Consider the following 461373-nt stretch of genomic DNA (forward strand, 5'->3'; position numbering starts at 1 on the left):
GAACCTGAGCATCCGAGCGGACCCGCAGGGCCATGCGGCAGGGGCGCTTTCTTTGCCTTCTTTCTTGGGCGCCCAAGAAAGAAGGTCGGCCGCCGGGCCGAACCCCCGGCATCGTGCGGGTAAACCTAATCAACCGAAGCAGATCGGCTTAAGAATGGCGCGGGGCTTGACCTTCCCATCATGGCAAGCCTTAGTATCCAGCCATGATGAAGCCCTCGAACATCCAGTCCTTCACCCTCCCCATCGCCGGCATGACCTGCGCCTCCTGCGTCAAGCGGGTGGAAAAAGCCTTGCTGCGCGTCACGGGCGTGCAGGCCGCCGAAGTCAATCTGGCCACCGAAACCGCCTCCGTCAGCGGCAGCGCCGAGATGACGCTGGCACCACTGCGGGGAGCCATCGAGGCCGCGGGCTACAGCCTGCCGGAGAAAACCCTGACCTTGCAGATCGGCGGCATGACTTGTGCCTCCTGCGTGGGCCGGGTCGAGCGGGCGTTGCTGAAGCTGCCCGGCGTCATGTCGGCCGAGGTCAATCTGGCGACCGAGTCGGCCAGCGTCCACATGCTGGCCACCGTCGAGGCGCAAAGCTTGATCGCAGCGATTGCCAAGGCCGGTTACGACGCCCGGCTGCCGTCTGGAGATGCCGACGCCGGCCCTACAAAGCCCGATTGGCAACACAGCGGCTGGCCGGTGCTGATCGCGGCGCTGCTTTCAGCCCCGCTGGTGCTGCCGATGTTGGGCATGCTGTTCGGCCATCACTGGATGTTGAGCGGCTATTGGCAGCTGGCCCTGACATTGCCCGTGCAGTTCTGGCTGGGCAGCCGTTTCTACAAGGCCGGCTGGGCCGCGCTGCGCGCCGGCAGCGGCAATATGGATTTGTTGGTGGCCTTGGGCACCAGCGCGGCCTTTGGCTTGTCGGTCTATGAGTTGTGGCTGAATGGCCCGCACACGATGGCGCTGTACTTTGAGTCGGCGGCCGTCGTCATCACCCTGGTTCTGCTGGGCAAGTGGCTGGAGGCGCGCGCCAAGCGGCAAACCACCGAGGCAATTCGCGCACTCAAAAAACTGCAACCCGAGACCGCCCGGGTGCGCCGCGACGGCAAGGAAGAAGAGCTGCCCTTGGGTCAGCTGCGCCTCGGCGACGAAGTGCTGGTGAGGCCCGGTGAGCGCATCCCAGTGGACGGCGAGATTCTGGAAGGTTCGTCTCATGTGGATGAATCGCTGATCACCGGCGAAAGCCTGGCCGTCAGCAAGGCCGTCAAAGACAAGGTGGTCGGCGGCGCGGTCAATGGCGAGGGCCTGCTGCTGGTGCGCGTGAGTGCACTTAGCGCCGAGTCGACCTTGTCGCGGATTGTTCGCCTGGTGGAATCGGCCCAGGCAAAGAAGGCGCCGATCCAGCGCATGGTCGATCAGGTCAGTGCCGTCTTCGTGCCGGTGGTCATCGGTCTCGCCCTGCTGACCTTGTTAGGCTGGGGCCTCTTGGGGGGCGACTGGCAACAAGCGGTGCTGAACGCCGTGGCGGTACTGGTGATTGCCTGCCCTTGCGCCTTGGGCCTGGCCACGCCGACGGCCATCATGGCCGGCACCGGCGTCGCCGCCCAGCACGGCATTCTGATCAAGGACGCCGAGGCGCTGGAGCTGGCCGCCAAGCTGGATGTGGTGGCCTTTGACAAGACCGGCACCCTGACGGTCGGCAAGCCTCAGGTCGTCGCCCTGCTACCCGCCCCCGGCACCGAGGACGCGCAACTGCTGGCCTGGGCCGCCGCGCTGCAAGCGGGCAGCGAGCACCCGCTGGCCCATGCGGTGGCCGAGGCGGCGGCTGCCAAGTCGGTGGCGGTTCCGCAGGCGACCGAGATGCGGGCCGTGGCCGGGCGCGGTGTGGCCGCCAGTTTGACGATCGACGGCGCGACGATGGACTTGCGCCTCGGCAGCAGTCGCTTCATGCAAGAGCTGGGCGTGGCGACCAGCGCCTTGCAGACACAGGCCGATGATTTGCAGCGCCAAGGCCGCACGGTTTCATGGTTAGCCAATGTGTCGACCGCTGGCACCGCACCGCGCCTGCTGGGCCTGCTGGCCTTCGGCGACAACATCAAACCCAGCGCAGCGGCTGCCGTGCAGGCCCTGCACAAGATGGGCGTTCGCACCGTCATGCTCAGCGGCGACAACGCAGGTAGCGCCCATCACGTCGGCCAGCTACTGGGCATCGACGAAGTGCGAGCCGAGGTACTGCCCGAAGACAAGGCACGCATCGTCGCCGAGCTGAAGCAGGCTGGGCAGACTGCCTCGAATCATGCAGGCCCGCAACGCGTGGCCATGGTGGGCGACGGCATCAACGACGCCCCGGCCCTGGCCGCCGCCGATGTGGGTCTGGCCATGTCCACCGGCACCGATGTGGCGATGGCCGCGGCCGGCATCACGCTGATGCATGGCGACCCGGCGCTGGTGGCGCAGGCCATCGATCTGTCGCGCCGCACCGTCGCCAAGATCCGGCAGAACCTGTTTTGGGCCTTTGCCTACAACGTGGTGGGCATTCCGCTGGCGGCCTTGGGCTATCTGAACCCGGTGATTGCCGGTGCGGCCATGGCCATGTCCAGCGTCTCGGTGGTCAGCAATGCCTTGCTGCTGAAACGCTGGAAGGCTGCACGATGAATCAGTCCACCAGCGCTGAGTTCAATATTGGCGAAGCCGCAGCGCGCTCGGGCGTATCCGCCAAGATGCTGCGTCACTACGAGTCGCTGGGCCTCTTGCCCACCATCGCGCGCAGCGAGTCGGGCTACCGCCAGTACAGCGAACGCGATGTGCACACGCTGCGCTTCATCCGCAGCGCCCGCGACCTCGGCTTCAAGATCGCCGAGATCGCCCAACTGCTGCAGCTTTGGCAAGACCAGGGCCGCAGCAGCGCGGACGTCAAACGCATTGCCGCCGCCCACCTGGCCGATCTGGACCGCCGCATGGCCGAGATGGCCTCTATGCGGCAAACCTTGCAAGCCCTGGTGCAGCACTGCAAGGGTGACGGCCGACCGAACTGCCCGATTCTGCAAGGCCTAAGCGACCCCGAGACACCCGCCGCGCCGCCGCCCTCAAACGGCAAGCGCAGCCGCCGCCCAACTTAGGGCGCAAAGGGGCCGCTCAAGGCAGATGCTGCAGAAAGCCGTCTTTTTGCATGGCCGACAGAGTCTCGTCGAGTTGCGCCAGACTCAGGTCTGCACCCTGCGCCAGTGCACAACGCAGTGCGACCTTGTCCACCTGCAAGGGGGGATGCAAGGCCTGAGTGAAGTTGCCCTGCTGACGTTGAAACTCCAAATAGCTGCGGCTGACGATGGCATGCGAGATGCGCTTGGCCGCCAGCCTGCGCAGCAAGGCCTGGGCGTCCGGCCCATCGTCGCGAATGAACCGGGCCCCGAGTTGGCGCTCGATGCCGGCGTAGCGGAAGCCGGCAATGGCGCCCACCGCCTGATCGGCCACATCACTCAGACTGCGCGGCGCCGCTGCGTCGGCGCGAGTGATCAAAATGTCCTCGTGCTGCGCCATCGGCCGGCTCCACTGGAAGGGGCCGCTCAACCAATGACTGGCATAACCGCAAACCAGATCGGCCTGACCTGCCTGTAGCGTTGCGGCCAAGCGTTTGCGAGCCACCGGCACAAATTGCACCTCGCGGCCCAGCCGGCGCGCCAACTCGAGGCCCAGATCACGGCTCAACCCGGCCCTCAATTCACCGCCTTCAAAGCGCGCATAAGGCATGGAGGCACTGGTATCGACCAGCACACGCAAGTCGGCCGCCTCGACGCGACAAAGCGCCAAACTGCCCAAGGCCAAGACCCACATCCATCGCAACACCCGCTTTACCCGCATCGACCTTGATCAACACCCAAAGCCTCAGGATAGCGCCTCAAACACGGTGAATTCCTGACAGGATGAGGCGATGACCGCAATAAAGCACAGCGATTCAACAGAAGGCCTGCGCCGGTGCGCTCTGCGCGCATTGGCGAAGAGATCTGCTTCGGCCGCAAGATCAATGCGGCCCCGGCATCAAGCCAAGACGCCGGCCTGAAAATCCCGCACCGCCTGGATCAGCTCGGTCTGCGTGTTCATCACAAAGGGCCCGTGCTGCGCAATCGGTTCGTTCAAGGGCCGCCCCGCCACCAGAATCGCCCTAGCACCGGCCGCACCGGCGCTGAAGCTCAGCCCGTCGCTGCCCGGCGTGTTGGCCATGATGGCCATCCGCTGCTGCGGTAGCTGCACGCCAGCGTCAAACTGCAACTCGCCTCGGTACACATAAACAAAAACGTTATGGCTTTCGGGCAAGGCCTGGCTGAAGCGAGCGCCGGGCGCCAAATGCAAATCCAAATAGAGCGGCTCAGTGTGCGCGCGCTGGACCGCGCCGGCGACTCCGTGGCTCTCGCCCGCAATCACCCGCACCTTGACGCCGTCCACCTCCAACTCTGGGATTTGCGCGCTGGGGATGTCGCGATACCAAGGCGCGCGCATTTTGTCGAAGCTGGGCAGGTTCAGCCAGAGCTGAAAGCCTTCCATGCGGCCCTCTTCCTGCTCGGGCAATTCGCTGTGGATCACGCCGCGCCCGGCCGTCATCCACTGCACGCCGCCATTGCCCAACAGGCCTTCGTTGCCGGCCGAATCTCGGTGACGCATGCGGCCTTCCAGCATATAGGTGATGGTCTCGAAGCCGCGGTGCGGATGGTCGGGGAAGCCGGCGATGTAGTCGTCCGCCTTGTCCGAGCCAAAGGCATCCAGCATCAGAAAAGGGTCGAGGCGACGTTGCAGGTTTTGCGTCAAGACGCGGGTCAGCTTGACCCCGGCGCCGTCGCTGGTGGCCTGGCCGGCAATCAGGCGCTCCACCGCGCGCGGCTGTCTCAGGCTTGTGGTCGTGCTTGTCATGAGCTGCCTTTCTTCGTTTTCTTGGTCTTTACTGCGTGCAAACAGAGAGCGCTGATTGTGTGTGCTTGGGGCTGCGCCCGGAGAAACCTAAACTCAAAACCAGCAAGATCAGCGCGGGAATGCCTTGGCTCAGTGGCGTGTACAAAGCATGGAAGCCCAAGGCGCCGAGCATCACCACCGCAATGCCAGACGCCGCCCAGGCCCGCAGCGGCCAGATGAACAAGCCGATGGCCCCGGCCACCTCGGCCGCGCCGATGAAATAGCCAAACCAGGCGGGCAGGCCCATCAAGGCGAAGCTGATATGCATTTGCGGCACGCCGGCCAGTTTGGCGGCGCCGGCCGCCAACAAAGGCAGGGCCAGCAAGAGCAGCGCGGCACGGCGCAGCCATGTCTTGGTGTTGCGATCGGTTGTGTTCATCCCAGGGCTCCGTTTCCTTCTAACGATTGGCTTCACCGGCTCCACCGGCTTCAAACGCTCAACGCGGCGATCTGCTCACGCGCAGCCACCAGGCCGCGGGCCTCAGACTCCGGCCCCATGGCCAGACCCTCGGCGTAGATGAATTCCACATCCTTCATGCCCATAAAGCCCAGCACGGTGCGCAGATAAGGCACCATGGTGTCGGCCGCCTGGTCGCGGTAGATGCCGCCACGGGTCAGCACCACATAGACCTTTTTGCCGGTCAACAAGCCCTCGGGGCCATTGGCGGTGTAGCGGAAGGTGACGCCGGCCTTGGCCACCGCGTCGATCCAGTTCTTCAGCTGAGCCGGCACACCGAAATTGATCATGGGCACGGCCAGCACCAGCACATCGGCCGCGCGCAGCTGTTCCACCAAGGCCATGTCCAAGGCCACTCGCTCGGCTTGGGCCGGACTGCGGTTTTCGGCCGGGGTGAACATCGCTTGCAGCGCGGCTTCGTCCAGCACCGGCTGCGGCTGCACGAGCAAATCCAAGACTTCAAGCTCGGCCACCTGAGCCTGGCCCAGCAGACCCGCCACCAGCTCATTCGCCAGGCGGGTGGAGTTGGAGCCTTGGCCGTCTTCTTGCAGGCGGCGGGCGCTGGAGTTGATTTGCAGAATCTTCATGGCGGGGTCCTTGTTTCTGGCGCTGAGTGAGCGTCTTGTGTTGACGATGGCCTCACTGTATTGATATACGATTTGCACCAGAAGCCATTGAATTGGATAACATCGTTCCACCAATGCACCAATCAAGCCTCAAGAACCGATGAGCCTCGACGCCGACGATCTTTTGCTTTTTGCCCGGGTGGTGGAGGCCGGCAGCTTCAGCCGCGCGGCCGAGCGGGTCAATCTGCCCAAATCCACGGTCTCGCGCCGCGTGGCGGCGCTGGAGCTGCGCCTGGGCGAAAAGCTCTTGCAGCGCAGCACCCGCAGCCTGACGCTGACCGAGTTCGGCACCGGCGTCTTGGAGCATGCCCGCGCCCTGGCCGGCGAGGTGGATGGCGCCCTGGCCTTGGCCCTGCACCGGCAACAACGTCCGAGCGGCCGCCTGCGCGTCTCGATGCCGGGCGACTTGGCCAATCTGGCCTTGAGCCGCATGCTCAGCCGCTTTGTGCTGGACTACCCCGAGGTGATGCTGTCCCTGGACCTTTCACCCCGGCGGGTGGACCTGATTGCCGAAGGCTTCGACCTGGCGGTGCGCATGGGCCCCTTGCCGGAGGACAGCCAGCTGGCCGCGCGCCGCCTGGCCCTGTTCAGCAATGGTTTGTATGCCTCGCCGGCCTATCTGCTAGCCCATGGCGAACCCTTGCTGCCCGAGGCCTTGCAAGACGCCCACGGCCTGATGATTCTGAGCCGCTCCGGCGAGCCCATGGCTTGGGACTTGCGCAAAAGCCAGGGCGAAGGCGCCCCCGAGCTGCGCTGGCAAGGCCTACCGAGCCGCCGTACCCTGGTCAACGCCCCCGATCTGCTGCTGAGAATGGCTTGCGCGGGTGTCGGCATCACCGCCGTCGGTGAACATTTCGCCCAGGACTATGTGGCTCGCGGTGAGCTGGTGCGCATCCTGCCCGACTGGTGCCTGGCCCCGGTGCCTTGCTGGGCCGTGTTCCCAGAGCGCCGCTTGATGCCGCTGCGCACGCGGGTGTTCTTGGAGGCTTTAGCAGGGGCGCTGTCGAGTTGCCCGGGGCAAGGGTGAGTGGCCTGCTCCACGGCGACCTTAAGCGGCGGCCTGCCTCAGCCCCATTTGTGGCTCCAGACGCAGCCACGCGCCGACTTGCCCGAGGGGAAACGCAGCTTCTGAAAAAGAGCCATCGTCGGGGCCTCGACCACATGGCGAGGGCTGGCGTCGATGATTTCAATATGGGTCACGGCGCCGCTCTCGACATCGAAGCGAAGCTGCGCCCAACCATAGGGTCGCGGGTCAAACTTCATGCCCCAAACGCTGTCGTCGGGCGGCCCTTTAGCGGCACACTCCTCGTTTTCTTGAACGTAAGCCGGCTCAGGCCGCACCGGTTCACGGGGCGGCTCGGTGGCACATCCCGCACACATCAGGGCCAGCCCTAGGGCTTGAAAAAGCAGTCGAGACATAACGCTCCTTGTTAGCGGATCCGGGGTCAGTGGCGAACTTACGCCGCAGCAATGTCCCCGCCCACTCAGAGCGGGTGCTACCCCGACAAGTTCGAAGGCAATAGCTTTTCGAGCACCGTCCGGCAAGCCCCGGACACAGCGAGGGCTCAGTTCACCAGCGAGAAGGTGACAAAACCGCCACCCGCATCGGCCAAACTCTTGAGGCCCACCGTGCTGGCACTGATGCCGATGAATTTGACCTGCCGTTCCACTTCATTGGCGTGCTTCGCAATCGCCAAGGCCGAGGCCATCCTGTCGCTGGCATGGGGCGCCAAATCGTTGTACGACAGTTCAAGGTTCGCTCCCGCAGTCAAGAGCGAATTCAGGTACGCGGGCTGGAGCGAGTTGTTGTGCATGAGATGCCTCCGTTGGGTTCGGCCAGCATAGTCCTGGATGGCGCTCACGGGGTCTCGCGCTGATGGTGAGTTACCCCAATGGGCTGCTCAATAAAGACCTCGTCTGGCCGTTAGTTGGAGTTCGCCATACTCAACCAAATACTCGCCGAGGACACAGCCTCCCCCAGCCTTCCCCGCGGCGCCTCAACGCGCGGCCTTGAACACCGCCCTCTGCTGCGCCTCCAGCTCGCTGCGCCGGGCAATGCTGCCGCAGACCAAATCGCACAGGTCGTAAACGGAGGGGTCGGCAATACGGTAGAAGGCGCTGGTGCCACGGCTTTCGCGTTCGACAAAGCCGTTCTGTTGCAGAACGCTCAAATGACGCGATACGTTAGCGGCACTGAATCCGCACAGCTCGGCCAGCTCACCGACCTTGCGCTCCTGCTGACGCAAGAGATTCAGGATTTGCAGACGCGTGGGCTCGGACAAGACCTGGAAATAAGTGGCCACTTGAACCAGCGCGCTTTGAGGAAGGTCTTGCATGGGCTTAAAACGAAAGACGGGGTCGGCAGCCCATCGCAGACACGAGCGACAGCCCTAGCCTGCATAGGCGAATGGACGGATTCTAGTGAAAATCCGCATTCGTTGCATGATTGATTACTTGCAACCAAACGCAAGCAATTGATGAGCACGCCTTTGTTCACGCCGACAGTCATCAAAGGCGCGACCCGGTATCGCAAGAGCTACATCTCCTCTCGCGGACAAGTCGGGTCGATATTGCGAATAACTGTTAAATTGAGCGTTAAAAAAATGAACCCTGGGCCGCTCATGGAGAACGTGCAAGCAACTGTTTTTTGCATCAAGCGCATACTCGCAGCCCTGCGTTTGGATGTTTTTCTGGGTCGATAAGTGAGCGACCCTAAGCTTGGCCAAACAGGGTCGAATCGTCCAGTTTCCACAAGGAGCAAGGGATATGCAAGCTTGGCGCTCGATGGTGACACTGCTCTTTCTGCTGCTAAACGCAGGTGCGCAAGCAGCAGAGCCACCCCACAAGCCCGCGGTCAACCTCCCCACCGGCGCGACTTGCCCCAGCCTGCCGGACGGTGGCGCCGCACCACCTGACTTCTTGTCAACCGAAGATGCCGAGACCTTGCGTCGCCTGCTGCGGACTTACCGTTCCGCAAGCCTGGACGCCAAGGGCGCACGCGCCTTGAAGCAATCACTCTGCGACGCCGGACTTTGGCAGCAGCCCGCGGTTCAGCGCGCATTAGCCGAAGCCGGTTTCAGTGCCAAACAGATCAATCGGCTCGCGCCGACCCTTGCGCCCGAGCCCGCAGCGGCGGCGACAAGCGCACCCGCAAGCGCTCCCCGCCTGCCCCGCAGGGAGTAGCCGCCGCACGGACCAATACTCCGATCAACACAGCAAGTCCAGAGGATTTCGGCGTTTCCATTCAAACAGGGGGGGATGCCCGATTTTTTGCAACCGTTGCCGAAACGGAACCGCTAGCATCGGTCCGCTCTTTGAATTGAGGCCCGGTTCGAGTCCTGAACTCCGAGCTCCACCTCACGCTGTATGGCTGCGGCGACAAACCTCGCATGTCGGTCATCCTTGGACACAGATCTGGAGAAGAACTGATGACAAAGCGTAAGCCCACAGGTTTGCTGACGGCGCTCGTACTAGGCGCGATGAGCGTGACGCCAGCCATTGCCAGCACTGACACCCCCACCCCGACTAGCGACGAGAGCCGCGAAGTGGCCCCTGAGCCGCTGGTCAAGCCAGACAAACTGGCCTTTCTCAAGTCGAGGATCGAGCGCAAGGAAAAAATGTCGAACCCGGCACGGGCCGACATGCCTCACGAGGCGGTGGCTTTCTACGTCAACAAGCGCACCGGCCCCATCATCACCCGAGGCCCGAGCAAGACAACCGGCATGCGTGCGCTGGACCCGCGTCGCTACCTCAGCGCTGCACAAGAGGCTCGCAAAACGCCGACCTACTCGACGCGGCAGAATCGCATCATGCAGGTCGGTCGGGAGGCCGCTGCAGCGCCAGGCTCCGCCTTGGGAACCTGGACCTCGCTTGGGCCCAGCAATCAGGGCGGCCGCACGCGACAGTTGCTGATCGACCCGACCAACCCCAGTGTGATGTATGCGGCCTCAGTGGGCGGCGGCGTTTGGAAAAGCCTCAACGCAGGCGCCGATTGGAATCAACTGACCGACTTGGTCTTGCCCAATATCGCCGTTGCCAGTTTGGCCATGGACCCGAGCAATCCCCAGGTGCTGTACGCCGGAACCGGCGAGGGCTTTTTCAACGGCGACGCGATTCGCGGCACCGGCATCTACAAGAGCACCGATGGCGGCGCTACTTGGACCGCCCTGACTGCTTCGGTACCGCCTGCAGGGGTCTTGGGCGACTTCAGCTACGTCACGCAAATTGTGGTCAGCCCACGCTCGCCGAACCGCGTGTATGCCACCACCCGGACGGGCCTTTTCCGCTCCAACGATGGGGGCACCTCTTGGACCAAACTGATCAATGCCTCTGGCGTGAATGGTTGCCAGGATGTGGTGCTACAAGCCAAACGCGCTGTGGGCTATGTGTTCGCCGCCTGTGGCACTTTCGCTCAGGCCAGCATCTATCGCGGCCTGGATTCGACGGCAAGCAGCTTCACGCCAGTGTTCACCGCCACGAATATGGGGCGCACCTCGCTGGCGATTGCGCCATCCAACGAGAACTACATCTACGCCTTGTCGTCCAACCGCAGCAGCTACGGCATGCTTGGCGTCTTCCGGTCCACCACGAGTGGCGCCAGCGGCAGCTGGACCACCCAGGTCAGCGCCAGCGACCCCAATCCCGTCAACCGTGTCCAATTGACCAACCCGGTCTACGCCTTCAGCCAATGCGTGGGCTCCAGCGTAGGCAACTACAACCAGGGCTGGTATGACAACGTGATTGCGGTGGATCCCATCGACCCTGAAAAAGTGTGGTCTGGTGGCATCGACTTGATGCGCTCCGACGATGGCGGGCGCAACTGGGGCGTCGCCAGCTATTGGTGGTTTGACCGGGGCCACCCGAACTACGCCCATGCCGACAATCATGTGATCCGCTTCCATCCGAACTACGACGGCGGCGCGAACACCACCATGTACGTGGCCAGCGATGGCGGCGTCTTCAAAACCAACAACGCCCGCGGCGCCGTGGGCACCACGGTCAACAACATCTGCGGCAGCCCAGTTGCCGGCATGGTGCAGTGGACCGAAATGAACAACAACTACTCGACCACTCAGTTCTACCACGGGGCGGTTTACCCAGATGGCTCAGCCTTCACCGGCGGCATGCAGGACAACGGTACCTGGCGCGGCACCACCGCCTCCACAGCCTGGCAAAAGCTGCTCGGCGGAGATGGCGGCTACAACGCTGTTGACACCTTGGGTGACAGCAATCCGGCCAATGACGTGCTGTTTGCCGAATACACGGGCTTGTCGATCCAAAAGTCGAGCAATGGAGGCGCCACCTTCAGTGACGCGGTGGCGGGCATCAGTGACAATGGTTTTGCCTTCATCGCCCCCTTCCACATGAACGCCGGCAACAAGCAGCACTTGTGGACGGGCGGCTGGGATATCTGGCGTACCACCAATCAGGCCAGCAACTGGGACCATGCCAGTAACTCGACACCGGGAAACGGCTCGGTATCTGCAGTGGCTGCCTCACCCAGCAACACCAGTCGCGTCATCATCGGCATGAGTGATGGCTACATCATCTACAACACCAATGCGTTGACGGCGACCGGGAGCACCGTTTGGCCGAACAGCCGGCCACGCACAGATTATGTAGGCGGCATTGCCTTTGATCCGAACGATAGCAATGTGGCCTATGCCGCTTACGAGAACTTCTCGGGCCTGAGCGTCTACAAGACCACCAATGCTGGTGCAAGCTGGGTGGCCGTGCCGGGGGCCGGAGTGAATGTGTTGCCCAAAGTGCCGGCGCATACGGTGGTCGTCGACCCCAGCAACTCGGCGCGGGTCTATGTCGGCACCGACATCGGGGTCTACACCTCAATCGACGGTGGCGCCAACTGGTACCGAGAGAACACCGGCTTTGGCAATGTCAGCGTCGAGCACCTGGAAATCAACAGCCAAGGCAGCCCCTATCTGTACGCCTTCACGCATGGCCGCGGAGCATGGCGCGTGCCGCTGAACCCATGAGGCGAAAAACCCGCCCGCCGCTTTTGAACTGACAAAGACGATTGATCCCGCGAATACTGACCTCGGAGAATCCGCCATGAATCGACACAGCCCCAAGCGCCAACAACTCTGGCGCGCCTGCGCAGCCCTGTTGCTGGGTGCAGCACTGGCCCCGAGCGCACAAGCGTCCTTCGTCGGTTCGCGAGCCGCGCTGGCGGGCAGCGACTCCATCAAGTGGGGTCAGCTCGGAGCTGACGAAGCCACCGTAGCTTCGCCAGCAGTAGTGAGCTCAGTAAGCGGAGCTGCAGCAACTGTGAGCAATAACGGCGGCGACATGACGCGCTTCGACGAAGGCGGGTCTGCTTTTGCAGGCAACTTCGCAATTGACGACCAATTGCTGACTAACGTCTTTGTCGCGGGCGCCATCACGATTGACTTCCTCAATCCAGTTGCCAAGGTGGGGGCTCAACTGACGTCGATTGACTGGGGCAGCTTCGTCGGGATCATCGAGGTATTCGACACCGCCAACCTGCTGCTAGAGAGCTACGAAGCAGAGGGGCTGTCCAGCGGCAAAAAGGACAACTCGGCCCTCTTCCTGGGAGTGAGCCGGGCGAGTGCAGACATTGATCACGTGAGCTTCTCGGTGCGGGGCACAGCTCAAGGTAATCTGGACTTCGCCCTCAATGAGTTGGACTTCACAAAAGACGGAAACACCACGCCTGTCCCCGAGCCGGCTTCCGGCGCCCTGGTTGGCGCCGCACTGTTCGCCTTGTACAGAAGTCGCCAACAGCGTTGAGTCCCGGCTGCGGTTGCTGGTCAATCGCAGTGGCTTTCACCCTTATTCGACCTGGAACCCAATCTCCACGGTCGCCGTGCGCGGCGCATTGATCGGTGCGAAGCGCCACTGATTCAAGGCCGAGACCGCAGCCACGGCCAAGCGCTTGTTGCTCGCATTCAAGGCCTCGGCCTGATCCACCGACCCATCCGGCTGCACCACAAAACGCAGCATCACCGTGCCGCCACGGAAGTCGCGGTAGAGCTGGCGCGGCAGTTCGGGATCGACCTTGTGCAAGAGCTGCAAGGCCGCCAATTCAGGCTCGGGCTCCGGTACGGGCGCCGGTTTGGCTGGCGGCATGAGCTCGCGTGCAGTCGACGCTGATGCCTGGCTCGCGCTGGCCAGCAGCGCGAGGTCCGCTGCGGGTTCGGGCTGAGCCACATATTGGGGCGCGGCTGGCTGCGTGCGTTGCCCGGCATCGGCCATCACCGCTGCGGCTGAAACGGCTGCTGCGGTCGCGTTATTGGCGGCGGGCTTGCTCGGCTGCTTCGCGGCAGCCTTGGCCTGCGCGACAGCCGAATTCGCCGCAGTGGCTGACTCTGTCGGCGTGGCGACGACGCGTTTGGCCTGCGGTTTTTCGGCATGCAGCCGAATCCAGGTGAACACCTTGTCGGCCTGCTGCTGGGCCCGCTCCTCGGCGCTGACAGCCGCCGGGCTGGCACTTGGCGCCGCGGACGCGCCCTGCCCCTGGGCCGCAGTAACACCGGCCGATGACAAAACCATCAGCATCAGCAAGCGAGACAGGGTGGGTGACTCAGGCAGCGCATGGCGCAAGCGTCGAATCATGAGCAAGGCACTCCAACACGAGGGGGCGCGACACGACTACGCCAGAGGCCGGCAGTTTAGGCACGCGCCCCATTGGAATGAGCGTCGGGTTACTACCTAAATTCTTGGCCAAGCATGAACTAATGCGCATCTATACTGCCCGCTTGCTCCGGGGTGCCCTGCTGCATGTTGTTTGTATCAAACGAACATGCCGGGCTGAGATGTGGTGGAAGCCATAGACCCGCTGAACTTGATCCGGTTGATACCGGCGTAAGAAGAGCCCGTCCCCCTGCCTGGGGTTGCGGGCCCTGGATGTGTTCCGGGGCCGGCCGCTGTCGCCACAGCCGCCTCCTCCCCTCGCACCGCCAAGGCCCCACCCCTCGCCCGTCGCAGTGCCATCACCGGCAATGCCCAGGGACAGTCCCATTCTGACGCCGGTCCACGACCGACATCGTTTCGGCCCTCGTAGCACCCACCTGCCAACGAGAAAGCCACCGATGAACACCGTGACCGACCCCGGCCTGAACACCATCAAGGCCCTGAACTCCAGCCTGGAACTGACGCGCACACCCTTGCCCGGCTCCAGCAAGATCTTCATCGCCGGCGAGCGCCACCCCGAGCTGCGCGTGCCCATGCGCGCCATCAGCCTGACCAATGGCGAGGTGGTCAGCGTCTATGACACCTCCGGTCCCTACACCGATGTTTCAGCGGCTATCGACGTCAAGACCGGCCTGCCCGCCACTCGCGCCCCCTGGGTGGAAGCACGTGGCGACACCGAGGTCTACGAGGGCCGCCCCATCCAACTGATCGACGACGGCCTGCGCGAAGCCAGCCAGCAAGAGCAGCTGATGCAGATGAGCGCCGGTCTGCGCCGCCAGCCGCGCCGTGCGGTCCAGGGCGCCAACGTCACCCAGATGCACTACGCGCGCCGCGGCATCGTCACGCCCGAGATGGAATACATCGCCATCCGCGAGAACCAAAAGCTCGAGTGGATGCGCGAGTACCAGCAAGACGCCGAGCGCGAAGCGCGCCTGCGCGGCAACGCCTTTGGCGCCAGCATCCCCGAGCTGATCACGCCCGAGTTTGTGCGCGACGAGGTGGCGCGCGGCCGCGCGGTGATCCCCGCCAATATCAACCACAGCGAGCTGGAGCCGATGATCATCGGCCGCAACTTCCTGGTGAAGGTGAACGCCAATATCGGCAACTCGGCCGTCACCTCCTCCATCGAAGAAGAGGTGGAAAAACTGGTCTGGTCGACCCGCTGGGGCGCGGACACGGTGATGGACCTGTCCACCGGCCGCAACATCCACACCACCCGCGACTGGATCATCCGCAACAGCCCCGTGCCCATCGGCACCGTGCCGATATACCAAGCGCTGGAGAAGGTCGGCGGCGTGGCCGAAGACCTGACTTGGGCGCTGTTCCGCGACACCTTGATCGAGCAAGCCGAACAAGGCGTGGACTACTTCACCATCCACGCCGGCCTGCGCCTGCCCTTCATTCCGATGACGGTGAAGCGCCGCACCGGCATCGTCTCGCGCGGCGGATCCATCCTCGCCAAATGGTGCATCTCGCATCACAAAGAGAACTTCCTGTACACGCATTTCGAAGAGATCTGCGAAATCATGAAGGCCTATGACGTGACCTTCTCGCTGGGCGATGGCCTGCGCCCCGGCTCCTTGGCCGACGCCAATGACGAGGCGCAGTTCGCCGAGTTGCGAACGCTCGGCGAGCTGACCAAGATCGCCTGGAAGCATGAGGTGCAAACGCTGATCGAAGGCCCCGGCCATGTGCCCATGCACCTGATCCAAGCCAATATGACCGAGCAGCTCAAGCACTGCGACGAAGCGCCCTTCTACACGCTCGGCCCCTTGACCACCGACATCGCGCCCGGCTACGACCACATCACCAGCGGCATTGGTGCGGCCATGATCGGCTGGTTCGGCTGCGCCATGCTTTGCTACGTCACGCCCAAGGAACACCTGGGCTTGCCGAACCGCGACGACGTCAAGGCCGGGCTGATGGCCTACAAGATCGCCGCTCATGCGGCCGATGTGGCCAAGGGTCACCCGGGGGCGCGGACGCGTGACGACGCCTTGTCGAAAGCGCGCTTTGACTTCCGCTGGACCGACCAGTTCAACCTCGGCCTGGACCCCGAAACCGCGCGCGACTTCCACGACGAAACCCTGCCCAAGGACAGTGCCAAGGTGGCGCATTTCTGCTCCATGTGCGGGCCGAAGTTCTGCTCGATGAAGATCACACAGGATGTGCGTGAGTACAGCGAGGGCATGGCTCAGAAGAGTGCCGAGTTCAAGGCCCAGGGCGGCGAGATCTACATTCCGATCGCCGTGGACAGCAGCACCCAGGCTTGAAGCCCATGGCCACAATAGGAGTCGCCGGCGCCGGCCTGGTTGGCCGCCTGGCGGCCTGGGCCTTGAGCCGGGCCGGCCATTCGGTCGAAGTCTTCGACCCCGCACCCGACGCGCATCCCCGCTTCGACGGCCAGGGCGCGGCCGCCTTCACGGCCGCCGGCATGCTCAGCCCCCTGGCCGAGCTGGAGGCGGCCTCGCCCGAGATTGCAGCCCAGGGCTTTGCCTCGCTGCAGCTCTGGCCCGGCATTGCCGAGGCCTTGGGGGTCAGGTCTTGCCTGGCGCTGGAGGGCAGCCTATTGCTGGCGCATCGGCAAGACCTGGGTGCGGCCGAGCGGGTGCTGAGCCGGCTGCGCGCCAGCGGCTTGGCGCAGGCCCAGCCCTTGAGCGCGGCGCAGCTGGCGCAGCGGGAGCCCGCGCTGCTGCCGGGCCTGCAAGCCTGGTCGCTGGCGGGTGAGGGCTTGATCCATCCGGTCGAGCTGATGGCGGCCTTGCATGCAGGCGCTGATGCGAGCTGGCATTGGGTCCGCGCCGTTGATGCAGTTGAACCGGGCCAACTGCAACTCAGCAGCGGCGAGATTCGACGCTTTGACTGGGTGCTCGACGCACGCGGCCTCGGCGCCAAACCACAGCTGCCGCAATTGCGCGGGGTGCGCGGCGAGGTCATCACGCTGGATCTGCCCGGCCACGATTTGCGCCGGCCACTGCGCCTGCTGCACCCGCGGCACCGCATCTATCTGGTGCCGCGCAGCCACGATCAACTGGTGCTGGGTGCCAGCGAGATTGAAAGCGAAGACCGCAGCCCGGTCAGCCTCAAGACCGCGGTGGAGCTGATGGCGGCGGCGCACAGCGTGATGCCCTCATTGGCCGAGGCCCGCATCGCCCGGCTGGACCGCAATCTGCGCCCCGCCCTGCCCGACAACCATCCCCACTGCCACTGCGAGCCCGGCCTGCTGCGCCTGAACGGCCTGTACCGCCACGGCTGGCTGCTGGCGCCGGCTCTGCTTCAGCGCCTGCTGGCGCAAAGCGAGCTGGCCGATCTGAGCATCGAATGAAGAGGTCCCCATGAATACCGCACCATCCCCTTGCATCACGATTTTTCTGGACGACGAGCGCCTGCAACTGCCTGCGCCCAGCGCCATCAGCGACCTGCTCAGCCATTTGCAGCGCGCGCCCGAGAGCGTGGCCACGGCCTTGAACGGCCGCTTTGTGGCCCGTGAGGCGCGCGAACAAACACCCTTGAAGGACGGCGACCAAGTGCTGCTCTTCAAAGCCATTGTGGGAGGTTGAAGCACCATGACGAACACGCATGACAGCTGGAAGATCGGCGACATCACGCTGAACAGCCGCTTCCTGCTCGGCAGCGCCGGCTACCCCAGCCCACAGACGCTGGTGCACGCGATCAAGCTCTCGGGCACGCAGATTCTCACCGTCGGCCTCAAGCGAACGCTGCAGGCCGAGGGCGACAACGGCTTCGTCGCCCTGGCCCTGCAAGCTGCCCAGGCCCAAGGCGCGCACCTGCTGCCCAATACCGCCGGCTGCCGCAGCGCCCGCGAGGCGGTGCAGCTCGCCTGCATGGCGCGCGAGCTCTATGGGACGCCTTGGGTCAAGCTGGAGGTCATCGGTGACGAACACACCTTACAGCCCGAGCCCTTCGAGCTACTCAAAGCCGCTGAGGAACTGGCCAAGCTGGGCTTCACCGTGCTGCCCTATTGCACCGACGATCTGGTCTTGTGCCGCCGCCTGCTGGACGCCGGCTGCCCGGTGCTGATGCCCTGGGGCGCGCCGATCGGCTCCGGCCAAGGGCTCTTGAATCCCTATGCACTTCGAGTGCTGCGCGAGCGCTTGCCCGAGGCCACGCTGATCATTGACGCCGGCATTGGCGCGCCTTCACATGCGGCCCTGGCCATGGAGATGGGCTTTGATGCGGTGCTGCTGAACTCGGCGGTGTCGCAAGCCACCGACCCGGTCAGCATGGCCGAAGCCTTCCGCGATGCGATTCGCGCCGGCCGAAAGGCCTACCGTGCAGGCTTGATGTCAGCACAGGACTTCGCCGTGCCCTCCACCCCGGTGAGCGGCCATGCCTTCTTGCTTGGGGATGCGCCATGACGTGGACGCAAGACCCGGCCCCGCCCATTGTCTGGTCGATAGCTGGCAATGACAGCGGCGGTGGCGCCGGGCTCTCGGCCGACGCGCGCATGGCCGCCGCCTTCGGCGTCCATCTATGCCCGGTGGTGTCCACGCTGACGGCGCAGAACTCGCAAGGCGTGCAAAGCCTGTGGCCCGTCCCCATTGAGCAACTGCGCGCCCAGCTGCAAGCACTCGCCAGCGATTTGCGGCCTTGCGCCATCAAGACCGGCTTGCTGGGCTCGGCTGCGCAGATCGAACTGCTCTGCGAAGTGGTGGATCAGCTGCGGCGAGTCGGGCCGGTCGCCCTGTTCGTCGACCCGGTGCTCAGCGCCAGCGCCGGCGGCGCCGACTTTGGCCACGAGGCCCTGCTGCGCGCCTACCGCGAGCAGCTGCTGCCGCGCGCCGATCTGATCACGCCGAATCGGCGCGAGGCCGAGCGATTGCTGGGCCTGGCCACGGGCACGGGCGAGTCGCAAGCGATGGCGGCGGCGCTGCAAGCACTGGGCGCCGCCAGCATCTGCATCACCGGCGGCGATGAGCTGCCCGCCGCACACGAGCTGGCCATAGACTGGCTCGACAGCCCGCTGGCCAGCGGCTACTTGGCACTGCCACGCCTGCCCTCCACCCACCACCACGGCACCGGCTGCAGCTTCACCAGCGCCGCCGCTGCGGCCAGCGCGCGCGGCTTCGCCATGCCCGATGCGGTGCTGCTGGCCAAGATGGCCACCTGGTGCGCGGTACGTGACGGTTATGCTGCCGGTGCCGGGGCCGGCCCGGTTCGAGCCTTGGGCGACTTTGTCACCGAGCCACGCGCCATGCCGGTGATGAGCTTCGGCGCCGAAGCGCTGGACGCCAGCACCTTGGCACGCTGGACCGAAGTCTTGCAGAGGGAGCCCAGAGCGCAAACACCGCTGGGCCTGTACGCCATCACCGAACGCGTCGAACGTGTGGCCGAACTGGCCGCGGCGGGCCTGCCCCAGATCCAGCTGCGCATCAAACGTGAGCAGGTGCGTGACGAACAAGCACTGCGCGCTGCCATCGAGGCTGCGGTGCAAGCAGTGGCCGGCTGCCCAACTCGCTTGTGGATCAATGACCATTGGCAAATCGCCCTGACGGCGGAGGCCCAAGCCCTGCATCTAGGGCAGGAAGATTGGGCCGCATTGAGCCCCAACGAGCGCAAGACCTTGCTGGCCAGCGGCGCCCTACTCGGCCTGTCCAGCCACAGCCTGTGGGAGCTGGCGCGGGCACGCGGCCTGGCGCCGCACTACATCGCCTGCGGCCCGGTCTGGCCCACCACCACCAAGAGCATGCCCTGGCAGGCCCAAGGCATGGACAACCTGGCCTGGTGGGTACACATGGCCGGCTGCCCGGTGGTGGCGATTGGCGGCATCCTGACGCCCGAGCAGGTGCAGGCCTGCGCCGAACAGGGCGCTGCCGCGGTCTGCCTGGTCCGAGCGCTGGAGCAGGAGCCCAAGCAGCTACCGCTGTTCCAGGCGGCGTTCGAACAGGGTCTCAACAGGCCTGTCGAAGGAGCGATACAGCCTCCTCATCCTGCGCTGATTTAAAACGTCAGCACAAAGCAAGCCCCGCCGCTGACCGGCTTGACGTAGCGCACGCTGCCGCCCATGCCGTGGACCAGATTGCGCACCACGGCCAAGCCAATGCCCTGGCCGCCGGCGGCCTTGTCTTGCAGCGATGAAGGCTTGGTGCTGACGAAGGGCAGGAAGATGTCGTTCTCCATGCCGGCCGGCACGCCAGGGCCGTTGTCGCGCACCTCCAGGCTCAAGCGCCCGCCGCGCACCAGTCGAGCCCGCACCAACAAGTTGGGCTGGGCCTGATCGGCGCAGGCCTGGGCGGCGTTCTTGATCAGGTTCAGCAGCGCCTGTTCGAGCTGGCCGGCATCGGCCATCAGGCTCAGGCTCGGTGAGTCGAGTTCGAATTGCGCCTCGCCGCCGCGCGCACGCCAGTCGGCCGCCACCAATTGCTCCAGCCGGGCGAACAGTTCACTCAGCAAGACCGGCTCGATCTTCGGCTCCGGCAATTCGCTGACGCGCCGGTAATTGCCGACGAAGCGCGCCAGCGCATCGGCGCGGCGTGCGATCGTGTCCATCGCCAGGGTCAGGTCTTGCCGCTGCTCGGCCGGCACCTCGGCCTCGGCCAACAGCTCCAGCGCGGTGCGCGACAACGAGGAGATCGGCGTCAGCGAGTTCATGATTTCATGCGTCAGCACATGCACCAACTGCCGCCAGGCCTTCAGCGTTTCGGCCTCCAGCTCCGACTCAATCGGCATCAGCGCCAACAGCCGCACCGACTGCTGCTGCAAGACCAATTCGCGGCTGGCCAAGAGGCAGCGTTCAATGCCGCGTTCGCTCTCATAGCTGAACAGGCTGTGCTGGCCCGAGCCATCGCCCGCGGCGGGCGCCTGCGCGGCGATGCGCGCCAGCAGATCGGCGCGGTCACGCGCGCCGCCCGGGGCCAACAAGCGCCGGGCGGCATTGTTGAGGGCCTGCACGGCCCCCTGGCCCTGCAGTTGCCACAGGGCCACCGGCGCATGCTCCAGCCGAGACTCCAGCTCCAACATCTGCTGTCGCGCCAATTGATCGACGCCGGTCTGAAAGCTCGGCCCCGGCTGCGCCTCGACCGCAATCTGCGCCTGCACCCGCCGCCCCCATCGCCAGGCCATCACAAAACCAGCCATTGCCGGCAGCAAAGCCAGCACCGCCAGCCGCGGCGATTCATGCTGCCAACCGGCCACGCCGGCGCCGCCCGCCATCAAAGCCAGGCCCAGCAAGGCCAGCCAGGGCCGCAGACGCGGTCTAGAGTCCATATTTTTCCAGCCGCCGATACAGCGCCGCCCGGCTCAGGCCGAGTAGGCGCGCGGCTTGGCTGATATTGCCCTGGGCCGCCTGCATGGCCTCCTCCAGCGCGGCGCGCTCACGCTCGCTGAGCGGCATCAAAGCAGGGTTCGATTCGGTCGCCGCTGCAGCAACCGGCGCCTGTGAAACCGCGTGCGCCTGCGCTGAAACAGGGCTGGTTGATGGCCCTTGCAACGAAAAGTCCGCCAACTCGAACTGATCGCCCTGAGCCAGGATCACGGCGCGTTCACAGGCATGGCGCAGTGCCCGCACATTGCCGTGCCAGTCATGCCGCATCAGCCCGTCCAGGGTTTGCGGCCCCAGCGGGCGCACGGCCTTGTCGTACTGCGCCGCGTAATGGGCCAGGTAATGCTGGGCCAGCAAGGGGATGTCGTCGCGCCGCTCGCGCAGTGGCGGCACGCGCAACACGATGGTGTTGAGGCGGTACAGCAGGTCGGGGCGGAAGCGCTGCGCATCGAAGAGCGCCTGCTCATCCAAATTCGTCGCGCTGACGATGCGCACATCAATCGGCACGGCTGCATCGGCCCCCAGCGGCGTGACCTCGCGGCGTTCCAACACGGTCAGCAACTTGGCCTGGGCCGCCAGCGGCATATTGGCCACTTCATCCAAGAACAGCGTGCCGCCCTGCGCAGCCTGAAAGCGCCCCAGGCGCTCGCTGCGCGCGTCGGTGAAGCTGCCGCGCTTGTGGCCGAAGAGCTCACTCTCCAAGGTGCTGTCGCTCAAGGCCCCAAGGTCCACCGACAAAAAGGTCTGGCCGGCTCGTTTGGACAAGGCATGGATCTCACGCGCCACCAGTTCCTTGCCGGAGCCCATCTCGCCCAGCACCAGCACATTGGCCTCGGTCGGCGCCACGCTGCGGATCAGCGAGCGCAGCTCATGCATCACGCGCGACTCGCCCAGCAGCGCCGAAGCGGCCGAGTCATGAGGCTTGGGCGCCGTCTTGCGGCTGGCCAAGGCCGCCGCCACCGTGGCCAGCAGCTTGTCGTTGTTCCAAGGTTTCGTGATGAAGTCAAAGGCGCCGGCCTTCAGCGAGGCCACCGCCAGGTTCACTTCGGCATAGGCGGTCATCACGATCACCGCCGGCGGCTGCGCGCGCTGCATCACCTCGCGTAGCACCGCCTGACCCTGCGCACCGTCGATGCGGCCGGGCAGGAAGTTCATGTCCAGCAGCAGCAATTCGACCGGCTCGGCGTCCAGCGCCGCGCCCAAATCATCGGGCTGCTGCAAGAGGCGCACCGGGCCAAAACGGCGCTGCAAGAGCAACTTGGCCGCGATGCCCACATCGGGGTCGTCGTCAAGAATCAGGATGGACATGGGCGACACCATAGCAGCCCCCGACCGGAATTTGCCCGGCAAAGCCGCCCGCGGCGCACACAAAAGTCCAACTGTCCGATTCCGGACAGTGGGCCTGGCGCCAAGCTGTCCGGTATCGGACAGTATCGGGAGAAAAGCGCTTTTGACGGCGGCTCAGCCCTTGGCTCGGCGCTTGGCACGGCTCTTGCGCTAGTGAGGGCATGAACGCGAATCTGCATCGATTGCCCCCCGTCTCCGGCGCCGCCATGGACCGGGCCATTCCCAAGAACAAATATGCCAAGCCGCTGCGCTGGGCCGGCGGCGTGCTGGCCACCCTGGTGCTGGGCGGCTTGCTCTACACCAGCGTGCCGCGCGGACTCAGCGTGCCGCTGAGCGAGCTGAGCCTGGCCACCGTCGGCGAAGGCGAATTCCGCGACGAGCTGGTGCTGCGCGCCCAGGTCGTGCCGGCGCACCAGGTCTTGCTGGACGCGACCGAGAGCGGCCGCGTCGACGCCGTGCTGGTGCGCGACGGCGACATGCTGAAGGAAGGCGCTCTGCTCTACCGCTTGTCGAACCCGCAACGCGAACAAGAGGTGCTGCAGCGCTCCTCGGAAGTCGCGCAGCAGCAGGCCAACCTGGCCATGCAGCGCACCGCGCTGGCGAATGCCCAGGCGATGCAGCGCCGCGATGTCAGCAATCTGCAGCATGAGCTGACCAAGGCCGAGAACGATCTGGCACGCCAGCAAGGCTTGGCGGCACAAGGCTTTGTGTCGAACTCGGTGCTGGAAGATGCCAAGCTCAAGCGCGAGCAACAACAGCGCTTGCTGGCCCAAGCGCGCGAAGACGGCAGCGCCGAGCTGCGCACCCGCGAGCAGGCCGTCGCCGAGATGGAGCGCGCCGTCAAGGGCTTGAGCGAAGGCTTGGCGGTGGTGCGCAAGGCCGCCAGTGGCCTGTCGGCCCGCGCCCCGCGCGATGGCCAGCTGAGCGGCTTCACGCTGCAGGTGGGCAGCTCGGTCAAGCCGGGCGACCGGCTTGGCCGCATCGATGACATCAATGGCTTCAAGCTCAGCGGCAATGTCGATGAGTTCTACCTCAGCCGCGTGCAGACCGGCCTGAAGGCCAGCCTGGAGGCCGGCGGCAAGACCTGGCCCCTGACGGTGTCGCAGCGCCTGCCGCAGGTGAAAGACGGCCGCTTTGGCGTCGAGCTGGAATTTGCCAAGGACATGCCGCCGGCCCTGCAAGCCGGCCAGAGCCTGGACGCCCGCATCGTGCTGGGCCAGCCCAGCCGCGCCAAGCTCTTGGCCGACGGCCCCTTCTACGCCGACAGCGGCGGCGCCTGGGTCTATGTGCTGAACGCCGACGGCAGCAAGGCCGAGCGCCGCAATGTGCGCCTGGGCCGCCGCGCCGCCGGCCAGATCGAAGTGTTGGAAGGCCTGGCACCGAACGAGCGCGTGATCGTCTCCAAGGTGCGCCAGTTCGGCGAAGCCAAAACCCTGAATCTCAAGTCCTGACCCTCTCATCCAGAACCCAATTTCCGAGGAGTGAACCCATCATGATCAAGCTGAAAAACCTGAGCAAGCTGCACCGCAATAGCGAAGTCGAAACCACCGCGCTGAACTGCATCGACCTGGAGATCGAGGCCGGCGAGTACCTGGCCATCACCGGCCCCTCGGGCTGCGGCAAATCCAGCCTCTTGAGCATCCTGGGCCTGCTGGATGCGCCCAGCAGCGGCGAATACTGGTTCGACGGCCAGAACGTCACCGGCTGGAACGAGCGCCAACTGAGCAAGCTGCGCCGCGGCCGCATCGGCTTTGTGTTCCAGAGCTTCAACCTGATCGACGACCTGAGTGTGCGCGAGAACATCGAGTTAGCACTCGAGTACGGCGATGTGCCGGTGGCCGAGCACGCCGGCCGCGTTGACGAAGCCATGCACCGCCTGGGCATCACCCACCGCGCCAACCACCGCCCCTCGCAGCTCTCGGGCGGCCAGCAGCAGCGCGTGGCGATCGCCCGCGCCATCGTCTCGCGCCCAGCCCTCTTGCTGGCCGACGAGCCAACCGGCAACCTCGACAGCGCCCAGGGCGACGAGGTGATGCGCATCCTGCGTGAGCTGAATGCCGAGGGCACGACCTTGGTGATGGTGACTCATTCGCCGGCTCATGCGGCCCAGGCGAGCCGCTGTTTGAGATTGCTCGATGGCCGCATTCTGGTCGACGCCCTGGCCGCTTGATTGCGGGAGATCAAACCCATGAAACTCAAAGACCTGCGCGTCAGCTGGCGCCAATTGCTGGCCGAACCGGCCTACTCCCTGGTGGTGATCTTGGGCCTGGCCATCGCCATCGCCGCCACCTACCTGATTGCCCTGCTGCTGAACAACCGCTGGCTGCCGGACCCGGCCGTGCCGGCGCCCGAGCGCGTCGCGCGTATGGAGTTCAAGGGCAATATCCCCGGCCGCAATGACGACTGGTTCACGAACAGTCCCTTTGTGTTTGCCAATGCCTTGCGCGAGGCCAAGGCCCCCATCACGCAGGCGGCCCGCTTGCTCGACAGTGAGCAGAGCCTGCGCGTCGGTGAGCGACTCAGCAAAACCCAAGTGCTGTTCAGCGACGCCGACTTGGCGCCCATGTTTGGCCTGAAGGCCCTCAAGGGCGATCTGCAAGCTGCACTCAGCAAGCCCGACACGATTGCGCTGACCACGGCCGCCGCAGAGCGCGTGTTCGGCGCCGGCCAAGAGGCCGTGGGTCAGCGCGTGCGCATGAACAGCCAGGACATGACGGTGGTGGCGGTATTGCCGCGGCAGGCCGCCAACAGCGAGTTGCAGTTCGACGCCCTGGCCAGCTTTGATTCGCCCGCCTCGGGGGCTGCCGTGCAGGGCATCGACAAGGCCTGGTACATGGTTGCCGGCCGCGTCTTTGTGCGCCTGGCCGATGGCGCCAATGCCGCACAGCTGACCCAGCTGATGCAAGACATTTTTGACCGCAGCCCCGGCACCAAAGAAGTGCCGCCGGAGTGGAGCGCCGGGGGCCGCAAATCGGCCTTTGTGCGCGCCGTGCCGCTGAGCCGCCTGCCGTTTGACGGCGCCGACAGCAGCAGCCGTTTGATGCTGTATGCCGCCCTCGGCTCGGCCGCCGCCATGATGCTGGGCCTGGCTGCCATCAACTATGTGAACCTGAGCAGTGTGCGCACCTTGCGCCGCCAGCGCGAGATCGCGGTGCGCAAGAGCCTGGGCGCCAGCCCGACTCGTTTGGCCGCGCAATTTGTGGCCGAGTCCAGCCTGGTGGCCTTGCTGGCCGGCGCGGTCGGCTTGCTGCTGGCTTGGTTGCTTGCGCCGGCCTTGGCCGATCTGCTCGATGTGCAGTTCGCAGCCAAGTTGTTCGCCCCGGCCCAGTTACTGAGCTTGTTGCTGGGCTGCCTGGCGCTCGGTGCCATGACCGGCTTGTACCCGGCCCGGGTGGCGCTGGGCGTGCATTGCGCCCCGGCCTTGCAGGGCCGCAAGCAAAGCGAAGGCGCGCGCGGCCGCACGCTGCGCCGCGCCATGACAGTGTTCCAATTCTGCGCCGCGCTGACGCTGTCGGGCGCTGCCGTGATCGTGGTCTGGCAGAGTGACTATGTGGGCAAGTTGGACCTGGGTTTCAAGACCGGCGGGCTCTTGGCCCTGGATCTGCCGCAAGACATCAAGCCGGAACAGGTCGACGGGCTCTACGAAACACTGAAGAGCCACCCCGCCGTGCAAGGCTTGAGCTGGAGCGACGATGTGCCGGGCCGCAATCCGATCGGACAGATCGATACCTTGGCCAATGGCGACACCAAGGCCGGCGCGCGCAGCGCCCGCTACGACCTGGGCTTCTTCTCGGTCTACCAGATCCCGATGCTGGCCGGCAGCCTGGAAGGCATCGTCTTGCCCGACAAGACCGAGCCCGGCGTCGACCGGCCGTTGGCCATCGACGAAACCGCCGTCAAAGCCTTCGGTTTTGCCTCGGCGCAAGAAGCCATCGGCAAGCAGCTGATGGCGGGCCCGGACGGCTTCCGCATCAAGGCTGTGTTTGGCGCGATCAAGCAGGAGTCGGCCCGCAATATCTCGCAGCCGCAGGTGTTCCGCTTGTCCAAGAAGGTACGCAGCGTGTTGACGCTGAAGGGCCCCGACATGGCCGCGCTGCGCGCCGCCGCGGCCGAAGCCTGGCCCCGCTATCTGCCGGACACGGTGATCGAGATGAACGGTGTCGATGAACAACTGGCCCAGCGCTACCGCATGGATCGCAATGTCGGTCGCCTGATCGCCGCCACCAGCCTGATCGCACTCTTGCTGGCCGCCTTCGGTGTCTACGCACTGGCCGCCTACACGGTGCGCCGCAGCCAGTTGGAGATCGTCATCCGCAAGCTGCATGGCGCCGACCATCGCCACATCGCCGGTCTGCTGGTGAAGGAGTTCGCGCCCTTGCTGGGCCTGGCCGCCGTCATCAGCCTGCCCTTGATCTGGTGGATTGGCCAGCAATACCTGGCCGGCTTTGTCGAGCGCGCACCGATGGGCGGCTGGCCGTTGCTGCTCGCCTTGATGCTCACCCTCTTGATGAGCGGCCTGGCCGGCTTGCGCCATGGCTTGGCGGCGATGGCGATGCGGCCGATCTTGGCGCTGCGCGACGGGGGCTGAGCCGATGCGACTGCTCGACCTGCGTGTTGCGGCCCGCCAGCTGCGTGCTGAGCCGCTCAATGCCGCCGTGCTGATCGTCGGCCTGGCCTTGGCACTGGCGGCCTGCTATTTGCTGGCCGTGCTGCTGAGCGAGCGCCTGCGCCCGGACCCAGCACTGCAAGATCCGGAACGCATCGTGCTGATCGACTTCCACGGCAATATGCCGGGTCGGCAAGAAGATTGGTTCCTGGGCGCGCCCTTTGTGTTCAAACAAGCACTGCAAGACGCGCAGGCGCCGCTGCAACTGATCACCCGTGTGTCGGATGACAAGCCAAGCCTGCGCGTTGGCAGCCGCAAACTGCGCGCCGGTGTGACGGCGGCCGACGCCAGCGCGGCAGCGCTTTTCAATCTGCGCGCCGTGCAAGGCGATCTGCAAGACGCGCTCAGCCACCCCGACACCATCGCCTTGACCGAGCCTTTGGCGCAGCGGCTGTTTGGCAGCGACGTGGCGTTGGGGCGCAGCGTCGATATCGGAGAGCACCGTCTGCGGGTGGCCGCCGTGCTGCCCGAGCCCAGTTCGCGCAGTCTGCTGCGCACCGAAGCTTGGATCAGCTTTGACTCGCCGGCCGCAGGCTTGGACGAGGAGACTCGCAGCGCCTGGTTCCAGATCAATGGCCAGGTGTTCGCCCGCCTGGCCCCGGGGGCCAACACCGAGCAAATTGGCGCGCTGGCCCAAGCCTTGCTCGACCAAAGCCCGGTGATCAAACAGCTGCCGCCCGACTGGACGGCGGGCGGGCGCAAGGCCGCTTTCATGCGCGCCCTGCCCGTGCCGCAAATGCCTTTTGAAGGACTCGCCGGCCACCAACGGCTGCAAATGCTGGGCGCGCTGGGCGGCGTGGCGGTCTTGCTGCTCAGCCTGGCGCTGCTGAATCACGTCAATCTCAGCAGCGTGCGCACCTTGCAGCGCCAGCGCGAGATTGCGGTGCGCAAGGCGCTGGGCATCAGCCCGGCGCGCCTGCTGCTGCAGTTTGCGGTGGAGGCGCAGCTGCTCATCGCGCTGGCCGCAGGCCTGGCCCTGCTGCTGGCCTGGCTGCTGCTGCCTTGGGCCAGCCAAGCCCTGCAAGTGCCGCAACCCGACAGCTTGTTGCAGGCGCAGCCGCTGGCCGGCCTGCTGCTGGCTTGCGGCCTGCTCTCGTTCTTGGTGTGCCTCTACCCGGCTCGACTGGCTTGGCGCATGCACGCCGCCACCGCACTGCAGGGGCGGCAAGCCAGCGAGAGTCCAGGCGGCCGCTGGTTACGCCGCGCTTTGACGGGACTGCAATTCGCCATCGCCTTGTTCGTGGTGAGCGCGGCCCTGATCCTGAGCGCGCAAAACCAGCATGTACTGAGCCGTGAGCTCGGCTTCCAGCCCGAGGGCGTGATCACGCTGCGCTTGCCCAATCAGGCCAGCAGCCAGCAAGCCGAAGACCTTCATCAAGCGCTGCGGCAACGACCCGAGGTCGCTGCTCTGGCCTGGAGCGACAGCGTGCCGGGCAATGCTTTCATGGACCGTAACGCCCAGTTCAGCCGTGGCGACCAGCAGGCCAAGCTGCGCTTCAACGAAGTGGACTCGGACTTTTTCAAGCTCTACCGCATCCCGGTCCTGGCCGGGCAAGTCGAGGGCCAAGGGCAAGACAGCTTGGTGCTGGATGAGGCAGCCACCAAGGCCTTGGGCTGGGGCTCGCCGGAACAAGCCTTGGGCCAGTCACTCAGCACGATGATGACCGGCTTGAACCAGAGCAACTCCACTTGGCGGGTGGTGGCCGTGGTCGCCAATCAGCGCTTGGAGAGCACCCGCGAGGCCGACCGTCCGCACGCCTTCTACCTGCAGAGCCGAGCACAGGCCCTCAGCGGCACTCGCCCCTTCCGGGTGCTGAACTTGCGCATGAACGCGTCCGGCGACCCCAGCAAGACCTTGGCCCCGCTTTGGGAGCGCTATATCCCCGGCGAGCCCTTGGTGTGGGAATCGGCCGAGCAGGTCTTGATGGCGGCCTACAAGTCGGATCTGCGCATGGCCCAGCTGGTCAGCGCTTGCGGCCTGCTGGCCTTGCTGCTGGCCGGCTTCGGTGTCTATGCCCTGGCGGCCTTCTTGGTCCAGCGCCATGCCAAAGAGATCGTGCTTCGCAAGCTCCACGGCGCGTCTCCGCTGCAGGCGATGAAGAGCTTGTTCCGGGAATTTGCTGCACTGCTGCTGGGGGCGGCGCTGCTGGCCTTGCCGCTGTCCGCCGTCTTGGGAGAGCGTTATCTGGCGCAGTTTGCAGACCGAGTCAGCCTAGCCGGCTGGCCGCAGTCTTGGGCTTTGGCTGGGCTGGTGTTGGTGACTTTGCTGGCCAGCCTGCGTCACGGCTGGGCGGCGCTGTCCATGCGGCCGATCTTGGCCTTGCGAGGCTGATCAAGTCCTGCCACAACAGCCAAGGTTCAGTCACGCAAATCGGGTCCAATAGCGGGCCATGAACTTGCGATGGACCATGAGACTCTTGACGCTGCGCCCCTGTGTGGCCGCGCTGGCTTGCCTGCTGAGCGGGGTGGCGCCCGCCCATGCTGGACGGCCACTGAATACCGACGATGCCAGCGTCGCCGATGCCGGCACTTGCCAAATTGAAAGCTGGCTGGAACTGCAGCCGCGCACGCCAGGCCCGCGGCAGCCGCAGGGCGTGGTGTTCGCGCCAGCCTGCGGCGTGGCGCCTGGCTGGGAGCTGGAGGCCAGCTATGGTCGGCAACGCCAGTCCGAGGACCCAACCAGTTCGCAGAACGGCTTTGGCATCAAGCTCGCGCCGACCCATTGGCGCCTCAGCACCCAGCTGGGTGAGCTGAGCGCAGGGCTGCGTTTTTCAAGCAGCTATGAGCAAGCGCCACCGCGGCACTGGCGACAAACGCAGTACAGCCTGATGGCGCTGGCCAGCCTGTCGCTCAACTCGGACTGGGCCCTGCATGCCAACTTGGGCCTAGTTCGCCAGCCAGACCATGGCAGCACGGCCCGCCTCATGAACCTGGCCGGCGTGTGGAGCCCGAGTGCCCTCGGCCTGCTGTTCATTGAGCTACAAGCCAATGACCAACACGCCAGCCTGGGAGCCAATAGCTTCGCCTTGGGCGGCCGCTATTGGCTGAAAAAAGACCAGCTTGGCTTGGACCTGAGCGCCAGCCGCGAAGACCGCAGCGGAAGCCGTGTGCTTTGGACCTTAGGGCTGGGTTGGTATGGCCTAGGATTCTAGGAGCGGGCTGACCACAGCCCCATGCCAAAAGCCCAGACGCTCAAACTCAGGGCAGCTGAGGCAGCGCCCGGCCGGCAAACAATGCGGCCGCCAAGGCCTCTTCGCGCTCGCGCACCGTTTGCAGAAACTCCTTGGCTCCGTTCATGGCCTTGAAGGTGTCAAAGCCGCGCTCAAGAAAACTCTGCAGTTCGCTCATGCCGGCGGCCGTGGCCGGCCCACGCATCATGCGCAGCGCCTGACGCAGCAGCGGCTTGCGCGTCAGCGTTTCAAGCGAGGCGCCCACCGCCAGCGTCAGGTCGATTTGCTGTTGCCGCTGCTCTGGCGCGCCACAGGTTCGCCAGGCAGCTTGATAGGCAGCGGCCAGCACATGATCAGTGCCCAGCTCTTGCGCCATATGGGTATCGAGCCGCTCGGAGATGGCATGCAAGGCCGCCAGCTTGGCGACGGTCGCCACCACCTCGGCAGGAAACAGCCGCACCAGCGCCGGCACCACACGAGCAAATTGAGCGTCGCGGCGCGAGAAGTCGCCCGGCCCATAGAGATCGCGCAAGAAAAAGGTGGTCGCCGCCTCATAGCGCGGAGAACACAGCAGGTCGGCGTAGCTGTGGGCAAAGCGCCGCTGCTGGTAATGCTTGAGTGCCTGCACGCGCGCCTCCAGCCCGGGCTCAGCAAGGCGCAACTGGCGCTGCGCATCCACCTCGTGCAGCTGTTGCAGGATTTCGTCTTCAATCGGGCGCGTCATGGCGAGTGGGCAAAAACAGCGAATAGGCCACCATTGTGGCCTTGCTACTCCTGCCCTGATGGATTTGGCTGAAAGCGAAGCCTCGGCCCCGCTCGAAAACATCAGTCCGGCACCACCTGGTCCACCTGCACCAGCGCGAGTTGCCCGGCACTGTTTTTCCTGACGCTGTAGACGATGAACGAGCCCGTGCTCAAGTCGCCGCGAGCATCCCAGTTCACTCCGGTCTTAGCGCCTTCATAGTCCCAGTCCATGCCTGGATTTTTCAAGGCCAAGCCAAACTGGCCTGGGGTGATCTTCAGGGGCGTGGCCGTGTCGGGCCGAGACACAGGTCGCAACCACTTGGCCACAGACGCTTTGTCGGTGCTGCCCCCTGCCTGGGCCGCCAGCGAGAACAGATAGATCGCGTCATAGCCGGAGGGGCTGATGCCCACATCCGGCGGCGTGCCATAGGCTTGTGTAAACAAGTCTGCAAAGGCGAGGTATTCGGGTCGCTTGGGATTGTTGTCTGCACCCATGATGGTCATGCCCTCGACCACCGATGCATCCGCTGTGGTGACAAACTGCGAGGTGCTGAGCGAACTTGCCGCGTACATCGAAGGTCGAGGTTTCGCCACACCCGAGGCAATGTCTTTGCTCAGTCCGACCGCCTCAGCGGACTGCGCGGCGATGTAGATCGCATCCGGCCTGCCGCCACTCATGGCCTTGCTGACGACAGCCGCGAAGTCCGAGGTCTTGCCCGCCTTGAACGAAGAACTCGCCAACACCACCCCGCCCCGGGCAACAAAAGACTTGCTGAAATTGTCGCGAGCCGACACACCAAAACTATCGTCGGAGTGAATGATGGCAACCGTTGCCTTGCCATCGCGTCGAGCAATCTGAGCGGCCACACCCCCGGAAAATGAATTGGAAACGATCAGTCGATAGAAAACGCTAGGCGTTCCCCGATCCATGGTGTCGAGATCGGTGGTACTCGGACCGGTGGCGATCACGGGCACCCCCGTCTTGATGATGGTCGGCGCCAGCAGCAGAGCCTCAGCACTGGTCAAGGGGCCGATGACGCCAAAGCAACCCGCATTCACCAAGTCCAGATACTCGCCAATTTGCGCCTCACTGCCCTCGGTGGTGCCCGCCTTGGTATCGCGGACCATATAGCCCAAAGTTTTGCCGTTCACGCCCCCGGCGGCGTTGATCTCTGCGACCGCTTGCCGGATGTAACGTTCGCGCGAGTCGTAGTTGGCAGAGGAGGTGCCCGTAAAAGGGTAGAGCACGCCAATCATCAACTCGCCTTGAATGCCCGGCCGCATGCTGCCCACCGGCCCTTCGGCCTGCGCGCTGCTGCCTTCAACTCCACCCCCGCCGCCCCCACCGCAGGCGCTCAACAAGGCCGCACTGATCAAACCGAGGCCGACGATGCTGCGCACAGAAAACATGGATGTACTCATGATGCTCAGTTCCAACGATAGCGATAGCTCAGCAAAACGCTGCGGCCATTACCTGGAAAGTCAACGCTGCCATAGCCCACCTCGGAATAGCTGGCATTGAGCAGATTGTCCAAGCGCATTTGCACCTCATGAGCGGCCCATGTTTTTGTCCAGACCAGGTTCATCCGGGTGCTAGGTGCCAAGGAATAAGGCGTCAAGAAATTTGCAAACGCATTGCTGAAAGTGGCGTGGCGCCGCGAGGCGTAGAGCACTTCGGTCGCCCACTGTCCTAGATTCGCCGTATGCCAGCGCCACTCCGCTCGAACTGAGTGTTCGGGAAATCGCTCCGGCGGACGAACCAATTCGCCCACCAAGGGAACCGGATCGCGCTCGGTCAAATTCAGACCGGTCCAAGCGAGGCCCAAACGATGTGCGCCCTCTTCATAACGAATATCCAACTCGGCACCCTGACCCGAGAAGCGACCACGATTGACGGGTTGGTAGTTGAGCCCGGTTTGCTGCAATTCAATTTTGTCCTTGACCTCCAACTGATACACATTGGCGCTGAGATGAAGCTTGGGGCTAGGTCGCCAGTTGAGCTGAAACTCGGTGTTACGCGCCGTCTCAGCGCGCAGTGAGTCGTTGCCGACGACATCACCGCTATACAAGGGCTGCGCCATCAAATCAAACACGCTGGGCGCCTTGTATGAAGTGCTCCAGATCAGTTTGGCATTGAGTTCCCGGCTTTGCTCAAACACGGCTGCAGCCCGCCAGTTTTGATTGCTGCCAAAACGACTGTGCTCATCTTGTCGCCAGTTGGCGCTCAGCCCCAGACGATCGGTGACCTGCCACAGGTATTGAGCGAAAACGCCGGTGTTGGACAGGCGCAAGGCAGTACTGGGCTTGCCCTGCAGGCTGGTACTCCCATTCGATGCAACCCGGGTCACTTGCATGCTTTGCTGACGATCAACGGTGCGATCCAGGCCCACATTGAAGCTGTGGTCTGGATTGGGCGCCCAATTGATGTTCAAGCCCAAGTCATTAGCCACGGAGGAGAAATCCCTCTGAGGGTAGTTGGTGCTGGAGTTGATGGAGAGTCGCTCTTCGGGGCCGGGCGCCGACTTGCTGGCATTCCAGCGAAACTTGGCCTGCCATTGCGGGCTGATGTCCCAAAACGACTGCCACCCCGCCTGCGCGCGGTATTGTGAATAGCGATTGCTCGGGCTGAGTGTGCCGAAATCCAAAAACTGAGCCACGCTGTCAATGCGCGAGTAGTTGATCTCCAACTGGTTTTGCAGCACGCCCGTTTCCAAGCTAGCGCGCGCCAGCAAGGACAGCGGGCGTTGCCAGGCTTCGCTGGACTCCTGATCACGCATGCTGGGCTGAGCGCCCAGGATGGGTGAACTCTTGGGGATGCGCAGGTCATTGAGCTGATAGCGTTCCGCTTGCACCGCAAACAACAAGCCCAGGCTGCCATTGCCGCCCGCCACGCTGAAGTCCAGGCCGTTCGCTTTGCCGCCGTAGGCGCGGGCCCGCAAGCTTGCGTCGTTAGCACCGACGTAATGCTTGCGCGTGACCACATTCACCGTCGCAAGAAAAGCGTCGGCGCCGTATAGGGCCGAGGTCGGGCCTCGCACGACTTCAATGCGGTCGATGGTGCTCATGGGCATCAAAGCCGCACTGAGAAAATTGGCCGCATCGGGCCGAAAGGCTTGTGGCTGGCCGTCGATCATCAGCTTGATCTGACGATTCCAGGCTCGCTGGCCGCCGAACAAGCCTCGCACGCCAACATCCTGAAACCCTTGCGCATCGACCCGGTACAAGCCCGGAACGCGGGCCAAAGCATCGGCGACCGAGCGATCACCCCAGGCCTCGATCTCCTCGCGGCCAATCACTGAAACAATCGCAGGCGCACGGGACTGCGCCACCGCCACAAAGCTGGCGGCCGCCACCTTGACCTCGGCCAGTTGCTCCAAGGACAAGCCAAAAATGGCGCTCTCCTTCTCATCGCTGGCTTGTGCAAAAGCCGCTGCAACGCAGCAATTCAGGGCAGCAAGTGCCAACCATGGGGCGACGCCGACGGCCCGTCGATCAGAAGCTCGTCTCTTCATCTTGACCCATCCTTGCTCATCATGAAGAAAGCGGCCAAGCCGCTGCGGCCATCCAGCCTGATGCGCAGTATTCACAACTAAGCCTGTGCGCGCAAGCTTGATCTACCCAAGACAGTTGCGCTAGTTCGACGCCTTGCGTGCTCAGAAAATAGAGGTCAGGCATGGACTAATATGCTGCTTCATGAGCGCGCGCCTTCACCGGGGACTTGCGCACCATGACGGCCTCGCAAGCCCAGGAGCGACTGATGCCTGATGATGACTTGATCATGCTCATTGACGCGGACACCCCGGACGCCAGTCCAGGGCAAAAGCCTTGGCGAGTCCTGATCATTGACGATGACGACGAGGTGCATCGGGCCACCCAGTTTGCCTTTCGCAATGCTCTCATCCTGGGCCGGCCCATGGTCTTGATGCATTGCTATTCCGCCACGGAGAGTCGCGCTCTGTTAGCGCAAGACAAGGACTATGCCTTGGTGCTCTTGGATGTGGTGATGGAGGATCCTCAGGCTGGCTTGTCATTGGTCGAGTACATCCGCACGGACTGCCAGATGCATGAGACCCGCATCATCTTGCGCACCGGCCAGCCCGGATCGGCCCCTGAGTTGCCCATCATCGAAGCCTATGACATCAACGACTACCGCACCAAAAGCGAGCTGACCCAAACCCGGCTGATCACCGCGGTGACCGCCGCTTTGCGCTCCTACGAACAGATCCGCACGATTGCAGAAAGCCGGCGCGGTCTTGAGTTGATTGTTCGCTCCGCCGCCGACCTGATGGAGCGGCATGCCATGCTCAGTTTTGCTGAGGGCGTGTTGACTCAGTTGGCGGCCCTCTTGGGTCTGCCCAAGAACGGCATTGTCTGTGTGCACCGGGGCCAAGAAAAACGCGGCGAGCGGGCAGACGCGTTTTATGTCATCACCGCCGGCGGCCAGTTTTCTGACTATTTGAGTTGCACCCTGGACACCCTCAGCAATAGCTTGGTTCGCACAGCCGTGCTGAAAGCCTTGGAGCAGCGTGAGCATCATTTCGCCAACGATCACACCGTTCTTTTTCTCGAAGCAGAAGGACATGAAGCCGCTGTCTACATTCAATCGCCCTTGCCTCTGGCACCCATAGACCGGCAGTTGGTGGAAGTTTTTGCGACCAATATTTCAGCCTATTTCGGCAATGTGCATCTGATTGGTGAGCTCAACCGTCTGGCCTTTTGGGACACCTTGACCGGGCTTGCCAATCGAGCGCAGTTTGTCAAAGACATTGAAGCCGCGCTGCAGGCCGGGCCCGACGATCATGCCCTGTTGCTGCTGGATATCCGGCGCTTTGCCGAGCTCAACAATGGTTTGGGCCACGATGTCGGCAACGCCCTTTTGACAGCGATTGCTCAGCGCCTGCGCGCCGGCTTCTCCAGCCGCACCCAAGTGGCGCGGTTGACGGGCGATGTGTTTGGTCTGGTCGGCCCGGAAGATGAAGTGTCAGCAGCCCAGGTGGGGGCCTTGTTTGATGAAGGCCTGCAGGTCGGCGAGCATCATTTGAGCGTGGCATTTTCGTCCGGCTGCTACCTGCTGAAGCAACATCAGGATTCCGCCTCGGCCGCGCTGCGGCGCGCCAGCATTGCGCTCACCGGCGCTAAGTCCAGCCCCCAGGTGATGGCACTGCAATTCGAAGCCAGCATGGAGGCTCACACGCACAAGAGACTGGCACTGCTGCGTCGACTGCGCAGCGATATACAAGCCGGGCGCTTGCAACTCTGGTATCAACCACAGCTCAGCATGCAGGGCGATCAACTGACCGGCATGGAAGCCTTGATGCGCTGGCCAGAGAACGAATCGGCATCGATGGTCGAGTCGCCCGCCGTGTTTGTGCCGCTGGCCGAGCAGTCTGGCTTGATCAATGTGCTGGGGCGCTGGGCATTGGAGCAAGCGGCCGAGGACTGGTGCGCCTTGCAATCATTGGCCGGAGCGCCACCGCGGGTCAGCGTCAACGTCAGCATGCCGCAGTTCCGCAGCGGCGAGTTGCAAGCCCAAGTGGGCCAGGCCCTGGCGAAGCATGGCATGCCGGCCAGCGCCCTAGAGCTTGAGATCACCGAGAGCATGGCGATGGATGAGCCCGACTTGGTGATTGCCGCATTGCAAGCGCTTCGGCAGCGTGGCGTGCGTGTGGCCTTGGACGATTTCGGCACCGGCTACTCGTCGCTGGCGCATTTGCGAGCCTTGCCCATCGATGTGCTGAAGATCGACCGGTCCTTTGTCCAGCAACTTGACGAGCCCCAAGGCGAGATTTTTGTCGAAACGGTGTTGTCGCTGGGCAAGCGACTCGGTACCGAAATCATCGCCGAAGGCGTGGAGACCGAAGGGCAAGCCGACTTCTTGCGCCAGCAAGGCTGCCATGCCGCGCAAGGCTGGCTCTACGCCAAAGCCATGCCCTTGGCGGAGTTGAAGGCCTGGGTGGCGGCGCGCAGCGCCAAGGCTTAAGGCAAGGCTTGCCTCAAGCCTTAGAGCGACTCCCTGGGGTGCCCCCTTTGCCTAGAGCTGATTCATGGGCGCGCGACTCGGGAAGCGCAGCTCAAAGCAAGTGCCGACACCCTTTTCGCTGCGCACCTCAATGCCACCGCCCAGCGGGCTCTTCGCCAAGCTGTGCACCACATGCAGCCCCAAGCCTGAGCCGCCCTGGCCCAGGCGCGTGGTGAAAAAGGGCTCAAAAACACGCCGCAAATGCTCGGGCGAGATTCCCGCGCCCTGATCCGTGACGGTCAGCAGCAAGTCACTGCCGCCTGATGGATCCAAGGGGTCGGCCCGTCGGACCTGAACTTCCACCACACCTCCGCCGATCGGCTCCAAACCGTGGCGAGCCGCGTTCTCGACCAGATTGCTGACGATTTGAGTCAATGCACCGGGGTAGCTGTTGCACGCAATGCCCGCCGCGCAGTCGAGGCGAATCTCAATCGGGCGATGCTTCATCCCCGGACCTAACAAGGCAATGCAGTCGTCCAAGACCTGGCGCAGATCAAAGTCCATCCGCGCTTCGCTGGTTTCATTGACCGCCACCGATTTAAAGCTGCGCACCAAAGCGGCTGCTCGTTCCAAGGACCGGGTGACGATGCCAGCCCCTTCTTCGACCGAAGAGACGAAATCATCCAGCCCCTTGCGACTGAGCGAGTTGCCGGTCATCTGATCGCGCATCTGGTGGGTGTTTTTGCTCAGGCTGGTCGCTGCCAGCAAGGCATTGCCGATCGGCGTGTTCAACTCATGAGCCACACCGGCCACGACATTCCCCAGCGCAGCCAGCTTTTCGCTCTGCATCAGCAGGCCCATCGCCTGCTCCAACTCCTGGCTTCGCTCTTGAACGCGTTGTTCCAACAAATCATGCGCCTGCTGCAAGGCGGCATCGCGATCACCCACCACGCCCAACATGCGGTTGAACTCGACGGTGAGCTGTCCAATCTCGTCATCGCTACTCTTGAGCACCCGCAGCGAGAAGTCGCCCGTTCGCCCCACCTCTGCTGCGGCCTTGCTGAGGCGCTCTAAAGGCTCGCTGATCAGCCATTGCGTGGCCCGTTGCAACACCAAGCCCAGCACAAGAATCGCCATCGCCAAGGCGCCAAACATGATGGCGTACTGCGGCATACGCTGGACCAAAGGCGGCAACTGCACCCGCACCCAGATACGACCCAGCTCATGGCCCTCACGCAAGACAGGCAGGGTGAGGCTGGCATGGGACAGCTGCTGCACCACACCATCCTTGGGTGGCACCGATGGGTGCGGTGAATCCGACCCAACAAGCTTGGCATCGGCTTTGCTCCAAGTCGCGAACAGGCTGCCGTCCACACGGTACAGCGCCCCGGCATCCACACCCTCATACAAGCGTAAGAAGGCCAGGTTTTCTTTGCCTTGCGACCTGTCATCAAACTCCAGCGCCGCCTGATTGACGTCGGCCATGACCTTGCCGACGGCTTCTAACTGCGCCGCCACGCGGGGGCGGAAACTGGTGGTTTCATAGGCCAACACAGCCAAGGCAGCCACCAAAACAGCCAGCAAAGTGCCCAACACCATCGCCAGCAGGATCTTGCGCTGCAGCCGCATTGATGAAAGTCTCTGCTTCATCAGCGCAGTTCCTCATAGGTGTTGAGTGCCAGCTGTTGCAGCTTGGCCGAAACCTTCAAGCCCGAGCGCTCAGCAGCCTTGGCATTGAATTCAAAGCGGAGGCGATCTTTGTGCATCAACAGTCCGATCACTCCGCCTCGATCCAGAAACGCGGTGCCAGCTCCCACCGTCAACACCGACAAGCCGCTCAATGGCCGGAGCGATGTGGTGTTGCCCTCGGGAACATAAAGCATGTGAATGCGGGTGGCCTGAAGAATGCTGTCGATGCGACGCACTTGCACCTGCCGGCCTTGCAATTTGCGGGATTTGAAGCCCGCCTCCAAGAGGCGCAGCATGGGCTCGTCATCGATCACGCCGATCACAAAAGGCGCATCCGCATCGGCGAACGCGGCAGCCGGCCATTCGATATAGCTGCCAAAACCCGCCACATAGCTGGCCCGAAGCTGTTCCTCATTGGGCGCGGCCGGCGCCACTTGCGCATGGCTGCTCGTGCTGAGCAGCACCATGCTCAACAGAGTCATCAAAAGGAACGAAGCAAATCGGGCCATAGCTCTGGGAGTTTGACCTCATTATGAATGGGCCTGTCGCAATAAATGGCCCCCCAAACACCGCCAAGCCGGTGGCTCAACAGCGCAAGCCCAATTCCGGCTAACGCATCAAAGGCTCGGCTTCCCTTCACCCAGCAGACTGAGGCAGCGTTCCTCATGCTTGCTGATTTCAGCAAGCGTCACTTCGATGTCATCAAGTTGCTGCTCCAACTGACTGCGATGCTGCTGCAAAACCGACAGGAACGCGCGCAGCTGTGGCTCAGCGCCGCTGGAGGCGTCATACATATCCACCAACTGCTTGATCTCTTGCAGCGTCAATCCCAGGCGCTTACCGCGCAGGGTCAGCTTCAGGCGGGTGCGGTCACGGTGGGTGTAGACCCGGTTGCGGCCGGCGCGGGCCGGCTCCAGCAAGCCCATGTCTTCATAAAAACGAATCGCACGCGGCGTGATGTCGAACTCCGCCGCCAGCTCGGTGATCGTGAACAGACGACCGTTGGCCTCCGGGGTCGTGGCAGTGCGGCTGTCTGAACTCATGGCTAAACTGGATGCTCGAATGACGTTAACGTAAACGGCAATTCTATGCATTGCGCAGGGACGAGGTGACAAACCCTGCGACTATCAGCACCCAAGCTAGGAAATCATGGCGAATCTCAGAGAGTCGGAACTGCACTACCCCCTGGGCGACACCCTGCCCGAGCCGGGCGGCGTGCTGGAGTTGGCGCCGGGCGTGCGTTGGTTGCGCATGGGCCTGCCTTTTGCGCTGGACCACATCAATCTGTGGCTGCTGCGCGATGAGTTGGACGGCCGTTCCGGCTGGACCGTTGTCGACTGCGGCATCGCCAATGACACCACCCGCGCACTGTGGGAACAGGTCTTCGCCGAGCATCTGGAAGGCCTGCCCATCCTGCGCGTCATCGTCACCCACTTCCACCCCGACCACATCGGCCTGGCCGCCTGGTTGACCGAGAAGTGGACCTGCCGCACCTGGATCAGCGCCACAGATTTCAATCTGGCGCGACTGGCCAGCGGCTCCACGGTGGGCATGGGCGGCGACGCGGCGGCGACCTTCTTTGCCAGCCACGGCCTCAGCGACGAGGACTCCTTGGCGAAGATCCGCGCCCGCAGCAGCTACTACCCGAGCATGGTGCCGGCCGTGCCGAGCAGCTTCCGACGCCTGATGGAGGGTCTACAGTTGCGCATCGGCGGACATGACTGGCACTGCATCACCGGCTACGGCCATGCGCCCGAACACATCAGCCTGCATTGCCCAAGCCTGGGCCTGCTGATCTCCGGCGATATGGTGCTGCCCCGCATCTCGACCAATGTCTCTGTGGTCGATGTGGAACCCGAGGCCGACCCGCTGAGCCTCTACCTGGCCTCGATCGAGCGCATGTTGAGCCTGCCCGCCAGCACCCTGGTGCTGCCCTCGCACGGCAAACCCTTCACTGGTTTGCATGCCCGCGTCGATCAACTGCGCGAGCATCATGAAGAACGTCTGGCCGAAGTGATGGACGCGTGCGCCAGCAAGCCTTGCCACGCCGCCGAACTGCTGACCGTGTTGTTCAAGCGCAAGCTCGACCTGCACCAGACGACCTTTGCCATGGGGGAGTCGGTCGCGCACCTGAATGCACTGTGGTTGAGCGGCCGCTTGCAGCGGCGTTTGGACGCCGACGGGATCTACCGCTTCAGCCCGAGCTGAGCCGAGTCTGGCGCCCGGGCAAAAAAAACCGCCGACACTGAGCAAGGGATTGCTGGGTGGCGGCGGGTTTTCAGCCTTTTATTGTGGCAAACAGCGAAGGGCGGAATTGCCTGCCTCTCGACGCGGTCTATCCGGAGACGGACCCTGTTTGCTGGCGATGACAGCGTGTGAAGAAAGTTTGCTGGAACGCCCCAATACCAACAAGCCCCCCTTAAGTGGGATGGACTCAGCCGGCTTCGCGCACAACTGGTGCTTATTTGGTATTTACTCGGCGGTGATGGACTCTTCGCGCAGCTGGCTGCGCGCATCTTCAAACTCGGGCAGCACCGAACGCACCACCTCCCAAAACCGCGCGCTGTGGTTCATTTCACGCAGATGCGCCAACTCATGCGCCACCACGTAGTCGATGATGGCCGGCGAGAAGTGGATCAAACGCCAGTTCAAACGGATCGAACCGTCGACACTGGCACTGCCCCAACGGGTCTGGGCCGAACTCAGGCGCAAATGCTTCATCTGCACACCCAAGGCCTGGGCAAAGAACTGGCAGCGCGGCTCAAATACCGCACGAGCACGGCGCTTGAGCCAGGCCTGCACCATGTCTCTGACCTGCTCTTCGCTGGCCTGCAGCGGCAAGCCGATCACCAGCAAGGCGCCGGATGGGTCTTGCCGCACACCGTTTGAACTCGGGTCCAGGCGCAGCCATAGCGGCTGGCCCAGCAGCTTCAACATGCCACCGTCGCGCCATTCAATGCGCGCCGCTTCAACACGGCGAGCGCGCTCGCTTTGCTCCACCAGTTTGCGAAGAATCCAGTCGGACTTTTGATGCAGCGCGCGCTCGATGTCGGCCTGAGGCAACCAACGTGGCGCGCTCACGCGCAGACCTTCGGTACTGACCACAAAGCCGATGCTGCGCCGACGCGCGCGCCGTAACTCGTAAGCCACGCGGTGCTCACCCAAGCACAACTCTCGCTGCGCGCGGGCGGACGGCACAGGCCCCAGCGCGGGGGCTTTGGCCACTTCATTGACAGCACCTGCCGCGCTCAGCACCGGGGTCGATTCAGCGTCGGCATTGAACAGCGATAGCTGCGGTTCTTGCAGCAGCTGAGCCAGACGCTTGAGCATGGCGTTGGGGCCTGTCTTTCAGCTCAAACGCGCGCGGTCGCCGCGCTGCTGTTTGACGCACCGTAGGCCGAAGGGTCGAGACGACGCATCTCCGCTTCGATCCAGCCCTCCACCTCGCGCATCAACTCAGCCGGCTCGCGCCCGACCGAAGCGATCGGCTGGCCGATTGAAATATCAACCACGCCGGGGCGCAGCAAGAAACTCTTGCGCGGCCAGCAAACGGCCGAGGTGGCCGCGATCGGCACCACCGGCACGCCGGTCTCAATCGCCAAACGGCTGCCGCCGGTTTTGTATTCACCCTTTTGACCGCGGGCGATGCGGGTGCCTTCGGGGAACATGATGACCCAGTGGCCCAGTGCCGCCAATCGCTTGCCCTGCTCGGCCACCTTGTTCCAGGCCTGCGCACGCTTGCTGCGGTCAATATGAATCATGTCCATGCGCGCCATCGCCCAACCGAAGAAAGGCACATAGAGCAACTCACGCTTGAACACATAGGCCAAGGGGTGAGACATCAGCGCCGGGTAGGCGAAGGTCTCCCAGGTGCTCTGGTGCTTAGACAACAGGATCACGGCAGAACGGCGGTCGGCTTCGGTAGGCAGGTTCTCCATGCCCTGAATGCGCCACTGCACGCCGCAGATGTAGCGGGCGCCGTAAATCGCCAGCCGCAGCCAGCCCGCGCAGGACCAATAAACCTTGTCGCCCTTGGCGAAGACCGAAATCAGCAGCACCGCCAGCGCCCAGGGAATGACCGTGACGATCAGGAACAACACGAACAACAGGGACCGCACAGCGGCAAGCAGCAAAGACATCAGTTCAATTCTCCAGGTCCGGTATCCGGGGGCAAGTCTTCACCGCGCGCATCGGCCTTGCTGCGGCGTTCTTCATGAATCAGGGTTTCGGCAAAGGCGCTCAGATTGGCATGCACCCGCGTGCCAGGCACCAAGGCCACCAAATCGCCGAGTTGTTCTTCGTCCAGCATGCCCAGACGGTCACTGCGCACCAGATGCGGGATGCAGCCAGCCGCCTTGGCCGTTTGCAAATCGCGCAGCGAGGCACCCACCATATGCACCTGAGCGAGGTCAACACCAAATCGCTCGCCAATCTGCACCAACAGGCCCGGTAAAGGCTTGCGGCAGTCGCAGCCCTCTTCCGGCGTGTGCGGGCAGAAGAAGGCCGCGTCGAGGCGCCCGCCCTTTTCGGCCAACAACTGATTCAGGCGCAGGTGGATGGCATTCAAGGAGGCCATGTCCAACAAGCCGCGACCGATGCCAGGCTGATTGGTCGCCATCACCGTGTGCCAACCGGCGTGGTTCAAGCGCGCCACGGCCTCCAGCGCACCAGACAGAGGCTGCAACTCCTCGACCGATTTCACATGGTCATCGCGGTAGTGATTGAGCGTTCCATCACGGCCCAATATGACGAGCTTCATGTTGTGACTGTGATCGGAACGCATCGGCATGTCCTCGCGATAAAGGTCTTAGCTGGCCAGACGCGACAAATCGGCCACCCGATTCATCGCCTCATGCAGCGTCTTCAACAAACCGAGTCGGTTGGCGCGCAGAGCCGGGTCTTCAGCATTGACCATCACACCGTCAAAGAAGGCATCGACCGGGGTCTTCAACGTCGCCAGCTCGCGCAGCGAAGACTCGTACTGACCGGCATGGAAGAGGCCATCGGCAATCGGCTGCACATTCGCCAAGGCGGTGGCGAGATGTTGCTCGGCCGCTTCCTGCAGCAGGGCTGTATCGACGCGCGCCTCAACAGCCTGCTCGCTCTTCTTCAGGATATTGCCGATGCGCTTATTGGCCGCGGCCAGCGACGCGGCCTCGGGCAGCGCCGCGAAGGCACGCACGGCCTGCAAGCGCGCGGCCACATCGGCCAGGCGCTGCGGACGCAGGGCCAGCACGGCCTCGACCTCTTGTGCCGTGTAGCCCTGCTCGCGCAGGCTGCCGGACAGGCGGTCAAAGATGAACTCGCTGAGTGCCACGCTCGGGTCTTGGATCAAGCCGCCGAAGGCCGGCACGGCGGCTTGGACCAAGGTGTCCAGGCTCAGGCCCGCGGCGCGCTCGCTCAACATGCGCACCAGGCCCAAGGCATGGCGGCGCAGGGCAAACGGGTCTTTGTCCCCGGTTGGCAGTTGGCCGATGCCGAACATGCCGACCAGGGTTTCCAACTTGTCGGCCAGAGCCACGACCAAGCCGACCTCGTTGCGCGGCAGCGCATCACCGGCAAAGCGCGGTTTGTAGTGGTCTTCAAGGGCAAAGGCCACCGCCTCGCTCAAGCCATCGTGGCGGGCGTAATAGCCGCCCATGATGCCCTGCAGCTCGGGGAACTCGCCGACCATATCGGTCAGCAGATCGGCCTTGGCCAGATGTGCGGCCTGGTCGACCTGTTCGGTCAACACGCCGCCGCCCAGCAGGCCAGCGATCGCCTTGGCGATAGCGCGCACGCGCTCAACCCGCTCGCCCTGTGTGCCCAGCTTGCCGTGGTACACCACCTTGGCAAGACCTGGCACCCGATCGGCCAGGGACTTTTTGCGGTCTTGGTCGAAGAAGAATTTCGCATCGGCCAGGCGCGGGCGCACGACGCGCTCATTGCCTTCGATCACGGCGCTGGCGTCGGTCGGACTGATGGCGCTGACGACCAGGAATTTATGCGTCAGCTTGCCCGCAGCGTCGAGCAGCGGGAAGTACTTTTGATTCGCCTTCATGGTCAGGATCAGGCATTCCTGCGGCACGGCCAGGAACTCCGGCTCGAACTGGCAGGTCAGCACATTCGGGCGCTCAACCAGGGCGGTGACCTCGTCCAGCAAGGCCTCGTCTTCGATGGGCTTGAGGCCTTCCTTGGCAGCGGCAGCCTGCAGCTGACGGGAGATCTCGGCGCGGCGCTCGGCAAAGCCAGCGATCACGGCGCCCTGCTCGCGCAGCTGCGTAGCGTAGCTGTCGGCGCTCTCAATGCTCAGCTCGGGGACCGCCGCTTCGAAGCGATGCCCGCGGGTCTTGCGGCCTGACTGCAGGCCCAGCGCCGTGACCGATAACAGCTCGCTGCCATGCAGGGCGACGATGCCGTGCGCCGGGCGCACAAATTTCACATCGGTCCAGCCATCACTGAGCTGATAGCTCATAACCTTAGGAATAGGCAGCTTGGCCAGGCTCTCGTCCAAGGCCTTTTGCAGGCCTTCGGTCAGCGTCGCGCCGGGCAGCAGCTGGTCCAGGAACAGCGCTTCAGCCTTGCCGTCCGGCAGACGCTTCAGCTGCGGCAGCACCGAGGCATCGGCACCAATGCTGGCCAGCTTCTTCAACAGCGCCGGCGTGGCCTGACCTTCCGCATTCAAGGCCACCCCCACCGGCATCAGCTTTTGCTGCACGGCACGGTCGGCGGCCTTGGGCGCGACATTCGTCAGGTGCAGACCGAGCCGGCGTGGCGTGGCGATGGCGGTCGCTTGCGCACCCTCGCCCACCAGGCCCTGGGCCTTCAGGCTGTCCACCAACACCGCGGCAAAGGCTTCACCCAGCTTTTTCAAGGCCTTCGGCGGCAGCTCTTCGACAAACAGTTCGATCAATAAATTCTTGTTGGCGCTCATGACTCAGGCTGCCTTTGCGTTTTTCTTTTCGATCTGGGCCAGGACTTCATCGCTCCAGGCCTTTGGCGCCATCGGGAAGCCCAGGCGCGCGCGGCTGTCCACATAACCCTGCGCCACGGCACGTGCCAAGTTGCGGATGCGGCCGATATAGGCGGCGCGCTCGGTCACGCTGATGGCGCCCCGTGCGTCCAGCAGATTGAAGCTGTGGCCAGCCTTCAGCAATTGCTCATAGGCAGGCAGCGCCAGCTTCTGCTCCATCAGGTATTTGGACTGCTTCTCATGCGCGGCGAAGGCGGCCAGCAGGAATTCGACGTCACTGTGCTCGAAGTTATAGGTCGACTGCTCGACCTCGTTCTGATGGAACACATCGCCGTACTTGATGTCCGGCGCGCCGTCCTTGCCCTCGACATAGACCAGGTCGTAGACCGACTCAACGCCCTGCAGGTACATGGCCAGGCGCTCCAGGCCATAGGTGATCTCGCCGGTGATGGGCTTGCAGTCGATGCCGCCCACTTGCTGGAAGTAGGTGAACTGCGTCACTTCCATGCCGTTCAGCCAGACCTCCCAACCGAGACCCCAGCAGCCGAGGGTTGGGTTTTCCCAGTCGTCCTCGACGAAGCGCACATCGTTCTTCTTCAGGTCGAAGCCCAAGGCCTCCAGCGAGCCCAAATACAGCTCCAGGATATTGGCCGGGGCCGGCTTCAGGATCACCTGGTACTGGTAGTAGTGCTGCAGGCGATTCGGGTTCTCACCATAGCGGCCGTCCTTGGGACGGCGGCTCGGCTGCACATAAGCGGCCTTCCAGGGCTCGGGGCCGAGGGCACGCAGAAAGGTGGCGGTGTGGCTGGTGCCGGCGCCGACTTCCATGTCATAGGGTTGCAACAAGGCGCAGCCCTGCTTGGACCAATAGTCCTGCAGGGTCAGGATGATTTGCTGGAAGCTCAGCATGGTGATGGTGGTGAAAAGCCGATCATTGAGGGAAGCCTGCACGCCCCGAGCGGGGCGACAGACTTGAAACTGCGCCCGATTCTACGAGGCGCGCCGACGCCAGGCCGCAAAGCCGAGCAGCGAGGCCAGGCCCAGCCACATGGGCCAGAGTCCGCAAGCCTTCAACCAGCGCGCATAGGGCGTGCTGCCGCTGCGTCCTTCGACCTCGGCCTCCAGCACACCGGCCGTGGCCGGCGCCAGCCGCGCGGTGACGCGGCCATGGTGGTCGAGCACGGCGGTGGCGCCGGTATTGGTCGAACGAACAAAGGGGCGCTGAAACTCCAAGGCCCGCATCTGAGAAAACTGCAAATGCTGGTCCTGCACCATCAAGGTTCCGAACCAGGCCAGATTGCTGGCATTGAAAAACACCGTGGCCGAGCCCTCGCCGCTGGCGCTGTCGACAAAGTCTTCGCCGAACAAATCCTCGTAGCAGATCAAGGGGCGCAAGCGCTGGCCGGCGACATGGAAGCTGCGCTGGTGTTGGCCACGGCCCTGGTCGTCCATCGGGATCTGCAGCGCCCGCACAAACCAATGAAAGCCGGGCGGAATGAATTCGCCGAAGGGCAGCAAATGGCGTTTGCCATAGTCATAGGGCTCGCCGCCACCAAAACCGACCAGCGAGTTGACGTAGCCACTGCGCTCGTCACCAATAAAGATACCCAGCAGCAAGGGCCGCTCTTGGGCACTGCCTTGCAGGCGTTCGAGGTAGGCCGGGTCCAAGTAGTCCAGCGGCAAGGGCACCACCGACTCCGGCGTCAGCACGACCTGACCCCGCGCCGACTCGATCTGGCCGGCCAGCCGCTCGAGATTGGCCTCCATCAGATCGCGGTCGAACTTTTGATCCTGCGGCACATTGGGCTGCAGCAATGAGACGCGCAGCGTGCCGGCGCTCTGGCTGAAGTCTTGCGGCAGCAACATGCCGCCCCCCACCAAGGCCAGCATGGCCAGGGCCGGGCGCCAGCGCCGCCGGCTCAGGCCAGCCAAGGCCATGGCGCTCAAGGCCGCCAGCGCGGTGATGCCATAAACGCCAATCCACGGCGCCCACAAGGCCAGCGGGCCCACCGTGTGGGCATAACCGGCCACGATCCAGGGGAAGCCTGTCATCAGGCCCGCGCGCAGCAACTCGGCCGCCAGCCAACAGGCCGGCCAGATCAGGAGGCGCCAACCGGCATAGGCCTTAGTACCGCGCAAATAGGCGGCCAGCGCCATCGCTGCGCCGTAATAGGCGCCTAAAAAAGCCGCCAGCAGCAGAATCGCCAGCACCGCCAAAAGCCAGGGAATATGACCGAACTGATGCAGACTGACGTGGATCCACCAAACCCCACTGCCCAGCCAGGCCAAGCCAAACAGACCACCCAACAGTGCCGCCTGGCGCGGCGTAGCCGACCAAGTCAGTCGCGCCAAAACGGCCAGCGCCAGCACTTGCAGCCACCAGGCTTCAAGCGGCGAAAAAGAGGCGGTGTGCAAGAGACCGGCCAACAGCGCCAGCCCTGCGGCAAGACGGCCGCGCATCAGGCGGCGGGCTTATCGGCTCGGGTGACCTTGAACCAGCGCACCGCACCGCCGCGCGTCAACATCACCGAAAAGCGCAAGCCGCCCACCTCGACCACCTCGCCGCGGCGCGGCACGCGGCCATGCTCCTGGGCGATCAGGCCACCGATGGTGTCGAATTCGTCTTCCGGGAATTCGATCGCAAAGGCCTGATTGACGGCCGCGATGGTGGTGTCGCCTGCGACGCGCTGGCTGCCATCGGCCAAGGTGTAGATGCTGGACTCGCCGTCCTTGTCATCGAACTCGTCTTCGATTTCGCCAACGATTTCTTCCAGCACATCTTCAATCGTGATCAAACCGGCCGTGTTGCCGAACTCATCGATGACGATGGCCAGGTGGTTGCGGTTCGAACGAAAGTCGCGCAGCAACTCATTCAGGCCCTTGCTTTCGGGCACAAACACGGTCGGGCGCAGCAGGGCGCGCAAATTCAACTCGGGCGCACGCTGGATCTTCAGCAAGTCCTTGGCCAGCAAAATGCCAATGATGTTGTCGCGCTGGCCGTCAAAGACCGGGAAGCGCGAGTGACCGGCATCGATCACCAGGGACAGCAACTCGTCGTAGGGCGCCTCGATATCCAGCAGGTCCATGCGCGGCGCCGCCACCATCACATCACCAGCGCTGAGCTCGGCCATGCGCAGCACGCCTTCCAGCATCTGGCGTGATTCGGGCTCGATCAGCTCACGCTGCTCGGCCGAGGCCAGGGTCTCAATCAGCTCGCTCTTGGAGTCCGGTCCGGGATGGAGAAACTCCAGCATACGGTCCAGCAGACTGCGGGGTTCAGCGGCTTGTTTGTGGCCCCCTCGATGAGAGGGCCGACTAGGATGGGGTTCAGACACAGGGACTTCGTGTCGTAGTTGCACAGGCCTGCAGAATAACCGATTGACATGACTGCCCTCTTGCAGGACAGTCACCCGCCCCCATATCAGGGGCTGGATTTCTCTGTGCTCTTCTCTGTGCCTCGGCACCCGACCATCATGTCAAACGAACAAAAAGGCCTCATTCCCGTCACCATACTGACGGGTTTTCTCGGTTCCGGTAAAACCACGCTGCTCAAGCGCGTGCTGACCGAGGCTCACGGCCAGAAGATCGCCGTGATCGAGAACGAGTTCGGCGAGGAAGACATCGACACCGACATCTTGGTCGCCGATACCGAAGAGCAGATCATCCAGATGAACAATGGCTGCGTCTGTTGCACCATCCGTGAAGACCTGCGCACCACCCTCTCCGACCTGGCCGCCAAGCGCCGCAAGGGCGAACTGAAGTTCGACCGTGTGGTGATCGAAACCACCGGCGTGGCCGACCCCGGCCCGGTAGCACAAACCTTCTTCATGGACGACGAGATCGCCGAAAGCTACCTGCTGGACTCGATCTTGACCCTGGTCGACGCGGTGCATGCCGAAGAACAGCTGAACACCCGCCAGGAAGCGCGTCGCCAAGTCGGTTTTGCCGACCAGATCTTCATCAGCAAGGCCGACCTGGTGGAGCCCGCCAAGGTTGACGCGCTGGCGCATCGCATCAAGCACATGAATCCGCGGGCGCCGCAGCAAGTGGCTCACTTTGGTGAAGTGGCACTGGCCAAGATTTTTGATCTGCGCGGATTCAACCTGAACGCCAAGCTGGAAATCGACCCCGACTTCCTGAACGCCGACGCGCATGATCACGACCATGACCACGATCATGAGCACGGCGAGCACTGCAATCACCCGCACCACCACGTGCACGACGACGATGTGAAGTCCTTTGTCTTCAAGTCAGAGCGTCCCTTCAACCCCGCCAAGCTGGAAGACTTTTTGGGCGCCATCGTGCAGGTCTACGGGCCCAAGATGCTGCGCTACAAAGGCGTGCTCTATATGAAAGGCACCGACAAACGTGTGATTTTTCAGGGCGTGCACCAGTTGATGGGTTCAGACTTGGGGCCGAAATGGATGCCGGGCGAGAAAAAGGCGAGCAAAATGGTTTTCATCGGCATCGACCTTCCCAAAGAGATCTTGTTGCAAGGCATGGAAGGCTGTTTGGCCTGAAGTGACAGATAGAAACAATCGTCATTCAAGCAAGATTTAGGCGTTCAATGAACGTGGCTACAATCCGCGGCGCCTAAAGTGCGAGAACTAGCTGGTCCCGACTGAAATCTAGCCTGACAGAGACCCAAAACTGCCAGAGCGAGGAGAGCAACGTGAACAAGACCCAGGCCCCGAAAACCGCCCTTCCGACAACGTCTGAGGCCTCGAAATCCGATGCCTCTGAGAAGTCCGCAGCCAAGACCACGGCCAAGGCGGCTTCCAAGTCCAAGGCAGATGCCGAGGTCGGGCTTGCCACGCTAGACGCCAGCCCCACACCGACCGGAACCAGCCGCTTCGCTGACCGATTCGCCCCTCCGAAGCCGCCAACGCGACAAATGAATAGCCCCGTGATCGAAAGCCCCCAAAACGGCAATAAAGCCGCCAAGTCCGACCCGAAACTGGCCAATGCTTGGAAAACCAAGCCCGGCAACGAGTTGACCGATGCCGAAGTGCTGGCCATGCCCGAGTCCGAGTACATGGGCGCCAAGCAAATCGAATTCTTCCGCGCCAAGCTGACCGAACTGAAGAACGGCGTCTTGTCGAATGCCGGTGAAACCACCGAGCATCTGCGCGAAGACACCTCCATCGTGCCGGACCCGGCCGACCGTGCCACCATCGAGGAAGAGCACGCCCTGGAACTGCGCACCCGCGACCGCGAGCGCAAGCTGCTGAAAAAAATCATCCAATCGCTGGCCCGCCTCGACAACGGCGAGTACGGCTATTGCGACGAGACCGGCGAACCGATCGGCCTGGGCCGTTTGATCGCCCGTCCGACAGCCTCGTTGTCGCTGGAAGCCCAGCAACGCCGCGAAATGAAGCAGAAGATGTTTGGGGACTGAGTGCAGGCCTGGCGGACGCTAATGACAAGCGCCCGCACCTGCAACTCAGATCTTGGCCCACAGGGCCAGGACTGATCGATCACCTAGTCACGACAGGTCCAGCGCGCATGACAGAACCGAAAGACGGCGAGAGCTTCTTCCGCAAAGTCGCGCGCTTTGTGGCCAACCCAACCACCGATTGGGCTGAAATCAACTCACGCCAAGATGACCCCGAGGGGGATCAGGCCAAGGCCGAACTACGCGCCATGGTCGACCGCAAGCGCCGCAATGACTTTGTACGCAAGCGCGAACTCGATATGTTGCGCCGCATCCGCCGCGAAGGCCTCACACCCGAGCAGTTGGCGGCCCTGGGCTCGGCCGCCTCGTCGCGGCTTGATGATGTAGACCGCATCAGCGAGATGAATTCGAAGATCGACTTGGGCGTGAAGGCCAAGATCGACGAGATCGAGCAGCAGATGGCGGTGGAGCACTTCCCCACCACACAGGCCCTGCCGAAGCATCCCGCCGGATTCTTCGAAACCAGCACCACGCCGCAGCAGTTTGCCCCCACCACCAGCAACGAGCCGGCGGCTCCGACGGTAATGGCGTCGCCATCCGGTGGACGCGTCAGTGAATTCGCATCGGCAGAGGAATTGGAGCGGCTGGAGTTAGAGCCGCCGCCGGCTGCCGTGGTGATGGGGGCGGCGATGTCGCCACTGTCCGACGCCAAACCCAGCGTGCTGCCGAATCTGCCCGAGCCCAAACAGGCGCGGGAATTGCCCCCGCTGGACATGCCGCTCAGCTTCAGCGTCGCGCAACGTGCTCCCATGGCCGAATTGCGCGAGATCGCGCATGACCCCGAGTTGGACGAAGCCGTCATTGCCTTCGCCAATGCCGACTACGAAAGCTGCGAACGCGGCATCAATGAATTGATTCGGCCGGGTGGGCAGCGCAATCTGCAAGGCGACACCTGGCTGGTGATGTTCGACCTGTTCCGCGCCACCGGACAAGCCGCCAAGTTCGAGGCCTTGGCGCTCGACTACGCGCAGCTGTTCGGTCTGTCGGCCCCGCAGTGGTATTCGATGCCCAAGATGCTGGCCGAGGCAGCCCGCTCGGTGCGCGCACCGATGGGCAAATCGGGCGGCGTCAGTTGGTCGGCGCCCGAACAGCTGAGCGCCGAATCGGTACAGCAACTGGACACACGCTGCCAAAATTTGCCGATGCCCTGGGTCTTGGACTGGTCGGCGCTGCGCCAATTGGACAGCGAGGCCAGCGGCCGCCTGCGCGGCGTGTTCCGCAACTGGGCCACGCAGCAGATCGATATGCGCTGGCTCGGCGGCGACCACCTGCTGCAACTATTGACCGAGCTGGCACCGGTCGGCGTGCGCGAGGTGGACCCGGCCCTGTGGATGCTGCGCCTTGAGGCGCTGCGCCTGGTCAACCGGCCGGACCAGTTCGATGAAGCCGCGATCGATTACTGCGTGACCTATGAAGTCTCCCCGCCCAGCTGGGAGCGTAGCCAATGCCGGGTGCGGCTTGGCGGGGTCGGCTTGTCCACCAATGGCCCGCCGACCAATTCCATCCACTCCGAACAATCGACCAGTTTTCTCGAATCGCAGATGACCGAGCACGGGGCGCTGGCCCCCGGCGTGACCTTGGAGCTGAGCGGCCAGCTCAGCGGCGACATCTCGGAGCGGCTGAGCCAGATGACCACAGAACTCGGCGCTGCCACCGTCATCAACATCAGCTGCCCGCGCTTGATCCGCCTCGACTTCATGGCCGCGGGCGATCTGCTGAACTGGGTCTTGAGCCGGCGCAGTGAGAACCGCAGCGTCACCTTCAGCGATGCCCACCGCTTGGTCGCCTTGTTCTTTGTGGCCATGGGCATCAATGAGCACGCCAAGATCAAGGTGCGCCAAGTCTGAGGGTTCGCGCTGCTGACAAAGTCGCAGCGCTTGAAGTCGCGGTCTTTGGCCTCAGATGGAGCGGCTATGGACCAACAATCTCCCCTCTTTCACGGCACGACCATCGTCAGTGTGCGCAAAGGCAATCAGGTCGCCATTGGCGGCGACGGCCAGGTCACGCTGGGCAATATCGTCGTCAAGGCCAGCGCGCGCAAAGTGCGCAAGCTACACCGCGATCAGGTGCTGGCCGGGTTTGCCGGCGCCACCGCCGATGCCTTCACCCTGTTCGAGCGCTTTGAAGCCAAGCTCGAGAAGCACCAGGGCCATCTGACCCGTGCCGCCGTCGAGCTGACCAAGGACTGGCGCACCGACCGGGTGCTGCGCAAGCTGGAAGCCATGTTGATCGTGGCCGACCGAACCGCCACCCTGATCATCACCGGCAATGGCGATGTGCTGGAGCCCGAACATGGCATCGCCGCCATCGGCTCCGGCGGTGCTTATGCACAAGCCGCCGCGCGCGCCCTGTTCAAACACAGCGAGCTCAGCGCCGCCGAGATCGTCAAACAGTCGCTCGAAATCGCCGGCGATCTGTGCATCTACACCAATCACAACCACACCCTGGAAACGCTGGAATGAGCAGCATGACCCCTCAGGAGATCGTCTCCGAACTGGATCAGCACATCGTTGGCCAGAACGCCGCCAAGCGCGCCGTCGCTATTGCCATGCGCAACCGCTGGCGCCGCCAGCAGGTCGATGACAAGCTGCGCGCCGAGATCACGCCGAAGAACATCTTGATGATTGGCCCCACCGGCGTCGGCAAGACCGAGATCGCACGCCGCTTGGCCCGTTTGGCCGGTGCGCCTTTCATCAAGGTGGAAGCGACCAAGTTCACCGAGGTCGGCTATGTCGGCAAAGACGTGGACGCCATCATCCGCGACCTGATCGATGTGGCCGTCAAGCAAGAGCGCGAGCTGCAGATGAAGCGCCAGCGCCTGCGCGCCGAAGATGCCGCCGAAGACCGGGTGTTGGACATCCTGGTGCCCGGCAGCGACGCTGAAAACACCGCCCGCCAGATCATGCGCAAACGCCTGCGCGAAGGCAGCATGAACGACAAAGAGATCGAACTCGATCTGCTCGATGCCAAGCCCAGCATGGAGATCCTCACGCCCATGGGTCAGCCCGGCATGGAGGACATGGCCGAGCAGCTCAAGAGCATGTTCTCGCAGATCGGTGCGGGCAAGAAAAAGACCCGCAAGCTCAGCATTGCCGAGGCCTTGAAGCACCTGGTGGAAGAAGAAGCCGCCAAGCTGCTCAATGAGGACGAGATCAAGGCCTCCGCCCTGCAAGCGGCGCAAGAAATGGGCATCGTCTTCATCGATGAAATCGACAAGGTCTGCTCACGCTCGGAGACCGGCTCCGCCGAGGTGTCGCGTCAGGGCGTGCAGCGCGACTTGCTGCCGCTGGTCGAAGGCACCACGGTCAACACCAAGTACGGCATGGTCAAGACCGACCACATGCTCTTCATCGCCTCTGGCGCCTTCCACCTGGCCAAGCCCAGCGATCTGATCCCTGAGTTGCAGGGCCGTTTCCCGATCCGGGTGGAGCTGAGCTCGCTGTCTGTCGATGACTTCGAGGCCATCCTCACCAGCACCCATGCCAGCCTCGTCAAGCAGTACCAGGCCTTGCTGGCCACCGAGGGCGTCACACTGGAGTTCAGCGCCGACGGCATCCGCCGCATGGCCGAAATCGCCTTCGAAGTGAACGAGCGCACCGAGAACATCGGCGCCCGCCGCCTCGCCACGGTGATGGAGCGCCTGCTCGATGAGATCAGCTTCGACGCGCCCAAGCTGCAAGGCCAGACCATCACACTGGGCGCCGACCAGGTCAACGCCAAGCTGGGTGAGTTGGCGAAGAACGAAGACCTGTCACGCTTCATCCTCTAACTTCCGCTCTGATTTTTCGGACGCAGGCAGTGGCTCCATGCGATGCTTGACCCACATCAAGCATCGCCGGGCCTTGCGGCCCTAGGCTAGCCACCCATGCCACACCGTCTGACCACGCGCACCTGGGGATTGGCCCGCCCGCCGGCCATGAATGCAGCCGCCTTGCGGACCGAAAGGCGCTGGCGTTGGCCGGTGCTGATCGGCTTGCTGTGCACCATTCCCGCCTTCTATATCGAGTTGCTGGAGAACCTGCCCACGCCGCTGGCGGTGGGCATCTATCTCGGTGCGGCCGGCTTGATCATGCTGTCGCTCGCCTTGGTAGCGCGGCAAGTCAGCCACCCCAAACAGTACCTGCGCAGCAATGCGATGGATCTGATGCTGGTTGTCGGGCTGCTGGCGGCGGCCTTGCTGCCTCCCAGCGTGCACTCCGAACTGGCGCTCGGCCTGCGTTTGTTCGTCGCCTTGCAGACCCTGGTGCGCATGGTGTGGGCCATCAAATTCTGGGTCACCCGCGGCGGCTTGGGTTACTTGCTAGCCCTGGCCATGCTGGTGCTGTTTTTCTGCGGCGTCGGTTTTTGGGCCTTGGAGCCCCGCGTCAAAACCTTGGGCGACGGCCTCTGGCTGGCCTTCACCACCGCTGCGACGGTGGGTTATGGCGACATCGTGCCGAGCACCTCGGCGGCCAAGATCTTCTCCGTCTTCGTGGTGCTGCTGGGCTACGCCGTGCTGTCTTTGGTGACTGCGGCCATTGCGTCTTTCTGGGTCGAGTCGTCCGAGCGCCGCATGGAGCAAGACATCCTGCGCGATATGCATGCGCAGCTGCGCAAGGTGCATGAGGAACTGGCCGATCTGAAAGCGCTGATGAAATCAGGCCCAGACTGAGTCGAGTCGGCAAAGACTTAAGGAACGACGAAGACTAAAGCGCCAAGCGGTGCGACTGCAGCGCCAGCATGCCGTCGAAGATCAACGAGTCCATCAACTCATGCTCGATCTCCAGCGTGGGCGAGACCTTCCAGCCGGCACCACCGGTCATCAAGGTCACCGGCGCTTCGCCGGCGCGCTTGCTCAGATGCCGGTGCATGCGTTCGATCGCGCCCGTGATGGCGTAGGTGCCGCCGCTGGTCAAGGCATCCGAGGTGTTGGTGGGGAACTCCCTGACCTCGCCGGTGGGCACGCGCAAACCGGCCGTGCCGCCTTCCAGGGCGCGCAGCATGATGCCGTGGCCGGGCAGGATCAGCCCGCCCAGAAACTTGCCCTCGGCGTCCAGCGCATCCACCGTGACCGCCGTGCCAATCATGACCACCAAGGCCGCGCGAGGCTGGGCATACACGCCAGTGGCGCAGCGCGCCACCACATGCGAGCGAGCGCCAATCAGCGCCACAAAGCGATCCGCACCGAGCCGCCCGGGGTGGTCATAGCCATTGCTGACGCCACCGGCCTGGGCGCTAGAGACCGCCCAGCGGGCTTCCACATTCCACAACTCCAGCTGCTCCTCGACCCGGCGCCGAACGGCGTCACCCGCCACATTGCAACCGAGCACGCTGTGCGGTTCGGGCAGATGGCGCCAATCGCCTTCGGCCAATTGATCAATGGTCTCCAGAAACACCGCGCCATGCGCCAACAGCACGGCGCCGGGCTGTGGCGAGGCATAGAGTGCCCATTTCAGACGGGTGTTACCAATGTCGATGGCCAGAAAGCTCATGAAAGCAAGATGGAAAGCTGTCAACTAATGCCAGCCTAACAGCTCTTTCACTGCAATTTGGCGCTCAGGATGGCGAAGCCTGCGACGATATCGTGCAACGGGAGTCAAATCTTTCCATCGGGCCCGGTCACGCTTAGGCGCAACCGGTACAGCTAAGCGGCACAAACGATGCCGCAGGCCCGAACAGTTTGGACACGGCAGCGCTATGAAGTCTCTCTCCATCTCGGCACGCTTATGGATGCCGGTGATCGTATTGGCAGTTTTTGTGGTCCTGATGACCACGGTGGCATCCAGCCGCACCCAAGGCCTGATCACCAAGGCCCAAGCCACTCAACATGAGCAACAGCACAAGATCGAGATGGCCTTGCGCTGGCGCGGTCTGGTCGAGACCCAGGGCGCACGCCTGGCCGCCGCCGGAGAGGCCGACTTGCCCGAAGCCGCCAAGTCCGAGGCCCAAGCCAATGCGAGCGAAAGCGCCGATCTGCAAAAGCAGTTGGAAGCCCTCAGCACCGACAGCGAAGAGAAGCCCCTGCTCGACAAGATCAAGCGCGCCCAAGAGGACTACAGCGCCGGCAAGAGCAGCGCCCAACTGAAGACCTATTTGGACGCACAGCAAGTCTTCATCAAGCTGCAACTGGACAAATCCGATCGCCTGCGCGAGGCCGCCGGTGCCGAGCGCATGCGCACCGTCTGGATGGTGGCCCTGGTGATGGGCTTGATCGTGCTGGGCTTGGCCATCGCCACCCGCTTCTTGGTCAAAGCCATCAGCCAGCCTTTGCATCTGCTGGCCCAACAGGCCGAACGCATTGGCAGCGGCGACTTCAGCAGCCCCATCGCGCATGACCGCCAGGACGAGATCGGTGCCATGCAGGCCGCCCTGGGCGCCATGCAAGACGCGCTCAACCGCGTCGTCGGCGAAGTGCGCCGCAGCGCCGACAGCATCCAGACCGCCAGCACCGAGATCGCTTCCGGCAACTTGGACCTGAGCCAGCGCACCGAGCAAACCGCCTCCAATCTGCAGCAAGCGGCCAGCGCCATTGGTCAGCTGACCGGCGCGGTGCACCAAAGCGCCGACAGCGCCAGCACCGCGAATCAACTCGCCAGCACCGCCGCCCAGGTGGCGCAACGCGGTGGCCAGGTAGTCGGCCAGGTGGTCGCCACCATGGAAGAAATCAACAGCAGCTCCAAGCGCATCAACGACATTATTGGCGTGATCGACGGCATCGCCTTCCAGACCAATATCCTGGCCTTGAACGCCGCCGTGGAAGCCGCGCGAGCCGGCGAGCAAGGGCGAGGCTTTGCGGTGGTGGCCAGCGAGGTGCGCTCACTGGCGCAGCGCTCCGCCGAAGCGGCCAAGGAAATCAAGGCGCTGATCGGCGTCAGCGTGGACAAGGTCGAGGCCGGCACCCGCCTAGTGCAAGACGCCGGCAGCACCATGGACGAGATCGTCGCCAGCGTCGGCAAGGTCACCGACATCATTGGCGAGATCCGCGCCAGCACCGTCGAGCAAAGCTCGGGCATCAGCAGCGTCAATGGCTCGGTCGGTCAACTCGACCAGATGACCCAGCAGAACGCCGCCTTGGTGGAAGAAAGCGCGGCAGCAGCCGAGTCCCTGCGCGATCAAGCCAGCAAGCTGGCCGGCCTGGTCAGCGAATTCAAGCTGCAAGGGGCGAGCTACGGCGGCAAGTCCTCGGGCGCCATGGCCAGGACAGCGCAGGTTCAGAACGGCGCGAAGGTCGGCGGCGTCGCCGCTAGCGCCAAGTCAGCGCAAATCAGCAGTCAGGCCACCCTCAAGCCAAAGGCCTCAAGCGCCAACACGTCGAAGGCGCCAGCGCCCACTGCCCGTGCCGCAAGCCCGGCGCCCGCGCCCAAAGCGCCGGCCGCGGAAACCGTCGGCAACGACAGCGACTGGGAAACCTTCTAAACCGCCGAACGGCAGAGTTAGGCCTGCAGCGCCTCGGCCAGCGGGCACACGATGCCCCGCGCCCAGGACGCCGCGCTGACCGCGTTCAGCACATCGGCCTGAGAGACCACCTCGCCGATGATCAAAATGGCCGGGCTGCGTATGGCCTGCGCCGCCAGGCTTGCGCCCAAGCTGCCCAAGCTGCAAAGCACCTGGCGTTGCTCGGGTGTGTGCGCCGCGGCGATGGCAGCGGCCGGGGTCGCGGGGCTGAGGCCGCCCTCAATCAAGGCGGCCGTCAAGGCATCAATCCGGGCCAGGCCCATATAAATGACCAGGGTCAGGCCGCTGCGCGCCAGGGCCGCCCAGTCGGGGCCTTCACCGGCGGCGGCGCCCTCGCGGCTGTGGCCGGTCACAAAGGCCACGCCGGGCGCATGACGCCGGTCGGTGACCGGAATGCCAATGCTGGCCGGCGCGGCCATGCCGGCGGTGATGCCGCTGACCACCTCGACCGCAATGCCGGCTTCGCGCAAGGCGTCCACCTCTTCACCGCCTCGCCCGAACATGAAAGGGTCGCCGCCCTTGAGGCGCACCACCCGCGCCCCGCTGCGGGCTTCCCGAATCATTAAGTCATGGATGAAGCGCTGCTCGACCGACACGCAACCACCGCGCTTGCCAACATAAAGCACCCGTGCATTGGCAGAAGCCAAGGCCAGCACTCGCGCGTCCACCAGATCGTCGCTGAGGATCACCTCTGCCGCCTGAATGCGCTTGAGCGCCTTCAGCGTCAATAGCTCTGGATCTCCTGGGCCGGCGCCGACCAGACTGACGGGGGGGATGGAAGGTGTCACTGGCTGGAGTTTCATGATGCAACAGTCTCCTGAAAAGAGGTCGATGGGGCCGCGGGTATGACATCCACCAAACGGCGCAAACTCGGCAAGCAGGAGCCGCATTGCGTGCCACATTGCAGCGCGCTTTGCAGGCTTTTCAATCGCTCGGCGGGGCTGCCCGAGCATTGCTTCAATTGCAACTCAATGCGCTGCTGCGACACATCAAAGCAATTGCAGAGCTGTGGACTGCGGGCCTGGGCCGCCGCATCGGCCGCGGCCTCGAACTGCGCATCCGGCGCCAGCAAGCGGCGACCCAAGGGTGCCACCGCCCTGCCATCGCGCCACAGCGCTTGCAACCATTCGCCCTCACCCGCCGGCCCCACCCGCAACAGCGCCAACACTCGCGCATCCGGGCCGCTGTCGCTCAAGCGAAGACTGCGGCTGCGGCCGCGCTGCGCATCGGCGTAATGCAGCACTTGAGAACCGCGCAAATCCAGCGTTAGCGCAAAACGCGCCAGCAAGTCGCGCGGTAGCGGCCCTTGGCTGGCGCCCTCAAAACTCCACCCCTCCAAGCCAGCTGCTGCGCCAATGCCGGAAGCTGCAACGGGCACGCAGTGCGCGTAATCCAGCTCGGCCATCAAGGCCCGCAAGGCCCGGCCGACGCGCGCGGCCTCCGCCGCCGCGAGCCAAATCGAAGCACTCAGCCGCCAAGGCAGCTTGACGGCCTGCACATCAATGGCCGAGAGCTTCAGCTCCGGCTGCTTGGAGTCCGGGCAAAAAGCAGGCTGCGTCAAGGCATTGACGCCGTTCATCACCTGCCCTTGTGCATCGCAACCCGACACAAACTCCTGGCCCCAGTGCATCGGTAGATCGACCTGACCCAGTGCCAAAGCGAGGTCGCTTTGCACTGGCAGCGTGATCTGGCCTCGCGCCGAACTCACCGTGGCCATGGCGCCCTCGGCCAAGCCACGTCGCGCCATGTCTTGCGGATGCATCTGCAGGCGCGGCACTGCCGCATGGCCAAACAGTCGGCTGATGACACCGGTTCGACTCATGCCGTGCCACTGATCGCGCAGCCGCGTGGTGTTCAGTAACAAGGGGAACTTGGGCGATGCCGCTTCGGCGGGCGCTTGATAGGGCTTGGGCACAAACTGGGCGCGGCCATTCTCGGTCGCGAAGCGCCCTCCTTCATACAAGCGTTTAAGGCCGCTATGCGCGCCCTCGGGAAAGGGCCATTGCTGCGGGCCGTGCTGATCCAGCAGTTGATAGCTCAGGCCGCCGATGTCCAGATCGCGCCCGCGCGTGGCCGCGCGGTGCTCCAGCCACAAGGCCTCGCTGGAGTCGAAGTCCAGCAGCGGCGAGGCGGGGCGACCCAGCAGCGGCGCCAGAAGACGGGCCACATCGCGCACGATGCGCCAGTCGGCGCGGGCTTCGCCCGGTGGGGCCAAGGCCGCGCGCACCCGGCTGATGCGGCGCTCGCTGTTCGTGACCGTGCCCTCCTTCTCGCCCCAGGTCGAGGCTGGCAGCAGCACATCGGCAAAGGCCGCGGTGGCCGTGTCCGCAAAACACTCTTGCAGAATCACCAGCTCGCAGCGCTCCAGGGCACGCCGCACCAGGGCCTGGTCCGGCAGCGACTGCGCGGGGTTGGTGCAGGCAATCCACAAGGCCTTGATCTCGCCGCGGGCCGCGGCCTCGAACAACTCGATGGCGGTTTTGCCCGGCTCGCTCGGCAAGCTGTCCACGCCCCACAGCGCGGCCACCTCGGCACGGTGCGCGGGGTTGGCGGGGTCGCGGTGGCCGGGCAGCAAGCTGGCCATGCCGCCGACCTCGCGCCCGCCCATGGCATTCGGTTGTCCGGTCAGCGAAAAAGGCCCGGCGCCGGGCCGGCCGATCTGGCCGCAGGCCAGGTGCAGATTGATCAGCGCGGTGTTCTTGGCGGTGCCGCTGCTGCTTTGATTCAAGCCCTGGCAATACAGCGACAGCGTGGCCGGGCTTTGGGCAAACCAACGTGCCGCCAAGCGGATGTCCGCTTCAGAAACGCCGCAGATACGCGCCGCTTCCCGCGGGGTCATCTCGCGCGCCAAGGCCTTCAAATCGTCGAAGCCCTGGGTATGCGCGGCGATGAAGGACGCGTCGAGCAAGTCATCCCAGATCATCGAATGCAGCAGGCCCAAGCACAGGGCCACATCGCTGCCAGGGCGTATTTGCAGATGCAGATCGGCGAACTCGGCCGTTTCGGTGCGGCGCGGGTCGACGACGATGATCTTCATCGTCGGCTTGGCGGCCTTGGCGGCTTCCAGGCGCCGAAACAGGATGGGATGCGCCCAGGCCGGGTTGGCGCCGGTGATGAACACACAGTCCGCATGATCCAGGTCTTCATAGCAAGTAGGCGGCGCATCGCTGCCCAGCGACTGCTTGTAGCCCACCACCGCCGAGCTCATGCACAGGCGCGAATTGCTGTCGATATTGTTGCTACCGATCAGGCCGCGTGCCACCTTGTTGAAGGCCTGATAGTCCTCGCTCAGCAACTGGCCGGAGATGTAAAAACCAATCGCTTCTGGGCCGTGCTGCGCATGCACACGGGCCAAACTCTCGGCCACATGGCGGTTGACCTGCTCCCATGAAGCAGGCTGACGCTCGGCGCCTCTCTCCAGGCGCAGGCCCGGCTGCAGCAGCCGCCTCGTTTGCAACACCACGGGGCTGGCGCTCAGATGCAGGGTCTGGCCCTTGCTGCACAAACGGCCGTAATTGGCTGGATGCTCGGGATCGCCGCGCACCCCGGTGATCTGCACACCATCGCTCTCGATGATGACGCCACAACCGACGCCGCAATAGGGACAGGTGCTGCGCGTGTCCATACCCATGCTCAGCAAGCGCGGGTGCAGGGGCCGGCCTTGATGGGCTCGAACTCGGTGCCCAGCGTGTCCAACTCCGCTTGATTGAGCAAGACCTGACCCTCCGCAATGCGAACGCTGAACTTGGGCGTGCAGCCCTCATCGGGCGCCTGGGCCTGACCACTGTCCAGCGCAATCGTCCAGTTGTGCAGCGGGCAAGCCACCGCACGGCCGAACACGATGCCCTGGCTCAAGGGGCCGCCCTTGTGCGGACAACGGTCCAGCAAGGCATAGACGGCATCGTCGCTGGTGCGGAACAAAGCCACTTGCGGGCCCTTGGCGCGCTGCACGCGCCGAGAGCCCAGGACCGGGATATCGCCCAGCGCGCAAACTTCTTTCCATTCACTCATGCGAATTCTCCTGGGCAGTTCTCGAAGACAAACATCACAGCGGCTCGAACTGGCGCAGGTCCACCCGCGCCTTTTCAAAGTCGAACCAGGGGTCGGGCTCGCCCGCGAGCGCAAACTGCAGCTCGGCCCACAGCGCGCGGCGGCCGGCAGGGTCATCCAAGACCTTGGCCTTGACGTGGTCGAGCCCGACGCGCGAGACGTAATGCACCGTGCGCTCGAGATACCAGCCCTCCTTGCGGTAGAGCTGCATGAAGGCGCCGGTGTACTCCAGCACCTCCTGCGCCGTCTTCAGCTTGGTGAAGAAATGCGCCACCTCGGTCTTGATGCCGCCATTGCCCGCCACATACATCTCCCAGCCGCTGTCGACACCGATGATGCCGACGTCCTTGATGCCGGCCTCGGCACAGTTGCGCGGGCAACCGCTGACGGCGAACTTAACCTTGTGCGGCGCATACATGCCGACGAAGGCACGCTCCAAGTCCTTGCCCATCTGGGTGGAGTCTTGCGTGCCCATGCGGCACCACTCCGAGCCCACGCAGGTCTTCACCGTGCGCAGCGCCTTGGCATAGGCGTGGCCCGAGGGCATGCCGATGTCCTTCCAGACATTGACCAGGTCTTCCTTCTTGACGCCCAAGAGATCGATGCGCTGGCCACCGGTGACCTTGACGGTGGGGATCTTGTATTTGTCCACCGCGTCGGCGATGCGGCGCAACTCCGAGGCGCTGGTCTCGCCGCCCCACATGCGCGGGATCACGCTGTAGCTGCCGTCCTTCTGGATATTGGCGTGCGCCCGCTCATTGATGGCGCGACTCTGCGGGTCATCCACCGCCTCCTTGGGCCAGCTGGAAATCAGGTAGTAGTTCAGGGCGGGCCGGCAAGTCGGGCAGCCGTTCGGGGTCTTCCATTGCAGGGCCGCATAGACCTGATCCAGCGAGGTCAGATGCTGCGCAAAGATGGCGTCACGCACATCTTGATGGCTCAGCTCGGTGCAGGCGCAAACGGCCTTCTTCTTCGGCGTGGCCGAGTAGTCGCCGCCGGCGGTGAACATCAGCAACTGCTCCACCAGACCCGTGCAGGACCCGCAGGAGGCGCTGGCCTTGGTGTGCTTGCGCACCTCGTCCAAGGTGAAGAGGCCCTTGTCCTTGATGGCCTTGCAGATGGCGCCCTTGCTGACGCCATTGCAGCCGCAAACCTCGTCGCTGTCGAGCATGGCGGCCGCCTTGTTGTGGCCCTGGTGGCCCACGTCACCGATATTCGACTCGCCGAACATCAGCTTGTCGCGGATGTCCGCGACCTTGCGCCCCTCGCGCAGCAGCTTGAAGTACCAGCTGCCATCGACGGTGTCGCCATACAAACAGGCGCCGACCAATTGATCATTCTTGATCACCAGCTTTTTGTAGACGCCTGCGAAGGGGTCGCTCATGACGATCTCTTCACAGCCGTCGCCACCCATGAAGTCGCCGGCCGAGAACAGGTCAATGCCGGTGACCTTCAGCTTGGTGCTGGTCTGGCTGCCCTGGTAGCGCCCGATGCCAAACTGGGCCAGGTGGGTAGCGCAGACCTTGCCCTGCTCGAACAGTGGGGCCACCAGGCCGTAAGCAATGCCGCGATGCGCTGCGCATTCGCCGACCGAGTAGATGCGCGGATCGGTGACGGTCTGCAAGGTGTCGCTGACGACGATGCCGCGATTGCAGTGGATACCGGCGCTCTCGGCCAAGGCCGTGTTGGGGCGGATGCCCGCAGCCATCACGACCAGATCGGCCGGGATCTCTTGACCGCCCTTGAAGCGCACCGCCATCACTCGACCGTCCTTATCGGGGATCAGCGCCTCGGTGTGCGCGCCCAGCAAGAACTTCAGGCCGCGCGCCTGCAGCGACTTGCGCAGAAGATCACCCGCCACATCGTCGAGTTGGCGTTCCATCAGCCAGTCGCCAATGTGCACCACCGTCACCTGCATGCCCCGCAGCATCAGTCCGTTAGCAGCCTCCAGCCCCAGGAGGCCACCGCCGATCACCACCGCATGTTGGTAGCGGGTGGCTGCGGCAATCATGGTCTCGGTGTCGGCGATGTCGCGGTAGGCGATCACACCGTCCAGATCCTTGCCAGGCACCGGCAGAATGAAGGGGCTGGAGCCGGTGGCAATCAGCAGGCGGTCATAGGGCGCCTCGGTGCCATCGGCGGCAATGACTCTGCGCCGCTGCCGGTCGATCTGCGTCACCGTCTTGCCCAGGTGCAGGCTGATGTTGTGCTCCACATACCAGTCGAGCGGATTGAGGATGATCTCGTCAATCGTCTGCTCGCCGGCCAGCACCGGGCTCAAGAGAATGCGGTTGTAGTTGGGGTGCGGCTCGGCGCCGAAGACCGTGATGTCGTACAGATCGGGGGCGATCTTCAGCAGCTCTTCCAGCGTGCGCACGCCGGCCATGCCATTGCCGATCAGCACCAGCTTCTGTTTCACCGTGGGAAAGTTTGCGGCGGCATTCATGCGCTCACCTCATGACGTGCGTGGCGGGTGTAAAGGAAATCAATCACCGCCTTGCGTGCGGCGATGTAGCGGGGGTCTTCGGCCAGCTCGACGCGCTTGCGCGGATGCGCCAAGTCCACCGAAAGGATTTCGCCGATGGTGGCGGCGGGCCCGTTGGTCATCATCACGATGCGGTCACTCAGCAAGACGGCTTCGTCCACATCGTGGGTCACCATCACCACCGTGCTCTGCGTGCGGGCCACGATCTTCAGCAGCTCGTCCTGCAAATGCGCGCGGGTCAAGGCGTCCAGCGCACCAAAAGGCTCATCCATCAGCAAGACCTTGGGCTCCATGGCCAGGGCACGGGCGATGCCAATGCGCTGCTTCATGCCGCCGGAGATTTCATGCGGACGCTTGTGCGCGGCGTGGCTCATGCCGACCAGTTCCAGCGCGGCCGCCGTACGCTCGGCCAGTCGCGCCGGCGCCTCGCGCTTGCCGAACACCGAGTCCACGCCCAAGAGCACGTTCTCAAAGCAGCTCAACCAAGGCAGCAGCGAGTGGTTCTGGAACACCACCGCACGCTCAGGGCCGGGCTCGCTCACCTCGCGCTGGTCGCACAAGACCACACCGCTGCTGGGCCGCAGCAGGCCGGCAATCAGGTTCAGCAAGGTCGACTTGCCGCAACCCGAGTGGCCGATCAAGGTGATGAACTCGCCGCGTGCAACGCTCAGATTGATCTCGCGCAGCGCATGGAAACGACCCTTGCGGGTGTTGAACACCATCTCGGCGTCCTGCACTTCAATGAAGTTTTTGCTTGTCATGATGGGACTCAGTCCTCAAAAGAGAAGCGCTTGGCGATGCTCATCAGCAGCCATTCCAAAGCCAAGCCGACCGTGCCGATCACGAAGATGGCGATGATGATGTGCTTGACGTTCAGGTTGTTCCACTCGTCCCAGACCCAAAAGCCAATGCCCACGCCGCCGGTCAACATCTCGGCCGCCACGATCACCAACCAGGCCGTGCCCACCGACAGGCGCACACCGGTCAACATATAGGGCAGCACGGCCGGAAAGAGAATCTTGGTGATGACCTTCCATTCCGACAGCTTCAGCACACGCGCCACGTTCAGATAGTCCTCGGGCACGCGCTGCACGCCGACGGCGGTGTTGACCACCATGGGCCAGATCGAGCAGATGAAGATGGTCCAGATCGCCGCCGGATTGGCGCTCTTGAACACCAGCAAGCCAATCGGCAACCAGGCCAGCGGCGACACCGGTTTGAGCAGGCTGATCAGCGGCGACACCATGCGGCTGGCAAACTCAAAACGGCCGATGATGAAACCTAGCGGAATGCCCACCGCAGCCGCCAGTCCAAAGCCCAGGGCCACGCGCTGCAGCGAGAACAAGATGTTCCAGCCTATGCCTTGATCGTTGGGCCCCTTGCTGTAGAAAGGATCCGAAAAGAGTTGGACGGCGGCATCGAAGGTGGCTGCCGGCGTGGGAAAGGGGCCGGGTTTTTGGGTCGCCAGAGCCCACAGCCCGACCATCAAGGCCAGCCCCAAAATCGGCGGCAGCACCCGCATCCAAAGGGCTCGCCAGTCAAAGGGCTGAGGCGGCGCCTTGGGAGCCGGCTTTGCTGGGCGGGCCGGGCTGCTTGCTACCGGCGGAGCCAGCTCGACGCTGACCTCGCGTGGGGAATGGAATACGGCGCTGACCATGGCGATCTCCTAATTCAATGGGGCTGAACTCAAGCCTTGACCTTGAAGGCATCGGCGTACTTGGCCGGATCTTTGCCGTCCCAGACCACGCCGTCGATCAGCTTGGAGCTGCGCATCACGTCCCTGGGGATGTTGACCTTCAGGGCCGAGGCGGCTTCCTTGTAGAGATCGATCTGGTTGACCTGCTTGGCCACGGCCAGGTAATCGGGGTGATCCTTCAGCAAGCCCCAACGCTTGTGCTGGGTCAGGAACCACATGCCGTCGCTCAAGTAGGGGAAGTTGACCGCGCCATCATTGAAGAACTTCATGTGGTTGGGGTCGTCCCAGGTCTTGCCCAGGCCGTTCTGGTAGCGCCCCAGAATGCGCTGGTTGATCGCATCAACCCCGGTGTTCACATAACTCTTTTCCGCGATGGTGTCGGCCATCTTCAGCTTGTTCTGCAGGCCGGCGTCGATCCAGCGGCCGGCCTCCAGCACGGCCATGATGACGGCGCGCGCGGTGTTGGGGTACTTCTTGACGAACTCGCCGCTGCTGGCCAAGACCTTCTCGGGATGGTCCTTCCAGATGTCCTGGGTGGTGACCGCGGTGACGCCGATGCCATCGACGATGGCGCGGTGGTTCCAGGGCTCGCCGACGCAGTAGCCGTCCATATTGCCGACCCGCATATTGGCCACCATCTGTGGCGGCGGCACGGTGATGACCTTGGCGTCTTTGATCGGGTTGATGCCATGCGCCGCCATCCAATAGTTCAGCCACATCGCGTGGGTGCCGGTGGGGAAGGTTTGCGCAAAGGTGTACTCGCGCTTGTCCGTGGCCATCAGCTTGGCCAAGGAGGCGCCGTCCACCGCACCCTTTTCGGCCAACTTCTTGGACAGGGTGATGGCCTGGCCGTTGTTGTTCAGGGTCATCAACACGGCCATGTCTTTTTTCGGCCCGGCTATGCCCAGATGCACGCCATAGATCAGGCCGTAGAGCGAATGCGCCATGTCCAGCTCGCCATTGACCAGCTTGTCGCGCACGCCGGCCCAGGAGGCTTCTTTGGTGGGCACGATCTTGACGCCGTACTTTTTGTCGAAGCCCAGCACCGAGGCCATCACCACCGAGGCGCAGTCGGTCAGCGGGATGAAGCCGATGCGCACTTCTTCTTTCTCTGGCTTGTCGGAGCCCGCGGCCCAAGCGCCACCGGGCAGGCTGGCGGCCAGACCTGCGGCCGCACCGGCCAGCAATTTGCGACGTTCCGCGCTCATCAACACTCCTTTGGATTGCAGGGGCTTGCTCATCAACATCTCCAGTCAGAAAACAAAAACGGCGCCTCGACCGGCTGCCGCTTCACAAAGGAAAGCTGCAGCTGTGGTCGGACGCCGTTGTCCGTCGAACGATTTACTGATGTGGCCCACGCCGTTGCGGGCCTCAAGGTCTTATTAGCAGTAAGCGTGCCAGGTCTTTTTGCCCTTCATTGCCATGCTCATGCACGTTTTGCAGGCCCAAGTGCCAGAAACTTGCGCCACTTTGGTGCGACGCAGCATGTTGCCGTGCATGGCTTGGCGAGCGCGCCCACGCACTCAGCTCGAACGAAGCAAGGCCTGCGCCTCAATGATGCGGTCCGCCACCTCGATCAGCGGCACGCCACGGTCCATGGCCAAGCGCCGCATGCGCTTGTAGGCGGCGTCTTCGTCCAGGCCCATTTCGCTCATCAAGATGCCCTTGGCGCGCTCGATCTGTTTGCGGCCGCTCAGCTGCGCCTGCGCCTTGCTCAGCTCCTGTCGCAGGGCTAGGTCTTGCTCAAATCGTGCAATCGCCACCTGCAGCACCGAGGCCAAGCGCTCGGGCTGCAAACCGGCCACCACATAGGCGCTGACGCCGGCCTTCAAGGCCCGCCGCATCGGGTCATGGCTGCCATCTTCGGCGAACACGACCACCGGGTGCGGCAGCTGGGCCGACAAGGCGGCCAGGTTTTCCAGCGTATCGCGCGTCGGCGATTCGCTGTCCACAATCACCACATCGGGCTTCAAACGCAGCACACAGTCGTGGATCAAGGTGGCCTGCTCGATGACGCCCACCACATCGCAACCCTGCCGCGCCAGCTCCTGTTGAATCAGCTGCACCCGGTGCGCGCCATCATCAATCAGCAGCACGCGCAGGCCAGGCTGAGGCTCAGGGTTTGAAGACGAAGGGATTGGGCTTTGCATGATGACTCAATGGATAGTGCCCATCACGCAAAGATCATGCCCGCACCGCCTCCTGCCCGTCAAAAATGGGGTCAGAGTCAGTTTTCCAACGCGAAGACCGACGCTCTTGCCTTGGCCGCAGCCCATTTCAAATAGATTTGACGTTTACGTAAACGTCAATCAAGCCCTAGAATCGCCGAAGTTTTGCTGCTACAAAAGGCGGCCCCGTCCGTGGGCTGCCGCTGGAGACCTTTGATGACCGACCTGTCCGCCGAATCCAAAGCCCTGGCCAATTACCGCCCGACGAACAAGGTGCGCTTCGTCACCGCCGCCAGCCTGTTCGACGGCCACGACGCCGCCATCAACATCATGCGTCGCATCCTGCAAGGCATGGGCGCCGAGGTCATCCACCTGGGCCACAACCGCTCGGTTGACGAGGTGGTGACCGCCGCGCTGCAAGAAGACGCGCAAGGTATCGCCATCAGCTCTTACCAGGGCGGCCATGTCGAGTACTTCAAATACATGGTCGAGTTGCTGAAGCAACGCGGCGGCGAACATATCCAAGTCTTTGGCGGCGGCGGCGGCGTGATCGTGCCGGCCGAGATCCGCGATCTGGCAGAACATGGCGTGCGCATCTTCAGCCCCGAGGACGGCCAGCGCATGGGCCTGCAGGGCATGATCGGCGAGATGGTGATGAAGGCCGACCAGGACTTCAGCGTCTACGCACCCAAGGCCCTGAGCGCCCTGCAAGGCCACAGCGAAGCCGCCTGGCGCGCCCTGGCCCAACTGATCACCGCGCTGGAAAACGACAAGGCCGATGCGAATCTGGTGGCCGAGCTGCAAGCCGCCGCCAAGAGCATCCGCGTTCCCGTGCTGGGCATCACCGGCACCGGCGGCGCCGGTAAGTCCAGCCTGACGGACGAGTTGATCCGCCGCCTGCGCCTGGACCAGAACGACACGCTGCGCGTGGCCGTCATCTCCATTGACCCCTCGCGCCGCAAGAGCGGTGGCGCCCTGCTGGGCGACCGCATCCGCATGAACGCGATTGGTCCCTGGAGCCAAGGTGCTCGCGTCTTCATGCGCAGCCTCGCCACGCGCGACTTCGGCAGCGAAATCTCCCCCGCCCTGCCCGACGCGATCGCCGCCGCCAAGGTGGCCGGTTTCGACCTGATCATTGTGGAAACCTCCGGCATCGGCCAGGGCGATGCGGCCATCGTTCCGCATGTGGACGTGCCCATGTATGTGATGACGCCCGAGTTCGGCGCCGCCAGCCAGCTCGAGAAGATCGACATGCTGGACTTCGCCGAGTTCGTGGCCATCAACAAATTCGACCGCAAGGGCGCGCTGGACGCGATCCGCGATGTCGCCAAGCAGGTGCAGCGCAACAAGGAAGCCTTCACCACGCCGCCCGAGCAGATGCCGGTCTTCGGCACCATGGCCAGCCGTTTCAATGACGACGGCGTCACCGCGCTTTACCAAGCGCTGAAGCCGCGTCTGGCCGAACTCGGCCTGCAAATGAAGGACGGCCGCCTGCCGATGGTGGCCACACGCCACAGCACCCACCAGACCCCAGTGGTGCCCGCTGCGCGTGTGCGTTATCTGGCCGAGATTGCCGACAGCGTGCGCGGCTACAAAAAGCGCGCCCGTGCCCAAGCCACGCTGGCGCGCGAGATTCAGCAGCTGTGGGGCAGTTCACGCATGCTGCTGGAAGCCAACCCGGACAAGCACCGCGCCCGCGACGCCTTGGCCGAGCTCGCTGGCGCGCGTGAAACGCAAATGGACGGCGCCGCCCGCAAGCTGCTGGCCCAATGGCCGGACATGCAAAAAGCCTATGCCGGCGACGAGTACGTGGTGAAGATCCGCGACAAAGAGATCCGCACCAACCTCGTCCACACCAGCCTCTCGGGCACCAAGATCCGCAAGGTCGTGCTGCCGCACTACGAATGCCATGGCGAGTTGCTGAAGTGGCTGCTGCTGGAAAACGTGCCGGGCAGCTTCCCCTACACCGCCGGCGTGTTCGCCTTCAAGCGCGAAGGTGAGGACCCGACTCGTATGTTCGCCGGCGAGGGCGACGCCTTCCGCACCAACCGTCGCTTCAAGCTGGTGTCCGAGGGCATGCCCGCCAAGCGCCTGTCCACCGCCTTTGACTCGGTCACGCTCTACGGCGCCGACCCGGCACCGCGGCCGGACATCTACGGCAAGGTCGGCAATTCTGGTGTGTCCATCGCGACGCTGGACGATATGAAGGTGCTGTACGACGGCTTCGACCTGTGCAGCCCGACGACGTCCGTCTCGATGACCATCAACGGCCCGGCACCGACGATTCTGGCCATGTTCATGAACACGGCTATCGACCAGAACATTGCGAAGTTCAAAACCGACAACGGCCGCGAGCCGACCGCCGACGAAGCCGCCAAGATCAAGGACTGGGTGCTGGCCAATGTGCGCGGCACCGTGCAGGCCGACATCCTGAAGGAAGACCAGGGCCAGAACACCTGCATCTTCTCGACCGAGTTCTCGCTCAAGGTGATGGGCGACATCGCCGAGTACTTCGTGCACCACAATGTGCGCAACTTCTACTCCGTCTCAATCAGCGGTTATCACATCGCCGAGGCTGGCGCCAACCCGATCAGCCAGCTGGCGCTGACGCTCTCCAACGGCTTCACCTTTGTGGAAGCCTATCTGGCGCGCGGCATGCACATCGATGACTTCGCGCCGAATCTGAGCTTCTTCTTCTCTAACGGCATGGACCCCGAGTACACCGTGCTCGGCCGTGTCGCCCGCCGCATCTGGGCCGTGGCCATGCGCGACAAATACGGCGCCAACGAACGCAGTCAGAAGCTGAAATATCACATCCAGACTTCCGGCCGCAGCCTACACGCGCAGGAGATCCAGTTCAACGACATCCGCACCACGCTGCAGGCCCTGATCGCCATCTACGACAACTGCAACAGCCTGCACACCAACGCCTTCGACGAGGCGATCACGACGCCGACCGAAGAATCGGTGCGCCGCGCCATGGCCATCCAGCTGATCATCAACCGCGAGTGGGGCCTGGCCAAGAACGAGAACCCATCACAAGGCGCCTTCATCATCGAAGAGCTGACCGAACTGCTGGAAGAAGCGGTGCTGAGTGAGTTCGAAAAGATCGCCGAACGCGGCGGCGTGCTGGGTGCCATGGAAACCGGCTATCAGCGCAGCAAGATCCAGGAAGAGAGCATGCATTACGAAATGCTCAAGCACACCGGCGAGTACCCCATCATCGGTGTCAACACCTTCCGCAACCCGCATGGCGACCAGGTGCTGGAGAGCATCGAGCTGGCCCGCTCCACCGACGAAGAAAAGCAAAGCCAGCTGCACCGCCTGCGCGACTTCCACGCCAGCCATGCGGCCGACAGCGCCACTCAGTTGCAGCGCCTGCAGCAGGCCGTCATCGACAACAAGAATGTCTTTGAGGTGCTGATGGACGCGGTGCGCGTCTGCTCGCTGGGCCAGATCACCTCGGCGCTGTTCGAAGTGGGCGGGCAATACCGGCGCAGCATGTAAGCCCGTCCGCTTGGCGGGCAAGACCCTCGCCAAGAGCTTCGCCAACAAGGCCTCCTCGTGAGGCCTTTTTCATTGCTGCGAGCGAAGGCTCAAGCGATCAAGAACTCCAGCGACCCGGCTCTTCCCAAAGCTCGCTGCGGCGCAGCGGTGTGGCGGCCGGCAGCAAAGGGTTGCGCAGCGCCAGCACATGGCGATCATGCAAGTCCAACCGTTTGGAATGCTGCCGCATATGCTGCTTGAACAAGGCCTGCAAACTGCCCTCGCTAAGGGCGCGCTCCATCCCGCGACTGAGGTCGTCTGCCAAGCGTGGCTCGCGGGGGCTGACAAAGAAGTAAAAAGCCGTCGGATAGCGCAAGAGCAAGCCGGGCGCGATGACCAAATCATGCTGCGCGCCAAAGCGCGCCAGGTCATCCTCAATCTCCAGCACCGACCGCGGAAAGTAATCGGTGCGCCCGCGCTCCAGCATGGCGAACAAGCTGGCGTAGGCGCTGCCGGTGCCAACCTTCAAGCCATTGGCCTGCAGGATCTGCGTGTCGGGCCAGTCATACATTTGGCCGGCGGTCAAGGCCGCTAACTCGTCCAAGCTGCGAATGTTGGCAAAGCGCTGTTGATCAGCCCGCCTCACCAACAAGAGACGCCAGCCCATCAAACCGCGATCGAGCGGGATGCGCAGGGGCAGCAGCGCTCGCTCGCGCGCCTCGCTGGTCATGCTCCAAAGAATATCAACCGGCCCCTGGCCCGAACTCAAGCGCCGAATCGCCTGCCCTTGACCCAGCGGCTGCGGCACCGGCTGCATCCGGTAAGGCACGCCGCAAAGCTCAAGCGCCAGCTTCAGCACCTCCATGCAGTAGCGCCGAAACGGGTCTTCCTGCCCGCCAAACAATGGATAGCGGATCTGCCGAGGCACGGCTGAGGACGCTGAAGACGCTGCGGCGGCCATGGGCGCGGAAGTAGCCACAAGCGGCGCAACCGCCGAAGTCCAAGACAAGGCGGTCGGCAAAGACAGACTAAGCAGCAGCGAGCGACGATCCATCGTGACGAGTGGAGGCAAACAAAGCCTGCGCACATTGTGCTGCGCCAGGATCTCACTGTCATCAGGGCTCAGCCCGCACTGAGTTCAAACCTACAAGGGCAGGATGAAGCGCCGCTTGACCAACTCTTGCGCGCCTTGGCGCCGGCAAAAGCCTGCGGCGGCTTCGTTCCACTCCGGCGTTTGCCAGTGCCGCTGGCGACAAGCCTGAGCTCGCGCAAAGATGCACTCGCGCCTCAGCAAGACCTGACCCCAGCCTTGACCACCGCGCAGCGCTCATGAAGAAGGCCTCCAACGGAGGCCTTCATTCATTGGTATTGAATGCGCAGCAGGCAGGTCACTCAGCCCACCAACCGTTCATTCAAGCACTCACTCTGGGAAGCATCAAACAATCAAAGCGCCGAGCGCTTGCGCCGTGCCAGGCCCGCGCCCGCCAAACCCAGGGCCACCAAGGCCAGGGAAGCGGGCTCAGGGACGTTGGTGTTCGGCAAGGAGGCGGAGCTGACATTCAGAATGTCAAAGGCCCAGGCATTGCTGAAGCCGTTGAAAGAACCATCTCCGTAGAACCCTTCAGCGAGCGTGGGGCCTAAGGCGTCATTTCCGTAAGAAACAACCGCGACCCGATAGTCGCCCGCAGCCAAGGTTGCGTCGACGCAGGCATCCCGAATTCTTCCGTTGGGGGCTGCATTGACTGCCGAAGGGCCGCAACCACCAGAATCTTTCGAATCATCGTTCTGGGCCAGCAACAGGCCATCGCTATTGAACAAAGCGAGCACGCTGTCAAAGCCGCCATGGTGCACCACCGTGCCGTCGGCCTGCGTGCCGCCGCCGTAGCCATAAGACACGAGTCGCACGGTGGACGAGCCATCGGCCTTGAAGTTAAAGAACTGCACTTCATTAGCATCTGCGAAAGTGCCCTTGAAGGAGAAGTTCACAGGGCCCGCCTGAGCCGCCAAGGACACGAAAGCCAAGCCCATGGCCGCACTCAATTGTTTCAACTTATCAGTCAACATAAACAATTACTCTCAAATACTTTTTATTGAATTAACAAACAGCTGTCGCTGCCCCACCCTGCAAAAGACGCAGCCAAGCCGCGACGAGCACTGGGGTTTCCACCCGCGGCTTGGCTGGCGACAATGTAGCCGATTGACTGTTGAGTTATGCGGCCACTAAAAAGTGGCTTTTACCCAAAACAAAGGTCCTGCTTCCGCACCCCTCGCCTGACCTTCTGATGAGGCCGGATCGCAACCGACGAGGGCCGCACCCTCAGCACAAGCCCAGACAAGGAAAGCTCCATGGCCCGCGCGACCGCAGCATTCGCCGCCAAGACTAGCGACGTCAGCATTGAGTTGGCGCGCTCCACCAACGAAGAGATGCAATCACAGCTGTACCAACTGCGCGACTTCCACGCTGCCCGCCGCACCGGGTCGGGTGCGTTGCTGGCGCGCCTGCAGCAGGCGGTGATGGCCAACAACATCTTCGAAGTCTTGATGGATGCGGTGCAGGTCTGCTCCTTGGGCCAGATCACCTCGGCGCTGTTTGAGGTGGGCGGGCAGTATCGCCGCAGCATGTAAATCGGCCAGGGGCCATGGCCCGATACCAAGCGTCAAAAGGCCTCCCTTGGGAGGCCTTTTTGCTAACCTCATCGGCGCAAATCAGGGGGCGCTTCAGCGCGCTGCATTAACACCCTACTTCATCACCCTACTTCAGCGCCCTACTTCAGCGCGGCGCTTTGAGCGCGATGACCGCCGCATCGCTGTGGTCCATATTCACATGCTCGCGCACCCATGGCTCCGGCATGTATTGCAAGTAGAGGCGCTGCAGGCTGCCGTCTTGCACCAGCGCCGCCACCGCCGCGCGGATGCGCGACCTGTCGGCCTCGGAGACGCGCTGGCGCGACAGGTACAAGCCGATCTGCGCCGGGGGCAAGCCCTGCAGTGCAGTCATGGCGAAGTCTTCCGCCTGCCGATTCGGCGCATGCGGGCCGCCCGACTGCAGGCGCCCCAAGATGAAGGAGGCCGGCAAGAGGCTGAAATCGGCCAGGCCATTGATCAAGCGCTCGGTCACGCGCGGCACGTCGGTGACGTAATCAACCCTGCCCTGCGCCTCCAACTGCTTGACCAGTTGTTCGTAGGCGTCGCCCCAGCTGTAGCTGCGCGGCAAGGCCACACGCCCGGTCTGTTGCAACAAGGCTGCCGTGTCGGCCAACTCAAACTGGCGTTTACGCATGGATACCAACAAGGTCGAGGTCGTCACCATCGGCATGAACAGCCCGACCTTGTCGCGTTCACTGGTGCGGGTGGCGGGCAGCAAGACGCTGGTTTCGCCGCCCTCCACAAAGCTGCGCACCACCCTGGCCCGCGGCAACAGCCGGTACTGGATGTCTAACTCGCAACGCTGACCGACCAAGCGCAAGAAATCGGCAAAGATGCCGCGCACCGTGGCGCCCTCGGCGATCACACTCGGCGGGTTATGCCCCACCTCGACCAGCAGCGTTTGCCGACCATTCGCTCGCACCCGCGTCGCCACAGCCCAGAGCGCGGTGGCCAGCAGGAGCGAGCGACGATGGAGGCATGTCTTGTTCATGCGGCCTTGCGGGCGTGATCAGAAGATCGAGCTTAGCAGCGCGCAAGCGTCAGACCAGACAGGTTTTCACCAACTGCGCCCGGCAAAGCGCCGGCTTGGCCCAGGTCGGCGAGGCGGTCAGACGGAGGGACAAGAGCACCCAGAGGCAGCGTGAAGCGGGTCTTGTCCAGCGCCGTCGCACCGGCACGCAGATAGAACCGCGTCGCGCGCCGATTCCAAGCCGGCGTTTGCCATTGCATGTCGCAGCAGCCCTTGAGGTGGCCAAACGCCGCCAAGGTCTGCATCAGCGCCAAGCCCATACCCCGGCCGCGCGCCCCCTGGCGCAGATAGAGGCAATCCATATGCAGAAAAGGCTGGGCCGCCATAGTTGAAAAATCGATGGTCACGCTGGCATAACCCTGCACCTGCTCAGCCACAAGCAGAAGCCAGGCATGAACGCGCCCCGCCTCAAGGGCATGGGCCAGTCGCTCGCTCAGGCCGGCGTCTGCGCGGGAAGCCAGGCGCTCGTACTCGGCATGTTCGACGCACAAGACCGCGAGCGTTGGGGCATCGCCGGCATGGGCCGGCCGAATCTGCATATGCATCTGCAGGGGCCGCCCCGACGCTGTGGCCAAGCCTGGCTCAGGCGCAGCCACACTGAATGGCCGGCGCACCGGCGTCCAACTCGCCCGGCTCGGTGCCAGTGGCCACCGCGTGCCCATCTCGGATCCAGAAATCCAAGCCGCCGAGCATCTCCTTGACCTTGAAACCAAGCCGGGCCAGTTTGTAGGCGCCCTTGGTCGAGCCATTGCAGCCGATGCCATCGCAATAAGTGATGTAGGTCTTGCTGCGGTCAAGGCCGGCAGTGCTGGCTTCGTCCATCAGACGGTGCGGAAAGCTCAAGGCGCCGGGCACATGGCCAGCGGCGTACAAGGCTTCGGAGCGGGTATCGATGACGACGATGTCGGCGACACGGGCACGCAGGTCTTCGGCCACGTCCCAGGCATCGGCGTGCAGGTGCAGTTTGGCCAGAAAGAAGTCGGCACTCTGCGTCGGTGTTGGCGCGGGGTAGGACAAGAGGACGGAATTGGCGTTGCTCATTGAGGACTCCTGAAAATTCGCCGGCTTGGCGCTGTGGAACGTTTTCAGTATCCGGCTCATAGGACTTACCATTAAGTCCAATTTCTCAATCCAAATAAGACCAATGAGCAAGCCTAGCCTGTGGTTGCAGCTGTTTGAACGCCAGGCCGGCCGCGGGCTGGGGCGACGCGAACAGCTGTGCGCCGGCCTGCGGGACTCGATGCGCCGCGGCGAGTTGCCGCTGCATGAACGGCTGCCGGCCAGTCGGGTGTTGGCCAGCGATCTCGGCCTGTCGCGCGTCACCGTGGAGGCCGCCTACGGGCAACTGGAGGCCGAAGGCTATTTGCGCCGGGAGGTCGGCCGGGGCAGTTTTGTGGCCATCGAAACCCGCGGCAGCGCGACATCCCTCGCAGCGCAAGGGGTGCTTCCACGATCAACGCCACCCCGTTTGTCAGCCAGAGGTCAACGCATCACCGACGGCGGCGGCTGCGACGATCCGCGTCGGCCGATTGCCTTTGCCGCTGGCAGCCCCGATTTGCAGGCCTTTCCGGCCACGCTGTGGCGCCAGCTGCTGAACAAGCGGCTGAGCCAGGGTGTCGACCTGCTCGGCTATGGCGATCCGCAGGGTTTGGAGGCGCTGCGTGTGGCGATCGCCGGCTATCTGCGTCAATCGCGCGGCTTGCGCTGCGATGCCGGCCAAGTGCTGGTCTTGACCAGTTCGCAGCAGGCGCTTCAATTGGCGGCCACGATGCTGCTGGATGAGGGCGATGCCTTGTGGATGGAGGAGCCCGGCTACCGCGGCGCGGCCACGGCCTTCGCTGCGGCCGGGGCGCGGGTTCTGCCGGTGCCGGTGGACGAGCAAGGCCTTTGCCCCTCGCCCGACCTGGCCGCACCCCGGATGATTTACCTGACGCCCTCTCACCAGTACCCCTGCGGCGTCGCGCTGAGTCTGCCGCGCCGATTGCAGTTGCTGGACCTGGCGCGGCAAGAAAACGCCTGGATCATCGAAGACGACTACGACAGCGAATTTCACTACGAAGGCCGGCCGATGCCCGCCATGCAGGGCTTGGACGAGCATGGCCGCGTGATCTACATCGGCACCTTCTCCAAGGCCTTATTCCCATCGCTGCGGCTGGCCTATATGGTGCTGCCCACAAGCTTGGTAGCAGCGTTGAGCAGTGCGCGCAGCACGCTTGACGGCCACAGCGCGCAGCTGGCCCAGGCGGTCACCGCCGACTTCATCACGCAGGGGCATTTCGCCAGCCATCTGCGCCTGATGCGCCAGCTCTACCGACAACGGCGCGAACTCTTGCTGGAACAGCTGAGCACCCGAACGGGCTCTTGGCTCCAGCCGATGCCCAGCCCCGGCGGGCTGCAGATCGCGGCGCTGCTGCCCACAGGCAAAGAGCCGCGATTCAGCCGCGCCGCTGCCGCCCTGGGCCTGGCCACGCCGAGCCTGAGTGCACTCTATCGGGGCAAGCCCGCTCAAGACGGTTGGCTGCTGGGTTTTTCTGCGCTCGGCCCAGCACAGATCGTCGAGGCCTGCGGCCTGTTGGGCCGGCTCTAGCGGGCGGCTACAGCCGCGGAACAAATACACGCGGAATGCACACTGAATGCAGGCCAAACGGGCCGTGCCCACCTCCTCAGCCTCAAGTTGGTGTAGAAACGTGGCGTGGTTCGGCGTGTCGATCATTGTTCAGGACCGAACCCACGCTGAGCGAGGAGATCATCATGAGCTGGGCTTCGTTTTACCTACCCGTCGACGCGCAAATGCCGGCCTACGAGCAACCCCAACACGCGCATCCCACGCCAGCGGCGGAGTCGGACGCGCTGCCCGAAGACGCCTTGCTGATCGATGTGCGCTCCTATGCCGAATTCATGGCCGGTCATCTGAGCGACGCGCATTGCCTGCCGCTGCCGCAGATGGCCCATCTGGTCAAACAGATGGCCCCCGACCCCGATGCAGCTATCGTGCTGTATTGCTCTTCGGGTGGGCGCGCCGAGCAGGCGCTGGGTCTGCTGCAAAGAATGGGCTACAAGAATGTGCGCAATGGTGGCGGCGCCATTGCACTGGGCAAGAAGCTGGGCAAGTCGATCGAGCATTGAGGAGACTGGTGCCTCGCCGCGCCGCCGCACTCATCAAAACGTCTTCGCTCCACTGACCGCCAGCAAAACCGCGTAGAGAGAACTGCTGGCGCAGATGAACATGCGGTTGCGCTTTGGGCCACCAAAGACCAGATTCGACACCCGCTCGGGCATCACGATGCGGCCGATCAGCGTGCCATCCGGCAAGTGGCAGTGCACGGCACAGCCGGCGCTGGTCCAGATGCGGCCTTCTTCATCGCAGCGGAAGCCATCGTAAAAGCCGGTGTCACAGGTGATGAAGACCTCACCGCCACTCAAATCACCCTGAGCGCCGACCTGGAAACGCCGCATCGTGCCGCAATCCTGCTCGGTGTCGGCGATGTAGAGCGTGCGCTCGTCGGGTGAGAAAGCCAGGCCATTGGGGCCCTTGAAGTCATCGGCCACCACACGCAGCTCACCCGTTGCAGGGTCAAGCCGATAGACATAACAGCCCGGCTGTTCCTGCTCGGCCTTGATGCCCTCGTAGTTGGAGGTGATGCCGTAGTTCGGGTCGGTGAACCAGATCGTGCCGTCGGACTTGACCACCACATCGTTCGGGCTGTTCAGGCGCCGCCCCTGATAACGATCTGCCAACACGGTGAGGCTGCCGTCATGCTCGGTGCGCACAACGCGTCGGCCGCCATGCTCGCAGCTGATCAGCCGCCCCTGGCGATCGATGGTGTTGCCATTGCTGTAGCCGCTGGGGCTGCGGAACACGCCGACTTGTCCCGTGCACTCGTCAAAGCGCAACATGCGCTCATTCGGGATATCGCTCCAGACCAACGAGCGCAGCGCCGGAAAATACGCCGGCCCTTCGGCCCAGCGGCAGCCGGTGTGGAGTTGCTCCAGCCGGGCGCTGCTGCGCACACAGTCTTCAAAGCGGAGATCAATGAACTCGAACGGGGACGTCGAGGGCGGGGCAAAACTGGTGGTGTTGTTGAGCGTCGTCATGCCCAAAATTCTCGGCCGACTCGGGTGCGGCGACGCGGCGATTCAGGCTTCTAAAACGCAGCTTTGCGGCGTTCTCTCGGGCCTAGAGCGGCAGACTCAGCCCTCGCTTGCTGGTCTCCAACACAAAGGTCGAGCGAAACTTCTTGATATTGCTCTTGTCGAAAAACAGGCGCCGAGTCAGTTGCTCAAAGCCGGCCATATCGACGGCGCTGACGATCAGCACAAAGTCGCTTTCGCCGGCCACGTAATAGCACTGCTGCACCTCGGGCTGTGCGGCCATCTGGCGCTTGAAGCCATCGATCACCGCCTCGCGGCTGGCTTCGGCCAGTTGCACCTCGACGATGGCGGTAACGCCGAACCCCAAGGCGCGCGGCTGCAAGACCGCCACCTGGGCCTCGATCACGCCATCCTCGCGCAGCTTCTTGATGCGGCGTTGCACCGCGGTGGCCGACAAGCCGACCTCGGTGGCAATCGCCTCCGAACTGAGGCGCGCATCTTGCTGCAGCAGGGCCAGGATGCGGCGATCCAATCGATCCATTTCAGGCATGGCTGAAGTATCGACGATACCGCACCCCGCCCCTTTCGGCAGACCGCCCTACTTGAACGCCTTACTTGAACGCCTTCAGCAAGGCCTCAAACTTGGTCTTCACCGCGTGGTCATGCGGAATGATGGCCGGCACTGCACGCTTCACGTTCAGCAACTCATACACCGCCATTTGCGCGGCACGCACCGAGTATTCGACGGTGAACACCACATCGTCGGCAATCTCCACGAACTGGCTGATGAAGGCCAGATTCTTCGAGCTCTTGGGCACCGGCAAGGGGCGATCGCTCAGCGCACGCGGCATGAACATGCTGGTGATGTAGGGCATGCGGCAAGGGATGCAATTGGCTTGCGCCACCGCATCCAAATCAAAACGCAGATGGCCGCAAAGCTCGCGCAAGATCTCTTCACCCGTGCATTCGGCCATGGGCTTGGCCACGAAGTTGCCGACTCGATCGGGGAACAAGGCATAACCCCAGAACACCTGTACATCGGCCGGCTGATTGGCAAAGTGCGGCTGATGCGCCAGCACGATGGACATCAACCAGTTCGAGTCCTTGAAGGTCACCAAGCCGCCAGTACCCGGCTCATTGCCGCTGAAGGCGCGCATCTTGTCGAAGAACACCGTGTCCTTGAGGGTGACGGTGAAGGAGTTCCACATCGACTCGGCAATGCTGCTGTTGAAGGCGGCGGGGTTGCCAAACTCGGGGCGATTCTTGGCCAGCTTTTCCCACAGAGTCCAGCCGCCGCTGTCGCGCTTAGTCAAGGCTGGCGGCGCGCTGTGCATGGAACCCAGGCTGGACGCATCGGTCATGGAGGCGTTCTGGAAGAACACCAGATCATCCGCGCCCACCTCGATGCGCTCGACCGCCCCCGCGCGCTGCAACTGAATGGCAGTCACCACGAACTTGCCACCCTCTTCGCGGTGCTCCAGGTCGGTCGCCTTGGCATCCATCACGAACTGCACGCCCTGGGCTTGCAACCAGGCCTGCAGCGGGCGCACAAAGGAGTCGTACTGGTTGTACACGGTGCGCTTGACGCCGCCCAGCGTCTCAATGCGCGAGAACTCCAGCATGAAACGGTGCAGATAACGCTTGAATTCCACGGCGCTGTGCCAGGGCTGGAAGGCGAAAGTCGTGGCCCACATGAACCAGAACTCGGTCTCGAAGAAAGCGGGCGAGAGCCAGTCGGTGATGGTGGATGTGCCCAGCTCTTCTTCGCTGGCATTGCTCAGGCGCAGCAGTTCCACCCGGTCGTGCATGGAGAAGCCCATGGACTCGACTGGCATCTTGGCGCGCTGACGATTGACCAGGCGCGCCATCGAATGCGCCTTGTGCTTCTCGTTAAAGGCCAGGGTTTCGTCGAACACGCTTTGGCCGGCATGCTCCAGCGAGGGGATGGTCTTGAACAGGTCCCAGGTGCACTCGTAGTTGTCGGTGGTCAGCATGCGGCCGCCGCGCAGCGAGTAGCCGCGCTCGGCGTCACCGGCGCCGTCCAGGCTGCCGCCCATCAGCGGGGCTGCTTCAAAAATGGTGATGTTGGCGCCGGGCACTTTGGCGTCCCGGATCATGAAGGCCGCGGCGGCCATGGAGCCGATGCCGCCGCCGAGCAGATAGGCTTTGATGGAGGAAGAGGCCGGATTGGAAGCAGGTGTTGTCGACATGGCGAAAGAGTGGAATCAACAAAGAGGTGCTCAGCTTCGTCGCTGCAAGCCGCTCTTCAAATGATTCAAATCAATCGCTCGGACTCCTGCGTTCCGACTTTGCGCCAGATCAAGCCCGCAGGCGCTTCCGAATCCGGCTCAAGGCCTCCGGCGTAACGCCTAAATAGTGCGCAATATCGCGCTGCTGGATGCGTCCGGCCAGCCCGGGGTAGCTTTGCAAAAAGGATTGATAGCGCTCCTCGGGCCGCATGGTCAGAAGCTCACGCTCGCGCTGCTCCTTGCGCACGATGTGCCGCTCCAGCAGCTGCAAAACCGCACCTTGCCAGCCGGCGTGGCGATCCATCAGGCCGCGCAGGCTGGCATAAGCAATCTGCTCAACCTGGCAAGACTCCAGCGCAATCGCCGAGTAGTCGGTCTTTTGGCCGGCCACCAGCACATTCGGGCAGGCAAAGAAGTCGCCTTCGCCGATGAAAGACTTGATCCACTCCTCGCCCTGCTCATTGAAATAGCTGAGCTTGACCATGCCTTTGCGGATCACATAGACGAAGGGCTGCCATTCGCCTTCGGCAAAGATGTCGGCGCCCTTGTCGAAGTGCGCCAATCGATACACCGAGGCCAGCTGTTCCCAATCCGGAAGCGGTGCCGCGGCGGCTTGTGCAAAGAGAAGTCGGGTCTGATGCATGAAGCGAGAAAGAAGGATTCAGCGCTGGATACTCGCGTGGACGCCAACTCCAGCCCATGCAGCCGTCCGAACGTTTCGATCGGCCAGGCTCTCCAGCCCCCTCAGTATCGCCGCAGGCCTTCAATCACAGCTTCAATACCAGCTTGACCGGCTGCCCTTCGCTGCGCGGCGCCGCAGGCATGGCGCAGCAAATCAAGGCCTCGCCCGGCGCGGTCTTGAAGGCCGGCGCCCTTGCATAGCTCACCTCGCCCTCCAGCACCTGGGTGCGGCAGCTCCCGCAACTGCCGCCACGGCAGCTGAACTCGGGGTTGAGGCCTCGCGCCTCGGCCAGATCCAGCAGCGAGCCGCTGCCCGGGGTCCAGCGGGCCTCTTTGCTGGAATCGGCAAATTGCACCGCCACATCGACTTGCGCCACCGGCGCCAGCTCAGTCTGAGCAAGCACGATGTCGAGGCGCCGCTGCAGCGAGGCCGGCCCAAAGGCTTCGGCATGGATACGGTCATCGGCCACCCGCTGATCGCGCAGCCCGTCATAGAGGGCCTGCATGAACGGCGGCGGGCCGCACAGATAGAAATCGTGGTCACCAAAAGGCAGCGTCGCTTGCAAGAGCGCCATGTCGATGCGGCCCTGCAGATCGTAGTCGCGCCCCTTCAGGCTGTCCGCCTCGGGCGCATCGGTCACGCGCACGATCTGCACAGCGCCGCCGGCGCGCAGCTGCAGCTCGGCCAATTCCTGGTTGAAGGCGCGATCGGCGTTGTTGCGGGTTGAGTAGAAAAAATAAGTCGGCCGAATACGGCGCTTGCGCAGGCCCTCGAACACCACATGGCGCAGCATCGCCAGCATCGGCGTCACGCCGATGCCGCCGGCCAAGAGCACCAAGGGCCGGCGCTGCAGCGCATCGACGATGAAGTCGCCCTGCGGCGCACGAGCCTCGATCAGATCGCCGACCTTGAGCTGCTCATGCAGATACTCCGACACCTGCCCGCCGCGCTTGACGCTGAGGCGATAGAAACCGTCGCTCGGCGCCGCCGACAGGGTGTAGGTGCGAATCAAGGTCTTGCCGGCTATCGTCAAGCGGATCGGCAGATGCTGGCCGGCCTGAAATGGCGCCAGCGCATGGCCATCGGCCGGCTCCAGGTAAAAGCTGCGCACGCTGCTGCTTTCCTCCACCACCCGAGCCAGTTTGAAGGGCCGCCAGGCATTGCGCAGCGCGGCTGCAGACAGTCGAGCCGCCGCCTCGTCCCAGGAGCCTGTCATCAAGGAATTGGGCGAAAACTCGTCGAGTCGCCAACGCAGGGCGAGCGCGCCGCGGCGTCGAATCGCCTGCTCGATGCGAAAGGTCCAGATCCGCTCGGCGCCCTGGAAGGCATCGATCTCCGCGCCCTCGAACTGAATCTCGGTCGAGCCGCTCAGCTGCAAGACATCGCCATTGCTGAAGTCAATGAAGATCAGACCGGCGCGCGGATTGAGCAGCAGATTGCCAAAGGTGTTGAAGTGCATATTGCCGGCAAAGTCCGGGATGCGCAGCAGGTCTGAACCCGCCTGGACTTGCAGCTGAACAAAACCCGGCTTGCCGCCGCGGTGGGACACATCCACCGAGCGCTGCATATGCTCAGGCTCGCCGCCCGGGTGGCTGCTGGCCACAAAAAAGGTGTCGGCTGCGGCAATCAGCGCGCGAGCCTCATCATCGAGCGCGCTCAGCCGCTCCAGCGGCACTCGGTATTCACTGTCCGGCGCGCGAGCAAAACTGAAAGCCCGGTCTTGAATGTATTGCGGGCAATTGCCGAAGGCGTGGCCCACCTCGAGCGAGAAACCCTGATCCGAGGCTGCCGAGATCCGTCCATTCAGACGGTTACGCCGGCGGGTGTCCAACTCGATGCCCAGCATGCCCAACGGTGCGCCGGCTTGAATGCAGTCGCGCACTGGGTCGCCCAAGCCGGGCAGCGCCGCGACATCGAGCCGACGTGGGTCGGGCGAATGCATAAAGCCGGGCTGGCCTTCGATCAGACTGGCCCACGGTGCGCCCTGCTCGTCCACCGCGCCCACCACCATAAAAGGCAATTGACCGTAAAAGATGCGATGCTGGTCGGGCATGTAGTCGCGGATGACCCGCCGGCCGAAACTATCCAATTGCGCTGCATTGCCCATGCGTTGATGGATGCGGCGTTCGCCGCTGTGCCAGGGTGAGCCGGCTGCGGGGATGAATTCATTCGACATGGCGGGCCTCTTCAGTCAAAACGAGTGAAAGCGACTCAGGCGGCCAGACCGACCGGGGTCTTTTGCATCGCCACGAAGCCCGGCAAGGCTTCGATGCGGGCCAGCCAGGCACGCACATTCGGGTAGGCCTCGAGCGAGACATTGCCCTCCGGCGCATGGGCGATATAGCTGTAGTTGGCAATATCGGCAATGCTGGGCTTGGCGCCAATCAGGAAGGCCTTGTGGCTGAGTTCCTTGTCCATCACGGCCAGCAAGCCATGGGCGCGGCCAATCACTTCCTCGGCCTTGAAGCCGGCGCCGAACACCGTCACCAAGCGGGCAGCGGCGGGGCCAAAGGCCACCAGTCCGGCGGCCACCGACAACCAGCGCTGCACGGCGGCCTCACCGACCGCGTCGCTGGGCAGCCAGTCGGCGTTGCCATAACGGCGCGCCAGATACACCAAGATCGCATTCGAGTCGGCCAACACGACGCCGGCGTCCTCGATCACCGGCACTTGGCCAAAGGGGTTCATGGCCAGGAACTCGGCGCTCTTTTGCTCGCCCTTGCGCAGATCGACCTCGATCAACTCGGTGGGCACATTGAGCAGGGACAGGGCCAAACGAACACGGTGGGCGTGGCCAGAGAGTGGGAAGGTGTAGAGCTTGACTGCGGACATGATGGATTCTCCAAAACAGAAGGTGGATGGCGCGGGCTGCTTGCTGCGCCGATTCGCCGTTCAGCGAATGACTGAACTGTCCTCTATTTCATCCTTCAGCGGAATTCACACCGAATCGAAAACACCATTCCACAAATCAAAACAATCGCCACCCAAGCTCACAGGCGAATGATGTTCACCTCGGCCCCGACCGCCCGCTGCACCAAGCCCTCCAGATGCTGGTGGTGGCTCAAAAAGATCACCTGGGTGCGCTCGGACAAGTCGGCCAGCGCCCGCAAACCGGCCTCGGCCCGGCCATCGTCGTAGTTGATGAACAAGTCATCGGCGATGAAGGGCAAGGCATGGCCGGCGTCTTGGGCCATGTGAAGTTCCAAGGCTGCCAGGCGCAGGGCCATGAAGAGTTGATCGCGGGTACCTTCACTCATTCCGCCGATTCCCACCAAGCGACCATCGGAGCGCAGTCCCTGCAGCGCCAAGGGCGTGACATCAAAGTCCAGCGCCAGCCGCTGGAAGGAGCCCTGCGTCAGCGCGGCAAAGATCTCGCCGGCCCGGCTCAGCATCGGGCCCTGCTTGGTTTCGCGGTAACGATCGATGGCCCATTTCAGTAAACGCGAGGCGGTGAATACCTTCACATAACGCTCGGCCGCATTGGCCATCTTGGCCAGCGCATCTTGGCGCTGACCCTCTGCACGGGCCGCATCGTCTTGGCCGGCGATCAGGCCCAAGGCCGCATCGGCCTGGGTCAACTCGGCCGTCAGCGCATCGCGCTGTTGCTGCAACTCGGCAATCTGCCGCGCCAACTCGGCCATTTGCACCGGCAGTTGCACGCTGTCTACCGCGGCCACCTCGGCCTCCAGCGCCGCCACCGACAAGCCATCGCCACCCTCTTGCAGCGCCTGGCGCGCAGCTGCCAACTCAGCACCCAAGCGCTGCCTTTGCTCGCAGGCCTGAATCACCGCGGGCAAGGCCTGCTGCTCGGCGATGCCTGCCAAGCGCAGCAGCGGCTGCAAACGCGCCTCGGCCTGGGCGCGCGCCAAGTCGGCTGCCGACCGCTGAGCCTCCAGGCCACGCAGGTCCTGGCGCAAGCGCTCGGCCTCCTGGGCCGCGGCCCGCGCCGTGCTCAGATCCTGACTCAGTTGCCGCACCCAGGCTTCGCCATCGGTGGGCGCCTGAGGCAAACCCAATGCCTTGGCGCAACGGGCCAGATCACGTTCAAAGGCGCTCAGTTCGGCCTGCATCACCTCGATGCGCTGCAGACGCAAAGCGCGCACGCTGCGCAAGCCAAGATCGATGCGTTCCATGGCCGCGCAGCATTCCTCCGCCGCTGCGGCATCCAGTCCATGGGCCAGGCCCAGCTTGCCGCAGGCCTGATCCCAAGCCGTTTGCCAGCCTTGCAACTGCTGCTCGGCGGCCGCTCGCTTTTCGGCCAAGAGCGCGCGCGCCTGCGCCGCCCGGTCGATTTGCCCTTGCAGGGCCTCGGCCCGCACCTGGGCCGCTGCCGCAGCCTCAACGGTCGCGGCGGCCTGCGCGATCAAGCTTGCCAGATCCAGCGTCGTTGTGGCGCCGGGCTCGACCTGCAGGCCGGCGCCGACCATGGCCGTCAGTAAACCAGAGTGAACCGCATCGAGCTGCTGCTGGGTGGCTTGCGCCTCCTGCTGCGCCAGATCGAGCGCATGGCTGGCCGCCAGCACGCGCTCGCGCGCAGCCCGCCAGGCCTCGATGTCGAGCAGGGACAAACCCGCCAGGCCCATTTGCTCCGCGCAGGCGGCCCAGTCTTGTTGCTGCGACTGCAGCTCGGCTTGCTGCGCGGCCAAACCGGCGGCCGCCTCATTGAGCTGCAAATCGAGCCGCGCCAGAGCATCCAGCTTGGCTTGCAACTCGCTCGCCTCGCGCGCCTTGGCATAACGGCTATCCGCCACGCCATCGGCCCGCGCTTGAACCGACTCAAAGCCATCCGCCGCCGCTGCCAGGGCTTCGTCGCCGCTGCGAATGCGCTGCCAGGCCGCATCGCGCTCAGCGCGCACCAGCGCCAGCTCCTCCGCCGACACGGGACTATGAGCTTGGCAGTACTGGCTGAGCGCCAACTCTCCGGCGGCCCGCTCGGCGCGCAACTCGGTCAAGCGCTCATTCAGATCGCTGCAGCGCAGCGTCAACTCGGTAACCCGGCGCAGACGCTGCTGCATCGCGGCCTCCGACGGCAAGGCCAAGTCAGCCAGTTGATCATCAGCCAACGTATGCTCCCCAAGCCCGCGGCGGGCCAAGGCCAGCTCGGCTTGCAGGCGGGTCAGCTGCGACTGCTGGCGCCACTGCACTTGCTGCACATCGCCGAGCGAACGCGCCCGCGCCAAAGCCCCCAGCAAGCCGGGCGACGCGCCTTGGGGTGACAAGCCGCGCCATTGCGCCTGCAAGCCGGCCAGTTCAACGCCTTTCTCGGCCTCGGCCGCCGCGCTCAGATGGCGGCTTTGATCCAGCAACTCATACCGCTTGGCCAAGGCGGCAAAGGCCGAGCGCTCGGGCAAGGCCGGCAGTCGCTCCGCCAGCGTCTGTTCGTCCACTGCGGGCCAGGCCAGCCGGCGCGCATCGGCCTGCAGTTGCTGCCAGTGCACCCCGATCTCGGAGCGACAGCGTTCGATCTCGCGGCCATGGTGCCGCACCTGCTGCGCCGCTTGCTGCAGGGCCTCGACCTCACCTTGCTGCTGCAAGAGGCGCAGATCCACCTGCTGCTCGGCCAAGCGTGCAGCCGTCTGCTGCGCCTGCGTGGCCAGCAACTGGCTGCTGCTGGCCGCGGCGGCCTGCGCCAATTCAACCTCGGCCAGAATCCGCCCCGCATCCTCCGGCAGTTGCACGGCCGGACTCAAGCCACTGCTGGCCTGCAACTCGTCCAGCGCCTGCTGGCTTTGCCACAGCTGCCGCAGCGCCGGGCTGATGCGGCGGGTCCGCTCCAAGGCGTTGCGCTGCAACTCCAGGCCTTGAAGTTGCAGCCGCAAATCCTCGCGCCGCTGCAGCAGGCCCTCGCTGCGCTGGCGTGCCTCCATCCAATCCTTGGTGCGCACGGTGGCCGCCTTCAAGGCGGCTTCGGCGGCCGCCAACTCGTCGCTGGCGATGTAATAGGCCCGGTCACCCGAGCGGCGCTTGGCCCAGAGTTTGTCGGCCTCGGCCTCCAAGCTCTCACGCACCGCGCCCAGGCTACCAATGCCGGCGGCGGACTGAAACAGGATCTGCCCGATATCGTTTTGCGCGCTCAGAATGGCTTGCCCGCCGGCCTCCAGCCGGCCATGGTCAAGCCCAAACATCTGCTCAAAAAAGCTCCGCTCACTGCCAGCCAAAAAGGCCGCCAAGGCGGACTCCGGCAAGACCTGACCCTGGGCGTCAAAGAGCGACTTGCTGCGCGACTTGCTGCGCACAAAGGCCAAGGCCTGCTCGCCATGCTCGATACGCCCGCCCAGGCGCATATCGGCCTTAGCATGCAAAAAGTCGTAGCTCGAACGGTTCTCGATGCCGAACAACAGGTCCAGGATCGCTTGCCGGGTGGTCGACTTGCCGGCCTCGTTGGCGCCGACGATCAGATGGAAGTCCCGTTTCGCGGACGGGAACACCAGGCTGTGGTCGGTGAACTTGCCGTAACGGGTCAGATCAAGCTGTTGGAAGCGCATGGCATCTAGTGGGGCGGGCCGCGAAAACATGGCCGACGCGGGCCAGGGAGCTAGGCACTGTACTGCCTTCGGGCTCACATATTTCCCCAACCAGGCCCGCCTACAATCCGCGCCAATTCAAGGGAGTGAACCCATGTCCGCACCGATCGACTTCTTCTTCGACTTTGCCTCACCCTACGGCTACATCGCCTCGCAGCAGATCGACAAGATCGCCGAGCGCCACGGCCGCAGCGTGACCTGGCGGGCCATCGTGCTGGACGCCAACTTCCAGTCGCTGGAGCGCATCCGCATTCCCAACAACATCATGCGCAGCGACTACATCCGCCGTGACGCCGAGCGCCTCGCCGCCTATTACGAGGTGCCGTACAAGACGCCGAGCAATCTGGGTGCGCATACCGAGCAGGCCGCCCGCATCTTCCACTGGGTGCATGACCGCCATCCGCTGGAAGGCCGCGCTTTCGCCAATCGGGTCTTGAAGGCCTACTTCGTCGACGACCAAAACATCGCCTCCGAAGAGGTGTTGCAGGCGATCGCCACCGAAGTGGGCCTGAGCGCCGAAGACTTCCAGGAAGCCAGCGCCAACCCGGCCAGCCGCGCCCGCCTGAAGGCGGAAGTGGACATGGCCGAAGCCCGCGGCGTGTTCGGCTCGCCCTTCTTCATCGTTGAGGGCGAGCGCTTCTGGGGCAATGACCGCCTGCCGCAGTTGGAGCGCTGGCTGGCCAACGGCCCCTACTGAAACCTCTACTGAAACAACTAGCCCGCCAAGCCCTGCGCCAGCTTGCGTAGCGCGGCGGCGTCCAGCGTCTTGCCGGGGCTTTGCTCACAGATGACGGCCACGCGGTTCAAGAGGCCGGCCGCAAAACGGTGCGCTGCGGCCAGCGTTTCCTCGTCGGTGTCGTAAGTGTCGTAGGCTTCCACGGCCACGCCGCTGTCATTGGCAATCGCCTTGACATTGATCTTGTGGGCTGGATTGGCTGTGCCTGATGTGGCCATAAAGTACTCCTGAAAAAGGTCGATCCGGCCAATGTACAGGCAGCCCCGCCCCCCGTGTCTGACCCTGCGCGAAGCGCGCTTACTTTTTGCCGATCTCGTGCGCCTTGTCGAGTGATTTGCGCAAGACCTTGGCCCAGGCCGAGGCCATGATTTCGGCCTCTTGGGCGTTCATCACGCGGTTGCTCCAGGTCAGCTGACCGGGGAAGTTACGCGCTTCGCGACGGTCCACCATCCGCGCCAAGACTTGGCCGGTTTCCGAATCGCGCAGCTCGGCCACCAAGGTGGCTTCGCCGGCCGAGGCCACATAGGTCCGGGTGCGGCCCGCCGCCAAGGTGTCGGGTGCATTCACATACAGATCGATGATGCTGACCTTGACCCGCAAGACATCGGGCCCGGCCTCCTTCACCACCGGATAACCGTCCTTGGCTTGCAAGGTCTTGGCGAACTCTTCTTGCACGATCGTCGCCATGCCGCTGCGGATGTCTTCGCGCTCTTCATTGCTCAGCTTGAAGTTGCTGCCGGTGCGCTTGGGGTCCCAGTATTTGGAGAAGCTCACCTCCACTGGGTCCAAGATCACCTTGCTGTAGCCGGCCAGGCTGGCGCCGGGGCGCGCATAGGCCAGGTCCACCTCTTTGAGCTTGATCTGCTGCAGGCCGTCATGGCTCATGCGCTCTTCCACCTCTTTGCTCACCTTGGCGGCAAAGGCGCTGGGCATCAACATCGACAGCGAAATCAGCACGGCCGCGCCGGTGCTGCGTGAGGAAATCTTCATGGCTTACCCTCCTGGCGTCTATGACAAGTACAGCGATGGCGCCAAAGGCGTTCTTCATGCTGCTGCGTCCAACTTTAGCGGCGCAGCAGGCCACTGCCCAGGCTCTGTACGCAATCCATACAAAGAGCGCACCGAATCCCTACCTAAGGGGGGACTCCGCTGAAGTTAGTTCGCCTCGTTCGCCTGTTCAGCCGTTGCCAACTGCGCCAACAAGGCAGGCGTCACGGCATCGATCAAACCGAGCACCTCGCCGCGCCGAATCGCCTGAAACTCGGGCAAGGCCTCGATCAAGGCCAGCGGCGCCTTGGCAGTCAAGAGCTGCAAATCCTCGCTGAGGCTGCGCAGGAAATCGGCGTCCTCAGGCACCTCGGCCAGCAAGGCCTGCAAGTCAGCAATCGCATCGGCACGCGCGGCCAGTTGGCTGGCGTCCAACGCCGGCGCGGTTTCCAGCTTGAGCTTCTCGATCCACAAACGCCCGCCTTGCAATGCAGCGGCCTGAGCCAAGATCTCCTCGCGCAGCTGCGCCTCCAGACCAAAGAGCAAGCCATGCGCCGAAGTGCGCCCCTGCAAGCAGACCCGCACCGCCAGCGGCCAATTGCCGCTTTGGCTCAGCAACAAGTGCTCCAGCGCCCGACCGGCCAGCGCCACCACGGCAGGCAGGTCCGCCGCTTCGCTCACATCGATGTCGAGTCGCTCCCAGCGCAAGACGTCCACGATCAAACGCTCGACCGTTTGGATGCCGCTGTGATCGGCTGTCACCAAGACCGCACCGCGCGGCCCGGCCTCGCGGATATGGCGGCCCTGCAGATTGCCGGGAAAAACCACCCAGGGCGACTCACTCAATACCGCATGCTCATGCACATGACCCAGGGCCCAGTAGTCATAGCCCTTGGCGCACAACTCGGCCAGGCTGCACGGGGCATAACGGGCATGCGCAGCGTAGCCTTCCAAGGCGGTGTGCAGCACGCCGATATTGAGCCAGCCACTCAGCGGGTCGGGGTAGGCGACGGCCAGGTTTTCGGTGGTGGCGGCATCCTTGAAGCTGCGGCCATGCAGGGCCACGCGCAGGTCTTCAATGCGATGGGTGCTGGGCTTGCGGCTGTCGAACAGGTGCACATTCGGCGGCAGCGTCAGCCGGCGCGTCATCTCGCTCTCGGCATCATGGTTGCCATAGAGCAGATAGACCGGGATGCCGGCCTGATGCAGGCGCGCCATCTCGCCGACGAAGAAATGCCCGGTGTTGTAGTCGCGCCAGTCGCCGTCGTAGAGGTCGCCGGCGATCACCATGAAGTCCACCGCCTCATCGATGGCGGCGTCGATCAAACGGCTGAAGGCCTCACGACTGGCCGAACGCAAGGTCTGCAGCGGCGCATTGGGATAAGAAGCCAGCCCGCACAAGGGGCTGTCCAGATGGATGTCGGCGGCGTGGATGAATTTCATGGCTGAGCGAGATTGTCCTTGCTCTCGAGCGCAGGCGCTTCGGCCAGCAACTCCAGCAAGCCGCTGGCGCGCCGGGTGCGCTGGGCCAAGGCCATGGCAAAGGCCGGCGCACGGCCGCTGACCAGGGTGAAGGCCATGCGGGCGCGGGTGATGCCGGTGTAGACCAGCTCGCGCGTCAGCCCGCCGCCGCCCTCGGCCGGCAGCACCAAGACCGTGTGCTCAAACTCCGAGCCCTGCGATTTGTGCACCGTCAGTGCAAAAGCGGTTTCCACATCGGCCAGGCGACTCACTGCCACCGAGCGCAAGCTCTGCCCGTCAGAAAAATAGGCACGCAGACGATTGCTGCCGCCTGAAGCTTCGTCCTGCCCTTGCGGGCGCAACACGATGCCAATATCGCCATTGAAGACCCCCAGCCCCGCGTCATTGCGGGTGACCATCACCGGCCTGCCCTCGTACCATTCGCCGCGCTTGCTCAAGAGCCCTTCGGCAATCAAGGCACGCTCCACCGCCTGGTTCAAGCCCTCGGTGCCCCAATCGCCCTCGCGCACCGCGCAGAGCAAGCGAAAACGCTCAAAGGCGGTCAGCACCGACAAAACCCAGGGGCCGAACGCCTCGGCCGTTTCTGGTCGCTGCACCAATAGCTTCAGATAACTGCGATAACCACCTTCAGCGCCGGGGCGCCCCTGCAGCGCCAAACGCACCGCCGCCTCAGCAGAAGCCGCCTGAACATTCAGCAAGACTTGGTCTTGGCTCTCACTCAAAAGCTGCTGCGCCAGCCGCGCATCGCCCCGGTTCACCGCCAAGGCGAGCTGACCAATCGGGCCGCCAAAGCGCCGGCTTTCGCGCAGCATCACGGTTTGCTGCGCCAGCGAGGAGGCGCGTTCATCTGCAGGCAAAAGGAACTCGTTCGGCAAGGTCTGGCCTGTCACCGCCTCGGCATAGGTCGCCGTGCTGGGCAGATAACGGCCCGGCTCCGCGTCACGGCACAAATCGCCCAAAACCGCACCTGCCTCCACCGAGGCCAACTGGTCTTTGTCGCCCAGCAGAATCAATCGCCCGCCCGGCGGCATCGCATCCAAAAGCGCCGCCATCATCTCCAGATGGATCATCGAAGCCTCATCGACGATCAAGACGTCCAGCGCTAGCGGATGGGCCGCATCGGCGCGCAGCTTGCGGGTATCCGGCCGCGCACCCAACAAGGCGTGCAGGGTGCGGGCCGCGCCCATCTGGCTGGCCAGTTTCTGCAGATCCAGCGACGTCCCCACCTGGCTTTGCACCTGGCTGAGCGCCGATTCGATGGACTGCTTCAGCCGCGCGGCCGCCTTGCCAGTGGGCGCAGCCAGGCCAATGCGCAAACGGTCGCGGTCCTCATCAATGGCATACAACAAGGCCAGCAAGCGGGCTGCGGTGTAGGTCTTGCCAGTGCCGGGGCCACCGGTGATGACGGACAAGCGCCCGGCCACCGCGATGCCGCAGGCAAGTTTTTGCCAGTCCAGAGAGGCCGCCTCGCCAGCACTGGGGAACATGCGGTCCAGCCATTGACGCACTTGGGTAGTGTCGGCCCTTGGCCCCACCGTTGCCCGCGCCAACAACTGCGCCGCCACCCGCTGCTCATAGGCCCAGTAGCGACGCAGATACAGCTTGCTGCCGCGCAGAACCAGCGGCTCGCCATGGCCCTCTTGCGCCTCAGTGCCACCGGCTGGCGCATCAACATAGACCAAGGGGCTGGCTTGCAGCGCGCCCAGCCAATCGACTAAGTTCGTGGGCAGGCTGCCTTGCATCAGCTGACGCAGCGCCTCAGCTTGCGGCGGCTTCCAGCCCAGCAGGCCTTCGGCATCGGCCAACAATTCGTCCAAGTCCAGGCAGCTGTGGCCTCGCCCTTCCATATGGGCCAGTAGCGCGCTGGCCAGCAACAAGGCGGCAGGTGCATCAGCCTGCTGCTCGCGCACAAAAGCTGCAAAGGCGGCATCCAAACGCCGAATCGTGCCGGCATCTCGCCACGTTCCCAGCGCTTGCATCACCTGCACGGCGGCGTCCATTGGCATCAGCTCTTCCCCATTCATTGAACGCCCCCGCCGGCCTGCAACTCAGCCTTGTTGTCCAGCAATTGATCCAACTCGTTCAACATGGGCTCGCTGGGCTTGACCCAATAGCAGCCCTGAGCCGGGCCCTGCATGCCGCGCATGAAGACATAGACCGCGCCGCCCAGATGCTGCTCGGGCTGATAAGCCTCTCCCAAGCGCGCACGCAAGAGCCGATGCAAGGCCAGCAAATACAGCGCGGCCTGCACGTCATAGCGGTGCTGAGCCATGGCCGACTGCAAAGCGGGTTCGCTGTAGTCGGCGTCGCTGGCGCCCAGATGGTTGGACTTGTAATCCAGCACAAAGTAGCGGCCCTGGTGCTCGAACACCAAGTCGGCAAAACCCATCAGCAGGCCATGCAACTGGCGCTGCGGCAGCGCGGGTCGAGGCTCCGCGCCCAGCAAATGACGCCGGCACAGCGCGTCCAAGGCGCTTGCATTCAGGTGATCGGCCGGGAACCAGAACTCCATTTCCGGCAGATGGCCGGTCAAGTCTTGCAAGGCACAGCCCACCGGCGGCAAGGGTGCCGCGCAGACCTGCTGCAACCACAGCAGCACATCGGCCGCCCAATTGCCCCAGCCCTGGCGCTCGCAGCGGCGCATCAGCTGGGCCTGCAACTCGCTCGATTCGGCCAGGCGGTGAAAACCCTCTTCGGCCAGCCACTCAAGCTGATCGTGTAAGAAATTGCCGGCAAAAGCGCCGCGAGGGAAGCGATGCCAAGGCGGCAAAAGGCTTTGCTCCGGCGGCAACTGATGCTGCGTTTGCGGAGGCATCAATTCAGGAGCGGATTGATCTTCGTCCGAACGCGCCACTTCCGTGGACACCGCCCGTACCGGCAGCGCCCGCACCAAGGCCGAGAAGCTGCCAATGCCCCAACGCCGCTCGAACTCGGCTTGGTAGGCCTGGGGCTCCTTCAGCGGCGTGGGTGCGCCGCGCGGCATCACCAAACTCGGGCCCAAGGACGATGCGCTGGCAGCGGCCTGCACTGCAATCTCGGGGTTTGCCGCAGCCAAGGCCTCGGCCAGTTCTTGCAACTGATCTTCTGAGAAACGCGAAGCCCCGCCCAGCACATAGCCGATGGCGCTTCGCCAGCTTTCGCAGCTCTTGCCATTGCGCACTTTCAGCGCGGCCACGCCCAACCACAAGGCATGGCGAGCGCGAGTCAGGGCCACATAAAGCAGGCGCAGGTCTTCGCGCAAACGCTCGCGGTCGGCCTGGGCAATCTGCTCGGCCGTCGGTTCCAAATAAAGCTGTGATTCACCGTTTTGCGACTCCGGCAGCGCTTGCTTGACGAAGCGGGTGCGCGCCTTGTCCACTGCCCGGAAGCTGGCCGCAAAAGGCATGAAAACCAGCGGGTACTCCAAACCCTTGGACTTGTGCACCGTGACCACCTTCACCAAGTCGGCATCACTTTCAAGTCGCAGCACCGCGCCCTCGCCGGCTGCGGCGCCTGGCACTTCGGCTTCTTCAATTTGAGCGGCCAACCAGCGGATCAAGGCCTGCTCGCCGCCCTGCTCCAAGCTGGCGGCTTGCAGCAACTCGGCCAGGTGCAAGACATTGGTCAGTCGGCGTTCGCCGTCAGCATCTTTGGCGCCGCGCTCGTCCTGGGCCAGCCATTGCGCCGGCAAATCAAAGGCATGCAGCAGCTCGCGCAGCATGGCCAAAACACCCTGGCTGAGCCAAACACTTTGCAAAGCCTTCAGCTCATCGCTGCGAGCATCAAAGGCCTCATCGTCTTGCGCCAGATGCGCCAGTTCGGCCAAACTCAGGCCCAACAAGCGGGTCGCCAGCGCGGCGCGCACCAAGCGCATATTCAGCGGCTCGGCCACCGCTTGCAATACGCGCAAGAGATCACGCGCCTCGGCGCTGGCAAACACCGAGTCTTTGTCCGACAAATAGACCGAGGCGATATTGCGCCGGCGCAGCTCACGCCGCAGCGTGGCGGCCTCACGGCCGGTGCGCACCAGCACCGCGATATCGGCCGGCCGCAGGCGCTCAAAGCTACCGCGCGCCGGATCAGAGAAGCCCGCGCCCTCATCGTTCAACAGCTGCGCAATCTGCTCGGCGCAGCGGGCGGCAAACAAGCGCTGGCTGCTGTTGGCATCACGCAGCTGCGCGTCCAGTTGCAGGCTCAGCGCCGGCACCGGCCCTTGGCTGCTGACGAATACCTCAGCTCGACCACGCGCGGCCACCGGCGCAAAAGGCAAGGGATTGGCCGAAGCGTCGGCCGGCGCACGGAACATGAAGGCCCCCTCGCCCTCGCGCTGCTCGGCACGTGCAAAGACCTGATTCACCGCCGCGACCAGGGCCAGGCTGGAGCGGTGATTGGTGCCCAGCATGTAGTGGCGCCCGGCAGTCTTATGACGTGCGTCCAGATAACTGTAAATGTCCGCGCCACGGAAGCCGTAGATGCTTTGCTTGGGGTCACCGATCAAGAGCAGGGCCGTGTCGCGCGAGTTCTCGGCCAGGCGATACAGCCGGTCAAAAATGCGCGCCTGCAGCGGCGAGGTGTCTTGAAACTCGTCGATCAACGCCACCGGATACTGGGCCAACATGCCTTGGCGCAGGCGCTCAGCGCTGGCACCTTGGGTGGCCGGGTCCAGCGCGCGATCCAGCCGATTCAACATATCGGCAAAGCCGAACAGGCCGGACTTGGCCTTCAGTTCGGCCAGGCGCGCACCAATACAAGCCGCGGCATGCAAGCGCATCGGCGTGCCAACACTCTCCAGCGCTTGCAAAGCCTCCAGCAAGTTCGCAAAAGCCTCAAACTCAGAAGGCACTTCGGGCGCAGCGGCATCCGGCTTCAAGGCCTCGGCAAGGCCGGCCGGGCTAAGGCGACGCAGGCCGGCTTCGGAGATTTCAGGCGCGACCTGCGCGGCGTCCAACGCCCAGTCGCGCAGGCTTTGCAGCCAGGGCTGGTAGTAGCCGGGGCGCAGCTTGGTCTTGTTGAAGGGACAGGTCTTGCCCTCCATCTGGCCATCCAACCAGGCTTGCATGCGCTCGGCGGCTTCGGCCCAGCCTTGTTTCAAGGTAGCCAGGGCCGCCGCATGCTGAAGCTCGGCGCGCTCAACCACCAAACCCAAGGGCTCCGCCACATCGGCCGCCAAAGGCAGATCTTGGGCCAACAACTGGCGGGCGTCTTGGGCCAGTGCATCCACGCGACCGAACACCGCCAATGCTTGATCCAGGCCCTGAGCGCCAAGCGGATAGACCTGAGCGCGCCAATAGTCTTGCGTGGCTTCCAGCAGCAGTTGCTGCTCGTCGCCAATCAGGTCTTCGTTGAACAAACAGCCGCTGTCAAAAGCATGCTCGCGCAACATGCGTTGGCACCAGGCGTCGATGGTGTGAACCGCTGCATCGTCCATGCTTTCTGCGGCCAGGCCTAGGCGCCAAGCCGCCGCGCTGCGCGCCGGTCCGTCTGGGTAGTCGTTGAGCAGCGCGCGCAGCAAGGCGTCGCCGGTGGCCGGCTCGGCCTCGCCACGGAAGACCTTGGCCGCCTCCAGCAAGCGGGCGCGGATGCGATCCGACAACTCGCGCGTGGCGGCGCGGGTGAAGGTCATCACCAGAATCTCAGAGGGCAGCAAGGGCCGCAAGAAACCAGTCTCGCCGGCCTCCCCGTCCACACCCCCATGGCCAAGCACCAAGCGCAAGTAAAGCGCGGCAATCGTCCAGGTCTTGCCGGTGCCGGCGCTGGCTTCGATCAAGCGGCTGCCCCACAAGGGGAAGTCATGCGGATTCAGCGTGGTGCTGTGGTTCATTCAGCGGCCTCCTCTTGCGCCGCCTGGGCTGAGGCATGCAGCTCCAAACTGACACCCTGCTGCAGCCAAGCATGTAGCGGCCCGTAGAGGCGCGGCGCTAGGGTTTCGAAGCGGCCATCCGCCGTCAAGGCCGCGAAGTCAGGATAAAGCCGAGCCAAACAAGGCTCACTGACCTCGCCCCGGCTGTTGTAGCCGCCCTCGTACACCGAGGCCACATCCTTGTGCTCGACCACTTGGGCCAAACCGGTCAAGGCCGCGATCGGCAGTGGCTGCAGCATGCCCTCCTGCCAGACTTGCAAGAGCTCAGCCAAATCGGCCTGCGCCCGCTCGGGCGGCAGCGGCTGCAGCGTCAGCTGCGCGTCGCGACCGATCAGCACGCCTTGCAGCTGAAAGCCATGGGCGCTGGCCACCAACTGGCGCACCCAGGCTTCCAGCAGTCGCTCGGGGCGGGCCGACTTGGCTTTTTCATCGGCGCACAAGCGGCTGGGGATCAACTCCAGCCAGACCCGCTGGCCGCCCAGCGCCTGGGCGCGCAGATCGGCCAGCCAATCCTCCAAGAGCGCCTGCTCGAAGGGGAAGCGCAGCATCTCCTTGGGCGCCTGCACCGGGTACAGGGCCTGCAAGTCGCGCCAGGCCGTCAACATGGGCGAGACCGTCTCAACCAAGGCGCGCTCGGCGCGGCGGCCCTGCTCGGCCATGGGCAGACGGCCCGCCTCGCGCATGCGCGCCGCCAGACCGGCCACACGCAATGGCACGTCGGTTTCGGCATACAAGTCCTGCAGGGCTTCGTCCAAGAGCTCGCGCAGCATCTCGTATTCCAGCAAGCCATCCACAGCAAAAGCCTCGTCGTCCTCGGCCGCGCTGGCGCTCTCGGCAAACTGCACATCCAGGCGCTGGCGGAAGAAGCTCTTGACCGGGTTTTTCAAGAAGGCGGCCAGGCCTTTGATGTCCAGCAGCGGCTGATCGGGGTCGAGTTCCAAGGGCGGCAGTGGAGCCGCTTCGCCCTCCGCTTCTGCAGGCGTTTGATGCGCTTGGCGCCACTCGCTGGCGTGGGTGAAGAGCGCACTGCCCTGCTCGAAGTAGCGCCGGCTGAAAGGCTGCAAAGGATGCTCGGTACTCAAGGGCGCCAGCACCGCCTCACCCCAACCCGAGGCCAGATAGTCGCGCAGCTGCGAGACCAGCACCGAGGGCGGCTGCTCGCTGTTGTCGCGCACGCTGCGGCCGCTCCAGCTGATGTAGAGCTTGCGCCGCGCCGAGAGCAGGGCCTCAAGAATCAACTGCCGGTCATCGTCACGCCGGGCGCGGTCACCGGGGCGTGACTGGCCGGGCAGCCCCATCAGGTCGAAGTCGCTGCGGCTGCCGCGACGCGGGTAGTCGCCGTCATTCATGCCCAGCAGGCACACCACCTCGAAAGGCACGGCGCGCATCGGCATCAAGGTGCAGAAGGTCACGCCACCGGCCTTGAAGCGGCGGTTCAGCATGGGCACATCCAGCCCGTCCAACCAGGCTTCGCGCACCACGGCCAGGTCCACGGCTTCAGCAAACTCGGCCGACTCGCAGGCCTCCAGCCAGCTGCCCATCGCGCTTTGCAGAGCCGCCAAGGTCTGGCGCTCGCTGTCGTCCACCGGCTGGAAAAAGTCTTCCATCAAACGCCGGCCACGCTCGGCCCACAGCGCCGGACTGGCCGGCTCGGCCACCTGCTGCCACCAGCCCTCCAGCGCCGTCAACAAGTCCGCCAGCGAGCCGGCCAGCGCGGCATCCAAACCGCCCACCTCGGTATAAGGCTGAATGCCTTGGAAGGCCGGGCCAGCGCCGGCGCTATAGCCCAGCAACATGCGGCGCAGACCAAAAGACCAGGCGTTTTGCTCGCCACAGGCGGCCAGGCCCAGCTCGGCGCGTTGCTCGGCGTTCAAGCCCCAGCGGATGCCGGCGCCTTCCATCCACTGGTTCAAGCGCGGCAGATCGTCGGCGCTCAGCCCAAAGCGCGCCGCCAGCCCCGGCACCTCCAACAAGGCCTGGATCTCGCTCAAACGGCAGCGCTGCTGCGGCAGGCGCAGCAACCACTCCAGCGCCAGCAGCAGCGGGTTGTGGCCGCGCTCCTTCAGGTCGGCAATGTCATAGGGGATGAAGCGCGGATCTTGGCTGCGCCCGTACTGGCCAAAGACCGAACGGATGGCCGGGGCAAAGCTGTCGATATCGGGCACCATGACCACGATGTCGCGCGGCGTTAGCGGTGCTTGACCCGGCACGGGGGGCTCGGCCAGCAGGGCCAGCAACTGGTCGTGCAGGATCTCAACCTCGCGCTGCGCGCCGTGAGCGATGTGGAAGACGATGGAGCGGTCCTGCGGCGCCAGCGCCGTGCGCGGATGCTCGGCCAGCGGGGTCAGGTCGCGGATATGCGCTTGCACCTGGGTCAGCAAGCTCTCGCCGGGGCCTTCGTCAAAGAGGTCGATCTTGGCGATGCCGAAGCGCTCTTGCGCCTGGGTAGCGTCGTCAAAAGCGTCGAGCTGGCGCACAAAGTCGCGCCCCTGGCGGCCCCAGCTGGCCAACAGCGGGTGCGCATGAGCGTGCATCTGCTCCAGCGAGAGCTCGGCCAGGTCAAGCCCGCCGCGCAGTGGCTGGCGCCGCTTGTTCTTCTCGTTACGCAGCAGCTCGCGGCCGTCGATGATGTCGGCCCAGTGGTAGCGGCATGGGTTCGGGATCGCCAGAATCACCTGGCAATGCTCGGACAGCGCCGCCAAGGCCTGCAAGGTTTGCATCGGCACATGGGTCATGCCAAACAACACCAGGCGGCGGGCCATGGCGCTTTGTGGCTTGCGCCCCTCTTGCAGGGCCTGCACAAAACGCTGATGCAGCTGCGGCCGTGAGGCTTCGCGCTGCTGCACCGACAAAGGCGCCAGCAAAGCGCGCCACAGCGCGGCCTGCCAGCGCTGGTCGGCCGGCAACGGCATGGCGGTGGGTAGCGGCTCGCCCGCGCTGCGCGGCAACACATCATGCCCCTGCGCCCAGGCGTCGAGCCAATCGCTGCGGTAGACCTGGTATTGGTCAAACAGATCGGCCAGGGCTTGGGCCAGTTGCAAGCGCCGATCCATTTCCCCAAGGCGCAAAAAGCCGGCCAGCGGCTCAAAGCCCGGCTGTTGGGCTAACTCCGGCAGCAAGCGCATCAAGGCCCAGGTCAGCGGCAATTTATCCAGGCGCGACTGCGAGGGCACCGCGTCCCGACCCAGCATCTGGCGGTAAGCCCGCCACAGAAAACGCCCAGGCAACTCCACTCGCGTGGCGGCGCAAATGCCGCTTTGTTCGGCCAGCGTCATCTTCAGCCACTCGGCCACGCCATTGCTTTGCACCAGGAAGATCTCTTCTTCCAAAGCGCCCAGCGGCTGGCGGCGCAACCATTCAAACACCGCATCCCCCAACAGCTCAGCGCGGTTGCCGTGCAGCACCAAGAGGCCCGGGGTGATGGGCGTGTTTGAAGTCAGAGTGCTGCTGCCGCTCATAAAGTCTTAGAGGTCCTGCGTGCGTCTGCGGGGGAGGCGTGTGAATAGGAAAAAGCTTTTGCGAAAATGAAGCTCGCAACTCTTGCTTGAAACCCATCGCTCAGCAAGGGGCCGAGCGATGGAGAAGAGTCACTGCAAGGCCCGCACTTTAGCTGGCGCGCGAGCCGCCCCCGCCCTTGCGGGCCAGCGCACTGATGGCGCTCAAAGACGCCAAATCCAAGGGCGGCTGCGCCTCTAGCGGCTGCCGCTGGGCTTGCAAAGCCTCTCGCAGCGCCTCGCTGGCCTGCCAATCTGCGCCCGGCCCTGCAGAACTCGGAGCTTCATGCGCCTGAAGCGGCTGAATCGGCGCCGCCGCTTGCTGACTGACCTGGCTGACCTGCGTCAGCAAGGCGCGGAAGTCCTGCAAATCCGGCGCGGGTTTGGCCTGCGGCTGGGCCCGGGCCGCCAAGCCAGACAAATCCAGCTCCGGCGCAGCGGCAGGCGATGTTTGGCGAGCCAGACGCGACAGCCCCAGGCTGCTCAAGTCCAAGTCTGGTGCATCCGACTTCTGGGCTGCCTTGGGTGCGAGCTTGGGCATGTCGATGCGCAAGAACGGCGCAGCCGCCTCAGCCTGCAGGCGCGCGCGCTCGGCCGCCTGAGCCTGCCGCTGCGCCAGCGCCTGTGCTTCGCGCAAAGCAAGTGCTGCGGCTCTTTCTGCTTCGGCTGCTTGCGCGGCCAAAGCGGCAGCCTCTTGGCGCTGCCGCTCGGCCTGAGCTGCGGCTTGCGCGGCCGCGGCTTCACGTGCTTCGGCCTCTTGTTTGGCAGCCTCCTGTTTTGCTGCTTCTCGCACTGCAGCTTCACGTTCAACTGCGGCTATTGCCGCTGCTCTTTGCTCAGCGGCTTGGCGCTCTGCTAACCCACGGGCTGCTCGCTCACGTTCTGCAAGCTCTCGTTCAGCAGCAAGCAATCTCTGCTTTTCTTCCTCCGCCGCACGCTCCGCCTCCCGCCGGGCCAGCAAAGCTTGCCTTTCCAACTGCTCGGCCGCCGCCTTTGCCTCTTGCTCCCTTTTTTTGCGCTTCGCCAACGCAGCCTGCTCGGCCAACTTGGCCTGCTTGGCCGCGCGCGCTTGGGCCTTTGCCGCTTGCTTTGCTTCCTTATCCGCTTCCAGCTTCTCCAACTTCAAAGCTTTAGCGCGAGCTCGCTCGGCCTTGGCTTGTTGAGCCGCCCGCTCTCTCTCAGCCTGCAATCTTTGATGCGCGACGCGACTTGCTTGCGCTTCTTGCGCTGCAACCGCTGCGGCAAGGGCTTCTGCATCAGGGGCTGGTTCCGATTGCAAAACGGATTCGGCCGGCTGCGACTCCAAGGCTTGCTCAACTTGATTGAAAGCCTGGTGCGGAGTCTCTTCATCCGCATTCGCCAGCAGTTCATGCCTTGGCTGTCGTTCTTGCTCTTGTTCTGCGACGCCCCCTGCTTCTTCGACCACCAAGTCTTGCGCGACCACAGTGGGCTGCGCAAGCAATGGTGCAGGCAAGGCAGGACGGCGTTCGCTGATGTCCTCCACATCGCTGACATCGCTCATATTCCAGCGCCCCGCCTCTGCGCCAAAACGCGAGCGTGACTGGTTCAGCGATGCATTGCCAAGGCCTTGTTCACCGCGCCGCGGCGTCGAAGTCGGCAGGGGACACTTGACGCTGCTGTTGGCATTCAGCGTGTCTTGGGAGATGGACAGATCGACCGGCTTGTCGCGCTCGCGCAAACGTTCTGCAAAGACTTGCAGAATCGTGTTTGGGTCGAAGTCGCCGTCCGAGCTTTCAACCAAGCTCGGACCTGCAGCGGATTTCTCTGTCATTCGTCCATTGTGCCGGGGCTTGGTGACAAAAATGACGGCGAAACCCCGAGGTGCATCCCCCTAAGAACGGGAGGCATCAGCCCTTTGGCTTTCGCACCCAATATGCATGGCGATCGTCGAACCGTATCGGTCGGCAGGCACCACGAAAGGTCGCGGCTTTGTGCCCGGAGCGGAAGTCCATTCCTTATTGCTCTGGCGGCACGATGCCGGGAGTTCGGCCCGGCGGCCGACTCACTTTTCTTGCCTCGCCAAGAAAAGTAAGCAAAAGAAGGCGCCCCGGACGCCTGGCCCCTGCGGGGTCCGTTGCGGTGCTCGAAATTCAGGGCCCGTGCCCAACTCACTTCGCTACGCTGCGTTCAAACAAGGGGCACGAAGTCTGATGTTGAGGGCGCTGCGCGCCTGCCCAGAATTGCTGCGCTCCTCACCCAGTCATACGGGATGAAGAGCTACGGCTCGCTGCGCATCGCCTCGAACAGGGTGCTGCGCGCAGCGCGCACCCCTTAAGGCGACGCGCAGCGAGCCGTGTTCTTTGGGCTTCCCCTTCTGCATGGGCGAGGAGCACAGAGTTTGCCGGGCATCGCGCAGCGACTTCAAGAACTGGCTTCGCGCCCCTTGTTTGAACGCAGCGTAGCGAAGTGAGTTGGGCGCGGCCCGGAAAATTCGAGCACCGCAGCGAACCCGAGGGGCCATGCAGCAGGGGCGGCTTCTTTGCCTTCTTTCTTGGGCGCCCAAGAAAGAAGGTCGCCCGCCGGGGCGAACACCCGGCATCCTGCCTGTACAACCAAAGTCACGAGAGATTGCCCCAGCCGAAGTCCGCTCTGGGCACAAAGCAGCAGCCCAAACTTCACATATGAGCGGCAAGAACCGGCCACGCTTTTCTCAGCCCAACCCCGCCCTACCAAGCACACCCCTTGGTCCCACCCCGCACCGCGTCCACCGCCAACGGCACCACAGCCAAGAGGCCGAGCGTTTCACCATAAGCTTTGCGGCAGTCGGCGCGTTTGGCTTCTTCCATGCTCTCGCTGAGCTTTGACTTGCGTTCCGGCGGCAGCGGCATCAAAGGCAAAACACCACGCGAGCCTCGGGCTGACAACTCGCCGCCGCGTGGCAGGGTGAGGTTCAAAGGCTTGACCTCGGGCGAGGCTGACGCGGGCGTGGCCACATCACGACCCAAGCGCGGTCCGGCATCGGGTGAGCCCAAACGGGGACGGGCGCCGCCGGGGTCGGTCAGACTGGCGGCAGTGGCCTTTTGGGGCGGCGCTTCGCTTGAAGGGCTGGGCTGGGCGCTGGTCGGTGTAGTTGAAGCTGTTGTTGCAGTTGCAGTTGCGGGGCTGGGCGCTGGCGTTGGCGTCGCCACCACCGCAGGCACGGCCTGGGTGCTGGCAAGGGCAGCGGCAGACGATGCCGCCGGCTCGGCGGCCTTGGCCGCCACGGCGCTCGTTTCAGATGGCGCTTGCACCGGCAGCGCAGCAGGCACTTCGGGCGCCTTGGCCAAGGGCTCGGTCGGCATCGTGGGCAAGGGCTGCAGCTTGGGCACGGCGGCGATTCGGCTGGCCGGCAGGCGGGCGGCAGGCAGGGCCAGCGGCGGCGACAAAGTTGGTGGCGGCAGCGCAGCCGCGTCGCTCTTGGCGATGGCAGGTAGACGCTCGCTCAGGGCCGCAGGCCGGGGCGGCGGTGCGTCGAGCCTGCGCATTACGGCGGGGGCCTGACGCAGCTCGGCGAGTGGCCTTGTTGCATCCGGCACGAACAAGGGTGAAGGCAAGTCATCGATTCGCCACAACACCGGCGGCAGGCTAGGCAGGGTCTTGGCCTCCAAGGCGGGGGCCGAGAGGGCTGCGGTGTTGGCCAATACCGGCACGCGGCCGAGCGACTCACTAGGCGCCCGGTTCTTCTTGAGCCTGGGGGCGGACGGCAGTTCACGGCCCGGGGGCGCACTCAGCACCGCCGTACTCCGCGTGGGCTCGGCCAAAGCGGCCGGGGAGGGCAAGGTCTGCGTATCGAGCGAGCGCAGTTCGGGCAGTTGGGGTGGAGCAGGTGCGGGTGCCGGTGCCGGTGCAGCTGAGGGCGCAGGCGCCTGCGCGGCATCCGCCTGGGTCTGCGCCATGATCTTGGGCGCGATATCGCTGGAGGGCGCGGCCTCTTTCGCATCAGGCGAAATGCTGGCCAAAGCATCGGTCGCCTCGCCGGGCTTGGGGACGCGGCTGGCCCACTCGCCCTCGCGAGCGGCGCCGGGCGTCATGGGCAGAGGCTGCGGCGCTTCGGCCGGCCGGACGGTGCCGCCATGGCGTTCTTGCCTACCTTTGCCCACCGGGCCCTGCTGCGCCTGCGTGGGCGCGGCTTGCGGGCGCACCGCGTTCTGATCGCCTGTTCCACCCGTCAAGGTCACATTGAGGCGCCCCCAGACGCCGTCGCCGGGCTTGGCGGTGCCGCCGGGCGCGGTGCCAATCCACAACAGCAGCAAGGCATGCATCAACACCGCCAGCAGCAGGCATTGGCTGAGCTTTTCGGCCTGCGGGGCGGCCGGCGTATGGGGGGACAAAGCGGACGGCCAAAGGCGCGCCGCGAGGATGCGCGGAGTCAGCACGGTTGGACAGTCATCTTCTTCATCATCAATAAGCGAAAGACCCTGAGCAGGAGGCCAACAGAGGTGCAGCCCTGTCTAGCGGGGTTCGTGCTGCGCAGTCTAATGGCCCAGCGCCATACTGGCGGATGAAACCCCCTCACAAAATGCCTGCGGCTTGCATTGAAGCTCGATGGCGTTCTTTTGAATCGATTCATGACCGAGTCTTTGTTTGGGCCCCCGGCCCCGTTCGAGTTTGCCCCAGGCGCTTGGCTGCTGCCCGGCTTGGCCCTAGGCGCCGAGGCCGCGCTGTTGTCGGCGGTGGAAGCGGTGCTGGCGCAGGCGCCGCTGCGCCAGATGCAAACACCGGGCGGCCAGACCATGCATGTAGCGATGAGCAATTGCGGGCCGCTGGGCTGGGTGTCCAGCCGCGCCGGCTATCGCTACCAGGCGCTGGACCCTCTGAGCGGCCAAGCCTGGCCGACCATGCCGCCGGAGCTGAAGTCGCTGGCCCGGCACGCCGCCGAGCTGGCGCATTATGAAAACTTCGAGCCCGACGCCTGCCTGATCAACCGCTACCTGCCGGGCACCAAGCTGAGCCTGCACCAAGACCGCGACGAGCGCGACTACAGTCAGCCGATTGTGTCGGTCTCGCTGGGCCTGCCGGCGGTGTTTTTGTTCGGCGGCTTGCAGCGCGCCGACAAAACCCTGCGTCTGCCACTGACGCATGGCGATGTGTTGGTTTGGGGCGGGCCGTCGCGGCTGCGCTTTCATGGGGTGATGCCGGTGGCCCAGGGCCAGCATCCCCATCTGGGCGAGCGGCGCATCAATCTGACCTTCAGGCGCGCCGGCGAGTTGCTCTCTACTTGTCGCCCTTGAGTTCAACAAACTTGGGCTGAGCGCGCGAACCCATGCCGACGCTGAGCTGAAAACCGCCCAGATCCTGCGGCCCCAGATGCGCCAGCGCCTCCAACACCGAGGCGCGCGTCAGCGGCGCTTTGGCCTGGCGCAGGCCTTCGACCATGATGCGGGCGGCGATAAAGCCCTCCAGGCTGATCGAGTCGAACTGCTTTTCGCCTGCCTGACGCATGGCTTGTTGATAGGCCGCCACCAGCGGCAGCGCGGCGTCTGTTGCGTCGGGCACAACTTGCGCGATCGTCACGCCGCTCAGGCTCTTGCCCAGAGCCTCGCGCAAGGGCTCCAAGCCCGCGAAGGACAGGGTGTAGAAGGGCCCGCGGTATTTCTGTGCCCGCGCCGCTTTGACGAAGGCCGCGCAGGTGCCATAGGTGCTGACCATGAAGACCGCGTCCGCCGGGGTCTTGCGCACCAACTCGGTCGCGACATCGGCCACGCTCTCGGAATTGCGCTTGACGGTGGCACTTGCCAAGACCTGAATGCCCTGCTCCGCGGCGGCGGCCTTGACGGCCTCCAGCCCCGAGCGGCCAAACATATCGGCCTGGTACATCACATTGACGGTGCGCAAGCCCGCCGCCTTCATGGCCTGCACCAGCTTGCGCCCCTCATCGGCATAGCTGGCCCGCACATTGAAAACATAGGGGCTGGGCGGTTCGCGCAGCACGTCAGACCCGGTATAGGCGCCGACAAAAGCGACCTTGGCGCGCCGCACATAGGGCAAGGCCACAAAGCTGGTGGGCGTGCCGACATAGCCGAACAAGGCCACCGTCCGCTCATCGTCGATCAACTGTCGGGTATTGGCCTCGGCACGCTCGGCTTCGTAGGCATCGTCCAGCAGCGTCAGCGCAATCGTCGCGCCGCCCACACCGCCAAGCTTGTTCACTTGGGAGAAATGGGCTTGGGCCCCAGCGTGAAAGCGCCGCCCCAGCAAGGCCGCAGGACCGCTGAGAGCCGCGGAGGTTCCAAGATGAATCACCGGCGCGCTACCGCCACCGCTGCTGCCCCCTGCACTATCAAGGGCCGATTCGGCCCACGCACGCGAACCCAGCGCCAAGCAAGCCGGCACCAAGATCAAAAGGAAAGGTCGGTAGCGCCGCAACATCGGATCGTCGTGATGGGCTGTCGAGTGGCACAAGGGTTTGACTGCAGTCTACGTCCAAGTGGTGCCGAGTGGTGAGATGGGGACAGGTCTTGCCCCTGGCCTGCATCGACTATCGCACACCAGCCCTTGCCGCAGGGCGCGCGTTTGACCTTGATCAGACTTTCGCCAAATGGAACTGCGGGGCGGCCGATCTTCACCCCAGCGTCACCCGAGCGTCATCAAGCCCGGTCACGCTGCCGTCATGCAGTTTTCCTGCCCCTCATCTCACATGCCAACAAGGAACTCCCGAGATGCTCTTGCATGACTTCCACCAAAAGATTGAAACCCTGCGCTGGGACGACCACCGCTACTACCACCAGTGCCGCATCAACCAGACGCTGCACCTGATCAGCGCGATCAGCTTTTTGTTCGCCTACGGTCTGCTCTTCATCGATCCGGCCGCGGCCGGCATCATCGGATGGACCGTCGGCATGGTGACGCGGCAATCGGGCCATATCTTTTTCGAGCCGCGCGGCTACGACCACATCAATCAAGCGACCGACGCACACAAAGAGTCCATCAAGGTCGGCTTCAATATGCGCCGCAAGGCGGTGCTGATCGGCGTCTGGCTGGCCTTGCCCTTGCTGCTGTGGGCCAGCCCCAGCTTGTTTGGCCTGATCGCGCCAAGCCACGGCTGGCAAGGCTGGATGCACGATGTAGGCCTGTGCTGGTTGGCCCTGGGCGCCGCCGGCCTGTTGGCGCGCACCGTGCATCTGTTCTTCTTGCGCAGCCCGGCTTGGGGCCTAGCCTGGGCCGCCAAAATCATCAGCGACCCGTTTCACAACGTGGCGATCTACTGGCGCTCGCCCATCGCCCTGCTGCGCGGCCAGCGCCTGGACCCGATGAGCGAAGGCGCGCCCGAATCCAGCGCCGCCTGACCCGAACAGGTCAGGACTGCGCACCGGCTTGGCCGCCACGCCACAGCGCCAGCAGCCAGGCCCGCAGACGCGCCAGCCAACCGAGCCCGGGTTCAGGCTGCGGAGCCGGGCTGGGCTCGGCCGGGGCAGGGACAGGCGCCACGCTCAATTGCGTTTCAAAGCGCTGGAAGAACTCGCCGATGATTTTTTGCGCAGCGGCGTCCACCACCCGCGAGCCGATCTGCGCCAGCTTGCCGCCGATCTGCACATCGGCGCTGTAGCTGAGGCGGCAGCTCTGTGCGGACAAAGCTTCCAGACTCACCGCCGCGCGGCCTTTGCCAAAGCCGGCCACACCGCCCTGCCCCTCAAACTGCACGGCATAGCTTTGTGGTGCCACCACGTCTTGCATCTGCAGCGTGGCCTTGAAACGCGCCCGCACCGGGCCCACAGCCGCCATCACCACCAGTTGCAGCTGGTCTTCGGCGCTGCGCTGCAACGATTCGCAACCGGGGATGCAGGCCTGCAGCACCGCGTCGTCATTCAGCGCCGCCCAGGCTTGCGCCTGCGAGCAAGGCAGCTCGCGTTGGTTTTCAATCTTCATGGTTCAGGCCTCCAGCGGCGACTGCGGCGCGAGTGGCGACAGCGGCACGGCGGCATGCGGGTGTTTTTGCGCGATCACGCCGTGCCAGCTGCGCCAGTCGCGGCCGGGGTGAACTTCGCCGCAAGATGCACAGGTGCGCGAGGCTTCATCGCTGGCATAGAACTGCTGATACAGCGGTGGCAAGTCGCCGACGATGCTTTGCAGCTGCACCGCATGGCGCTGGATCAGGCCGCCGCAATGGGCGCAATACCACTGGAAGGCATCCAGGCTGCCGGGCGCACGCTGACGCTCGATCACGGTGCACAGGCTGCCGGCCTCGGGACGCTGCGGCGAATGCTGCACATGGGCGGGCAGCAAAAAGATATCGCCCTCTTTCAAATCGACCCGCTCGAACTGGCCTCGGTCCCAGAGGATCAGATGGGCATTGCCCTTGAGCTGATGGAAGAACTCCTCGTGCGGATCGTCGTGAAAGTCGGTGCGCTGGTTGGGCCCGCCGACCACGGTGCAGATGAAGTCGGCGTCTTGCCAGATTTGTTGGTTGCCCACCGGAGGCTTCAGCTCCGCGGCATGGTCCGCAATCCAGCGGGAGAAGTTCAGGGGACGTCCGTATTTCAGCATGATGGGCTTTCTAAGGGAGTGGATTGTGAAGGAGGCCCAAGGTCGAACTGACGTCGCCCTGGGTATGATGCGGCCGCCCATGTCCAAGGACGACTTCAAAATTCAAATGCCCGTGCTCAGCGGCGCCAAGCCTGCCAAGAGCAGCACGGCGCGGCCGGCCAATGTCTCGCTGAAACAGCTGCGCGGCTTTGCGGCCGTGGCGCGCGAAGGCAGCTTCACGCGGGCAGCCCAAACGCTGTTCCTCAGCCAATCGGCCTTGTCGGCGCTGATCCGCGGGCTGGAGAGCGAGCTGGGCCTGCGCCTGTTTGATCGCACCACGCGACGCCTGGAGCTGACCGAGGCAGCCCTGGAGTTGCTGCCCGCGGTGCAGCGTTTGCTCGCCGATCTGGACCGGGTGGCCGGTGATTTGCGTGATGTGGCCGAGCGCCGCCGTGGCCGAGTGCGCCTGGGCACCACGCCTTTGCTCGCAGCCAGCCTGATGCCGGGCTTGATGCAGAGCTTCAGCCAGCGTTACCCCGAGATTGAGCTGACGCTGATGGATGCCAGCACCGATCAGTTGCTGGCTGCCTTGCGCCAAGGCGAGCTGGACTTGCTGCTCTCCACCTTTGACCAAGACGAGCCCGACCTCAGCGCCGAAGCGCTGCTGCGCGACCCGATGGTGGCGGTCTGCAACCGCGCCCATGCGATGAAAGCCTTTGGGGTGAAAGGCGTGCTGCCGAGCAGTCTGGACTGGGCCGATCTGCTGGACCAGCCCTTGCTGTTGCTGCGCGAAGGCAGCGGTTTGCGCGCCCTGGTGGAACGCTGCTTTGCGCCGCTGGGCGGTGCGCCCAAGCCGGCGCAAGAGGTCAGCCATATCGCCACCGCCATGGCCATGGCTGCGGCCGGCCTCGGCCTGGCGATCTTGCCGGCCTATGCCCTGAAGGTGTCGACGCTTCAGCATGCCAACGAGCTGCTGGGCCTGCCGCTGAACAAGCCGGCCGTGGCCCGCGAAGTCTCGCTGGCGCATTTGCAGCAGCGCTCGCTCTCGCCCGCGGCGCTGGCGATGCAAGAGCATCTGCGTGAGCAATTGAGCTTGGCCGAGGGCGCACATCAGCTGGGTTCGAGCGGCAAAAAGATCAAGGCCAAGGCCGGCAGCGTCAAACGCTGAGGCGGGCGCGCCGGCTCAAGATGCTGCGAATCACGCTATAGGGCGTGACCAGCGAGGTCTTGGGGTTGTCGGGCGAGGCCGCGTTGTCCAGCCTGAGCTTGATGGCGCCTGCCGCACCCTCAGCCTCGATTTCATGCACATTGCCGGCCAGGCCGGGGTCGGCCACCAACTCCACAAAAGTGCCTTCCATGCCCAAGGTGCACAGGGCCAAGGTGGCGGCCACATTCGCGTTCTTGGGGTACTGGGCGGCGGCCTCGCGTGCCGTGCCACGGAAGAACACCGTGGGCTCGGTAATGGCGCCCAGATCCAGCAAAGCCTCGGCCGGCGTACCGCGCCAGGCCAGCGGCGGCTTGCTGGAGCGCAGGCACACCCGGCTCAAGCCCGCCATGCGCGCGGCTTGCAAATAATCCAAGCCGGCTAACGCGCCCGAGGGCAGCAGCAACTGCCGTCCCGCCTCGGCTGCGGCTTGCTCCAACTCGGCTTGCAGGGTTGCGTCCGACAAGACGCCGACCGACACCAGCAGCAGGTCGCAACCGGCTCGCAGCACCGCTGCGCCATGCGCCTTGACGGCACCATGGCCAGCAGCCTCCACCACCAACTCGGGCTCCAAGGCCAGCAAGGCCGGCAGGCTGGTGACCACCGGCAGGTCCAACCCGGCGCCCTCCTCCACATGCTGGCACATGGCACCGACCAGTTGCACGCCCTCGCCGCGGCGCTGCAGCAACTCAAGGGCGATCACTCGGCCGATGGCGCCCAGGCCAATCAGCGCGACCCGCACCGGCGCCTGGGTCTTGTGTTGATGGGTAATGCTCATGACTTTTTCTCCAACAATGCTTGTTGCACCACCCGACCCGCCAGAACGGCAGCCAGATGGGCTCGGTAATCGGCCTCGGCATGGATGTCGCTGGACATCAAGCCCTCGTCCACCCGCAGGCCGCGCAAGGCCTCGGGTCTGAAATCTCGGCTCAGCGCTTGCTCAAACGCCGGCAATCGCACCGCGCCTTGGGCGGTGCCGGTCAGGGCCACGCGCACCTGGCCGTCCTCGGCCTGGGCCACGGCCACGCCCACCAGCGCAAAGCGCGAGGCCATTTGCTCGAACTTTTGATAGGCCATGAGGCGCGGCTTGCGGATACGCACACTGCACAAAATCTCATCGGGCTCCAGCGCGGTGCCGAACAAGCCCGTGAAGTAATCGTCCACCTCAATGGCGCGGCGGTCGGTCTGCAGTGTGGCGCCCAGAGCCAGCATGCCGGCCGGCCAGCAGGCTGCAGGGTCGGCATTGGCCAGCGAGCCGCCCAGCGTGCCCATGCTGCGCACCTGCTCGTCGGCGATATGGCCGGCGAGAGTCGCCAAGCCGGGTGCAAAGCGGCGCAAGGCTAGGCTGGTGGCCAGCTCCGCATGGGTCTGCATGGCGCCCAGTTGCAAAAGTCCTGGACTGGGCGCGCTGAACTGCTTCAACTCAGCCACGCCGCCCAGATCGATCAGGCGCGCGGGCGCCATCAGGCCCAGCTTCATCGCGCCGAGCAGGCTTTGGCCGCCGGCGATCAGCTTGCTGTCCACCCCGTCGCGCAGCCAGCCCAGGGCCTGGGGCAGGCTCTCGGCGCGGCAGTAGTCAAAGTCCTGCATCTCGCCCGCCTCCTTGCGCTGAGGCCAGCCATTCGCAGATGGCGGCGACGATGCCTTCGTAGCCCGTGCAGCGGCACAGATTGCCGGCCAGCGCGCGGCGCACCGCCTCGGGCTCGGCCGGCACGCCTTCGCGCTGCATGGCCACGGCGCGCATCAACATGCCCGGCGTGCAGAAGCCGCATTGCAAGGCATGGTGGCGCGAGAAGGCCTCTTGCAGTGCATGCAGCTGCTTGCCCTCCGCCACACCCTCGGCCAAGCCCTCCACCGTTTCCACATTTGCACCGCAGACTTGCAGGGCCAGCACATTGCAGCTCTTGACGGCGCGGCCATTCATCACCACGGTGCAAGCCCCGCATTGGGCGGTGTCGCAGCCGTGGTTGGTACCGGTGAGCTTCAGCTGATCGCGCAGGACCTCGATCAAGAGGCTGGCCGAGCGCGGCTGAAGCTGGGCCGGGCGGCCGTTGACATGCAGCTCCATGCGGCTCAACCCAGCTTCAGACCACTGCGGGCGAATTGCTCGCGGATCAGGGCACGCTCGTCTTCAGTGAGTTGCAGCAGGGGGCGGCGCACCGGTCCGCCCACCTGACCCAGCAACTCCAGCCAGTATTTGCTGTGCGCCTGCGGCTTGCCTTTGGGCTTGCTGGCCTTGAAGGCCTGGCGGGCCGATTCCAAGCTGTCGCGCACCACGCGGGCCTCGGCGAACTTGCCTTCAAATGCCAAGCGGGTGTAGTCGTTGATGCGCTGGTCGGCGGCTGTTTGCAGCAGAAGCGGCGGCGTGGAGCACAGGTACAGGCGCCAGCCCAGCTCCTCGATATTGTCCAGCCACTCTTCCTCGGAGGCGGTGCTGACCTGGATCTTGTCGCCCACCAAACGGCTCAATTCGACGTACATCTCGCGCGGCACGCTGTACTTGATGGCCACGATATTGGGCAGCTCGGCGATGCGGGCGCAGAGCTGAGGGCTCATCAAATAGCCACAGTCGGGATGGTTCCACATGGCGATGCCGATATTGAGCTGCTCGCTGATGTGGCGGTAGTACTCGTAAATCGTTTCGTCGGTGTCGGCCCCGAAGTGCAGCACCGGGCTGTGCACCACGATCCAATCGGCCCCGCAGGCCTCGGCGTGACGACCCAGCTCCAGCACTGTGTCCAGATTGGTGTCGGAGCAAGACATCACCGTGCGCGAGCCATGGGCCCGCGCCACTTCGGCCGCCAGCGTGAAGCTGCGCTTGCGCTCTTCCAGCGACATCGAAAAGAACTCGCCCTGCTTGCCGCAGACGAACAAGCCGCCCAGCTTGAGGGTGCCGGTCCAATGCGCCACATTGGCGCGAAAACCCTCTTCGTCCACGCTGCCATCGGCCGTGAAGGGCGTCAGCATGGCGGCCCAAACGCCGGTGAAATGGGCTTTGGCATAGGCCTTGGCGTCTTGCTTGCTGTAGTTCATGGGGTGGCTACTTTCTGAAAAATCAAAGAGAGGAAGAAGTGGATGGCGACGCGGCCTGCATGGCGCGCCACAGAGCGGCGGCGCTCAAGGGGAAGTCCAGCTGCGCCTCGGTGATGCCGATCTGCGACAGGGCGTCATGCGCGGCATTCAAGAGCGCCGCCGGCAGGCCGATGCAGCCGGCTTCGCCCACACCCTTGGCGCCCAGCGCATTGGCGGCGCTGCGGGTAGGCAGGCTTTCGATGTGCACCGGCGGCATGTCTTCGGCGCGCGGCAAGGCGTAGTCCATCAGCGAGCCGGTCAGCAGTTGGCCGCTGTCGTCGTAGACGATTTTTTCCATCAGTGCCTGACCCAGGCCTTGGGCCAGGCCGCCGATCAGCTGGCCATGCACCAGGGTCGGGTGCACCAACACACCGGCGTCGTCGACCCAGACCAATTCGATGGTTTTGGGCGCGCCGGTGTCGCGGTCGATCTGCAGTTCCACCATCAGGCAGCCGGAGGCCCAAGCTTCATTCGGCGCGGTGTGGAACAGCTCCACCGTGCAGGGACGCGGAGCGCCCTCAGCCAGCTTTTGCTTCAGCTCGGCCGCGGCGGCCAGGATGGCCGATCCGCCAATCGCGGTGCTGCGACTGGCCAGGGCGCCAATGCCGGCCGGGCATTGCGCGGTGTCGCCATGCAGCACCTCGACCTCGCCGGGCGCGCAACCCAAAGCTTCGGCTGCGATCAAGGCAAACGCGGTTTCGCGACCCTGGCCTTGGGCGGTGGCGCCGGTGGCCAGCAGATAGCCGCCGCTTTCCAGCGCGGTCAAGCGCACGCTCTCGCCACCCTGGCCGCAGGGCTCCACATAGAGGGCGATGCCCAGACCGGTCAGCGTACCTGCATCGCCGCGGGTGGCCTGTTGGCGGGCACGGCGCTCCGTGTAGTTGAAACGTTCGGCCGCTCGTTGCAACAGCGCGCCGGGGTCACAGCGGTCCAGCCATTCACCGCTGGGCAGCTGGCGCGGCAAGTCCTCGGCGGGCCAAACATTGGCCAGGCGCAACGCGAGCGGGTCCAGTCCCTGCTGCTGCGCCACCGCGTCCACCAGACGCTCCATCAGGATGCAGGCCTCGGGCCGACCCGCGCCACGGTAGATGCCGGCCGCAGCGGCATGGCTGAGGGTCCCCTCGCCTTCGACCTTCAGCGCTTCGACGCGGTAAGGGCCGGGCAAGATGCGGGTGGCGTTGCGCAGGGGCGCTGCGGCGCTGAACGGCAACCAATGGCCGAGCGTGAATTGCATCTGCGCGGCCAGCGCCTTGAACTTGCCGCTGGCGGCATCCAGCCACAGCTGCCCTTGCAGCTGAGCGCCGCGGCCATGGGTGCCGGAGAGCAAGTCTTCGCCGCGGCTGGCCAGCCAGCGCAGCGGCAGCTTTAAGCGCCGAGCAGCCCAAGCCAGCATCAGGTCCTCCGGGAACACCGAGGCCTTGGCCCCGAAGGCGCCGCCCACATCGGTGGCCACCACGCGCACCTGCTCTTCGCGCAGCCCCAATGCATGGGCCAGGTCCTCGCGCGCCCGGCTTGGGGTTTGGCTGGACAACCAACAGCTCAGCGTCTGCGCGGTCTCGTCCCATTGCAGCAGGGCCGCGCGCGGCTCCAAGGGCGAAGCTGCCACCCGCGGCAGCTTCACGCCCAGATCGACATCCGCGCTGTGCTGCGGCAGTTGGCCCACGCTGATCGATTGATGCAAGGCCCGGCGACCGTTCATGCCGGGGTATAGCGGGGCAGCATCGGCGCCGGTGTCGCCACCCATGTCCGAGAGGCCCGAAGCAAAGTCCAGCACCGGGCTCAGGTCTTGATAGTCCACCCACACCAAGTCCGCCGCCGCCTGAGCCTGATGCAAGCTGTCCGCCAGCACCAACACCACCGGCGCACCAACGGCCATCACCCGATCGAGCGGCAGCAATTCCGCCTGCGGCAGGCTCATGCCCGGCAACAAGGCGTTGACGCGGGGCTGGCGCAGCCCGACAAAGTCCTGCGGCCCCAACACAGCGCGCACGCCCGCCTGGGCTTGGGCTTCGCTCAGTTCAAGGCCGGCAATGCGGGCATGGGCATGTGGGCTGCGCACGAACACGGCATGCAACATGCCCGGCAGCTGGCGATTCGCCACAAAGCCGCCTTGACCTCGCAGCAGCCGCGCATCTTCTCGACGCAACAGGCCGAAAGAGGAGCCGCCATCCTCATGTCGGCCGCCCAGGGCCGGGCGGCCATGCTGTGTGATCGGGTGTGCTGTGTTCGCCATGGCAGCGATTGAAGCGGCGAATCACCATTTGATCAAACGCATAATTTTTATGAATTCAGTAGTCAACTCGATAAATCATCTGGGTCGGCAGGGATAAGGCCGTCAGCGTGGCCTGCCCGCAACGTGAATCGACCTGAACGTTAAAAATTTGTGCGCACCAACTGTTTGGTGTATACATTGCAATTCTTATGAATACACAAATCAAACATGCCTCACTCGCTTGCGCCCTGTTCGGCTTGCTGCTCGCCACGGCGCATGCAGAGTCCACCGGCGGACTGAGCATCTATGGATTTCTCAAGGCCGATCTGGAACAGGTCGATGTGAGCGGCCCAGGCGCGGCCGCGCTGGGCCCCTTACGCCGGGTATCCAACAACCTTTCGGTGCTGGGCTTTCGCGCCAGCGAGGGGCTAGGCGAGGATTTGAGCGTTTGGGCCCAGATTGAAACCAACGTCAAGGTTGACACCGGCGAAGGCCCCTGGGGCGGCCGCAATACCGGCATCGGTCTGCGCGGCCGCTGGGGCGAGGTGTTGCTGGGCCAATGGGAAACACCGCTGCGCTTTGTCTCGGTCTATGCGGTAGACCCCTTCACCGCCAGCATCTTTGCCTCCAACAGCATCATGGGGAACGGCTTCGTCACGGCCGCCAACGCCGTTACGCCAAGCTCCTTTGATCGCCGCCAGCCCAATCTGCTGCAACTCAGCAGTCCGGCAACCGGCGCCTTCACGGCCAAGCTGGCCTATGCCTTGCCGGAGGAAAAAAGCGCCAACAGTTCGCCGGATCTGCTCTCGGGCCTGCTCAGTTATGTCGACGGACCGCTGATGCTGGCGCTCGGCCATGAGCGTCACCGCGACTACTTCGGCGCCGGCAGCCAAGACTGGGCCAGCCGCTTGGGCGCCAGCTACGCCTGGGGCAACACCCGGCTGCGCGGCGCCTGGGAGCGCCTGCACTACGAACCTCAGGCCGGCAAGACGCTGTCACGCGACGCCTGGCAATTGGCCCTCACTCACGACAGCGCCGGAGGCCAGTGGCGCGCCAGCTATGTGAAGGCCGACAAGGCACGCGGCACGGCCAGCGTTGGCGTCGGGGGCATTGGCGCCCCCGGTGTCGACACCGGCGCCCGGCAAATCTCATTAGGCTACGGCCATCGCCTGTCGGCGCGAAGCGAACTCTGGGCCGCATGGACGCGCCTGAGCAATGGCAGCGGCGCGCGCTACAACCTGTCGGCCAACAGTGTGCCGGGCTTGCAGGCCGGGCAAAGCCCGAGTGGCTTTGGCCTCGGCATGACACACAAGTTTTGACGCGTGGAATGCGGCATCCGGCCGCCCGAAGCTAGCCGGGAACTCGCCGCAACTCAACCGCGCACGATGCGATTGCGCCCCTGCGCCTTGGCGCGATACAAGGCCGCATCGGCGCACGCCCAGGGTGACTCCCCGGCGTCCGCTGCCGCCAGCCCGATGCTGACGCTGACGCTCAAACCGGCCGCCAAGCTGGCCCAGTCATGGGCCTCAATCTGGCTTCGAATCCGCTCACAGACAGCCAAGGCCTGCTCGACAGTGGCCTCTGGCATCAACACCAGAAATTCTTCCCCGCCCAAGCGCACCGGCAGATCACGGGAGCGCACCAGTTCTCGCAATATGCGGCCGGCATGTTGCAGCACCGCGTCACCGACCTCGTGGCCAAAGCTGTCATTGATGCGCTTGAAATGGTCCAGGTCCAAAATCGCCGCCAGCAAGGGCTGGCCGCTGCTGGCGGCATGCTGAAACAGACCCGGCAGGCGAGTGCTCAGATAGCGTCGGTTGGACAGCCCCGTCAGCGTGTCCTGATGCGCCGCGGATTCCCATTGAGTGGCACGCATCCGCTGCACCTCGGCGTCCAGTTCGGCGCGTTCGGTGCGCAGGCGTTGCTGTTCAATTTCATGTTGATGCAGCATCATCCAGGCCTGCAAATCGGCACGCGAGCGCGCTTGCCGAAGCGACAACGCATGGAGCTCCTCAAAAGCCTGCAGAGCGGACTCGTAGCGGGTCAACTGCCGCTCCGCCTTCACGATCAAGCGCAACACATCCAGCTGGCTGATCAAATCCTCGGCCGACAGGCTCTCCCGCACGCGCAACAGCGCCAGTCGGGCTTCGTCGGCCCGCCCTTCGCGCAGCATCCATTCGCACAGAACGGACTGCGCCCCCACGGCCATCTGGACCAAGCCATGCGCGCCCGCCAAAGCCAAGGCTTCGCTGGCCAGGGTCCAACTGGGCTCGCGCCGCCCCAAGCCCAGCAAGGCTCGACTCCGATTCAACAGGCAGATGCCCCGACTGTGCGCATTTGCCTCGGCGTCGGCTAGGCTTTGGGCTTGCATGAACAAGGCCAGCGCCCCTTCCAACTGGGCATCGGACGGCGGCGATTCGCGCAGCAGGCCCTCGATGGACAACCAGGCCCGGTTGTACAAAACAGAGAACTTCAGGCCCGCATCGCCGGCGCCCTCGGCCAAGTGCAAGGCCTTGGCAAAGCACTCGTCCGCCGGCCCCCATTCGCCCAACATACCGCGCACCTGGGCCACACGCAGCGCAGCCCACCCATTGGCCAAGAGATCGTGAGAGCCCGCCGCCAGATCGACCGCCCGCTGAGCGTGCGCCAGCCCCTGCTGCACCATATCGGCCTGCAGATAGGCCACCGCCAAGGTACCTTGCAGACGTGAGTGATTCACCGTGTCACTGGCCTGCGCCAGCAAGGATTCGGCGCGCCGCCCCGCCGCGAGACAGGCCTTCAAATCACCCAAGCGAAGTCGATGCAGGGCCAACACGGCCAAGGCCCGGCCGTCTTCACGCAGCGCCAGGGCCGATTCAGCTGCTCGGGCGCCTTCGGCATGGCGCCCGGACTGATCGGCTTCCACCGACATGCGGAACAAGGTGTCAAAGTCCAGTTCAGCGCTCACAGCCTGCCCAACTTTCACTTGATGCATGCGGACCCTGCCCCATGACCGGGTCCGTTTGCTTTTACCGACGCCATCAGAAAGGCCGCGCACCGTCATGCGCCGCGCCGCCTTCTTCTACTCCTTCGCAGCCAAGGCCTTGACCTTGGCCTCGACCCAATATTGTTCCAACAAGCCCTCGGCCTTCATGCGCCGCAAGGTCTCGGCCAGCTGCGGCGCCAAGGCGGCATGCTTCTTCAGCAAATAGGGCCGCAAGGGCACGGGCGCCCCCAGGTCAAACAACTTGACCAGAGTCACCCCGCTGCCCAGCACGACCGAGTTTTGATAATTGAGCACCGAAGAGCTGCTGGCGCACAGAAAGCCTGCATGCGCGGCACCCAGCATGGCAAGACCATTTTTGATCGAGGTCACCGCCGTGACCCGCCCCTCGGGGAAGGTCTTCATCAAGTTCTCACAAAACACCGTGCCACGGGTGTAGACGCCGTGCAAGGAAGACGCCTGCAAATCCTCGATGCGCTTGATGGCCTCAATGGGCCGAGTGGCGTAGATGGAGAACACCACGTCCTGCAGCGAGAAGTCCACCGCAATCATCTCGGGGTGCGCTGCCCCATAGGCCGGCGCGCGCGACATATCACCATCGATGCGGCCGGTTTCGGCCATCAGGTCCACGCGCTTCAAAGGCGCTGCGGAGGCCCGATAGGGCACACCCAAACGTTTGAAGGCTTCCGCATAGACCAAGCGCAGCCAGATCCCGACATAGCTGTTCTCGAAGGTCTCGGTGCCCATCAAAAAAACCGGCGCAGCGCTCGGCGTGCTGGAAGATGCCGCCGCCGATGCAGGCAATGGCAACGCGGGATCGGGCGCCGCTGCATGGGCAAAGCCAGCCACCAGCGCCGACAAGCCCAGCAGGCACGAGCGGCGCAAGCGCGGCAGCAGGCCAGGCTTGGCGATCAGGGCGAGTGCATGGTCGGGCATGTCGCCATCCTAGCGAATAAGCCGGGCGGGCAAAGTCAGTTGGGTGGCTGTCGCCTCAGCTGTGTTGCTGGCGCGCCGCCACCTTGGCCTTGACATCATCCGGCGACCAGAACAGCCACTGCCGCGCCTGCATGTGCTCACGGATCGCCTCGCTCTGCCCTTGGTTGACCTTGCCGGCCACCATGCCCAGGCGAACGACCGTCTCGGCATTGGCCATGCCCTGCGCCATCAAATCTTGCTTCAAACGGTTCAAGACGATCTGACGGTAGCGCTCGGAGGTGAAGAGCTTGAAGCGCCCGGCCGGCACCTCATGCTCTTCCTGCAACTGCGCCAGCTTGGCACCGGGAGAGTCGAGATAAGCCTTGACATCCAAGGCCAGCAGCTCATTGCGCCCCAGATGAAAGGCCAGCATGTCGATCTCGGGGCGCGGGCTGGACTGCTTGCCGATCTGCTTTTTCTCTTCCAGCGTGACGTTCACCTTGAAGGACCGGCGCACCCAAAAGCCCTCTTCCTCGAGCAGGGTGGCCACGATATTTTCAAATTTGTCGATCATCATCATGATTGGGGTTCCAGGCTCGAGTGTCTGCGCGGCGTACCGCTTGGCGCGCACTCAGGCATCAAATTCAGGCCGTTTACTTACAGCACCAATTCAGGCGGTTTTGCGCGGCTGCTTTACAGCCGGCTTAGCGCGCGTCTTCACCGCGGGCACCGCCGCCTTTGGCGCGGCCTTGCTCGTCTTGCCGGCCCGGCTTGGCGCTTTGGCCGCCTTGGCCATCTTGGCCGCCTTGCTCGGGCTGTCTTGCGCTGGCGTCGCTGCCGCTGGCTGCGCCGCCGCACCTTCCTGCTGCTGACGCAATAGATCGATCACATTGATGCTGAGCCGTGCCGTGTGATTGCGCATGGCCTCGTACGAGGCCTCGGCGTTGCCGGCCTGAATCGCGGCCAAGATGGCTTGGTGTTCGTCGTGCGAGACCGACAGGCGCCGCTCCACCTTGGTCTGCGCGGCGCGGAAGGGCGCGAGCCGCTCGCGCAGCCCGTCGAGCATGGCCGTCAACGAACGGTTCTGCGCGCCGGCGCTGATCAATTGGTGAAACTGGTGATTCAACTGCAGATAGCCGGCCTCATCACCACGCGCCACACAGTCTTCGCTTTGCTGCTGCACCATGGCCAGCTGCTTCTTCTGCACCGCGCTCATGCGCTCGGCGCTGATGCGGCAGCACAGCGCGTCCAGCTCCACCATCGCCTCCAGCATGTCGGACAGGTCCGCCAAGCCGATGCTGCGCACGATGCCGCCTTTGCGGGGCTGCAGGTCGATCAAGCCGCGCGCATGCAACTCGCGCAGGGCCTCGCGGATCGGCGTGCGCGAGACCTGAAAGCGCTCGGCCAGCACCAGCTCCTCTAGCTTTTGCCCCGGCGGCAACTTGCCGCTGACGATGTCCTCGGTAAGGCTGCGGCAGATGCCTGACGATGCATTTCCCATGAAAGTCCCTGCTGTGTTTTGGCGTTACGGATTTGGGCCGGGCCGGCAAGCCTTGTGTTGCGCGAGATTCTAGCGGTGACAGGCACAACTGAAATGACCAAGTGCATTGTTGCATACACATATTGTTTGATGTATACATGCAACCTGTGCCAAATGCTCAAGTCAGAGCGACCGGCGCTGCGCAGCAAGGCATGCACTCAGGCAAGCCAGCTCCGCACACATCCACTTCAAACGTCCCCAAGACATCTTTTCAAACGGAGGCCTTCATGGCTGGCAAGCTGCGTCATCTCGCGATTTCTGTTCCCGATCCCTGGGCCGTCGCGCCCTTTTACGAACAAGCCTTCGGCATGAAGAAGGTCGGCGAAACCGACTCCTCCCTGGCGCGCGGCGTCTACCTGAGCGACGGCGTGATGTGCGTCGCACTGCTGAACTACAAGACCGACCAGGCCGCCGGCGAGCGCGGGCGCGACTATGTGGGCCTGCACCACATCGGCTTCTGGGTCGACGAAATCGGCCAGGCCCGCCAAGACTGCGAAGCCGCCGGTGGCAGATACTACATGGGCGAAGTGCCGGTGAAGGGCAATATCTTCTATGAGGTGAAGTACAAAGACCCGAACGGCGTCATCATCGACCTGACCGACCACGGCTGGGGCGGCGCCGCCAAGGATGTGGTCGGCGCCTCGGAAGCACCGGCCTTGCGTCACCCCGATTTGAAAGCGAACCGGGAAGGTCTCTGAAGCCAGGGCGCCGGACTCGGCGCCCTTATCTGACCGGCCAAAAACCGCCGCCCTCCGGCGCAAGGCCTGGTCAGTTGGGCACCGCGTTAGGCAGCGCCTGGCCTGCAAAGCATGCGGCCAAATTGGCCATCAGGCACGCCAGTTGAGCCCGCTGCGCTTCCGGCGACCGGCCGGACACATGCGGCGTCAACAGCACCTGGGGCATGCTGCAGAGTTCGGCCGGCACCTCGGGCTCGCCCTCCAACACATCCAAACCGGCACCGGCAATTTCGCCGGCCTGCAGCGCGGCGATCAGGTCGCCGGTGTGCAGCACCGAGCCGCGGGCGATATTGACGATAAAGCCCTGCGGACCCAGCGCTTGCAGCACCGGGCGCTTGATCAGATGCCGCGTGGCAGTTCCACCGGGGCAAGCCAACACCAGATAGTCGGCCCACTCGGCCAGGGCCAGCAGATCGGCCTCATGCCGATAGGCCAACTCAAGGCGCGCGCTGCGGGCGTGATAGGCCACGTCCATATCAAAGCCCGAGGCGCGGCGCGCAATTTGTTGGCCGATATTGCCGATGCCCACCAGCCCCAGGCGACGGCCGTTCAGCGTTGGCCGCTCAGTCCGGCTGCTGAGCCACGCGCCCGACTTGACCGCGCGGTCCAGCGGCACGATGCCGCGCGCCAAGGCCAACATCAGCATCAAGGCGTGGTCGGCCACGGTCGCGTTGTTGATGCCCGGGGCATGACTGACCTGGATGCCGCGTTGGCGCGCCGCCGCCAGGTCAATACTTTCATAGCCCGCGCCAAACGCGCTGACCAAGCGCAAGCCCGGCAGCGCATCCATCTGATCGGCCGACAAGCCAACGCTGCCATTGCTGAGCACCGCCCCCACCGACTGGCCGCGCAAGCGCAACCAAAGTGCCGCGCTCGGGCCCTCAAAGGCTTCGATCACACGGTAGTGCTGCGCTAACTGCGCCACGAAGGGGGTAGGCAGCGGAATCAAGATCAGCAGCGCAGGGCGTTGTGGTTCGAGCATCTTGGCTTCTCCAGTTTGGCGGCCACCGTCTTGCGCAGCTTTTGCTGCAGGACTGTGGCGCCCTCGGACTCAGGAGATACCCTGAATCACTTGTTATGTATACACGGCAATGTTATTGTATGCATACACCGCAAGCAAGACCACCTCGATTGAACTCAGCAAGTCAAGTCTGGTCAGGCCTCAAACCTCCGCACGAACAAGAATGGAACGCCAATGAACTGGTATGCACTCGCCTCCTACGATGCGGGCCTTGGCCCCCGCCCTGCCCTGGTGCTGAATGAGCGCCTGTATGACGTCGCCGCCACGCTGCAGGCCTGCGGCATCAGCGAGCACCCGCTGCGCGACGGCGTACAAAACGCGGTGGAGCAATGGCCGCACAGCGCCGAGGCCATTGCCTCTTTGGCCGAACGCGCCGCGGCCCTGCTCGGCAGCGGAGAGCTGACCGCACTGAACACGGCCGACTACCGCCTGTGCACGCCCTACCGCCCTGGCCGCATCTTTGGCGCCGCCTCCAATTACTACGAACACGCCAAGGAAATGGGCACCGAGCTGGCGCCGCGCAGCGAAAGCTCGCCCTATGTCTTCATGAAGGCAGACAGCAGCGTCATCGCCACCGAGCAAGATGTGATCAAACCGGCCACCACGCAAAAGCTGGACTGGGAGGTGGAGCTAGGCGTGGTCATCGGCAAGGAGTGCCGCCATGTCTCGGTCGAGCAGGCGCATGAAGTGATTGCCGGCTACACCGTCTTCAACGACATCAGCGCCCGCGACTTGAACCGCCGCAGCGACTACCCCTTCACCCACGATTGGTTCCGCGGCAAGAGCTTCGACACCTTCGGACCCATGGGCCCTTGGCTGGTGCCGCGCGACTGCATTGCAGACCCGCAGCAGCTGCGCATGCGCTTGCAGGTCAACGAGCAAATGATGCAAGACGACAGCACCGCCGGCATGATTTTCAACATCGCCGAACAGATCGCATATTTGTCTTCAATGCTGACCTTGCGGCCGGGTGATTTGATCGTCACCGGTACGCCAACCGGGGTCGGCATGGCGCGCGGCGTCTTCCTCCAGCCGGGAGATGTGATGATTGCCAGCATTGACGGCATTGGCAGCATCCGCAACCGGGTGGTCGCCGCCGAGGCCGCAGTGGCGCTCGGCTAGGCTCAAGCCGCCTGCCGCCGCAAGCTTGAGAACAACAAGAGGGGACACGCATGAGGAAGACTTTCTGGCGAACCAGCCTGCTTTGCGCCGGTTTGATGCTGAGCTGCGCGCAAGCCATGGCCCTGGACAAGGTGCGCTTCAACCTCGCCTGGTTGCCGCAGGGCAGCACCGGCGGCGTGCTGGTCGCCGCAGCCAAGGGCTTTTACAGCGAGGCCGGCATTGAGCTGCAAACGCAGCGCGGCTATGGCGGCCAGCGCACGGTCAATGAAATCGACCAAGGCTTGTTCGAGTTTGGTTATGGCGACCCGATCAGCGTGATGCTGAACCGGGCCAGCGGCGGCAAGACGGTGATGGTGGGCGCGATCAACACGGTCTGGCCGGCAGCGCTGTGCTTCTTGGAAAACCCCAAGAAGAAGATCAGCAAGCTGGCCGACCTGAAGGGCCTGAGCATAGGCGGCGGCGCGGCCTCGCCCTTGCAAAACATCGTGCCGGCCTGGCTGGCGGCGAACGGCCTGCCGGCCACCCATGTGAAGCTCTTGCGCCTGGACCCGTCGGTGATCAACCCCTCGTTTCTGGAAGGCAAGATCGACCTCGCGGAATGCTGGGAGGGCGCCAACAAGCCGCTGCTCGACGCGCTGGTGCAGCGCGAGGGCAAGACCCTGGGCGCCCTGCGTTACCGCGACTTCAATCTGAACATTTACGGCAACGGCATCGTCACCAGCGAAAAGCTGATCAACAGCAACCCCGATCTGGTGAAGCGCTTTGTGCGCGCCACCTACAAGGGCTATGAGTACATGCGCCAGAACCCTGCCGAAGCGGTGGACCTGATCGCCGCCAGCAACAAGCTGATGGCCAAGCCGATTCTGCTGGCGCAGATCAAGGAAACGCTGGCCATCATCAGCGACCCCGGCGCCGACAACAAAGCCACCGGCTACATCCGCGCCGACCGCATGCACGGCACCATCGAATTTGCCAAGCAGGCTTTTCAGGTCACCGCCGCTGTGCGCGGCGGCGAGGTCTACACCAATCGCTTCATCGTCGACTGACGGTGCGGCTCGAAGAACAAGGATTGAAGGAACTCCCATGAGCGACCGCATCAAGCCCCGCAAGCTCGGCCACCTGGTTCTGATGGTGCGCGACATCCACAAGTCGGTGCAGTTCTATACCGAGGTGATGGGGCTGACCGTTTCCGACTGGATCAGCGACCAGATGGTCTTCCTGCGCGCCGGCAGCGACCACCACGATCTGGCGCTCTCGCAACTGCCGGCCGGCTCAGACTTTGAAGACCTGCCGCGCTACAACCGCCCAGGGCTCGAGCACTTTTCCTACTTGGTGGATGACGTCGCCGAGATGGAGCGTGCGGTCAAAATTTTGCAGGCACGCGGCATCGAAATCGTGCGCGGCATCGGCAAGCATGGCCCCGGCGAGAACCTGTTTCTGGTCTTCAAAGACCCGGACGGCAACAACGTCGAGCTGTATTGCGAGATGACACAGATCACGCCCGAGCAGCCCTATGAGTCCAAGGTTTGGGAGCGCAATATCGACTCCTTTGACCAGTACCGCTTTGCTCGCTTTGTGGTGCCGCCACCGGCTGCCGTGGTGGCGGCCAAGAGCGGCCAGCCTGCCGTCGCCAACAGCACAGAGCCGGAAGCCACATGAAGCGCGGCCTCGAAACGCTGATCTTCTGGGGCCTGCTGGCCGCGCTGTGGGAATACGGCGTTGGCTACCTGGGTGTGCGCCGCTATCTGCTGCCGCCGCTGAGCGCGGTGCTGGCGGCCGGCTGGGAGCAACGCGAGATGCTGCTCAACGAAACTTGGGTCACGCTCTTGGAAGTGGTCGTGGGCTTTGCTGCCGCCGTGCTGGGCGGGGTGTTGATGGGAGTGCTGATTCACCTCAGCCCCTTGGCGCGGCGCACGCTGTACCCGCTGATCACCGCGCTGCAAAGCATGCCCAAGATCGCTTTGGCGCCACTGATGATTGTCTGGTTCGGCTATGGCTTTGCGTCCAAATTGGCCTCGACCTTTTTGTTCGCCTTCTTCCCGGTGGTGGTGGCCACGCTGGGCGGCATGGCCAATGTGCCCATCAATCTGGATGAGCATTTCCACGCGCTCGGTGCCTCGCGCTGGGACCGCTTCTGGCGCCTGCAAGTGCCGGCCGCCCTGCCCGCCTTTGTCGACGGCATCAAGATCGCCATGCCCTTGGCAGTGATTGGCGCCATCGTCGGTGAGTTCATCGGCGCCGAAGAAGGCCTGGGCCATTTGATGACCCTGGCCACCGCGAACGCGCAAACCGATTTGATGTTTGCCGCCATCTTGGTGATCACCGCCCTGGCCGTGTTCTTGTACTGGCTGGTCGAGCGCTTGGCGCGCGCCGTCTGGTGGCGTGGCATTTCCTTCTGAGTCATGCGTCCCATGAATATGGCATCCCCATCCCCCCAGACGCTCGCGGCGTCCGCAAGCTCCACAGCAGCACCTGCCATCGAGGTGCGCCAGGTCTTGAAAACCTTCGCGGGCAAGCAATTGGTCAAGGCCCTGGAAGAGGTGGACCTGACCGTTGCCCCGCGCGAGTTCGTCTCCATCCTCGGCCCCAGCGGCTGCGGCAAGAGCACGCTCTTGCGCATCGTCGCAGGGCTGACGCCCTACCAAGGCGGGCAGGTCCTGGTCAATCAACGCGTGGTCAAAGGCCCCAGCCCCGAGATCGGCGTGGTGTTCCAGAGCAGCAATATGCTGCCCTGGCTGACGGTAGCGCAAAACATGGCGCTGGGCGCCAAGCTGCGCAAACTGCCCGAGACCGAGCTGGCGGCCAAGCTGGCGCAGCTGACCGAAACCCTGGGCCTGAAGGGTTTTGAGAACCATCACCCGCACCAGCTGTCCGGCGGCATGCGCCAGCGCGCTGCCATCGGCCAGATCCTGGCGCTGGACCCGCAGATCCTGCTGATGGACGAACCCTTTGGCGCGCTCGACGCGCTGACCCGAGACCGCCTGAATGTCGAGTTACTGCGCATCTGGCAAGAACTGCGCCAGACCGTGCTGCTGGTCACCCACAGCATTGCCGAGGCGGTATTCCTGTCGGACCGCGTTGTCGTGATGTCGGGCCGGCCGGGCCGCGTCATCGAAGAAATCAAGATCGACCTGCCGCGCCCGCGCCACCCGGCCGAGATCAAGGCCGACCCGCGCTATGGCGAATACATCGCCAAACTCTCCAGCCTGATGGGCGTGTTTGCCGATGGGCACTGAAGCGCTCGCCGCTGAATCGCCGGCCACGCTCTTGCAGCGCATCGGCCCGATTTGGGCGCAAGACATCAATGCACACCGCGAGCAAGTGGTGCGCGCCTACACACCGCTGCTGGCGGCGCGGCCGCTGGCCGGCCTGCAGGTCAGCCGCGATCTGGCCTATGGCGAGCACGCCCGACAGGTGCTGGATGTGTATCAGCCGGCCGCCGCGCTTACCCCCGACGCCCGCTTGCCCATCATGGTCTTCGTCCATGGCGGAGCCTTCTTGCGCGGGCAAAAAGACAGCAATGCGCAGGTCTATGGCAATGTGCCGCGCCTCTTCGCCCGCCATGGCTATCTGGGGGTGAACGTTGAGTACCGGCTGGCGCCCGAGGCACCCTATCCGGCTGGCGCACAGGACGTGGCCGCGGCGGTGCGCTGGGTGCGCGCGCATGCAGAGCGCTTGGGCGGCGATGCACAGCGCATCGTCTTGATCGGCCATTCCTCCGGTGGCGCGCATGTGGCCAGTTATGTGTGCGATCCGCTGTGTGCGCCGCCACAAGCCGAGATTGCCGGCGCCGTCTTGATCAGTGCACGCCTGCGCGCCGATGTGCGCGCCGACAACCCGAACGCCGCTGGGGTGCGTGCCTACTTTGGCGATGACCCGGCCGCTTATGAGGCCGGCTCGGCCGTCAGCCATGCGGCGCGCCTGAAGGTACCCACGCTGCTGGCCGTGGCCGAGTTTGAGAACCCTTGGCTGGATGTGTATGCGGCCGAGTTCTGCCACCGCGCCGGCCTGGCGCTGGGGCGCATCCCGCGCCTGATCTGCGTGCCTGAACACAACCACACCTCCATCGTGGCGCATCTGGACATTGGCGACGAAGACCGCCTGTTCGGCCAGCAGCTGCTGGACTTTGCGGCCGGCCTGCCGCCCTGCCCTTCATAGGGGCCACAAGGCCGCGCGCCTGCCCTTTCTCTTTTTCCTCTTGGAGTCATCCCCATGCAATCAGACGCCCAGCTCTCAACGAGCGGCGGACTGACGGGCGCGTTCGCGCCTGTCGTTACGCCCTTCCTGCCCGACGGCAGCCCCGACGTGCCCCGCTTCATCCAGCATTGCCGCTGGCTGATCAGCGAAGGCGCGGGCCTGGCCCCTTTTGGTACCAATAGCGAAGCCAATTCAATGAGTGCCACCGAGCGCATGGGCCTGCTGGCCCAGCTGGTGGAAGCCGGACTGCCGCCCTCGCGCATGCTGCCCGGCACCGGCGCTTGCGCCGCGCCCGAAGCCGCTCATTTGAGCCGTCAGGCGCTACAGCTGGGTTGTGCCGGCGTGCTGATGCTGCCGCCTTTTTTCTACAAAGGCATCAGCGACGATGGCCTCTATAGCTACTACGCCGATGTGATCGCGCGCATTGGCGATTCGCGGCTCAAGCTCTACCTGTATCACATCCCCGCGCTCAGCGGCGTGCCCATCAGCCACGCGGTGATCGAGCGCCTGTTGCGCGACTTCCCCGGCACCGTGGTCGGCATCAAAGACAGCTCGGGCGACTGGGACAACCTGAACGCCATGCTGAGCCGCTTCCCCACGCTGGAAATCTTCCCAGCCTCCGAGAGCTTGATCTCCAAGACCCGGCCGCTGGGCGCGCGCGGCTGCATCTCGGCCACGGTCAATATCAACCCCGGCCGCATCAGCCGCTTGGTGACTGAGTGGAACAGCCCCAAGGGTGCAGCAATGCAGGCCGAGGTGGACGGCGTTCGCAAAATCGTCCAGGCCCTGCCGATGATTGCGGCCTTGAAGGAGGTGTTGGCCCGGGGCTTGAGCGATTCGGCCTGGCGGCGCGTGCGCCCGCCGCTGCAGCCGCTCTCGGCCGAGCAGGCCGCCCAGTTGCAGGCGGATCTGGCCGCTGTTGGCTTCTCCTTGGCGGCGCGCTGACATGATCGAAGACCGCATCCGCCCCTTGGGCGCCTACCCCAGCCTGCGCCGCTGCGGCGACTGGTTGTTCTTGTCCGGCATGAGCGCCCGCCAGGCCGATGGCGGCTGCGCCGGCGTGACGCAACTGACCGATGGCGAGCTGCAGATCGACGTCGCCCTGCAAACCCGCGTCGTGATCGAAAAGATGCGCAAGGCCTTGCAGGAGGCCGGCGCGGCGCTGAGCGACTGCGTCAGCCTGACCTGCTACCTGACCGATATGCGCGACTTCGAGGCCTATAACGGCGCTTATGCCGAGGTGTTCAACGAAGCCAGCGGCCCGGCCCGGACCACGGTGGCCGTGCACCAGCTGCCGCACCCGCATATGCGCATCGAAATCACCGCCACGGCGTTTTGCGCGGCGATGGACGTGGCAGCAACGCCATGAGCGAGTCAAGACTTGACCCCGCCGCCTGGCGCCAGCTGTTCAGTGAGGCTCGCAGCCACAACGGCTGGCTGGACCGGCCCGTGGCGCCCGAGCTGCTGCAGGAGCTCTATGCACAGCTGAAGATGGGGCCCACCAGCATGAACTGCGCGCCACTGCGCCTGCTGTTTTTGTGCACACCGCAAGCGCAGGCGCGGCTGTTGCCGCATCTGCTGCCCGGCAATGTGGAGAAGACCCGCTGCGCGCCGGTGACGGTGCTGCTGGCCTATGACCGGCAGTTTCAAAAGCGCCTGCCGGATCTGTTTCCGCACCGCCCCACGGCCCGCGGCATCTTTGACGCCAACCCCGCCCTGCGCGAGGCTACCGCCTTTCGCAACAGCAGCCTGCAAGGCGCTTACCTGATGCTGGCCGCGCGCGGCCTGGGGCTGGACTGCGGCCCCATGTCGGGCTTCGACGCCGAAGGGGTCGAGGCCGAGTTCTTCGGCACTGGCTCGGGTTCGAACAATGATGCGGGCGAGCAACTGGCGATCAATTTCATCTGCAATCTGGGCTATGGTGACCCTGCGGCGCTGTTTGGTCGCTTACCGCGCCTGAGTTTTGATCAAGCCTGCAAGGTGTTGTGAATGATGGAGATTGCGATGGGAGTTGGGATGAGCGAGCTGGCGGCCTATCTGGCCCTGGGGGCCTGCACCGGCGTCTTGGCCGGCCTCTTGGGCGTGGGCGGCGGCATTGTGATCGTGCCCATGCTGGTGTGGATCTTCAGCGCCCTGCCCTGGGGCGAGGCCCATGCGGCCAGCATTGCGCACCTGGCCCTGGGCACTTCACTGGCCAGCATTGTGTTCACCTCGGTCTCCAGCGTTCGCGCCCATCACCGGCGCGGCGCGGTGGACTGGGGCCTGGTCAAGCGCCTGAGCCCGGCGCTGCTGGTCGGCACCCTGGCCGGCACCTGGGTGGCCAGCCAGATGTCCACGCCGCTGCTGAAGGGGGTGTTCATCGTGTTTGCCTTCTATGTGGGCCTGCAGATGCTCTTCAACTTGAAGCCCTCGGCTGGCCGCGAGCTGCCGGGCACTTGGGGCTTGAGTGGCGTGGGCGCAGGCATTGGCGTGTTCTCCAGCCTGGTGGGCATAGGCGGCGGCTCGGTGTCGGTGCCCTTTATGAGCTGGTGCCGGGTGCCGCTGCACCGGGCCATTGCCACCTCGGCCGCACTGGGCTTCCCCATCGCCGTGGCCGGCGCCACCGGCTACATCCTCAACGGCCTGCATCTGGTCGAGCAACAAGGTTCCCAAGCCCTGCCCGCTCTTCATCTGGGTTATGTCTACCTGCCGGCCCTGGCCGGCGTGGCCCTAGGTTCGGTTTTGACCGCCCCCTTTGGCGCCAAGCTGGCCCATGCGCTGCCGGTGGCACGACTCAAGCAGTGCTTTGCGGTGTTGCTGCTTTTATTGGGCAGCCGGATGTTGTGGAGTATGTGGCGCTAATGGCTTGGCTAAACCGGATGACCGACCGTCGCTACCTGGGGTAACGACAACTCAGTCCCCATAGACCATCGCCAACACGTCCGGATTGCTTTCTTCCTGAATCTCGCGAAATCCGAGGGAACGATAGACCGCGACAGCTGGCGCATTGTCTCGGCGCACGCGCAGAAAAACTTCCGTCACCTTTGGCAAGAGCAATGCTTGCTCCAGCAACAAAGCGCACAAGCGCCTGCCTAGGCCTTGGCCACGCATCGCCGGATCGACAAGAATTCGAACCAAATTGGCTCTCCCATTTGGAGCGCACCAAATCTGCCCGAACCCAAAGGCCGGCAGTCCCTGCAGGCTGACAGCAAAGCTCATGTGCCCGGGGAGATGGAGGATGTTCGGAAACTCCTCTCGGGTCAGCGTGCTCCCTTTGACGAGGCCGGGCCAATGCTCAGCCTGTGCCCATGCACATACGAACTGTTGCTCGTCTGGGAGGAGATCGCGGAGTATCAAGTCCATGTCACGGAAGGTTAGAGTTGATCCTCCGCCACTGAGTGGCCGTGCGAGGCTGAGAAAAGCGAGTCAGTGGAATTAGGCCAGCTGGTGGAGGCCCGCTCGAGGAACAACTTAGCCGCCAAACCCCCAGCATATTGCCATAGGTCTCCGCCTTGACTCTGAGGCGCTACCAGCAAACTTCGCGTACCGCCCGGCAGCATTTGTTCGCCACAATCGGCAGGGGCCTGTCGCTGAAACTCGAGCGCCCCCGTACCTCCTAGGTCAACCAATAGCCGTCAAGCAATATGAGCGCTAAGCCACTGGCCCCACGGACAACACCGACAGCAAGACCTAGCACCTACGCCATCAAGACCGAAATCCGCGACCCGCAGGCCAAGGCATGGCAGTTCTTGCGCCAGAAGACCATGTACGGCGGCAAGGCCATCGCAGCCGGCGACACGATTTATATCTTCGACAGCGAGAACACTGCAGGCAAGGGTCTGGTGGCGAAAGGTCTCGTCATCAGTGTCGAGGCCATACCGCGCTTGCTCGGCGTGGAGCGGCAAACACCGCGCGTCAACCTCATCGTCGCGCGGACAGCGTTTGCTCGGCACGCGTTCGGACGGATGGAGCTCAAGGGCTTCACGCAATGGGACGACGGTCGCCCAGAGACGGAGCTGAACTTTAAGTTCTACCGGCAAGCCACTGACAAGATCATTGGCCTCTCTGACTTAGCGGCGGCGTATCTCGAAGGTTCTTTCACCTCGCCCTGAAACGCTTGTGAGCTGGCCTTGGACGCAGCCACCGCTTGCTATGCACCACGTCACAGCAAGCAGCGAACCTGCCCGCCAGCTGAATGGGTAGGCCAAGCAAGGAATCATTCATTCAACGACTCACGCGCACGCAACACTGGGCGATCGGGCCCTCGCGATCTGCAACTCTTGGCTCGGCGAAGACCGGCTAGCATCCGGAACTTCGACTTGCCGGGAAGCTATTCAACGTGCGAAACCTAGGTCTGTATCTTGGCGCCCTCACGGCCGCGCTCATTGCGGTCGCCGCACCGCGCGTCTCGGCGGCCGATCTGTCCGGCTCGGCCGCTGCTTCAGCGCCTGCCCAGGCATCGGAAGCGAGGAGCTTGGAGGATTTGCGCCAGGAACTTCGTCGTCGCAATCAGGCACTGGTGCAGCAGGGCTTCAATTTGACCCAAGGCATGGGGCTCAAAGGCAAGGGCGGCGAAGCGCTGCGGCTGAGCCTGATCTTGCCACCCTATGAGTCTGAACGGCGCTTGCAACTTTGGATGGCCACGCTTGGCGGTGAAGCCCGCTTCACACTTCGCGGCCCCGGCGCAGAAGGCCCTGTGCGACTGACTTGGGCCGCACAGCAGGGCGAGGTGGCTTTGCCACAAGACTTGCCTTCGGGTCGCTATGCGCTGGAGTTTGATGCCACCGCCAGCGACGGTGGTGTGGCGCTGCTGGGTGTCAAGGGACCGGCGCAGATTCCGCCAAAGCTCGACCCGGCGCGCACCCAAGAGTTTGCGGCCGATGCTGCGCGCGGCTTTCATTGGCCCTACTTCCTCTACACACCCAAGCTGATCAAAGCGCCGCATCTGCTGGTGGTGCCGAATAACAGCGGATTCGTCAGTGAAGACCTGGAATTGCTGCGGGGCGCTGCCGCCACCGAACTGAATCAGCAAATCGTACTTGCCGAGAACTTGGGCGTGGCGCTGCTGGTGCCGATGTTTCCGCGCCCGGCCGACGCCAGCGCCAACTCAGGAGAGAACCTCTACCTGCATGCGCTCAGCCGCGCAACGCTGCTCAATACCCAGCCCGCTTGGCAGCGCGTGGACCGGCAGTTGCTGGCGATGATCGACGAGGCCCGGCGAACGCTGGCACAGCGCGGCCAGGTGACGGCCCCTGAGGTGTTGATGTCTGGCTTTTCGGCTTCGGGCTCTTTCGTCAATCGGTTCGCGTTCCTGCATCCCGAGCGCGTCCTAGCCTTGGCCAGCGGCTCGCCCGGTGGCTGGCCTTTGGCGCCGGTGACCAAGTTCAAAGGTCAGCACTTGAACTATCCGGTTGGCTTGAACGATTGGGCCAAAGTCAGCGGCGAGCCTTTGCGCTTGAAAGCGCTGAAGTCCGTTGCTGCCTTGATCTATATGGGCGATCAAGATGAGAACGATGCCGTCATCTACAGGGACAGTTTTTCCAGCGCTGACGAGCGGCTGATCTTCAAGAACTTCGGCAGCACCCCCCTGGCCCGCTGGCAGGGCATACGCCAGCTTTATGCTGCGCAGGGTCTGAACGCCAAGTTTGTCTTGTACCCCGGTGCCGCCCACAGCGTCACGCCAGAGATGCGAGCCGACATTGAGGCTTTCTTCAAACAAAGACTGGCAGCAGCCACTCCACCTCGTTGAACCGAATGCGCCCCCAGGCTGGCGGGAGTGCAAGCCTTCGATCCACTGCCCCAAGACGGCCTGATCGATAGGCTCGGCCGCCGGCGCCGGGCACAGCCGGCCACTCAAGGTTCTGCCTGAAAGCTAACCCGCGCGGGCTCGCGCGTTTGCTGCAAAAGCCGACCATAGGCGTAGTGGTAGATGGCTTGCTGCTCGCCGCGCCGAATTCGCACTTGCTGCGATTCACACGGGTTGTTGATCAGCGAGATACCCAAACCCTGCATTTGCACGGCGCCGAGCGTGCTCAGGCCAAAGGGGTAAGCCAGATGCTCGTAGATGAAGGACAGAGAGGGTGCGCCGTAATGGTCTTGCCTATCGAGTGGCTTCGGCCACCGAGTACAAAACAAGGCTGTGCACGACGGCGCCGCCCAAAACCGGGCCGTTGAGAAGAATCCTTCGGTCATTGCTCATCGATGACTCATCCTTGATCCGGCGGACTCCAAAGAGGACGCGAGCGAAGGCCGAATTCACTCCGGAATCGGCATCCCATCCAGACCCTTGACCTCTTGCATCGAGAAGCTGGTGCGCATCATCTTCACGCCCGGCAGGCGACGTAGCTTGGTTTGCATCAGCTGCGAATAGCTGTCCAGGTCTTGCGCCACCACCACCAACACAAAGTCCTCCGGACCAGAGACACCGTGACACATCACCACTTCGGGGATGTCGCGCACCGCGCGCTCGAATTCGAGCGAATGGTCTTCGTCCTGGCTGTCGATGCTGATGGTCACGAAAGCCATCACGCCATAGCCCAGGGCGCGGCGGTCCAGCCGTGCGTTGTAGCCGGCGATCAGGCCAGCGTCTTCAAGGCGTTTGATGCGTCGCCAACAGGGCGACTGCGACATGCCGGTTAGCTGCGCCAGCTCCGACGTCGTGAGGCGTGCGTTGTCTTGCAGCGCTTTCAACAACACCCGATCGGTCGCATCGATCTCGATTTGCATAAGAAATTCCAATTTTCAGCAAAGTTGGAATGAATTTACCCCAAACGAGAGTGGGTAGGGTTAGCTTGGTAATAAATCTGAAAAACAAAACATAGACTGGCCTCGTTGTATACATGAAAGACTGTGCAGATACAGATGCGCAGCACCCAAAAACCATGACGCTTGCCTCCGCTGTTCCTCACTCTTTGATCTCTCGCGCTGACTGCCTGGCGCTCGACGCGAACGACCCACTGGCCGCCTGCCGCGAGCGCTTCGCCCTGCCGCCCGGCGTGATCTACCTGGACGGCAATTCGCTCGGCGCCATGCCGCGCGCCGTGCCCGGCCGCATGCAGCAGGCCATCGAGCAGGAATGGGCCGTCGGCCTGATCCGCAGCTGGAACGATGCCGACTGGTACCCGGCGCCGCAGCGCGTGGGCGCCCGCATCTCGGCGCTGATTGGCGCCAAGCCCAACGAAGTGATCGTGGCCGACTCGACCTCGGTCAATCTGTTCAAGCTGCTGGTGGCGGCGCTGCGCCTGCGCCCCGGTCGCAAGATCATCTTGGGCGAGAACGGCAACTTCCCCACCGACGCCTATGTGGCCGGCGGCGTGGCCGAGTTGTGCGGTGTGCAGCACCGCCCGGTGGCGCCTGCGGATGTGATGGCCGCGCTGAATGAAGACGTGGCGGTGCTGACGCTGACCCATGTCAACTACAAGAGCGGCCAGACCTTTGATATGGCGGCCATCACCCGCCGTGCCCATGAAGTGGGCGCGCTGGTAATCTGGGACCTGGCCCACACGGCAGGCGCCATGCCATGCGATCTGAACGGCTGCGAGGCGGACTTTGCCGTCGGCTGCGGCTACAAGTATTTGAACGGCGGCCCCGGCGCACCGTCCTTCGCCTTTGTGGCCGAACGGCATCACGAAGCACTGCGTCAGCCCATCACGGGCTGGCATGGTCACGCCAAGCCTTTTGCCTTTGGTCAGACCTATGAGCCAGCGCCCGGCATCGACCGCATGCTGGTTGGCACCGCGCCGCAGATGGGCTTGTTCGCGCTGGAAGCCGCACTGACCGCCTTCGACGGCGTGGACCTGCAGGCGCTGCGCGCCAAGAGCCTGGCGCTGACTTCGCTTTTCATCCGCTTGGTCGACCAGGAACTGAGCACCTACGGCTTTGGTTTGGCCACACCGCGCGAAGACGCGTTGCGCGGCAGCCAGGTGTCGCTGACGCATGAGCAGGGTTACGCCATCGTGCAGGCCTTGATCGCCCGCGGCGTGATCGGCGACTTCCGCGCGCCCGACATCCTGCGCTTCGGCTTTGCCGCGCTCTACCTGAGCCACGCCGATGTCTGGGACGCCATCGCCTTGCTGAAGGACGTGATGTCCAGCGGCGACTGGCAAAAGCCCGAGTTCATGGCCAAGAAGGCCGTGACCTGAGTCGCCTGAACAAGTTTTTACCGCACCGCAAAGAGTTCCCCCCCTAGTCCCTACCGCTCCCCCGGCAGACCAACGTTCCAGATCCTCAAAGGAGACCCCCGTGAGAGAGAACCTGTCCATGCTTCGTACCCCCCTGGCCCTGGCGGCCGCTTCGCTGCTGGCCTGCGCGCCGGCGATAGCGCAAGTGAGCATTTCTGGCTATGTCGATGCCGCGCTTGAGCACATCAGCTCGGGCGGCAAGACACTGAACCGCCTCAGTTCCGGCGGCCTGACCACCTCGCGCCTGGAGTTCACCGCCAAAGAAGACCTGGGTGACGGCCTGTCCGCCAAGATCCGCCACGAGATGATCCTCAAGCCCGACACCGGCGCCATGGACGCCAACTCGCGCGAAACCTATATCCAGCTGGCGCATAAGGACTGGGGCGACATCAATCTGGGCCGCCTGAACCTGTCGTCCTACAACCTCTACGGTTACGCCGACCCAAGCTATGGCTCGGCCTACAGCCCGGTCAACAACATGATGGTGTTCTACGCGCCCTGGCGCGAGTCGAATGCCATCTCCTTCAACTCGGCCAAGTTCGCCGGCGGCTTCCAGGTCCGCGCCACGGTGACCGCAGGCAAGGAAGAAAGCGACAACAGCAAGAACGGCCGCGTCATCAGCTTCGGCGCCTCGTACTGGGGCGGCCCACTGTTCCTGAGTGTGGCCAATGACATCCACAACAAGAGCAATATCTGGGACAAAACCAAGAAGACGAACGAGACCTCGCGCGACACCTATGTCTCGGGCGTCTACCGCATTGGCCAGTTCGACCTCACCGCCATCCTGCACGACTACAACGGCTACTACGCCTACCCGCCCTACGTGGATTTCAAGACCCACGGCAAGAGCCTGCAGCTCGGCACACGTATTTCGGTGAACGAACAGATCCGCCTGTTCGCCAGCGTGGTGCGCCGGGATGACGCCACCGGCGCCTTGGCTGACGCCACCGGCGTGACGCTGGGCGCGACCTATCACTTCTCCAAGCGCACCACGCTGTACGCCACCTACGGCAGCGTGCACAACGGCACGCCCGGCAGCGCCGGCGCCGAGTACCCGATCGACTGGGGCCTGTCGCCCAAGTCTGGTGAAAACCCAGCGGGCTATATGTTCGGCCTGCGCCACGCCTTCTGACAGCAGTTAACTCACAGGGTCGGCGGCATACGTGGCCGACCCCATTTTCCGAAAGCACACCCCACGCCATGAATCGCTCTCTCATCAGCACCCTGCTGGCGGCCAGCCTGGCTGCCTGCGCGACGGCCCAGCCCGTCATCATTCCCGGCCCGGCCGATGCGCCGCGCATCCCCGTCAAGGAAAACCTCGACGAACCCAAGCGCGCCCCCGGCGAGCCAGCCCATGTCGACGCCTCTCAGTACGGCCTGGACCCCGCCACCGGCAAGTTCAAGCACCCGGCTGAAGTGCCGGCCATCCCCGGCACACGTCCGATCAAGGGCAGCCTCGACTATCTGGACCAGAACGCCTATCTGGAGAACACCAAGATCGAGGCCTATCAGGCCCAGATGTTCATCAGCCCCTACCACTCGTGGCAGACCACGGTGGACATGGACGGCCGCCGCTACATGATTCAGCATGAGAAGACCATCTACAAAGTCTTCGACATCACCGACCCGCGCGCCGTCACGCAAATCGCCGCCAAGGACTGGGGCTGGACCAGCAAGGAACATCCTTTCGGCCCGCTGACCATTCAGTGGAACGAAAGCCTGAAGAAGAACATCGCGGTGCAGTGCTACGAAGTCACCCGCTTCGGCATCTTGAAGAACAAGTACCTGCCCGAAGAGCAAAGCAAGATCGCCAGCATCAAGAACGCGCAGCTGCTGCGTGGCTTCCGCGTGTTTGAGATCGACAGCCCCGATCCAGCCAAGTGGAAGAAGATCTCCGAGCTGCCGCTGGACGCCTACGGCTCGGCCGACAAGATGCCCCAGCAAGGCTCGGGCTGCGGCGACATCCCGGTTTATTGGGGTGGCAAATACCTGTTCGTCTCCGGCGCACCGGACGACACCTTTGTGAACCAGGAATATCCAAACTACCTGTACAACCAGGCGCAAATGGCCTTTGACTTGTCGGACCCCTACAAGCCCAAGCGCCTGGCCACCTGGTGGGTGCCGGGTTCGCGCCTGGGCGAAGAAGAGGAATACAAGAAAAACCCGCGCGTCGGCAAGAAGACCGCCTGGATGGGCGCGCGCATGCCGCTGTTCATCCCCAAGGATCCTGAGAAGGGCGGCAAGTACGGCTACGCCGCGATGGGTGGCATGGGCTTCCATGTGATGGACATCAGCGACCCAGCCAAGATGCGTCCGCTAGGCAAGATCGACATGCCCGTCAGCCAAGCCGGCACCGAAGGCGACAACATCGACGTCACCAAGGTCGAGAAGACCGGCATCGTCTACTACAGCGGCTATCCGCTCAACGACGACTGCTACGAGCCCTACAAGGAGATCTACTCGATCGACGTGAAGGACCCGGCCAATCCCAAGATCATCAACACCTTGCCGCGCCCAACACCGCCCAAGGCCGCGCCCTTCACCGATTACTGCCAGCGCCGTGGCAGCTTCGGCCCCAAGCGCAGCGGCTACTGGCATCAGCCCGGCACGCCGAGCGACAAGTACCTGATCTACGCGTTCTACAACGCAGGCGCCCAGATCTATGACGTGAGCAACCCTGCCGCGCCCAAGATCGCAGGCTACTTCGTGCCCAAGACCGTGGATCCCAAGATGAACCTCAGCTTCGGTGACCAGACGCACGGCGTATTCATCGAGTGGGACCGCAACATCATCTGGGTCTTCACCAACCACGGGGCTTACGCCGTCTCCAGCTCGCTGCTGGGCGCCCCGAAGTTTGACCTGAAGAAGTAAGGCACGTTCGCTTCCTGCCTGGATCTCTGGAATGAAACACCGCCTGAGCGTTTTGACCCTGCTGTGCTCGGCAGCTGCCTTGTTGACTGCGCCCGACTTGTCGGCGCAAGAGCGCCCAGCTTGGGCCCAACACTGCATCTACTGCCACAGCCTGGATGAGCCTCAGGCGGGCCCCGCGTTTCGGCAGATTGCCGCCCGCTATCGGGGGAATTCAGACCAGAGCCAGGCAGCGAACCAGCTCAAGAAAAGCATTCTCGAAGGCAGCAGCGGGCGCTGGGGTGTCGCCCGCATGCCGGCCAATGTGCAGATCAGCGAGGCTGAGGCCAAGTTGATCGCCCAGTGGCTCCTCTCTTTGTCCACACCCTGAGCCAAGCTAACGCACGGCTCCCACTCACGGAGATTTTTCATTGATGCAAAAGAAGATGAACGTCATTGCTTGCGCCGCCCTGAGCCTGTTGGGCCTGGCCTCCACCGCCGCCCTGGCACAAGAAGTCGTGAAGATCGGCCACGTTGGCCCGACCAGCGGCGCTATCGCCCACCTGGGCAAGGACAATGAACTCGGCGCCCGCATGGCCATCGACGAACTAAACGCCAAGGGCGTGGTCATCGGCGGCAAGAAGGTCAAGCTCGAACTGCTGGGCGAAGACGATGCTGGCGATCCGAAGCAAGGCACCCAGGCCGCCCAAAAGCTGGTGGACTCCAAGGTCAACGGTGTGGTCGGGCATCTGAACTCGGGCACCTCCATCCCCGCCTCCAAGGTCTATTCGGATGCCGGCGTGCCGCAGATTTCGCCCTCCAGCACCAACCCCAAGTTCACCCGCAATGGCTACAAGACCACCTTCCGCGTGGTGGCGGACGACGTGCACCTGGGCGGCACGCTGGGCCGCTACGCCGCCAAGGACTTGAAGGGCCAGTCGATCGCCGTCATCGACGACCGCACGGCCTATGGCCAGGGCGTGGCCGATGAGTTCGAAAAAGGCGTGAAGGGCGCGGGCGGCAAGATCGCCGGCCGCGAGTTCACCAATGACAAGGCCACGGACTTCACCGCCATCCTGACCAGCTTGAAGGCCAAGAAGCCCGATGTGATCTTCTTCGGCGGCATGGACGCTGTGGCCGGCCCCATCCTGCGCCAGATGAAGCAGTTGGGCATCAACGCCAAGCTGATCGGCGGCGATGGCATCTGCACCGCCGAGCTGCCCAAGCTGGCGGCCGGCACCATGGCCGATGGACAGGTTTACTGCGCCGAAGCCGGCGGTGTGGACGCTGCGCAGAAGCAGGCAATGGAAGACTTCCGCGCGCGCTTCCGCAACGCCACCAAGCTGGAAGTGCAGGTGTACGCGCCTTACTCCTATGACGCCGTAGGCGTGCTGGTGGCCGCCATGGTGAAGGCCGGCTCGGCCGACCCGGTGAAGTACCTCCCGGTGCTGGCCAAGACCGAGAACTACAAGGGCGTGACCGGCAACATCAGTTTCGATGCCAAGGGTGACATCAAGAACGGCGCCCTGACGCTCTACACCTACAAGGGCGGCGCTCGCGAAGCGCTGTCGGTGGTCCGCTAATTCTTGAATTGAACGGACAGGCTCGGCCGCGAGGACCAGCCTTCCGCACACCGGAGTTCATGGGCCCGACCCTGGCGCGCATGGGGAGAGCGTGCAAGCCCGGGTCGGCGCTCATGGACGCCACCGGTTGAATTATTCGTTAGACGATTGAGTTGTTGGCAGCCTTGAAGCCCAGTGCGGTTTCAGGCTGCTTTTTTTCGGCTGTTCTTTTCAGCTGCCTGTGATCGACGGTCTGGGGTGCGGGTATGCGGCTTCGCGCCGGCCTCCTGCGCCCCATAACCCAAGACAGGCAAGACAATGTCCGGATAAGCAACTGAACTCCCGCTCAGTTCACGCGTTCGCCCAAATTCGCACCACAGTTGAACGAAAGGGCGGCCTTATTTCACGGACTGGCACAGCGACAGGCTTCGTACATTCTTCGAACGAGAAATCCAAAACTTGAGAGGATTTTTCGAATCGGAGTTTCAGATGTCTTCCATCCCGTCTTTGTCAACCAGCCAGATTGCCGCATTGAGCACGGCCACCATCGCCGCCTTTGGCAGCACGGACTGGCTGGCCTTCAGCGGCGAGCAAATGGCCGCATTGACGGCCGCGCAGCTCAGCGCGATGTCGGTCACGGCATGGAACACCATTAGTACCAGCCAGCTGACCAGCCTGAACGACGATTCGCTGCACGGCATGAACGCGCATGCGATCTCGCTGTGGCCGGTCAAGCTGCTGAGCGCACTGCAGGCCGATCAAATGGCCGCGCTCGACACCAGCGCCTTCCGGGCACTGACCGCCAGCCAGGCGCCGGCCCTGCAGCCCACGTGGCTGCAAGCCTTGAGCACCCCGCAGGTGCAGGCTCTCAGCAGCAGCGCGCTGACGGCGATGGCAACGACGCAGATCAACGAGCTCAAGCTCGAAACCGTGCAGGCCCTGGCCAGCTCGCAGATTCAGCTGCTGCGCACTCAGCAAGTGGCAGCTCTCAGCACCGACAACGTGGCCGCGCTCAGCGTCGATCAACTGCATGCCGTGAGCACGGCACAGATCATCGCCATGAGCAGCAGTCAGGTGCAAAGCCTGGGGCTGGAGCAGGTGCAAGGCTTGGTCAGTCAGCAAGTGGCCGCGCTCAGCAGCACGCAGCTCAACACCTTCTCGGACCTCGAACTGCAAGGCCTGGGCAGCGCGCAGCTGCGCGGGCTGAGCGGCCAACAGCTCAATGCCTTAGGCTCGGGTCGCCTGGCCAACTTCGATGAAAGCCAGGTCTCGCTGATGGGCTCGCGCCAGCTCAGCGGATTGACCTCCGACACACTGGCGGCCTTCAGCACCGATCAATTTCAGGCCTTCAGCACCGCGGCCCTGCATGTCTTGAGCAGCAGCCAGTTGCAAGGGCTGGACGCCGGCCAGGCGACCGCGTTGACGCCCGAGCAACTGGCCTCGCTCAGCAGCCAAGCGATACGCGGTTTGTCTGACAAGGCCTTGGGCGGGCTGGAAGTGAGCGACCTCGGCTCGCTGACCTCCAGCCAGCTCAATGCGATGAGCACACATCAGTTGCAACAGCTGAGCCCGGAGCAAATCGGTGCGCTCAGCACCAGCGCGCTGCGGGGCCTGGCCACCTTGGGTGCAGCGTCGCTGACCACCTTGCAGCTGGGCGCACTCGACTCCGATCAGCTCGGCGCCTTCAGCACCCAGGCACTGCGAGCTTTCCAGCTCAGTCAGCTGAATGCACTCAGCGCCGATCAGCTGGACGGTCTGACCGGCACCCAGGTGGGTGCGCTCAGCACGGCGCAGCTGCAGGGCATGAATGCAGCCGCCATTGACAGCTTCTCGGTCAAACAGCTGCAGTCGCTGAGTTCCGCTCAGTTTGGACGTTTGAGCAGTGCGGCGATCGAAGGCTTCACGGCCGAGCAGTTCGCTGGTTTGAGCAGCAAACAATTGCAGGGCTTGAACAGCGCGCAATTCAGCCTGCTCAGCGCGGACGAGGTGGCGGCACTCAGCATGAGTGCCTTACGCGGCCTGAGCAGCGCCCAGGTGGCCGGCTTCAACGCCGAGGATTTCGCCGCGCTCAGCAGCAGCCAGATGCAAGCCCTGAATGCCAGCAGTCTGCGGGCCTTGGGAGATGGTTTGCTCGACAAACTCGGCCTGGACCAAGTGGGCGAGCTGAGTTCGGCGCAATTAGCGGCATTGACCATCAGCCAGATTCGCCACCTGAGCCCCGACCAGATGGGCGCGCTGAGTACCTCGGCCCTGGCCGGCCTGGGCGCCACCACGGCTGCCGCGCTGTCAACGGCGCAGATCGCGGCGCTGGACCATGATCATCTGCGTGCCCTCTCGCCCGCAGCCTTGAATGCGCTGAGCAGCGCCGCCGTGGGCGGCCTCACGCCGGCCCAGTTGGCCAGCCTCAGCACCAGCCAAATCGCAGCCTTGGGCAGTGCCCAGATTGCCGCCTTGGACGGCGGCCAGATCGACGCGCTCAGCGCCCCCCAGGTGGCCGCGATGAGCAGCCAACAGATCAGCCGCCTCAATGACCAAGCCTTGGCCGCGCTGAATGCCGACCAGCTGGGCGCGCTCAGCGCGCGCCAAATCGCGGGCATGACCGCCCACCAGATTGGCACGCTCAGCCCTGACCAGTTCCGCTTCATTGCGCCACAGGCCTTCTCGTCCCTGAACAATGCCCAGTTGGCCGCCTTGAGCAGCGCCGACATGGCCGCCCTCAGCGGCGCCCAGATTGGCGCCCTCGGTGCGAGCCAGTTGCGCGCCCTGCCCGACGCCACCTTGGCCGCCCTCAGCATCGACCAACTGGCCGGCATCAGCGCGGCCCAAGCGGCCGGCCTGGGCGCGAAGCAAATCCAAGCACTCAGTCCCAACCAACTTGCGGCCCTGCCCCAGGCGGCCTTACATGCCCTGAGTGCGGCCGCCGGTGGCGCGATGAGCGTGGCGCAGATCCAGGCCTTGAGCCCTGAGCAAGTCGCGACGCTGCCCAATATCGCCATGAGCGGCTGGACTTCCACTCAGCTGCATGCCTTGAACGCAGACCAGTGGGCCGGTTTGGGAACCAGCCATATCAGTGCGCTCAGCCTGGCTCAAGTGGCCACGCTGGACGGCGGCCAGTTACAGCAGTTCAGCACCGCCGAACTGGCTGCGCTGAGCGCCAGCCAGATGGCCAAGCTCGGCACCCAAGCGCTGCAAGGCCTGGAAAGCGAACAGCTGGGCGCACTGAGCGCTCGCCATCTGCAAGCGATGACAGCAAACCAGCTGCAAGCCTTCAGCAAGGATCAGTTGGGCGCGTTGACGCCCGCGGCGCTGAGTGGTTTGTCCGTGGCCACGGTGGCCGGTTTGAGCACGACACAGCTGTCGGCCTTCAGCCCCAGCCAGCTGGCCGGACTCAGTGCAGCCCAGTTGCATGCACTCAGCGATAGCAATCTGGCGGCCTTGAGCACGCAGCAGGTCAATGGCTTGCTGGGCAGCCAGCTGGCCAGCCTGACAACGCAGCAGTTCGCACAGTTCACACCCGCTCAAGTGGCGGCCATCAGCGTGACGGCCTTTGCGGCCCTGCCCAGCAACGCGGCCGCCGCCTTGGCTCCCGCCCAGGTCAGCGCCATCAAGGCCGAGCAATGGGCTGTCTTGAGCACCCAGGCGGCACATGCGATGACGGCATCCAACTGGGGCCAGCTCGGCAGCGCGCAAGCCGCGGCGCTGAGCACCGCAGCGCTGGGCGCACTCAACAGCGCGCAGTTCAGCAATTTGTCGGCCGATGCCTTGCACGCCTTCGGCTCCGCCCAACTAATCTCTTTGAACAACGCCGAAATGCGCAGCCTCGGCACCCAAGGCCTCGCCGCTTTCAGCGATACGCAATGGGCCAACATGGGCTCGCGCCAGCTACAAGCACTCAGCAGCAGCCAGCTTTCGGCCCTCAGCGAAGGGGAAATGAAGGCCCTGAACAGCGGCGCTCTGGCAGGCCTGAGCAGCCAGCAATGGCTGAGCCTGAGCACCGCCCAGGTCCACGCCTTGAACACCGCGGCGGTGCAAGCGCTCAATGGCAGCGCACTCGCGGGACTCAGTATTGACCAAGTGCACGCCCTTGATTCGGCGCAGGTCCGAGCCCTCTCAGGCGCTGCCTTGCAAAAACTCGACAGCCAGCAGCTGCAAGAATTCAGCAGTGCGCAGTTCCAAGCCTTCAGCAGCAATCAGATTGGCGCCTTGAGCGCTAGCGTCTTCCCCGCACTGACAGCACAGCTGGGCTGGCTGGGCAGCGACCAGGTCGCCGGCTTGAGCGCAAGCCAAGTGGCCGCCTTCAGCAGCACCGACTTGCTGGCACTGAATAGCAGCCAACTGGGCGCCCTCAGCGTCGGCGCGATTGCTGCCATCAGCACTGCCAACATTGGCGTGCTGAGCTCTGCGCAGCTGGCGGGCTTGAGCACCGGACAGATGCAGGCCCTGACGGTGGCCGAGGTGCAGTCCTTGAGCACCGCCCAGCTCGACGCCCTGAGCAGCCGGCAGATCAGCGCCATGGCGCCGGCCACCATCGCCGCCCTCAACAGCGACCAGCTGGCGGTCGTCGCCGCCCATGACCTCGCCGCCATCAGCCCCACCGCCTTCGCCACGCTGGGCAGTGCGGCGATTGCGCAGCTGACCTCGATCGCCCGGCCGGAGCTCAGCACCGAGCAACTCGGCGCCCTGACAGCAGCCCAGGCTCCAGGCTTGGGCACGGCCGAGCTGGCCAGCCTCAGCGCAACCCAGATGGCCGCGCTGTCGGTCGCGGCGCTGCAAAACCTCAGCAGCGCGCAATTCAGCGTTTTCAACAGCACCCAGACCCTCGCCCTCAGCACCGCGCAGATCGGCGCCCTGAATGCCAAAGAACTGCAGATCTTGGACAGCGCCACCTTGCAAGGGCTGAGCCCGGCCCAGGTGCATGCGCTGAGCAACAGCCAGGTGCAGCAGCTCAGCGATGCGCAGTTGCAGGCGATCAGCCCGGACAGCATGGCCGCCCTCACGCCCGCAGCGCTGCATGCGCTGGGCGCCGCCCACATTGGCGCCTTGCGCCCAGCGCAGATTGCAGCCTTGGGGACCGAGCAACTGGCCGAGCTGGACAGCAGCCAGATTCGCGCCCTCTCCAGCGCGGCCTTGCAAGCGATGAATCTGGTGCAGATCTCGCAGCTAAGCGCTGCCCAGGCGCAGGCGCTGAGCGTGAGCCAGATCTCAGCCCTGCTGCCGCAACAGGTCGTGGCCCTGAGCGTGCCCGCCGTGGCCGCGCTCAACCTGGACCAATTGCAGGCCCTCAGCCCTGAGCAATTGGGCAGCCTGAGCGCGCCCCAACTGGGTTCACTCTCGGCTTTTCATCTCAGCAACTTGGGCACCGTGGCGATTGCGGCACTGAGTGTCGAGCAACTCGGCGGCCTCAGCGTCCTGCAGGTGCTCAGCCTCAAGCCAGAGCAACTGGCGGCGCTGAGCCCCGAACAAATGCCAGGCCTCAGCACGGCGGCCCTGCATGCGATGGCGCCCAGCCAGTTTGATGATTTCAGGCCCGAGCAAGTGGCGGGGCTGAGCTCAGCACAGTTCGCAGCGCTGACGCCGGCCGAAGTTCATGCCCTCAGCACCAGCCACATCACGGCCTTGGAGGCGCAACATCTGCAAGCCATGACGCCCGCGCAGATCGCCATGCTGAGCGTGGATCAGGTGCAGGCCATTGGCGCCCAGGAGCTGGCCCTCTTCTCCACCAAGCAGATCGCTGCGCTGGGTCCGGACGAAGTGGGAGCCTTGTCGGTCGGGCAATTGAATGCCTTGCCCTTGACCAATGTCGCAGCCTTCACTCAGGCGCAGATAGCGGCCATGAGCACCGCGACGCTCTCCAGCATGGACATGACCCATGTGGCCGCCTTCACAGGCTTGCAGCGCGAGGCGATGACGCCGGCCCAGTTGGCCGCCCTCAGCGCCGCCTCCCCGCTGGTGCTGGACCTCAGCGGCATTGGCGTGCAGACGGTCGATGCCGCGCATGGCGTCAGCTTTGACATCAATGCCACCGGCCACGCCACCCAGATTGGTTGGGTGGACCAGGGCAGCGGCCTCTTGGCGCTGGACCGCAATGGCAATGGGCAGATCGACAGTGGCGCCGAGCTCTTTGGCACGGCCACCCGCCTGGCCGATGGTCATCTGGCCGACAACGGCTTCCAGGCATTGGCCCAGCTAGACAGCAATCACGACGGCAAGATCAGCGCCGCCGATGCCGAGTTCCAACATCTGAAGGTCTGGGTCGACAGCGGCCATGGCGCTGCCGGCAAGTTGCTCAGCCTGAAGGAGCTCGATGTGGTGGAGCTGGACCTGCACGCGACCGCGCAAGACAAGATCCAGAACGGCAACCTGATCGGCCTGGAAGGCGCCTACAAAACCAGCGACGGCAAGAGCCACGAGCTGGCCGATGTGTGGTTTGGCCAGACTTCAAGCAGCAGCGCCACCGGCCATGCGTCCGCGCCGCTGTTGAGCGATTTGCTGCATGCCCCTAGCGGCCCGCTGCTGGCAGAGCCCAACGGCGCCGCCCAAGCGGACCCACAGCTGAGCCACAGCCGCGTACAAGCCGGCGAGGGCTGGCTCAGCAGCTACGGCATGGAGCAACTCAAGCACCACCAAGACCAGCAGCAAGGCAATAACTGGCTGATCTGAGGCCAGCCAGACTTGGGCTCGGGTTCAGGCCGCTGCGGCAGCGCGATCCCGAATCCGCCGAATCGGCGTGAGGCTCAAGCCCAGCAGCACGATCAAGAGCAGCGCAGCACCGCTGGCCGTGAACAGGCCGGCCGGACTCAACACCCGCAAGGCCGCCCCAGCCGCTGCGGCCGCCAGCGGCGCCAGGCCCATGAAGATGAACATGAAAACACTCATGGCCCGGCCCAACATGGCCGGTGGCACGCGCTGCTGCATCCAGGTGAACACCGCCACCTGAACAAAGCCGCCCAGGGCACCGAGCGGCGCCAACAGGGCGATGCCCTGCCAGGTGGCCGAGATATGGCCAAAGGGCAGAAAGACCAAGCCGGCAATGCCATCGATGGCCAGCACCGTCAGGCCCAAGGTCTTGAGCCGCCAGTTCGGCCGCATCCCGCCCAGCGCCATGCCCAGCAAAGCGCCCACGCCATGGCCGCCCAGCAAAAGTCCCAGAGACGCGGCCCCATCCGGCAACTGACTATTGGCCAGCACCGGCAAGGCCACCTGAATCGGCCCGCCAACGAAGAAACCGATGGCCGCAAAGTACAGGCACAGCGTGCGCAACTCAGCATCGCGCCACATCGTCGTTATCGCCTCGCGCACGGCGCTCAGCACCGACTGGGCCGCTCCTTGCGCCGCGGATGCCGCCATCTGCACCCGGCTCAGCGTCCAGGCGGAGATGAAGAAGCTGGCCGCATCGAAGGCGAATGCCAGCCCCAAGCCCCGGGCATTCTCCAAACGCGCCTGAGCCGCGGCAGGCGCATCACCAAAGGCGGCGATCAACAAGCCGGCCATCAGCGGGCCGATCAAGACCGAGAGCTGGCGCAAACCCATCAACGCACCATTGGCGGGCTGCAGCATCTCGGCCGGCACGGTGCGCGGCATGATGGCGCTGCCGGCGGGATAGCTGAAGGCCGTCACCAGGCCGATCGCCAGCGACAGCGCATAGACCATCCACAGCTCGACCGAGCCGCTCCACACCAGCAGCGCCAGCGCGCCGATCAAGCCGCCGTTAAGCAGCTTGGTCATGAACAAAACCCACTTGGGTGAATAGCGATCGACGATGGCGCCGCCGACCAGAATAAAGACCGCGCGCGGCAGGCCGACGATGGCCAGCACCAGGCCCAGGCTGAGCGGATCACCCGTCAGCTTCAAGACCAACCAGGGCAAGGCGATCAGGGTGAACTGATCGCCCAACATCGACAGCGCGCCGCCGCCCAGCAACCAGCGAAAATTGGCGTTAGCAAACAGCCGACCGCGGGCCGCCTTGGCGGCGCTTTTGGCCTCGTCGTTCGGGGTCGGCCCGGCCTCGGCGGGCACGCTTTGTGACTGACTATTCATTGTTTTCTTTCTTTTGATTTGAAACATCGCTCTGCAGCGCGGCACGCAAATAGCCGATCAACTCCGGTGTGACGCCGGTGTCGCGCTGCAGGCCGGGCTCGCTGGCCCACATGGTCTGGAACTTGTTCTTGACCTCCTGGTCCTCGCCGGTGAACTGCGCCACCAGGGCTTGCCAGCGCTGGGCCAAGGCCTTGACTCGCGGTGAATGCGGGTCGGTGCCGCGACTCATCTCTTGCTGCACGGCCTGGATCAGGGCCGGCCACTCGGACTCGGTCGCCTTGATGACTTCCTCGCCCAGCTCGGCGCGGCGCCCGTCCATGCGCTGCAAATCGGCCTCGTCGAAGTATTTTTCGTAGCTGCGCATCAGGCCCATGGTGCGCAGCAGATGCTCGGTCAACCCCTCTTCGTCATGGGCGGCGCGCTCGGCCACGCGTTGCAGCGCCTCCAGCAAACGCTGCTGACGACGCAACTGCGCCTGCACCTCGCCGATATGACGCTGCAGCACCTCCAGCACCGGCGGGCTCTCGGCATCCAGCAAGGGCGCGATGTCTTTCAAGGCCAGACCCGAATGCCGATACGCCAACAAGCGGTGCAGGCGCAGCACATCGGCATCGTTGTAGAGGCGATAGCCCGCCTCGCTGCGGCCGGACGGCGTCAGCAAGCCCAGTTTTTCATAGTGATGCAAGGCCCGCACGGTCAGCCCGCAGCGTTTGGCCAGATCACCGACGGTGTATTCCATGGCAGAGATCGTTTTCCAAAGACAAGGCCGGCATGATGAACCCTAACCTTGCGTCAGGGTCAAGCACTTTGTCAGGCCCCGGCTGCCGAGCACAATCGGCTATGGTTGCGTGCTGGCGGACTGTTCCGCGGAGTGGCTCACGGTGAACCCAAGCGATCGCTCGTTTTTCAACACCCTGCAGCCGAGGCTGCTGCAGGAGCTTTGCCGGCTGCAGCTTGGCCAGCTGGCAGCGCTCGCCTGCGTGGCTGGGCTGTTGGGCGTGGCGGGTGAAGCTGCGGCGCAGCCTGTGGCAATGCCGGCCTGCAGTCATCCGATACGGCTGGCCGCCAGCGATTGGCCGCCCTATTTGGTCTATCAAAGCAATGGTCAACACCATGGTCTGGACTATGAGGTGCTGAGTGCCATGGTGGCCGAGGCCGGCTGCAGCCTGCAGTGGCTGGAGGCCTTGCCGCGCCGGCGCCGGTCCATCATGTTGCGAGACGGCGAGGTGGACCTGATCCCGGCGGCCAGCCTGAGAGCCAAATCCAATTCCGGCGCCCGCTACACCCGCCCCTACCGTGATGAGGTGATGGGCGTGATGCGCATCAGCGGCGTTTCGCGTGCGACAGCGCTGTCTGGCCCCACCCAAACCACCCCGCCCAGCGTGCCCAATTTGCCGGCGCGCCTGAGCAGCTTTTCGGACCTGTTCAATACCCGCACCCCGCTGCTGTTCATCAACGCCGGGCCCTTGAGCGCTGACTTTGAAGCCTGGCGCCCGCGTCTGCAGGCGGCCGGCCTGCTTGAGCCGTTCGAGTCGCACAGCAAGGGCATCAGCATGTTGCAGCGACAGCGCGCGCCCTTGATCCTCGGTGATGTCGGCACCCTGCTGCATCTGGCCCATCTTCAGGGGCTGGAGCTGCAGCAACTGCCCTTCGGCAGCAGCAGGGAGCCGGTCGGCTTCATGCTGAGCCCGCAAAGCGTCAGCGAGCAGGAGTTCCAAGCGCTCGACCAAGCGCTGGGGCGACTGGAGCTGCGAGGAGTCTTGAAGGACATCCGGCGGCGCTACGGCGTGGACTGAGCGCAGAGCCAAAGCTGCGATCATGCAGCCATGCAAGACGGCAGCTTCGAACACCCCGACGACCAGGCCCGCTACCGCCGCCCCGCCCACCGCAGCGGGGTGGAGCTCTACCACGCCAGCATCTTGCGCCACCAGTTCGCACCCCACACCCATGAGGCTTACGGGCTCGGGTCCATCACCGGCGGGGTCGGGCGCTTTCGCTGGCGCGGTGGCGAGCATCTGGCGCCGCGCGCCACGCTGATGCTGATGAACCCGGAGGACATGCACACCGGCCAGGCCGACACTGCCGACGCCTGGGCTTACCGCATGGTCTATTTGGAGCCGGCGCTGCTGAGCGAACTCAGCGGCCAGCCGGCTTGGTTGTTCAAGGCCGCCGTGGCGCATGACAGTGCCAGCGCGACCGAGGCGGCCAGGCTGATTGCCGGTCTTTGGCGGGCGCGTGAGCCGCTCGCCTTCGACAGCCAGCTGCTCTTGCTGGTGCAGGCGCTGAGCCGCCATGCGCGCGCCCCCGAGCCGCAGCGTGAGCAGTTGGCCATGCGTTTCGCACCGGTGCTCGACTACATGCGTGCACATCTCGCAGAGAGCCTGTCGCTACAGCAACTGGCGGCGGTGGCCGGGCTCAGTCCATTTCACTTCTTGAGAGTCTTCAAGGCTCAAAAACATGCCACGCCGCAGCAGGTCTTGATGGCGCTGCGCCTGTTCGATGCCAAACGCAGGCTGGCCTTGGGTGAAACGCCGGCCAGCGTCGCGGCTGCCGTGGGCCTGAGCGATCAAGCCCATTTGAACCGAGGCTTTGTCAGCCGCTTCGGGGTCACCCCCGGTGCTTACCAGCGCCAGCTGGGGCTCAGCCGAGCCCCTGGCGTGCCGCCGTCAGCACCGCGGCGCTGAGCCGGTCCAACATCGGCAGCGGCTGACGGGTGGTTTGCCAATACAAGGGCAGCAGCAGCTCCGACTGGTCCGTCAACAGCTGCAAGCGCCCATCGGCCAACATCGCCGCCACCGAACTGGCGGGGTTCATGCCCCAACCCAGGCCGGCACAGGCCGCATCGACAAAGCCTTGGCTGGACGGCAACCAATGGGTGGGCAGACTGGGCTGCGCGCCAAAGGCCTGCTCGATCCAGCGCGACTGCAAACCGTCTTGGCGGTTGAAGCGCAGGCAGGGGGCGCTTGCCAGCGACTCAAGCGTCACGCCCGCCGAAAAGTAACGCCGAACAAAAGCAGGGCTGGCCGTGGCCAGATAGCGCATCGAGCCCAGCGGCAGGCTGCGGCAACCTTGCACCGGTTCAGCCAAATCGGTCACGGCGGCCAGCACTTCGCCGCTGCGCAAACGCTCGGCGGTGAAGGCCTGATCTTCCAGGCTGAGATCCAGCAAGGCCGGCTCGGCCTCAGCAAAGGCCGCGGCCGCGGGCATGAACCAGGTCGCTAGGCTGTCGGCATTGACCGCCACGCGCAGCGTGACCCGGCCCAGGCCATCGGGCGCCAGCGCCGGCACTCGGGCCAGCAGATCATGTTCCAACATGCCCACTTGCTCGACATGACGACACAGCAGCAGCCCTGCCTCGGTCGCCACACAGGGCGAACCGCGCACCACCAGCACCTGGCCGAGGCGCTGCTCCAGCAACTTGACGCGCTGCGACACCGCCGAGGGCGAGATGTGCAAGACGCGGGCCGCGCGCTCGAAGCTGCTCTCGCGCACCACCGCCGCCAGGGCGGCCAAAAGGGAATAGTCGAGCATGGGAGGCTGAAGGCAGAAAAAGGCGAAAACGGTGGCGCGATTCAGCAGGGCTTCATTCGGTGAAGCAAGTCTAACTGGCCGACATCGGAGACCTGCGTCATGCTTCGCCCCGATGAACGATTCCACCCCCCTGCTCGCCGCCCTGCCCATCTATGGGCAAGGCCTGACCCTCGGCCTCAGCCTGATCATGGCCATTGGCGCCCAAAACGCCTTTGTCTTGCGCCAAGGACTACGGCGCGAGCATGTGACGCTGATCGTGCTCTGCTGTGCGCTGGCCGACACCTTGTTGATGGGGGCTGGCATCTTCGGCCTGGCCGCCTTGATTGGCGAACGCGCTTGGCTGGCCAGCGCCTTGACTGGCGGCGGCGCCCTGTTCTTGACCGCGTATGGCTTGCAGGCGCTGCGGCGCGCCCGTCGCCCTGCCAGCCTTCTCGCCGGCGAAAGCCCGCGTCAGGGGCGGCGCCAGGTCTTGTTGCAACTGGCCGGCTTCACCTTGCTCAACCCGCATGTCTACTTGGACACGGTCCTGCTGGTCGGCTCACTCGGCGCTCGTCATGCGGGCTGGGCCAAGCTGGCCTTTATGGGCGGCGCGGCCAGCGGAAGCTTTTTGTGGTTCGTGGGCCTAGGCTATGGCGCGCGCTGGTTAGCACCCTTTTTTGCAAGGCCGCGCGCCTGGCAGATCCTCGACGTCTTGATCGGTCTGACCATGTTGGGCCTGGCCGCCATGCTGCTGCGCCAGCTCTTGAGCTGAAATTCGCCCCGAACAGCAATCCGGTACAAGACGCCGCATGCCGAGTGCCCGACACTGCCCCGATGTGGACAGGAATTGTTTTTGCACTCGCCGCCGGCCTGATGTGGGGCCTGGTCTTCGTCGCCCCCTTGATGCTGGCCGACTATCCGCCGCTGATGCTGACCATTGGACGCTACTTGGCTTTTGGCCTGATCGCACTGCCGCTGGGCTGGATGGACAGCCGCCAGCTGCGCCGCTTGAGTCGAAGCGACTGGCTGCAAGCCTTGCGGCTGAGCCTGATCGGCAATTTTCTCTACTACCTGCTCTTGTCCAGCGCCATCCAACTGGCCGGCGCGCCGCTGCCCACCGTCATCATCGGAACGCTGCCGGTGGTGATCGCCATCTGCGCCAATTTGCGCAGCCACCAGCCTCTGCCATGGCGCAAGTTGGCGCCCTCCTTGCTGCTCATCGTCATCGGCATTGCCTGCGTGAATCAAGACGAGTTGCAGCTGCTGCCACAAGTGAATAGTGGATCCGCCGCGCTGCGCAGTTATGGGCTCGGCGCTTTGCTGGCCTTGGGCGCCGTGGCCTGCTGGACCTGGTACCCGATTCGCAATGCCGATTGGCTGCAGGCTCACCCCGAAGCCAGCCCGCGCGTCTGGGCTACCGCGCAGGGACTGATGACCTTGCCGGTCGCCCTGCTAGGGCTTGGCCTGCTGCACTTAAGCCAAGCGCGAGGCTGGCCCTTGTTGGGCGCCAGCTTCCAACTGCCGCTCGGCCCGCGCGCACTCGACTACATCGGGTTGATGCTGGCCGTGGGCCTGTTTTCTTCCTGGCTGGGGACGCTGTGCTGGAATGAGGCCAGCCAACGCCTGCCGACCTCCTTGGTCGGGCAGCTGATCGTTTTCGAGTCGTTGGCCGCGCTGGCCTATGCCTTCATGTTGCGCGGTCAGATGCCGTCCATCCTGACCCTCACCGGAGTCGCCTTCTTGTTGGCGGGGGTGGTGTGGGCGCTGCGCGGTGGGCCATCGCGAGGCGGTTAAGCCATCACTTTGAGGGCACACCACGCCAAGTTGCGCAGTCAAAGCTCCAACTGCGGCATGGTGGGGCGGATCTGGTCGATGCCTACGCGGACGCCCTCGGGCGACAAGGCCGCTAGCCCCTTCAGCTGCTCGGGGTCGAGCCGGCCGGCCAGCAAGCCCAGCTCACTGAAACGCAGGCCTTGCCTCACCAGGTAGGCCAAATAGGTATGCCTCAAAGTCTCAGGGCTGATGGACTGTGCTTGCTCAAGTTGCGCGTCGTAGGCGCTGGCAGTCACTGCCAAGGCCACATCTCCGGCCTCCAGCCCGGTGCCGTCAGGCCTGGTAAACAAGGGCCGAGAAGGTTCTGCCGAGGCCCCCTGCTGCAAGGCAAAGTCCAATAGCCCCCGCGGCAACGGCAATTCGCGTGCGGCGCCCCCGCCTACAGAGAGCGAACGACGCTCGACGTTGACAGCTCCCAAGGGCAAACCCAGCAGTTCATCGGCCGTCAGCCCGCAAAGCAGGCCGGTCAATAAGGCCCGCTGCGAACTCGCAGCATGGGTGAGCAATCGCTCGATCTCATCCGGACTCAGCTCCCTGGGCAGTGGCGGCGCCAAGAAGCGATCACCCGCAGCAGACTCCGACGAGACATCCAGCATCAAATCCGGCGGCGCGCGTCGGGCAGACAAGGCGGCGTGATGCTGATCGCCGCTGAGCCAAGGCGGCGCAATCAACAGGGCGGAGGGCTGCACGGGCGGCGCCTGCTCACGACTGAGGAATTCGACCAGGCCGACCGACAAAAGAGCCACCACCAGGGCAGCAAGAAGGGCGATTCCGGCGTCCCTTACATACAGCGGCCGCCAAGCCTGCACAGGCGTTACAGCCGGTTCCAAGACCACCAGCCCGGGCCTTTGCAAAGCTTCACTGGCTTGCATGGCCAGCAGTTTCTGTCGTGCCGCCAGCTGCATTTTTTCCAGCCCTTGCAGTTCATCCTGCAAACCTTGGAATTCCCCGAAACGGCGATTGAAATTCTGCACGCCCTGGCGGTTTTCCGCAGATTGCTGCTGGAGTCGGTGAACGGTAGCCCTGGCGCTGGCGAGTTCTTCCTTGGCATCGGCCAAGGCCGACTGTTGCCCCTTGTGGCGCTCGGTTTCCAGTTGCTGCTCGAGATTGGCAATGCGCGTCTTCAAGGCCCGCACATTCGGGTCCATTTCAAGATACTGCTGCGTGAACTGGCGCTCCAGACCACGGAGATCCTCCCGCAACTGCGACAGACGTGCCTCGATATTGGCGACGGTTGGATTGTCTTTCGCTTGCGACAGCGGGCGCCCCGACTCCTTCAGGTCACTCGACTGTTCGAGCGAGCGGACCTTGCCCGCGGCAATCGCCTCGCGGTCGGTGGCCGCCTGCAATGACTGCGCCAAACCCTTCTGCCGTGCCAGCGAAGGATCATCTTCCCGCTCGGACGAGTCGATATTCGACTTGAGTCGAAACGCGTCCAAGGTTCGGCGCTTCTCAAGGACCTTGGACTCGATCACGCGCAACTCCTCGCTCGCTTGCTGCAATTGCGCTTCGACATTGACCTTGCCGGCATCCCCTTGCTCGTCCCGATAGACGGCGATCAAGGTATTGAGCAGCGGGGCGACCAAGGCCCGCTCACCGCTTTGCGCTTGCAAGTGCAGCACCTGGGTGCCTTCTAAGGGCGTCACCGTCAGCATCTGCTGCAAGGCTTGCGCATCCGTGGCCACGGGCCTGTCTGGTGCGTTTAGCCCTTGAGCCGATAAACGCTGGGCCACTTTTTCCAACAAGGGCCGGCTGCTCAAAACCTGCAGCTCGGTCAGATAGGCCGCGGACATCGCTTGCGCCTGCGCTGCTTCACTTGCCCCCGCGGGCTTGGCCGGGACAATTTGCAGACGCGCGGTCGCCATGTACTCGGGACTGCGGCCAAAGGTGAAACCCATACCGACAAGCAGGGCGAATAAAAACACGCCGAGAAAAACCCGCCAGCGCCGGCGCATCGTCGACGAGGGCAACTGCGCGGCCTCGCCAACATCAAAGCCAGTAACCGCGTGAGAGCCATAGCCACCCACCAAGATGCGCTGAGGCTGAGAGCTATGCGAGGGCATTGAGAGGGCTCCGGAACTGCAGAGCCACGACTATATCGACGCGCAGGCTCGACGGGTCAGTACAGACTTGGGGGGGCAACGATGCCTCGTCGACCAAGAGTCCGCGCATAAAAAAGCCCACCAAGCTTGCACTTGGCGGGCTGTCGTTAGCGCAGAAGCGCGGCTCGCGGCTTACTTCACCAACTGGTTCAGCTCGCCACGAGCGTAGGCTGCAGCGATGTCCACCAGGGTGCGCGGCTGGATCTTGCCGGCTTGGCCTTCGCAGCCGAACTCCACATAACGCTGTTTGCACACGGCCTTGGCGGCTTCACGGGCGGGCTTGAGCCATTCGCGGGCGTCGAACTTGTCGGGGTTCTCAAACAAGAACTTGCGCACCGCGCCGGTCATGGCCAGGCGGATGTCGGTGTCGATATTGATCTTGCGAACGCCATGCTTGATGGCTTCTTGGATCTCTTCGATCGGCACGCCGAAGGTTTCCTTCATCTGGCCGCCGTACTGGTTGATGATGGCCAGCAACTCTTGCGGCACGCTCGAGGAGCCGTGCATCACCAAGTGGGTGTTGGGAATGCGGGCGTGGATTTCCTTGACGCGGCTGATGGCCAGGATGTCGCCGGTGGGCTTGCGGCTGAACTTGTAGGCGCCGTGGCTAGTGCCGATGGCAATGGCCAGCGCGTCAAGCTGCGTAGCCTTGACGAAGGTGGCGGCTTCTTCGGGGTCGGTCAGCATCTGGCTGTGGTCCAACTTGCCTACGGCGCCGATGCCGTCTTCCTCGCCGGCGTCGCCGGTTTCCAGATTGCCCAGGCAGCCCAGCTCGCCCTCGACGGTGACGCCGACCTTGTGCGCCATCTCGACGACGCGGCGGGTCACGTCCATGTTGTACTCAAAAGAGGACGGGGTCTTGCCGTCTTCCATCAGCGAGCCGTCCATCATCACCGAGCCGAAGCCCAGGTCGATGGCGCCTTGGCAAATCTTGGGGCTGGTGCCATGGTCTTGGTGCATGACCAAGGGGATGTGCGGGTACATCTCGGCCGCGGCCTGGATCAAATGCTTGATGAAGGGCTCGCCAGCGTATTTGCGGGCGCCGGCCGAGGCCTGCAGGATGACCGGGGCGCCGACTTCATCGGCGGCAGACATCACGGCCTGCACTTGCTCCAGGTTGTTGACGTTGAAAGCCGGGATGCCGTAGCCGTGTTCGGCGGCATGGTCCAGCAGTTGGCGCATGGAAACGAGAGCCATGAGAGAGTCCCTTGGGAAGTTAAAAACCTTGAAAACCCTGCGAACGCAGCCTACCGCCAAACCAGCCCGGCGGGTCATGTAACCGCGTTGTAACTGGCGGCGATTCTAGCGGGGCCCTGTGGCAGCGAACCCCGGGCAGCCTCGCTTGCATGAGGGGGGTGTGAGCAATTAGGCTGAGAGCTGGGCTTTTTCGAGGTTTAGGCGACTCGCCTTTGCGCCCACACTCGACAGCCCAGGAGCCCACCGCATGACTCGTCTCGCCCTTGACCACCTGACCCTCTGGATCACCGCCGCTGCGCGCGAACACTCGCACGACCTGGCCAGCCATCTGGAGGAGCGCACCGGCTGCAGCCGCCGCTCGGCGCTGGCCGCACTGCGCCGCTTGGTCGACGCTCATTGGCTGACGCGCAGCGGCAGCGATCGCCGCCCGGTCTATGGCCCCGGCCTGCTGCGCCAGGTGGCGCGTACCTACAGCTTGCACGGTCTGCAGGAAGACATCCCCTGGCAGCGCGACTTTGCGCCCAACTTTGATCTGCCCAAGCATGTGGCGCGCATGGTTCAGCATGGTTTCACCGAACTGGTGAATAACGCGGCCGACCACAGCGGCGGCAGCAGCGTCACCGTCTCTCTGCGCCAAACGCCCAGCCATGTGCAATTGCTGGTGTCTGACGATGGCTGCGGCGTGTTCGACAAAATCTGTTCGGCTTTTGACATTGCCAATGCCCAGCACGCCATGCTGGAGCTGAGCAAGGGCCGCCTGACCAGCCAACCCGAGATGCACACCGGGCGCGGCCTCTTCTTCAGCTCGCAGCTGGCCGATGTGTTCGACATCCACGCCAATGGCACCGCCTTCCAGCGCCGTGCCTGGGAAAGCGGCGGCTGGCAGCCGGGTCGGCCAATGCCGCGCCAGGGCAGCTCGATCTATATGTCGATTTCCCTGGACACCAAGCGCACGCTGGACCAAGTGCTGGAGGCCTGGAGCCTGGACGGTAGCGGCATTGAGTTTGACCACACCACCATTGCCCTGCGCCTCTTGGCCGGGCCCGGCCAGCCGCTGGACTCCCGCGCGCAAGCGCGCCGTGTGGCGGCCAGACTGCCGATGTTCCGACGTGCCGAGATCAACTTTGACGGTGTGGAAGACGTGGGCCACGGCTTCACCGATGAGCTGTTTCGCGTCTTCGCCCGCGCGCACAAAGAGGTGGAACTTTTGCCGACGCATATGACGCCACGCATTGCTGCTCTGGTGAAAAGCGCTCAGAACGGGTAGTGCGTCATCCTGGCGCGAACCAACCCCAATACGAGACTAATTCACTCAGGGTTTTCTCGAGTTCTTCATAAACTTCCGACCGAGGCCAGTGGTCCCGGCCCAAGGAAGTTTGATGAACAGCCCCGATGGAAACAAGGTTTGGAGCGGCAGGGAGCGGCGCCAAGGCAAAGACAGAAGGCAAAGCGACAAGGAACTGCCCAAGGCGCTGGAGCGCCGCAAGGGCCTCGAGCCACGCCACCCCGAGGTGCAAGAGTTGGAACTGTCGGCAGAGGAATGGGCGCGCCTCAACGAACAGTTTCGCGCCTTTGGCTGACACACAGCGCTGCGGCTCGGCCGAGCTTCACAGATCACTATTGAGTAAGTCCTGAATCGCCCTGGCCTGCTGGCGCATCGCGGCATTCAGGCGCGGCATCAGTTGAGCCAGCGCATGCCCTCGAGCTGCAATGAAGTGAACGGGGTCGACCTGCATCGGTGTGGGCAGCACCATCAGTGCTGCCGAATGACCGGACTCCTCGCGCAGCCTGCGCTCAATCAACCAAGGCTGAGAACTGCGGTGCGAGTTCAGCATCACATCACAGCGCCCCGCCATCAGCATGCGAACCCGCGTCGTCAAGTCGCCGTCGGAGAGCTCGACCCGAAACACGACGCCCTTGGCCGCATCAAACACCGGCCCATAGCTGATCCCTCGCGCGAGACACAGCACCCGCCCCTGTAGGTCATTGAGGCTGCGAAACTCCAGGCCCTGATCGCGCCGCACCACCATCCACACATGGTTGTTGAAGGCCGGCTCGCTGAATTCAAACAGCAACTCTCGACTGGGTGTGCGGGAGGCGCCAAACACCACCACCTGGCCGCGCTCGGCCATCAGCAGCGCGCGCGACCAAGGCACCATATTCACCTGCCATTCGATATTTGCCGCCGCACCGACCAGCCGCAGCATCTCCAAGGTGAACGGTCGACGACTGGCCTCATTGACGGCCACCGGCACCAGCAAGCGGCTTGAAGCACTTGCCGCGCTGGCCACCGAGGGTGCTGCGGCTGCGGCCTTGGCCCGTTCAGTGGCATCCGCATGGCGCGCGGCCGGCGACAACGGCAGACCGGCGCCGACCAAGGCCTGCAGCAAACGTCGACGCAAGCTCCGCTGCCTGCTCAGGCCGTCTTCCGGAACGCTTGCACACGATTTCAATGGTTCACCCTGCACGTCGTCAGTGAAACTGCTGGGACAGGATAGCAGCGCCGACCGCCCTGCGACTCAAGGGCTGCCGGCCACAGCGGGCGCGGCCGTGAAGCCCCTCACAAATCGCTAGCCACCCAATCGACGATCGCCTTGCGCTGCTGCGCCATTGCCGCATTGATGCGCGGCAGCCATTGGGCGAGCGGGTGACCGCGCTGCACCGCGAAGTGAACGCCTTCCTCCAGCATAGGCTTGGGCAGCACCTCAAAAGCCAGCTCTTCCCCGATAGCCTTGCGCAGGGCCCGATCAACTGGGCCGGGCGTCTTGCTGCGATGGGTGGTCAAGGCCACGTCGCAGCGCTCGGCCATCAGCATGCGCACCCGCGCCACCGGACCGCCACCGACCGACTCAACCCGGAACAGCTTGCCCTTGGCCGCATCGAACTCGTCGCCGAAGCTGACGCTGCGCCCCATGCAGATGCTGCGGCCCTGCAGATCGGCCAGGCTCCGATAGACCAAGCCATGATTTTTGCGAACGATCATCCAGGCCTGTTGACGATAGATCGGCTCGCTGAATTCGAGCGTCCGCTCACGTTCGGCGTTACGCGACAAGCCATAAGCCAAGGCCTGCCCGGTCTCCGCCAGCAAGACCGAGCGCGCAAAAGGCACCGACTGGATCTGCCACTCAATGCCCGCGGCTTGACCGACCAGGTTCAGCAAAATCTGCGACAAAGCCTGGGAGGTCGGCGAATCGCTCAAGGCCAAAGGCACAGCGACCGTCGGCGCCGTGGCCGCAAGAGCGCCCATCGACCAACCCCCACCCACACCCAAAAGGCCAGCTGTCGCGAGCCAAGCTCGGCGCGAAGTCAATGCATCAACCATGACCGGAGCGTGCCAGAAGCGAGCAGAGCGGGCCGCCGCAGCGAACGCCTAACTGCCCGCGGCCCTAATGAGGCTTAACCGCCGACGCGGCAGACCTTCAGCATATTGGTGCCGCCCGGGTAGCCCATCGGCTCGCCGCAGGTGATGGCATAGGTGTCGCCGGGCATCAGCACGCCGCGGTCCACCAAGATCTTCTCGGCCGCCGCCAGCGCCGTGTCGCGATCTTCAAACTTGGGCATCAAGAGTGGCCGCACATTGCGGTACAGCGTCATCTTGCGCTGGCTGACTTCTTGGGTAGTCAGCGCGTAAATCGGCACCTGGATGCGATGGCGGCTCATCCACAAGGCGGTAGAGCCCGACTCGGTCAGCGCCAAGATTGCCTTGCACCCGAGGTGATGCGCAGTGAACAAAGCACCCATGGCGATGGACTGGTCGATGCGTCCGAACTGACGGCCGGCGAAGTCGGTGTCCAGGGTGACGAACTCGGCGCGCTCGGCTTCCAAGGCGATGGCGGCCATCTGCTCGATGGTTTCAACCGGGAACTTGCCGGCGGCGGTTTCGGCGCTCAGCATCACGGCATCGGTGCCATCAAGTACCGCGTTAGCCACATCGCTCACCTCGGCGCGGGTCGGCACCGGGTTGACGATCATGGACTCCATCATCTGCGTCGCGGTGATGGCCACCTTGTCCAGCGCCAGCGCCATCTTGATCATGCGCTTTTGCAACGCCGGCACGGCGGCATTGCCCACTTCAACGGCCAAGTCGCCGCGCGCCACCATGATGCCGTCGCTGGCCTTCAGGATCGCTTCGAGGTGAGGGATGGCCTCCGAGCGTTCGATCTTGGCGATCATGCTGGGCTTGTGGTTGTAGGGCTCGCCGGCCATATTGGCCAGTTGGCGCGCCATTTCCATATCGGTGGCATTCTTGGGGAAGCTGATCGCCAGGTACTCGCAGCGGAAGCTCATCGCGGTCTTGATGTCTTCCATGTCCTTGGACGTCAAGGCCGGGGCGGTCAGGCCGCCTCCCTGCTTGTTGATGCCCTTGTTATTGGACAACTCGCCGCCCAGCTTGACGATGGTGTGCACCGCCGCACCGCGCACTGCTTCCACCGTCAGCACCAAGAGGCCGTCGTTCAGCAGCAAGGTGTCACCGGGCTTCACATCGCGCGGCAGTTCCTTGTAATCAAGGCCCACGGCTTCTTCATTGCCGAGTTCGCTGCGGTCGGCATCCAAGATGAAGCGCGCGCCGTTGACCAGCTCGATCTTGCCGTTCTCGAACTTGCCGACGCGGATCTTGGGGCCTTGCATATCGGCCATGATGGCCACTTCTTTGCCAGCCGCCTTGGCGGCCTCGCGCACCAAGCGGGCGCGGTCGATGTGGTCTTGCGCCTTGCCGTGCGAGAAGTTCAGCCGCACCACATCGACGCCAGACCGGATCATCTGCTCCAGGATCTCCGGTGAAGAAGAAGCTGGGCCGAGGGTGGCAACGATCTTGGTGGCACGGGTCATGGCGGGCACTCGCTGAAATAAAGTTACAAGCGATGATTATGGCCCCCACTGAGGGCCATAAGTTTCAGAGAGTTACCGAAGCAACTCAGCTCTTGGCGGCCAAGACATCGGCCACCGCCAGCGCCGTCATATTGACGATGCGGCGCACCGTGGCCGAGGGCGTCAGGATGTGCACCGGCGCGGCCGTACCCAGCAAGATGGGGCCCACCGTCACGCCGTGGCCACTGGTCACCTTCAGCACATTGAAGAGGATGTTGGCCGCATCCAGCGAGGGCAGCACCAAGAGATTGGCCGCGCCCTTCAAGGTGCTGTCGGGCAAGAAGGTGTTGCGCACCGACTCGGACAAGGCCGCATCACCATGCATTTCGCCGTCACATTCGACATCGGGCGCATGCTGGGTGAACAGCTCACGCGCGCGGCGCATCTTCACCGCCGAGGGCCGCTTGCTGGAGCCGAACATCGAGTGCGACACAAAAGCCAGCTTGGGCGGTAAGCCAAAGCGCTTGACCTCCTCGGCGGCCATGGCGGCGATCTCGGCCAGTTGCTCGGCATCGGGCTGGTCGTTGACGAAGGTGTCGGTCAGGAAGAGCGTGTGCTCGTCCAGCATCAGCGCATTCATGGTGGCGAAATTGCGCGCGCCGGGTTTCAGGCCAATCAGGTCGGAGACATGTTCGAGGTGATTGTCGAAGCGGCCGACCATGCCGCAGATCATGGCGTCGGCATCACCGAGCTTGATGGCCAGGGCGCCGATGGTGGTGGCCGAGCGGCGCACCGCGGCCTTGGCCATTTCGGGCGTCACACCTTGGCGACCCATGGCTTGGTGGTAGGCCTCCCAGTACTGGCGGAAACGCGCGTCGTTATTGGGGTCGATGACGGCCACATCCTGGCCCAGTTTGAGGCGCAGCCCTGCGCGCTCGATGCGGCTGGCGATGACCTCAGGACGGCCGATCAGCGTTGGCTTGACGATGCCCTCATCCAGCGCCACCTGCACCGCGCGCAGCACGCGCTCGTCCTCGCCCTCGGCGTAGATCACGCGCGCCGGGTTGGCCTTGGCGGCGGTGAAAACCGGGCGCATGAACATGCCGGTTTGATAGACATAGCGCTCCAGCGACTGACGATAGGCCTCCATATCGGCAATCGGCCGCTCGGCCACGCCGGAGTCCGCCGCCGCTTGGGCCACGGCTGGCGCGATGCGCAGGATCAGGCGCGCATCAAAGGGCTTGGGAATCAGGTACTCGGGGCCGAAGTGCAACTCCTCGCCGGCATAGGCAGCGGCAACCTCGTCACTGGTCTCGGCCTTGGCCAGGGCGGCGATCTCGCGCACGCAGGCCAGCTTCATTTCCTCGGTGATCTTGCTGGCGCCACAGTCCAGCGCGCCACGGAAGATGTAGGGGAAGCACAGGACGTTGTTGACCTGGTTCGGGTAGTCCGAGCGACCGGTGGCGATGATGCAGTCCGGCCGCACCGCCTTGGCCAACTCGGGCCGGATCTCCGGCTCGGGGTTGGCCAGCGCCAGGATGATGGGGCTGGCGGCCATGGTTTTGACCATCTCGGCGGTCAGCACGCCGGCGGCCGAGCAACCAAGGAAGACATCGGCACCGCCCACCACATCGGCGAGCGTACGCGCCTCGGTCCGCTGGCAATAGCGCTGCTTCGATTCATCCAGCTTGCCGGCTTTCGCATCGTCGCGCTGATCCTGAATCACGCCCTTGGAGTCGCAGACAAAAATGTTCTCGCGCTTCACACCCAGGCCCACCATCACATCCAGGCAGGCAATCGCCGCCGCGCCCGCGCCGGACACCGCCAGTTTGACCTTGGCAATGTCCTTGCCCACCAGCTCCAGGCCGTTCAGCAGCGCGGCGCTGGAGATGATGGCCGTGCCATGTTGGTCGTCGTGGAAGACCGGGATGTTCATCCGCTCCTTCAGCTTCTTCTCGATGTAGAAGCACTCGGGCGCCTTGATGTCTTCCAGATTCACGCCGCCCAGCGTCGGCTCCATGGCGGCAATGATGTCGACCAGCTTGTCCGGGTCGCGCTCGGCCAACTCGATGTCAAACACATCGATGCCGGCGAACTTCTTGAACAAGCAGCCCTTGCCCTCCATCACCGGCTTGGCGGCCAAGGGGCCGATATCGCCGAGGCCCAGCACCGCCGTGCCATTGGTGATCACGCCAACCAGATTGGCGCGCGAGGTGTAGTCGGCCGCCATCGAGGGATCTTTCTCGATGTCCAAGCAGGGATAAGCCACACCGGGCGAGTAAGCCAGCGAGAGATCGCGCTGATTCGACAAGGCCTTGGTCGGCGTGACAGCGATCTTGCCGCGAGAGGGGCTGCGGTGGTATTCCAATGCAGCTTCACGCAGGGCCGCCTCGGCCGGCGACAGCAAAGCCTTGTCATTGCTCATTCGGTGCTCCAGGAAAAATTGAGTTCCGGGAGGTTACATCGGCAATTGGCGCATACCAATGCCGGGAGCTTTAACTGTTATGCAAAGATCGCAAGTCGCAGCCATGCTCAATACCGAGCCGGCGCCACGGTCTCGGCCTATTCCGCTGCGGCGCCTTCGGCCCCAGCCAGTTCAACCCGGTTGCGCCCTTCGCGCTTGGCCTTGTACATGGCCTGATCGGCCGCACGCATGGCGGCCTCGATGCCGGCCTCGCCCTCGCTGTGGCGACTGGCCTGCGCCACGCCGAAGCTGGCCGTTACTTTCAAGCCCCCCGGCCAAGCCTGTTCGATCAGCATCAAACGCAAGCGTTCGGCCACCGCAACGGCCTCTTCGGCCAGGGTCAACGGCATGAGCAGCACAAACTCTTCACCTCCCCAGCGCGCAAGCAAATCTTCGCGCTGGATATTGGCCTTCAGGTGTTGTGCGAACTGCCTCAACACCTCGTCGCCGGCATCGTGGCCCAAGGTGTCATTGATGTTCTTGAAATGGTCGATGTCGGCAAACACAACAGCCAAAGGGAACATCTGCTCTTCCTGCGCACGCATCAGCAGACTCAGATCATGCTTGAGGCCGAGACGATTGGAGGCGCCGGTCAGCGGGTCGTGATGGGCCTTGGCCTCGTACTCGCCCGAGCGCTGGGCCAAGCGCGCATTGGCTTGTTGCAACTCGCGCTTGCGACGCAAGGCGCGGCCAAGGCGCAGCCGTGAGCGACGCCAGTCCCAGAACAGAAATACCCCCATGCTGGCCAACCAGACCGCAATGATGGCCAGTCGGAAGGTCGCCGGATCAACCCAGACGCCAACGAACTCGATGGCGTCCAGTTCGATTGTGTGCGTGCCCGGTGTTACCAAACCCGAGGTGGTGAGACTCAGGAACACCGTGTTGTCGAGTTGAGGCCCCAGCAAATGTACCGGCAGTGGGTGCTCTTGCACCCACCAGGAGGCCACCATGAACTGCGCCAAACGGAACTCCACCGGCACCGACTCCGCAGCAGGCGCGAACACCACCTCGTGAGGTTTCATGTCCGCTTCTTTGCCGGAGTTCGAATAGGCGGGATCGAAATGGCGCAAGAACACCCGCACATGCTGAACCGGCTCCGGGCCGCTGGTGCGCACCCACAGGCGCACGCTGTCAAACTGGGTCAGATCTACGCCCCGCCCGAGCTCGGCCAGCCGCACTTGCAAATCACAGAAGGGCCATTCGTAGCCCGGCCGGATCTCGCAATGCAAGACCCAGCCATTGCCACGGCGCTCCAAGCGCCCTTCGCTGTTCCCGCCATCGACGCTGTCGTTGATGGCATTGACCCATTCCGCCCGATGCGAGGCCGCATCAATATGCCAGGTGCGCGTCATCCAATTGGCATTGGCATACAAAGCCAATAGCGTGGACAAGAGCAACAGCAACAAAAGCCGACGAAGAATCATGGGCCTGGGCGAAGAGTGGGCCACAAGGTCCGGCGCAAAGTCCGGTGCAAGTTCAGGGTCAGGGCGCGGAGATCAGCCCCCTTGCGCGCGCTGGCTCAAAATTTCAAAGGCCGGCAAGGTCTTGCCTTCCAGAATTTCCAGGAAGGCGCCACCGCCAGTGGAGATATAACCAACATCCTTCTCGATGCCGTACTTGGCAATCGCGGCCAAGGTGTCGCCGCCACCGGCAATGCTGAAGGCCGGAGAGGCCGCGATCGCTCGGGCGATGGTTTCGGTGCCATGCGCGAAGGCGTCGAACTCGAACACGCCCACCGGACCGTTCCAAACGATGGTGCCGGCCGCCTTCAGTTGCTCGGCCAAGATCGCCGCAGTTTGCGGGCCAATGTCCAGAATCAGGTCATCCTCGGCCACGTCGGCGGCCAGCTTGACGCTGGCTTCGGCGTCGGCCGCAAAGCGCTTGGCCACCACCACGTCGACAGGAATCGGCACCGCCGCGCCGCGTGCTTTCATGGCGTCGATGACGGCTTGCGCCTCGGCCACCAGATCCGGCTCGGCCAGCGACTTGCCGATCTTCAAACCGGCGGCCAGCATGAAGGTGTTGGCAATGCCGCCACCGACGATCAGACCGTCGACCTTCTCGGATAAAGCCTTCAGGATGGTCAGCTTGGTCGACACCTTGGAGCCAGCGACGATGGCCACCAGCGGGCGCTTCGGCGCGCTCAGGGCCTTGCTGATGGCGTCGATTTCGGCCGCCAGCAACGGGCCTGCGCAGGCGATCTTGGCGAACTGGGCGATGCCGTAGGTCGTGCCCTCGGCGCGGTGGGCGGTGCCAAAGGCGTCGTTGACGAAGATGTCGCACAGCGCCGCCATCTTCTTGGCCAACTCTTCGTTATTCTTCTTCTCGCCCTTGTTGACGCGGCAGTTCTCCAGCAGCACCAATTCGCCCGGTGCCACAGTGACGCCGTCGACCCAATTGGCCAGCAGCTTGACCTCGCGGCCCATCAGCTCGCCCATGCGCTTGGCGACCGGCGCCAGCGAGTCTTCGGGCTTGAATTCACCTTCGGTCGGGCGGCCCAGATGGGACGTGACCATCACCGCGGCGCCGGCCTTCAAGGCCTTCTCGATGCAGGGGATGGAAGCGCGGATGCGGGTGTCTTCGGTGATCTGGCCGGCATCGTCTTGCGGCACATTCAGGTCGGCGCGGATGAAGACGCGCTGGCCGCTGACTTTGCCCTGGTCGATCAGATCGGTGAAACGAATAACGTTCATGGGATGAAGCAATCAAGAGTTGGAAATCGAGGGCAGCCGGATCCGTCAAAGGAATCAGCGCTGCGATGCCCCTAGCTTACCAAGCCGCGCGGCAAGTCAAGACAACAAGGGAGTTACCAGCCCAGGCCAATGCGCAAAACCAGCATCACGACGGTGCCGCTGATGATGGTGCCGAGAATGCCTTGCTTCCAGAAGAAGTAGGCCGTTCCCACCGCCACTGCATAGAGGCGCGCGTCTTGCCAGGTGTGAATCAGCTGTCCCTGTGTCATCACGATTTCGGGGGCGATCACCGAGGCCAGGGCCGCCAGCGGCGCGTAGCGCAGGCCCTGCTTGACCCAATCGGGCAGCGGCAATTCCTGTTTGGGCAGCATGAAAAAGCTGCGTGTGATCAATGTGATCAGCCCCATGCCGATGATGGCCAGCGCGGTTGCCCAATCGCTCATGCGCCGGTCCTCCGCTCGGGCAGCCAATGCTCCATCAGCAAGCCCGCCGCCACCGCGACCGCAATCGCCACCAGAATATTGAGTCGCAAGGGCAGGCCATAAGCGGCCACTGCAGCGCAACAAGCCACCCCGCCAGAGACCCAGGCATTGCGGTCCTTCAGCAGCGACAGCGCCAGCCCCAACAGCGCCAGCACGCCAGCGAAACCGAGGCCCCATTCGGTCGGCACCCGGTCGGCCGCAAAGATGCCGATGATGGACGGCACTTGCCAAGACACCCAGGTCCAGATGGCCCCGCCCCAGAAGTAAGGCAGTTGATCCGCGCTGGGCTTGGGCTCGGGAAAGCGGCGCATAAAGGCCACATAGTTCAAATCAGCGGCGAAATAGCCGACGCTCATGCGCTGCAGCCGCGGCAAATGGCCGAAGTACATGCGCCACTGCACACTGAAAATGACAAAGCGCAGGTTGACGCAAAACGCCGTCGCCCACAGCACCCACATCGGGGCGCCGCTGGCGATCAAGGGCAAGGCGGCCAGCTGCGAGCTGCCGGCGAACACCACCAGACTCATCAGCAAGGCCATGGTGACCGACAGGCCACTCTTGACCATGGCCACGCCGGTGACCAGGCCCCAGGCTGAGATACCCAGGCCGATGGCCATCATCTCGCGCGCGGAATTCTTGAATTCGGGGTGGCGCCAAGTCGCCGCAATAGCACTGCTCATTGCATCATTGTCGCCCGGCAAGCACTGCGGCCCTGTCGCCGCCGCGTCTTGCCTATGCGGAAAGGGGCGCCATGCGCCCCTTTTCGACCTCAAGCTTGGCGTTTCAATTCAGCTTGCTGATATTGCCGTGGCCGGCCACCGAGCTGCTGACTTGCGGCGAACCGCGGTAGGCGATATCGCCAGAGCCGGCGATGGAAATCTTCAGCGTCTTGACCGCATACACGGTGGCGTTGCCGCTGCCGGCAATGCTGGCCCTGACCTCATCGGCCTGCAGCTCACGCGCATGCACGTCACCAGATCCGCCCACCGACAGGCTCAGGCTGCCAGTGCGGCCACTGGCCTTGACATCGCCGCTGCCACTGACCTGCACACCCAAACGGTCGCTGCTCAGGTCGACCAGATCAACTTCACCGGAGCCGCCAATGCTGACGTCGACCGAGGGAGTTTTCATCGCCTCGACCCGCACATCGCCCGATCCTGCGATGGCGATCATGCGCAGCTGCGCCACCTCAAGCGTGATCTGCGGCTCGGTTTTGCTGGACAGGCTAAAGCCCTTCTTAGGCGTAATCTCCAAGGTGCGGCCCTTGCTGCCCTCAACGACACGGGTTTCGATCAAGGGCAATAGATTCTTATCGGCCTTCAGCTCCAGCTTGGTTCCAGAGCCTTGGCGCACCAGCACCTTGAAAGAGCCCGCCAGGCTGATGCCATCAAAGGCACCCAAATCACGGACCTCGCTGACCACCTCGCCCGAGCCCTTGACCCGCTCGGACTTGCCCCAGCTCCAGGCCTGCGCCGTGGTCGCCAGGCTCAGACTGCCGATCAGGGCCAGCGCGGCAATGCGTCGATTCAACATGGTGGGAGATCTCCTGTGTGGGGCTGATGGGGCAATTGCAGCCATCATCGCGGCGATCCCCCCTGCTGCCTCAAGGCGAGCGACAGGATGCAGCGCGGGAGGGGCAGAAAGCAAAAAAGCCACGGCGAAGCGTCACCGTGGCTTGTCCCTGCTGGAGTCTCAATGGCCGCCGGCCTTGGGCTTGCTGTCCTTGGCGCCTTCTTTGGCTCCCTCTTTAGCGCCCTCTTTAGCTTTGGGCGGCGCTTCCTCTTCCTCATCACCCTTCGGCTTTACGGTCGAGGGGCGCGGCACGACCGGGGCCACACCCTCGATCTTGTTCTCGCGCATGTACTCGTCCATTTCCTTCCAGCCATTGAAGACGGCCGCCTTCTGGGCCTTCGGATTCAGCACATAGCAATCCTCAATGGCGCGCAGGGCATGGCGGCAAGCACTCCCGACCGCCTTGCCCTCGGCTTCCTTAGCCGCCATCACCTTGGCGGGGTCCTCGATACCCAATTGGTCGCAGCCCGCCAGCAAGGCAGCCAGCGACAACAGGGGCGGGAGCAGCAAGGAACGATGTGGCATCTTCATGCGGGTGATATCGGCGCCGACCCGTCGCTCTTGAGCGCAGCCCTGCATGGCCTCAGCGGCCCTGCGCCATGGCCATCAAACGATCCACCCGCTCTTCGGTGGCCGGATGGGTACTGAACAGACCCGCCAGGCCTTTGCCGGAGAGCGGATTCATGATCATCATCTGCGCCGTTTCAGGGTGGCGTTCGGCGCCTTCCATCGGGATGCGCTGGGCGAAATTGTGAATCTTGGTCAGGGCCGAGGCCAGCGCCTGCGGGTCACCCGAGATCTCGGCGCCACCACGGTCGGCCTCAAACTCACGCGCCCGGCTGATCGCCATCTGGATCACGCTGGCAGCCAGCGGCGCAAGAATCGCCACCAGCAGACCGACCAGCGGATTGCTGTGCCGGCCCTCGCTGTCGCGCCCGCCAAAAAACATGGCGAAATTCGCCAGCATCGAAATCGCGCCGGCCATCGTCGCACTGACGGTGCTGATCAAGATGTCGCGGTGCTTCACATGGGCCAACTCATGCGCCATCACGCCGCGCAACTCGGCCGAGGACAAGACCCGCATGATGCCGGTGGTGGCGGCGACCGCCGCATGCTCGGGGTTGCGGCCGGTGGCAAAGGCATTCGGCGCATCTTCATCAATGATGTAGACGCGCGGCATCGGCAGCTCGGCCTTGGCCGCCAGTTCCTTCACCATCGCGTAGTACTGTGGCGCCGAGGTCTCATCGACCTCACGTGCGTTGTACATCTTCAGCACCATCTGGTCTGAGAACCAGTAGCTGAAGAAGTTCATGCCCAGCGCGACCAGCAGCGCCAGCATCATGCCGCTCTGCCCGCCGATCATGCGCCCGAGCAGCATGAACAGCGCGGTGATTGCCGCCATCAGAACGGCGGTCTTCATCATATTGAACATCGAACTCTCCCCCATCGTGAGACGGATGGTAACGACAGATCAGATCGGGTCGTCGGGGTTGTTTTTCAAGGCCCGGGCGGGCGCGGCGCGGGCCCTCGCTCAGCTGCCGAATCGTCCACCCACCGCGATCGGTCGAGCCTGCAAAAAGGCCGCCGCGGGCAGACGCTTGCCGCCGGCACGCTGCAATTCCGTCAGCAACAGGGCCCGCTCGCCGCAAGCCACCAGCACACCGGACTCATCCGCCCGCAACACCGTGCCCGGCTCACCGGTGCCCTCGGCCACCACCCCGTGCCAGCATTTGATGGCTTCGCCATCGAGGCTGCTCAGTCCGCCCGGAAACGGGTCAAAAGCCCGCAGGCGGCGCGCAATCTGCGCGGCGTCCTGGCGCCAATCGATCTGCGCCTCAGCCTTTTCAATCTTGTGCGCGTAACTGATGCCTTCGGCCGGCTGCGGGGTAGCAGGCAAGGTTCCGCAACTACAGATCTCCAAGGCCTCGACGATCATGCGCCCCCCCAAGGTAGCCAGCTTGTCATGCAGGCGCGCGGTCGTATCGTCGGGCGCGATGGCCAGACGTTCGATCAGCAACATATCGCCGGTGTCCAGGCCCGCATCCATCTGCATGATGGTGATGCCGGTCTCGGCATCACCGGCCTCGATAGCTCGATGAATCGGCGCGGCGCCGCGCCAACGCGGCAACAGCGAGGCGTGGATATTCAGGCAACCCCGACGCGGCAGGTCGAGCACCCATTGCGGCAGGATCAGGCCGTAAGCGGCCACCACCATCACATCGGCATTGGCGTCCAGCAGCGCCTGGCGGGCCGCGGCAGCATCCTCCGGGTACTTGCCATCCAAGCGCAGGCTTTGTGGCTGAGCCACGGCAATGCCGTGTTGCAAGGCCAGTTGCTTGACCGGCGAGGCCTGCAGCTTCATGCCGCGGCCAGCCGGTCGATCGGGTTGACTCAGCACCAAGGGCACCGCGAAGCCGGCTTGCAACAAGGCGGCCAGGGCGGTGGCGGCGAACTCGGGAGTGCCGGCGAAAACGACGCGCATCGATTCAGTCATGGATTCAAGCAAGACCTGACCCTGCGGATCAGCGCTTGCGTCCCTCTTCTTCGCGGGTCTTCTTGACCATCTTGGTCTTGATGCGCTCACGCTTGAGCGGGCTCAAGTAGTCGACAAACACCTTGCCCATCAAATGATCCAACTCATGCTGAACGCAAACAGCCAATAGACCCTCGGCCTCGAACTCGTAGGCCAGGCCTTCGCGATCCAGCGCTCGCACGGTCACACGCGAGTGGCGCGGAATCTTGTCGTAGATTTGCGGCACCGACAGGCAGCCTTCTTCGCCCTCGGTGAATTCGGCGCTGGTCTTGACCAACTCCGGGTTGATCAAGACGCGTGGACTGTCGCGGTCTTCGGAAGTGTCCATGACGACCACACGCTCATGCACATCCACCTGGCTGGCCGCCAAGCCGACGCCCTCGGCCGCATACATGGTTTCCAGCATGTCATCGACCAATTGGCGGATGCGCTCGTCAACCTGCGCGACGGGCTTGGCCACGGTGTGCAGACGCGGATCGGGATATCGAAGAATATTCAGTTTCGCCATGGCTCTCGCGCTGTGGACTCGGCACAACGCCTGTTTGTAAGTGCTTGCAAGAGGGGTGAAAGCCCCCGTTATGTTCGTTGCGACGCCCTGTTTTTGGGGGCAGAATCGTCGCGACCCGGGGGGATTTTCGCCGAAGTGGCAAAACCCGGTCGGCCGCCGCCCAAACGGGGCGCCCATTCAATGCCATTTTCGTCCAACGTCCGCGCCCGGTTCTCGCCAACCGAGCGTCCAAACGACCCAGCCGGCCGCCTCCAGCGGCGCTAGAGAGTGCTCGATGCCTTTTTGTGAATGCCCGAAGAATCTGCCCCAGCATCCCGCCTCGGCTTGGCGTTTGCAGGCCGTCATGGCGACATTGCCGCTGGCCTTGTCGATGCTGAGCACGCCGAGTCTGGCGCAGACGGGCAACTACCCCATTACCGAACAGCAACGCGCCACCGCCAGCCAAGTCGCGCAGGCGGGTGTGCCTTTGAACGAACTGTCGCCAAATGCGCCCGAGACCTATACCGTCAAACGCGGTGACACGCTCTGGGACATCTCCAAGCTGTTCTTGACCAGTCCCTGGCGCTGGCCCGAGTTGTGGGGCATGAACCGCGAGCAGATCGCCAACCCCCACTTGATTTACCCCGGCCAAATGCTGGTCTTGGTGAAAAACAATGGTCGAGCACAGTTGCAAGTGGCACGCCCCGTCAGCAGTGCCGACTCGCCCATCAATGAGGACGGCAAGCTGTCGCCGCGCATCCGGGTCGCGCCATCGGATGAAAGCGGCATCGCCGCCATCCCTTTGAACCTGATCGAACCCTTTTTGAATGACGCGGTGGTCTTCGACACCGACGAATTGGCCACCGCACCGCGCATCGTTGCGACGACCGAGGGTCATGTCTTGCTCTCTCGCGGCGACCTCGCCTATGTGCGCGGCGAGTTGGGGCAGAACAATGACTTCCGGGTCTTCCGCAGCACCCGCCCCTTGGTCGACCCCAGCACCCGCGAAATTCTCGGCTACGAGGCGCCTTATCTGGGCACGGCGGAATTCATGCGCGCCGATCAGAGCCAGCAATTGGCCGATGGCAAGACCGAGATCGTGCCGGCCACCATCCGGATCAAGACAGTGCGTCAAGAAATCGGCGTGGGCGATCGACTCTCGCCCACCCCGCCGCGCAGCTTCTCACGCTACGTCCCCCATGCCCCCGCGACGCCGATGGCCGGCCAGATCATTTCGATCTATGGCGATGGCCTGCACGCCGGTCAAAACCAGATCGTCGCACTGAACCGGGGCAAGAACGACGGCATGGAGCGCGGCCATGTGCTGGCCCTGTGGCAACAGGGTCGGCGCGTGGTCGACAGCACCAGCGAGAAGCGCGAAGAGATGAAACTGCCGGATGAGCGCCACGGCGTGCTGTTCGTGTTCCAGGTCTATGCCCGCGTCTCCTATGCCCTGATCATCTCGGTCAAGGACCCCGTCAAGCCTGGGGACAGGTTCTCCCAGCCCTGAGCCGCCAGGGCCAGGTCTTGCCCGTCTTGGTAACCCATGCAGGCCCGCGAAGAATTGGCCGCATGGCTGCGGCTTCTTGAAACGCCGGGCATCGGGCTTGAAAGCGTCCGACGCCTGCTGAGCCGGCTGGGTACGCCACAAGATGTTTTCGATTGCCCTGGCGAGGCCTGGCAAGATCTGCTCGGCCCCAAACAGCGCTTGGCGCTAAGCCAGCCGCCAGCCCATTTAGAGCAGCAGCTGGACAAGACCTGGGCCTGGCTGCAAGCCGAGCCATCGCATCAACTACTGCTGCTGGGCGACCCCGACTACCCACCAGCGTTGCTACAGATTGCCGACCCACCGCTGCTGCTGTATCTGCACGGGCGCCGCGAGCTGCTGAGCCAACCCAGTCTGGCCATTGTGGGCAGCCGCAGCCCGACGGCCCAGGGCCGCGACAACGCCCGCCACTTCGGCCAAGCGCTGAGCGAAGCCGGGCTATGCATTGCTTCCGGACTGGCCTTGGGCATCGACGGCGCTGCGCATGAGGGCGCTTTGAAGGGCTCGGCCAAGACCATCGCCGTCTTGGGCACCGGCCTGGATCAGATCTACCCTAGCCGGCACCAAAAGCTGGCCCAACAGATTGCCGAGCAAGGCCTGCTGATCAGTGAATATGCGCTCGGCACGCCGCCTTTGCCGCCCAACTTTCCGCGCCGCAACCGCATCATCGCCGGGCATTCGCTGGGCTGCTTGGTGGTGGAGGCCGCCCTGCAATCCGGTTCGCTGATCACGGCAAGGCTGGCCAGCGAAGCCGGCCGCGAGGTGTTTGCCATCCCGGGCTCGATCCACTCCTCGCTCAGCCGCGGATGCCATGCCTTGATCCGCCAAGGCGCCAAGTTGGTGGAAGAGGCCCAAGACGTGCTGGACGAATTACCGAGCTTGTTGCCGAGGACCGGGGGGAAACACACCGAAACCGAGTCGCCGCCCGCCCTCGGCCGCCCCACCGAACACACGCAAGTGCTGGCCCTGATGGGCTTTGATCCGATCTCGCTGGACGCCTTGCAGCAGCGCGGCGGCTGGCCGGTGGCGGAGCTGAATGCCCTGCTGCTGCAACTCGAATTAGACGGCGCGGTGGCGCGGTTGGCCGGCCAGCTGTTTCAACGCCGGGGCTCGGCCTAGACCCTCGCTCTGCGGGCTTTCACCCCCACGGCGAGGGGCTTTTTCGCGCTTTCAGCGGCAAGGGCCTGGGTTATCATGAGCCCATGTTTGACGTGCTGGTCTACCTCTACGAAACCTATTGGCGTCCGGATGCCTGCCCGGATCACGCCCAGTTGACCCGCAAATTGTCGGCCGTTGGCTTTGAGCGTGACGAAATCCAGGAGGCCTTGTCCTGGCTGGATGGCTTGGCGGCCGGCGCTGCGTCCTACCATGGCGCTCAGGGCAGCCTGAGCCTGCGCGTCTATTCCGAAACCGAACTCGACCATCTGGGCGAACCCTCGGTGGGTTTCATCAGTTTCCTTGAATCGGCCGGCGTATTGCCACCGCCGATGCGCGAGATGGTGATCGACCGCGCCATGGCCATTCCTGGCGCCCCCATGGATCTGGAAGACCTGAAGATCATCGTGCTGATGGTGTTCTGGAGCCTGGGCGAAGAGCCCGATGCGCTGATCTTGGATGAGCTGTTTGTCGCTCCCGAAGATCGCTTGATCCACTGAGCGGCTTTCACCGGCGAGGTATCGGCCGGGCCACGCTCGAACGATCGCCCGCCGGCAAGCCGGCAAGCGATTAATTCAACAAACGTCCCGGATCAACGTCCAGCTTGGCCAGCGCATTGCGCGTGGCCTTCACCGTCAGCGACTCATCCTGAGCCGGCAAGAGCAAACCCGCCTGCAAGAAGGCGGCCATGCGTTTGAGCGGGAACAAGACGCCACGCCCACTGGCCGTCACAAACAAAGCCATCTGCCGGCGCGTCCCGCGCCAAGCCAGTTGCACGGCCTCGTTGCGGTTGCGGTAGTCGAGCATGTACCAGCCGCCCACTTGCAACTCGCGCGCCCAGGCCAGCATGGCCGGCGTTGGGTCTGAGCCGCCTCCGTCCACCACCTCCATCCCGTCCACCTCGTGGCCGGAGAGGTCGCGCACCATGGATTCGTCGATCTCGATTTCGTCGTCCGGCAGCATGGCCTCCAGTGTTTCCAACTGATCCATCAACTCTTCCAGACGCTCGCGCGGGATCTCGGCGCTCTTGGCGGTGAAGGCCGCTGCCAAAGCGTTGTTGAGAATCCGGATCTGCTCGTCTTGTTTGTCGGCAGCCAAGCCCGCTTGGCTCATGCCATCGCGCAGCGTTTTCAACAGCGGCGGCAGCCGCCTGATCACCTCGGCGCGCTCTTCGCGCGACACCTTGGCGCTGGCCGACCAGATCAGATCCGCCGCGGCGCGTTTCATCAGCCGCGTGGCCTCGGACTGAGCGCCGTCGCGTACCGCGGCCACCGCCAGCACATCGGCCCAGACATGGAACAAGAACTCACGCACACCGTCTTGTACCGGCACGGCATTGAGCATCTTGCGCAACTCGATCGTGTATTGAATCGCCAGCGTCTCGCGCTGTTCGACCTGCTGGGCCAGCGACACACCCAGGCGGCTGGCCTGGTTTTCATGCTCGAAATAGTTGTCAAGGAATTTGGCGAACTCGGTCAGCACGGTCTGAAACACGCGCCGGCCGGTGTCGGGATAGGCCTCAACCACCTGCACCACGCGCTTGATCTCGCGCTCGAGCGGGTCGCCACTGCCCGCGCTGGCGCCCGCATTGCTGCCGGCGCTGAAGCCCATCACGCAGGAACCCATGCGGTCGATCAGTTGACGAGCCGGATGGTCGGTGGTGGCAAAAAAGTCCGGCTCGCTCACCGCCACCCGCAGCACCGGCATCTGCAAGCGCGCAAACCACACCCGCACCGAAGCCGGGATGCGTTCTTCCATCAAGATGCTTTGGAACATCATCGCCACCAGTTCGATGGTGGCGCGTTCGGCCGGCGTGTCGGCCGCCTGCTTGAGCACTTGCTTGAAGGCCTGATTGCGGGCCCGCAAGTCTTCCAGCACCTGCGGCGCGGCCATCTCACCAGCCACCGCGGTTTGGGTGGGCGCGCGCTGCAGGGTTTCCTGCGCCTGCTTGATCGCGGCCGACAGGCGCTGGCCGGTCGGCCGGGCGGTCGCGGCTCCCATCAAGCCGGTGGCGGCCTTGGTGGGGTCCATGCGCGTGGCCGCGAATGAAGGGACCTGGCTGCCGACAATCTTTTGCAGCAGATGCAAGACTTCTTCGGCCTGGCTGCTGACCGGGCTGCGAGCCATCGCCGGAGACCCACTGGGCAAGCCAGACACGCCCGAGGACGCACGGATTTGCCCGGTCGTACGACCCTGGCCTTCGCTGCCATCACTGGCGCTGCTGCTATGACCCGCCCGGCGGATGAAGGGGCGCAAATCAACTTCGGGCAAAACGGCTTGGCCAATCAGCCAGCGGTTCACCTCGTGATAGGCCTCGCCCAGAATCTGCGCAAATTCCTCGTGCAGATCAGCGCGCAACATCTGCCATTCAGACACGCCCAGCCCACTGCGGGCCCAGGCGTCCAACACCAGCTTGGCCACCACATTGGCGCGCAGCAAATCGTGCGCTTGCAGATCGTCATGCTGTTCCAACTGCTGCAAACGGGTACGCAGGTCGGTGAACTCCCAGGTGGCCTTGTCCATCATGGCCAAGGCCAGGCGCGACGCGGTGATTTCACGCTCGATGATGTCATCATCGACCAAGGCCATCATCTCGCTATTGACCGGCGCCGAACTCGCGGCAGCCGAGCCGCCATGAGCGTCGATGATGCCGTAGACCGCGGCGTGGCGCAGGCCGCTGATCACACCCGCCTGCCAGGCCGGGCCATGCCGATTCCAGGACTGCACGCTATCGCGGCGCGCCACCATCACCGCATATTCGGCCGACTGCAAGAGCAGTTTGCCGGCGGCCTCATTGATCGCCTGCCCCAGACCCACCATGCCCTGCACCAGCGCATCGACGTAGATTCGCCGAGCCTGAGCGGCCAAGGCCTGGTTGCGCGCGTCGACGGTCATGGGTTCAAGAGGTCCTGGGCAGATTGAGCTTGATCTGGATGACTCTACACCACCGCCCCGGAGTTCGGATCATCCGGGTCGCCCTTGTTGGGCGCTGCCGTCACCAGATCTTCGCGCTTGACACCCAGCCACATGGCGATGGCGGCCGCCACAAAGACCGAGGAGTAAATACCGAACAAGATACCGATGGTCAGGGCCACTGCAAAGTAATGCAAAGTCGGGCCGCCGAAAATCAACATCGACAAGACCATCAGCTGGGTCGAGCCGTGAGTGATGATGGTGCGGCTCATGGTGCTGGTGATCGCGTGATCGATCACCTCTTGCGTGTTGAGCTTGCGGTACTTGCGGAAGGCTTCACGCACCCGGTCAAAGATCACCACCGACTCGTTCACCGAGTAGCCCAGCACGGCCAACACCGCCGCCAGCACCGAGAGCGAGAACTCCCACTGGAAGAAGGCGAAGAAGCCCAGAATGATGACCACGTCATGCAAGTTGGCGATGATGCCCGCCACCGCGAACTTCCACTCGAAGCGGAAGGCCAGGTAAATCATGATGCCGATGACGGTGACCAGCAGTGCCATGGCCGCGTCTGAAGCCAGTTCCGCTCCGACCGCCGGCCCCACCACTTCACTGCGCGACAGCTTGATGGGCTCTGCCCCCGCTGCATTGGTACAGACCTGCTTGCTGATGGCCTCGCCCTTGTCGCTGACGATCTGACGCTGGCTGATGCTGCCGCTCTCGGCCTTGCACAAGGCCCCAAAAACCATATCGACCTGCTCGGTCTGTTTGATGTCGGGGCGCAGCGGCAGACGGATCATCACATCGCGGGTGCTGCCGAAGTTCTGCACCTGGACTTCGCCGAAGCCGAGTTTCTCCACCAACTGACGCGTCTTCTCGATTTCGGCCGCTTGCGCGTACTCGGCCTCGATGACGGTACCGCCGGTGAATTCAATAGAGAAATGCAGCTGCCGAGTGATCAGGAAGAACACGGCTGCGGCGAAGGTGAGGAAGGAGATGACGTTGAAGATCAACGCATGCTTCATCAGCGGGAGATCCCGCTTGATACGGAAGAGTTCCATTTTTTCTCGACTCCCTAGGGCTTACTTGGCCGCAGGCTGTTCGGCCTCGGGTTCAGGTTTCCAGATCTGCCCGATCGACAGCGATTTGAGTTTCTTCTGACGGCCGTACCAAAGGTTAACCAAGGCGCGAGAGAACACCACCGAGGAGAACATCGAGGTCAAGATACCCAGGCAATGCACGATGGCAAAGCCCTTCACCGGACCCGAGCCGAAGGCTAGCAGCGCCAGGCCCGCGATCAAGGTGGTGACGTTGGAGTCCAGAATGGTGGCGAAGGCACGCTCGTAACCGACATTGATAGCCGCCTGTGGCGACATGCCGGCACGCAACTCCTCGCGGATGCGCTCATTGATCAGCACGTTGGAGTCAATCGCCATACCCAGCACCAGCGCAATCGCGGCAATGCCCGGCAGCGACAGCGTGGCCTGCAGCATGGACAAGACCGCCACCAACAGCAAGAGGTTGAAGCCCAGCGCCAGCGAAGAGAACACACCGAAGAGCATGTAGTAAATGCTCATGAAGATGGCCACGGCCACAAAGCCCCAGGTCACCGACAAGATGCCCTTCTCGATGTTTTCCTTGCCCAGGCTGGGGCCGACGGTCTTTTCTTCAATGATTTCCATCGGTGCGGCCAGGGAGCCGGCACGCAGCAGCAGCGCGGTGTCATTGGCTTCCTGGGTGCTCATAGCGCCCGAGATCTTGACGCGGCCGCCGCTGAGTTCGCTGCGGATCACCGGCGCCGTCACGACCTCGCCCTTGCCCTTCTCGAACAGGATTATGGCCATGCGCTTGCCAATGTTTTCGCGCGACATGTCCTTCATGATGCGGGCGCCCTTGGCGTCCAGCGTCAGGTCCACCGAAGGCTGATGGTTTTCATCAAAGCCGGGCTGCGCATCGGTCAGGTTCTCCCCGGTCAGCACCACCTGGCGCTTGACGATGATGGGGCCGTAGCCGCGGTCGATGAAACGCTCGGTACCGAAAGGCACCGGGCCGGAACCACCCAGCGCCGCTTGCGCTTCGGCGCCATCGTCCACCATGCGCAATTCCAACGTGGCGGTGCGGCCGATGATGTCCTTGGCCTTGGCGGTGTCTTGCACGCCAGGCAATTGCACGACCACGCGGTCGCGACCTTGCTTTTGGATCACCGGCTCAGCCACGCCGAGTTCGTTGACGCGGTTGTGCAAGGTGGTGATGTTTTGGTTCAGCGCCGCGTCTTGAACGGCGATTTCGGCCTTGGGCTTGAGGGTGCCGGTCAAGCGCAGATCCAGCCCTGCATTGCTGGGAACCCACTGCACATCGGGCAACTGGCCACTCAGGACATCCTCGGCTTGCTTGCGCACCGCTTCTTCACGGAAGGCGATCACCACCGCATTGCCATCGCGGCTGATGCCGGCGTGGCGGATGTTCTTGTCGCGCAGCATGGTGCGCGCATCGCCGGTCAGCGACTCGGCCTTCTTGGTCAGCGCGGACTTCATGTCCACCTGCATCAAAAAGTGCACGCCGCCGCGCAGATCCAGACCCAAATACATGGGGAAGGCATGCAGCTTGGACAACCACTGCGGCGAGCGCGACAGCAGATTCAAAGCGACGATGTAAGACGGTTCGGCCGGATCGGCGTTGATGGCCTTGTTGATCGCGTCTTTGGCCTTGATCTGGGTGTCCAGATCACCAAACCGGGCCTTGATGGAGTTGCCTTCCAACTGCACGAAGTCGGGCTTGATCTGGGCATCGGCCAGCGCCTTTTCGATACGCGCGCTCAGGGCGTCATCGACCTTCATGGTGACCTTGGCGCTAGACACCTGCACGGCCGGCGCTTCGCCGAACACATTGGGCAGGGTGTAGACAATGCCGATCAGCAAAGCGAGCACCAGGATCGCGTACTTCCACAGCGGATAACGGTTCATAGGAACATCCTCTCAGGCCCGGCATGGGCAAACCGGCGCCCGCTCAGGCGCCGGTTTCTAGTGGCCGGGGTGCCGCCCATCCGACTGGCGGCTTGGGGCGGCTTGGCAAAAATGCCGAATCTACGCTTGGCTTATGACTTGATGGTGCCCTTGGGCAACACCTGAACCACCGCACCACGCTGCACTTGCAACTCAACACCTGCGGCGACTTCCAGCGTCAGATAGCTCTCGCCCACCTTGCTGATCTTGCCCAGCAGACCGCCGGAAGTGACGACCTCGTCGCCCTTGGCGATGGCGTCGATCATGGCCTTGTGCTCCTTTTGACGCTTCATTTGCGGGCGAATCATCACAAAGTACAGCACCACAAACATCAAGACCAGCGGCAACATGCTCAACAGGCTGGACTCAGCACCACCGGCAGCGGCCGGGGCGGCCTGGGCAAAAGCATTGGAAATAAACACAGCAAATCCCTTTGGAATGAAAACGTCGCCCAGCGCAACCGGTCTTGCGACCCGAACGCAGCGGACGAACAAGCGGCGGATTGTAAGCGCCAGGGCCTAGAGCACTCGATCACCCCCGGCCCCCGACTTACCCGCAGCTATCTGGGGTTGACAGCGCGGCTTAGCAAGGCTATCGTTAAATATATTAACGGCATACCAACGGAGAAACCATGCAAATCAAGCCCCTGCCCCAAGCCCGCCCCGGACTGCCACGCTGGAAGGGCATCTTCCCGGCCGTGACCTCCAAATTCAAGCCCAACGAGGACCTTGATGTGGCCGAGATGGAGCGCCATTTTGAATTCTTGATCGCCAACGGCGTGGACGGCCTGGTCACCGGCGGCTCGCTGGGCGAGGCCAGCACGCTGTCGCTGGAAGAAAAGCTCGAAGTCGCCGCCACCGCGGTGCGCGTGTCGGCGGGCCGCGTGCCGGTCCTGGCCAATGTGTCGGAAACCAGCACCCGCAATGCGCTGCGCTATGTCGAAGGCGCCAACCGCATCGGCGTGCAGGGCCTGATGTTGATGCCCGCCGTGCTCTACCCGGCCGACACCCGTGAAGCCATCACCAATGTGCGCACCATCGCCGACGCCGCGCAACTGCCGGTGATGATCTACAACAACCCGGTGTCCTACCGCGTCGACCTCAAGCCGGAAGACATGGTGGAGTTGGCCGACTGCGAATGGTTGGTGGCCATCAAGGAGTCCACCGACAACATCCGCCGCGTCACCGATCTGCGCAATACAGTGGGCAGCCGCTACCAACTCTTCATTGGCGTCGATGACTTGAGCTTCGAAGCGCTGGCTCTGGGTTGCGACGGCCTGCTGGCCGGCCTGTGCACCGCCTTCCCGGCCGAGACCGTGGCCATCTACAAGCTGATGCAAGCCAAGCGCTATGACGAAGCGCTGAAGATTTATCAGTGGTTCATGCCTCTGCTGCACCTGGATGTGAGCGCCAAGCTGGTGCAAAACATCAAGCTGGCCGAGACCATGGCCGGCGTCGGCAACGAAAACGTGCGCCGCCCCCGCCTGCCTCTGGTTGGCGCCGAGCGTGAGCGCGTCATGGCCATCATCCAACACGGCCTGGACACACGCCCCGACCTCAGCCGCCTGTTCTGAGCGCCGCGCTGAGCCAAACCGGTGTAAGCCCGGGCCGTCACGGCGGTCCGGGCCTGCGATGATGTGCCCATGAAGAAAACCGCTGAACTCTCGGCCGCTTCCAAGGCCACGTCCAAGGCGCTGGCCAAGTTGCCTGCCAAGGAGCCCATCACCGCAGGCGAACCCGACAAGCGCCGTTTTGCCGACCAGGCCTATGACACGCTGGAGTCGATGATCTCGACGCTGGCCCTGCGTCCCGGCGCGCCTATCGTCGAAGCGGAGCTGATCGAACACACCGGCCTGGGGCGCACCCCCACCCGCGAGGCCTTGATGCGCCTGGTGGCTTGCGGCCTGATCGTGCAACAGCCGCGTCGCGGCCTGCTGGTCAGCGACATCCGCTTGGCCGAGCACCTCGACCTGCTGGAAGCCCGCCGTGTGCTCGAGCGTTTGATCGCCTCGACCTCGGCACGCCGTGCCACACCGCAGCAGCGGCAAGACTTGATGAGTTGCGCGCAAGCGATGCAGGCTGCCAGCAACGCCACCGATCTGGGCGCCTATATGGCCGCCGACCAGGCGCTCGACCATGTCAATCATGCGGCCTGCCGCAACCCGTTCGCAGTGGCCGCCGTCATTCCGATGGCGATCCAATGCCGTCGCTTCTGGTACGCCTATCAGCACCAGGGCGATATGAATGAAGGCGCGCGCTGCCACCTGGCCCTGGCCCAAGCGATTGCCGACGGCGAACCGGCCGCGGCCGCTGAAGCCTCGGACGCCCTGATGGACTATTTGCGCGCCTATGCCCAGGCGGTCATCGCCTGAACCCTTGACCCCATTCACCGCGCCACAGCCATGCGATTTATTGACTCTCACACCGGCGGCGAGCCGACCCGTATCCTGATCGACGGCGGCCCGGACCTCGGCTCGGGCAGCATGGCCGAACGCCTGAACCGGATGCGCGAGCAGCACGACGGCTGGCGCAGCGCCCTCGTCAACGAACCGCGCGGCTCCGATGTGTTGGTCGGCGCGCTGCTGTGCGCACCGGTCGACCCGGCCAATGCCTGCGGTGTGATTTTCTTCAACAATGTCGGCTACCTGGGCATGTGCGGCCACGGCACCATTGGCCTGGTGGCCACGCTGGCCTATTTGGGCCGCATTGCCCCCGGCGAACACCGCATTGAAACCCCGGTGGGCGTGGTCACGGCCCGCCTTGCGGCCGACGGCGGCGTGACAGTGGCGAATGTGCCGTCCTACCGCTATGCCAAAGCCGTGGCGGTCGAGGTACCGGGCCATGGCCGCGTGCACGGCGACGTGGCCTGGGGTGGCAATTGGTTCTTCCTCTGTGAGGACCATGGCCTACCACTGAATCTGGCGCACGCCGAAGCCTTGACCGATCTGTCCTGGCGCATCCGCCAGGCGCTGCAGGCCCAAGGCATCAGCGGTGCCGACGGCCAGGAGATCGACCACATCGAATTGATGGGCCCAGCACAAGACGCCGCCAACCATGGCCGCAACTTCGTGCTCTGCCCCGGCAAGGCCTATGACCGCTCGCCCTGCGGCACCGGCACCAGCGCCAAGATCGCTTGTCTGGCGGCCGCGGAAAAGCTGGCTCCGGGGCAGGTATGGCGCCAGGAAAGCGTCATCGGCAGCGTCTTCGAAGCCAGCTACCGCATTGATGACAAGACTGCGACCCCGGGCCATATCCTGCCCTCGATCTCCGGCCGCGCCTTTGTCAATATGGACGCCACGCTGGTGTTCCAGCCCGGCGATCCTTTTGCCTGGGGCATTGGGCGGGACGCCAGCACGGGCCAGCCGACTTGACCGCCGCCGCGCTGCAGCAGCGCCGCACGGCCGATGTCTTGATCGTCGGCGCCGGCATCATTGGCGCTGCCTGCGCGCGCGCTTTTGCTCGCCAAGGCCTGTCGGTGGCCGTGATTGAGCCCGCCGCACTGGGCGGTGGCGCCACGGCGGCCTCGATGGGCCACTTGCTGATCGTCGATGACGAAGCCGGCGGTGCTGACGCCGAATTCAAGCTGACACAGCGCAGCCAGCAGCTCTGGGCCGATTGGCTCGCACAAGCCCCCCAGCACGCCGAACAAGTCGAGCACCTGCGCTGCGGCACGCTCTGGATCGCAGCCGACGAGGAGGAGCTCGCGCTGGCCGAACGCAAGCAGGCCTGGTACCAAGCCCGTGGCATGGCGGCCGAAATGCTCAACAGTGCCCAACTGGCGCACGCCGAACCGATGCTGCGGCCCGGCCTGAGCGGCGCCTTGCATGTGCCCGCAGACGCCCGCGTCTACCCACCCAAGGTGGTGGCACGCTGGCTGGAGGAGGCGCGCGCCCACATCATCACCGGCGAGGTGATCAGCTTCGATGGCGCCAGTGTGAGCTTGAGCGATGGCCGCCAACTATGGGGCGCCATGACCGTGCTGTGCGCCGGTCTGGCCAGCCAGCGCTGGTTGCCCGAGGGCTGGTTGCTCCCCAAAAAAGGCCATCTGGCCATCACCCAGCGCGGCCCGCAAGCCGTGCATCACCAACTGGTGGAGCTGGGCTATATCAAGAAGGCCCATGTGCTGGACGCCGACACGGTGTCCTTCAATGTGCAGCCGCGCCCGGGCGGGCAGCTGTTCATCGGCTCCTCGCGCCAATTGGGCGCGCAAGCTTGCGCCGATCGCGCGCTCGACCCGCTGATGCTGAAACAAATGCTCGGCCTGGCTTGCGACTACATGCCTGCCCTGGCCGAGTTGAGCTTGCTGCGCTGCTGGACCGGCGTGCGCCCAGCCAGCCGCGACGGCCAGCCGCTGATCGGCGCCCACCCCGAACTGCCTCGGGTATGGCTGGCCTGCGGCCACGAAGGCCTAGGCATCACCACCTCCTTGGCCACGGCTGAATTGCTGGCTGAGTTGGCCCTGGGCCACAGTACGACATTGGACCCCGGCGCTTTTTCACCGGCGCGCTTCGCATGATTTCGACCATCCGCCTTCATATCAACGGCAAAACCTGCCAAGTCCCTGCCGGCGGCACCGTGGCCGCCGCGCTGGCCCACGCCGGTCTGGCCGGCACGCGCCGCTCCGTCAGCGGCCAGCCCCGTGCGGCTTTTTGCGGCATGGGTCAGTGTCAGGAATGCCGAGTCAGCATCGACGGCGTGCCGCATCGTTTGGCCTGCCTGACGCCGACGCTCGACGGCATGCGGATCGAGACCGAAGCATGAACGCACATCTGCTTGCCGATGTGATCATCGTTGGCGCCGGACCGGCCGGCATATCGGCCGTGACGCAATTGCTCCGCGCCCAGCGGCGCGTGATTTGGATTGACCAAGGACTGCGCCCCGGCGGCCAGATTTGGCGTGCCGGGCCGCCGAAACCCTGGGCCGATGCACTGAACCAGGCGCGCAGCAATCCGCTGCTGCAATTGCTCAGCGGCCACGCGGTGATTGCCGCGGAGGGCCGTGACGGCGAAGGCTACCGGCTGCGCCTGCAAAACCTGCAAGCGCCGGGCTCGGGCGGCATCCTGGTGCAGGCGCCGCAACTGCTCTTGGCCTTGGGCGCACGCGAGCGCTTCTTGCCCTTTCCGGGCTGGACGCTGCCCGGCGTCAGTGGCGCCGGCGGCCTGCAAGCCTTGATCAAAAACGGTTGGCCGATCGCAGGCAAGCGGGTCGTGCTGGCCGGCTCCGGCCCCTTGCTGCTGGCCTCGGCCGACACGGCAATGGCCGCCGGCGCCAAGGTGATGCTGCTGGCCGAACAGGCGCCACGCACGGCATTGGCCCGCTTCGGCGCCCGCCTGCCGCTGGCCAAGCTCGGCCAGGCCGCCGGTCTCGCTTGGCGCTTGCGCGGCATGCCCTACCGGCCCGGCACATGGGTCACACGTGCGCTCGGCGATGCCAAGGTCGAGGCCGTGCAACTGAGCAATGGTCTGCGCCAATGGGAGCTGCCCTGCGATGCACTGGGCGTCGGCTATGGCCTGCTGCCGAACACCGAGTTGGCGGAACTATTGGGCTGCCGCATCGAGGCCGGGGCCATCGCAGTGGACGGCGATCAGCAATGCTCCTTGCCCGGCGTATTTGCGGGCGGCGAATGCACCGGCATCGGCGGGGTCGACAAGGCCTTGGCCGAAGGCCATATCGCGGCGCTGCGAATGCTGGACCAAGCCACCGCACACCTGGCGCGCCGGCACCGCCAGACGCAACGCTTCGCCGCCAATCTCCAAGTCAGTTTTGCCCTGCGTCCCGAGTTGCTGCAATTGGCCGATGCGAAGACCTTGGTCTGCCGCTGCGAAGACGTGAGTCTGGGTGAATTGAAGAGCCAGCGCAGTTGGCGTGATGCGAAGTTGCAAACACGCTGCGGCATGGGCGCCTGCCAGGGAAGAATTTGTGGTCCTATTACCGAAAGCCTGTTGGCTTGGCCCCAGGCCAGCAGCGCTCGTGGCCTGCGCGCCCCTCTACAGCCGGCGCCGCTGCGTTGCCTGCTGGATGAATGAGTCGATCGACGCAGGCCGATTGACCCACGCCGTCATCGGCGCGTCACGCAAACAGTCCTTAATGACCGACTCGCTCGCGCAGCCCAATGACCAAGCCGGTCGGGCTGCGTTTGTGCCGCGCATTGACGATACAAGCCATGTGGACCCCAGAACGTCACGACAAGATCATTTCACTGCTGAATGAAAGACAACGCCTGACCACCGATGCCTTTGCGCTCGAGCTGGGCGTTTCCAAAGAGACGGTCCGGCGTGACCTGATCGAACTCGAGGCCCATGGCAAGCTCAGCCGCGTGCATGGTGGCGCCATCCCTTGCGCCCAGACCAGCGAAGCGCAAGCGGAAGCCAGCTACCAAGAACGCGTGCGCCAACAACAGCCCGAGAAGCAGGCCATTGCCCGCGCGGCGGCCAAGCTGATTCGCCCGGGCAGTTGCTGCTTTATCGATGCCGGCTCCACCACCCATGCATTGGCCCAGCAGCTGCTGCAATGCGGCCGCGAACTGCAGATCATCACCAATTCCGTTGAAATCGCGCGCACGCTGGCAGCCAGCCCGGAGATCGAAACGCATTTGCTCGGCGGCCAATTTCAGGCCGATGTGCCGGCCACCTCGGGTGACTTCACGCTCAGCGAGATCGCCCGCTATCACGCCGACTTTGCGCTGATCTCGCCAACGGCCTTGAACCCCGAACATGGCGCGCTCGACTACGCTTGGCACGAGGCCAATGTGGCGCGTGCGATGCTGGCTCGCTCACGCAGTTGTATCCTGCTGGCCGACGCTAGCAAGTTGGGCGCCAGCAGTCGGCTGCAGGTTTGCCCGGCCACCGCGATTGATGTGCTGGTCACCGACGACCGCGCCGAACCCGCCATGCTGGAGCGCCTGCGTAACGCCGGCGTCAAGCAGATGATTTGCGCGCCCGCCTAACACCGCACATCAGCGGAGCCGGCGAGCACGCCGGCAACGACGCTTACTGCGTCTCGACCGGTAGATTGGCGCCACGCCATTCCGGGAAGCCGCCGCGAAACCAATTCACTTTGGTATAGCCAGCCTTGACCGCGGCATGACTGGCCTTGAAGCTCTTCCAGCATTCCGGGCCATTGCAGGCGAAGACCAGCGCTGCGTTCTTGTCGGACGGCAGTTTGCTCAAGTCGAACTTGTCCTCGTCGGCCTTGAAGTCGGCTTCCTTGGCGCTCTTTTCCACATAGGGCACCAGCTTGGCCCCGGCCGCGTGGCCAGCCTTAAACTCGGCATCGTTGCGGGTGTCGATGTACTGCGCCCCCGACTTCATCAGTTGCGCCACCGCTGCGGCGTCGACCACCGTGGCGCCCGGCAGCATGCGCGGCGTGAAGTACCCCAGGGTCGACACATACTCAAACGCACCGGCCGCCACCGGCTGCAGCTTCAACCCAACGCTTGCCGACAAATTGCTGCCCAGCGCGGCGCGCAAGACCTCCGGCTGCAAGCTCGAACCTGGCTTCAGCGCCACCGCGATGCCCGGCACCACCTTGCTTTGCATCACCACCTTCAGTTGCTCGCCGGCAGCCTGCCAACGGTCGAAAACGGCACGCTCCACCGCCACCACATCGCAACGGCGAATCTGCAGGCAGACCAGCAGCGCATCTTGATAACGACTCTCGGTGACGGCACCAAAGTAGCGCTTGATGGTGCTGTTGCTGGCATTGACCTCACCGCGCAGCAGATAGGTCACGATGCTGTCTTGCAGCGGCAGCCCCAGGCGCTTGCCGGCTGCATCAGCCAAGCTGCTGACCGCGCTGTTGGCGGGCGCCACCAGCACTGCTTGCACCGGCTTTTCCAGGCTGCCAACCGGCACATAACCGTATCGCACCGCGCTGCCGATCACATGGGCAGGCGCCACAAACACATCATGCAGACGCGCGCGGGTCGCCCCAAGATCGGATGCGGCATCGGTGGACTGCATGACCTGCATGCCGGCCGCCCGCTCACGGCGCAGCGACTGTTCCACGGCCGTCTTCCAGACATTGAACACCGTGAAGCGCGATTGCTCGCCTTCATCGCCGGGGTTGACCAGCACGCTCAAGCCCTCGGCCTGCGCCGCACCAGGCATGAGCACCGCCAGCGCAGCCAGACTCAACAGCAGTCGAGCCCCGCAAACGCTCGGGCGCCAGTCACTCAAAGGCTGAGACTTTGTCAGTGAAACCCGGCGAGTTGCGGGGCGCGAGAAAGCGGTGGCGTCATCCATAGGCGCAGAGTCTAGGTCAAGCCACTGGCCTTGGCGCGCATGCAGCGGAAGGTCGTGAACTTCGTCACGCCAACGTGGTGCCAAGCGAAGGCCCGGATCCACCTGCTGGCACGGGCCGCCGACGAGGGCGGCACCACCGTCAATTCAAGCGCTGTCCTTCGGCTTAGCGCATGCCGGCTTGCACACCACTTCGGTGCGGCCCAGCACGCGCTTGGACTGCAGATTGCTCGGCGTGCGGTGCTTGCCGCATTTGAAGCAGGAGCGGGTGTGCCCGCTGCCCAAAAATGGTGACCCGCCCAATTTGGACTCGTAACGCAGGCCGTTGTCGCTGACGCTGGTGTAGGTGTCTTTGCTCATTGCCATCAATGGTTAGCCTTACCGACCCGCCACGCGAGGGGCGCAACAGATCCGGATGCCCTTTTGTGCTGCAAAGTCTTGCAGTCTCCTTACCCTCTGTTCAGATAGTAGGCGGCGAAACCAAGGTTTGGCTACCTCGCTTGCCCCAGGTTTTGTCACATTTGCTGTCAGACGACGCGCCGAATTAGGGGATTACCAGAGCCAATCCACCAAGTCGACGATGATTTCGAATGATTGCGACAATGGCGTGACATTCACGGCGAGTCCGCTCGCGCCACCCTGAGCCATGGCCAAACTATTTTTCCGTTACGCCGCAATGAACGCCGGCAAGTCCACCGCCCTGTTGCAGGTGGCGCATAACTACGAGGAGCGCGGACACCGGGTCCGCCTTTTCTCGGCCCAGGTCGATGACCGCTACGGCTTGGGGCAGATCACCTCACGACTGGGGCCGCAACGCGAGGCGGAGTTGTTCTCGGCCAACACCGATTTTCTGGCGCTGAACGCGGCGCAGCCCGGGGTGGCTTGTTTTCTGATCGATGAGGCGCAGTTCCTGGTCAAGTCGCAGGTCTGGGCCCTGCACGAGTTGGCCCATATGCACAATCTGCCGGTGATCTGCTACGGCCTGCGTACCGATTTCCAGGGCGAACTCTTCCCCGGATCGGCCAGCCTGCTGGCCCTGGCCGATGAAATGGACGAGATGAAGACCATCTGCGACTGCGGCCGCAAGGCGACGATGAATATGCGCGTCGACGCCAACAACCGCAAGGTCACCATCGGAGACCAGGTGGAAATCGGCGGCAACGCCCGCTACCGAGCGGTTTGCGGGCGCTGCTTCCGGCAGGTCTGAGTCTGATTCAAACGCAGACGGCCGAAATCCCAAGCATTGAATACGACAAGGCCGGGCGGCCTCGTGTCAAAGCGGAAGGCTCAGGGCTTGGCGAGTTGCTCGTCAAGTTCCTTGCAACTCGGTGCACACACCGGCTGCGACTTACCCAACAACTTCTTTGATTTGAGCATCGCGCGAGGGCGGTGCTTGCCGCACAAAAAGCACGACATGGTCGCTGCCCCAAAAGAAGAGGTTGCCGCGAACGGCGAACCCGGTGCTTTAGAGCGGTAACGCAGACCATCGGCTTCGATGGTCGTTTTAGTACTGTCCTTGGCCACGTCGGTCCCGATACTGAGTTAGTGAGAGCTCGCCTCGTGCTCCAAGTGCAATCTGACTCGATTGAACCCGGCGCCGGCTTGGCGAATGCGCTATTTTCCTCTATTTGGAGCGCTTGCTCTCACAAGCCGCGTACTTGACACCCTGAGAGCGAGGGAGGGGATTCCCCTATTTCCAGTCGCCAAGACCACAAACTCGCCCCAAAACCGCAATTTGAGAGCGACTCAAGCGCCAACAAAACGCGGTGGTCGGCGGGCCTGCCAGGCGGCCACGCCTTCGGCCAAGTCGTCGGAGGCATTGGCCCGCGCCAGGTCCTGTTGCAAAGCGGGCACATCCAGCGCACCGCGTGCAATCGCATTCAGGTGGCGTTTCATGCCCAGCAGCGCCAGCGGCGCCATGCCCAGCAGTTCGGCCAGCCAGGCCTCGGTGGCCCGGTCCAGTGCCGCACCGTCTTCCAACAACTGATCCAAGAAGCCGGATTCATGCATCTGCTGCGCGTCCAGGGTGGCGCCGGCCAGCAGCACCCGCTTGGCCCATTGCAAGCCCAGCCGCGTCACATAGCGCTCCAGGCCGCCGCGGTAGAAATGCAAGCCCAACCGAGCCGCCGGTACAAACATCTCGCAAGCACGCGTGCCCAAACGGAAGTCGCAGGCCAAGGCCAGATCGGTGGCGCCGCCATACACACCGCCTTGAATACGGGCCACCGTGATCGGGCGGGCGGCCTCCCAAGCATTGGCCAGCGATTCGAACAAGGCGCCGGCATCGACACCCGGCACCGAGTCGATATTGAAGCCGCTGCAGAAATGCTTGCCCTCGCCGCTGAGCAGCAAGACCCTGACCGCCGGGTCTTGATTGACCTGGGCCAGTTGCTCTTGCAGGGTCTGCAAATCAAGCAACTCCAGTCGATTGGCCAAGCGCGGCCGCCGCAGGGTGATACGGGCCAAGGCGCCGTCAATGTGAAGCAAAGGAGCAAGACCGGGCATGACAAGAACTCGAAGAAAGCTTGTCATGCAGTCTAGTCGCGCGCCGCACTCGCCCTGCCAGCAAGAGCAAGCGCGAGGGCGATCCCGAGCAAATTCGACCAGCCGGTCGAATAAAGCCGCACTTTGTCAATGCGGCAAGCCCCCGGCAGGCCAACACGATAGTTTTTAGTAGAGTGAATCGCGACACCACCCTCTTTGTGAAAGCCCGGCTCTCCATGGACCTTTCGATCGCCAGCATCCTGATGCTCGACGGCCTCACCAACGGGGCGATCTACGCCCTGCTGGCCCTGGCCACCGTGCTCGTGTTTGCCGTCACCCGCGTGATCTTCATCCCACAGGGCGAGTTCGTCGCCTTCGGTGCGTTGACATTGGCCGGCCTGCAACTCGGCCAGACGCCGGGGACGATCCCTTTCTTACTGGCGATGGCGGTCTTGGTCGCGCTGCTCGATCTGGTGGCCGGCTGGCGCGCAGGCCAGGCGATAGCGCCGCTGCTGGCCAACGCGCTGCGTGCGGCGACGCCGCCTGTGGCCATCGGCCTGCTGGCCCTGTGGGCAGCGCCGCAGCACTTGCCCTTGCTGGCGCAGGTGATGCTGACGCTGGCGCTCGTCACCGCCATGGGGCCGTTGGTCTACCGCCTGGCCTACCAGTCGCTGGCCGACGCCTCGGTGCTGGTCTTGCTGATTGTTTCGGTCGGCGTGCATCTGAGCCTGACCGGCCTGGGCCTGCTGTTTTTCGGCGCCGAGGGCTCGCGCAACCCGAGTTTCTGGGATGCCTCGTTCTCGCTCGGCCCCTTGATGCTGTCGGGCCAGACCCTGATCATCCTGCTCGCTTCCCTGGCCTTGATCGTGATGCTGTGGCTGTTCTTTGAGCGCAGCCTGTATGGCAAGGCCTTGCGCGCCACCGCGGTGAACCGCTTGGGCGCGCGACTGATGGGCATCTCCAGCACCTCGGCCGGCAAGCTCTCCTTCACGATGGCGGCCTTCATTGGCGCCTTGTCGGGCGTGTTGATCAGCCCGACGACGACGATTTTTTACGACAGCGGCTTCCTGATCGGCCTGAAAGGCTTTGTGGCCGCCGTCTTTGCCGGCTTGGCCAGCTACCCCGGCGCTGCGCTCGGCGCGGTGCTGGTCGGGCTGCTGGAATCGTTCAGCAGCTTCTGGGCCAGCGCCTTCAAGGAGGTGATCGTGTTCACCTCCATCTTGCCGGTGCTGCTGTGGCGCTCGCTGCGCGATCCCCATACAGAGGAGCACTGAGCCATGCGCGCCCTGACACCCTTTCTCCCCTGGGCCGGCGCGGCCCTGCTGTTCAGCCTGCCGCTTTTGCCGGTGCCCGAGTTCTGGATCACCCAGCTGAACTACATCGGCATGTTTGCCCTGGTCAGTCTGGGCCTGGTGCTGCTGACCGGCATCGGCGGCCTGACCTCTTTTGGCCAAGCCGCTTTTGTCGGCCTGGGCGCCTACAGCAGCGCCTTGCTGAGCACGCAATTCGGCCTCTCGCCCTGGCTGGGTCTGGCGGCCGGCCTGGCCCTCACCTGCGCCACCGCCCTGCTCTTGGCCTTGCTGACCTTGCGCATGTCGGGCCATTACCTGCCACTGGCCACCATTGCCTGGGCCTTGAGCCTGAACTACACGATGGCCAATATGGAGACGCTGGGCAAGTACGACGGCATTCTCGGCATTCCGCCGATTCAGTTGCTGGGCTGGAGCTTGCAAGATGGCAGGGCCATTTACTACCTGATCTGGATCATTGCGCTGCTGGCCGCCTTGGGGGTGCGCAACCTGCTGGACTCGCGCCCGGGCCGCGCCATCCGCGCGCTGAATGGCGCCACCACCATGGCCGAAGCCATGGGCGTCTCGACCTTCCGCTACAAGGTCATCATCTTCGTGCTGGCAGCCCTGCTGGCCTCGACCTCCGGCTGGCTGTTTGCGCATGTGCAGCGCACCGTCAACCCCAGCCCCTTCGCCTTGAAGATGGGCATCGAGTACCTGTTCATGGCGGTGATTGGCGGTGTCGCTACCGTTTGGGGTGCCTTCGTTGGCGCCGGCATCTTCAAGCTGATCGAGGACCAACTGAAGGAGGTGCTGCCGCGCCTCTTGGGCAGCAACGGCAACTTCGAAATCATCGTGCTCGGCATTGTGTTGGTGCTGATGCTGAAGTACGCCCCCAAGGGGCTGTGGCCGCAGGCCCAAGCCTTGTTGGCGCGCTGGTTTGAAACCAAGCCACGCGAGCGCAACTGGGCGGGCGCTGCCGCGCTGGTGTCGCGCGCCAAGCCGGTGCGCGGCGACTTGCTGCTGGAGGTGGACAAGCTACGCAAACAGTTTGGCGGTCTGGTGGCGGTCAATGATGTGAGCTTTCAGATCCACGCCGGCGAGATCATGGGCCTGATCGGCCCGAACGGCGCCGGCAAGTCGACCACCTTCAATCTGATCACCGGCGTCCTGCCCTTGAGCGCGGGTTCAGTCAAGTTCCGTGGCCAAGCGGTCGGCGGCCTGCCCTCGCGCGAGATTGCACGGCGCGGCATGTCGCGCACCTTCCAGCACGTGAAGGCCATCGCCGATATGACGGTGCTGGAGAACGTCGCCCTGGGCGCTTATCTGCGCAGCAATTGCGACAGCTTGCGCGCGATGCTGCGGCTCAATCGCGAAGAAGAGAAAAGCCTGTTCGCCGAGGCCGAGGCGCAGCTGCGTCGTATCGGCATGGCCGAGCAAATGCACGAGTTGGCCGGCAATCTGGCCCTGGGCCCGCAGCGGCTGATGGAGATTGCCCGCGCCCTCTGCACCGACCCCGCCCTGCTGCTGCTGGACGAACCGGCCGCCGGCCTGCGCCACAAGGAGAAAGAGGCGCTTGGCCAGGTCCTGCGCCAGCTTCGCCAAGAGGGCCTGAGCGTGCTGCTGGTTGAGCACGATATGGAGTTCGTGATGGGCCTGACCGACCGCATCGTGGTGATGGAGTTCGGCACCAAATTGATCGAAGGGCCACCCGAAGTCGTGCAAGCCAGCCCCGAGGTGCGGGCCGCCTACCTTGGCACGGAGCATTGAAAAAAACCATGAGCGAACACAGCCAAGATGATTTGTTGAAGGTCGAAGACCTGCACGCCGGCTATGGCCGCGCCGAGGTGCTCAGCGGCCTGAGCCTGCGCTTGCCGCAAGGCTCGGTGGTGACGGTGATCGGCCCCAACGGGGCCGGCAAGAGCACCACGCTGAATGCCTTGATGGGTGTGCTGCCGGCCAAGGGTCAGGTCTTGCTGGGTGGCGAAAACATCGCCAGCCTGGGCCTGGAAGAACGCGTCATGAAGGGCCTGGCCCTGGTGCCGGAAAAACGCGAGTTGTTCACCACCATGAGCGTGGCCGACAACCTGCTGCTGGGCGGCTACCGACCGATGCGCCTGGGCCAGCGCGACTGGCGTGAAGAGCTTGAGCGGGTCTACGCTCTGTTCCCGCGCCTGAGGGAGCGGCGCGAGCAACTCGCCGGCACCTTGTCCGGCGGCGAGCGCCAGATGCTGGCGGTGGGCCGTGCGCTGATGACCCGGCCGCGGGTGCTGATGTTGGACGAACCCAGCCTGGGCCTGGCCCCGCTGATCGTGCGCGAGATTTTTCGCATCGTCGCGCGCCTGCGCGACACCGGCGTGTCCATCTTGTTGATCGAGCAGAACGCCCGGGCTGCGCTGGAGGTGGCCGACTACGGCTATGTGATGGAAACCGGCAGCATCGGCCTACAAGGCCCGGCAGCCGAGCTGGCACGTGACCCGCGGGTCATCGACACCTACTTGGGCGCCGGCAAGAAGAATCAAAACGACTGAGGGCGCTTCGAGAAGGTTTGCGCGCCCCGCAATCGCCGCCCTTCATCAGGCCGCCAACTTAACCGGTTTGTAGCTGAAGCTGGCGCGGATGATGCCGTGGTCATTGCTGCCATCGGCCTTGTGATTGTCGAAGTTCAGGTGGTCGTTGTTAATGGCCAAGCCGTCGAACAACCATTGGCGCTTGCGGCTGTGGTCGTAGAACTGCTCGCTCACCAGGATGTGATCGAGCGACTCGCGCACATCCTGGTGCACATGGGTGTAGTAGACGTCGCGGGTGTCCCGGTACTCCTGCAGGGTTTGCGCGGTGTAGAGCGCCACATCGCTGCCACCCAAACTGTCACCGACCAGATACTGCGGCTGCTCGGTCAGCACATTGGCGGTGTTACTGTGCTGCGCGTCATTGATGTCCCCCAGCACGATCACCGGCGTGTCGTTACCTTTCATCTGCTCGGTCAGCAGCATGCGCAAAGCAGCCGCTTCCGCCGTGCGCCGGATGGTGGAGAGCGCCGAGCCCAAGGCGACCGCGTGGGGTGCGTAGCTGGCCTTGTCGGCCTTGAACCAAGCCTCGTTGAAAACCTGCGTCGGCCCCTTGGATTTGAAGTGGCAGACATACACATGCACCAAGGGCAACTTGTCGCGCAGCCTGACGGTGAAGTGCAGCACCGGGCGCGAAAAACCGGTGATGCTGACGTCGATGTGCGGCGTTTGCGGGTCATCGCCGCCGGAGTGCAATCTGAACTTGGGCGGAAAGTGGCTGATCCATTCGGGGTCGCCCACCAGCAGGCCCTTCTTCACCAGCGCGGCGCTGACGATCTGCGTGCCGGTGGCGTTGGCCGGCAGCAGCAGGTCGAGCTCGGCGCTCTGCCCCGCCGCCTCCACCGCGTGCTTCAGCGCATCGCCATGCCAAAGCTCCTGAAAGCCAAAAATATCGGACTTCAAGATGCTTAGCTGTCGCGCCGTCCAGGCGATCTTCAGTTCGTACTCCGCCTGCGTCCAGCCATTGCGATCGGTGTAGATCGGCCGCCCCGGCAGATTCAGGTTGTACAGATTGAAGGTCGCAACGGAGAACTGTCTCAGATTCATGCGCGGCTCCTGAGGGGAATGCAGCGCGTCATCTGAAACGATGCGGGCGCCTGCCGCCATCCCTTACTTCATAGCGTTGGGCAAAGGCTTGGCGCTACGCCTCAGGGGCAAGCCTCACCCAGCAAGCGCACCAAGGCGGTCTGCCCGCGCCGCGTAATGCGCAGCGCCCGGCTGTCCAACTCACCCTCCAGCCATTGCCGCTGCAACATCAACTGCAAGCACGCAGCGCCCAGCGCGCCACCCAGATGCGGGCTGCGCACACTCCAATCCATGCATGCGCAGGCCAGCCTGCGGCGGCGCTTGCTGGCCGCTAGCGCATCCATGTCCAAACCCAGCTGGGCAAAGGCGTCGCGGCCAACTTCGCTGAGTCTGTAGGCCCGCGCTTGATCGGCATCCTCCTGCAACCAGGCATGGCGAAGGGCATGGTCATGCAATCGCACCGCCCAGTCACCCGCCAGGTGGTCATAGCAACGGCGCGCTTCACGCAGATGCCTGGGCGTACTGGGCTCAAAAGGCTTGACGGCCACGGCGGAGCGGCCGGCCAACACCAGCAGCGCCTCCAAGGCCGCGGCCACTTCGGCATCGGCCAAGCGGAAGTAGCGGTGCCGCCCCTGAGCCAAACACAGCAGCAGGCCGGCACTGACCAGACGCTGTAGATGGGTGCTCGCGGTCGAGGTGGCGACCTCCGCCACGGCGGCCAACTCGGTGGCCGTGCGTGCATGGCCGTCCATCAGGCAGCACAGCATCCGTGCCCGAGCGGGCTCGGCCATGCTTTGGGCAATTGCGGCCAAAGCCGCATCAGCAAACCGCTGTTTGTCTTCCATATTTCGATGCTACCCGAAGCATGGACGCGGGCCGCCCCCGACACTTGCGGCCATGACCTGCCCTCACGCATCCCTCCACGCCCTGAACGTCCTAAACGCCGCGCAGACTGCTGACGCAGCGGCGATGCAGGCCTTTTATGAACATTTGCACGGCCAAACGCGGCTAAGCCATGAACCAGACTTGGGGCTTCGCTTGGCCGGCGCCCCGGAGTTGGCGCGCGCAGCGCTGCAGCACCGCGACCTGGGCCCGCGGCCGCCGGGGCAAGCCGTGCCTGCCACCCTGGAGGGCGGCACTATCGGCAGCGTCTTTGCGCAATGGCTGCGCATGCGCGACGATGCCGACCATGCGCGCGAAAAGACGGCCCTGCAGGCCGCACTGGACCAGTTGGAGCAGGATGTCGACCTGCTCGAGTCCTGCTCGCGCCAGCAGGCCCGGCTGGCGCTGAGCCTCGGCTGGCGCCACTGGCAATGGGCCAGCTTGCCCGCCAGCCTCGCCCAACTGCTGGGCCTGCAGATGCAAGATGCCGCCGCGCAGCAACTGCTGCTGCAACGCCTGCACGCCATCGCACTGGCACTGCGACCACAGGCCGAACCATCGACGGTGCAGGCAGCCAGCGATGCGTGCCTCGCCTTGGTAGAGGCCTTAGGTAAACACGGGCCGGCCCCCTTGTGGAGCGCCTTGAAGGCACAGGCCGCGGTGATCGCTGCGCCGCAGGCGCAGGCCCTGGGTTTGCTGTGGCAAAGCTATGAAGCAGGCGCCGGGATGTTGGGGCAGGCCTTGCTGGCGTCAAGCCAAGTCGGCGAACAAGACGAGACATTCGACGGTTCGGACCTGATGGCCGAGCTGGCGCGCGCGCCCGGCGCGATCCATCACACCCGCCGCTGGGCGCAGCGCGACTGCGAGTTCGCCGGCGCAAGTATGCGCGCCGGGGACGCCGTGCTGGTCTTGTTAACAGGCGCGCAGCCAAGGCTCGCCTTCGGCCATGGGCGGCATCAATGCCCGGGGGAAAACCTGGCACTGCGCATCGGCTCATGGGCCCTGCTGGAAGCGCGAACCGCCCGAGCAACAGCCGCCCCGCTTTTCGCGCCCCCGACCCTGCTCGGTTTTGAAGCCCTACCGAATGCACGCATTCCGGTTTTCGCGCCCGCAACGGCCAGCACCGCAACCCAGCAAAAGCCATGATCGCCGTCATCTTTGAAGTCGAACCTCGCGCCGGCCAATCGGCCCACTACCTGGAGCTGGCCGCAGAACTGCGCCCGCTGCTCGAGCAGATCGACGGATTCATCAGCATCGAGCGCTTCGGCAGCCTGAGCACACCGGGCAAGTTCTTGTCACTCTCGTTTTGGCGCGATGAGGCGGCCGTGCAGGCTTGGCGCAATCTGGAGGCACACCGCAATACCCAAGCGCTGGGCCGCAGCCAGGTGTTTGCCGACTACCGCCTGCGCGTGGCCGAGGTCCAGCGTGACTACGGTTTGCACGCGCGAGAACAAGCGCCCGACGACAGCCGTCGGGCGCACGGTTCACCCGAAGCCTGAGGCCGAGGGCTGGGTCAGCCCTGCTACCCTTTACCTTCACAGAGGAGAGCGCAATGCAAGTCAAATGGATCCCCCTGCTGGCACTGGCTTGGCCGGGCCTCGGGATGGCGGCGGATGCGGTGGGCGAAGTCGACACCGTGTTCAAGCTGATCGGCCCGGACCACAAAATCGTCGTCGACGCCTATGACGACCCCAAAGTTGCCGGGGTGAGCTGCTATGTGTCGCGGGCCAAGACCGGCGGCATCAAGGGCGGGCTGGGGCTGGCCGAGGACAAATCGGAGGCCTCGATCGCCTGTCGACAAACCGGGCCGCTGAGCTTTGCCAAGCCCTTGCCGCGCCAGGAAGAAGTGTTCAATGAACGCGCCTCCTTGATCTTCAAAAAACTGCGCGTCGTGCGCATGGTCGACATCAAGCGCAACACCTTGGTGTATCTGAGCTATTCAGACCGGCTGATCGAAGGCTCGCCCCAAAACAGCGTGTCCGCCGTGCCGGTCGATCGCAGCCTGACTATTCCGCTCAAGTAAGCAGCCCCACGCAGGCGGGATCTTCGCAGCCCAGGCTCTTGTAAGCGGGGCCGGCTTCCTCTACGCTGGGGGTCGCCGCCGGGCCGTTGGGGTGGCCGAGGTTCAGGTGTCCACACAGCCAGGAACAGCCAAGGAGCGAGCCATCATGCCCAACTCGAGCGACAGCATGCGCGATACCCCAGCCAACCGCGCGCCGATGGCCCCGGCCGCCAGCATGGCCGCCATACGCAGCCTGGCCCTGGTGGGCCCGGCCGGTGCGGGCAAAACGCAGTTGCTGGAGGCCTTGCTGCAACGAGCTGGCTGCATCAGCATGGCCGGCAGCATCGAGCGCGGCAACACGGTCAGCGACCATGATCCGCTGGAGCGCAAGCTGCAGCATTCGCTTTACACATCGCTGGTGCATATGGAGCACCAGGGCCTGCGCATTCACGCCGTTGACACCCCCGGCGCCCCGGACTTCATTGGCCAATCACTGCCGGCGCTGGAGGCGGTGGACACCGCCATATTGGTCATCAACGCGCAAAACGGGCTGGAGATGATGGCCGGCCGCATGCTGGAAGCGGCCGCGCAGCGCGGCCTGTGCCGACTGATCGTGATCAACAAGATCGACGCACCGGACCTGGATTTGCCCGCGCTATTGGAGCAAGTGCGAAGCGCCTTCGGGCGCGAATGCTTGCCCCTGAATTTGCCGGCCCAAGGCGGCAGCAAGGTGCTGGACTGTTTCTACAACATCATTGGGCAAGCCGATTTCTCCTCGGTGGGGCAAGCTCACCAAGCCTTGGTCGAGCAGGTTGTGGAGGTGGATGCCGCCTTTGTGGAGCGTTATCTGAGCGAAGGCGATGTCGACCCGCGCGAACTGCATGCGCCGCTGGAGCAGGCCTTGCGCGAGGGCCACTTGATTCCTGTCTGCTTCACCTCGGCGCGCAGCGGCGCCGGTGTGGCCGAATTGCTGGATGTGATCGAACGGCTGTTGCCGAATCCGGCCGAAGGCAATCCACCGCAATTCCTTCGCGGCGAAGGCGCGGACGCGCAGCCATTGCAAGCACTGCCCGACCCCTCGGCCCATGTGCTGGCGCATGTCTTCAAGATCAACAGCGACCCCTATTTGGGCAAGATGGGCCTGCTGCGGGTGCACCAGGGCACGCTGAACCGCAACAGCCAACTCTTCATCGGCCATGCGCGCAAGCCTTTCCGGGTCGGCCATCTGTTCATGCTGCAAGGGGCCAAGCATGTCGAGGTGGAGCAAGCCTTGCCGGGCGATCTGTGCGCCATCGCCAAGATCGAGGACCTGCACTACGACGCGGTGCTGCATGACGCGCCCGAGGACGAGCATATTCACCTCGCCCCACTGAATTTTCCCGTGCCTGTACACGGTCTGGCGATCAGCCCGGCACGTCACGGCGACGAGCAGCGCCTGTGGGAAATCCTCGGCCGCCTGGTGGACGAGGACCCTTGCCTGCGCATCGAAAACAGCACCCAGACCCAGGAAACCGTCATCTACGGCCTGGGTGAGTTGCATTTGCGCATGCTGATGGAGCGGCTGCGCGAGAACTACAAATTCGAAGTGTTGACTCAACCGCCACGGGTGGCCTACCGCGAGACGATCTCGTCCGCGGCCGAGGGCCATTACCGGCACAAAAAGCAAAGCGGTGGCGCCGGCCAATTCGGCGAGGTATATCTACGCGTGGAGCCACTGCCGCGCGGCCAGGGCATTGAGTTCGTTGACGCGGTCAAGGGCGGGACGATCCCCTCGCAATTCATGCCCGCGGTGGAAAAAGGCGTGCGCGCCGCGCTCGATCGCGGGGTGGTGGCGGGCTACCCCTTGATCGATCTGCGCGTGACCGTGTTCGATGGCAAGCACCATTCGGTCGACAGCAAGGAAATCGCCTTCGTCACCGCCGGCCAACGCGCGCTGATCGCGGCCGTCAAAGAGGCACGCCCACTGGTGCTGGAACCGCTGGTGCACATCGACATCAGCGCCCCGGACAGCGCCGTTGGCGACATCACCGGCGACCTGGCGGCACGGCGCGGCCAAGTCAATGGCACCAACACCGCCCTCCCCGGCACGCTCATCGTGCAGGGCCTGGCGCCGCTGGCCGAATTGACCAGCTACCAGACGCGCTTGAACGCAATGACCAGCGGGCAAGGGCGCTACACCATCTTGACGTCGCACTACGAGGCCGTGCCCCCGAACACCCAGAGCCAGTTGATGGCCGCCTACAAGGCGGCTGACGAAGACCAGTAGTTGCGCATACTGGGGCCTGTGATCACGCCAGAGCCTCGCCCGATCTTTTGATGATCGTTTCTTTATCAAGGCGCACCCTGACTTGGCGACTTGAGCGAGGCCATGCCAGCTCTCCCTGACTTGCCCTACAGGCGGAATTGCCGATGAGCCCCCGGATATCGAGCGCCAGAATCAGGTTCCTGGAGCCAGATCAAAGCTCTGCGGATCAACGGAGCTTTATCATACGCAGATGTTATCCGCGCCCCTGGACGTCGCGCAGGTCCGTTTGGACAATGCGCTACTCCTGTTCGAAGAATTCGTCACCGCCACCGTCAAGCACCCCGATGCAGCCACGCTGCGTGGGCTGGAGCGGCGTTTTGCTGAGCGGCTGCAAATCCAACCCAGCTACTGGAGCCAGATCAAGGGTCGCTCGCGCCAGATCGGCGAGCGCTTGGCGCGCCAGTTTGAACAGTTGTGCCACAAGCCCGCCGGCTGGATGGATCAGCCTCAGCAACCGCTCGCAGGCAAGGCGGGGACCAAGGCCCTCCCCGGCACCAGCGCCGAGCAAGACAGCGCTCCCAGCGTGCCGCAAGATGACGACGAGCGCTTCATCGTCGGGCTGGTCCTGACCTATTACCGGCGCCATCCGCAACGCGCCCGCACCCGTTTGCTCGATTTGCTGGGCGAAGTGCTGACCCCGACGACGGCTGCCGCCGCGCCACCGCCGGTACAGAACAAGCCCAGCGCCAATCTGACGAAGAGTGCACCCAAAGTGGCGGCACCGGCCTCCCCGGCCAACTCCGGCGGAGCCGCCGAGTTGGACGAGTGGCGGCGCCTGCAACAAGGCATTGCGCCCTTGAAACCCAAGAAACGGTAACCCCCTAGTTTCTTTATCATTTTTTGATAAAAGCACTTGCGCAAGATAAACAATCGTTTATCATTTGCACAAGTTGCGGCGTTCAAGCACGCAACGAGCCCCGCCCCATCAACGCCTAAACCGGGCGCCGCCGCTGTGACTACGCCATCAGGCGCCTGTGCAGCCGGCCCAGCTCCCACCCGACCCAGCTCCGCCGGGTCACACCCAAAAGTCGCAGCCCGCACGCCAGCCCGTTCTTCGGCCAGGTAAGCAGCTGCATGTCAGCAAGGGCCGCCCCAGAGGGCCCCAACGAGTCCCCGCACGCGGTTGAGCCCTTCAAGCTCGACCGTGAAGCCGCCGCATGGCCCCACACAGCGCGAGCTCGCTCGCCCAGGAGATTGTTATGCCCCAGTTCACTTCACCACGCCCGTCCGCCCTGAATCTGCGCAAGCCCCGCAACCCCCTGGTGGCCCACGCCCTGATGCGGCAAGCCGGCAAGCATGGCCAGCAAAAGCTGGGCAGCTCGCAGCGCCAAGCTGGCCGCCGAGATGTGCAGAGACAAAGCCTGGAATTGATGCTGCCCGACCGCAGCGCATGAAATCACCGGCCCCGCGGCCTTGCCCGGCGGCCCGCACGGAGAATCATCATGAGATTGAGAGACTTGCATGGCCCCGACACAAGCGCGGCCGAATTTGAAATCACCTGCGCAGCCTGGCGCGTGTGCCTGGGTCGCATGCTGTTAGTTAGCAGCGCCCTGCTGACGCGTCTGGCCTTGGGCTTGACACTGAGCCGCCGGCGCGCCAAACCCGAACTCGAGTTCTACGCCGAGGCGGGGGCGCCGGAAGGCGCGCTCTATGCCGACGGCCTTCGGGTTGGCTCGCTGCCTGGCGTCAAGCGGCTGTGAAAAAAGGGGGCACCAGCAGCCCAAGTCGTGAACGGCTGGGCATTGCTGGCGCTTTTCACTTGACCGCGCGGTCGCGGCAAGGAATAGGATGGGCTCAAGATCAACAGCAAGCTGCCATGACCGCGCCTATCGCCCTCCCCCCCTTGCGCCAAGCCCCTCCGGACTTGGGCAGATGGACGGCCTTGCTCTGCAACGCCGAAATCCCGGTGTTGGCCGAGACGGCCGAGGCCTTGGAGTTGCTGCGGGCGAACGAAGACGCAGCGGATGCCAACAGCCTCGGGGAGATGATCGCCACCGACCCGCTGATGACGCTGAAGGTCTTGGCCTATGCGGCGAATCACCGCTCCAGCCGGCTGTTGACCGACGCGGAAACAGTCACTGCTGCACTGGTGTTGATGGGCATCACGCCCTTCTTCCGTGAATTTGGCGAGCAGCCGACGGTCGAGGACAAACTGGCCGCGCAGCCTTATGCGCTCGATGGCCTGCAGCGCGTCTTACGCCGGGCTGATCGAGCCGCCCGTTTTGCACTGGCCTTCGCGGTGCACAGACTGGACCCTGACGCCGCGGTCATCCACAGCGCGGCCTTGCTGCACGACTTCGCCGAAATGCTGTTGTGGATCAACGCGCCCGAGTTGGCGCAACAAATACGGCTGCGCCAATTGGCCGACAAGCATTTGCGCAGCGCGGCGGTGCAACGCGAAATCTTGCACATCGAATTGAGTGATCTGGAGCAAGCGCTGATGCAGGCTTGGCACCTGCCCGAGTTGCTGCGCCACATCACCAACGACAAACGCGGCAATGATCCTCAGGTGCAATGCGTCAAACTGGCCGTGCGCCTGGCTCGCCACACAGCCGACGGCTGGGATGATGAGGCGGTGCCGGATGATTTGTGCGAGATCGCCAGTCTGCTGAATCTGAGTTCAGAAGCGACGCTGAAGCTGCTGCACGAGTTCGACTAATCCGACCCTAAGCGTCCCCTATATTGCTCCGATGGCAGGGCCCACACAAGAATTTTGGCAACAGCGGTTCAACACCGGGCAGACGCCCTGGGACCGCGGCGCGCCCCATCCTCAATTGCAAGTCTGGTTGGATGAGGGCCGAATACAGCCAGGGCATCGCGTCTTGGTGCCGGGCTGCGGACAAGGCCATGAATTGCTGGCGCTGGGACGCGCGGGGCATCAAGCCCTGGGCCTGGACTACGCCCCAGCAGCCGTCGAATTGGCTCGGCACAAGTTGGACCACGCGCAAATTTCGCTAGATCTTGTACAGGTCGAGCAAGCCGACGTACTGGCTTGGCAGGCGCCCGCCCCCGTTGACCGGGTTTATGAGCAAACCTGCTTGTGCGCCCTCCACCCCGACCATTGGCGGCGTTATGCCGATCAATTGCACGTCTGGCTCAAGCCGGGAGGCCTGCTACTGGCCCTCTTCATGCAGGCCAGGCGGGACAGCGCAGGGCAAGGCTTTGTTGAAGGCCCGCCCTACCATGGAGACATACAAGCGATGCGCGCCTTGTTCCCAGCCGACCGATGGGACTGGCCCGCTCCGCCTTACCCCACGCAAGCCCATCAACAAGGCTGGCACGAGTTGGCCGTGGTCTTGACTCGCCGCTGATTCGCACTCAAGCGTGCGTGCGGCCTTCTTGCGACTATTCAGGCAGCCTCAGATCGGCACCGCCGTGGTGTTCTTCAGGCGATCCAAGACAAAGCTGGTCTTGCAGTCTTGCACGCTAGGGTGCTTGAGCAGCGTCTCGGTAATGAAGCGGGCGTAGTGCGCCATGTCTTGCACCACCACCCGCAGCAGATAGTCCATATCGCCAGTCAATGCCGCGCACTCGACCACCTCCGGCCAGGCCTGCACCGCCACGCGGAACAGTTCCATCGGGTTGCGCTTGTGGCTTTCGGTATGTTTCTCCAGCCGCACATTGATATAGGCCGTCAAACCGAGGCCCACCCGCTCGGGCGGCACCAAAGCAACGTACGCCGAAATAGCGCCCGATTCCTCCAGCCGCCGCACACGCCTGAGCACCGCCGAGGCCGAGAGATTGACCTGGGCGGCGAGCGCGTCATACGTCACGCGGCCGTCAACCTGCAACGCCCTCAAAATGCGCCGATCGATCGTATCAAGCTGTATTCCATTTTCCATACCGAAAATTGTCGCAGTAATCCTGCGCATTTAGGGTACTCGACGCCTGAGTTCGCATGAATCCTGCGCAGCGAAGAGCCTACAGTCTTGACCCATCGCAAGACTTTGTTGGAGAAAACATGGCATTCACCCCCTGGGAAAATCCGATGGGCACCGCAGGCTTCGAATTCATTGAGTTCGCAGCCCCCGATCCTGCCGAACTCGGCAAGCTTTTCCTGACCATGGGCTTCACTGCCGTGGCCAAACATCGGCACAAGAACGTCACCCTGTACCGCCAAGGCGGAGTGAACTTCATCATCAACGCAGAAGTAGACTCCTTTGCGCAACGCTTCGCGCGCCTGCATGGCCCCTCCATCTGTGCCATCGCCTTCAGGGTCCAAGATGCGGCCTATGCCTATAGGCGTGCGCTGGAGTTGGGTGCCTGGGGCTTCGACAACAAGGCCGGCCCGATGGAGTTGAACATCCCGGCCATCAAAGGCATTGGCGACTCCCTGATCTATTTCGTCGACCGCTGGCAGGGCAAGAATGGCGCGACCACCGGTGACATCGGCAATATCAGCATCTATGACGTTGACTTTGTGCCTCTGCTCGACGCCGAAGGCAAGCCAGTCCCAGCCAACCCAGTCGGCTTGGGCCTGACCTATATCGACCACCTGACACATAACGTCTTCCGTGGCCGGATGAAGGAATGGGCGGACTTCTACGAGCGCTTCTTCAATTTCCGTGAAGTGCGCTACTTCGACATCGAAGGCAAACTGACCGGTCTAAAGAGCAAGGCAATGACCAGCCCCTGCGGCAATATTCGGATCCCCATCAACGAAAGCAGCGACGACAAGAGCCAAATCGCCGAGTACTTGGACATCTATCATGGCGAAGGCATTCAGCACGTCGCCATGGGCACGGACGATGTCTACAGCACGGTCGAGCGTATGCGCACGTCAGGTGTTGAGTTCCAAGACACCATCAACACCTATTTTGACCTGATCGACAAACGCCTGCCAGGCCATGGCGAGAACGTCGAAGAGCTCCGCCGCTTACGCATCCTGATCGACGGAGCGGCCCACCTGGATGCCCCGAATGAATTGCTGCTGCAGATTTTCACCAAGGAAGTGATCGGACCGATCTTCTTCGAGATCATTCAACGCAAAGGCAATGAAGGCTTCGGCGAGGGTAACTTCAAGGCCTTGTTCGAAAGTATCGAATTGGACCAAATCCGCCGAGGCGTCTTGAAGGACGAATCGAAAGCCTAATACTGTCGAGCCGAATCGTAAGCTCACCGTAAGCTCACCCACCAAGTAGACAACTGAAGTCAGAGAATGCGGCCCAACCCGAAAGGAAGAGGCCGATGAGGAAGAGCAAGTTCACGGAGAGCCAGATCGTGGCGATCCTCAAGGAAGGCGAGGCAGGCATGCCCGTGGCGGAGGTGTGCCGTAAACACGCCATCAGCGCGCCGACGTATTACGCGTGGAAGAGCAAGTACGCGGGCGCGACGGTGTCGGACCTGACTCACGGAGAGCCAGATCGTGGCGATCCTCAAGGAAGGCGAGGCAGGCATGCCCGTGGCGGAGGTGTGCCGTAAACACGCCATCAGCGCGCCGACGTATTACGCGTGGAAGAGCAAGTACGCGGGCGCGACGGTGTCGGACCTGACGCGCATGCGCGAGCTGGAGACGGAGAACGCGCGGCTCAAGCGCATGTACGCGGACTTGGCATTGGAGAACGCCGCGATCAAGGACGTACTGTCAAAAAAATTCTGACGCCGTCCGTGAAGCGGCAGGCGGTCGAGGTCATGGTGACCGAACACCGCTTGTCGATCACGCGAGCCTGCCACGCCGCAGGCTTGTCGCGGGCGGCGTACTACAAGGTGCCACCGTTACCTCAGGAGAAGGACGCCGAGGTCATTGAAGCGCTCAACGGCATCGTCGAGCGCAACGGTCGCTGGGGATTCTGGAAGTGCTTTGACCGGCTGCGCCTAGATGGTCGGCCATGGAACCACAAGCGAGTCTGGCGGGTGTACTGCGACTTGGGCCTGAACATTCCTCGGCGCACCAAGCGCCGCATTCCCAAGCGCGAACCCGTGCCTCTCGCTGCGGGATCGTTCGTCAATCAGGGGTGGGCCTTGGACTTCATGCATGACGTGCTCTACGACGGCCGGCGATTCCGAACCCTCAACGTCATCGACGAAGCCAATCGCGAGGCCCTGGCGATCCAGGTGGCCCAATCCCTGCCGGCTTCGATGTTGATTCGAACGATGGACCGTCTGGTGGATTGGTACGGTGCGCCGCAGTCGATTCGCATGGACAACGGCCCCGAGATGACCAGCCATGACTTCGTCGAATGGGCCCAGCGCAAAGGTATTGCCTTGAACTACATCGAGCCTGGCGAGCCCAACCAGAACGCCTACATCGAACGGTTCAACCGGACATTCCGAACGGAAGTGCTCGACGCCTACCTGTTCAGTTCCATCGAACAAGTCCAAGCCATCGCCGACGATTGGCTGACCCAATACAACGAGTACCGACCGCATGACGCACTGGGGGGGCGTACCGCCCAAGCAGTTCATGCCCAGATTGATCATCACAACCGCCGCAAACTCTAGAAATCAACTGTCTTCTTGACAGGGGAGCTTACGAGAGGCCTTCGTCCACGATGCGTTGCCTAGAGTCCCCGCGCGCTTGGCCGTTTGCCCTGAGCCACGAATATCGCCAATCCAGTCTCGGGTTTGCGCTTGTGGCGGTTTGCTCTTGTGATGCGATTGAACTAGGGGTAAGCGATTGTTGAATCCCCTGTTTGAGGGGGATTCCGTGCCAGTGCGATACGGCTGTCTTGAAGCTGTCATAACTGATTAGCTATGCTGCAAACTAGGAAGTATTTGAGGCAGGCGTAAGGCACCTAGACGTAAGGTTTTCGAGTCAGCGCTTGCCCAATGTCCCGGCTGAGTTGGGCTGAACACTCGACTTAGCTATCGGCAAAAATTTTTTGCCCCGATGCCAAACGTTTGCGCGCACTTTGTCGCTTGTTTGATTGGCTAGGCCGAGTACTGGTTTTGGGGTTGGTTTTTGCTGTCTAGTCTGTTCATCTGTCTTTAACCCGTTCGTTCACCCGATTCATCTTCATCATGTCCATGAAAAACACTTTAGCCCTGCATGCCGTAAAGAAAATTACGTCCTTGAGCTTATTGACCGCGGCCTCGCTGTTGAGCTTTGGTGCGCAAGCCGTAGTAGTGACTCAGTGGAACTTCAATGCCACATCTGGCACCTTGGTCGCATCAACCGGTACTGGTGCAGCATCTGTTGTCGGCGGGATCGCTGGATCCTTCGCCGGGGGCGGGGAGGCCGTTGGTACCGTGAATGACAAAGCATGGCAGACGACAACCTATGCAGCGCAAGGCGCGGACAACCTGTCCAAAGGGGTGCAGTTCACTATCAGTACGCTGGGATTTGAAGACATCGTTTTCAGCTACGACAACAGGCTGAGTGCCACCGCTTCAGCTAATGTGATGGTGCAGTATTCGCTGGACGGAGCGAACTTCACTGATGCTCAATTGGTGACCTCGCCGACCGCCCTCGTGTTTGCGCACAACGTTATCGATTTGTCTGCTGTTAGCGCTATCGACAATCAAGCAAGTGTCACGCTTCGTATCGTTTCCGCCTTCAAGCCAACAACCAGCCAGTACGCTACAACTGCTACGGGTGGTGGTGCTTACGCCCCTGGGGGCACGATGCGCTACGACTTGGTTACGGTAGAAGGAAGCGCTGTGGCCGCCGTCCCCGAGCCGCAAACCTACGCCATGCTGCTGGCCGGCTTGGCCGCTGTGGGCTTTGTCGCGCGCCGTCGCAAGGCCTCCTGAGGAGGGCTCCGACACCAGCGGCTGTGCAGGCGAAGCCAGCGCGGCTTTCTGGGGTTCGGAGTCCCTTTCTAGTTCGATGTACTTGCTGAGCTCCGCCGCTGTGCGGTGGGGCTTGCTGAGCTGTAGCCGCCTCGCATGCGGACGGCTCGCAACTTAGCCAATGGCGCAAGCCCTTTCTCGCTCCCTCCTCGTCGATTTATCCCCATGCAAAAACACACCCCGCAACGCGCCATAGCTCTGCTTTTGAGTGCATCCGCCGCCGGCTTGGCGGTGGGCAATGCTGTCAGTCCCGATCACCAGGAGTTCGAGGCAACGCTGCATGTGCCTTATCGCGCCGCGGCCGGCGCGATTGCCGAGGCGCGCAGCTTCACGCTGCGCTTTGAGTATCCGCAGGTGGCGCATGCGCAGACGGTGTCTTGGCGACTCGAGTTGCTCGACCCTGCCGGGGCCTTGGTGCAGCGCTGGTATGGCGTTGAATCCTTGGTCAAGGGTGACTTGTCCGTCAAGGTCGACTGGGCGGGGCGGCAATTCGGCATGGCCGCGGCCGACGGGATTTATCAAGTGCGCCTGACCGCCAGCTCCGCCGAGGCGACCGAGCTGCCCTCGACCGGCGTGATGGCCGATTTTGTCGAGCGCAGCTTGAGTGCGCCCGATGCCGAATTGGTGGAACAAAGCTGGGACATGCAGGTCGGCAAGCTTGCCGCGCCTAAGCTGCCTGCGTTCAAGCCCTTGGCGAACGCGCGCAGCGCCGCGCTCAATAACAAGCAGACTCAGCGTGCTGCTACGGCAGCCGTGACTGCGCAGGCGCCTGCAACTTTTGCGGCCGCCGCAGTCGGCAGCGCCGGTGGCTTGCCTTACACCGTCTATCTCGGCAATTTGCACAGCCAGACCGGCCACAGCGATGGCGGCGGCACCCTCGGCAACTGCAACGGTGAGCAGCAACCTCAGTCCAATCTGGGGCAGGGCCCAGCGCAGGCTTACCAATACGCGATGGATCGCGGGCTCGACATCTTGATGACCTCCGAGCACAACCATATGTTCGACGGGGACACCGGCACCAACACCGCGCAAACACCCGCATACGCCAAGAATCTGTATCAGGCCGGTTTGGCCGCGGCAGCCAATTTCAATGCAGCCCACCCGAACTTCTTGGGCGTGTATGGCATGGAGTGGGGCACCATCAGCGGCGGTGGCCACCTGAACATCTTCAACTCCAACGAGTTGCTGGGCTGGGAGTACAACGCCAAGGGCGAACTGCTGGCCGATACCTTCACCGAGAAGAACAATGCCGCCAAGCTCTACACCTTGATGGCGCAGCGCGGCCTAGTCGGTCAGTTCAACCACCCCGCCAGCAGCGGCCAATACCTGGTCAATGGCGTGGCTCTTGGCTACACCGAGGACGGCGAAAAGGCGATGGCCTTGTGTGAGGTGATGAACACGCCAGCCTTCTCCAACACCACCAATGAGTCCGACAACGGCAATAGTGGCTACGAGGGCGCTTGCAAGAAGGCGCTGGAGGCTGGTTTCAAGATCGCCTTCACGACCAATCAAGACAACCATTGCGCCAACTGGGGTGCCTCGGGCCCGAATCGCAATGGCATCTTGATCCCGACCGGCGTGCCCTTGTCCAAGGATGCCTTTGTCGAAGCGATCAAGGCGCGCCGCGTCTTCGCCACAATGGACAAAACCTCGCAGTTGGTCCTGACGGCAAACGGCCATGTGATGGGCGAGAGCTTCCGCAATGCCGGCCCGCTGAATCTGGTTGCGAATTACGCGCCCGGCACCGGCAAGGCCGCCTCCACGGTGCAGATCTGGGAGGGCGTGCCCAAGCGCAATGGCACGGTCAGCGTCTTCTCCAGCCAAGCCGTCAATAACTTCACGCCGGCACTGGGCGAGCACTTCTATTACGCCAAGGTCACACAGACCGACGGCAAGATTCTGTGGTCGGCGCCGGTTTGGGTCAGCCAAGTGGCCGACACCGAGGCGCCGGTAGTGACTGCCAGTGTCAGCGGTAACAGTGGGCAAATCAAATTGCAGGCCACTGCCAGCGACAACGTCGGTGTGAGCAAGGTGGAGTTCAAGGTGGACGGCCAGATCAAGGGCAGTGGCACTGCGGCGCCCTACGCCTTGAGTCTCGACTCGACCCAGCTGGCCAATGGCGCTCATGAACTGCTTGCCTTGGCTTATGACGCGGCCAACAACGTCGGTAGCTCAAGCGCCGTGGCCTTCTCGGTCAGCAATGTGCTCGATGTGACGGCTTCGACACGCGTTAGCAGCTCGGGTCTCTTGTTCAATCGGGTGACCCAGCGCTACACCGGCAACATCACGCTGACCAACCAAGGTTCTAGCGCCCTGATGGGCCCGCTGCAGTTGCAATTGGATGGCTTGCCCGCGGGTGTCAGCCTGGCCAATGCCAGCGGTAGCCATGCCGGTTCGCCTTACATCAGCATCGCTGCCACGGAGTTGGCGCCCGGTGCCAGCGTGACGGTGCCCGTCAGCTTCATCAATCCGGCCAAGCTCGCCGTGAGCTATAGCGCCAAGGTCTATTCCGGCAATTTCTAAGGACTGCCCCATCATGTTGAAAAAGAACTTTTCCTTGCTCGCCTTGCGACCTGCCGTGCTGGCCCTGGCCTTGCTGGGCCTCAGCCCTTGGGCCTCGGCGCTGACGACCCGCTACCACGCCGAAATCAACACCGCAGGACTGGGCGCCAATGGCGCAAGCGGTTGGCTGGATGTGCAGTTCAATCCGGGCAACAGCCCGACGCTGGCTGCCACCGTTCGACTGGATCATTTCCAAGGCCAATTCGGCGGCGGCTATGTGGCGGAAGGCTTTGTCAGCGGCAGCTTGTCTGAGGGCTTTGTCTTGAGCAATGCCGGCTCATACAACGACCTGTTCCATTCGCTCACGCTGGGCGGCAAGCTGAGTTTTGACATCAGTTTTGACGGCCCCTTGCTGCAGGGCGAAGGAACCGTTGGCAGCAGCTTTGCCGTGGGACTCATGGCCGCCGATCAGCAAACGTATTTGGGTAACCCCAACGGCGATCTGTTTCGGATCGAGCTGATGCCCAAGCTCTTGAGCGCGCCGGCGACGATCGAGCCGACCATGTTGGCTGGCGATGTGGTCAGCTTGACCAGTGCCGTTCCAGAGCCGGCCAGCTACCTGTTGCTGGTGACGGGCTTGGGCCTGATGGGGGCCTTGGTCGGACGGCGCAGCGCTGCGCAGCGCGCTTGATGCTCGTCGGCATCGCCAGTCCCTGGTTGTGGCGCTGCGTCGCCAGACGCTAATGGATGTGAGTTGAGGGTAGGGAGAGGGGTCGATTCAATTGGAATCGGCCCTTTTTTTGCTTTGTCTGAGCGCTCACGCGGCGGCGGGTTCTCAGGAGCTTTGGTAGAAAACATCAGTCGAAAGAGCAGGAATCGGGCGCTGTGCAGCTTTGCAGTCGGCAAAATGGCCGAGTTGGCGTGGGTGCTCGCATTGGATTGGGGTTAGGCGACAAGTTGCCGGGCAAGCCCGGGCGGCTCTATGAACATTCATCTACCTCCGAGCATCGCCATGCCGCCACCATCAAACAAGGAAAAGCAGTGCAGTATTTTGTTGGCGCCTATGCCGCATCTCCCAATACCTCGGCTTGGGAGCCCGATCTGGAAGCGCGTTATTACCAGCGGCTGATGGACCTGCCGAACGTCAAAGGCCTTGAGCATCCCTTCACCGGCCGCTTGCATCCCCACGATGACAACTGGTTTATTCAGAATATCGACAAGCAGTGGCGCTTTGTATTCACCTGCATTCCCGGCGTCATGGCAGCGCTATCCCGGAATCCGCACTTTGGCATTGCCTCCGACAACGCCCAAGGTCGAGAAGAGGCTTTGCTCTTTCTGCGCAAGGCTTGTGAGGCAATTTCGACTTTGAATGCTGCTTGTGGCAAGCGGGTCGTGGACGCCATTCAAATCCATACCGCGCCAAACCGGGCGGTCGCGGCTTCTTCGGTCGGGGCTTTGAAGGAGTCTTTGGCGACCTTGGTGCAATGGGATTGGCAGGGTGCTCGGGTGGTCATCGAGCATTGCGATGCCTACCTTCCGAACCAGCTTCCGTCCAAGGGCTTTTTGAGCCTGAACGAGGAAATCGAGACCGTGTTGGACATCAATGCGCGCTTTGGCTGCAATCTGGGCGTGGTGATCAACTGGGGGCGCTCCGTCATCGAGGCTCGCGATCCAAGGGGCGCTCTGCAACACCTGCGCTTGGCGAAAGAAAAAGGCGTGCTGGCCGGCTTGATGTTCTCGGGCGCATCGGGGGCGGACACGCCGTATGGGTCATGGAGTGACAGCCATATGCCGCCGGCGAAAAAACTGTCGGATGGGGTGGGCGCCGATGGCTCTTTGATGACCGAAGCTGCTATGCATGAATGTCTACGCTTGGCGGACTACAAAAGCCTGCCCATCTTGGGTTTGAAGATCGGCATCCGGCCTCCTGACGCTTCACTGGACGATCGCGTGGCCTATATCCGCAGTGCTCTTGCCAGTTTGGATGCTCTGGCTTAAACGGGGTGCGGTTGCTTTTTGGCTGCCTGCTTGCGAGTTTTTCTTATGCCTCTAACCTTTTGCGCCTTAAGACATGCCCTTGCTCGTTTCGCTCGGCAGCTCAGTTCCGTTTTTTGAAAGTCCGTCAAAGCTGTTGCGACTTCGCCCTTGCGATCTAGCCAAACATCGACGCCTGTGCACATGTTTTTCGAGTGAACTTGAGCCGGTCTGAAAAACAAAAAAGCCCCGCAGCTCAAGAGCTTACGGGGCCTTTAGGGGATGGTTTTGGACTCATAAAGACTGTCAAAAACCTAGTTCTGGCGGAGAGGGCGGGATTCGAACCCGCGGTGGGGATAAACCCACACACGCTTTCCAGGCGTGCGACTTAAACCGCTCATCCACCTCTCCGAAGCCCGCCATCATAGCGCAGTTTTTATACGCAAAGGGAAAGTTGACTAAATATTGAAGTGAGTTTGCTGCCCAATCGCCGCTGGCAATGCAGTCGGAGGCGACGGGCTGTTCGAATCGCTGGAGCGAATTAGGTCTTGCTGCCGTTCTTCATTAACGCCATCGCGGTGCCAATCAAGCCGGAGACCTCGCTCATATTGCCGGGCACGATCATGGTGTTGTTGGTCTTGGCCAATTGCCCAAATGCATCAACCGCCTTCTCGGCCACCTTCAGTTGCACGGCTTGGTCGCCGCCCGGTTGTTGGATGGCTGCTGCGATCTTGCGGATGGCCTCGGAGGTCGCTTCCGCCACGGCGGTGATGGCCGCTGCCTCGCCTTGGGCCTTGTTGATCTCGGCCTGCTTTTCGCCTTCCGAGCGTGCGATGGCGGCCTCGCGTGCGCCGGTGGCAATATTGATCTGCTCTTGGCGACGGCCCTCGGAGGCGGCAATCAAGGCGCGCTTTTCACGCTCGGCAGTGATCTGGGCCTGCATTGCGTGCAGGATGACGGCGGGCGGTGTCAGGTCCTTGATTTCGTAGCGCAAAACCTTGACGCCCCAATTCAGCGCGGCCTCATCCAGCGCCTGCACCACCGAGCTGTTGATGATGTCGCGCTCCTCGAAGGTGCGGTCCAGTTCCATGCGGCCGATGACCGAGCGCAGCGTCGTTTGCGCCAGCTGGGTGATGGCGACGATGAAGTTGCTGGAGCCGTAGCTGGCGCGCATGGCGTCGGTGACTTGGAAGTACAGAATGCCGTCTACCGTCAGCTGGGTGTTGTCCTTGGTGATGCAGACCTGGCTGGGTACATCCAGGGGGATTTCCTTCAACGAATGCTTGTAGGCCAGCCGGTCAATGAAGGGGTAGAGGAAGTTCAAACCTGGCGTCAATGTCCCGTGGTATTTGCCTAGGCGTTCAACCACCCAGGCGTTTTGCTGCGGCACGACCTTGATCGATTGGATGATGAAGATGGCTGCGACAAACAGCAGGACCAAAGCAATTTCCATGAAGTTCTCCCTTTGCTGACTTATTGAATTCCTTGTCGAGGACTCGACAAACGGTTGTCGATGTGGGCTCAGGCGTCGAGCATCAAGCAACTGCCTTCGATGGCGCGAATCACGTGGCGCCCGGGTGCGGGGCTGCTGTTGCCGCGAAAGCGGGCCTGCCATTGCGCGCCGCGGTACTTGACCGTGGCCGTGCCGTCTGCGTTCCATTGCTCGACCTGAACCGACTGGCCAATGTCGATGTGCACGTCGGCATTGGCGTCGGCGGGCAGGGGGCTGGCGCGTTGATTGCGGAGCTTGCGGCACACCACCACGGCCACGCCGCCGATGAGGGCCGCAGTGAAAATCTGCTGCGAGCCGCTCAGGCCCAGATAGGCGGCCCCAGCGCCGGCGGCGCAGCCCAGCGCCAGCATCAACAAGTAAAACGTGCCGGTGGTCATTTCGACGGCGATCAGCGCGCCGCAAGCGATCCACCACGCATTGGCTTGAGTCATCTCCATGTCACTCCCCGCAGTTCATGATGTTGTTAAATCAGTGTAGCGCGCTGTATGGGTGCTGGTTTGGGGCCGATCGAGGCCGGCCGGTGTTCTGTTTGCGCGAAAAAGCCAGTCCGGCGCGACGCAGCCGGGCTTCTTGGCCCTACACTTCGCGCCTTTCATTTTTTTCTGTCCCAGCCCCTGGAGGCTCACGATGCTTCGCTTTCGTTTTCCCATCGTCATCATCGACGAGGACTATCGCTCCGAGAACACCTCGGGTTTGGGTATTCGCGCTCTGGCCGATGCGATCCAGAAAGAGGGCTTCGAGGTCTTGGGGGCCACCAGCTATGGTGACCTGAGTCAGTTTGCGCAGCAGCAAAGCCGCGCCAGCGCCTTCATCTTGTCCATCGACGATGAGGAGTTCACGCCTGGTCCCGAGCTGGACCCGGCGGTGCTGAGCCTGCGTAAGTTCATTGAAGAGATTCGCTTCAAGAACGCCGATATCCCGATCTACATCTACGGCGAAACGCGCACTTCGCAGCATTTGCCCAACGACATCCTGCGTGAGCTGCACGGCTTCATTCATATGTTTGAGGACACGCCGGAGTTCGTTGCGCGCCACATCATCCGCGAAGCCAAGAGCTATCTCGACGGCCTGGCGCCGCCGTTCTTCAAGGCGCTGATGGACTATGCGCAAGACGGCTCTTACAGCTGGCACTGCCCTGGTCACTCGGGCGGCGTGGCCTTCCTGAAGAGTCCGGTGGGCCAGATGTTTCACCAGTTCTTCGGTGAGAACATGCTGCGCGCGGACGTCTGCAATGCGGTCGAAGAGCTGGGCCAGTTGCTGGACCACACCGGCCCGGTGGCGGCCTCCGAGAAGAATGCCGCGCGCATCTTCAACGCCGACCATTGCTTCTTCGTCACCAACGGCACCAGCACCTCCAACAAAATGGTCTGGCACCACACAGTGGCGCCGGGTGATGTGGTGGTGGTGGATCGCAACTGCCACAAGAGCATCTTGCACAGCATCATCATGACCGGTGCTGTGCCGGTGTTCATGACGCCTACGCGCAATCACTACGGCATCATTGGCCCTATCCCCGAGAGCGAGTTTTCGCCCGAGACGATCAAGAAGAAGATCGCCAAGAACCCTTTGCTGAAGGGCGTGGACACCTCCAAGATCAAGCCGCGCATCATGACTTTGACCCAGTCAACCTATGACGGCGTGCTCTACAACACCGAGACCATCAAGAAGAAGCTGGACGGCTGGATCGATACCCTGCATTTCGACGAGGCTTGGTTGCCGCATGCGGCCTTCCATAACTTCTATGGCTCATACCATGCGATGGGCAAGAATCGCCCGCGCCCTAAGACCGCGATGGTCTATGCGACGCAGTCCACCCACAAATTGCTGGCGGGCCTGAGTCAGGCTTCGCAGGTGCTGGTGCAGGACTCTCAGAACGTCAAGTTGGACAAGCACTTGTTCAATGAGGCCTATCTGATGCACACCTCGACCAGCCCGCAGTACTCGATCATTGCCAGTTGCGATGTGGCGGCTGCGATGATGGAGCCGCCCGGCGGCACCGCGCTGGTGGAGGAGAGTATTTCTGAGGCGCTGGACTTCCGCCGCGCCATGCGCAAGGTCGACGAAGAGTACGGCAAGGACTGGTGGTTCAAGGTCTGGGGTCCGGACAAGCTGGTCGAGGAGGGCTACGGCAAGCCGGCTGACTGGATGCTGAAGGCCAACGAAAAGTGGCATGGCTTTGGCAAGATTGCGGCCGGCTTCAATATGCTGGACCCGATCAAGTCCACCATCATCACGCCCGGCATGGACATGAGCGGCAAATTTGCCGAGACCGGCATCCCTGCCTCCATCGTCACCAAGTTCCTGGCCGAGCATGGCGTGGTGGTCGAGAAGACGGGTCTGTATTCCTTCTTCATCCTGTTCACCATTGGCATCACCAAGGGGCGTTGGAATACCTTGTTGACTGCCTTGCAGCAGTTCAAGGATGACTACGACAAGAATGCGCCGATCTGGCGCATCCTGCCGGAGTTTGCGGCGGCAAATCCTCGTTATGAGCGCATGGGCTTGAAGGACTTGTGCCAGAGCATCCATGAGATGTATGCCAAGGGCGACATTGCGCGCTTGACCACTGACGTATATCTCTCCGATCTGCACCCGGCCATGAAGCCCAGTGATGCCTATGCGCATATCGCGCATCGCCGAACCGAGCGGGTGGCCATCGATGATCTGGAGGGGCGCGTCACAACGGTCTTGTTGACGCCTTATCCGCCCGGCATTCCTCTGTTGATTCCTGGTGAGCGTTTCAACAAGAAGATCGTCGACTATTTGAAATTCACGCGCGACTTTAACGCCAAGTTCCCTGGCTTTGCCACCGATGTGCATGGCTTGGTGGAAGAGAAGGGTGAGGATGGTCGCTCGCGCTATTTCGTTGATTGCGTGCGGGATTGATACTTTGCCGGTCGCTTTGACCGGACCATAAAAAACGGGACCCGCGGGTCCCGTTTTGCTATGCAGGCAAAAGCCGAGTCAGTGCTTTTGCCGCTTGGTGCTTAGCCTTGGTCTTCGTCGGTCAGCGCAACGTGGCTATAGCCGCCGTCCACATACATGATCTCGGCGCTGACGCCGGCGGCCAGGTCCGACAGCAAGAAGGCGGCGACATTGCCGACGTCTTCAATCGTGATGTTGCGGCGGATGGGCGTGTTGGCGGCGAATTGGGTCAACAGCTTGCCGAAGTCTTTGATGCCCGAGGCGGCCAAGGTTTTGATCGGGCCGGCCGACAGGCCGTTGACGCGCACGGCACGCTTGCCCATCGATTGAGCCAGATAGCGGACGCTGGCTTCGAGCGAGGCCTTGGCTAATCCCATGGTGTTGTAGTTCGGCACATAGCGTGCGGCACCCAGGTAGGACAAAGTCAGCAGCGAGCTGCCTGCGCGCAGGCGCGGCGCGGCCAACTTGGCCATAGCAGGGAAGCTGTAGGCCGAAATATCGTGGGCGATGCGGAAGTTTTCGCGCGTCAGGCCGTCGAGGAAATCTCCTGCGATGGCGTCGCGCGGCGCGAAACCGATCGAGTGCACAAAGCCATCAAACTCGGGCCAGGCTTGGCCCAGATCGGCAAACAGGGCTTCCATTTGCGCGTCATCGGACACGTCGCAATCGAAAACAAGTTTGGAATCAAACTCGGCGGCAAATTCGGTGATGCGATCCTTGAAACGTTCGCCTTGATAGCTGAACGCCAATTCCGCGCCCTCGCGGTGGCAGGCTTTTGCAATGCCGTAAGCGATGGATCGGTTGGACAGTAGGCCGGTGATCAGCAATCGCTTGCCTGCGAGAAATCCCATAGTGGCTCCTTTAATTTGAATCAGTTGGCGATTTTCGCATGGCATTGCGATGATGCAAGCCGCAAGCTTGTCGGCACGGTGCTTGCATAGTACAATCCCGGCTTCGCTAAGGCAGCTCGATGGGTATCACGCCCGGCGGGTGCTAACAGCAGGCTGGACAGGGTCGACAAAATATCGGCGTTTTGTCCGCTTGGGCGAGCAGGGGTTGGGCGGATTCATCCAGCCCATTTTTTTTGCTTGAACGTTCTTTGCATAAAATTTGAGCCGCTGACCTGAGTCGCCAGAAGCGATTTGTGAATACGCAAGAGAGATCGAAGAAATACCACGCATGAATTGGCAAGAAGCTGTTGAGAAAACGGTAACCGGTCTGGGTTACGACTTGGTGGACTGCGAGCGCAGTCCGGCTGGATTGCTGCGTGTGTATATTGACAAACTGCCGGAACAGGCTCTGGCCGGTGAGTTGATCAATGTCGAAGATTGCGAGCGCGTGACGCGCCAGTTGCAGTATTTGCTTGAGGTCGAGGCTTGTGCCTACGAGCGACTCGAAGTGTCCTCGCCCGGTCTTGATCGCCCCTTGAAAAAAGCTGCTGACTACGCGCGCTTTGTGGGTGAAGAGATTGAGTTGACCCTGCGCATGCCTTTTCAGGGGCGCAAGAAATACAGCGGCATTTTGAGCGCCCAGTTGGCGCTCGATGCACAGCCCGCTGACGCGGCAGAAACTGCGCCTCAAGTGGCGGCGCCGGTTGAGGTGGTGGCGCCCGCGGACGCTTGGCGTGTGATTTTCAATGATGGCAAGGCCGACCAGGCCTTAGATTTTTCTCTTGAAGAAGTTCGTGAGGCGCGTTTGGTGCCTGCGATCAGCTTCAAGGGTCGCGGCGTGAAGCCCGCTCCGGCCAAGAAGCCGGCTCGGACCAAGCCCGTGCGAAAAGATGACAAAGTAGACGGAGGTCCTGATCAATGAACCGCGAACTGTTGATGTTGGTGGACGCGATTTCTCGCGAGAAGAGCGTCGAGCTCGACGTCGTGTTTGGTGCTGTTGAGGCAGCGCTGGCTTCGGCCACCAAAAAGCTGTGTGGCGGCGAAGCCGATATTCGCGTCTCTGTTGATCGCGAGTCTGGCGCCTACGAGACCTTCCGTCGCTGGCATGTCGTGCCCAATGAGGCTGGCCTGCAAAACCCCGACGCTGAAATTCTGCTGTTCGAAGCTCAGGAACAAATTCCTGACATCGAGGTGGAAGACCACATCGAAGAGCCAATCGAATCGGTGCCAATCGGTCGCATTGGCGCGCAAGCCGCCAAGCAGGTCATTCTGCAAAAGATCCGTGACGCTGAGCGTGAGCAACTGCTGAACGACTTCTTGGCACGCGGCGAGCAAATTTTCGTCGGTACCGTCAAGCGTTTGGACAAAGGCGACATCATTGCCGAGTCTGGCCGCATCGAAGGTCGCCTGAAGCGCACCGAGATGATCCCCAAGGAAAACCTGCGCACCGGTGACCGAGTTCGCGCGGTGATCCTGGGTGTGGACCCCACGCAGCGTGGCCCGCAGATCATGCTGTCGCGCAGCGCGCCTCAGTTCATGACCGAGTTGTTCGCTCAGGAAGTGCCTGAGATCGAACAAGGCCTGCTGGAGATCAAGAGCTGCGCACGTGACGCCGGTTCGCGCGCCAAGCTGGCCGTGCTGTCGCACGACAAGCGTGTCGACCCCATCGGCACCTGCGTTGGCGTGCGTGGTTCGCGCGTCAACGGTGTGACCAATGAATTGGCCGGTGAGCGTGTGGACATCGTGCTGTGGTCGGAAGATCCGGCCCAGTTCGTGATCGGCGCCTTGGCACCGGCGAATGTGCAGTCCATCGTGGTGGACGAAGAACGTCATGCCATGGACGTGGTGGTGGACGAGGAAAACCTCGCTATCGCCATCGGCCGTGGCGGCCAGAACGTGCGGCTCGCTTCCGAGCTGACCGGCTGGCGTATCAACATCATGTCGGCCGAGGAATCGGCAGTGAAGCATGAGCAGGAATCGGAATCGGTGCGCAAGCTCTTCATCGAGAAACTCGATGTGGATGCCGAAGTCGCCGATATCCTGATCGCCGAGGGTTTTACCAGCCTGGAAGAAGTGGCCTACGTGCCTATGCAGGAAATGCTGGAAGTTGAGGCCTTCGACGAGGACACGGTCAATGAGCTGCGTACCCGCGCAAAAGATGCTCTGTTGACCATGGAGATTGCCCGCGAAGAGAAGGTCGAGGAAGTGTCCCAAGACCTGCGTGATCTGGAAGGCATGACGCCTGACCTGATCGCCAAACTCTCCGATGGCGACATCCACACTCGCGACGACCTGGCCGATCTGGCCGTCGACGAACTCGTTGAACTCGCTGGCATGGAAGAGGGCGCCGCCCGCACCATGATCATGAAGGCCCGCGAACATTGGTTCACTGCTTGAGGCCTTATGGCTTCTTTCAAAACCCATCATTCGCCCAGCACCGACCGCATAAGTTAAGGATTCAACAATGGCTGTGACCACCGTCGCCCAGTTTGCCGCAGAGCTGAATAGGCCTGCGAGCACGCTGCTTGAGCAGCTTCAAGCAGCAGGCGTCAAGACCGCGTCTCCTAATGACGCTTTGAACGAAGCCGACAAGGAGCGTCTGCTTGACTACCTGCGCACCTCGCACGGGACCGCAAGCGCCGACCGCAAGAAGATCACGCTGACCCGCAAGTCGACCAGCGAAATCAAGCAAGCCGATGCCAGTGGCAAGGCGCGCACCATTCAGGTGGAAGTTCGCAAGAAACGCACCTTCGTCAAGATGGACGGTGCTAGCGGCGTCGATGAGGCCGCCGCGGCTGCTGCCGAGGAAGCTGACCTGCAGCGTCGCGAAGAGGAAGCCAAGGCGCAAGCCGCTTCGCTGCGTCAGCAGGAAGAAGAATTGGCGGCCCGCGTTCGTGAGCGTGAAGAAGCCGATCGGTTGGCGCGTGAAGCGGAAGAAAAGCGTCGCCAAGAAAAGGCGGCTGCTGAGGCGCGTGCCGCTGAAGAAGCTGCCGCGCGCGCCGCTGCTGAAGCCGCCGAGGCCGCTGCTGCCAAGGCTGCCAGCAAGTCGACCAAGGCTCGCCCGACGGCTGAGTCCGTGGCACGCGAGGCTGCCGCCATCAACAAGGCGGCCGCTGCTGCTCGTGCACCGGCTCCAGCGCCTGCGCCCGCCCCTGTGGCAGCACCCGTTGCTGCTGCGCCCGTGGAAGCACCGGCCCCGGTCGCTGCGCCTGTTGCCGCAGCTGCCCCGGCCGAAGCACCGAAGCCCGCGCTGCGCGTGGTGAAGGCGGTTGACGTCGGTGCCGAAGAGAAACAAAAAGCCGTTGATTTGGAGCGCCGCCGCAAGGCCGCCGAAGCCGAAGCTGCTGCCATCCGCGCGATGATGAACGCACCGAAGAAGGTGATGGTCGCGAAGAAGGAAGAGCCGAAGCCGGCCGAAGCCGCCAAGGAAGCCATCACCGGTACGATTCACAAGAAGGCGGGCGCCCCAGGTGCCGCTGCTCCAGGTTCGGCCACGGCTGCCAAGCCGGGCGACAAGAAGTCGGTCAAGTCCGAGAAGCTGTCGTCGAGCTGGTCCGATGACAAGAAGCGTGGCGGTGTCAAGCCCGCCGGTGCCGCAGCGCCCGGTGGGGCTCGCCCTGCCGCAGGTGGCTGGCGTGCGCCTAGCCGCGGTGCGGCCGGTGGTCGTCGTGGTGCTGCTGATCGCGGCGCCGATCGTCGTGGCGGTGCACCGTCAACCTTCGTTGCTCCCGCTGAGATGCAGGTGCAAGAGGTCCACATTCCTGAGACCATCTCGGTGGCCGATTTGGCACACAAGATGTCCATCAAGGCCTCTGAGGTCATCAAGCATTTGATGAAGCTGGGCCAGATGTGCACCATCAACCAGCAGTTGGACCAAGAAACGGCCATGATTTTGGTCGAGGAAATGGGCCACAAGGCCTTTGCCGCCAAGCTGGATGATCCGGATGCCTTCCTCGAGGAAGAGGGCGCTGCTGCAGAGCAGGCCGAAGCCTTGCCGCGCGCACCCGTGGTCACCGTCATGGGTCACGTTGACCACGGCAAGACCTCGCTGCTGGACTATGTGCGTCGTGCCCGTGTGGCCGCTGGCGAAGCCGGTGGCATTACCCAGCACATCGGTGCCTACCACGTGGAAACTCCGCGCGGCATGATCACCTTCCTGGACACCCCGGGTCACGCGGCCTTTACCGCCATGCGTGCTCGTGGCGCCACGGCCACCGACATCGTCATCCTGGTGGTGGCGGCGGACGACGGCGTGATGCCTCAGACCAAGGAAGCGATTCACCACGCCAAGGCGGCAGGTGTGCCGCTGGTTGTGGCGATGAACAAGATCGACAAGCCGGGCGTCAACATCGAGCGCCTGAAGGGCGAATTGGTGGCCGAAGGCGTCGTGCCTGAGGACTTTGGTGGCGACACTCCGTTCGTGCCTGTGTCCGCCAAGACCGGCGAAGGCATGGATGCCTTGCTGGAACAAGTGCTGCTGCAAGCCGAAGTGCTGGAATTGACCGCGCCTGTGGCCTCGATGGCCAAGGGCCTGGTGATCGAAGCGCGTTTGGACAAGGGCCGTGGCCCTGTGGCCACCATCCTGGTGCAGTCGGGTACTTTGAAGCGCGGCGACGTGGTGTTGGCCGGTTCGACCTATGGCCGCGTTCGCGCCATGTTGGACGAAGACGGCAAGGCTGCGACCGAAGCTGGCCCGTCCATCCCGGTGGAAATTCAAGGTCTGACCGAAGTACCGCAGGCTGGTGATGAATTCATGGTTCTGGCCGATGAGCGCCGTGCCCGTGAAATCGCCACCTTCCGCTCGGGCAAGTACCGTGATGTGAAGCTCTCGCGTCAACAAGCCGCCAAGCTGGAGAATATGTTCTCCGACATGGCCGCTGGCGATGTGCAGACGCTGGGCATCATCATCAAGTCCGATGTGCAGGGTTCGCAAGAAGCGCTGGCTTCCTCGCTGCTCAAGTTGTCGACACCCGAAGTCAAGGTTCAGATCGTGCATGCCGCGGTCGGTGGCATCAGCGAGTCGGACGTCAACTTGGCGATCGCCTCCAAGGCCGTCATCATCGGCTTCAACGTCCGTGCTGACGCCGGCGCTCGCAAGCTGGCCGAAGGCAATGCGGTTGATCTGCGCTACTACAACATCATTTACGACGCCGTGGATGAGGTGAAGGCAGCGATGACCGGCATGCTGGCTCCTGAGCAGCGCGAAGAAGTTATCGGTATGGCCGAGATCCGCACCGTGTTCGTGGCGACCAAGATCGGCACGATTGCCGGCTGTATGGTCACTGCAGGTACGGTCAACCGCTCGGCCAAGTTCCGCTTGCTGCGCGACAACGTGGTGATCTACACCGGCGAGATCGACACACTCAAGCGCATGAAGGACGATGTGCGCGAAGTCCGCGAAGGCTTCGAGTGCGGTATCAAGCTGAAGAACTACAGCGACATCGCCGAGGGCGATCAGCTGGAATTCTTCGAGGTCAAGGAAGTGGCCCGAACGCTGTAAGGCGGATTTGCCCTCACCCAGAGCAAACCCCGCCCTCCCAAGAGTGGCGGGGTTTGTACTTGTGGGGCAGGGCAATGAGCACCGAGCAAGGAGTAGCTGAATATGCGACATAAACGAGTCATCCCTAACCGCAGCTTTCGTGTGGCCGACCAGATCCAACGCGATCTGGCCGAGTTGATCCGCGAGCTGAAAGATCCCCGCATCGGCATGGCCACGGTCAATGCCGTCGAGGTGACGCCTGACTATGCGCATGCCAAGGTGTTCTTTTCGGTGCTGGTGGGCGACCCGGTGGAAACCGGCGAAGCCTTGAACGAAGCGGCGGGCTTTTTGCGTAACGGCTTGTTCAAGCGTTTGCAAATCCACACCGTGCCCAGCCTGCATTTCCATTACGACCGGACCATTGAGCGTGCGGCCGAACTGAGCGCCTTGATCAACAAGGCCAATGCCACACGGGCTTTGGATGATGAGGCGCAAGCTGAGGCTCAAGGTGAGGCGCCTGCCGCTGAGGGCGAAGCGCCAGCGGCAGATGCCAAAGACCGCGCATCCGAGTAAATTCATCCGATGACGACCACCCAAGCCCCGCGCACCAGGATCCAGCGCCGTGCCGTGCACGGTGTGCTGCTCCTGGACAAGCCGCTGGGCCTGTCCAGCAACGACGCACTGCAAAAAGCCAAATGGCTGTTGCGGGCGGAGAAGGCCGGCCATACCGGCACGCTGGACCCCTTGGCCACCGGCCTGTTGCCGCTGTGCTTTGGCGCGGGGACCAAATTCAGCCAAGTCAGCCTGGATGCCGACAAAGCCTATGAGGCCACGCTGTTTCTCGGCCTGACCACCACAACCGGCGATGCCGAGGGTGAAGTGCTGGACCGCCAAGAAGCCGCGGCCCAAGCCGTGACGCGCGAGCAGATCGAAGCTGCTTGCGCCCAGTTCACTGGCGAAATCGATCAGGTGCCGCCAATGTATTCGGCGCTCAAGCATGAGGGCCGGCCGCTCTATGAGTACGCCCGCGCCGGCATCCATATCGAGCGGCCCTCGCGTCGCGTCACGATTCATTCCATTGACATTTTGGGCTGGCAAGCTGAGCAGTTGACTCTGGCGGTGCGCTGCAGCAAGGGCACCTATATCCGCACGCTGGCCGAAGATCTGGGCCGTGTCTTGGGTTGTGGTGCCTCGCTGAGTGCGCTGCGCCGTACCGGTTCTGGCCCTTTGAATGTTGAGCAAGCCATCAGTCTGGACGCCTTGGCGGCCTTGACCGAAGTTGAGCGGGAGGCTTTGCTGCGTCCGCCCGACGCCTTGTTGGCGGACTGGCCCGAGCTGCGACTCAGCAGTGACGAGGCCGCCCGCTTCTTGACCGGTCTGCGGCGCCGTGTTGCCGCCCCCGATGCGCCGCAGGTGCGGGTTTACGGACCTGAACCGCAAGCCTTTCTAGGCAGCGCCCATATCCAGGCCGGTGACTTGATCGCCGACCGACTGTTGAGCCCCGCGGAGGTGCAAAGTCTTTGCACCGCAGACGCCGCCTCAACCGTTTGAAGTCCAGAATTTTTTGAAAGTGTCGTATGAGCAAGCAGATTCGTAATATCGCCATCATCGCCCACGTTGACCATGGCAAAACCACCATGGTCGACCAATTGCTGCGTCAAAGCGGTACCTTCGCCGACCACGAAAAAGTCGTCGACACGGTGATGGACAACAACGCCATCGAACGTGAGCGCGGCATCACGATCTTGGCCAAGAACTGCGCCGTGTCTTGGGAAGGCACCCACATCAACATCGTGGACACCCCGGGCCACGCGGACTTCGGCGGTGAAGTCGAGCGCGCCCTGTCCATGGTGGACGGTGTGGTGCTGCTGATCGATGCGCAAGAAGGCCCGATGCCCCAGACTCGCTTCGTGACCAAGAAGGCCTTGGCCCTGGGCCTGAAGCCTATCGTCGTGGTCAACAAGGTCGACAAGCCGGGTGCCAAGCCTGACGCCGTCATCAACGCCGCTTTCGACCTGTTCGACAAGCTGGGCGCGACCGACGAGCAACTCGACTTCCCGGTGGTGTACGCCTCCGGCATCAACGGCTGGACCTCGCTGGAAGAGGGCACGCCCGGTGAGCAGTGGGGCCCGGACATGTCCGCCCTGTTCAACACCGTGCTGAAGCATGTGCCGGCCCAGTCGGGTGACCCGGCTGCTCCGCTGCAGTTGCAGATCTCGGCGCTGGACTTCTCGACTTTCGTTGGCCGTATCGGCGTGGGCCGTATCAGCCAAGGCACCATCAAGCCCGGCATGCAAGTCGCGGTGATGGAAGGTCCTGACGGCAAGTCCATCAATGGCCGTATCAACCAAGTGCTGACCTTCCAAGGTCTGGACCGCGTTCAAGTGACCGAAGCCGGCCCTGGCAACATCGTGTTGATCAACGGTATCGAGGACATCGGTATCGGCGTGACCGTCACCGACCAAGCCAACCCCAGCCCGCTGCCCATGCTGAAGGTGGACGAGCCGACGCTGACCATGAACTTCTGCGTCAACACCTCGCCGCTGGCCGGCCGTGAAGGCAAGTTCGTGACCAGCCGTCAAATCTGGGACCGCCTGCAAAAAGAACTGCAGCACAACGTGGCCCTGCGCGTGAAGGAGACCGACGAAGACGGTATCTTTGAAGTTTGCGGCCGCGGCGAATTGCACCTGACCATCTTGCTGGAAAACATGCGTCGTGAAGGCTATGAGCTGGCTGTGTCCAAGCCGCGCGTGATGTTCCAAGACATCGACGGCGTGAAGTGCGAGCCAATGGAATTGGTGACGGCCGACGTGGAAGAACTCCACCAAGGTGGCGTGATGCAGGCTCTGGGTCTGCGCAAGGGCGAAATGCTGAACATGGAGCCGGACGGCCATGGTCGCGTGCGCTTGGAATACCGCATTCCGGCTCGTGGCCTGATCGGGTTCTCCAACGAGTTCATGAACTTGACGCGTGGTTCCGGCCTGATCTCGTCGATCTTCGACGGCTACGAAGCCCATAAGGGTGAAATCGGCGGCCGCAAGAACGGCGTGCTGATCTCCATGGACGACGGCGAAATCTTCACCTATGCCCTGGGCAAGCTGGACGATCGCGGCCGTATGTTCGTGAAGCCGAATGACCCGGTGTACGAAGGCATGATCGTCGGCATCCACAGCCGCGACAACGATCTGGTGGTCAATGCCACCCGCACCAAGCAGCTGACCAACTTCCGCGTCAGCGGCAAGGAAGACGCGATCAAGATCACGCCTCCGATCGACCTGACCTTGGAATACGGCGTCGACTTCATTGACGACGATGAACTGGTCGAAATCACACCGAAGAGCGTGCGTCTGCGTAAGCGTCACTTGTCGGAAAACGAGCGTAAGCGCGCGTCGCGCTCCTAAGCAGCGCGGTGCTCGCTGGGCGAGTCGCAGTGAGCACCCTCCAGCCAGGTCCGGAGGCCCTGGCCTTCGCCAGGCAGAAACAGTCCTCAGGACTGTTCTAGTCCGGGCTCAGCCTCCCTCCAAGAGGGAGGCTCTAGTCAGTTAGACGCTCGCGGCCCTCTTGGGGCCGCACTCATTTCCTGCGTATGACCCATCGCAAGGCTGTCTTTTTGATGCTGTTGGTCACCCTGCTGTGGAGTTCGGCGGGGGTGGTCACGCGGCATATCGAGGCGGCACGCAGCTTTGAGTTGACCTTTTGGCGCAGTGCTTTCAATGCGCTGGCCTTGCTCATTTGCCTGTTCTGGCTGCGCGGCCCCGCCTTGTGGTCGCAATTGCGGCGGCCCTCGCGCCTGGTGATGTTGTCCGCCCTTTGCTGGGCCGTCATGTTCACCGCTTTCATGGTGGCGATCACGCTGACCAGCGTGGCCAATGTCTTGGTCACCATGGCCCTGAGTCCGTTACTGACCGCCTTGCTGGCACGGTTGTTCTTGCATCATCGCTTGGCGGCTCGCACCTGGGCCGCCATCGTGTTGGCTTCACTGGGCATTGCCTGGATGTTCGCGCATGAGGTCGGGCAGGGCGCTGCCTCAGCCGCCGGTACCGGCTTGTTGGGCATCGCCGTGGCCATGGGTGTGCCGATCGCTTCCGCCGTCAACTGGTGTGTGATGCAGTATGCCGGTCGCGCGCCCGTCTCACGAGAGGGGGCCGTGCAAGGTAGCGATGTCGGCAAGGACTTGCCCTTGGCCGTTCTGCTTGGTGCGCTGTTGTCTGCCCTTGTCACCTTGCCCTTGGCGTGGCCCTTGCAGGCATCAACTCATGACATGATCCTGCTGGCTGGTTTGGGTGCTTTTCAGTTGGCCTTGCCTTGCCTCTTGGTGGTTCATCTCAGTCGTGTGTTGTCGGGCCCCGAGGTCGCCCTGCTGGCGCAGTTAGAGGTCATCCTGGGCGTGCTGTGGGCTTGGCTATGGGCTGGTGAACAGCCCTCGTCGGCGGCCCTGCTGGGCGGCGCTTTGGTCTTGAGCGCGTTGGTGGCTAACGAGTTGCTGGCTTGGCGTGAACAGGCCCGCAAGTCAAACTTAAACTCGGCTGCGGGCCTGCCACTGCGGCCGGCAGCGAGTCAAATTTCGCAAGTCACAAAAAAATCATCCCGGAGAGAGGTATGACGTCGTCGTTAATTCCCACATTGCAATCCGAAGGCCAAGTGCTGGCCCAAGTGAATGGTTGTCTGGGCCTGATCACGCTGAACCGGCCCGAGGCCTTGAATGCGCTCTCGCTGGGCATGATTCGGGACCTGCATGCCTTGCTGTCCCACTGGGCTACAACGCCAGCCATCGAGGCGGTGGTGATCTTGGGTGCCGGGCGGCCGGGCAAGCCGGCGGCGTTTTGTGCCGGCGGCGACATTCGCTTTTTCCACCGCGCCGCCTTGGCCGGTGATGCAGCGCTGGGCGAATTCTTCACCGAAGAATATGCCCTCAATCACCTGATCCACAACTACAGCAAGCCCTATATCGCCTTGATGGACGGCGTGGTGATGGGCGGCGGCATGGGCATCAGCCAGGGCGCCAAGTTGCGCGTCTTGACCGACCACTCGAAGCTGGCCATGCCTGAGACCCATATCGGCCTGTTTCCCGATGTCGGCGGTGGCTATTTCCTCGGCCAGTGCCCCGGCCATGTCGGTGAATGGTTGGCCCTGACCGGCCAGCCTATTGGCGCCGGTGATGCCATCGAGTTGGGCCTGGGTGATGTCTATGTCCAGAGTGCCGCATTGCCCGCCTTGATCGAGGCCTTTACCCATGGCGATCAGCCGAGTGCCGAGCATGTGGTGGCTACGGTGATGGAGCATGTGGACCTGGCCCCGACAGCCGACCATGTGAGCCTGCGTGATCGCATCGACCGGCACTTTGGTCTGGCCGATGTGGCCGCCATCATGGACTCGCTGGCCAAGGCCGATGACGAGTGGTCGCGCCATCAACTGGCCACGCTGAACAAGCGTTCGCCCTTGATGATGGCCGTTACGCTGGAACAGTTGCGCCGCGCCCGCCGCATGAGTCTGGCCGAAGACTTGCGCATGGAGCGAGACATGGTGCACCACTGTTTCCATCTTCGTCCGGTCGCGCAGAGTGAAACGGTGGAGGGCATTCGTGCCCTGGCGGTGGACAAGGACCATACCCCGCGTTGGCAGCCGGCGCGTATCGAGGAGGTCAGCCGCGAGGAAGTCTTGCGTTTCTTTGCCTCGCCCTGGTCGGCCGAGCAACATCCCTTGCGCGGCTTGAAATAGCGCGGGCTTGCGCCCTCCATAATCACGGCAAGGTCTTACCGGACCTTGCCGTTTTTTTTCGTCTGCTAACCCCGCAAAGAAGGATGCACTGATGCCCACCGACATCGAGATTGCCCAGGCCGCGACGCTGCAAAAAATTCTTCCCTTGGCCAGCCACCGGTTGGACTTGCCCGATGACGCGCTGAGCCCCTACGGGCACTACAAGGCCAAGCTGAGCCTGGCGCAGATCGAGCGTTTGCAGGGACGGCCGAACGGCCATCTGGTGTTGGTGACCGCGATTTCACCGACGCCACCCGGCGAGGGCAAGACCACCACCACGGTCGGCCTTGGCGACGGTCTCAACCACATCGGCAAGCGCGCCATCATCTGCCTGCGCGAACCCTCGCTGGGCCCTTGTTTTGGCATGAAGGGTGGAGCGGCAGGCGGCGGCCGGGCTCAGGTGGTGCCGATGGAAGACATCAATCTGCACTTCACCGGTGACTTTCATGCCATTGCCTTGGCCAACAATTTGCTGGCGGCGCTGGTGGACAACCATATTCATCATGGCAATGCGCTCGGGCTCGATGTGCGGCGCATCACCTGGCGCCGCGTGGTCGACATGAACGACCGTGCGTTGCGCGAGATCACCGTGGCGCTGGGTGGACCCGGCAATGGTTATCCGCGCCAAGATGGTTTTGACATTGTGGTGGCGTCCGAGGTGATGGCCATCGTCTGCCTGGCTACCTCGCTGGCGGATCTGAAGCGCCGCCTGGGCAATATCGTGGTGGGCTACACCGCTGACAAGCAGCCGGTGACGGCGCGCGAACTGAAGGCCGACGGAGCGATGGCGGCCTTGTTGAAAGACGCCTTGGCACCCAACTTGGTTCAGACCTTGGAGGGCAATCTGGCCTTTGTGCACGGCGGCCCCTTTGCCAATATCGCGCATGGCTGCAATTCCTTGATTGCCACTCAGACGGCGCTCAAATTGGCCGACTATGTGGTCACCGAAGCCGGCTTCGGCGCCGACCTGGGGGCCGAGAAATTCATCGACATCAAGTGCCGCAAGGGTGGGCTTCAGCCGGCCTGCGCGGTATTGGTCGCCACGGTGCGTGCGCTCAAGCACCACGGCGGCGCCGATCCCAAAAAACCAGGCAGTGATGGGCTGAAGTCGCTGGACCTAGGCTTGGCGAACTTGAAACGCCATGTCGAGAATATCCAGACCCATTACGGCTTGCCGGTGATCGTTTCGATCAACCGTTTCGACAGCGATCATGCGGACGAAATCGCCCTGATCGAGGGTTTCTGTGCCGAGTTGGGCGTGGCTTGTGTGTTGGCCACCCATTGGGCCGACGGCGGCGCCGGCGCCGCGGACCTGGCCCGGCTGGTTGTGCAGTTATGTGAGCAGGGCAAAGCTAAGCCCGCCAGCCTGTATGCCGACAGTGAACCCTTGGCCGACAAGATCCGGGCGGTGGCCAGCAAGGTCTACCGAGCCAGCGAGGTGGTGTTTGAACCCAAGGCCATGGCGCAGATGCTGGAATGGCAGGCAGCGGGCTGGGGGCATTTGCCGGTCTGCATTGCCAAGACGCAGTATTCCTTCAGCACCGATCCGTCCCTGCGCGGGGCACCCACCGGTCATACCCTGCATGTGCGTGAATTGCGCCTGAACGCCGGGGCCGAATTCGTGGTGGCCATCTGCGGCGACATCATGACCATGCCCGGCTTGCCCAAGGTGCCCTCGGCGGAACGCATCGACGTCGATGCCGCGGGGCGCATCAGCGGCTTGTTCTGAGCGAATTCGACGCGTTTGTACTGTTCGGCGGATGGGCTTGCGCAGCCATCCGACCGCAGCAGGCTCCGGCCTGAGTACCAGCCGAGCTGCTGCTCGGCCAATCAAGTGGCTGTGCCGAGACATTTGCATGCAGGATGTCCGACTCGACGCGGGCTCCCGGCCTATGATGATTCGTCTTCTGTCATGCATCCTGCAGTCATGAGTCCTCCATGAGCAAGCCCGTCAGCATGTTCGCCGCGTCCAGCCATGGTTTCACGACCGCGCTGCGCTTGGGCGCTTTGTTGGTGTTTGCGCTGTTTGCGGTGTTTGCTGCGTATGTGCTGTCGGAGAAACAGGTCGATCTGGCCAATGAGCAACGCTTTCGGACCATCCAGGTAGGCGAGGAGTTACGGCAATCCTCGGATGATCTGACGCGCATGGTGCGCAGTTACGTGGTCACCGGCAACCCAAGCTTTCGGCAGCACTATCTGGATATCTTGGCCATCCGCGATGGTCGCTTGCCGCGGCCCGCGCCGATCGGCAGCATTTATTGGGACTTGCTGGATACGCCAGCCGGTGCTCCGGCATCCGCCGCATTACCGGCACAAGCCTTGTTGGACATCATCCGTGAGCAGGGTATCAGTCCTGAGGAATTGACCCATCTGACCCAGGCCAAGCAGCGCTCAGATGAACTGGCCAAGATTGAATTGCATGCCATCGGCATGGTGGATGGCCTGCAGGATGATCAAGCGGAGCGTCGCCAGCGCGCCAGCTTGATGCTCAACGATGCCAGCTACCTTCAGGCCAAGGCTGACATCATGGGCCATATCCAGGCCTATTACCGCCTGATCGATGCACGCACCCTGAACCAGGTTCAGGTGGCCGAGTGGCGGGCACGGATGTTGTGGCTGTTGCTGAGCGTCATCACCTTGGGGCTGCTGGGCTCGTTGATGTGGGTGTACCGCGCCCTCGCTCGCACGCTGGGCGCCAGCCCGGTTGAAATTCATGCGCAGATGACTCGCATCGGGCAGGGCGACTTTTCGCAGCCGATCCGAGTGTCGCCCGGATTGGGTCAGAGCGTGCTGGGTTGGCTGGCGCAGATGCAGGCCCAATTGCACAGTGCTGAACAGCACAAGGCCGAGGCGCAGTTCCAGCGCGATCAGATTTTGGCGCTGGATGCCTTGCGGGTGTTCATGATGGAACAGCTGACCAGCCCGGCCGCTTTGGCCGAGGTCTTGGAGGCCTTTATTCGCCGCATCGAGGCTATGTTGCCGGGCACCTTGTGCAGCATTCTGCTGTTGGATGACGACGGTGTGCATCTGCGAATGGGCGCGGCTCCCAGTCTGCCCGCTGCCTACAACCAGGCCATCGACGGCGTCAGCATCGGTCCGTCCGTGGGCTCTTGCGGCACCGCCGCTTACACCGGGCAACGTGTGATCGTCGAGGACATCGCCAGCCATCCCTTCTGGAAGGACTTTGCGGGCCTGGCGGCCCAGGCCGGTTTGGCCGCCTGCTGGTCCGAGCCGATACGCTCCGGTGAGCGCCCATTGCTGGGTACCTTCGCCATGTACCGGAGCGAGCCGAGCGCACCCAGTGCCTACGAGATTGCCATCATCGAAACCGCCGCCAGACTCACGGCCTTGGCCATCGAGCGCAAGCGCGCCGAAATGCAGTTGCAACTGCTGGCCAACGTCTTCGAGCATGGCAACGAGGTCATCATGATTGCCGACAGTGGCGGCAAGCTGCTGCGGGTAAACAAGGCCTTCAGCACGGTGACCGGCTACACCGATGCCGAGGTCCTGGGGCGCAATCCCCGCATGCTGTCTTCGGGCCGGCAGGACCGGGGCTTCTATCGCGCGATGTGGGAGACGATCCAAGCGGAGGGACAGTGGTCGGGCGAGGTGTTGAACCGACGCAAGGGTGGCGGTACCTATCCTCAATGGTTGTCGATCAGCGCGCTGCGTGATGCTCAGGGCGAGGTCAGTCATTACATCGCCATGGCCACCGACATCAGTCAGCGCAAAGAGGCCGAAGAGCGCATCCGCATGCTGGCCGAATTCGATCCTTTGACTCAGCTACCGAATCGTCGGCTGTTGCAGGACCGGGTGCACAACGCCATCCACCATGCTCGCCGCCACCAGGAACCGCTCGGGCTGATTTTTTTGGATTTGGACCGGTTCAAAAATGTCAACGACTCCTTGGGTCACCATGTCGGTGATGCCCTGCTGGTCGCTGCGGCGGAACGCTTCAGTGGCGCGCTGCGCGAAGAAGATACGGTCAGCCGGGTTGGCGGTGATGAGTTTGTGGTCCTGTGTCCGAACACCGATGCCAACGGGGTGGCCCATGTGGCCGGTAAGCTGTTGGCGGCCTGCGAGCCGCGCTACCACGTGGGTAACCACGAGCTGGCCGTGAGCTGCTCCTTAGGGATCGCCATGTTCCCGGCCGACGGCGAAAGCTACGCCAGCCTGTCGATGTGCGCCGACACCGCCATGTACCGGGCCAAGCAAGCCGGTCGCAACACCTATCGGTTTTTCACGCCCGAAATGCAGTCGCAGTCGGCGCGCACCCTGCTGCTGGAAAACGAGCTTAGGCAGGCGCTTGAGTTGGGACAGCTGCATCTGGTCTATCAACCGCAAGTCGATCTGGTGCAGGGCAGCTTGCGCGGCGCGGAGGTGCTGCTGCGTTGGACGCATCCGACCCTGGGAACCGTCAGCCCGGCCGAGTTCATCCCGATTGCTGAAGAGAGCGGCTTGATCGTGTCGATTGGCGCTTGGGTGATGCGCAGCGCCTGTGAGCAGCTGTGTGCTTGGCGCGCCGCCGGGCTGGCGCTGCCGCAGGTGGCTGTCAATCTCTCGGTGCTGCAGTTCCGCGAGGCTGCGCTGGCCGAACGGGTGAGCGCCATCTTGCGCGACACCGGTCTGCCGCCCGAGTGCCTGGAACTCGAGTTGACCGAGGGCATCGCCATGGATCATCCCGATGATGTGGTGGCCGCCTTGAATCGCCTGCACGAACTCGGGGTCTGCATCGCCATCGATGACTTCGGTACCGGCTATTCCTCGCTGAGCTATCTGAAACGATTCCGGATCGACCGGCTCAAGATTGACCAGTCCTTCGTCCGTGACATTCACAGCGACGCGGATGACCGGGCCATCGTCGCCACCATCATCGGCTTGGCGCGCAGCCTGGGATGTCAGACCATCGCCGAAGGGGTTGAAACTGAGCAGCAACTGGCGTTCTTGCGCCAACAGGGCTGCGATCAGGCGCAGGGCTATTTGATCAGCCGTCCGCTCGCCGCCCAGGACTTCGAACGCGTGGCCCGCGAGCTTGATGCGCGCTCCAAACTCGCTCCTCCTCTTGAGCCTTGACCGGACTTGGTCCATCCAACGTTGGGGCAGGCAACACAAGACCTCGAGCCTGGGATAATGGCGCGGTGCTACAAGACCTGAACAACCCCTGGCGCCTCTCGGTCGCCCCCATGCTCGACTGGACCGACAAACACTGCCGGTACTTCCATCGCCTCTTGACCCGCAAGACCCGGCTCTATACCGAAATGGTGACGACCGGCGCGCTCTTGCATGGCGACCAGCCGCGCCACTTGGACTTCAATCCTGAAGAGCATCCGGTTGCCTTGCAACTCGGTGGCTCCGAGCCGGCCGACCTGGCTGCCTGCGCCAAGCTGGCCGAGCAATGGGGCTATGACGAGGTCAACCTCAACTGCGGCTGTCCGAGTGAACGGGTGCAACGCGGGGCTTTTGGTGCCTGCCTGATGGCTGAGCCGGCCTTGGTGGCCGATGGCATCAAGGCGATGCTGGATGCGGTGAGCATCCCGGTCACGATCAAGCACCGCATCGGTATCGACCGCTTGGAAAGCTACGAATTCGTGCGCGATTTCGTCGGCGCAATTGCCGACGTGGGCTGCAAAGTTTTCATCGTGCATGCCCGCAATGCCTGGCTGCAAGGCATCTCTCCGAAAGAAAACCGCGAGCTGCCGCCGCTGCGCTACGAGTTGGTGCACCAACTCAAACGCGAGTTCCCTGGCCTGACCATCGTGCTGAACGGTGGCGTGAAGACGGACGAGCAAATCGCCGAACAGCTGCAGCATGTGGACGGCGTGATGGTGGGCCGTCAGGCCTATCACGAGCCCTGGCAGATGGCCGGCTGGGATGCGCGATTCTTCGCGGCTGAAAACCCCGCCGAGTCGCGGGAGCAACTGGAGTTGGCGTGGCTCAACTATCTGGATCGTCATGTCGCTGCCGGCCCGCATCACCATTGGCCGCAGGCCATGCGTCATGCCTTGGGCTTGTGGAACGGCCAGGCGGGCTCGCGTCGCTGGCGCCAGATTTGGTCCGATCACCAGTACAAGGCGATGGCACCGCGTGCTGTGGCTGAATTGGCGACCCAGTCGCGTGTTGGCATTGCCGCGCATGTGGCCGAGCACCAGGCGCACACCTTGGCGGAGCGGAGTGCGCTCGCCGCCAGTCCAAGCGCTTGATGGCGCCTCAGCTATTCTTTCATTGCTTTGACACCGCGCTGGGTTGCTGCGGCATCGCATGGAGCGAGCAGGGCATCAAGGGCTCTCAATTGCCGGAGGCCTCGGCCGCCTTGACGCGCGACCGCATGCGCGTGCGTTTTCCGAGCGCGCTCGAGCATGGCCCTTCGGCCGCGGTGTCTGAGGCGATACAAGCCATTCAGCGCTTGCTGGCAGGCGAGACCGCCGATGGCGCCGAGCTGCTGGCGGTGCAGCTGGATGAGTCTGAAGTCCCTGAATTCAATCGCCGGGTGCACGCGATCACAAGGCGAATCCCGGTGGGCCAAACGCTCAGCTATGGCGAAATTGCGCACCAGCTCGGCGCGGCCGGTGCCGCCCGTGCGGTCGGTCAGGCCGAGGGCAGCAATCCTTTTGCGCCCATCGTGCCGTGTCATCGCGTCTTGGGCGCGGGTGGCAAGAGCGGCGGGTTTTCGGCCCACGGTGGCGCCGACACAAAACTGAAGTTGCTGGCGATTGAAGCCCGTGCAAGTGGTCAGTTAGCGGCCGAGCAGGGCGATTTGTTCTGAAGGTCTGGGCAGGGCGCTGTAGCGCGGCCGTAAAATCTCGCCCTGTTCTCTGCCCAAGGCCCCGTCATGTCTTTCGCCACACTGGGCCTTTCGCCCGCTCTCATTCGCGCCGTGCGCGAGCAGGGCTACCACGCACCTACCGCCATCCAGGCCGCCGCCATTCCGGTGATTTTGCGTGGCGCTGATGTCTTGGGCCTGGCTCAAACCGGCTCCGGCAAGACCGCGGCCTTTGCCTTGCCGTTGTTGCAAAACGTGCTGCAGCAGCGCGGCAGCGGCGTACGCCAGACACGCGCCTTGGTGCTGGTGCCGACGCGTGAACTCGCGGTGCAGATTGGCGAGTCGCTGCAGGCCTTGGCGCATCAGTTGCCGGTGGCATTGCGGATTGCGACGGTCTATGGCGGCGTTTCGATCAACCCGCAGATGATGGGCCTGCGGGGTGGTGCCGATATTGTGGTGGCCACCCCCGGGCGCTTGCTCGATCTGCTGGAGCACAACGCGCTGCGCTTGTCGGCGGTCGCCACCTTGGTCTTGGACGAAGCCGATCGCCTGCTAGACATGGGCTTTGCCGATGAATTGCAGCGCGTCTTGGCCCTGTGTCCGAAGCAGCGGCAGAACCTGTTTTTCTCGGCCACCTTTGCGCCTGCCGTGCAGACCCTCGCCGACGGACTGTTGAAGGCGCCCGAGCGGATTGAAATTGCCGCCGAGCCGGAGCGCGCGGCGGCCATTCATCAGCGTTCAATTCAGGTCGATGAAAGTCGGCGGACGCCCTTGCTGCGGCACTTGCTGGAGACCGAGGCCTGGACCCGTGTACTGGTCTTTGTGGCAACCAAATACGCCACCGAGCATGTCTCCGACAAACTCTGGAAAAACGGCATCAAGGCCGCGGCGCTGCATGGTGAGTTGAGCCAAGGTGGGCGCAGCAAAGTCTTGGCGGCGCTGAAGAATTCGGAGATCCAGGTTCTGGTGGCGACCGATGTGGCGGCCCGCGGACTGGACATCCCGGACCTGCCGGTGGTGTTGAACTATGACCTGCCGCGTTCGGCGGCGGACTACACGCACCGCATTGGCCGCACCGGTCGCGCCGGGCAGAGTGGCGAGGCCATCAGCTTTGTCAGTGGCCACAGCAGCAATGGCGAGGCGCATTTCCGTCTGATCGAGAAGCGCCAGGGGCAGCGCGTCCCGCGTGAGCAGATTGCCGGTTTTGAGCCGACCGACTTGGCCACGGCGCCGCCGGCAAGCGGGGGCGTTAAGGGCCTGCGCAAGAGTAAGAAGGACAAGCTGCGCGAGGCCGCGGCGGCTGCAGCATTAGCGAATGCCGGTTAAGTTCAGCCAAGGCTGACGCCGGGTTTCAGCGGTAGCGCGACCACAGCAGCGTCGCCGAAAAGGCTTCGGCCACCGTGGGGTCGGTGCTGCCTGGGTCGAAGCCCGAGGGTAAGTTGCGCAAATCGATCTTGGTGCTGGCGCCGAGCGAGCTGTTGCCGGCGTTATTGCCCAGTCGCCCGGCCGACACATAACCGTGCACCACGGTGCTGCCGCCGGTGGTCACGATGTCTCCCGCTAAGACAGAGCCATAGATGTCATTGGAGGCACTCAGGTCAATCTTGCCGCCGCTATAGACCGTACCCACCAGCCCACCTGCGCCGAAGGCAATATTGCCGGCTGGCACCGACTGCAATTTGGTGTCGCCGACCTTGCAGAAATTGGTGGGGGCCAAGCTGGGGAAGGTGCTGTTGGTGCAGACATTGGCATAACCGGCATAGTTGACGGACCAGGTGATGTTGTTGCCCGCGGTGTTGATATTGCCGGTGGCAATCCAGCTGTTGTAGTAGTTGCCTGTGCCAGTTTCGAGGTCACCCTTGAACCAGACCACACCTGGCGCCATCGTTGTGCCAGCAACAGTCCACTTGGTGCCGCTATAGCTGAAGCAGCTGTTGTAGGCGGAATAGCCTGAGCAAATCTTGGTCTTGCAGGATGCGGCGCTGTAGCTACTGCTGGTGCAAAGGTAGTCTTGATTGCCGCTGCCGTCACCTTTCAGGAAATAGGTGCCATTGGTGACGCCATTCACATTGTTGACGGTGACCTTGGTGTCGTTGCTAACGCGCTCGAATACATAGTTAGCGATGCTTTTGTAGGCATAGGCGTCGAACTTGGGTGAACTGACTGTGCCGGCGGTGAGCGGGACGTAGTTGATGCTCAGCCCGGCCTGCCGGGTCATCTTGATTTGCGTGTTCCAGGCCGGGGAGATCAGGCTGCCGCCGTAGTTGCCGCTGGCCACGCTGCCATTGCTCTTTTCCTCGTAGTTGCCCACCACCAGGGCCTTGCCGCTGATTTGCACATTGCTGCCGACCACATTTCCACCGCTCTTCAGATTGACGAGCTTGGCGGCGCTGGTCATGGTGACGTTGCCCTGGGCCGTCAGGTCGGTGACGGTGTTGCTGCTCAGCGTGACCGTGCCATTGGCCGTCAAGGTGCCGACCCCGACGCCACCGCTGAGGGTGACGTTCTTCATCGCTTGAACGCTGCTGTAGATGCCGCTGCCGCTCAGATCGATCGAACCTTCGGAGAACAAGACATCGAGGTTATTGCCGCCGCCCAAGGTGATATCCCCTGTGGCGTAGAGATTGGAGATGCCGCTCAGGCTGCCGCTGCCAGTGACTTTGCCGTCCACCACCACCTTGGTCGTGGCGTCCCCTAAGACATCGAGCTTGCCGCCCAGATCCAAATTACCTTTGATATTGACGGCCGGTTGTTTGCTGCCGCCACCTGGCGTGCCGCCATTGCCCTTGGCGCAAAAGGTGGCGGCCAAGAGCGCATTGGCGCCGCCGCTGCTGCCGGTGATGTTGAAGCCGACCCGCGTGCCGCCGCCGCAGTTGGTGGAGTCTGCCGCGGTCACATCGGACACCGTGGCGGCAATGCCGCTGACGCCGGCAAAACTGACCGCCTGGTTGGGGCTCAATTTGGCGGCTTCTGCCGCCCCCAGTTGAAAGAGGTATTGACGCACCGCCTCGACCCCGCTCCAGGCTTTCAACTGGGCTTGGGTGAGGGCGTGAACGGTCACCGATTGCGACTGCAGGCCACGCACATAGTAGATGGCGCCAAACACCATTGCGCCCAAAGACAGCCCGCTCAGCAGCATGAATAACACCGAGGAGATGCCGCGCTGGCGGCTGCGGTGGGTTTGCTGGTCGCGGGCGGGCTTGTTCATGGAGGGCCTCAGGAACTCAAGTTGGCCAGGCAACTGGTGTAGGTGTTGCTGCTGCCGGTGACGCTGGAGCCGTAGCCGATTTTGATCATGACGGAGGCGGTCGGCGCAGCCACCTTGCTGATGGTTTGCGGTACCGCGCCATAGGGCCAGCAGGAGCTATCTTTTTGCACCGACAAGGTCACGGCCTGCGTCAACACACTGCTCTCCACCAGGGTGCGGCGCAGCCAGGTGATCTTGCTCCATTGGGTGCTCAAGGGGTTGCAGGCGCCGCTGGACTGAATCAGGTAGAAGGCGCGTGTGGATGCGTCCGAGACCAAACCGCTGCAGCGGTAGTCCGCCGTATTGGCCGACTGATTGGGGTTGCTGATCCAGACTACCGCGTTGCCGCTTTGCGCCGCCGCCGTGATGTTCACCACCGTGCCGCTGAGGGTCAAGGTATCGGGGTTCAACAAGGCATTGCTCAGCAGGAAGAAGTGTGTGCCGGTGGTGGGCAATGTCAGGCCATAACCGGCCCCTTGCAGGCCGATCTGAGCGCTCAGCAGGCCCGAGGCCAGTTGGCCGTCCTGTACCGAGTTGCGCACCAGACCGCTGTCACCAAAGACGGTTTGGGCGGTGCTGCGGTACAGCGCCAGCGCGCCCAACACCGCCATCATCGAGATCACCATGCCGACCATCAGACTGACCAGGCTCAGGCCGGACTGGTGTTGGCGATGGCTGGCTACGCGCATATTCAGTTCCCGACGGTGAGGGTGCCGGGACCCAGCAAGGTGTCGGCCGCCACCGCGTATTCCACGATGGGCAGGCTGGTCGCCTTGGCGACGCCATTGACGGTGATGGTGACCGGCGTCACCGTGCAACTCTTTTGCAAGCCTTGCACTTGCAGATTGGTTCCCATGGTCAGCACGCTGGTGACCGTGGCGTTGCCGCTGGCCGGGCAACCATTGGCGACACCATTGCCTTGCAGATCGGCACGGATGCCCTGAACCGCCAGACTCTGGCCCTTTTGATACTTCTGCGCGACCATCGCGCGACCCACGGCATATACCTGACCCAAGCCGATCACCCCAAGCAGGACGACCGCGACCAAGGCCTCGATCAGGGCATCGCCGCGTTGCGATCTGTCGCGACGCGCGGCGAAGGGCTTAGTTGAGCGTGCCATTGCTGCTCTCCGTGCCCTTGCTGATGACAAAATTCATCGCAGTGCCACAGTTCACACCGCCCACGGTTGCTACCACTGGCATACCAGTGCTATCCAAGGCAATGCATTGGCTGAGGGCGCCGTTCAAGGTGACGCCGGCCGGCGGCTGAGCCACCCATCCGCCCTGGTTGCAATTCAAGGCAGCCGGCAGGCCCGACAGTACGCAGAGTTGCCCAGGCACGCTGATCAATACCGCGGCCGCACTGGCGCTGACGCCACTGGGGTTGCGCAGGGCGTTGGCCTTCAGTTGGCTCATGGCTTGCTGCAGCATGTGCTGGGTTTGCCGTACGGCGGCTTGGCTGCCCCATGAGGATGCGAACGGTGCAACGGCCAGGGCGAGCAACATCATGATGGTGATGCTCACCATCATTTCGATCAAGCTCAGCCCTGATTGCGTGTGAACTACCATGTGGTGAATCCGCAGCTGCTGCTGGCCGTACGGGTGTTGAGGTTGTCCAGCGTGAGGTTGCAGCCGCTCAGCTTGTCCTTGCCCGTGGCGGTCAAGGTGTAGCTGCTGGCGGTGCTGACCAGGGTGTAGCTGAAGAAGCTCGATTGCGTTGGCGACCAGGCCGTGAACAGCGTGTTGTTGGCGACGGTGCCGGCTGCGTAGACGGTGTACTTGAGCTGCAGCTGGTATTGGTTTTCAAGGTTCAGCGCCAAGGCGGCCAAGTCGGCGCTGGCGCCTTTGGCCCGGCTCTTGTTCACGTAGCTGGAATACGAGGGCAGGGCGACCGCGGCCAGGATGGCCGTCACCGCCAGGGCAATCATCAATTCGATCAAAGTGAGACCCTGTTGCAGCGACCGAGTGCGGGGGTGTTGATCGTGTCTCAAGTTGAGTCCTTTGACTAAATTGATGTGTATTCCACTTTGATACCAATTATAAGAACTGGTCTGTGAAGCTGTTGTGCGCTTTGTCACGAAGCATGCGGGACTGCTCGCTGCGGTGTTTGTTTTCAGCCGAATCTGCGTGCTGTGAGGCGGCTTTTGCTGGTGGTCGGGCCGTTTGCGGGGCCGTTTGTCGGGCGCTTAACGGAGGCCAAGGCCGCAGGCGAGGGCTGGCGCCAATGATCGATCGCATCTGATTCCCTTCGCAATAGATTGCAGAAGGCCAGATGGCTTTGGCCGCGGCCGGTCGGTGTGTGGTCGGGCCATCAGCGTGGGCGACGTTCCAAGGCTCGGGCTTATTCATCCGGCGATTTCCTAGGCTTCGACAGGAACAGCTTAAATGTTGGGTGCACTAACGCTGCTGACAGACATCACGGTCTACTTGCAGTATGCGGCAGGAGTTCACGCCGTATCGGGGGAGTTTCGCGCGAAGATTGGCACAAATCCACTGGCAATAGCCCTCGCGAGTCCTTGTGTACTGTTGTGCGTCCAGTGACAAGGTTTCATAACGCCTGCTGTAAATCCCTAGGACAATGATCGCGCGGTGGCGGCTAGGCTTGCCATCACTCACTGGTTTGTTGAAGGGGATAGCGATGTCGAGCAAAAAAACTGACCTGACACTGGGTCGACGTCAATGGTTGGCCGGTAGCGCCAGTACGCTGGCCGCGGTGGGCTTGGGCTCTGTGGCCCCGGCTTTGCGCGCCCAAACGGCGCCGGCAGTCGCTTCGGCCCCAGTGGCCAAGCCCTTGCCCGCCTATGCGGCCTGGAAAGACAGCAACGCCATATTGGTTCACAGCAGCGCGACGCTGGAGACTAAACGCCAGGCCTTTGGCGCAGGCCTGATCACGCCGGCAGAACAGCTGTACGTGCGCAACAACCTCGGCGCGCCGGCCGCCAGCATCTTGGATGATCGCGATGGCTGGGAAGTCAGCATCGAAGGCGTAAAAAATCCCCGCCGCATCAGCTTGCGTGAACTGAAAACCATGGGCCTGGAGACGCTGCCGATGGTGCTGCAATGCTCCGGCAACGGGCGCGGCTTTTTCCCCAGCAAACCCAGTGGTACGCCCTGGACGGTTGGGGCTGCCGGTTGTGTGGTCTGGACCGGTGTACCGGTGCGGGTGGTGGTGGAGGCACTGGGCGGCGCGCTCCGCGGTCATGAGTTCATGACGGGCACTGGCGGTGAGGTCTTGCCCGAGGGGCTGGACCCGAAGAGCATCCTGGTCGAGCGTTCGGTGCCGGCCAAGGCCATGGCCGATGCGCTGCTGGCTTGGGAGATGAATGGTGTGCCCATTCCGCTGGCGCATGGCGGCCCGCTGCGCTTGGTGGTGCCGGGCTACCAGGGCGTCAATCAGATCAAGTATGTGAAGCGACTGGCCTTCACCGAGCAGGAGTCCGACGCCAAGATCATGGCTCATGGCTACCGCATCTCGCCACCGGGCAGCAAGGCCGACCCGAGTCAGCCCTCGGTGCTGGAGATGAACGTCAAGAGCTGGATCAACTCACCGCTGCCGGAGCGTGCGGCTGCGGCCGGTCAGCTGCAGATTCAGGGGGTGGCTTTTGGTGGCCTGCACGCGATCAAGCGGGTGGAGGTCTCGGTGGATGGCGGCAAGTCTTGGAAAGAGGCGCGCTTGGTGGGGCCGGATCTGGGCAAGTACGCGTGGCGCCAGTTTGTCTTGGCCGTCAAGCTGCCGGCCGGCAGCCATACGCTGGCCAGCCGGGCGACCGATATGGCGGGCAATGTTCAGCCCGAGCAGCGGATGGAGAACCTGGGCGGCTACAACAACAACAGCTGGGCCGACCACGCGGTCACGGTCAATCTGGCATGAGGCTCGAGGCGATGGCGGGGCGTGCGGCACTGAAGCTCCTGGGCCTATCGGCCCTGTCGGCCTTGCCCATGCTCGCCTCGGCGGCCGACCCCGAGTTTGACTTGGGCAAGCGCTTGTTCACCAAGGGGGCGGTGCCGGCCTGCGCGATCTGCCACACGCTGCGCGACGCAGGTTCAGAAGGCACCGTCGGACCGGTGCTGGACGAAATCAAGCCCGACGCCGAGCGGGTCGGCAAGGCCTTGCGCAATGGCCTGGGCGCCATGCCTTCCTTCTCCAAATCGCTCAGCGAGGCGGAGATCAAGGCATTGGCGCGCTACGTCTCGCAGGCCAGCGGCGCCGCAGCACCCAGATAATCGGCGCGAGAATCTCGCGCCCTGGCTCAGCCCAGTTCGACGACCACCGGTGCGTGGTCGCTGGGGCGCTCGTTTTTGCGCGGTAGCTTGTCGATGCTGCAGGCCCGCACCTGGGCCTTCAGCGCCTGGCTGACCAGGATATGGTCGATGCGCAGGCCTTGGTTTTTGCGGAAGGCGAGGTTGCGGTAGTCCCACCAACTCCAACTCTTGGGCGCTTGTTCGAACAAGCGGAAGGCATCCACCATGCCCTGGTCCAGCAGCGCTTGGAAATGGGCCCGCTCTTGCGGTGTGCAGTGGATCTGGCCGGCCCAGGCGACGGGGTCATACACATCAGCATCGGTCGGCGCGATATTGAAGTCCCCCATCAGCACCAGCTCGTCGTGCGACTTCAACTCCTCGGCTAACCAGCGCTGCAAACCATCCAGCCAAGCCATTTTGTAGACGAACTTGTCGCTGTCGGGAGCCTGCCCATTGGGGAAATAGGCGCCAATGCAGCGCACACCATCTACGGTGCCGGCGATCACGCGTGCCTGCTCATCGGCAAAGCCGGGGATGTTTTTGACGATGTCTACGGCCTCGCCCCGGCTCAGCAGTGCCACGCCGTTATAGGTCTTTTGTCCAAACCAGTGCACCCGGTAACCGGCGGCCTCGATCTCAGCGGCGGGGAACTTATCGTCGGTCAGCTTGGTCTCTTGCAACACCAAGGCGTCAACCGGGTTGGCCGCCAGCCAGTCGAGCAACTGCGGCAGTCGGACATTGAGGGAATTGACGTTCCAGGTGGCTAACCTCATGGGCACTCTCGGTAGGGCGGCGCCCGAAATGGGCCAAGGCGCCGGATTGTGCCTGTTTCGGCAAAGGCTTCGCTTGCATCCGGCCTTGGCCGCGCTGCTTGGTAGGCTCACCACATGTCCGAAAACGGCGCTTTGGACAGCCGGGCCTGCCTATGATGCCGGCATGCTCAAGCCTGATTCCCCTGCCACGCCGGTCAACACCGACTTGAACCCCGACGCCTGCTACACGGCCTTGCTGGCGCGAGATGCACGCTTCGATGGACGTTGGTTTGTCGGTGTGACCTCGACCGGTATTTACTGCCGCCCAGTCTGCCGTGTGCGCACGCCGATGCGAAAGAATTGCCAGTTCTATGCTTCAGCCGCCTTGGCCGAGGCGAACGCCTTCAGGCCCTGCATGAAGTGCCGCCCCGAGTTGGCACCCAAAGCTGGAGAGTCGGCCTGGTCGGTGATGGACGCCTCGCGCACCCTGGCCCGGCAGGCTGCCGAATGGCTGGATGGCTGTGATGATGCCGAGGCCAGCGTCGAGCATTTGGCCGATAGGCTGGGCATCAGCAGCCGGCATCTGCGGCGCATCTTCATGGCCGAGCATGGCGTTTCGCCCTTGCAATACCTGCTCACCCGCCGCCTGCTCCTGGCCAAGCATTTGCTGACCGACAGCGACCGGCCGGTCGGCGAGATCGCCCTTGCTTGCGGCTTTGGCAGCCAGCGCCGTTTCAACACGGCCTTCGTCAATCATTACCGCATGCCGCCCACGGCATTGCGGCGCGCCGACAAAGCACTGGCTAGCGATACGGGCGCCTCTTGCTTGCGGCTGAGTTTTCGTCAGCCCTATGACGTGATGGGCCTGTTGAGCTTCTTAGCGCCACGCGCGGTCCCCGGCGTTGAACAGGTGGATGTGGCCAGTGCCAGCGTGCAGCGCAGTGTGGCCGTGCACCATGCCGGCCAGCGCTACTGTGGCCATCTGCGAGCGTCCTTCAACAAGAGGCCGGGGCAGGTCGAGATTGAACTTTCGGCATCGCTGTGGCCGGCCGTGGCCAGCCTCTTGCCCTTGTTGCGGGCTTGGCTGGACCTGGACGCCGACCCGCAGGTGATAGCTGCCAGCTTAGCCGGCGCGGCGCAGGATGACTTGGCATCTTCGGCATCTTCGGCATCTTCGGCATCTGCGGTCTCAGCGGGCCTGCGGCTACCCGGTTGTTTAGATCGTTATGAGTTGGCGGTGCGGGCGGTATTGGGGCAGCAGGTCACGGTGGCGGCGGCGCGGACCTTGGCGGCCCGCTTTGTGAACCGATTTGGCGAAACCCTGGAGGGCGGGCCCGCCGGGGTTGAGCGCTTGTTCCCGTCGGCCGAGCGCATGGCGCAGGCCAGCCCTGAGCAGATCAGCGAGTTGGGCATCATCCGGCGCCGGGCAGAGAGCATTTTGGAGTTGGCTCGGCGCTGGCCCACGCTGGCTTATGCGCGCAAGCAGGGCTCCACTGAGGACGCGCTGGCCGAGCTGCAGAGCATTGCCGGCATTGGCCCCTGGACGGCCCACTACATGCTGATGCGGGGATGGAGTTGGCCCGACGCCTTTCCGCCCGGCGATGTGATCTTGCGCCAGCAATTGAGCCGCGATCAGCCTCAGTTGCTATCGCCCAAGGCTTATCTGGCCGCTGCCGAAACTTGGCGACCATTTCGTAGTTATGCTGTGCTGCTTTTGTGGCGCCAGGCAACACTTGCTGCGGCGCGTTGATTGCATTCGATGAAACCAATTGATCTGGGCGAGCTGGTGTTGCTGGCCGCCATCTGGGGCGCTTCTTTTTTGTTCATGCGACTGGGCGCGCATGAGTTCGGGCCAGTGGCCATGGCGGCTTTGCGGGTCAGCGGCGCCAGCTTGATGCTGCTGCCCTTGTTGGCCGCACGCCAAGGCTTGCAAGAGCTGGGTCGTGAGTGGCGGGCCTTGATGGTGATCGGCCTGCTCAACAGCGCCATTCCATTTGCCTTGTTCAGTTTTGCCGCCATGTCCATCACGGCGGGGCTGTCGAGCATCATGAATGCCACCACGCCGTTGTGGGGCGCCTTGATCGCCTGGGCATGGCTCGGTCAGCGTCTGACGCCTCTGCGCTCCCTGGGCTTGGGTCTGGGCTTTGCGGGCGTGGTGTATCTGGCCTGGGACAAAGCCGGCTTCAAGCCGGGTGCCGATCATGCCGCCGAACTGAGCGCGGTCTGGGCCGTGTTGGCCTGCTTGGGGGCGACTTTTTGTTACGGCCTGGCGGCCAATTTCAGCAAGCGTTACACCGCGCATATCGCGCCGCTGACGGTGGCCACCGGGAGTCAGTGCTATGCCGCCTTGATGCTGTGTCTGCCCGCCTTTTGGATGTGGCCTAGCGAGGCACCCAGCGGCCAGGCCTGGGCCTCGGTGACCGCCTTGTCGCTGCTCTGTTCGGCTTTGGCCTATATCTTGTATTTCCGGCTGATGCAGCGCATCGGCCCGACCAACACCATTGCGGTGACCTTTTTGATCCCGGTCTTTGCGGTGCTGTGGGGCTATTTGTTTCTGGGTGAGTTGTTCACCCTGAAGATGGCCGCCGGTTGCGCCGTCGTGCTGCTCGGCACGGCCATGGCGCTGGGCTTGTTCAAACGCAGCTGAAGGGCCTGGGGGGCGGTCAGCTGATCTGAGGCGCGTCTCGCCCCAGGGCCTCAAGCTGGGTCGCTCGAGTCCCTGATCAGGCGGGGTCGCTGGTGCCCTTGAGCTTGCGGTACAAGGTACTGCGCCCAATGCCCAATTGCCGGGCTGCTAGGGCCAGATTGCCGTGGCAACCCCTGACTGCCGCCTGAATCGCTTGCAACTCGGTTTGACGCAGGCTGACCAGCGAGGCTGCCTCATTGCCGGGCCTGTGCGCCTGAGGGACTGACGCGCGGTACATGCTGGGCTCGATTCGGCCCGCGTCTGGCTTTGCCGCGATGGCCGAGACAGGGCAGGGCCCTGGCGCGGTGACGGCGATGTGCTGCGAGCCCAATTCAGTGTGTGCGGCCGCTGCTGAGAGGTCGGCCGTCCCCTGAGGCGCAGCGGCCTGCGCTTCGACACGGCTTGTTGACCGCTCCAGTTGGCTGCGTCCCAAGCTCAAACTGGCGTGTACCTGGGTCGCGCCTCCGGTCTTGGTCAATTGCAGAGGCTGCTCGGGTTGGCTTTTGCTCAAGACCAGCAATTGTTCGAGGTCGGTGCCGAACAAGGACTGCAAGCCATTGCGCCGCAGCTGTGTCGCGCTTTCGCCCAGCATTTCAATGGCGCAGCGGTTGGCGCCCAAGACGCGGCCCGCCTCATCCAAGGCGAGCACTCCTTCTTGCAGGGTGCCCAGGCTGAACGCCTGCGGGTGAATGTGCAGGCGAAGGCTTTGCCGGAATTGGTCGTTGAACCATTGGTTCTCGATCAGTCGCGCCGACAAGGTGGCCAGTGCCAAGGTGTGCGGGTGGTAACTGCGACGATCACCGGACACATTGATCACGCCCAGCAAGGCGCCCTTGTGATCAAAGATCGGGGCGGCCGAACAGGTTAGGAAATGAAACTCGCGCAGGTAGTGATCCTGCCCGTTTACGACGGTGGGCGCTTCATTCATCAAGGCGGTGCCGACGGCGTTGGTGCCCTTGGCGGCTTCTGACCAGACGGCGCCAGGCGCAAGGGCGACCTGCTGCGCGCGCTCCAGGAATCCGGCATCGCCGAGCGCATGCAAGACCACGCCACTGGCATCGCTGAGCAAGACCATGCTGTGCGAATGCGTCAGTTGCTGATAGAGCATGTCCATCACCGGCAGCGCTTGCGCGCAAAGCCTGGCATTGCGTGCCTGCAGTTCTTGCAAGCTGCTGCTGCTGAGGCAAGTCAAATCCGCCTTGTGATGCGGCGAGAGTCCGAAGACTTGGCAGCGCTCATGCGAGTGCAACATCGAGCGCTGATGCTCGGCCGCACCCAGCATGGCGACCGTTGATGCCGTGTGTTTAGACGGGTAACTTGTTGTGATCATCCCTTCCTCCCCTGCAAGCGCTTAGCCTATCACCGGCTGCCCGGAGTTCTCGGGGGGAGTTAGGGATGGTGGCCTGGGATTTGCCCTAGGTGCCCTGGGTTTTGACCGAGATGGTGTACCCCAGATGGGCTACCTTGGAGGGGGCCTTACGCATTGCTGGTGGCGCGCACCTCGCCCATGGTGGTGACGCCTTGCAGCACCTTGGCGATGCCGTCTTGGCGCAGCGAACGCATGCCTTCCTGCAGGGCAGTCTGAAGCAGCTCTTCGGCGCGGGCGCCGGTTTGAATCTGGCGCCGAACTGCCTTGCTCACCATCAGCAACTCATGCAGACCAGCGCGCCCCTTGAAGCCGCTTTGTTCGCAGGCCTCGCAGCCGGGGCTGTGGAAATGCATCAAGCGGCCGTTCTCGCCATAGTTGCCCAGCCATTCGCTCAGCACCGCTTCGCGCTGCGGGGCGTGCTCTTGGCCGAAGACATGCAGGTAGTCATCCAGCCATTCGTTTTGATCGGCCTCGCTCAAGGGACTGCTGACCCGACATTGCGAACACAGGCGCCGCACCAGACGCTGCGCCAGCACCGCCAGCAGCGAATCGGCGAAGTTGAAGGGGTCCATGCCCATGTCCAACAGGCGGGTGACGGTTTCGGCCGCGCTATTGGTGTGCAGGGTGCTCATCACCAAGTGACCGGTCAGCGAGGCTTCCACGGCGATTTCGGCGGTTTCTTCATCGCGAATTTCGCCGACCATGATGACGTCTGGGTCGGCGCGCAAGAAGGCCCGCAAGGCCTTGGCAAAGGTCCAGTCAATGCGTGGATTGACTTGCACCTGGCGCAGGCCGTTCTGGGTGATTTCGATCGGATCCTCGGCGGTCCAGATCTTGCGCTCCGGGGTGTTGATCTGGGCCAGGGCCGAGTGCAGGGTGGTGGTCTTGCCGGAGCCGGTGGGGCCCACGCACAAGACCATGCCGTACGGGCGGTTGATGGCGTGTTTGAGTTGCTTCAGATTGCTGGGCGACAGGCCCAGTTTCTCGAGCGCGATCGGCTTGCTGGACGACAGCAGACGCATCACCACATCTTCAAGCCCATTGTTGGTGGGGATGGTGGCGACCCGCAACTCAAGGCGATGCTGCGGCGAGAAACGAGAGAAGTTGATCTTGCCGTCTTGCGGTTTGCGGCGCTCCGAGATGTCCAGATCGCACATGATCTTGATGCGCGCGATCATGGCGTTACGGTAGGTGTTGGGCAGCTCCAGATAGGGCTTGAGCACACCGTCGCGGCGGAAGCGAATCTTCAGCTTCTCGGTGCCAGGGTGGGTTTCGATGTGGATGTCAGAGACACCCTGGCTGCTGGCGTCGATGATCATGGTGTTGATCAAGCGCACCAGCGAGTTGTCGCTCTGCTCGATCGGCGTGTCGTCCTCGCGCAGGCTCAGCTCTTGGCCTTCGCGCTCCAGCGTTTCCATCAGCTTGTCGGCATTGTCGAGCGCGAACTCGGACTGGAATGAAGGCTGGTGCATATCGCGCGAAACGGCTTCGTTGCCGTAACGCTCGAACGCATTGGGAATGGCAAATTGCAGCGAGCCAATCTTGGTCAGCGTTGGCGTGACCTTGAGTTGGGAGATGAACTCGATCTCGTCGAGCGCATCGCGCCGGGTTGGGTCTTCCATGGCGACGATGAGTCGTCCATCGCGCACCAACAGGGGCAGCACCTCCAGTCGCTTGGCCACCGCATAGGGCAGCTTGGCGACGGCATCGGGCTCGATGGCGAAGTTCTCGACATCGACCAAGGGGTAGCCCATCTTGCGTGCCAAGGCCGATTGCAAGGCCTGGCGTGTGATAACGCCCTTGCGCACCAGCAACTCGCCCAGTGGCACCGAGCGGTCAGTGCGCTGCATTTCCAGGGCCTGGTCCAGCTGCGCTTGTGAAATCAGGTCGAGGGCCAACAAGGCTTCGCCGATACGCACCATCGGCATGCGCGCTTGCTGCTCGATGGCCAGCACCAACTGCTCGGCACTGACAATTTGCTGCGCCACCAGGATGTCACCGACCCGGCGCGAGCGCAGGCCTTGCTGTTCGGAGGCCGCCTCATTGATCTGGTCGGGGGTGACCAGGTTTTCCTTGAGCAGCAGCTCGCCGATGCGCTCGCCGATTTCGAAATGGGCCAGCACCTCGCGCGGCACAAAAATCCGCAGCACCGAGTCATCGGTGTCGCTCAAGGGCGGGAACAGGAACAGGCCCAAGTCGTCTTGGCAATGACCGATGGTCATGCCCTTCAGTTCGCCGCCGCCGACGAAAAAGAGCTTGAATTCGTTGCGCGGCCGGTGGTCCAGTTGCAGCCCAAGTCCGCCGGCATCGGGCTCCCGGGGTGGCACGAGGATGGGGCGGAGCAGCTTCAGGGCTCTGAACTGGCTGAACTTCAGCGGCATGGCGCTGCGTGCCGGCGGCACCATGATGTGGGCGCAGCGCTCGGACGCCGACATGGCCGTGATTTGGCCGCTGCTGCGGCTGTTGTTCAGGCCCAGTACCTCGGCCGGTTCGGGAGCTGTTTGCGGCTGCGGTCTGGGGTAGGCCGCATAGGGCGGCAGCGGCCAGCTGAAACCTTGGTCTGAGGACTCGGCGGACGCGTACATGCCAGACGTGGGGCTGTTGTCGTCATAGGGCCAGCTCAGCGGTGTAGACAGGTCGGGCATGCAGTTCTCCGGATTCTTTGGAGCAGGCGCGAACGGCGCGGCCCATACTCCTCGTTTCCCGCATGCTAACGTTAGGCGCGCTGGGCATAAGCTCGAAATAACTGCCAGCAACCGCTTATATGCCCATCGCCGCCTCTTCGGTCATGCCCGTGAGCGGCCTTTTTTCAACCACAAGCTCGGTAGCCCCTGTGGCAGACAGTCTGGCGACCCCTTTGATGAATAAGAAAATTTTGTTGACAGGCTTTGAGCCTTTTGGTGGCGAGAGCATCAATCCCGCGTGGGAGATTGCCCGCAGCCTGGATGGCGAGAGCATCGCCGGTGCCAGGCTTGTGGCGCATTGCCTGCCTTGCGAGTTCGGCACTGCGCTGGAGAGTTTGCGGGCCGCCTTGGCCCAACACCGGCCTAGCTTGGTGCTGGCCTTGGGGCAGGCGGCCGGGCGTGCCAGCTTGTCTTTGGAGCGCGTGGCCATCAATGTCGACGATGCCCGCATCCCTGACAACGCCGGCCGCCAGCCGATTGATGAACCGGTGTTGGCCGGTGCCCCGGCGGCCTATTTTTCGACCTTGCCACTGAAGGCCATGGTGGCCGGCTTGCGGGAGGCCGGCTTTCCAAGCGAGGTGTCTCAGACGGCGGGCACGTTTGTCTGCAACCATGTGTTCTTTGGCCTGCAACATCAGCTGAGCGGGCAGGGCGTTCGCAGCGGCTTTATGCATGTGCCGCTCCTGCCCGAGCAGGCCTCTCACATGCCCAATCAGCCCAGCATGAGCTTGCCGACCATGGTGGCCGGCGTCCGCTTGGCCTTGCAACTGGCGTTGTGCACCGGTGCCGATTTGCGCCAGACCGGTGGCAGTTTGAACTGAGCGGGGCGGCCCGTCTGATGGCCCCGGGTTCAGGAACCCTGATCGGTTTCTGAGTAACGCCGCCAGCGTTGGCTGGCTTGGCGCATCAAGGCCACCTGCTCGACAAAGATCGGGCAGGCCTTGCAAATCATGAGATGCATGCGCATCTTGAAGCGCTCACCCAGCGAAAGCTCGCGGTCCTCGCCTTGAAGGACCAGCTGAGTGATATCACGGCAGCTCGGTAGGACTTTCTTGCGACTCATGCTTTTGCTCCAGCCCTTGCGGCCTGAGTCTTGTTGTCAAACCAGTTTTGTTGCAGGCATTCGCGCAAACGCAGACGAGCGCGGTGCAGCATGACCCAGAGATTGGTCGGGCTGAGCTGCAACTCCTTACAGATTTCGTCGGTGTCCAGCTCCAGCCACTCGCGCATCATGAAGAGGCGCCCTTGCTGACCCGGCAGGTGCTCTACGCAGGCCTCTAGTACGCGCATGAAATCGACCTGGGTCAGGCAATGGTCGGGGTCGCCCCAGTGTTTCGGGCTGTCGCGCCAATGGCCGTCGGGTTTGAAGAGGTCTTCATCCAGATCCTCGCCGTCTTCGGCCGTGGTTGACATTTCGCGGCAGTTGCGTCGGATCTGGTCGATCAGCTTGTGCTTGAGGATGCCGACCAGCCAGGTTTTCAGCTGCGAGCCGCCGCTGAAACTCTGCGGCTTCTCAAGCGCGGCCAACAGGGTCTCTGACACCGCGTCCTCCGCCCAACTGCTGTTGCGCAACTGCATCTGGGCGTACTTCAGCAATTGCGGGCGCAGGGCGTTCAGCGCTTGAGCGAATTCGGACATGGGTGCAGAAAATTTTTTTGAGACCGCAGTGTAAGGACTGACCCTGTGCTTGCGACAGAGTGCTGTCGGCGGCATGATCCGTCGGCCCTGACTCCAGGGGGACCTTGCTTTTCGCGGTTCATTATCTGGGTGAGGGTCTCTTTCTCGTCAACTTTCATCGTGCTTGCACAGGAGTTTCTTCCATGAATTCAAAGATCATCGTCAGTTCCGCCGTGGCTGCTGCCCTGTCCATGGGACTGCTCGGTCAAGCCGCAGCTCAAGACAAGACTGCCAAGGAAAAGTGCTTCGGTATCGCCAAGGCTGGCGAGAATGATTGCGCCAATCTGAGCGGCTCCCATTCCTGTGCGGGGCAGGCAAAAACAGACATGGCGCCGGAAGAGTGGAAATACGTCCCCAAAGGCAGCTGCAAGAGCATGAACGGCCTGAGCGCTGAAGAAGCCAAGTCCAAGCTGAAGAAGTAAGGCCGAGTCACCGCTATTTGCCAATTGCCCAAGATGCACCGCATGGACTCCTCAACCGACACCGTCACGGCTTTTGCGCCCACGCAGCGGCAAACCGCTTCGGCGCCTTCGCAAGCTGTGGTTAAGGCTCTGTCAAGCGAATCGGACATGCGTCAGCTCTTGGGAATTGGTTGGCGCCAGCCTCATTACCAAGAACTGTTGCAGACCTTGCCGCCCGTCGGCTTCTTGGAGGTTCACTCCGAGAATTTCTTTGCTGAAGGCGGCGCCAGTCTGGCGGTGCTGATGGCGGCGCGCGAGCACTATCCCATCAGCTTGCATGGGGTGGGCCTTTCCTTGGGGTCGGCTTGTGGCTTGGACCCCTGGCACTTGGATCATTTGGCGGCTTTGGTGGAGCGGGTGGATCCGCTGCGGGTGTCGGATCACGCCAGTTTTGCCCGCGTCGCCGGTCTGATCGGCGATCCCTCGCGCTTTGTGCATGCCAGTGACCTCTTGCCCGTTCCCTTCAATGAGACCAGCCTGAACTTGATGGTGGCTCATGTGCAGCAGGTGCAGGAGCGCCTACGCAGGCCCATTCTGGTCGAGAACCTGAGTGCCTATGTGGGCTGGGAGGGTGACACCTTGAGCGAGCCCGAGTTTTTCAATCAGCTCTGCGAGCGCAGTGGTTGCGGCTTGCTCTTGGACGTCAACAATCTGTTTGTGAATGCCCGCAACCAGGGTGCCGACAAGGCTACCGCGGCCTTGCAGGCTTGTGCCTGGATCGATGCGCTGCGGCCCGGCCTGGCGGGTGAAATTCATCTGGCAGGCCATGCCGAGTTGCCCGGCATCGTCATTGATGATCATGGCAGCCGCGTCTCGCCCGAGGTCTGGCAGGTCTATGCCCACGCGCTAAGTCGTTTTGGTCCCGTGCCCAGCTTGATTGAGTGGGACACCGATGTGCCCGAGTTGTCAGTGCTGTTGAGCGAGGCCGAGTTGGCGTCTCGGCTGATGGCGGCACGGCCTGCCAAGAGCGGGAGCTTGGCATGAAGACGGAACAGGCGGCGTTTGTGGCCGCGGTGCAGGGCTTGCGTGAAGGGCCTGCAGTGCAGCAAGCTCAGCCAGTGCCAGATGCGAGGAGCCTTGGAACCAAACTTGGACTTAAAGCGCTGCCCGGCGTTCGATGTTCAAGTGGCGAAGGCGGCGACTCAGCCGCAGCGGGCCTTGAGCGCGGTCTACAGGCCTATCGTCTGAATGCGCAGGCCTTGTCTGCCAAGGCCTTGGCCAGTGTGTATGGGCGAGTGGAGGCCGAGTTGGGGGCCGAATCGTTTCGCGCCATGGCGTGGGCTTTTTGGCGCAGCAGCCCGCCCGAGTTGGGTGATTTGGCCTGTTGGGGCGCAGATCTGGCGGATTTTTTGGATGCGCAAGAGGGTATGGATGCCTGGCTGATCGACCTGGCTCGTTTGGAATGGGCTGCGCATCAGGTCGAGCAATCGGCCGATGAAGAGCCGGATGCGCAGTCTTGGCCTTTGCTGGCAAGACTTGACCCCGCGGTGCTGGGTCTGCGCTTGCCAGCCGCCTTGCAGTTGCTGCGCATCGATGAGCAGGCCTGGCAACGCTGGCAAGGAGAGGGCGGCCTGACCGATCAGCTGCCGCGCATGGTCTCGGTGCTGCTATGGCGTCAAGGGTGGCGCGTACAGGCGCGGGTCTCGCCCGACGCGGAGCGGCCCTTCATTGCAGCCTTGCAGTCGGGCGCAAGCCTGGATGCGGCCTTGCAGCAGGCTGGACCAGAGTTTGATTTTTCGCTGTTCCTGCAAGACGCCCTGCGACTGGGCTTTTTGCAGGCGGTTTATGAAATTCCCTTGGCCCATCCTCAAGCCTGATGTTTGTCATTCAAAGGCGCTGAGGCCATGAGAAAGCTGGAAGCTATGAAAGCCCTGTCGACGCTCGCGCTGCGAGCCTTTTGTGACCCCGGACTCGATGTGGGGGTGGCCTCGTCTGTAAGCCCAGTTCTGCGGCCCGGTGGCGCAGCGCAAGGGTCGCTGCCCGGTTGGCTGCGCGCTCTGTTGGGTCAAGCCCAATCCTTGGGCCTGTTGCTGGCCAGGCTCTATGTGGCGCAAGTGTTCTTCCTGTCCGGGCTGACCAAAATTCGTGACTGGTCGACCACCCTGGCCTTGTTTGCGGATGAATACCAGGTGCCGCTTTTGCCACCCGAGGTGGCGGCCTATGCGGGCACGGCCGGAGAGTTGGTTTTGCCGGTGTTACTGGCCCTGGGCCTGGGTGGGCGCTTTGCTGCGCTGGGCTTGTCGGTGATGAATGTGGTGGCGGTGCTGAGCTTGGCCGAGATTGCGCCCGCCGCCTTGCTGGGCCACCAACTGTGGGGCGTTTTGCTTTTGATGGTGGCACTCTGGGGCGCGGGGCGCTGGTCGCTGGATGCGCTGATCCGCGCTATTCGCCGCTAAGGCCTCGTGTTCTGAGCGACTTAGCGACTACAAGCACTACAGCGACTGCTCGCGCGGGTCGAAGCTGAACACCATCAAGGGCGGTACCCGGCCATCGGTGTCGCGCGGCAAGGTCTCGGTCTTGTCGATGGCGCGCAGCACCGCCTTGTCCCACTCGGCATCGCCACTGGGTTTGAGCAGCTTGCGCGAGATGATGTTGCCATCCGGCGCCACGCGCACTTCCACTTCAGCCACAGGGTTGCCGCTCGGCGCACCGTTGTAAATGATGTTGGGGCGAATGCGCGCCATGATGCGGCCCGCATAACTGGCAGAAGGGCCGGAGCTTTTCAGGGCCGTGCCGGTGGCATTGGCGCCGCCGCTGGCGCCGGCCATGCCCTGAATGCGCTTGAGATTTTCTTGACGCTGCGCCTCTAATTTGGCCTCACGCTTGGCCTCGGCCTCTTTGTTTTCCTTGGCCTGCTTGAGTTTGTCCTGCTTTTCTTTTTCCAGCTTTTGCTGCTGTTCAAGCTTGGCTTGTTTGAGCTTCTCTTCTTTTTCGCGCTCGAGCTTTTCCTTGGCAGCCAACTGCTTTTTGCGTTCGGTTTCTTCGGCCAGGCGTTTGGCTTCTTGCTCGCGCTTGATTTTCTGTTCGCGCGCCTTGGCGATGGCGATCTCGGCATCGCGCTCGGCCTGCAGTTCTTCCGGTGGCGGGGTTGGCGCGGGCTTGGGCTGCGGCTTGGCGACTTCTGGTTCGGGCTCGGGTTCGGGCGGAATGACTTCTTTGGGCGCGGCCGCCTGCGGCACGGCCGACCACAACTCGGCCTCAAACGCCGGCGGGGCCTTGGTGCGCCATTGCACACCGGCACTCAAGGCGGCTAGCAAAGCCGCATGGGCGATGACGGCAAACAGCAGCCCGCGCCCCAGACCAGGCGCCTCGGGTGGCCGTAAGGGATCGGCGTTACGTAAGAAAAGCGTGGATGCCATCGGGTCGATCAGCCACCGCTATTGCGCACGGCCAGACCAACGCGTTGCACGCCTGACGTTTGCAGGATGTCCATTACCTTGACCACGGCTTCGTACTTGACCGCCTTGTCAGCCGAAATCACCACCGGTGTATTGGCCTGACCGTCTTGTGCCTGTTTGACTCGTTCGGCCAAACGATTCAGCGCGACGGACTGAGCTTCGTCTTTGTCGAGTTTTAGTTTCAGCTTTTCGTCGGCCCCGACGATGACATGAATCACATGCTCGGGCTGGGCGCGGCTCTTGCCGACGCTGGGCAGATCGACCAGGCCGGTGGTGATCATTGGCGCGCTGACCATGAAGATGATCAGGAGCACCAGCATCACGTCGATGAAGGGCACCATATTGATTTCATTGATGGTGCGGCGGCGTCGTGAGCCGCGGGCGCTGATGGCTGCCATCTGCGAACTCCGCGCTTCAGCGTGCCGCCGTGCCCGCGGCCTGGGCGGGCGGCTGGCTGGCGTTGCGCTGCAAGATGTTGGAGAACTCTTCGATGAAGGACTCCAAGGTGATGGCGCTGCGGTCGATCTGGCGGGCGAAGCGGTTGTAAGCCAGCACCGCGGGAATCGCGGCAAACAAACCGATGGCGGTGGCGACCAGGGCTTCGGCAATGCCCGGTGCCACGGTGGCCAGCGTCACCTGTTGCACGTTCGACAGGCCCACGAAGGCGTGCATGATGCCCCAGATGGTGCCGAACAAGCCCACATAGGGCGAGACCGAACCGACCGAGGCCAGGAAAGACAAATTGCTTTCCATCGCATCGAGTTCGCGCTGAAAGCTCGCCCGCATGGCGCGGCGGGCGCCGTCCAGCAAGGCGCCAGCTTCCGTGACGCGGCGTTCCCGCAGCTTCAAAAACTCGCGCATGCCGGAGGCAAAGATGCGCTCCAGCGGCGCGCCATTGGTCTTGGTGGCGACGCCGTTGTAGAGGTCATTGAGGTTTTTGCCGGACCAGAACTCCTGCTCAAAGGTCTCATTGCCCGTCTTGATGCGCGACAGCGAAATCAGTTTGCCGAAGATCACACTCCAACTGGCCAAAGACACGATCAGCAGCGCCGCAATCACCAACTGCACGGCCAGGCTGGCATGGGCAATCAAGGAAACAATCGATAAATCTTGATTCATGAATCCAAACAGTCTTTGTTAAGCGCCTCAATCAGCGCGGCAGGAATTCGGGTCGGTTTCAGGTCGGCATGGGCGGAGCCGGCGCTGGCCAGGCTGCCCACGCAGCCGATGCGGATCTCGCCCTCGGCCAGCAGACGGTCGCCGCAGAAGGCTTGTTGGAACAGCAGCATGCTGGCGCGTCCAACCTCGCGTGCCTCGACGCTGACCCGCAGCATGTCGTCCAGTCGGGCTGGGCTCAGGTAGCGCACCTGGGTGTTGCTGACGACGAACATCACGCCGTCTTGGTGGCGCATCGCTTCTTGCGAGAAACCAAGCGCGCGCAACCACTCGGTGCGGGCGCGTTCAAAGAACTTCAGGTAGTTGGCGTAAAACACCACGCCGCCGGCGTCGGTGTCCTCCCAATAGACGCGCATCTCGCGTTCAAAACGGTGCAAGGCCGGCTTCATCGTTGCAGCACCTGAGCCAGCCTGGCGATGGTTTCGCGTAAATCTTCCATGCTGCTGGCGAAGGACAAGCGCATCCAGCGCTGGGCATCCTGGCGGCCGAAGTCGCGTCCCGGCGTCAAGGCGATTTGCGCCTTGTGCATCAACTCAAAGGCAAAGTCCCAGCTGTTTTCGCAGAAGTCCGACACGTCGATCCAGGCGTAAAAGGCGCCATCCGGCAGCACCGGGACCTTCAGCCCCAAGGCCTGTAGCGCCGGCACGATGTAGTCGCGCCGCTCGCGAAACGCTTGACGCCGCGCTTCGTATTCGGTCAGTGAGGCCGTGTCGAAACAGGCCAGCGCGGCATGCTGGGCAATGCTGGAAGGGCAGATGAACAGGTTTTGGCTGAGCTTCTCGACCGGCGTCACCAACTCGGTCGGCAGCACCAACCAGCCGAGCCGCCATCCGGTCATGCCGAAATATTTTGAAAAGCTGTTGACCGAGATGACATCCGGCCCCAGCTCCAACACGCTGTGCTCAAAGCGGCTGTCATAGCTGAGGCCCAGATAGATTTCGTCGACCAGCGTGACACCGCCCTTGGCTCGCACTGTGGCGACGATGTCGCGCAACTCGGCGGCTTCGATCGAGGCGCCGGTCGGGTTGCTGGGCGAGGCCAGCAAGACACCGCGGGTGTGCACATTCCAAGCCGCTTCGACTTGCGCGCGGCTGGGTTGAAAGCGTTGCTCCGCCCCGCAGTGCAGCAAGACGGCTTCGGCATCCGCCGCGGCCACAAAGTGGCGATTGCAGGGATAGCAGGGGTCCGGCATCAGCACCTGATCACCGCGCTCGAACAGGGCCAGGCAAGCCAGCTGCAACGCGGCCGAAGCGCCGGCGGTGATGACGATGCGATCCGCTGCGATGTCGAGATCAAAACGTTGCCGGTACCAATCCGACAAGGCCTGGCGCAGTTGCGGCAGGCCCAAGGCGGGGGTGTATTGGGTCAGGCCGGCATCGATACAGGCCTTGGCTGCGGCTTGCACGGCCGGGGGGGCGACAAAGTCTGGCTCGCCAATGTTCAGGTAAATCATGCGCCGGCCGCCCTGTGCCGGATCGCAAAGTGGGCCGCGGGCAATCTCCGCGGCCGCCTTGGCGCACTCCATCACATAGAAGGGCTCAATCTGTTGGAGCCGGCCGGCCAGCCTCATTTGGCCTTGCTGTCGCCGCTGGCCTTGGCGCTGTTGCGGGCGGCGACCTCGGTGGGGCGCAGATCGCTGGCGGCGCGGTCCAGCACGCCGTTCACGTACTTGTGACCGTCGGTGCCGCCAAAGGCCTTGGCCAGTTCGACCGCCTCATTGATCGCGACGCGATAGGGGATGTCGATGCAGTGCTTCAGTTCGTAGGCACCAATCATCAGCACACCGTGCTCGATCGGCGACAGGTCGGTGGTCTTGCGGTCCACATGGCGGGCCAGCACCGCGTCGAGGTCGGCAGCTTCCAGAATGCAGCCGTTCAACAGCGCATCGAAATGGGCTTGGTCAACCTTGCTGAAATCGTCCTGTTCGCGCATATGGCTGTCGATGGTGGCGACATCGTCACCGGTGATCAACCATTGGTAGAGCCCTTGCAGGGCCGCTTCGCGCGAACGCCGACGTGCCGATTTCGGCTGGCTGCGTTTGCCTGCAGGTTTGGCCGCGGGCTTGCCGGCGGCCGTGCTATTGCTCTTCGGGCTGGCCGGGGCGTTCTCGTTCGTGCTCACTGCAGTTCTTCCATCAAATTGGCCATCTCGACCGCCACACGCGCCGCGTCACGGCCTTTTTCCTCGGCACGCGCCCAGGCTTGTTCTTCGTTTTCCACCGTCAGAATGGCGTTGGCGATCGGGATGTTGTGATCCAGCCCAACGCGCGTCACCGCGGCGCCGCTCTCGTTGGCCACCAGTTCGAAGTGGTAGGTCTCGCCGCGAATGATGCAGCCCAAGGCCACCAAGGCGTCGTAGTCTTCGCTGTCGGCCATCGCTTGCAGCGCAATCGGCACCTCCAGTGCACCGGGCACCGTGACGTGGCGAATATGACGATCGGTCACGCCGAGCTCTTGCAACTCGGTGATGCAGGCTTCGGCCAAGCGACTGGTGATGGCGTCGTTGAAACGGGCCTGCACGATGCCGATGCGCAGGTCTTCGCCGTTCAGAGAAGCCTGTGCCTTGCCGTGGCCCTTGTCGGATCCTTGCATGAGCTCTGTCCTTCAGTTCTTGTTGTGGGGGCGGGCATTTTGGACCTGGTCGGCGGCCACAAAACCAGTGACCTCCAGGCCATAGCCGGTCATGCTGGGCATGCGACGCGGGCTGCCGAGCAGGCGCATTTTCTGCACGCCGAGGTCGCGCAGGATCTGGGCGCCAACGCCGTAGGTGCGCAGATCCATGATCTTGGTGGCGGGCTCTTGGCGCTGGCCTGCCGGGGCCGCTTGCAGACGCTCCAGCAATGCCGCAGCTTCTTCGCCGCAGTTCAGCAGCACGGCCACGCCCCGCGGGGCCTGTTGCAGGGCGGCCAGCGCGGCCGGCAGGGGCCAGGAGTGGCCGGATGGGTCGGCCTCCAGCAGGTCCAGCACCGACAGCGGCTCGTGCACACGCACCAGTACTTCATCGGTCGGCGTCCAGCTGCCGTGGGTCAAGGCCAGATGAATGGCGCCGGTGCGATCACGGAAGACGGTGCAATCGAATTCGCCCTGGGCGGTCTGCAGTTTGCGCTCGGTCACGCGCGTGACCAGCGATTCATTGCGGCTGCGATGCTCGATCAAATCTGCAATCGTGCCGATCTTCAGGCCATGTTCTTTGGCGAACTCGACCAGGTCCGGCAAGCGGGCCATGGTGCCGTCGTCCTTCATGATCTCGCAGATGACCGCGGCTGGTTCAAGGCCGGCCATTCGGGCGAAATCGCAACCGGCTTCGGTATGGCCGGCGCGCATCAACACGCCGCCGTCTTGGGCCTGCAAGGGGAAGATGTGACCGGGTTGGACCAGATCACGGGCTTCGGCGCCGCGGGCCACGGCAGCCTGCACGGTGCGCGCCCGGTCGGCGGCCGAGATGCCGGTTGTGACGCCGGTGGCGGCTTCGATCGAGACGGTGAAGGCGGTGGCGTGCTTGGTGCCGTTGCGGCTGGCCATCGGCGGCAGCTGTAGGCGTTCGCAGCGTTCGCGCGTCAGCGTCAGGCAGATCAGACCGCGGCCATACTTGGCCATGAAGTTGATGGCTTCGGGCGTGACATGTTCGGCCGCCAGCACAAGGTCGCCCTCGTTTTCGCGATCTTCTTCGTCAACCAGAATAACCATGCGGCCGGCCGCGAGTTCAGCGACCAGCTCGGGAACAGATGATATGGGCATGCCCCGATTGTAGAGGCCCTGGGGTCAGGCTTTGCGTCAAGTCACACAGGCCTTGCGCGCAGTCGGAGGTCTTCGCCCACCATTTGGCTGTCGACCCAGTGCCACTGCAAGGCTTGGTCGAGGTCTTCCAGCGGGCCAAATGCGGCCATCTCGCGGCCCAGGCCCAGCAGCTTGGGGGCTAAATAGACCAGCAACTCGTCGACCAAACCCTCGCGCAACATCGAACCATTCAGCTTGTGGCCGGCCTCGACATGCAACTCGTTGATGCCTCGCCGGCCCAGGTCCAGCATGACCGCCGCCAGGTCAACCTTGTTCTGCGGGCCCGCCAGTTGTACCAACTCGGCACCGGCCGCCCGTAGCGCTGCGGCCTGCTCGGGCTTGCTGAGCGGATCGAGTGCGCAATAGATCAGGACTTGGCCCGGCGGCGCGAGCAGACGGGCTTGCGGCGAGATCTCCAGGCGCGAATCAATCACCACCCGCAGTGGCTGCAAGGTGGCCTCGACCAGCCGGACATCCAGGCGCGGGTCATCGTCCTTGACCGTGCCGATGCCGGTCAGCACCGCGCCGGCGCGGCGTCGCCAAGCGTGACCATCGCTGCGCGCCGCTGCGGCGGTGATCCATTGACTCTTGCCATTTTGCAAGGCGGTGCGGCCGTCCAGGGAGGCGGCGATCTTCAGCCGCACAAAAGGGCGGCCTCTTTGCATGCGCGAGAAAAATCCTAGATTCAACTCTCTAACCTCATCGGCCAGCAGGCCCAGCTCGGTTTGAATGCCGGCGGCCTGTATGCGTGCCAGACCTTGGCCGGCCACCAAGGGGTTGGGATCCTGATTGGCAGCAAGCACGCGCCGCAGACCGGCGGCGATCAGCGCGTCGCAACAAGGCGGCGTGCGGCCGTGGTGGGCGCAGGGCTCCAGCGTGACATAGGCGGTGGCGCCGCGCACATCGGCACCACGTTGCTGCGCATCGCGCAGTGCCATCACTTCCGCATGGGCGTGGCCCGCGGCTTGGGTGTGGCCGGCTCCGAGCAACTGGCCCGCCGCGTTGACGATCACGCAGCCTACGCGGGGGTTTGGGTCGCTCAGGCCAATGGCGCGTACGGCCAAGGCCAGCGCGTGGCGCATGGCGCTCACATCATCTGGAAAACCTGTGGGGGCCATGGCCGACATGGTTCAGTCCCAGGGCGCCGGTTCGGCCGCGCCGCTGGACGGCTCGGCGGGCGTGGTCAACACCAGCTCGGCCGGCTGGGGCAGAGCGGCCAAGGCGGCGCCCGCGGCCAAGAAGTCGTGCTCGCCGCCGAGTCCGTCGATCAACTCCGGGATCAGCTTGCACAACTCGCCGGTGGCCAGCGCGGCGTCGGCGTCGAAGGCTTCGTCCTTCTCGGGCGAGTCGCGGCCCTCAAATACCAGGTCCAGGAAGCTGATCTTCTTGATCTGCAGCGTGTCAGTCAGCATGAAGGAGACGCGGTCGCGCCAGGTCATGGCCAGCCGGGTTGGTGACTTGCCGCCGGCCAAATGCTGGCGCACCTCTTCGATGTCGAGCGCGTGGCGGGCATAGCGCACCACCGATTTCATTTCGTCCGCGCTCTTCAGCTCGCATTCGCGGTCAATGCTGAAACCTTCCGGTGGCACGCCGTCCATCAGCCAAGCAGCCATGCAGGTGGCGGGTGCTTCGGCGGTCTGGATCAGGTGCAGGTTCAGGCCTGGCAGTTCCTTGATCAGCAGGGTCACCACTTCTTCGGCGCGGCTGGCACTGCCGGCGTCGATCATCAGCAAATGCTGGGCCGGCGCAATCCAGACGCGAATGGCCGACTGCTTGGTGAAGGCCATCGGCAGCAACTCCAGCGTGGCTTGCTCCTTCAGGTCCTTGGTCTGCTTCTTGCCGGGCTTGCGGCCAGTCTCGGCTTCAATGCGGGCGGCCATTTCCTCGGTCTTGCGCTTGACCACCGAGCCCGGCAGCACGCGCTGCTCGATCACCAGCTTGAGCAACCAATGGCCGCCGACGTCTTCGATCAAGGGGGCATGGTCAATGCCGCGCGGCGGCGCCCAGCCCATGGACTGCTGCTGCGTCGCGCCACATTCAACAAAAACTGTCTTGGCCAGTTGGTCTTCGATCTGCTCAACCGTGGGCTGCCAGTCTGGCCCGACCCGGTACACCATCAAATTCTTGAACACTGCAATCCTTGCTCGCTGAACCCGCCGCCAATATGGGCATGGGCGGGTAAAGCGCGGATTGTCTCAGGCTTGCGGTGGGTTTCGGCTGAGTTCTTGTCTTGGTTCGACGCTCGGCCCCCACCTGTGACTCGCGGCTTAGGGCGGCGCCGGCGTCTCGAGGCCCAGCGCTTGGTGCAATACGGTGACACTATTGCGGAATACACCATGGGCCGGGTCGACGGGAACGCCGGCCGGGCAGGTGGCTGAGGCCCGCAATACCAAGAAGTTCTGCCTGGACAACGGGCCGCTGACGCGGGTGTAGTCTAAGGGGTGCTCGGCGTTGTCGATCTTGTGGTCAGCGTTGTAGTCGGCACTGTAGCGACAGACCTTCACGGCGATGCTGCTTGCCGCCGGAGTTCCAGGCGGCAACGGCGGTGCGCTCAGCAGCAGTTGTGGGGCCAATAAGTCGATATGCTTGGCGGGCGCAGGGAGTTCGTCGCCGACGTCCCTGAGGATCAAGCGGCCGTACCAGCTGCTGTTGGCATCGGCGTTCGGATAGACGATGCAGTAAAAATTGATCGCTTTTGCTGTGCTGGGATTTAAGCCCACGGGGTAGCACTCATGGTTGGGGGCTGTCACGGGCGCCGCGGCCGGTGGCTTTTGCGGGGAACTGGCGAGTCGGAGTGCAAAAGGCAGGGAGGCCAAGCTCGATGCTTGGGCATAGGGCGGTGGGTCGAGTGCGAAGTTGACGGTGCCACTGAGCAGATAGGCAAAGGTGCTTTGGCAATTGCTCAGGTCCGCCGCCTCGATCTGCGCATTCGGCTTGCCCATGGCGATGGCGCATTTGCTGGTGATCACGCCCGTCAGATTGTCAAATAGCCAGGCCACGGTATCGATGGGCGAGGGCGCGAAGACGCTGCGTCCATTGCCCAGGTCTTTGGCTGCGAGGGGAATCGAGGCCTCTCGACCGGCGGGGCGCTGGGTGTTTGGGGAGGCGGGTGCAATGCCTAGGGAGCCACTCAAACTGGGATCGACACCGGCGATAAAGCTGTCCAGCAGTACGTATTGCGCATCATCCGTGCGGTCTTTCCAGTCGACGCGAATGCGCACCGCTGCCAAGGCCGGCAAGCCTGGCGGGGCGTTCGTGACGGTGCGCGTCAACAAGAAGCTGGCATTGCTGTTGGGGTCGCCCAAATTGGCATCGGGTGCTTGACTGGTGATCTGGCTGAAGGCCAACAGGCCGGGGCTTGTGTTGGCCGGATCAGGGTGCGTCAACAGCGCGTAGGAACGCAATGTCTCCATTTGTTGCTGTGCCAACCGAATCGCTTCGCCGCGTTGTTTCGAGAGGTCGGCGCTTCGTCGCAGGCCGCTTTGCAGTTTGACCAAGGCCACCATGCCGAAGGCCATGATGAGCAAGGCGACCAAAGCCTCGATCAAGGCCATGCCGCGCCGTGGGCTTGGCGACTTACTTCGCCAAAGGACGCAGCGCGGCTCCACTTCAGTTCCACCAACTGCCGGGGACGCGCACAAGGCTGCCGGTCGCGTTCTTCAATTGTTCCAGCACATCCCAGCGATACCAGAGGTCGACGTTGCCGGTGATGCTTAAATCGCCTTCCACCACCAAGGCGCCACTCAACAGGGCTTGCATGCCGCCGGTATTGTTCCAACTGCTTGGGCCTCGGCTGTAGAGCAGGCCTGTCATTTGTAAGGGGGCGTCAATGTCTACCGAGCCGTCGACCACCAGCAGCATGGGCCTGTTGAGCGAGCCCAGCACGGTGTTGGTGTTGATGTGCATGGGGCCGTCGACCCAAACCATGCGCACGCCGCGGGCGTAAGCTGCAGCCAGGGACGGGCCGCAGTCACCGGCACAGACGATTTTGCGTATGGCTGGTTGCTGGCTGTAATGCTCGGCCGACATGCCAAAGAACATGGCAAACAACTGCGCAGGCCCTGCGGCCTGTAGCACCGGGTCGGCCACCAGCAAGGTCAATTCGATGGGTGTCCCCGGAGTACTGTCGAGCCGCGTGGCCTGTAGGTTGGGAATGTTGGCTGCGCCCGTCTGTAGCAGCAGGCCATGGCTAGCTTTGGGGTCGCTGTTGTGCAGGCCAATGCCATTGGCATCCAGGTTGATGTTGCCCTTGACCGTCAGCGGTGAGGCCGGCGGTATTTTGAGTGCGCTGAGTAAGGCGGCGTCGACTGACACGACGGCCTGTCCTTCAACCGCATCACGCGCAACTTCGGTGCCGTCGCAGTCCGCCAGGGTGCTGCTTGTGCAAGCGGTCGCCACGAGGCGCACGATGCCGGGGCGATTACCCACAATGGGCTTGGGAAAGCTCAGCTGAAAACTGGGCTGCATTTGTGTGCCGGCCGCTGGCGCGGCGGGCGGCGCCCACGCGCCCACAGGGCAGCGACATACCCAGCTCTGTGCTTCGCTGCGCATGCAGTCGGCAGATGGTTTGTTATCAAGCCTGAGCGGGCTGACCACGCGGCTGGCCGCGGCGATGGCGAGATAGCGCTCCCTGAAGCTATTGCCGATGGCAGCGTCGGGCGCACAGGCTTCGTTGATGGCGTCGCCGTTGAGCATGGCCAATGCCCATTCGGCGCCGGCTTCCGCCGTCTCAAGCGCGACCCCGGCGCGGTAGTAGTTTCCGCCAATGCGCTGCTCGAACACCAAATTGCGATTGGCGACGGCCGCCATCATGGCCATGATCAAGAAGAGCAGCATCACCGTGACCAAGGTGGCCGCGCCTTGTTGCCCGGGTGCTGGAGCTGTTGACGTCTGGCTGGGCGGGGTCATGCACAGGCCCCAATAATTTGATCGTTGCGTATCCGGCTGCTGAGCCTGATCGTGCGCACCACCACGGGGTCATGAACCGCCTGGGCTGTGACAGAGATATCGACTCGACGCAGTACTTGCCTCGGCGGGCAGTTGGCATTGCCGGCATCACAGGGCTTGCTGCAGAAGTCGAGCAGACTCAAGGATTGCTCGTTCATCTGCACGTTGAATGCGGTCACGCGTAAGGTATTGGGGTCGGTCAGCGGCTGGTAGGCGTCGCCGAGGCGGAACTTCAAGACGCCGCCATCGAGTTTGAAGCCAAAGCGCTCTGTGCTGGGGGTCACGAGGTTGTCTTCGGGTGACACGGGCGGCGGTGCATTGGGGTAGAGCCTATCCTGGTGGCGGGAATAGCTGTACTCCAGCATCGAGCTGCCCGGGAGTTGTGTCAGAGTGGGCTCTGCATAGGCATTCGGGATTGGGGCGGCGTCCGTTGCAGCAGGGCTCCAGACGCCACGCATGGGCACGGCCCATGAACCGCTGCGGCGCAGATCACGCAGCATCAAGTCGGCCGCGGCGCGCAGGTCTTGCTGAACTTGGCTCTCCAGCAAGAGGCGCCGGTGCTCAGCCAACTGGCTGCTCATCATCAAGCTCGCGCCGGCCACCACAATCATGCCGACGGTGATACCCACCATTAACTCGACCAGGCTGATGCCACGCATCCTGCGGACCGCGTGTAAGGCGGTGCGATGCGTTTCAAAGAGTCCCAATTGCTTGGCCGAGTTCGCGCTCAGATATTTGAACTTTGCTAAAAAGTAGGTTCGAACCCTGGCTTGAAATGGCGCGGGAGCGGTCGTCGATGCAGTTGGACCCGAGTGCCTGCTGGCGACTTCGCCCCGTGTGAAATGGGTGGCAGCTTGAGTTTTCATTGCGGCCAGCATTGGCTAGAGGTGTCGGTGGCGCTGCTGTCTTGGGCTTGATAAAGCACATTGCCACCATCGACCTTGACCGACATCTCTGCACATTGCGAATCTCGGCTTTGCGCACTTTGCGTCGCAGGGGTGGCTTTGGCGATATAGCCAAAAGCAAAACTTGACGGTTGCCGAATACCGGCAAGACTCAATTCGTAATGTCTGCCACCAGACTGCGTGCCCAGCTTCAAACCGTCGTCGCCCAGTGATGCCGCGTAGCTGCCCCGGTTGCTGCGCCAACGCTCCTGCGCTTGCATCACGGCGCTCAGCGCTGCGATGGCATCCGCTCGCCGCCCCTTGGCCATTTGTCTTTGGTAGGTCGGCAGGGCCACCAGTGCCAAGATCGCCACAATCAGGCCCACTACGGCCAACTCAATCAAGGTGAATCCGCGGTTGATCCGGGCAGGTGTTTCCGCCTTGAGCAGATGAACAAGCGCGGCCCCGTAGAGCGAGTGATGCGTGGACTTCGGCTCTCCCGGTGGAACAGCGTGGCCGCTGCCCGGCGAGCTCTCAATTTGCGGCTGCATGGGCAAATGCTTTGGATGTGTTCAGCAGCGAGGGTATTGGCCCATATTGCTGCTGGGCGTACAGCTACGAATTCGGCCCGCAACGCTGACGATGTGGCGGATGGTCTCGCCGCTGCTGGCATTGATGTCGATGCTGCCGGTGCTGGTTACCGCCCCTTGGCGGGCTTGGAAGCTCATGTTCGCAACATTCGACCGGACTTCGATCTTTTGATAGCTGGGAATCCATGCCAGCTTCAGCACCCGATCGGTGTTGGTGCAAGTGGCTTGGCCACCGGCCTCGCACTGGCATTCGCCGTTGGCACCGGTGTAGAGCACATAGCAAGAGCCATTCGGATGGCGGCTGAAGCGTACCTGCACTGTGTCGGCTCGACTGACCGCTTGACTGCGGGCCTCTTGCAGATCGGTCATCAGAACTTCTGCGGTGGCTTCTAGGCGTTGCCGCAACCTGATTCGCTCGAGCGATGGCAGGGCCAGACCCAGCAAGATGCCGGTGATCGCGGTACAGACGATCAACTCGACCAAGCTGTAGCCGTACTGCTGATGTGGGCTGTATCGCATGACGCTCCCTGTCTGTCCACCGTGGGTTGCCTGCTGTGGCAACAACACAATTTAGGCGGACGGAGCGGCCCTTGCAGCAATACTCAAACGGGCAAGACCGTACTCCCCTAATACAAAGTGGGGATGAGTCTTGCGGAGGGCGTTCAGATGTCCCGGATCAGTTTTCTGAACTCATCGACGTCTTCGAAGCTGCGGTAAACCGAAGCGAAACGGACGTAAGCGACCTTGTCAATGCGCTTGAGTTCACGCATGACCAGTTCGCCGAGTCGATTGGACGGCAATTCGCGCGCGCCGCTGGTCAGCAGCGTGTCCTCTATTTTGGCCAGGGCGGCATCGATCTGTTCAATGCTGACCGGGCGCTTGCGCAGCGCCAGTTGCATGGAGGCACGCAGCTTCTTGGGGTCGAAGTCTGCGCGCGTTCCATCTTTCTTGACGATCACCGGTAGGGCGATTTCCGCCCGTTCATAGGTGGTGAATCGCTTGTCACAGCCTAAGCATCGACGCCGGCGCCGCACCACATCGCCTTCGTCGGATTCCCGCGTCTCGGCGACCTGGGTTTCGGCGTGGCTACAAAAGGGGCAGCGCATGGCGTCGGGGACTGGGTCGGTTTAGCGGTAAACCGGGAAGTCGCGGGTCAAGGCGGCAACCTTGGCGCGTACCGCTTCCAGATTGGCTTCGTCGTTGGGATTGTCCAAGACGTCGGCAATCAGATTGGCGGTCAGACGAACCTGCTCTTCCTTGAAACCACGCGTGGTCATGGCCGGTGTGCCCAGGCGGATGCCGCTGGTGACCATGGGCTTTTGCGGGTCGTTGGGGATGCCGTTCTTGTTGCAAGTCATGTGGGCGCGGCCCAGCACGGCTTCGGCTTCCTTGCCGGTCATGTTCTTAGGACGCAGGTCCACCAACATCACGTGGCTCTCGGTGCGGCCGGAGACGATGCGCAGACCGCGCTTGGTCAACTCTTCGGCCAAGACCACTGCATTCTTCAAGACCTGCTCTTGGTAGGCCTTGAACTCGGGCGTCAGTGCTTCCTTGAAAGCAACAGCCTTGCCTGCGATCACATGCATCAAGGGGCCGCCTTGGATACCCGGGAAGATGGCGCTGTTGATCTGCTTCGCGACATGGTCCTTCATCAGGATGATGCCGCCACGCGGGCCGCGCAGGCTCTTGTGGGTGGTGGAGGTGACCACATCGGCGTGTGGTACTGGGTTGGGGTACACGCCCGCAGCGATCAAGCCGGCGTAGTGAGCCATGTCCACCATGAAATAGGCGCCGACTTCCTTCGCGATCTTGGCGAAACGCTCGAAGTCAATGCGCAGGCTGTAGGCCGAAGCGCCGGCGATGATCAGCTTGGGCTTGTGCTCACGCGCGGTGCGCTCCATGGCCTCGTAGTCAATCTCTTCGCGCTCGTTCAGGCCGTAGCTGACGACCTTGAACCACTTGCCGCTCATGTTCAGCGGCATGCCGTGGGTCAGGTGACCGCCTTCCGACAGGCTCATGCCCATGATGGTGTCACCCGGTTGAAGCAGGGCGAAGAAAACGCCCTGATTGGCTTGCGAGCCGGAGTTGGGCTGCACATTGGCGTTTTCAGCGCCGAACAACTGCTTCAGACGGTCAATGGCCAATTGCTCAACCACATCCACATATTCGCAACCACCGTAGTAGCGCTTGCCTGGGTAACCCTCAGCGTATTTATTGGTCAGCTGGCTGCCTTGCGCCTGCATGACGGCCGGCGAGGTGTAGTTCTCGGAAGCGATCAGCTCGATATGTTCTTCTTGGCGCTGGTTCTCGTTTTGAACGGCGGCCCAGAGATCGGGATCGACAAGGGCGAGGGTGGAAGTGCTACGGTCAAACATGGTGGATGGCAGTGCTCAAATAGTGGAGTCCCGGCGACAAGCCACTTGTGGTTAGTAAGTGGACTGCGGGGCTGCCCAGGCGAACGGCTGGATTCCACCCGGGGCTGAAATAGGACCCAAGTGGTTCGCGCTTCCCGGTGGTCGACCACCTCGGACTGCCTCTCTATCAGGGCAGCCATCATCGCCAGTCGCGCGAAGTTTGCAGTGTAGCGTCTGCGCCGGCCCAACTCGTTGTGGGCCAGCGACTCTTCATCAGCGCGCCAGGGCGACGCGCTGGTCTTCCTTGCCGGTGGACTCGATGTCGACGGGCATCAGTCCTGTGCCGGGCGCAGCGGCTTCGCGCAAGGGTTTGACGACTGGCGCGGCGGGCGCGGGGCGACCGGCTACCACGGCCTTCATCTGTTCATGGATGGTCAGCACGCGCAAGGCATAGCCCGCGTCGTCGCCCAAATTGGCCGCACCGACGTAAAAACGCAAGCCTTCTTCGACGCTGCCGGCACGCTGAATGCACTCTTTCAGCACCTGTACGCCGACGCGCAGATTGGTCACAGGGTCAAAGGCAGCCAAGTTGCCGCCAAAAGCCTCGTACTTGTCGTTGTGTACCCGGGTCATCACCTGCATCAGCCCTTGCGCCCCGACGTTGCTCTGGGCAAATGGGTTGAAGCTGGATTCAATGGCCATGATGGCCAGAATCAAGGTGGGCTCCACCTGAGCGCGCTGACCCACTGCCCAGGCTTCTTGAACCAGGCGGCTGATGGGCTCGGGGGCGACCTTGTATCGATTGGCCAGCCAATGCGCGACGGCGGCCTGTTGACGCGGCAAATCCTTTGGATCTGAGGCAGTTGCCCGGCTGATTGCGTCCGGGTCATTGCTGTTGAACAAGATATTGCCCTGCGCCAGGGCCCGAGCTTCCTCACGCTCATGCAGCCAGCCCAAGGCATGGCCTTCCAAACGATGACGCAGATCGGCTTGACTGACAAAGGTAAGAACGACGGCTACGACGGCCAAGCCCACCAAAGCCAAGGTGTTGTGGCTGACAACCAGTAAACCTTGACCAATGTCCTTGAAAAACAAGGATGTAGCGGCTCCGGTATTGCGAGCCAGGGATAAAAGATCACGACGCGCTGTCATGCGACTCCTTTCTTCTCTGCAGCATTTGGCCGTCGGGCAAGGGTGCTCGGCGGCTTCGGTGCGGCAGTGATAATGGGCCGGTCCGTTAAGTTCGCGCCGACCTAAGGTCAGGCTTGCTTCGGAACGCCGTCCATCGGCAGCGGGGTGCCATTGCCCTCCCAAGGCAGTGGCACGGGTAAACCCTGAATCAACAGGATGGGCGGATTTTAGGTGGCAAAAATAACCCGTCAAGCTTATAAACACATTTCAATATAACAACAGGTTATGAAGTACCGAGATTTGCGTGAATTCATCCACGGTCTGGAAGCCATGGGGGAACTTCGTCGCGTGAGCGAACCCGTCTCTCCCGTGCTCGAAATGACGGCTCTGAGTGACCTGGTCTTGCGTGACGAAGGCCCAGCCTTGTTGTTCGAGAACCCACAGGGCCACTCGGTGCCTGTGTTGTCCAATTTGTTTGGCACCACGCGCCGCGTTGCCCTAGGCATGGGGGCAAAGAGCCTGCAGGACCTGCGCGATGTCGGTCATGTGCTCGCCAGCCTGAAGGAACCCGAGCCGCCAAAAAGTTTGAAGGACGCCGGGCGTTTGATGCACATGCTGAAGTCCCTGTGGGACATGAAGCCGAATGTGCTGCGGCGTGGACCTTGCCAACAAGAAGTGTTGGAGGGCCAGGATGTCAACCTGAAATATTTACCGATTCAAACCTGCTGGCCGGGAGACATTGGCCCTTTGATCACTTGGGGCTTGGTGATCACGCGCGGCCCGCAATCGGTGCCAAATCCACGGCTGCGTCAGAATCTGGGCATCTATCGTCAGCAATTGATCGGCCGAAACCGACTGATCATGCGCTGGTTGGCGCATCGCGGTGGTGCTTTGGATTTTCGTGATTTCGCTCTCGCCAATCCGGGTCGTGACTTCCCCATTGCCGTGGCATTGGGCGCTGATCCCGCCACGATCCTGGGTGCGGTCACGCCGGTGCCCGATAGCTTGTCCGAATATCAATTTGCCGGGCTTCTGCGCGGATCAAGAACGGAGTTGGTGGACAGTGGCGTGGGGGAGGCGGGCCGCATGTTGCAGGTACCAGCCAGCGCCGAAATCGTGCTGGAGGGCTGCATCCCAACAGCGGCGGCCGGCTACACCGGCTTTAGCGAAGACGGCGTTCCCTTGAAGGAAAAGGGCGGCTATCTGCACGCGCAGGAGGGGCCATTCGGCGACCATACGGGCTATTACAACGAGCAGGATTGGTTCCCGGTCTTCGAGGTCAGGCGCTTGACGCGGCGGAGCGAGCCGATTTACCACTCAACCTACACCGGCAAGCCGCCCGATGAGCCAGCCATTTTGGGTGTGGCTTTGAACGAGGTGTTTGTGCCGATTTTGCAAAAGCAGTTCACCGAAATCGTTGACTTCTATCTTCCACCGGAGGGGTGTAGCTACCGAATGGCGGTTATTTCGATCAAAAAGGCCTATCCGGGCCACGCCAAGCGCCTGATGTTTGGTTTGTGGAGCTATCTGCGCCAATTCATGTATACCAAGTTCATCGTCGTGGTTGACGAAGACATCAATATCCGCGATTGGAAGGAAGTTGTCTGGGCGATCACGACGCGTATGGACCCTGTCCGCGACACCACGCTGGTGGATGGCACGCCCATCGATTATTTGGACTTCGCATCGCCGATCAGCGGCCTGGGTGGCAAGATGGGCTTGGACGCGACCAATAAGTGGCCCGGAGAATCCTCTCGAGAATGGGGCCGGACCATCACGATGCCGGAGGATGTGCAGCGTCGGGCCGATGCGCTCTTTGCGGAACTGTTTGCATCCTCAGCTTCGGGTTAATACGGGGCTTGTAAGCGCAGGTCGCGTCGCCTAAATTTGTTTTGCCTTTTGAAGGCATAACCTCTGGCGCAGTCTCTGCGCGCCAGGAGCCCTTGGGCAAATCGCCCTAGAGCCCCAAAGGTGGCGTAAGCCACCCACCCCTCGCGGTCTTTTCGACCCCGGGGGGTTTCTCTTTTTTGGGTGGCTTTTCTACTGGCCTACCTTGGTGGCAAGTGAGTCGAGGCAAAACGTACGCTATCGGTCCATGGGCAATCAATGCCCCGTGAGACGGCCGATCAATTCGTACATGGCGTAATGGACGCGCGCCATGCCCGAAGCGCTGGGGCACCAGTCACTCCATTTGGACACTGCGTCGCGGCGCAGTCCAACCGGCGCGGCAATGATACTGATGTCCTCGCCGGCTTCCCGATTGAAGGCGCTGATGGCTCTGGGCATATGCATGTCGTGGGTCACCAGCACCACGGTTTTGATGCCGTCTTGCTTGAGTAGCGGCAAGCTCAGCGCAGCGTTTTCCCGCGTGTCACGCGAGCTTCCTTCCGCCCACTTGAGCGGCAGGGCATAGTCATCGCGCGTCATGGCCGAGGCGACTTCGGATTCCGTGTTGCGCTGCCGGGTGGCCGTCCATCCGATGCCGCCAGAATAGCCCAGCGGCGCATTCAGGCGTTTGGCCAGCCAGACCCCGAAACGCAGACGTTCCTGGCTGGTCGAGTTCGGGCGGGGACCTTCATATTCCGGCACATCCTGCCGAATGCCGCCGCCCAGCACCAGCACGGCCAAGGCATGATGCCGATCCGACTCTGCCTTCAAGGCTTCGATTTGTTGTGCGCTCAGCGCAGGCGGGGTGCCTACAACGTGCAGCGCCAGCAATTGCCCAAGCGCATCACTGCAACTCAGCCAACTGCCGGCGAATCCCAGCAGCAGTAACCCGCGGCTCAAGGCCGGATGCGCGCGCAACTGTTGGGAACCCAGCAGCATCAGCCCCAGAAATGGCACCGGCGGCTGGATCAGCAGCATCAAAACTGGCTTTACGGCGTAGAGAAGGGAGTTGAGATCCAAGTGAGCTTTCTTTCAGGCGGTAGCCGGGTCTGACCGGGCGCCATCATCGCTGTTATTCGGTGCGGCAACGTCAAAACTCCGACCATGCTCGCGTTTGATAATGTCCTCTCAAGAGACTGACTTCGCGCCGAACTTAACTATGTCTGTAAATACACTGTCAAACGCTCGCACGCAGTTTCGGACTTGGAAGTTTTGGGTTGTGGGCGGAATGGGCGGCCTGCTCGTTTTGCTGTTGGCGCTCCTGTTGGGCCTGTTCTTGTGGCTGCCTAGTTGGGTGAAGGGTGATGGTGCCCGGCTGGCTTCAGAGGCTTTGGGCCGACAAGTGACGATCACCGAGTTTGAGTTTGCGCCTTGGCGAATGGGCGTGGCCTTGGGTGGCTTGCGGGTGGCGGGGGCGTCGGGGCAAACCGAACCGATGCTTGAAGTGCAGCGCATTGAGGCCGCCCTGTCCCTGCGTTCGCTGTGGTTTCGCAGTCCGGTCTTGGAGTTTTTAACTGTCACTCGCCCGGTCGTCCGTCTTACGCGGCTCGCGGAGGGACATTACGACGTCGATGACTTGTTGGCGCGCTTCTCAGCACCCAAGGCTGCCGGAGATGCGCAGTCGCCGCCGCCTTCGCTGGCGCTTTACAACATCAGCCTTAAGCAGGGTCAGGTCTTGCTGAATGACAAGCCACTGGGCCGTCAGCATCAGCTGAGCGATTTGGCTATGGAACTTCCCTTTATCTCCACGCTGGACGCCGACGTGAAGGTGCATGTCCAACCTCAATTGTCGGGCCGCCTCAATGGAGTGGCGTTTGGGGGCAAAGGCAGTGGTTTGCCTTTTGCCGAGCATCGCGAAGCCAAGCTGGATTTCAAACTCGACGGTTTTGAGTTGGCACCCTACATCGGTTATTTGCCCAAGTCATTGCCGCTGCAATTGAAGCAAGGGCGGGTCGACGCGCAATTGGTTCTGCAATTCCAGCAGCCCAAGGGTCAAGTGCCGCAGCTGGGACTCAGTGGCACCATCGACTTGGCGAATTTCGCCCTACAGACGCCGCGCGGCGAGCCCTGGCTGGCTTGGCGAGGCCTGCACCTTGACTTGCGTGATATTCAGCCGTTGCGGCGCCTGGTCAATCTGGGGGGCATCACTTGGACGGGCCCGGAGTTGGCTTTGGCGCGTGACGCTCGAGGGCAAATTTGGCAGCTTGGGGACAGTGCCCCAGCCCAACCATCATCGGCGCCAAGCAAACCTGCAGGGGCGAGCGGCGCATCGGTACCCGCGCCAACGGCATCGCCGGACGCTCAGGCTTGGCGCGTCGCTCTCGCAGGCATGACGCTCAGTGACGGGCGTTTGACCTGGCGGGATGCCTCCACCGCGGCGCCATTGGCGCTCAGCGTGTCAGAGTTGAGTGCCAAGCTCGGTGCGGTGGCGTGGCCCTTGAAGGGGGCCATGCCGATCGAGTGGTCCTTGGCCCTGCGGCCACAGGGAAATACCACCCAGGCTGCGGCTCAAATGAGCGGAGAAGGGAGCTTGAGCCCAGAATCGCTGGCCATGGCCTGGCGGACTCAAGGCTTGGAGTTGCAGTGGTTCGAGCCTTATGTCCGGCCTTTTGTCGCCGCGCGGCTGAAAGGCAATTTGGCAGTCGAGGGGCAAGTGGCGCTGGCCGAACCGCTGGCGGCCGAACCTGCTGCTCGCCTGCAACTGGGCTTGCGCAACCTTGAATTGAAGAGCTTTGCCTTGACGCCACTGAGCAGTCGCGACGAGATGGTGCGCCTGGCCGCTTTGACCCTCGATCGTGTTGATATTGAACTAGGCGCGCAGCGCTTGGACGCTGGGCAGTTGACCCTGCGGCGCCCGGCGCTGGACGTCTGGCGGGATTTGCAAGGACGCTGGAGCTACCTGTCTATGCTGCCTGCCGAGCCCGCGCGCACTAGGCTTGCGGGACGCAGTGACGCGGCTAAGCCGGCTAGTTAAGTGCAGGCCGGGCGTCCTTGGTCACTGCGCCTGAAGAAACTGGAGCTGGATCAGGGCGCCGTGAATTTCTCGGATGCCGCGGCCATCAACGCTGCCGTGGGCGTCAGGCTTGAGCAGATCGGGCTGAGCTTGGGTGAATTGGCTTGGCCGGCCGCGCGGGGCGCAATGCCGGTGAACTTGAGTTTGAAAATGGGGGCCTTGCAGCTGCGATCGCTTAAGGGGGGAGGGAACCTTGATAAGTCCGCTGCCGCCGTCGACAACAGGACGCTGGCGAGCATGCAATGGCAAGGCCAAGTTCATCTGGCACCCTTGGGCGTGAATGGGCGTTTGCGCCTGGACCGGCTGCCGCTGCACCTGGGTAATGCCTATCTCGACCCTGCCTGGGGACTGCATCTGCAGCGTCTCGAAATGGGTTTGCGCAGCCAATTCGACCTGAGTCTCGCGCCGGAAGGCCTGCAAGCCCAGGCCAGCGGCGATGTGCTCTTGGCCCAGCTGCAATTGCAACAGGCACGCCGGGTTGGCGGGCAACAGCAACTGGGCGAGGACTTGCTGGATTGGCAGGCCTTGAAGCTGAATGGCTTCAAGCTCGGTGTTCATCCGGGGCAGGTGCCGCAGCTGTCGGTCGCCGAAGCCAGCCTGAGCGACTTCTATGCCCGCATCATCATCAACGAGGCCGGCCAGATCAATTTGCGCGAGTTGGGTGCGGCGGAGCCGGACAACAAGGCGCTTGCGGGCAAGGCGTCAGCGCCTGCTGTGCAGGCAGCGCAGGCTGCTGCGCCGGCCTCGGTTTCGGCGGCTGGGGTTGGTCCCGAGCCCGGCTCAGTGTCGACCGCAGCGCCGCCCTTGGCCTTGAGCATTGGGCAGTTCCTGCTCGAAAAGGGGCGGGTTGATTTCACCGATCGCTTCGTCCGTCCTAACTACAGCGCTCGGCTGACCGAGTTGCAGGGTAGTTTGGGTGCCGTCAGTTCCAGCAAAACAGAGCTTGCTCCGCTGAGTCTGCAGGGGCGGGTGGCGGGTACCGGTTTGCTTGACATTCAAGGGCAAGTGAATCCACTCGGCAAGCCTTTGATGTTGGACCTGACGGCTTCCGCTACTGATATCGAATTGGCTCCCTTGTCCACCTATGCGGCCAAATACGTTGGCTACGCGCTCGAGCGCGGCAAGTTCTCCAGCAAGGTGCGTTACAAGATCGAACCCAACGGATCCCTTTCCGCCAACAACCAGATCATCCTGAATCAGCTGACTTTTGGCGAAAAGGTGAACAGTCCCGATGCGACGCAATTGCCGGTGTTGTTTGCGGTGGCGCTGTTGAAGGACCGGAATGGGGTGATCGATGTCGATCTGCCCATCACCGGCTCGATCAACGAGCCGCAATTCAGCCTGGGTGGCCTGATCTGGAAGGTGATCATCAATCTGTTCGGCAAGGCCCTCAGTTCGCCGTTCTCGCTGCTTTCCGGTGGTGACAGCGCCGACCTCAGTCGGCTGGAATTCGCTCCTGGCTCGGCCAAGGCAGTGGCTCCCGAAGCTTTGGACAAAGTGGCCAAGATGCTGGCCGAACGGCCCGGCTTGGCCCTGACCATCACCCCTTGGGCCGACGCGGCCGCCGAGCGCGGGGCTTTGCAACAACGTCTACTCGACGAGGCCTTGTTGGCCGAGCGCAGGCGCGAACTGCAGCGACAGCGAACGACCGCCACCTTTGCCTCGACTCAAGAGGAGTCCAAAGAATTGACAGTGTTCAGCGAGGCCGAGAGCGCCCGCCTGTTGAAGGCACTGTACGAAAACACCAAGCTGCCGAACAAGCCGCGCAATGTCTTGGGCTTCGCCAAAGACATCCCCTCCGCCGAGATGCGGCGGTTGCTGCTCGACAGCTTTGCCGTTCCAGAGGAGCGGGTGCGGCAACTGGCCTTGGAGCGCGGCGTGGTGGTGCGCGATGCCTTGATTGCCAAGGGTTTGAAGAATGACCGATTGTTCCTGGGTGCGCCGCACCTGGCGCGCGTTCAAGCTGAGCGGCCGCAGCCCGAGCAGTCGCAGCCCGGCGGAGCGGGCAATGGCAGCTCGTCTGCCGCCGAGTCGAGCGCCGGCGCAGCCGGCTGGACACCGTATGCCGAGTTGAAGTTGAGCAGCCATTGAACGGGGCTCGGCTATGCTCCGCGCGAACGGCGCCCCAGGCGGGCCCCAATGAATAAGGTGCGACACCCATCATGAGTACATCAGCAGAAACAGCCCCGCAAGTCGAGCGCATCACCCTTGGGGGCGGGTGCTTCTGGTGCACAGAGGCCGTCTTTGAGCGGGTCCGAGGGGTGTTGCGGGTCGAATCCGGCTACTGCAATGGCGATGTGGTGCAGCCCGCTTACGAGCAAGTGTGTGGCGGCAAGACCGGCCATGCGGAGGTGGTGCGCCTGGACTTTGACCCGCATGTGGTCAGCTTGCGTGAATTGTTGGAGGTGTTCTTCGCCATTCACGATCCGACCAGCCTGAACCGACAAGGCGCCGATGTGGGCACCCAATACCGTTCGGGCATTTACGTTCACCAGCCCGAGCAAGAGGCGGTGGCCCGCCAGGTCTTGGCCGAGGCGCAGGTGGCCCATCGAGGGCAGGTCGTGACCGAGTTGCTGCCCGAGCGCAATTACTGGCCGGCCGAGGCTTATCACCAGCAGTACTACGCGCGCAACCCTGAACAAGGCTATTGCGCCTTTGTGGTCGCGGCAAAGGTGGACAAATTTCTGGCCACCTTTGCGCGTTTGACCGCTGCGGCTTGAGACGGTGGCGATGCTGATGGAGTGGCGCGGCCTACGCTACCGCTATGCCCAGGGCACGGCCTTGAGCTTTGAGGACTTTCAGTTGCCTGCCGGCGGGCTTCTTTTGCTGCGCGGCAAATCGGGCAGCGGCAAGTCCAGTTTGCTGGCTTTGATGGCGGGCTTGCTCAGTCCGACCGAAGGGCAGCTTACGATCGCGGGTACCGCGCTGCACGCGCTGAGTCCGCGACAACGAGATGCGTGGCGCGGTTCGCATCTGGGTTTTGTGCCGCAACGTTTGCATTTGAGCCCCTCCTTGACGGTGCTGGAGAACCTCGCCCTGCCTTTCATCAGCGCGGGCCTGCCCCCCGATCCGGTGCGGGCCGGGGACCTGCTGCGACGGCTTGATCTGGGCGAGGCCTTGGCGCAGCGCCGCCCGCATCAACTCAGTCTGGGGCAGGCGCAGCGGGTGGCTTTGGCGCGCGCCTTGATGCGCCGACCCAGCCTCTTGCTGGCCGATGAGCCGAGCGCCAATTTGGATGATGAAAGCATGCAGCAGATGCTGGACCTGCTGCTGCAGAGTGCCGCCGAAAATGGCGCCGGCCTGGTGCTGGCCACCCATGATCAGCGCATTGCGGACTTGCTGGCGCGCAGCCCCAATGCTGCGGCTTGGTGTGAGCATCGTTTAGCGGCTGTGAACTCGCACGGGGTGCAAACATGAATAGCCTGGCGCGTTTGGCCTGGCGCTATCTGTGGGCGCAACCTTTGACGGCGGCGCTGAACCTGCTGCTGCTGAGCCTGGGGCTGGCCGCCATCAGCTTTGTGCTCTTGGTCAGTGAGCAGATTGAAGCCGGTGTGCAGCGTGATTTGGCCGGTATTGATTTGGTGGTGGGCGCCAAGGGCAGCCCGATGCAAATCATGTTGTCGGGCGTGTTTCATCTGGATGTGCCGACCGGCAATATCCCCTTTGAAACCTTGCAGACGCTGCGCGCTCAGGCCTTGGTGGCGCGGGTGATACCGCTGTCCTTGGGCGATAGCCTGAGTGGCTACCGCATTGTGGGTACCACGCCCGACTATCTTGAGTTGTACCGCGCCAAACTGGCTGAGGGCGAGGTTTGGCACGCGCCCATGCAAGCGGTGTTGGGCGCCGAGGTGGCCCGGCAGCTCGGCCTGCGGCCGGGGCAGCAATTCAACGGCAGCCATGGTTTGGCCGAGCAGGGCGATGCCCATGAGCGCCAGCCCTATACGGTGCTTGGGGTGTTGGCGCCCACCGGCGGCGTGCTGGATCGTTTGGTGCTGACTGATTTGGCATCGGTGTGGGCCGTGCATGAAGCCCATCATGGCGCTGCTGCAGCGGCTGATGGCCATGGGCGGGATGAAGGAGCCAATGAGGAGCATGGCGACGGCCGCGGCGTTACGCCGGCTACGCCGCCTATGCCGAGCGGGCGCGAGATCACACTCGCCCTGGTCAGCTATCGCAGTCCTTTGGGGGCCATGATGTTGCCGCGCTGGGTCAATGCCCAGCCGGGCTTGCAAGCCGCAGCACCCGCCTTGGAGAGCGCGCGGCTGCTGCGCATGGTGGGTGTCGGCACCGAGGTCTTGCGTGGCTTTGGCCTGATGCTGCTGCTGGCTGCGGCAGGCTCGGTGTTTGTGACCTTGTTGCACTCGGTACGGGCGCGGCAGGGCGATCTGGCCATGCTTCGCATGTTGGGGGCGCCGCCCTGGCGTGTGGCCGCCTTGGTTAGCCTGGAGGCCTTGTTCCTGGCCTTGTTGGCCAGCGCCTTGGGCCTGTTGCTGGGCCATGGCTTGACCAGTTTGTTGGGCAGTGGCTTGGCGGCCGAGCGTTCGTTGCGGGTCAGTGGGCTCTGGTTCTCGCCTTGGGAGGCCTTGGTGCCCGTGTCGGCACTCGGCCTGAGCCTGTTGGCCTCGGCCTGGCCTGCACTTGCGGCGTTTCGGCTTGACGTCAGTGAGTTGCTGCAAGCGCCGCGTTAGAGACGCTTATGCGAGCCGCCATGGAGCCAAATGCTCTTGGGCGGGCACAATGGCCGCTTGTACAAGCACAAGCCGTATTTTGGAAAACAGAGCTTTGGATGAAGAGCGTCACATGAAGAGCCCCCTGAACCTTGCTGCCTTGCTCTTGAGCGCCGTCCTGGGCCTGGGGCTGTCCTCGAGCGCCTTGGCGCAGCCGGCGATCGGCAGCGGCCCGGGCTTTCATGATCCACGCAGCCCTTTCAAGCCGCTGCAGGAACGCGAGGGCGTGCTGTCCTGGAGCTTGTTGTCCTCGGTCACGACCAAGGCCGACAAGAATCGCCTGCTGCCGACGTTCCCGAGCCAAGTGCTGGCCTTGGACAAGAAAACGGTCAAGGTGCAGGGCTTCATGATGCCGCTGGAGCCGGGGGATAAACAGCGCCACTTCCTGCTGTCTTCGGTGCCGACCAGTTGTTCATTCTGTGTGCCGGCGGGCCCGGAAGGGCTGGTTGAAGTGCGAACCAAGCAGCCGGTGCGCTACAGCCTAGAGCCCGTCGTGGTCGAAGGCATCTTGGCGGTGCTGACGGATGATGCCTACGGTATGTTTTACCGTGTGGTCGATGCGCAGGGCGTCAGCAGCCGCTGAACCCGCCGGCATAACGCCCTGATCAAACGGTTAAAAAACGGCGATCAAGGCGCCAGCCGCTCCTTCAGCCACTGGCCATCCGCTTGTTGGCGGTAGCTCAGACGGTCATGCAGGCGCGACTTGCGGCCTTGCCAGAATTCCCAGCGCTCGGGCTTGAGTCGAAAGCCACCCCAGTGCGGTGGTCGCTCCGGGCTCAGACCATGTTGCAAGGCCGCCTTGGCCGCATTGGCCACCAGCACGGCGCGCGAAGCAATCACCTGGCTCTGCGGCGAAGCCCAAGCTCCCAGGCGCGAGTCCAAGGGGCGGGTTTGGTAATAGGCATCCGACTCACTCGGGTCGACCCGCTCGACGCGGCCTTCGATCCGCACCACCCGTTCCAAATCGACCCAATGAAACTGCAGGGCAGCAAAGGGATTGGCGAGGAGCTCCTGGCCCTTGCGACTGTCGTAGTTGGTGAACCACACAATACCGCGCGCATCAAAACCCTTGATCAGCACGATGCGGGTCGAGGGGCGCTGATCGGCGCCAACTGTGGCCAGCGTCATCGCATTTGGCTCGGGCACCGCGCTGGCCAAGGCATGGTCAAGCCATTGCTTGAACTGGCTCAAGGGCTCATCAGCGGCCAGGCTCTCGTCGAGTTCGCCTTGTTCGTAACTTTTTCTAAGGTCGGATAGCTTGTTCATGACGTGAGTATGGCGCTTTCTGTGCGCTGAGGGTTTTGTCTCAGCGGTAGTTCACCTTAGGTGAAGGCCCCACTGTTGCAGCAAGGGTTCGCACGGCATGCTATGCGCACAAGTGCCAGCCCGGCATGAAGGCTGCAATGCCGAGCAAGGTCTCATCGGATCTTGCGCAATGATCGGGCGTCACCGAGGGAAGTTTTGAAGGATGTAGGGCATGATGAAACGGCGACCAGCGGTCCTGGTGCTGGCGGCGGGCCGAGGTCAACGATTTCTCGGCGAGGGTCACAAGCTGGCACAAAGGCTGGGTGAACCCGGAGAAAGCGGGTTTGAGAGCGAGCGAGGCCTGCCCGACACTGTATTGGCATCCACCGTGGCCCATGCGATTGAGACGGGCCTGCGGGTGGTGGTGGTTTCTACCGAGGCACTGGCACCCTTGGTGCTGGGCTTGGTGGCCGCACGTGACGTGGTCATCTTGCCTGAGTTAGACAGCCAAGGTCGACCTGCCCCGGTGGGCATGGGCTACTCCATTGCGGCCGGTGTTGGCGCCAGTGGCGATGCAAACGGTTGGTTGATCCTGCCCGGCGACATGCCGCTGCTGCAGCCGTCCAGCATCTTGGCGGTGGCGGCGGCGCTCGAGCAACACACCGTGGCCTATGCCCAGCACCATGGCCGGCGCGGCCACCCGGTCGGCTTCAGTGCCGAACTATTCTCCGAGTTGGTTGATCTGCATGGCGACGAAGGCGCACGTCGTGTGGTGGCGCGCTACCCCTCGCAGGCAATTGAGGTGGATGATCCCGGCGTGCTGATCGACGTGGACACGGTGGAAGACTTGGCGCATCTGAAGGACATGCAGCAGGCTTTGCTGAAGACCTGAAGTTCTGTGTACCGGTGCTGCGCTCACTCAAGCGGTGGGCATAGGCCGTGGCGAGCGGCGAGCCGCCATTGCCGCTCAAGATCGGCGTCATGCAGGCCGCGCTCGTGCAGGCTTTTTACGGTGCGGATCAGGTAGTCCAAGGTCGTGCCATAGCGACCGCTCGCATGCCTGAAGATGTGAAGCAGCGCCGCCTCGCTGAGCGCCCCAACATGGCCGGCGCTGGCCCGTGACAAGGTGAAGCCAAGTGCGCGGCGAGGCCCATCCGGCGTGAGGCAGTTCAACCAGCGCGGCTGGTAGGAGCCCACCACCATTTCGCGCGCCCATAAGATGTTCAGCAGCGCCTCGCTTTCGGAGGGCTGGACTCGGTAGACCAGTCCCTGGCAACTGCCACCCGACAATAGCGTGAGCACCAAGCCTGGTTGTTCGGCACTGCCGCGGTTGACCAGCGAGCGCAAGCGCAAGGCCCGGTGATAGCCATGCACCCGCGCCGGCCAGGTTTGCGCCGGCACGAAGCCAGGCTTCCAGATCAAGGATCCGTAGGCAAACAGCAGCAGCCCATGCTGGCGGTCCCAGGCTTGTTGAGCGACTTGCAGCAAGTCGCGGCTGCGCTGCGGCAGGCGAGCCAAGGCGTCGGCGATGTTGTCTGCCGAGCTTTCGGGTGTGCTTTCAGCCTGGGCTCTGTTTGGCACCTCGTCCTTCATTTCGCCGCTGGCATTGCGGCTATTGCTGTGTTGATCCATGCTTTATGGGGACTGATGGCAACTCATGGTCCTGCCATGCTGCCACAGCCTGCGAGCTTGGTGCTTCTACGCTTGTCAGCGCTGGGCCAGCGGGGACAATGCTGCGCAGGGCGATGGGGACTCTTCCTGCGCCATCCGCTGCCAAGGTCCGGTGTCTGTGTTGTCGATTTCTCTGAGAACTTTCCTGCTTGTGTTTGTGCCTTGCTGCAGCTTGCTGGGCCGAGGAGGGCCCAAGGCCTGGGTACTTGGCTGCTCGCTCTTGGCCGGGGCCTCTTGGGCCAATCCAAGCCAGACCGCACCCGCGGCGCCGCAGCTTGCCGCAACGCCGATGGCCGTCTCCGAGTCCGCCACGCTGCGAAAAATCCTCGACACTGGCGTGCTGGTGATGGGCCACCGGGTCGCCTCGGCGCCGTTTTCCTATTTGAACGCGCAGCTCAAACCGATCGGCTATTCGGTCGACATTTGCCAACAGGTGATCGAGGCGGTCAAGCGCCGCCTGGCGATGCCGGAGTTAGAGCTGAAAATGCTGGCGGTCACCTCGGCCACGCGCATGCCGCTGGTGGCCAATGGTTCGGTCGACCTGGAGTGCGGCATTACCACCAACACGCCGGAGCGGCAAAAGACTCAGGCTTTTTCGCTGACCACCTTTGTGGCCGAGACGCGCTTGCTGTCCAAGCGCGCCAGCGGCCTGCGTACGCTGGCCGATCTGCGCGGCAAGCCGGTGGCCAGCACCATCGCCACTACCAGCATTCAGTTTCTGCATCAAGCCAATCTCAGCGAGGGCTTGAATATGAAGATCCTGGTCGGCCAGGACGACCGCGACGCGTTCCGATTGTTGGAGACCGACCGCGCCCTGGCCTATGCGATGGACGATGTGCTCTTGCGCATGTCGCTGCTGGGCGCCGCGCGACCCGGCGACTACCAAATCTCCGAGGAGGCCTTCTCGGTCGAACCGTATGCCATCGGCCTGCCGGCCGGTGACCCGGTTTTCAAGGCCTTGGTGGATGGTGTGATCGCCGACCTGTACCGACAGGGCGAGATCCAGGCCATCTATCGTAAGTGGTTCCAGTCGCCGATTCCGCCCAAGGGGCAGAACCTGCAACTGCCGATGAGTGAGGCTTTCAAACGGGTGATCGCCAAGCCGATTGACTCGGCCGATCCCGGCCACTATCGCTGAGTTTCAGCTGACTGAAAACTCGGCTGCGAGCCGAGTTCAGCGGAATCGCTCCAGCTCGATGCCGTGCCGGTTCAGCTTGTCGTAAAGGGTTTTCTTCGCCGTGCCCAGCATTTCCATCGCCGCCGGCACGCGCCCCTGACAACGCCGCAAGGCCTGCTCAATCAGCGCCTTTTCCACTTGATCCATTTGCTGGGCCAGCGTGCTGGCCGCTGCCGGGTCAAGCTTGCCGCTGCTGCCCTCGTCACCGGCGATATCGAGCACAAATCGGTCGGCTGCGTTGCGTACCTCGCGCACATTGCCGGGCCAGTCGTGGGCCATCAACTCACGCAGCCGCTGTGGACTGAGCTCGGGCGCGCTGCGCTCATAGCGGCTGCAAGCCTGGGCGACGAAATGCTCGAACAGCAGCGGAATGTCCTCGCGCCGCTCGCGCAGCGGCGGCAGCATCAAGATGGCCACATTGAGCCGGTAATACAAGTCGCCGCGGAATTTCTGCTGCTCGCTCAAAGCGCGCAGATCGGCCTTGGTGGCCGCAATCACCCGCACATTGATCGGCAATTCTTCATTCGAACCGAGCCGCTCGACGCGGCGCTCCTGCAGCACCCGCAGCAGCTTGATCTGCAGCGCCATCGGCATGGTCTCGATCTCGTCCAGCAACAAGGTGCCGCCGTTGGCGTGCTCGATCTTTCCGATGCGGCGCTTGCCGGCCGAGGTGAAGGAGCCCGCCTCATGGCCAAACAACTCGCTCTCGAACAAGGCCTCGGGCAGCCCGCCGCAGTTGATGGCCACAAAGTTGCGGTCGCGCCGCAGGCTCTGGTCATGCAGGCAGCGCGCCACCAGCTCCTTGCCGGTGCCGGTCTCGCCCAGAATCATCACGTCGGCCGAGGTGTCGGCCAAGTTCAGCACTTGGCGGCGCACTTGCTGCATCGCCGGCGAGTCGCCCAAGAGCACCGCCTCCATGCCGCTGCGCCGCTGCAGCTGACCGCGCAACTCGTCCACGGCCACGCGCAACACGCGCTTGTCCAGCGCCCGCACGATGGCGTCGACAAAGCGCTCCGGTGCAAACGGCTTTTCAATGAAGTCATAGGCGCCGGTCTGCATGGCGCGCACCGCCATCGCCACATCGCCATGTGCGGTCATCAAGACCACCGGAATATCGGCATCGGTGGCCACCACATGGTCGAGCAGGCCCAGGCCGTCCATGCCCGGCAAACGCACATCGGTGGCCACCACCAGTTGCGCGCCGGCCTGGATGTGGGGCAAGGCTTCTTCGGCCGATCCGCACGCCAAGACCTCCAGTCCGGCCAATTCCAGGGTTTGCGTCAGGCTGGCCCGCACCGGCGGATCATCCTCAACAAACAAGACCTTGAATCCCTCAAACATTGATGCCATCCCTTGTGCTGACTTCCAGATCGAATTCGAACGTCATGCCGCCGCCCTGATCGGCCGGCCGCGCATGGGCGCGCAAGCTGCCGCCAAATTCGTGGACGATTTTCGACGATATGACCAGGCCCAAGCCCAGGCCTTGGCCGGCCGGCTTGGTGGTGAAGAAGGGTTCAAACAGGCGTGGCAACAAATCGGCCGGCATGCCGGCGCCGCTGTCGCTGACACGCAGGATGACCCGCTTTGCGGAGCCTGCCGAACCTCCCGAACCTCCAGCGTTGTCCGGTTGCGGCGCTGTGCTGATCTCCAAACGCCTGCTGGCCGCGTCTTTCATCGCGTCCAGGGCATTGGCGAACAGATTGACCAAGACTTGCTCCAGCCGGTTCGGCTCGCAACGCACCCAGACGCGTTCGAGTTCGTCGGCCATCTTGAAGTCCACCGCCTCGGCCTGCAGCCGGTGCTCGATCAAGAGCCTGGCGCCCTTGACCGCCGCCGCCAAGGACACCGGCGCATGCACCGACTCGGCCTTGCGGGCGAAGCTCTTCAGCTGACGGGTGATGCCGGTCATGCGTTCGACCATGGCGTCGATGGTGCGCAGGTTTTCGCCCACCGTGGCGTTGCGGCCCTTTTCCAAGAGCAGCAGGCTGTTGCGTGACAAGGCGCGCAGCGCGGTCAGTGGCTGGTTCACCTCATGCGCAATGCCGGCCGACATCTGGCCCAGCACCGCCAGTTTGGCGGCCTGCATCAGCTCGTCTTCGGCCTGCAGGCGCTGGGCGATCTGGCGCTTCAACTCCTCGTTGGTATGGCTCAGTTCCTGGGTACGCTCGGCCACCTGCGCCTCCAGCTGAGCGTGGGCCAGTCGCAAAGCTTCGCTGGCTTGCAGCAGCTGCGTGTGGGCGCGCCGGCGCGAGGCCAGGTACAGCGCCAGCAAGCCGATCAAGGCGCCCACCGCGCCACCTGCCCAAGCGGCGTAGCGCGACTGACGCCATACCTCAGCGGGGTCCGACAAGGTCACCAGGCGCAAGGCCAGGGGGAGCAGGGCGCGTTGCTGGGCCAGCAGCTTTTGGCTGGGGGCGGGGCTGCCATCGGGGCGGGCCTGCAGGGCTGGCACATCGACCAACAAGGCTTCGTCTTGCAAACCGTCGGCGCCGAACAGATTCAAGGCACCGCGTAAAGGCCCGGCATAGCGCCCCGAAGTCTGCAACTCGCTGCGCTCGGCCGGGCTGCGCTCACTCAGCAATTGGTACTTCCAGTTCGGTACCGACGACATGATGACGACCTCGTTGTCGTCCACCACCAGCAGCTTTTCGCCTTGCGAACGCAGACCTTGGTCCACCCAGGTGGCTTCCAGTGGCGCCAGGTTCAGGCGCAACACAATTTGGCCCAGCAACCGGCCTCCCCGGTTGATGTTGTGCAGCAAGAAGTAGTCGGTGCTGCCATTGGCTTCATTGGCGGCGAAGAAATGCGTATTGCTGGAGCGCAGATGGGCACCCAGCCTGCGCACCACGGCCTCGGCCGCACTCAACTCGGCGCCACTCGCCGCTGCGGCGGCTGGCCGTGGGCTGCTTTCGCTGCTGGCCAAAACCCGGCCATCGGCATCGGTCACAAAGCTCAGGCTCAGACCCGATCGCACCTTGATGCCGGCCAGCTTGCGAGCGGCCCGCTGCTGCAGCGCCACGTCATCGGGTGCGGCCAGCAAGGCCTGCAGGTCGGCGTCAATCGCCATCAGGCTGGGCAAGTAGGCGTGGCGTGCCAATTCGGCTTCCAGGCTGGCGGCGTACAACTCCAGCCGCTCGGCCGCCACTGCTGCCAACTGCTCGGTCCCGGCACGCTCGCTCCAGCGCTGACCCAGGGCCATGCCCGCGGCGATCAGCAGCAGCGTCAGGTAGACGATGGAACTGGTGCGAGGCAAGCGCTCAATCAGGCGCTGAACGAGGCGCTGAAGGAGGGGCAGGGGCAAGCCCGGCGCCGCGGGCGGCGATGGGCTGTGGGGAGGCGTGGTCATGGTGCAGGAGGATTCGGGCTGCGTAGTGTGCCCAAAGCCAAGCCTTCTGTCCCGGGCTCTTGCAAGAAGTTTTTTGCCTTGCGCTGGTGGTGGGCCGTGGCTGCTCTCGGCTTTGTGCCGAAGTCCGCGCAGTCCAGCTAGCGCTGGTGCGGAATTCCGCTCAGGCGCGGATGTCGAGCGCTTGTGATGCGTGGCTTCCCCATGGGCGCGTCTCGGTGCTTACCCGGGGAGGCTGACTTTTGGCATATGGCTTGCGTGCTTCAAGCGCAGTTCGACGACAGATTCGCACGTAAAGGAAGACAAACGATGGAAACTTTTTTGCAACAGATCATCAACGGTCTGGTGCTGGGCAGCATGTATGCCTTGGTGGCCCTGGGCTACACCATGGTCTACGGCATCATCAACCTGATCAACTTCGCCCACGGCGAGATCTTGATGGTGGGTGGCCTGGTCAGTTGGACCGTCGTCAGCGCGCTGGCCGATAGCGGCCTGCCGGGCTGGCTGATGATGTTGATCGCCCTGGCTTGCGCGGTGGTGGTCTGCGTGGTCCTGAATCTGCTGGTCGAAAAGATCGCCTACCGGCCGCTTCGCAATGCGCCGCGTCTGGCGCCGCTGATCACGGCCATGGGCATGTCGCTGCTCTTGCAGACCCTGGCCATGATCATCTGGAAGCCGAACCCCAAACCTTTCCCGCTGCTCTTGCCGACCACGCCGATCGATCTGGGCGGCCCGGTCATCACCGTCACGCAATGCGTCATTCTCGGCTCCACCGTGATGATCCTGGCCACGCTGATGTGGCTGGTCAATCACACCAAGCTGGGCCGCGCGATGCGGGCTACCGCCGAAAACCCACGGGTTGCCGGCCTGATGGGTGTGAAGCCCGATTTCATCATCTCCACCACCTTTGTGATTGGTGCTGCCTTGGCGGCGGTGGCCGGCCTGATGTGGGCGGCCAACTACGGCACGGTGCAGCACACGATGGGCTTTATGCCGGGGCTGAAGGCCTTCACGGCCGCGGTCTTGGGCGGGGTGGGCAACTTGGCGGGCGCCATGGTGGGTGGCGTGCTGCTTGGCCTGATCGAGGCGATCGGCGCCGGCTATTTGGGTGAGCTGACCGGCGGTGTACTGGGCAGCCATTACGCCGACATCTTTGCCTTTGTGGCATTGATCCTGGTGCTGACCTTGCGGCCCTCGGGCTTGCTGGGTGAGCGTGTGGCTGACCGTGCTTGATCGAGCAAGGAGATAAACATGCAACAACAGAAAAACAAAATCTTCGTTTTCCTGCTCGCGGCGCTCGGCCTCTTGGTCGTGCCCTTGATCGCGCAGCAGTTTGGCAACGGCCCGGTGCGCATCATCGATCTGGCCTTGCTCTATGTGATGCTGGCCCTGGGCCTGAACATCGTGGTCGGCTATGCCGGTCTTCTGGACCTGGGCTATGTGGCGTTTTACGCCGTGGGCTCTTATATGTTCGCGCTCTTGGCCAGCCCGCACCTGAGTGAAAACTTCGAGGCCTTCCGCGCCGCTTTTCCCGAAGGATTGCATTCGCCACTGTGGCTGATCATTCCCCTGGGCGCCGGTGTTGCCGGTATTTTTGGCGTGCTGCTGGGTGCCCCAACGCTGAAACTGCGCGGTGACTATCTGGCCATCGTCACCTTGGGCTTTGGCGAAATCATCCGGGTGTTCTTGAACAACCTGGAGTACCCGATCAACGTGACCAACGGCCCTCGCGGCATCGGCCAGATCGACGCGATCCACTTCTTTGGTCTGGATCTGGGCAAGGGCCTGGAAGTGTTCGGCTACAAGCTGCCTTCGGTGACGCTGTACTACTACCTCTTTTTGACCCTGGTCGTGTTCAGCGTGATCATCTGCTATCGCCTCGAGAACAGCCGCATCGGCCGCGCCTGGATGGCGATTCGTGAAGACGAGATCGCCGCGAAGGCCATGGGCATCAACACCCGCAATATGAAGCTCTTGGCCTTCGGCATGGGTGCGACCTTCGGCGGTGTGTCCGGCACCATGTTCGCTTCCTTCCAGGGCTTCGTCAGCCCCGAGTCCTTCAGCCTGCAAGAGTCGGTGATGATCGTGGCGATGGTGGTCTTGGGCGGCATTGGTCACATTCCCGGTGTGATCCTCGGCGCCTTGTTGCTGTCGGCCTTGCCAGAAGTACTGCGTTATGTCGCCGGTCCCTTGCAAGAGATGACGGGTGGTCGACTTGATGCGTCCATCCTGCGCCAGTTGCTGGTGGCCTTGGCCATGATCGGCATCATGCTGGTGCGTCCGCGCGGCCTCTGGCCCTCGCCGGAGCACGGCAAGGCCGCTCCACAACCGGTTCGTCTGTGAACGCGAGGGAATCAAGCATGAGCATGCAAGACGTCATTCTGAAAGTCGCCGGTGTTTCCAAACGATTCGGCGGCCTGCAAGCGCTGTCCGATGTGGGCATCCAGATCAACAAGGGTCAGGTTTACGGCCTGATCGGCCCCAACGGTGCCGGCAAGACCACCTTCTTCAATGTGATCACCGGGCTCTACACCCCGGATGCAGGGACCTTTGAGTTAGGTGGCGCGCCTTATGCGCCGACCGCGGTGCACGAGGTGGCCAAGACCGGCATTGCGCGCACCTTCCAGAACATCCGGCTGTTTGCCGAGATGACGGCGCTGGAGAACGTGATGGTCGGCCGCCACATCCGCACCGGCTCAGGCCTGCTGGGGGCGGTGTTCCGCACCCCCGGCTTCAAGGCCGAGGAGGCCGCCATTGCCAAGCGCGCCCTGGAGTTGCTCGACTATGTGGGCATTGGCAAGTACGCGGAGTACAAGGCCCGCACGCTGAGCTATGGCGACCAACGCCGCCTGGAAATCGCCCGCGCCCTGGCTACGGATCCGAAGCTGATCGCCCTGGATGAGCCCGCCGCCGGCATGAACGCGACCGAAAAGGTGGTGCTGCGCGAATTGATCGACCGCATCCGCAAGGACGGCCGCACGATCTTGCTGATCGAGCATGACGTCAAGTTGGTGATGGGCTTGTGCGACCGTGTCACCGTGCTGGACTACGGCAAGCAAATCGCCGAGGGCACGCCTTATGACGTGCAGCGCAACGAGAAGGTGATCGAGGCCTACCTCGGCGCCGGCCACAGCAACGCGTAAGCAGCGCAGGAGACAGAAAAAATCATGGCACAGAAAAATACCCTGCTGAAGGTCAAGGACCTGAAGGTCGCGTATGGCGGCATCCAGGCCGTCAAGGGCGTGGATTTCGAGGTCGTCGAAGGGCAGTTGGTCAGCCTGATCGGTGCCAACGGCGCCGGCAAAAGCACCACGCTGAAGGCCGTGACCGGCTTGCAGCCGGTGGCCGACGGCTCGATTGAATATTTGGGCAAAGCGATCAAGGGCCAAGGCGCTTGGGATCTGGTCAAGCAAGGCCTGGTGATGGTGCCGGAAGGGCGTGGCACCTTCACCCGCATGACCATCACCGAGAACCTCTTGATGGGCGCCTATATCCGCAGCGACAAGGCTCAGATCGCGGCCGATATCGAGCGCATCTTCGGCATCTTCCCGCGCCTGAAGGAGCGTCGCAATCAGTTGGCCGGCACCATGTCCGGGGGCGAGCAGCAGATGTTGGCGATGGGCCGTGCCTTGATGACCCAACCCAAGGTGCTGCTGCTGGATGAGCCGTCGATGGGCCTGTCACCGATCATGGTGGACAAGATCTTCGAGGTGGTGAACGACATCCATGCGCAGGGCGTGACGATCTTGCTGGTGGAGCAAAACGCCAGCCGGGCGCTGCAGATCGCCGATCGCGGCTATGTGATGGAGTCGGGTGTGATCAGCATGAGCGGTGACGGCAAGACCTTGCTGAACGACCCGAAGGTGAGGGCGGCCTATCTGGGCGAATAAGCCCGCCCTGTGGCACTAAATCTGGCTCGGCGGGCTGGCACAACAGGTGCAGTTCCTGCCAAGCCAGTGACGCCGAGCGGTTCAGCGATTACTTCTTCTTTTTGTAATTGAACTTCTGCCCGCTGACCGTGGCCTCATACATCAGGCCACCGTGCGGCAGGGTGAAGACCGCCATGCCGTGGTTGTAGGCGCCGACCGATTTGGCGTTGTCTCTATCACCGCTGATCTGGGCCGATGAACCGGTGGTGCTGGTCTTGGCGCCAGCGCCTGCCGTTATGGCGACAGCCGAGGCCTCGGCTCCGAACTCAAATTCGCCCTTGGTGAAGGTCTTCAAGGCGGCTTGATCTTCGAAGTAGATGATCTGGCTGAAGCCCTGGCCGCCGAGTTGGAAGCCCACGCTGACCTGCGTCATCGAGGTGTTGCCGATGTACTTGCCCTGCTCATAGACGCGGCCCTTGCCGTAGGCGCCGCCGATGCCGATGCCGGCCTTGCCGATGGTGGGGAAAACGGCATAACCGTAGGCGTTCTTGGCGATCTTGCCGCTTTCTTCCGCCTTGGCGAAGGCCTTGACGGTGTTTTGGTACGAGTCTGCCCAGGCCGGGGCGGCGGCCACCGTCAGCATGGATAAGCCCAGTGCGGAAATGAAAATGCGTTTGTTCATAGAGATTCCTTGTCAGTGAAAAGACTGAAGGGGGAGGGAACGTCGTGGCGCAGGCCTGGCCTCACTTGCCGCTGTTGGTGACGCCAAGCTGCAAGATGTAATTGCTGTGTTCATTGCGTCGCGCGGCGTTGCGCATCAGGTAGACGCGCACGGTGTAGTCACCGGCCACGGTGTTGTTGAGCTTGAAGTCGTTGCCGGCGCTCGAACCAATGTGGATGGCCTCGCCTTCCGAACCCGGCGGCAGCAAATTGAAATAGCTGGACGGGTTGCTCGGCTTGAAGGCCACCTGCAAGACCTGGCCGGCACCGGTGCGCAGCTTGTAGTCAATCGTTTCATCGCCTTTGATGCTGCCCTTGATGGTGGTGCTGGAAGCGCCCTTTTTGAAATGCACCTGCTGAACCTTGATGCCGGCTTCCGCTGCATTTGCCGCTTGCGGGACGGACATCAGGGCGGTTGTAACAGCGCTGGCAACGATGACGGTGAGGCAGGCGTTTTTCATCATGGGTGGATGCCTTTGCAAATGAACTGATGAGCTGAAGGGCTGAGTTGCGGATGACAAAAACCGCCAGCCGCGTTGTTGCATTGACTTTAGTCCTGTTCGAGGCCGGCGCTATGACAGTCGTGCCTTGGCTGTGTAACAAAAAGGTTAGGGACTGGTCCCCAGGGTCCACTTGACCATGCTGCGGAACAAGGCCTCGCGCGGATAGCCTCGCTCACTGGTGCTGGCGCGCATCCAAGCGCTGGGGTGGCGTTCGCGCGGCAGGGCGATGTCCCAATGGTCGGCGCGGGCCTCGGCGAGCAAGCTGCTACCGGGCAGTATGGCGTCGCGGCTGAGCAACTGGCCGTCATTGCGCGGGTCGATATTGTTCAGCGCGCTGTGGAAGGGGCGCAGTGAAATGCCAACCTCATGGCTTGGCACAAAGCCGACCACCGAGTGATAGCGCATGCTCGCCGGCGGCGGATTGGCGACCAGCCAGGCCACGCTCTCGCGCTGCGTCACGCTGCTGACCTCTTGCCCGTCGGAGGCGGAGCAGCCAAAGGGATCCACCCGGGTCGAGAGGCTTTCAAAAATGTCCTCAAAATGGTCGGCCAAACGGGTTCCCATCACCACACCGGCCACCGACACCAGGTCGGTTACGGCCTTGGGCAGGCCATCCGCATCGGCCTGCAGCAGGGCCAGCGCCCGCAAGGTGTCCGGTACCCCTTTGGAATAGGCCACCAAGACGATCCGTTGCACGCCGGGGCGTGCTGCGGCTTGGCGAATCGCCTCGGCCACTCGCTTGGCATTGGCCGCGCTGGATTCACGGCCGGGCACGGCCACGGCGCGGATATCGGCCAGGCCTAAATCGGCATACTGACGGTAGGCTTCGGTGCGGCTCAGCGTGCGTTCGCGCACCAAACCGTCGCCAAAGGGCACCGACTGATCGTCAAAACAGTCGGAGAACAAACCAGGAACCAGCAGTACTGTGCTGCTGGACGCGCGCTCCGCGAATCGCTGTTGGATCAGTCGCAGTTGCTCGGATGAGCCATTGCCTGCGGCCTGCTGAGTTTTGGCGTCAATGCCATGCAGCCAGGCCTCGAAGGCCTGCGGCTTGTCCCCAGGGTGCTCTCGCAGTTCTTGGGCAAACAAAGCTCCAAAGGCTTGGCGCTGGTCGCTGATGCCGGCCGCGGCGATGGGCAGGTTGACGATGGGCCAGGGACTCATCACCGGCGGCGGTGCCACCCAACTCGCACAGGCGCTGAGCAATAAAGGTAGTGTGGGCCAAAGAAGGGCCAGTTTCGAGATCTTCACGGTTCAGTCCATGCCCACGGTGGCTTCGCTCAGAAAGAAGCGTTCGGTGCGGCGTTTCGCTTCGCTGCGGTTTTCGTTGCGGGTGTCTTCGGTAGCGTCGAAGTCGATCTTGGCGGCTTGCACGGCCCGGCAAGTCATATAGGCCTTGGCGCGCGGTTCGGCCAGGTCGTCCAGATGGTTGCCCAGCAGGTCGACCAGTTTGGCCTTGCGCCTGAACAAGTCCACCTGCGCGGCGTAGTCGCTCGGCTGTTCGGCCCGCAGCGCGCTGATGCATTCATCAAAGCTGCTGCCCTTGCACCACTTGGGGAATTCGGCCTTGATCTGGGCGCGGGTGTCGGTGCTGACGAATTGCTTGACCTGCAAAATAGCGTCCAGCATCGCATCTTGGTAGGCCTGCGCATGCTCATACAGCGTTGCATCGCAGCCTTCGCAATCGGGGCCAAAGCGTTTCAGCAACCAGCCGATCAAATTGCCACGCGACTCGCGTTGCTTGTGCACCAGTTCATGGTCCACCGCCCGAATGGCCTCGACAGGCATGTCCAACGTGCCGCAGGTCTGCGCTTCCCAGGCGGCCAACAACTCGGCATCGCTTTGCACCGCTTGCTCGCCGCGTGGCATCAATTCGCCGCGCACCTTGATGCGGTTGGCGGCCTCATCGTAGGCAAAGCTGATGCGGCGATAGGCGATCGGCCAGTCGGACAGCGAACTGACATTCAACTCCAGCACCGGCCGGATATCGAGTTCTCGGTGGGCGGCCCAAAAACCCCGGTGGGTATGCGCCGACAAATACACCAGCGGATGCGTGACCTGCGACATCAGGTTGCGCAGCAGCAGGCGTGACGGCAGCCCGAGGGCGCGCCAATTGTGGTGGCCCGCAAAGATCACCAAATCGCCCTGCCGCATGGCCTCGGTCACCCAATGGGTGAGTGCGCGCACCTGATCGAGGTTGACGTGACCGATGCTGCCTGGGCTGCGTCCCATCAAGGTGTCCCAACTGCTGACCAAGGGGCCGGCCTGATTGGTGTCTAGACCGATCACAAACACATCCCGCGTGGCACCGGGGGCGCGCGGCAGCTTGATGCGCTGGGCCAGAAAAGAGTCGGCATAGGCATAACCGTCCAATACATGGGCTTCGATGCCGCTCAAAAAAGCCTCGGCATTGGGGTTGCTCCAGCTGACGCGGTGTGAGCCCTTGGGCGGGGGCAGCTTGATGCCGGGCTGCGAGGGAACGGCCGCCTGGCCCGCCAGGTACATCTGGATGAAGTCGCGCTTGCTGAAGGCCTCGTTTTCGCTCTTGTGGGCCTTGTCTTCCAGGCTTGCGCCGCGCCGGCAGGCTTGGTTCCACTTCTGCGCGTCCCGGTTCAGCACATCATCGAGGATGCTGTAGCCATAGATGCCAAACATCAGCCCATCATGATTGCCTGGCAGGATGGCGCCGGCCCGGCCGGCGGCATTGAAGACCCGGCTCATGCGCTGGGCTTCCGAGCGGCAGGACATGTCCAACACATCGCCCAGATGAAGAAAGTGCTCGTCCGGGTGCGCCTGCAGCGCCCATTCCATGATGCGGCGGCCAAACAGCGGCTGTTCCGGCGGGCGCTGCGCGACCTCTACGTAGGCATCGACGGCGCTGTCGTTGTCGTACAGCGGCCAGCCGGTGGGCTCATGCTCCTGCGTGTCGCCCAGCGCCACGATCGGCGTGGTCAGCGTTTGATAGGCGGCCGCGGCCTCGCTGCCGGCATCGGGGGCGGGCTGCGGCGCGAAGCTTGCGCAAGCGCTCAAGGCGGCCGTGCTGGCGAGTGTGCAGAGTCGAAGCATCATTGAGTGCATGAAGCGTTGAGTCACTGTGTTCAGTAATAACTGGACGGCATCAGTTTGAAGAACCAACTCTGCAGGCGTTGCCATGGGCTGCGCGCAGGGGCTTGGTCCAACACCGGGCCTTCGCCGTGCCAGCGAATCTGTTGACCCGGCTCCAGCATCAACTGCCAGCTGTTGGCCGGGCTCATGTCGCGCTCCATGCGCTGCGCCAGTTCGGTGGCGAGCGCCGGGCTGTCGATGATGACGCCCATCTCGGAGTTGATGATCTCGGAGCGCGGGTCGAGGTTCATCGATCCGATGAAGCTGCGCGTTCGGTCAATCACCATGGCCTTGGTGTGCAGGCCGGCAAAGCCGGAGCGCACCGGTGCGGTGTCGACCCAGTCCTTCTTGATGGCGGGGTCAGGTCTTAACTCATGCAAGGCCGCCCCGGTCTTCAGGATCGGCGCGCGCCAGTCTTCGTAATGGGCGTTCACCGCCGGCACATCGTGCGAGGCCAGCGAGTTGGTCAAGATGCGCACGCGGACACCTCGCGCCTGCAGCTCGGCCAGATCGTTCATGAAGTTGGCGTCTGGAATGATGTAGGCATTGGTGATCAAGACTTCGGCCTGTGCCGAGCGCATCAGCGCCCGGAAGGCTTCAGGCGTGTGATTGCGCACGCCCTCGGCCCGCGATGGTGAGTCGGTGTGCACCACACTGCGTCCGGGCATCAGCGAGGGGCCAAGCTGGGCCTGTTCGGCCGACCAGTCGCGGCGCCCGGCGAGCAAGTCCTGCATCGCGGGGTGTGCAGCTGCGGCCTCGGGAAGCTCGATCTCCGCCGCCGTGATGCGTTTCTTTTTGTTGATGTCGGGCGTGGTCGGGATTGCTTGGACCCAGTCGCTGTTCCAGTAGCGGTCAAAGACCGCGCTGGCCTGGCGTGCCACCGGCCCGACACCGAGCACATCAAGGTCATGGAAATTGAACTCGGCGTCCAGACCAAAATACTCGTCACCGATATTGCGCCCGCCGATGATGGCCACGCGGTTGTCCACCACCATCTGCTTGTTGTGCATGCGCCGATTGATGCGGCTGAATTCGCTGGCCCCTTCGATGACGCGGCCGAACCAGTCGCGCTGTTGCCAAGCATTGAAGGTTCGGACCTGAATATTCGGGTGCGAATCGATATGGGCCAAGATCTCGTCGCGCAACTCGGGCGCTGTCATGCGGCGCAGCATGGTGCTCAAGTCATCGAACAAGAGGCGCACCTTGACGCCGCGCTCGGCCGCGGCAATCACGCGGGCCATCAGCAGTTGGCCACTGGCATCACCAAACCAGACGTAGTACTGCAAATCGAGGCTGTGGCTGGCTTGGTCAATCAGCGCCAGGCGCCACCGCAGCCCTTCCGAGTTCTTTTCCAGCAAGCGAAAGCCTGAGACCTCGGGCCCATGGCGCGCCGCGACCTGTGCCTCGGTCTGCGCCCATGCGCCCGAGGCTTTCGCATCCATGGCATAGGCTGCGGGCGGCTTGGGGCCGTGCGGGGGCGCGCTGGCACATGCCGCCAACAGGAGCAGCAGCCCCCCGCACATGGACAGCCGCAAACAGCGCGAGCGCATCAGCCACTTGGCAGGCAAAGAGAACATGGGTAAACCACTCAAAACAAGCCTTGGGGTGGATTGTGAGGGCAAAACAAGCCAGGCTTGCTAACGTCAAGAACAGGGGGTGCCGAGGGTGTGGAGCGTCAGCCTTGGCGCCAGGGCATCACATGCACAAAGGCCATGTCCAGGCGCACGCCAAGTCGCGCGCCCAAGGTCAATTGCCTGCGTTCGCTGCCCGACAGGGTCAACAAGAGGCTGATGCCTGGCGCCCGGTCCAGGCTGAGGGTGCAAAGACTGATCTCGCCGAGCTGGCGCGCCTGCACCACGGTGGCCGCAAACTCGTTGGGCATGGCCTCATCCACCTTGTCGAGCAAGGCGATGCCATCGCCCGGAATCACCCAATGCACCGCCTGGCCGGCGGGCAGCTTGCCCTTGTCACGCACCTTCAGAATCGGTGCCGGGTGGGTATTCGAGGCGTCAACAGACCATTGCAACAGGCCCCAGCCGGGTTCCTCGGCCGGGCCCAACCAACGGCCTTGAAAACGATTGTGGATGCCCACCAGATCGGCCACCCGGGCATTGCGGGGGGCGCGGTGGATTTGCGCTGGCGTGCCGGTTTGCAGCACCACGCCTGCGTCCATCACCACCAGGCGGTCGGCTAGCAAGCGGGCTTCATTCAAATCGTGTGTGACCAGCACGATGGGGATGTTCAAGTCACGGCGCAGATCGGCCAGCAAGGGATAGAGCGCCTGGCGGTTCATCTGATCGACGGCCGAGAAAGGCTCATCCAGCAGCAGCAGCCTGGGCTCGCGCGCCAGTGCCCGCGCCACCGCAACCCGCTGCTGCTCGCCGCCGGACAATTGCGCCGGCTTGCGGGCCTGCTGCGCCGCCCCCAGTCGCACATGCTCCAGCCAATGTTTGGCTTGTGCCAGTCGTTGCGTCAGGGGCAGGTGCAGCAGCGACAGTGCCACATTGTGCAGGGCGTTCAGATGCGGCATCAGGGCATAGTTCTGGAACACCAGGCCCACATGACGCTGCTGCGGCGGCACAAAGAGGCCCGACTCGCTGTCGGACCAAAGTTGAGCGCCGACACTGACGCGCCCCTGCTGTGGCCGCATCAGCCCGGCCAGCACCCGCAACATCGAACTCTTGCCGGCACCCGAGGGCCCGACGATCGCCAGCAACTCGCCGGCCTCGCAGCGCAAGGCGCCGGACAGCCGCATTGGCTGCGTCTGCTCGATACGGGCCTGCAAGGCCAGATCTTCGCGCTGCGCGGCCATCAGCGTCGCACCGCCAGTCGCGCCGAGGCAAAGAAGGACGCGCCGACCGCCAGCAAGGACAGCATCAGCAGCAGCGCCGACATGCGATCTGCGCCCGCCAGATCAAAGGCCTGCACGCGGTCATAAATGGCAATCGCGATGGTCTTGGTTTCGCCGGGGATGCTGCCGCCCATCATCAAAACGACGCCAAATTCACCCAGCGTGTGCACAAAAGTCAGCACCATGGCGGACAGCACGCCGGGCCAGGCCAGTGGCAACTCGACCCGCCAAAAGGTCTGCCAATTGCTCAGGCCGCTGACCGCCGCGGCCTCGGCCAATTGGCTGGGAATGGCCTCGAAAGCGCGCTGCACCGGCTGCACCAGGAAGGGAATATTGAAGATCAAGGAGGCCAGCACCAGACCCAGGAAATTGAAGCTCAGCCGGATGTTCAGATGCTCGGCCATGAACTGCCCGATGCTGGAACTGGCACCCAGGTTGACCAGCAGGTAGTAACCCAGCACGGTGGGCGGCAAGACCAGCGGCAGCACCACCAGCGCCTCGATCGCTGACTTGCCGGCGAAGCGGGTTTGGGCCAGCCAGCGCCCCAGCCAAAGTCCCAGCGGCAGCAACACCAGCAGGGTGACCGCGGCCAGTTGCAGCGAAAGTGAGAAGGCTTGCCAGTCCATCGGTGGGTGTCGACCTCAGTCTTTCGGCAGCGCAAAACCGTGGCGCTTCAAGACCTCTTGCGCTGTGGGTGTGCCCAGGTAGTCAAAAAAAGTACGAGCGGCCGGCGCTGCTCCCTTGATCAACACCATGCGCTGCCGCAGCGGCTGATGCCAGGCTTCCGGAATCAGCACAAAGCTCCCCGATTTGGCCAGTGCTGGCGCCAGCGCCAGCGAATGCGCAATGATGCCGCCTTGGCTAGCCCCAGACAGGGCAAACTGCGCCGCCTGCGCCACGTTCTCCCCCAAGACCAGCTTGCCCTGCAGGCCATCCCAGAGCTTGGCGTGCTGCAAGGCTTCCTTGGCGCGTGCGCCATAGGGGGCGTGCTCCGGGTTGGCGATGGCAAATTTTTGCAAGCGGCCATCGCTGAGTGCCGCCGCCAAGTCCTTCAGTTCGGCGTCGGCCTTCAGCGGCGAGCCTTTCGGCACGATCAGGGCCAGCCGGCCCAGCGCATAGGCGCGGCCGCGGTCTTCGGTCTTGCCGGCTTCGGCAAGGCGGAACACCCAGCTTTCATCGGCGGACAGATACAGATGAAACGGGGCGCCTTGCAAGATCTGCGTGTAGAGGTTGCCCGATGAGCCAAACACCAGGCGCAGCGTCTGACCCGTCTCGGCTTGAAACCGGCTCGCCAACTCCTCCAGCGCAAACTTCAGATCGGCGGCGGCGGCAATGGTCGGCGCGGCCGTGACCGCGTTTTGCGCTTGCAGCGGTGTTGTCAGTCCGCCCAGCAGCATGCAGGCGCCGAGGGCGAGCAGTCGTGCGGCTTTCAGCATAGGTCGACGGGCCAGTTGTTTTTGCATTTCGCGGTCAGTGGGCGGCATGGGCTGCGTGCATCGTAAGGGCTTGTTGGCCGGGCTTGGGTGCCAGCGGCTCAAGCTTGGGGCGCAGTAGATGCCAAAGACGCCGGCGACACGCGTTGCAATTCCACCTTGAGCGGCGCGGCCATGTCCAAATGCACATCCCGTTGCGGGAAGGCGATCGCAATGCCTGCCGCGGCCAGTGCGTCGTTGATGGCAAAGCGCAGATCACTGTCCACACCGGCACCACTGCGGGGACCATTCAGGCGGAACCAATAGAGCAGGCGCAGGTTCAAGGCATCGGCCGCAAAATCGTCGAAGAACACCTCCGGCGGCGGCTCGGGCAAAACGCTGGAGTGGGCGGCCGCGCATTCGGTGATCAGCTGGGTGGCGCGGCGCACGTCGGAACCATAGGCCACGCCGACCTGGATGACACGGCGCACATCCGGGCTGCTGCCGCTCCAGTTGCTGACTTGGTTTTCCAGCAGATTGGAGTTGGGCACGATGGCATCAATGCCGTCAAATCCGCGCACCGTGGTGGCTCGCAGGTCCACGGTTTGCACCGTGCCCGAGATGCCGCCGACGGAGACGATGTCGCCGACGCGGATCTTGCGCTCGAACAAGATGATGATGCCGCTGATCAAATTCTTGATGACGTTTTGCGCCCCAAAGCCGACCCCGATCGCCAGCGCGCCGCCCAGGAAGGCAAAGGCCGTGATGGGGATGCGCGCCAGTTTGAGCACGATCATCAAGACCACCAGCAGCAAGATGGTGTTCAACCAGCGCCGCAGCACCCGCGCCAAGGCCGCAGACAGATGCAGCCGCCGGGCCATCTGGTTGATCATCGCGTGCGACAACCAACGCGCCAGCCAGTAGCCGGCGGCCAGCATGATCAAGATGCCTATGCTTTTGCCAACGGTCACGCCGTAGTCGACGGTGACAATGCGGCCGTCGATCTGGGTGTTTTCGGTGGCGCTGAACAGCTCGTAATTCCAGGCCGATGAGGCCCACTCGCGGGCCAGGCCGCCGAACTGGCTCAGCCAGTCGCGTGCATTGTCGGGGCGGTGCCTGAGACCGAGGTCGCCGAGGCTGCGCGCTAACAGCACCTGGCTGCGGCTGAGCGCGCCGAACAGTCGCTCCTGAACATTCAGCTGGGTTTGCAAGGCGCTCAGCAGTCGCTGCTGTTCGGCTCGGTTCGGGTCTTCGGGCAGCAGGTCTTGTACGCGGGCTTCCTGGGCGCGCAACTCGGCGCGCAGAAAGTCGCCGTACTTGGCGGTGATCTGCAAGCGGCTTTGCACTTGGTCGGCGCTGTGATTCAACGCGTCCATCGCGAGTTGCTTCTTCTCGGCGTCGCCGTCGGCGCTCAAGGCCGTTTGACGCGACTGCCACAAATTGGCGCGTTCGCGCGCCAGCGCTTCCAGTTCACGCAGGCCGGTGATGGTCAGGCGCACCGTCTCCAACTCAAAACCTTGCGGCTCGAGCCGGGCTTTGCTGTTGACTGCGGTGGGTGAGCTGAGCTCCTGGCGGCCAAGTCGCGCTTCGAGTCGAATCCGTTCTGCGCTGACGCGCTCTTTGTCGCGCGCAAACTCCTTCAGCAAGCGGGCCAAGTCGGCTTCGGACAGTTGCTGATGCGCACTGACCCGCGCCACCTCGCGCTGGAAGGATTCGATCGGCGCGCTGAGTCGGCTCAGCTCCTCGCGGATGCGGGCGCGAGCCTGGTCCGCTTGCAAGACTTCCAGCTCGGCCACTTCGGTCTGAATTTGGCTCAGTTCCAGCTGCGGGTGTGCCTTTTTCAGCGCATCGGCCTGGTGCAGCAAACCCATCTGATCCTGGCGCCTGCGCAAATTTGCTTCGGCGTCGATGCGGGCATCGACGGCCGACTCCACCTCGGCGTCGAGCGACTTGCTCAACATCTTCAGCGCCGCCTGGCGTACCAACAAGGCATCGAGCTGGTCGCGCAATTCGTCGACCTCGATCATATTGAAGGGCGGCTGGCCACTCAGCGTGCGCGCCTGCACTGGGGCCTGCGAGTTCGCCTGGGGATTGGCTTGATCGCCTTGCGCTTGCAACTGCGTTGACAGCAGCATCAGGCGGCGCGCCGAGGCCAGCTTGCGTTCCGCCACCAAGGGCTCGCTGTCGGGCGCGATCAGTTGCAGCTTTTGGTGCTGAGCGCGGGCCTTGTCAAGCCGCCGAGTCCATTCATCGACGGACCCTGTGTTGGCGCTCGCTGCTGCCTCGGGGCGATTGTTCAAGGGGGCAGTGGATAGCTGTGCACGCACGACTTCGGGCACAACGCCCTTGGGCAGTTCCAGCGCAGCGGCCAGCAAGGAGCACAAGGGCAAGAGGAGGAGCAGGACGGAGTTGCGAACTTGGCGGCGCGGCATGACGTTGGGCTATGGGGCGGGCAGGGGCGGGCAGGGGCGGGCAGGGGCGGGCGGGGCGGGCGGGGCGGTAGCGGGCGGATTTGAGCTTGGCATTGTGGGGCATGACACGGGGCCTACTCTTGCGGTCCCTGTAGGCGAACCGGCAAGTCGTGTCAGCGGCGGCACGGCTGGAAGTTGCGTGCTTTGTACCCCTGATGTAACCCGCAAGGGCGACTAATCTTGTAATATGGTTACCAACTTTCACCCCGCCGAGTTACACGGCCGAGCGTATGAACAAGACCCTAGTTGCTGTCACCGAACGGATTCGCCTGCGCAGTGCCGCCTCCCGCGACGCTTATCTGGAGCGGCTTGACCGTATGGGCGGCCGCAAGCGTGGTGTTGAACGCATGGGTTGCGCCAATGTGGCGCATGCGGTGGCGGCCATGCCGGTCAATGACAAGCTGCGCATCGTGGCCGAGAAGGCGCCGCACCTGGCCATCATCACCGCTTACAACGATATGTTGTCGGCGCACCAGCCTTATGAGGTCTACCCGGCGCTGATTCGCGACGAGGCCCATAAGCAAGGTGCAACCGTGCAGGTGGCCGGTGGCGTGCCGGCCATGTGCGATGGCGTGACGCAGGGCCTGCCGGGCATGGAGTTGAGCCTGTTCTCGCGCGACAACATCGCGATGAGCACGGCCATTGGCCTGAGCCACGATGTGTTCGACGCGGCGCTGCTGCTGGGCATCTGCGACAAGATTGTGCCGGGCCTGTTGATTGGTGCCCTGCATTTTGGCCACCTGCCTTGTATCTTTGTGCCCGCAGGGCCGATGAGCAGCGGCTTGCCGAACAACGAAAAAGCCAAGGTGCGCGAGCTGTTTGCGCAGGGCAAGGTTGGCCGCGAAGAATTGTTGAAGGCCGAGTCTGCCGCCTACCATGGCGCCGGCACCTGCACCTTCTACGGCACCGCCAACAGCAATCAAATGCTGCTGGAGGCCATGGGCCTGCATGTGCCGGGTGCAGCCTTTGTGCACCCGCATGACCCGCTGCGCGAGGCGCTGACCCGCGAGGCGGTGCGCAATGCTTTGGCCATCACTCACAAGACGCGTTACACCCCGATCGGCCGCTTGGTGGACGAGCGCTGCATCGTCAATGCGATGGTGGCCTTGTTGGCCACCGGTGGCTCGACCAATCACCTGATTCACTGGGTGGCGGTGGCACGTTCGGCCGGCATCTTGATTGATTGGACCGATTTCTCTGAGTTGTCGGCCGTGGTGCCTTTGCTGAGTCGCGTCTACCCGAATGGTTCGGCCGATGTGAACCAATTCCAGGCCGCGGGCGGCCCGGCTTTCGTGATCCGCGAGCTTTTGGACGCCGGCTTGATGCATGCCGACGTCTTGAGCGTGGCCGGTGATTCGCTGCGCCCCTTTGGCCGTTTGCCCAGCCTCGGCGAGGGCGGCGCGGTGCAATGGCAAGACCTGGCCCCTGAGAGCGGCGATGACACCGTGGTGCGCAAGGCCTCAGCGCCTTTCAGCAGCAGTGGTGGTCTGAAGCTGCTGGACGGCAATCTGGGCCGCGCGGTCATCAAGACCTCGGCCGTGCCGGAAGATCGTCATATCGTCGAAGCGCCGGCGCGTATCTTCAGCGATCAAGAGTCAATGCTGGCGGCCTTCAAGGCCGGTGAGTTGGAGCGCGATGTGGTGGTCGTGGTGCGCTTCCAAGGCCCACAGGCGAATGGCATGCCCGAGTTGCACAAGCTGACGCCACCCTTGGCCGTCTTGCAAGGCAAGGGCTTCAAGGTGGCCTTGGTGACCGATGGCCGCATGAGCGGCGCCTCCGGCAAGGTGCCGGCCGCGATTCATGTCTCGCCCGAGGCCTTGGCCGGTGGCCCCTTGGCCAAGCTGCGTGATGGCGACATCGTTCGCATGGACGCGGTCAGCGGCGAGTTGCTGGCCCTGGTGCCGGCGTCCGAATGGGCAGCCCGTGAACTGGCGCAGATCAGCCCGGAGCAAGTGGATGAGAACGGCCACGGCTTGGGTCGCGACTTGTTTACCGGCCTGCGCCGCAATGTGAAGAGCGCCGAAGAAGGCGCCGTCAGCTGGCTCTGAGCGCCGGCTTGGCACCTCGACTATTTCGCTTCAATCCTCACTCAAAGAACTCTCCATGATCAACACCCTCAGCTTGGCCAGCCATGGCCCCGTCATCCCTGTCATCGTGATCCAGCGACTGGAAGATGCGGTGCCGCTGGCACAAGCGCTGGTGGCCGGTGGCGTGCGCGTTTTGGAGGTGACGCTGCGCACCGCCTGCGCCTTGCAGGCCATGGAAGCGATGGCGCGCGCCGTGCCCGAGGCGATTGTGGGTGCGGGCACCTTGCGTACCGCGGCCGATGTGCAGGCCGCCAAGAACGCCGGCTGTCAGTTCGGCGTCAGCCCTGGTTTCACCGAGGAAATTGGCGCGGCCTGCCAGCAGCATGGGCTGCCGCTGTTGCCCGGCGTGTCGACTGCCAGCGAGGTGATGCAGGCGAATGCAGCGGGCTATGGCTTCTTGAAGCTGTTCCCCGCCGTGGCCGTGGGCGGCATCAATTTGCTGAAGGCCTTGAGTGGCCCCTTCCCCGATGTGGCGTTTTGCCCCACCGGTGGCATCAGCCTTGAAACCGCGCCGCAGTTCCTGAGTCTGCCGAATGTGAAGGTCTGCGGCGGCTCTTGGTTGACGCCGCAAGACGCGGTAGATGCCGGCGACTGGGCCCTTATCACCCGTTTGGCCGCCGAGGCGGCTGCGATCAAGCGCTGAGTTGTCGCTTGTAGCGGAGGAGCCGCGCAGGCTCCTGCATACCTTGCAGGGCCGCTGCTAGGCGGGCAATTCAAACACCAGGCAGGTAGTGCTGGCGTGGGCGTAGAGGCGCCCGTCATGGCCGAGCAAATCGGCCTCGGCGGTAGCCACTTGTTTGCCCACATGCACGACCTTGCCAATCGCGCGCACCAGAGGCACTTGATCGCTCAGGCCTCGCACCAGATTGACCTTGAACTCAAGCGTGGTGTAGCCCCGGCCCGCCGGCAAGGCGGTATGCACCGCGCAGCCCAGGGCAGAGTCCAGCAGCGTTGCGAACCAACCCCCGTGTACGCCGCCCAAGGGGTTGTAGTGGCGTCGCAAGGGGCGGCCCTGGAAGACCGCCTCGCCATGCGCCACCGAGATCAAACCGAAGTCCAAGGTTTCGGCAATCGGTGGCGGCGGCAAGTCGCCGGCCAACATCGCCTGCATCACCTGCAAACCCGTCAGGCCACGCACTTGCTCGGGCGATGCGATACCGCTGCGGGACTGCACCGTTTGGCGCACGCGCGCCTCATCCTCCAGCCACTGCGCGAGCCGGTCTGCGTGGCCAGCTTGGCCAGTTGGAATTTGGGCAGAGGGGCTCATTCGGCCGCGTCACTGTTGCTCTGCAGGCCTTGCTCTGCCAGCCAGGCCAGGCCCTCATCAACGGACGCGCTCAGTTGGTAACGAGCCAATTGCCCGGCGCGGTCGGCCAGTGCCTTGACCATGGCTTCGTGGAATTGCGTGGGCAGCACATCGGTGACCGCCACCATGCCGTGGCGAACGCCATCCTCAAAAAACTTCCACCACAAGTCCAAGGCCTCGGGCGTGCCGCCTTCCCAATCCAAGGCGTCGCTCAAGAGCCCCCAAGGCTTGGCCCTGCCGTCGGACTGCAGGCCGCGCTGGGCCCACAATTCGCGCGCTTCTTGATGCAGATTGCGCGAGGCAATCTCGTTCCAGGTGCCGCCATACCGGGCCAAAAGAACGTCGCCTTGCCAGCTCAAGGAATAACTGCCGTGTTGTGCCCAGTCGGTCATATTGGATCTTGCCGTGAAGGTGTGCGCCCAGAAGCCTGCAGCAAGTGTAGATGGCCGGCAGCCTTGCAGGCCTCTCAGGCTCAGCTTGCAGCGGCGATTTGCCGCAGCGCCTGTTCGAACACTTCGGGGGGCTGGCCACCGGAAATCAGGTGTCGCTTGTTGATGATGATGGCCGGCACCGATTGAATGCCCTGGGCCTGCCAGAAGCTCTCGGCTTGGCGGACCTCATCCGCAAATTGATTCGAGGCCAAGACCTCGGCGGCGGCTTGCGCATCCAGGCCAACTTGTACGGCAGCGGCCAGCAGCACCTCGTGCGAGCCGGGGTTTTGCCCCTCGGTGAAATAGGCTTTCAGCAAGGCCAGTTTCAAGTCGCGTTGGAAGTGGCCGCCTTGCAGCTCGGCCCAGTGCAGCAGGCGATGCGCATCAAAGGTGTTGTAGATGCGGTCCCGGGCGCCCTTGGTGAAAGTAAAACCCAGCTCGGCGCCGCGCTGGCGGATCGCTTCACGGGTCTGCTCCAGTTGGGCTGGTGCGGCGCCATATTTGCGCGCCAGATGGGCGTTGATCTCTTCGCCCTCGGGCACCATTTGCGGGTTCAGCTCAAAGGGCTGGAAGTGCAGTTCGACTTGCAAGTCGGGCAGGCGTTCAAGAGCCTGCTCCAGCGACTTGAGGCCAATGGCACACCAGGGACAGGAAACGTCGGAAACGAAATCGATACGCATGGTCTGCACTCTAGCCGAGTCAACAAGGCCTTGCAGCGCGGGGCGGCAAGGCCTTGTTCAGCGATGCCTTAGTTGTTGATGCGCAGCCAGGTGGTCTTCAGTTCGGTGTACTTGTCAAAGGCATGCAGCGACTTGTCGCGCCCGTTGCCGCTTTGCTTGTAACCCCCAAAGGGTACGGTGAGGTCATCTTCATCGTACTGGTTCACATGCACGGTGCCGGCGCGCAGTGCGCGCGCGACCCGGTGGGCCCGGTCGATGTGATTGCTCCAGACGCTGGCTTGCAAGCCGTAAGGGCTGTCATTGGCGATGCGCACCGCCTCGGCCTCATCCTTGAAGCGCAGCACGCTCATCACCGGGCCGAAGATTTCCTCGCGGGCGATCTTCATCTGCGGCGTCACGCCGTCAAACACAGTTGGCTGGACAAAGTAGCCGCCGCTGTCGATGCGGGTCTGCTGCCCGCCAGCGACCGCCTGGGCGCCTTCGCTTTGGCCCGAGGCGATATAGCCCATCACCGTGCCGAGTTGGCCGGCGTCCACCAGGGCGCCCATCACCGTGCCTGGGTCCAGCGGATCACCGGCTTGATAACTGGGCGTCTCGGCGGCAAGCAGGGCCACAAATTCGTCGGCGATGCTCTCGTGCACCAGCACGCGCGATGGCGCATTGCAGGACTCACCCTGGTTGAAGAACATGCTGCCGGCCACGGTCTGCGCGGCGCGTTGGAGGTCGTCGAAGTCCGGGAAGACCAGAAAGGCCGACTTGCCGCCCAGCTCGTTGTAGACACGTTTCAGATTGGAGCGCCCGGCGTACTCCAACATCTTGCGGCCGACCCGGGTGGAGCCGGTGAAACCGACCGCATCGACATCCATGTGCAAGGCCAAGGCTTCACCGGCCTCATGGCCAAAGCCAGGCACCACATTGAAAACACCATCTGGCAAGCCGGCCTCCAGCGCCAACTCGGCCAGGCGCAGCGCCGTCAGCGGTGACTTTTCACTCGGCTTTAAGACCACCGAGTTGCCCGCGGCCAGGGCCGGCCCGAGCTTCCAGGCGGCCATGATCATCGGATAGTTCCAGGGCACGATGGCGCCGATCACGCCCATCGCCTCGCGCTGGATCAGGGCCAGGGCATTGCGGCCGGTGGGGGCAATCTCGTCATAGACCTTGTCAATGGCCTCGGCATACCAGGCGATGCAGCGGGCCGTCGAGGGCACATCGACACCAAGCGAATACTGAATCGGCTTGCCCATGTCCAGCGTTTCCAGCAGGGCCAGTTCCTCTTTGGCCTTGAGGATCTTGTCGGCAAAGTTTTGCAGCACGCGCTTGCGCTGCGCCGGTGAGCGCCCGGACCAGCGTCCATCAGCAAAGGCGGTGCGGGCGCTCAGCACGGCCGCGTCCACATCGGCGGTTTGGCCGCGCGACACCATGCCGAGACTGCGACCATCCAGCGGTGAAATGCAATCGAACTGCAGGCCGTCCGCCGTGTTGACACGGCGCCCGCCGATCACCGGGCGGCCGTCGATCTTCAGGGACTTGGCACGCGCCTGCCAGTCGATGCTGTTCTTGGGGCTGTCACTCATACATCAGGACCTTAGAAGCTGACCACCATCGAGGTGCCCAGCAGGTGGTTGCGTTTGCTCCAGCTATTGTCTGCGCGGTTCAAGAACACGGCCTGGTTGGCCGCGTCGAGGCGGTATTCCAGCTTGAAGATCGTGTATTGGTTGAACAGATAGTTCACGCCGAAGGTCAAGGCATAACGGTCAGCGCCCTTGGATGCTGCGCTCGGGTCTGGGTTGGCTTCGTCCCAGCTGAAGCCATTGCCACGCCCCAGGCCATTGCGGCTGTCGTTGTCGCTATAGCCAAACAAGCCGCCGCCGTTCTTGCTGTTGTTCAGGTAGTCGAATCGCGCCACCGCTTCCCAGCGCGGGATGAATTTGTAGGCTGCCAGGGCGGACACGCCGGTCCAGGTGGCATCGCGCAACTGACCATCGTCGTGGAAGATGGCGCTGCCGGTCTGCCGGCCCCAGCTGACTTGGCCTTGCAGGGTCAGGTCGCCGCGGATGAAGTAGGCATCGGCCTCCAGCAGATCAACGCGGCTGTCGCGCGGGCGCTCGCCCTCGGCCAGGAGCGCGTCGGCGGCGTAGTTGTAGGCCTTGCCATGCAGACCGCTGAAGCCAAAGCCCTGGAACTCGCCCTTGGCGTAGTCAACCCGGTAGATCAGGGCCGGGCTGGTGTTGCCGCTGCTCTTGCGCGCGTTGTTGACGTTGGCCAGGCCGGCCTTGACCATCCACTTGCCCATGGTCAGATCCAGCACAGCGCCGGTGTACGCGGTGGGCGCGGTGTAATCAAACAAGAGGTTATGGGTGATCAGCTTGTTGACCGGAGAGAGCGTCAGCTCGTAGCCAGTCCAGTCGGGGATCTGCCCCACCCAAAGGCGGGTTTGCAAGTCGGTCAACGGGATGTTCACCGAAGCCTCATGCACGATGGAGCCGCCGTTGAAGACCGAGCCGGTGCCACGCTCGGGCGCCAGGGTCAGGCGCCATTTGGTGCCGCCGTCCATTTCTTTTTGGAAGTCGATCAAGGCCATGCCGAAATAGCCGTTGTCGTAGGCGTAGGCGTCCTTGTTAAGGAGCTGGAAGCCGGCGGTATCCTGGGCGCGGTTGTAGAGGAAGGTCGGGTCAATGAAGCCGCTGATCTTCAGGTTCTTGGTGCCCAGCGCCTCGGTTGCGTCCTCAAGCGCCTCGGTCTTCATCGCGATGCGGTTGAAGTCTTGCACTTGTTGTGGCGTCATGCCCCATTGCGGCGTGGTGGCGGCCGGCTTGGCCTCGGCCGCCTTGAGTTTTTCTTCCAGCTGATTGACGCGTTCGCGCAGCGCGCGCAGTTCTTTCAGCACTTCATCATTGGACTGAGCCAGGGCGACCCCAGGGAAGGCCGAGGCAAGAGCAATCGTCAGCGCAGCGAGCGTGAATGGATGTTTCAAGGGCGTCTTCCTTTTTTCTAAGGTGCTGGTAGGGGCGGATAGGGGATTGATAGGAGAAGGGGGAATCTGAGTCTTGGCTTCAATCAGGAGGCGCCGCGCATGGCCGCGGCCATTTCCGCACTGCGGCGCCGTTCGGCTCTGGCAATCAAGTAACTGGCCAGCACCACGCCAATCGCGACGATCACGATGATGACGGTGGCCACTGCATTGATGCTGGGGCTGACGCCGAGACGGGCACGCGAAAAAATCACCAAGGGCAGAGTGGTCGAACCCGGCCCCGAGAGAAAGGCGGACAGCACCACATCGTCCAGCGACAGCGAGAAGGTCAAGAGCCAAGCCGACAGCATGGACTGCGAAATCATCGGCAGGGTCACCAGATAGAACACCTGGTGTGGGCGTGCGCCCAGGTTCATGGCGGCCTCTTCGAGCTGCGGGTTCAATTCGCTCAGCCGGGCCTGTATCACCACGGTGGCGTAGGCCATTCCCAGCAGCAGGTGGCCGAACCAGATCGTCAGCATGCCGCGCTCGGGGAAACCCAGCGCCCGCTGCATCGACACCAACATCAGCAGCAGCGACAGACCAACGATCACCTCCGGCATCACCAGCGGGGCATTGATCATGCCGGCGAACAAAGTACGGCCGGTGAAACGCTTGTACTTCACCAGCGCAAAGGCGGCGAAGCAGCCGAGCAGCACCGAGGCGCTGGCGGTGGCAAAGGCAATCTCCAACGACAGCTTCAAACCGTTCAGCAACTCGGTGTCGCTGCTCAGCGCGGCATACCACTTGAGGGTGAAGCCACCCCAAATCGAGGGCAGCTTCGAGTCATTGAAAGAGTAAAGAACCAGGGTCAGGATGGGCAGGTAGAGGAAGGCAAAGGCCAGCAGCATCCAGCCGAGTCCAAACCAGCGTGCGGCCTTGGGGCCGAGCAGTGCGCGCTTCATGGCCTGCCTCCTGGCCGGTCGGCGCGGTCGCCCTGGCTTTCGGCCTGGTATTTGTTGAACAAGGCCAGCGGCACGATGATCAAGAGCACCATCACCGCGGCCACCGCCGAAGCCATCGGCCAGTCGTTATTGCTGAAGAACTCGTCCCACAAGACGCGGCCAATCATCAAGGTTTGCGGGCCGCCCAGCAGTTCGGGGATGACGAACTCACCGACGCAGGGAATGAAGACCAACATCGAGCCGGCAATGATGCCGGCCTTAGAGAGCGGCACGGTGATGCGCCAAAAGGCCAGCCAGGGCGTAGCGCCCAAATCGCTGGCCGCTTCCAGCAGGCGCAGATCCATCTTGGCCAAGTTGGCATAGAGTGGCAAGACCATGAAGGGCAGGTAGGTGTAGACCATGCCAACCACCAAGGAGAAGGGCGTGTTGAGCAGCTTGCCCAGCGCCGGGATCATGCCGGCCGCCAGCAGCAGCTGATCCAGTCCAAGCGCCTCGATGGCCTCGGCCACCCAGCCATGCTCACCCAAGAGGCCCTTCCAGGCATAGACCCGTAGCAAAAAGCTGGTCCAAAAGGGCAGCATCACCAGCATCAGCAAGACCGGCTGCAGCGACGCCTTGGCGCGCGCCATGAAGTAGGCAAAGGGGTAGCCGATCAGCAGGCAACCGGCGGTGGTGATGGCCGCGTACTTGAGGCTGGCCAGATAGGCCTTGATATAGAGATCGTCCTCGGTGATGAAGACATAGTTGCTGGTCTTGATGGCCAAGCGCCAGACGCCGTCTGCATAACTGATCAGGTCCTTGAAATGGACCGTCTCCATTTCCGAGACGCTGATCTTCAAGACGATCAGAAACGGCAGGGCAAAAAACAGCAGCAACCAGCCGTAGGGCAGCGCGATCACCGCATTGCGGCCCGAGAACAGGCGCGCTAAAAGGGATAGGGGGGAGCGCATGCGAATCGGGCCTGCTTCAGAGGGTCAGCACGACTTGGGAGCTGGGCGACCAAGAGGCCCAGACCTCTTGGTCCCAGGTCAGGGGATCCGCACGGTAACGCGCCAGGTTGCTCTCGCTGACCTTGACCATCTGCCCGCTGGGCATCTGCAGGTGATAGACGGTGAAGGCGCCGAAATAGGACAACTCGCGTACCTTGGCGCGCACCTGGTTGAACTCGCCCTCGGGCTTGTCGGTCGAGAGGCGGATCTTCTCGGGCCGCAGCGCCACGCTGACGGCCATGCCCGCCGTGCCGGTGATGCCGTGTCCGACGTAATGCCGACAGTCGGCACAATCAATCACCACATGGTCGGGTTCATCGACGCTGAGGGTGCCTTCCATCAGATTGACGTTGCCGATGAAGTCGGCCACGAAGCGGGTGGCCGGCGTTTCGTAAATCTCGGCCGGTGCGCCGACCTGCAGGATGCGGCCTTCGCTCATCACCGCGATGCGCGTGGCCATGGTCATCGCTTCTTCCTGGTCGTGCGTGACCATGACGCAGGTGACGCCGACGCTCTCGATGATGTTGACCAACTCGATCTGGGTTTGCTCGCGCAGCTTTTTGTCCAGCGCGCCGAGCGGCTCATCGAGCAGCAGCAATTGCGGCTTCTTGGCCAAGCTGCGCGCCAGCGCCACGCGTTGCTGCTGGCCGCCAGACAGTTGGTGCGGTTTGCGCTGGGCAAATTTGCTCAGTTGCACCAGCTTCAACATGGCCTCGACCTGGCTGGCGATTTGGTCCTTGGGCAAGCCGTCACGGCGCAGGCCAAAGGCGATGTTGTCCCAGACCGTCAGGTGCGGAAACAGCGCATAGCTCTGGAACATCATATTGATCGGCCGCGCGTAGGGCGGCAGGCCCGCCAGGTCCTGGCCGTTCAAGACAATGCGGCCGCTGCTTGGGGTCTCGAAGCCGGCCAACATGCGCAGCAGGGTGGTCTTGCCGCAGCCGGAGGAACCCAGCAGCGCAAAGATCTCGCCCTTGGCAATATCGATGGAGACGCGGTCCACCGCGACCGCGCCGCCGCCGAAGTCCTTCACCACATTGTCGATTTGTAGGTAGTTGCTGCTCATCGGCGGGCTTGCATGTGGAGGTGGTTGGCGCGGCGGGTCATGTTCAGAGCCGGCTCACAGCCCCGTTTTGAACGAGGTGTAGATGCGGGTCATCTGGCGTCGGATGTCGTTGTTGATCGAGTCCGGCGCGGCCATGCGCTTCATATCGGCTTCGCTCAGGAAGACGCTCGGATTGCTGGCCACCTCGGGCTTGACGAACTTCTTGGCCTCCTTGTTCGGGTTGGCATAGAAGACCTTGTTGGTCAGGCCGGCATGTACCTCGGGACGCAGAATGTAGTTGATGAATTTGTGCGCATTGCCGGGGCGCGGCGCGTCAGCTGGGATCACCATCACATCCATGAAGATGATGCCGCCGGTCTTGGGAATCATGGCCTCGATCTTTTGGCCGGTCTTGCCGTCGATAGCGCGTTGGCGGGCGATATTGATGTCGCCCGAGTAGCCCAGGGCCACGCAGATGGAGCCGTTCGCCAGGTCATTGATATAACCCGAGGAACTGAACAAGGTGATGTGCGGGCGGATGGCCTTCAGCAGGGCCGGCACCGCAGCAAAGTCTCCGATGTTTTTGGTGTAGGGCGGCTTGCCCAGGTAATGCAGGGCGGTGGGCACCACCTCGGTGGCCGAGTCGAGGAAGCTGACACCGCAGCTCTTCAGCTTGGAGATGTACTCGGGCTTGAAGAGCAGGTCCCAGGCGTTGTCGGGCATCGGCATGCCGCCCAGCGCCGCCTTGACCTTGTCGACATTGATGCCGACCGTGGTGTAGCCCCACAGCCAGTTGACGAAGAACTCATTGCCCGGGTCAAGCTTGGCCAGTTGGGCCTGTACATCGGGATCGAGGTTTTTGTAATTGGGGATCTGGCTCTTGTCGATCTTGCGCAGCAAGCCGCCGTCGGCCTGCAGCTTGGCCCAGTAGCTCGAGGGCACAACCACGTCGTAGCCGGTCTTGCCCGCCACCAGCTTGGCATGCACGATCTCGTTGTTGTCGAAGATGTCGTAGCGGACCTTGATGCCGGTTTCTTTCTCAAAGTTCTTGATCGTGTCTTCGGCGATGTAGTCGGACCAGTTGTAGACGTTGAGGATTTTTTCCTCTTCCTGTGCTTGGGCGCTGGGGCTCAACAGGCAGCCCGCTGAAACCAGCAAAGCGGCCGAAGCCAGTGAGCCGAGGAGCGCGCCACAAGGCTTGCCAAAGTCACGCAAAGCGTTCAAGTTCATGAAAGGTTTCCTCTCAAAAAGAAGCCAGGAAGTTGGATGCGAAATCTGCAAACAGTCTAGGGTTTGCTGGGCTGGCGCCCATACGCCGAAACCCGCGGTTGTGGCGAGCGCGACACCGAAGGCCTAGCCCAGACGGCCTTGCTTACCGCAAGCCTCGACGCATCAACTCCTCCTGCGTCAGATCCAGGCAGCGGCGGATCAAGGCCACCATTTCGTCGATCTGCGGCCGCGTCATCACCAGAGGGGGCGCCACGATCATGCGGTCGCCCACGGCCCGCATGATCAAGCCATTGCCGAAACAATGGGCGCGACACATCATGCCGACCTCGAGCGCCGGGTCGAAGACCTCCGCACGCTGGTGTTCCGCGGCCTTGTGCTTCACCAACTGCACGGCCGCCAACATGCCGCAAGTCTGGGTTTCGCCGACCAAGGGGTGATCGTTCAGCTCGGCCACGCGCTGCGCCAGATAGGGGCCGATGTCCTCGCGCACCTGCTCGACGATTCTGCGCTCGCGCAGCAGCTTTAAATTGGCCAAGGCCACCGCGCAGGCGGTCGGGTGGCCCGAGTAGGTGAAGCCGTGGTTGAACTCGCCGCCTTGCTCAATCAAGACCTTGGCCACCCGTTCTCCGACCAGAACGCCGCCGAGCGGGATATAGCCCGAGGTCACGCCCTTGGCGAAGGTGATCAAGTCGGGCTTGAAGCCCATGGTTTCGCAGCCAAACCAACGGCCGGTGCGGCCAAATCCGCAGATCACCTCATCGCTGACCAGCAGGATGCCGTATTTGTCGCAGATACGTTGAATTTCCGGCCAATAGGTGGACGGGGGCACGATCACGCCGCCGGCGCCTTGAATCGGCTCACCGATGAAGGCGGCCACCCGGTTGGCGCCCAGGGCCAGGATCTTGTCTTCCAGCCAGCGTGCCGCCTTGATGCCGAAGTCCTCCCGGCTCATGTCCTGGCCCAGTTCGAACCAATGCGGCTGCTCGATATGGCTGATATTGGGAATCGGCAGACCACCTTGTGCGTGCATGCCGCTCATGCCGCCCAAGGATGCGCCGGCCATGGTGGAGCCGTGATAGCCGTTGTGGCGGCCAATGATGACCTGCCGCTCGGGCTGGCCTTGCAGATCCCAGTAGCGCCGCACCATCCGCACAATGGTGTCGTTACCTTCCGAGCCTGAACTGGTGAAGAACACATGCTCAAAGCCGGGCGGGCTCAGCTCGGCCAGCAATTCGGCCAACTCGATTGCCGGCATCGTGGCGGTCTGGAAGAAGGCGTTGTAGAAGGGCAGTTCCTTCATTTGCCGTGTGGCTGCGTCGATCAGGCTTTGCTCGCCATAGCCGATGTTGACGCACCACAGGCCGCTCATGCCGTCGAGGATCTTGTGCCCCTCGCTGTCCCAGAGGTAGATGTTTTCGGCACGGGTGATGATGCGCGAGCCTTTTTTCGCCAGGCCCTGGAAGTCGGTGAACGGGTGCAGGAAGTGGCTGGCATCTGCGGCCTGCCAGGCCTGGGTGCTACGTGTGGTGGTGCTCATGACGGGTCCTCGTTTTTTTGTCAGACGTGCAGCAGCAGATGCTCGCGCTCCCAGGGCGAAATCACCTTCATGAATTCCGCGTATTCGATTTCCTTGATCTCCGAATAGACGGTGACAAAGGATTCGCCCAGCACCGCCGCCAGGTCTTTCTCGGCCCGCAGCAGATTGAGCGCCTCGCCGAGGCTGCGCGGCAATTGGAAGTCGCCCAAATAGGCGTCACCCTTGCATTCGGGCGAGGGCTCGACTTTGTTCTTGATGCCCAGATAGCCGCAGGCCAGTGTGGCGGCCAGCGCCACATAGGGGTTGGCGTCGGCGCCAATCACGCGGTTCTCGATCCGTCGGGCGCTGGGTTCGGCCAGCGGTGAGCGGATGCCGACGGTGCGGTTGTCGGTGCCCCATTGGATGTTGATGGGCGCGGCGGTAAAACGGGCCAGGCGCCGGTAGCTGTTCACATAGGGCGCAAACAGCGCCATGGCGGCGGGGATGTACTTTTGCAGGCCGCCGATGTACCAGAAGAATTCCTGGCTGGGTGAGCCATCCTCATTGCTGAACAGGTTGCGGCCGGTCTTTTTGTTGATGACGCTCTGGTGGATGTGCATGGCGCTGCCGGGCTCACCGGCAATCGGCTTGGCCATGAAGGTGGCAAACATATCGTGGCGCAGGGCCGCCTCACGCACCGTGCGTTTGAAGAAAAAAACCTCATCCGCCAGGCCCATCGGATGGGCGTGGAAGAAGTTGATCTCCATCTGCCCGGCGCCCACCTCGTGAATCAGCGTGTCGACGTTCAGCTCCATCTTTTCGCAGTAGTCGTAGACATCTTCGAAGAGGGGGTCGAACTCATTCACCGCATCGATTGAGTAGGCCTGGCGCGAGGTTTCGGCCCGACCCGAGCGGCCGATCGGCGGCTTCAGCGGCATGTCGGGGTCGCTGTTGCGGGCCACCAGATAAAACTCCAACTCCGGCGCCACCACCGGCTCCCAGCCTTCGGCCTCAAACAGACCACAAACCCGGCGCAGCACCGAGCGCGGTGCAAACGGCACCAAGTCGCCATTGCGATCAAAACAGTCGTGGATGATCTGTGCCGTCGGGTCAATCGCCCAGGGTACCAAGCGCGCGGTGGTCGGGTCGGCGCGCAGATGCATATCGCGGTCGTTCGGGCTGATGACGTCGTAGTAAGGCCCTTCCTCAGGGAATTCGCCGGTCACTCCCATCGCCACCACCGCCTCGGGCAGGCGCATGCCGCGGTCCTCGGTGAACTTTTGGCGCGGCAAGATCTTGCCGCGCGCCACCCCGGTCAGGTCGGGCACCAGGCATTCGATTTCGGTCACCCTTTGCTGCTGCAACCACTGTTCCAATTCGCTGAAAGTAAATTGCGTTCTGTTCACCATCGAGATTCACCTTGAAGCTAAGTTCTTGAGACCGAATTCAGTGGGCGCTGGGCGCTAGGTCTCCGGGATCAATCGCTGCTTGGCAGCTTGGTAGTCTTGGCAGGCCTGACCGAAGGCCTTCAGCAAGGCCATCGAAACCGGGTTGCTGGCTGCCCGCCATTCCGGATGCCACTGCACGCAGAGATTGAAGCCGGCGGACGGTGCGTGCGAGAAGGCTTCGACCAGACCGTCTTCGGCCACCGCTTCGATGCGCAGGCCCGGTGCTAACTGCTTCACGCCTTGACCATGCAGGGAATTGACGGCGAAGCCATCGCGCCCCAGCAGTTCGGCCAGGAGGCCGCCGGGCAGTACCTGCACCCGGTGTTGATCGGCGTATTGCTGCTCCGGCGCTTGGCCCTCAGGCGCACGGTGGTCGTTCAGCCCGGCTTGCTCTTGCACGGCCTGATGCAGCGAGCCGCCCAGCGCCACATTGGCCTCTTGAAAACCGCGGCAGATGGCGAACAGCGGCATGCCCAGCGTCAGCGCCTTGGGCACCAGGGCCAGCGTCCAGGCGTCGCGTTCGGGGTCGAGCGGCAGGGCGGGGTTGTGCACCGCTTCGTCGAAATGACTGGGGTGCACATTGGAGGGGGAGCCGGTCAGCAGCACGCCGTCGGCCAGCGCCAGCAGTTCTTCCAGTTCCTGCGGTGTGCTCGAGGGCACGATCAGCGGCAAGCAACCGGCCAGGCGCACCGCATCGATGTATTTTTTGCCGGCAATATGGAAGGGGTGCTCGCCGACCGGGCGGTTGCAGGCCGGTACCAGCACGACCGGCTTGCGCTGGCTGGCTGCGGTGCCAGGGGTGGTGGCGGTGACTGTGACGTTAGCTTCTGGCATGGGCAGGCTCACAACATATCCCTCAGTCGATAGTAAGCCATGCCCAGCACCAGGGCCGGCGTGCGCAGCAGGCGGCCACCAGGGAAGGGGTGGTGCTTGAGGCGGGCAAAGGTGTCGAAGCGGCTGGCGTCGCCCGCCATGGCTTCGGCCACCAGCTTGCCGGCCAGGCCGGTGAGCGCCAGTCCGTGGCCGGAGAAGCCTTGCAGGTAATAGACGTTTTTATGTTCCGCCAAGCGGCCGAAGTCGGGCGCCCGGTTCATCGAGATGTCGACAAAGCCGCCCCAGCCGTATTGCATCTGCACATCTTGCAGCTGCGGGAAACACTGCAACATGCGGGCACGCATGCTGGCCTTGAGGTCGCGCGGCGACAGGGTGCTGTAGCTGACGCGGCCGCCGAAGAGCAGGCGCTGGTCTGCGGTGGGCCGGAAGTAGTCGAGCACAAAGTTGGTATCGCAAACGGCCGCTCTTGACGGGATCAGCGCTTCCAGCCGCTGCCGCGGCAAGGCTTCGGAGCAGGCGATATAGGTGCCAACCGGCATGATGCGTGCGCTCAGTTGCGGGGCCAGTTGCGGGGCAATCTCCGGCAGATAGACGTTGCCGGCCAGCAGCAATTGCCGCGCCGTGACGCGGCCGATGGATGTCTCTGTGCTTGGATCTGAGTTAGCGCCTGTGGCTGTACTTGCACCCGGCGCCGCGGCGCAAGTCAGGGTCAGCGTTTCGCCCCGCCGCTGCAGGCCGCGCACCGCGCTGTGCTCAAAGATACGCACCTTCAGCCGCGTTGCCGCGGCGGCCAAACCCAGGCAGTACTTCAGCGGGTGCAAATGGCCGGATGCCGGGTCGTACACGCCGGCATGAAAACGCTCGCTGGCGATCCAATCCTGCATCTCGGCCTTGCTGAGCCATTGCTGGGTATGGCCATAGTGCTGGGCCATCTGCGCATGCCAGGCTTGCAAGGCGCGGGCCTTGCGTGCGCTGGTGGCGAGGCTGAGGAAACCGTCTTGCCATTCGCAGTCAATCGCAAAACGTTGACTGCGCTGCTTGATCAACTCGATGGCCTCCAGGCTCATGGCCCAGATGCGCCGCGCCTCGTCGGCGCCCAACTGCGCCTCGATCTCGCCCTGTTCACAGGCGAGCCCGGCCAGCGCCTGTCCTCCGTTGCGGCCGGAGGCTCCGCCGCCGACTTCCCCGGCCTCCAGCAGCACCACATCAAAGCCCCGCTCGGCCAACTCGATCGCTGCGGACAACCCTGCGAGGCCGGCGCCGACGATGGCCACATCGCAGTGGACGTCGCCGGCCAATGCCTCATGGTGCTGGGTGCGTGGGGCGCTGGCCGCGTAATAGCTGTCTTGGGCCAATCTGCGATCGGTATTGAGCAGCTGGGTCATCCCGTGGGTGTTGCTGATGAGAGGAGCAGTGGGAGAGTGGGCTGGGTTTGCCGTCGCGGGTTCCGTTCAGGCTGCGCGTTGCAAGGCGCCGCGCACGGTGTCGATGATTTGGTCGATATGCTCGCGCTCGATGATCAGCGGGGGGCTCAGGGCGATGGTGTCGCCGGTGGTGCGGATCAACACACCTTTTTCCCAGCAGTCCAAAAACACCGAGAAGGCACGCTTGCCTGCCTCACCTGGCAGCGGCGCCAGCTCGACACCGCCAACCAGGCCGATATTGCGGATGTCGATCACGTTCGGCGCGCCCTTCAGCGAGTGCAGGGCCTCAGCAAAATAGGTTTCCATCTCGGTGGCGCGAGTCAGCAGGCCTTCCTCGGCATAGGTGTCCAGCGTGCCCAAGGCGGCGGCGCAGGCCAGCGGGTGGGCCGAATAGGTGTAGCCGTGGAAGAACTCGATCAGGTGTTCGGGCCCTTGCATGAAGGCGTCGTAGATGAAGTCCTTGGCCAGCACGGCGCCCATCGGCACGCAACCATTGGTCAGGCCCTTGGCCACCGTCATCAGGTCGGGTGTGACGCCGAAGGTCTGCGCGCCAAAGGGATTGCCGGTGCGGCCAAAGCCGGTGATGACCTCATCAAAAATCAGCAGGATGCCGTGCTTGTCGCAAATCTCGCGCAGGCGCTGCAGATAGCCTTGCGGCGGAATCAATACCCCGGTTGAGCCGGCCACCGGTTCCACAATCACCGCGGCTATGGTGGAGGCGTCGTGCAGGGCGATGAGGTTTTCCAGATCGTTGGCGAACTCGGCCCCATGGGCCGGCTGTCCGACCGAGAAGGCATTGCGGGCTGGTTCATGGGTGTGGCGAATATGGTCCACGCCGCCGAGCATCTGGCCAAACATCTTGCGGTTGCCGACCATGCCACCGACCGAGATGCCTCCGAAATTGACGCCGTGATAGCCGCGCTCACGGCCAATCAAACGGGTGCGCGCGCCTTCGCCGCGGACGCGGTGGTAGGCGATAGCCATCTTCAGCGCCGTGTCCACCGACTCTGAGCCGGAGTTGGTGAAAAAGGCCTTGCCCAGCCCGGCCGGCGCCAGCGCAACCAGGCGCTCGGCCAATTCGAAGGCCTTCGGGTGCGCCATCTGGAAGGGCGGCGCAAAGTCCAACTCGGCGGCCTGCTTTTGAATCGCTTCAACAATGCGTGGGCGGTTGTGGCCGGCATTGACGCACCACAGGCCCGCGATACCGTCCAGCACCTGGCGGCCCTGGTCATCGCGGAAATGCATGCCGTCGGCACCGGTAATCAGGCGGGGCGACTTCTTGAACTGGCGGTTCGCTGTGAACGGCATCCAGTAAGCGTCACGGGGGCTGGACATGGGCGGGTACTCCTAGATCTGATCGGGCCAAAGGGGCGCGATAGTTCCGCCCCTGTTCTGCCTAACAGTCTAGTCAAGCGGCGACGCAATGTGCGAGCGCTTTAGCGGGATGTAAACCCGAGGTTTTGCAATCCGCTGCGATAATTGATGTAAATATCGGCGAATAATTCGAAATATGAGTTCTGAAGTGCAATTGGATGCGATCGATCGCAACATCTTGAACGAGTTGCAGCGCGATGGCCGCCTGCCCAATATCGAGCTGGCGCAAAGGGTGCATCTGTCGCCCTCGGCCTGCCTGCGGCGTGTGAAGCACTTGGAGGAGGCCGGGGTGATCGCCCAGTACGTGGCCTTGCTGAATCCGAAGGCGGTGGGCAAGCAGGGCACCAGCTACACCATCATCAACCTGGAGCGGATGACGACCGCAGCCTTGGCGTCCTTTGAGCAGGCGGTGCGCGACAGCCCAGACATTCTGGATTGCTTCTATGTGGCCGGCACCAACGACTATGTGATCCGCTTCGCCTACAAAGACGCGGAAGACCTGGAGCGCTTCCACACCGATGTCTTGATGCAACTGCCCGAGGTAGCCCGATCCAATTCAATGCTGGTGCTGCGCACGATCAAGAGGACCACGGCCTTCAATCTCTGAGCAAGCTTGGACCTGAGATTTTTTCAGGCCCAGTTTTTTTTGATGCCGATCAGGCGGCGGCAACAACAGCGGTCAAGGAAGTCAGCCAAGCCAAGGTGAAGGCGGCGGCCATCACCCACTCTTCGCCTTTCGAGCTCAGTGCCTGGCGGCCGAAAGACGTCTTGGGCATGGCCAAGCCGGCTTCGGCGGGCATCGGTGCCACGAAATAGTGTTGCGAAGTGGCGATGAAGTTGGACAGTGCAAACATTTCGGGTCTCTTTCAGATGAGTTGTTCGTTGTTCTGAAGGGGCCCGAGGGAAAGCAAAACATCCACTTGGCTCAGGCCGTTCGATGCATCAATTGCTGCATCACGACCGTGAGTGTCACAGAGATTAGTGAAAACCCTATGACAAAAATCAGGGAATACCCTAGTTTTGCAAAATCCGTGAATTAATGCTCTTTTGCAGCATGGAAATCATGGGGATCAGTTGTATCAACATCATGCTGGCGAAGATCAGCGTACAGCCCAGCAGCCCGGCAGGGCTCAAACGATCGCCCATTAAGAAGTAACCAAACAGCGCCGCGAACAGGGTTTCGGAGGACAAGATGATGGCCGCATCGGCCGCATGGGCGTAGCGCTGAGCCACCACCTGCGCGGTGAAGGCAACGCCGACCGAGAACACACCGGTATAGATCAGCGGCCCGGCTGCCGCTTGCAGGGCGGCGGCGCTGACCGGCTCATTCAGCAAGGCCCAAGCCAGGGCCAAAACGCCGCAAACCGCAAACTGGCCGCCGGCCACCAAGAAGGGCGCCGCCATGCGATCGGCCACCCGGCCCACCAGCACCACATGGAAAGCCCAGGGCAGGGCAGACAAGATCACCCAAAGATCGCCCTTGCCAATGCTCAGCGACTGGGCGCCGGACAACAAATAGGCGCCGACCAAGCAAGCCAGCGCACCGGGCCAGACCGACCAGTGCGGCAGATGGCGCCACAGCAGCCAGCCCAACACCGGCACCAGCGGTACATACAGCGCGGTCAAGAAACCAGCATTGGTCACAGTGGTGCTGACGATGCCGATCTGCTGCATCGCCGCGCCCATCAGCAAGAGGCTGCCCAGGCCGGCGATTTTGGCGCCGTCCACACGGCGCAGCGGCCGGTCCTTGCTCTTCAACTCTTGCCACTCGCGCCACATCAAGGGCGCCACCACCAGGGCGCCAATCAGAAACCGAATGCCGGTGAAGGCCATCGGCCCCAGGTGCTCCATGCCATGGCTTTGGGCCACAAAAGCAGAGCCCCAAATCACGGCAATAAAGATCAACAGCAGATTGGCGCGAATGCGGCTCATGGGCAAGGGATCTCGGTAACACGGGCGGAGCCCGATGCGTAAAAACCCTCAATTATCGAGCATGTTGCTCCTGCCGCGACCTGCCGACACCACCTTGCCGGCCGGCCTGTCGGCTCAAGCTTGTGACCAAGCCTGCAAATACGCCAATTCCTCCGCACTGAAGCCCGCCGCCTCACGCGCTTGCACATTGAAGGGCGGCCTCAGTTTTGGCGCCTCATAGCGCTGGACCAGTTCGGGGTAAAGCGCGATCGGGTTCAGACCTTGCTGTTGACAGAGATAGGCATACCAGCGATTGCCAATCAACACATGGCCGACCTCGTCACGAAGGATGACGTCCAGAATCTCGACCGCTTTGTGATCGCCGGCGCGAGCCAACTTGGCCTGCAAAGGCGGAGTGGCGTCCAGCCCGCGCGCTTCCAGCGTGCGCGGCACCAAGGCCATGCGCGCCAGCACATCGCCGGCAGTGCGCTCGGCCATGGTCCACAGACCGTCATGGGCGTCAAAGTCACCGTAGCAGCGGCCCAGACTGTCTTGCAGGTGCTGGTGCAAAAGATCGAAATGAAATGCCTCTTCGGCCGCCACCTGGAGCCAGTCCATATAAAACGCCGCCGGCATATCGGGGAAACGCCAAACCGCGTCGAGGGCCAGGTTGATCGCATTGAACTCAATATGCGCGATGGCATGCAGCAATGCAGCCCGGCCTTCGGGGGTGAACGGCGAACGGTTCGGCACTTGTAGCGCCGACAGCAGGCGCGGCCGCTCGGGCCGCCCGGGTAGTTCCGCCGGCCGTTCAAACCGCCGAGCCACTTCCAAGCTGGTGCCGCCTTGCTGTGCCAGTTCGTACAAGTCGCGCGCCGCTGGCGCCTTGGTACTGGGGTCCTTGAGGCAAAGAATATCGAGTGCAGCGGCGCGGATTTCCATGCGCGGGATTATCGCGTTGTGGGCTGGGGCACCGGGTGGCGCTGTCATCTCGATGTGGAGTTGCTGCCGGCGAAATGTGCTCACGAAGCGAGCTTGCGCATGCCGTCAAATGGGTGATGTACGGCAGCTCCGTGCCCGTTGCAGACACTCAGAAAATTACTAGTCAAACTCGAATAGCAGCCACTTAGCGTCTAAATCGACGGCGTCATGCCAAAGGTTCTAGACGCTATCGCTGGGTCGGGACGAAATCGACGGGAACCAGCTTGACGACCCTCTTCATCACGAAATCAGGTCCTCCGTCTGGCGCCGGGAAGGTCAACACCATCGACATGCCCGGGAGTCCAATTTGTGTGTGATTGCCGTCCAACTTCTGCACCGGGGTACCGAAACTACGCTCCGTTCGAACACGCAGTTGGCCGTCGGATTGTTGAGTAACAGTCATAAGAACTTCCCAGTGACCGCCACCATCGCCAGGATCAATGCCGATGGTGGCAGGAACACCCAGCTCCACAAGAAGTGCGGGATTTGAAACATGCGCTCCGATGCGAATCTCAGTCTGGATATAGGCCCGCTGCGCGTTTGAATTGTTGGCAGGCGCAGTCTGTGCTGCCCATGCCAGTCCAACGGTACTCAGCAAACCTAACCCCAACAAGGCAAAACGGCGACGTGGCGACACTTCGTGATGTTTCAGCATGGTGATTCTTTCTACGAGAGGGTGGGTTGAGCTCCAATGACTTGCCAGCGGCGTGTCACGACTTTGGAAAGAATGGGTGGCCAGGAGCGCACGGATATAAGCTGCTTTGGAATTGGGTTGTTTACGCAGCACGGCAGCGTCGCAAGCTAACTCTTGGTCTGCACGCATTCGATGAACTGCCCACCAGGCCAATGGATTCCACCAGTGCAGTGCGGTCAACAAGGTAGCAAACAGGTTCCATAGGTTATCCAAGCGCATCCGGTGTACCGCTTCGTGTGCAAGGATGAGTTCACGCTCCTCGGGCGAAAACCGCAGTTCAAAGTCCGCTGGTAAGGCAACACGTGGGCGCAGCAGGCCCACAAGGGCGGGGCTGGACCCGGCGGGTAGCGGCTCAGTGAGTCGGATCAATCTCCAATGTCGCCAAGCGCACAGGGCAAGGACGACGAGGGTGCCGGTAAGCCATACAAGCAGCCATGGCAACATGTTGTTGACATGCGGCATGGATGGCATCGCGGTGAGGCCAGTTGCAGCAGTGCCATCAGCAGCGGCCCATACGATCTGCAATGGCTCGCTGCTTGGCCGTGGGAGAGTTGGCGTCAGTAGGAGCGCGGGAACCAAAAGCCACCCTGCGTAGACGATGTCAGCACCTTGGCGAAGCAGCACCGGGCGTACGGCTCGCAGCAGGATGACAGCCAAACTGAGTATCAGCGCCTGCTGCAGACCTTTAAGCAAAAGGTTTTCAATCATCCTCTTGCTCCTTCAGCAATGCTTTGAGCGCCGCGATATCTGCCTTGGAGAGTTTTCGTTGCGCTGCAAACTGCGCCACAAGTGGCGCTAGACCCCCACCGAACAAACGATCAATGAGAGAAATGCTCTTGCTGCTGAGCCAGGCATCGCGATCCAGTTGTGGCGAGTAGAGGAACCTTCGCCCGTCGCGTACGGCTGAAACTGCGCCCTTTTTCAGGAGGCGATTGATCAAGGTCTTGGTCGTGCTGGCCTGCCATCCTTGACTATTGAGCAGAGTGGCGGCGAGCTCCTCCGCTGCTTGCGGTGCTTGCTGCCAGAGCAGTTCCATCACATGGCTTTCAGCGTCACTAACGGTCGGAATATTTGGCATGAACGATTACATTTGTAGTTACATCAATGATTACAAACATAAACGCTAATGTCAAGGACATCGCTTTAGTTTGGATTTCGCAAGGAACCGGCAAGGCAAGGGTGAAGGAGGTGTACGTGGTGAAAGACCGCTATGGGCACTAAGCCGTGAAACCCAAAAACTGACCCGTCGCGGGTCACCGCTGCAGCCTTGAATCAACAAGGACCTGTGCCTTCGCCCCGATGCCCACGATCAGCCTCCTGCGCCATTGCCGGTGGCAGCCTAAAATCCCGCCTTTGGTTGCAAGGCCAATGACTCAAACAAGGCACAAGGGACGATATGGCTGTTTATCAGTTGGACGAGCATTGCCCCCAGGTGGCCGACTCGGCCTGGGTGGCTGAGAGCGCTGAGGTGATCGGGCGCGTCAGCCTGGGTGCCGATGTGTCGATCTGGTTCCAGGCTGTGTTGCGGGGCGATAGCGAGCAACTGACCATAGGCGCGGGCAGCAATATTCAAGACGGATCGGTCTTGCACGCAGATCACGGTTTTCCCCTGGTTCTGGGCGAAGGCGTGACGGTCGGCCACAAGGTCATGCTGCATGGCTGCACCGTGGGTGATCATTCCTTGATTGGCATTGGCGCGGTGGTCTTGAATGGTGCGCGCATTGGCCGCAACTGCTTGGTGGGTGCCGGCGCTTTGGTGACAGAGGGCAAGGAGTTCCCGGATGGCAGCCTGATCGTTGGCAGCCCGGCCAAGGTGGTGCGTGAATTGAGTCCCGAGCAGATCATCGGCCTGAAGGCCAGTGCGCTGCATTACATCGACAACGGTCGGCGCTATGCGCAAGGCCTGAAGAAGAAAGAAAGCTCTGCATGAGCGAACTGCATAAATTTTTGTTCGAAGGCCTGCCGGTGCGCGGCATGTTGGTGCGTTTGACTGACAGCTGGCGCGAGGTCTTGAAGCGTCGCGAGGTGGTTGGCGCGCATCCGCCCGAGTTGCGTGCTTTGCTGGGCGAGATGGCTGCAGCAGCGGTGTTGATGCAGTCGAACATCAAATTCAACGGCGCGCTGATCTTGCAGGTCTTTGGCGACGGGCCGGTCAAGCTGGCCGTGGCCGAGGTACAGCCCGATTTGAGCTTCCGCGCCACCGCCAAGCTGGTCGGCGAGGTGCCCGAGGGCGCCAAGCTGGAGGCAATGTTGAATGTGCACGGCCAGGGCCGCTGCGCGATCACGCTCGACCCGAAGGACCGTTTGCCCGGCCAGCAGCCCTACCAAGGGGTGGTGCCTTTGCATGGTGACCACCGCGAGCCGCTGCAAAAGCTGTCCGAGGTGCTGGAGCACTACATGCTGCAGTCCGAGCAGCTGGATACCAAGATGGTCTTGTTCGCCAACGACGAGATCGCGGCCGGGTTGCTGATCCAGCGCTTGCCGGTGCAGGGCGAGTCCAATTTGGAAGGCCGTGGCCTGGTCTCGGCCAATGAGGATGAGATCGGTCTGTCCGATGCTTTCAATCGCATCAGCATCCTGGCCTCAACCTTGACCGCTGATGAGTTGCTGGGGCTGGACGCCGAAACCGTGTTGCGCCGCTTGTTCTGGGAAGAAACGGTGCGCCGCTTCGAACCGCAGACGCCGCGCTTTGCTTGCAGCTGTTCGCCCGAGCGCGTGGGCCAGATGCTCAAGGGCCTGGGCCGCGAAGAGGTCGATTCGGTCTTGGCCGAGCGCGGCGATGTGGAAATCGGCTGCGAGTTCTGCGGTCAGCAATATCGTTATGACGCCGTTGATGTGGGCCAGTTATTCGCAGCGCATCACACGCAAGTAGGCGGCAGCGGCACGGTGCAGTAAGGCGTTAGCGCCGACCTTGAAGCGACGGTCGGACAGTTGTTTGTCGGCGCTCAGGTCAAAAATTCGGCGTCTGGGTCTGGCTTCCCGTCGGCTCATTCCGCTCGGCCCTTGAACTGCGGCTTGCGCACTAAGATGGCGCGTCAAATCTTGGTCAGGGGATGTCATGTTCGGTATCGCGGATTACAGCGCCTTCGTTCTCGCCATCATCGTGTTTTTGATGATTCCGGGGCCAGGCAACCTGGCCCTGATCACCTCGACCAGCAAGGGCGGCTTGCGCGGCGGCATGGCCGCAACGCTGGGCGTGATTGCCGGGGACCAAGTTCTGATGTGGTTGGCCGTGGCCGGTGTGGCGGCAATGCTGACGGCTTATCCGAGCGCATTCCATGCGGTGCAGTGGCTCGGTGCGGCTTATCTGGCCTGGCTTGGGTGCAAGATGCTGTTGGTCAAACCGGGCGACGCGCCGGTGCTGAAGATGCGCCCGCAGCAGTTTTTTCGCCAGACCGTGTTGATCACCCTGTTGAACCCGAAGGCGATCGTGTTCTACATGGCGTTCTTCCCACTCTTTGTTGATCCCAAGCGGCACCTCGGTTTGCCAACTTTTGCGGCGATGGCGCTGACGATTGCCGCCTTGACCTTCCTCTACGGATTGGCGATGGTGTTGTTGACCCAACGCTTGGCCGAACGCATGCGGGCCAATCCGCGCGTCAGCCGTTGGCTGAACCGTTTGGCGGGCCTATTCCTGGTCGGCTTCGGCATCAAGCTGGTCATCAGCAAGTAGGGCGAGGCGCGAGCGTTTTTCTAATCAGCCCAGAGGCGCACTATGCATATCGGTATCCTCACCGGCGGTGGCGATTGCCCAGGCCTGAATGCGGTGATCCGCGCCGTCAGCCTGGCCCTGATCAATGACTGCGGCGCCCGGGTGACCGGCATTCGGCAGGGTTTCTTGGGCCTGATAGAGCGGCGTGTCCTGGCCTTGGACCGCGCTGTCGTCGGCGGCATTCTGGCGCAGGGCGGCACCATCCTGGGTACCCATAACCGCTGCGATCCATTTCACTATTTCGCCGAGGGCGGCGCCGATGTCTCGGCGCGCTTGTTGTCCTATGTGCAGGAGCTGGGCCTGGATGCTGTGGTGGTCATCGGGGGCGATGGCTCGATGGCCATTGCCGAGCGGCTGAGCCGCCTGGGCCTGCCGGTGGTGGGCGTGCCCAAGACCATTGACAACGACTTGCCCTTGACCGAGCGCAGCTTCGGCTTTGACAGCGCGGTGGCGGTCGTCACCGAGGCCCTGGATCGCCTGGAGACCACCGCGCGCAGCCATGGCCGCGTGATGATTGCCGAGACGATGGGGCGTTATGCCGGGTGGATCGCGCTGGAGGGTGGCATTGCCGGCGCTGCGGATGTGATCCTGCTGCCGGAGTTGCCCTATGACGTCGAGGTGGTGGCCGAGTTCTGCCGACGTCGTGAGGCACAGGCCGGCCACACGCTGATTTGCATTGCCGAGGGTGCTCATCCGCGAGATGCCGGCATGGTGGTCAGCCAGACGCTGCGCGACAGCCCCGATCCGCTTCGCCTCGGCGGGGTGGGGGCGGTATTGGCCCAGCAGTTGCAGGCGCGCCTGGGCAGCGAGGTGAGGTCAACGCTATTGGGTCATGTACAGCGCGGGGGGGCGCCGACGGCCTTTGACCGCATCTTGGCCACCCAGTTTGGCAGCCATGCCGCGCAGATGATCAGGCAGGGGCGCTTTGGGCATATGGTGGCCTTGCAGGGCGGCGCGCTGACCGATGTTCCCATGTCACGGGTGGCCGAGGGAGGGAACCGGCGGGTTCCGCTGGATCATCCGCTGCTGGTGGCTGCGCACGGCTTGGGGCTTTGCCTGGGTCAGTGATGGTGCGACGGTGTGAGGGCTTAGCGTTGGCGGCGATTTAACGCTTGAAGCTGCGGTGCTCGCATTCCGGCACGTCGCAGTTGTCGCAAGACCAGCGCCACTCGGGCAGCGACTCTTGACGTTCGCTGAGGCGGCTGAACAGTCCCGGGCGCGGCTGTTGCCGCCGCTTCAGCAAGGGCGTGATGGCATTCAATGCCGCCTCAAGCCGCGCCGGGCCGCTGCCGGCCACTACCGCCCAGTTCAAGCCGGCACTCATCAACGCGGCACGAATTGCCGCGTCGATCGGGCGGCGAACATGGGCTCCGTCGCGTTGCAGGCCGTCCGCCACCCACGGCAGATCGAGCGCGGTCAAGAGGGTGAGGGCGCAACGGCGGTGAAAGGCTAGGCCAGCCTGTAGCAGCGAGGCGTCGGCAAACAGGTATTGGCTGTAGATCGCGGTCATCAGCGCGCTGGTGTCACAGATGACGATGTCGTGCTGCAGCGCTGCCACCTCGATGCGCGCGCTTTGTTCGGCGGCGATCTGCGCCTGTTCGTCGGCGCGCGGTGTGCGGCCCTGGGTGTCGCACCATTCGCGCAGATGTTCGTGCACCAAGCCGCAGCGCAGTCCGGTGGCCTCGTTGAGGCGCAGGGTCAGGTCTTGCGCGAGGGTGCTTTTGCCGGTGCTCTCGGCGCCGACAATGGCGATCAGCAGGGCGCTCACGGCTGGTTTTTGAGGCGAGCGGTGTTCATCATTGCGCGAGCGCCGGCGCCGGCCGGACATGGCGCGCCCAGGCACGCCAGCCGGCCACCGACATCGGAATGAAGACCGCGTAAAGAACCACGGTCAACCAATAACCCTTGTAGGCAAACAAGGCTACGCTGACCACATTGACAAGCACCCATACCGTCCAGTTTTCTTGGTATTTGCGCGCCAGCAACCATTGCCCCAAGAGGCTGGCGACCGTGGGCAAGGCGTCCCAGAATGGCAAGGGGGAGTCGGTCTGATGTTGCAGGAACAGGCCCAGCGCCGGCCAGGCCAAGAGGGTGGCCGCCACCGCGGCCGCCAGCCCTTGTGGGCTGAGCCTGCGCACGCGCAAAGCCGCGCCATCATCGCCCTTGCCACGCATCCATTGCCACCAACCCCATAGCGCCAGCGCGGCGAACAGCAGCTGTAAGGAGGCTTCCCCGTACAGCTTGCCGCTCCAGAAGAGCAGAAAGTAAAGCAGCGAGCTGGCAATCGCCAGCGGCCAGGCCAAGATATGGACGCGCATATTGCAGACGACCATCCACACGGCCAGCGCAAAGGCGAGCAGTTCTATCCAGGTGATCGGGCTGCCCAGCAGCTCAAAGGCCGGCAGGAGCAGCGGTTGCAGCTTCAGCAGCAGCGCGTCCATGCTCGAAGAATGTCGGGAAGGAAAAGGAGGCGAAAAAGCGGTTCGCCTTAACGGCGCACCTGGACGTAGATTTCGTCCGGCTTGATCATGCCGAGTTCGAAGCGGGCTTTCTCTTCGACCATCTCGAGACCCTCTCGAAGGTCGCGCAATTCGGCTTCGAGTTGGGCATTGCGCAGCCGCGCCTTGTCGTTCTCGGCTTCGAAATGAGCCACCTCAGCGCGCAACTGCACGCCACGCGGCAAGCCACCCTTGCCCAACCAGAGTTGGGCCTGGATGGCCAGCAAGAAGGCGACGAGAAGCAGGCTGATCGTTTTCACGCGCGCAGTGTAGCCCAGCGGCTGAGTCGCACTCAAGCCGTCGGGCTGGACCCCATCAACGCAGGTTGTAGAAGGCCGAACGACCGGGGTAGACAGCGATGTCGCCCAGATCTTCTTCGATGCGCAGCAGCTGGTTGTACTTGGCCATGCGGTCCGAGCGGCTCAACGAGCCAGTCTTGATTTGGCCAGCGTTCAGGCCGACGGCGATGTCGGAGATCGTGCTGTCTTCGGTTTCGCCCGAGCGGTGCGAAATCACGGCGGTGTAGCCGGCGCGCTTGGCCATCTCGATGGCGGCGAAGGTCTCGGTCAGGGTGCCGATCTGGTTGATCTTGATCAGGATCGAGTTGGCGATGCCCTTGTCGATGCCTTCCTTGAGGATCTTGGTGTTGGTGACGAACAAGTCGTCGCCAACGATCTGCACGTTCTTGCCCAGGCGATCGGTCAGCAGCTTCCATCCGTCCCAGTCGCCTTCGGCCATGCCGTCTTCGATCGAGATGATGGGGTATTTGTCGACCCAGGTGGCCAGCATATCGGTCCACTCTTGGGCCGTCAGGCTCAGGCCTTCGCCTTCGAGGTGGTACTTGCCGTCTTTGTAGAACTCGCTGGCGGCGCAGTCCAGGCCAATGGCGATTTGCTCGCCGGCGGTGTAGCCGGCCTTGTCGATCGCTTCCAGAATCATCTGGATGGCGGCCTCATGGCTCTCAACGCTGGGGGCGAAGCCGCCCTCGTCGCCGACGGCCGTGCTGATGCCCTTGTCATGCAGGATCTTCTTCAGCGCGTGGAACACTTCGGCGCCCCAACGGATTGCTTCGCGGAAGGTCGGTGCGCCAACCGGGATGATCATCAGCTCTTGCAGATCGAGCGTGTTGTTGGCGTGCGCGCCGCCATTGATGACGTTCATCATGGGCACGGGCAACTGGCAGGCACCCATGCCGCCGAAGTAACGGTACAGCGGCAGGCCCGACTCTTCGGCCGCAGCGCGGGCCACGGCCATCGACACCGCCAGCATCGCATTGGCGCCCAGGCGGCTCTTGTTCTCGGTGCCGTCCAGGTCGATCAGGGTACGGTCCAAGAAAGCTTGCTCGGAAGCATCCAGGCCCAGCACGGCTTCGGAGATTTCGGTGTTGATGTGCTCGACGGCCTTCAACACGCCCTTGCCGAGGTAGCGACTCTTGTCGCCGTCGCGCAGCTCGATCGCTTCACGCGAACCGGTCGATGCGCCCGAGGGCACAGCAGCACGGCCCATCACGCCGGATTCCAACAACACATCGCACTCGACGGTGGGGTTGCCGCGGCTGTCCAGGATTTCGCGGCCGACGATGTCAACAATGGCACTCATTCAAGGTCTCCAAAAGGTCAAAAATTCTGTCGGGATGCATCTTGCCAGCTGGCAGTTACCTGCGCTGAACAATCGCGTGGAATCAAACGCCGTCCACCACCACCATGCGCATCACGCCGGCGTTCTCACGCAAGGACTTGGCATGCTGATAGGTCTCGGAGTCATAAAAAGCTTTGGCCGTGGTCCGGTCTGTAAAGCGCAGCAGGACCAAGCGGCTGGGCGTCCAAGGGCCTTCCAGGACCTCGAACTCGCCTCCGCGCACCAGCACCTCGGCGCCATGCTCTTGCATGGCACGGGTGGACCATTCGCGGTATTTGGCCATCTGCTCGGGGTTGGTGACGGTGACGTCGGCGAGGATGTAGGCGCTCATGGATGATTGACTAAGGTGGCTTGGGTAGGGAGGCTTACGCCAAGGTGGCCAGTTCAGGCCTTGGATTCGTTTTGCACAAGGGAATCAGGATCCGAAGCCAGTTTTGCGGAATGACTTCAACTTAGCAGCTGAAGTCGTTCTCAAGCAGCGGCTGGCTCTTGACCACGCGGTCGAGGGCCACCAGTTGCTCCAGCAAGGCGCGCATATGCTTCAGCGGCACGGCGTTGGGCCCATCAGACCAGGCCTCTTGCGGGCGCGGGTGGGTTTCCATGAAGAGACCCGCCACACCGGCAGCGACACCGGCACGCGCCAGCACCGGCACCATTTCGCGGGCGCCGCCGCTGCTGGTGCCTTGACCACCGGGTTTTTGCACCGAGTGGGTCACATCAAACACCACCGGTGCGCCGGACTTGCGCATCTCGGCCAGGCTGCTCATGTCGGCAACTAGGTTGTTGTAACCAAAGCTAACGCCGCGCTCACAGGCTAGGAAGCGGTCTTCCGACAGGCCGGCTTCGCGCGCAGCGTCGCGGGCCTTGTCGATGACGTTCTTCATGTCCCAAGGGGCCAGGAACTGCCCCTTCTTGATATTGACCGGCTTGCCAGACTTGGCCACTGCGCGGATGAAGTCCGTCTGGCGGCACAAAAACGCAGGGGTCTGCAACACGTCAACCACGCTGGCGACTTCGGCCACCTGCGACTCATCATGCACATCGGTGATGATGGGCAGTTGCAGTTGCTTGCGCACCTCGTCCAAGATTTTCAGGCCCGCGTCAATGCCCACACCGCGCCGGGTCGAGCCCGAGGAGCGGTTGGCCTTGTCGAAGGAGCCCTTGTAGATCAGCGGAATGCCCAGGGCCGTGCAGACTTCCTTCAGTTGGCCGGCGACGTCGAGGGACATTTCCAGCCCCTCGATCGAGCAGGTACCGGCGATCAAGAAGAAAGGCCGGTCGATGCCGACCTCAAAACCGCAAAGCATCATGAGCTAGATTCCTTCAGGGCTGTTGGTGGTCCAGCGCCGCCTTGATGAAGGCGGTGAACAGCGGGTGGCCGTCCCAAGGGGTGGACTTGAACTCGGGGTGGAACTGCACGCCCACATACCAGGGGTGAACCGTGCGGGGCAACTCCACCATCTCGGTCAGCTTCTCGCGCTGGGTGATGGCCGAGATGACCAAGCCCGCTTTTTGCAATTGATCGAGGTAATGCTCATTGGCCTCGTAGCGGTGCCGGTGGCGCTCGCTGACCACGGGGCCATAGATGTCATGGGCCAGGGTGCCGGGGGCTACGTCAGAGCTCTGGGCGCCCAGGCGCATGGTGCCGCCCAGATTGGACTTCTCGTCGCGCTTTTGAATGCTGCCGTCGGCGTCTTGCCACTCGTCGATCAAGGCGATCACCGGGTGCGGGGTCTCGGGGTCAAACTCGGTCGAGTTGGCGCCGCTCAGGCCCGCCATATGGCGCGCGTATTCAATCGTTGCGACCTGCATGCCCAGGCAGATTCCCAGGTAGGGCATCTTGTGTTCGCGGGCATATTGAGCCGCCAAGATCTTGCCTTCCACGCCGCGCTTGCCGAAGCCGCCGGGCACCAGGATGGCGTCGTACTGCTTCAGTTGGTCGATGTTGGCCGCACTCAGCAGCTCCGAATCCACATACTCGATATTGACGCGAGCGTGGTTGTGGATGCCGGCGTGGCGCAGCGCCTCGTTGAGCGACTTGTAGGAGTCGCTCAAGTCGGTGTACTTGCCGCACATGGCGATGGTGACGTTCTTGGCCGGGTTCAGCACCTCGTGCACCAGGGTGTCCCAACGCTTCAGGTCGGTGGACTTGGTGTTGAGTTGCAGCTTGGTGCAGATCAGCTGATCTAGACCTTGCTCGTGCAGCATGCGGGGTACTTTGTAGATGGTGTCCACATCCCACATCGAGATCACGCCGTACTCGGGCACATTGGTGAAGAGCGAAATCTTTTCGCGCTCGTCGTCCGGAATGCGGCGGTCGGCGCGGCACAGCAACGCGTCGGGCTGAATGCCGATTTCGCGCATTTTCTGCACCGTGTGCTGGGTCGGCTTGGTCTTCAATTCGCCGGCAGCGGCGATCCAAGGCACATAGGACAGATGCACAAAGGCGACATTGTTCGGGCCGGCCTTCAGGCTCATCTGACGCGCCGCTTCCAGGAAGGGCAGCGATTCGATGTCACCGACGGTGCCGCCGATTTCAACAATGGCCACATCGACCGCATCGGCAGTGCCGACACCGGCGCCACGACGCACGAAGTCTTGGATCTCGTTGGTGATGTGCGGAATCACCTGAACGGTCTTGCCGAGGTAGTCGCCGCGGCGTTCCTTCTCCAGCACCGACATATAGATCTGTCCGGTGGTGAAGTTATTGGCGCGCTTCATGCGCGTGGTGATGAAGCGCTCGTAGTGGCCCAGATCGAGGTCGGTTTCCGCGCCGTCTTCGGTGACGAACACCTCGCCGTGCTGGAAGGGGGACATCGTGCCCGGATCCACATTGATGTAGGGATCGAGCTTGATCAGGGTGACCTTGAGGCCGCGAGATTCGAGAATGGCAGCCAGTGAAGCTGATGCGATGCCCTTGCCGAGTGAGGACACCACACCGCCCGTGACGTAGACGTATTTGGTCATGTCTTGCAGCGTCCATCAAAAACGCTGTGGTGGTAAAGCGCGATTATAGAGGAGCGGAATCGTCGGATTTTGGACTCAGCTCGGTCGGTAGCATCACTTTGAGCATTTGTAGCACCAAGGCGGCCGTCTCATCGGGGCGTTCGAAGGGGTAGAGGTGCGAGCCATCCATCCAGGCAAAGTGCTGTTGTGCCAAGGCTTTGCTGGCGCCGCTGCCGGCTTGGCGCAACTCTTCCGACTCGGTGCCGGCGATAAAGCCGACCGGGCATTGCGGCGGATGGTGCTGCATCACGCGGCCCAGGTGATGCGGCAGGGTGTCGTAGATATGGGTTTCCAACTCGCGCCGAAAGCGCAGATGAGTCTTGCCATCGGCGCGCTCTTCAAAGCCGCTCTCCACATAGTCCTTCAACACACGCGGGTCCCAGCGTGCAAATTTATGTTTGGCGGCGAAATGCGCCAACACTGCCTGGCGGTCCGGCCATTCATGGCGACGCTGACGCGATACCCGGCCCGGCGACAGACGCGGCATCAGGCGAGAGGCCTTCATGGCCCGCACGCTATGGGCGCGCCAGCCGGTCAGCAGCGGTGAGTCCAGCATCACCAAGGCTTGGGCTAGATCGGGGCGGCGGCAAGCGACCAAAAGGCTGAGTAAGCCGCCGAGTGAATGCCCAACCAAAACCACCGGGCCAGGCTTGGAGCCAATTTCAGTTTCGATGAAATGAATCAACTGATCGCGCAGATGCGGCCAGTTGCTGGTGACCGGAAAGGCTGGATCATGGCCAATCAGCGGTAGCGCATGAACCGTCCAACCGGCGCTTCGCCAGGCTTCGAACAAGAGGCGATAACAACCGGCGCCAAACCCATTGGCGTGGGAGAAAACAATCGTCTTGGAGGGACTGGCCTGGCTGCTCATGCTGTTCTTGCTGTACTCGATATGTCCCGGCGTCGCGCTCATCACGCGGCGGCCTCCGCCATCAGGGCTTGGACGCCGGCTTGCTCAACTTCTTCAGTTGATAGATCAGCGCCAGCGCATCGCGCGGGCTCAAGGCGTCGGGGTCGATATCTTCCATGGCTTGGGCCAAGGCACTGGTCTCCTCGGTGACAGTGGGCTCGGGCAAGGGGGGCGCGGCGAACAGGTCAATCTGCACCTTGGCGTCAGTCGCCTTGGCCTCCAATGCCTCCAAGGTAGCGCGGGCTTGCCGCACCAGACTCGCCGGCATGCCGGCCAGACGGGCCACCTGCACACCGTAGCTGCGGCTGGCTGGGCCCGGCTGAATCTCATGCAAGAAGACGATCGAGTCACCGCTTTCCACCGCGCCCACATGACAGTTGATCGCCTGCGTATGTTTGGCCGGGAATTCGGTCAATTCAAAATAGTGGGTGGCAAACAGGGTGAAGCAGCGGCTCTTGTCGTGCAAATGGCTGGCAATGGCGCCAGCCAGAGCCAGACCGTCAAAGGTCGAGGTGCCGCGGCCAATTTCGTCCATCAGCACCAGCGATTGATCGGTGGCGCTGTGCAGAATTGCCGCGCCCTCGGTCATCTCCAGCATGAAGGTCGACTGCGCATTGGCTAGGTCGTCGGCGGCGCCGATGCGGGTGTGGATGGCATCCATCGGCCCCAGCCGGCAGGCGCTGGCGGGCACAAAAGAGCCCATTGCCGCCAGCAGACTGATCAAGGCCACTTGGCGCATAAAGGTGCTCTTGCCGCCCATATTCGGGCCGGTGATCATCAGCATGCGGGTGCGGGCGTCGAGCCGGCAATCGTTGGCCATGAACTCGCCGGCGCCGGTTTCACGCAGGCGCGCCTCCACCACCGGATGGCGGCCGCCCATGATATCGATGCAGGGCTGGTTGACGAACTCTGGGCGGCACCAGCGCAGACTATGAGCGCGCTCGGCCAGGGCGGCCAAGGCGTCCAGGCTGGCCAGGGCGCGGCCCAGCGCCGTCAAGGCTTGCAGCTCTTCGGTCAGTTGGTCCAGCAGCAGTTCGTACAGAAGCTTTTCACGCGCCAAGGCGCGCTCCTGCGCCGACAAGGCCTTGTCCTCGAAGGCCTTCAGCTCGGGGGTGATGTAGCGCTCGGCATTTTTCAGCGTCTGGCGGCGCTGATAGTCCAGCGGCACCTTGTCGACCTGACCCTGTGTGACCTCGATATAAAAACCGTGCACCCGGTTGAACTGCACGCGCAGATTCGGGATGCCGGTGCGGGCGCGTTCCCGCGTTTCCAGCTCGAGCAAGAAGGCGTCGCAGTTGTTCTGGATGGCTCGCAGCTCGTCCAGCTCGGTGTCGAAGCCATCGGCGATCACGCCGCCGTCTCGCACCAGCACGGCCGGCTCTTCGGCAATGGCTTTACTCAGCAGATCTTCGATATGGGGCGAGGCACGCAGGCCCTGGGCCAAATCGTCCAGCAAGGGGCTGCCGGCGGGCAGCGTGTGCTGCAGGGCGGGCAGCAACTGCAGGGTGCTGCGCAGGCCGGTCAGCTCGCGCGGGCGCACCTGGCGCAGCGCGATGCGGGCGGCGATTCGCTCCACATCAGACACCTGGCGAAGGACCTCGCGCAGCGCCTCCGGCGAAGCACGCAGGAAGGCATCGATGGCGCCGTGGCGCGCCAGCGCTTCGCCACGCTCACGCTTGGGGTGCAGCAGCCAATGGCGTAGCGCGCGGCTGCCCATGCCGGTGCGGCAGCTGTCCAGCAAGGACATCAGCGTCGGTGCGCTTTCGCCGCGCAGGGTCTGTGTTAACTCGAGATTACGTTGTGTGGCCGGTGGCAGGTCGAGCAGATCGCTGCTGCGCTGCACCTGCAGGCTTTTGACATGGGCCAGCGCCCGGCCTTGTGTGTGTTCGGCATAGCTGAGCAAGGCCGCGGCAGCGGCATGGGCGGATTGCAACTCATGTGCATTGAAGCCGGCCAAGCTGGCCACGCCGAGTTGCTCGCAAAGCTTGCGTGCGCCCAAATTGCTGTCGAACTGCCAACTGGGGCGGTTGGTGATGGCCACATGCGCGGCCAGCACGCCAGCGGGCTGCCGTTCGCGGTCCACCAGCACCTCGGCCGGGCTCAAGCGTGCCAACCAGGAGGGCAGTTCCTTGTCGCTGCATTCGGCCAGCCCGAGCTGACCTTGGGTCATCGACAACCAGGCCAGCCCGTGGTTCTTGCCCTGCTGAACCACCGCGAGCAAGACCGAGTCCTGCTTGTCCGCCAGCAACTCGCTGTCGGTGACGGTGCCAGGCGTGACCACGCGCACCACCTTGCGCTCGACCGGCCCTTTGCTGGTGGCGACATCGCCGACCTGCTCGGCGATTGCCACCGCTTCACCCAACTTGATCAGCTTGGCCAGATAGCTTTCCAAAGCATTGACCGGAATGCCGGCCATCACCACCGGCTGGCCGGCGCTCTGTCCACGCGCGGTCAAGGTGATGTCCAGCAGCGCATTGGCCTTGCGGGCGTCGTCAAAGAAGACCTCATAGAAGTCGCCCATGCGAAAGAACACCAATTCATCCGGATGTTCGGCCTTGATACGGAGGTACTGGGCCATCACGGGCGTGTGGGCGCTGAAGTCTTGTGGGGCCTTGGAGGTCATGAGCAAGTGATGAAAATGGGCAAGGCCCTCAAGCGAGGGCCTTGTTGCTGGCTGTTTTTGGGCATACGGGCCGGGTTCCGGAGTGTAGGCCAGTCTGGGCCGTCGCCTGACGGGCGGGGGGGGCAGCGGCGGCGCTCGATTCAGCCCTGTCAGCCGGCCCGTAGGCAGCGCCGCATCAGCAGTTGATGCAAGGGGCTGCGGGTGAATCCGGCTTCAAGCATCGCGCGGCCGCCCACGTCGGCGCGATGCAATTCATGTGCGCGGCAGTGCAGCGTGGAGTGTTGGGCGCGCAGGCGGCGCAGCAAGTGCAAAGCATGGGTTTGGGCCGGGTCACGGTCAATCAGGCTGGCGATATGCAGCGTCGCCGCGTCCGCATGATGGAAGACCAGCAGCGCGCTGCCCAGTTGCCAGGCTTGTAGCGGCTGACTGTTGGTGGCCAGCACGGCGGCCGTCACTTGCAGTGGCAGGTCGCGAAAATGCTCGCGCTCCGCCTGTTGCAGCCACGCCAAGGCCTGCTCACGGCTCAGTTGCAGCTCTTCGGCTTCGGTCGGGCATTCGAGCGGTGCCGTGCTCGGCGCCAGTGACCCCAAGGGTTCCGCCTCGTAGCCATGCAACTCGTGCAAGGCCTTGAAACCGCGGCTTTGGTAGAGCCGCAAGGCACGTTCGTTCTGGGCGAAGACTTCCAGTTCCACCTCTTGCATGCCCGCCGCTTCGGCGCGGGCAATGAAGTCATCCAAAAGACGAGGCGCGGCGCCACTGCCGCGCGCGGCCGGCACCGCCCCCATGCTGGCAAGCCGCCACACCGATAAATCGGTGCGCGGGGCCGCCAAGGCAAAGGCCAGAACCTGCTGTTCAGTCAACTGTGCACTCAAGGCGACCTGGCTCAATGAAAGAGCTATGCATTGGCGGGCCAGCAACTGTGGCCACTGCGCAAGCTCTACATCGAAAGGGCCAATGAGATAGTCGGCAAAGGCTTCGCTAACGCTCGCATGCAACTGCGCGGTGTCAACGCTGGCGGCATTTTTCAGTTCAAACAGTGGGGCGTCGGGCATGGGGGTGAGTGGGGTTGTTGCTGGCGGCGAAGTGTTCGGCGCGCTAGGGTAATGCACTCCGCGATCGCAAGCCTGCAACCTGCAGATTAATGCGCCCGTAGGAGGCGCAGGTGCAAGGCTTGAGACGGGTCAGTCTTCGCTGAAGCGTTCGGCGATGGCGACAAAGTCATCGAAACAAGCCTTGAAGACCTCGACCAAACGCGGGTCGAAGTCCTTGCCGCTGCAGCCCATGATGATCGCGCGCGCTTCCTCGGTGCTCATCATTGATTTGTAGACGCGTTTGCTGATCAGCGCGTCAAACATATCCGCCATGGCCATCAGCTGCGCCGAGATTGGTATGGCGGCGCCGGCAAGCCCGTCGGGGTAGCCGCTGCCGTCCCATTTTTCGTGGTGCGAGCGAACAATCTCTTTGGCCACCTTCAGGAATTCAAGCGGCATGTCGATGTCGCGCTCGGCCAACTCGATGGCTTTGCAGCCCTGCATCGAGTGGGTCCGCATGACCTGCCATTGCTCGGCATCCAGTGGTCCGGGCTTGAACAGGATGCTGTCGGGGATGCCGACCTTGCCGATATCGTGTAGCGGCGTGGACAGGGTCAGCAGGTGGATGTAGCGGTCGCTGAGTGCATCGCGAAAGTCGGGGTGCTCACGCAGTCGCAGGGCCAGCATCCAGACGTAGTTTTGTGTGCGCAGCAAATGGTTGCTGGTTTCGGGGTCGCGGATTTCGGCCAGGTGCGCCAGCGCGCGGATGCTGACGCGCTGGGTCTGGTCGTTTTCCGCCATGCGCCGCGAGATCTCGGCCTCGAGCAAGCTGTTTTGATCCTGCAGCCAGTCACGCGCCCGCTTGGCTTCAATTTGGCTGCGCACGCGGGCCAAGACCACAGAAGGCTTGAATGGCTTGGTGATGTAGTCGGCGGCGCCCAGATGCAGGCCGCGCTCTTCATCGCTTGAGTCCGTCAAGGCGGTGAGAAAGATCACCGGGATGTCGGTCGTTGCCGGGTCGGTGCGCAAGGTGGCTAGCACGGCAAAGCCGTCCATCTCGGGCATTTGGACGTCGAGCAGGATGAGGTCGGGGCGCGGTAACTGCTGACTCAATTGCAGCGCGTCAGGGCCGCTGGTGCAGGCCAGCACACGGTAGTCGGTTTGCAGCAGCTCATTCAACATGCAGAGGTTGATGTCAGAGTCATCAACGATCAGAACGGTGGGGCGCTGGTCTGCAAGCATGCGGTCTCCAAGGTCGACGGCCAGTAGCTTCCCGCGCAGTCGCCCAATGGCGTGCACCGCAAGGAGTTAGGCGCCGGGGTTGGGCTTGAACTCGGCCCCTATCGTCGCCGTGCCAACTTTGCTTGGCAAGCGGGGCTCCCGTTATCTGCGCTGGACTCGCTGCAAAAACGACAATGCCCTGCGCCAGAGCTCTGGGGCAGGGCATCGTTGTTTAGCGCGGGCTTGCCGCGCTGGGATCAGTTTGCGTTGTCGCTACTGGTTTTGCGAATGCGCACGCTGCTGCGCTTTTTCGGCTCGGCAGCAACGCTGGCCGACAAGGCGGCCACGGCTGCGTCGGGTGCCGGTGTTCCATCGTTCGCTTCCGTTGCCGAGCCTTCCCCGTCGGCGGCGATCACGCGTGTGTAAGGCGCCAGGATGGTGACCAGTTGGCCGTAGATCTTGGGGCTGCCAGCCACCACTTCGCGCTGGTGCAGGAAGTCGGATTCGCCGGTGAAGTTGCCCACCAGGCCACCAGCCTCGGTGATGATCAAGGAGCCGGCTGCCACGTCCCAAGGTTGCAGACCGGTTTCAAAGAAGGCGTCGTAGTAGCCGGCGGCCACATAGCAGAGGTCCAAGGCCGCAGCGCCCGGGCGGCGCAGGCCGGCGCATTCGACCATCACCGCTTCGAACATCTTCATATAGCGCTTGAAGTTGTCGCCGCGACGGAAGGGGAAGCCGGTGCCGATCAAGGCGTCGCTCATGCGGGTGCGCTTGGAAACGCGCAGGCGGCGGTCATTCATGAAGGCGCCGCGACCCTTGGTGGCGTAGAAAAGGTCGTTGCGGGTGGGGTCGTACACAACGGCTTGTTGCACCACGCCACGGTGCGCCAGCGCGATCGATACGCAGTACATCGGCAGGCCGTGGATGAAGTTGGTGGTGCCGTCGAGCGGATCGATGATCCAGACGTATTCAGAATGCTTGGCGCCATGCTCGCGGCCCGACTCTTCGGCGAGGATGCCATGGTCGGGGTAGGCTTGCAGCAGCGTTTCGATGATGATTTTTTCGGCAGCTTGGTCCACCTCGGTCACAAAGTCATTGGGCGACTTGGTGTTGATCTTCAGGATGTCGAGGTCCATGGAGGCGCGGTTGATGATGGCACCGGCCGCACGCGCCGCCTTGATGGCGACATTGAGCATGGGATGGAGTGAAGCTTGCTGCGTCATTCGTAAAAACCTTGGTTGGCCTGGTGCATGGCTTGTGACCATGGACTCGGGAGGTGGACTGGCGGAAAAAAAGAGCGACCCGGTCCCGGGGACTAGGCCCGGACTCAGGATAATCCCGCATTTTAGCCGAGCGAGCCCAAATCCTCCAAATGCCAAAGCGCTTTGGATGTGATGTCCGCGTTGATATGACACGATTTATCCTGATTCAGACCAGCCACGCCGGCAATGTCGGGGCGACCGCCCGCGCCATGAAGGTGATGGGTTTTTCGGACCTGGTGCTGGTCAAGCCGCGTTTTGCGGATGTGCTGTGTCAGGAAGAAACAGTGGCCATGGCGAGCGGCGCGGCCGACATCCTTGCCCGCGCCCGCATCGTCGAATCGCTGGAGGAGGCGCTTGACGGTGTCAGCTTCGCCTGCGCCACGGCGATGACGCCCCGCGACTTTGGGCCGCCCGTGCGGGAGCCGCGGGCCTTGTTTGCGGAATTGGCGGCGGGCCAGCACAAGCTTGGCTTGGTGTTTGGTTCCGAGCGCTATGGCATGAGCAACGAAGATGTCTATCGTTGCCACGCGGTGCTGTCGATCCCGACGCATCCGGATTACGGCTCATTGAACCTGGCCCAGGCCGTGCAACTCTTGGCTTATGACTGGCGCCAGGCGCTCGGCGGCTTCACGGTGGCGCCGCGCACGGAAGACCCCAATTACGCCGATGCGAAAGGCGTGCAGGGTCTGCTGGCGCATTTGCAGAGTTCGTTGGAGGCCATTGGCTATTTGGACCCCGCTGCACCGAAGAAATTGATTCCACGTTTGAATCAGTTGTTCAATCGTGCGCACCTGACGAATGAAGAGGTGCAAATCTTCCGCGGCATTGCCCGCGCGATGGTCGAAGTCCCGCGCAGCCCGCATGCCAAGCGCCCACCCCAGGGCCGTAGCGATACCGTCGCCAGCGAAGATTGAAACGCACCGCTAAACTGGCCAGCCACCTTTTCACCCGAGTCCTCATGTTCCAGCGCATCCGCGAAGACATTGCCTGCATTCTTGAACGCGACCCTGCCGCCCGCACGGCTTGGGAGGTCTTGACCTGTTACCCGGGTCTGCATGCCTTGATCTTGCATAGACGCGCACATTGGTGCTGGACTCATGGCCTGAAATGGCTGGGGCGCTTCATCTCGCATTGCAATCGTTTCTTGACCGGCATCGAGATTCACCCGGGGGCCACCATTGCTCGCAAGGTCTTCATTGACCACGGCATGGGTGTCATCATTGGCGAAATGGCCGAGATCGGCGAAGGCTGCACAATTTATCAAGGCGTGACCCTGGGCGGTACCGCCTTGGTGAAGGGTGCCAAGCGGCATCCAACGCTGGAGGCGGGCGTCATCATCGGCGCCAATGCTTGCGTCTTGGGCGGCTTCACCGTGGGGGCCGGCGCACGTGTCGGTTCGGGGGCTGTGGTGACCAAGCCGGTGCCGCCCGGCGCCACCGCAGTGGGCAACCCAGCCCGCATCATCGAAGCCAAGGCCGATGTCAAACGCGAAGAGGCCGCGGCCAAGATGGGTTTCTCGGCCTATGGTGTCAGCCAGGGTGACGACCCGATGGCCCAGGCGCTGCGAGGCCTGATCGACAACGCCGCGGGTCATGAGCACCAGATTGCGCTGCTCTGGCAGGCAGTGTGCAAGTTGTCGGCGGCCTCGCGTTCCCCGGTGGGTGATTGCGTGCCCCAGGATGCACAGCAGGACGAGGCCTTTGACGCCGCCTCCTTGACCCGTTTGGTCAAGGAGTAAGTGCGGCGGCAGTGCGCCGAGAGCGCTCAGCCTGCGCTGCGGGCAGGGCGCTGGGCCGACTTGGGTCGGAAGGCGCGCACAATCTCTTCGCGGCTTTCCAGATAGGGGCCACCGATCAAGTCGATGCAGTAAGGCACGGCCGCAAAGATGCCGTCCACCAACTGCTTGCCTTCGGCGTCTTTCAAGCCTGCCAGCGTTTCCGCAATCGCCTTGGGCTGGCCAGGCAGATTGATGATCAAGGCCTTGCCGCGAATCACCGCCACCTGGCGCGACAGGATGGCCGTCGGCACAAAGCGCAGCGAGATCTGCCGCATCTGCTCGCCAAAGCCGGGCATCTCCTTGTCGGCCACGTCGAGCGTGGCTTCGGGTGTCACATCACGCAAGGCGGGGCCGGTGCCGCCGGTGGTCAAGACCAGATCGCAAGCGGCGCCGTCCACCAAGTCACGCAGGGTCTGCGCGATCAAGTCGCGCTCATCGGGGATCAGGCGGGCTTCAAAGTGAATCGGGTTGTGCAAGGCCTTGCCTAACCAGTCCTGCAGTGCTGGCAGACCCTTGTCCTCGTAGACCCCGCTGGAGGCGCGGTCGCTGATCGACACGATACCGATGCGGACCGCCTCCGGTGCGGTCTGGCTTGACTCACTCATCGGCCGAGTCCTCGGCCGAGTTTTCGTCCGGCGAGCCGCGCAATTGCTCGGTTTTGATGAACTGGAATAAATCGCGGAAGGCGCGGCCGGAGCGTTGCTCGGGGGCCGCGGCCGCATCCTTGCGGGCGGCGCGTACCAAGCTGCGCAGCTGCTGCACATCAATGCCTTCATGTTCGTTGATGAACTGCTGCAACGCGCTGTCGTCTGCCAACAGGCGCTCGCGCCAACGCTCACTTTGGTGCAGGGCCAGGCTGTCCTTGGCGTGGCCCAGTTTGAAGGCGGCCACCGCTTCACGCAGCGGCTCAGGGTCGATCCGGCGCATCAGCTTGCCGATGTATTGCATCTGGCGCCGGCGGCCTTCATGCGAGGTGATTTTCTTGGCGGCGCGCAAAGCGTCGGACAGAATCTCCGGCAGCGCCAGGGGCTCAAGGCGGCTGGCCGGCAGGGTCAGCAGCTCTTCACCCAAAGCCTGCAACTCGGTCATGTCGCGCTTGAGTTGGCTTTTGCTGGGACGATCGAAGTCGTCGTCCTCGGCTGCGAATTCTTCTTGTGTTCTCATGGTGCTATCGGGGCTGAATGGAGGGGCGCTGGCGTATCTGTGCTGGGCATCTGAGTTGGGACTGTGCAGCCTGTTGGCTGGATGAGGTCGCATCTGAGACTGGCGGCACGCGCAGCGTGGCTCGGTGGCTCGTATGATTGTCCCCCAGTTCTGATTCTCAGCGCAGCATCCGGTGTTCAGCCGACGGCTGCGCCGCTTTTCCATTATCCGGCTCATCATTCCATGTCCAAGCTCGTCAAGCCCTCTTCACGCCCCAGCGCCAGCAGCAATGCCGAATCCGGTCCGACCGGCGGCAGCGGCTTTGCTTACCGGGTGGATCAATTCCAGCAATTGATCGAAGACGTGTTGGCCGAGGCCAAGAAGCTTGGTGCATCCGACGCCGGCGCCGAGGTCTCCGAGGGCTGTGGCCTGTCGGTTTCCACGCGCATGGGGAGCCTGGAAAACGTCGAGCGCAACCGCGACAAGTCACTGGGCGTTTCGGTCTATGTCGGTCAGCGACGCGGTAATGCCAGCACCTCGGACTTTTCGCCCAAGGCCCTGCAAGACACCGTGCGGGCGGCCTTTGATATTGCCCGCTTCACCGCCGAAGATCCGGTGGCCGGCCTGCCTGACGAAGAAGACTTGTCGCTCGATGCCAGCAGCCGGCCCGCCTTGGACTTGTTCCACCCCTGGGCCATTGACGCCCAAGCGGCGGGTGAGTTGGCCTTGCGTTGCGAGGCCGCAGCGTTTGCCGTCGATCGACGCATCAGCAATAGCGAGGGCGCCGCTGTGTCGGCGCAGCAGTCGCATTTTTATTTGGGCAATAGCCGCGGCTTTCGCGGGGGCTACGCCAGTTCGCGGCACTCGATCTCGGTGGCACCGATTGCCGGCCGCGGCGTGCAGATGCAGCGGGACTCTTGGTACAGCTCGATGCGCGACGCTGCGGACCTGAGTTCTGCCGAGGCCATTGGGCGTTATGCAGCCGAGCGGGCCTTGGCCCGATTGAAGTCGCGCCGCGTGGCAACGGCCGAGGTGCCGGTTTTGTTCGAGAGCACGGTGGCAGCCGGCCTTTTGGGGGCGCTGGTCCAGGCCACCAGTGGCGGCTCCTTGTACCGTCGTGCCAGTTTCTTGCTGGACAGTCTGGGTAAGCCGGTGCTTGCGCCGCACATCGATATTCATGAGAACCCACATGAAATCAAGGGTAAGGGCAGCGCCCCGTTCGACGATGAAGGGGTCACCACGCGGCCGCGTACTGTGGTGGAGGCCGGCGTTTTGCAGGGCTACTTCTTGTCGACGTATTCGGCCCGCAAATTGGGTATGCGTACGACCGGTCACGCCGGCGGCTCGCACAATCTGCGCATGACTTCGCGTTGGACGGCGCCCGGCGACGATTTGAAGACGATGTTGCGCCGTCTCGGGACCGGCCTTTTTGTCACCGAGTTGATGGGGCAGGGCGTCAACTACGTGACCGGCGACTACTCGCGCGGTGTTAGCGGCTACTGGGTGGAGCAGGGCGAGATCGCCTTCCCCGTCCATGAGGTGACGATCGCCGGCAATTTGAGCGAGATGTTCCAGAACATCATTGGCATTGGCTGCGATACCTACACGATGGGTGGCAAAACGATTGGTTCGGTGCTGCTTTCCAAGATGAAGCTGGCGGGCAGCTAATGCTGTTTTTCAGCGCAATTTAAGCTGCTGTTTATCTATTGTTCATTTAAGCATTCCGCCCCCTGAAAGTGGGGCGTTTTTGCCCGGGTTTGCCCGCGGTGAATGGGTATTTTTGGCGCCCTAGAATCGGCTTGCATTTTCGCGCAATCCAAAAACTAGGAGTTCCAAAATGGAGCGTCGTTCCTTTGTTCGGCAGGCTGGTCTGGCAGGCGTTTTGGCTGCTGGTGTGGCACCCGCCGTCGTTCATGCACAGGCCAATGTGCGTTGGCGCCTGGCCTCGAGTTTTCCGAAGTCCTTGGACACCATTTTTGGTGCTTCCGATGTGTTTGCCAAGAAGGTCAGCGAAATGTCTGGCGGCAAATTCCAGGTTGCCGTGCATGCGGGCGGCGAGTTGATGCCTGCCTTCGGTGTGGTGGACGGCGTCCAGAACGGCACCGTCGAGATGGCTCATACGGCGCCCTACTATTTCTTCGGCAAGGACGAGACCTTTGCGCTGGGTTGCGCCGTGCCTTTCGGCCTGAACAGTCGCCAGATGAGCGCATGGATGGTGGAGGGCAACGGCCTGAAGCTGATGCGCGAGTTCTATCGCAACTACAACATCATCAACTTCCTGGGTGGCAATACCGGCGCGCAAATGGGCGGCTGGTATCGCAAGGAGATCAAGTCGATCGCCGATATCAAGGGCATGAAAATGCGCATCGGTGGCTTTGCGGGCAAGGTGCTTGAGCGCATGGGCGGCGTGCCGCAAAACATCCCTGGCGGCGAAATCTACTCCGCCTTGGAAAAAGGCACCATCGACGCGGCCGAGTGGGTGGGCCCCTACGATGACCAGAAACTGGGCTTCAACAAGGTTGCTCCGAACTACTACTACCCTGGCTGGTGGGAAGGCGGCCCGCAACTGGACTTCTTCATCAACACCAAGGCCTATGAGGCCCTGACGCCCGAGTACAAGGCGATCGTTGAAGCTGCCGCCGCGGTCGCGCATGTCGACATGCAGGCCAAGTACGACGCCAAGAATCCGGCTGCCCTGAAGCAGTTGGTCGGCTCGGGCACCAAGCTGTTCAAGTTCCCCAAGGACGTGATGGACTCTGCCTTCAAGGAATCGATGGCGCTGTACAGCGAGTTGTCCGGCAAGAACCCGAACTGGAAGAAGGTCTACGAGGATTATTCGAACTTCCGCCGTGATCAGAACCTCTGGTTCCGTTTTGCTGAAGCCGGTTTTGACGACTTTATGCAGGCACAGAAGCTGTAAGTTTCAGCCCTCAAAACAGAGCCCCGCGGTGTCGTGCCGCGGGGCTTTTTTGCTTCTAGGCGGCTAAGAAAAAAGGCCGATCGATGATTCGATCGGCCTTGTTCGCGTTTGGAAATTTGGCGTTTGGGAATGGACGCCTTATTTCTTGTTGGCTGCGTCCTGTTGCAAGGAGCGTTTGACGGCTTCCATCGGGTCCACTTCGGCCTCGTTGGCTGCCGGGGCACTGGCCGCAGATGCGGCCTCGGCGGGCGGGTTCAACCCGAACAGCTTGCTGGCATCTTCGGGCGAGGTTTCGGCCTTGTCGGGCTTTTCCTCGGCGCTATTGCCCATGCCTTGCAGCATCTCGGTGGCCTGGTTCATGTCAACGACCTTCTCCTTGTCCAGGAAGGCGGTCACGGACTGCGGGAAGGCGATCACCACGCCCACCAAAACCAGTTGCATCAACACCCAGGGAATCGCGCCCATATAGATGTCCTTGGACTCGACCTTGGCCGGGATAGAGCCGCTCTTGAACAGGCTGTCGGAGATGCCGCGCAGATAGAAGAGGGCAAAGCCGAAGGGCGGGTGCATGAAGCTGGTCTGCATGTTCACGCACAGCATCACGCCGAACCAGACCAAATCGATGCCCATCTTGTCGGCCACCGGTGCCAGGAAGGGCAGGATGATGAAGGCGATCTCGAAGAAGTCGAGGAAGAAGGCCAGGAAGAAGATAAAGATGTTGACGGCAATCAGGAAGCCGGTTTGTCCGCCGGGCAGGTTGGACAGCAGATGCTCGATCCAGATGCCGCCTTCGACGCCCTGGAACACCAGCGAAAAGGTGCGTGAGCCGATCAGGATGAACACCACCATGGCGGTGATACGCATGGTGCCGGCCATGGCTTCTTTCACCAGCGGCCAGTTCAAACGTCCATGCATGGCGGCCAGAATGAAGGCGCCGACCGCGCCCATGGCGCCAGCCTCGGTGGGGGTGCACACCGCGGTGTCGATACCCGGCAGGCCGCCCATGCTGCCGAGCACCGCGAAGATCAGCACGGCCGAAGGGATGATGCCGCGCAGGCATTTGATCCACAGCGCCGCGCCATGCAGGCTGCGCGCTGTTTTTGGCACGCCGGGCACATGGTCGGGCTTCACGCGGCTCAAGACAAAGGTGTAGAGCGCGAAGATCAACACCTGCAGGATCGACGGGCCCCAGGCGCCCTTGTACATATCGCCCACCGAGCGGCCGAGCTGGTCGGCCAGCACCACCAGCACCAGCGAGGGCGGCACCAATTGGGTGATGGTGCCCGAAGCAGCTAGCACACCGGTGGCATAGCGCATGTTGTAGCCGTAGCGCATCATCACCGGCAGCGAGATCATTGCCATCGCAATCACCTGGCCGGCCACCGTGCCGGTGATGGCGCCGAGAATGAAGCCGACGATGATGACCGAGTAGCCCAAGCCGCCGCGCACAGGGCCAAAGAGCTGGCCCATCGAGTCCAGCATGTCTTCGGCCAGGCCGCATTTCTCCAGCATCGCCCCCATCAAGGTGAAGAAGGGGATCGCCAGCAGCAGGTCATTGGACAAGATGCCGAAGACGTTTTGCGGCAGCGCCGCCATGAATTCAGGTGGGAACCAGCCTTGCGAAATGGCAAAGAAGCCGCAGGCCAGACCCAGAGCGGCCAGCGAGAAGGCGACAGGGAAGCCGATCAGCATGACCACGATCAGCCCCGCAAACATCAGCGGGGGGAAACTCTCCATGCTCATCATTGCAGCGGCCTCTCGTAGTGGGTGTCCATCTCGTAGCTGTGGGTTAGCCAGCCGATGCGTTTGATCAATTCAGCTAAGCCTTGCAACCAGACCAGCGCAAAGCCGAGGGGCAAGGTCAACATCGCGGGCCAGCGAATCAGGCCACCCGAGTTGTTGGACATCTCGCCGCTGCTGAGTAGCTTCCACACATAGCCAAGGAAGCCCAGGCTGGCGATGCTGTCGTCCGGGCGCATGCCGGTGGTCAGCTTGACCATGAAGAGCGCCCAAGACAGCCAGGCCATATAGGCAATCACAGGCAGCAAGAAGAACAGCAAGCCAAACATGTCCACATAGACCTTGCCGTGCCCACTCAGGCGGCTATAGAACAGGTCGACCCGTACATGCTCATTGACCTTCAGCACCTGAGCTGCGCCGAACATCACGCAGACGGCGAACATGTACCACTGGATTTCCAGGAAGGAATTGGAGCTGTAGTCGAAGGTGTAGCGCACGACCGCGTTGGCGGCGCTGACAAGACATGAGATCAGAACGGCCCACTTGGCGAAGATGCCGAAGCGGGCCGTCAGATCGTCGATGCCCCTGGCGATAGCGAGGAGGGCTTGCATCTGGGATCCAGCTGAATGGAGGTGTTTGCGCGAGCGCCAAGCAGTTCCTTTGTAGGTCTTGCATGGCATTCGCCCGAGGGCTGTTCAAGGCTTGGCGACACTGTAGCCAGTCGCAACTGAACGAAGCCTGAAATTCCCGCCCATTCAGGGAAAGCACCGATGAAAGTGGCCCATTCCTCAGCCCTCCGGATGGAGTTGTGCCGAGGGCTTGAGGCTCAATCGGCCGAGGCGGCGTTGAACAAGCGCGTCGAACGGGCGCCAGAGCGGCAAAACGCCAGAATCGGGCGCGGCAGGCTGCTCAGCAACTGTTTGAACTGCTCGATTTCCTCGGGTGACTGGTAGCCACCGTTGACCGGCAAATGGCGGTATTCCAAACCGGCCGCTTGAGCGGCACTTTCAATTTGCGCGCTGCTGGGCTGATCGGGCCCGCCTTCAAAATCGGGCCGATTATTGATGACGCTGCGAAATCCTGCAGCGGCGGCTTCCGCCATGGCCGATGGCTCCAATTGCGGCGCCACGCAGAAGTCGACCGTCACGGTTTGGATGGGCAAGCTCATGGCGAGTTCCTCAGTTGCTGAGCGCTTGTTTGACCGCGGCGGACACCAAAGCCATCTCGGCCTTGCCGCTGAGTTGGCCCTTGACGGCGGCCATCACTCGGCCCATGTCAGCCGGCCCTTTGGCGCCCAATTCGGCAACGATGGCGGCCACTGCGATGTTCACCTCGTCGGCGCTCATGCGCTGCGGCAGATAGGCTTCCAGTACCTTGAGCTCAGCGGCCTCTTTGTCGGCCAGATCCGGGCGGCCACCGGCGGTGAATTGGCTGATGGAGTCTTTACGCTGTTTGATCAGCTTGTCAACGATGGCGACCAAGGCGACATCATCGACCACGATGCGCTCATCCACTTCCTTTTGCTTCACCGCTGCAAGCAGGCCGCGGATGGTGGTCAGCTTGTCGGCTTCTTTGGCGCGCATGGCGGCCTTCATGTCTTCGGTGATGCGGTCTTTCAGGCTCATGGCGAATCCTATGGCTCGGGGTTTCAATTCAGGGTAGACAGTGAATTCTCGGCGACAAAAGAAAAGGCCCGCGACAGCGTCCTGTGCGGGCCTTGTTCTTGAGCTTATTCAGCTTCTTCGGCGTGAACCGATTTTCGTTCTCGACGCTGGTTGGCGCCGGCAAAGGCGAAAATCAGTACAGCTTCTTGGGCAGCTGCATGCTACGCACGCGCTTGTAATGACGCTTGACGGCGGCAGCCTTCTTGCGCTTGCGTTCAGCCGTGGGCTTCTCGTAAAACTCGCGGGCGCGCAGATCGGTCAGCAGGCCCAGTTTTTCGATAGTGCGCTTGAAACGGCGCAGAGCCACATCAAACGGCTCATTCTCTTTGACGCGAATCGTGGTCATGAAAAAGTATTTCCTTCAATATGCGCTCGGTGTTCGTCAATCACTTCTTTCGAACCAGCTTCATGAGAAGCTAGTTTGATGCCCGTGTTTGAGGCGGCTTTTCCGGATTCCGCTTCAAAAATGTTGCGAATCGACGCGCAGGGTTTGCCAGCAAAGACAGCGATTGTAGCCTGATTTTTATGATTAATCCATATTTGCGCAGATAGATCTTGCGCAGGCGGCCGCACTGGCCCAAGCCCATTGGAAGTTATAGCCACCCAGCCAACCGGTCACGTCCACCACTTCGCCGATAAAGTGCAGGCCCGGCACCCGTTTGCTTTCCATGCTTTGGGAACTTAGCTCGCGCGTATCAACGCCGCCACGCATCACCTCGGCCTTGCGCCAACCCTCGCTGCCATTCGGCGTCAAACGCCAGTTTTGCAATTGCTCGGCGAGTTGCTGCAAGTCCTTGTCCTTGCATTCGGGCATGACTCGGTTGGCCGGGAGGCCCAATCGCTCCAGCCAGGCTTGCCCCAGGCGTTGCGGCAGCAAGGTGCTGAGTAGATTGCCAATCTGGCGACGGGAATCGGACTTTGCGGCTTTGAGCTCTTCGCTCAATGTCAACTCGGGTGCCAAATCAATCTGAAGCGCTTGGCCTTCGGTCCAAAAACTTGAGATCTGCAGAATCGCCGGGCCGCTTAAACCCCGGTGGGTAAACAGCAGGTCTTCAAGAAAGCGGCCGCGCGCCTTGCCTTGGCCGGTGCTGACCGCTACCGGCAATGACAGGCCGGACAGGGCCGAGAACGGCGCCCACGCGTCGGGATCAAAGGTCAGCGGCACCAGGGCAGGGCGAGGCTCCACGATCTTGTGCCCAAAGCGCTTGGCCAGGCGCAAACCCCAGTCGCTGGCGCCAATCTTGGGAATCGACAAACCGCCACTTGCAATCACCAGGCGCAGGGTTTGCACTTGGCCGCGCGAGGTTTCAATCACAAAACCGCCCGATTGCGGGTCGGCTTGCTGCACGTCTTGCACGGTGCAGGGCTGCCAGCGCTGCACGCCACCTGCTTCGCACTCCGCCAACAGCATGCGAATAATCTGCTCGCTGGAGTCGTCGCAGAACAACTGCCCCTTGTGCTTTTCGTGGAAGGCGATGCCGTGTTTTTGAATCAGCGCGATGAAGTCCTGGCTGCTGTAGCGCGCCAAGGCGGAGCGGCAAAAGGCGGGGTTATCGGACAGAAAATTGTTCGGCCCCACATCGCGGTTGGTGAAATTGCAGCGGCCGCCGCCTGAGATGCGAATCTTCTCGGCCACGCGCTCGGCATGGTCGATCAATAGAACACGTTGGCCGCCTTGGCCGGCCATGCCTGCACAAAATAGGCCGGCGGCTCCGGCGCCGACGACGACCAGGTCAAAAGAATGCATGGCTGGGTGGTTTGAAACGAGGGGAGGTGGGGCGCCCGCATGAGCCTCTGAGGCGTTTGATGGCTTGCTTGTTGGGGCGCATTGTCCCGCAGATGGGGGAAGGAGGACCATAACTCCTGCTCTTCGACGCTCCGATCAATGCGATATTCATGGGGCGAGATCGGTGAGAGTGGCATGGCATTGGATACCATCGCGGCTAACATCACGCCAATGCGGGTCGCAGTGTTGTCCCAAGCTAGGGGGAGACCCTCCAAGCTTGGGGTGGCCCCCTTGATCAGGCGAGCACAAGCCATCTACATTTCTGGCACATGGGGTCACCACCACTGTTTCACTTCAGTAGCCCGAAAAAAAGTATCTGAGGATTCATGGATAGTTCAGCTGCACCTTTTGTTGACGCAACGCCAAGCCAGGGCTCGCTGGCGGAGTGGCTTGCCGCTCAGCCGGACTTGGCGCCTGAGCTCGGTGTCGCAGTGCTGAGTTTGATCGAACCCTTGGATGCCTATGCGGCCGTCAAGTCTCTGGCTTCGGGGCGTTATGTCTATGGCAGTCAGGGGCTGGCGCAATTGTTCGGGCAGGAGCACTTGGTCGGCAGTCTCGACAACGATTTGATGCGAGCCGATGAAGTGGTGGGCATGCGCCGGGTGGAGCAGGCCGTGATGGCTCAGCGCAATATGGTCGTTAGCGAGCATCGGCTCGACCTGGCCGGACGTCGGCGCGAGTTCACTGTGACGCGGGCGCCCTTGGGCGCTGAGCATGTGTTGTCGGTTTGGCGTGAGCGTACAGAGGAGCGTCACCGGGAAAGCCATCTGCAGCGCGCCTTGCAGCAAATTGAGCAGCAGCAAAAAACCATCGAACAGATTCGGCGCGAATTGCAGCAGGGGTCCGGGCGTGACGATATGTCGGGCCTGTATTTGCGCGCGCAGTTCGATGACCAACTCTTGCGCGAGATCGACCTGTCCACGCGCGAGCATCGCGAGTTTGCTTTGGTCATCATTGCGCTTGATCCGCTGCCGCCGACGGCGCAGAGCATGGGTGAAGAGGCGAGCCACCGTTTGTTGGAAGGCATGGGGCGTATGTTGCGCGCCAATACCCGCGCGATGGATGCAGCCTGCCGGATCGGTGAGACTCGTTTTGCCGTGCTGCTCTCCGGGGTGGGGTTGGCGACGGCGCATGCCCGTATGGAACAGTTGCGGCGCCAGTGCACGGCGCAGATCATCGTTCTGAATGGCGTGGACATGGGTTTGTCCATCTCGATGGGGGTGTCGAGCTTCCCGCATACTGCCTCGAAGCAGGAAGAAATGCTGGCGGCCAGCGAGGCGGCGGTGCAAGAGGCGCAACGCCGAGGCGGCAATCAAGTGGTGTTGGCTTCGATCCCATTTGCCCACTAGAACGAGGGCTTGTCCGGTTCGTTGCAGTTCGGCTCAGAGGCGCAATTCCAGCAAGCGCCACTCCTCGGGGCTGATCGGCGTGATGGACAAGCGACTGCCAGCTTGTAGGATGCGCAAGCTTTGCAAGGCTGGATCGGCGCGCAATTCAGCCAGGCTGAGTAGGCGGGTCTTCTTCACAAACCGCACATCCACATGCACCCAGCGAGGTGCCGCTTGGGTGGCCTTGGCATCGAAGTAGGGGCTGAGCGGGTCGAATTGGGTCGCGTCGGCATAGGCCTCACTGGCCACCGCGGCGAGCCCCGCAATGCCGGGCTCCGGGCAGGACGAGTGATAGAACAACACGCCGTCACCGATGCGCATTTGGTCGCGCATGAAGTTGCGCGCTTGGTAGTTGCGCACGCCGACCCAGGGCAAGGTTTGTCCGGTGGCCTGGGCAAGATCATCGATCGAGCACTCACTGGGCTCGGACTTCATCAGCCAGTAGTTCACGGGAATGGCAGTACGAGGATGTTGGGCAATTGCCGGGCCCAACCGGGTGGCAAGCGCAAAAAAGAGGTGTCCACCGCGAACCGTGAGCCGCAGTCCTGAACCAGGGGTTCAGGTGGGCGAGGTCAGCCAAACATTGGGTTCATCTGACGCGAGACGATCACGCTTGTTGGGCAATGTTCCAAGCCCTTGCTCAGAGAGCATTGGTTCAAGGACATATAAAGCTCACGCGGACGCAATGGACAAGGGGATTCTAAGGCCTGCCGCGTGACAGGCCGATGGCTTTACAGCAATTGCCCGTCGTGGCCGAGGGCTTCGTCGAGGCGCCGCATCAGGCTTTCTAGGTCGGGCAAAGAATCGGCGCCCACGGGGGCTGAGCGACTTGGGCTTGGCGCAGCCGTTCCGGTTTCGGCCAATTGATAGGCGAGATTCAGTGCGGCCAGCACGGCAATGCGCTCGCGTGCCTTGACGCGGCCCGCATCGCGGATGGCGCTCATTTCGCGGTCGACTTGGGCCACGGCCTTGCTCAAAGCGGCTTCGCCGCCGTCGGGGCAGCCGAGCAAATAGCTCTGCCCCATGATGGTTACTTCCATTTGCTTCACGAGGAATTCTTTCCGGATTCGTTTTCTACAGGCAAGCGTTCCAGCAGCACGTCAATACGTGCTCGGGCTGCGTTCAGCCGCGAACGCAGGCTGTCGCGCTCTTGGTTCAGGTGGCTTACTTGCTCGGCCAACAATGCGTTGGTGCGCTTCAATTCTTCGTGGCGGAGCAGCAGGCGCTCGACGCGGTCGATCAAGTCGGTGATGCTTGGCATGGTTCCCCGTGGCTCCCTAGGCAGGCTTGGATTGTAGGCGGCCGTGATCGCATTGAGCGGCCACCGCGCAACTTGCGCACAAGGGCGAGCGCGCTTTGCAGACATAGCGGCCGTGCAGGATCAGCCAATGGTGGGCGTCCACCATGAATTCGGCCGGGATGCGCTTGAGTAGCCCCAACTCGACCGCCAAGGGCGTCTTTCCGGGGGCGAGCCCGGTGCGATTGCTGACCCGGAAGATATGCGTATCCACCGCCATGGCGGCCTGCCCGAAAGCCACATTCAGCACCACATTGGCGGTCTTGCGGCCGACACCGGGCAATGCCTCGAGGGCCTCGCGCGTGTTCGGGACCTGGCCGCCGTGCTGCTCCAGCAAAATCTGGCAAGTGGCGATCAAGTGCCTGGCCTTGCTCCGATATAGGCCAATCGTCCGAATGTGTTCGCACAGGCCGTCTTCGCCCAGCGCCAAAATTTTCTGCGGTGTGTTGGCGACGACAAATAAACGCCGGGTGGCCTTGTTGACGCCCACATCGGTGGCTTGGGCGGACAGCAGTACGGCCGCAAGCAACTCAAACACGCTGGCGTATTCCAGTTCCGTTTGCGGGGCCGGGTTGGCTGCGCGCAAGGTATTGAAGAAAATATCGATTTGCTCTGCGTTCATGGGGCCGCATTGTCCCCTGCCTGCTCACCTCATCGTCTTGCGATGGGCGCCGGAGCCGGTAAGCGGTGGCATGATGCCGGCATTCAAGCGTCCACCTCTTTTCATGCTTCGTCCGACTGAAACTCCTCCGTCAAGCCAGTCTCTCAGGCCTTGGCTTGGCCTGTTGCTGCTGATACTGCTGCTGCGCCTGCTGACCTTGCCACTGTTGCCCTTGACCGATCACACCGAGGCACGTTACGCCGAGATCGCGCGCTTGATGGTGCAAACCGGGGACTGGATCAGCCCGCACATCACGCCCGACGAAGTGTTCTGGGCCAAGCCTCCCTTGTCGACCTGGATGCAAGCCCTGTCGATGACCGTGTTCGGCGTCAGCGAATGGGCCGGCCGCTTGCCGGCGGTGTTGTGGAGCGTGTTTGGTCTGCTGGCTTTCGGTTGGATGTTGAGCGGTGTCTTGAGTCGGCTGCAAATCTTGGCAGCGCAGGCCTTGTTGGCGTTGTGCCCACTGTTCTTTATCAGCGCCGGCGCGGTGATGACCGATGCGACGCTGGGGGCAGCGGTGATGTTCGTGCAGGCGGCTTGGTGGCGGGTGTTGTGCTCGGGCGGTGCTGCGCGGCGCAGTGCCGGCCGCTGGCTTGCCGTGGGCATGGCGATGGCTTTGCTGACCAAGGGGCCGGCCGCCGCGGTACTGGCGCTGTTGCCGGTGTTTATGCACGCAGCCTGGCGTAAGCATTGGCCTGAAATTCGTGCCGTCGCGGGCGACCCCTGGGTCTGGTTGATCTGCCTTGGCGGCGCGCTGCCGTGGTATGTAATGGCCGAGTTAAAGACGCCCGGCTTTGTCGAGTATTTCGTGCTGGGCGAGCATGTGATGCGCTTTTTGCAACCGGGCTGGAAAGGCGATCGCTACGGCTTTGCCCATGCACAGCCGCTGGGCATGATTTGGCTGTTCACCTTGGTGGCGGCCTTACCGGCGGTGTTGCTGCTGCTGATTCGCTTGCCCTACTTGCGCATGCGGCAAGGGCGCGGCGCCGTGATGGCGCAGTTCCAACGGGGCGGGATGGCGGCATCGGAGGGTGATGACAGCGCAGCGGCTCGCAGGCTTGATCTGGCTTGTTACGCGCTGTGCATTGCCTTGGCGCCCTTGCTCTTGTTCAGTGCGGCGCGCAATCTGATCTTCACCTACGCCATGACGGCCTTGCCCGGCTTGGTGATCCTCGCCATCGCTGCGCTGCCCGAGGCCTGGCTGCGTCGACGTGGCAGTTGGCTGACGGTGTTGGCGCTGGCCTTGTTATACGCCTGGGCCTTTGTTTTCAAGCTGCCGCAGATCAGTCGGGCCAACTCGGACTTGCCGATGATCGAGGCCTACAAGCTGGCTTGCCCGCAGCAAGACTGCCGCCTCAGCTATGCCAGCAAGCCCAATTACTCGGCCTACTTCTACACTGCGGGTGGCCTCTATGCCGGTATGCCCGGTTCAAGAGAGCGGCCGGCGTTTAAAGTGCTGCGCGTCGATAGACAATCCGCCCTGCGCGCCACAGCGCTGGCTTGCAACAAGGACCAATGCCTGTTGCCCGACGACGGCCAAGAAAGCAAATGACCCTGATGCACACCAGCACCACCCCTACAGACTTGACATCCGTGCCTGCAACGGCAGCCACGACGCGTGAGATGCCGCGCCTGCTGAGCATCGTGTTGCCGGCCTTCAACGAAGCCCGCAACCTGGCCAGCTTGTTGCCTGCCTTGAGTCAGCAATTGAGCGGGCAAGCACAACAACTCGAGTTGCTGGTCATCGACGATGGCAGCAGCGACGACACCGTTTTGGTCGTACAGGGTCTGATCTCGCAAGGCCTGCCGGTGCGCCTGTTGCGCCTGTCTCGCAACTTTGGCAAGGAGGCTGCGCTGTGTGCAGGCCTGGACGCCGCCGATGGTGATGCGGTCATCATCATGGACTCCGATGGCCAGCACCCGATCGACACCGCGCTGCAGATGCTGGCGGATTGGCGACTCGGATTTGATGTGGTCTACGCGGTGCAAGAAGGCCGCAGCGAGTCGCAGTCATTGGCCCGACGCAGCTACACCAAGGTGTTCTATTGGCTGATGCGGCATGGCTCGCGGGTCGACATGCCGCCCAATGCCGGCGACTTCCGTTTGCTCGACCGCAAGGTGGTGCTGGTGCTGCGCCGTTTGCCCGAGCGGGCGCGCTATATGAAGGGGCTGTTTGCCTGGGTAGGCTTCAAGGCAAAGGCGCTTGAATATGTGCCCGATGCGCGCCTGCATGGCGAGTCGACCTTTGGCTATATGCAGTTGCTGTCCTTCGCGGTGGTTGGCTTGACGGCCTTCACCAAGATGCCGCTGCGTCTGGTGTCTTTGCTTGGGTTGATGGTGTCCTTGGCCTCGGTCGGATTTGGTTTTTGGATCGTGATGGAAAAAGCGGTGTTCGGGCAGCCCGTTTCCGGCTTCACCACCTTGGCGGCGTCGATCACCTTTCTAGCTGGCGTGCAGCTGCTTTGTCTTGGCATCATTGCCGAGTACCTGGGTCGTGTTTTTGACGAAGTGAAGCAGCGGCCACTCTATGTGACGCAAGACCTGACCCCGCCCTTGCAGCCGCGGGAGCCGCAGTGAGTTCACTGGCCTGGTTTGGCGTCATCGGCGCCTCGGCAGCGGCCGTGCACATGGGGGTGGTGTGGGGCTTGGTGTCGCAGCTTCAGTGGCCCGCATTGGCGGCCAATGTATTGGGATTCTTGCTGGCTTTTTGCGTCAGCTTCTTGGGCCACCACCGGCTTACCTTCGCAGCGCAGCAGTCGAGTGCTAAGCAGGCTTTGCCGCGCTTCGCGGCTGTCGCCTTGCTGGGTTTCATCAGCAATGAGTCGCTCTATGCGCTCTTGCTGAAAGCGGGCATGGAATACCGTTTGGCTTTGTTTCTGGTGCTCTTGGCTGTTGCCGCGATGACCTGGCTGCTGAGTCGCTTTTGGGCCTTTCGTTCGCGTGGGGTCGAGTCGTGAAACGGGTGCAAATCTGTGCAGACGACTATGGCTTTGATGCTGGAGTCAGTCTCGGCATTCTGGAGTGCATCGATGCCGGGCGCATCAGTGCGACCAGTTGCATGGTGCTGTCTCCCGACTGGGCTCAGTGGGCACCCGCCTTGCGGGAGCGCCAGGGCATGGCCGACTATGGTTTGCATTTGGATTTGAATGAATTCGCGCCCTATGCCGTCGGCCGGGATTTGAAAGGCTGGATCATGGCCAGCTACCTGCGGCGCCTACAGCCGGCGCAGGTACAAGGCTGGGTCGACCAGCAGCTGGATGCCTTTGAAGCTGCGATGCAAGCGCCGCCGGCCTATCTGGATGGGCATCAGCATTTGCATCAGCTGCCCTCCGTGCGCGACGCCGTGCTGGCCGCTTTGACGCGGCGTTATGGCCGGGCCTGTGCGCTGCGTTCAACACGCAGCCGCAGCTGGCGTGGATTGAAGGCGGCCATCATTGCCGGCCTGGGCGAAGCGGCGCTGCGGCGCGGCGCAAATCGAGCGAAGCTGCGCATGAATGATGACTTTGCCGGCGTCTATGCCTTTGGTCCCGAGACCTTGTTGCCCGAGTTTGTGGCGACTTGTCTGGCCAGCCTGCCGGATGCTGGCCTGCTGATGATTCACCCTGGCCGCGACGATCGAGGCCCGCGCCCGGACGCCATACGAGCAGCGCGTGTGCGCGAGCGAGCTTTTTGGCTCAGCAGCGAAGCCGGCGAAATGCTAGCGGTGCACGGTGTGCAGCTGGGCATGAGTGAGGATTGGCCCCAGGCCTAGACCAAACCGGTTCGGCCGCAGCAGTGGCCCGAGGGTCGCTCCGCAGGCACAGAGACAGGGGCATCTATGGCTGAGTGCTATTCAACCGGCTCGCTTGGCCCGGGCCCGCGCCAAGGCGGCTTCGATTACGTCGCGCTTGCGATCCAACTCGTTCGGGTCGGTGATCTTCGAAGCTTCTTCCAAATGCGCCAGCTTGGCCTCTGCCTTGGCTACCAGGCGGGCTTCGTTTTCGCGCGTCTCTCTCGATCGTTTGAGGGCGTGGAATTGGTAGCGCTCGCGGGCTTGTTCGGCTGAGGCTTGGCTCCAGGCCGCCCAGCCGGTTAACTCGGGTTTGAGCTCCAGCATCGAAATGCAGTCCACCGGACAAGCCGGCACGCACAGTTCGCAGCCGGTGCATTGCTCATTGACGATCAAATGCATCTGCTTTGGCGCGCCGACGATGCAATCGACCGGGCAGGCTTTGATGCAAAGCGTGCAGCCAATGCACCAGCTTTCGTCAATGACGGCCAGCTTCAGCGGCCCTTCCTGCCCATGCTCAGCGCTCAGGGGCAGGGCGGGGCGGCCCGTCAGCGCCGCGAGCCGTTGCACGCCTTCGGCACCCCCGGGCGGGCATTGGTTAATACCGGCCTCGCCTGACGCGACGGCCACCGCGTAGCTGTGGCAATCGGGGTAGCCGCAACGCGTGCACTGGGTTTGCGGCAAGGCCGCGTCAAGGTCTGCAATCAGTGATGACAAACCGCTTGGGCTGGAATCCTTCAAGTCGACGGGCCCGCCTTCTTCAAGCCTGCTTGGTGCGCGGCTTGCGCAGCGGGGTGCTGGTCGAGTTGGCGCTGGCAGCGCTGGTGGCTCGGCTCTTGCGTTCTGGTGTTGCTGCCTTAGGTGCCTGTTCCAGCGCGTTGTCGCGGTCGTACTTGGCAATAAAGCTCAGGACCTCGGGATACACCTTTTCGCGCCAACGGCGGCCGGAGAAGATGCCGTAATGGCCGGCACCGACGGCGTCGTAATGGAACTGGTGTGCCGATGAAATGCCTGAGCAGAGGTCATGCGCGGCACGGGTCTGGCCGGCGCCGGAGATGTCATCAAGTTCGCCTTCGATCGTCAACAAGGCGGTGCCGGTGATGTCTTGCGGTCGCACCAACTGGCCCTTGACCTCCCAGGTGCCGTTGACCAGGGCAAAGTCCTGGAACACGGTCTTGATGGTGTCGAGGTAGTACTCGGCCGGCATGTCCAGCACTGCGTTGTATTCGTCGTAGAACTGGCGGTGCGAGTCTGCGCCGTCATCATCGCCGCGTACCAGGTCGAGGAAGTAGTCGTAATGCGAACTCAGGTGGCGGTCCGGGTTCATGGCCACAAAGCCGGTGTGCTGCAAAAAGCCGGGGTAAACGCTGCGCGATGCACCCGGGAAATTGGTTGGCACCCGGTAGATCACATTGGCTTCGAACCAGTTGAAGCTGCGGTTCATGGCCAGGTTGTTGACGGCGGTCGGGCTCTTGCGTGCATCGATCGGGCCGCCCATCATTGTCATGGAGCGCGGTGTTTGTTCGCCGTTGGAGGCCATCAGGGAAATCGCCGCGAGCACCGGTACGGTGGGCTGGCAGACCGAGATCACATGGCACTCAGGGCCGATGTGGCGGATGAACTCCTGCACATAGGCGATGTAGTCATCCAGGTGGAAGGGGCCTTCTTCCAGCGGCACCATGCGAGCGTCGGTCCAGTCGGTGATGTAGACCTTGTGGTCCTTCAGCAGTTGGCGCACGGTGTCGCGCAGCAGTGTGCTGTGGTGGCCTGACAAAGGTGCCACCACCAAGACGGTGGGCTGATCCTTCATTTTGGACAGCACGGCGACGTTGTCGGTGTAACGCTTGAAGCGCATCAGGCGGCAAAACGGTTTCGTCAGGGGCACCAATTCCTGCACCGCAACCTCGATGCCGTCCACCTCGACGCCGCGAATACCGAATTCCGGCTTCTCGTAGTCCTTACCCAGACGGTGCATCAAGTCCAAACCGGCCGAGACGCGTTGCGAAATAGGCGAATGCGCGAACGGGGACAGCGGGTGGCTGTAGAGCTTGGCCGACGCACTGGCGAACTCCGCAAACGGACTCATCAGCGCGCGCTGAGTTTCAAACAATTGATACAGCATGGTCTGCCCTTTGGGTGCGGTGAAAGAGGGCGGCGGGTGGCCGCAACGATTTGCTCAAGCGCAATAGTGCACTAATTTGTGCGATGCAGCATTTTATCGGCCCGGAAGCCGCCTTGCTGTCGCGAAAAGAGGCCGGGAATCCGAATTTTTTCGGATCGCCGGCCTCTCTCTCGACATTTACGGTGTGTTTACGGGGCAGAGCGTGCCGCTCAGCCCTTCATCACCGTGGCCATGGCCTTCGCAACGCCCGGCAGATTCTTCTCGTTCAGTGCCGCCACACAGATGCGCCCGGAGTCGACACCGTAGACGCCGAACTCGCTGCGCAAGCGCTGCATTTGAGCGGCCGACAGGCCCGAGTAGCTGAACATGCCTTTTTGGCGCGTCACAAAACTCAGATCTTGTTGAACGCCTGCGGCTTGCAGGGCCTCGACCAAGGCCACGCGCATGGCACGGATGCGCAGGCGCATGCCGGCCAGCTCTTCTTCCCACAAGCCGCGCAGGGCAGGGGTCGACAACACGGTAGCTACCACCTGGGCACCGTGGGTTGGCGGGTTGGAGTAGTTGGTGCGGATCACGATCTTCAATTGGCTCAACACCCGGGCCGCTTCTTCGGCCGAGGCGCACACCACGCTCAAGGCGCCGACCCGCTCGCCATAAAGTGAGAAGCTCTTGGAGAAACTGGTCGAGACAAAGAAGTCCAGGCCTGCGGCCAGGAACTGCTGGATCACGGCGCCGTCTTCCTGGATGCCTTCGCCAAAGCCCTGGTAGGCCATGTCGAGGAAGGCCACCAAGCCGCGGGCCTTGACCACCTCGACCACCTGGGTCCATTGCGCAGCCGTCAGGTCATAGCCGGTCGGGTTGTGGCAGCAGGCGTGCAAGACCACCACCGTGCCGACGGCTGCGCTGTTCAGGGCCGCCAGCATGGCGTCGAAGGCGATGCCCAGATTGGCGGCGTCGAAATACGGGTAGGTGCCGACCTCGAAACCGGCATTGCTGAACAGCGCACGGTGGTTCTCCCAGCTGGGGTCGGAGATCAGCACTTGGGCGCCGGGGTTCAGGCGCTTCAGAAAATCAGCGCCAATCTTCAGGCCACCTGTGCCGCCAATGGCCTGCACGGTCGCGACGCGCTTGTCTTGCACCACGGCACTGTCGGTGCCGAAAACCAGACCTTGGACTGCCTTGTCGTAAGCGGCGATGCCGTCAATCGGCAAGTAGCCGCGCGCCTTGGGGTCAGTCAGCATGGCGCGTTCCGCCTCGGCCACGCATTTCAGCAAGGGCAGCTTGCCAGCGGCATCGAAATAGACGCCCACGCCCAGATTGACCTTGGCAGGGTTGGGGTCGGCATTGAATTGTTCATTGAGACCCAGAATTGGGTCGCGAGGGGCCATTTCGACGGCGGAAAACAAGGACATGGACGGCTTTCCTGACAGAACGGTGTCAACAGTGAGGTCGGGGGAGAGGGCATGAAGCCAGCGTCTGAGCTAACCTGTCGGGTTGCGCAGACCGCGAATTCTAGGCGGCGATGCGCGTTGATTCCGGGATGACCCTATGCAAGATTCGACCGCCCTCATAGACAAAAACGATGAAAACGCCGAGGCGCCGAAGGGTGAGTTCGTGACTTTCGAAGGCTCGCCGTTCCAACTGTTCCAGCCTTTCCCGCCGGCTGGCGATCAACCGGCGGCGATCGAAAAGCTGGTTGAAGGCGTGAACGACGGCTTGAGCTTTCAGACCCTGCTGGGCGTGACCGGTTCGGGCAAGACCTTCACCATGGCCAATGTGATTGCCCGCCTGGGGCGGCCTGCCATCATTTTTGCGCCCAACAAGACCTTGGCCGCTCAGCTGTACTCCGAGTTTCGGGATTTCTTTCCCAATAATGCGGTGGAGTATTTCGTGAGCTACTACGACTACTACCAGCCCGAAGCTTATGTGCCCCAGCGCGATCTTTTCATTGAAAAAGACAGCGCTATCAATGAGCATATTGAGCAACTGCGTTTGTCGGCCACCAAGAGCTTGATGGAGCGCCGCGATGTGGTGATCGTGGCCTCGGTTTCAGCGATTTACGGCATTGGCAACCCGGCCGACTATCACCAGATGGTGATGACCCTGCGCACCGGTGACAAGATGGGGCAGCGCGATGTGATCGCCCAACTGATTCGCATGCAGTACACCCGCAATGAGGTGGAGTTCAGCCGCGGCGCCTTCCGCGTGCGAGGCGACACCATTGATGTCTTCCCGGCCGAACATTCGGAATTGGCACTGCGCATCGAGTTGTTCGACGATGAAGTGGAAACCTTGCAACTGTTCGACCCGCTGACCGGCAAGATTCGCCAGAAGATCCCGCGTTTCACCGTCTATCCCAGCAGCCATTACGTCACGCCGCGCGAGCGCGTTTTGGCGGCGATGGACACCATCAAGCAGGAGTTGCGTGAGCGGCTGGGGCAGTTCGTGCAAGACGGCAAGTTGGTGGAGGCCCAGCGCTTGGAGCAGCGCACCCGTTTTGACTTGGAGATGTTGCAAGAGGTGGGGCATTGCAAGGGCATTGAGAACTACACCCGGCATATTTCAGGCGCACAACCCGGCGAGGCGCCGCCGACTTTGGTGGACTATCTGGCCAAAGATGCGCTGATGTTCCTGGATGAAAGCCATGTGCTGATCGGCCAGTTTGGCGGCATGTACAACGGCGACCGGGCACGCAAGACGACGTTGGTGGAGTACGGCTTCCGTTTGCCTTCGGCGCTGGATAACCGGCCGCTCAAATTCGATGAGTTCGAGCGCAAGATGCGTCAGGCGGTGTTTGTGTCCGCTACGCCAGGCAATTACGAACAAGAGAATGCCGGCCAAATCGTGGAGCAGGTGGTTCGCCCGACCGGCTTGGTCGACCCCTTGGTTGAAGTGCGGCCGGCCACGCATCAAGTCGATGATGTGTTGCAGGAGATTCGCGAACGGGTGGAGGTCAACGAGCGGGTCTTGATCACCACCTTGACCAAGCGGATGGCCGAACAGCTGACGGATTACTTGAGCGACAACGGCATCAAGGTTCGCTACCTGCATTCGGATGTGGACACGGTCGAGCGAGTGGAGATCTTGCGTGACTTGCGCCTCGGCACTTTTGACGTGCTGGTGGGCATCAACTTGCTGCGAGAAGGCCTCGATATCCCTGAGGTCTCGCTGGTCGCAATTCTGGATGCGGACAAAGAAGGCTTCTTGCGCTCCGAGCGCAGCTTGATCCAGACCATAGGCCGGGCGGCGCGCAATCTGCGCGGCAAGGCGATTCTTTACGCCGACCGCATTACCGACTCGATGAAAAAGGCCATGGGAGAGACGGAGCGGCGTCGAACCAAACAGTTGGCCTTCAATGAAACTCATGGCATCACGCCGCGCGCGCTGAATAAACGCATCAAGGATCTGATCGACGGCGTCTACTCGGAAAAGAGCGGCCGCGACGACCAGAAGCTGCTGCAAGTGGCCGAGGTCGAGCAAATGTCCGAGAAGGATCTCAGCAAGCGTATGGCCTTGTTGGAAAAGCAGATGCTCGAACACGCGCGCAATCTGGAATTCGAGAAGGCCGCCCGTGTGCGCGACCAACTGGCGCAACTGCGCGAGCAGGCCTTTGGCGCGGTGGTACACGACCATATCCTCAAGTAGTTCTGGCTCGTTTTTGGGGGCTCTCCAGCAAGCTTGGTAGTAATTGAGTAAAATGGTCGGAATTGATCCAGGGTTAACCCTCCGACGCTGTCTCGAGGGGGAAGCCTGGCTCCGGCATGAATGGCTCATGCCGCCACAGGGGTCTTTCGGACCAAAGGAGAGATAGATGCGACTCACCACCAAGGGCCGTTTTGCCGTCACTGCGATGATTGATTTGGCCCTGCGCGAAAACGGTGGGCCGGTGGCCTTGGCCGCCATCAGCCAGCGTCAGCAGATTTCACTCTCCTATTTGGAGCAGTTGTTCGGCAAGCTGCGTCGGCATGAGCTGGTCGAGAGCACCCGCGGACCGGGCGGCGGCTACTCGCTGGGCCGCAAATCCAGCGAAATCACCGTGGCCGACATCATCGTCGCGGTCGACGAACCCATTGATGCCACCGGTTGCGGCGGCCATGAGAACTGCATGGGCGAGAACACCGGCCGCTGCATCACCCATGAGTTGTGGACCAGTTTGAACGCCAAGATGATCGAGTACTTGGACTCCGTCTCCCTGCGCAAGCTGGTGGAAGACCAAGTCGCCAAGGGCGTGACCATTGAAGAGTCACCCATGAAACGTGCCATTTCTTCCACGCCGGTGGTGAAGCCGATCCGCATCACGGCGCCGAATTCGGTCTTTGCCCTCGGCAATGCCTTCACCAAGTAAATACGTTTCAACAGAAAACAAGCCAAGCAAGAAGCCCAGCCAAAAATGGACATGACCCCGCATTTCCCGATCTATTTGGACTACGGCGCGACCACGCCCGTGGACCCCCGTGTCGTTACCGCCATGGTGCCGTGGTTGAGTGAACATTTCGGCAATCCGGCCTCACGCAGCCATGCCTGGGGCTGGGAAGCGGAGGCCGTTGTCGAGAAGTCTCGTGAAGAAGTGGCCGCGCTGATCGGCGCCGACCCACGCGAAATCGTCTGGACCTCCGGCGCAACCGAGTCGATCAACCTCGCCATCAAGGGCGCGGCGCAGTTCTACAAGACCCGCGGCAAACACATCATCACGCTGAAGACCGAGCACAAGGCCGTGCTGGACACCTGCCGCGAGTTGGAGCGTCAAGGTTTCGAGGTCAGCTACCTGGATGTCGAGGCCAATGGCCTTGTTGATCTGGATAAGTTGAAGGCCGCTTTCCGCCCAGACACCATTTTGGTTTCGGTGCTGTTTGTTAGCAATGAGATCGGTGTGATTCAAGACATTCCTGCCATCGGTGCGCTGTGCCGCGAGCGCGGGGCAATCTTCCACGTGGACGCCGCTCAGGCCACGGGCAAGGTGGAAATTGATTTGGCCAAGTTGCCGGTCGATTTGATGAGCCTGGCTTCGCACAAGACCTATGGCCCCAAGGGCATTGGCGCTCTGTATGTGCGCCGCAAGCCACGGATTCGCCTGGAAGCGCAGATGCATGGCGGCGGTCAAGAGCGTGGCATGCGCTCCGGCACGCTGGCCACGCATCAGATCGTCGGCATGGCCACCGCCTACCGCATCGCTCGCGAAGAAATGGCGGAAGAGGGCGCGCGTATTCGCATGCTGCACAAGCGCCTGCTAGATGGCCTGAGTGGAATTGAGCAGGTGTTTGTGAACGGCGACCTCGAACGCCGCGTGCCGCACAACCTGAACATGTCCTTCAACTATGTAGAAGGCGAGTCGCTGATCATGGGCGTGAAGGGCTTGGCCTTGTCGTCCGGCTCGGCCTGTACTTCGGCCAGCTTGGAACCCAGCTATGTCTTGCGCGCCTTGGGCCGCAGCGATGAGTTGGCGCATTCCTCTTTGCGCATGACGATCGGCCGTTTCACCACCGTCGAAGAAATTGATTATGCGATTGCGACCCTGAAGGACAGAGTCGGCAAATTGCGTGAGTTGTCGCCGCTCTGGGATATGTACAAGGACGGCATCGACATCAGCACTATTCAATGGGCAGCGCACTGAGTTGAATCTCGGCGCGGCACGAACAGAATCAGGAGAACATCATGGCCTATAGCGAAAAAGTCGTTGATCACTACGAAAACCCGCGCAATGTCGGCGCCTTTGAAAAGGGCGATGACTCGGTTGGCACCGGCATGGTCGGCGCGCCGGCCTGCGGCGATGTGATGAAGCTGCAGATCAAGGTCAACCCGGCCACCGGTTTGATCGAAGATGCCAAGTTCAAGACCTATGGCTGCGGCTCCGCCATCGCCTCCAGCTCGCTGGTGACCGAATGGGTCAAGGGCAAGTCCTTGGATCAGGCGCTGGACATCAAGAACACCCAGATCGCCGAAGAGTTGGCCCTGCCGCCGGTCAAGATTCACTGCTCCATCTTGGCCGAAGACGCCATCAAGGCTGCGGTGGATGACTACCGCGCCAAGCATGGCGGCGCCGCTCAAGCAGCCCAATAAGGGATCACCGGCATGTCAGTGACTGTGACCGAAGCTGCTGCGCGCCATGTGACGCGCTACATCACCAAGCGCGGCAAGGGCGTGGGCGTTCGCTTGGGTGTCAAGACCACCGGTTGCTCCGGTCTGGCCTACAAGCTGGAGTATGCGGATGAGGTGGCGCCCGAGGATGTGGTCTTCGAGGGTCATGGCATCAAGATCTTGATCGACCCCAAAAGCCTGCCCTACCTGGATGGCACCGAGCTGGACTTCGTGCGCGAAGGCTTGAACGAGGGCTTCAAGTTCCGCAATCCGCGCGAGAAAGACCGCTGCGGCTGCGGCGAGTCCTTCCGCGTGTAAAGTTGCGCCCCTTTTTGTGTTCGGTCCCGGGCGCGGCGAGAGCTGCGCCTTTTTCTTGAAGCGTAGAGCCTTTGATGCGACTTGATGACGATGACTTCAGCCTTTTTGGTTTGCCCCAGCGGCAGGACCAGAATCGTGCCGACATCGACGCATGCTGGAAGACGCTGCAGTCTCAGGTGCATCCAGACAAATTCGCCAGCGAAGGTGCAGCGGCTCAGCGCATCGCCATGCAGTGGGCGGTGCGCGTGAATGAAGCGCATCAACGCTTGCGTGATCCGCTCAAACGGGCCGCTTATCTCTGCGAGCTGCGTGGAGCACCCCTGCGCACGCACGAAAACACCCGCATGCCGGCGGCCTTTTTGATGGAGCAGATGAGCTGGCGTGAGGCGCTCGACGAAGCCGCTGATGCCTCAGCGGTGGAGGCGCTGGATGATCAAATTTCCGCGCGTGAAGCCGAGTTGCTGGCCCAGGTGCAAAGCTTGCTCGATCACAAGAATGATGCTTTGGCTGCCGCCGAGCAGGTGAGGGCGCTGATGTTTCTCGCCAAGTTTCGCGCCGATATTGCGCGGCGTATGGATGCGCTGGACGCGTAAGCCGCGCTGTAAACCCAAAAGACAAGAACAACATGGCATTGCTGCAGATTTCCGAACCCGGCCAGTCGCCCAACCCTCATGAGCGCCGCATTGCGGTCGGCATCGATCTAGGCACGACGCACTCCTTGGTCGCTGCGGTGCGCAGCGGTGTGGCTGAGTGCTTGCCTGATGAGCAAGGTCAGGTGATCTTGCCCTCGGCCGTGCGCTATCTCGAAGAGGGGCGTCGCCAGATCGGCGCGGCGGCCCTGCAGGCGCAGGCGGAGGATCCGGTCAACACCATTGTGTCGGTCAAGCGATTCATGGGCCGGGCGCTGGCGGATATCGCCAACCTCGACAAGCTGCCCTACCAGTTTGAAGACACGCCCGGCATGGTGTCGCTGGCGACGCGCGACGGCATCAAAACGCCGGTTGAGGTGTCAGCCGAAATTTTGGCGACGCTGCGCTTCCGCGCCGAAGACAGCTTTGCCGACGATGTGTTCGGCGCGGTGATCACCGTGCCTGCTTACTTTGATGACGCGCAGCGACAGGCCACCAAGGATGCGGCGCAACTGGCTGGCTTGAATGTGCTGCGCTTGATCAATGAGCCAACGGCCGCAGCCATTGCCTATGGCCTCGATAACGGCAGCGAAGGCTTGTACGCCGTCTACGACCTCGGCGGCGGCACCTTTGATATTTCTTTGCTGCGCTTGAGTCGCGGTGTGTTCGAGGTGGTCGCCACCGGTGGCGACGCGGCCTTGGGTGGTGACGATTTTGATCGAGTGATTGCGGACGCTGTGCTCGCGCAGGCGGGCTTGGCTGCTGACAGCGCGCATGACAAACGCGCCGTGCTGGTGGCGGCGCGGCGCGCGAAAGAGCAGCTGTCAACGGCAGAAAGCGTTAGCTTTTCTGCGCAACTGGACGCCGGAGCCATCGAGGTCCAACTGACCCGTGCGCAGTTTGATGCCTTGGCCGAGCCCTTGGTGGCGAAGACCTTGAGTTCCGTGCGCCGTGTGCTGCGCGACGCCAAGGTCAAGGCCGATGAAGTGCAGGGCGTGGTGATGGTGGGTGGATCGACCCGCATGCCCATCGTGCGCACATCTGTGGGCGCTTTGTTCGGCCGCGAGGTCTTGACCAATTTGAATCCCGATGAGGTGGTGGCGCTGGGCGCGGCCATCCAGGCCAATCAATTGGCGGGCAATGCAGCGGCTGGCGACATTTTGTTGCTGGATGTGATCCCGCTCTCGCTGGGTCTTGAAACCATGGGCGGCTTGGTCGAGCGGGTGATTGAGCGCAATGCGACCATCCCGGTTGCGCAGGCGCAAGACTTCACCACTTTCAAGGACGGTCAAACGGCCATGGCTGTTCATGTGCTGCAAGGCGAGCGTGAGTTGGTCAGCGAGTGCCGCTCGCTGGCGCGCTTTGAGTTGCGCGGCATTCCGCCGATGGTGGCCGGCGCCGCGCGTATTCGGGTGACCTTCCAAGTTGATGCCGATGGTTTGCTTAGCGTGTCGGCCAAGGAGTTGATCTCAGGCGTCGAAGCGGCCATTAGCGTCAAGCCCAGCTATGGCTTGTCGGACGATCAAATCGCCGGCATGTTGAAAGACGGCTTTGCCAGTGCGGAGGCCGATATGGAAGCGCGCAAATTGCGCGAGGCTTCGGTCGAGGCTGAGCGCATGCGTCTGGCCACCTTGTCCGCCTTGGCGGCAGATGGCGATCTGCTCAGTCAGAGCGAGCAAGCCGATATCGCCGCCTTGCTTCAGTCATTGTCTGAGGCCGCTTCTGGCAGCGACGCTGCGGCGATTGACGCTGCTGTCGAGCGTTTGGCCCAGGGCACCGAGGCCTTTGCGGCCGCGCGCATGAATCGCGGCATTCACAAGGCCTTGACCGGCCGCAGCATCGAGCAAATCTAAGTTCAGGGAAAGAAGTTCATCATGCCCGTCATCAAAATTCTTCCCCATCCCGAATACTGCCCCGAGGGCGCGACGGTGAGCGCGCCCGCCGGCACCTCGATTTGCGAAGCCCTCTTGGACAACAAGATTTCGATTGAGCATGCCTGCGATATGGTGTGCGCCTGCACCACCTGTCACGTGGTGGTGCGCGAGGGCATCCGGTCTTTGTCGGAGATGGAAGAGGGCGAAGAAGACATGCTGGACCGCGCCTGGGGGCTTGAACCCGACTCGCGCCTGAGTTGCCAAGCCATCTTGGGGCAAAAGGATGTGACGATCGAGATTCCCAAGTACTCGATCAATCACGCCAAAGAAAATCACTGAGGGCCGGCATGCTGGTCCTTGGCTTTGAGTCCTCTTGCGATGAAACCGGTGTTGCGCTGATTGAGGTGCCGCAAGTGGGCGCTCCGTGCTTGCTGGCGCAGGCCCTGCACAGCCAGATCAGCATGCATCAGGCCTATGGCGGCGTGGTGCCCGAGTTGGCCTCGCGCGACCATATTCGTCGGGTCTTGCCTTTGACGCGCGAGGTGCTGGCCGAGTCAGGTCGCGCATTGAGTGACGTGGACGTGATTGCCTATACCCAAGGGCCTGGTCTGGCAGGTGCCTTGTTGGTCGGAGCGGGTGTGGCGGTGGCCATGGCGGCGGCGCTCGACAAGCCGACCTTGGGCATTCACCATTTGGAAGGGCATTTGCTCTCGCCCTTCCTGTCGGCCGACGCACCAGAGTTTCCCTTTGTGGCCCTGTTGGTCTCTGGCGGACACACCCAGCTGATGCGGGTGGATGATGTGGGCCAGTATCAGATGCTGGGTGAAACCATCGATGATGCGGCCGGTGAAGCCTTTGACAAGAGCGCCAAGCTCTTGGGGCTGCCCTATCCGGGCGGCCCTCATCTGGCCAAGCTGGCGCTTTCGGGCGACCCCAAGGCTTTTGACCTGCCGCGTCCCATGCTGAAAAGCGGCAAGCCTGACTTCAGTTTTGCCGGACTGAAAACGGCGGTGTTGACCCAGGTGAAGCGCCTGGGCGATGCGCCGAGCGATCAACAGCGCGCCGATTTGGCGGCCTCCACCCAGGCTGCGATTGTCGAACTGCTGGTGCGCAAGTCACTGCTGGCCTTGAAGGAAACCGGCCTCAAGCGCCTGGTGGTGGCCGGTGGCGTCGGGGCCAATGCCTCCTTGCGGGAACAGCTGAATGCGAGCTGCGCCAAGCGCGGCATTCGGGTGCATTACCCGGAACTGAGCTTGTGCACCGACAACGGCGCCATGATCGCCATGGCCGCGGCCTTGCGCCTGCAGCGGGGCATGGCCACGCTGGAGCGAGATGGCGCTTTTGCGGTCCGACCGCGTTGGACTTTGGGCGCAGCCTAGCCTGGGCTAGGTCTGCGTGTTTATCGATCGCCGGCTCACATCACCGGCAAATGGCTGGCAGCTGCAGGCTGCCGTTTGGCTAGAGTCAATGTCAACACGCCCAGTTCCAGCTTGGCCTTGGAATCTGATTGACTGACTTCCTTGGGCAGCACGATGCTGCGCGAGAAGCGGGTCAGGGCGCGCTCTTGATGCAAAACCTGCTCTGTAGCTTGGCCGGCATCGTTTGAGGTTTGTTCTGGTTTGGCCTGTTCGGCGTCAATGCTGACGCGGCGACCTTCGATCGAGATCTTCACAGCTTCTTTGTTGACGCCGGGCAGGTCCAGTTGCAGCACATAGCTGTGTTCGGTTTCCTTGACGTCCAGGGCTGGTGAGCGCAAAGAGACTGCCTCCGTATCGGTCTTGAACATGCGCTCAATCTGGCGGGCGAACTCGGCCTCTTGGCGATGCAGATGGCGGCTGACGGGGATCACAAACATGATGGACTCCAGGTTGGAGAGGCCTTTGTCGCAAAGAGACATTCAGTGCGCGGCCCCCATGGTTCCTCAGTTTGTAGTGCTCGCAAGCCTTTCAAGGGCTTTGAAAAATACAGTTTTGGGCCTCTTGGAACGCGGACCTCCAGCGCCATATGCCTGTGCCCGCTCAGCGTATCGCTCGCTTGGGCGTGCATCTGTCGGGTAGGCGTTCAAGTCTTGTTGGGGTGACTTTGGCTGGTGTCCGTCCCCAACTCTGGGCGCACATTTCGATTCAGTCTATAATCGACAAGTTTTGTGCCCTGAGCTTGGCTCATTGCAGCGTTCGCGCTGCATGGGTTCCCGGCAAAAGGCGCAAAGCACAAGGCACGGCTCGGGTCGGTTTCACCCGTGACCGCAAGTAAAACCATGGAAACCGTCTGCGTACCCGGGCACTGAGCCTGTGTTGCCAGCGGATTCCGATACCAAGGAACGCATATGTCCGTCGCAGATATCAACAAGGCAGAGATCGTTCAATCGAACGCCCGCAGCGCCAACGACACTGGCTCGCCAGAAGTCCAAGTCGCTCTGCTGACAGCTCGCATCAACGCGCTGACCCCTCACTTCAAGGCAAACATGAAGGACCATCACGGTCGTCGTGGTCTGCTGAAGATGGTCAATACACGCAAGAGCTTGCTGGCTTACCTGAAGTCCAAAGACGCCGCACGTTACACCGCGCTGATCCAGAAGCTGGGCCTGCGTAAGTAATTCGCGAGTGAGATCAAGGAGCCTGTCTGGGTTGCATGTCCAGTACAGGCTCTTTGTCTTTTGTGAATCCATTGGAGTTGAGCTGACGTGGCGCTGCTGTGTCATTCCAATACCTCGGTCCCCAGTCCGCAAATTCGGTACGGGCACGAGCGATGTTTTGGAATGGCATCCCGCCAAACCCAGTCTCACTCTCGGTTGTGAAGCGGCACCGCAAGCCGCATCGAAACAGCTGCGCGGGCCTGTGCGCCCGCCAGTCAAGAGGAGAGACACACAATGAGCATGTTCAATAAAGTCACCAAGACCTTCCAGTGGGGCCCCCATTCCGTCACGATGGAGACCGGCGAGATCGCCCGTCAGTCGAGCGGCGCCGTGGTGGTGAACATCGAAGGCACCGTGGTGCTGGCAACCGTGGTTGCCAAGACCGAAGCCAAGGCCGGCCAGGACTTCTTCCCGCTGACCGTTGACTATCTTGAAAAGACCTACGCTGCAGGCAAGATCCCCGGCAGCTTCTTCAAGCGTGAAGGCCGCCCCAGCGAGTTGGAGACCCTGACCAGCCGCCTGATCGACCGCCCGATCCGCCCGCTGTTCCCCGAAGGCTTCTACAACGAAGTTCAGGTCGTCGTGCACGTGCTGTCCTTGAACCCTGAAGTTCAGGCCGACATCGCTGCTTTGATCGCATCGAGCGCCGCCTTGGCCGTCTCGGGCATCCCGTTCAACGGCCCGATCGGCGCTGCGCGCGTGGGCTATGTGAATGGCGAGTACATCCTGAACCCCGGCAAGACCGAGTTGGCCAACAGCAAGATGGATCTGGTGGTTGCCGGTACTCAAGCTGCTGTGCTGATGGTGGAATCGGAGGCCGATGGCCTGAGCGAAGAAATCATGCTGGGCGCCGTGGTGTTCGGCCATGAGCAAGGCAATATCGCTATCGCTGCCATCGACGAGTTGGTGCGCGACGCTGGTAAGCCAGCTTGGGACTGGAAGGCTCCCGCCAAGAACGAAGAGCTGATCGCCAAGGTTGGCGCACTGGCTGACGAAGCTCTGGCTGCTGCCTACCATATCCGCAACAAGCAAGCCCGTACGCAAGCCTGCCGCACCGTGACTGCTAACGTCATGGCTGGCCTGAAGGCTGACGGTGTCGAGTTCGACAAGGTCGAAGTCGAAAGCATGCTGTTCGAGATCGAAGCCCGCATCGTGCGCGGCCAGATCCTGGCGGGTGAGCCTCGCATCGACGGTCGCGATACCCGCACCGTGCGCCCGATCGAAATCAGCAACAGCATCCTGCCACGTACCCACGGTTCTGCCCTGTTCACCCGTGGTGAAACCCAGGCTTTGGTGGTGGCGACTTTGGGCACCGACCGCGATGCGCAGCGCATTGACGCGCTGGCCGGCGAGTTCGAAGACCGCTTCATGCTGCACTACAACATGCCTCCCTTTGCCACCGGTGAAACCGGTCGCGTGGGCAGCCCGAAGCGTCGCGAAATCGGTCACGGTCGCCTGGCCAAGCGCGCGTTGATCGCTGCGCTGCCGAGCAAGGAGGACTTCCCGTACTCGATGCGCGTGGTCTCGGAAATCACCGAGTCGAACGGTTCCTCGTCGATGGCTTCGGTCTGCGGCGGCTGCCTGGCATTGATGGACGCCGGAGTGCCGATGAAGGCTCACGTGGCCGGCATCGCCATGGGTCTGATCAAGGACGGCAACCGTTTCGCCGTGCTGACCGACATCCTGGGTGACGAAGATCACCTCGGCGATATGGACTTCAAGGTGGCCGGTACCACCGGCGGCATCACTGCGCTGCAGATGGACATCAAGATCCAGGGCATCACCAAGGAAATCATGCAAGTCGCCTTGGCTCAAGCCAAGGAAGCTCGCCTGCACATCCTGGGCAAGATGGTGGAAGCCATGGGCACGGCCAACACCGAGGTGTCGCAGTTCGCGCCGCGTCTGTACAGCATGAAGATCAATCCGGAAAAGATCCGTGACGTGATCGGCAAGGGTGGCGCAACCATCCGTGCGCTGACCGAAGAAACTGGCACGACCATCGACATCGCTGAAGACGGCACCATCACCATCGCTTCGACCGATGCTGAAAAGGCTGCTCACGCCAAGAAGCGCATCGAAGAGATCACGGCTGAAGTTGAAATCGGCAAGGTCTATGAAGGCCCGATCACCAAGATCTTGGACTTCGGTGCCCTGGTGAACCTGCTGCCTGGCAAGGATGGTCTGCTGCACATCAGCCAGATCGCCCACCAGCGCGTCGAAAAGGTGACCGACTTCCTGAAGGAAGGTCAGATCGTCAAGGTCAAGGTCATGGAAACCGACGAAAAGGGTCGCATCAAGCTGTCCATGAAGGCCTTGATCGACCGCGACGCGGCTCCGGTGCAAGCGCCGGCTGACGCCGAGTAAGACGAAGTCGTCGCTGCCAATGAAGGCAATCGCCATCACCCGCCCAGGCGGGCCCGAGGTGCTGCAGATGATCGAGCGCCCCGACCCCATCGCTGGGGCGGGGGAATGCTTGATCGCGGTTGAGGCCTTTGGCCTCAATCGCCCCGATGTGTTGCAGCGCAAGGGCGCGTATCCGGCGCCAGCCGGCGCCAGTGATTTGCCGGGCCTGGAAGTGGCCGGGCGAATCCTTGCGGGTGATGAGCAAGCCTTGGCTGCGGCGGGCTTCAGGCTCGGCGATGCGGTATGTGCCTTGGTGGCGGGTGGTGGCTATGCCGAACTCTGTACGGCGCCGATTGGGCAATGCCTGCCGGTGCCTGAGGGTTGGAGCATGGTTGAGGCTGCCAGCCTGCCGGAGACTTTTTTCACCGTCTGGTCCAATGTGTTTGAGCGTGCCGGTTTGAAGGCCGGCGAAAGCTTGCTCGTGCATGGCGGCAGCAGCGGAATCGGCGTCACTGCCATTCAATTGGCGAAGGCGTTCGGCGCTCGAGTACTGGTCACGGTGGGTAGCGCCGACAAGGCTGATGCCTGCCTGAGGCTAGGTGCCGATCTGGCGATTGACTACAAGCAACAAGATTTCGTTGCCGAAGTCGCCGCTGCGACGGCCGGTCGAGGCGTTGACGTCATTTTGGACATGGTCGCGGGCAGCTATGTTGAGCGCAATGTGCGCTGCTTGGCCGAGGATGGTCGTGTGGTGATCATTGCCGTTCAAGGTGGTGTGGACGCCAAGTTCGATGCTGGCTTGGTGCTGCGCCGCCGTTTGACGGTGACCGGCTCAACCTTGCGGCCGCGTTCATTGGCTTTCAAGGCGGGTATTGCGCTCGCCTTGAAGGAGCGAGTTTGGCCCTTGTTGTCGCGGCGTGAAATTGGCCCGGTGATCTATCGCAGCATGCCTGCGGATCAAACGGCTGCCGCGCATGCACTGATGGAATCGGGCGAGCACATCGGCAAGATCGTGTTGAGCTGGCACTGATTCACAAATAAAGGACAGAGACAATGCGCAAGAAGCTTGTTGTTGGCAATTGGAAAATGCATGGCAGCCGTGCCTCGAATGCTGCCCTGTTGGGTGCGTTGAAGGATGCTGGGCCATGGAGTGCTGACGTTGCTGTTTGTGTGCCGTTTCCTTATCTGACGGAAACCGCCTTGGCCCTGACGGGTCAGCAGGTGCTGTTGGGTGCGCAAGACTGCTCATCTCATGAGCAGGGCGCATATACCGGTGAAGTTTCGTCGGCCATGTTGTCCGACTTGGGTTGCCGTTATGTCATCGTGGGGCATTCCGAGCGGCGCGCCTATCACCATGAAAGTGATCAGTTGGTGGCGGACAAAGCCAAGGCCGCTTTGGCGCATGGCGTCACACCTATCGTCTGTGTTGGCGAGACGCTGGCAGAGCGCGAAGCTGGGCAGACCGAGTTGGTGGTGAAGCGGCAGTTGGCTGCGGTCATCCATACGCTGACGCATTGCATCGGTGAAATCGTACTGGCCTATGAGCCGGTGTGGGCCATTGGTACCGGTTTGACCGCTAGCCCCGAGCAAGCCCAGGCCGTCCATGCGGTGCTGCGCAAGCAGTTGCAGGCGGCCAGCCAGAAGGCTGACGCTATGCGCATTCTTTATGGTGGCAGCGTCAAACCAGACAATGCGGCGCAGCTGTTTGCTCAGACCGATATTGATGGTGGTTTGATCGGCGGAGCGGCTCTGAAGGCTGCTGACTTTGCTGCCATCTGCCGGGCGGCCATGTAAAGAGTTTGTTGTTTGGCCTCGGAGTCTTTTGCCGAGCTTGGGGTCTCGCAAGTCGAGGCCAAAAGGTCAAGAATTTTTGGAGTGTTTGAGATGCAAGTCTGGATGAATTTGGTATTGGTTTTGCAGTTGCTGAGCGCCTTGGCCATGATCGGCCTGGTGTTGGTGCAGCATGGCAAGGGGGCTGATATGGGTGCTTCCTTTGGTAGCGGTGCTTCGGGCAGTTTGTTTGGTGCCACCGGCAGCGCCAACTTCTTGTCGCGCAGCACGGCCATCTGCGCCACGATTTTCTTTGTCAGCACGCTGGCCATGGCTTACTTGGCCAATCACCGCGGTGGAGCGAGCGGCAAAGACACAATCTTGGATCGTGCTGCTCCCGCCGCTGTTGCCGCTTCCGGCGCTGCTGCCATTCCTGGTGCGGCTCCAGCCTTGGTGGCGCCTGCGCCCACAGCAGCCTCTGCTGCAGGAAACTGACGCGAACATTGCGGGCTCAGGGCTTGTCGGGCCCCGTCAACAAAATGCAAACATTTTGCTTTTGTGAGTCAAGAGGCCTTGAAATTTCGGTATAGAATTCGAGGCTGACTTGATAGCGATTCCTCTCGCTATATAAAGCAAGTCGAGAATAGATTTAAGTATTGGCCGTCGTGGTGAAATTGGTAGACACGCTATCTTGAGGGGGTAGTGGCGAAAGCTGTGCGAGTTCGAGTCTCGCCGACGGCACCAAAACATAGGTTAGCATTCCAGGGTTGGAGCCCGAAGAGTGTTGATCGGAGCGCCCTGTCGCGGAGTAAGTCGGGAATGAATTTCTTGATTGCAATGCCGGGGACCAGGCGGGCGCAGTCCGTAAGCGATTTTTCGCTGTCGGTGCGCCCGTTGCTTTTTTCGAATCGCTGTGGACCGCTTGGAGGCGGAAAGCAGCTCTAGACAGAGCGTCACCCATGAACTTGGATCAGTACCTACCCGTCATCCTCTTCATCCTGGTCGGCGCCGGCGTCGGCGTGGCGCCTCAAGTGCTCGGCTTTCTGCTTGGGCCGAATCGGCCAGATGCGGCCAAAAACTCCCCCTATGAATGCGGCTTCGAGGCCTTTGAAGATGCTCGAATGAAATTCGACGTCCGGTATTACCTCGTGGCCATTTTGTTCATTTTGTTTGACCTGGAAATTGCGTTTCTCTTTCCTTGGGCAGTTTCTCTGCGTGAGATTGGAGCAACCGGTTTTTGGTCGATGATGATTTTCCTGGGCATTCTGGTCGTGGGTTTTGCCTACGAGTGGAAAAAAGGCGCCCTGGATTGGGAATGATGCACCTGGTCTGCTGACAGACTCAGAACTCGGAAGCGCACCTCATGGGTATCGAAGGCGTTCTAAAAGAAGGCTTTGTCACCACCTCGGTCGACAAGCTGATCAACTGGTCGAAGACCGGTTCCTTGTGGCCCATGACCTTTGGTCTGGCCTGTTGTGCGGTCGAAATGATGCACGCTGGTGCAGCGCGTTACGACATTGACCGTTTCGGCATGTTGTTCCGCCCCAGCCCTCGTCAGAGCGATCTGATGATCGTGGCCGGCACGCTGTGCAACAAGATGGCGCCGGCTTTGCGTAAGGTCTACGACCAAATGGCCGAGCCCCGTTGGGTGCTCTCGATGGGTTCCTGCGCGAATGGTGGTGGCTACTACCACTACAGCTATTCGGTCGTGCGCGGTTGCGACCGTATCGTGCCAGTAGATGTCTATGTGCCTGGCTGCCCGCCGACGGCCGAGGCGCTGCTGTACGGAATCCTGCAATTGCAGGCAAAAATTCGTCGTGAAAACACGATCGCGCGCTGAAGGATCAAGTACCCATGAGCAAACTTGCCACCCTGCAAGCCGCACTTGAGTCTGTCCTTGGCGACAAGATTCAAAAACTGAAGAATCAGTTTGGTGAAATCACCATCGAAGTTGCAGCAACCGACTATCTGTCGGTTGCGAAGACCTTGCATGATCATCCGGAATTGCGCTTCGAGCAGTTGATCGATCTCTGCGGTCTGGATTACAGCAGCTACAAAGACGGCGGCTACGAAGGTCTGCGCTTCGCTGTGGCCTCGCATCTCTTGTCGGTCAACAAGAACTGGCGCTTGCGCCTGAAGGTCTACTGCCCAGACGATGCTTTTCCTTGCGTCGCTGCCATCACACCGATTTGGAACTCCGCCAACTGGTTTGAGCGCGAAGCCTTTGATTTGTACGGCATCATTTTCGATGGCCACGAAGACCTGCGTCGCATCCTGACTGATTACGGTTTCATTGGTCACCCGATGCGCAAAGACTTTCCGACCTCGGGCAATGTGGAAATGCGTTACGACGCCGAGCAAAAACGCGTGATTTATCAAGCGGTGACGATTGAGCCGCGTGAAATCACGCCGCGCATCATCCGCGAAGAAAACTACGGTGGTATCTGATTCATGGCTGAAATCAAGAACTACACGCTGAATTTCGGTCCTCAGCACCCGGCTGCGCACGGTGTGCTGCGCCTGGTTTTGGAACTCGACGGTGAAGTGATTCAGCGGGCTGACCCGCATATCGGTTTGTTGCACCGCGCCACTGAAAAGCTGGCCGAGAGCAAGACCTATATCCAGTCGCTGCCTTATATGGACCGTCTCGACTATGTGTCGATGATGGCCAATGAGCAGGCCTATTGCCTGGCCATCGAGAAGATGATGGGCATCGAGGTGCCGATCCGTGCGCAATACATCCGTGTGATGTTTGCCGAGATCACGCGCTTGCTGAACCACCTGATGTGGTTGGGTGCGCACGGCCTGGATTGCGGCGCGATGAACGTGCTGATTTACGCCTTCCGTGAGCGTGAAGACCTGTTCGATATGTACGAGGCCGTCTCTGGCGCGCGCATGCATGCGGCTTATTTCCGTCCGGGTGGTGTCTACCGCGATCTGCCGGACAGCATGCCGCAGTACAAGGTCAGCAAGATCAAGAATGCCAAGACCTTGGCCAAGATGAATGAGAACCGCAGCGGCACGCTGCTGGACTTCATCGAGGACTTCTGCAATCGGTTCCCCGGCAATGTTGACGATTACGAGACCCTGCTGACCGATAACCGAATCTGGAAGCAACGTACCGTCGGAATCGGCGTGGTCTCGCCTGAGCGCGCACTGAATATGGGCTTCACCGGCCCGATGTTGCGCGGTTGCGGCATCCCCTGGGATCTGCGCAAGAGTCAGCCCTACGACGCCTATGCGAAGTTGGACTTCGACATTCCTGTCGGCACCAACGGCGACACCTATGACCGCTATGTGGTGCGCGTCGAGGAAATGCGTCAGTCGAACCGCATCATCCAGCAATGCGTGGCTTGGCTGCGCGCCAATCCTGGTCCGGTGATTACCGACAACCACAAGGTGGCTCCTCCTTCTCGCGTCGGCATGAAGTCGAACATGGAAGAGTTGATCCACCACTTCAAGCTGTTCACAGAAGGCTTCTGCGTGCCCGAAGGCGAAGCCTACGCAGCGGTGGAGCACCCCAAGGGTGAGTTCGGTATCTATATGGTCAGCGACGGCGCCAACAAGCCTTACCGGCTGAAAATTCGCGCCCCAGGCTTCGCCCATTTGGCAGCGCTGGATGAAATGGCGCGTGGCCATATGTTGGCTGACGCGGTAGCCATCATCGGCACGATGGACATCGTGTTCGGTGAAATCGATCGGTGAGTCATTCGATGAGCAATGAATACATTCTGAGTGAAGCCACCGCGGCACGTTTTGCGCGCGAAGTGGCCAAATATCCGGCCGACCAGAAGCAGTCGGCCGTGATGGCCTGCTTGTCCATCGTCCAGCAAGAAACCGGTTATGTGTCTCGCGCCAGCGAAGACGCAATTGCAGCCTATCTGGGCATGCCGCCAATCGCTGTGTACGAAGTGACGACCTTCTACAACATGTACAACCAGCGCAAGTTGGGTCAGTTCAAGTTGAACGTCTGCACCAATTTGCCCTGCCAGTTGCGTGATGGGCAAAAGGCACTCAATCACCTCTGCGAAAAGCTGGGCGTGGAAGAGGGCGGCACAACCGCCGATGGCTTGTTCACCGTGCAAAAGAGCGAATGTCTGGGCGCATGCGCCGATTCACCGGTGATGCTGGTCAACGACCGCCAGATGTGCAGCTTCATGAGCAACCAACGCCTCGATGAGTTGGTGGATGTGCTCAAGGCACATGCAGCGGCCGAAGCTGCTGCAGCCAAGAACTGAGGAACGGGAAGAAGCATGCTGGATCTATCCAAGTTTCAGAGTCAGGGCGTCGAGACCTGTTTCCACAATCGCCACATCGGCGCGCAGATCTATGACGGTCTGGACGGCAAGAATTGGAGCCTGAAGGACTACGTCGCACGTGGTGGTTATGCCGCACTGCGCAAGATCCTGAAAGGCGAGGGCGCTCCTGAAGGCGCGCCGCTGACGCAGGACCAAGTCATCGCCGAGGTAAAGGCTTCGGGCCTGCGTGGCCGCGGCGGCGCCGGCTTCCCCACGGGCCTGAAGTGGAGCTTCATGCCGCGCCAGTTCCCGGGTGCCAAATACCTGGTCTGCAATTCGGACGAGGGCGAGCCGGGCACCTGCAAGGACCGCGACATCTTGATGTTCAACCCGCACATCGTGATCGAAGGCATGGCCATTGCCGCCTTCGCGATGGGCATCAAGACCGGCTACAACTACATCCACGGCGAGATCTTTGAGGTCTACGAGCGCTTCGAAGCGGCCCTAGAAGAAGCTCGCGCGGCCGGCTTCTTGGGTGACAACATCCTTGGCTCTGACTTCAGCTTCCAGCTGCACGCATTCCACGGTTTCGGCGCCTACATCTGCGGCGAAGAAACTGCGTTGCTGGAGTCGCTGGAAGGCAAGAAGGGCCAGCCGCGCTTCAAGCCACCGTTCCCGGCGAGCTTCGGTCTGTATGGTCGTCCGACGACCATCAACAACACCGAGACCTTTGCCGCAGTGCCTTGGATCATCCGCAATGGTGGCCAGCCCTACCTCGAAATCGGCAAGCCCAATAACGGCGGCACCAAGATCTTCTCGGTCTCCGGCGATGTCGAGCGTCCTGGCAATTACGAGATCCCGCTCGGCACCCCGTTCTCCAAGCTCTTGGAGTTGGCCGGTGGCGTGCGCAAGGGTCGAAAGCTGAAGGCTGTGATTCCTGGTGGATCCTCTTCGCCGGTCTTGACCGCCGAAGTGATGATGGACTGCACGATGGACTATGACTCCATCGCCAAGGCCGGTTCGATGCTGGGCTCGGGTGCGGTGATCGTAATGGATGACAGCCGTTGCATGGTCAAGAGCCTGCTGCGCTTGTCTTACTTCTACGCCCATGAGTCTTGCGGTCAGTGCACACCTTGCCGTGAAGGTACCGGCTGGATGCACCGCGTGGTTGAGCGTATTGCCTCCGGCCATGGTAAGCCCGAAGACATCGATCTGCTGAACTCTGTGGCTGACAACATCCAGGGCCGCACCATCTGCGCTTTGGGAGATGCAGCGGCCATGCCGGTGCGCGCCATGATCAAGAACTTCAAACACGAGTTCGTTCATCTGATCGAACACAAAACGGCTCTGGTGCCGGCCTCGGTTTGAGGCAGGACAGGACACGACATGATTGAAATCGAACTCGACGGTCAGAAGCTGACGGTTCCTGCGGGCAGCATGGTGATGCATGCCGCTGAGCAGGCCGGCACTTACATCCCGCATTTCTGCTATCACAAGAAGCTTTCCATCGCCGCCAACTGCCGCATGTGCTTGGTCGATGTGGAGAAGGCGCCTAAGCCTATGCCAGCTTGTGCGACGCCGGTCACGCAAGGCATGATCGTTCGCACCAAGAGCGACAAAGCGCTGAAGGCCCAGCAAGGCGTGATGGAGTTCTTGCTGATCAACCACCCGCTGGATTGCCCGATCTGCGACCAAGGCGGCGAATGCCAGTTGCAGGACTTGGCGGTGGGCTACGGTGCCGGCAAGTCGCGCTACACCGAAGAAAAGCGCGTGGTCTTCCAGAAGAATGTGGGCCCGCTGATCTCTATGCAGGAAATGAGCCGCTGCATCCATTGCACTCGCTGCGTGCGCTTCGGTCAAGAAATCGCCGGCGTGATGGAGCTGGGTATGGCGCACCGCGGCGAGCATGCCGAGATCCAGACCTTTGTCGGCCGCTCGGTCGACTCAGAGTTGTCGGGCAATATGATCGACATCTGCCCGGTCGGCGCTTTGACCAGCAAGCCCTTCCGCTACAGCGCCCGTACCTGGGAGTTGTCGCGCCGCAAGAGCGTCAGCCCGCATGACAGCACCGGTGCCAACTTGATCGTTCAGGTCAAGGGCAATGAAGTGATGCGCGTCGTGCCGCTGGAGAACGAAGACGTCAACGAATGCTGGATCGCCGACCGCGACCGCTTCTCCTACGAAGCCCTGAACAGTGATCAGCGTCTGACCCAGCCGATGATCAAGCAAGGCGGTGCTTGGAAGACGGTCGACTGGAGCACTGCGCTGGAGTACATCGCCAATGGCTTGAAGGCCATCCGTGCCGAGCATGGTCCGGCTGCCGTCGGCGCGCTCGGCTCCGAGCACAGCACTGTGGAAGAGCTGCATCTGTTGGCCAAGTTGGTGCGCGGTCTGGGTGGCGAGAACATCGACACCCGTCTGCGCCACAGCGATTTCGCCAATCAGGCGGAAGCTGGCAAGGCCTTCTGGCTGGGCCGCTCCATCGCTTCCTTGAGCGAATTGGACCGCGCCCTGGTGGTCGGCTCCAATCTGCGCAAGGACCACCCCTTGTTCGCACAACGTCTGCGTCAAGCGGCCCGCCATGGCGCTCAGGTGATGAGCATCCATGCTGCTGAAGACGACTGGTTGATGCCGATCGCTGCCCGCGTGACCGCTGCGCCGAGCGCCTGGGTGCAGAGCCTGGCCGATGTGGCTGCGGCGATTGCTGCCGCAACTGGCGCTAGCGCACCGTTGGCCGGCCAAGCGACCGAGGCCGCACAGGCGATCGCCGATGCGCTGCTGTCCGGTGAGCGCAAGGCCGTGTTGCTGGGCAATGCCGCCGCCCAGCATCCCCAAGCCGGCAGTCTGCTGAGTTTGGCGAACTGGATTGCTGCGCAGACTGGTGCCACCGTGGGCTACCTCAGCGCTGCCGCCAATACCGTTGGCGCGCAGCTGGCTTCGGCCTTGCCCAAGTCGGGTGGCCTGAACGCGGCTCAGATGCTGAACGGTCAGCTGAAGGCCTTGCTGCTCCTGAACAACGACCCGGTGCTGGACAGCGCCAACCCTGCGGCCGCCGCCAAGGCCCTGGCCGCTGCGGAAATGGTCGTGGTGATGAGCGCCTTCAAGACCGGCCTGGAATACGCCGATGTGATGCTGCCAACGGCACCGTTCACAGAGACCTCGGGCACCTTCGTCAACGCCGAAGGCCGCGCCCAAAGTTTCGTCGGCGTGGTCAAGGCGCTGGGCGAAACCCGTCCGGGCTGGAAGATTTTGCGCGTGCTGGGCAATTTGCTGGCGCTCGACGGTTTTGCGCAGGACAGTTCCGAGCAAGTGCGTACCGAGGCCCTGGGTCACGATTGCGGCGATCTGAGCGCGCGATTGAGCAATGCGTCGGGTGCGGTGCCAAGTCTGGCCGGCGCTGTCGCAGGTTTGGAGCGTCTGGCCGATCTGCCGATCTATGCGACCGACGCTCTGGTGCGCAACGCCAGCTCCTTGCAACTGAGCAGCGATGGCCGCAACGCCGCCGTTGCAAGCTTGCCGCAAGCGCTGTGGACGCAGCTGGGTCTGAGCGAAGGCGCGGCAGTGCGTATCAGCCAAGAAGGTGCTGGCGAAGTGCAACTGGCCGCCCGTTTGGATGCCAAACTGCCCGCCTCGGTGGTGCGTGTTCCGGCCGGTTTGGCCGAAACCGCAGCGCTGGGCTCGTCTTTCGGCGCTTTGAGCGTGGCCAAGGCTTGAGAGGCTTAGAACAGCAATGATTGACACCTTCTACCAATCTGGCGCGCAGCTGCTTGGCGGCGCCTGGCCTGTGATCTGGAACCTGATCAAGATCATCGTCTTGGTCGCTCCGCTGATGATCTGCGTGGCCTATCTGACGCTGTGGGAACGCAAGGCGATCGGTTGGACGCAGATTCGTCCGGGCCCGAATCGCGTCGGTCCCTTCGGCCTGCTGACGCCGATTGCCGATGCGGTGAAACTGATCTTCAAGGAGATCATTGTTCCCTCGGCCGCCAACAAGGGTTTGTTCTTCATCGGCCCCATCATGACCATCATGCCGGCCCTGGCCGCCTGGGTGGTTGTGCCCTTCGGCCCTGAAGTGGCGTTGGCCAATATCAATGCCGGTGTGTTGCTCTTGATGGCCATCACCTCGATCGAGGTCTACGGCGTCATCATCGCCGGCTGGGCTTCGAACTCGAAGTACGCTTTCTTGGGCGCGCTGCGTGCCTCCGCACAGATGGTCAGTTACGAAATCGCCATGGGCTTCGCCCTGGTGGTGGTGCTGATGGTCAGCGGCAGCCTGAACATGACCGACATCGTCATGGGCCAGGGCAAGGGCCAGTTTGCCGATATGGGCATGGGCGTCTTGTCTTGGAACTGGCTGCCTCTGCTGCCGATCTTCGGCGTGTACTTCATCTCTGGTCTGGCCGAAACCAACCGCCACCCCTTTGACGTGGTGGAAGGTGAGTCCGAAATCGTGGCCGGTCACATGGTCGAGTACTCCGGCATGTCCTTCGCCATGTTCTTCTTGGCCGAATACGCCAATATGTGGTTGGTCTCCATCCTGACCGTGCTGTTCTTCTTGGGTGGATGGTTGTCGCCGTTCGCCGCGCTGGACTTCATCCCCGGTTGGATCTGGTTGGGCGCCAAGACCTTCGCGGTCGTCACCATGTTCTTGTGGGTGCGAGCCAGCTTCCCGCGCTATCGCTATGACCAGATCATGCGTCTGGGCTGGAAGATCTTTATCCCCGTGACCCTGGTCTGGTTGGTCGTCATCGGCCTCTGGATTCAGTCGCCCTACAACATCTGGAAGTGAGCTGAGGTCCTCCCATGTCTGCAGTAAGCTTCATCAAGAGCTTCATGCTCATCGAGCTGTTCAAGGGCCTGGCCCTGACTGGACGGCATTTCCTGTCGCGCAATATCACGGTGCAGTTCCCGGAAGAGAAGACGCCGTTGTCGCCTCGTTTCCGTGGCCTGCATGCGCTGCGCCGTTATGAAAACGGCGAAGAGCGTTGCATCGCCTGCAAACTCTGCGAAGCCGTTTGCCCCGCCATGGCCATCACCATTGAAGCCGGCGTGCGCGAGGATGGTTCACGGCGTACCACGCGTTATGACATCGACTTGACCAAGTGCATCTTCTGCGGTTTCTGCGAAGAGAGCTGCCCGGTGGACTCGATCGTCGAAACCAATATCTTTGAGTATCACGGCGAAAAGCGCGGTGACTTGTACTTCACCAAGGACATGTTGCTGGCAGTCGGTGACCGTTTCGAGCCCGAGATCGCAGCCCAAAAGGAGGCCGACGCCAAGTACCGCTGATCGCTTCGGGGTGGACGAGAGTCAAGCTCTAGCCGCCACCCGCGCGAGACTGCTGCTTTGCAGGAAGACGCATGGAAATCACCACTGCTTTGTTCTACATCTTCTCGGCCATATTGCTGGGCTCCTCGTTCCGTGTCATCACGGCGCGTAGCACCGTGCATTCGGCCCTGTTCTTGATCCTGGCCTTCTTCACTGCCTCCTGCATCTGGATGCTGTTGAAAGCCGAATTCCTGGCCATCACCTTGGTGCTGGTCTATATCGGCGCCGTGATGGTGCTCTTCCTCTTCGTGGTGATGATGTTGGACATCAACTCTGACCATGTGCGCGAAGGCTTCTGGAAACACCTGCCGCTGGGCGCGCTGGTCGGTACATTGATCGCGCTTGAAATGGCGGCCGTACTGATGGGTGGATTCCGCCTGAGCGAGGCACCCGCCGAAACCGCAGCTGCGCTGAAGTTGGGCAATACCAAGATGCTGGGCGTGGCCATCTACACCCAATACCTCTATCCTTTGCAAATCGCTGCGGTGTTGCTGCTGGTGGCCATCATTGCCGCCATCGCGTTGACACTGCGCAAGCGCAAGGACTCGCGCAGCCAGAACCCGTCCGAGCAGGTCAAGGTCAAGAAGGCCGATCGCCTGCGCATCATCAAGGTGGCACCGAGCGTGGAAGTTCCTGCTGCCCCTGCTGCTGAGCCAGCAGCCGACACTGGAGCCAAAGCATGATGACCCTGACGCTGGGCCACTTCCTGACCCTGGGCGCGATGCTGTTCGCGCTCTCGGTGGTGGGCATCTTCATGAACCGCAAAAACCTGATCGTGCTGCTGATGGCGATCGAGTTGATGTTGCTGGCCGTGAATTTGAATTTCGTCGCCTTCTCGCACTACTTGGGCGATATGGCTGGGCAAGTCTTTGTGTTCTTCATCCTGACCGTGGCGGCCGCCGAGTCGGCGATCGGCTTGGCCATTCTGGTCGTGCTGTTCCGCAACCGCGCCACCATCAATGTCGAAGAACTCGACGCGTTGAAGGGCTGATCGCCATATGTCCGCACAACTCTCTCAAAACATGTTGCTTGCGGTGCCTTTGGCACCTCTGGTCGGCGCTATCGTGGCCGGCCTGTTTGGCAAGCAGGTGGGGCGCGCAGGCGCTCACAGCGTCACCATTCTGGGCGTTCTGATCGCCTTCATCATCTCCGCGATGACCCTGAATTCGGTCATCAACGACGGCGCCCGCTTCAACCAAACCATTTATGAATGGATGGTGGTCGGCGGCCTGAAGATGGAAGTCGGCTTCTTGGTCGACGGCCTGACCGCCATGATGATGTGCGTGGTGACCTTTGTGTCACTGATGGTGCACATCTACACCATCGGCTATATGCAAGAAGACCCGGGCTATCAGCGCTTCTTCAGCTATATCTCGCTGTTCACCTTCTCGATGTTGATGCTCGTCATGAGCAACAACATGCTGCAACTGTTCTTCGGCTGGGAAGCCGTGGGCCTGGTCAGTTACCTCTTGATTGGTTTCTGGTACACCAAGCCGACAGCGATCTTCGCGAACATGAAGGCCTTCTTGGTCAACCGTGTCGGTGACTTTGGCTTCATCCTGGGCATCGGTTTGCTGGCCGCTTATGCAGGCTCGCTGAACTACACGGAAGTCTTTGCCAAGCGCGCAGAACTGTCCACCATCGCCTTCAACGCGCCTTTGTGGGGCAGCGATTGGATGATGTTGACTGTGGCTTGCATCTGCTTGTTCATTGGTGCCATGGGCAAGTCGGCCCAGTTCCCGCTGCATGTCTGGCTGCCCGATTCGATGGAAGGCCCGACCCCAATCTCCGCGCTGATCCACGCCGCCACCATGGTGACGGCCGGCATCTTCATGGTGGCTCGCATGAGCCCGTTGTTTGAGTTGTCGGACACCGCTTTGAACTTCGTGCTGGTGATCGGTGCCATCACGGCTCTGTTCATGGGCTTCCTGGGCATCATCCAGAACGACATCAAGCGCGTCGTGGCCTACTCCACCTTGTCGCAGCTGGGCTATATGACGGTGGCGCTGGGTGCTTCTGCCTACTCGGTTGCGGTCTTCCACCTGATGACGCACGCGTTCTTCAAGGCCTTGCTGTTCCTCGGTGCTGGCTCGGTCATCATCGGCATGCACCATGACCAAGACATCCGCAATATGGGTGGCCTGCGCAAGTACATGCCCATCACCTGGATCACCTCGCTGCTCGGCTCTTTGGCCTTGATCGGAACGCCGCTGTTTGCCGGTTTCTACTCCAAGGACAGCATCATCGAGGCGGTGCACGCCAGCCATCTGCCCGGTGCAGGCTTTGCCTACTTTGCGGTGATTGCCGGCGTCTTCGTGACGGCCTTCTACTCCTTCCGCATGTATTTCCTGGTCTTCCATGGCAAGGAAAATTTCCGCCACAAGCCTTTCCCCGGCGAACATGACCATCATGATGACCACGGCCACCATGAACCGCACGTGCCGCATGAGTCGCCTTGGGTTGTGACCCTGCCATTGGTGCTGCTGGCCATTCCTTCGGTGGTGATCGGCTACCTAGCTATTCAGCCGATGTTGTTCGGTGACTTCTTCAAGGACGCGATTTTCGTCAACCATGAAGTGCACCACGCCATGAAAGAACTGGCGCATGAATTCCACGGCGCCGCCGCGATGGCTGTCCACGGTCTGAGCACCTTGCCTTTCTGGCTGGCTCTGGGTGGCGTGGTCACGGCTTATGTCTTCTACATGGTCGCGCCTGGCATTCCCAAGACCATTGGCCGCGTGCTCTCGCCGGTCATCAATGTGCTGGAAAACAAGTACTACCTGGACTGGTTCAATGAAAACGTGTTGGCCAAGGCCGCGCGTGGTCTGGGTCTTGCTTTCTGGAAGGGCGGCGATGCAGCTCTGATCGACGGCTTGATCATCAACGGCTCAGCTCGAACCGTGGGCGGCATTGCCGGCCTGGTACGCCGAGTGCAAACCGGTCATCTGTACTGGTATGCGCTGGTGATGATTCTGGGCGTGATCGGACTGATGACGTGGCAGCTGTGGCCCTATATATGGCCCCAATTCAAGACCTTGGCTGGTCTTTGATCTAGGGCGGAGAACAAGAATGTTGCTTAGTCTTGCCATTTTTCTACCCATCGCCTGCGGCCTGATCCTCTTGGCCCTGGGCCGAGACGACCAAGCCAAGACCGTGCGTTGGTTGGCCCTGATCGCCTCGTTGGCCTGTTTTGCGGTCACGCTGCCTTTGATTGGCGGTTTTGACACCTCGACCGCTGCCATGCAGTTCGTCGAAAACCAGCCCTGGATTGAGCGCTTCAATGTGCGCTACCACCTGGGCGTGGACGGCATCTCGATGTGGTTCGTGCCGCTGACGGCTTTCATCACCGTGATCGTGGTGCTGGCCGCTTGGGAAGTGATCGAAACCCGTGTCAATCAGTACATGGGCGCCTTCATGATCCTGTCGGGTCTGATGATTGGTGTGTTCTCGGCGCTGGACGGTCTGCTGTTTTATGTCTTCTTTGAAGCGACGCTGATCCCGATGTACATCATCATCGGCGTTTGGGGTGGCCCGCGCCGTGTTTATGCGGCTTTCAAGTTCTTCCTCTACACGCTGGCCGGCTCCTTGCTGATGCTGATCGCGCTGCTCTACCTGTACTTCCAGTCGGGCGGTTCCTTCGACATCCTCACCTGGCACAAACTGCCCCTGGGCTCGCAAGCGCAGACCTTGTTGTTCTTCGCCTTCTTGGCAGCTTTCTCGGTCAAGGTGCCGATGTGGCCGGTGCACACCTGGCTGCCAGACGCCCACGTGGAAGCGCCGACCGGTGGTTCGGTCGTGCTGGCTGCCATCATGTTGAAATTGGGTGCTTATGGCTTCCTGCGCTTCTCTATGCCCATCACGCCGGACGCTGCGCATCAATGGTCGTGGTTGATCATCGCCATGTCGCTGATTGGTGTGGTCTACATCGGCTTGGTTGCCTTGGTGCAGCAAGACATGAAGAAACTGGTGGCTTATTCGTCCATCGCGCACATGGGCTTTGTCACCCTGGGCTTCTTCATCTTCAATGAACTCGGCATGGCCGGCGGTCTGGTGCAGATGATCTCGCACGGTTTCGTGTCGGGTGCGATGTTCCTGTCCATCGGTGTCTTGTACGACCGTGTGCATTCCCGCGAAATCGCCAGTTATGGCGGCGTGGTCAACACCATGCCCAAGTTCGCGGCCTTCGCCTTGTTCTTCGCCATGGCCAATTGCGGCCTGCCTGCTACCGCTGGTTTTGTCGGTGAGTGGATGGTGATCTTGGGTACTGTCAAGTACAGCTTCTGGCTGGGCGCCATCGCTGCCACCGCACTGATCTTTGGCGCGGCTTATTCGCTGTGGATGTACAAGCGCGTTTACTTCGGTGCTGTCACCAATGACGATGTCAAGAATCTGAGCGACCTCAACGCCCGTGAATTCCTGATGATGGCGGTGCTGGCAATTGCCGTGCTGTGGATGGGCGTTTATCCCAAGCCTTTCACCGATGTCATGCAGGTCTCTGTGAGCGAGTTGCTCAAGCATGTGGCCGTGTCCAAGCTGAGCGGCAATTGAGAGAGGCCACACCCAAATGAACAATATGAACTGGCTCGCGGTCTATCCCGAAATCGCTCTCCTGGTCATGGCCTGTATCGTGGCCATGGTGGATCTGTTCGTCACCGATCCCCAGCGTCGCCCCACCTATTGGCTGACCCAACTGACCCTGGCGGTCGTCGGTGCGGTGCACCTCAGCTATTTCAACGACGGCGCGACCGTCTACGCCATGCAAGGCATGGTGGTTGCCGACCCAATGGGTCACCTGCTGGCCTTCTTTGCCTGCGTCGCCACAATCGTCACCCTGGTGTATGCACGCCCCTACGCTGCCTCGCGCGACATGCTGAAGGGTGAGCTGTTCACCCTCAGCCTGTTCTCGCTGCTGGGCATCTTTGTGATGCTGTCGGCCAATAACTTCCTGGTCATTTATCTGGGCCTGGAGTTGATGAGCTTGTCGCTGTACGCCCTGGTGGCATTGCGCCGCGACCATGCCAATTCGACCGAAGCGGCGATGAAGTATTTTGTGCTGGGCGCCTTGGCCAGCGGCTTCTTGCTCTACGGCCTCTCTATGATGTACGGCGCCACCGGCTCCTTGTCGATCCCGCAGGTCTTCAACGTCATCAGCACTGGCGTGCCGAACAAGTCCGTCCTGGTCTTTGGCGTGGTGTTTGTGGTCGCCGGCTTGGCCTTCAAGCTGGGTGCCGCTCCCTTCCATATGTGGGTGCCTGACGTTTACCAAGGCTCGCCTACTGCTGCTACTTTGCTGATCGGCGCTGCGCCCAAGCTGGCTGCTTTTGCCATCACCATCCGCTTGTTGGTGGAAGGCATGATTGGCCTGGCCGTTGACTGGCAACAGATGCTGATTGTGCTGGCTGTGATGTCGCTGCTGGTCGGTAACCTGGCTGCAATTGCACAGACCAATTTGAAGCGCATGTTGGCCTATTCGACCATCGCGCAAATGGGCTTCATGCTCTTGGGCTTGGCTTCCGGCGTGGTCAACAACAACACGCTGTCGGCCGCCAATGCCTACAGCTCGGCGATGTTCTACGTCGTCACCTATGTGATGACCACCTTGGGCTCCTTCGGCATGATCTTGCTGCTCTCGCGTCAAGGGCATGAAGCCGAAGAAATCAAAGACCTCGCGGGCCTGGCTAAGCGCAGCCCTTGGTATGCCGCGGTGATGACCATCTTCATGTTCTCGCTGGCCGGCGTGCCGCCCACCGCGGGCTTCTACGCCAAGCTGTCGGTGCTGCAAGCCTTGGTTTCGACCAATGTGAACTTCTATTTGGCGCTGTCGGTGCTGGCGGTGGTGGTGTCCCTGATCGGCGCCTTCTACTACCTGCGCATCGTCAAGGTGATGTTCTTTGACGAACCCACCGATACCGCACCTCTGGCCGCTCCCAGCGATGTTCGCGTGGTCATGTCTTTGAACGGCGCTGCCGTGCTGTTCTTTGGTTTGTTGCCGGGTGGTCTGATGGCCATGTGCGCTCAAGCCATCGTCAAGACGCTGGCTACCTGAGTCTGTATCTCGACCGATGGATAACCAGACAGCGATCTGGCTGGTTTTGATCGCCGCTGTGGCGGCGGCCAACTGGCCCTACTTGAGTCACCGTATTCTGCTGGTGGGTCCGCTGCGCAGGCCTAAGGCCGCCGGATGGCTTCTGCTTGAACTCGCCTTGCTGGCTTGCTTGACCTTGGCTTTGGGCTTCGCCATTGAAGCGAAGCTGGGGCAGCGGCAGCCGCAGGGTTGGGAGTTTTATGCTGCCGGCCTTTGCTTGTTTATCACCTTGGGCTTCCCAGGCTTCGTCTGGCGTTACCTGCGGCGATCGCGCCATGATGACTGAATCAAGCACAGGGCCGGACGAGACTGATCTCCACTTGCGTGAGCAATGTGTCGAGTCCACACCGGTCTACAGCGGCAGCTTTTTGAAGGTCAAGCGCGATGTGGTGCGCATGCCTGACGGCGCCACCGCAACTCGCGAGTACATCGTCCACCCCGGCGCGGTCATGATCGTGCCTTTGCTGGACGATGGTCGCTTGCTGATGGAACGGCAGTTCCGTTACCCGATGGGCCGAGCCATGCTGGAGTTCCCGGCGGGCAAGCTGGACGCTGGCGAAGCGCCGCTCCTGTGTGCTCAGCGTGAATTGCTGGAAGAGACCGGCTACAGCGCAGCCGAATGGGCCCACGCCGGTGTCTTGCACAACGCCATTGCCTACTCCGATGAGGGCATTGAAATCTTCTTTGCTCGAGGTCTTACTGCCGGCACGCAATCGCTGGACGAGGGTGAGTTCCTCGACATCGTGACCCACAGTGTCGAAGAACTAGATGCCATGGCAGCTAGCGGCGCCATGACCGATGCCAAGACCTTGATTGGCCTGCTCTGGCTGTCGCGCTGGCAGCGCGGTGACTGGGCCTTGGACTGGCAGCCCGCTGTCTGAACCTGCCGCGCGCTTTTCCCCTCCGCATGATTGTTTTGAATTTGGCTTGCAGCCACGACCATTTGTTTGAAGGATGGTTTGGCTCTACCCATGACTTCGAAACTCAGCTGACGCAAGGTCAACTGACTTGCCCGATCTGCGCCGACAAGGACGTGCGTCGCATGCCCACGGCAGCTCGTTTGAATGTGTCCCATCTGCGTGGCTCCGACAAAGCGACAAACGCCCAAACGGCCGTAGCCCAGAACCCCTCTGGCACGGGAGCCACGGGCGGCGCAACACCGATCGCCCGGCACGCGCAAGTGGCGGACGAGCCTCAAACCGCGCCGGCCACGATGGAAGAGGCAACCCTACGCCAGCAAATGCAGGCCATGGTCTTGCACGCCGTGCGCGAAGTGATCGCGAAAACGGAAGACGTCGGCAATCAGTTTGCCGAAGAAGCTCGCCGCATCCATTACGGCGAGGCCGAAGAGCGTGGCATACGCGGTCAGACCAGCGCTGATGAGCTCGAAGCGCTCGCCGACGAAGGCATTGACGTTCTTGCCTTGCCACTTCCCCCCGCACTGAGCGGAACGCTGCAATAGCGTGCAATTCGAGGCTAGGGTAAACACCCAGTCTCTTTCCATTGCCATGACCTCCGGCGCCGGGTGCGATCTGGCTTAAGCTGTCGCGCCGCTCGATCTATTGATCCAAAACAATTTTCGGAGTTCGTCTGATGACGCGTCGTCCTGTCTCGCTGACTGTCTTGTTCGCAACTACCGCCGTATTTGGCGCCTTGGCTTTGAGTTCCTGCGGCAAGCCGGCCTCAAATTCCGAAGCCGGCAAATCAGACAAGGCCGCGGCAGCGGTCCTGCAGATTGCACCCGAAGACATGCTGACCATGAGCATGGGGACCTATGCCTCTGGCCCGGTCATCACCGGCTCCATCCAGCCGGAGAAGCGGGCCGATCTGCGCGCCGAGGTCTCCGCCGTTGTTCTGCAGGTCTTGAAAGAAAACGGTGAGACCGTGCGCGCCGGCGACTTGCTGGTTCGTCTGGACAGCACCTCGATCCGCGACCAATTGGCCTCCGCCGAAGAAGCTGCGCGCGTGGCCGGCCAGTCATTTGAGCAGACCGAGCGCCAGTTCCAACGCCTGAAGACCTTGCAGGCGCAGGGCATGAGCTCTTTGCAGGCGATGGAAGACGCCGAGCAGCGCCGCAATAGCGCTCAAAGTGATCTGGTCGCCGCCAAGGCGCGCATGGTGCAGGCGCGCCAGCAAGTGCAGCGTACCGAGGTGCGGGCACCGTTTGATGGTGTCGTTAGTGAGCGCAAGGTGTCGGCTGGCGATACGGCTCAGATCGGCAAGGAACTGGTCAAGGTCATCGACCCCCGCAGCATGCGTTTCGAGGGCCTGGTGTCTGCGGACCGTATGAGTGAGTTGAAGCCGGGCCAAACGGTCAGTTTCAGCGTCAACGGTCTGGGCGAGAAAGACTTCAGCGGAAAGATTCGCCGTATTGATGCGGCCGCCAACGCCACCACCCGACAGTTGGAAGTGCTGGTCGACTTTGCGGCGGGAAGTGCGCCGAAGGTGGCCGGTCTGTACGCCGAGGGGCGCGTCGAAACCGGTAGCACCAATACCTTGATGTTGGCCGATGCCTCGCTGGTGCGTGCCGGCGATGAAGCCTTTGCCTGGGTGATCCAGGGCGATAGCGTCAAGAAGACCGCGCTCAAACTGGGCGAGCGCGATGCCCGCCGAGGCGAGTTTGTCTTGCTCAGCGGCCTGAAGGTCGGCGACCGGATCCTGCGTAAACCAGGCTCCAATCTGCAAGACGGTCAAAAGCTTCAGTTGGTCCCGTCGCCCAAGGCCAGCGTGCCGGCGGGTGCGGCCAGTGCAGCCTTGAATGCAGCATCCGCCAGCGCGGCCGCCGCAGGGAAGTAAGCCATGTTTCTTTCCGATTTCAGTATCAAAAAACCGATCGCCACGATCGTCATCATCATCTCGCTGATGTGCCTGGGGCTTCTTGCGCTCAAGAAGCTGAAGGTCAATCAGATCCCCGATGTGCAGGAGCCGGTTCTGGTGGTGGGCATTGCCTACCCCGGCGCCTCGCCGGAAACGGTTGAACGCGAGGTGGTCAATCGCATCGAGAAGTCGCTGCAAAGCATCTCGGGCGTAGCGCGGGTTCGTTCCAGCGCCAGCGAAGGTTATGCGCAGATCGTACTGATCTTCAACTTCAACAAAAACCTGATCGAGGCCTCGGATGAGGTTCGTAACGCGATCGATACGGTGCGCTACAAGCTGCCCACCGAGATCCGCGAACCGGTAGTGCAGCGTGAGGACCCGGCGGCCGAGCCCATCATGCAGTTGGCCTTGTCCAGCAGCAAACAAAGCCATGCCGAGATCTCTCGCATTGCCGAGGACCAGTTGGCCGACAAGTTCCGCGGCGTGCCCGGCGTTGCCGTGGTGATGGTCAATGGCTCACTCAAGCGTGAGTTGAGCGTGCTGCTGCATGCGGAAAAACTGCGCGAAAACAATGTCTCGGTGACCGAGGTGGTGGCGGCGCTGCGCAACCAGAACAGCACCGCGCCAGTCGGCAAGGTGCGCGGCACCTTGGAGGATCAAAGCATCCGCTTGATCGGCCGAATTGAATCGCCGGCCGAGTTCCAACAAATTGTCGTGAAGCGCCGGGGCACCGAGTTGGTCCGCCTGTCACAGGTGGCCAGCATCGAAGACGGCTTTGCCGAAATCAACCGCATCAGCCTGCGTAACGGCAACCCCAATGTGGGCATCGCCGTCACGCGCTCGCGCGATGCGTCCACCGTCACGGTGGCCACCAAGATCCGCAAACTGGTCGAGGAAATCAACAAAACCTTGCCAGATGGCGCGAAGTTGGAGGTCACGCAGGACGGCGGCAAAGACGCCCAGAACAGCCTGAACAATGTGATCGAATCCCTGGTGCTGGGTGCCGGTTTGACGATTTTTGTCGTCTATGTGTTCCTGAACTCTTGGCGCTCCACCTTGATCACCGCGCTGTCGCTGCCGACCTCGGTGATTGCCGCCTTTATCGCCGTCTGGCTGTGTGGCTTCACGCTGAATTTCATGAGCCTCTTGGGGCTGTCGCTGGCGATTGGCGTGTTGATCGACGATGCAATCGTCGTGCGCGAAAACATCGTGAGGCATATGGAACGCGGGTCGGACCGCCGCACCGCTGCGCTCAACGGCACGGCTGAAATCGGCTTGGCCGTGGCATCGACCACCTTCGCCATCGTGGCGGTGTTTGTGCCAGTGGCCTTCATGCCCGGCGTGTCGGGCGAGTGGTTCCGGCCTTTTGCCTTGACCGTGGTCGCTTCGGTGATGGTCAGCCTGTTCATCTCCTTCACGCTGGACCCGATGTTGTCGGCTTACTGGGGCGACCCACCAAATCATCACCTGGCGCCGAAGAACGCGTTGGGCCGCATGCTGGAGCGCTTCAACGAATGGTTTGACCATCAAACCGAGCGTTATGGTCATGTGATCGCCTGGGCCCTGCATCACCGCATCTGGATGGCCTTGTTTGCGGTGGCCAGCTTGGTGGGCGCGCTGTTCTTGCAAGGCAAGTTCGGCGGCTCCAGCTTCTTGCCTGTGACCGATGCCGGCATGGTGGCGGTCGAGGTGCGCACACCGGCCAGCAGCAGCCTGGAATACGCCAAGCTGAAGCTGGAGGCTGCCGCGGAGCTGGCGCGTCGAATGCCAGAGACGGTCGCCACCAACACCAATGTCAATATCGGTGGTGGCCGCATTTATGTGGACATCGGCAAGAGCAACAAGCGCAAGCGCTCCGCCACCGAGGTGGCCAATGACTTGCGTGAAAAGGTCAAGGGCCTGGTCGGCGCCGAGTACGCGGTGTCCGATGACTTGAACGGCGGCGGTCGCAAACCGGTGCAGATCCGCTTCACCGGTGCCGATTCGCGTAAGCTCTTGGACATCACCAATGCCTTCATGGCGCAGATGCGCGGCATCAAGGGCGCGGTCGATGTCGGCTTGTCCGAGCAAGACCCGCAGGATGAGTTGCAGATCGAGTTGAATCGCGGTCTGGCCAACTCGTTGGGTATTTCTGTCACCGATGCGGCGCAGGCGCTGCGTGTGGCCTTTGCCGGGGTTGAAGTGGGCGACTGGGTCGACCCCTCCGGCGAGACCCGCGATGTGGCCGTGCGCCTGGCACCCGAGGACCGGGTCAATGCCAGCAATATTGAGCGTTTGCCGATTGCCGTCAGCGGCAGCAATGTGATGGTGCCGCTGGAGCAGATCGCCACCGTCACCATGGGCAAGGGTCCCAGCAAGATCCAGCACGCCGACGGCAAGCGCACCATCGCGGTGGCCGCCAATGTGCAGGGGCGCTCGCCCGGCGAGGTCACTGCCGATGCACTGAAACTGGCCAAGGCCATCAATTTCCCGCCCGGTTACAGCCTGGAACTGGAAGGGGATTCTCGTGAACAAGAGGTCGTCTTCACCGAGATGGCCATCGCCTTGGTGTCCGGTATCGGCCTGATGTATTTGGTTTTGGTGATGCAGTTCGGCTCCTTCACCGCGCCGCTGCCGGTGATGCTGTCCCTGCCTTTGTCTCTCATCGGTGTGGTCTTGGCGCTCTTGATGACCAAGAGCACCTTGAATCTGATGAGCTTTATCGGCGTCATCATGCTGATGGGTCTGGTGGCTAAGAACGCGATTCTGCTGCTGGATGCCGCTCGTCAATTGGAGTCCGAAGGCATGGATCGAGAGGATGCCTTGATGACGGCCGGTCGCAAGCGCCTGCGGCCGATTCTGATGACCACTTTTGCGTTGATTGCCGGCATGCTGCCGGTGGCCATCGGTCTGGGTGAGGGCAGTGAGTTTTACCGCCCGATGGCGGTGGCCATCATCGGCGGCACCATCACCTCGACGATTCTGACGCTGTTGGTGATCCCCACCTTCTACGACAGCATCGAGATCGCCCGTGACCGCATGATCGCCAAGTTCGGCCGTCGTTCAGAGCGTTGGAACGGCTTGCTGGCCTTTGTGATGACCTTTGTAGAGGCGATCTTGACCGTGTTGATGGTCCGGTTTGTCTGGCGGATGTTGCTCAAGGGCCTGAACCTTGCGCGCGGGGTCAAGCCTGTTAAGGCCTCTGTCCAAGGCGCCGACTGAGTGATGAAGCCAGGCCGCTGGCTTTAAAGCAGGCGGCCCGGATTCATCAAGCCCTGGGGATCCAGGGCTTTTTTGATGGCGCGCATCATTTGCAGGGCGACCGGGTCCTTGCGTGCCGCCAGTTCGTCACGCTTGAGTCGCCCGATGCCATGCTCGGCCGAGAAGCTGCCGCCGTGCTCTGCCACCGCGTCGTAAACGATGCGATTGATCGCAGCCTCATGGGCGGCCAGAAACGCCGTGGCCGCTACGCCCTCGGGTGCTTGCACGTTGTAGTGCAGATTGCCATCGCCCAGGTGGCCGAAGTTGACCAGGCGCACGCCGGGTACGGCCCGCCCTAGCGCTGCATCGGCCGCCGCAACAAAAGCGGGAATGGCCGATACCGGCAGCGCGATGTCGTGCTTGATATTGAGTCCTTCCTGCGCCTGCGCGAGTGGAATGGACTCGCGCAAATGCCACAGGCACTGCGACTGCGTTTGGCTCTCGGCCACGACGGCATCGCTGATCACGCCTGCTTCCAGCGCTGCTTCCAGCAACCCTTCAAAAACTCCGCGGGCATGGGCTTCGCTCTCCGAGTCGGACAACTCCAGCAGCACCGTCCAGGGGCACTCGGCCAGTCCTTGCTGCAGCTGAGGGAAGTGTTTGCGCACCAGGCCGAGCGAGAAGGCGTTCATCAACTCAAAGCCGGTCAGCATGGCACCAGCGCGCGCTTGCGCCAGCGACAGCAAATGCAAGGCGCTCTCCAGAGTGGCGCAAGCGGCCAGGGCGGTCATTTGCGCGAGCGGCTGCGGGTAGAGCTTCAGCGTGGCGCCGGTGATCACGCCCAGCGTGCCCTCGCTGCCGATGAAGAGATCGCGCAGGTCATAGCCGGTGTTGTCTTTGCGCAAGCCCGACAGTCCGTTCCAAATCTCTCCGCCGGCCGTCACCACCTCCAGGCCCAGGCACAGTTCACGGGCATTGCCATAACGCAATACTTGCGTGCCACCGGCGTTGGCGGCCAGGTTGCCGCCTATCGTGCAGGAGCCCTCCGAGGCGAGGCTGAGCGGGAACAACAGTCCTTGCTCGGCCACCGCCGCTTGCACTGTTTGCAAGACGCACCCGGCGTCTACCGTCATGGTCAGGTTGGCGGCGTCGATGTGGCGTACGCGGTTCATGCGGCTCAGGCTCAGCAGCAGTTGCTGCCCGCTTTCATCGGGGGTAGAGGCGCCCACCAGACCTGTGTTGCCGCCTTGCGGTACCAGCGCCACACCGTGCGCGCTACATAGCTTGATGACCGCGGCCACTTCCTCGCTATTGGCGGGTCGTGCCACCGCCAGCGCGCGTCCGGCATAGCGGCCGCGCCAATCGCGCTCGTAGGCGCTCAGGTCGCCCGACTCCAGCAAGCCGGCTTCACCGAGCAGACCACGCAAGGCCTGCAGCAGGGCGGCGCTGCCAGTCATGCGCCCTTGGCTGCGGCCAGACGCAATCTGACGTGAAGGGCGCAGGCGCAGAAAATCAACACGCTCAGCAGCACTTCGAGGCCGGCCAGCCAGGCGCTCAGGCCGGCTTCACTGGTGGCGCGAACCGCACCTTCGGCGAAATAGAGCCAGATCATCAGGCTGAGCCAGCGGAAGGTGTAGAGCCGGTAGCGCCACAGCCCCAACATCGGGATCAACAAGGGCAGCGCCTTGATGGCCAGGCTGCCGCGCCCGGTGGGGGCCAGCCACAGCTCCCAGGCCAGGCAGAGTACAAACAGTGCGATCAAGGCGCCAAGCGCCAAGCTGCGAGACAGCGCTTCGCGGCTGCTGGCCTGGGTGCGTAGCGGTGTCTCCGGGAGGGGGGCGGAAGTGGGCGAATTCGAGGAAGGCATAGACATGCTGGCATCATAGCCAGCATGCGCAAACTCTCTTCCGAACAACTGAGACTGAAGGACTGGGCCGGACTGCTGATGTCCACCCTGAATCGCTGGCCTTGGCGCCTGATGGTGCAAAGCCTGCACAGCCGTTTCCGTGAAGGCCGCCTCGGGCTGACGGCCGGTAGCCTGACCTTCACCACACTGATCTCGCTGGTGCCCTTGTTGACGGTGATGCTGGCCTTGTTCACCGCCTTTCCGATCTTCAGCTCCTTTCAAACGGCCTTGGAGCAGTACTTCGTCAAGAGCCTGATCCCGGCAAATATTGCCAAGCCGGTGCTGGGCGCGCTGACACAGTTCGCCTCCAAGGCGAATCGACTCGGCGCGGTGGGCTTGTTTGCCTTAGGTCTATCGGCACTGGCCTTGATGCTGACGATAGACCGCACGCTCAACGCCATCTGGCGCGTGCAAAGGCCGCGCCCCTTTCCTCAGCGCTTGCTGGTCTATTGGGCCACCTTGACGGCGGGCCCGCTGCTGCTGGGCGGCAGCTTGGCGCTGACCAGCTATGCCATCACCACCGGCCATGGCCTGCTGGCCAGTTTGCCTTTCAGTCTGGCGGTGCTGTTCAGCGGCATCGAGTTCATGGTCATGGCGACCGGCGTGGCAGCCTTGTTTCGCTATGTGCCCAACACCGATGTGCGCTGGCGCCATGCGCTGGCCGGCGGCGTTTTCGTGACCTTGGGCTTCAATGTGGCCAAGGGTGTGTTGGCTTGGTACTTCAAGGCGGTGCCGACCTTCTCGACCCTTTATGGCGCTTTTGCCACCGTGCCGATTTTTCTGGTCTGGCTTTACGCCGGCTGGGTGATTGTGTTGCTGGGTGCCTTGCTGGCCGCCAACGCGCCCAGTCTCAGCACCGGCATGTTGCGCAGGCCCGAAGCACCAGGGCTCGGGCTTGAGTTAGCGCTGGGCGTGCTGCGCGAGTTGCGTCTGGCGCAGCAGTTAGGGGAAGGCGGCGTCAGCAGCCTGGCCTTGGCGCGCCGCTTGCGGGTGGACCCCTTGCAGTTGGAACCAGTGCTCGATCAGCTGGGTGATCTGGATCTGCTGGGCCGCTTGGAGGAGGGCGGCGCGCAGCGCCTGGTGCTCTTGGGTGTGCCGGAGCAAACTTCGGCAGCTCCCTTGCTGAACGCCATATTGGCCGAACGCTCGATGAGCCTGGCCCCGCTGTGGCAGCGCAGCAGCTGGGAAAAGCTCAGCGTGGCCGAGCTACTGGGCAATTAAGGGTGTAACACCACCAACAAGGCCACGGCCGGCTCGCTCTCGGGTTTGGACTTGTTGCGAATCGCGTGCGGGCCATCGACCGCATAACGTGCAGTTTCGCCGGCCTGCAAGATTTGGCAGCTGCCACCGGCGCTGACCTCCAGGCTGCCACTGAGCACGCTCAGGTGCTCGCGCGAACCCGGCTCATGGGCGGCCGACTCGAGTACTCCGCCGGGCTGCACCGTCAGCTTATACCACTCGAATTGCCCGGCCAGATCAATTGGGCCCAGGATGCGCAGCTGACACAGGCCGTCCGGGCTGCTCATGCCAGGTATCGAATGGGCGGCCACTTTTTCAATCGCCGGCACCGCGGCGCGCTCGCCGCCCAAGAGTTCGGACATTTCCACCCGCAAGGCATTGGCCAGCCGCCAGACCACGGCGACCGTCGGGTTGGCCTGGTTGCGTTCGATCTGCGAAAGCATCGATTTGCTGACCCCGGCGCGGCGCGACAACTCGTCCAGCGAGAGACCTTGCGCCTGCCGCAAGGCTTGCAAGGTGGCGCCGACCTTGGGTGGCTCGAGACTTTCCAGATTCGGTACGGACATGCTTGACCTTGAAAACGAAATCCCAGATACTGCACAAAAGTTCGGTATATCGAACTGCGTTCAATTTAGTGAATTGTGCACCAGGAGACAGATGATGGCCACCACGCAAGACTTCTACGCCCACCTGAACAGCGAGTTGCAAGGCATTCGTGAGGCGGGCCTGTACAAGAGCGAGCGCGTCATCACCGGTCCGCAAGGCGCCGTGGTTCACACCAATGATGGCCGCGAGGTGATCAATCTGTGCGCCAACAACTACCTGGGTCTGTCTTCGCACCCCAAGGTCATCGAGGCCGCGCACGAAGCCTTGCGCACCCATGGCTACGGACTTTCCTCGGTGCGTTTTATCTGCGGCACGCAAAACCTGCACAAGACGCTGGAACAGCGCTTGGCAAGTTTCCTGGGCACCGAGGACACCATCTTGTATGCGGCCGCCTTTGACGCCAATGGCGGCCTGTTTGAGCCGCTGCTGGGCGAGCAAGACGCCATCATCAGCGACGAGTTGAACCACGCCTCCATCATCGACGGCATCCGCCTGTGCAAGGCCAAGCGCTTCCGCTACAAGCACAACGATATGGCCGATCTGGAGCGCTGCTTGCAGGAGGCCCAAGCGGCCGGCGCACGTTTCACGCTGGTGTTCACCGACGGTGTGTTTTCGATGGACGGCACCATTGCGCAGCTCGACAAGATCCGCGAGATCACCGACCGTTACGGCGCCTTGCTCGGTATCGACGAATGCCATGCCAGTGGCTTCCTCGGCAAGACCGGCCGCGGCACACATGAGTACCGCAATGTCTTCGGCAAGATCGACATCATCACCGGCACGCTGGGCAAGGCCCTGGGCGGCGCCTCAGGTGGTTTCACCAGCGGCCGCAAGGAAGTGATTGAGTTGCTGCGTCAGCGCTCGCGCCCCTATTTGTTCTCCAACACGGTGGCGCCCAGCATCGTTGGCGCCTCGATCGCCGTGCTCGACCTGTTGGAGGCTTCGACTGATCTGCGCGACAAGCTGGAAGCCAACACCGCCTACTTCCGCGAAGCCATCCAGGCCGCTGGCTTCGAGATCAAGCCCGGTACGCATTCGATCGTGCCGATCATGGTTTACGACGCGGTGATGGCGCAAAAACTCAGCGCGCGCATTCTGGAGCTGGGCATTTACGCGGTGGGTTTTTTCTTCCCCGTGGTGCCCAAGGGCCAGGCGCGCATCCGCGTGCAGGTCTCGGCCGGTCACGAGCGTGAACATCTGGAGAAGGCCGTCGCCGCTTTTGCCCAGGCCGGCCGTGAACTGGGCCTGATCAAGAGCGCCTGAAGTCGTCGCCTTACCCGCACACCCTCTAAGAGCAAGCAGCATGAGCAGCAGCACCAAGATCCTCATCATCGGCGCCAATGGCCAAATCGGCTCCGAACTGGCCCAAGAACTGGCCCAGCGGCATGGCATGGCCAATGTCATCACCAGCGACCTGGCGCCCGAGGGCCGCGTGCCCGAGCTCACGCACGAAATGCTGGACGTGACCGACGCGGCGGCTCTGGCCACCGTGGTCAAACGTCACGCCATCACGCAGATCTATCACCTGGCGGCGGCTTTGTCGGCCACCGGTGAGAAGCACCCGATGTGGGCCTGGGATCTGAATATGAAGGGCCTGCTCAATGTGCTGGAGCTGGCGCGTACGCAAAAGCTTGACCGCATCTTCTGGCCCAGCTCGATTGCCGCTTTCGGCCCGAGCACCCCGGCGTTGGACACGCCGCAAACCACGGTGATGGACCCGACCACGGTCTACGGCATCTCCAAGCTGGCCGGTGAACGCTGGTGTGCCTGGTATCACAAAAACCATGGCGTCGATGTGCGCAGCCTGCGCTATCCGGGGCTGATCAGCTACAAGACGCCGCCCGGCGGCGGCACGACTGACTATGCGATCGAGATTTTCCACTCGGCGCTGAAGACCGGCTGCTACAGCTGCTTCCTGGAAGAGGGGCAGGGCTTGCCCATGATGTATATGCCTGACGCACTGCGCGCCACCATCGAGTTGATGGAAGCGCCCGCGGAGTCGATCAAGCAGCGTGGCAGCTACAACCTGGCCGGTGTCAGCTTCACGCCCGCCGAGATTGCCGCTGAAATTGAGCGTCAGCTGCCTGGCTTTGAGATCGACTACGCGCCGGACTTCCGCCAAGCGATTGCCGCCAGCTGGCCGCAGCGCATTGATGACAGCGCCGCTGTGAAGGATTGGGGCTGGCAGCTGAAGTACGACCTGCGGGCGATGGTCAGCGATATGCTGAAAGAGTTGCGCCCAATGTTGGGCATCGCATCCTAAGTCGAGCCACAACACGCGGGTCAACAAGGCCTTTTAAATCGCTTGCCAGTCGGCGCGGCGCTGCTAAGCTAGGCCGCATGCGAGTACATCTGCTTTCGCCCTTGTTGGCCTTGGTGCTGGGTGCACCAAGCTCGGCCGATCCAGCGCCAGCGGGCGCTGCTGCCACGATTGCGGCGGCGCCATCGGCGCCTCAGCCGGCGAGTGAAGTGGACTCGACCGACCCGGTGGCTAATTTTTTAAAGCCTCCCGTCAAGGCCCTGTTGACGGTCTTGGATCCCGAGATGCCGCATGCCGAGTTGGTTGACTCGGACTTCCGGTATCTGCTCGGCGTGGCCACTCAGTATGGGCCGAACTACTGGGGTTCCAAGAAGTACGACACCTCGATCAAACCGATGTGGGCTCTGCGCTGGGGCAAGTGGCGCATCTCCACCTCCGGCGGCGCTTCGCTGATGGGCTTCGGCCATGCCGCACTTGGCCCGGGGGCGGGCGCAAGCCGAGACCTCTACAACAGTGATAGCTTCCGGTTTGGCGTCAGCCTGCGCCTTGATGGCGGGCGCAAGGTCAGCGATGAGGGTGTCACCGCCGGTCTGCCCGAGGTGCGCAGCACCTTGCGGGGGCGTTTGTATGGCGCCTACACCTTGGCGCCCGAGTGGCATCTCTCCGGAGCCTTGGGCCAAGACTTGGCCGGGCGGGGTGGTGGCCTGGTCGGCAACCTGGATCTGAGCCACAGCTTCTATCGCAACAGCCGCTCCGAGTTGCTGGCCGGCTTGAGTCTGGGCGGCGGCGATGCCCGCTATATGGACAGTTACTTCGGCGTGCCTGAAGGCAGCGCCGCCGCGACTCGTCTTGGTCGCAGCTACCGCGCCAATGCCGGTTTGCGGGAGCTGAGCTTGAATGCCGGCTACACCTATGCCTTCAGCCAGCATTGGCTGGGCTTTGCCAGCGCCGGCTTCAGCCGCTTGCTGGGGCCGGCGGCGAGCAGCCCCATCATCGAGCAGACCCAAGGCTATAGCCTGGGCCTGAGCCTGGGTTATCGCAACTGATCAGGCCGACGGTGTGCTCAGCGCCCGGCGCAGGGCTTGCAGCATCAGGTCCGGTTGCTCGGCCATCAGTGAATGGCCGGCCGGCAGCAGCGTGGTCCGCGCCTTAAGGGCCTCGGCCAACTGACGACTTTGTTTGGGCGAGGTCATTTGATCGCGTTCGCCGAGGATGAAGTCACAAGGACAACTGACCCGCGCCGCTGCCTCCAAGCCGCCGGCATAGGCGTCGCAGAGGCGGAAATCATGGGCGAACAAATTGCTGGCGGTCTGGCCGGCTTGGATGCGCCGCTTCAGGGCCAGTTCACCCCCCTGCAGCCAAGCCCCCGGGCCGGGGTAGGAGGGCTTTGCCGCCAGGGTCGAGAAGGAAAAGGTGTTGACCATGCGGATCGCCTTCAATGGCTGCTCGGCGGCGGTGTTCAACAAGGCCTCACTTACCTTCATTGGGTAGGCCGTGCCGAGCATGGCCAGATGTCTGGCGCGTGCCGCTTGTTGGGCAGCCGCCTCCAGCGCGATCAGTGAACCCATGCTGTGGCCGACCAGGGCGGCGCTCTGCACACCGGCAGCGTCGAGCACTTGCCAGACCCAGTCGCCCAGCGACTCCACGCTGGCCAACGGCTCGCCGCCACTGCGGCCATGGCCAGGCAGGTCCAGAGCCAACACCGCATGGCCATGATGGGCGAACCAGCGCGCAAGCAAGGTCCAGACGCTGTGGTCGTTCAGCGCGCCGTGAATGAAAACGACGGCGGGCAGGCTGGGGTCCAGCGGCCGCCCGCCGGTGTAGGCATAGGCCTCGTGGCCGTTGACGATCCATTTCATTGTGAGGGCTCCCTGTGCTTATTTGGCTGCGGCCTTGAGGGCGCGCTTCAGGTCATCGATCAGATCGTCCGCGTCCTCCAAGCCGATCGACAGGCGTATCGTGCCGGGGGCGATGCCGGCCAGGCTCAGCGCCGCGTCATCCATGCGGCTATGCGTGGTGGATGCGGGGTGAATCACCAGCGAGCGACAGTCACCGACATTGGCCAGGTGCGAGAAGATTTTCAGCGTTTCGATGAAGACGCGGCCTTGCGCTCTTGAACCCTTCAGGTCAAAGCTGAACACCGAACCACAGCCGCGCGGCAACAAGCGTTGCGCCAGTGCATGGTTGGGGTGGCTGTTCAGGCCGGGATAGCCCACCCGCTCAACTTGGGGTTGGGCGGCTAGAAATTCAGCGATCTTCTGCGCGTTCTGCACATGGCGCTGCATGCGCAGCGACAGGGTTTCGATGCCCTGCAGGATCAGCCAAGCGGTGTGCGGGCTCATGCAGGCGCCAAAGTCGCGCAAGCCTTCGCGGCGGGCGCGCAGCAAAAAGGCACCGACGGTGCTCTCCTCTGCAAACACCATGTCGTGGAAGCCGGCATAGGGCTCGCACAACTCCGGGAACAGGCCATGCCGGTCATGCGCGGCCTGCCAGTCAAAGCTGCCGCTGTCGGCCAGCACGCCGCCGACCACCGTGCCGTGGCCCGACAAGAACTTGGTCGCCGAGTGATAGACCAGATCGGCGCCATGTTCGAAGGGGCGCATCAGATAGGGTGTCGTCAGCGTCGAGTCGACCAGCAAGGGCAGGGCGGCCTCATGGGCGATGCTGGCCACGCTGGGGATGTCCAGCACATCGAGGCCCGGGTTGCCCAAGGTTTCACCGAACAGCAGCTTGGTGTTGGGTCGGATCGCGGCGCGCCAAGCGTCCAGATCACCGGGGCGCACAAACGAGGTTTCGATGCCGAAGCGGGCTAGCGTGTAGTGCAGCAAATTGTGCGAGCCGCCGTAGAGCGCGCCACTGGCCACGATGTGGGACCCGGCGCCGGCCAGCGTAGTGATGGCCAGGTGCAGGGCGGCCTGGCCGCTGGCGGTCGCGATGGCGCCGACGCCACCTTCCAGCGCGGCAACCCGTTCCTCGAACACTGCGGTGGTCGGGTTGGACAGGCGTGAGTAGACATGGCCGGCGCGTTCCATATTGAACAGCGAGGCGGCGTGCTCGGCGTTTTCGAACACAAACGAGGTGCTCAGATGCAGCGGGGTGACACGCGCCCCGGTCGTGGGGTCGGGGGCGGCGCCGGCGTGTAGCGCCAAGGTGTCAAAAGCAGGGTCGGCGTAGCCGGACATGGTGTCTCCCAGATGTTTGATGCGGGGATTGTGTGCTATGTTTCTTCCCAGTTACCAACCCGGCAGCGGAGCAGCCCAATCTGCCCTTTTTTGCCTAGCGTTTGAGGAGAAAAACATGAAGGTCGTCGATATTCTGCGGGTCAAGGGCGGCACGCTGTTCACGGTCACTCCGGACGAGCCGCTGTCGGTGGCCGTGACGACGATGGCCGAGCGCGACATCGGCTCCTTGGTGGTGATGACGCATGGTGACTTGGTCGGCATGCTGACCTTCCGCGAAGTGATCGCGGCAATCGTACGCAATGGCGGCTCGGTGGGCACCATGCTGGTCCGCACGGTGATGGACGACCACCCGCTGACCTGCACGCCCGAGACCGAGATCGACGAGGTGCGCCGCATGATGCTGGGTCGCCACGCGCGCTATATGCCGGTGTTGGACGGCAAGACGCTGATGGGCGTGATCTCCTTCTATGACGTGGCCAAGGCGGTGGTTGACGGGCAGGACTTCGAAAACCGCATGCTCAAGGCCTATATCCGCGACTGGCCGCTTGAGGACAATCCCGAGTCGGCCGGTGAACCCAAGCTCTGAACGGAGCCGAGATCTGGCTTGTGTAAAGCGGTCTTCGGGCCGCTTTTTTTATGCCCGCTCAGGGTTGACCATGAGTGGCCGATAGAATCGCTCGGCCCCTTCAGCAACCCAGGTTCCCCATGTCAGGCAGCACTTTCGGCGAATTGTTCCGTGTCACCAATTTTGGCGAGAGCCACGGACCCGCGATCGGCTGCGTGATCGATGGCTGCCCACCCGGCCTGAGTCTGAGCGAAGCCGACATTCAGCCCGAGCTGGACCGGCGCCGCCCCGGCACCTCGCGCCACGTGACCCAGCGCAACGAACCCGACACGGTGGAGATCCTCTCCGGCGTTTACGAGGGCTTCACCACCGGTACGCCGATTTGCCTGCTGATCAAAAACACCGATCAACGCAGCAAGGACTACGGCAATATCCTCGACACCTTCCGCCCTGGGCATGCCGACTACGCCTACTGGCGCAAATATGGCCTGCGTGATCCGCGCGGCGGTGGCCGCAGTTCGGCCCGCTTGACGGCACCCATGGTCGGCGCCGGCGCAGTGGCGCGCAAATGGCTGAAGGAAAAGTTTGGTACCGAGTTTCGCGGCTGCATGACGCAGCTGGGCGAGATCGAGATTCCCTTCGAGGGCTGGCAGCATGTGCCGAACAACCCTTTCTTCGCGGCGAACAGCAGCAAGATCGCCGAGTTGGAAAGCTATATGGACGCGCTGCGCAAGTCCGGCGACTCGGTCGGTGCGCGCATCCGTGTCGAAGCCACCGGTGTGCCGGTCGGTCTGGGCGAACCTTTGTTCGACAAGCTCGATGCCGACATCGCCTATGCCCTGATGGGCATCAACGCGGTCAAGGGCGTCGAGATCGGCGCCGGATTTGGCGTCGTGGCCCAGCGCGGCAGCGAGCATGGGGACGAGCTGACGCCGCTCGGCTTCGCCTCCAACAACGCGGGCGGCATGTTGGGCGGTATTTCCACCGGCCAAGACATCGTCGCCTCCATCGCCATCAAGCCGACCAGCTCCATCCGCAGCCCCAAAGCTTCGATCAACCGAGCTGGCGAGGTGGCCAGCGTGGAAACCTTTGGCCGTCACGACCCCTGCGTCGGCATTCGCGCCACCCCAATCGCCGAGGCCATGCTGGCCCTGGTGTTGATGGACCACGCCTTGCGTCACCGCGCGCAATGTGGCGATGTGGCGCTGCCCATCGGCGCCATCGCAGGCTCCGCTCCCTGAACTGAATGGCCGAGGGCGCCGCCTCCAGGCGCACGCTGCTGGCCTGCAGTGCGCTGTCCTGCGCCTACTTTGCGGCCATTGGCGGCTTCAATCCCTACTCGCCGCTCTGGTATAAGGAACTCGGCCTGCCGGTGGTGGCCATCGGCTTCCTGGTCTCGCTGGCCAGTTGGACGCGCTTGTTTGCCCCCTATGCCTGGGGGGCGCTGGCCGATCGCACGGGGCAGCGTATCAAGATCATCCGCTTTGCGGCGCTGACGAGTTTTCTGGCGGCCCTGGGCTTTTTGCTGCCGCCGCCCTGGCAGACGGTCAGTACCTTGGCCATCTCGACCTTTTTGATGTTCAGCTTCAACGCGGCCATCGTGCCGCTGACCGAGACGCTGATCGCCGCGCAGCTGATGACGCCGGAAGGCGGCATGGACGCGCGCCGTTATGGTCAGGTGCGGGTCTGGGGCTCGGTGGGCTTTTTGGCCACGGTCTTGTTGGCCGGCTGGTGGTTTGAACATTTCGGCATGAAGGCCTTTGCCGTCACCATCCTGGTCTTGTTGGCCGCGGTGGTGCTGATGGCTTGGCGGCTGCCGCCGCAACCGGAACGCGCGGCGCATGCGCACGCACCGGCGCCGCCGGTGGCCGAGGTCTTGCGCCGGCCCGAGGTGCGCTGGTTTTTCGCCGGGGTGTTCTTGACCGTGCTGGCCCACACCGCGCTCTACACCTTCTTCAGCCTCTACCTGGATTCGCTCGGTTATGGCAAGCAGATTGTCGGGCTGCTCTGGGCGGCTTCGGTGGTGGTGGAGATCGCCTGGTTCTCCTTGCAAGGTCGCATGATGGAGCGCGGCAGTCTGCACCATTGGCTGATTGCCGCGGCGCTGCTGACGGCCTTGCGCTTTGGCTTGACCGGCGCCTTTGCCGGCAGTCTGGCGGTGTTGGTGCTGGCGCAATGCCTGCACGCCATCACCTTTGCCGCCCAGCACACCGCTTGCATTGCGCTCGTGACGCGCTACTTCCCCGGCCCTTTGCGCGGCCGAGGTCAGGCGCTCTATTCGGTGCTGGGCTATGGCTGTTCGGGCGTGCTCGGCAGTGTCGCCGGCGCTTGGCTGGTGTCGCATACCGGCTATGCCACCGTTTTCGGGGCCGCTGCCTTGGCCGCCTTGGCCAGCGCGCTGTGCTGCTGGCGCAGCCTGGTCTGGGATCGCCGCCGCGCCGGCTAGAGCCTCCGATCGCTGCCGGGAGCAAGTCGTGCCCCGGAATCTGCAGTTCATCCCTGTTGCTCTCGCGGCAGTGGGTGGCCATCCCTACACTGCGGCCACTTTCAGCTAGACATGTCAATGGGGGACTCCATGCGTAAGCAGTGGCTAATCGGCGGTATCGCCGCAGCGCTTTTGGCCGGTGGTGCCGGTGTCACGTTGTTAGGCAGCAGCAAGGCCAACCAAGCGGCAGCGCCCAGAGCAGCCGCTGCGAGCAAAAAGGGCGGCGACGAAAAACCCGCCGTCGCGCTCGAGTTCGTGCCCAGCGAGGTGGTCAAGCCGACCCTCACCAGCATGCCGGCGCAAATCGAGTTTTCCGGCCCCTTGGTGGCCCCCGGCACGGTGATCGTGCGCGCCAAATCGACCGGCACGCTCTTGAATCTCAGCGTGGCCGAAGGCAGTCGCGTCAAGGCTGGACAAGGTCTGGGCCAACTGGACCTGGAAGAGCTGCGCTACCGCATCGCCGAACGCAACGCGAGCTTGGAATCGGCTCGCGCCCAGTTTGATCAGGCCGAACGCCAGTTCAAGGCCAACCAAGGCCTGGCCGACCAGAAATTCATCGCCTCGACCGCGCTCGATACCTCACGCGCCAGCCTCGAGGCCGCCCGTGCCCAGGTTTCCGCCGCCAAGGCGCAGCTGGACACCGCACAGGTGACCTTGCGTCAGGCCGCGCTGGTGGCGCCCATCAATGGCGTGGTCAGCAAGCGTCACGCCTTGCCGGGCGAAAAGCTGGCCCCGGAGCAACAAATCCTCAGCATCGTGGATCTGAGCCGCTTGGAATTGGCCGGGCTGGTGGCTACCCATGAGGTCAGCCGCTTGAAGCCCGGCATGCCGGTGCAGGTCAAGGTCGAGGGTAGCGACCGACCGGTCGAAGCGCGCATCAGCCGCATCGCTCCGTCCGCTGAACCCGGCACGCGCTCGATCGGCGTGACGCTGGAATTGGCCAATCCGAAGGAAGAGTTCCGCGCCGGCCAGTACGCGGTGGCACGTGTGGAGTTGCCCGATGACGCGCAGCGCCTGACGGTGCCGCAATCGGCTGTCAGCAGCAATGCCGGGCAGGAGCAGGTCTGGATGATCGAAAACGGCGCCTTGCTGCGCCGCATCGTCACCACCGGTCGCAGCGATGCTCGTGAAGGTCGGGTTGAGGTGCTGCAGGGGCTGAGCCCCAGTGCGCAGGTGCTGGCCGCGCGTTTTGACAATCTGCGCGAGGGCGCCAAGGCCTCCGTGGTGCCCGTCAAGACCAAGCTGGCGGCGAGTTCGGCACAAGCCGCTTCGGCCCCCGCGCTGAACTGAGGATCGCATCATGTGGATGACCAAAGTCTCGATCCAGAACCCGGTCTTCGCGACCATGGTGATGGTGGCCCTGTGCGTGCTCGGCCTGTTCTCGTATGCCAAGCTGGGCGTGGAGAACATGCCCGACATTTCGATCCCGGTGGCCTCGGTGGATGTGCGTTACCCCGGCGCATCGCCGGAAGCGGTCGAGCGCGAGGTGGCCAAACCGCTGGAAGAAGCCTTGAACTCGATTGCCGGCGTCGAAAAGGTGATGTCGCGCAGCTTCGAAGGGCGCGTGCAGGCGCAGGTCGAGTTTGGTCTGAACACCGATATGGGGCGCGCCATGCAGGAGGTGCGTGACCGTGTGGCCGCCGCCCAAGCCGCCTTCCCCAAAGATGTGAAGACGCCGACAGTGGCGCGTGCCCAGATCGAAGACAGCCAGCCCATCGTGCTGGCCGCGCTGATGAGCAAGACCAGGCCCGCACGCGAGTTGTCGATGATGGCCGAGCTGACCATCGCCAAGCGCCTGGGCCGAGTCGACGGTGTGGCGCGGGTGGATGTGGGTGGGCTGGTCACACGCGAGGTGCGTATCGATCTGGACCCGCTTCGCCTGCGGGCTTACGGGGTGACGCCGGCGGAGATTTCGCAGGCACTGCGCGAGGCCAATGCCGATCAACCGGTGGGCCTGATCTCGGATAAAAACTCGGACGCCATTCTGCGCGTCGAGGGCCGGGTCAAAGACCCCAAACAATTCGCCAACATCGTGGTGGCGCGGCGTGGCAATCTGGTTTTGACGCTGGGCGACCTCGGCAGCTTGGTCGAACGTGAGCGCGAGGCCGACAGCATTGCCCGCATCAATGGCGCCCAAGCGGTCAGCTTCAATGTCTTCAAGCAGCAAGACGCCAATATCGTCACCACCGGCGAAGGGGTCAAGGAGGCGATGGAGGAGCTGCGCAAGAGCCTGCCCGCCGATGTCGAACTGAATGTGATCTTCGCCTCCAGCGATAACGTTAAGAACGCGCTGGATGGCCTCAAGCACACCTTGGTGGAAGGCGCGCTGCTGACCATCGCCATCGTGTTCCTGTTCCTGCACAGCTGGCGCTCAACCATCATCACTGGCCTGACCTTGCCGATTGCGGTGATCTCCAGCTTCATTGCCGTGCACGCCTTCGGCTTCACCTTGAACTTCATGACCATGATGGCGCTGAGCCTGTGCATCGGTCTGCTGATCGATGACGCGATCGTGGTGCGCGAGAACATCGTGCGCCATGTCGGCATGGGCAAGGACCACCGCACAGCGGCTTTCGATGGCACCAATGAGATTGGCCTGGCGGTCATGGCCACCACCTTCGCCATCTGCGCCGTGTTTGTGCCGATCTCCTTCATGGGCGGCATCATCGGTAAGTTCTTCTACCCCTTCGGCATCACGGTGGCGGTGGCGGTGCTGGTGAGCTTGTTTGTTAGCTTTACGCTGGATCCGATGCTCAGCTCGATCTGGAAGGACCCGCCGAGCCATTACCTGAAGCGCGTGCCGGTCATCGGGCATCTGATCCGCGCAACCGACCGGGGCATGGATGCTTTGCATCGCGCCTACGAAGTTGCCATCCGCTGGGCCTTCTCGGGACGCCGTTATCGCCTGTTTGTGCCGCCGATCCCGGTGTTTGGTCGTCCCTTTGACGCCCAGGGCCAACGTGACCGTAGCCAAAAGCGTCGCCTGCGTCTGGCCACCATCACGCCACGCGGTCTGGTGATGATGGCCGGCGGCGGCAGCTTCGTCTTGGCCCTGGTGCTGAGCGCTTTTGTCGGCAGCGAATTCGCACCGAAAACCGATGACAACTTCACCCAGGTCAATCTGCGCATGCCGGTGGCCTCCAGCCTGGAGCGCAGCAATGCCAAGGTGGGCCAGATCGAGGCCATCCTCAGTCATTACAAGGAAATCAAAACCGTTTCTACCGTGGTGGGCGGTACCGGCGAAGGCATGACCACCGGGCGCAACCAGGCCACGCTGAGTATCTCCCTGGTCGACAAGAAGGAGCGTAAACGCAGCCAGAAGGAGGTCGAGGACGCCATCCGCGCCGACATCGCCAAGATTCCGGGCGTCGACGCCAGCGTCGGCGGCGACCGTGCCATCTGGATCACCTTGCTCGGCAATGACCCCCAGGTGCTGACCCAGGCCGCCAATGATTTGGTCGCCAAGATCAAGAAGATCCCGGGTGCGGTGGATGTGGAAACCACGGTCAAGCCCGGCCTGCCGGCCTATGCCGTCAAGCTGAAAGATTCGGCCGTGCGCGAACTGGGCTTGACCGCACCGCAACTGGCCGCCTCGCTGCGTGCCTATGTGAACGGCGATGTGGCGACCTACTGGACCACGCCGGACGGCAACCAGGTCGAGGTGCTGCTGCGCCTGCCGGTCGAGGCGCGCCAGCGGGTCGACCAGATGCTGAAGCTGCCGGTGGCCTTTGCCAAGGACGGCTCGCCGATCTCGCTGGACCAAGTGGCCACCATCGAGTCGGTTTTCAATCCGGAAGTGATCCGTCGCCAGAACCTGCAGCGCCGTGAAGCCGTATTTGCCGGTACCGAGGGGCGTCCCTCCGGTGATGTCAATGCCGATGTACAGAAGATGATCAAGGCCACCCAACTGCCACCCGGCGTCAGCTTCAATGTGGACGGCGGCGCCAAGCAGCAGGCCGATGCCTTCAAGGGTCTGTTGGCGGCCATGGGCCTGGCGGTGATCTTCATCTACATCGTGTTGGCCAGCCAGTTCGGCAGCTTTGTACAGCCGATCGCCATCATGGCCTCGCTGCCGCTGGCCCTGATCGGGGTGATGTTGGCCCTGCTGGTGACCGGTTCGACCCTGAACGTGTTCTCGATGATCGGCCTGGTGATGCTGATGGGCCTGGTCAGCAAGAACGCCATTCTGCTGGTTGACTTCGCCAACCATGCCCGCAAGGCAGGTGCCAGCATTCCCGAGGCGCTGTTGCAGGCCGGCCTGATCCGTATGCGGCCCATCATCATGACCACCGCGGCGATGGTGTTCGGCATGTTGCCGATGGCGATTGCCCTCAACCAAGGCGCCGAGGTGCAAGCGCCGATGGGTCGCGCCATCATTGGCGGCGTGATCACATCGACGCTGCTGACGCTGGTCGTCGTGCCGGTGCTGTATTCCTACCTGGTACGCGAGCGTATGCCGGCAAAGAAGGGGGCAGCGATCGATGACAGTGCGCCGCTGGGATTTGTGCCGGCAGAGTGAGGTCACGATGCGAGACGGGGTTCCCTTCTGGGCCCTGTCTTTTGAGGGGCAGACAAGGGCGTCTTTGACGCCTTTTCTCGCTTGATCTGGCGGCCGGGTAGGGCGGGCAAAGCGGTTTTGTTGCTGCTATCCTGACGCCACCGATGTTGCCCCCTTCTCAAATCCTTGCCCAAGGCTTGCGCTTCTTGCTGCTGAGCCTGTGTTTGCTGCTGCCAGTTCATACGAAGGTTCAGGCCCAGGTGCGCCTGCTCAGCGAGGAATTCCCACCGGTCAATTTCAGCCAAGACGGCGTGCCCAAGGGCTTGGCGGTCGAGGTGGTTCAAGAGATTCAGCGGCGCTTAGGGCAAAAGCAAGGCATCGAGTTCATGCCCTGGGCCCGCGCCTTCCGCGAAGTGAAGGGGGTCGGCACGGTAGCGCTGTTTTCAATGGCCCGCACACCGGAACGTGAGAAACAGTTCAAGTGGGTCGGCCCGATCGTGACCTTCTACAGCTCCATCTATGCGCCGGCCCAAAACGGCATGCGTTTACGGAGTATGGAGGACGCCAAGCGCGCCACGGCGGTCTTGGTGGTGCGGGATTGGTTTACTGCGGAGGAATTGAAAACGCTGGGCTTTCAGAACCTGCTGCCGGTGACCGATCCTGGCACCGCGATTCGCATGTTGTTGGCCAAGCGTGCGCCATTTTTTGCCACCGAGCGTTTGTCGATGCCGCAAATCATGGCCAAGGCCGGGGTTGCCGACGAGGCGCTGGAAATCGTCTACAGCTATGCCAGCTCCGAAGGCTATATCGCCTTTTCAGCCGACACCCCCGACGCCGAAGTCAAGGCCTGGTCTGACCGGCTGCGCGATTTGAAGCACGACGGCACATTTCTCGCCATCTACAAGCGCTGGCTGCCCAAGGACAACCCGCCGCTGGAGCGTTGAGGCGAAGCTGCCCGTGTTGCGGTCAAGGCCTTGAGAACAGCGCTGGCCGACCGCAACAGTGATCGCGCTCGACTTGGATCAGCACTCGACGATATTCACCGCCAAGCCGCCGCGTGCGGTTTCCTTGTACTTGGTCATCATGTCGGCGCCGGTGTCGCGCATGGTCTTGATGACTTTGTCCAGGCTGACAAAGTGGGTGCCGTCGCCGCGCAAAGCCATGCGTGCGGCGTTGATGGCCTTGACCGATGCAATCGCATTGCGCTCGATGCAGGGGATTTGCACCAAGCCGCCGACCGGGTCGCAGGTCAGGCCTAGGTGGTGTTCCATGCCGATCTCGGCCGCGTTTTCCACCTGCTCGGGCGTGCCGCCCATCACCTGGCACAGAGCTGCCGCGGCCATGGAACAGGCCACGCCCACTTCGCCCTGGCAGCCGACCTCGGCGCCTGAGATCGAGGCGTTCTCTTTGTAGAGAATGCCGATCGCGGCGGCGGTCAGCAAGAAGTCGATCACGCCGTCGTCATTGGCGTGGTGCACAAAACGGCTGTAGTAATGCAGCACGGCGGGCACGATGCCGGCCGCGCCGTTGGTGGGCGCCGTGACGACGCGCCCACCCGCGGCGTTCTCTTCATTCACCGCCAAGGCATAGAGATTGACCCAGTCCATCACCTGTAGTGGGTCGCGCAAGGCGGCTTCCGGATTAGCGGTCAGGTCACGGTGCAGTTGCGGTGCGCGGCGCTTGACCTTGAAGCCGCCGGGCAAAATGCCCTCGGTCTTGCAGCCGCGGGTGACGCAGTCTTGCATCACCTGCCAAATCTTCAAAAGCCCGGCGCGGGTCTCTTCGTCTGTGCGCCAGTGGCGTTCATTGCGGCGCATCACTTCGGCGATGCTGATGCCATGTTGCTTGGTCAAAGCCAGCAACTCGTCGCCCGACTTGAAGGGGTAGGGCAGCACCGTCGCGTCAGGCGCGATGACTTTTTGTTTTTGGCCGTCTGCCAGCACCTCTTCGGCCACCACAAAGCCGCCGCCCACCGAGTAGTAGGTGCGCTCGGTCAGCAATTCGCCTTGCTCGTCATAGGCGCTGAACTTCATGCCGTTGGCATGCAGCGGCAGGCTTTGGCGGCGGAACATCACCAGGTCTTTGGCTTCGTTGAAGGCAATGGTTTTCTCGCCCAACAAGCTGACGGTATTGCCTGAGCGGATGGCGTCCAGATAAGCCGGTACTTGCTCGACGTCCACCGTGTCCGGCTCATGGCCGGCCAAGCCCAGCAAGACCGCTTTGTCGCTGCCGTGGCCCTTGCCGGTGGCACCCAAAGAACCGTAGAGCTGCGACACCACACGCGCGGTTTTGCCCAGCAACTCCTCATGGCGCAGGCGCAGCACGAAGAGCCGCGCGGCGCGCATGGGGCCGACGGTGTGGCTGCTGGATGGGCCGATGCCAATCTTGAAGAGGTCAAAAACTGAAACGGCCATGGGGCCTCCGCAGGAAAAAGTGAAACCTTGAGTTCAAAAAAAACCGACGGCGCAGCAGTGAATTCTGCGCGCGGTCGGTTTTACTTTTCAGAGTGAGGATCAGCTCTGGTAGTCGCTCATCGGCGGGCAAGAGCAGGACAGATTGCGGTCGCCGTAGACGTTGTCCACGCGGCCCACCGGCACCCAATACTTCTGGCGGCGCAGCGAGGCCACAGGGTAGGCCGCAACTTCACGGCTGTAGCCGTGGGTCCACTCGGCCTTGAGCAAGCTCTCGGCGGTGTGCGGTGCGTTCACCAGCGGGTTGTCTTCGCGGCTCCAAGTGCCCTTGGCCACTTCTTCGATTTCGGCGCGGATGGCCAGCATCGCATCGCAGAAGCGGTCCAGTTCGAACTTGGATTCCGACTCGGTCGGCTCCACCATCAAGGTCCCGGCCACTGGGAAGGACAAGGTCGGCGCATGGAAGCCGTAGTCGATCAGGCGCTTGGCCACGTCTTCGGCACCGACGCCGGTGGCGTCCTTCAGCGGACGGATGTCCAAGATGCACTCGTGGGCCACGCCGCCACCCTTGACGCCAGCGATATTGCCGCTGAAGTGGATGTCATAGGCATCGGCCAAACGTGCGGCCACATAGTTGGCCGACAGAATCGCCACTTCGGTGGCGGCTTGCAGGCCTTCAGCGCCCATCATGCGCACATACATCCAACTGATCGGCAGCACGGCGGCATTGCCCAGAGGTGCAGCCGAGACCGCACCGATGGCGGTCTTGCTTTCATAGCCGGCCGAGCGATGCACCGGCAGATAAGGCACCAGATCGGCCACCACGCAAACCGGGCCGACGCCGGGGCCGCCACCGCCGTGCGGAATGCAGAAGGTCTTGTGCAAGTTCAGGTGCGAGACATCGCCGCCGAACTCGCCCGGAGCCGCCACGCCAACCAAAGCGTTCATATTGGCGCCGTCCACATAGACGCGGCCGCCATGGCTCTTCACCAGCGCGCAGATTTCCTTCACATGGGTGTCAAACACGCCGTAAGTGGAGGGGTAGGTGATCATGATGGCGGCCAAGTTGGCGCTGTGCTGTTCGCACTTGGCCTTCAGGTCGACCAGATCGATATTGCCTTCCTTGTCGCACTTGGTCACCACCACGCTCATGCCGACCATCTGGGCCGACGCGGGGTTGGTGCCGTGGGCCGATTCAGGAATCAAGCAGATCTTGCGATTGCCTTCGCCGCGCGACTCATGCCAGGCCTTGATGGCCAGAAGACCCGCATACTCACCTTGCGAGCCGGCATTCGGCTGCAGGCTGATGCCGGCGTAACCGGTGGCCTGGCAGAGCCAGCCGGTCAGCTGATCGTTCAGCAGGGCATAACCCTTCAGCTGATCGTGCGGTGCGAAGGGGTGAATCGCGGCGAACTCGGGCCAGGTGATGGGGATCATCTCGCTGGTGGCGTTCAGCTTCATGGTGCAAGAGCCCAGCGGGATCATGCTGCGGTCCAGCGCCAAATCCTTGTCCGACAGTGCGCGCAGATAGCGCAGCATCTCGGTTTCGGAGTGGTAGCGGTTGAAGACCGGGTGGCTCAGATAGGCCGAAGTGCGTTGCAGTTCCGCCGGAATCAGCGAAGCCACGCCCTTCTCAAAGGCCGAGAAGTCGGCCTCTGCCTTGCCGGCCGAGAACACTGCCAGCAGCGCTTGCAGATCGGCGCGGGTGGTGGTTTCGTCCAGCGAGATGCTGACAGCGTCAACAGCCGCGCGGCGCAAGTTCATGCCGGCAGCGACGGCCGCAGCCAGCACGCCGTCGGTCTTGCCGCCGGTTTGCACCGTCAGCGTGTCGAAAGCACTGCTATTGGCAATCGTCCAGCCCAGGCCTTGCAAGCTCTTGGACAGCACGGCGGTGAAGCTGGCCACGCGCTGAGCAATGCGCTTCAAGCCTGCAGGGCCGTGATAGACCGCGTACATGCTGGCCACCACGGCCGGCAGCACCTGGGCGGTACAGATGTTCGACGTGGCTTTCTCGCGGCGGATGTGTTGCTCGCGGGTCTGCAGCGCCAAACGGTAGGCTTGATTGCCGTGGGCGTCGATCGAGACGCCAACCAGTCGGCCCGGCAGATTGCGCTTGTACTCGTCCTTGCAAGCCATGTAAGCGGCGTGCGGGCCGCCATTGCACATGGGCATGCCGAAGCGCTGGGTGGTGCCGATTGCGATGTCTGCGCCCATTTCGGCCGGAGCCTTGATCAGGGTTAGGGCCAGCAAGTCGGCGGCTGCGATCAGCAAAGCGCCTTGTGCATGCAGCGCATCAGCGGCGGCTTGCAAGCTGCGCACTTCACCGAACACGCCGGGGTACTGCAGCAGGGCGGCAAAACACTCGCTCTTGCCGGCTTCGGCAGCGGGACCCACTTGCACGGTGAAGCCCAGCGGTTCAGCGCGGGTGCGCACCACTTCCAGCGTCTGCGGCAGCACGTCGTCGGCCACGAAGAAGACTTGCGACTTGCTCTTGCCCACGCGGGCGGCCAGGGTCATCGCTTCAGCGGCGGCGGTGGCTTCGTCCAGCATCGAGGCATTGGCGATGGCCATGCCGGTCAGGTCGGTCACCATGGTCTGGAAGTTGACCAGGGCCTCCATGCGGCCTTGCGAGATTTCGGCTTGGTAAGGCGTGTAAGCGGTGTACCAGGCGGGGTTTTCAAGGATGTTGCGCAGGATGACGCCCGGGGTCAGGGTGTCGTAATAGCCCTGGCCGATATAGCTCTTCAGCACCTTGTTCTGGGCGGCCACGGCCTTCAGTTCGGCCAAGGCTGCGGCCTCGCCGGCCACCGGCGGCAGGTCCATGCCGACCGAGCGCTTGATGCTGGCGGGCACGATGGCTTCGATCAGCGCGCGACGCGAGGCGGCACCAATCACCGACAGCATCGCGACTTCATCGCTGGCGTAGGGGCCGATGTGGCGGGCGTGGAATTCGGAAGCGTTTTCGAGCGCGGCCAGCGGCTGCAGGGTGGACATCAACATGGCAATTCCTTGCTGGAGTGCGCCGGCTCGTGGCGGGCAGACTCCGATCATTCGGGGAAGGGCGGAGCGCTTTTTCAAGCGCCCCTGGGACTTCTAGGCAATCCAGGCTGTTGCCGAGCGCTGCCCGTCTTGGGCCATGCCGGCAGCAGCCTTGTCAATCAGCTGTTCTTGACCAACTCGTCGTAAGCGGTGCCGTCCATCAGGCCGTCGAGTTCAGCGGCGTTGCTGAGCTTGACCTTGAAGAACCAGCCGGCCTTCAGCGGGTCGGAGTTGGCCAGCGAAGGGTCATCGCGCAGGGCTTCGTTGACTTCGGTGATTTCGCCGCTGACGGGCATGTAGACATCGGCCGCGGCCTTGACGGACTCCACCACGCCGGCCACTTCCTTGGCGGCAAAAGTGGCGCCAATGCTGGGCAGGTCAACGAACACCACATCGCCCAGCGCGTCTTGCGCATGCACGGTGATGCCCACGGTGACGATGCCGTCAGCTTCGATCTGGACCCACTCGTGGTCGTGCGTGTACTTGATGCTCATGTGTTGCTCCGTGAATAAATGAGTGCAGGAGGGAGAAAAATCGAATCAAACTGGGTCGGTCTGCAAGACCTGACCCTGGCAGGGACTGGGATCAGCCGCGAAATCAACCCGGAATTAACCGCGGTAGTAGCCGTTAGGTGTGAAGGGCGTGCTGGAAACCGTCATCGGCGTGCGCTTGTCACGCACGATGGCGAACACCTCGGTGCCCAGGGCCGAGTATTCCTTGCTCAGATAGGCCAGCGCAACTGGCTTGCCGACCGTGGGGCCCAGGGTGCCGCTGGTGACGACGCCGATCTCGGCGCCATCGGCATTGACCAGCTTGGCGCCTTCGCGCACCGGCATGCGTTCGCTGCTGACCAGGCCGACGCGCTTGCGGGCAGCGCCGTTGGCCAGTTGATCGTCCACCACGGCGGCGCCGGGGTAGCCGCCGGCACGGGCGCCACCGGCGCGGCGCACCTTTTGGATGGCCCAGGTCAGCGAGGCTTCGACAGGGGTCGTTTCGGTATTGATGTCATGGCCGTAGAGGCACAGGCCGGCTTCCAAGCGCAGCGAGTCACGCGCGCCCAGACCGATGGGCTTGACTTCCGGCTGAGCCAGCAGCTTGCGAGCCAAGTCGACCGCTTGGTCTTGGTGCACCGAGATTTCGAAACCGTCTTCGCCGGTATAGCCCGAGCGGGTCAGGAAGGTGGCTATGCCTTCCAGATTGAAAAAGCCGCCGGTCATGAAGGTCAGCTTGGCGACTTCAGGATTCAGGCGCGAGAGAGCGGTCACGGCTTGTGGGCCTTGCAAGGCCAGCAGCGCTTGCTCGGGCAAAGGCAAGACCTGGCACTTGTCACCAATCTTGGCTTGCATATGGGCGATGTCTTGCACCTTGCAACCGGCATTGACCACCACAAAGAGGTCGTCCGGGCGGCGGGCGATCATCAAATCGTCCAAGATGCCGCCGGCCTCGTTGGTGAACAGGGCGTAGCGCTGCTTGAACAGGCCCAGGTCGATCACGTCCACCGGCACGATGGTTTCCAGCGCGGCGGCGGCGCCTTCGCCGATCAAGCGGACCTGGCCCATGTGGGAGACGTCGAACAAGCCAGCGGCAGCGCGGGTGTGCTTGTGTTCGGCCATCACGCCGCTCGGGTACTGCACCGGCATGTCGTAGCCGCCAAAGGGCACCATCTTGGCGCCGAGTTCAATGTGCAGCGCGTGCAGGGGGGTCTTGAGGAGGGTTTGATCAGCGGACATGGCGGCAATTACTCGAGGGCAGTCATCTGGCCTACTCCAACCAAGGAGTAGGGGGAATGCCCTCGCTGTCCGCTTTACCTGAGAGATTGGCCGCCGGCGTATCGCCCGCAGCTTGCCCCTTCGGTGGACGGGCTCAAAGGCTCGTCTCTCTCCAGTGAGGAACGCCCGACGTTTTGTGAACGGACGTTTTGTCAGTCCTTTTGCCTGAGCGTTCGCAGCGTGGGATCACCAGTGCCACTGCGCCTTCGGCGGTTCCCGCGAGGAAACTCTCTCCTGACGGGGGGCATTGTAGCCATGCTTTGCCCTCGCTCGGACGAGACTTTTTAGCCCCCGCAAACCTCAGTCATGGCCATGCGCATGGGCTTGGCCCGCCAGTTCATCGTTGATGGGAGCCGCTTCGCCGTTCACACCCTCAAAGAAGAAGGGGCGGCGGGTCTTGCTGCGCGGCAAGACCTCGTTCATGGTCTTGGCCTCGAACAAGCGGCCGTTTTGCATCACCTGGCTGATCTGGTCGCTGTTGCGAATATTGCCGAGCACATCGCCGCTGATGATCACCAAATCCGCCAGCTTGCCCACCTCCAGCGAGCCCAGGTCTTTGTCCAGTCCCAGGGTCTGGGCCGGGTTCAAGGTGGCGCTGCGGATCGCTTCCAGCGAAGTCATGCCGCCCAGGCCATACATCCACATCTCCCAATGCGCGCCCAAGCCTTCGCGCTGCCCATGAGCGCCGATATTGGTGCGCACACCGGCGCGCTGAAGCTCGGTGGCGGTCTTGGCGATGCGCAGGATGTTGAAGTCTTCATCCGGCGCGGTCAGGCGGCGCACGCTGCGCGCTTGCAGCAGGGCGCGTGGCACGTAGCGGGTCAGCAGCGGGTGCTTCCAGACCTCGGTGCGGGCGTACCAATAATGCTCGCCGTCCAAGCCGCCAAAGCCCACGTTCAAGGTGGGCGTGTAAGCCACCTGGGTTTGCGACCAGAGCTGCTTCACATCGTCATAGACATGGGCCACCGGCAGCGAATGCTCGATGGTGCTGTGGCCGTCCACAATCATGTTCATATTCAGCTGGAACAGCGAGGCCCCTTCGGGTACCACCATCATGCCGGTCTGGCGTGCGGCCTCGATGATTTGCTGGCGTTGCTCGCGGCGCGGCTGCTGATAGCTCTTCACGCTGATGGCCCCGGCGGCTTGCTGGCGTTTCAGATGCACCAGTGCATCGTCCAGCTTGTTGATGACGGCGGTGAATGGCGTTTTGGCGCCATACAAAATCGTGCCACTCGAATAGATGCGTGGCGCCAGCACCGTGCCGGCGCGCTGCATTTCGGCCTGGGTGAAGATGTCGCCATTGCGGTTCGACGGGTCGTGTAAGGTGGTCACCCCAAAAGCCAGCGAGGCGTAATTGACCCAGCTTTGCTGCGGGATGATTTCCGTCTCGCCCATGCCGCCATGCCAATGCGCGTCGATCAGGCCGGGGATGATGGTCTTGCCGCTGGCGTCTAGCATTCGTGCGCCGGCCGGCACTTGCACCTGGCCTTTGGCGCCGACTGCGGCGATGCGATTGCCCTCGACCACGATCACGCCGTCCGGGATGACCTCGTCGCCCTTCATCGTCACGATGCGCGCGCCGCTGATGGCAATGGCACCGCTGGGCTTGTCGGCCTTTTGCACAAAGCCAATCGGGCGGCCTTGAGCGGACGGCTTGAATTCGCTGGCCTTGCCTTCGGACGCCGCAGCGCCGGGCTTGTAGGCATCGGCCAGGGCAGTGGTGAACAGCTGGTCGGCGGCGGTGAAGTGCACGCTGCGGCTGTCGCCACTCCACTGCATGGCCTCACCGCTGATGATGTCCAGCTGACGCACCGGCAGGGCGTCCATTTTGGGCCCCACGCTGATGGACTTGCCGGCCTGCGGCAGCGGCGTTACATAAGCATGGAAGCGCTCCACAAAGCCCAACCACTGGCCGTCCGGCGAGAGGCTGAACTCGGTGGCAAATTCAGACTTGGCGATCTCGGTTTCCTTGCGGTCGGCCAGGTCAATGCGCACCAGTTTGCGGGCGAAATCTACCTCATTGCTCAGCGACGAGCGGGTTAGGTAGACCGCATCGCTGCCCGCGCCAAACTGTGGCGCATCGCCGTCCTTGGCAATGCGCTGCGGCGCGCCGCTGCCATCAGCTGCGGCGATGTAGATGCCCTTGTCCAGACCGTGCCAGGGCGAGGTCAGGTAGCCGCCGGGCTGCTTGCTGTAGACCACCGTCTTGCCGTCGGGCGAGAGCTTGGGCGCCAAGTATTTGCCGGGCGTCTTGGTGATCTGGGTCTCGCGGCCGCTGGCCAAGTCAAGCTTGCGCACTGCACCGAGTTGTTCGTCGTTCCAGCTCACAAAGACCAAGGACTTGCCATCGCGCGAGAAGCTCGGGAAGGACTCGAAAGCATCGCTGCGCTGCGTGAGTCGGCGCGGGGGTAGCGCTTCTTTGCCAGCGCGCAGGTCCTTGATATAGAGCTGGCCGAGCGCGGAATAAACCACCGCGCTGCCGTCCGGCGCCACGGTCGCCCAACGCAATTGCTTGACGGCAAATTGATCCGGGGCCACCTCTTGCGCCTGCCGCAAGGCCTCGCGCACCTCGCGCTGGTCCTTCACATGAAAAGGGATCTCGGCGGCCGTGCCTGCAAACGGGTCCACCTTCCAAATGCGGCCCTGGGCCCAGGTCACCACATGCTTGGCGTCTGGCGTCCAGGCGAAGGCAGGGTAAACGCCGTTCACCGACCAGGCTTCTTGCAGGTCGCGCTCCATCTGGGCCCAGACCGGCTTTTCTTGGCCGGTCTTCAAGTCCTTCAGGAACAGCGTGCTTTGGTTGCGGATGCGGCGGACAAAGGCCAGGTACTTGCCATCGGGCGAAGGTGTGGGGCGGATGGCGCCCCCGGCGCCCTGCACAAAGGCCTCCACCGTGCCATCGCGCAAGTCTTGGCGGAAGATCTTGAAGATCTCGCCGTTGGCGTCTTTGTTGTATTCAAACTCACGCCCGGCGGTGGTGTCGCGGGAGTAGTAAAGATAGTTGCCGTCGGGCGAGAGCGCGGGCTCGCCCAGGTCTTTTTGCCAATTCGGCTTCTCGTTCAGTTGCACACCCTTGGTGTTGGCGCCGCCATCCAAGTGAAAAAGCCAAATCTCACCGGAGCCCGCAGAGCGGGTGCCGGTGTAATGCTTACGCGCGGCGATGTACTTGCCATTGGGGTGCCAGACCGGGTTGTTCAGCAGGCGGAAGTCCTCGTTGCTGATGGCGCGAGGGTTGGAGCCATCAGCATTCATCACCCAGATGTTGTCTCCGCCGCCGGCATCGCTTTGAAAGGCGATCAGCTTGCCATCGGGCGAGAAGCGCGGCTGCTGCTCCCAGGCCACAGAATGCGTCAGGGCACGCGCCTCGCCACCCGCGATGGGCAGCATATACAAATCACCTAGCAAATCGAAGACGATGCTTTGGCCGTCCGGGCTCACGTCCAGCGACATCCAGGTGCCGCTGCGGGTGTTGATGTTTACCCTGCGGGCCGCGCCCGGCGTCTCGTTGACGTTCCATTTGGCTGTGGCAGGCAAGCTGTCCGCTGCTTGGGCCGGAGTACCTGCGGCCGCGGCGAGTGCGGCGCAAATCAGCGAGATAGAAAGTGTGGGCAAACGAGGGCGGAAGGCGGTGTTGGGAGCGGTCTTCATCACGGAGGCGTGTGGCGGGTGAATCTGCCCAGGGACTGAGGCTGGGGCGGTCGCGCAGCATATGCGAACCCGGCCTGCCGAGGCGTAAGTCATTCCCCTGGTTTTGCATCGCTTGTGCGCTGGGCACAGCGTGCGTGCCGTCGACCCATAGTCAAATTTCTGCGGGCAGTAGCCACAATTCCTTGGTGCCGACAACAACAGCACCGGACTGTTTTCCTTCATCTATTTGATTTTACATAATACACATTGTCGATTAATCGTGAAGCTGCACGAACGGTGGATCACCGCCTTGAAACCCGTGCCGCACATGGGAGAAAACTCAAATCCCTTTACCGGTATTTGGGCTTCACCGCATCCACCCTGGCTTCCTTTTTGAGAGTCTCCGAAGGAACGGTCTATCGCTGGCAGCGCTCCGGCGATTTTCCGTTCGCTGTGATCCGATTGCTTCGGGTTATGAGCTACCAGGAACTGCCAGGAAAGACCTGGGAAGGCTGGCACTTCAGTCGAGGCACGTTGTGGGCGCCTGAAGGCCATGGATTCGTCGGCAAGGACTTCTCGTGGCTCAACCTGACGTACCGCAGGGCTCAGATGTTCGGCTTGCTCTACCTCGAGCGCCAAGACCTGCGCGAAAAGCTCAAGGAGGCTCGCGCAGAACTGGCCTAGTCCGGAAAACAGGCCATCACTGCCCAGGGCCGCGCTGGTGTCCTAAAACTCGCCGTGTGGGGATTGTGATGGACCGCGAGCGCGGCGGATTGACCACGGCGGGGGCTAGAGGGCGCGACGTAGGAGCGCGCGGTTTCGATCACGGATGAACTGCTGGCGAGCCTGCAACCTGACGACACGCAGTTTCCTTGGCGCGCTCAACAGGCCGCGCAGCAGCAAAAAGGTGCCCAATGTTCGAGAAACCCATGAAGCGAAAGCCACGCGTTTGCCTCAAGCTCGAGCAAGCTGGCTTGATCAGCATTGTTGAATTGCCAATGCTGATCAAAGAATTGGAAGTTCGAACAAGCTACGGTGGGAGTCAAAACGGCCGGTTCGGTGGTGCGCAGGCCCGGACCAGGGATGCGGCTAATCGCGCACCCTGCCCTTTGCGGTTTAGCCGCGCAGCTTTGCGTTGAAAAACTCCACCGTACGCTGCCACGCCAACTTGGCCGCCTCTGCATCGAAGCGCGGCGTGGTGTCGTTGTTGAAACCGTGCTGCGTGCCCGGATAGCTGTGGGCTTGGTAGGGCACGCCTGCGGCCTTCAGCGCTTCTTCGTACTTGGGCCAGCCGGCATTGATGCGTTCATCCTGCCCGGCATAGTGGATCAGCAAGGGCGCGCGAATCTTGCCGACTTCTTCGGCCGGCGGCTGTCCGCCATAGAACGGCACGGCGGCAGCCAGGTCCGGGATCTGCGTGGCCAAGTAGTTAGCCATGCCACCACCAAAGCAAAACCCGACGACGCCGATCTTGCCATTGCATTCGGACAAGGTTTTCAGTCCCTGTGCGGCGGCCATGAAATCGGAGCGCAGCTTGCCGGCATCCAACTGAGCAAACAGCGCCCTCGCCTTGTCTTCATCGCCCGGATAGCCCCCCAATGAAGCCAGCCCGTCTGGGGCATAGGCGAGAAAACCATCCAAGGCTAGCCGCCGCGTAATGTCTTCGATATGCGGATTCAGGCCGCGGTTCTCGTGCACCACCAAGACGGTGGGCAAGGGCCGCGAGGCGCCGGCTGGCTTGGCCACATAGCCTCGCACCTCGCCATGTCCCTTGGGCGACGCAAAACTCTGCATGCGCGTTTGCAGCCTCGCGTCGTCGGGCTTGACTTGCTGCGCCTGCGCAAACTGGGGGCTTAGGCTGGCCAACAAGGCCGCCGCACCGGCCGCGCTGCCGGCATAGCGGCTGGCCTGGTCCAAGAAGCCGCGCCGACTGAGGTCGCCGTGCACATATTGATCAAACAGTTGCAGCACCTCGGCTTGGAAGTCCTGAGCGGTTAGACGTTGGGTCATGGTCGGCACTCCTTTTGGTGCAGGCAGTTTATGCGCAGACAGCGGGCGCACGTGGCATGGCTGTTCGTCCCCCGGCGGGATTTCGAATGCAGTCAGCGTTGCCAGCGGTTTGCGTCCTTGGGTCGGCTTGGTCCTCTAGTTTTGGCTTGGCCCCTGGGGTCATTGGATTACGTAAATATATTTCTGATATTCTTTTGCAAATCCAAGCAGAAATACGCCCACCATGACCACAAGCAGCAAACCCAATTTCATCGCCGGCGAATGGATTGAAGGCGCCAGCACGCGCCCGAATATCAACCCCTCGGACACGCGCGACACCCTCGGCCACTACGCCCAAGCCAGCAGTGAGCAAGCTGAGCAGGCCATTGCCGCCGCCCACGCCGCCGCGCCCGCCTGGGGCCTGAGCACACCGCAGCAGCGCGCCGACGCACTGGACAAAATCGGCAGCGAAATCCTCGCTCGCAAAGACGAGTTGGGCGAATTGTTGTCACGCGAAGAGGGCAAGACCCGCCCAGAAGGCGTGGGCGAATTTGCTCGCGCCGGCGCCATCTTCAAGTTCTTTGCCCAGGAGGCGCTGCGCCTGCGTGGTGACAAGTTGGCCTCGGTGCGGCCGGGCCTGGAAGTTGAAATCACCCGCGAGCCGGTTGGCGTCATCGGCCTGATCACGCCCTGGAACTTCCCCGCTGCGATTCCGGCCTGGAAGATTGCGCCAGCCTTGGCCTTCGGGAACTCAGTGGTCTTCAAACCGGCCGAATTGGTGCCCGGCTCGGCCTGGGCGCTGAGCGAGATCATCAGCCGTGCCGGCCTACCGGCTGGCGCCTTCAATCTCGTGATGGGCCCCGGTTCGGTGGTCGGCCAGGCCTTGTTGCACGATCCGCGCGTCGATGCCATCAGCTTCACCGGTTCGGCCGGTACCGGCGCACGCATCGCTCAGGCGGCGGTGTCGCGCGGCGCCAAGTTTCAGTTGGAGATGGGCGGGAAGAACCCCTGTGTGGTGCTGGACGATGCCGACCTCGACAACGCCGTCAACTGCGTCCTGCAAAGTGCCTTCTTCTCCACCGGCCAGCGCTGCACGGCCTCCTCCCGCATCATTGTGCAAAAAGGCATCTACAGCCGCTTCGTCGAGCGTCTGGGGGCGGCCACCCGAGAGTTACGCGTCGGTCACGCGCTGGAGGCCAGCACCCAGATCGGCCCGGTGGTGGACGCCAGCCAATTGGCCCAAGACCTGCGCTACATCGCCATGGCCAAGGAAGAAGGTGCGCGCCATGTCTGCGGGGGCGAGGCTCTGCTACTGAGCACGCCGGGGCACTACCTCAGCCCCGCGCTGTTCGCCGATTGCGACAACCGCATGCAGCATTGCCAGGAAGAAATCTTCGGCCCGGTGGCCAGCGTGATCCCTGCCGACAACTACGAGCATGCACTGGCCCTGGCCAATGACACGCCGTTCGGCTTGTCCAGCGGCATCTGCACCACCTCGCTCAAACATGCCACGCATTTCAAGCGTCATGCCCAGGCCGGCATGGTGATGGTGAATGTGCCGACGGCGGGTGTCGACTACCACGTGCCCTTTGGCGGCCGCAAGGCCTCCAGCATGGGCCCGCGCGAGCAAGGCAGCTATGCCGCCGAGTTCTACACGACGGTCAAGACCAGCTATATCCAAGGTTGAGAGCGCATGCAAAGTTCATTCAAACCCTCGCCGAAGCTGCCGCCCAAGACGCAGCAGGACTCCGCCCTGCGCTGGGCCACAACACTGCTTGCGCTGAGTGCGCTAAGTGCATTGAGCGCCTGCAGCACCGCGCCGCAAGCCCCTGAGGCTGGCTCGGTGGATCAGGTCTTGAACCGCGGCCACCGCTGCAGCACGAGCTTGACCCTGCGCTCGCAAGCCTTGAGCGCCGATCAGCAAAGCTCGATCTGCACCGAGCTGGCCGCCGTTGAGCAGCGATTTCACCGGGTCTTCTTGACCGAAGGTCGGCCGGTCAAGAACGATCTGAACAGCTCGCTGCGTGCCAATATCTATGCCTCGAACGAGGACTTCAGCCGTTATGCGGGCAAGCATTTCAATATGCCTACCGACAACGGCGGAATGTATCTGGAGGGCCTACCCGATCAGCCGGGCAACCAAGCGGAGTTCATTGCCAACCAGCGCAAGGACGGCAGCGTGCGCAACTTGGCACACGAGTATGTGCACTACCTCGACGGCCGTTTCAATCTGCATGGCGATTTCTGCGCCGTCTTGCATGACTCGCATTCGCCGCCGGAAAACTGCGCCCGCCCGGCCCCGCTGACGCCCTACTTGGTGTGGTGGACCGAGGGCGTGGCCGAGTACATCGCCCATGGCGACAAACTCAGCGCCCGTCAACGCGAGCAAGCTGCGGCCAAGACCTTTGCGCTCAGCCAGTTGTTTGACACCGGCTACGAAAAAAACACAGGTGAGGCCCGGGTCTACAGCTGGGGCTATCTGGCCGTGCGCTTCATGATGGAGCGGCACCGCGCCGACATCGAACAAATGCTCGGTTTGACCCGCGTGGGCGACTATCCTCGCTACCAGGCCTTGGTACGGCAATGGGGTACGGCCTTTGACGCCGAGTTCGCCGCCTGGTTGGCAGAATTGGTGGCGAGCCAGCCCTGAGTCCCAAGCCAATTTACTTGATCTGTTCTGACGTTGAAGCGGAGTGAAGTAAAGCATGTGTACCGTGATCGCCATCGGCCCCCAGGCCAGCCTTGACGGCTCCACCCTGCTGAGCCACTCCGACGCGGGGCAAGACTCGCGCGTGCGCAAGATCGCGGCGCAAGACCATCCGCCCGGCGCCAAGGCGGCGGTCCACTATGGTTTGCAAGAGATCCGAAGTTCAGACCTGAGCGACTTCGGCGAGGTGCTGGGCGAGATCGAACAGGTGGCGCACACCTACGCCTACTTTCACTCGGCCTACTCGCACATCAACGAGCATCAGCTCGCCATCGCCGAAAGCACCACCTCGCAGCGACCCGAGCTGCGCTGCGTGCGAGGCGAAGGCGAGCAGATCATGACGGTCGAGCAGGCCATGGTCTTCGCCCTGCAGCGCTGCCGTAAGGCTCGCGAGGCGGTGCAACTGATCGGCGCGCTGATGGAGGCGCATGGCTTTCTCAGCTCTTGTGGCGACGGCAGCGAATTGCTTTGCATCGCCGACCCGGACGAAGTCTGGGTGATGGAAATGCTGGGTGTCGGCAAAGGCTGGCAAAAGCGCAGTGGCCAGCCCGGCGCCATTTGGGCGGCTCGCCGCATGCCTGCGGACCATGCGCTGGTGGTCGCCAACTGGAGCATCTTGCGTGAGCTTGACTTAGACGACCCGGCCAAGGTCTTGGCCTGCGCGCATGTGCAGCGTTATGCGCAGGAGCGCGCTTGGTTCGATCCGAGTTCGGGTCGGCGCTTTGACTGGCAGCAGGCCTATATTCCCTTGCCCCATGAATGGGCCAGCTCCCGGCTTTGGCGCTTCTACTCGGATGTGTCGCCCAATTTGCGCCCCTGGCCCGAGCGCCAATTGGCGGGCGACCCCTATCTGACGCTGGATGCCTATCACCAGGTGGTGGAGCCGCTGGACATCTACCCCTTTTCGGTCAAACCGGAGCGCTTGTTATCGCTGCAAGATGTGATGAACTTCCATCGCTCGACGCTGGAGGGCACGATTTACGACAGCACCGAGCAGCCAGCTTGGTGGGTGAGCAACGAGCAGGGTCGGATGGTCAAAAGCCCCTTGGCCACGCCCTTCCCGAGCGCAGATCAACGGCGGCTGCTGAAGCTGACCTATCGACGCCCGGTGGCGCGGCACTTTGGCTATTACAGCGGCATCTGTCAGCTAAGAAAAACGCTGCCGAATGATGTTGGTGGCGTCTATTGGTTGGCCTTGGGAAATCCGCTGGTCAGCACATGGGTGCCCATGCATATCGGCATCGAAGCCGTGCACGCCAGTTTCAACCGTTATGACCCGACGCAGTTCGACGAAGACTCGGCACGCTGGTGCATCGAGTTTGTCGACAATCTGATGCAGCTGCGCTTCCAACAGGCCTTGCCGCTGCTGAGCGAGATGCGCGAGGCCTTTGAGGCCGAGCGAGCCGAACGTTGGCAAGCGCTGGAGGCGTCCCTGCGACTTGAACCCGAGCTGGCAAACCGGCGCCGGCTCTGCAACGAATTCGCGCTAGAGGCGATGGCAGCGGTGCCATCACTTTACCGAGAGATTCGTCACCGCCTGATCGTCAAGCTGAACCATTGCCGCGCCACTTGAGGCGCCTTTTGGAACGGACAGCGCAGACGAAGCAGCTGCCCCTGTCGGGCGCTGCTCTTTCTTGCTGGGTTCAGGCTTGGCAGTCGAGCAGATCGTCAAAGCCCATCACGTCTTCGTCTTCGGCCTCGTCGACCATGCGATCAAAGTCGGCATCGGCCAGCTTGCTCTTGGCGATCAGCGGCTTGTCCAGGGGACGGTAGACCCGGCTGTGCAGACGGTTCAGGCGATCGGAATGCTCCATCGCGCGAACCACCAACTCGGGGTTGAGCAGCATGGCGAAGGGGCTTGCAAGTTGGGTGCTCAGCATGATGGAACTCCGTATCGGTTGCGTTTCAGGATGTATGCAACTGTAGGGAGTCCGGGCTCTTGCACACAGTCGGCTGCCCGCCAAAGCGCTTGTCAGGCAAAGTCCTACGGCCTTGCTGCGGGGCCAAACCCGCTTTGTAGGGTTCCGAGCGGCGCCGAAGTCAGCGCAACTTGTGAATTAGCTTTTTGTGCACATCCTCGCGACCGGCCCTTTCGACGAAGTCGGCTGCGGACAGGCCCTTGTCGTTGCGCAAGGAGGCGTCCGCGCCGGCCTTCAGTAGCTGCGCCGGCAAGTCGATCGCGCCATAGCCTGCGGCCAGCATCAAGGGCGTGCTGCCGTTCGGTGAGCGGGCGTTGATCTGCGCTCCTTGTTCCAGCAACCAGAGGGCCACGCCGTTGTCTGGCCCGCTGCAGGCATAGTGCAGCGGCGTCCAGCCTTCGCGATTGATCAGCGCGCCGCGTTTGACCAGTTTTTGTGCCCAGTCCAGGCGGCCCTTGATAGCGGCCAGCATCAGCGGCGTCTCTCCCTTGGCGTTCGGGCTGTTCACATCCAACAGCGGCGTGCCGAGCAAGCTCTCAAACGCCTTGCCCGAATCCTCTCGCATGGCAATCTCAAGCGCCAAGCGGCCGCGGCCGTCTTTGCCATTGGGGTCAACACCGCGCAGCAGCAGGCGGGTGATGTTGTATCCATCGTCAAGCTCCGCTGCCATCACCAAGTCGTCAATCGGTGCGGCCAGCGCGGGCAGGACCGGCGAGCACAAAGCTGCAACAAGAATCGATGCGCGCAACGCCCTCATCTCACACTCCCCTGCCCTCAGGCCAAGCCAAACAAGCGGCGCGTATTGGCGCTGGTCTGTGCCGCCAATTCGGCGATCGACACGCCCTTCACCGTCGCCAAGGCGGCCGCCACATGGGGCACGTAGGCGGGGCTATTGGTCCGGCCGCGGTAGGGTACCGGCGCCAGATAGGGGCTGTCGGTCTCGATCAAGAGGCGCTCCAGCGGCAGCGCCGCCGCCACATCGCGCAGGCTCTGGGCATTCTTGAAACTGAGGATGCCCGAGAAGGACACGTAATAGCCGCGTTCGATGGCGGCCAGTGCCACCTCGACGTTCTCGGTAAAACAATGAAACACGCCGCCGGCCTGCTCGCCGCCCTCTTCGTCCAGCACGCGCAAGGTGTCGGCGGCGCTGCTGCGGGTGTGGATCACCAGCGGCTTGGCGGCCTGTCGGGCGGCGCGAATATGGGTGCGAAAGCGCTCGCGCTGCCACTCCATATCGGCCTCGATACTGCGCCCGTTCAAACGGTAATAGTCGAGCCCGGTCTCACCGATGGCCACCACCTTGGGGCTGGCAGCGGCTGCCACCAACTCGGCCACGCTGGGTTCGTGAACATCTTCGTTGTCGGGATGCACACCGACCGTGGACCACAGCTGCGCATATTCATCCGCCAGGCTCTTGACGACAGGGAACTCCTCCATCGTGGTGCAGATACAGATGGCCTGCTCGACCTGGGCGGTCAGCATTTCGGCCAAGATCTGCGGCAGCTGCGCGCGCAGCTCGGGGAAACTCAGATGGCAGTGGGAATCGATGAACATCGCGACGGCAGAAAGAAAGGCAAAAGGTAGAGCAGACGGCGGCCAAGGACAGGCGTGGCCGCGAAGCTCAGATAGTTTGGGTAGGCTTGGAGGAAGAAATCTGCGTGCCCAGGATTTCTTCGATCTTCAGCTTGATCAAGCGGCTTTTTTCATCCGAGGGGAAACGCACGCCAACACCCTGGGTGCGGCCACCGGAAGCATTGGCCGGCGTCAACCAAGCAATTTTGCCGGCCACCGGATAACGTTGGTTGTCATCGGGCAGGGCCAGCAGCAGATAGACGTCCTCGCCCAAACGGTATTCGCGGTTGGTCGGCACAAACAGGCCGCCATCGGTGAACACCGGCATATAGGCGGCGTAGAGCGCGCCCTTTTCCTTGAACACCAGCTGGATCACGCTTGGCCGCGGGCCGGCCGCGGGCACATTGGTGGAGGGCAGCTCGGCCTTGAGAGAGGCTGGAGGATTCTTAGAAGGCAAGTCGCTCATGACGGCAAGTGTAGCGAAGCCCCATTGACGATGTCAGCGCAGGTCAGCCCAAGTCCAACATCAGGGCCGCCGCGGCGCGGCCGCGCGTTGCATCCCCTGTGCACGCAGCGCCTGCTGCCCCTGCGCCACCAGCGACTCCATCAACAAGCCGGTGTTGAGCGGATGCTCGGCATGCCGGGCGGCACGCCGCAGGGCGGCATCCCATTCGTGCAGTGCGGCGCTGTGCTTGGGGCTCGGCAGCGATTCGGCCGGGAAGAAACTGGGGGCCGCGCCATGTGAGCGCCGGATCAAGTCGTGGCAAAGACGTTGCAGGGCATCGATGGCGCGTGGCTGCGGCCAGTCGGCCAGGGCCTGCGCCTCACCGCGTGCCACCCGTTGTGGCAACTGCTGCCAGGCGGCGGCCCGCAGGCCGGCCTCAAACCAGTCGCGCGCCTCTTGCGGCCGTCCGCCAGCCGCATCCAACAAAATCTCCGCGCCCTCCACGCCTTGGGCGTTCAACCAGGTCAATGCAGCGCCGCGCTCGGGCAGGCCCAGGGGCAAGGGTTGGCAGCGGCTGCGGATGGTCGGCAGCAAGGCCTGCGGCGCCGAACTGGCCAGCACAAAACGCAACAAGCCGGCCGGCTCCTCCAGCGTTTTGAGCAAGGCATTGGCCGCCACGGTATTCAAGGCCTCGGCCGGATACACCACCACCACCTTGGCCCGGCCCCGCGCCGAGGTGGCCTGGCTGAAGCTCAGCATGGCGCGAACCGCGTCGATCTTGATTTCTCGGCTGGGCTTGGTCTTGCTGGCCTTGGGCTCGCCGTCGCGGCCGGTCTCGGCGTCCGACGCCCAGCCGAGTTGCTCACGCAGGGCTTCGGGCAACAGCAACTGAAAGTCGGGGTGCGTGTGAGACAGAAACAGGTGGCAGCTGGCGCAATGCCCGCAGGCCGTCCCGTCCGGCTGCGTGCTTTCGCACAACCAGGCCTGCGCCAACAACAAGGCCAGATCAAACTGGCCGACGCCGGCCGGCCCTTGCACCAGCAAGGCATGTGAGCGGGCATTGGCCAGCGCCTGCCGCAGCGGCTGATCTAGCCAAGGCAAGGGCTGCACCAAGGGTGCGTCGGCACCATCGGATTTTTCTCGCATGTCGGCGCTCCGGCTCACCATCCGCGTGATTCCATCACCGCGTTGATCTGGGCCGCCACTTCGGCCACCGTCAAACTGGCATCGATGCGCGCGAAGCGCGCAGGCGCCGCGGCAGCTCGCGCCGCATAACCAGCCCGCACGCGCTCGAAAAACTCCAGGTCTTGCGCCTCAAAACGGTCCGCCTCGCGCGCGGCGGCGCGGCGCTGGGCCGCCACCTCGGCAGGCAAGTCGAACCAAAGCGTCAGATCCGGCTGGCGGCCGCCCTGCACCCACTGCTCCAGCGTGGTGAGCACGCTCAGATCCATGCCGCGGCCATGGCCTTGGTAGGCAAATGAAGCGTCGGTGAAACGGTCGCACAACACCGTCTGGCCGGCCGCTAGCGCCGGTTCAATCAGTGTCTGCAAATGGTCGCGTCGGCCGGCGAACACCAGCAGCAATTCGGTCAGGCTGTCCATCGGACGATGCAAGAACAACTCGCGCAGCGTCTCGGCCAGCGGCGTACCGCCCGGCTCGCGGGTGTTCACCACCGAAGCCCCGGCGGCCTTGAGCCGCGCCGTCAAGGCGTCAATATGGGTCGACTTGCCGGCCCCGTCTATGCCTTCAAAACTGATGAATCTGCCTGCCACGTCTGCTTTCAATTGCGGCCAGAACGGCCGCGCTGGTATTTGTTGACCGCGCGATTATGCGCGGCCAGGTCTTCGCTGAATTCACTCGAACCGTCACCGCGAGCCACAAAGTACAGCGCACGGCTGCGCGCCGGGTGCAAGGCCGCCAGCAAGGAGGCGTTGCCAGGCATCGCAATCGGTGTCGGCGGCAAGCCGCCGCGGGTGTAGGTGTTGAAAGGCGTGTCGCTTTGCAAATCGCGCTTGCGCAAATTGCCATCGAAGCTCTCGCCCAGGCCGTAAATCACCGTCGGGTCGGTCTGCAAGGGCATGCCGATGCGCAAGCGGTTGATAAAGACCGCGGCCACCAGCGCACGGTCTGCCGCCGCGCCGGTTTCCTTCTCAATGATGGAGGCCAGGATCAGGGCTTCATCGATGTTCTTCAGGGGCAGGCCTTCGCTGCGGCCAGCCCAGGCGGTGTCGAGCCGTTTTTGCATGGCCCGGTGGGCCCGCTTGAGCACGGTCAGGTCGCTGACGCCGCGGCTATAGGCGTAGGTGTCGGGGAAAAAGCGGCCCTCGGCGGGCTGGCCGGGTGCTCCCAACAGGGTCATCAACTCGGCCTCGCTCAAGGCAGCGGTCGTCTGTTTCAAGGCCGGTGACTTTTGCAGCGCGGCGCGCATCTGGCGCAAGTTCCAGCCCTCGATCAGGCGCAATTGCTCCAGCACTTCGTCGCCGCGCACCATCTTGCCAAGCAAGTCGCGCGGCGTATCGCCCTGGTGGATCTCATAGCTGCCGGCACGAATCTGACGCGCCTGGCCCGACCAACGGAACCATTGATACAGCAGGCGCGCATCGTCTTGCACGCCGGCCGCGGCCCAGGCCTGCGCCACCTCGCGCGGCGAACTGCCGGCCTCGATCGACAATTCCACCGAGGGCGCGTTCAGGCTGAGTGGCGCTTGCAGCCACCACCAGCCCCAGGCCAGCACCGCGCCGCCGGCCAGCAACACCAGCATCATCAGTCTGGCCAAAAATTTCATCGTGCTCTGTGCTCCTGATTGCTGCTTTAAGCCCTTGCGCTTGGGCCAAGAATCGGGGGCTGATGATAATCGCGCCTATGAACACCATGAATACAAGCCACAACACCAACGCCCCCCAAGGCGCCGCACGCCTGAGCGACTGGGGCCTGATCCGGGCCGCCGGCGAAGATGCCGCCAAGTTTTTGCACAGCCAGTTGACCCAGGACTTCGCCTTGCTGGGCCTGAATGAAGCCCGCCTGGCCGGTTTTTGCTCGGCCAAGGGCCGTTTGCTGGCCACCATGATCGGCTGGAAAACCAGCGAGCAGGAAGTCTTGCTGGCCCTGCCGGCCGAAGTGCTGCCGGCGATTTTGAAGCGCCTGTCCATGTTTGTGCTGCGCGCCAAGTGCAAGCTCAGCGACGCCTCCGCCGATCTGCAGCTCTGGGGCCTGACCGGGCCGGCCGCCGAGCAATGGTTGGGCGACCTGGCGCCGCAAGCCCGCTGGGCGCTCGGCCACAAGGACGACGCCACGCTGATTCGGCTGCCCGAAGCAGCCGGACAATCGCGCTTTTTGCTGGTGCAGGCGCAGAGTGCCGCCGGCACTGCCAGCCCGCCCTTGCCCAAGCTCGACGCCGTGGACTGGCAATGGTTGGAGCTGCAAAGCGGCCTGGCCTGGGTGCGCACGGCCACCAGCGAGCAATTCGTGCCGCAAATGCTGAACCTGGAGTTGTTGGGCGGTGTCAGCTTCAAAAAGGGCTGCTACCCCGGCCAAGAGGTGGTGGCGCGCAGCCAGTACCGGGGCACGCTGAAACGCCGCACCTATCTGTATGAGTTGAAGGGTCAGGCCTTGCCTGGCCAAGAAATCTTCCATAGCGAAGACCCTGGGCAGCCGGCCGGCTTGGTGGCCAATGCCGCCAGCAAAGACGGCCGCAGCCTGATCCTGGCCGAAACCAAGATTGCGGCGCTGGAATCGGGCAGCCTGCATTTGGGCAGCGCCGAGGGACCGTTGCTGCAGTTGCACGCCCTGCCCTATGCCTTGACGGAGCCGGAGTGAACGCAGCGGCTGCGCTGGTGGAGCTTTACGTCTACTACAAGCTCGCGCCAAGCCAAGCTGATGCCGCGCGACGCGCCTTTGAAGCGGCCGCCGGTGGTGCGGGGCGCCTATTGCAACGCGAGGAGCCCGGGACGGAGCTGCTGACCTGGATGGAGATCTACCGCGGCCCGGAGCCCCAAGTTACAGGCTTGGAGGCCCTTGTCGCGCTGGCGCTAACACCATTCATCAGCGGGTCGCGCCATCTGGAACGCTTCCGACCGATGTCGACGGGGCCTACAGAACCCTGACCATCTCCACGTGGCCAATGCCGGCTTCCTCGAAAACCGGGCCACGCTGGACAAAACCGGCGCGGCTGTAAAAGCCCGCCGCCGACATCTGTGCATGCAGGAGCACCTCGCGATAGCCCTGCTGACGCGCGGCCTGCATCAGCGCCTCCAGCACCTCTCGCCCGATGCGGCCGCCGCGCATGCTGCGCAACACCGCCATACGGCCGATCTTGGCGACACCCGGCACATGGGGCAGCAAACGGCCGGTGGCGAGGGCTACGCCCAGGCGATTGAACGCCACCGCGTGCAAGCAAGTCGCGTCGGCCGAGTCCCATTCCATGTCGGCGGGGATCTTTTGCTCGTCGACAAAGACGGTCTGGCGGATGGCGCCGGCCGCCGAGCCCAGCTCGGACCAATCACCTAGACGCACATCGACCACACTGTGCCCGGCCTCAAAGGCCTCGACCACCGCACGCAGCTCGGTTGGCACAGGCTTTGGGCTTTGCGTCTGCGCGTCGGCAAAGACATAGACCAAGTCGCCGCCCACCAACAAGTCACCGGCGCGAAACACCGCGCACTCAACCTGCATGGAACTGCTACCGATACGCAGGCAGCGAACACCGACCTCAAGTTGATCGTCATAACGCGCCGAACCCAGGTAGTCCAAGGTGGCCTTGCGCACGAATAAATCACCGCCCAGGGCTCGCATCGTGTCGATATAGGGCAAGGCCAGCGCGCGCCAGTAGGCGCCGACGGCGGTGTCAAAGTAGCTCAGGTAATGACCGTTGAAGACAATCTGCTGGGCATCAATTTCAGACCAACGCACCCGCAGGCGTTCGGTAAAGCGAAAGTCCTTGGGTTTGAGTTCGGTGCTTTCGGTGCTCATGGCATCCCTGTTCAGCGCTGAAAAGCTTGTTGAATGGCTTGGCCGCAGACCTCAAGCGCGCTCAGCGCCTCGGGGATGGCGCGGCCCATCTTGATGAAGTCATGGGTCACGCCGCGGTACAACTCGAGTTGCACCTGCCCACCGCTAGCCCGCAGACGATCGGCATAGGCCACGCCCTCATCGACCAAGGGATCACATTCGGCCAGCAGCACACAGGCGGGCGCTAGGTCGGCATGATCCTCCGCTTCCAGCGGGGCAAAGCGCCAATCGCGCTTGTGATGGTGAGCGATGTAGTGGTTGAAAAACCAGTCGATCGAGGCCGCGTCCAACAGAAAACCGTTGGCAAACAGCTTGTGCGACGGGGTGTCGGCGTGCGCCGTGGTGCCCGGCGTGATCAGCAGTTGCAAGGCCAGTTTCAGGCCGATGTCGCGCGCGTGCAGAGCGCAAACCGCCGCCAAGGTACCCCCGGCGCTATCGCCGCCCACCGCGATGCGCGAGCCGTCCAAGCCCAGGCTGGCAGCCGCCTTGGACAACCAGGCCAGTACCGCCCAGCAGTCGTCCACCGCGGCCGGGAAACGGTGTTCGGGCGCCAATCGGTAGTTCAAGGACAGGATGGCCGCACCGCTGCGCAAGGCCAGTTGGCGGCACAGGCTGTCATGGGTGTCAATGCTGCCGATGGTGAAACCGCCACCGTGCAAATACAGCATGACCGGCAGACCGGGTTCAACACTGGACGCATAGAGCCTGGCCGCCAGCGGCCCCTCCGCGCCCGGCACCTGCAAGTTGTCAACACGGGCCAAGGGCGCGCGCGGCAGATCCAGAATTTCTGCCCCCATCAAGTAACCAATGCGTGCCTGTTTGGGGCTCAGGCTGTGGAAGGCCGGCCGGTTTGCCCGGTGGATGCGGCTCAGTACGCCGGCCATCTTCGGTGTCAACAAGGTGCTACTCAACAAATACTCCAGGGTTGGGCTCGGGGGCGATGCCATTGCGCACGAACCCGGAGCCAATAACCGGCGATTGTCCCATTTCAAGGCCCTTCGACAGGGGCCTGCTGCTGAGCAGCTGATCAGACTGGGCCCGACCTTCTTGCCCTGATGCCGTCAGACCGGCGGCCGGCATGGCCATTCAGAAACAAAAAAGCCCGGCAGATGCAGCATCTGCCGGGCTTTGTCTTTCAGAGACTAACGCTGTTTCAGCCGTGCTTGGCTTCGAAGAATTGCTCGTCTTCGGTCGAGCCCTTCAGCGCCGCGGTCGAAGCTTCGCGTTCGATGGTGGTGGTCACGGCATCGAAGTAGCCGGTACCAACTTCACGCTGATGCTTCACCGCGGTGAAACCCTTCTCGGCAGCGGCGAACTCGGCCTCTTGCAGCTCCACGAAGGCGCTCATATTGTTACGAGCGTAGCCGTAGGCCAGGTTGAACATCGAGTAGTTAAGGCTGTGGAAGCCGGCCAGCGTGATGAACTGGAACTTGTAGCCCATGGCGCCCAGTTCGCGCTGGAACTTGGCGATGGTCGCGTCGTCCAGGTTCTTCTTCCAGTTGAAGGAAGGCGAGCAGTTGTAAGCCAGCAGCTTGCCGGGGAACTTGGCGTGGATGGCATCAGCGAACTGCTTGGCGAAGGCCAGGTCCGGCTTGCCGGTTTCGCACCAGATCATGTCGGCGTACGGTGCGTAGGCCAGGCCGCGACTGATGGCTTGCTCGATGCCATTGTTGGTGCGGAAGAAGCCTTCGACGGTGCGCTCGCCGGTGCAGAAAGGCTTGTCGTTGTCGTCGATATCGCTGGTGACCAGGTCGCCGGCTTCGGCGTCGGTGCGGGCCAGCAAGACGGTGGGCGTGCCCATGACGTCGGCAGCCAGACGTGCGGCGACCAGCTTGGACACGGCTTCACGTGTAGGCACCAAGACCTTGCCTCCCATATGACCGCACTTCTTGGCGGCGGCCAATTGGTCTTCGAAGTGAACGCCTGCGGCGCCGGCTTCGATCATGGCCTTCATCAGCTCAAAAGCGTTCAGCACGCCGCCGAAACCGGCTTCGGCATCGGCCACGATGGGGGCGAAGTAGTCAATATCGTTCTTGCCTTCGGACCATTGGATCTGGTCGGCGCGGGCGAAAGTGGCGTTGATCTTCTTGACGACCTTGGGCACCGAGTCCACTGAGTACAGCGACTGGTCGGGGTACATCTCGCCATTGCTGTTGGCGTCGCCTGCGACTTGCCAGCCAGACAGATAGATGGCCTTCAGGCCAGCTTTGACCTGCTGCATGGCTTGGTTGCCAGTCAGCGCGCCCAGCGAGTTGACGAAGGGTTCGGTGTTGACCAGGCCCCAGAGCTTTTCAGCGCCGCGCTTGGCCAGCGTGTGCTCGATGGCCAAGGAACCACGCAGACGCACAACATCGGCGGCGCTGTAGCCACGGGTGATGCCCTTCCAACGTGGGTTCTCGGCCCAGTCTTTTTCAAGGGCGGCGATTTGCTGTTCACGTGTCAAGTTCGTCATGAAGTACTCCTGCTGAGGCTGTGAAAAGTAGGGAAGAAAAAAGCGTCTTGCTGGATCTAAATTTATTCCTCTTCTGGTCAGAGTGGAAGACTTATGTCTTATATAAGACTAAAAACTTTATTCATACAAAACAAAGACTTAAGAAATCTATTTCTGATTGTGAAAAGACTTTTCCCATCATGAGAAAAAATGCGGCAGCGCAGCAACAGATTTATTCACGATGTGAAACTGCCATTTCGCATCGTGAATTGAGGTGGCTTCTAACGCGTTCAACAGCCGCCGGTGCCTGCTCAGCAGGCTCAATTGCTGACGACCGGGGCAAGCGAACTGCGCTCAATCGCCGCTATCGGCTGGCCCCGCAAAGAGCCAAAGAGCCAAAGGGCCACTCTGCAAACAAGACGCTGCGAAAGCCCGAGGCGAGCATCCGCGGTGACTGAAGAGCTGCCATGGGCGTGAATCAGTGCCGCTCAATGCCAGACAGGGCCACACAGGCTCAGCGAGCCTGTGCTGCCGATAGCTAAACTGCCGACCTGTTCAAGCAAGCAAGGAAACGTGTTGATGTACGGCCCCAAGCCCAGCACCCTGCACCCGATGCCGGGCTTTCCGCAGGTGGCATTCCTGAAGAATGCCCTCACACACAACCCCAATATCGTCGTGGGCGACTACAGCTACTACGACGACCCCGAGGGCGTGAGCAACTTTGAGCGCAATGTGCTCTATCACTTCCCCTTCATTGGCGACAAGCTGATCATCGGCAAGTTCTGCGCCATCGCACGCGGCGTCAAGTTCATCATGAATGGCGCCAACCACAAGACCTCGGGCATTTCGACCTACCCATTTTTCATCTTCGGCCAAGGTTGGGAGTCTGCCGCGCCGCAGCCGGGCGATCTGCCCTACAAGGGCGACACGGTGATCGGCAATGACGTCTGGATCGGTTACGACGCGCTGATCATGCCGGGGGTCAAGATCGGCGACGGCGCCATCATTGCTGCGCGCTCGGTGGTCGTGAGTGATGTGCCGGCCTATGCCGTGGTGGGAGGCAATCCGGCACGCGTGCTCAAACAGCGCTTCTCCGATGAAGTCATCCAGCAATTGCAGGCCCTTGCCTGGTGGGACTGGTCAGCGGAGGCGATCAGTGCCAATCTGCAGCTGATCACCAGTGGCGACGTGGCTGCGCTGCAACTCGCCTTCAACGCTCAGGCTTTGTGATTAGCTAGGCTGCCCAAGTCCCGGCCATCACGCTCGGCTTGGCGCCAAAACACTGTGCAGGCGCCAGCAGGCGGCCCTGCGTCAGTGACAACGACCGGTCAGAGCCCGCCGACGAAGTAGCGTTTCAAGCCGGCCAAGATCATTTCTACGGCAATGGCGGTCAGCACCAAGCCCATCAACTTCTCAATGGCCGACACCACCGAGTCCCCCAGCAGCTTGCGAATCCGATCCGCCAGCAGCAGGGTCAAGCCCGAGACCAACATGGCGCCGGTCAGGGCGCCGATCCAGTCGAAGATACGTTCGGGCTGACGCGATGCCAGCAGCAGCACCGTCGCCATCGCAGAGGGCCCGGCCAACAAGGGAACGGCCAAGGGGAAGATGAACGGCTCCTTGCCGGGCTCCAGTCCATAGGCCGATTCCCCGGAGCTACCAAAGATCATCTTGATCGCGATGATCAGCAGGATCACGCCGCCAGCCACCTCCAGCGATCGCTCGGACAAATGCATCACCTCCAAGAAGGTGCCGCCCAAGAACATGAAGGCGAACAGCGCGGCAAAGGCGATGCCAACCTCGCGGGCAGCCACCAGCGTGCGGCGCTCCTTCGGCACCTCGCGCATGATGGAAATGAAGATGGGCAGGCTGCCGAGCGGGTCAAGCACCAGCAAAAGCAGGATGAGAGCGGAGAGAAAACTATGGTCCATGGCAGCGATTGTCGCGTGCCCAGGCCGCCCCGACCAAATGCAGGGCCAAGTTACAGCCTAACCCTTCAGCCTCGCGGGTGATGCTGGGCGTGAATCGCCTTCAAACGCTCGCGTGCCACATGGGTATAGATCTGCGTCGTGGACAGATCCGCATGGCCCAAGAGCAGTTGCACCGCGCGTAAATCCGCCCCATGGTTGAGCAAATGGGTGGCAAAGGCATGCCGCAGCGTGTGCGGCGACATTGGCGCGCTGATGCCGGCCTGAAGCGCATACTTCTTCACCAGCGTCCAGAACATTTGCCGCGTCATGCCCTCACCGCGCACCGTCACGAACAAGGCATTGGCGCGCTGGCCCTTCAGCAAGTCGGAGCGCGCCTCTTGCAGATAGCGCATCAGCCACGCATGCGCCTCCTCGCCAAAGGGCACCAAGCGTTCTTTTGAACCCTTGCCGGTGATGCGCAGCACCGCTTCCTTGAAGCCGACATGCACGCTGTTCAGGGTCACCAACTCGGTCACCCGCAGGCCGCTGGCATACATCAGCTCCAACATCGCCCGGTCGCGCAGGCCGAGGGCGGTCCCGGTGTCGGGCGCGGCCAGCAAGGCCTCGACCTGGGCCTGACTCAGCAGCTTGGGCACCCGCAGCGGCTGGCGCGCATTCTGCAGGCGCAGGGTCGGGTCTTGCGTGACGCGCTGTTCACGCAGCGCCCAACGGAAATAGCGCTTGAACACGCTGAGCCGCCGGTTTGAGCTGGTGGTTCGGCTGCCGGCATGGCGGGCGCTGGCGTAGGCCAGCAGATCCAGCTCGCTGCAGCCGTCCAAGGTCACCCGCGGCTGCGCGGCCAACCAGGAGGCCAACAGGCTCAAATCGCGCCGGTAGGCCTCCAAGGTATTGGCCGCCAGGCCATCTTCCAGCCAGAGCGCCTGGCCAAAGGCCTCGATCGCCGCCTGGCTCTGCAAGCCGAGCCGACGCGCCTCGGCGTCGCTGCCGGCTTCAATTGCGGCCGGCGCCTCAGTCAAGCTTGAGCTTTTGCTGCTCGACGACTTTTTTGTAGACATCAAACTCGGCCTTGATCTGGGCCGTGAACTGCTCGGGGGTGTTCAAGACGATCAAGGAACCGGTACCCTCGATGCGCGCCTTCACATCCGGCAGCTCAAGCGTCTTCTTGACCGCCGCATAGACCTTGTCGACCACCTCCTTGGGCAGGCTCTTAGGGCCATGAATGCCGTAAAAAGCCATCCGGTTGACCGGTTCCAGATCCAACTCCTTGAAGGTTGGCACATTCGGCAGTTGGCTCAAGCGCTGTGGCGCGGCCACCACGATGGGAATCAGGCGGCCATCCTTGATGAAGGGCAGCGCCGAGGGCAGATTGTCAAAAATCATTGGCACCTGGCCGGCCACCGTGTCGTTCAAGGCCGGGCCGGCACCCCGGTAAGGGATGTGAGTCAGAAAGACGCCGGTCAGGCTTTTGTAAAGCTCCATTTGCAGATGGCCAATGCCGCCGGTGCCCGAGCTGGAGTAGCTGTATTTGCCTGGGTTCTTCTTCAGCTCGGCAATGAATCCCTTGTAGTCGCGCGCCGGAAACGAAGGGTGAACCGCGATCACATTGGGCGTAGCGGCCACATTGGTGATGGCGGTGAAGTCCGTCAAGGGGTTGTAGGCGATCTTCGGGTTGATGGCCGGGTTGGCGGCCGTGGTCGACACAGTGGCCATGCCCAGGGTGTAGCCGTCCGGCGCCGACTTGGCAATTTCATTGGCGCCCACCGAGCCACCGCCACCGGCCTTGTTTTCCACCACCACATGTTGACCCAGCGCCAGATGCAGTTTCTCGGCCACCACACGGGCGACGATGTCGGTGGTGCCACCGGGAGCAAAAGGAACGATCAACCTGACGGTTTTGTTCGGGTAGCTTTGGGCCCAAGCGGCGGGTGCGCCCAAGCTGCCCAGCGCGAGAACACCGATCGCGCTCATCCAATCACGACGAATCATCTGCTTGCTCCAATACTCATTGTTTGGCTTTGGCCTCGGTTTCAGCTCACCTGGGCCGAGGCGGCAGCATGCCACAAACCGTGTGCAGGGATGAAAAGCACCTCGGGCAAGCCCGCCTTTTTCAGGCGCCGGTGCGAGCAGCGCACCCCTATGCTCAAGCCTTAAAAAACGGCAAGGCACACTAGCACCCATGCCCGACGTTCTCTTGCTGCTGCCCGACTTCTTGTTGATCCTGTGCGGCTTTTTGCTATGCCGCTACAGCGCCTTGAACCGGCCGGTGTGGGAGTCCGCCGAGCGGCTGGTCTATTACCTGCTGTTCCCGGTATTGCTGTTCAACTCGATCCTGCGCACGCCCTTGCAGCCGGGCAGCACCGCCGACTTGGCCATGGGAGGCCTGGCCACGGTGCTGGGCGGTGTGGCCATGGCCTATGCCTTGCGCTTACTGCCAGGCGTGCGCACCGAGCCGCTGAGCCGGCTGCACGCTTCGGGCGCGCAGTGCGCGTTTCGCTTCAATTCCTTCATCGCCCTGGCCCTGGCCGAGCGCCTGCAGGGCGCCCAGGGCGTGGCCTGGGTTGCCTTGCTGATTGCCTTGTGCGTGCCGGTCTGCAATGTAGCCGCCGTCTGGCCCTTGGCGCGTCACGGCGGCCATGGCTATTGGCGCGAGCTGTCGCACAACCCTTTGATCTTGAGCACGGTGGCCGGCTTGCTGGCCAATTTGTTAGGCCTGCGCCTGCCCGAGCCGGCCGCGCTAACGCTGCACCGCATCGGCCTGGCCGCCCTGCCCTTGGGGCTGATGGCCGTCGGCGCCGGTCTGCGCTTTGGTGCCTTGAAGGAGGCGCCAAAGCTCGCCGCAGCCCTGCTGGCGATACGCCATCTGCTGCTGCCGATCTGGGCCTTGGGTTTGGCGGCCTTGTTGCAGCTGCAGCCCGATCAGCGCGCCTTGTTGCTGATGTTTGCTGCCTTGCCCACCGCCTCCAGCGCCTATGTGCTGGCGGTGCGCATGGGCGGCAACGGGCCCTTTGTGGCCGGCTTGGTGACCCTGTCGACGCTGCTCGGTATGCTCAGCCTGCCGCTTTGGTTGCTGCTGCCGAAGTTGTTGTAGCGGCACTGTCTGAGGCGTCACCGGCCAGCGCCCACGCAATGTGCTCGGCCACCAATTCGGACTCGGCAGGCAAGGCCGTTTGCAGTGCGCCGCGCAAGGCCGCATCGTCCCGCTGCCGCAAGGCATTGCCCATCGCCACCGCCAAATTGCGCCTCCAGCGCTGATGCCCGATGCGCCGAATCGCTGAGCCCTCGGTGCGACGCAGAAACTCCGGCTCGTCCCAGGCCCACAGTTGCAAGAGGCTGGCTCGCTGCAATTCCGGGCGCGGGTCAAAGTCGGCCAGCGTTGAACGCTGGGCAAACTTGTTCCAAGGGCAGATCAGTTGGCAATCATCGCAACCGTAGATGCGGTTGCCGATCAAGGGGCGCAACTCAAGCGGGATGGGCCCGGCATGCTCGATGGTCAGGTAGGAGATACAGCGGCGCGCATCGACCCGCTGCGGCGCCACGATGGCGCCGGTCGGGCACACATCGATGCAGGCCGTGCACTGCCCGCAATGCGCCGTCACCGCTTCGCTGAGCGGCAGCGGCACATCGACATAGATCTCACCCAGAAAAAACATCGAGCCGGCCTCGCGGTGCAGCGTCAGCGTGTGCTTGCCGCGCCAGCCAATGCCTGAGCGCGAGGCCAACTCCACCTCCAGCACCGGGGCCGAATCGGTGAACACACGGTGGCCCACCGGCCCTAATTCTTCGCCCAAACGGTCGGCGAGCTTTTGCAACCGGGCGCGCAAGACCTTGTGATAGTCGCGACCGCGGGCATAGATCGACAGCTGGGCGCGCTGCGGCTCGCCCAGGCCCTGCCATTCGATGGCCTGCCAGTCGTCGCCGCCATGGCGCGGCAGGTAGTCCATGCGCGCCGTGATGACCCGCAAGGTGCCCGGCACCAACTCTGCGGGCCGCGCGCGCTTCATGCCATGCGCCTGCATATAGTGCATGCTGCCGTGAAAGCCGGCCGCCAGCCAGGCCTGCAAGCCGGGCTCGGCTTGGCTCAGGTCGATATCGGCCACACCAATCTGGGAGAATCCCAACTCGAGCGCCCAAGTGCGCAGCCGCCCCACCAGCGTCTGCAATGCCTCTGGGTTGAGTTTTTTGATGTCTTGTGGAGCCTGCGTCATTTGCGCATTCTAGAAACCCGCCAACTGCATTGGCCCGACGAAGCGGCCTGTGAGGCCTTCGCGCAGCGCTTGGCCGAACTTTTGCGACTGAGCCCAACGCCGGTGAACGCCAGCTTCGAATTGCATGGGGCGCTAGGCGCCGGCAAGACCAGCCTGACCCGCCACCTGCTGCGTGCCCTGGGCGTCAGCGGCCGCATCAAAAGCCCCAGCTACGCCGTGTTGGAGAGTTATGCGCTGGACCCTGAGTTCGCCCAGGTCGGCGAGGTCAGCCACTTCGATTTCTACCGTTTCAATGATCCGCGCGAATGGGAAGACGCCGGGTTCCGCGACATCTTTGCCGCGCCTGGGCTGAAGCTGAGCGAATGGCCGGACAAGGCCACCGGCATGCTGCCGCCCGCCGACCTGCAGATCTGCATCGCGGTTGAAGACGACGACAGCCGCAGCGTCACCCTGCACGCCGGCAGCGCCTTTGGCCAAGGCCTGCTGCACGATCTGGATGCCCAAGCATGAAGGGGCGCCGCGAAGCCCTGGGCACCATGGGTGGCTTGCTTTTGAGCCTGCGCTTGCAGACGGCGCAGGCCGCCGCGCCGATCAAATCCAGCACGATTTTGGCCGTGCGCGTTTGGCCAGCCAGCGAATACACGCGGGTCACCTTGGAGTCCGACAAGCCACTGGAGGCCAAACACTTTTTGGTCGAGGCACCGGACCGCTTGGTGATCGATGTCGACGGTCTGGAGTTGAGCCCCGGTCTGCGCGAATTGCTCGCCAAGGTGCGGGCCGATGACCCCTTTATTGCCGGCGTGCGCGTCGGCCAGAACACGCCGCGCGTGGTGCGTCTGGTGCTCGATCTGAAGCAACCGGTGGCGCCGCAGATCTTTACCCTGGCCCCGGTGGCCGCCTACCAAAACCGTTTGGTCTTTGACCTGTATCCCAAGCAAGAGCAAGACCCGCTGCTGGCCTTGATCAAGGAAAAAGAAGATGCCGAGCAGGCGGCCGCACAGTCGGTGCAAGACGCGCTGGGCGAGTTGATCGGGCGCATCAGCAAGGCGCCGATCACCACGCCCGCCGTGATCGCGGCGGCCAAGCCTGCCACCAGCGCGCAAACGCCGGTGCCAACACCGCCGCTGCCTGTGGCGCCCGCCAGCGCCGAGGACAAGGAATTCAGTCAGGCCAAGCTCGACCGTTTGATCGTCATCGCGCTCGACCCCGGCCATGGCGGTGAGGACCCCGGCGCCATCGGCCCCTCGGGCCTGAAGGAAAAAGACGTGGTGCTGGCGGTGGCGCTGAAGCTGCGCGACAAGCTCAACAGCAACCCCAATATCCGCGTCATGCTGACCCGCGACGCCGATTTCTTTGTGCCCCTGCACGAACGGGTGCGCAAGGCGCGACGCGTGCAGGCCGATTTGTTCGTGTCCATCCACGCCGATGCCTTCTTCACGCCGGCGGCGCGTGGCGCCTCGGTGTTTGCGCTCAGCGATGGCGCGGCCAGCAGTGCGGCGGCGCGCTGGATGGCCAATAAAGAAAACGCCGCCGACATGGTGGGCGGCGTCAACAACACGGTCGTCAAGGACGCCACCGTGCTCAAGGCCATGCTGGACATGAGCACCACCGCCCAGATCAAGGACAGCATGAAGCTGGGCAAGGAAGTGCTAGGACAGATGGGCCGCGTCGGTCAGCTGCATAAAAAGCAGGTCGAGCAGGCCGGCTTTGCGGTGTTGAAAGCACCCGACGTGCCCTCCATCCTGGTGGAGACTGCGTTTATCTCCAATCCTGCGGAGGAAGCGAAGCTACGCGACCCCGACTATCAGCAGCAACTGGTGGAGGCCCTGGCCACGGGGATTGCGCGTTACTTCGCGAAGAACCCGCCGCTGGCCCGGCACCGCGTCTTGTCTTGATCAGCCCTGTGAGCCCAGCGTCGCCGCGCTGGCCTCCTTTTTGCGGGCCTTCCAGCCACCATAGATGGCAATCAAGCCAGGGATGATGATCATGGCCCAGATGATCTTGCTCAGGTTCTTCTGCACCCATTCCAGGTTACCGAACCAGTAGCCAGCCAGCGTGATGCCTACCACCCAGATCAAGGCGCCAATCACGTTGAAGGCGGTGAATTTGCTGCGGCTCATGGCCGCTACGCCCGCCACAAAAGGCGCAAAAGTGCGCACAAAAGGCATGAAGCGGGCAATGATGATGGTGATGCCGCCATTGCGCTCATAGAACTCATGTGCCGCGTCAAAGGCGCGTCGGTTGAAGAAACGCGACTGCTCCCACTGGAACACCTTGGGGCCGATAAAGCGCCCGATGGTGTAGTTGCATTGGTCGCCCAAGATGGCCGCAACCAAGAGCACCGCCAAAACCACCGGCAGATTGATCAGCCCGGCTCCGCACAAGGCGCCCACCACGAAGAGCAGCGAATCGCCCGGTAAAAAGGGCATCACCACCACGCCGGTTTCGACAAAGATGATCAAGAACAGCAAGGCGTAGACCCAAACGCCATAGGCTTGCACAAAGCTGGCCAGGTGCTTGTCTACGTGGACGATGAAGTCGATCAAGAAGCTAATGAATTCCATGGCGGCGCATTATGCGGGAGTCGGGTGACAGCAAGCCGCCCGGCCGTAGCAGCGCCGGCCGCGCCCACCGTTTTTATGCCGGCGGCAAGACCGGCAAGGGCTCGATCATCTGCTGACACAGCGGCAAGGCGCGCTCAAAGTCCAGCCCACCCACGGCCTCGTCCAGCCGCGCCAGCAGCAGGCCCAGGCCCGCATACAGGCTCTGGCCCTCCTTCGAAGTCAAGACGGGCCCAAAGCGGACCTGCAACTCGCTCATCGCCTCCATGGCGGCCATATCGGCATTCGCCAACAGCGCCGACAAGTCCAGCAAGGCGCTGCGCAATGCCAGTGCGTCGAGCGTGGTCGGGCCACTGGGCGCCGCGCTGCGCTCCAGTTCGGACGCCTGCTGCAGGGCGAGCAGCAACGCTTTCAAACCCGGTGCTGCGTCGGCGATCGCATTGCAGGCACGCTGCACCCACTCGTGCGCCTGCGCCTTGGCCGGGCTCGAGGCCAGTTGCCGCTCGCCTTGCGCTGCCACCGCCGCCAAGGCGTCGTGGCCGATGGTGGCAGACAAACCCTTCAGGCTGTGCATCAAGCGACTGGCGGCCAGATCATCGGCCAGCGCAAGCTGAGCCCGCAAATCGTCGGCAATCGAGTCCAAGTCCCTGACGACGGTGGCCAGCATCCGTTGATAGACCGCCCGTTTGCCGCCGAGCCGCAGCAGCGCCAGACTGATGTCGACGCCGGCGCGTGCGGCGGCAGCATTGACCTCGTCCGGCAGCGCCAGGTTGGCGCCCGCGACTGCAGCAGCGCCGTCCCCAATGGCCGCCCCGGCATAGGCCCCCACATCCTCGCCGATGCCGGCGTGGCGCCGCAGCACCCGCACCAGATCGTTCAGCTCAAAGGGCTTGCCGACATGGTCATTCATACCCGCGGCCAGACAAGCCTCGCGGTCCGAGGCCATCGCATTGGCGGTCATGGCGACCACCGGCAGTTGGCTTAAGCCCATGTCTTTGCGAATGATGCGGGCCGCGGTCAGGCCATCCATCACTGGCATCTGCAGGTCCATCAGGACCACGTCAAAAGCCGGCTGCGCGGTGGCCGCCTTGATCGCATCCAGGGCCTCTTGGCCATTGTTGGCAATCTGCACGCTGGCGCCTTCGTCCTCGAGCAACTCCCGCGCCACCTGCTGATTGTTGAGGTTATCTTCGACCAGCAACAAGCGCAGGCCCAGCAGGCGCCGCCCGACCGTCATGCCGGCCACGCCGCCCGCTTGCCGATTGCCGCGGCCTTCATGTGCCTCCAGATACACATCGCGCAGCATGGCGGTGCTGATCGGTTTGACCAAGAGGCCGTCCACCAGGGCCTGCTCGGTAAGCGGAAGCTGCGCCCATTGTTCGCGATCTGGGGCATTGGTCAGGGCAATCAGCGAGGCACCCGTGGCCAAACCAGACTGGCGAATCCGCTCGCAGAGTTGCTGGCCGCTCTGCTCGGCCATCTGCCAGTCAACAAACACCGCGTGATAGACGTCACCGGCGGCCTTTGCCCCCTCCAGCAAGACCAGGGCCTGCTTGGCGCTGCCGACCAGATCCACATGCCAGCCCAGCGAACGGGCTTGTCGTTCCAACACCTCCAGCGCGAGCGGCCTGTCCTCGACCAAGAGCACATGCACGAAGGGCACGCTTTCGCCGCCCTCATGGGGCGTATCCCCGGCCATCTCATGCGGCAGCGGCGAGCCAACCGGCAGAGTCAGGTCGAAATAGAAACGGCTGCCCTGCCCCAGGGCGCTGTCCAATTGCAAGGATCCACCCATCAAGGCCACCAGGCGCTGGCTGATGGCCACGCCCAGGCCGGTGCCGCCAAAGCGACGCGTGGTCGAGGCCTCGGCCTGCGTGAAGCCGCTGAAGATGCGCGCATGGTTCTCGGGGGCAATGCCGATGCCGGTGTCCTTGACGGCGAAGCGCAGCGTGATGTCGCCCTCGCTGCGCGCCACCTGCTGCACCGACAAGAGCACCGAGCCCTCGCTGGTGAATTTGATCGCATTGCCGGTCAGGTTGATCAAGACCTGCTGCAAGCGCATGGCGTCGCCGATCAGCGTCTGGGGCAGATCGGGGTCGATGTCGAACAAGACATCGATCTTCTTGGCGCCCAGGTTGGACGCCAGGATCACCGACAGGTCGCGCCACAACTGCTCCGGCTCGAAGGGCAGCGGGTCCAGCGTCATCTTGTCGGCTTCCACCTTGGAGAAGTCCAGAATCTCGTTCAACAGCCCCAGCAGCGAGCGCGCCGCGCCTTCGGTTTTGACCGTGTAGTCGGACTGCCTGGCGCTCAACTCGGTCTTGCGCAACAGCGTCAGCATGCCCAGGATGGCATTCATCGGCGTGCGCAACTCATGACTCATATTGGCCAAGAAGTCGCTCTTGGCGCGGCTGGCGGCCTCGGCCTCGGTCTTGGCTTCCAGTAAGGCCAGCTCGGCCAATTTGTGAGAACTGATGTCGGTGCGGATGGAGATGTACTTTTCGATCTCGCCGTCGTCGCCCAAGAACGGCGCGATCACCGTGTCAACCCAGTACAGATGCCCGTCTTTGGCGCGGTTACAGACCTCACCCTGCCAGGGTTTGGCGCCGGCAATGGTGCGCCACATCTTGTGCCAGAACGCCGGCGGCTGCGCGCCCGAGTTGACGATGCGGTGGTTCTGCCCCATCAACTCTTCGCGGCTGTAGCCACTGATGCGGCAGAACGCGTCATTGATTTCAATGATGCGTCCTGCCCGGTCGGCCACTGAGATGATGGCGTGCATATTCAGCGTGCTCAGCAGCGCCTGCTTATCCCGTTCGGCGGCCAGGGCCAGCGCATGGCTGCTGATCAGATGGGTGTTCATCTCCACCAGATCTTGCTGGCTGCGCTGCACCTGTGCCGTCATCGCATTGAAGGCCTCGGCCAAGCTGCCGATCTCGTCTTGCTGCGGCAAGTTCAGGCGGTAGCCATAGTCTCCGCCGGCGATTTTCTTTGTGCCTTCCTGAAACTCGGCCAGTGGCGCCAACACCTGGCGTCCGACCAAGCGCCACAGTGCGATCAACAAGGCCAGCACCGTCAGCATCAAAACCCACACCGCCACGCGACTGTTGCGGATCGCCTCGCTCACTTCGGCCCGCCCCTGTCGGCTCAACTCATGACCGACATCCATGATCTCGGTCGTGATAACCAATAACGACGACACCGTGCGGGCCTCCAAGCTCCCCACCGCCTCGCTCGAACTCGTTGCACCCGGGGCTGGCGGCAGCTCCGCTGAAGCAGCCGCTGGCGAAGATTGAGCGCCTTGTTCGCCTAGCCGAAGGTAAGCCGATTGCGCTCGCTGCAAACTCTTGGCGACCCGCCCAAGCTGAGCCGCCTCCGCCTCGTTGCGGCGCGGCAAACGGTTCAACTGGGTCTGCATGTCTGCCAGCTGTTTGTCCCATTGGATGCCGGAGCGAGCCTCCCGGAACAACACCGTCTCGGTAGCGATCAGACGCAACTGGGTGGCGTCTGTGATCAGCGCTTCAATTTCAGCCAGCTCGGCCATCCGTTGCTGGACATCGGCCCCGGTTTTCTGTGCCACCACGAAGGTCAGTGGCAAGACGGCCGCCGCCACCCACATCAAGGCCTTGATCTGCTTGCGGATATTCATGCCTGGTGCGGGCTAGTGAACAATCTTGACGGCAGAAGGATCCACCGCCTCGAGTGGCTTGAAGCGGATCGCATCGAGGTAGTTCGGCATCGGGCCGGGCTTGATGAAGCCGCGCTTCATGGCCCAGCGGGTCTCGTCATCGAGGGCTAACAACATGGCTTGATCGAGTGTCAGCACGTAGTCGGTCGGGTCGAACACCTTGCTCATCAGCGCCTCGTCGAATTTCATGATCTCGCCCATCAATTGCCGGGCCGCCGCGGGGTTCTTTTGAATCGAGCCTTTGGCAGCCAACAGGCCACGCAGCACCCGCTCGCATTCCTGTGGATGGGAGTCGATATAGCTGCTCTTGCCCACCAACACATAGCGAAAGGCATAGACGTCCTCACCGAAGAAGAGCTTGATCGCCTCGCCCATCTGCTCTTTCATTTGAGTGAGACTGGGTTGGTAGACGACGGCCGCGTCAACCGAGCCATCCTTGATCGCAGCGATAGCGGCATCGACCTTCATGTCTTGCAGACTCACCTGGCTGCTGTCGATGCCATTCACTTGCAGCACGGCCTCCAGAAAGTAGCTGAAGTTGGTGCCCATTTGCAGGCCGATACGTTTACCGACCAGGTCTTTCACACTGTTGATGCCGCGGTCGACCCGCCCCGCGATCGCCAAGGTGCGGCGCGCCTGTGAGATGCCGGCCAAGATCGCAATGTCTTGACCGGACTGGCGCGCAAAGATAAAGGGCGTGTCGGTCACGATCGCCAGATCGGCCTGCCCATCCAGCAGGGCCTTCAAGGCCTCCTTGCCGAGCTTGTGGCTTTGCACCGAAACCTCGACGCCGGCTTGCTTGAACAGGCCTTGCCGCTCCGCCACAAGAACCGGCGCGCTATTGATCTGCGCCGGCAGCGCAATCGTCACCTTGGAGACCGGGGCCAGCGGCGCCGGTGCACGCGTCATGGCCCACCAAACGCCGAGGCCGACCAAGACGAAAAGCGTGAGCAAAACCGGCAGCAGCGCCGTCCTCGGCTTTGTGTCTCGATGTATGCCTTGATTTGCGCCTTGATTTGCGCCGTCATCTGCGGCCTCGCCGCCCTGCCCGGTGGAGCTCGAATCTGACATCGTCAAGTCCTCTGCACGCAGAACCGATGGTGAAGATGGTGAATACGCCGCCAGGCCACATATCCCCGCGCTCACCATAATGGCAGGGGCTGGAGAAAGCAACTTGATGCCGGGCGTATTTGCGCCGCTGTTGTGCCGATGCTGTGTCCCTGTTGTAACGTTGACAGCGGCGATCCAGCCTTTGAGCGGATCATTTGCAGCCCCGCCGCCGTACCGAGCGGCGGACTTCATACAATCGGGGCTATGGATTTGTCCTCTCCCGAAGCCTCGGCCGCCCCGACTGCACCCGCCGCAGCCCGCCCCGTACGCCGCGCCATCCGCGAACTCCCCGATGAACTGATCAGCCAAATCGCCGCCGGCGAGGTGGTGGAGCGGCCTGCCTCGGTCGTGCGCGAGTTGGTGGACAACGCGCTTGACGCTGGCGCCAGCCAGATCCAAGTCAAGCTGATGGCCGGCGGCGTGCGCGCCATCGTGGTGGAGGATGACGGTCTGGGCATCCCCGTCGAGGAGCTACCCCTGGCCCTGAAGCGCCATGCCACCAGCAAGATCCGTTCACTGGACGAGTTGGAATCGGTCGCCACCATGGGTTTTCGTGGCGAAGCGCTGGCCGCCATCTCCTCGGTGGCCGAAATGGCGGTGTCCAGCCGCTTTGAAGGTGCTCCGCATGCGCATCGGCTCGACGCCCGCTCGGGCGAGTTGCAACCGGCCGCCCGGGCGCGCGGTACCAGTGTGGAAGTGCGCGAGCTCTTTTTCAGCACGCCGGCGCGTCGCAAATTTTTGAAGACCGATGCCACCGAACTGGCCCATTGCCTGGAGTCGGTGCGCCGCCATGCGCTGGCGAGGCC

General features: G+C 62.9%; 409 protein-coding genes, 2 tRNA genes, 1 other RNA gene, 4 pseudogenes and 4 riboswitches (1 of these 420 only partly in view). Of the genes and pseudogenes, 197 read left to right on the forward strand and 219 right to left on the reverse strand.

The features are described from left to right. Positions 1–203 precede the first annotated feature (203 nt). Both WG899_RS00005 and cueR read left to right on the forward strand, forming a co-directional pair. Entirely contained in the window at positions 204–2645 is a 2442-nt protein-coding gene (locus tag WG899_RS00005) for a heavy metal translocating P-type ATPase (protein ID WP_339593565.1), read from the forward strand. Continuing rightward, on the forward strand, positions 2642–3109 hold the full coding sequence (cueR, locus tag WG899_RS00010; protein WP_339593566.1) for a Cu(I)-responsive transcriptional regulator: 468 nt from the start codon (positions 2642–2644) through the stop codon (positions 3107–3109). The genes WG899_RS00005 and cueR overlap by 4 nt, the downstream gene beginning before the upstream one ends. 16 nt (positions 3110–3125) lie before the next feature. Here cueR and WG899_RS00015 read toward each other — a convergent pair whose 3' ends face one another. The 4 genes from WG899_RS00015 to WG899_RS00030 all read right to left on the reverse strand — a co-directional run bounded on the left by WG899_RS00015 (position 3126) and on the right by WG899_RS00030 (position 5975). Further along, entirely contained in the window at positions 3126–3848 is a 723-nt protein-coding gene (locus tag WG899_RS00015; RefSeq protein ID WP_339593567.1) for a substrate-binding periplasmic protein, read from the reverse strand. A 177-nt stretch (positions 3849–4025) separates the two neighbouring features. Next, complete coding sequence (locus WG899_RS00020) at positions 4026–4892, reverse strand: pirin family protein (RefSeq protein ID WP_339593568.1); 867 nt, start codon at positions 4890–4892, stop codon at positions 4026–4028. A 28-nt stretch (positions 4893–4920) separates the two neighbouring features. Further along, on the reverse strand, positions 4921–5310 hold the full coding sequence (locus WG899_RS00025; RefSeq protein ID WP_339593569.1) for a DoxX family protein: 390 nt from the start codon (positions 5308–5310) through the stop codon (positions 4921–4923). Positions 5311–5360: 50 nt separating this feature from the next. Continuing rightward, on the reverse strand, positions 5361–5975 hold the full coding sequence (locus tag WG899_RS00030; RefSeq protein WP_339593570.1) for an FMN-dependent NADH-azoreductase: 615 nt from the start codon (positions 5973–5975) through the stop codon (positions 5361–5363). 139 nt (positions 5976–6114) lie between these two features. Between WG899_RS00030 and WG899_RS00035 the strand changes: the two genes are divergently transcribed. Continuing rightward, entirely contained in the window at positions 6115–7041 is a 927-nt protein-coding gene (locus WG899_RS00035; RefSeq protein ID WP_339593571.1) for a LysR family transcriptional regulator, read from the forward strand. A gap of 38 nt (positions 7042–7079) precedes the next feature. On the opposite strand, the gene WG899_RS00040 is transcribed toward WG899_RS00035, so the two are convergent. The 3 genes from WG899_RS00040 to WG899_RS00050 all read right to left on the reverse strand — a co-directional run bounded on the left by WG899_RS00040 (position 7080) and on the right by WG899_RS00050 (position 8350). After that, positions 7080–7433: an energy transducer TonB gene (locus tag WG899_RS00040; RefSeq protein WP_339593572.1), complete on the reverse strand. Its 354-nt coding sequence runs from the start codon at positions 7431–7433 to the stop codon at positions 7080–7082. A gap of 146 nt (positions 7434–7579) precedes the next feature. After that, entirely contained in the window at positions 7580–7828 is a 249-nt protein-coding gene (locus WG899_RS00045) for a hypothetical protein (RefSeq protein ID WP_339593573.1), read from the reverse strand. Between the two features lie 183 nt (positions 7829–8011). After that, a complete protein-coding gene (locus WG899_RS00050) occupies positions 8012–8350 on the reverse strand; it encodes an ArsR/SmtB family transcription factor (protein WP_339593574.1) in 339 nt (112 codons plus the stop codon). Between the two features lie 430 nt (positions 8351–8780). On the opposite strand from WG899_RS00050, the gene WG899_RS00055 reads away from it, so the two are divergent. From WG899_RS00055 to WG899_RS00065, 3 genes are all read left to right on the forward strand, one after another. Continuing rightward, positions 8781–9197 carry a hypothetical protein gene (locus WG899_RS00055; protein ID WP_339593575.1) on the forward strand — a complete coding sequence of 139 codons (417 nt, stop codon included), beginning with the start codon at positions 8781–8783 and terminating at the stop codon, positions 9195–9197. A gap of 245 nt (positions 9198–9442) precedes the next feature. Further along, positions 9443–12007: a beta propeller repeat protein gene (locus WG899_RS00060; RefSeq protein ID WP_339593576.1), complete on the forward strand. Its 2565-nt coding sequence runs from the start codon at positions 9443–9445 to the stop codon at positions 12005–12007. 76 nt (positions 12008–12083) lie between these two features. Then, positions 12084–12782, forward strand: coding sequence for a PEP-CTERM sorting domain-containing protein (locus WG899_RS00065; protein WP_339593577.1), 699 nt, complete (start codon positions 12084–12086; stop codon positions 12780–12782). Positions 12783–12824: 42 nt separating this feature from the next. Here WG899_RS00065 and WG899_RS00070 read toward each other — a convergent pair whose 3' ends face one another. After that, entirely contained in the window at positions 12825–13607 is a 783-nt protein-coding gene (locus WG899_RS00070; RefSeq protein ID WP_339593578.1) for a TonB family protein, read from the reverse strand. A gap of 139 nt (positions 13608–13746) precedes the next feature. Further along, positions 13747–13880, forward strand: a riboswitch (TPP riboswitch). Between the two features lie 203 nt (positions 13881–14083). Here WG899_RS00070 and thiC point away from each other — a divergent pair. From thiC to WG899_RS00095, 5 genes are read left to right on the forward strand one after another with little or no spacing between them, the layout of a single operon-like run. After that, positions 14084–15958: a phosphomethylpyrimidine synthase ThiC gene (thiC, locus tag WG899_RS00075; protein ID WP_339593579.1), complete on the forward strand. Its 1875-nt coding sequence runs from the start codon at positions 14084–14086 to the stop codon at positions 15956–15958. A 5-nt stretch (positions 15959–15963) separates the two neighbouring features. Then, positions 15964–17010 (forward strand): FAD-dependent oxidoreductase, encoded by a 1047-nt coding sequence (locus WG899_RS00080; RefSeq protein WP_339593580.1) that lies wholly within the window; start codon positions 15964–15966, stop codon positions 17008–17010. A 10-nt stretch (positions 17011–17020) separates the two neighbouring features. Beyond that, positions 17021–17245, forward strand: coding sequence for a sulfur carrier protein ThiS (gene thiS / locus WG899_RS00085; RefSeq protein ID WP_339593581.1), 225 nt, complete (start codon positions 17021–17023; stop codon positions 17243–17245). Positions 17246–17251: 6 nt separating this feature from the next. Continuing rightward, positions 17252–18064: a thiazole synthase gene (locus tag WG899_RS00090; RefSeq protein WP_339593582.1), complete on the forward strand. Its 813-nt coding sequence runs from the start codon at positions 17252–17254 to the stop codon at positions 18062–18064. Then, complete coding sequence (locus tag WG899_RS00095; RefSeq protein WP_339593583.1) at positions 18061–19650, forward strand: bifunctional hydroxymethylpyrimidine kinase/phosphomethylpyrimidine kinase; 1590 nt, start codon at positions 18061–18063, stop codon at positions 19648–19650. The genes WG899_RS00090 and WG899_RS00095 overlap by 4 nt, the downstream gene beginning before the upstream one ends. On the opposite strand, the gene WG899_RS00100 is transcribed toward WG899_RS00095, so the two are convergent. Both WG899_RS00100 and WG899_RS00105 read right to left on the reverse strand, forming a co-directional pair. Continuing rightward, on the reverse strand, positions 19647–20912 hold the full coding sequence (locus WG899_RS00100; RefSeq protein ID WP_339593584.1) for a sensor histidine kinase: 1266 nt from the start codon (positions 20910–20912) through the stop codon (positions 19647–19649). The genes WG899_RS00095 and WG899_RS00100 overlap by 4 nt on opposite strands. Next, entirely contained in the window at positions 20902–22275 is a 1374-nt protein-coding gene (locus tag WG899_RS00105) for a sigma-54-dependent transcriptional regulator (RefSeq protein WP_339593585.1), read from the reverse strand. Before WG899_RS00105 ends, WG899_RS00100 begins: the two co-directional genes overlap by 11 nt. A 200-nt stretch (positions 22276–22475) precedes the next feature. Here WG899_RS00105 and WG899_RS00110 point away from each other — a divergent pair, with 200 nt between their 5' ends. The 5 genes from WG899_RS00110 to WG899_RS00130 all read left to right on the forward strand — a co-directional run bounded on the left by WG899_RS00110 (position 22476) and on the right by WG899_RS00130 (position 30132). Next, positions 22476–23765, forward strand: coding sequence for an efflux RND transporter periplasmic adaptor subunit (locus WG899_RS00110; RefSeq protein WP_339593586.1), 1290 nt, complete (start codon positions 22476–22478; stop codon positions 23763–23765). 41 nt (positions 23766–23806) lie between these two features. Then, positions 23807–24484 carry an ABC transporter ATP-binding protein gene (locus tag WG899_RS00115; RefSeq protein WP_339593587.1) on the forward strand — a complete coding sequence of 226 codons (678 nt, stop codon included), beginning with the start codon at positions 23807–23809 and terminating at the stop codon, positions 24482–24484. A gap of 18 nt (positions 24485–24502) precedes the next feature. Next, positions 24503–26902, forward strand: a complete 2400-nt coding sequence (locus tag WG899_RS00120; RefSeq protein WP_339593588.1) for an FtsX-like permease family protein — start codon at positions 24503–24505, stop codon at positions 26900–26902. A gap of 4 nt (positions 26903–26906) precedes the next feature. Then, entirely contained in the window at positions 26907–29312 is a 2406-nt protein-coding gene (locus WG899_RS00125) for an FtsX-like permease family protein (protein ID WP_339593589.1), read from the forward strand. 76 nt (positions 29313–29388) lie between these two features. After that, positions 29389–30132 (forward strand): PA4824 family protein, encoded by a 744-nt coding sequence (locus tag WG899_RS00130; RefSeq protein WP_339593590.1) that lies wholly within the window; start codon positions 29389–29391, stop codon positions 30130–30132. Positions 30133–30178: 46 nt separating this feature from the next. Here WG899_RS00130 and WG899_RS00135 read toward each other — a convergent pair whose 3' ends face one another. The 3 genes from WG899_RS00135 to WG899_RS00145 form a co-directional block, all read right to left on the reverse strand. Beyond that, positions 30179–30874 (reverse strand): DUF8198 family protein, encoded by a 696-nt coding sequence (locus WG899_RS00135; RefSeq protein ID WP_339593591.1) that lies wholly within the window; start codon positions 30872–30874, stop codon positions 30179–30181. A 101-nt stretch (positions 30875–30975) separates the two neighbouring features. Continuing rightward, entirely contained in the window at positions 30976–32316 is a 1341-nt protein-coding gene (locus WG899_RS00140; RefSeq protein WP_339593592.1) for a branched-chain amino acid ABC transporter substrate-binding protein, read from the reverse strand. A 5-nt stretch (positions 32317–32321) separates the two neighbouring features. Next, a complete protein-coding gene (locus WG899_RS00145) occupies positions 32322–34406 on the reverse strand; it encodes a TonB-dependent receptor plug domain-containing protein (protein WP_339593593.1) in 2085 nt (694 codons plus the stop codon). 215 nt (positions 34407–34621) lie between these two features. On the opposite strand from WG899_RS00145, the gene WG899_RS00150 reads away from it, so the two are divergent. After that, positions 34622–36874, forward strand: coding sequence for an EAL domain-containing protein (locus tag WG899_RS00150; RefSeq protein ID WP_339593594.1), 2253 nt, complete (start codon positions 34622–34624; stop codon positions 36872–36874). 51 nt (positions 36875–36925) lie between these two features. On the opposite strand, the gene WG899_RS00155 is transcribed toward WG899_RS00150, so the two are convergent. The 3 genes from WG899_RS00155 to WG899_RS00165 form a co-directional block, all read right to left on the reverse strand. Next, positions 36926–38503 carry an ATP-binding protein gene (locus tag WG899_RS00155; protein WP_339593595.1) on the reverse strand — a complete coding sequence of 526 codons (1578 nt, stop codon included), beginning with the start codon at positions 38501–38503 and terminating at the stop codon, positions 36926–36928. Continuing rightward, positions 38503–39024: a YfiR family protein gene (locus WG899_RS00160; RefSeq protein ID WP_339593596.1), complete on the reverse strand. Its 522-nt coding sequence runs from the start codon at positions 39022–39024 to the stop codon at positions 38503–38505. The genes WG899_RS00155 and WG899_RS00160 overlap by 1 nt, the downstream gene beginning before the upstream one ends. Before the next feature lie 135 nt (positions 39025–39159). Next, entirely contained in the window at positions 39160–39585 is a 426-nt protein-coding gene (locus WG899_RS00165) for a MerR family transcriptional regulator (RefSeq protein ID WP_339593597.1), read from the reverse strand. Between the two features lie 106 nt (positions 39586–39691). On the opposite strand from WG899_RS00165, the gene WG899_RS00170 reads away from it, so the two are divergent. After that, positions 39692–40750: an MBL fold metallo-hydrolase gene (locus WG899_RS00170; protein ID WP_339593598.1), complete on the forward strand. Its 1059-nt coding sequence runs from the start codon at positions 39692–39694 to the stop codon at positions 40748–40750. Between the two features lie 264 nt (positions 40751–41014). Here WG899_RS00170 and WG899_RS00175 read toward each other — a convergent pair whose 3' ends face one another. The 7 genes from WG899_RS00175 to WG899_RS00205 form a co-directional block, all read right to left on the reverse strand. Next, positions 41015–41872 carry a M48 family metallopeptidase gene (locus tag WG899_RS00175; protein ID WP_339593599.1) on the reverse strand — a complete coding sequence of 286 codons (858 nt, stop codon included), beginning with the start codon at positions 41870–41872 and terminating at the stop codon, positions 41015–41017. A gap of 23 nt (positions 41873–41895) precedes the next feature. Beyond that, complete coding sequence (locus tag WG899_RS00180) at positions 41896–42681, reverse strand: lysophospholipid acyltransferase family protein (protein ID WP_339593600.1); 786 nt, start codon at positions 42679–42681, stop codon at positions 41896–41898. Further along, entirely contained in the window at positions 42681–43301 is a 621-nt protein-coding gene (gmhB, locus tag WG899_RS00185; protein ID WP_339593601.1) for a D-glycero-beta-D-manno-heptose 1,7-bisphosphate 7-phosphatase, read from the reverse strand. The genes WG899_RS00180 and gmhB overlap by 1 nt, the downstream gene beginning before the upstream one ends. Before the next feature lie 48 nt (positions 43302–43349). After that, on the reverse strand, positions 43350–45455 hold the full coding sequence (gene glyS, locus WG899_RS00190) for a glycine--tRNA ligase subunit beta (RefSeq protein ID WP_339593602.1): 2106 nt from the start codon (positions 45453–45455) through the stop codon (positions 43350–43352). Between the two features lie 3 nt (positions 45456–45458). Further along, positions 45459–46403: a glycine--tRNA ligase subunit alpha gene (gene glyQ, locus WG899_RS00195; RefSeq protein ID WP_339594207.1), complete on the reverse strand. Its 945-nt coding sequence runs from the start codon at positions 46401–46403 to the stop codon at positions 45459–45461. A gap of 81 nt (positions 46404–46484) precedes the next feature. Beyond that, the gene (gene lnt / locus WG899_RS00200; RefSeq protein WP_339593603.1) at positions 46485–47954 is read right to left on the reverse strand and encodes an apolipoprotein N-acyltransferase; all 1470 of its coding nucleotides are present in this window, start codon (positions 47952–47954) and stop codon (positions 46485–46487) included. Next, on the reverse strand, positions 47954–48829 hold the full coding sequence (locus WG899_RS00205) for a CorC family transporter (RefSeq protein ID WP_339593604.1): 876 nt from the start codon (positions 48827–48829) through the stop codon (positions 47954–47956). The genes lnt and WG899_RS00205 overlap by 1 nt, the downstream gene beginning before the upstream one ends. Positions 48830–48967: 138 nt before the next feature. Here WG899_RS00205 and WG899_RS00210 point away from each other — a divergent pair, with 138 nt between their 5' ends. The 6 genes from WG899_RS00210 to WG899_RS00235 all read left to right on the forward strand — a co-directional run bounded on the left by WG899_RS00210 (position 48968) and on the right by WG899_RS00235 (position 55600). Then, positions 48968–50014, forward strand: coding sequence for a CobW family GTP-binding protein (locus tag WG899_RS00210; RefSeq protein ID WP_339593605.1), 1047 nt, complete (start codon positions 48968–48970; stop codon positions 50012–50014). Positions 50015–50115: 101 nt separating this feature from the next. Next, positions 50116–50892, forward strand: coding sequence for an RNA polymerase-binding protein DksA (dksA, locus tag WG899_RS00215; protein ID WP_444718806.1), 777 nt, complete (start codon positions 50116–50118; stop codon positions 50890–50892). A 107-nt stretch (positions 50893–50999) separates the two neighbouring features. Next, a complete protein-coding gene (locus WG899_RS00220; protein ID WP_339593607.1) occupies positions 51000–52796 on the forward strand; it encodes an STAS domain-containing protein in 1797 nt (598 codons plus the stop codon). 66 nt (positions 52797–52862) lie between these two features. Next, on the forward strand, positions 52863–53411 hold the full coding sequence (gene hslV / locus WG899_RS00225) for an ATP-dependent protease subunit HslV (protein WP_339593608.1): 549 nt from the start codon (positions 52863–52865) through the stop codon (positions 53409–53411). Continuing rightward, positions 53408–54718, forward strand: a complete 1311-nt coding sequence (gene hslU, locus WG899_RS00230) for an ATP-dependent protease ATPase subunit HslU (RefSeq protein ID WP_339593609.1) — start codon at positions 53408–53410, stop codon at positions 54716–54718. Before hslV ends, hslU begins: the two co-directional genes overlap by 4 nt. 96 nt (positions 54719–54814) lie before the next feature. Continuing rightward, on the forward strand, positions 54815–55600 hold the full coding sequence (locus tag WG899_RS00235; RefSeq protein ID WP_339593610.1) for a potassium channel family protein: 786 nt from the start codon (positions 54815–54817) through the stop codon (positions 55598–55600). A gap of 34 nt (positions 55601–55634) precedes the next feature. Here WG899_RS00235 and WG899_RS00240 read toward each other — a convergent pair whose 3' ends face one another. After that, positions 55635–56420, reverse strand: coding sequence for a type III pantothenate kinase (locus tag WG899_RS00240; RefSeq protein WP_339593611.1), 786 nt, complete (start codon positions 56418–56420; stop codon positions 55635–55637). A 205-nt stretch (positions 56421–56625) separates the two neighbouring features. Between WG899_RS00240 and WG899_RS00245 the strand changes: the two genes are divergently transcribed. Then, entirely contained in the window at positions 56626–58344 is a 1719-nt protein-coding gene (locus WG899_RS00245) for a methyl-accepting chemotaxis protein (protein ID WP_339593612.1), read from the forward strand. 17 nt (positions 58345–58361) lie between these two features. Here the strand turns inward: WG899_RS00245 and cobA are convergent, their stop codons facing one another. The 8 genes from cobA to WG899_RS00285 all read right to left on the reverse strand — a co-directional run bounded on the left by cobA (position 58362) and on the right by WG899_RS00285 (position 68764). Beyond that, complete coding sequence (gene cobA, locus WG899_RS00250) at positions 58362–59186, reverse strand: uroporphyrinogen-III C-methyltransferase (protein ID WP_339593613.1); 825 nt, start codon at positions 59184–59186, stop codon at positions 58362–58364. Next, positions 59183–62014, reverse strand: a complete 2832-nt coding sequence (locus WG899_RS00255) for a nitrate reductase (protein WP_339593614.1) — start codon at positions 62012–62014, stop codon at positions 59183–59185. Before WG899_RS00255 ends, cobA begins: the two co-directional genes overlap by 4 nt. Positions 62015–62016: 2 nt before the next feature. After that, a complete protein-coding gene (nirD, locus tag WG899_RS00260) occupies positions 62017–62394 on the reverse strand; it encodes a nitrite reductase small subunit NirD (protein ID WP_339593615.1) in 378 nt (125 codons plus the stop codon). Between the two features lie 34 nt (positions 62395–62428). Beyond that, a complete protein-coding gene (gene nirB, locus WG899_RS00265) occupies positions 62429–64879 on the reverse strand; it encodes a nitrite reductase large subunit NirB (RefSeq protein WP_339593616.1) in 2451 nt (816 codons plus the stop codon). After that, entirely contained in the window at positions 64876–65679 is an 804-nt protein-coding gene (locus WG899_RS00270) for an ABC transporter ATP-binding protein (RefSeq protein WP_339593617.1), read from the reverse strand. The genes nirB and WG899_RS00270 overlap by 4 nt, the downstream gene beginning before the upstream one ends. An 8-nt stretch (positions 65680–65687) precedes the next feature. Then, positions 65688–66575: a nitrate ABC transporter permease gene (ntrB, locus tag WG899_RS00275; RefSeq protein WP_339593618.1), complete on the reverse strand. Its 888-nt coding sequence runs from the start codon at positions 66573–66575 to the stop codon at positions 65688–65690. A gap of 29 nt (positions 66576–66604) precedes the next feature. After that, positions 66605–67855 (reverse strand): CmpA/NrtA family ABC transporter substrate-binding protein, encoded by a 1251-nt coding sequence (locus tag WG899_RS00280; protein WP_339593619.1) that lies wholly within the window; start codon positions 67853–67855, stop codon positions 66605–66607. 282 nt (positions 67856–68137) lie between these two features. Continuing rightward, positions 68138–68764 carry an ANTAR domain-containing response regulator gene (locus WG899_RS00285; protein WP_339593620.1) on the reverse strand — a complete coding sequence of 209 codons (627 nt, stop codon included), beginning with the start codon at positions 68762–68764 and terminating at the stop codon, positions 68138–68140. Between the two features lie 234 nt (positions 68765–68998). Between WG899_RS00285 and icmF the strand changes: the two genes are divergently transcribed. Continuing rightward, positions 68999–72289 carry a fused isobutyryl-CoA mutase/GTPase IcmF gene (gene icmF, locus WG899_RS00290; RefSeq protein WP_339593621.1) on the forward strand — a complete coding sequence of 1097 codons (3291 nt, stop codon included), beginning with the start codon at positions 68999–69001 and terminating at the stop codon, positions 72287–72289. Positions 72290–72386: 97 nt separating this feature from the next. On the opposite strand, the gene WG899_RS00295 is transcribed toward icmF, so the two are convergent. Together WG899_RS00295 and WG899_RS00300 are read right to left on the reverse strand one after the other, a co-directional pair. Further along, on the reverse strand, positions 72387–73322 hold the full coding sequence (locus WG899_RS00295; RefSeq protein ID WP_339593622.1) for a substrate-binding periplasmic protein: 936 nt from the start codon (positions 73320–73322) through the stop codon (positions 72387–72389). 389 nt (positions 73323–73711) lie between these two features. Then, a complete protein-coding gene (locus WG899_RS00300) occupies positions 73712–74332 on the reverse strand; it encodes a DVUA0089 family protein (RefSeq protein WP_339593623.1) in 621 nt (206 codons plus the stop codon). A gap of 327 nt (positions 74333–74659) precedes the next feature. Here WG899_RS00300 and WG899_RS00305 point away from each other — a divergent pair. Beyond that, positions 74660–74893 (forward strand): annotated as a pseudogene (locus WG899_RS00305) (hypothetical protein); the annotation flags it as partial. Positions 74894–75038: 145 nt separating this feature from the next. On the opposite strand, the gene WG899_RS00310 reads toward WG899_RS00305, so the two are convergent. Genes WG899_RS00310 through WG899_RS00320 form a run of 3 tightly spaced genes read right to left on the reverse strand, consistent with a single transcriptional unit; the run spans position 75039 to position 76985 of the window. Continuing rightward, positions 75039–75905 (reverse strand): substrate-binding periplasmic protein, encoded by an 867-nt coding sequence (locus tag WG899_RS00310; protein ID WP_339593625.1) that lies wholly within the window; start codon positions 75903–75905, stop codon positions 75039–75041. A 32-nt stretch (positions 75906–75937) separates the two neighbouring features. Then, positions 75938–76519: a GNAT family N-acetyltransferase gene (locus tag WG899_RS00315; RefSeq protein WP_339593626.1), complete on the reverse strand. Its 582-nt coding sequence runs from the start codon at positions 76517–76519 to the stop codon at positions 75938–75940. Positions 76520–76526: 7 nt separating this feature from the next. Then, complete coding sequence (locus WG899_RS00320; RefSeq protein WP_339593627.1) at positions 76527–76985, reverse strand: rhodanese-like domain-containing protein; 459 nt, start codon at positions 76983–76985, stop codon at positions 76527–76529. Between the two features lie 103 nt (positions 76986–77088). On the opposite strand from WG899_RS00320, the gene pdxR reads away from it, so the two are divergent. Both pdxR and WG899_RS00330 read left to right on the forward strand, forming a co-directional pair. Continuing rightward, positions 77089–78531 carry a MocR-like pyridoxine biosynthesis transcription factor PdxR gene (pdxR, locus tag WG899_RS00325; protein ID WP_339593628.1) on the forward strand — a complete coding sequence of 481 codons (1443 nt, stop codon included), beginning with the start codon at positions 77089–77091 and terminating at the stop codon, positions 78529–78531. 164 nt (positions 78532–78695) lie between these two features. Continuing rightward, the gene (locus tag WG899_RS00330; protein ID WP_339593629.1) at positions 78696–79070 is read left to right on the forward strand and encodes a rhodanese-like domain-containing protein; all 375 of its coding nucleotides are present in this window, start codon (positions 78696–78698) and stop codon (positions 79068–79070) included. Between the two features lie 33 nt (positions 79071–79103). Here the strand turns inward: WG899_RS00330 and WG899_RS00335 are convergent, their stop codons facing one another. From WG899_RS00335 to WG899_RS00365, 7 genes are all read right to left on the reverse strand, one after another. Continuing rightward, positions 79104–80039 (reverse strand): SMP-30/gluconolactonase/LRE family protein, encoded by a 936-nt coding sequence (locus tag WG899_RS00335; protein ID WP_339593630.1) that lies wholly within the window; start codon positions 80037–80039, stop codon positions 79104–79106. Between the two features lie 82 nt (positions 80040–80121). Beyond that, positions 80122–80577: an Lrp/AsnC family transcriptional regulator gene (locus WG899_RS00340; protein WP_339593631.1), complete on the reverse strand. Its 456-nt coding sequence runs from the start codon at positions 80575–80577 to the stop codon at positions 80122–80124. Positions 80578–80647: 70 nt separating this feature from the next. After that, positions 80648–82246 (reverse strand): oleate hydratase, encoded by a 1599-nt coding sequence (locus WG899_RS00345; protein WP_339593632.1) that lies wholly within the window; start codon positions 82244–82246, stop codon positions 80648–80650. A 109-nt stretch (positions 82247–82355) separates the two neighbouring features. After that, positions 82356–82928: a Crp/Fnr family transcriptional regulator gene (locus WG899_RS00350; protein WP_339593633.1), complete on the reverse strand. Its 573-nt coding sequence runs from the start codon at positions 82926–82928 to the stop codon at positions 82356–82358. Positions 82929–83052: 124 nt separating this feature from the next. After that, complete coding sequence (locus WG899_RS00355) at positions 83053–85143, reverse strand: FAD-binding oxidoreductase (RefSeq protein ID WP_339593634.1); 2091 nt, start codon at positions 85141–85143, stop codon at positions 83053–83055. Between the two features lie 35 nt (positions 85144–85178). Beyond that, positions 85179–85799, reverse strand: coding sequence for a glutathione S-transferase family protein (locus WG899_RS00360; RefSeq protein WP_339593635.1), 621 nt, complete (start codon positions 85797–85799; stop codon positions 85179–85181). A 158-nt stretch (positions 85800–85957) separates the two neighbouring features. Further along, positions 85958–89452 carry an AAA family ATPase gene (locus WG899_RS00365; RefSeq protein WP_339593636.1) on the reverse strand — a complete coding sequence of 1165 codons (3495 nt, stop codon included), beginning with the start codon at positions 89450–89452 and terminating at the stop codon, positions 85958–85960. Between the two features lie 133 nt (positions 89453–89585). On the opposite strand from WG899_RS00365, the gene WG899_RS00370 reads away from it, so the two are divergent. After that, complete coding sequence (locus tag WG899_RS00370; RefSeq protein WP_339593637.1) at positions 89586–90188, forward strand: 2-hydroxychromene-2-carboxylate isomerase; 603 nt, start codon at positions 89586–89588, stop codon at positions 90186–90188. A gap of 17 nt (positions 90189–90205) precedes the next feature. On the opposite strand, the gene WG899_RS00375 is transcribed toward WG899_RS00370, so the two are convergent. The 8 genes from WG899_RS00375 to WG899_RS00410 form a co-directional block, all read right to left on the reverse strand. After that, complete coding sequence (locus WG899_RS00375) at positions 90206–90445, reverse strand: hypothetical protein (RefSeq protein WP_339593638.1); 240 nt, start codon at positions 90443–90445, stop codon at positions 90206–90208. 79 nt (positions 90446–90524) lie between these two features. Next, positions 90525–91217: a DUF3313 family protein gene (locus WG899_RS00380; protein WP_339593639.1), complete on the reverse strand. Its 693-nt coding sequence runs from the start codon at positions 91215–91217 to the stop codon at positions 90525–90527. 165 nt (positions 91218–91382) lie between these two features. Beyond that, a complete protein-coding gene (locus WG899_RS00385) occupies positions 91383–92657 on the reverse strand; it encodes a metallophosphoesterase family protein (RefSeq protein ID WP_339593640.1) in 1275 nt (424 codons plus the stop codon). Then, on the reverse strand, positions 92654–94702 hold the full coding sequence (recD, locus tag WG899_RS00390; protein ID WP_339593641.1) for an exodeoxyribonuclease V subunit alpha: 2049 nt from the start codon (positions 94700–94702) through the stop codon (positions 92654–92656). Before recD ends, WG899_RS00385 begins: the two co-directional genes overlap by 4 nt. Before the next feature lie 14 nt (positions 94703–94716). Further along, positions 94717–98496: an exodeoxyribonuclease V subunit beta gene (gene recB / locus WG899_RS00395; protein WP_339593642.1), complete on the reverse strand. Its 3780-nt coding sequence runs from the start codon at positions 98494–98496 to the stop codon at positions 94717–94719. After that, positions 98493–101993 carry an exodeoxyribonuclease V subunit gamma gene (recC, locus tag WG899_RS00400; RefSeq protein ID WP_339593643.1) on the reverse strand — a complete coding sequence of 1167 codons (3501 nt, stop codon included), beginning with the start codon at positions 101991–101993 and terminating at the stop codon, positions 98493–98495. The genes recB and recC overlap by 4 nt, the downstream gene beginning before the upstream one ends. 148 nt (positions 101994–102141) lie before the next feature. Continuing rightward, positions 102142–103821, reverse strand: coding sequence for a hypothetical protein (locus tag WG899_RS00405; RefSeq protein WP_339593644.1), 1680 nt, complete (start codon positions 103819–103821; stop codon positions 102142–102144). A gap of 895 nt (positions 103822–104716) precedes the next feature. Next, positions 104717–106405 carry a hypothetical protein gene (locus WG899_RS00410; protein ID WP_339593645.1) on the reverse strand — a complete coding sequence of 563 codons (1689 nt, stop codon included), beginning with the start codon at positions 106403–106405 and terminating at the stop codon, positions 104717–104719. Positions 106406–106597: 192 nt separating this feature from the next. Here WG899_RS00410 and alkB point away from each other — a divergent pair, with 192 nt between their 5' ends. After that, positions 106598–107260, forward strand: a complete 663-nt coding sequence (gene alkB / locus WG899_RS00415) for a DNA oxidative demethylase AlkB (protein ID WP_339593646.1) — start codon at positions 106598–106600, stop codon at positions 107258–107260. Here the strand turns inward: alkB and WG899_RS00420 are convergent. After that, positions 107244–108398: an ABC transporter substrate-binding protein gene (locus WG899_RS00420; protein WP_339594208.1), complete on the reverse strand. Its 1155-nt coding sequence runs from the start codon at positions 108396–108398 to the stop codon at positions 107244–107246. The two genes, alkB and WG899_RS00420, sit on opposite strands and share 17 nt — an antisense overlap. A gap of 290 nt (positions 108399–108688) precedes the next feature. Between WG899_RS00420 and WG899_RS00425 the strand changes: the two genes are divergently transcribed. Next, positions 108689–109315 (forward strand): hypothetical protein, encoded by a 627-nt coding sequence (locus WG899_RS00425; RefSeq protein ID WP_339593647.1) that lies wholly within the window; start codon positions 108689–108691, stop codon positions 109313–109315. 10 nt (positions 109316–109325) lie between these two features. Here the strand turns inward: WG899_RS00425 and WG899_RS00430 are convergent, their stop codons facing one another. Together WG899_RS00430 and WG899_RS00435 are read right to left on the reverse strand one after the other, a co-directional pair. After that, a complete protein-coding gene (locus WG899_RS00430; protein ID WP_339593648.1) occupies positions 109326–109895 on the reverse strand; it encodes an SRPBCC family protein in 570 nt (189 codons plus the stop codon). 3 nt (positions 109896–109898) lie between these two features. Next, on the reverse strand, positions 109899–110513 hold the full coding sequence (locus tag WG899_RS00435; RefSeq protein ID WP_339593649.1) for a 3-hydroxyanthranilate 3,4-dioxygenase: 615 nt from the start codon (positions 110511–110513) through the stop codon (positions 109899–109901). A gap of 79 nt (positions 110514–110592) precedes the next feature. Between WG899_RS00435 and WG899_RS00440 the strand changes: the two genes are divergently transcribed. Further along, positions 110593–111660 (forward strand): LysR family transcriptional regulator, encoded by a 1068-nt coding sequence (locus WG899_RS00440; protein ID WP_339593650.1) that lies wholly within the window; start codon positions 110593–110595, stop codon positions 111658–111660. On the opposite strand, the gene WG899_RS00445 is transcribed toward WG899_RS00440, so the two are convergent. From WG899_RS00445 to WG899_RS00465, 5 genes are read right to left on the reverse strand one after another with little or no spacing between them, the layout of a single operon-like run. Further along, positions 111650–112474 carry an aspartate dehydrogenase gene (locus tag WG899_RS00445; RefSeq protein WP_339593651.1) on the reverse strand — a complete coding sequence of 275 codons (825 nt, stop codon included), beginning with the start codon at positions 112472–112474 and terminating at the stop codon, positions 111650–111652. The two genes, WG899_RS00440 and WG899_RS00445, sit on opposite strands and share 11 nt — an antisense overlap. Then, on the reverse strand, positions 112471–113286 hold the full coding sequence (locus WG899_RS00450; RefSeq protein WP_339593652.1) for an FAD binding domain-containing protein: 816 nt from the start codon (positions 113284–113286) through the stop codon (positions 112471–112473). The genes WG899_RS00445 and WG899_RS00450 overlap by 4 nt, the downstream gene beginning before the upstream one ends. Next, entirely contained in the window at positions 113273–113764 is a 492-nt protein-coding gene (locus WG899_RS00455) for a (2Fe-2S)-binding protein (protein ID WP_339593653.1), read from the reverse strand. Before WG899_RS00455 ends, WG899_RS00450 begins: the two co-directional genes overlap by 14 nt. 5 nt (positions 113765–113769) lie before the next feature. Then, positions 113770–114729, reverse strand: coding sequence for a dihydrodipicolinate synthase family protein (locus WG899_RS00460; RefSeq protein ID WP_339593654.1), 960 nt, complete (start codon positions 114727–114729; stop codon positions 113770–113772). 22 nt (positions 114730–114751) lie between these two features. Beyond that, a complete protein-coding gene (locus tag WG899_RS00465) occupies positions 114752–117001 on the reverse strand; it encodes a xanthine dehydrogenase family protein molybdopterin-binding subunit (protein ID WP_339593655.1) in 2250 nt (749 codons plus the stop codon). Between the two features lie 188 nt (positions 117002–117189). Between WG899_RS00465 and WG899_RS00470 the strand changes: the two genes are divergently transcribed. Further along, positions 117190–118299, forward strand: coding sequence for a porin (locus WG899_RS00470; RefSeq protein WP_339593656.1), 1110 nt, complete (start codon positions 117190–117192; stop codon positions 118297–118299). A gap of 53 nt (positions 118300–118352) precedes the next feature. On the opposite strand, the gene WG899_RS00475 is transcribed toward WG899_RS00470, so the two are convergent. The 4 genes from WG899_RS00475 to WG899_RS00490 all read right to left on the reverse strand — a co-directional run bounded on the left by WG899_RS00475 (position 118353) and on the right by WG899_RS00490 (position 122379). Beyond that, positions 118353–119927, reverse strand: coding sequence for a GGDEF domain-containing protein (locus WG899_RS00475; RefSeq protein WP_339593657.1), 1575 nt, complete (start codon positions 119925–119927; stop codon positions 118353–118355). Between the two features lie 114 nt (positions 119928–120041). Beyond that, positions 120042–120899, reverse strand: coding sequence for a transporter substrate-binding domain-containing protein (locus WG899_RS00480; protein WP_339593658.1), 858 nt, complete (start codon positions 120897–120899; stop codon positions 120042–120044). 55 nt (positions 120900–120954) lie between these two features. Continuing rightward, positions 120955–121458, reverse strand: a complete 504-nt coding sequence (locus tag WG899_RS00485; protein WP_339593659.1) for a hypothetical protein — start codon at positions 121456–121458, stop codon at positions 120955–120957. A 90-nt stretch (positions 121459–121548) separates the two neighbouring features. Next, complete coding sequence (locus tag WG899_RS00490; protein WP_339593660.1) at positions 121549–122379, reverse strand: GntR family transcriptional regulator; 831 nt, start codon at positions 122377–122379, stop codon at positions 121549–121551. Between the two features lie 266 nt (positions 122380–122645). On the opposite strand from WG899_RS00490, the gene WG899_RS00495 reads away from it, so the two are divergent. Further along, on the forward strand, positions 122646–123116 hold the full coding sequence (locus tag WG899_RS00495) for a VOC family protein (protein ID WP_339593661.1): 471 nt from the start codon (positions 122646–122648) through the stop codon (positions 123114–123116). A gap of 70 nt (positions 123117–123186) precedes the next feature. Here WG899_RS00495 and WG899_RS00500 read toward each other — a convergent pair whose 3' ends face one another. Then, complete coding sequence (locus tag WG899_RS00500) at positions 123187–124137, reverse strand: 2-hydroxyacid dehydrogenase (RefSeq protein ID WP_339593662.1); 951 nt, start codon at positions 124135–124137, stop codon at positions 123187–123189. Between the two features lie 213 nt (positions 124138–124350). Here WG899_RS00500 and WG899_RS00505 point away from each other — a divergent pair, with 213 nt between their 5' ends. Genes WG899_RS00505 through WG899_RS00550 form a run of 10 tightly spaced genes read left to right on the forward strand, consistent with a single transcriptional unit; the run spans position 124351 to position 132336 of the window. Further along, entirely contained in the window at positions 124351–125298 is a 948-nt protein-coding gene (locus WG899_RS00505) for a fumarylacetoacetate hydrolase family protein (RefSeq protein ID WP_339593663.1), read from the forward strand. A 50-nt stretch (positions 125299–125348) separates the two neighbouring features. Next, positions 125349–126344, forward strand: coding sequence for an ABC transporter substrate-binding protein (locus tag WG899_RS00510; RefSeq protein ID WP_339593664.1), 996 nt, complete (start codon positions 125349–125351; stop codon positions 126342–126344). Between the two features lie 37 nt (positions 126345–126381). After that, positions 126382–126957 (forward strand): VOC family protein, encoded by a 576-nt coding sequence (locus WG899_RS00515; protein ID WP_339593665.1) that lies wholly within the window; start codon positions 126382–126384, stop codon positions 126955–126957. Then, positions 126954–127697, forward strand: coding sequence for an ABC transporter permease (locus WG899_RS00520; RefSeq protein ID WP_339593666.1), 744 nt, complete (start codon positions 126954–126956; stop codon positions 127695–127697). The genes WG899_RS00515 and WG899_RS00520 overlap by 4 nt, the downstream gene beginning before the upstream one ends. Positions 127698–127709: 12 nt before the next feature. After that, entirely contained in the window at positions 127710–128534 is an 825-nt protein-coding gene (locus tag WG899_RS00525; protein ID WP_339593667.1) for an ABC transporter ATP-binding protein, read from the forward strand. Next, positions 128524–129456 carry an alpha/beta hydrolase gene (locus WG899_RS00530; RefSeq protein WP_339593668.1) on the forward strand — a complete coding sequence of 311 codons (933 nt, stop codon included), beginning with the start codon at positions 128524–128526 and terminating at the stop codon, positions 129454–129456. The genes WG899_RS00525 and WG899_RS00530 overlap by 11 nt, the downstream gene beginning before the upstream one ends. A gap of 54 nt (positions 129457–129510) precedes the next feature. Beyond that, positions 129511–130440, forward strand: a complete 930-nt coding sequence (locus WG899_RS00535) for a dihydrodipicolinate synthase family protein (RefSeq protein ID WP_339593669.1) — start codon at positions 129511–129513, stop codon at positions 130438–130440. A gap of 1 nt (position 130441) precedes the next feature. Next, entirely contained in the window at positions 130442–130864 is a 423-nt protein-coding gene (locus WG899_RS00540; protein WP_339593670.1) for a RidA family protein, read from the forward strand. Beyond that, positions 130861–131484 carry a malonic semialdehyde reductase gene (locus WG899_RS00545; protein ID WP_339593671.1) on the forward strand — a complete coding sequence of 208 codons (624 nt, stop codon included), beginning with the start codon at positions 130861–130863 and terminating at the stop codon, positions 131482–131484. The genes WG899_RS00540 and WG899_RS00545 overlap by 4 nt, the downstream gene beginning before the upstream one ends. Positions 131485–131499: 15 nt before the next feature. Beyond that, positions 131500–132336, forward strand: a complete 837-nt coding sequence (locus WG899_RS00550; protein ID WP_339593672.1) for a sulfite exporter TauE/SafE family protein — start codon at positions 131500–131502, stop codon at positions 132334–132336. A 51-nt stretch (positions 132337–132387) separates the two neighbouring features. On the opposite strand, the gene WG899_RS00555 is transcribed toward WG899_RS00550, so the two are convergent. Continuing rightward, positions 132388–132837 carry a GNAT family N-acetyltransferase gene (locus WG899_RS00555; RefSeq protein WP_339593673.1) on the reverse strand — a complete coding sequence of 150 codons (450 nt, stop codon included), beginning with the start codon at positions 132835–132837 and terminating at the stop codon, positions 132388–132390. A gap of 281 nt (positions 132838–133118) precedes the next feature. Between WG899_RS00555 and WG899_RS00560 the strand changes: the two genes are divergently transcribed. Further along, entirely contained in the window at positions 133119–133586 is a 468-nt protein-coding gene (locus tag WG899_RS00560; protein WP_339593674.1) for a hypothetical protein, read from the forward strand. 227 nt (positions 133587–133813) lie between these two features. After that, positions 133814–135223: an alpha/beta hydrolase gene (locus WG899_RS00565; RefSeq protein WP_339593675.1), complete on the forward strand. Its 1410-nt coding sequence runs from the start codon at positions 133814–133816 to the stop codon at positions 135221–135223. Positions 135224–135327: 104 nt separating this feature from the next. Here WG899_RS00565 and WG899_RS00570 read toward each other — a convergent pair whose 3' ends face one another. Then, the gene (locus tag WG899_RS00570; RefSeq protein WP_339593676.1) at positions 135328–135666 is read right to left on the reverse strand and encodes a hypothetical protein; all 339 of its coding nucleotides are present in this window, start codon (positions 135664–135666) and stop codon (positions 135328–135330) included. A 63-nt stretch (positions 135667–135729) separates the two neighbouring features. Beyond that, positions 135730–136200, reverse strand: coding sequence for an Lrp/AsnC family transcriptional regulator (locus WG899_RS00575; protein WP_263538249.1), 471 nt, complete (start codon positions 136198–136200; stop codon positions 135730–135732). Positions 136201–136355: 155 nt separating this feature from the next. Between WG899_RS00575 and kynU the strand changes: the two genes are divergently transcribed. The 6 genes from kynU (at position 136356) to WG899_RS00605 (ending at position 148723) form a co-directional block, all read left to right on the forward strand. Continuing rightward, positions 136356–137615, forward strand: coding sequence for a kynureninase (kynU, locus tag WG899_RS00580; RefSeq protein ID WP_444718794.1), 1260 nt, complete (start codon positions 136356–136358; stop codon positions 137613–137615). 118 nt (positions 137616–137733) lie between these two features. Continuing rightward, positions 137734–138786: a porin gene (locus WG899_RS00585; RefSeq protein ID WP_339593677.1), complete on the forward strand. Its 1053-nt coding sequence runs from the start codon at positions 137734–137736 to the stop codon at positions 138784–138786. Positions 138787–138854: 68 nt separating this feature from the next. Next, the gene (locus WG899_RS00590; RefSeq protein WP_339593678.1) at positions 138855–140525 is read left to right on the forward strand and encodes an LVIVD repeat-containing protein; all 1671 of its coding nucleotides are present in this window, start codon (positions 138855–138857) and stop codon (positions 140523–140525) included. 31 nt (positions 140526–140556) lie between these two features. Continuing rightward, positions 140557–140892: a c-type cytochrome gene (locus WG899_RS00595; RefSeq protein ID WP_339593679.1), complete on the forward strand. Its 336-nt coding sequence runs from the start codon at positions 140557–140559 to the stop codon at positions 140890–140892. 43 nt (positions 140893–140935) lie between these two features. Beyond that, positions 140936–142084: a branched-chain amino acid ABC transporter substrate-binding protein gene (locus WG899_RS00600; RefSeq protein ID WP_339593680.1), complete on the forward strand. Its 1149-nt coding sequence runs from the start codon at positions 140936–140938 to the stop codon at positions 142082–142084. A gap of 468 nt (positions 142085–142552) precedes the next feature. Further along, the gene (locus tag WG899_RS00605) at positions 142553–148723 is read left to right on the forward strand and encodes an SPM autocatalytic domain-containing protein (protein ID WP_339593681.1); all 6171 of its coding nucleotides are present in this window, start codon (positions 142553–142555) and stop codon (positions 148721–148723) included. Between the two features lie 24 nt (positions 148724–148747). Here WG899_RS00605 and WG899_RS00610 read toward each other — a convergent pair whose 3' ends face one another. Beyond that, positions 148748–150100 (reverse strand): MFS transporter, encoded by a 1353-nt coding sequence (locus tag WG899_RS00610; protein ID WP_339593682.1) that lies wholly within the window; start codon positions 150098–150100, stop codon positions 148748–148750. Next, positions 150093–150839 (reverse strand): MerR family transcriptional regulator, encoded by a 747-nt coding sequence (locus WG899_RS00615; RefSeq protein WP_339593683.1) that lies wholly within the window; start codon positions 150837–150839, stop codon positions 150093–150095. The genes WG899_RS00610 and WG899_RS00615 overlap by 8 nt, the downstream gene beginning before the upstream one ends. Before the next feature lie 142 nt (positions 150840–150981). On the opposite strand from WG899_RS00615, the gene WG899_RS00620 reads away from it, so the two are divergent. Both WG899_RS00620 and WG899_RS00625 read left to right on the forward strand, forming a co-directional pair. Then, positions 150982–151896 (forward strand): substrate-binding periplasmic protein, encoded by a 915-nt coding sequence (locus tag WG899_RS00620; RefSeq protein ID WP_339593684.1) that lies wholly within the window; start codon positions 150982–150984, stop codon positions 151894–151896. Between the two features lie 30 nt (positions 151897–151926). After that, positions 151927–152784 carry an AraC family transcriptional regulator gene (locus tag WG899_RS00625; RefSeq protein WP_339593685.1) on the forward strand — a complete coding sequence of 286 codons (858 nt, stop codon included), beginning with the start codon at positions 151927–151929 and terminating at the stop codon, positions 152782–152784. Here the strand turns inward: WG899_RS00625 and WG899_RS00630 are convergent. After that, on the reverse strand, positions 152741–153631 hold the full coding sequence (locus tag WG899_RS00630; protein WP_339593686.1) for a LysR family transcriptional regulator ArgP: 891 nt from the start codon (positions 153629–153631) through the stop codon (positions 152741–152743). The two genes, WG899_RS00625 and WG899_RS00630, sit on opposite strands and share 44 nt — an antisense overlap. Before the next feature lie 112 nt (positions 153632–153743). On the opposite strand from WG899_RS00630, the gene WG899_RS00635 reads away from it, so the two are divergent. Beyond that, the gene (locus WG899_RS00635; protein WP_339593687.1) at positions 153744–154382 is read left to right on the forward strand and encodes a LysE/ArgO family amino acid transporter; all 639 of its coding nucleotides are present in this window, start codon (positions 153744–153746) and stop codon (positions 154380–154382) included. 62 nt (positions 154383–154444) lie between these two features. After that, positions 154445–155404: a DMT family transporter gene (locus WG899_RS00640; protein ID WP_339593688.1), complete on the forward strand. Its 960-nt coding sequence runs from the start codon at positions 154445–154447 to the stop codon at positions 155402–155404. Positions 155405–155442: 38 nt separating this feature from the next. On the opposite strand, the gene WG899_RS00645 is transcribed toward WG899_RS00640, so the two are convergent. Both WG899_RS00645 and fba read right to left on the reverse strand, forming a co-directional pair. Further along, a complete protein-coding gene (locus WG899_RS00645) occupies positions 155443–157506 on the reverse strand; it encodes a GumC family protein (protein ID WP_339593689.1) in 2064 nt (687 codons plus the stop codon). A 171-nt stretch (positions 157507–157677) separates the two neighbouring features. Further along, entirely contained in the window at positions 157678–158742 is a 1065-nt protein-coding gene (gene fba, locus WG899_RS00650; protein WP_339593690.1) for a class II fructose-bisphosphate aldolase, read from the reverse strand. Positions 158743–158989: 247 nt separating this feature from the next. Here fba and WG899_RS00655 point away from each other — a divergent pair, with 247 nt between their 5' ends. Further along, positions 158990–160009 carry an ATP-binding protein gene (locus WG899_RS00655; protein ID WP_339593691.1) on the forward strand — a complete coding sequence of 340 codons (1020 nt, stop codon included), beginning with the start codon at positions 158990–158992 and terminating at the stop codon, positions 160007–160009. 112 nt (positions 160010–160121) lie between these two features. Next, positions 160122–160322 (forward strand): hypothetical protein, encoded by a 201-nt coding sequence (locus tag WG899_RS00660; protein WP_339593692.1) that lies wholly within the window; start codon positions 160122–160124, stop codon positions 160320–160322. A 27-nt stretch (positions 160323–160349) separates the two neighbouring features. On the opposite strand, the gene WG899_RS00665 is transcribed toward WG899_RS00660, so the two are convergent. The 13 genes from WG899_RS00665 to def form a co-directional block, all read right to left on the reverse strand. Continuing rightward, a complete protein-coding gene (locus tag WG899_RS00665; RefSeq protein ID WP_339593693.1) occupies positions 160350–161144 on the reverse strand; it encodes a substrate-binding periplasmic protein in 795 nt (264 codons plus the stop codon). 158 nt (positions 161145–161302) lie between these two features. Further along, on the reverse strand, positions 161303–161989 hold the full coding sequence (locus WG899_RS00670; RefSeq protein WP_339593694.1) for a substrate-binding periplasmic protein: 687 nt from the start codon (positions 161987–161989) through the stop codon (positions 161303–161305). 149 nt (positions 161990–162138) lie between these two features. Continuing rightward, positions 162139–163572, reverse strand: a complete 1434-nt coding sequence (gene pyk / locus WG899_RS00675) for a pyruvate kinase (RefSeq protein WP_339593695.1) — start codon at positions 163570–163572, stop codon at positions 162139–162141. Between the two features lie 85 nt (positions 163573–163657). Beyond that, a complete protein-coding gene (locus WG899_RS00680; RefSeq protein ID WP_339593696.1) occupies positions 163658–165976 on the reverse strand; it encodes an NADP-dependent malic enzyme in 2319 nt (772 codons plus the stop codon). A 137-nt stretch (positions 165977–166113) separates the two neighbouring features. Continuing rightward, a complete protein-coding gene (locus WG899_RS00685; protein ID WP_339593697.1) occupies positions 166114–167439 on the reverse strand; it encodes a GGDEF domain-containing protein in 1326 nt (441 codons plus the stop codon). A gap of 72 nt (positions 167440–167511) precedes the next feature. After that, positions 167512–168708 (reverse strand): phosphoglycerate kinase, encoded by a 1197-nt coding sequence (locus WG899_RS00690; protein WP_339593698.1) that lies wholly within the window; start codon positions 168706–168708, stop codon positions 167512–167514. A gap of 113 nt (positions 168709–168821) precedes the next feature. After that, positions 168822–169151 (reverse strand): AzlD domain-containing protein, encoded by a 330-nt coding sequence (locus WG899_RS00695; RefSeq protein WP_339593699.1) that lies wholly within the window; start codon positions 169149–169151, stop codon positions 168822–168824. Further along, entirely contained in the window at positions 169148–169870 is a 723-nt protein-coding gene (locus tag WG899_RS00700; protein ID WP_339593700.1) for an AzlC family ABC transporter permease, read from the reverse strand. Before WG899_RS00700 ends, WG899_RS00695 begins: the two co-directional genes overlap by 4 nt. A gap of 103 nt (positions 169871–169973) precedes the next feature. After that, positions 169974–170723, reverse strand: coding sequence for a head GIN domain-containing protein (locus WG899_RS00705; RefSeq protein ID WP_339593701.1), 750 nt, complete (start codon positions 170721–170723; stop codon positions 169974–169976). 159 nt (positions 170724–170882) lie between these two features. After that, positions 170883–171293: a hypothetical protein gene (locus tag WG899_RS00710; RefSeq protein WP_339593702.1), complete on the reverse strand. Its 411-nt coding sequence runs from the start codon at positions 171291–171293 to the stop codon at positions 170883–170885. Between the two features lie 52 nt (positions 171294–171345). Next, positions 171346–172194: a zinc metalloprotease HtpX gene (gene htpX / locus WG899_RS00715; RefSeq protein ID WP_339593703.1), complete on the reverse strand. Its 849-nt coding sequence runs from the start codon at positions 172192–172194 to the stop codon at positions 171346–171348. 99 nt (positions 172195–172293) lie between these two features. Further along, positions 172294–173244: a methionyl-tRNA formyltransferase gene (fmt, locus tag WG899_RS00720; RefSeq protein ID WP_339593704.1), complete on the reverse strand. Its 951-nt coding sequence runs from the start codon at positions 173242–173244 to the stop codon at positions 172294–172296. Positions 173245–173284: 40 nt separating this feature from the next. After that, a complete protein-coding gene (def, locus tag WG899_RS00725) occupies positions 173285–173803 on the reverse strand; it encodes a peptide deformylase (protein ID WP_339593705.1) in 519 nt (172 codons plus the stop codon). Between the two features lie 343 nt (positions 173804–174146). Between def and WG899_RS00730 the strand changes: the two genes are divergently transcribed. From WG899_RS00730 to WG899_RS00740, 3 genes are all read left to right on the forward strand, one after another. After that, positions 174147–175292, forward strand: coding sequence for a LysM peptidoglycan-binding domain-containing protein (locus WG899_RS00730; RefSeq protein WP_444718807.1), 1146 nt, complete (start codon positions 174147–174149; stop codon positions 175290–175292). Between the two features lie 36 nt (positions 175293–175328). Next, entirely contained in the window at positions 175329–176447 is a 1119-nt protein-coding gene (dprA, locus tag WG899_RS00735; RefSeq protein WP_339593707.1) for a DNA-processing protein DprA, read from the forward strand. A gap of 83 nt (positions 176448–176530) precedes the next feature. Continuing rightward, positions 176531–176983, forward strand: a complete 453-nt coding sequence (locus tag WG899_RS00740; protein WP_339593708.1) for a Smg family protein — start codon at positions 176531–176533, stop codon at positions 176981–176983. A gap of 70 nt (positions 176984–177053) precedes the next feature. Here WG899_RS00740 and WG899_RS00745 read toward each other — a convergent pair whose 3' ends face one another. From WG899_RS00745 to yajC, 4 genes are all read right to left on the reverse strand, one after another. Then, positions 177054–179378 carry a DUF1631 family protein gene (locus WG899_RS00745; protein ID WP_339593709.1) on the reverse strand — a complete coding sequence of 775 codons (2325 nt, stop codon included), beginning with the start codon at positions 179376–179378 and terminating at the stop codon, positions 177054–177056. A gap of 44 nt (positions 179379–179422) precedes the next feature. Further along, a complete protein-coding gene (gene secF / locus WG899_RS00750; RefSeq protein WP_339593710.1) occupies positions 179423–180457 on the reverse strand; it encodes a protein translocase subunit SecF in 1035 nt (344 codons plus the stop codon). A gap of 21 nt (positions 180458–180478) precedes the next feature. Continuing rightward, positions 180479–182359, reverse strand: coding sequence for a protein translocase subunit SecD (gene secD / locus WG899_RS00755; RefSeq protein ID WP_339593711.1), 1881 nt, complete (start codon positions 182357–182359; stop codon positions 180479–180481). A gap of 131 nt (positions 182360–182490) precedes the next feature. After that, the gene (yajC, locus tag WG899_RS00760; RefSeq protein WP_263538278.1) at positions 182491–182820 is read right to left on the reverse strand and encodes a preprotein translocase subunit YajC; all 330 of its coding nucleotides are present in this window, start codon (positions 182818–182820) and stop codon (positions 182491–182493) included. Positions 182821–183029: 209 nt separating this feature from the next. Here yajC and WG899_RS00765 point away from each other — a divergent pair, with 209 nt between their 5' ends. From WG899_RS00765 to WG899_RS00795, 7 genes are all read left to right on the forward strand, one after another. Then, positions 183030–183971: a dihydrodipicolinate synthase family protein gene (locus WG899_RS00765; RefSeq protein WP_339593712.1), complete on the forward strand. Its 942-nt coding sequence runs from the start codon at positions 183030–183032 to the stop codon at positions 183969–183971. Between the two features lie 69 nt (positions 183972–184040). Beyond that, positions 184041–184769, forward strand: coding sequence for a GntR family transcriptional regulator (locus tag WG899_RS00770; protein WP_339593713.1), 729 nt, complete (start codon positions 184041–184043; stop codon positions 184767–184769). 30 nt (positions 184770–184799) lie between these two features. After that, on the forward strand, positions 184800–185768 hold the full coding sequence (locus WG899_RS00775) for a proline racemase family protein (RefSeq protein ID WP_339593714.1): 969 nt from the start codon (positions 184800–184802) through the stop codon (positions 185766–185768). Then, positions 185765–186913, forward strand: a complete 1149-nt coding sequence (locus WG899_RS00780) for an NAD(P)/FAD-dependent oxidoreductase (RefSeq protein WP_339593715.1) — start codon at positions 185765–185767, stop codon at positions 186911–186913. The genes WG899_RS00775 and WG899_RS00780 overlap by 4 nt, the downstream gene beginning before the upstream one ends. Beyond that, the gene (locus WG899_RS00785) at positions 186910–187158 is read left to right on the forward strand and encodes a (2Fe-2S)-binding protein (protein WP_339593716.1); all 249 of its coding nucleotides are present in this window, start codon (positions 186910–186912) and stop codon (positions 187156–187158) included. Before WG899_RS00780 ends, WG899_RS00785 begins: the two co-directional genes overlap by 4 nt. After that, positions 187155–188423, forward strand: coding sequence for an FAD-dependent oxidoreductase (locus WG899_RS00790; protein ID WP_339593717.1), 1269 nt, complete (start codon positions 187155–187157; stop codon positions 188421–188423). Before WG899_RS00785 ends, WG899_RS00790 begins: the two co-directional genes overlap by 4 nt. Positions 188424–188560: 137 nt before the next feature. Continuing rightward, positions 188561–189343, forward strand: a complete 783-nt coding sequence (locus WG899_RS00795) for a DeoR/GlpR family DNA-binding transcription regulator (RefSeq protein WP_339593718.1) — start codon at positions 188561–188563, stop codon at positions 189341–189343. Positions 189344–189386: 43 nt separating this feature from the next. Here WG899_RS00795 and WG899_RS00800 read toward each other — a convergent pair whose 3' ends face one another. Both WG899_RS00800 and WG899_RS00805 read right to left on the reverse strand, forming a co-directional pair. Beyond that, positions 189387–190574 (reverse strand): rhodanese-like domain-containing protein, encoded by a 1188-nt coding sequence (locus WG899_RS00800; RefSeq protein WP_339593719.1) that lies wholly within the window; start codon positions 190572–190574, stop codon positions 189387–189389. Positions 190575–190784: 210 nt separating this feature from the next. Further along, positions 190785–191003, reverse strand: a complete 219-nt coding sequence (locus WG899_RS00805; protein ID WP_339593720.1) for a hypothetical protein — start codon at positions 191001–191003, stop codon at positions 190785–190787. A gap of 280 nt (positions 191004–191283) precedes the next feature. On the opposite strand from WG899_RS00805, the gene WG899_RS00810 reads away from it, so the two are divergent. After that, on the forward strand, positions 191284–191844 hold the full coding sequence (locus tag WG899_RS00810; protein ID WP_339593721.1) for a thymidine kinase: 561 nt from the start codon (positions 191284–191286) through the stop codon (positions 191842–191844). 80 nt (positions 191845–191924) lie between these two features. Here WG899_RS00810 and WG899_RS00815 read toward each other — a convergent pair whose 3' ends face one another. Next, the gene (locus tag WG899_RS00815; protein ID WP_124454629.1) at positions 191925–192161 is read right to left on the reverse strand and encodes a hypothetical protein; all 237 of its coding nucleotides are present in this window, start codon (positions 192159–192161) and stop codon (positions 191925–191927) included. Between the two features lie 222 nt (positions 192162–192383). Beyond that, positions 192384–193142 carry an enoyl-CoA hydratase/isomerase family protein gene (locus WG899_RS00820; protein ID WP_339593722.1) on the reverse strand — a complete coding sequence of 253 codons (759 nt, stop codon included), beginning with the start codon at positions 193140–193142 and terminating at the stop codon, positions 192384–192386. Positions 193143–193357: 215 nt separating this feature from the next. Between WG899_RS00820 and WG899_RS00825 the strand changes: the two genes are divergently transcribed. The 3 genes from WG899_RS00825 to WG899_RS00835 are packed head-to-tail and all read left to right on the forward strand — an operon-like array spanning position 193358 to position 196941. Beyond that, positions 193358–194395, forward strand: a complete 1038-nt coding sequence (locus tag WG899_RS00825) for a branched-chain amino acid ABC transporter permease (protein ID WP_339593723.1) — start codon at positions 193358–193360, stop codon at positions 194393–194395. Positions 194396–194398: 3 nt separating this feature from the next. Beyond that, a complete protein-coding gene (locus tag WG899_RS00830) occupies positions 194399–196180 on the forward strand; it encodes a branched-chain amino acid ABC transporter ATP-binding protein/permease (protein ID WP_339593724.1) in 1782 nt (593 codons plus the stop codon). 8 nt (positions 196181–196188) lie between these two features. Continuing rightward, positions 196189–196941 carry an ABC transporter ATP-binding protein gene (locus WG899_RS00835; protein ID WP_339593725.1) on the forward strand — a complete coding sequence of 251 codons (753 nt, stop codon included), beginning with the start codon at positions 196189–196191 and terminating at the stop codon, positions 196939–196941. Between the two features lie 45 nt (positions 196942–196986). Here the strand turns inward: WG899_RS00835 and WG899_RS00840 are convergent, their stop codons facing one another. Continuing rightward, complete coding sequence (locus WG899_RS00840) at positions 196987–198024, reverse strand: endonuclease/exonuclease/phosphatase family protein (RefSeq protein WP_339593726.1); 1038 nt, start codon at positions 198022–198024, stop codon at positions 196987–196989. 101 nt (positions 198025–198125) lie between these two features. Further along, positions 198126–198848 (reverse strand): ArsR/SmtB family transcription factor, encoded by a 723-nt coding sequence (locus WG899_RS00845; RefSeq protein WP_339593727.1) that lies wholly within the window; start codon positions 198846–198848, stop codon positions 198126–198128. Between the two features lie 52 nt (positions 198849–198900). On the opposite strand from WG899_RS00845, the gene WG899_RS00850 reads away from it, so the two are divergent. The 9 genes from WG899_RS00850 to WG899_RS00890 all read left to right on the forward strand — a co-directional run bounded on the left by WG899_RS00850 (position 198901) and on the right by WG899_RS00890 (position 206503). After that, a complete protein-coding gene (locus WG899_RS00850; RefSeq protein ID WP_339593728.1) occupies positions 198901–200031 on the forward strand; it encodes a cytochrome P450 family protein in 1131 nt (376 codons plus the stop codon). Next, positions 200028–200384: an antibiotic biosynthesis monooxygenase family protein gene (locus WG899_RS00855; protein ID WP_339593729.1), complete on the forward strand. Its 357-nt coding sequence runs from the start codon at positions 200028–200030 to the stop codon at positions 200382–200384. The genes WG899_RS00850 and WG899_RS00855 overlap by 4 nt, the downstream gene beginning before the upstream one ends. Before the next feature lie 53 nt (positions 200385–200437). Beyond that, a complete protein-coding gene (locus tag WG899_RS00860) occupies positions 200438–200908 on the forward strand; it encodes a CreA family protein (RefSeq protein WP_339593730.1) in 471 nt (156 codons plus the stop codon). Between the two features lie 145 nt (positions 200909–201053). Next, positions 201054–203153 carry an elongation factor G gene (fusA, locus tag WG899_RS00865; protein ID WP_339593731.1) on the forward strand — a complete coding sequence of 700 codons (2100 nt, stop codon included), beginning with the start codon at positions 201054–201056 and terminating at the stop codon, positions 203151–203153. Between the two features lie 229 nt (positions 203154–203382). Then, a complete protein-coding gene (locus WG899_RS00870; protein WP_339593732.1) occupies positions 203383–204009 on the forward strand; it encodes a hypothetical protein in 627 nt (208 codons plus the stop codon). A 382-nt stretch (positions 204010–204391) separates the two neighbouring features. Continuing rightward, the gene (locus WG899_RS00875) at positions 204392–204586 is read left to right on the forward strand and encodes a hypothetical protein (protein WP_339593733.1); all 195 of its coding nucleotides are present in this window, start codon (positions 204392–204394) and stop codon (positions 204584–204586) included. Between the two features lie 48 nt (positions 204587–204634). Next, positions 204635–204892 carry a hypothetical protein gene (locus WG899_RS00880; RefSeq protein ID WP_339593734.1) on the forward strand — a complete coding sequence of 86 codons (258 nt, stop codon included), beginning with the start codon at positions 204635–204637 and terminating at the stop codon, positions 204890–204892. 116 nt (positions 204893–205008) lie between these two features. Beyond that, the gene (locus WG899_RS00885) at positions 205009–205851 is read left to right on the forward strand and encodes an HDOD domain-containing protein (protein WP_339593735.1); all 843 of its coding nucleotides are present in this window, start codon (positions 205009–205011) and stop codon (positions 205849–205851) included. A 31-nt stretch (positions 205852–205882) separates the two neighbouring features. Next, a complete protein-coding gene (locus tag WG899_RS00890; protein ID WP_339593736.1) occupies positions 205883–206503 on the forward strand; it encodes a methyltransferase domain-containing protein in 621 nt (206 codons plus the stop codon). 48 nt (positions 206504–206551) lie between these two features. On the opposite strand, the gene WG899_RS00895 is transcribed toward WG899_RS00890, so the two are convergent. Continuing rightward, on the reverse strand, positions 206552–207034 hold the full coding sequence (locus WG899_RS00895) for an Lrp/AsnC family transcriptional regulator (protein ID WP_339593737.1): 483 nt from the start codon (positions 207032–207034) through the stop codon (positions 206552–206554). A 119-nt stretch (positions 207035–207153) separates the two neighbouring features. On the opposite strand from WG899_RS00895, the gene hppD reads away from it, so the two are divergent. The 7 genes and pseudogenes from hppD (at position 207154) to WG899_RS00930 (ending at position 215423) form a co-directional block, all read left to right on the forward strand. Beyond that, positions 207154–208284: a 4-hydroxyphenylpyruvate dioxygenase gene (hppD, locus tag WG899_RS00900; protein ID WP_339593738.1), complete on the forward strand. Its 1131-nt coding sequence runs from the start codon at positions 207154–207156 to the stop codon at positions 208282–208284. Between the two features lie 95 nt (positions 208285–208379). Further along, positions 208380–208538: pseudogene (locus WG899_RS00905) on the forward strand (transposase); the annotation flags it as partial. A gap of 16 nt (positions 208539–208554) precedes the next feature. Further along, positions 208555–209652, forward strand: a pseudogene (locus tag WG899_RS00910) (IS3 family transposase). Positions 209653–210152: 500 nt separating this feature from the next. Further along, positions 210153–210884: a PEP-CTERM sorting domain-containing protein gene (locus tag WG899_RS00915; protein ID WP_339593739.1), complete on the forward strand. Its 732-nt coding sequence runs from the start codon at positions 210153–210155 to the stop codon at positions 210882–210884. A gap of 204 nt (positions 210885–211088) precedes the next feature. Next, positions 211089–213446, forward strand: coding sequence for a CehA/McbA family metallohydrolase (locus tag WG899_RS00920; RefSeq protein WP_339593740.1), 2358 nt, complete (start codon positions 211089–211091; stop codon positions 213444–213446). 13 nt (positions 213447–213459) lie between these two features. Then, entirely contained in the window at positions 213460–214116 is a 657-nt protein-coding gene (locus WG899_RS00925; RefSeq protein WP_339593741.1) for an NF038129 family PEP-CTERM protein, read from the forward strand. A 350-nt stretch (positions 214117–214466) separates the two neighbouring features. After that, on the forward strand, positions 214467–215423 hold the full coding sequence (locus WG899_RS00930; RefSeq protein WP_339593742.1) for a DUF4862 family protein: 957 nt from the start codon (positions 214467–214469) through the stop codon (positions 215421–215423). A 297-nt stretch (positions 215424–215720) separates the two neighbouring features. Here the strand turns inward: WG899_RS00930 and WG899_RS00935 are convergent. The 3 genes from WG899_RS00935 to WG899_RS00945 form a co-directional block, all read right to left on the reverse strand. Continuing rightward, positions 215721–215810, reverse strand: a tRNA-Ser gene (locus WG899_RS00935). Positions 215811–215940: 130 nt separating this feature from the next. After that, entirely contained in the window at positions 215941–216852 is a 912-nt protein-coding gene (locus WG899_RS00940; RefSeq protein WP_339593743.1) for an SPFH domain-containing protein, read from the reverse strand. A 68-nt stretch (positions 216853–216920) separates the two neighbouring features. Then, complete coding sequence (locus WG899_RS00945) at positions 216921–217349, reverse strand: NfeD family protein (RefSeq protein ID WP_339593744.1); 429 nt, start codon at positions 217347–217349, stop codon at positions 216921–216923. Between the two features lie 190 nt (positions 217350–217539). On the opposite strand from WG899_RS00945, the gene WG899_RS00950 reads away from it, so the two are divergent. Continuing rightward, positions 217540–219798: an Orn/Lys/Arg family decarboxylase gene (locus tag WG899_RS00950; RefSeq protein ID WP_339593745.1), complete on the forward strand. Its 2259-nt coding sequence runs from the start codon at positions 217540–217542 to the stop codon at positions 219796–219798. Positions 219799–219899: 101 nt separating this feature from the next. Here the strand turns inward: WG899_RS00950 and fabI are convergent, their stop codons facing one another. Beyond that, positions 219900–220688 (reverse strand): enoyl-ACP reductase FabI, encoded by a 789-nt coding sequence (fabI, locus tag WG899_RS00955; RefSeq protein ID WP_339593746.1) that lies wholly within the window; start codon positions 220686–220688, stop codon positions 219900–219902. A 328-nt stretch (positions 220689–221016) separates the two neighbouring features. Between fabI and rimP the strand changes: the two genes are divergently transcribed. From rimP to WG899_RS01020, 13 genes and pseudogenes are all read left to right on the forward strand, one after another. After that, a complete protein-coding gene (gene rimP / locus WG899_RS00960) occupies positions 221017–221649 on the forward strand; it encodes a ribosome maturation factor RimP (protein ID WP_339593747.1) in 633 nt (210 codons plus the stop codon). Next, a complete protein-coding gene (gene nusA, locus WG899_RS00965) occupies positions 221646–223124 on the forward strand; it encodes a transcription termination factor NusA (RefSeq protein WP_339593748.1) in 1479 nt (492 codons plus the stop codon). Before rimP ends, nusA begins: the two co-directional genes overlap by 4 nt. A gap of 67 nt (positions 223125–223191) precedes the next feature. Further along, positions 223192–226227, forward strand: coding sequence for a translation initiation factor IF-2 (gene infB / locus WG899_RS00970; protein ID WP_339593749.1), 3036 nt, complete (start codon positions 223192–223194; stop codon positions 226225–226227). A 102-nt stretch (positions 226228–226329) separates the two neighbouring features. Next, positions 226330–226692: pseudogene (gene rbfA, locus WG899_RS00975) on the forward strand (30S ribosome-binding factor RbfA); the annotation flags it as partial. 96 nt (positions 226693–226788) lie between these two features. After that, positions 226789–227757 (forward strand): tRNA pseudouridine(55) synthase TruB, encoded by a 969-nt coding sequence (gene truB / locus WG899_RS00980; RefSeq protein WP_263536546.1) that lies wholly within the window; start codon positions 226789–226791, stop codon positions 227755–227757. A 26-nt stretch (positions 227758–227783) separates the two neighbouring features. Continuing rightward, positions 227784–229607 (forward strand): translational GTPase TypA, encoded by a 1824-nt coding sequence (gene typA, locus WG899_RS00985; protein ID WP_339593750.1) that lies wholly within the window; start codon positions 227784–227786, stop codon positions 229605–229607. A gap of 185 nt (positions 229608–229792) precedes the next feature. Then, a complete protein-coding gene (locus tag WG899_RS00990) occupies positions 229793–230809 on the forward strand; it encodes a DMT family transporter (RefSeq protein ID WP_339593751.1) in 1017 nt (338 codons plus the stop codon). Further along, the gene (locus WG899_RS00995) at positions 230806–231924 is read left to right on the forward strand and encodes an enoyl-CoA hydratase/isomerase family protein (RefSeq protein ID WP_339593752.1); all 1119 of its coding nucleotides are present in this window, start codon (positions 230806–230808) and stop codon (positions 231922–231924) included. Before WG899_RS00990 ends, WG899_RS00995 begins: the two co-directional genes overlap by 4 nt. A 91-nt stretch (positions 231925–232015) precedes the next feature. Next, complete coding sequence (locus WG899_RS01000; protein WP_339593753.1) at positions 232016–233692, forward strand: formate--tetrahydrofolate ligase; 1677 nt, start codon at positions 232016–232018, stop codon at positions 233690–233692. Positions 233693–233901: 209 nt separating this feature from the next. After that, the gene (locus tag WG899_RS01005) at positions 233902–237036 is read left to right on the forward strand and encodes an EAL domain-containing protein (RefSeq protein ID WP_339593754.1); all 3135 of its coding nucleotides are present in this window, start codon (positions 233902–233904) and stop codon (positions 237034–237036) included. Positions 237037–237146: 110 nt separating this feature from the next. Further along, a complete protein-coding gene (gene dusA / locus WG899_RS01010; protein ID WP_444718808.1) occupies positions 237147–238163 on the forward strand; it encodes a tRNA dihydrouridine(20/20a) synthase DusA in 1017 nt (338 codons plus the stop codon). Continuing rightward, a complete protein-coding gene (locus WG899_RS01015; protein ID WP_339593756.1) occupies positions 238163–238726 on the forward strand; it encodes a methylated-DNA--[protein]-cysteine S-methyltransferase in 564 nt (187 codons plus the stop codon). Before dusA ends, WG899_RS01015 begins: the two co-directional genes overlap by 1 nt. Positions 238727–238792: 66 nt before the next feature. After that, the gene (locus tag WG899_RS01020) at positions 238793–240049 is read left to right on the forward strand and encodes a DEAD/DEAH box helicase (protein ID WP_339593757.1); all 1257 of its coding nucleotides are present in this window, start codon (positions 238793–238795) and stop codon (positions 240047–240049) included. Positions 240050–240074: 25 nt separating this feature from the next. On the opposite strand, the gene WG899_RS01025 is transcribed toward WG899_RS01020, so the two are convergent. Genes WG899_RS01025 through WG899_RS01045 form a run of 5 tightly spaced genes read right to left on the reverse strand, consistent with a single transcriptional unit; the run spans position 240075 to position 243897 of the window. Beyond that, positions 240075–241931: a hypothetical protein gene (locus WG899_RS01025; RefSeq protein WP_339593758.1), complete on the reverse strand. Its 1857-nt coding sequence runs from the start codon at positions 241929–241931 to the stop codon at positions 240075–240077. 8 nt (positions 241932–241939) lie between these two features. After that, the gene (locus WG899_RS01030; RefSeq protein WP_339593759.1) at positions 241940–242659 is read right to left on the reverse strand and encodes a PilW family protein; all 720 of its coding nucleotides are present in this window, start codon (positions 242657–242659) and stop codon (positions 241940–241942) included. 2 nt (positions 242660–242661) lie between these two features. Then, complete coding sequence (locus WG899_RS01035) at positions 242662–243090, reverse strand: type IV pilus modification PilV family protein (RefSeq protein ID WP_339593760.1); 429 nt, start codon at positions 243088–243090, stop codon at positions 242662–242664. Next, positions 243074–243538 (reverse strand): prepilin-type N-terminal cleavage/methylation domain-containing protein, encoded by a 465-nt coding sequence (locus WG899_RS01040; RefSeq protein ID WP_339593761.1) that lies wholly within the window; start codon positions 243536–243538, stop codon positions 243074–243076. The genes WG899_RS01035 and WG899_RS01040 overlap by 17 nt, the downstream gene beginning before the upstream one ends. Further along, positions 243532–243897, reverse strand: coding sequence for a type IV pilin protein (locus WG899_RS01045; protein WP_444718795.1), 366 nt, complete (start codon positions 243895–243897; stop codon positions 243532–243534). The genes WG899_RS01040 and WG899_RS01045 overlap by 7 nt, the downstream gene beginning before the upstream one ends. A gap of 710 nt (positions 243898–244607) precedes the next feature. Between WG899_RS01045 and sorT the strand changes: the two genes are divergently transcribed. Continuing rightward, on the forward strand, positions 244608–245840 hold the full coding sequence (gene sorT, locus WG899_RS01050) for a SorT family sulfite dehydrogenase catalytic subunit (protein WP_339593763.1): 1233 nt from the start codon (positions 244608–244610) through the stop codon (positions 245838–245840). After that, on the forward strand, positions 245837–246193 hold the full coding sequence (gene sorU / locus WG899_RS01055; protein ID WP_444718796.1) for a SorU family sulfite dehydrogenase c-type cytochrome subunit: 357 nt from the start codon (positions 245837–245839) through the stop codon (positions 246191–246193). Before sorT ends, sorU begins: the two co-directional genes overlap by 4 nt. A 26-nt stretch (positions 246194–246219) precedes the next feature. Here sorU and xth read toward each other — a convergent pair whose 3' ends face one another. Next, positions 246220–246984 carry an exodeoxyribonuclease III gene (gene xth, locus WG899_RS01060; RefSeq protein WP_339593764.1) on the reverse strand — a complete coding sequence of 255 codons (765 nt, stop codon included), beginning with the start codon at positions 246982–246984 and terminating at the stop codon, positions 246220–246222. Positions 246985–247147: 163 nt separating this feature from the next. On the opposite strand from xth, the gene WG899_RS01065 reads away from it, so the two are divergent. Further along, positions 247148–248713 (forward strand): Ada metal-binding domain-containing protein, encoded by a 1566-nt coding sequence (locus tag WG899_RS01065; protein ID WP_339593765.1) that lies wholly within the window; start codon positions 247148–247150, stop codon positions 248711–248713. Positions 248714–248722: 9 nt separating this feature from the next. Further along, positions 248723–249610, forward strand: coding sequence for a DMT family transporter (locus tag WG899_RS01070; protein WP_339593766.1), 888 nt, complete (start codon positions 248723–248725; stop codon positions 249608–249610). A gap of 76 nt (positions 249611–249686) precedes the next feature. On the opposite strand, the gene WG899_RS01075 is transcribed toward WG899_RS01070, so the two are convergent. After that, positions 249687–250979, reverse strand: coding sequence for a GAF domain-containing protein (locus tag WG899_RS01075; RefSeq protein WP_339593767.1), 1293 nt, complete (start codon positions 250977–250979; stop codon positions 249687–249689). A 146-nt stretch (positions 250980–251125) separates the two neighbouring features. Then, the gene (locus tag WG899_RS01080) at positions 251126–253663 is read right to left on the reverse strand and encodes a GspE/PulE family protein (protein WP_444718797.1); all 2538 of its coding nucleotides are present in this window, start codon (positions 253661–253663) and stop codon (positions 251126–251128) included. Between the two features lie 215 nt (positions 253664–253878). Between WG899_RS01080 and pcp the strand changes: the two genes are divergently transcribed. Further along, positions 253879–254523 (forward strand): pyroglutamyl-peptidase I, encoded by a 645-nt coding sequence (gene pcp, locus WG899_RS01085; RefSeq protein WP_339593768.1) that lies wholly within the window; start codon positions 253879–253881, stop codon positions 254521–254523. Positions 254524–254552: 29 nt separating this feature from the next. On the opposite strand, the gene WG899_RS01090 is transcribed toward pcp, so the two are convergent. Further along, a complete protein-coding gene (locus WG899_RS01090; protein ID WP_339593769.1) occupies positions 254553–254765 on the reverse strand; it encodes a zf-HC2 domain-containing protein in 213 nt (70 codons plus the stop codon). After that, positions 254762–255340 (reverse strand): sigma-70 family RNA polymerase sigma factor, encoded by a 579-nt coding sequence (locus WG899_RS01095; RefSeq protein ID WP_339593770.1) that lies wholly within the window; start codon positions 255338–255340, stop codon positions 254762–254764. The genes WG899_RS01090 and WG899_RS01095 overlap by 4 nt, the downstream gene beginning before the upstream one ends. A 182-nt stretch (positions 255341–255522) precedes the next feature. Here WG899_RS01095 and WG899_RS01100 point away from each other — a divergent pair, with 182 nt between their 5' ends. From WG899_RS01100 to WG899_RS01115, 4 genes are read left to right on the forward strand one after another with little or no spacing between them, the layout of a single operon-like run. Continuing rightward, positions 255523–255801, forward strand: a complete 279-nt coding sequence (locus WG899_RS01100; RefSeq protein ID WP_339593771.1) for a BufA1 family periplasmic bufferin-type metallophore — start codon at positions 255523–255525, stop codon at positions 255799–255801. Between the two features lie 42 nt (positions 255802–255843). Further along, the gene (locus WG899_RS01105; protein ID WP_339593772.1) at positions 255844–256824 is read left to right on the forward strand and encodes an MbnB/TglH/ChrH family RiPP precursor modification enzyme; all 981 of its coding nucleotides are present in this window, start codon (positions 255844–255846) and stop codon (positions 256822–256824) included. Next, positions 256821–257657: an HvfC/BufC family peptide modification chaperone gene (locus WG899_RS01110; protein WP_339593773.1), complete on the forward strand. Its 837-nt coding sequence runs from the start codon at positions 256821–256823 to the stop codon at positions 257655–257657. Before WG899_RS01105 ends, WG899_RS01110 begins: the two co-directional genes overlap by 4 nt. A gap of 45 nt (positions 257658–257702) precedes the next feature. After that, on the forward strand, positions 257703–258236 hold the full coding sequence (locus WG899_RS01115; protein ID WP_339593774.1) for a DoxX family protein: 534 nt from the start codon (positions 257703–257705) through the stop codon (positions 258234–258236). Between the two features lie 36 nt (positions 258237–258272). Here the strand turns inward: WG899_RS01115 and tolA are convergent, their stop codons facing one another. The 18 genes from tolA to WG899_RS01205 form a co-directional block, all read right to left on the reverse strand. Then, the gene (gene tolA, locus WG899_RS01120) at positions 258273–259199 is read right to left on the reverse strand and encodes a cell envelope integrity protein TolA (RefSeq protein ID WP_339593775.1); all 927 of its coding nucleotides are present in this window, start codon (positions 259197–259199) and stop codon (positions 258273–258275) included. A gap of 8 nt (positions 259200–259207) precedes the next feature. Further along, positions 259208–259636: a protein TolR gene (gene tolR, locus WG899_RS01125; protein ID WP_339593776.1), complete on the reverse strand. Its 429-nt coding sequence runs from the start codon at positions 259634–259636 to the stop codon at positions 259208–259210. A gap of 16 nt (positions 259637–259652) precedes the next feature. Then, complete coding sequence (tolQ, locus tag WG899_RS01130; protein WP_339593777.1) at positions 259653–260357, reverse strand: protein TolQ; 705 nt, start codon at positions 260355–260357, stop codon at positions 259653–259655. Beyond that, positions 260354–260803 carry a tol-pal system-associated acyl-CoA thioesterase gene (gene ybgC, locus WG899_RS01135; protein WP_339593778.1) on the reverse strand — a complete coding sequence of 150 codons (450 nt, stop codon included), beginning with the start codon at positions 260801–260803 and terminating at the stop codon, positions 260354–260356. Before ybgC ends, tolQ begins: the two co-directional genes overlap by 4 nt. Continuing rightward, on the reverse strand, positions 260800–261984 hold the full coding sequence (locus tag WG899_RS01140; RefSeq protein ID WP_339593779.1) for a pyridoxal phosphate-dependent aminotransferase: 1185 nt from the start codon (positions 261982–261984) through the stop codon (positions 260800–260802). Before WG899_RS01140 ends, ybgC begins: the two co-directional genes overlap by 4 nt. Continuing rightward, positions 261981–262535 carry a transcription antitermination factor NusB gene (nusB, locus tag WG899_RS01145; RefSeq protein WP_339593780.1) on the reverse strand — a complete coding sequence of 185 codons (555 nt, stop codon included), beginning with the start codon at positions 262533–262535 and terminating at the stop codon, positions 261981–261983. Before nusB ends, WG899_RS01140 begins: the two co-directional genes overlap by 4 nt. Beyond that, positions 262532–263005, reverse strand: a complete 474-nt coding sequence (gene ribH / locus WG899_RS01150; RefSeq protein WP_339593781.1) for a 6,7-dimethyl-8-ribityllumazine synthase — start codon at positions 263003–263005, stop codon at positions 262532–262534. The genes nusB and ribH overlap by 4 nt, the downstream gene beginning before the upstream one ends. Positions 263006–263017: 12 nt before the next feature. Beyond that, positions 263018–264151: a bifunctional 3,4-dihydroxy-2-butanone-4-phosphate synthase/GTP cyclohydrolase II gene (gene ribBA, locus WG899_RS01155; protein ID WP_339593782.1), complete on the reverse strand. Its 1134-nt coding sequence runs from the start codon at positions 264149–264151 to the stop codon at positions 263018–263020. A 41-nt stretch (positions 264152–264192) separates the two neighbouring features. Next, positions 264193–265317: a bifunctional diaminohydroxyphosphoribosylaminopyrimidine deaminase/5-amino-6-(5-phosphoribosylamino)uracil reductase RibD gene (ribD, locus tag WG899_RS01160; RefSeq protein WP_339593783.1), complete on the reverse strand. Its 1125-nt coding sequence runs from the start codon at positions 265315–265317 to the stop codon at positions 264193–264195. A gap of 3 nt (positions 265318–265320) precedes the next feature. Beyond that, entirely contained in the window at positions 265321–266322 is a 1002-nt protein-coding gene (locus tag WG899_RS01165) for a recombination-associated protein RdgC (RefSeq protein ID WP_339593784.1), read from the reverse strand. Between the two features lie 135 nt (positions 266323–266457). Next, on the reverse strand, positions 266458–267744 hold the full coding sequence (locus WG899_RS01170) for a type IV pilus modification PilV family protein (RefSeq protein WP_339593785.1): 1287 nt from the start codon (positions 267742–267744) through the stop codon (positions 266458–266460). 55 nt (positions 267745–267799) lie between these two features. Next, complete coding sequence (locus WG899_RS01175; RefSeq protein ID WP_339593786.1) at positions 267800–269098, reverse strand: pilus assembly PilX family protein; 1299 nt, start codon at positions 269096–269098, stop codon at positions 267800–267802. Next, positions 269095–269796 (reverse strand): PilW family protein, encoded by a 702-nt coding sequence (locus tag WG899_RS01180; RefSeq protein WP_339593787.1) that lies wholly within the window; start codon positions 269794–269796, stop codon positions 269095–269097. The genes WG899_RS01175 and WG899_RS01180 overlap by 4 nt, the downstream gene beginning before the upstream one ends. A gap of 203 nt (positions 269797–269999) precedes the next feature. Continuing rightward, complete coding sequence (locus WG899_RS01185; RefSeq protein WP_339593788.1) at positions 270000–270572, reverse strand: type IV pilin protein; 573 nt, start codon at positions 270570–270572, stop codon at positions 270000–270002. A 21-nt stretch (positions 270573–270593) separates the two neighbouring features. Further along, a complete protein-coding gene (locus WG899_RS01190) occupies positions 270594–271130 on the reverse strand; it encodes a GspH/FimT family pseudopilin (protein WP_339593789.1) in 537 nt (178 codons plus the stop codon). A 143-nt stretch (positions 271131–271273) separates the two neighbouring features. Further along, a complete protein-coding gene (gene nrdR / locus WG899_RS01195; protein WP_339593790.1) occupies positions 271274–271717 on the reverse strand; it encodes a transcriptional regulator NrdR in 444 nt (147 codons plus the stop codon). Between the two features lie 21 nt (positions 271718–271738). Then, positions 271739–272986, reverse strand: a complete 1248-nt coding sequence (gene glyA / locus WG899_RS01200) for a serine hydroxymethyltransferase (RefSeq protein ID WP_263536506.1) — start codon at positions 272984–272986, stop codon at positions 271739–271741. A gap of 66 nt (positions 272987–273052) precedes the next feature. Continuing rightward, positions 273053–273188: riboswitch (ZMP/ZTP riboswitch) on the reverse strand. 50 nt (positions 273189–273238) lie between these two features. Beyond that, positions 273239–274117, reverse strand: coding sequence for a lytic transglycosylase domain-containing protein (locus WG899_RS01205; protein ID WP_339593791.1), 879 nt, complete (start codon positions 274115–274117; stop codon positions 273239–273241). Between the two features lie 264 nt (positions 274118–274381). Between WG899_RS01205 and WG899_RS01210 the strand changes: the two genes are divergently transcribed. Continuing rightward, positions 274382–275947, forward strand: coding sequence for a UbiD family decarboxylase (locus WG899_RS01210; protein ID WP_339593792.1), 1566 nt, complete (start codon positions 274382–274384; stop codon positions 275945–275947). Between the two features lie 252 nt (positions 275948–276199). On the opposite strand, the gene WG899_RS01215 is transcribed toward WG899_RS01210, so the two are convergent. After that, positions 276200–277003 (reverse strand): YdcF family protein, encoded by an 804-nt coding sequence (locus WG899_RS01215; RefSeq protein WP_339593793.1) that lies wholly within the window; start codon positions 277001–277003, stop codon positions 276200–276202. Positions 277004–277142: 139 nt separating this feature from the next. Between WG899_RS01215 and WG899_RS01220 the strand changes: the two genes are divergently transcribed. From WG899_RS01220 to WG899_RS01245, 6 genes are all read left to right on the forward strand, one after another. Beyond that, positions 277143–278957, forward strand: coding sequence for an AsmA family protein (locus tag WG899_RS01220; RefSeq protein WP_444718799.1), 1815 nt, complete (start codon positions 277143–277145; stop codon positions 278955–278957). 60 nt (positions 278958–279017) lie between these two features. Continuing rightward, positions 279018–281087 carry a DUF748 domain-containing protein gene (locus tag WG899_RS01225; protein ID WP_339593795.1) on the forward strand — a complete coding sequence of 690 codons (2070 nt, stop codon included), beginning with the start codon at positions 279018–279020 and terminating at the stop codon, positions 281085–281087. Positions 281088–281158: 71 nt separating this feature from the next. Next, entirely contained in the window at positions 281159–281716 is a 558-nt protein-coding gene (msrA, locus tag WG899_RS01230; RefSeq protein WP_339593796.1) for a peptide-methionine (S)-S-oxide reductase MsrA, read from the forward strand. A gap of 10 nt (positions 281717–281726) precedes the next feature. Next, positions 281727–282413: an ABC transporter ATP-binding protein gene (locus WG899_RS01235; RefSeq protein WP_339593797.1), complete on the forward strand. Its 687-nt coding sequence runs from the start codon at positions 281727–281729 to the stop codon at positions 282411–282413. Further along, complete coding sequence (locus WG899_RS01240; RefSeq protein WP_339593798.1) at positions 282410–283684, forward strand: ABC transporter permease; 1275 nt, start codon at positions 282410–282412, stop codon at positions 283682–283684. Before WG899_RS01235 ends, WG899_RS01240 begins: the two co-directional genes overlap by 4 nt. Before the next feature lie 112 nt (positions 283685–283796). Then, positions 283797–284306 (forward strand): DUF3299 domain-containing protein, encoded by a 510-nt coding sequence (locus tag WG899_RS01245; protein ID WP_339593799.1) that lies wholly within the window; start codon positions 283797–283799, stop codon positions 284304–284306. A 44-nt stretch (positions 284307–284350) separates the two neighbouring features. Here WG899_RS01245 and pdxH read toward each other — a convergent pair whose 3' ends face one another. Beyond that, complete coding sequence (pdxH, locus tag WG899_RS01250) at positions 284351–284989, reverse strand: pyridoxamine 5'-phosphate oxidase (RefSeq protein ID WP_339593800.1); 639 nt, start codon at positions 284987–284989, stop codon at positions 284351–284353. A gap of 211 nt (positions 284990–285200) precedes the next feature. Here pdxH and WG899_RS01255 point away from each other — a divergent pair, with 211 nt between their 5' ends. Beyond that, complete coding sequence (locus WG899_RS01255; protein ID WP_339593801.1) at positions 285201–285860, forward strand: nucleotidyltransferase family protein; 660 nt, start codon at positions 285201–285203, stop codon at positions 285858–285860. A 23-nt stretch (positions 285861–285883) separates the two neighbouring features. On the opposite strand, the gene WG899_RS01260 is transcribed toward WG899_RS01255, so the two are convergent. Then, on the reverse strand, positions 285884–286600 hold the full coding sequence (locus WG899_RS01260; RefSeq protein WP_339593802.1) for a gamma-glutamylcyclotransferase: 717 nt from the start codon (positions 286598–286600) through the stop codon (positions 285884–285886). Positions 286601–286928: 328 nt separating this feature from the next. Between WG899_RS01260 and WG899_RS01265 the strand changes: the two genes are divergently transcribed. Further along, positions 286929–287777 (forward strand): amino acid ABC transporter substrate-binding protein, encoded by an 849-nt coding sequence (locus WG899_RS01265; protein WP_339593803.1) that lies wholly within the window; start codon positions 286929–286931, stop codon positions 287775–287777. Positions 287778–287813: 36 nt separating this feature from the next. Here WG899_RS01265 and WG899_RS01270 read toward each other — a convergent pair whose 3' ends face one another. Both WG899_RS01270 and WG899_RS01275 read right to left on the reverse strand, forming a co-directional pair. After that, positions 287814–289157 (reverse strand): sigma-54-dependent transcriptional regulator, encoded by a 1344-nt coding sequence (locus WG899_RS01270; RefSeq protein ID WP_339593804.1) that lies wholly within the window; start codon positions 289155–289157, stop codon positions 287814–287816. Continuing rightward, entirely contained in the window at positions 289150–291162 is a 2013-nt protein-coding gene (locus tag WG899_RS01275) for a sensor histidine kinase (RefSeq protein WP_339593805.1), read from the reverse strand. Before WG899_RS01275 ends, WG899_RS01270 begins: the two co-directional genes overlap by 8 nt. A gap of 306 nt (positions 291163–291468) precedes the next feature. Here WG899_RS01275 and WG899_RS01280 point away from each other — a divergent pair, with 306 nt between their 5' ends. From WG899_RS01280 to WG899_RS01295, 4 genes are read left to right on the forward strand one after another with little or no spacing between them, the layout of a single operon-like run. Continuing rightward, positions 291469–292392, forward strand: coding sequence for a branched-chain amino acid ABC transporter permease (locus tag WG899_RS01280; protein ID WP_339593806.1), 924 nt, complete (start codon positions 291469–291471; stop codon positions 292390–292392). 18 nt (positions 292393–292410) lie between these two features. After that, positions 292411–293502, forward strand: a complete 1092-nt coding sequence (locus WG899_RS01285; RefSeq protein ID WP_339593807.1) for a branched-chain amino acid ABC transporter permease — start codon at positions 292411–292413, stop codon at positions 293500–293502. A gap of 23 nt (positions 293503–293525) precedes the next feature. Continuing rightward, positions 293526–294302 (forward strand): ABC transporter ATP-binding protein, encoded by a 777-nt coding sequence (locus WG899_RS01290; protein ID WP_339594212.1) that lies wholly within the window; start codon positions 293526–293528, stop codon positions 294300–294302. A 24-nt stretch (positions 294303–294326) separates the two neighbouring features. Further along, the gene (locus WG899_RS01295) at positions 294327–295049 is read left to right on the forward strand and encodes an ABC transporter ATP-binding protein (protein ID WP_339593808.1); all 723 of its coding nucleotides are present in this window, start codon (positions 294327–294329) and stop codon (positions 295047–295049) included. 88 nt (positions 295050–295137) lie between these two features. Here WG899_RS01295 and WG899_RS01300 read toward each other — a convergent pair whose 3' ends face one another. From WG899_RS01300 to WG899_RS01340, 9 genes are all read right to left on the reverse strand, one after another. Beyond that, entirely contained in the window at positions 295138–295710 is a 573-nt protein-coding gene (locus WG899_RS01300) for a YSC84-related protein (RefSeq protein WP_339593809.1), read from the reverse strand. 61 nt (positions 295711–295771) lie between these two features. After that, the gene (locus WG899_RS01305) at positions 295772–296212 is read right to left on the reverse strand and encodes a hypothetical protein (protein WP_339593810.1); all 441 of its coding nucleotides are present in this window, start codon (positions 296210–296212) and stop codon (positions 295772–295774) included. 144 nt (positions 296213–296356) lie between these two features. Next, positions 296357–297502, reverse strand: a complete 1146-nt coding sequence (locus tag WG899_RS01310) for a lipase family protein (protein WP_339593811.1) — start codon at positions 297500–297502, stop codon at positions 296357–296359. Positions 297503–297505: 3 nt separating this feature from the next. Beyond that, on the reverse strand, positions 297506–299320 hold the full coding sequence (locus WG899_RS01315) for a hypothetical protein (protein ID WP_339593812.1): 1815 nt from the start codon (positions 299318–299320) through the stop codon (positions 297506–297508). A gap of 29 nt (positions 299321–299349) precedes the next feature. Next, positions 299350–300933, reverse strand: coding sequence for a phospholipase D-like domain-containing protein (locus tag WG899_RS01320; protein WP_339593813.1), 1584 nt, complete (start codon positions 300931–300933; stop codon positions 299350–299352). A 98-nt stretch (positions 300934–301031) separates the two neighbouring features. Then, positions 301032–302168 (reverse strand): ABC transporter ATP-binding protein, encoded by a 1137-nt coding sequence (locus tag WG899_RS01325; protein WP_339593814.1) that lies wholly within the window; start codon positions 302166–302168, stop codon positions 301032–301034. Next, entirely contained in the window at positions 302168–302833 is a 666-nt protein-coding gene (gene modB / locus WG899_RS01330; protein WP_339593815.1) for a molybdate ABC transporter permease subunit, read from the reverse strand. Before modB ends, WG899_RS01325 begins: the two co-directional genes overlap by 1 nt. 15 nt (positions 302834–302848) lie before the next feature. Next, positions 302849–303643, reverse strand: coding sequence for a molybdate ABC transporter substrate-binding protein (gene modA / locus WG899_RS01335; RefSeq protein WP_339593816.1), 795 nt, complete (start codon positions 303641–303643; stop codon positions 302849–302851). Between the two features lie 98 nt (positions 303644–303741). After that, positions 303742–306051, reverse strand: coding sequence for a mechanosensitive ion channel domain-containing protein (locus WG899_RS01340; protein WP_339593817.1), 2310 nt, complete (start codon positions 306049–306051; stop codon positions 303742–303744). A 269-nt stretch (positions 306052–306320) separates the two neighbouring features. Here WG899_RS01340 and edd point away from each other — a divergent pair, with 269 nt between their 5' ends. Both edd and WG899_RS01350 read left to right on the forward strand, forming a co-directional pair. Beyond that, complete coding sequence (edd, locus tag WG899_RS01345; RefSeq protein WP_339593818.1) at positions 306321–308138, forward strand: phosphogluconate dehydratase; 1818 nt, start codon at positions 306321–306323, stop codon at positions 308136–308138. Positions 308139–308193: 55 nt separating this feature from the next. Further along, positions 308194–308820 (forward strand): bifunctional 4-hydroxy-2-oxoglutarate aldolase/2-dehydro-3-deoxy-phosphogluconate aldolase, encoded by a 627-nt coding sequence (locus WG899_RS01350; RefSeq protein ID WP_339593819.1) that lies wholly within the window; start codon positions 308194–308196, stop codon positions 308818–308820. A 57-nt stretch (positions 308821–308877) separates the two neighbouring features. Here the strand turns inward: WG899_RS01350 and WG899_RS01355 are convergent, their stop codons facing one another. The 14 genes from WG899_RS01355 to aptA all read right to left on the reverse strand — a co-directional run bounded on the left by WG899_RS01355 (position 308878) and on the right by aptA (position 324330). Next, positions 308878–309444, reverse strand: coding sequence for a PaaI family thioesterase (locus WG899_RS01355; protein ID WP_339593820.1), 567 nt, complete (start codon positions 309442–309444; stop codon positions 308878–308880). Further along, positions 309441–309875, reverse strand: coding sequence for a hypothetical protein (locus WG899_RS01360; protein WP_339593821.1), 435 nt, complete (start codon positions 309873–309875; stop codon positions 309441–309443). The genes WG899_RS01355 and WG899_RS01360 overlap by 4 nt, the downstream gene beginning before the upstream one ends. A gap of 80 nt (positions 309876–309955) precedes the next feature. Next, positions 309956–310594, reverse strand: coding sequence for a DsbA family oxidoreductase (locus WG899_RS01365; protein WP_339593822.1), 639 nt, complete (start codon positions 310592–310594; stop codon positions 309956–309958). A gap of 68 nt (positions 310595–310662) precedes the next feature. Continuing rightward, the gene (locus WG899_RS01370; RefSeq protein WP_339593823.1) at positions 310663–312168 is read right to left on the reverse strand and encodes an aldehyde dehydrogenase; all 1506 of its coding nucleotides are present in this window, start codon (positions 312166–312168) and stop codon (positions 310663–310665) included. A gap of 11 nt (positions 312169–312179) precedes the next feature. Then, positions 312180–313568 carry a DUF3138 family protein gene (locus WG899_RS01375; RefSeq protein WP_339593824.1) on the reverse strand — a complete coding sequence of 463 codons (1389 nt, stop codon included), beginning with the start codon at positions 313566–313568 and terminating at the stop codon, positions 312180–312182. Positions 313569–313651: 83 nt separating this feature from the next. Beyond that, entirely contained in the window at positions 313652–314509 is an 858-nt protein-coding gene (locus tag WG899_RS01380; RefSeq protein ID WP_339593825.1) for an ABC transporter permease subunit, read from the reverse strand. After that, positions 314506–315459, reverse strand: a complete 954-nt coding sequence (locus tag WG899_RS01385) for an ABC transporter permease subunit (RefSeq protein ID WP_339593826.1) — start codon at positions 315457–315459, stop codon at positions 314506–314508. The genes WG899_RS01380 and WG899_RS01385 overlap by 4 nt, the downstream gene beginning before the upstream one ends. Positions 315460–315475: 16 nt before the next feature. Beyond that, the gene (locus WG899_RS01390) at positions 315476–316564 is read right to left on the reverse strand and encodes an ABC transporter ATP-binding protein (protein ID WP_339593827.1); all 1089 of its coding nucleotides are present in this window, start codon (positions 316562–316564) and stop codon (positions 315476–315478) included. Between the two features lie 54 nt (positions 316565–316618). Then, a complete protein-coding gene (locus tag WG899_RS01395) occupies positions 316619–317773 on the reverse strand; it encodes a polyamine ABC transporter substrate-binding protein (protein ID WP_339593828.1) in 1155 nt (384 codons plus the stop codon). 142 nt (positions 317774–317915) lie between these two features. Beyond that, positions 317916–319310: an aspartate aminotransferase family protein gene (locus WG899_RS01400; RefSeq protein ID WP_339593829.1), complete on the reverse strand. Its 1395-nt coding sequence runs from the start codon at positions 319308–319310 to the stop codon at positions 317916–317918. 20 nt (positions 319311–319330) lie between these two features. Then, entirely contained in the window at positions 319331–320698 is a 1368-nt protein-coding gene (locus WG899_RS01405) for a glutamine synthetase family protein (RefSeq protein WP_339593830.1), read from the reverse strand. A gap of 54 nt (positions 320699–320752) precedes the next feature. After that, positions 320753–321571, reverse strand: coding sequence for a gamma-glutamyl-gamma-aminobutyrate hydrolase family protein (locus WG899_RS01410; protein ID WP_339593831.1), 819 nt, complete (start codon positions 321569–321571; stop codon positions 320753–320755). A gap of 8 nt (positions 321572–321579) precedes the next feature. Then, positions 321580–322956 carry an NAD(P)/FAD-dependent oxidoreductase gene (locus WG899_RS01415; RefSeq protein ID WP_339593832.1) on the reverse strand — a complete coding sequence of 459 codons (1377 nt, stop codon included), beginning with the start codon at positions 322954–322956 and terminating at the stop codon, positions 321580–321582. A gap of 66 nt (positions 322957–323022) precedes the next feature. Next, positions 323023–324330, reverse strand: coding sequence for an omega-aminotransferase AptA (gene aptA / locus WG899_RS01420; protein ID WP_339593833.1), 1308 nt, complete (start codon positions 324328–324330; stop codon positions 323023–323025). A gap of 175 nt (positions 324331–324505) precedes the next feature. Between aptA and WG899_RS01425 the strand changes: the two genes are divergently transcribed. Next, positions 324506–324976 carry an Lrp/AsnC family transcriptional regulator gene (locus WG899_RS01425; RefSeq protein ID WP_339593834.1) on the forward strand — a complete coding sequence of 157 codons (471 nt, stop codon included), beginning with the start codon at positions 324506–324508 and terminating at the stop codon, positions 324974–324976. Between the two features lie 49 nt (positions 324977–325025). Here WG899_RS01425 and WG899_RS01430 read toward each other — a convergent pair whose 3' ends face one another. From WG899_RS01430 to WG899_RS01450, 5 genes are all read right to left on the reverse strand, one after another. Beyond that, a complete protein-coding gene (locus WG899_RS01430; protein ID WP_339593835.1) occupies positions 325026–325223 on the reverse strand; it encodes a hypothetical protein in 198 nt (65 codons plus the stop codon). 160 nt (positions 325224–325383) lie between these two features. After that, positions 325384–326301, reverse strand: a complete 918-nt coding sequence (locus WG899_RS01435) for a DMT family transporter (protein WP_339593836.1) — start codon at positions 326299–326301, stop codon at positions 325384–325386. Positions 326302–326415: 114 nt separating this feature from the next. Continuing rightward, positions 326416–327222, reverse strand: coding sequence for a ferritin-like domain-containing protein (locus tag WG899_RS01440; RefSeq protein WP_339594213.1), 807 nt, complete (start codon positions 327220–327222; stop codon positions 326416–326418). Positions 327223–327448: 226 nt separating this feature from the next. Further along, on the reverse strand, positions 327449–328663 hold the full coding sequence (locus WG899_RS01445) for a M56 family metallopeptidase (protein WP_339593837.1): 1215 nt from the start codon (positions 328661–328663) through the stop codon (positions 327449–327451). Next, a complete protein-coding gene (locus WG899_RS01450) occupies positions 328656–329033 on the reverse strand; it encodes a BlaI/MecI/CopY family transcriptional regulator (RefSeq protein ID WP_339593838.1) in 378 nt (125 codons plus the stop codon). Before WG899_RS01450 ends, WG899_RS01445 begins: the two co-directional genes overlap by 8 nt. Before the next feature lie 318 nt (positions 329034–329351). On the opposite strand from WG899_RS01450, the gene WG899_RS01455 reads away from it, so the two are divergent. The 4 genes from WG899_RS01455 (at position 329352) to WG899_RS01470 (ending at position 332735) form a co-directional block, all read left to right on the forward strand. Further along, positions 329352–329885 carry a gamma carbonic anhydrase family protein gene (locus WG899_RS01455; RefSeq protein WP_339593839.1) on the forward strand — a complete coding sequence of 178 codons (534 nt, stop codon included), beginning with the start codon at positions 329352–329354 and terminating at the stop codon, positions 329883–329885. After that, the gene (gene hslO, locus WG899_RS01460; RefSeq protein ID WP_339593840.1) at positions 329882–330850 is read left to right on the forward strand and encodes an Hsp33 family molecular chaperone HslO; all 969 of its coding nucleotides are present in this window, start codon (positions 329882–329884) and stop codon (positions 330848–330850) included. The genes WG899_RS01455 and hslO overlap by 4 nt, the downstream gene beginning before the upstream one ends. 163 nt (positions 330851–331013) lie before the next feature. After that, complete coding sequence (locus tag WG899_RS01465) at positions 331014–331628, forward strand: LysE family translocator (RefSeq protein ID WP_339593841.1); 615 nt, start codon at positions 331014–331016, stop codon at positions 331626–331628. Between the two features lie 42 nt (positions 331629–331670). Next, on the forward strand, positions 331671–332735 hold the full coding sequence (locus WG899_RS01470) for a 6-phosphofructokinase (RefSeq protein ID WP_339593842.1): 1065 nt from the start codon (positions 331671–331673) through the stop codon (positions 332733–332735). A 37-nt stretch (positions 332736–332772) separates the two neighbouring features. On the opposite strand, the gene WG899_RS01475 is transcribed toward WG899_RS01470, so the two are convergent. The 12 genes from WG899_RS01475 to WG899_RS01530 all read right to left on the reverse strand — a co-directional run bounded on the left by WG899_RS01475 (position 332773) and on the right by WG899_RS01530 (position 345817). Beyond that, positions 332773–333435, reverse strand: a complete 663-nt coding sequence (locus WG899_RS01475) for an AAA family ATPase (RefSeq protein ID WP_339593843.1) — start codon at positions 333433–333435, stop codon at positions 332773–332775. A gap of 28 nt (positions 333436–333463) precedes the next feature. Continuing rightward, positions 333464–334108, reverse strand: a complete 645-nt coding sequence (pnuC, locus tag WG899_RS01480; RefSeq protein WP_339593844.1) for a nicotinamide riboside transporter PnuC — start codon at positions 334106–334108, stop codon at positions 333464–333466. A 47-nt stretch (positions 334109–334155) separates the two neighbouring features. Further along, complete coding sequence (locus tag WG899_RS01485; RefSeq protein WP_339593845.1) at positions 334156–334425, reverse strand: septum formation initiator family protein; 270 nt, start codon at positions 334423–334425, stop codon at positions 334156–334158. 55 nt (positions 334426–334480) lie between these two features. Next, entirely contained in the window at positions 334481–335764 is a 1284-nt protein-coding gene (gene eno, locus WG899_RS01490) for a phosphopyruvate hydratase (RefSeq protein ID WP_339593846.1), read from the reverse strand. A gap of 82 nt (positions 335765–335846) precedes the next feature. Then, a complete protein-coding gene (locus WG899_RS01495; RefSeq protein WP_339593847.1) occupies positions 335847–336134 on the reverse strand; it encodes a DUF1330 domain-containing protein in 288 nt (95 codons plus the stop codon). 121 nt (positions 336135–336255) lie between these two features. Continuing rightward, positions 336256–337113: a 3-deoxy-8-phosphooctulonate synthase gene (gene kdsA / locus WG899_RS01500; protein ID WP_339593848.1), complete on the reverse strand. Its 858-nt coding sequence runs from the start codon at positions 337111–337113 to the stop codon at positions 336256–336258. Between the two features lie 13 nt (positions 337114–337126). Then, positions 337127–338770 carry a CTP synthase gene (gene pyrG, locus WG899_RS01505; RefSeq protein WP_339593849.1) on the reverse strand — a complete coding sequence of 548 codons (1644 nt, stop codon included), beginning with the start codon at positions 338768–338770 and terminating at the stop codon, positions 337127–337129. A 43-nt stretch (positions 338771–338813) separates the two neighbouring features. Beyond that, on the reverse strand, positions 338814–339722 hold the full coding sequence (locus WG899_RS01510) for an alpha/beta hydrolase (protein WP_339593850.1): 909 nt from the start codon (positions 339720–339722) through the stop codon (positions 338814–338816). 19 nt (positions 339723–339741) lie between these two features. Further along, positions 339742–342342 carry a DNA mismatch repair protein MutS gene (mutS, locus tag WG899_RS01515; protein ID WP_339593851.1) on the reverse strand — a complete coding sequence of 867 codons (2601 nt, stop codon included), beginning with the start codon at positions 342340–342342 and terminating at the stop codon, positions 339742–339744. 149 nt (positions 342343–342491) lie between these two features. After that, positions 342492–343394, reverse strand: coding sequence for a GNAT family N-acetyltransferase (locus tag WG899_RS01520; RefSeq protein WP_339593852.1), 903 nt, complete (start codon positions 343392–343394; stop codon positions 342492–342494). A gap of 129 nt (positions 343395–343523) precedes the next feature. Beyond that, positions 343524–344615, reverse strand: coding sequence for a response regulator (locus WG899_RS01525; RefSeq protein WP_339593853.1), 1092 nt, complete (start codon positions 344613–344615; stop codon positions 343524–343526). 236 nt (positions 344616–344851) lie between these two features. Then, entirely contained in the window at positions 344852–345817 is a 966-nt protein-coding gene (locus tag WG899_RS01530; RefSeq protein ID WP_339593854.1) for an inositol monophosphatase family protein, read from the reverse strand. A 185-nt stretch (positions 345818–346002) separates the two neighbouring features. On the opposite strand from WG899_RS01530, the gene WG899_RS01535 reads away from it, so the two are divergent. Then, entirely contained in the window at positions 346003–346770 is a 768-nt protein-coding gene (locus WG899_RS01535; protein WP_339593855.1) for an RNA methyltransferase, read from the forward strand. A gap of 44 nt (positions 346771–346814) precedes the next feature. Continuing rightward, a complete protein-coding gene (gene cysE / locus WG899_RS01540) occupies positions 346815–347594 on the forward strand; it encodes a serine O-acetyltransferase (protein ID WP_339593856.1) in 780 nt (259 codons plus the stop codon). Positions 347595–347620: 26 nt separating this feature from the next. Here cysE and mog read toward each other — a convergent pair whose 3' ends face one another. Then, entirely contained in the window at positions 347621–348238 is a 618-nt protein-coding gene (mog, locus tag WG899_RS01545; RefSeq protein WP_339593857.1) for a molybdopterin adenylyltransferase, read from the reverse strand. Continuing rightward, positions 348231–348797, reverse strand: a complete 567-nt coding sequence (yjgA, locus tag WG899_RS01550) for a ribosome biogenesis factor YjgA (protein WP_339593858.1) — start codon at positions 348795–348797, stop codon at positions 348231–348233. Before yjgA ends, mog begins: the two co-directional genes overlap by 8 nt. 222 nt (positions 348798–349019) lie before the next feature. Between yjgA and pmbA the strand changes: the two genes are divergently transcribed. Continuing rightward, entirely contained in the window at positions 349020–350444 is a 1425-nt protein-coding gene (gene pmbA, locus WG899_RS01555; protein WP_339593859.1) for a metalloprotease PmbA, read from the forward strand. A gap of 169 nt (positions 350445–350613) precedes the next feature. Next, entirely contained in the window at positions 350614–351696 is a 1083-nt protein-coding gene (locus tag WG899_RS01560; RefSeq protein WP_339593860.1) for a TRAP transporter substrate-binding protein, read from the forward strand. A gap of 138 nt (positions 351697–351834) precedes the next feature. On the opposite strand, the gene WG899_RS01565 is transcribed toward WG899_RS01560, so the two are convergent. The 6 genes from WG899_RS01565 to WG899_RS01590 form a co-directional block, all read right to left on the reverse strand. Further along, complete coding sequence (locus WG899_RS01565; RefSeq protein WP_339593861.1) at positions 351835–353439, reverse strand: TRAP transporter large permease; 1605 nt, start codon at positions 353437–353439, stop codon at positions 351835–351837. Next, positions 353439–354047, reverse strand: coding sequence for a TRAP transporter small permease subunit (locus WG899_RS01570; protein ID WP_339593862.1), 609 nt, complete (start codon positions 354045–354047; stop codon positions 353439–353441). The genes WG899_RS01565 and WG899_RS01570 overlap by 1 nt, the downstream gene beginning before the upstream one ends. A gap of 215 nt (positions 354048–354262) precedes the next feature. Beyond that, complete coding sequence (locus WG899_RS01575; RefSeq protein WP_339593863.1) at positions 354263–354604, reverse strand: protein tyrosine phosphatase family protein; 342 nt, start codon at positions 354602–354604, stop codon at positions 354263–354265. A gap of 10 nt (positions 354605–354614) precedes the next feature. Then, positions 354615–355061, reverse strand: a complete 447-nt coding sequence (locus tag WG899_RS01580) for a GatB/YqeY domain-containing protein (protein WP_339593864.1) — start codon at positions 355059–355061, stop codon at positions 354615–354617. 172 nt (positions 355062–355233) lie between these two features. Beyond that, the gene (gene rpsU / locus WG899_RS01585; RefSeq protein ID WP_007833691.1) at positions 355234–355446 is read right to left on the reverse strand and encodes a 30S ribosomal protein S21; all 213 of its coding nucleotides are present in this window, start codon (positions 355444–355446) and stop codon (positions 355234–355236) included. Between the two features lie 183 nt (positions 355447–355629). Next, on the reverse strand, positions 355630–356847 hold the full coding sequence (locus WG899_RS01590) for a BaiN/RdsA family NAD(P)/FAD-dependent oxidoreductase (RefSeq protein ID WP_339593865.1): 1218 nt from the start codon (positions 356845–356847) through the stop codon (positions 355630–355632). Between the two features lie 365 nt (positions 356848–357212). Here WG899_RS01590 and WG899_RS01595 point away from each other — a divergent pair, with 365 nt between their 5' ends. Next, on the forward strand, positions 357213–358235 hold the full coding sequence (locus tag WG899_RS01595) for a GGDEF domain-containing protein (RefSeq protein WP_339593866.1): 1023 nt from the start codon (positions 357213–357215) through the stop codon (positions 358233–358235). A gap of 33 nt (positions 358236–358268) precedes the next feature. On the opposite strand, the gene WG899_RS01600 is transcribed toward WG899_RS01595, so the two are convergent. The 5 genes from WG899_RS01600 to nth form a co-directional block, all read right to left on the reverse strand. After that, complete coding sequence (locus WG899_RS01600; protein WP_339593867.1) at positions 358269–358724, reverse strand: EVE domain-containing protein; 456 nt, start codon at positions 358722–358724, stop codon at positions 358269–358271. A gap of 65 nt (positions 358725–358789) precedes the next feature. Further along, a non-coding RNA gene (gene ssrS, locus WG899_RS22330) (6S RNA) lies at positions 358790–358967 on the reverse strand. Between the two features lie 38 nt (positions 358968–359005). Next, a complete protein-coding gene (locus tag WG899_RS01605; RefSeq protein ID WP_339593868.1) occupies positions 359006–359323 on the reverse strand; it encodes a cell division protein ZapA in 318 nt (105 codons plus the stop codon). Then, the gene (zapB, locus tag WG899_RS01610; protein WP_339593869.1) at positions 359320–359535 is read right to left on the reverse strand and encodes a cell division protein ZapB; all 216 of its coding nucleotides are present in this window, start codon (positions 359533–359535) and stop codon (positions 359320–359322) included. The genes WG899_RS01605 and zapB overlap by 4 nt, the downstream gene beginning before the upstream one ends. A gap of 16 nt (positions 359536–359551) precedes the next feature. After that, positions 359552–360193 (reverse strand): endonuclease III, encoded by a 642-nt coding sequence (gene nth / locus WG899_RS01615; protein WP_339593870.1) that lies wholly within the window; start codon positions 360191–360193, stop codon positions 359552–359554. 163 nt (positions 360194–360356) lie between these two features. On the opposite strand from nth, the gene WG899_RS01620 reads away from it, so the two are divergent. The 4 genes from WG899_RS01620 to WG899_RS01635 are packed head-to-tail and all read left to right on the forward strand — an operon-like array spanning position 360357 to position 363983. Then, positions 360357–361784, forward strand: coding sequence for an ArnT family glycosyltransferase (locus WG899_RS01620; RefSeq protein WP_339593871.1), 1428 nt, complete (start codon positions 360357–360359; stop codon positions 361782–361784). Beyond that, positions 361781–362809 carry a glycosyltransferase family 2 protein gene (locus tag WG899_RS01625; RefSeq protein WP_339593872.1) on the forward strand — a complete coding sequence of 343 codons (1029 nt, stop codon included), beginning with the start codon at positions 361781–361783 and terminating at the stop codon, positions 362807–362809. Before WG899_RS01620 ends, WG899_RS01625 begins: the two co-directional genes overlap by 4 nt. Then, positions 362806–363189: a GtrA family protein gene (locus WG899_RS01630; protein ID WP_339593873.1), complete on the forward strand. Its 384-nt coding sequence runs from the start codon at positions 362806–362808 to the stop codon at positions 363187–363189. Before WG899_RS01625 ends, WG899_RS01630 begins: the two co-directional genes overlap by 4 nt. Continuing rightward, positions 363186–363983, forward strand: coding sequence for a ChbG/HpnK family deacetylase (locus WG899_RS01635; protein WP_339593874.1), 798 nt, complete (start codon positions 363186–363188; stop codon positions 363981–363983). The genes WG899_RS01630 and WG899_RS01635 overlap by 4 nt, the downstream gene beginning before the upstream one ends. A gap of 81 nt (positions 363984–364064) precedes the next feature. Here the strand turns inward: WG899_RS01635 and rsxB are convergent, their stop codons facing one another. The 3 genes from rsxB to WG899_RS01650 all read right to left on the reverse strand — a co-directional run bounded on the left by rsxB (position 364065) and on the right by WG899_RS01650 (position 367535). Continuing rightward, positions 364065–364718 (reverse strand): electron transport complex subunit RsxB, encoded by a 654-nt coding sequence (gene rsxB / locus WG899_RS01640; RefSeq protein WP_339593875.1) that lies wholly within the window; start codon positions 364716–364718, stop codon positions 364065–364067. A 43-nt stretch (positions 364719–364761) separates the two neighbouring features. Then, positions 364762–366123, reverse strand: a complete 1362-nt coding sequence (locus WG899_RS01645) for a polyhydroxyalkanoate depolymerase (protein WP_339593876.1) — start codon at positions 366121–366123, stop codon at positions 364762–364764. A gap of 209 nt (positions 366124–366332) precedes the next feature. Next, the gene (locus WG899_RS01650) at positions 366333–367535 is read right to left on the reverse strand and encodes an amino acid aminotransferase (RefSeq protein WP_339593877.1); all 1203 of its coding nucleotides are present in this window, start codon (positions 367533–367535) and stop codon (positions 366333–366335) included. A 136-nt stretch (positions 367536–367671) separates the two neighbouring features. Between WG899_RS01650 and uvrB the strand changes: the two genes are divergently transcribed. From uvrB to tsaD, 9 genes are all read left to right on the forward strand, one after another. After that, positions 367672–369768: an excinuclease ABC subunit UvrB gene (uvrB, locus tag WG899_RS01655; RefSeq protein WP_339593878.1), complete on the forward strand. Its 2097-nt coding sequence runs from the start codon at positions 367672–367674 to the stop codon at positions 369766–369768. 166 nt (positions 369769–369934) lie between these two features. Then, positions 369935–370468 (forward strand): Fe-S cluster assembly transcription factor, encoded by a 534-nt coding sequence (locus WG899_RS01660; RefSeq protein WP_263536429.1) that lies wholly within the window; start codon positions 369935–369937, stop codon positions 370466–370468. A 45-nt stretch (positions 370469–370513) separates the two neighbouring features. Continuing rightward, positions 370514–371734: an IscS subfamily cysteine desulfurase gene (locus tag WG899_RS01665; protein WP_339593879.1), complete on the forward strand. Its 1221-nt coding sequence runs from the start codon at positions 370514–370516 to the stop codon at positions 371732–371734. 41 nt (positions 371735–371775) lie between these two features. Beyond that, on the forward strand, positions 371776–372180 hold the full coding sequence (gene iscU, locus WG899_RS01670) for a Fe-S cluster assembly scaffold IscU (RefSeq protein WP_339593880.1): 405 nt from the start codon (positions 371776–371778) through the stop codon (positions 372178–372180). A gap of 12 nt (positions 372181–372192) precedes the next feature. After that, positions 372193–372516 carry an iron-sulfur cluster assembly protein IscA gene (gene iscA / locus WG899_RS01675; RefSeq protein ID WP_339593881.1) on the forward strand — a complete coding sequence of 108 codons (324 nt, stop codon included), beginning with the start codon at positions 372193–372195 and terminating at the stop codon, positions 372514–372516. Positions 372517–372590: 74 nt separating this feature from the next. Then, positions 372591–373109 carry a Fe-S protein assembly co-chaperone HscB gene (hscB, locus tag WG899_RS01680; protein WP_339593882.1) on the forward strand — a complete coding sequence of 173 codons (519 nt, stop codon included), beginning with the start codon at positions 372591–372593 and terminating at the stop codon, positions 373107–373109. A 32-nt stretch (positions 373110–373141) separates the two neighbouring features. Then, positions 373142–374998, forward strand: a complete 1857-nt coding sequence (hscA, locus tag WG899_RS01685) for a Fe-S protein assembly chaperone HscA (RefSeq protein ID WP_339593883.1) — start codon at positions 373142–373144, stop codon at positions 374996–374998. Positions 374999–375019: 21 nt separating this feature from the next. Continuing rightward, the gene (gene fdx / locus WG899_RS01690; protein WP_339593884.1) at positions 375020–375358 is read left to right on the forward strand and encodes an ISC system 2Fe-2S type ferredoxin; all 339 of its coding nucleotides are present in this window, start codon (positions 375020–375022) and stop codon (positions 375356–375358) included. An 8-nt stretch (positions 375359–375366) separates the two neighbouring features. Next, positions 375367–376398 (forward strand): tRNA (adenosine(37)-N6)-threonylcarbamoyltransferase complex transferase subunit TsaD, encoded by a 1032-nt coding sequence (gene tsaD / locus WG899_RS01695; RefSeq protein ID WP_339593885.1) that lies wholly within the window; start codon positions 375367–375369, stop codon positions 376396–376398. 35 nt (positions 376399–376433) lie between these two features. On the opposite strand, the gene WG899_RS01700 is transcribed toward tsaD, so the two are convergent. Continuing rightward, on the reverse strand, positions 376434–376874 hold the full coding sequence (locus tag WG899_RS01700; RefSeq protein WP_339593886.1) for an Hsp20/alpha crystallin family protein: 441 nt from the start codon (positions 376872–376874) through the stop codon (positions 376434–376436). A gap of 471 nt (positions 376875–377345) precedes the next feature. Here WG899_RS01700 and rpsO point away from each other — a divergent pair, with 471 nt between their 5' ends. The 25 genes from rpsO to WG899_RS01825 all read left to right on the forward strand — a co-directional run bounded on the left by rpsO (position 377346) and on the right by WG899_RS01825 (position 403436). Then, positions 377346–377615: a 30S ribosomal protein S15 gene (rpsO, locus tag WG899_RS01705; RefSeq protein WP_339593887.1), complete on the forward strand. Its 270-nt coding sequence runs from the start codon at positions 377346–377348 to the stop codon at positions 377613–377615. Between the two features lie 273 nt (positions 377616–377888). After that, on the forward strand, positions 377889–380018 hold the full coding sequence (gene pnp / locus WG899_RS01710) for a polyribonucleotide nucleotidyltransferase (RefSeq protein ID WP_339593888.1): 2130 nt from the start codon (positions 377889–377891) through the stop codon (positions 380016–380018). A 19-nt stretch (positions 380019–380037) separates the two neighbouring features. Beyond that, on the forward strand, positions 380038–381027 hold the full coding sequence (locus WG899_RS01715) for an NAD(P)H-quinone oxidoreductase (RefSeq protein ID WP_339593889.1): 990 nt from the start codon (positions 380038–380040) through the stop codon (positions 381025–381027). Between the two features lie 23 nt (positions 381028–381050). Beyond that, positions 381051–381791 carry a triose-phosphate isomerase gene (gene tpiA / locus WG899_RS01720; protein ID WP_339593890.1) on the forward strand — a complete coding sequence of 247 codons (741 nt, stop codon included), beginning with the start codon at positions 381051–381053 and terminating at the stop codon, positions 381789–381791. A gap of 90 nt (positions 381792–381881) precedes the next feature. Next, entirely contained in the window at positions 381882–382262 is a 381-nt protein-coding gene (gene secG / locus WG899_RS01725) for a preprotein translocase subunit SecG (protein ID WP_339593891.1), read from the forward strand. A gap of 164 nt (positions 382263–382426) precedes the next feature. Then, a tRNA-Leu gene (locus WG899_RS01730) sits at positions 382427–382511 on the forward strand. Between the two features lie 215 nt (positions 382512–382726). Next, positions 382727–383086 carry an NADH-quinone oxidoreductase subunit A gene (locus WG899_RS01735; RefSeq protein WP_339593892.1) on the forward strand — a complete coding sequence of 120 codons (360 nt, stop codon included), beginning with the start codon at positions 382727–382729 and terminating at the stop codon, positions 383084–383086. 44 nt (positions 383087–383130) lie between these two features. Next, on the forward strand, positions 383131–383607 hold the full coding sequence (locus tag WG899_RS01740; RefSeq protein WP_046113908.1) for a NuoB/complex I 20 kDa subunit family protein: 477 nt from the start codon (positions 383131–383133) through the stop codon (positions 383605–383607). Between the two features lie 14 nt (positions 383608–383621). Then, positions 383622–384215, forward strand: coding sequence for an NADH-quinone oxidoreductase subunit C (locus WG899_RS01745; RefSeq protein ID WP_339593893.1), 594 nt, complete (start codon positions 383622–383624; stop codon positions 384213–384215). Between the two features lie 3 nt (positions 384216–384218). Continuing rightward, positions 384219–385472, forward strand: coding sequence for an NADH-quinone oxidoreductase subunit D (locus tag WG899_RS01750; RefSeq protein ID WP_339593894.1), 1254 nt, complete (start codon positions 384219–384221; stop codon positions 385470–385472). A gap of 8 nt (positions 385473–385480) precedes the next feature. Continuing rightward, a complete protein-coding gene (locus WG899_RS01755) occupies positions 385481–386005 on the forward strand; it encodes an NADH-quinone oxidoreductase subunit NuoE family protein (protein ID WP_339593895.1) in 525 nt (174 codons plus the stop codon). Positions 386006–386020: 15 nt separating this feature from the next. Then, complete coding sequence (nuoF, locus tag WG899_RS01760) at positions 386021–387373, forward strand: NADH-quinone oxidoreductase subunit NuoF (protein ID WP_339593896.1); 1353 nt, start codon at positions 386021–386023, stop codon at positions 387371–387373. An 18-nt stretch (positions 387374–387391) separates the two neighbouring features. Continuing rightward, complete coding sequence (gene nuoG / locus WG899_RS01765; RefSeq protein ID WP_339593897.1) at positions 387392–389719, forward strand: NADH-quinone oxidoreductase subunit NuoG; 2328 nt, start codon at positions 387392–387394, stop codon at positions 389717–389719. A gap of 16 nt (positions 389720–389735) precedes the next feature. Beyond that, on the forward strand, positions 389736–390794 hold the full coding sequence (gene nuoH / locus WG899_RS01770) for an NADH-quinone oxidoreductase subunit NuoH (RefSeq protein WP_339593898.1): 1059 nt from the start codon (positions 389736–389738) through the stop codon (positions 390792–390794). A gap of 14 nt (positions 390795–390808) precedes the next feature. Further along, on the forward strand, positions 390809–391294 hold the full coding sequence (nuoI, locus tag WG899_RS01775) for an NADH-quinone oxidoreductase subunit NuoI (RefSeq protein WP_339593899.1): 486 nt from the start codon (positions 390809–390811) through the stop codon (positions 391292–391294). Positions 391295–391365: 71 nt separating this feature from the next. After that, positions 391366–392016, forward strand: a complete 651-nt coding sequence (locus WG899_RS01780) for an NADH-quinone oxidoreductase subunit J (RefSeq protein ID WP_339593900.1) — start codon at positions 391366–391368, stop codon at positions 392014–392016. Beyond that, entirely contained in the window at positions 392016–392324 is a 309-nt protein-coding gene (nuoK, locus tag WG899_RS01785; RefSeq protein ID WP_263537478.1) for an NADH-quinone oxidoreductase subunit NuoK, read from the forward strand. Before WG899_RS01780 ends, nuoK begins: the two co-directional genes overlap by 1 nt. A gap of 7 nt (positions 392325–392331) precedes the next feature. Further along, positions 392332–394383: an NADH-quinone oxidoreductase subunit L gene (gene nuoL, locus WG899_RS01790; RefSeq protein ID WP_339593901.1), complete on the forward strand. Its 2052-nt coding sequence runs from the start codon at positions 392332–392334 to the stop codon at positions 394381–394383. Positions 394384–394402: 19 nt separating this feature from the next. Beyond that, positions 394403–395881, forward strand: a complete 1479-nt coding sequence (locus tag WG899_RS01795; RefSeq protein WP_339593902.1) for an NADH-quinone oxidoreductase subunit M — start codon at positions 394403–394405, stop codon at positions 395879–395881. 16 nt (positions 395882–395897) lie between these two features. Continuing rightward, positions 395898–397379: an NADH-quinone oxidoreductase subunit NuoN gene (nuoN, locus tag WG899_RS01800; RefSeq protein ID WP_339593903.1), complete on the forward strand. Its 1482-nt coding sequence runs from the start codon at positions 395898–395900 to the stop codon at positions 397377–397379. 16 nt (positions 397380–397395) lie between these two features. Continuing rightward, positions 397396–397704 (forward strand): DUF2818 family protein, encoded by a 309-nt coding sequence (locus WG899_RS01805; RefSeq protein ID WP_339593904.1) that lies wholly within the window; start codon positions 397396–397398, stop codon positions 397702–397704. Continuing rightward, positions 397697–398299 (forward strand): NUDIX domain-containing protein, encoded by a 603-nt coding sequence (locus tag WG899_RS01810; RefSeq protein WP_339594214.1) that lies wholly within the window; start codon positions 397697–397699, stop codon positions 398297–398299. The genes WG899_RS01805 and WG899_RS01810 overlap by 8 nt, the downstream gene beginning before the upstream one ends. 26 nt (positions 398300–398325) lie before the next feature. Continuing rightward, positions 398326–398880 carry a DUF1178 family protein gene (locus WG899_RS01815; protein WP_339593905.1) on the forward strand — a complete coding sequence of 185 codons (555 nt, stop codon included), beginning with the start codon at positions 398326–398328 and terminating at the stop codon, positions 398878–398880. A gap of 131 nt (positions 398881–399011) precedes the next feature. Continuing rightward, complete coding sequence (locus WG899_RS01820) at positions 399012–400214, forward strand: efflux RND transporter periplasmic adaptor subunit (RefSeq protein ID WP_339593906.1); 1203 nt, start codon at positions 399012–399014, stop codon at positions 400212–400214. A gap of 3 nt (positions 400215–400217) precedes the next feature. Beyond that, the gene (locus WG899_RS01825; protein WP_339593907.1) at positions 400218–403436 is read left to right on the forward strand and encodes an efflux RND transporter permease subunit; all 3219 of its coding nucleotides are present in this window, start codon (positions 400218–400220) and stop codon (positions 403434–403436) included. Positions 403437–403459: 23 nt separating this feature from the next. Here WG899_RS01825 and WG899_RS01830 read toward each other — a convergent pair whose 3' ends face one another. Together WG899_RS01830 and WG899_RS01835 are read right to left on the reverse strand one after the other, a co-directional pair. Continuing rightward, positions 403460–404872, reverse strand: a complete 1413-nt coding sequence (locus WG899_RS01830) for an FAD-binding oxidoreductase (RefSeq protein ID WP_339593908.1) — start codon at positions 404870–404872, stop codon at positions 403460–403462. Beyond that, positions 404869–405282: a DUF2069 domain-containing protein gene (locus WG899_RS01835; protein WP_339594215.1), complete on the reverse strand. Its 414-nt coding sequence runs from the start codon at positions 405280–405282 to the stop codon at positions 404869–404871. The genes WG899_RS01830 and WG899_RS01835 overlap by 4 nt, the downstream gene beginning before the upstream one ends. A 24-nt stretch (positions 405283–405306) precedes the next feature. Here WG899_RS01835 and WG899_RS01840 point away from each other — a divergent pair, with 24 nt between their 5' ends. Beyond that, positions 405307–406542, forward strand: coding sequence for a YihY family inner membrane protein (locus WG899_RS01840; protein ID WP_339593909.1), 1236 nt, complete (start codon positions 405307–405309; stop codon positions 406540–406542). Here WG899_RS01840 and WG899_RS01845 read toward each other — a convergent pair. Continuing rightward, entirely contained in the window at positions 406539–407126 is a 588-nt protein-coding gene (locus tag WG899_RS01845; RefSeq protein ID WP_339593910.1) for a helix-turn-helix domain-containing protein, read from the reverse strand. The genes WG899_RS01840 and WG899_RS01845 overlap by 4 nt on opposite strands. Before the next feature lie 94 nt (positions 407127–407220). On the opposite strand from WG899_RS01845, the gene kbl reads away from it, so the two are divergent. The 3 genes from kbl (at position 407221) to WG899_RS01860 (ending at position 410472) form a co-directional block, all read left to right on the forward strand. Further along, positions 407221–408429, forward strand: a complete 1209-nt coding sequence (gene kbl / locus WG899_RS01850; protein WP_339593911.1) for a glycine C-acetyltransferase — start codon at positions 407221–407223, stop codon at positions 408427–408429. 40 nt (positions 408430–408469) lie between these two features. Further along, positions 408470–409429 (forward strand): NAD-dependent epimerase/dehydratase family protein, encoded by a 960-nt coding sequence (locus WG899_RS01855; RefSeq protein ID WP_339593912.1) that lies wholly within the window; start codon positions 408470–408472, stop codon positions 409427–409429. 77 nt (positions 409430–409506) lie between these two features. Beyond that, a complete protein-coding gene (locus WG899_RS01860) occupies positions 409507–410472 on the forward strand; it encodes a MipA/OmpV family protein (RefSeq protein WP_339593913.1) in 966 nt (321 codons plus the stop codon). Here WG899_RS01860 and WG899_RS01865 read toward each other — a convergent pair whose 3' ends face one another. Together WG899_RS01865 and WG899_RS01870 are read right to left on the reverse strand one after the other, a co-directional pair. Further along, positions 410473–411285, reverse strand: coding sequence for an alpha/beta fold hydrolase (locus tag WG899_RS01865; RefSeq protein ID WP_339593914.1), 813 nt, complete (start codon positions 411283–411285; stop codon positions 410473–410475). Positions 411286–411303: 18 nt separating this feature from the next. Beyond that, positions 411304–412608: an O-acetylhomoserine aminocarboxypropyltransferase gene (locus tag WG899_RS01870; protein WP_339593915.1), complete on the reverse strand. Its 1305-nt coding sequence runs from the start codon at positions 412606–412608 to the stop codon at positions 411304–411306. A gap of 115 nt (positions 412609–412723) precedes the next feature. Between WG899_RS01870 and WG899_RS01875 the strand changes: the two genes are divergently transcribed. From WG899_RS01875 to WG899_RS01900, 6 genes are all read left to right on the forward strand, one after another. Next, positions 412724–413194 (forward strand): CBS domain-containing protein, encoded by a 471-nt coding sequence (locus WG899_RS01875; protein ID WP_339593916.1) that lies wholly within the window; start codon positions 412724–412726, stop codon positions 413192–413194. Between the two features lie 119 nt (positions 413195–413313). Next, positions 413314–414414 carry a chorismate synthase gene (gene aroC, locus WG899_RS01880; protein ID WP_339593917.1) on the forward strand — a complete coding sequence of 367 codons (1101 nt, stop codon included), beginning with the start codon at positions 413314–413316 and terminating at the stop codon, positions 414412–414414. 5 nt (positions 414415–414419) lie between these two features. Continuing rightward, positions 414420–415619, forward strand: a complete 1200-nt coding sequence (locus tag WG899_RS01885) for an MFS transporter (RefSeq protein ID WP_339593918.1) — start codon at positions 414420–414422, stop codon at positions 415617–415619. A 129-nt stretch (positions 415620–415748) separates the two neighbouring features. After that, positions 415749–416948: an efflux RND transporter periplasmic adaptor subunit gene (locus WG899_RS01890; RefSeq protein WP_339593919.1), complete on the forward strand. Its 1200-nt coding sequence runs from the start codon at positions 415749–415751 to the stop codon at positions 416946–416948. Between the two features lie 10 nt (positions 416949–416958). After that, positions 416959–420177 carry an efflux RND transporter permease subunit gene (locus WG899_RS01895; protein ID WP_339593920.1) on the forward strand — a complete coding sequence of 1073 codons (3219 nt, stop codon included), beginning with the start codon at positions 416959–416961 and terminating at the stop codon, positions 420175–420177. 143 nt (positions 420178–420320) lie between these two features. Next, the gene (locus tag WG899_RS01900) at positions 420321–421100 is read left to right on the forward strand and encodes a substrate-binding periplasmic protein (RefSeq protein WP_339593921.1); all 780 of its coding nucleotides are present in this window, start codon (positions 420321–420323) and stop codon (positions 421098–421100) included. A gap of 78 nt (positions 421101–421178) precedes the next feature. On the opposite strand, the gene WG899_RS01905 is transcribed toward WG899_RS01900, so the two are convergent. From WG899_RS01905 to WG899_RS01925, 5 genes are all read right to left on the reverse strand, one after another. Then, positions 421179–422570: an L-serine ammonia-lyase gene (locus tag WG899_RS01905; protein WP_339593922.1), complete on the reverse strand. Its 1392-nt coding sequence runs from the start codon at positions 422568–422570 to the stop codon at positions 421179–421181. Positions 422571–422669: 99 nt separating this feature from the next. Further along, positions 422670–425567, reverse strand: a complete 2898-nt coding sequence (gene gcvP / locus WG899_RS01910) for an aminomethyl-transferring glycine dehydrogenase (protein ID WP_339593923.1) — start codon at positions 425565–425567, stop codon at positions 422670–422672. Between the two features lie 158 nt (positions 425568–425725). Beyond that, complete coding sequence (gene gcvH / locus WG899_RS01915; RefSeq protein ID WP_339593924.1) at positions 425726–426100, reverse strand: glycine cleavage system protein GcvH; 375 nt, start codon at positions 426098–426100, stop codon at positions 425726–425728. 114 nt (positions 426101–426214) lie between these two features. Continuing rightward, the gene (gene gcvT / locus WG899_RS01920; RefSeq protein WP_339593925.1) at positions 426215–427336 is read right to left on the reverse strand and encodes a glycine cleavage system aminomethyltransferase GcvT; all 1122 of its coding nucleotides are present in this window, start codon (positions 427334–427336) and stop codon (positions 426215–426217) included. A gap of 55 nt (positions 427337–427391) precedes the next feature. Further along, positions 427392–427501, reverse strand: a riboswitch (glycine riboswitch). Between the two features lie 17 nt (positions 427502–427518). Continuing rightward, a riboswitch (glycine riboswitch) is annotated at positions 427519–427622 on the reverse strand. A 53-nt stretch (positions 427623–427675) separates the two neighbouring features. After that, entirely contained in the window at positions 427676–431023 is a 3348-nt protein-coding gene (locus WG899_RS01925) for an amidohydrolase family protein (RefSeq protein ID WP_339593926.1), read from the reverse strand. 246 nt (positions 431024–431269) lie between these two features. Here WG899_RS01925 and WG899_RS01930 point away from each other — a divergent pair, with 246 nt between their 5' ends. Next, positions 431270–431686 (forward strand): DUF3653 domain-containing protein, encoded by a 417-nt coding sequence (locus WG899_RS01930; protein WP_339593927.1) that lies wholly within the window; start codon positions 431270–431272, stop codon positions 431684–431686. 432 nt (positions 431687–432118) lie between these two features. On the opposite strand, the gene WG899_RS01935 is transcribed toward WG899_RS01930, so the two are convergent. Next, positions 432119–433012: a dienelactone hydrolase family protein gene (locus tag WG899_RS01935; protein WP_339593928.1), complete on the reverse strand. Its 894-nt coding sequence runs from the start codon at positions 433010–433012 to the stop codon at positions 432119–432121. A gap of 223 nt (positions 433013–433235) precedes the next feature. Here WG899_RS01935 and WG899_RS01940 point away from each other — a divergent pair, with 223 nt between their 5' ends. Genes WG899_RS01940 through WG899_RS01950 form a run of 3 tightly spaced genes read left to right on the forward strand, consistent with a single transcriptional unit; the run spans position 433236 to position 437271 of the window. Further along, positions 433236–434678, forward strand: a complete 1443-nt coding sequence (locus WG899_RS01940) for an aldehyde dehydrogenase family protein (RefSeq protein ID WP_339593929.1) — start codon at positions 433236–433238, stop codon at positions 434676–434678. 6 nt (positions 434679–434684) lie between these two features. Beyond that, positions 434685–435641 (forward strand): collagenase, encoded by a 957-nt coding sequence (locus tag WG899_RS01945; protein WP_339593930.1) that lies wholly within the window; start codon positions 434685–434687, stop codon positions 435639–435641. A 55-nt stretch (positions 435642–435696) separates the two neighbouring features. Then, positions 435697–437271, forward strand: coding sequence for a dipeptidase (locus tag WG899_RS01950; protein ID WP_339593931.1), 1575 nt, complete (start codon positions 435697–435699; stop codon positions 437269–437271). Positions 437272–437341: 70 nt separating this feature from the next. On the opposite strand, the gene WG899_RS01955 is transcribed toward WG899_RS01950, so the two are convergent. From WG899_RS01955 to mltG, 7 genes are all read right to left on the reverse strand, one after another. Further along, complete coding sequence (locus WG899_RS01955; protein ID WP_339593932.1) at positions 437342–437578, reverse strand: hypothetical protein; 237 nt, start codon at positions 437576–437578, stop codon at positions 437342–437344. Positions 437579–437738: 160 nt separating this feature from the next. Next, on the reverse strand, positions 437739–438374 hold the full coding sequence (locus WG899_RS01960; protein ID WP_339593933.1) for an ankyrin repeat domain-containing protein: 636 nt from the start codon (positions 438372–438374) through the stop codon (positions 437739–437741). A 17-nt stretch (positions 438375–438391) separates the two neighbouring features. After that, complete coding sequence (locus WG899_RS01965) at positions 438392–439171, reverse strand: TatD family hydrolase (RefSeq protein ID WP_339593934.1); 780 nt, start codon at positions 439169–439171, stop codon at positions 438392–438394. Positions 439172–439238: 67 nt separating this feature from the next. Next, positions 439239–439655 (reverse strand): PilZ domain-containing protein, encoded by a 417-nt coding sequence (locus tag WG899_RS01970; RefSeq protein WP_339593935.1) that lies wholly within the window; start codon positions 439653–439655, stop codon positions 439239–439241. 60 nt (positions 439656–439715) lie between these two features. After that, the gene (gene holB, locus WG899_RS01975) at positions 439716–440780 is read right to left on the reverse strand and encodes a DNA polymerase III subunit delta' (RefSeq protein ID WP_339593936.1); all 1065 of its coding nucleotides are present in this window, start codon (positions 440778–440780) and stop codon (positions 439716–439718) included. Between the two features lie 14 nt (positions 440781–440794). Next, positions 440795–441406: a dTMP kinase gene (gene tmk, locus WG899_RS01980; protein ID WP_339593937.1), complete on the reverse strand. Its 612-nt coding sequence runs from the start codon at positions 441404–441406 to the stop codon at positions 440795–440797. Positions 441407–441414: 8 nt separating this feature from the next. Next, complete coding sequence (mltG, locus tag WG899_RS01985) at positions 441415–442419, reverse strand: endolytic transglycosylase MltG (protein WP_339593938.1); 1005 nt, start codon at positions 442417–442419, stop codon at positions 441415–441417. A gap of 86 nt (positions 442420–442505) precedes the next feature. Here mltG and ygfZ point away from each other — a divergent pair, with 86 nt between their 5' ends. Both ygfZ and WG899_RS01995 read left to right on the forward strand, forming a co-directional pair. Next, entirely contained in the window at positions 442506–443450 is a 945-nt protein-coding gene (ygfZ, locus tag WG899_RS01990) for a CAF17-like 4Fe-4S cluster assembly/insertion protein YgfZ (RefSeq protein WP_339593939.1), read from the forward strand. Continuing rightward, positions 443447–443737 (forward strand): DUF4936 family protein, encoded by a 291-nt coding sequence (locus WG899_RS01995; protein WP_339593940.1) that lies wholly within the window; start codon positions 443447–443449, stop codon positions 443735–443737. The genes ygfZ and WG899_RS01995 overlap by 4 nt, the downstream gene beginning before the upstream one ends. Here the strand turns inward: WG899_RS01995 and WG899_RS02000 are convergent. The 3 genes from WG899_RS02000 to aceA all read right to left on the reverse strand — a co-directional run bounded on the left by WG899_RS02000 (position 443724) and on the right by aceA (position 447093). Further along, a complete protein-coding gene (locus tag WG899_RS02000; protein ID WP_339593941.1) occupies positions 443724–444602 on the reverse strand; it encodes a YbgC/FadM family acyl-CoA thioesterase in 879 nt (292 codons plus the stop codon). The two genes, WG899_RS01995 and WG899_RS02000, sit on opposite strands and share 14 nt — an antisense overlap. A gap of 11 nt (positions 444603–444613) precedes the next feature. Next, a complete protein-coding gene (locus WG899_RS02005) occupies positions 444614–445525 on the reverse strand; it encodes an alpha/beta hydrolase (protein ID WP_339594216.1) in 912 nt (303 codons plus the stop codon). A gap of 269 nt (positions 445526–445794) precedes the next feature. Next, entirely contained in the window at positions 445795–447093 is a 1299-nt protein-coding gene (gene aceA, locus WG899_RS02010) for an isocitrate lyase (RefSeq protein WP_444718800.1), read from the reverse strand. Between the two features lie 47 nt (positions 447094–447140). Between aceA and WG899_RS02015 the strand changes: the two genes are divergently transcribed. Further along, on the forward strand, positions 447141–447530 hold the full coding sequence (locus WG899_RS02015) for a hypothetical protein (protein WP_339593942.1): 390 nt from the start codon (positions 447141–447143) through the stop codon (positions 447528–447530). 121 nt (positions 447531–447651) lie between these two features. Then, entirely contained in the window at positions 447652–448302 is a 651-nt protein-coding gene (locus WG899_RS02020) for a Vat family streptogramin A O-acetyltransferase (RefSeq protein ID WP_339593943.1), read from the forward strand. A gap of 98 nt (positions 448303–448400) precedes the next feature. Here WG899_RS02020 and WG899_RS02025 read toward each other — a convergent pair whose 3' ends face one another. The 3 genes from WG899_RS02025 to WG899_RS02035 all read right to left on the reverse strand — a co-directional run bounded on the left by WG899_RS02025 (position 448401) and on the right by WG899_RS02035 (position 450989). Next, entirely contained in the window at positions 448401–449003 is a 603-nt protein-coding gene (locus tag WG899_RS02025) for a MarC family protein (RefSeq protein WP_339593944.1), read from the reverse strand. A 65-nt stretch (positions 449004–449068) separates the two neighbouring features. After that, positions 449069–450019, reverse strand: a complete 951-nt coding sequence (gene xerD, locus WG899_RS02030) for a site-specific tyrosine recombinase XerD (RefSeq protein ID WP_339593945.1) — start codon at positions 450017–450019, stop codon at positions 449069–449071. Beyond that, positions 450012–450989, reverse strand: coding sequence for a tripartite tricarboxylate transporter substrate binding protein BugE (locus tag WG899_RS02035; protein ID WP_339593946.1), 978 nt, complete (start codon positions 450987–450989; stop codon positions 450012–450014). The genes xerD and WG899_RS02035 overlap by 8 nt, the downstream gene beginning before the upstream one ends. Before the next feature lie 190 nt (positions 450990–451179). Here WG899_RS02035 and WG899_RS02040 point away from each other — a divergent pair, with 190 nt between their 5' ends. Continuing rightward, positions 451180–452091, forward strand: coding sequence for an AEC family transporter (locus tag WG899_RS02040; RefSeq protein ID WP_339593947.1), 912 nt, complete (start codon positions 451180–451182; stop codon positions 452089–452091). On the opposite strand, the gene queG is transcribed toward WG899_RS02040, so the two are convergent. Beyond that, on the reverse strand, positions 452051–453208 hold the full coding sequence (gene queG, locus WG899_RS02045; RefSeq protein WP_339593948.1) for a tRNA epoxyqueuosine(34) reductase QueG: 1158 nt from the start codon (positions 453206–453208) through the stop codon (positions 452051–452053). The two genes, WG899_RS02040 and queG, sit on opposite strands and share 41 nt — an antisense overlap. Between queG and tsaE the strand changes: the two genes are divergently transcribed. Together tsaE and WG899_RS02055 are read left to right on the forward strand one after the other, a co-directional pair. After that, entirely contained in the window at positions 453209–453718 is a 510-nt protein-coding gene (gene tsaE, locus WG899_RS02050) for a tRNA (adenosine(37)-N6)-threonylcarbamoyltransferase complex ATPase subunit type 1 TsaE (RefSeq protein ID WP_339593949.1), read from the forward strand. It begins immediately after the preceding gene. After that, positions 453715–455103 carry an N-acetylmuramoyl-L-alanine amidase gene (locus tag WG899_RS02055; protein ID WP_339593950.1) on the forward strand — a complete coding sequence of 463 codons (1389 nt, stop codon included), beginning with the start codon at positions 453715–453717 and terminating at the stop codon, positions 455101–455103. Before tsaE ends, WG899_RS02055 begins: the two co-directional genes overlap by 4 nt. Here the strand turns inward: WG899_RS02055 and WG899_RS02060 are convergent, their stop codons facing one another. From WG899_RS02060 to WG899_RS02070, 3 genes are all read right to left on the reverse strand, one after another. After that, positions 455104–455772 carry a DedA family protein gene (locus tag WG899_RS02060; protein ID WP_339593951.1) on the reverse strand — a complete coding sequence of 223 codons (669 nt, stop codon included), beginning with the start codon at positions 455770–455772 and terminating at the stop codon, positions 455104–455106. It lies immediately after the preceding gene. Positions 455773–455845: 73 nt separating this feature from the next. Then, entirely contained in the window at positions 455846–459418 is a 3573-nt protein-coding gene (locus tag WG899_RS02065; protein WP_339593952.1) for a hybrid sensor histidine kinase/response regulator, read from the reverse strand. Positions 459419–459430: 12 nt separating this feature from the next. After that, positions 459431–460411, reverse strand: coding sequence for an ABC transporter substrate-binding protein (locus WG899_RS02070; protein WP_339593953.1), 981 nt, complete (start codon positions 460409–460411; stop codon positions 459431–459433). Positions 460412–460771: 360 nt separating this feature from the next. On the opposite strand from WG899_RS02070, the gene mutL reads away from it, so the two are divergent. Continuing rightward, on the forward strand, positions 460772–461373 hold the start of the coding sequence (gene mutL, locus WG899_RS02075; protein ID WP_339593954.1) for a DNA mismatch repair endonuclease MutL. It continues 1384 nt past the right edge of the window; only the first 602 of its 1986 coding nucleotides appear in the window; the start codon lies at positions 460772–460774; its stop codon lies beyond the right edge, outside the window.

Origin of the sequence: Paucibacter hankyongi (assembly GCF_037482915.1) — a bacterium.
Lineage (GTDB): Bacteria > Pseudomonadota > Gammaproteobacteria > Burkholderiales > Burkholderiaceae_C > Paucibacter_A > Paucibacter_A hankyongi.

Coding starts and splice junctions, on each gene's coding strand:
- WG899_RS00545 (WP_339593671.1), top strand. CDS start 130,861: ATGAGCGAGTCAAGACTTGACCCCGCCGCCTGGCGCCAGCTGTTCAGT.
- WG899_RS00170 (WP_339593598.1), top strand. CDS start 39,692: ATGGCGAATCTCAGAGAGTCGGAACTGCACTACCCCCTGGGCGACACC.
- WG899_RS01240 (WP_339593798.1), top strand. CDS start 282,410: ATGAATAGCCTGGCGCGTTTGGCCTGGCGCTATCTGTGGGCGCAACCT.
- dusA (WP_444718808.1), top strand. CDS start 237,147: ATGCTCGACTGGACCGACAAACACTGCCGGTACTTCCATCGCCTCTTG.
- WG899_RS00630 (WP_339593686.1), bottom strand. CDS start 153,631: ATGCTCGACTATTCCCTTTTGGCCGCCCTGGCGGCGGTGGTGCGCGAG.
- WG899_RS00560 (WP_339593674.1), top strand. CDS start 133,119: ATGAGCGCTAAGCCACTGGCCCCACGGACAACACCGACAGCAAGACCT.
- WG899_RS01650 (WP_339593877.1), bottom strand. CDS start 367,535: ATGTCCTTGTTTTCCGCCGTCGAAATGGCCCCTCGCGACCCAATTCTG.
- WG899_RS02035 (WP_339593946.1), bottom strand. CDS start 450,989: ATGATTCGTCGTGATTGGATGAGCGCGATCGGTGTTCTCGCGCTGGGC.
- ntrB (WP_339593618.1), bottom strand. CDS start 66,575: ATGGTCAGCGCCGTATTCCATTCCCCACGCGAGGTCAGCGTCGAGCTG.
- WG899_RS00455 (WP_339593653.1), bottom strand. CDS start 113,764: ATGGAGCTGCATGTCAACGGCCGCCCGGCCCAGCTTCAGCCGCGCTCG.
- WG899_RS02005 (WP_339594216.1), bottom strand. CDS start 445,525: ATGGCCGGCGTACTGAGCCGCATCCACCGGGCAAACCGGCCGGCCTTC.
- WG899_RS01900 (WP_339593921.1), top strand. CDS start 420,321: ATGTTGCCCCCTTCTCAAATCCTTGCCCAAGGCTTGCGCTTCTTGCTG.
- hslO (WP_339593840.1), top strand. CDS start 329,882: ATGAGCGAACTGCATAAATTTTTGTTCGAAGGCCTGCCGGTGCGCGGC.
- nirD (WP_339593615.1), bottom strand. CDS start 62,394: ATGAGTGAATGGAAAGAAGTTTGCGCGCTGGGCGATATCCCGGTCCTG.
- glyS (WP_339593602.1), bottom strand. CDS start 45,455: ATGAGCGCCAACAAGAATTTATTGATCGAACTGTTTGTCGAAGAGCTG.
- WG899_RS00940 (WP_339593743.1), bottom strand. CDS start 216,852: ATGGAAATTGCTTTGGTCCTGCTGTTTGTCGCAGCCATCTTCATCATC.
- recB (WP_339593642.1), bottom strand. CDS start 98,496: ATGAACCACAGCACCACGCTGAATCCGCATGACTTCCCCTTGTGGGGC.
- gmhB (WP_339593601.1), bottom strand. CDS start 43,301: ATGAAGCTCGTCATATTGGGCCGTGATGGAACGCTCAATCACTACCGC.
- WG899_RS01950 (WP_339593931.1), top strand. CDS start 435,697: ATGTGTACCGTGATCGCCATCGGCCCCCAGGCCAGCCTTGACGGCTCC.
- WG899_RS00640 (WP_339593688.1), top strand. CDS start 154,445: ATGTGGACAGGAATTGTTTTTGCACTCGCCGCCGGCCTGATGTGGGGC.
- pyk (WP_339593695.1), bottom strand. CDS start 163,572: ATGACCCGTGCCACCAAGATCGTTGCCACCCTCGGCCCAGCTTCTTCT.
- WG899_RS01835 (WP_339594215.1), bottom strand. CDS start 405,282: ATGCCTTCCTCGAATTCGCCCACTTCCGCCCCCCTCCCGGAGACACCG.
- WG899_RS01090 (WP_339593769.1), bottom strand. CDS start 254,765: ATGAGTCGCAAGAAAGTCCTACCGAGCTGCCGTGATATCACTCAGCTG.
- WG899_RS00320 (WP_339593627.1), bottom strand. CDS start 76,985: ATGAGCAACGCCAATTCCGTCCTCTTGTCCTACCCCGCGCCAACACCG.
- WG899_RS01735 (WP_339593892.1), top strand. CDS start 382,727: ATGAACTTGGATCAGTACCTACCCGTCATCCTCTTCATCCTGGTCGGC.
- WG899_RS00175 (WP_339593599.1), bottom strand. CDS start 41,872: ATGCTCAAGCGTCTGGCTCAGCTGCTGCAAGAACCGCAGCTATCGCTG.
- WG899_RS01560 (WP_339593860.1), top strand. CDS start 350,614: ATGGAGCGTCGTTCCTTTGTTCGGCAGGCTGGTCTGGCAGGCGTTTTG.
- cysE (WP_339593856.1), top strand. CDS start 346,815: ATGTTCCAGCGCATCCGCGAAGACATTGCCTGCATTCTTGAACGCGAC.
- icmF (WP_339593621.1), top strand. CDS start 68,999: ATGACCGACCTGTCCGCCGAATCCAAAGCCCTGGCCAATTACCGCCCG.
- WG899_RS00120 (WP_339593588.1), top strand. CDS start 24,503: ATGAAACTCAAAGACCTGCGCGTCAGCTGGCGCCAATTGCTGGCCGAA.
- queG (WP_339593948.1), bottom strand. CDS start 453,208: ATGACGCAGGCTCCACAAGACATCAAAAAACTCAACCCAGAGGCATTG.
- infB (WP_339593749.1), top strand. CDS start 223,192: ATGGCTGTGACCACCGTCGCCCAGTTTGCCGCAGAGCTGAATAGGCCT.
- WG899_RS00460 (WP_339593654.1), bottom strand. CDS start 114,729: ATGAACTACAGCAAGCAAGACGCCAAGGCCTATGCCAAAGCCCATTTC.
- WG899_RS00530 (WP_339593668.1), top strand. CDS start 128,524: ATGGGCACTGAAGCGCTCGCCGCTGAATCGCCGGCCACGCTCTTGCAG.
- WG899_RS01810 (WP_339594214.1), top strand. CDS start 397,697: ATGACTGAATCAAGCACAGGGCCGGACGAGACTGATCTCCACTTGCGT.
- thiC (WP_339593579.1), top strand. CDS start 14,084: ATGAACACCGTGACCGACCCCGGCCTGAACACCATCAAGGCCCTGAAC.
- WG899_RS01305 (WP_339593810.1), bottom strand. CDS start 296,212: ATGATGAAAAACGCCTGCCTCACCGTCATCGTTGCCAGCGCTGTTACA.
- WG899_RS02040 (WP_339593947.1), top strand. CDS start 451,180: ATGCCCGACGTTCTCTTGCTGCTGCCCGACTTCTTGTTGATCCTGTGC.
- tolA (WP_339593775.1), bottom strand. CDS start 259,199: ATGGCATCCACGCTTTTCTTACGTAACGCCGATCCCTTACGGCCACCC.
- WG899_RS01185 (WP_339593788.1), bottom strand. CDS start 270,572: ATGCAGCCGCAAATTGAGAGCTCGCCGGGCAGCGGCCACGCTGTTCCA.
- WG899_RS00915 (WP_339593739.1), top strand. CDS start 210,153: ATGTCCATGAAAAACACTTTAGCCCTGCATGCCGTAAAGAAAATTACG.
- WG899_RS01510 (WP_339593850.1), bottom strand. CDS start 339,722: ATGAGCGCGACGCCGGGACATATCGAGTACAGCAAGAACAGCATGAGC.
- WG899_RS02055 (WP_339593950.1), top strand. CDS start 453,715: ATGAAGGGGCGCCGCGAAGCCCTGGGCACCATGGGTGGCTTGCTTTTG.
- secD (WP_339593711.1), bottom strand. CDS start 182,359: ATGAACCGTTATCCGCTGTGGAAGTACGCGATCCTGGTGCTCGCTTTG.
- WG899_RS01745 (WP_339593893.1), top strand. CDS start 383,622: ATGAGCAAACTTGCCACCCTGCAAGCCGCACTTGAGTCTGTCCTTGGC.
- WG899_RS00605 (WP_339593681.1), top strand. CDS start 142,553: ATGTCTTCCATCCCGTCTTTGTCAACCAGCCAGATTGCCGCATTGAGC.
- fdx (WP_339593884.1), top strand. CDS start 375,020: ATGCCCGTCATCAAAATTCTTCCCCATCCCGAATACTGCCCCGAGGGC.
- WG899_RS00245 (WP_339593612.1), top strand. CDS start 56,626: ATGAAGTCTCTCTCCATCTCGGCACGCTTATGGATGCCGGTGATCGTA.
- rimP (WP_339593747.1), top strand. CDS start 221,017: ATGAATTGGCAAGAAGCTGTTGAGAAAACGGTAACCGGTCTGGGTTAC.
- pyrG (WP_339593849.1), bottom strand. CDS start 338,770: ATGACCAAATACGTCTACGTCACGGGCGGTGTGGTGTCCTCACTCGGC.
- WG899_RS00240 (WP_339593611.1), bottom strand. CDS start 56,420: ATGAGCTTTCTGGCCATCGACATTGGTAACACCCGTCTGAAATGGGCA.
- WG899_RS01750 (WP_339593894.1), top strand. CDS start 384,219: ATGGCTGAAATCAAGAACTACACGCTGAATTTCGGTCCTCAGCACCCG.
- WG899_RS01570 (WP_339593862.1), bottom strand. CDS start 354,047: ATGCAAGCCCTCCTCGCTATCGCCAGGGGCATCGACGATCTGACGGCC.
- WG899_RS00365 (WP_339593636.1), bottom strand. CDS start 89,452: ATGCGCTTCCAACAGCTTGATCTGACCCGTTACGGCAAGTTCACCGAC.
- aptA (WP_339593833.1), bottom strand. CDS start 324,330: ATGTCCAGCCCCCGTGACGCTTACTGGATGCCGTTCACAGCGAACCGC.
- msrA (WP_339593796.1), top strand. CDS start 281,159: ATGAGTACATCAGCAGAAACAGCCCCGCAAGTCGAGCGCATCACCCTT.
- WG899_RS00440 (WP_339593650.1), top strand. CDS start 110,593: ATGTCCAAGGACGACTTCAAAATTCAAATGCCCGTGCTCAGCGGCGCC.
- WG899_RS01430 (WP_339593835.1), bottom strand. CDS start 325,223: ATGTTTGCACTGTCCAACTTCATCGCCACTTCGCAACACTATTTCGTG.
- mog (WP_339593857.1), bottom strand. CDS start 348,238: ATGAGTGAGTCAAGCCAGACCGCACCGGAGGCGGTCCGCATCGGTATC.
- WG899_RS01045 (WP_444718795.1), bottom strand. CDS start 243,897: ATGATTGCCCTGGCGGTGACGGCCATCCTGGCCGCGGTCGCCCTGCCC.
- WG899_RS00035 (WP_339593571.1), top strand. CDS start 6,115: ATGAGCCTCGACGCCGACGATCTTTTGCTTTTTGCCCGGGTGGTGGAG.
- WG899_RS01105 (WP_339593772.1), top strand. CDS start 255,844: ATGGACTCCTCAACCGACACCGTCACGGCTTTTGCGCCCACGCAGCGG.
- WG899_RS00310 (WP_339593625.1), bottom strand. CDS start 75,905: ATGAACAAGACATGCCTCCATCGTCGCTCGCTCCTGCTGGCCACCGCG.
- WG899_RS01940 (WP_339593929.1), top strand. CDS start 433,236: ATGACCACAAGCAGCAAACCCAATTTCATCGCCGGCGAATGGATTGAA.
- WG899_RS01075 (WP_339593767.1), bottom strand. CDS start 250,979: ATGATCACAACAAGTTACCCGTCTAAACACACGGCATCAACGGTCGCC.
- WG899_RS02020 (WP_339593943.1), top strand. CDS start 447,652: ATGTACGGCCCCAAGCCCAGCACCCTGCACCCGATGCCGGGCTTTCCG.
- WG899_RS00845 (WP_339593727.1), bottom strand. CDS start 198,848: ATGGAAGACAAACAGCGGTTTGCTGATGCGGCTTTGGCCGCAATTGCC.
- WG899_RS00280 (WP_339593619.1), bottom strand. CDS start 67,855: ATGAGCAAGCCCCTGCAATCCAAAGGAGTGTTGATGAGCGCGGAACGT.
- WG899_RS00330 (WP_339593629.1), top strand. CDS start 78,696: ATGAGCTGGGCTTCGTTTTACCTACCCGTCGACGCGCAAATGCCGGCC.
- gcvP (WP_339593923.1), bottom strand. CDS start 425,567: ATGTTGATGTCCACCCTGCAGCCGCTGGCCGCGCTCGAAAACGCTTCC.
- WG899_RS00180 (WP_339593600.1), bottom strand. CDS start 42,681: ATGTCTTTGCTGCTTGCCGCTGTGCGGTCCCTGTTGTTCGTGTTGTTC.
- WG899_RS00165 (WP_339593597.1), bottom strand. CDS start 39,585: ATGAGTTCAGACAGCCGCACTGCCACGACCCCGGAGGCCAACGGTCGT.
- WG899_RS01080 (WP_444718797.1), bottom strand. CDS start 253,663: ATGCCCGACCTGTCTACACCGCTGAGCTGGCCCTATGACGACAACAGC.
- WG899_RS01235 (WP_339593797.1), top strand. CDS start 281,727: ATGCTGATGGAGTGGCGCGGCCTACGCTACCGCTATGCCCAGGGCACG.
- WG899_RS00895 (WP_339593737.1), bottom strand. CDS start 207,034: ATGGAAAATGGAATACAGCTTGATACGATCGATCGGCGCATTTTGAGG.
- WG899_RS00600 (WP_339593680.1), top strand. CDS start 140,936: ATGCAAAAGAAGATGAACGTCATTGCTTGCGCCGCCCTGAGCCTGTTG.
- WG899_RS00805 (WP_339593720.1), bottom strand. CDS start 191,003: ATGGCAATGAGCAAAGACACCTACACCAGCGTCAGCGACAACGGCCTG.
- WG899_RS01270 (WP_339593804.1), bottom strand. CDS start 289,157: ATGTTTGAGGGATTCAAGGTCTTGTTTGTTGAGGATGATCCGCCGGTG.
- WG899_RS01325 (WP_339593814.1), bottom strand. CDS start 302,168: ATGGCCGCGCAGCGCGAAGATCTGGCCTTGCAGGCCCGTATCGAGCAG.
- WG899_RS00590 (WP_339593678.1), top strand. CDS start 138,855: ATGAATCGCTCTCTCATCAGCACCCTGCTGGCGGCCAGCCTGGCTGCC.
- WG899_RS01890 (WP_339593919.1), top strand. CDS start 415,749: ATGCGTAAGCAGTGGCTAATCGGCGGTATCGCCGCAGCGCTTTTGGCC.
- WG899_RS01665 (WP_339593879.1), top strand. CDS start 370,514: ATGGACATGACCCCGCATTTCCCGATCTATTTGGACTACGGCGCGACC.
- WG899_RS00685 (WP_339593697.1), bottom strand. CDS start 167,439: ATGATTCTTCGTCGGCTTTTGTTGCTGTTGCTCTTGTCCACGCTATTG.
- modA (WP_339593816.1), bottom strand. CDS start 303,643: ATGCTGAAAGCCGCACGACTGCTCGCCCTCGGCGCCTGCATGCTGCTG.
- WG899_RS01520 (WP_339593852.1), bottom strand. CDS start 343,394: ATGCCCGACGCCCCACTGTTTGAACTGAAAAATGCCGCCAGCGTTGAC.
- WG899_RS00055 (WP_339593575.1), top strand. CDS start 8,781: ATGCAAGCTTGGCGCTCGATGGTGACACTGCTCTTTCTGCTGCTAAAC.
- WG899_RS00435 (WP_339593649.1), bottom strand. CDS start 110,513: ATGCTGAAATACGGACGTCCCCTGAACTTCTCCCGCTGGATTGCGGAC.
- WG899_RS01400 (WP_339593829.1), bottom strand. CDS start 319,310: ATGAGCACCACCACACGTAGCACCCAGGCCTGGCAGGCCGCAGATGCC.
- kbl (WP_339593911.1), top strand. CDS start 407,221: ATGGCCACCACGCAAGACTTCTACGCCCACCTGAACAGCGAGTTGCAA.
- WG899_RS01095 (WP_339593770.1), bottom strand. CDS start 255,340: ATGTCCGAATTCGCTCAAGCGCTGAACGCCCTGCGCCCGCAATTGCTG.
- sorT (WP_339593763.1), top strand. CDS start 244,608: ATGTCGAGCAAAAAAACTGACCTGACACTGGGTCGACGTCAATGGTTG.
- WG899_RS01935 (WP_339593928.1), bottom strand. CDS start 433,012: ATGACCCAACGTCTAACCGCTCAGGACTTCCAAGCCGAGGTGCTGCAA.
- WG899_RS01845 (WP_339593910.1), bottom strand. CDS start 407,126: ATGTCCGTACCGAATCTGGAAAGTCTCGAGCCACCCAAGGTCGGCGCC.
- WG899_RS01340 (WP_339593817.1), bottom strand. CDS start 306,051: ATGCCGCGCCGCCAAGTTCGCAACTCCGTCCTGCTCCTCCTCTTGCCC.
- WG899_RS01805 (WP_339593904.1), top strand. CDS start 397,396: ATGGATAACCAGACAGCGATCTGGCTGGTTTTGATCGCCGCTGTGGCG.
- WG899_RS01715 (WP_339593889.1), top strand. CDS start 380,038: ATGAAGGCAATCGCCATCACCCGCCCAGGCGGGCCCGAGGTGCTGCAG.
- WG899_RS01595 (WP_339593866.1), top strand. CDS start 357,213: ATGGATAGTTCAGCTGCACCTTTTGTTGACGCAACGCCAAGCCAGGGC.
- WG899_RS00105 (WP_339593585.1), bottom strand. CDS start 22,275: ATGTCCATCCTGATTCTTGACGACGACCCCGATGTGGGCATCGCGGCC.
- WG899_RS01895 (WP_339593920.1), top strand. CDS start 416,959: ATGTGGATGACCAAAGTCTCGATCCAGAACCCGGTCTTCGCGACCATG.
- WG899_RS01830 (WP_339593908.1), bottom strand. CDS start 404,872: ATGACTGGCAGCGCCGCCCTGCTGCAGGCCTTGCGTGGTCTGCTCGGT.
- WG899_RS01320 (WP_339593813.1), bottom strand. CDS start 300,933: ATGTTCTCTTTGCCTGCCAAGTGGCTGATGCGCTCGCGCTGTTTGCGG.
- WG899_RS01860 (WP_339593913.1), top strand. CDS start 409,507: ATGCGAGTACATCTGCTTTCGCCCTTGTTGGCCTTGGTGCTGGGTGCA.
- WG899_RS01015 (WP_339593756.1), top strand. CDS start 238,163: ATGGCGCCTCAGCTATTCTTTCATTGCTTTGACACCGCGCTGGGTTGC.
- WG899_RS00575 (WP_263538249.1), bottom strand. CDS start 136,200: ATGCAAATCGAGATCGATGCGACCGATCGGGTGTTGTTGAAAGCGCTG.
- WG899_RS00585 (WP_339593677.1), top strand. CDS start 137,734: ATGCTTCGTACCCCCCTGGCCCTGGCGGCCGCTTCGCTGCTGGCCTGC.
- WG899_RS00070 (WP_339593578.1), bottom strand. CDS start 13,607: ATGATTCGACGCTTGCGCCATGCGCTGCCTGAGTCACCCACCCTGTCT.
- WG899_RS01795 (WP_339593902.1), top strand. CDS start 394,403: ATGTTGCTTAGTCTTGCCATTTTTCTACCCATCGCCTGCGGCCTGATC.
- WG899_RS01180 (WP_339593787.1), bottom strand. CDS start 269,796: ATGCGTGGCATCAGCCTGGTCGAGTTAATGGTGGGTATCACCGTCGGC.
- WG899_RS01535 (WP_339593855.1), top strand. CDS start 346,003: ATGACACGATTTATCCTGATTCAGACCAGCCACGCCGGCAATGTCGGG.
- cobA (WP_339593613.1), bottom strand. CDS start 59,186: ATGAAACTCCAGCCAGTGACACCTTCCATCCCCCCCGTCAGTCTGGTC.
- xth (WP_339593764.1), bottom strand. CDS start 246,984: ATGAGGTTAGCCACCTGGAACGTCAATTCCCTCAATGTCCGACTGCCG.
- WG899_RS01875 (WP_339593916.1), top strand. CDS start 412,724: ATGAAGGTCGTCGATATTCTGCGGGTCAAGGGCGGCACGCTGTTCACG.
- WG899_RS00500 (WP_339593662.1), bottom strand. CDS start 124,137: ATGCTCGAACCACAACGCCCTGCGCTGCTGATCTTGATTCCGCTGCCT.
- WG899_RS00480 (WP_339593658.1), bottom strand. CDS start 120,899: ATGCCCGACCATGCACTCGCCCTGATCGCCAAGCCTGGCCTGCTGCCG.
- WG899_RS01580 (WP_339593864.1), bottom strand. CDS start 355,061: ATGAGCCTGAAAGACCGCATCACCGAAGACATGAAGGCCGCCATGCGC.
- alkB (WP_339593646.1), top strand. CDS start 106,598: ATGACCGAGTCTTTGTTTGGGCCCCCGGCCCCGTTCGAGTTTGCCCCA.
- WG899_RS00645 (WP_339593689.1), bottom strand. CDS start 157,506: ATGCCCTCGCATAGCTCTCAGCCTCAGCGCATCTTGGTGGGTGGCTAT.
- WG899_RS01450 (WP_339593838.1), bottom strand. CDS start 329,033: ATGCCAAATATTCCGACCGTTAGTGACGCTGAAAGCCATGTGATGGAA.
- gcvH (WP_339593924.1), bottom strand. CDS start 426,100: ATGAGCATCAAGTACACGCACGACCACGAGTGGGTCCAGATCGAAGCT.
- WG899_RS00520 (WP_339593666.1), top strand. CDS start 126,954: ATGAAGCGCGGCCTCGAAACGCTGATCTTCTGGGGCCTGCTGGCCGCG.
- WG899_RS00555 (WP_339593673.1), bottom strand. CDS start 132,837: ATGGACTTGATACTCCGCGATCTCCTCCCAGACGAGCAACAGTTCGTA.
- nuoL (WP_339593901.1), top strand. CDS start 392,332: ATGTCCGCACAACTCTCTCAAAACATGTTGCTTGCGGTGCCTTTGGCA.
- WG899_RS01495 (WP_339593847.1), bottom strand. CDS start 336,134: ATGAGCGCCTACATCCTCGCCGACGTCACCGTCACCAACCCCGAGCAG.
- WG899_RS00495 (WP_339593661.1), top strand. CDS start 122,646: ATGGCTGGCAAGCTGCGTCATCTCGCGATTTCTGTTCCCGATCCCTGG.
- WG899_RS01405 (WP_339593830.1), bottom strand. CDS start 320,698: ATGGTGAACAGAACGCAATTTACTTTCAGCGAATTGGAACAGTGGTTG.
- kynU (WP_444718794.1), top strand. CDS start 136,356: ATGACGCTTGCCTCCGCTGTTCCTCACTCTTTGATCTCTCGCGCTGAC.
- WG899_RS00045 (WP_339593573.1), bottom strand. CDS start 7,828: ATGCACAACAACTCGCTCCAGCCCGCGTACCTGAATTCGCTCTTGACT.
- WG899_RS01660 (WP_263536429.1), top strand. CDS start 369,935: ATGCGACTCACCACCAAGGGCCGTTTTGCCGTCACTGCGATGATTGAT.
- nuoF (WP_339593896.1), top strand. CDS start 386,021: ATGCTGGATCTATCCAAGTTTCAGAGTCAGGGCGTCGAGACCTGTTTC.
- nuoG (WP_339593897.1), top strand. CDS start 387,392: ATGATTGAAATCGAACTCGACGGTCAGAAGCTGACGGTTCCTGCGGGC.
- WG899_RS01865 (WP_339593914.1), bottom strand. CDS start 411,285: ATGAAATGGATCGTCAACGGCCACGAGGCCTATGCCTACACCGGCGGG.
- WG899_RS00550 (WP_339593672.1), top strand. CDS start 131,500: ATGGGAGTTGGGATGAGCGAGCTGGCGGCCTATCTGGCCCTGGGGGCC.
- WG899_RS00945 (WP_339593744.1), bottom strand. CDS start 217,349: ATGGAGATGACTCAAGCCAATGCGTGGTGGATCGCTTGCGGCGCGCTG.
- eno (WP_339593846.1), bottom strand. CDS start 335,764: ATGAGTGCCATTGTTGACATCGTCGGCCGCGAAATCCTGGACAGCCGC.
- WG899_RS00830 (WP_339593724.1), top strand. CDS start 194,399: ATGCGCGCCCTGACACCCTTTCTCCCCTGGGCCGGCGCGGCCCTGCTG.
- WG899_RS01870 (WP_339593915.1), bottom strand. CDS start 412,608: ATGTCCGGCTACGCCGACCCTGCTTTTGACACCTTGGCGCTACACGCC.
- WG899_RS00615 (WP_339593683.1), bottom strand. CDS start 150,839: ATGGAATACACCGTCGGTGATCTGGCCAAACGCTGCGGGCTGACCGTG.
- WG899_RS00445 (WP_339593651.1), bottom strand. CDS start 112,474: ATGAGCATTACCCATCAACACAAGACCCAGGCGCCGGTGCGGGTCGCG.
- WG899_RS00635 (WP_339593687.1), top strand. CDS start 153,744: ATGAACGATTCCACCCCCCTGCTCGCCGCCCTGCCCATCTATGGGCAA.
- WG899_RS00065 (WP_339593577.1), top strand. CDS start 12,084: ATGAATCGACACAGCCCCAAGCGCCAACAACTCTGGCGCGCCTGCGCA.
- WG899_RS01205 (WP_339593791.1), bottom strand. CDS start 274,117: ATGACAGCGCGTCGTGATCTTTTATCCCTGGCTCGCAATACCGGAGCC.
- WG899_RS00570 (WP_339593676.1), bottom strand. CDS start 135,666: ATGACCGAAGGATTCTTCTCAACGGCCCGGTTTTGGGCGGCGCCGTCG.
- WG899_RS01280 (WP_339593806.1), top strand. CDS start 291,469: ATGGAAACTTTTTTGCAACAGATCATCAACGGTCTGGTGCTGGGCAGC.
- secG (WP_339593891.1), top strand. CDS start 381,882: ATGCAAGTCTGGATGAATTTGGTATTGGTTTTGCAGTTGCTGAGCGCC.
- pdxH (WP_339593800.1), bottom strand. CDS start 284,989: ATGAACAAGCTATCCGACCTTAGAAAAAGTTACGAACAAGGCGAACTC.
- hppD (WP_339593738.1), top strand. CDS start 207,154: ATGGCATTCACCCCCTGGGAAAATCCGATGGGCACCGCAGGCTTCGAA.
- truB (WP_263536546.1), top strand. CDS start 226,789: ATGACGACCACCCAAGCCCCGCGCACCAGGATCCAGCGCCGTGCCGTG.
- WG899_RS00490 (WP_339593660.1), bottom strand. CDS start 122,379: ATGGGAAATGCATCGTCAGGCATCTGCCGCAGCCTTACCGAGGACATC.
- WG899_RS01390 (WP_339593827.1), bottom strand. CDS start 316,564: ATGAGCAGCAACTACCTACAAATCGACAATGTGGTGAAGGACTTCGGC.
- WG899_RS01170 (WP_339593785.1), bottom strand. CDS start 267,744: ATGGCCTTGATCGAGGCTTTGGTCGCCTTGCTCATCATGGCCTTCGGC.
- WG899_RS00030 (WP_339593570.1), bottom strand. CDS start 5,975: ATGAAGATTCTGCAAATCAACTCCAGCGCCCGCCGCCTGCAAGAAGAC.
- WG899_RS01370 (WP_339593823.1), bottom strand. CDS start 312,168: ATGAGTGACAGCCCCAAGAACAGCATCGACTGGCAGGCGCGTGCCAAG.
- WG899_RS01005 (WP_339593754.1), top strand. CDS start 233,902: ATGAGCAAGCCCGTCAGCATGTTCGCCGCGTCCAGCCATGGTTTCACG.
- WG899_RS00990 (WP_339593751.1), top strand. CDS start 229,793: ATGACCCATCGCAAGGCTGTCTTTTTGATGCTGTTGGTCACCCTGCTG.
- WG899_RS01820 (WP_339593906.1), top strand. CDS start 399,012: ATGACGCGTCGTCCTGTCTCGCTGACTGTCTTGTTCGCAACTACCGCC.
- WG899_RS00875 (WP_339593733.1), top strand. CDS start 204,392: ATGCCCCAGTTCACTTCACCACGCCCGTCCGCCCTGAATCTGCGCAAG.
- WG899_RS01295 (WP_339593808.1), top strand. CDS start 294,327: ATGGCACAGAAAAATACCCTGCTGAAGGTCAAGGACCTGAAGGTCGCG.
- WG899_RS00595 (WP_339593679.1), top strand. CDS start 140,557: ATGAAACACCGCCTGAGCGTTTTGACCCTGCTGTGCTCGGCAGCTGCC.
- WG899_RS01465 (WP_339593841.1), top strand. CDS start 331,014: ATGTTCGGTATCGCGGATTACAGCGCCTTCGTTCTCGCCATCATCGTG.
- nuoK (WP_263537478.1), top strand. CDS start 392,016: ATGACCCTGACGCTGGGCCACTTCCTGACCCTGGGCGCGATGCTGTTC.
- WG899_RS00890 (WP_339593736.1), top strand. CDS start 205,883: ATGGCAGGGCCCACACAAGAATTTTGGCAACAGCGGTTCAACACCGGG.
- WG899_RS01780 (WP_339593900.1), top strand. CDS start 391,366: ATGGAAATCACCACTGCTTTGTTCTACATCTTCTCGGCCATATTGCTG.
- ygfZ (WP_339593939.1), top strand. CDS start 442,506: ATGAATACAAGCCACAACACCAACGCCCCCCAAGGCGCCGCACGCCTG.
- WG899_RS00700 (WP_339593700.1), bottom strand. CDS start 169,870: ATGAGCAGTGCTATTGCGGCGACTTGGCGCCACCCCGAATTCAAGAAT.
- WG899_RS01645 (WP_339593876.1), bottom strand. CDS start 366,123: ATGCTGTATCAATTGTTTGAAACTCAGCGCGCGCTGATGAGTCCGTTT.
- WG899_RS00790 (WP_339593717.1), top strand. CDS start 187,155: ATGAACGCACATCTGCTTGCCGATGTGATCATCGTTGGCGCCGGACCG.
- modB (WP_339593815.1), bottom strand. CDS start 302,833: ATGGACTGGCAAGCCTTCTCACTTTCGCTGCAACTGGCCGCGGTCACC.
- WG899_RS00150 (WP_339593594.1), top strand. CDS start 34,622: ATGACGGCCTCGCAAGCCCAGGAGCGACTGATGCCTGATGATGACTTG.
- kdsA (WP_339593848.1), bottom strand. CDS start 337,113: ATGATGCTTTGCGGTTTTGAGGTCGGCATCGACCGGCCTTTCTTCTTG.
- WG899_RS00420 (WP_339594208.1), bottom strand. CDS start 108,398: ATGTTGCGGCGCTACCGACCTTTCCTTTTGATCTTGGTGCCGGCTTGC.
- WG899_RS00155 (WP_339593595.1), bottom strand. CDS start 38,503: ATGAAGCAGAGACTTTCATCAATGCGGCTGCAGCGCAAGATCCTGCTG.
- WG899_RS02060 (WP_339593951.1), bottom strand. CDS start 455,772: ATGGAATTCATTAGCTTCTTGATCGACTTCATCGTCCACGTAGACAAG.
- WG899_RS01700 (WP_339593886.1), bottom strand. CDS start 376,874: ATGTTTGTGATCCCCGTCAGCCGCCATCTGCATCGCCAAGAGGCCGAG.
- WG899_RS01365 (WP_339593822.1), bottom strand. CDS start 310,594: ATGCGTATCGATTTCGTTTCCGACGTTTCCTGTCCCTGGTGTGCCATT.
- WG899_RS00375 (WP_339593638.1), bottom strand. CDS start 90,445: ATGGCCACATCAGGCACAGCCAATCCAGCCCACAAGATCAATGTCAAG.
- WG899_RS00050 (WP_339593574.1), bottom strand. CDS start 8,350: ATGCAAGACCTTCCTCAAAGCGCGCTGGTTCAAGTGGCCACTTATTTC.
- recC (WP_339593643.1), bottom strand. CDS start 101,993: ATGAGCGGCAGCAGCACTCTGACTTCAAACACGCCCATCACCCCGGGC.
- WG899_RS02065 (WP_339593952.1), bottom strand. CDS start 459,418: ATGAATATCCGCAAGCAGATCAAGGCCTTGATGTGGGTGGCGGCGGCC.
- mutS (WP_339593851.1), bottom strand. CDS start 342,342: ATGACCTCCAAGGCCCCACAAGACTTCAGCGCCCACACGCCCGTGATG.
- mltG (WP_339593938.1), bottom strand. CDS start 442,419: ATGAAATTTTTGGCCAGACTGATGATGCTGGTGTTGCTGGCCGGCGGC.
- WG899_RS00710 (WP_339593702.1), bottom strand. CDS start 171,293: ATGAAGATGCCACATCGTTCCTTGCTGCTCCCGCCCCTGTTGTCGCTG.
- holB (WP_339593936.1), bottom strand. CDS start 440,780: ATGCGAGAAAAATCCGATGGTGCCGACGCACCCTTGGTGCAGCCCTTG.
- WG899_RS01035 (WP_339593760.1), bottom strand. CDS start 243,090: ATGGCACGCTCAACTAAGCCCTTCGCCGCGCGTCGCGACAGATCGCAA.
- WG899_RS00610 (WP_339593682.1), bottom strand. CDS start 150,100: ATGAATAGTCAGTCACAAAGCGTGCCCGCCGAGGCCGGGCCGACCCCG.
- WG899_RS00370 (WP_339593637.1), top strand. CDS start 89,586: ATGTCCGCACCGATCGACTTCTTCTTCGACTTTGCCTCACCCTACGGC.
- WG899_RS00740 (WP_339593708.1), top strand. CDS start 176,531: ATGTTTGACGTGCTGGTCTACCTCTACGAAACCTATTGGCGTCCGGAT.
- glyQ (WP_339594207.1), bottom strand. CDS start 46,403: ATGCTGAGCTTCCAGCAAATCATCCTGACCCTGCAGGACTATTGGTCC.
- uvrB (WP_339593878.1), top strand. CDS start 367,672: ATGCAAGATTCGACCGCCCTCATAGACAAAAACGATGAAAACGCCGAG.
- WG899_RS00775 (WP_339593714.1), top strand. CDS start 184,800: ATGCGATTTATTGACTCTCACACCGGCGGCGAGCCGACCCGTATCCTG.
- WG899_RS00770 (WP_339593713.1), top strand. CDS start 184,041: ATGAAGAAAACCGCTGAACTCTCGGCCGCTTCCAAGGCCACGTCCAAG.
- WG899_RS00360 (WP_339593635.1), bottom strand. CDS start 85,799: ATGTCCGCAGTCAAGCTCTACACCTTCCCACTCTCTGGCCACGCCCAC.
- WG899_RS00005 (WP_339593565.1), top strand. CDS start 204: ATGATGAAGCCCTCGAACATCCAGTCCTTCACCCTCCCCATCGCCGGC.
- WG899_RS00060 (WP_339593576.1), top strand. CDS start 9,443: ATGACAAAGCGTAAGCCCACAGGTTTGCTGACGGCGCTCGTACTAGGC.
- hscA (WP_339593883.1), top strand. CDS start 373,142: ATGGCATTGCTGCAGATTTCCGAACCCGGCCAGTCGCCCAACCCTCAT.
- ribD (WP_339593783.1), bottom strand. CDS start 265,317: ATGTCGGCCATGGCCCCCACAGGTTTTCCAGATGATGTGAGCGCCATG.
- aroC (WP_339593917.1), top strand. CDS start 413,314: ATGTCAGGCAGCACTTTCGGCGAATTGTTCCGTGTCACCAATTTTGGC.
- pcp (WP_339593768.1), top strand. CDS start 253,879: ATGAATAAGAAAATTTTGTTGACAGGCTTTGAGCCTTTTGGTGGCGAG.
- WG899_RS00295 (WP_339593622.1), bottom strand. CDS start 73,322: ATGGATCGTCGCTCGCTGCTGCTTAGTCTGTCTTTGCCGACCGCCTTG.
- WG899_RS00470 (WP_339593656.1), top strand. CDS start 117,190: ATGAATACACAAATCAAACATGCCTCACTCGCTTGCGCCCTGTTCGGC.
- WG899_RS01255 (WP_339593801.1), top strand. CDS start 285,201: ATGATGAAACGGCGACCAGCGGTCCTGGTGCTGGCGGCGGGCCGAGGT.
- sorU (WP_444718796.1), top strand. CDS start 245,837: ATGAGGCTCGAGGCGATGGCGGGGCGTGCGGCACTGAAGCTCCTGGGC.
- WG899_RS01190 (WP_339593789.1), bottom strand. CDS start 271,130: ATGCGATACAGCCCACATCAGCAGTACGGCTACAGCTTGGTCGAGTTG.
- WG899_RS00810 (WP_339593721.1), top strand. CDS start 191,284: ATGGCCAAACTATTTTTCCGTTACGCCGCAATGAACGCCGGCAAGTCC.
- WG899_RS00355 (WP_339593634.1), bottom strand. CDS start 85,143: ATGTCGAATGAATTCATCCCCGCAGCCGGCTCACCCTGGCACAGCGGC.
- iscA (WP_339593881.1), top strand. CDS start 372,193: ATGTCAGTGACTGTGACCGAAGCTGCTGCGCGCCATGTGACGCGCTAC.
- pdxR (WP_339593628.1), top strand. CDS start 77,089: ATGAGCAAGCCTAGCCTGTGGTTGCAGCTGTTTGAACGCCAGGCCGGC.
- WG899_RS00140 (WP_339593592.1), bottom strand. CDS start 32,316: ATGAGTACATCCATGTTTTCTGTGCGCAGCATCGTCGGCCTCGGTTTG.
- WG899_RS00695 (WP_339593699.1), bottom strand. CDS start 169,151: ATGAGCGATTGGGCAACCGCGCTGGCCATCATCGGCATGGGGCTGATC.
- thiS (WP_339593581.1), top strand. CDS start 17,021: ATGAATACCGCACCATCCCCTTGCATCACGATTTTTCTGGACGACGAG.
- pnp (WP_339593888.1), top strand. CDS start 377,889: ATGAGCATGTTCAATAAAGTCACCAAGACCTTCCAGTGGGGCCCCCAT.
- WG899_RS00835 (WP_339593725.1), top strand. CDS start 196,189: ATGAGCGAACACAGCCAAGATGATTTGTTGAAGGTCGAAGACCTGCAC.
- WG899_RS01575 (WP_339593863.1), bottom strand. CDS start 354,604: ATGAGCTTGCCCATCCAAACCGTGACGGTCGACTTCTGCGTGGCGCCG.
- fmt (WP_339593704.1), bottom strand. CDS start 173,244: ATGCGCGTCGTTTTCGCCGGCACTCCCGAGTTCGCCGCCACCGCCCTG.
- WG899_RS00540 (WP_339593670.1), top strand. CDS start 130,442: ATGATCGAAGACCGCATCCGCCCCTTGGGCGCCTACCCCAGCCTGCGC.
- secF (WP_339593710.1), bottom strand. CDS start 180,457: ATGGAACTCTTCCGTATCAAGCGGGATCTCCCGCTGATGAAGCATGCG.
- WG899_RS01265 (WP_339593803.1), top strand. CDS start 286,929: ATGGCCGTCTCCGAGTCCGCCACGCTGCGAAAAATCCTCGACACTGGC.
- fabI (WP_339593746.1), bottom strand. CDS start 220,688: ATGGGATTTCTCGCAGGCAAGCGATTGCTGATCACCGGCCTACTGTCC.
- WG899_RS01210 (WP_339593792.1), top strand. CDS start 274,382: ATGAAGTACCGAGATTTGCGTGAATTCATCCACGGTCTGGAAGCCATG.
- WG899_RS01290 (WP_339594212.1), top strand. CDS start 293,526: ATGCAAGACGTCATTCTGAAAGTCGCCGGTGTTTCCAAACGATTCGGC.
- WG899_RS01380 (WP_339593825.1), bottom strand. CDS start 314,509: ATGAAGCGCGCACTGCTCGGCCCCAAGGCCGCACGCTGGTTTGGACTC.
- ribBA (WP_339593782.1), bottom strand. CDS start 264,151: ATGCCCATATCATCTGTTCCCGAGCTGGTCGCTGAACTCGCGGCCGGC.
- WG899_RS00745 (WP_339593709.1), bottom strand. CDS start 179,378: ATGACCGTCGACGCGCGCAACCAGGCCTTGGCCGCTCAGGCTCGGCGA.
- def (WP_339593705.1), bottom strand. CDS start 173,803: ATGGCGAAACTGAATATTCTTCGATATCCCGATCCGCGTCTGCACACC.
- WG899_RS00160 (WP_339593596.1), bottom strand. CDS start 39,024: ATGACTCTGTTGAGCATGGTGCTGCTCAGCACGAGCAGCCATGCGCAA.
- nirB (WP_339593616.1), bottom strand. CDS start 64,879: ATGAATGCCGCCGCAAACTTTCCCACGGTGAAACAGAAGCTGGTGCTG.
- WG899_RS00510 (WP_339593664.1), top strand. CDS start 125,349: ATGAGGAAGACTTTCTGGCGAACCAGCCTGCTTTGCGCCGGTTTGATG.
- WG899_RS01825 (WP_339593907.1), top strand. CDS start 400,218: ATGTTTCTTTCCGATTTCAGTATCAAAAAACCGATCGCCACGATCGTC.
- WG899_RS00850 (WP_339593728.1), top strand. CDS start 198,901: ATGACCTGCCCTCACGCATCCCTCCACGCCCTGAACGTCCTAAACGCC.
- WG899_RS00525 (WP_339593667.1), top strand. CDS start 127,710: ATGAATATGGCATCCCCATCCCCCCAGACGCTCGCGGCGTCCGCAAGC.
- WG899_RS01945 (WP_339593930.1), top strand. CDS start 434,685: ATGCAAAGTTCATTCAAACCCTCGCCGAAGCTGCCGCCCAAGACGCAG.
- WG899_RS01175 (WP_339593786.1), bottom strand. CDS start 269,098: ATGACCCCGCCCAGCCAGACGTCAACAGCTCCAGCACCCGGGCAACAA.
- WG899_RS00705 (WP_339593701.1), bottom strand. CDS start 170,723: ATGTTGAATCGACGCATTGCCGCGCTGGCCCTGATCGGCAGTCTGAGC.
- WG899_RS01350 (WP_339593819.1), top strand. CDS start 308,194: ATGATCAACACCCTCAGCTTGGCCAGCCATGGCCCCGTCATCCCTGTC.
- WG899_RS00680 (WP_339593696.1), bottom strand. CDS start 165,976: ATGAGCAATGACAAGGCTTTGCTGTCGCCGGCCGAGGCGGCCCTGCGT.
- WG899_RS01960 (WP_339593933.1), bottom strand. CDS start 438,374: ATGAGGGCGTTGCGCGCATCGATTCTTGTTGCAGCTTTGTGCTCGCCG.
- zapB (WP_339593869.1), bottom strand. CDS start 359,535: ATGCCAAGCATCACCGACTTGATCGACCGCGTCGAGCGCCTGCTGCTC.
- WG899_RS01030 (WP_339593759.1), bottom strand. CDS start 242,659: ATGCGCGTAGCCAGCCATCGCCAACACCAGTCCGGCCTGAGCCTGGTC.
- tolR (WP_339593776.1), bottom strand. CDS start 259,636: ATGGCAGCCATCAGCGCCCGCGGCTCACGACGCCGCCGCACCATCAAT.
- WG899_RS01355 (WP_339593820.1), bottom strand. CDS start 309,444: ATGAGCCCCTCTGCCCAAATTCCAACTGGCCAAGCTGGCCACGCAGAC.
- WG899_RS00125 (WP_339593589.1), top strand. CDS start 26,907: ATGCGACTGCTCGACCTGCGTGTTGCGGCCCGCCAGCTGCGTGCTGAG.
- yjgA (WP_339593858.1), bottom strand. CDS start 348,797: ATGAGAACACAAGAAGAATTCGCAGCCGAGGACGACGACTTCGATCGT.
- WG899_RS00925 (WP_339593741.1), top strand. CDS start 213,460: ATGTTGAAAAAGAACTTTTCCTTGCTCGCCTTGCGACCTGCCGTGCTG.
- WG899_RS00430 (WP_339593648.1), bottom strand. CDS start 109,895: ATGAAGATTGAAAACCAACGCGAGCTGCCTTGCTCGCAGGCGCAAGCC.
- WG899_RS01530 (WP_339593854.1), bottom strand. CDS start 345,817: ATGACGCAGCAAGCTTCACTCCATCCCATGCTCAATGTCGCCATCAAG.
- WG899_RS02025 (WP_339593944.1), bottom strand. CDS start 449,003: ATGGACCATAGTTTTCTCTCCGCTCTCATCCTGCTTTTGCTGGTGCTT.
- WG899_RS00785 (WP_339593716.1), top strand. CDS start 186,910: ATGATTTCGACCATCCGCCTTCATATCAACGGCAAAACCTGCCAAGTC.
- WG899_RS01275 (WP_339593805.1), bottom strand. CDS start 291,162: ATGACCACGCCTCCCCACAGCCCATCGCCGCCCGCGGCGCCGGGCTTG.
- WG899_RS01965 (WP_339593934.1), bottom strand. CDS start 439,171: ATGTTCATCGATTCCCACTGCCATCTGAGTTTCCCCGAGCTGCGCGCG.
- nuoH (WP_339593898.1), top strand. CDS start 389,736: ATGATTGACACCTTCTACCAATCTGGCGCGCAGCTGCTTGGCGGCGCC.
- WG899_RS00340 (WP_339593631.1), bottom strand. CDS start 80,577: ATGGATCGATTGGATCGCCGCATCCTGGCCCTGCTGCAGCAAGATGCG.
- WG899_RS01970 (WP_339593935.1), bottom strand. CDS start 439,655: ATGAGCGACTTGCCTTCTAAGAATCCTCCAGCCTCTCTCAAGGCCGAG.
- WG899_RS00285 (WP_339593620.1), bottom strand. CDS start 68,764: ATGCAAAGCCCAATCCCTTCGTCTTCAAACCCTGAGCCTCAGCCTGGC.
- edd (WP_339593818.1), top strand. CDS start 306,321: ATGAACAAGACCCTAGTTGCTGTCACCGAACGGATTCGCCTGCGCAGT.
- WG899_RS01100 (WP_339593771.1), top strand. CDS start 255,523: ATGAATTCAAAGATCATCGTCAGTTCCGCCGTGGCTGCTGCCCTGTCC.
- WG899_RS01905 (WP_339593922.1), bottom strand. CDS start 422,570: ATGGCCGTTTCAGTTTTTGACCTCTTCAAGATTGGCATCGGCCCATCC.
- pnuC (WP_339593844.1), bottom strand. CDS start 334,108: ATGGACGCGCTGCTGCTGAAGCTGCAACCGCTGCTCCTGCCGGCCTTT.
- WG899_RS02000 (WP_339593941.1), bottom strand. CDS start 444,602: ATGAGCACCGAAAGCACCGAACTCAAACCCAAGGACTTTCGCTTTACC.
- WG899_RS00825 (WP_339593723.1), top strand. CDS start 193,358: ATGGACCTTTCGATCGCCAGCATCCTGATGCTCGACGGCCTCACCAAC.
- nth (WP_339593870.1), bottom strand. CDS start 360,193: ATGAACGCAGAGCAAATCGATATTTTCTTCAATACCTTGCGCGCAGCC.
- WG899_RS00920 (WP_339593740.1), top strand. CDS start 211,089: ATGCAAAAACACACCCCGCAACGCGCCATAGCTCTGCTTTTGAGTGCA.
- WG899_RS01070 (WP_339593766.1), top strand. CDS start 248,723: ATGAAACCAATTGATCTGGGCGAGCTGGTGTTGCTGGCCGCCATCTGG.
- WG899_RS00100 (WP_339593584.1), bottom strand. CDS start 20,912: ATGGACTCTAGACCGCGTCTGCGGCCCTGGCTGGCCTTGCTGGGCCTG.
- WG899_RS01565 (WP_339593861.1), bottom strand. CDS start 353,439: ATGAGCATGGAGAGTTTCCCCCCGCTGATGTTTGCGGGGCTGATCGTG.
- ribH (WP_339593781.1), bottom strand. CDS start 263,005: ATGCAAGGATCCGACAAGGGCCACGGCAAGGCACAGGCTTCTCTGAAC.
- WG899_RS01065 (WP_339593765.1), top strand. CDS start 247,148: ATGCTCAAGCCTGATTCCCCTGCCACGCCGGTCAACACCGACTTGAAC.
- WG899_RS01470 (WP_339593842.1), top strand. CDS start 331,671: ATGCATATCGGTATCCTCACCGGCGGTGGCGATTGCCCAGGCCTGAAT.
- WG899_RS00515 (WP_339593665.1), top strand. CDS start 126,382: ATGAGCGACCGCATCAAGCCCCGCAAGCTCGGCCACCTGGTTCTGATG.
- WG899_RS01385 (WP_339593826.1), bottom strand. CDS start 315,459: ATGCGCTCCCCCCTATCCCTTTTAGCGCGCCTGTTCTCGGGCCGCAAT.
- dprA (WP_339593707.1), top strand. CDS start 175,329: ATGCAGGCCCGCGAAGAATTGGCCGCATGGCTGCGGCTTCTTGAAACG.
- WG899_RS00380 (WP_339593639.1), bottom strand. CDS start 91,217: ATGAAGATTTCCTCACGCAGCACCGGCGCGGCCGTGCTGATTTCGCTG.
- WG899_RS00660 (WP_339593692.1), top strand. CDS start 160,122: ATGAACAGCCCCGATGGAAACAAGGTTTGGAGCGGCAGGGAGCGGCGC.
- gcvT (WP_339593925.1), bottom strand. CDS start 427,336: ATGTCCGCTGATCAAACCCTCCTCAAGACCCCCCTGCACGCGCTGCAC.
- WG899_RS00840 (WP_339593726.1), bottom strand. CDS start 198,024: ATGAATCTGAGACAGTTCTCCGTTGCGACCTTCAATCTGTACAACCTG.
- WG899_RS01445 (WP_339593837.1), bottom strand. CDS start 328,663: ATGATTGAAAACCTTTTGCTTAAAGGTCTGCAGCAGGCGCTGATACTC.
- WG899_RS00995 (WP_339593752.1), top strand. CDS start 230,806: ATGACGTCGTCGTTAATTCCCACATTGCAATCCGAAGGCCAAGTGCTG.
- WG899_RS00465 (WP_339593655.1), bottom strand. CDS start 117,001: ATGGCGAACACAGCACACCCGATCACACAGCATGGCCGCCCGGCCCTG.
- tolQ (WP_339593777.1), bottom strand. CDS start 260,357: ATGAATCAAGATTTATCGATTGTTTCCTTGATTGCCCATGCCAGCCTG.
- WG899_RS01815 (WP_339593905.1), top strand. CDS start 398,326: ATGATTGTTTTGAATTTGGCTTGCAGCCACGACCATTTGTTTGAAGGA.
- WG899_RS01755 (WP_339593895.1), top strand. CDS start 385,481: ATGAGCAATGAATACATTCTGAGTGAAGCCACCGCGGCACGTTTTGCG.
- rpsU (WP_007833691.1), bottom strand. CDS start 355,446: ATGACCACGATTCGCGTCAAAGAGAATGAGCCGTTTGATGTGGCTCTG.
- WG899_RS00765 (WP_339593712.1), top strand. CDS start 183,030: ATGCAAATCAAGCCCCTGCCCCAAGCCCGCCCCGGACTGCCACGCTGG.
- WG899_RS00095 (WP_339593583.1), top strand. CDS start 18,061: ATGACGTGGACGCAAGACCCGGCCCCGCCCATTGTCTGGTCGATAGCT.
- WG899_RS00730 (WP_444718807.1), top strand. CDS start 174,147: ATGGCGACATTGCCGCTGGCCTTGTCGATGCTGAGCACGCCGAGTCTG.
- WG899_RS00270 (WP_339593617.1), bottom strand. CDS start 65,679: ATGACAAGCAAAAACTTCATTGAAGTGCAGGACGCCGAGATGGTGTTC.
- pmbA (WP_339593859.1), top strand. CDS start 349,020: ATGTCCAAGCTCGTCAAGCCCTCTTCACGCCCCAGCGCCAGCAGCAAT.
- WG899_RS01855 (WP_339593912.1), top strand. CDS start 408,470: ATGAGCAGCAGCACCAAGATCCTCATCATCGGCGCCAATGGCCAAATC.
- cueR (WP_339593566.1), top strand. CDS start 2,642: ATGAATCAGTCCACCAGCGCTGAGTTCAATATTGGCGAAGCCGCAGCG.
- hslU (WP_339593609.1), top strand. CDS start 53,408: ATGAGCAGCATGACCCCTCAGGAGATCGTCTCCGAACTGGATCAGCAC.
- hscB (WP_339593882.1), top strand. CDS start 372,591: ATGCGACTTGATGACGATGACTTCAGCCTTTTTGGTTTGCCCCAGCGG.
- iscU (WP_339593880.1), top strand. CDS start 371,776: ATGGCCTATAGCGAAAAAGTCGTTGATCACTACGAAAACCCGCGCAAT.
- WG899_RS01440 (WP_339594213.1), bottom strand. CDS start 327,222: ATGGAAATCCGCGCCGCTGCACTCGATATTCTTTGCCTCAAGGACCCC.
- WG899_RS01925 (WP_339593926.1), bottom strand. CDS start 431,023: ATGAAGACCGCTCCCAACACCGCCTTCCGCCCTCGTTTGCCCACACTT.
- WG899_RS01020 (WP_339593757.1), top strand. CDS start 238,793: ATGTCTTTCGCCACACTGGGCCTTTCGCCCGCTCTCATTCGCGCCGTG.
- WG899_RS00485 (WP_339593659.1), bottom strand. CDS start 121,458: ATGATGATGATCGACAAATTTGAAAATATCGTGGCCACCCTGCTCGAG.
- nusA (WP_339593748.1), top strand. CDS start 221,646: ATGAACCGCGAACTGTTGATGTTGGTGGACGCGATTTCTCGCGAGAAG.
- fba (WP_339593690.1), bottom strand. CDS start 158,742: ATGGCTCTCGTTTCCATGCGCCAACTGCTGGACCATGCCGCCGAACAC.
- WG899_RS00535 (WP_339593669.1), top strand. CDS start 129,511: ATGCAATCAGACGCCCAGCTCTCAACGAGCGGCGGACTGACGGGCGCG.
- WG899_RS00625 (WP_339593685.1), top strand. CDS start 151,927: ATGCAAGACGGCAGCTTCGAACACCCCGACGACCAGGCCCGCTACCGC.
- WG899_RS01840 (WP_339593909.1), top strand. CDS start 405,307: ATGCGCAAACTCTCTTCCGAACAACTGAGACTGAAGGACTGGGCCGGA.
- WG899_RS00300 (WP_339593623.1), bottom strand. CDS start 74,332: ATGTTGACTGATAAGTTGAAACAATTGAGTGCGGCCATGGGCTTGGCT.
- WG899_RS01425 (WP_339593834.1), top strand. CDS start 324,506: ATGAGTTCTGAAGTGCAATTGGATGCGATCGATCGCAACATCTTGAAC.
- WG899_RS00130 (WP_339593590.1), top strand. CDS start 29,389: ATGAGACTCTTGACGCTGCGCCCCTGTGTGGCCGCGCTGGCTTGCCTG.
- WG899_RS01300 (WP_339593809.1), bottom strand. CDS start 295,710: ATGAACAAACGCATTTTCATTTCCGCACTGGGCTTATCCATGCTGACG.
- WG899_RS01260 (WP_339593802.1), bottom strand. CDS start 286,600: ATGGATCAACACAGCAATAGCCGCAATGCCAGCGGCGAAATGAAGGAC.
- WG899_RS01115 (WP_339593774.1), top strand. CDS start 257,703: ATGAAAGCCCTGTCGACGCTCGCGCTGCGAGCCTTTTGTGACCCCGGA.
- nuoI (WP_339593899.1), top strand. CDS start 390,809: ATGTCTGCAGTAAGCTTCATCAAGAGCTTCATGCTCATCGAGCTGTTC.
- WG899_RS00335 (WP_339593630.1), bottom strand. CDS start 80,039: ATGACGACGCTCAACAACACCACCAGTTTTGCCCCGCCCTCGACGTCC.
- ybgC (WP_339593778.1), bottom strand. CDS start 260,803: ATGAAGCCGGCCTTGCACCGTTTTGAACGCGAGATGCGCGTCTATTGG.
- WG899_RS00870 (WP_339593732.1), top strand. CDS start 203,383: ATGTTATCCGCGCCCCTGGACGTCGCGCAGGTCCGTTTGGACAATGCG.
- WG899_RS00090 (WP_339593582.1), top strand. CDS start 17,252: ATGACGAACACGCATGACAGCTGGAAGATCGGCGACATCACGCTGAAC.
- WG899_RS00135 (WP_339593591.1), bottom strand. CDS start 30,874: ATGACGCGCCCGATTGAAGACGAAATCCTGCAACAGCTGCACGAGGTG.
- WG899_RS01590 (WP_339593865.1), bottom strand. CDS start 356,847: ATGCATTCTTTTGACCTGGTCGTCGTCGGCGCCGGAGCCGCCGGCCTA.
- hslV (WP_339593608.1), top strand. CDS start 52,863: ATGGACCAACAATCTCCCCTCTTTCACGGCACGACCATCGTCAGTGTG.
- WG899_RS01245 (WP_339593799.1), top strand. CDS start 283,797: ATGAAGAGCCCCCTGAACCTTGCTGCCTTGCTCTTGAGCGCCGTCCTG.
- WG899_RS00115 (WP_339593587.1), top strand. CDS start 23,807: ATGATCAAGCTGAAAAACCTGAGCAAGCTGCACCGCAATAGCGAAGTC.
- WG899_RS00425 (WP_339593647.1), top strand. CDS start 108,689: ATGCTCTTGCATGACTTCCACCAAAAGATTGAAACCCTGCGCTGGGAC.
- WG899_RS00020 (WP_339593568.1), bottom strand. CDS start 4,892: ATGACAAGCACGACCACAAGCCTGAGACAGCCGCGCGCGGTGGAGCGC.
- aceA (WP_444718800.1), bottom strand. CDS start 447,093: ATGACGAACTTGACACGTGAACAGCAAATCGCCGCCCTTGAAAAAGAC.
- WG899_RS01410 (WP_339593831.1), bottom strand. CDS start 321,571: ATGCCAGAAGCTAACGTCACAGTCACCGCCACCACCCCTGGCACCGCA.
- WG899_RS00015 (WP_339593567.1), bottom strand. CDS start 3,848: ATGCGGGTAAAGCGGGTGTTGCGATGGATGTGGGTCTTGGCCTTGGGC.
- WG899_RS00385 (WP_339593640.1), bottom strand. CDS start 92,657: ATGAAATTCATCCACGCCGCCGACATCCATCTGGACAGCCCCTTGTGC.
- WG899_RS01285 (WP_339593807.1), top strand. CDS start 292,411: ATGCAACAACAGAAAAACAAAATCTTCGTTTTCCTGCTCGCGGCGCTC.
- WG899_RS00405 (WP_339593644.1), bottom strand. CDS start 103,821: ATGACAGAGAAATCCGCTGCAGGTCCGAGCTTGGTTGAAAGCTCGGAC.
- WG899_RS00345 (WP_339593632.1), bottom strand. CDS start 82,246: ATGTCGACAACACCTGCTTCCAATCCGGCCTCTTCCTCCATCAAAGCC.
- WG899_RS00950 (WP_339593745.1), top strand. CDS start 217,540: ATGCTTCGCTTTCGTTTTCCCATCGTCATCATCGACGAGGACTATCGC.
- WG899_RS00255 (WP_339593614.1), bottom strand. CDS start 62,014: ATGGGTATGGACACGCGCAGCACCTGTCCCTATTGCGGCGTCGGTTGT.
- nuoN (WP_339593903.1), top strand. CDS start 395,898: ATGAACAATATGAACTGGCTCGCGGTCTATCCCGAAATCGCTCTCCTG.
- WG899_RS00040 (WP_339593572.1), bottom strand. CDS start 7,433: ATGTCTCGACTGCTTTTTCAAGCCCTAGGGCTGGCCCTGATGTGTGCG.
- WG899_RS01415 (WP_339593832.1), bottom strand. CDS start 322,956: ATGACCCAGCTGCTCAATACCGATCGCAGATTGGCCCAAGACAGCTAT.
- WG899_RS00690 (WP_339593698.1), bottom strand. CDS start 168,708: ATGAACGTTATTCGTTTCACCGATCTGATCGACCAGGGCAAAGTCAGC.
- WG899_RS00880 (WP_339593734.1), top strand. CDS start 204,635: ATGAGATTGAGAGACTTGCATGGCCCCGACACAAGCGCGGCCGAATTT.
- WG899_RS00855 (WP_339593729.1), top strand. CDS start 200,028: ATGATCGCCGTCATCTTTGAAGTCGAACCTCGCGCCGGCCAATCGGCC.
- glyA (WP_263536506.1), bottom strand. CDS start 272,986: ATGTTTGACCGTAGCACTTCCACCCTCGCCCTTGTCGATCCCGATCTC.
- WG899_RS01455 (WP_339593839.1), top strand. CDS start 329,352: ATGGCTGTTTATCAGTTGGACGAGCATTGCCCCCAGGTGGCCGACTCG.
- WG899_RS00885 (WP_339593735.1), top strand. CDS start 205,009: ATGACCGCGCCTATCGCCCTCCCCCCCTTGCGCCAAGCCCCTCCGGAC.
- typA (WP_339593750.1), top strand. CDS start 227,784: ATGAGCAAGCAGATTCGTAATATCGCCATCATCGCCCACGTTGACCAT.
- WG899_RS01315 (WP_339593812.1), bottom strand. CDS start 299,320: ATGATGCTTCGACTCTGCACACTCGCCAGCACGGCCGCCTTGAGCGCT.
- WG899_RS01220 (WP_444718799.1), top strand. CDS start 277,143: ATGTCTGTAAATACACTGTCAAACGCTCGCACGCAGTTTCGGACTTGG.
- WG899_RS00080 (WP_339593580.1), top strand. CDS start 15,964: ATGGCCACAATAGGAGTCGCCGGCGCCGGCCTGGTTGGCCGCCTGGCG.
- WG899_RS00820 (WP_339593722.1), bottom strand. CDS start 193,142: ATGCCCGGTCTTGCTCCTTTGCTTCACATTGACGGCGCCTTGGCCCGT.
- nrdR (WP_339593790.1), bottom strand. CDS start 271,717: ATGCGCTGCCCCTTTTGTAGCCACGCCGAAACCCAGGTCGCCGAGACG.
- WG899_RS00795 (WP_339593718.1), top strand. CDS start 188,561: ATGTGGACCCCAGAACGTCACGACAAGATCATTTCACTGCTGAATGAA.
- WG899_RS00505 (WP_339593663.1), top strand. CDS start 124,351: ATGAACTGGTATGCACTCGCCTCCTACGATGCGGGCCTTGGCCCCCGC.
- lnt (WP_339593603.1), bottom strand. CDS start 47,954: ATGCGCGGCCGTCTTGCCGCAGGGCTGGCGCTGTTGGCCGGTCTCTTG.
- WG899_RS00350 (WP_339593633.1), bottom strand. CDS start 82,928: ATGCATCAGACCCGACTTCTCTTTGCACAAGCCGCCGCGGCACCGCTT.
- WG899_RS00145 (WP_339593593.1), bottom strand. CDS start 34,406: ATGAAGAGACGAGCTTCTGATCGACGGGCCGTCGGCGTCGCCCCATGG.
- htpX (WP_339593703.1), bottom strand. CDS start 172,194: ATGTTCAATATGATGAAGACCGCCGTTCTGATGGCGGCAATCACCGCG.
- WG899_RS01525 (WP_339593853.1), bottom strand. CDS start 344,615: ATGCTTGCAGACCAGCGCCCCACCGTTCTGATCGTTGATGACTCTGAC.
- WG899_RS00220 (WP_339593607.1), top strand. CDS start 51,000: ATGACAGAACCGAAAGACGGCGAGAGCTTCTTCCGCAAAGTCGCGCGC.
- WG899_RS00670 (WP_339593694.1), bottom strand. CDS start 161,989: ATGGGCGCTCTTGCGGCCACGGCGCCGACGGTCGCTGTGCCTTTGGCC.
- WG899_RS01885 (WP_339593918.1), top strand. CDS start 414,420: ATGGCCGAGGGCGCCGCCTCCAGGCGCACGCTGCTGGCCTGCAGTGCG.
- WG899_RS00655 (WP_339593691.1), top strand. CDS start 158,990: ATGACTCGTCTCGCCCTTGACCACCTGACCCTCTGGATCACCGCCGCT.
- rpsO (WP_339593887.1), top strand. CDS start 377,346: ATGTCCGTCGCAGATATCAACAAGGCAGAGATCGTTCAATCGAACGCC.
- WG899_RS01110 (WP_339593773.1), top strand. CDS start 256,821: ATGAAGACGGAACAGGCGGCGTTTGTGGCCGCGGTGCAGGGCTTGCGT.
- WG899_RS01395 (WP_339593828.1), bottom strand. CDS start 317,773: ATGAACTTGAACGCTTTGCGTGACTTTGGCAAGCCTTGTGGCGCGCTC.
- WG899_RS00450 (WP_339593652.1), bottom strand. CDS start 113,286: ATGCAGGACTTTGACTACTGCCGCGCCGAGAGCCTGCCCCAGGCCCTG.
- tpiA (WP_339593890.1), top strand. CDS start 381,051: ATGCGCAAGAAGCTTGTTGTTGGCAATTGGAAAATGCATGGCAGCCGT.
- WG899_RS01625 (WP_339593872.1), top strand. CDS start 361,781: ATGACCCTGATGCACACCAGCACCACCCCTACAGACTTGACATCCGTG.
- fusA (WP_339593731.1), top strand. CDS start 201,054: ATGCCCAACTCGAGCGACAGCATGCGCGATACCCCAGCCAACCGCGCG.
- WG899_RS00110 (WP_339593586.1), top strand. CDS start 22,476: ATGAACGCGAATCTGCATCGATTGCCCCCCGTCTCCGGCGCCGCCATG.
- WG899_RS01025 (WP_339593758.1), bottom strand. CDS start 241,931: ATGAACAAGCCCGCCCGCGACCAGCAAACCCACCGCAGCCGCCAGCGC.
- WG899_RS01000 (WP_339593753.1), top strand. CDS start 232,016: ATGCCCACCGACATCGAGATTGCCCAGGCCGCGACGCTGCAAAAAATT.
- WG899_RS01040 (WP_339593761.1), bottom strand. CDS start 243,538: ATGGTAGTTCACACGCAATCAGGGCTGAGCTTGATCGAAATGATGGTG.
- WG899_RS00210 (WP_339593605.1), top strand. CDS start 48,968: ATGTCAAACGAACAAAAAGGCCTCATTCCCGTCACCATACTGACGGGT.
- WG899_RS01435 (WP_339593836.1), bottom strand. CDS start 326,301: ATGAGCCGCATTCGCGCCAATCTGCTGTTGATCTTTATTGCCGTGATT.
- recD (WP_339593641.1), bottom strand. CDS start 94,702: ATGCCAATGGACGCCGCCGTGCAGGTGATGCAAGCGCTGGGAACGTGG.
- tsaD (WP_339593885.1), top strand. CDS start 375,367: ATGCTGGTCCTTGGCTTTGAGTCCTCTTGCGATGAAACCGGTGTTGCG.
- WG899_RS01955 (WP_339593932.1), bottom strand. CDS start 437,578: ATGCTGAGCACCCAACTTGCAAGCCCCTTCGCCATGCTGCTCAACCCC.
- WG899_RS01740 (WP_046113908.1), top strand. CDS start 383,131: ATGGGTATCGAAGGCGTTCTAAAAGAAGGCTTTGTCACCACCTCGGTC.
- WG899_RS00025 (WP_339593569.1), bottom strand. CDS start 5,310: ATGAACACAACCGATCGCAACACCAAGACATGGCTGCGCCGTGCCGCG.
- WG899_RS00860 (WP_339593730.1), top strand. CDS start 200,438: ATGCAAGTCAAATGGATCCCCCTGCTGGCACTGGCTTGGCCGGGCCTC.
- WG899_RS01360 (WP_339593821.1), bottom strand. CDS start 309,875: ATGACCGACTGGGCACAACACGGCAGTTATTCCTTGAGCTGGCAAGGC.
- WG899_RS01140 (WP_339593779.1), bottom strand. CDS start 261,984: ATGAGGCTGGCCGGCCGGCTCCAACAGATTGAGCCCTTCTATGTGATG.
- WG899_RS00235 (WP_339593610.1), top strand. CDS start 54,815: ATGCCACACCGTCTGACCACGCGCACCTGGGGATTGGCCCGCCCGCCG.